General features: G+C 60.1%; 412 protein-coding genes, 5 tRNA genes, 2 other RNA genes, 31 pseudogenes and 2 riboswitches (2 of these 452 running past the window's edge). Of the genes and pseudogenes, 189 read left to right on the forward strand and 261 right to left on the reverse strand.

Annotated elements, in window-relative coordinates; genetic code table 11:
• The 10 genes and pseudogenes from cobC to AYR47_RS29155 form a co-directional block, all read right to left on the reverse strand.
• Positions 1–344 carry the 5' portion of an alpha-ribazole phosphatase family protein gene (cobC, locus tag AYR47_RS29110; protein WP_061449200.1) on the reverse strand. It extends 232 nt beyond the left edge of the window, so 344 of the gene's 576 nt are visible here — the first part of the coding sequence; it begins with the start codon at positions 342–344; the stop codon falls past the left edge of the window.
• A pseudogene (gene cobT / locus AYR47_RS29115) lies at positions 341–1,397 on the reverse strand (nicotinate-nucleotide--dimethylbenzimidazole phosphoribosyltransferase). Before cobT ends, cobC begins: the two are co-directional and overlap by 4 nt.
• Complete coding sequence (gene cobU / locus AYR47_RS29120) at positions 1,394–1,915, reverse strand: bifunctional adenosylcobinamide kinase/adenosylcobinamide-phosphate guanylyltransferase (protein ID WP_061449201.1); 522 nt, start codon at positions 1,913–1,915, stop codon at positions 1,394–1,396. The pseudogene cobT and the gene cobU overlap by 4 nt, the downstream one beginning before the upstream one ends.
• A gap of 433 nt (positions 1,916–2,348) precedes the next feature.
• Complete coding sequence (locus AYR47_RS29125) at positions 2,349–3,800, reverse strand: cobyric acid synthase (protein ID WP_061449202.1); 1,452 nt, start codon at positions 3,798–3,800, stop codon at positions 2,349–2,351.
• Entirely contained in the window at positions 3,797–4,786 is a 990-nt protein-coding gene (cobD, locus tag AYR47_RS29130; protein ID WP_033900698.1) for a threonine-phosphate decarboxylase CobD, read from the reverse strand. Before cobD ends, AYR47_RS29125 begins: the two co-directional genes overlap by 4 nt.
• Entirely contained in the window at positions 4,779–5,687 is a 909-nt protein-coding gene (cbiB, locus tag AYR47_RS29135; protein WP_061449203.1) for an adenosylcobinamide-phosphate synthase CbiB, read from the reverse strand. The genes cobD and cbiB overlap by 8 nt, the downstream gene beginning before the upstream one ends.
• The gene (gene bluB / locus AYR47_RS29140) at positions 5,684–6,334 is read right to left on the reverse strand and encodes a 5,6-dimethylbenzimidazole synthase (RefSeq protein ID WP_033900696.1); all 651 of its coding nucleotides are present in this window, start codon (positions 6,332–6,334) and stop codon (positions 5,684–5,686) included. Before bluB ends, cbiB begins: the two co-directional genes overlap by 4 nt.
• Positions 6,331–7,638, reverse strand: coding sequence for a cobyrinate a,c-diamide synthase (locus tag AYR47_RS29145; RefSeq protein WP_061449204.1), 1,308 nt, complete (start codon positions 7,636–7,638; stop codon positions 6,331–6,333). Before AYR47_RS29145 ends, bluB begins: the two co-directional genes overlap by 4 nt.
• The gene (cobO, locus tag AYR47_RS29150) at positions 7,635–8,246 is read right to left on the reverse strand and encodes a cob(I)yrinic acid a,c-diamide adenosyltransferase (protein WP_010208674.1); all 612 of its coding nucleotides are present in this window, start codon (positions 8,244–8,246) and stop codon (positions 7,635–7,637) included. Before cobO ends, AYR47_RS29145 begins: the two co-directional genes overlap by 4 nt.
• Before the next feature lie 79 nt (positions 8,247–8,325).
• Positions 8,326–8,576: riboswitch (cobalamin riboswitch) on the reverse strand.
• A gap of 96 nt (positions 8,577–8,672) precedes the next feature.
• Positions 8,673–9,129 (reverse strand): annotated as a pseudogene (locus AYR47_RS29155) (C40 family peptidase).
• Between AYR47_RS29155 and AYR47_RS33085 the strand changes: the two are divergent.
• The gene (locus tag AYR47_RS33085) at positions 9,101–9,319 is read left to right on the forward strand and encodes a hypothetical protein (RefSeq protein ID WP_237142579.1); all 219 of its coding nucleotides are present in this window, start codon (positions 9,101–9,103) and stop codon (positions 9,317–9,319) included. The pseudogene AYR47_RS29155 and the gene AYR47_RS33085 overlap by 29 nt on opposite strands.
• Before the next feature lie 35 nt (positions 9,320–9,354).
• On the opposite strand, the gene AYR47_RS29160 is transcribed toward AYR47_RS33085, so the two are convergent.
• The 4 genes from AYR47_RS29160 to AYR47_RS29175 form a co-directional block, all read right to left on the reverse strand.
• Positions 9,355–9,984 carry a C40 family peptidase gene (locus AYR47_RS29160; protein ID WP_033900694.1) on the reverse strand — a complete coding sequence of 210 codons (630 nt, stop codon included), beginning with the start codon at positions 9,982–9,984 and terminating at the stop codon, positions 9,355–9,357.
• Positions 9,985–10,197: 213 nt separating this feature from the next.
• Positions 10,198–10,902 carry a DnaA regulatory inactivator Hda gene (gene hda / locus AYR47_RS29165; protein ID WP_010208669.1) on the reverse strand — a complete coding sequence of 235 codons (705 nt, stop codon included), beginning with the start codon at positions 10,900–10,902 and terminating at the stop codon, positions 10,198–10,200.
• A gap of 203 nt (positions 10,903–11,105) precedes the next feature.
• On the reverse strand, positions 11,106–12,179 hold the full coding sequence (locus tag AYR47_RS29170) for an AI-2E family transporter (protein WP_033900692.1): 1,074 nt from the start codon (positions 12,177–12,179) through the stop codon (positions 11,106–11,108).
• 32 nt (positions 12,180–12,211) lie between these two features.
• Positions 12,212–13,252 carry a DUF2066 domain-containing protein gene (locus AYR47_RS29175; protein ID WP_061449205.1) on the reverse strand — a complete coding sequence of 347 codons (1,041 nt, stop codon included), beginning with the start codon at positions 13,250–13,252 and terminating at the stop codon, positions 12,212–12,214.
• 342 nt (positions 13,253–13,594) lie between these two features.
• Here AYR47_RS29175 and purM point away from each other — a divergent pair, with 342 nt between their 5' ends.
• From purM to AYR47_RS29195, 4 genes are all read left to right on the forward strand, one after another.
• Positions 13,595–14,653 (forward strand): phosphoribosylformylglycinamidine cyclo-ligase, encoded by a 1,059-nt coding sequence (purM, locus tag AYR47_RS29180; RefSeq protein ID WP_016976515.1) that lies wholly within the window; start codon positions 13,595–13,597, stop codon positions 14,651–14,653.
• A complete protein-coding gene (gene purN / locus AYR47_RS29185; RefSeq protein ID WP_061449206.1) occupies positions 14,653–15,303 on the forward strand; it encodes a phosphoribosylglycinamide formyltransferase in 651 nt (216 codons plus the stop codon). Before purM ends, purN begins: the two co-directional genes overlap by 1 nt.
• An 8-nt stretch (positions 15,304–15,311) precedes the next feature.
• Complete coding sequence (locus tag AYR47_RS29190; RefSeq protein WP_033900686.1) at positions 15,312–16,025, forward strand: DUF3108 domain-containing protein; 714 nt, start codon at positions 15,312–15,314, stop codon at positions 16,023–16,025.
• A gap of 265 nt (positions 16,026–16,290) precedes the next feature.
• Positions 16,291–16,479: a hypothetical protein gene (locus AYR47_RS29195; RefSeq protein ID WP_033900685.1), complete on the forward strand. Its 189-nt coding sequence runs from the start codon at positions 16,291–16,293 to the stop codon at positions 16,477–16,479.
• Positions 16,480–16,625: 146 nt separating this feature from the next.
• Here AYR47_RS29195 and AYR47_RS29200 read toward each other — a convergent pair whose 3' ends face one another.
• The 7 genes from AYR47_RS29200 to AYR47_RS29230 form a co-directional block, all read right to left on the reverse strand.
• On the reverse strand, positions 16,626–17,171 hold the full coding sequence (locus AYR47_RS29200; RefSeq protein ID WP_033900683.1) for a DUF2058 domain-containing protein: 546 nt from the start codon (positions 17,169–17,171) through the stop codon (positions 16,626–16,628).
• 25 nt (positions 17,172–17,196) lie between these two features.
• Positions 17,197–18,030, reverse strand: coding sequence for a nucleoside triphosphate pyrophosphohydrolase (gene mazG, locus AYR47_RS29205; RefSeq protein ID WP_061449207.1), 834 nt, complete (start codon positions 18,028–18,030; stop codon positions 17,197–17,199).
• Entirely contained in the window at positions 18,030–20,273 is a 2,244-nt protein-coding gene (gene relA / locus AYR47_RS29210) for a GTP diphosphokinase (RefSeq protein WP_033900680.1), read from the reverse strand. Before relA ends, mazG begins: the two co-directional genes overlap by 1 nt.
• Before the next feature lie 119 nt (positions 20,274–20,392).
• On the reverse strand, positions 20,393–21,745 hold the full coding sequence (rlmD, locus tag AYR47_RS29215) for a 23S rRNA (uracil(1939)-C(5))-methyltransferase RlmD (protein ID WP_061449208.1): 1,353 nt from the start codon (positions 21,743–21,745) through the stop codon (positions 20,393–20,395).
• Positions 21,745–22,647, reverse strand: coding sequence for a cysteine synthase CysM (gene cysM / locus AYR47_RS29220; protein WP_033900675.1), 903 nt, complete (start codon positions 22,645–22,647; stop codon positions 21,745–21,747). Before cysM ends, rlmD begins: the two co-directional genes overlap by 1 nt.
• Positions 22,648–22,758: 111 nt before the next feature.
• The gene (locus AYR47_RS29225) at positions 22,759–23,355 is read right to left on the reverse strand and encodes a tRNA-uridine aminocarboxypropyltransferase (RefSeq protein WP_033900674.1); all 597 of its coding nucleotides are present in this window, start codon (positions 23,353–23,355) and stop codon (positions 22,759–22,761) included.
• A gap of 6 nt (positions 23,356–23,361) precedes the next feature.
• On the reverse strand, positions 23,362–24,255 hold the full coding sequence (locus AYR47_RS29230; RefSeq protein ID WP_028617381.1) for a LysR family transcriptional regulator: 894 nt from the start codon (positions 24,253–24,255) through the stop codon (positions 23,362–23,364).
• 149 nt (positions 24,256–24,404) lie between these two features.
• Here AYR47_RS29230 and speB point away from each other — a divergent pair, with 149 nt between their 5' ends.
• From speB to AYR47_RS29250, 4 genes are read left to right on the forward strand one after another with little or no spacing between them, the layout of a single operon-like run.
• On the forward strand, positions 24,405–25,355 hold the full coding sequence (speB, locus tag AYR47_RS29235) for an agmatinase (RefSeq protein ID WP_033900672.1): 951 nt from the start codon (positions 24,405–24,407) through the stop codon (positions 25,353–25,355).
• The gene (locus AYR47_RS29240) at positions 25,355–25,777 is read left to right on the forward strand and encodes a YybH family protein (RefSeq protein WP_033900670.1); all 423 of its coding nucleotides are present in this window, start codon (positions 25,355–25,357) and stop codon (positions 25,775–25,777) included. Before speB ends, AYR47_RS29240 begins: the two co-directional genes overlap by 1 nt.
• Positions 25,778–25,798: 21 nt before the next feature.
• Positions 25,799–27,313 carry a purine-cytosine permease family protein gene (locus tag AYR47_RS29245; RefSeq protein ID WP_016976503.1) on the forward strand — a complete coding sequence of 505 codons (1,515 nt, stop codon included), beginning with the start codon at positions 25,799–25,801 and terminating at the stop codon, positions 27,311–27,313.
• A gap of 24 nt (positions 27,314–27,337) precedes the next feature.
• The gene (locus AYR47_RS29250) at positions 27,338–28,720 is read left to right on the forward strand and encodes a sodium:solute symporter (RefSeq protein ID WP_028617385.1); all 1,383 of its coding nucleotides are present in this window, start codon (positions 27,338–27,340) and stop codon (positions 28,718–28,720) included.
• Between the two features lie 64 nt (positions 28,721–28,784).
• Here the strand turns inward: AYR47_RS29250 and AYR47_RS29255 are convergent, their stop codons facing one another.
• The 3 genes from AYR47_RS29255 to ptrR form a co-directional block, all read right to left on the reverse strand.
• Positions 28,785–30,875: an FAD-dependent oxidoreductase gene (locus tag AYR47_RS29255; RefSeq protein ID WP_061449209.1), complete on the reverse strand. Its 2,091-nt coding sequence runs from the start codon at positions 30,873–30,875 to the stop codon at positions 28,785–28,787.
• A gap of 404 nt (positions 30,876–31,279) precedes the next feature.
• Positions 31,280–31,402 carry a PA1414 family protein gene (locus AYR47_RS33170; RefSeq protein WP_003193089.1) on the reverse strand — a complete coding sequence of 41 codons (123 nt, stop codon included), beginning with the start codon at positions 31,400–31,402 and terminating at the stop codon, positions 31,280–31,282.
• A gap of 142 nt (positions 31,403–31,544) precedes the next feature.
• A complete protein-coding gene (ptrR, locus tag AYR47_RS29260) occupies positions 31,545–32,438 on the reverse strand; it encodes a putrescine utilization regulator PtrR (RefSeq protein ID WP_033900662.1) in 894 nt (297 codons plus the stop codon).
• A gap of 103 nt (positions 32,439–32,541) precedes the next feature.
• Between ptrR and AYR47_RS29265 the strand changes: the two genes are divergently transcribed.
• Positions 32,542–33,750 (forward strand): MFS transporter, encoded by a 1,209-nt coding sequence (locus tag AYR47_RS29265; RefSeq protein ID WP_033900661.1) that lies wholly within the window; start codon positions 32,542–32,544, stop codon positions 33,748–33,750.
• Here the strand turns inward: AYR47_RS29265 and AYR47_RS29270 are convergent.
• The 3 genes from AYR47_RS29270 to AYR47_RS29280 form a co-directional block, all read right to left on the reverse strand.
• Positions 33,662–35,104: an NCS1 family nucleobase:cation symporter-1 gene (locus AYR47_RS29270; RefSeq protein WP_038847294.1), complete on the reverse strand. Its 1,443-nt coding sequence runs from the start codon at positions 35,102–35,104 to the stop codon at positions 33,662–33,664. The genes AYR47_RS29265 and AYR47_RS29270 overlap by 89 nt on opposite strands.
• 199 nt (positions 35,105–35,303) lie before the next feature.
• The gene (locus AYR47_RS29275; RefSeq protein ID WP_033900655.1) at positions 35,304–35,702 is read right to left on the reverse strand and encodes a DUF2177 family protein; all 399 of its coding nucleotides are present in this window, start codon (positions 35,700–35,702) and stop codon (positions 35,304–35,306) included.
• Positions 35,703–35,754: 52 nt separating this feature from the next.
• Positions 35,755–36,591 carry a CvfB family protein gene (locus AYR47_RS29280; RefSeq protein WP_017845295.1) on the reverse strand — a complete coding sequence of 279 codons (837 nt, stop codon included), beginning with the start codon at positions 36,589–36,591 and terminating at the stop codon, positions 35,755–35,757.
• Positions 36,592–36,902: 311 nt separating this feature from the next.
• Between AYR47_RS29280 and AYR47_RS29285 the strand changes: the two genes are divergently transcribed.
• The 3 genes from AYR47_RS29285 (at position 36,903) to AYR47_RS29295 (ending at position 38,944) form a co-directional block, all read left to right on the forward strand.
• A complete protein-coding gene (locus AYR47_RS29285; protein WP_003193095.1) occupies positions 36,903–37,082 on the forward strand; it encodes a hypothetical protein in 180 nt (59 codons plus the stop codon).
• A gap of 207 nt (positions 37,083–37,289) precedes the next feature.
• Positions 37,290–38,012 (forward strand): TorF family putative porin, encoded by a 723-nt coding sequence (locus AYR47_RS29290; protein ID WP_033900652.1) that lies wholly within the window; start codon positions 37,290–37,292, stop codon positions 38,010–38,012.
• 65 nt (positions 38,013–38,077) lie between these two features.
• A complete protein-coding gene (locus AYR47_RS29295) occupies positions 38,078–38,944 on the forward strand; it encodes a DUF6279 family lipoprotein (protein ID WP_061449210.1) in 867 nt (288 codons plus the stop codon).
• On the opposite strand, the gene copD is transcribed toward AYR47_RS29295, so the two are convergent.
• The 5 genes from copD to AYR47_RS29320 all read right to left on the reverse strand — a co-directional run bounded on the left by copD (position 38,941) and on the right by AYR47_RS29320 (position 43,266).
• On the reverse strand, positions 38,941–39,795 hold the full coding sequence (copD, locus tag AYR47_RS29300) for a copper homeostasis membrane protein CopD (protein WP_033900648.1): 855 nt from the start codon (positions 39,793–39,795) through the stop codon (positions 38,941–38,943). The genes AYR47_RS29295 and copD overlap by 4 nt on opposite strands.
• Positions 39,792–40,166 carry a copper homeostasis periplasmic binding protein CopC gene (gene copC / locus AYR47_RS29305; protein WP_061449211.1) on the reverse strand — a complete coding sequence of 125 codons (375 nt, stop codon included), beginning with the start codon at positions 40,164–40,166 and terminating at the stop codon, positions 39,792–39,794. Before copC ends, copD begins: the two co-directional genes overlap by 4 nt.
• A gap of 50 nt (positions 40,167–40,216) precedes the next feature.
• Positions 40,217–41,032, reverse strand: coding sequence for a copper resistance protein B (locus AYR47_RS29310; RefSeq protein WP_061449212.1), 816 nt, complete (start codon positions 41,030–41,032; stop codon positions 40,217–40,219).
• A gap of 10 nt (positions 41,033–41,042) precedes the next feature.
• On the reverse strand, positions 41,043–42,749 hold the full coding sequence (locus AYR47_RS29315; RefSeq protein ID WP_061449213.1) for a copper resistance system multicopper oxidase: 1,707 nt from the start codon (positions 42,747–42,749) through the stop codon (positions 41,043–41,045).
• A 127-nt stretch (positions 42,750–42,876) separates the two neighbouring features.
• Positions 42,877–43,266, reverse strand: a complete 390-nt coding sequence (locus AYR47_RS29320) for a hypothetical protein (protein ID WP_010208626.1) — start codon at positions 43,264–43,266, stop codon at positions 42,877–42,879.
• A 154-nt stretch (positions 43,267–43,420) separates the two neighbouring features.
• Here AYR47_RS29320 and AYR47_RS29325 point away from each other — a divergent pair, with 154 nt between their 5' ends.
• Positions 43,421–43,696 carry a hypothetical protein gene (locus AYR47_RS29325; protein WP_033900637.1) on the forward strand — a complete coding sequence of 92 codons (276 nt, stop codon included), beginning with the start codon at positions 43,421–43,423 and terminating at the stop codon, positions 43,694–43,696.
• Between the two features lie 50 nt (positions 43,697–43,746).
• Here the strand turns inward: AYR47_RS29325 and AYR47_RS29330 are convergent, their stop codons facing one another.
• A complete protein-coding gene (locus AYR47_RS29330) occupies positions 43,747–45,093 on the reverse strand; it encodes a DEAD/DEAH box helicase (protein WP_033900634.1) in 1,347 nt (448 codons plus the stop codon).
• Between the two features lie 193 nt (positions 45,094–45,286).
• Here AYR47_RS29330 and AYR47_RS29335 point away from each other — a divergent pair.
• Positions 45,287–46,586, forward strand: a pseudogene (locus AYR47_RS29335) (mechanosensitive ion channel family protein).
• 2 nt (positions 46,587–46,588) lie between these two features.
• On the opposite strand, the gene AYR47_RS29340 reads toward AYR47_RS29335, so the two are convergent.
• The 4 genes from AYR47_RS29340 to AYR47_RS29355 all read right to left on the reverse strand — a co-directional run bounded on the left by AYR47_RS29340 (position 46,589) and on the right by AYR47_RS29355 (position 49,688).
• Complete coding sequence (locus AYR47_RS29340; protein ID WP_061449214.1) at positions 46,589–47,281, reverse strand: Abi family protein; 693 nt, start codon at positions 47,279–47,281, stop codon at positions 46,589–46,591.
• A gap of 272 nt (positions 47,282–47,553) precedes the next feature.
• On the reverse strand, positions 47,554–48,432 hold the full coding sequence (locus tag AYR47_RS29345) for a carboxylate/amino acid/amine transporter (RefSeq protein ID WP_061449215.1): 879 nt from the start codon (positions 48,430–48,432) through the stop codon (positions 47,554–47,556).
• Positions 48,433–48,634: 202 nt separating this feature from the next.
• Positions 48,635–49,234: an FMN-dependent NADH-azoreductase gene (locus AYR47_RS29350; protein WP_061449216.1), complete on the reverse strand. Its 600-nt coding sequence runs from the start codon at positions 49,232–49,234 to the stop codon at positions 48,635–48,637.
• A gap of 139 nt (positions 49,235–49,373) precedes the next feature.
• A complete protein-coding gene (locus AYR47_RS29355; protein ID WP_033900621.1) occupies positions 49,374–49,688 on the reverse strand; it encodes a hypothetical protein in 315 nt (104 codons plus the stop codon).
• Between the two features lie 49 nt (positions 49,689–49,737).
• On the opposite strand from AYR47_RS29355, the gene AYR47_RS29360 reads away from it, so the two are divergent.
• The 5 genes from AYR47_RS29360 (at position 49,738) to aqpZ (ending at position 54,793) form a co-directional block, all read left to right on the forward strand.
• Complete coding sequence (locus AYR47_RS29360) at positions 49,738–50,661, forward strand: LysR family transcriptional regulator (RefSeq protein WP_016979354.1); 924 nt, start codon at positions 49,738–49,740, stop codon at positions 50,659–50,661.
• 14 nt (positions 50,662–50,675) lie between these two features.
• Complete coding sequence (locus AYR47_RS29365; protein WP_033900614.1) at positions 50,676–51,479, forward strand: alpha/beta fold hydrolase; 804 nt, start codon at positions 50,676–50,678, stop codon at positions 51,477–51,479.
• Between the two features lie 3 nt (positions 51,480–51,482).
• Positions 51,483–52,046: a peptidylprolyl isomerase gene (locus tag AYR47_RS29370; RefSeq protein ID WP_033900612.1), complete on the forward strand. Its 564-nt coding sequence runs from the start codon at positions 51,483–51,485 to the stop codon at positions 52,044–52,046.
• Between the two features lie 81 nt (positions 52,047–52,127).
• The gene (locus AYR47_RS29375) at positions 52,128–53,960 is read left to right on the forward strand and encodes an ABC transporter ATP-binding protein (RefSeq protein ID WP_061449217.1); all 1,833 of its coding nucleotides are present in this window, start codon (positions 52,128–52,130) and stop codon (positions 53,958–53,960) included.
• Between the two features lie 131 nt (positions 53,961–54,091).
• The gene (gene aqpZ, locus AYR47_RS29380) at positions 54,092–54,793 is read left to right on the forward strand and encodes an aquaporin Z (protein ID WP_033900610.1); all 702 of its coding nucleotides are present in this window, start codon (positions 54,092–54,094) and stop codon (positions 54,791–54,793) included.
• 56 nt (positions 54,794–54,849) lie between these two features.
• On the opposite strand, the gene AYR47_RS29385 is transcribed toward aqpZ, so the two are convergent.
• From AYR47_RS29385 to AYR47_RS29395, 3 genes are all read right to left on the reverse strand, one after another.
• The gene (locus tag AYR47_RS29385; RefSeq protein ID WP_016979349.1) at positions 54,850–55,098 is read right to left on the reverse strand and encodes a BrnA antitoxin family protein; all 249 of its coding nucleotides are present in this window, start codon (positions 55,096–55,098) and stop codon (positions 54,850–54,852) included.
• Positions 55,076–55,354: a BrnT family toxin gene (locus AYR47_RS29390; protein WP_061449218.1), complete on the reverse strand. Its 279-nt coding sequence runs from the start codon at positions 55,352–55,354 to the stop codon at positions 55,076–55,078. Before AYR47_RS29390 ends, AYR47_RS29385 begins: the two co-directional genes overlap by 23 nt.
• A 77-nt stretch (positions 55,355–55,431) precedes the next feature.
• Positions 55,432–56,556, reverse strand: coding sequence for a GNAT family N-acetyltransferase (locus AYR47_RS29395; protein ID WP_061449499.1), 1,125 nt, complete (start codon positions 56,554–56,556; stop codon positions 55,432–55,434).
• A 283-nt stretch (positions 56,557–56,839) separates the two neighbouring features.
• On the opposite strand from AYR47_RS29395, the gene AYR47_RS29400 reads away from it, so the two are divergent.
• Positions 56,840–58,186 (forward strand): putative porin, encoded by a 1,347-nt coding sequence (locus AYR47_RS29400; RefSeq protein ID WP_033900606.1) that lies wholly within the window; start codon positions 56,840–56,842, stop codon positions 58,184–58,186.
• Between the two features lie 106 nt (positions 58,187–58,292).
• On the opposite strand, the gene AYR47_RS29405 is transcribed toward AYR47_RS29400, so the two are convergent.
• The 4 genes from AYR47_RS29405 to hrpA all read right to left on the reverse strand — a co-directional run bounded on the left by AYR47_RS29405 (position 58,293) and on the right by hrpA (position 64,443).
• On the reverse strand, positions 58,293–58,538 hold the full coding sequence (locus tag AYR47_RS29405) for an anti-sigma factor family protein (RefSeq protein WP_016979345.1): 246 nt from the start codon (positions 58,536–58,538) through the stop codon (positions 58,293–58,295).
• Positions 58,532–59,146: an RNA polymerase sigma factor gene (locus AYR47_RS29410; protein WP_016979344.1), complete on the reverse strand. Its 615-nt coding sequence runs from the start codon at positions 59,144–59,146 to the stop codon at positions 58,532–58,534. Before AYR47_RS29410 ends, AYR47_RS29405 begins: the two co-directional genes overlap by 7 nt.
• A 17-nt stretch (positions 59,147–59,163) precedes the next feature.
• Positions 59,164–60,285 carry a beta-ketoacyl-ACP synthase III gene (locus AYR47_RS29415; RefSeq protein WP_061449219.1) on the reverse strand — a complete coding sequence of 374 codons (1,122 nt, stop codon included), beginning with the start codon at positions 60,283–60,285 and terminating at the stop codon, positions 59,164–59,166.
• A 246-nt stretch (positions 60,286–60,531) separates the two neighbouring features.
• A complete protein-coding gene (gene hrpA, locus AYR47_RS29420; protein ID WP_061449220.1) occupies positions 60,532–64,443 on the reverse strand; it encodes an ATP-dependent RNA helicase HrpA in 3,912 nt (1,303 codons plus the stop codon).
• A gap of 280 nt (positions 64,444–64,723) precedes the next feature.
• On the opposite strand from hrpA, the gene AYR47_RS32640 reads away from it, so the two are divergent.
• Both AYR47_RS32640 and AYR47_RS29425 read left to right on the forward strand, forming a co-directional pair.
• Positions 64,724–64,978, forward strand: coding sequence for a hypothetical protein (locus AYR47_RS32640; RefSeq protein WP_156487839.1), 255 nt, complete (start codon positions 64,724–64,726; stop codon positions 64,976–64,978).
• A 51-nt stretch (positions 64,979–65,029) separates the two neighbouring features.
• Positions 65,030–65,617 carry a hypothetical protein gene (locus AYR47_RS29425; protein WP_061449221.1) on the forward strand — a complete coding sequence of 196 codons (588 nt, stop codon included), beginning with the start codon at positions 65,030–65,032 and terminating at the stop codon, positions 65,615–65,617.
• A 25-nt stretch (positions 65,618–65,642) separates the two neighbouring features.
• Here the strand turns inward: AYR47_RS29425 and aceK are convergent, their stop codons facing one another.
• Positions 65,643–67,361 carry a bifunctional isocitrate dehydrogenase kinase/phosphatase gene (aceK, locus tag AYR47_RS29430; protein WP_033900599.1) on the reverse strand — a complete coding sequence of 573 codons (1,719 nt, stop codon included), beginning with the start codon at positions 67,359–67,361 and terminating at the stop codon, positions 65,643–65,645.
• Between the two features lie 404 nt (positions 67,362–67,765).
• On the opposite strand from aceK, the gene AYR47_RS29435 reads away from it, so the two are divergent.
• Both AYR47_RS29435 and AYR47_RS29440 read left to right on the forward strand, forming a co-directional pair.
• Positions 67,766–69,376: a methyl-accepting chemotaxis protein gene (locus tag AYR47_RS29435; RefSeq protein ID WP_420492081.1), complete on the forward strand. Its 1,611-nt coding sequence runs from the start codon at positions 67,766–67,768 to the stop codon at positions 69,374–69,376.
• Between the two features lie 52 nt (positions 69,377–69,428).
• Positions 69,429–70,316, forward strand: a complete 888-nt coding sequence (locus AYR47_RS29440; RefSeq protein ID WP_033900597.1) for a DMT family transporter — start codon at positions 69,429–69,431, stop codon at positions 70,314–70,316.
• A 34-nt stretch (positions 70,317–70,350) separates the two neighbouring features.
• Here the strand turns inward: AYR47_RS29440 and AYR47_RS29445 are convergent, their stop codons facing one another.
• The gene (locus AYR47_RS29445) at positions 70,351–71,211 is read right to left on the reverse strand and encodes a DMT family transporter (protein ID WP_061449222.1); all 861 of its coding nucleotides are present in this window, start codon (positions 71,209–71,211) and stop codon (positions 70,351–70,353) included.
• Between the two features lie 408 nt (positions 71,212–71,619).
• Here AYR47_RS29445 and AYR47_RS29450 point away from each other — a divergent pair, with 408 nt between their 5' ends.
• A complete protein-coding gene (locus tag AYR47_RS29450; protein WP_061449223.1) occupies positions 71,620–72,411 on the forward strand; it encodes a CPBP family intramembrane glutamic endopeptidase in 792 nt (263 codons plus the stop codon).
• A gap of 73 nt (positions 72,412–72,484) precedes the next feature.
• A complete protein-coding gene (locus tag AYR47_RS29455) occupies positions 72,485–74,050 on the forward strand; it encodes a methyl-accepting chemotaxis protein (RefSeq protein ID WP_033900592.1) in 1,566 nt (521 codons plus the stop codon).
• 94 nt (positions 74,051–74,144) lie between these two features.
• On the opposite strand, the gene AYR47_RS29460 is transcribed toward AYR47_RS29455, so the two are convergent.
• Positions 74,145–74,837, reverse strand: a complete 693-nt coding sequence (locus AYR47_RS29460; protein WP_061449224.1) for an alpha/beta family hydrolase — start codon at positions 74,835–74,837, stop codon at positions 74,145–74,147.
• A 79-nt stretch (positions 74,838–74,916) separates the two neighbouring features.
• Between AYR47_RS29460 and ccoN (AYR47_RS29465) the strand changes: the two genes are divergently transcribed.
• Genes ccoN (AYR47_RS29465) through ccoP (AYR47_RS29480) form a run of 4 tightly spaced genes read left to right on the forward strand, consistent with a single transcriptional unit; the run spans position 74,917 to position 78,108 of the window.
• A complete protein-coding gene (ccoN, locus tag AYR47_RS29465; RefSeq protein WP_033900587.1) occupies positions 74,917–76,341 on the forward strand; it encodes a cytochrome-c oxidase, cbb3-type subunit I in 1,425 nt (474 codons plus the stop codon).
• Between the two features lie 10 nt (positions 76,342–76,351).
• On the forward strand, positions 76,352–76,960 hold the full coding sequence (gene ccoO / locus AYR47_RS29470) for a cytochrome-c oxidase, cbb3-type subunit II (protein WP_017735321.1): 609 nt from the start codon (positions 76,352–76,354) through the stop codon (positions 76,958–76,960).
• A gap of 3 nt (positions 76,961–76,963) precedes the next feature.
• Positions 76,964–77,164 carry a cbb3-type cytochrome oxidase subunit 3 gene (locus AYR47_RS29475; protein ID WP_010208563.1) on the forward strand — a complete coding sequence of 67 codons (201 nt, stop codon included), beginning with the start codon at positions 76,964–76,966 and terminating at the stop codon, positions 77,162–77,164.
• Positions 77,161–78,108 (forward strand): cytochrome-c oxidase, cbb3-type subunit III, encoded by a 948-nt coding sequence (gene ccoP / locus AYR47_RS29480; protein ID WP_061449225.1) that lies wholly within the window; start codon positions 77,161–77,163, stop codon positions 78,106–78,108. Before AYR47_RS29475 ends, ccoP (AYR47_RS29480) begins: the two co-directional genes overlap by 4 nt.
• A gap of 161 nt (positions 78,109–78,269) precedes the next feature.
• On the opposite strand, the gene AYR47_RS29485 is transcribed toward ccoP (AYR47_RS29480), so the two are convergent.
• The 3 genes from AYR47_RS29485 to AYR47_RS32400 all read right to left on the reverse strand — a co-directional run bounded on the left by AYR47_RS29485 (position 78,270) and on the right by AYR47_RS32400 (position 80,569).
• On the reverse strand, positions 78,270–78,656 hold the full coding sequence (locus AYR47_RS29485) for a hypothetical protein (protein WP_033900582.1): 387 nt from the start codon (positions 78,654–78,656) through the stop codon (positions 78,270–78,272).
• Entirely contained in the window at positions 78,653–80,005 is a 1,353-nt protein-coding gene (locus AYR47_RS29490) for a hypothetical protein (protein ID WP_061449226.1), read from the reverse strand. The genes AYR47_RS29485 and AYR47_RS29490 overlap by 4 nt, the downstream gene beginning before the upstream one ends.
• A 273-nt stretch (positions 80,006–80,278) precedes the next feature.
• Positions 80,279–80,569 (reverse strand): DUF3077 domain-containing protein, encoded by a 291-nt coding sequence (locus AYR47_RS32400; RefSeq protein WP_082461647.1) that lies wholly within the window; start codon positions 80,567–80,569, stop codon positions 80,279–80,281.
• Between the two features lie 145 nt (positions 80,570–80,714).
• On the opposite strand from AYR47_RS32400, the gene AYR47_RS29505 reads away from it, so the two are divergent.
• From AYR47_RS29505 to hemN, 12 genes are all read left to right on the forward strand, one after another.
• Positions 80,715–81,877 (forward strand): IS3 family transposase gene (locus AYR47_RS29505; RefSeq protein WP_156487775.1). Its coding sequence is split into 2 segments (ribosomal slippage): positions 80,715–80,970 and positions 80,970–81,877, totalling 1,164 coding nucleotides; the frame shifts between segments, so codons are not numbered across the junction.
• Between the two features lie 822 nt (positions 81,878–82,699).
• Positions 82,700–84,142, forward strand: a complete 1,443-nt coding sequence (gene ccoN / locus AYR47_RS29510; RefSeq protein ID WP_016979311.1) for a cytochrome-c oxidase, cbb3-type subunit I — start codon at positions 82,700–82,702, stop codon at positions 84,140–84,142.
• Positions 84,142–84,750: a cytochrome-c oxidase, cbb3-type subunit II gene (ccoO, locus tag AYR47_RS29515; RefSeq protein ID WP_003193167.1), complete on the forward strand. Its 609-nt coding sequence runs from the start codon at positions 84,142–84,144 to the stop codon at positions 84,748–84,750. Before ccoN (AYR47_RS29510) ends, ccoO (AYR47_RS29515) begins: the two co-directional genes overlap by 1 nt.
• 6 nt (positions 84,751–84,756) lie before the next feature.
• Positions 84,757–84,942 (forward strand): CcoQ/FixQ family Cbb3-type cytochrome c oxidase assembly chaperone, encoded by a 186-nt coding sequence (locus tag AYR47_RS29520; RefSeq protein ID WP_003175465.1) that lies wholly within the window; start codon positions 84,757–84,759, stop codon positions 84,940–84,942.
• A complete protein-coding gene (ccoP, locus tag AYR47_RS29525; RefSeq protein ID WP_061449227.1) occupies positions 84,939–85,916 on the forward strand; it encodes a cytochrome-c oxidase, cbb3-type subunit III in 978 nt (325 codons plus the stop codon). The genes AYR47_RS29520 and ccoP (AYR47_RS29525) overlap by 4 nt, the downstream gene beginning before the upstream one ends.
• Before the next feature lie 112 nt (positions 85,917–86,028).
• A complete protein-coding gene (locus AYR47_RS32645) occupies positions 86,029–86,199 on the forward strand; it encodes a hypothetical protein (protein WP_156487840.1) in 171 nt (56 codons plus the stop codon).
• A 290-nt stretch (positions 86,200–86,489) separates the two neighbouring features.
• Positions 86,490–87,893, forward strand: coding sequence for a cytochrome c oxidase accessory protein CcoG (ccoG, locus tag AYR47_RS29530; RefSeq protein WP_061449228.1), 1,404 nt, complete (start codon positions 86,490–86,492; stop codon positions 87,891–87,893).
• 14 nt (positions 87,894–87,907) lie between these two features.
• The gene (locus tag AYR47_RS29535) at positions 87,908–88,447 is read left to right on the forward strand and encodes a FixH family protein (RefSeq protein WP_015885303.1); all 540 of its coding nucleotides are present in this window, start codon (positions 87,908–87,910) and stop codon (positions 88,445–88,447) included.
• A 7-nt stretch (positions 88,448–88,454) separates the two neighbouring features.
• Entirely contained in the window at positions 88,455–90,905 is a 2,451-nt protein-coding gene (locus AYR47_RS29540; protein WP_061449229.1) for a heavy metal translocating P-type ATPase, read from the forward strand.
• Positions 90,906–90,927: 22 nt separating this feature from the next.
• Complete coding sequence (gene ccoS / locus AYR47_RS29545) at positions 90,928–91,140, forward strand: cbb3-type cytochrome oxidase assembly protein CcoS (RefSeq protein WP_033900568.1); 213 nt, start codon at positions 90,928–90,930, stop codon at positions 91,138–91,140.
• A complete protein-coding gene (locus AYR47_RS29550) occupies positions 91,133–91,816 on the forward strand; it encodes a sulfite exporter TauE/SafE family protein (protein WP_033900566.1) in 684 nt (227 codons plus the stop codon). Before ccoS ends, AYR47_RS29550 begins: the two co-directional genes overlap by 8 nt.
• A 103-nt stretch (positions 91,817–91,919) precedes the next feature.
• Entirely contained in the window at positions 91,920–93,302 is a 1,383-nt protein-coding gene (gene hemN, locus AYR47_RS29555) for an oxygen-independent coproporphyrinogen III oxidase (RefSeq protein ID WP_033900564.1), read from the forward strand.
• On the opposite strand, the gene AYR47_RS29560 is transcribed toward hemN, so the two are convergent.
• Positions 93,303–93,770 carry a FlxA-like family protein gene (locus AYR47_RS29560; RefSeq protein WP_082461644.1) on the reverse strand — a complete coding sequence of 156 codons (468 nt, stop codon included), beginning with the start codon at positions 93,768–93,770 and terminating at the stop codon, positions 93,303–93,305.
• A 153-nt stretch (positions 93,771–93,923) separates the two neighbouring features.
• Here AYR47_RS29560 and fnr point away from each other — a divergent pair, with 153 nt between their 5' ends.
• Together fnr and AYR47_RS29570 are read left to right on the forward strand one after the other, a co-directional pair.
• Entirely contained in the window at positions 93,924–94,658 is a 735-nt protein-coding gene (gene fnr, locus AYR47_RS29565; protein WP_033900561.1) for a fumarate/nitrate reduction transcriptional regulator Fnr, read from the forward strand.
• 80 nt (positions 94,659–94,738) lie between these two features.
• Complete coding sequence (locus AYR47_RS29570) at positions 94,739–95,287, forward strand: adenine phosphoribosyltransferase (RefSeq protein ID WP_016979301.1); 549 nt, start codon at positions 94,739–94,741, stop codon at positions 95,285–95,287.
• Here AYR47_RS29570 and AYR47_RS33490 read toward each other — a convergent pair whose 3' ends face one another.
• The 7 genes and pseudogenes from AYR47_RS33490 to dnaX form a co-directional block, all read right to left on the reverse strand.
• Positions 95,288–95,824: an acyl-CoA dehydrogenase family protein gene (locus tag AYR47_RS33490; protein WP_420492082.1), complete on the reverse strand. Its 537-nt coding sequence runs from the start codon at positions 95,822–95,824 to the stop codon at positions 95,288–95,290.
• A 12-nt stretch (positions 95,825–95,836) separates the two neighbouring features.
• A pseudogene (locus tag AYR47_RS33495) lies at positions 95,837–96,435 on the reverse strand (acyl-CoA dehydrogenase family protein); the annotation flags it as partial.
• A 64-nt stretch (positions 96,436–96,499) separates the two neighbouring features.
• Positions 96,500–97,102, reverse strand: a complete 603-nt coding sequence (recR, locus tag AYR47_RS29580; RefSeq protein ID WP_061449230.1) for a recombination mediator RecR — start codon at positions 97,100–97,102, stop codon at positions 96,500–96,502.
• 58 nt (positions 97,103–97,160) lie between these two features.
• A complete protein-coding gene (locus tag AYR47_RS29585; RefSeq protein WP_033900558.1) occupies positions 97,161–98,186 on the reverse strand; it encodes an NADP-dependent oxidoreductase in 1,026 nt (341 codons plus the stop codon).
• A gap of 134 nt (positions 98,187–98,320) precedes the next feature.
• Positions 98,321–98,659 (reverse strand): YbaB/EbfC family nucleoid-associated protein, encoded by a 339-nt coding sequence (locus AYR47_RS29590; RefSeq protein ID WP_003175481.1) that lies wholly within the window; start codon positions 98,657–98,659, stop codon positions 98,321–98,323.
• A gap of 42 nt (positions 98,660–98,701) precedes the next feature.
• Positions 98,702–99,055 carry a DNA polymerase III subunit gamma/tau C-terminal domain-containing protein gene (locus AYR47_RS33500; protein WP_420492050.1) on the reverse strand — a complete coding sequence of 118 codons (354 nt, stop codon included), beginning with the start codon at positions 99,053–99,055 and terminating at the stop codon, positions 98,702–98,704.
• A gap of 390 nt (positions 99,056–99,445) precedes the next feature.
• Positions 99,446–100,757, reverse strand: a pseudogene (gene dnaX, locus AYR47_RS33505) (DNA polymerase III subunit gamma/tau); the annotation flags it as partial.
• A 133-nt stretch (positions 100,758–100,890) separates the two neighbouring features.
• Between dnaX and AYR47_RS29600 the strand changes: the two are divergent.
• Both AYR47_RS29600 and AYR47_RS29605 read left to right on the forward strand, forming a co-directional pair.
• Positions 100,891–101,640, forward strand: a complete 750-nt coding sequence (locus tag AYR47_RS29600; RefSeq protein ID WP_061449231.1) for a substrate-binding periplasmic protein — start codon at positions 100,891–100,893, stop codon at positions 101,638–101,640.
• Positions 101,641–101,695: 55 nt separating this feature from the next.
• Positions 101,696–102,067, forward strand: a complete 372-nt coding sequence (locus AYR47_RS29605; protein ID WP_061449232.1) for a VOC family protein — start codon at positions 101,696–101,698, stop codon at positions 102,065–102,067.
• Here the strand turns inward: AYR47_RS29605 and AYR47_RS29610 are convergent.
• Positions 101,981–102,941: pseudogene (locus AYR47_RS29610) on the reverse strand (DMT family transporter). The gene AYR47_RS29605 and the pseudogene AYR47_RS29610 sit on opposite strands and share 87 nt — an antisense overlap.
• Positions 102,942–103,043: 102 nt before the next feature.
• Between AYR47_RS29610 and AYR47_RS29615 the strand changes: the two are divergent.
• Complete coding sequence (locus tag AYR47_RS29615) at positions 103,044–103,907, forward strand: LysR family transcriptional regulator (RefSeq protein WP_033900552.1); 864 nt, start codon at positions 103,044–103,046, stop codon at positions 103,905–103,907.
• On the opposite strand, the gene AYR47_RS29620 is transcribed toward AYR47_RS29615, so the two are convergent.
• Positions 103,908–104,498, reverse strand: a complete 591-nt coding sequence (locus tag AYR47_RS29620; RefSeq protein ID WP_033900551.1) for a hypothetical protein — start codon at positions 104,496–104,498, stop codon at positions 103,908–103,910.
• Between the two features lies 1 nt (position 104,499).
• Positions 104,500–105,547 (reverse strand): annotated as a pseudogene (locus tag AYR47_RS29625) (N-acetylmuramidase family protein).
• Between the two features lie 335 nt (positions 105,548–105,882).
• On the opposite strand from AYR47_RS29625, the gene AYR47_RS29630 reads away from it, so the two are divergent.
• Positions 105,883–107,259, forward strand: a complete 1,377-nt coding sequence (locus AYR47_RS29630) for an AAA family ATPase (RefSeq protein ID WP_335340605.1) — start codon at positions 105,883–105,885, stop codon at positions 107,257–107,259.
• A gap of 35 nt (positions 107,260–107,294) precedes the next feature.
• Entirely contained in the window at positions 107,295–107,981 is a 687-nt protein-coding gene (locus AYR47_RS29635) for a retron system putative HNH endonuclease (protein WP_237142515.1), read from the forward strand.
• A gap of 18 nt (positions 107,982–107,999) precedes the next feature.
• Here AYR47_RS29635 and AYR47_RS29640 read toward each other — a convergent pair whose 3' ends face one another.
• The 3 genes from AYR47_RS29640 to ffs (AYR47_RS29650) form a co-directional block, all read right to left on the reverse strand.
• The gene (locus tag AYR47_RS29640; RefSeq protein ID WP_061449233.1) at positions 108,000–109,961 is read right to left on the reverse strand and encodes an AAA family ATPase; all 1,962 of its coding nucleotides are present in this window, start codon (positions 109,959–109,961) and stop codon (positions 108,000–108,002) included.
• A gap of 20 nt (positions 109,962–109,981) precedes the next feature.
• Entirely contained in the window at positions 109,982–110,413 is a 432-nt protein-coding gene (locus AYR47_RS29645; protein WP_061449502.1) for a hypothetical protein, read from the reverse strand.
• A gap of 126 nt (positions 110,414–110,539) precedes the next feature.
• Positions 110,540–110,632: signal recognition particle sRNA small type (gene ffs / locus AYR47_RS29650), an RNA gene on the reverse strand.
• Positions 110,633–110,758: 126 nt separating this feature from the next.
• Between ffs (AYR47_RS29650) and AYR47_RS29655 the strand changes: the two genes are divergently transcribed.
• Positions 110,759–112,051 (forward strand): site-specific integrase, encoded by a 1,293-nt coding sequence (locus tag AYR47_RS29655; protein ID WP_061449234.1) that lies wholly within the window; start codon positions 110,759–110,761, stop codon positions 112,049–112,051.
• A gap of 404 nt (positions 112,052–112,455) precedes the next feature.
• The gene (locus AYR47_RS29660; RefSeq protein ID WP_082781557.1) at positions 112,456–113,976 is read left to right on the forward strand and encodes a DEAD/DEAH box helicase; all 1,521 of its coding nucleotides are present in this window, start codon (positions 112,456–112,458) and stop codon (positions 113,974–113,976) included.
• Positions 113,977–114,640: 664 nt separating this feature from the next.
• On the opposite strand, the pseudogene AYR47_RS33090 reads toward AYR47_RS29660, so the two are convergent.
• Positions 114,641–114,937 (reverse strand): annotated as a pseudogene (locus tag AYR47_RS33090) (energy transducer TonB family protein); the annotation flags it as partial.
• 922 nt (positions 114,938–115,859) lie between these two features.
• The gene (locus AYR47_RS29675) at positions 115,860–116,150 is read right to left on the reverse strand and encodes a hypothetical protein (protein ID WP_061449238.1); all 291 of its coding nucleotides are present in this window, start codon (positions 116,148–116,150) and stop codon (positions 115,860–115,862) included.
• Positions 116,151–116,188: 38 nt separating this feature from the next.
• Between AYR47_RS29675 and AYR47_RS32405 the strand changes: the two genes are divergently transcribed.
• Positions 116,189–116,431, forward strand: a complete 243-nt coding sequence (locus tag AYR47_RS32405) for a helix-turn-helix domain-containing protein (protein WP_082781558.1) — start codon at positions 116,189–116,191, stop codon at positions 116,429–116,431.
• Positions 116,432–116,525: 94 nt separating this feature from the next.
• On the opposite strand, the gene AYR47_RS29685 is transcribed toward AYR47_RS32405, so the two are convergent.
• Together AYR47_RS29685 and AYR47_RS29690 are read right to left on the reverse strand one after the other, a co-directional pair.
• Positions 116,526–117,494, reverse strand: a complete 969-nt coding sequence (locus AYR47_RS29685) for an HNH endonuclease (RefSeq protein WP_167351272.1) — start codon at positions 117,492–117,494, stop codon at positions 116,526–116,528.
• Between the two features lie 1,093 nt (positions 117,495–118,587).
• Complete coding sequence (locus AYR47_RS29690; protein WP_061449241.1) at positions 118,588–119,034, reverse strand: hypothetical protein; 447 nt, start codon at positions 119,032–119,034, stop codon at positions 118,588–118,590.
• A gap of 119 nt (positions 119,035–119,153) precedes the next feature.
• Here AYR47_RS29690 and AYR47_RS29695 point away from each other — a divergent pair, with 119 nt between their 5' ends.
• The 4 genes from AYR47_RS29695 to AYR47_RS29710 all read left to right on the forward strand — a co-directional run bounded on the left by AYR47_RS29695 (position 119,154) and on the right by AYR47_RS29710 (position 123,213).
• Positions 119,154–119,489 (forward strand): hypothetical protein, encoded by a 336-nt coding sequence (locus tag AYR47_RS29695; protein WP_061449242.1) that lies wholly within the window; start codon positions 119,154–119,156, stop codon positions 119,487–119,489.
• Positions 119,490–119,809: 320 nt separating this feature from the next.
• Positions 119,810–120,016 (forward strand): hypothetical protein, encoded by a 207-nt coding sequence (locus AYR47_RS29700; protein WP_061449243.1) that lies wholly within the window; start codon positions 119,810–119,812, stop codon positions 120,014–120,016.
• Positions 120,017–120,143: 127 nt separating this feature from the next.
• On the forward strand, positions 120,144–120,713 hold the full coding sequence (locus AYR47_RS29705; protein ID WP_061449244.1) for a recombinase family protein: 570 nt from the start codon (positions 120,144–120,146) through the stop codon (positions 120,711–120,713).
• Positions 120,714–120,837: 124 nt separating this feature from the next.
• A complete protein-coding gene (locus AYR47_RS29710) occupies positions 120,838–123,213 on the forward strand; it encodes a hypothetical protein (protein ID WP_061449245.1) in 2,376 nt (791 codons plus the stop codon).
• 206 nt (positions 123,214–123,419) lie between these two features.
• On the opposite strand, the pseudogene AYR47_RS33095 reads toward AYR47_RS29710, so the two are convergent.
• From AYR47_RS33095 to AYR47_RS29745, 8 genes and pseudogenes are all read right to left on the reverse strand, one after another.
• Positions 123,420–123,943 (reverse strand): annotated as a pseudogene (locus AYR47_RS33095) (Eco29kI family restriction endonuclease).
• A gap of 182 nt (positions 123,944–124,125) precedes the next feature.
• Positions 124,126–124,794, reverse strand: a complete 669-nt coding sequence (locus AYR47_RS29715) for a restriction endonuclease (RefSeq protein WP_061449246.1) — start codon at positions 124,792–124,794, stop codon at positions 124,126–124,128.
• 351 nt (positions 124,795–125,145) lie between these two features.
• An RNA gene (ffs, locus tag AYR47_RS29720) (signal recognition particle sRNA small type) lies at positions 125,146–125,242 on the reverse strand.
• Between the two features lie 116 nt (positions 125,243–125,358).
• On the reverse strand, positions 125,359–126,522 hold the full coding sequence (locus AYR47_RS29725; RefSeq protein ID WP_033900548.1) for a zinc-binding metallopeptidase family protein: 1,164 nt from the start codon (positions 126,520–126,522) through the stop codon (positions 125,359–125,361).
• A gap of 92 nt (positions 126,523–126,614) precedes the next feature.
• A complete protein-coding gene (ligA, locus tag AYR47_RS29730) occupies positions 126,615–128,972 on the reverse strand; it encodes an NAD-dependent DNA ligase LigA (RefSeq protein ID WP_033900547.1) in 2,358 nt (785 codons plus the stop codon).
• A gap of 88 nt (positions 128,973–129,060) precedes the next feature.
• Positions 129,061–129,924: a cell division protein ZipA gene (gene zipA, locus AYR47_RS29735; RefSeq protein ID WP_016979286.1), complete on the reverse strand. Its 864-nt coding sequence runs from the start codon at positions 129,922–129,924 to the stop codon at positions 129,061–129,063.
• A 259-nt stretch (positions 129,925–130,183) separates the two neighbouring features.
• Complete coding sequence (smc, locus tag AYR47_RS29740; protein WP_061449247.1) at positions 130,184–133,672, reverse strand: chromosome segregation protein SMC; 3,489 nt, start codon at positions 133,670–133,672, stop codon at positions 130,184–130,186.
• A 2-nt stretch (positions 133,673–133,674) separates the two neighbouring features.
• A complete protein-coding gene (locus tag AYR47_RS29745; protein ID WP_028617494.1) occupies positions 133,675–134,334 on the reverse strand; it encodes a GntR family transcriptional regulator in 660 nt (219 codons plus the stop codon).
• A 280-nt stretch (positions 134,335–134,614) separates the two neighbouring features.
• Here AYR47_RS29745 and xdhA point away from each other — a divergent pair, with 280 nt between their 5' ends.
• From xdhA to guaD, 4 genes are read left to right on the forward strand one after another with little or no spacing between them, the layout of a single operon-like run.
• Entirely contained in the window at positions 134,615–136,063 is a 1,449-nt protein-coding gene (xdhA, locus tag AYR47_RS29750; RefSeq protein WP_061449248.1) for a xanthine dehydrogenase small subunit, read from the forward strand.
• Positions 136,056–138,455 carry a xanthine dehydrogenase molybdopterin binding subunit gene (xdhB, locus tag AYR47_RS29755; protein WP_061449249.1) on the forward strand — a complete coding sequence of 800 codons (2,400 nt, stop codon included), beginning with the start codon at positions 136,056–136,058 and terminating at the stop codon, positions 138,453–138,455. The genes xdhA and xdhB overlap by 8 nt, the downstream gene beginning before the upstream one ends.
• 12 nt (positions 138,456–138,467) lie before the next feature.
• Complete coding sequence (gene xdhC / locus AYR47_RS29760; RefSeq protein WP_061449250.1) at positions 138,468–139,307, forward strand: xanthine dehydrogenase accessory protein XdhC; 840 nt, start codon at positions 138,468–138,470, stop codon at positions 139,305–139,307.
• A 12-nt stretch (positions 139,308–139,319) separates the two neighbouring features.
• On the forward strand, positions 139,320–140,624 hold the full coding sequence (gene guaD / locus AYR47_RS29765; RefSeq protein ID WP_061449251.1) for a guanine deaminase: 1,305 nt from the start codon (positions 139,320–139,322) through the stop codon (positions 140,622–140,624).
• Positions 140,625–140,681: 57 nt separating this feature from the next.
• Here guaD and AYR47_RS29770 read toward each other — a convergent pair whose 3' ends face one another.
• Positions 140,682–141,446 carry a GntR family transcriptional regulator gene (locus AYR47_RS29770; protein ID WP_015885332.1) on the reverse strand — a complete coding sequence of 255 codons (765 nt, stop codon included), beginning with the start codon at positions 141,444–141,446 and terminating at the stop codon, positions 140,682–140,684.
• Positions 141,447–141,672: 226 nt separating this feature from the next.
• On the opposite strand from AYR47_RS29770, the gene AYR47_RS29775 reads away from it, so the two are divergent.
• Complete coding sequence (locus tag AYR47_RS29775; protein WP_061449252.1) at positions 141,673–142,863, forward strand: benzoate/H(+) symporter BenE family transporter; 1,191 nt, start codon at positions 141,673–141,675, stop codon at positions 142,861–142,863.
• A 37-nt stretch (positions 142,864–142,900) separates the two neighbouring features.
• Here the strand turns inward: AYR47_RS29775 and AYR47_RS29780 are convergent, their stop codons facing one another.
• Positions 142,901–143,245: a YggL family protein gene (locus AYR47_RS29780; protein WP_033900540.1), complete on the reverse strand. Its 345-nt coding sequence runs from the start codon at positions 143,243–143,245 to the stop codon at positions 142,901–142,903.
• A 238-nt stretch (positions 143,246–143,483) separates the two neighbouring features.
• On the opposite strand from AYR47_RS29780, the gene dacB reads away from it, so the two are divergent.
• Positions 143,484–144,944, forward strand: coding sequence for a D-alanyl-D-alanine carboxypeptidase/D-alanyl-D-alanine endopeptidase (gene dacB / locus AYR47_RS29785; protein WP_016979276.1), 1,461 nt, complete (start codon positions 143,484–143,486; stop codon positions 144,942–144,944).
• A gap of 124 nt (positions 144,945–145,068) precedes the next feature.
• Here dacB and AYR47_RS29790 read toward each other — a convergent pair whose 3' ends face one another.
• Positions 145,069–147,468: a sensor domain-containing diguanylate cyclase gene (locus AYR47_RS29790; RefSeq protein ID WP_033900536.1), complete on the reverse strand. Its 2,400-nt coding sequence runs from the start codon at positions 147,466–147,468 to the stop codon at positions 145,069–145,071.
• Positions 147,469–147,608: 140 nt separating this feature from the next.
• Positions 147,609–149,874, reverse strand: a pseudogene (rlmKL, locus tag AYR47_RS29795) (bifunctional 23S rRNA (guanine(2069)-N(7))-methyltransferase RlmK/23S rRNA (guanine(2445)-N(2))-methyltransferase RlmL).
• Between the two features lie 532 nt (positions 149,875–150,406).
• On the opposite strand from rlmKL, the gene rmf reads away from it, so the two are divergent.
• Positions 150,407–150,622: a ribosome modulation factor gene (gene rmf, locus AYR47_RS32415; RefSeq protein WP_002553055.1), complete on the forward strand. Its 216-nt coding sequence runs from the start codon at positions 150,407–150,409 to the stop codon at positions 150,620–150,622.
• Positions 150,623–150,748: 126 nt separating this feature from the next.
• Here rmf and AYR47_RS29800 read toward each other — a convergent pair whose 3' ends face one another.
• The 5 genes from AYR47_RS29800 to sctC form a co-directional block, all read right to left on the reverse strand.
• Positions 150,749–151,774 carry a quinone-dependent dihydroorotate dehydrogenase gene (locus AYR47_RS29800; protein WP_033900535.1) on the reverse strand — a complete coding sequence of 342 codons (1,026 nt, stop codon included), beginning with the start codon at positions 151,772–151,774 and terminating at the stop codon, positions 150,749–150,751.
• A gap of 85 nt (positions 151,775–151,859) precedes the next feature.
• Entirely contained in the window at positions 151,860–152,321 is a 462-nt protein-coding gene (locus AYR47_RS29805) for a transglycosylase SLT domain-containing protein (protein WP_061449253.1), read from the reverse strand.
• Entirely contained in the window at positions 152,314–152,709 is a 396-nt protein-coding gene (locus AYR47_RS29810) for a winged helix-turn-helix domain-containing protein (RefSeq protein WP_033900533.1), read from the reverse strand. The genes AYR47_RS29805 and AYR47_RS29810 overlap by 8 nt, the downstream gene beginning before the upstream one ends.
• Positions 152,710–152,864: 155 nt before the next feature.
• Positions 152,865–153,089, reverse strand: coding sequence for a FliM/FliN family flagellar motor switch protein (locus AYR47_RS29815; protein ID WP_033900531.1), 225 nt, complete (start codon positions 153,087–153,089; stop codon positions 152,865–152,867).
• 15 nt (positions 153,090–153,104) lie between these two features.
• The gene (sctC, locus tag AYR47_RS29820) at positions 153,105–154,532 is read right to left on the reverse strand and encodes a type III secretion system outer membrane ring subunit SctC (RefSeq protein WP_061449254.1); all 1,428 of its coding nucleotides are present in this window, start codon (positions 154,530–154,532) and stop codon (positions 153,105–153,107) included.
• A 273-nt stretch (positions 154,533–154,805) separates the two neighbouring features.
• Here sctC and AYR47_RS29825 point away from each other — a divergent pair, with 273 nt between their 5' ends.
• The 5 genes from AYR47_RS29825 (at position 154,806) to cobA (ending at position 160,430) form a co-directional block, all read left to right on the forward strand.
• Entirely contained in the window at positions 154,806–156,032 is a 1,227-nt protein-coding gene (locus AYR47_RS29825; protein WP_061449255.1) for a CmpA/NrtA family ABC transporter substrate-binding protein, read from the forward strand.
• 13 nt (positions 156,033–156,045) lie between these two features.
• Positions 156,046–156,621, forward strand: a complete 576-nt coding sequence (locus AYR47_RS29830) for an ANTAR domain-containing response regulator (RefSeq protein ID WP_010208501.1) — start codon at positions 156,046–156,048, stop codon at positions 156,619–156,621.
• Between the two features lie 157 nt (positions 156,622–156,778).
• A complete protein-coding gene (locus AYR47_RS29835) occupies positions 156,779–157,990 on the forward strand; it encodes a nitrate/nitrite transporter (RefSeq protein WP_016979267.1) in 1,212 nt (403 codons plus the stop codon).
• Positions 157,990–159,660 (forward strand): bifunctional protein-serine/threonine kinase/phosphatase, encoded by a 1,671-nt coding sequence (locus AYR47_RS29840; RefSeq protein WP_061449256.1) that lies wholly within the window; start codon positions 157,990–157,992, stop codon positions 159,658–159,660. Before AYR47_RS29835 ends, AYR47_RS29840 begins: the two co-directional genes overlap by 1 nt.
• A 26-nt stretch (positions 159,661–159,686) precedes the next feature.
• Positions 159,687–160,430, forward strand: a complete 744-nt coding sequence (gene cobA / locus AYR47_RS29845) for a uroporphyrinogen-III C-methyltransferase (RefSeq protein ID WP_061449257.1) — start codon at positions 159,687–159,689, stop codon at positions 160,428–160,430.
• Positions 160,431–160,490: 60 nt separating this feature from the next.
• Here cobA and AYR47_RS29850 read toward each other — a convergent pair whose 3' ends face one another.
• The 8 genes from AYR47_RS29850 to ppsA all read right to left on the reverse strand — a co-directional run bounded on the left by AYR47_RS29850 (position 160,491) and on the right by ppsA (position 168,576).
• Positions 160,491–161,471 (reverse strand): OmpA family protein, encoded by a 981-nt coding sequence (locus tag AYR47_RS29850; RefSeq protein WP_015885346.1) that lies wholly within the window; start codon positions 161,469–161,471, stop codon positions 160,491–160,493.
• A gap of 107 nt (positions 161,472–161,578) precedes the next feature.
• Complete coding sequence (sigX, locus tag AYR47_RS29855; protein WP_010208495.1) at positions 161,579–162,169, reverse strand: RNA polymerase sigma factor SigX; 591 nt, start codon at positions 162,167–162,169, stop codon at positions 161,579–161,581.
• Positions 162,170–162,256: 87 nt separating this feature from the next.
• Positions 162,257–163,081, reverse strand: coding sequence for a mechanosensitive ion channel family protein (locus tag AYR47_RS29860; protein ID WP_061449258.1), 825 nt, complete (start codon positions 163,079–163,081; stop codon positions 162,257–162,259).
• A gap of 2 nt (positions 163,082–163,083) precedes the next feature.
• Positions 163,084–163,329: a hypothetical protein gene (locus AYR47_RS29865; RefSeq protein WP_005790375.1), complete on the reverse strand. Its 246-nt coding sequence runs from the start codon at positions 163,327–163,329 to the stop codon at positions 163,084–163,086.
• Positions 163,330–163,415: 86 nt separating this feature from the next.
• On the reverse strand, positions 163,416–164,411 hold the full coding sequence (locus AYR47_RS29870; protein ID WP_033901206.1) for a zinc transporter ZntB: 996 nt from the start codon (positions 164,409–164,411) through the stop codon (positions 163,416–163,418).
• Between the two features lie 13 nt (positions 164,412–164,424).
• The gene (gene rraA, locus AYR47_RS29875) at positions 164,425–164,916 is read right to left on the reverse strand and encodes a ribonuclease E activity regulator RraA (protein WP_016979262.1); all 492 of its coding nucleotides are present in this window, start codon (positions 164,914–164,916) and stop codon (positions 164,425–164,427) included.
• Positions 164,917–165,104: 188 nt separating this feature from the next.
• On the reverse strand, positions 165,105–166,094 hold the full coding sequence (locus AYR47_RS29880) for an alpha/beta fold hydrolase (RefSeq protein WP_061449259.1): 990 nt from the start codon (positions 166,092–166,094) through the stop codon (positions 165,105–165,107).
• 106 nt (positions 166,095–166,200) lie between these two features.
• The gene (gene ppsA, locus AYR47_RS29885) at positions 166,201–168,576 is read right to left on the reverse strand and encodes a phosphoenolpyruvate synthase (protein ID WP_028617515.1); all 2,376 of its coding nucleotides are present in this window, start codon (positions 168,574–168,576) and stop codon (positions 166,201–166,203) included.
• 178 nt (positions 168,577–168,754) lie between these two features.
• On the opposite strand from ppsA, the gene ppsR reads away from it, so the two are divergent.
• Entirely contained in the window at positions 168,755–169,573 is an 819-nt protein-coding gene (gene ppsR / locus AYR47_RS29890) for a posphoenolpyruvate synthetase regulatory kinase/phosphorylase PpsR (RefSeq protein WP_003193298.1), read from the forward strand.
• A 76-nt stretch (positions 169,574–169,649) separates the two neighbouring features.
• Here ppsR and AYR47_RS29895 read toward each other — a convergent pair whose 3' ends face one another.
• Positions 169,650–171,074 carry an aminotransferase-like domain-containing protein gene (locus AYR47_RS29895; RefSeq protein ID WP_033901208.1) on the reverse strand — a complete coding sequence of 475 codons (1,425 nt, stop codon included), beginning with the start codon at positions 171,072–171,074 and terminating at the stop codon, positions 169,650–169,652.
• 160 nt (positions 171,075–171,234) lie between these two features.
• Here AYR47_RS29895 and AYR47_RS29900 point away from each other — a divergent pair, with 160 nt between their 5' ends.
• The 5 genes from AYR47_RS29900 to AYR47_RS29920 are packed head-to-tail and all read left to right on the forward strand — an operon-like array spanning position 171,235 to position 176,723.
• A complete protein-coding gene (locus tag AYR47_RS29900) occupies positions 171,235–172,128 on the forward strand; it encodes a DMT family transporter (RefSeq protein WP_162240124.1) in 894 nt (297 codons plus the stop codon).
• 41 nt (positions 172,129–172,169) lie between these two features.
• The gene (gene moeB / locus AYR47_RS29905) at positions 172,170–174,032 is read left to right on the forward strand and encodes a molybdopterin-synthase adenylyltransferase MoeB (RefSeq protein WP_061449260.1); all 1,863 of its coding nucleotides are present in this window, start codon (positions 172,170–172,172) and stop codon (positions 174,030–174,032) included.
• Positions 174,033–174,047: 15 nt separating this feature from the next.
• The gene (locus AYR47_RS29910; RefSeq protein ID WP_025999978.1) at positions 174,048–174,962 is read left to right on the forward strand and encodes a PLP-dependent cysteine synthase family protein; all 915 of its coding nucleotides are present in this window, start codon (positions 174,048–174,050) and stop codon (positions 174,960–174,962) included.
• Positions 174,963–174,999: 37 nt separating this feature from the next.
• On the forward strand, positions 175,000–175,992 hold the full coding sequence (locus AYR47_RS29915; protein ID WP_033901211.1) for a serine O-acetyltransferase: 993 nt from the start codon (positions 175,000–175,002) through the stop codon (positions 175,990–175,992).
• A 2-nt stretch (positions 175,993–175,994) separates the two neighbouring features.
• Complete coding sequence (locus AYR47_RS29920; RefSeq protein WP_038851169.1) at positions 175,995–176,723, forward strand: alanyl-tRNA editing protein; 729 nt, start codon at positions 175,995–175,997, stop codon at positions 176,721–176,723.
• 47 nt (positions 176,724–176,770) lie between these two features.
• Here AYR47_RS29920 and prpD read toward each other — a convergent pair whose 3' ends face one another.
• The 6 genes from prpD to AYR47_RS29950 form a co-directional block, all read right to left on the reverse strand.
• Complete coding sequence (gene prpD / locus AYR47_RS29925) at positions 176,771–178,255, reverse strand: 2-methylcitrate dehydratase (RefSeq protein WP_061449261.1); 1,485 nt, start codon at positions 178,253–178,255, stop codon at positions 176,771–176,773.
• 75 nt (positions 178,256–178,330) lie between these two features.
• Positions 178,331–179,521 carry a 2-methylaconitate cis-trans isomerase PrpF gene (gene prpF / locus AYR47_RS29930; protein WP_061449262.1) on the reverse strand — a complete coding sequence of 397 codons (1,191 nt, stop codon included), beginning with the start codon at positions 179,519–179,521 and terminating at the stop codon, positions 178,331–178,333.
• Between the two features lie 9 nt (positions 179,522–179,530).
• On the reverse strand, positions 179,531–182,125 hold the full coding sequence (acnD, locus tag AYR47_RS29935; protein WP_061449263.1) for a Fe/S-dependent 2-methylisocitrate dehydratase AcnD: 2,595 nt from the start codon (positions 182,123–182,125) through the stop codon (positions 179,531–179,533).
• Positions 182,126–182,322: 197 nt separating this feature from the next.
• The gene (gene prpC, locus AYR47_RS29940) at positions 182,323–183,450 is read right to left on the reverse strand and encodes a bifunctional 2-methylcitrate synthase/citrate synthase (RefSeq protein ID WP_061449264.1); all 1,128 of its coding nucleotides are present in this window, start codon (positions 183,448–183,450) and stop codon (positions 182,323–182,325) included.
• A gap of 40 nt (positions 183,451–183,490) precedes the next feature.
• Positions 183,491–184,384, reverse strand: coding sequence for a methylisocitrate lyase (prpB, locus tag AYR47_RS29945; protein WP_016979248.1), 894 nt, complete (start codon positions 184,382–184,384; stop codon positions 183,491–183,493).
• Complete coding sequence (locus AYR47_RS29950; protein WP_016979247.1) at positions 184,384–185,094, reverse strand: GntR family transcriptional regulator; 711 nt, start codon at positions 185,092–185,094, stop codon at positions 184,384–184,386. The genes prpB and AYR47_RS29950 overlap by 1 nt, the downstream gene beginning before the upstream one ends.
• 272 nt (positions 185,095–185,366) lie before the next feature.
• Here AYR47_RS29950 and rloA point away from each other — a divergent pair, with 272 nt between their 5' ends.
• The 4 genes from rloA (at position 185,367) to pabB (ending at position 189,876) form a co-directional block, all read left to right on the forward strand.
• On the forward strand, positions 185,367–185,903 hold the full coding sequence (rloA, locus tag AYR47_RS29955) for a retropepsin-like aspartic peptidase RloA (RefSeq protein WP_016979246.1): 537 nt from the start codon (positions 185,367–185,369) through the stop codon (positions 185,901–185,903).
• A gap of 5 nt (positions 185,904–185,908) precedes the next feature.
• On the forward strand, positions 185,909–187,444 hold the full coding sequence (gene rloB, locus AYR47_RS29960) for an osmotic stress tolerance membrane protein RloB (RefSeq protein WP_033901219.1): 1,536 nt from the start codon (positions 185,909–185,911) through the stop codon (positions 187,442–187,444).
• A complete protein-coding gene (locus AYR47_RS29965; protein ID WP_033901220.1) occupies positions 187,444–188,430 on the forward strand; it encodes an alpha-L-glutamate ligase-like protein in 987 nt (328 codons plus the stop codon). The genes rloB and AYR47_RS29965 overlap by 1 nt, the downstream gene beginning before the upstream one ends.
• Positions 188,431–188,532: 102 nt before the next feature.
• A complete protein-coding gene (pabB, locus tag AYR47_RS29970; RefSeq protein ID WP_061449265.1) occupies positions 188,533–189,876 on the forward strand; it encodes an aminodeoxychorismate synthase component I in 1,344 nt (447 codons plus the stop codon).
• 62 nt (positions 189,877–189,938) lie between these two features.
• Here pabB and thrH read toward each other — a convergent pair whose 3' ends face one another.
• Positions 189,939–190,556, reverse strand: coding sequence for a bifunctional phosphoserine phosphatase/homoserine phosphotransferase ThrH (gene thrH / locus AYR47_RS29975; RefSeq protein ID WP_061449266.1), 618 nt, complete (start codon positions 190,554–190,556; stop codon positions 189,939–189,941).
• Positions 190,557–190,707: 151 nt separating this feature from the next.
• Here thrH and AYR47_RS29980 point away from each other — a divergent pair, with 151 nt between their 5' ends.
• From AYR47_RS29980 to AYR47_RS29990, 3 genes are all read left to right on the forward strand, one after another.
• Positions 190,708–191,442, forward strand: a complete 735-nt coding sequence (locus AYR47_RS29980) for a phosphoadenylyl-sulfate reductase (RefSeq protein WP_003214958.1) — start codon at positions 190,708–190,710, stop codon at positions 191,440–191,442.
• A 344-nt stretch (positions 191,443–191,786) separates the two neighbouring features.
• A complete protein-coding gene (locus tag AYR47_RS29985; RefSeq protein ID WP_038847340.1) occupies positions 191,787–193,313 on the forward strand; it encodes an NCS1 family nucleobase:cation symporter-1 in 1,527 nt (508 codons plus the stop codon).
• Between the two features lie 13 nt (positions 193,314–193,326).
• Entirely contained in the window at positions 193,327–194,043 is a 717-nt protein-coding gene (locus tag AYR47_RS29990) for an aspartate/glutamate racemase family protein (protein WP_061449267.1), read from the forward strand.
• Here the strand turns inward: AYR47_RS29990 and AYR47_RS29995 are convergent.
• Positions 194,024–194,953 (reverse strand): LysR family transcriptional regulator, encoded by a 930-nt coding sequence (locus tag AYR47_RS29995; RefSeq protein ID WP_061449268.1) that lies wholly within the window; start codon positions 194,951–194,953, stop codon positions 194,024–194,026. The genes AYR47_RS29990 and AYR47_RS29995 overlap by 20 nt on opposite strands.
• Positions 194,954–195,079: 126 nt before the next feature.
• Between AYR47_RS29995 and AYR47_RS30000 the strand changes: the two genes are divergently transcribed.
• On the forward strand, positions 195,080–195,826 hold the full coding sequence (locus tag AYR47_RS30000) for a 3-oxoacyl-ACP reductase family protein (RefSeq protein ID WP_033901224.1): 747 nt from the start codon (positions 195,080–195,082) through the stop codon (positions 195,824–195,826).
• An 89-nt stretch (positions 195,827–195,915) separates the two neighbouring features.
• Here the strand turns inward: AYR47_RS30000 and AYR47_RS30005 are convergent, their stop codons facing one another.
• Complete coding sequence (locus AYR47_RS30005) at positions 195,916–196,602, reverse strand: HAD-IA family hydrolase (RefSeq protein WP_016979237.1); 687 nt, start codon at positions 196,600–196,602, stop codon at positions 195,916–195,918.
• 154 nt (positions 196,603–196,756) lie between these two features.
• Between AYR47_RS30005 and AYR47_RS30010 the strand changes: the two genes are divergently transcribed.
• From AYR47_RS30010 to AYR47_RS32650, 5 genes and pseudogenes are all read left to right on the forward strand, one after another.
• On the forward strand, positions 196,757–197,284 hold the full coding sequence (locus AYR47_RS30010) for a sigma-70 family RNA polymerase sigma factor (RefSeq protein ID WP_033901225.1): 528 nt from the start codon (positions 196,757–196,759) through the stop codon (positions 197,282–197,284).
• Positions 197,277–198,218 (forward strand): FecR family protein, encoded by a 942-nt coding sequence (locus AYR47_RS30015; RefSeq protein ID WP_061449269.1) that lies wholly within the window; start codon positions 197,277–197,279, stop codon positions 198,216–198,218. Before AYR47_RS30010 ends, AYR47_RS30015 begins: the two co-directional genes overlap by 8 nt.
• 94 nt (positions 198,219–198,312) lie before the next feature.
• Positions 198,313–201,051: a TonB-dependent receptor gene (locus tag AYR47_RS30020; protein ID WP_061449270.1), complete on the forward strand. Its 2,739-nt coding sequence runs from the start codon at positions 198,313–198,315 to the stop codon at positions 201,049–201,051.
• Positions 201,052–201,120: 69 nt separating this feature from the next.
• Positions 201,121–201,915: an energy transducer TonB gene (locus tag AYR47_RS30025; protein WP_061449271.1), complete on the forward strand. Its 795-nt coding sequence runs from the start codon at positions 201,121–201,123 to the stop codon at positions 201,913–201,915.
• A 16-nt stretch (positions 201,916–201,931) separates the two neighbouring features.
• Positions 201,932–202,024 (forward strand): annotated as a pseudogene (locus AYR47_RS32650) (helix-turn-helix domain-containing protein); the annotation flags it as partial.
• Between the two features lie 25 nt (positions 202,025–202,049).
• On the opposite strand, the gene AYR47_RS30030 reads toward AYR47_RS32650, so the two are convergent.
• A complete protein-coding gene (locus AYR47_RS30030; protein WP_033901228.1) occupies positions 202,050–202,898 on the reverse strand; it encodes an oxidoreductase in 849 nt (282 codons plus the stop codon).
• 184 nt (positions 202,899–203,082) lie between these two features.
• Between AYR47_RS30030 and AYR47_RS30035 the strand changes: the two are divergent.
• Positions 203,083–203,662 (forward strand): annotated as a pseudogene (locus AYR47_RS30035) (DUF4337 domain-containing protein).
• A gap of 63 nt (positions 203,663–203,725) precedes the next feature.
• Here the strand turns inward: AYR47_RS30035 and AYR47_RS30040 are convergent.
• Entirely contained in the window at positions 203,726–204,094 is a 369-nt protein-coding gene (locus AYR47_RS30040) for a hypothetical protein (RefSeq protein ID WP_033901230.1), read from the reverse strand.
• Between the two features lie 149 nt (positions 204,095–204,243).
• Between AYR47_RS30040 and AYR47_RS30045 the strand changes: the two genes are divergently transcribed.
• From AYR47_RS30045 to AYR47_RS30060, 3 genes and pseudogenes are all read left to right on the forward strand, one after another.
• On the forward strand, positions 204,244–204,903 hold the full coding sequence (locus AYR47_RS30045; RefSeq protein WP_061449273.1) for a M24 family metallopeptidase: 660 nt from the start codon (positions 204,244–204,246) through the stop codon (positions 204,901–204,903).
• A gap of 9 nt (positions 204,904–204,912) precedes the next feature.
• Positions 204,913–205,248: pseudogene (locus AYR47_RS30050) on the forward strand (gamma-glutamylcyclotransferase family protein); the annotation flags it as partial.
• A gap of 64 nt (positions 205,249–205,312) precedes the next feature.
• A protein-coding gene (locus AYR47_RS30060; protein ID WP_156487775.1) for an IS3 family transposase occupies positions 205,313–206,475 on the forward strand; the annotation gives its coding sequence in 2 pieces (ribosomal slippage) (positions 205,313–205,568 and positions 205,568–206,475; 1,164 coding nt in all).
• Positions 206,476–206,625: 150 nt separating this feature from the next.
• On the opposite strand, the gene AYR47_RS30065 is transcribed toward AYR47_RS30060, so the two are convergent.
• Together AYR47_RS30065 and AYR47_RS30070 are read right to left on the reverse strand one after the other, a co-directional pair.
• Complete coding sequence (locus tag AYR47_RS30065) at positions 206,626–207,099, reverse strand: hypothetical protein (protein WP_061449274.1); 474 nt, start codon at positions 207,097–207,099, stop codon at positions 206,626–206,628.
• 102 nt (positions 207,100–207,201) lie between these two features.
• A complete protein-coding gene (locus AYR47_RS30070; RefSeq protein ID WP_061449275.1) occupies positions 207,202–207,525 on the reverse strand; it encodes a DUF2442 domain-containing protein in 324 nt (107 codons plus the stop codon).
• A gap of 208 nt (positions 207,526–207,733) precedes the next feature.
• Here AYR47_RS30070 and AYR47_RS30075 point away from each other — a divergent pair, with 208 nt between their 5' ends.
• Complete coding sequence (locus tag AYR47_RS30075) at positions 207,734–208,003, forward strand: hypothetical protein (RefSeq protein ID WP_061449276.1); 270 nt, start codon at positions 207,734–207,736, stop codon at positions 208,001–208,003.
• Positions 208,004–208,088: 85 nt separating this feature from the next.
• Here the strand turns inward: AYR47_RS30075 and AYR47_RS30080 are convergent.
• Positions 208,089–208,178: transfer RNA gene (locus tag AYR47_RS30080), tRNA-Ser, on the reverse strand.
• Between the two features lie 336 nt (positions 208,179–208,514).
• Here AYR47_RS30080 and AYR47_RS30085 point away from each other — a divergent pair.
• The 3 genes and pseudogenes from AYR47_RS30085 (at position 208,515) to AYR47_RS30095 (ending at position 211,181) form a co-directional block, all read left to right on the forward strand.
• A pseudogene (locus tag AYR47_RS30085) lies at positions 208,515–209,208 on the forward strand (crotonase/enoyl-CoA hydratase family protein).
• A 212-nt stretch (positions 209,209–209,420) separates the two neighbouring features.
• On the forward strand, positions 209,421–210,167 hold the full coding sequence (locus AYR47_RS30090; RefSeq protein WP_033901234.1) for a 1-acylglycerol-3-phosphate O-acyltransferase: 747 nt from the start codon (positions 209,421–209,423) through the stop codon (positions 210,165–210,167).
• Between the two features lie 42 nt (positions 210,168–210,209).
• On the forward strand, positions 210,210–211,181 hold the full coding sequence (locus AYR47_RS30095; protein ID WP_016979227.1) for a magnesium and cobalt transport protein CorA: 972 nt from the start codon (positions 210,210–210,212) through the stop codon (positions 211,179–211,181).
• On the opposite strand, the gene AYR47_RS30100 is transcribed toward AYR47_RS30095, so the two are convergent.
• The 3 genes from AYR47_RS30100 to AYR47_RS30110 form a co-directional block, all read right to left on the reverse strand.
• A complete protein-coding gene (locus AYR47_RS30100) occupies positions 211,178–211,903 on the reverse strand; it encodes an amidotransferase (protein ID WP_033901235.1) in 726 nt (241 codons plus the stop codon). The two genes, AYR47_RS30095 and AYR47_RS30100, sit on opposite strands and share 4 nt — an antisense overlap.
• 83 nt (positions 211,904–211,986) lie before the next feature.
• On the reverse strand, positions 211,987–214,134 hold the full coding sequence (locus AYR47_RS30105; RefSeq protein ID WP_061449277.1) for a 3-hydroxyacyl-CoA dehydrogenase NAD-binding domain-containing protein: 2,148 nt from the start codon (positions 214,132–214,134) through the stop codon (positions 211,987–211,989).
• A gap of 16 nt (positions 214,135–214,150) precedes the next feature.
• Entirely contained in the window at positions 214,151–215,356 is a 1,206-nt protein-coding gene (locus AYR47_RS30110) for an acetyl-CoA C-acetyltransferase (protein WP_061449278.1), read from the reverse strand.
• Between the two features lie 647 nt (positions 215,357–216,003).
• On the opposite strand from AYR47_RS30110, the gene AYR47_RS30115 reads away from it, so the two are divergent.
• Complete coding sequence (locus tag AYR47_RS30115) at positions 216,004–216,810, forward strand: c-type cytochrome (RefSeq protein ID WP_061449503.1); 807 nt, start codon at positions 216,004–216,006, stop codon at positions 216,808–216,810.
• A gap of 44 nt (positions 216,811–216,854) precedes the next feature.
• Here AYR47_RS30115 and AYR47_RS30120 read toward each other — a convergent pair whose 3' ends face one another.
• The 14 genes from AYR47_RS30120 to AYR47_RS30185 all read right to left on the reverse strand — a co-directional run bounded on the left by AYR47_RS30120 (position 216,855) and on the right by AYR47_RS30185 (position 228,378).
• Positions 216,855–217,658 carry a transglutaminase family protein gene (locus tag AYR47_RS30120; protein WP_033901238.1) on the reverse strand — a complete coding sequence of 268 codons (804 nt, stop codon included), beginning with the start codon at positions 217,656–217,658 and terminating at the stop codon, positions 216,855–216,857.
• Positions 217,655–218,605: an alpha-E domain-containing protein gene (locus AYR47_RS30125; protein ID WP_033901239.1), complete on the reverse strand. Its 951-nt coding sequence runs from the start codon at positions 218,603–218,605 to the stop codon at positions 217,655–217,657. The genes AYR47_RS30120 and AYR47_RS30125 overlap by 4 nt, the downstream gene beginning before the upstream one ends.
• Positions 218,606–218,609: 4 nt before the next feature.
• Positions 218,610–220,019, reverse strand: a complete 1,410-nt coding sequence (locus tag AYR47_RS30130) for a circularly permuted type 2 ATP-grasp protein (protein ID WP_061449279.1) — start codon at positions 220,017–220,019, stop codon at positions 218,610–218,612.
• A gap of 414 nt (positions 220,020–220,433) precedes the next feature.
• Complete coding sequence (locus AYR47_RS30135) at positions 220,434–220,775, reverse strand: ribonuclease E inhibitor RraB (RefSeq protein WP_010208429.1); 342 nt, start codon at positions 220,773–220,775, stop codon at positions 220,434–220,436.
• 212 nt (positions 220,776–220,987) lie between these two features.
• Positions 220,988–221,224, reverse strand: coding sequence for a hypothetical protein (locus tag AYR47_RS30140; RefSeq protein WP_061449280.1), 237 nt, complete (start codon positions 221,222–221,224; stop codon positions 220,988–220,990).
• A 103-nt stretch (positions 221,225–221,327) separates the two neighbouring features.
• Positions 221,328–221,933: an START domain-containing protein gene (locus tag AYR47_RS30145; protein ID WP_033901241.1), complete on the reverse strand. Its 606-nt coding sequence runs from the start codon at positions 221,931–221,933 to the stop codon at positions 221,328–221,330.
• Positions 221,934–221,987: 54 nt separating this feature from the next.
• The gene (locus tag AYR47_RS30150; protein ID WP_016979374.1) at positions 221,988–222,242 is read right to left on the reverse strand and encodes a YkgJ family cysteine cluster protein; all 255 of its coding nucleotides are present in this window, start codon (positions 222,240–222,242) and stop codon (positions 221,988–221,990) included.
• 162 nt (positions 222,243–222,404) lie between these two features.
• Entirely contained in the window at positions 222,405–222,890 is a 486-nt protein-coding gene (locus tag AYR47_RS30155) for a hypothetical protein (protein ID WP_033901242.1), read from the reverse strand.
• Positions 222,891–222,994: 104 nt separating this feature from the next.
• Complete coding sequence (locus tag AYR47_RS30160) at positions 222,995–224,434, reverse strand: aminotransferase-like domain-containing protein (protein ID WP_015885400.1); 1,440 nt, start codon at positions 224,432–224,434, stop codon at positions 222,995–222,997.
• Positions 224,435–224,626: 192 nt separating this feature from the next.
• Positions 224,627–225,442: an OmpA family protein gene (locus AYR47_RS30165; RefSeq protein WP_061449281.1), complete on the reverse strand. Its 816-nt coding sequence runs from the start codon at positions 225,440–225,442 to the stop codon at positions 224,627–224,629.
• Entirely contained in the window at positions 225,439–225,801 is a 363-nt protein-coding gene (locus tag AYR47_RS30170) for a DUF4398 domain-containing protein (protein ID WP_033901244.1), read from the reverse strand. Before AYR47_RS30170 ends, AYR47_RS30165 begins: the two co-directional genes overlap by 4 nt.
• A gap of 9 nt (positions 225,802–225,810) precedes the next feature.
• On the reverse strand, positions 225,811–226,626 hold the full coding sequence (locus AYR47_RS30175; RefSeq protein ID WP_033901245.1) for a substrate-binding periplasmic protein: 816 nt from the start codon (positions 226,624–226,626) through the stop codon (positions 225,811–225,813).
• Positions 226,627–226,696: 70 nt separating this feature from the next.
• The gene (locus AYR47_RS30180; RefSeq protein WP_061449282.1) at positions 226,697–227,626 is read right to left on the reverse strand and encodes an electron transfer flavoprotein subunit alpha/FixB family protein; all 930 of its coding nucleotides are present in this window, start codon (positions 227,624–227,626) and stop codon (positions 226,697–226,699) included.
• Positions 227,627–227,628: 2 nt separating this feature from the next.
• A complete protein-coding gene (locus AYR47_RS30185) occupies positions 227,629–228,378 on the reverse strand; it encodes an electron transfer flavoprotein subunit beta/FixA family protein (RefSeq protein WP_017138339.1) in 750 nt (249 codons plus the stop codon).
• Positions 228,379–228,884: 506 nt separating this feature from the next.
• Between AYR47_RS30185 and AYR47_RS30190 the strand changes: the two genes are divergently transcribed.
• Positions 228,885–230,549 carry an electron transfer flavoprotein-ubiquinone oxidoreductase gene (locus AYR47_RS30190; protein ID WP_016980002.1) on the forward strand — a complete coding sequence of 555 codons (1,665 nt, stop codon included), beginning with the start codon at positions 228,885–228,887 and terminating at the stop codon, positions 230,547–230,549.
• Positions 230,550–230,591: 42 nt separating this feature from the next.
• Here the strand turns inward: AYR47_RS30190 and AYR47_RS30195 are convergent, their stop codons facing one another.
• The gene (locus tag AYR47_RS30195; protein ID WP_033901247.1) at positions 230,592–231,485 is read right to left on the reverse strand and encodes an AraC family transcriptional regulator; all 894 of its coding nucleotides are present in this window, start codon (positions 231,483–231,485) and stop codon (positions 230,592–230,594) included.
• A 181-nt stretch (positions 231,486–231,666) separates the two neighbouring features.
• Here AYR47_RS30195 and AYR47_RS30200 point away from each other — a divergent pair, with 181 nt between their 5' ends.
• The gene (locus AYR47_RS30200) at positions 231,667–232,719 is read left to right on the forward strand and encodes an NAD(P)-dependent alcohol dehydrogenase (protein WP_061449283.1); all 1,053 of its coding nucleotides are present in this window, start codon (positions 231,667–231,669) and stop codon (positions 232,717–232,719) included.
• Here the strand turns inward: AYR47_RS30200 and AYR47_RS30205 are convergent, their stop codons facing one another.
• The 6 genes from AYR47_RS30205 to AYR47_RS30230 form a co-directional block, all read right to left on the reverse strand.
• Positions 232,720–233,523 (reverse strand): IclR family transcriptional regulator, encoded by an 804-nt coding sequence (locus AYR47_RS30205; protein ID WP_016979999.1) that lies wholly within the window; start codon positions 233,521–233,523, stop codon positions 232,720–232,722.
• 46 nt (positions 233,524–233,569) lie between these two features.
• Positions 233,570–234,535: an L-arabinose ABC transporter permease AraH gene (araH, locus tag AYR47_RS30210; RefSeq protein ID WP_028617559.1), complete on the reverse strand. Its 966-nt coding sequence runs from the start codon at positions 234,533–234,535 to the stop codon at positions 233,570–233,572.
• 17 nt (positions 234,536–234,552) lie between these two features.
• Entirely contained in the window at positions 234,553–236,052 is a 1,500-nt protein-coding gene (gene araG, locus AYR47_RS30215) for an L-arabinose ABC transporter ATP-binding protein AraG (RefSeq protein ID WP_061449504.1), read from the reverse strand.
• Positions 236,049–237,029, reverse strand: a complete 981-nt coding sequence (locus AYR47_RS30220) for a substrate-binding domain-containing protein (RefSeq protein ID WP_033901250.1) — start codon at positions 237,027–237,029, stop codon at positions 236,049–236,051. The genes araG and AYR47_RS30220 overlap by 4 nt, the downstream gene beginning before the upstream one ends.
• A gap of 32 nt (positions 237,030–237,061) precedes the next feature.
• Complete coding sequence (locus AYR47_RS30225; RefSeq protein ID WP_061449284.1) at positions 237,062–237,883, reverse strand: SDR family oxidoreductase; 822 nt, start codon at positions 237,881–237,883, stop codon at positions 237,062–237,064.
• Positions 237,884–238,040: 157 nt separating this feature from the next.
• Positions 238,041–238,520: a GNAT family N-acetyltransferase gene (locus AYR47_RS30230; protein ID WP_010208407.1), complete on the reverse strand. Its 480-nt coding sequence runs from the start codon at positions 238,518–238,520 to the stop codon at positions 238,041–238,043.
• 184 nt (positions 238,521–238,704) lie between these two features.
• On the opposite strand from AYR47_RS30230, the pseudogene AYR47_RS30235 reads away from it, so the two are divergent.
• From AYR47_RS30235 to AYR47_RS30245, 3 genes and pseudogenes are all read left to right on the forward strand, one after another.
• Positions 238,705–239,896, forward strand: a pseudogene (locus AYR47_RS30235) (MFS transporter).
• Positions 239,897–239,981: 85 nt separating this feature from the next.
• Positions 239,982–240,314: a hypothetical protein gene (locus AYR47_RS30240; protein ID WP_061449285.1), complete on the forward strand. Its 333-nt coding sequence runs from the start codon at positions 239,982–239,984 to the stop codon at positions 240,312–240,314.
• Between the two features lie 51 nt (positions 240,315–240,365).
• The gene (locus AYR47_RS30245) at positions 240,366–240,629 is read left to right on the forward strand and encodes a hypothetical protein (RefSeq protein WP_033901254.1); all 264 of its coding nucleotides are present in this window, start codon (positions 240,366–240,368) and stop codon (positions 240,627–240,629) included.
• Between the two features lie 122 nt (positions 240,630–240,751).
• Here the strand turns inward: AYR47_RS30245 and AYR47_RS30250 are convergent, their stop codons facing one another.
• From AYR47_RS30250 to AYR47_RS30345, 20 genes and pseudogenes are all read right to left on the reverse strand, one after another.
• Positions 240,752–241,669: a PfkB family carbohydrate kinase gene (locus AYR47_RS30250; protein WP_061449286.1), complete on the reverse strand. Its 918-nt coding sequence runs from the start codon at positions 241,667–241,669 to the stop codon at positions 240,752–240,754.
• Positions 241,662–243,128 (reverse strand): purine-cytosine permease family protein, encoded by a 1,467-nt coding sequence (locus AYR47_RS30255; protein WP_033901256.1) that lies wholly within the window; start codon positions 243,126–243,128, stop codon positions 241,662–241,664. Before AYR47_RS30255 ends, AYR47_RS30250 begins: the two co-directional genes overlap by 8 nt.
• A gap of 78 nt (positions 243,129–243,206) precedes the next feature.
• Positions 243,207–244,209, reverse strand: a pseudogene (locus AYR47_RS30260) (ADP-ribosylglycohydrolase family protein).
• Positions 244,206–244,919, reverse strand: coding sequence for a GntR family transcriptional regulator (locus tag AYR47_RS30265; protein ID WP_061449287.1), 714 nt, complete (start codon positions 244,917–244,919; stop codon positions 244,206–244,208). The pseudogene AYR47_RS30260 and the gene AYR47_RS30265 overlap by 4 nt, the downstream one beginning before the upstream one ends.
• Positions 244,920–244,989: 70 nt before the next feature.
• Entirely contained in the window at positions 244,990–245,550 is a 561-nt protein-coding gene (locus AYR47_RS30270; RefSeq protein ID WP_033901259.1) for a DUF1285 domain-containing protein, read from the reverse strand.
• Between the two features lie 16 nt (positions 245,551–245,566).
• Positions 245,567–246,172: a DUF4823 domain-containing protein gene (locus AYR47_RS30275; protein WP_033901260.1), complete on the reverse strand. Its 606-nt coding sequence runs from the start codon at positions 246,170–246,172 to the stop codon at positions 245,567–245,569.
• Positions 246,173–246,330: 158 nt separating this feature from the next.
• The gene (locus AYR47_RS30280) at positions 246,331–247,299 is read right to left on the reverse strand and encodes a GTP 3',8-cyclase MoaA (protein WP_033901261.1); all 969 of its coding nucleotides are present in this window, start codon (positions 247,297–247,299) and stop codon (positions 246,331–246,333) included.
• 115 nt (positions 247,300–247,414) lie between these two features.
• Positions 247,415–248,068, reverse strand: a complete 654-nt coding sequence (locus AYR47_RS30285) for a TetR/AcrR family transcriptional regulator (protein WP_016979740.1) — start codon at positions 248,066–248,068, stop codon at positions 247,415–247,417.
• A gap of 445 nt (positions 248,069–248,513) precedes the next feature.
• A complete protein-coding gene (locus AYR47_RS30290) occupies positions 248,514–249,299 on the reverse strand; it encodes a TatD family hydrolase (protein WP_033901262.1) in 786 nt (261 codons plus the stop codon).
• A 63-nt stretch (positions 249,300–249,362) separates the two neighbouring features.
• Complete coding sequence (locus tag AYR47_RS30295) at positions 249,363–250,352, reverse strand: DNA polymerase III subunit delta' (RefSeq protein ID WP_038847785.1); 990 nt, start codon at positions 250,350–250,352, stop codon at positions 249,363–249,365.
• Positions 250,345–250,977 (reverse strand): dTMP kinase, encoded by a 633-nt coding sequence (gene tmk, locus AYR47_RS30300; protein ID WP_061449288.1) that lies wholly within the window; start codon positions 250,975–250,977, stop codon positions 250,345–250,347. The genes AYR47_RS30295 and tmk overlap by 8 nt, the downstream gene beginning before the upstream one ends.
• A gap of 19 nt (positions 250,978–250,996) precedes the next feature.
• On the reverse strand, positions 250,997–252,130 hold the full coding sequence (gene mltG / locus AYR47_RS30305; protein ID WP_061449289.1) for an endolytic transglycosylase MltG: 1,134 nt from the start codon (positions 252,128–252,130) through the stop codon (positions 250,997–250,999).
• Position 252,131: 1 nt separating this feature from the next.
• On the reverse strand, positions 252,132–252,947 hold the full coding sequence (pabC, locus tag AYR47_RS30310) for an aminodeoxychorismate lyase (RefSeq protein ID WP_033901267.1): 816 nt from the start codon (positions 252,945–252,947) through the stop codon (positions 252,132–252,134).
• Complete coding sequence (fabF, locus tag AYR47_RS30315) at positions 252,947–254,191, reverse strand: beta-ketoacyl-ACP synthase II (protein ID WP_016979749.1); 1,245 nt, start codon at positions 254,189–254,191, stop codon at positions 252,947–252,949. Before fabF ends, pabC begins: the two co-directional genes overlap by 1 nt.
• 128 nt (positions 254,192–254,319) lie before the next feature.
• Complete coding sequence (gene acpP / locus AYR47_RS30320; RefSeq protein ID WP_003175607.1) at positions 254,320–254,556, reverse strand: acyl carrier protein; 237 nt, start codon at positions 254,554–254,556, stop codon at positions 254,320–254,322.
• 191 nt (positions 254,557–254,747) lie between these two features.
• Positions 254,748–255,491: a 3-oxoacyl-ACP reductase FabG gene (gene fabG, locus AYR47_RS30325; protein WP_005790544.1), complete on the reverse strand. Its 744-nt coding sequence runs from the start codon at positions 255,489–255,491 to the stop codon at positions 254,748–254,750.
• A gap of 24 nt (positions 255,492–255,515) precedes the next feature.
• On the reverse strand, positions 255,516–256,454 hold the full coding sequence (gene fabD, locus AYR47_RS30330; RefSeq protein WP_061449290.1) for an ACP S-malonyltransferase: 939 nt from the start codon (positions 256,452–256,454) through the stop codon (positions 255,516–255,518).
• Between the two features lie 126 nt (positions 256,455–256,580).
• On the reverse strand, positions 256,581–257,591 hold the full coding sequence (plsX, locus tag AYR47_RS30335) for a phosphate acyltransferase PlsX (protein WP_082781559.1): 1,011 nt from the start codon (positions 257,589–257,591) through the stop codon (positions 256,581–256,583).
• A gap of 4 nt (positions 257,592–257,595) precedes the next feature.
• Positions 257,596–257,778 carry a 50S ribosomal protein L32 gene (rpmF, locus tag AYR47_RS30340; RefSeq protein WP_008152339.1) on the reverse strand — a complete coding sequence of 61 codons (183 nt, stop codon included), beginning with the start codon at positions 257,776–257,778 and terminating at the stop codon, positions 257,596–257,598.
• 13 nt (positions 257,779–257,791) lie between these two features.
• Positions 257,792–258,322 carry a YceD family protein gene (locus AYR47_RS30345; RefSeq protein WP_017737760.1) on the reverse strand — a complete coding sequence of 177 codons (531 nt, stop codon included), beginning with the start codon at positions 258,320–258,322 and terminating at the stop codon, positions 257,792–257,794.
• A 105-nt stretch (positions 258,323–258,427) separates the two neighbouring features.
• Between AYR47_RS30345 and AYR47_RS30350 the strand changes: the two genes are divergently transcribed.
• Positions 258,428–259,006 carry a Maf family protein gene (locus AYR47_RS30350; protein WP_033901270.1) on the forward strand — a complete coding sequence of 193 codons (579 nt, stop codon included), beginning with the start codon at positions 258,428–258,430 and terminating at the stop codon, positions 259,004–259,006.
• Positions 259,007–259,054: 48 nt separating this feature from the next.
• Here the strand turns inward: AYR47_RS30350 and AYR47_RS30355 are convergent, their stop codons facing one another.
• From AYR47_RS30355 to rluC, 3 genes are read right to left on the reverse strand one after another with little or no spacing between them, the layout of a single operon-like run.
• Positions 259,055–260,038 carry a S49 family peptidase gene (locus AYR47_RS30355; protein WP_061449292.1) on the reverse strand — a complete coding sequence of 328 codons (984 nt, stop codon included), beginning with the start codon at positions 260,036–260,038 and terminating at the stop codon, positions 259,055–259,057.
• Positions 260,039–260,059: 21 nt separating this feature from the next.
• Positions 260,060–260,722: an HAD-IA family hydrolase gene (locus AYR47_RS30360; RefSeq protein ID WP_033901272.1), complete on the reverse strand. Its 663-nt coding sequence runs from the start codon at positions 260,720–260,722 to the stop codon at positions 260,060–260,062.
• On the reverse strand, positions 260,709–261,668 hold the full coding sequence (gene rluC / locus AYR47_RS30365; RefSeq protein ID WP_033901273.1) for a 23S rRNA pseudouridine(955/2504/2580) synthase RluC: 960 nt from the start codon (positions 261,666–261,668) through the stop codon (positions 260,709–260,711). The genes AYR47_RS30360 and rluC overlap by 14 nt, the downstream gene beginning before the upstream one ends.
• 759 nt (positions 261,669–262,427) lie before the next feature.
• Here rluC and rne point away from each other — a divergent pair.
• Positions 262,428–265,568, forward strand: coding sequence for a ribonuclease E (gene rne / locus AYR47_RS30370; protein WP_420492051.1), 3,141 nt, complete (start codon positions 262,428–262,430; stop codon positions 265,566–265,568).
• 63 nt (positions 265,569–265,631) lie between these two features.
• Here rne and AYR47_RS30375 read toward each other — a convergent pair whose 3' ends face one another.
• The 3 genes from AYR47_RS30375 to AYR47_RS30385 all read right to left on the reverse strand — a co-directional run bounded on the left by AYR47_RS30375 (position 265,632) and on the right by AYR47_RS30385 (position 268,670).
• Positions 265,632–266,216, reverse strand: coding sequence for a nucleotidyltransferase family protein (locus AYR47_RS30375; RefSeq protein ID WP_061449294.1), 585 nt, complete (start codon positions 266,214–266,216; stop codon positions 265,632–265,634).
• A complete protein-coding gene (locus AYR47_RS30380) occupies positions 266,213–267,199 on the reverse strand; it encodes an XdhC family protein (protein ID WP_061449295.1) in 987 nt (328 codons plus the stop codon). The genes AYR47_RS30375 and AYR47_RS30380 overlap by 4 nt, the downstream gene beginning before the upstream one ends.
• Before the next feature lie 139 nt (positions 267,200–267,338).
• Positions 267,339–268,670 carry a dicarboxylate/amino acid:cation symporter gene (locus AYR47_RS30385; RefSeq protein WP_061449296.1) on the reverse strand — a complete coding sequence of 444 codons (1,332 nt, stop codon included), beginning with the start codon at positions 268,668–268,670 and terminating at the stop codon, positions 267,339–267,341.
• A gap of 338 nt (positions 268,671–269,008) precedes the next feature.
• Between AYR47_RS30385 and AYR47_RS30390 the strand changes: the two genes are divergently transcribed.
• Positions 269,009–270,007 carry an AraC family transcriptional regulator gene (locus AYR47_RS30390; RefSeq protein WP_033901278.1) on the forward strand — a complete coding sequence of 333 codons (999 nt, stop codon included), beginning with the start codon at positions 269,009–269,011 and terminating at the stop codon, positions 270,005–270,007.
• 46 nt (positions 270,008–270,053) lie between these two features.
• Here the strand turns inward: AYR47_RS30390 and AYR47_RS30395 are convergent, their stop codons facing one another.
• Genes AYR47_RS30395 through AYR47_RS30405 form a run of 3 tightly spaced genes read right to left on the reverse strand, consistent with a single transcriptional unit; the run spans position 270,054 to position 272,401 of the window.
• Entirely contained in the window at positions 270,054–271,400 is a 1,347-nt protein-coding gene (locus tag AYR47_RS30395) for an ATP-binding protein (protein WP_061449297.1), read from the reverse strand.
• Positions 271,397–272,074 carry a response regulator transcription factor gene (locus AYR47_RS30400; protein ID WP_016973689.1) on the reverse strand — a complete coding sequence of 226 codons (678 nt, stop codon included), beginning with the start codon at positions 272,072–272,074 and terminating at the stop codon, positions 271,397–271,399. Before AYR47_RS30400 ends, AYR47_RS30395 begins: the two co-directional genes overlap by 4 nt.
• 18 nt (positions 272,075–272,092) lie before the next feature.
• Complete coding sequence (locus tag AYR47_RS30405) at positions 272,093–272,401, reverse strand: hypothetical protein (RefSeq protein ID WP_016979766.1); 309 nt, start codon at positions 272,399–272,401, stop codon at positions 272,093–272,095.
• Positions 272,402–272,547: 146 nt separating this feature from the next.
• Here AYR47_RS30405 and AYR47_RS30410 point away from each other — a divergent pair, with 146 nt between their 5' ends.
• A complete protein-coding gene (locus AYR47_RS30410) occupies positions 272,548–273,264 on the forward strand; it encodes a 4'-phosphopantetheinyl transferase family protein (RefSeq protein ID WP_033901280.1) in 717 nt (238 codons plus the stop codon).
• Here the strand turns inward: AYR47_RS30410 and AYR47_RS30415 are convergent.
• Positions 273,261–274,871 (reverse strand): ATP-binding protein, encoded by a 1,611-nt coding sequence (locus AYR47_RS30415; protein WP_033901281.1) that lies wholly within the window; start codon positions 274,869–274,871, stop codon positions 273,261–273,263. The two genes, AYR47_RS30410 and AYR47_RS30415, sit on opposite strands and share 4 nt — an antisense overlap.
• Positions 274,868–275,593 (reverse strand): response regulator, encoded by a 726-nt coding sequence (locus AYR47_RS30420; RefSeq protein WP_033901282.1) that lies wholly within the window; start codon positions 275,591–275,593, stop codon positions 274,868–274,870. Before AYR47_RS30420 ends, AYR47_RS30415 begins: the two co-directional genes overlap by 4 nt.
• A gap of 553 nt (positions 275,594–276,146) precedes the next feature.
• On the opposite strand from AYR47_RS30420, the pseudogene AYR47_RS30425 reads away from it, so the two are divergent.
• Positions 276,147–279,045 (forward strand): annotated as a pseudogene (locus tag AYR47_RS30425) (ribonucleoside-diphosphate reductase subunit alpha).
• A gap of 90 nt (positions 279,046–279,135) precedes the next feature.
• On the opposite strand, the gene AYR47_RS30430 reads toward AYR47_RS30425, so the two are convergent.
• The 7 genes from AYR47_RS30430 to AYR47_RS30460 all read right to left on the reverse strand — a co-directional run bounded on the left by AYR47_RS30430 (position 279,136) and on the right by AYR47_RS30460 (position 285,393).
• Positions 279,136–280,221, reverse strand: coding sequence for a hypothetical protein (locus AYR47_RS30430; RefSeq protein ID WP_061449298.1), 1,086 nt, complete (start codon positions 280,219–280,221; stop codon positions 279,136–279,138).
• A gap of 184 nt (positions 280,222–280,405) precedes the next feature.
• Complete coding sequence (gene flgE, locus AYR47_RS30435; RefSeq protein WP_061449299.1) at positions 280,406–281,722, reverse strand: flagellar hook protein FlgE; 1,317 nt, start codon at positions 281,720–281,722, stop codon at positions 280,406–280,408.
• A gap of 31 nt (positions 281,723–281,753) precedes the next feature.
• Entirely contained in the window at positions 281,754–282,482 is a 729-nt protein-coding gene (gene flgD, locus AYR47_RS30440) for a flagellar hook assembly protein FlgD (RefSeq protein ID WP_033901285.1), read from the reverse strand.
• Between the two features lie 16 nt (positions 282,483–282,498).
• The gene (gene flgC, locus AYR47_RS30445) at positions 282,499–282,942 is read right to left on the reverse strand and encodes a flagellar basal body rod protein FlgC (RefSeq protein ID WP_010208347.1); all 444 of its coding nucleotides are present in this window, start codon (positions 282,940–282,942) and stop codon (positions 282,499–282,501) included.
• 3 nt (positions 282,943–282,945) lie between these two features.
• Positions 282,946–283,353 carry a flagellar basal body rod protein FlgB gene (flgB, locus tag AYR47_RS30450; RefSeq protein ID WP_010208346.1) on the reverse strand — a complete coding sequence of 136 codons (408 nt, stop codon included), beginning with the start codon at positions 283,351–283,353 and terminating at the stop codon, positions 282,946–282,948.
• A gap of 236 nt (positions 283,354–283,589) precedes the next feature.
• Entirely contained in the window at positions 283,590–284,417 is an 828-nt protein-coding gene (gene cheR, locus AYR47_RS30455; protein WP_016979774.1) for a protein-glutamate O-methyltransferase CheR, read from the reverse strand.
• Between the two features lie 43 nt (positions 284,418–284,460).
• On the reverse strand, positions 284,461–285,393 hold the full coding sequence (locus AYR47_RS30460; RefSeq protein ID WP_033901287.1) for a chemotaxis protein CheV: 933 nt from the start codon (positions 285,391–285,393) through the stop codon (positions 284,461–284,463).
• Positions 285,394–285,487: 94 nt separating this feature from the next.
• Here AYR47_RS30460 and flgA point away from each other — a divergent pair, with 94 nt between their 5' ends.
• From flgA to AYR47_RS30480, 4 genes are all read left to right on the forward strand, one after another.
• A complete protein-coding gene (flgA, locus tag AYR47_RS30465) occupies positions 285,488–286,252 on the forward strand; it encodes a flagellar basal body P-ring formation chaperone FlgA (RefSeq protein WP_033901288.1) in 765 nt (254 codons plus the stop codon).
• A 141-nt stretch (positions 286,253–286,393) separates the two neighbouring features.
• On the forward strand, positions 286,394–286,717 hold the full coding sequence (gene flgM / locus AYR47_RS30470; RefSeq protein WP_033901289.1) for a flagellar biosynthesis anti-sigma factor FlgM: 324 nt from the start codon (positions 286,394–286,396) through the stop codon (positions 286,715–286,717).
• 48 nt (positions 286,718–286,765) lie between these two features.
• Positions 286,766–287,236: a flagella synthesis protein FlgN gene (locus AYR47_RS30475; protein ID WP_033901290.1), complete on the forward strand. Its 471-nt coding sequence runs from the start codon at positions 286,766–286,768 to the stop codon at positions 287,234–287,236.
• 96 nt (positions 287,237–287,332) lie between these two features.
• Positions 287,333–288,082: a flagellar brake protein gene (locus AYR47_RS30480; protein ID WP_033901291.1), complete on the forward strand. Its 750-nt coding sequence runs from the start codon at positions 287,333–287,335 to the stop codon at positions 288,080–288,082.
• A gap of 61 nt (positions 288,083–288,143) precedes the next feature.
• Here AYR47_RS30480 and AYR47_RS30485 read toward each other — a convergent pair.
• Positions 288,144–289,530: pseudogene (locus tag AYR47_RS30485) on the reverse strand (MFS transporter).
• A gap of 269 nt (positions 289,531–289,799) precedes the next feature.
• Positions 289,800–289,876: transfer RNA gene (locus AYR47_RS30490), tRNA-Arg, on the reverse strand.
• Positions 289,877–290,201: 325 nt separating this feature from the next.
• On the opposite strand from AYR47_RS30490, the gene AYR47_RS30495 reads away from it, so the two are divergent.
• The 3 genes from AYR47_RS30495 (at position 290,202) to AYR47_RS30505 (ending at position 291,325) form a co-directional block, all read left to right on the forward strand.
• Positions 290,202–290,429, forward strand: a complete 228-nt coding sequence (locus AYR47_RS30495) for a hypothetical protein (protein ID WP_061449300.1) — start codon at positions 290,202–290,204, stop codon at positions 290,427–290,429.
• 10 nt (positions 290,430–290,439) lie between these two features.
• Positions 290,440–290,619, forward strand: coding sequence for a PA3371 family protein (locus AYR47_RS30500; protein ID WP_033901294.1), 180 nt, complete (start codon positions 290,440–290,442; stop codon positions 290,617–290,619).
• Positions 290,620–290,998: 379 nt separating this feature from the next.
• Entirely contained in the window at positions 290,999–291,325 is a 327-nt protein-coding gene (locus AYR47_RS30505) for an Arc family DNA-binding protein (protein WP_003193592.1), read from the forward strand.
• A gap of 102 nt (positions 291,326–291,427) precedes the next feature.
• Here AYR47_RS30505 and mgtE read toward each other — a convergent pair whose 3' ends face one another.
• The 8 genes from mgtE to ltaE all read right to left on the reverse strand — a co-directional run bounded on the left by mgtE (position 291,428) and on the right by ltaE (position 299,168).
• Complete coding sequence (mgtE, locus tag AYR47_RS30510; protein ID WP_033901295.1) at positions 291,428–292,870, reverse strand: magnesium transporter; 1,443 nt, start codon at positions 292,868–292,870, stop codon at positions 291,428–291,430.
• A 340-nt stretch (positions 292,871–293,210) separates the two neighbouring features.
• Positions 293,211–293,287: transfer RNA gene (locus tag AYR47_RS30515), tRNA-Arg, on the reverse strand.
• Positions 293,288–293,359: 72 nt separating this feature from the next.
• Positions 293,360–293,436 (reverse strand) — tRNA-Arg (locus tag AYR47_RS30520).
• Between the two features lie 108 nt (positions 293,437–293,544).
• Positions 293,545–293,635, reverse strand: a tRNA-Ser gene (locus tag AYR47_RS30525).
• Positions 293,636–293,697: 62 nt separating this feature from the next.
• Positions 293,698–293,886 (reverse strand): carbon storage regulator CsrA, encoded by a 189-nt coding sequence (gene csrA, locus AYR47_RS30530; protein ID WP_003175645.1) that lies wholly within the window; start codon positions 293,884–293,886, stop codon positions 293,698–293,700.
• 175 nt (positions 293,887–294,061) lie between these two features.
• The gene (locus tag AYR47_RS30535; RefSeq protein ID WP_010208327.1) at positions 294,062–295,303 is read right to left on the reverse strand and encodes an aspartate kinase; all 1,242 of its coding nucleotides are present in this window, start codon (positions 295,301–295,303) and stop codon (positions 294,062–294,064) included.
• A 95-nt stretch (positions 295,304–295,398) separates the two neighbouring features.
• On the reverse strand, positions 295,399–298,017 hold the full coding sequence (gene alaS, locus AYR47_RS30540) for an alanine--tRNA ligase (protein WP_033901296.1): 2,619 nt from the start codon (positions 298,015–298,017) through the stop codon (positions 295,399–295,401).
• Between the two features lie 146 nt (positions 298,018–298,163).
• Positions 298,164–299,168, reverse strand: a complete 1,005-nt coding sequence (gene ltaE / locus AYR47_RS30545; RefSeq protein WP_061449301.1) for a low-specificity L-threonine aldolase — start codon at positions 299,166–299,168, stop codon at positions 298,164–298,166.
• Between the two features lie 191 nt (positions 299,169–299,359).
• Positions 299,360–299,529: riboswitch (FMN riboswitch) on the forward strand.
• Positions 299,530–299,617: 88 nt separating this feature from the next.
• On the opposite strand from ltaE, the gene AYR47_RS30550 reads away from it, so the two are divergent.
• Positions 299,618–300,127, forward strand: a complete 510-nt coding sequence (locus AYR47_RS30550; protein ID WP_016979790.1) for a 6,7-dimethyl-8-ribityllumazine synthase — start codon at positions 299,618–299,620, stop codon at positions 300,125–300,127.
• 42 nt (positions 300,128–300,169) lie between these two features.
• Here AYR47_RS30550 and astE read toward each other — a convergent pair whose 3' ends face one another.
• The 7 genes and pseudogenes from astE to AYR47_RS30585 all read right to left on the reverse strand — a co-directional run bounded on the left by astE (position 300,170) and on the right by AYR47_RS30585 (position 307,802).
• On the reverse strand, positions 300,170–301,174 hold the full coding sequence (astE, locus tag AYR47_RS30555) for a succinylglutamate desuccinylase (protein WP_033901298.1): 1,005 nt from the start codon (positions 301,172–301,174) through the stop codon (positions 300,170–300,172).
• Between the two features lie 11 nt (positions 301,175–301,185).
• Positions 301,186–301,476, reverse strand: a complete 291-nt coding sequence (locus tag AYR47_RS30560) for a hypothetical protein (RefSeq protein WP_003214319.1) — start codon at positions 301,474–301,476, stop codon at positions 301,186–301,188.
• Between the two features lie 24 nt (positions 301,477–301,500).
• On the reverse strand, positions 301,501–302,847 hold the full coding sequence (astB, locus tag AYR47_RS30565; protein WP_061449302.1) for an N-succinylarginine dihydrolase: 1,347 nt from the start codon (positions 302,845–302,847) through the stop codon (positions 301,501–301,503).
• A 47-nt stretch (positions 302,848–302,894) separates the two neighbouring features.
• On the reverse strand, positions 302,895–304,364 hold the full coding sequence (gene astD, locus AYR47_RS30570) for a succinylglutamate-semialdehyde dehydrogenase (protein WP_167351287.1): 1,470 nt from the start codon (positions 304,362–304,364) through the stop codon (positions 302,895–302,897).
• Positions 304,361–305,387, reverse strand: a pseudogene (gene astA, locus AYR47_RS30575) (arginine N-succinyltransferase). Before astA ends, astD begins: the two are co-directional and overlap by 4 nt.
• Positions 305,388–305,438: 51 nt before the next feature.
• Positions 305,439–306,458 (reverse strand): arginine/ornithine succinyltransferase subunit alpha, encoded by a 1,020-nt coding sequence (gene aruF, locus AYR47_RS30580; RefSeq protein ID WP_003175655.1) that lies wholly within the window; start codon positions 306,456–306,458, stop codon positions 305,439–305,441.
• A 123-nt stretch (positions 306,459–306,581) separates the two neighbouring features.
• Positions 306,582–307,802 carry an aspartate aminotransferase family protein gene (locus AYR47_RS30585; protein ID WP_061449304.1) on the reverse strand — a complete coding sequence of 407 codons (1,221 nt, stop codon included), beginning with the start codon at positions 307,800–307,802 and terminating at the stop codon, positions 306,582–306,584.
• 245 nt (positions 307,803–308,047) lie between these two features.
• On the opposite strand from AYR47_RS30585, the gene AYR47_RS30590 reads away from it, so the two are divergent.
• Positions 308,048–313,942, forward strand: coding sequence for a dermonecrotic toxin domain-containing protein (locus AYR47_RS30590; RefSeq protein WP_061449305.1), 5,895 nt, complete (start codon positions 308,048–308,050; stop codon positions 313,940–313,942).
• 3 nt (positions 313,943–313,945) lie between these two features.
• On the opposite strand, the gene argR is transcribed toward AYR47_RS30590, so the two are convergent.
• The 7 genes from argR to acs all read right to left on the reverse strand — a co-directional run bounded on the left by argR (position 313,946) and on the right by acs (position 321,727).
• Entirely contained in the window at positions 313,946–314,926 is a 981-nt protein-coding gene (argR, locus tag AYR47_RS30595; RefSeq protein ID WP_033901304.1) for a transcriptional regulator ArgR, read from the reverse strand.
• A 116-nt stretch (positions 314,927–315,042) separates the two neighbouring features.
• Positions 315,043–315,807, reverse strand: a complete 765-nt coding sequence (locus tag AYR47_RS30600; protein ID WP_005790637.1) for an ABC transporter ATP-binding protein — start codon at positions 315,805–315,807, stop codon at positions 315,043–315,045.
• A 27-nt stretch (positions 315,808–315,834) separates the two neighbouring features.
• Positions 315,835–316,947, reverse strand: a complete 1,113-nt coding sequence (locus AYR47_RS30605) for a succinylglutamate desuccinylase/aspartoacylase family protein (protein WP_033901305.1) — start codon at positions 316,945–316,947, stop codon at positions 315,835–315,837.
• A gap of 1 nt (position 316,948) precedes the next feature.
• Positions 316,949–317,647: an ABC transporter permease gene (locus AYR47_RS30610; RefSeq protein ID WP_061449306.1), complete on the reverse strand. Its 699-nt coding sequence runs from the start codon at positions 317,645–317,647 to the stop codon at positions 316,949–316,951.
• Positions 317,644–318,333: an ABC transporter permease gene (locus AYR47_RS30615; protein WP_010208305.1), complete on the reverse strand. Its 690-nt coding sequence runs from the start codon at positions 318,331–318,333 to the stop codon at positions 317,644–317,646. Before AYR47_RS30615 ends, AYR47_RS30610 begins: the two co-directional genes overlap by 4 nt.
• Before the next feature lie 91 nt (positions 318,334–318,424).
• Complete coding sequence (locus AYR47_RS30620; RefSeq protein ID WP_033901307.1) at positions 318,425–319,210, reverse strand: ABC transporter substrate-binding protein; 786 nt, start codon at positions 319,208–319,210, stop codon at positions 318,425–318,427.
• Between the two features lie 561 nt (positions 319,211–319,771).
• Complete coding sequence (gene acs / locus AYR47_RS30625) at positions 319,772–321,727, reverse strand: acetate--CoA ligase (RefSeq protein WP_033902234.1); 1,956 nt, start codon at positions 321,725–321,727, stop codon at positions 319,772–319,774.
• 397 nt (positions 321,728–322,124) lie between these two features.
• Here acs and AYR47_RS30630 point away from each other — a divergent pair, with 397 nt between their 5' ends.
• The 3 genes and pseudogenes from AYR47_RS30630 to AYR47_RS30640 all read left to right on the forward strand — a co-directional run bounded on the left by AYR47_RS30630 (position 322,125) and on the right by AYR47_RS30640 (position 325,071).
• Complete coding sequence (locus AYR47_RS30630; RefSeq protein WP_033902233.1) at positions 322,125–322,394, forward strand: DUF2790 domain-containing protein; 270 nt, start codon at positions 322,125–322,127, stop codon at positions 322,392–322,394.
• 484 nt (positions 322,395–322,878) lie between these two features.
• Positions 322,879–324,130: pseudogene (locus AYR47_RS30635) on the forward strand (ribonucleotide-diphosphate reductase subunit beta).
• Positions 324,131–324,426: 296 nt separating this feature from the next.
• Positions 324,427–325,071, forward strand: a complete 645-nt coding sequence (locus AYR47_RS30640; protein ID WP_033901931.1) for an HAD-IB family hydrolase — start codon at positions 324,427–324,429, stop codon at positions 325,069–325,071.
• Positions 325,072–325,213: 142 nt separating this feature from the next.
• Here the strand turns inward: AYR47_RS30640 and AYR47_RS30645 are convergent, their stop codons facing one another.
• Together AYR47_RS30645 and AYR47_RS30650 are read right to left on the reverse strand one after the other, a co-directional pair.
• Complete coding sequence (locus AYR47_RS30645; protein ID WP_061449307.1) at positions 325,214–326,758, reverse strand: Fic family protein; 1,545 nt, start codon at positions 326,756–326,758, stop codon at positions 325,214–325,216.
• 270 nt (positions 326,759–327,028) lie between these two features.
• Positions 327,029–327,988 carry a LysR family transcriptional regulator gene (locus AYR47_RS30650; protein WP_033901933.1) on the reverse strand — a complete coding sequence of 320 codons (960 nt, stop codon included), beginning with the start codon at positions 327,986–327,988 and terminating at the stop codon, positions 327,029–327,031.
• A gap of 193 nt (positions 327,989–328,181) precedes the next feature.
• Between AYR47_RS30650 and argH the strand changes: the two genes are divergently transcribed.
• The 9 genes from argH (at position 328,182) to AYR47_RS30695 (ending at position 335,639) form a co-directional block, all read left to right on the forward strand.
• Positions 328,182–329,609 carry an argininosuccinate lyase gene (argH, locus tag AYR47_RS30655; RefSeq protein WP_033901934.1) on the forward strand — a complete coding sequence of 476 codons (1,428 nt, stop codon included), beginning with the start codon at positions 328,182–328,184 and terminating at the stop codon, positions 329,607–329,609.
• Between the two features lie 119 nt (positions 329,610–329,728).
• The gene (locus tag AYR47_RS30660; RefSeq protein WP_016979819.1) at positions 329,729–330,607 is read left to right on the forward strand and encodes an amino acid ABC transporter permease; all 879 of its coding nucleotides are present in this window, start codon (positions 329,729–329,731) and stop codon (positions 330,605–330,607) included.
• Positions 330,608–330,631: 24 nt separating this feature from the next.
• A complete protein-coding gene (locus tag AYR47_RS30665; RefSeq protein ID WP_010208290.1) occupies positions 330,632–331,396 on the forward strand; it encodes an amino acid ABC transporter ATP-binding protein in 765 nt (254 codons plus the stop codon).
• Between the two features lie 26 nt (positions 331,397–331,422).
• The gene (locus AYR47_RS30670; RefSeq protein WP_061449308.1) at positions 331,423–332,244 is read left to right on the forward strand and encodes an ABC transporter substrate-binding protein; all 822 of its coding nucleotides are present in this window, start codon (positions 331,423–331,425) and stop codon (positions 332,242–332,244) included.
• A gap of 86 nt (positions 332,245–332,330) precedes the next feature.
• Positions 332,331–333,500 (forward strand): MFS transporter, encoded by a 1,170-nt coding sequence (locus AYR47_RS30675; RefSeq protein WP_033901936.1) that lies wholly within the window; start codon positions 332,331–332,333, stop codon positions 333,498–333,500.
• Between the two features lie 54 nt (positions 333,501–333,554).
• Positions 333,555–334,502: a hypothetical protein gene (locus tag AYR47_RS30680; RefSeq protein WP_033901937.1), complete on the forward strand. Its 948-nt coding sequence runs from the start codon at positions 333,555–333,557 to the stop codon at positions 334,500–334,502.
• A gap of 93 nt (positions 334,503–334,595) precedes the next feature.
• Positions 334,596–334,916 (forward strand): helix-turn-helix transcriptional regulator, encoded by a 321-nt coding sequence (locus tag AYR47_RS30685; protein WP_033901945.1) that lies wholly within the window; start codon positions 334,596–334,598, stop codon positions 334,914–334,916.
• A gap of 104 nt (positions 334,917–335,020) precedes the next feature.
• Positions 335,021–335,326: a type II toxin-antitoxin system RelE/ParE family toxin gene (locus AYR47_RS30690; RefSeq protein ID WP_206542900.1), complete on the forward strand. Its 306-nt coding sequence runs from the start codon at positions 335,021–335,023 to the stop codon at positions 335,324–335,326.
• The gene (locus AYR47_RS30695) at positions 335,301–335,639 is read left to right on the forward strand and encodes a helix-turn-helix domain-containing protein (protein WP_033901939.1); all 339 of its coding nucleotides are present in this window, start codon (positions 335,301–335,303) and stop codon (positions 335,637–335,639) included. The genes AYR47_RS30690 and AYR47_RS30695 overlap by 26 nt, the downstream gene beginning before the upstream one ends.
• 55 nt (positions 335,640–335,694) lie before the next feature.
• Here the strand turns inward: AYR47_RS30695 and AYR47_RS30700 are convergent.
• Positions 335,695–336,634, reverse strand: a pseudogene (locus AYR47_RS30700) (GlxA family transcriptional regulator).
• 114 nt (positions 336,635–336,748) lie between these two features.
• On the opposite strand from AYR47_RS30700, the gene AYR47_RS30705 reads away from it, so the two are divergent.
• A complete protein-coding gene (locus AYR47_RS30705; RefSeq protein WP_061449309.1) occupies positions 336,749–337,552 on the forward strand; it encodes an SDR family NAD(P)-dependent oxidoreductase in 804 nt (267 codons plus the stop codon).
• On the opposite strand, the pseudogene AYR47_RS30710 reads toward AYR47_RS30705, so the two are convergent.
• The 3 genes and pseudogenes from AYR47_RS30710 to AYR47_RS30720 all read right to left on the reverse strand — a co-directional run bounded on the left by AYR47_RS30710 (position 337,536) and on the right by AYR47_RS30720 (position 341,055).
• Positions 337,536–339,039, reverse strand: a pseudogene (locus AYR47_RS30710) (amidase family protein). The gene AYR47_RS30705 and the pseudogene AYR47_RS30710 overlap by 17 nt on opposite strands.
• A gap of 97 nt (positions 339,040–339,136) precedes the next feature.
• The gene (locus AYR47_RS33110) at positions 339,137–339,898 is read right to left on the reverse strand and encodes a hypothetical protein (protein WP_237142518.1); all 762 of its coding nucleotides are present in this window, start codon (positions 339,896–339,898) and stop codon (positions 339,137–339,139) included.
• A 107-nt stretch (positions 339,899–340,005) separates the two neighbouring features.
• Positions 340,006–341,055 carry an MBL fold metallo-hydrolase gene (locus tag AYR47_RS30720; RefSeq protein WP_033896258.1) on the reverse strand — a complete coding sequence of 350 codons (1,050 nt, stop codon included), beginning with the start codon at positions 341,053–341,055 and terminating at the stop codon, positions 340,006–340,008.
• 123 nt (positions 341,056–341,178) lie between these two features.
• Between AYR47_RS30720 and AYR47_RS30725 the strand changes: the two genes are divergently transcribed.
• The 5 genes and pseudogenes from AYR47_RS30725 to AYR47_RS30740 all read left to right on the forward strand — a co-directional run bounded on the left by AYR47_RS30725 (position 341,179) and on the right by AYR47_RS30740 (position 345,233).
• The gene (locus AYR47_RS30725; RefSeq protein ID WP_033896259.1) at positions 341,179–341,805 is read left to right on the forward strand and encodes a TetR/AcrR family transcriptional regulator; all 627 of its coding nucleotides are present in this window, start codon (positions 341,179–341,181) and stop codon (positions 341,803–341,805) included.
• Positions 341,806–341,997: 192 nt separating this feature from the next.
• Positions 341,998–343,056 (forward strand): diguanylate cyclase, encoded by a 1,059-nt coding sequence (locus tag AYR47_RS30730; RefSeq protein WP_033896260.1) that lies wholly within the window; start codon positions 341,998–342,000, stop codon positions 343,054–343,056.
• A gap of 352 nt (positions 343,057–343,408) precedes the next feature.
• Positions 343,409–344,038, forward strand: a pseudogene (locus AYR47_RS33510) (PAS domain-containing protein); the annotation flags it as partial.
• Positions 344,039–344,203: 165 nt separating this feature from the next.
• Positions 344,204–344,638, forward strand: a pseudogene (locus tag AYR47_RS33515) (methyl-accepting chemotaxis protein); the annotation flags it as partial.
• A gap of 76 nt (positions 344,639–344,714) precedes the next feature.
• Positions 344,715–345,233 (forward strand): DUF1003 domain-containing protein, encoded by a 519-nt coding sequence (locus AYR47_RS30740; RefSeq protein ID WP_033896262.1) that lies wholly within the window; start codon positions 344,715–344,717, stop codon positions 345,231–345,233.
• Here the strand turns inward: AYR47_RS30740 and AYR47_RS30745 are convergent.
• Positions 345,230–346,108 carry a LysR family transcriptional regulator gene (locus AYR47_RS30745; RefSeq protein WP_033896263.1) on the reverse strand — a complete coding sequence of 293 codons (879 nt, stop codon included), beginning with the start codon at positions 346,106–346,108 and terminating at the stop codon, positions 345,230–345,232. The two genes, AYR47_RS30740 and AYR47_RS30745, sit on opposite strands and share 4 nt — an antisense overlap.
• An 80-nt stretch (positions 346,109–346,188) precedes the next feature.
• On the opposite strand from AYR47_RS30745, the gene AYR47_RS30750 reads away from it, so the two are divergent.
• Positions 346,189–346,890 (forward strand): CTP synthase C-terminal region-related (seleno)protein, encoded by a 702-nt coding sequence (locus AYR47_RS30750; protein ID WP_208603922.1) that lies wholly within the window; start codon positions 346,189–346,191, stop codon positions 346,888–346,890.
• A complete protein-coding gene (locus AYR47_RS30755) occupies positions 346,887–347,210 on the forward strand; it encodes an antibiotic biosynthesis monooxygenase family protein (RefSeq protein WP_061449312.1) in 324 nt (107 codons plus the stop codon). Before AYR47_RS30750 ends, AYR47_RS30755 begins: the two co-directional genes overlap by 4 nt.
• 57 nt (positions 347,211–347,267) lie before the next feature.
• Here the strand turns inward: AYR47_RS30755 and AYR47_RS30760 are convergent, their stop codons facing one another.
• On the reverse strand, positions 347,268–347,591 hold the full coding sequence (locus AYR47_RS30760) for a DUF2025 family protein (protein ID WP_033896266.1): 324 nt from the start codon (positions 347,589–347,591) through the stop codon (positions 347,268–347,270).
• Positions 347,592–347,823: 232 nt separating this feature from the next.
• Here AYR47_RS30760 and AYR47_RS30765 point away from each other — a divergent pair, with 232 nt between their 5' ends.
• Together AYR47_RS30765 and AYR47_RS30770 are read left to right on the forward strand one after the other, a co-directional pair.
• Positions 347,824–348,951, forward strand: coding sequence for a glycerophosphodiester phosphodiesterase family protein (locus AYR47_RS30765; protein ID WP_033896267.1), 1,128 nt, complete (start codon positions 347,824–347,826; stop codon positions 348,949–348,951).
• Positions 348,952–349,605, forward strand: coding sequence for a helix-turn-helix domain-containing protein (locus tag AYR47_RS30770; protein ID WP_033896268.1), 654 nt, complete (start codon positions 348,952–348,954; stop codon positions 349,603–349,605).
• Here the strand turns inward: AYR47_RS30770 and AYR47_RS30775 are convergent.
• The gene (locus AYR47_RS30775; protein WP_033896269.1) at positions 349,597–350,460 is read right to left on the reverse strand and encodes a sterol desaturase family protein; all 864 of its coding nucleotides are present in this window, start codon (positions 350,458–350,460) and stop codon (positions 349,597–349,599) included. The two genes, AYR47_RS30770 and AYR47_RS30775, sit on opposite strands and share 9 nt — an antisense overlap.
• Before the next feature lie 152 nt (positions 350,461–350,612).
• Here AYR47_RS30775 and AYR47_RS30780 point away from each other — a divergent pair, with 152 nt between their 5' ends.
• Together AYR47_RS30780 and AYR47_RS30785 are read left to right on the forward strand one after the other, a co-directional pair.
• On the forward strand, positions 350,613–350,918 hold the full coding sequence (locus AYR47_RS30780) for a PepSY domain-containing protein (protein ID WP_033896270.1): 306 nt from the start codon (positions 350,613–350,615) through the stop codon (positions 350,916–350,918).
• Between the two features lie 182 nt (positions 350,919–351,100).
• Positions 351,101–352,273, forward strand: coding sequence for a GAF domain-containing sensor histidine kinase (locus AYR47_RS30785; RefSeq protein ID WP_033896271.1), 1,173 nt, complete (start codon positions 351,101–351,103; stop codon positions 352,271–352,273).
• Here the strand turns inward: AYR47_RS30785 and AYR47_RS30790 are convergent, their stop codons facing one another.
• The gene (locus AYR47_RS30790) at positions 352,274–353,902 is read right to left on the reverse strand and encodes a methyl-accepting chemotaxis protein (RefSeq protein ID WP_061449313.1); all 1,629 of its coding nucleotides are present in this window, start codon (positions 353,900–353,902) and stop codon (positions 352,274–352,276) included. It lies immediately after the preceding gene.
• A 263-nt stretch (positions 353,903–354,165) separates the two neighbouring features.
• On the opposite strand from AYR47_RS30790, the gene AYR47_RS30795 reads away from it, so the two are divergent.
• Both AYR47_RS30795 and AYR47_RS30800 read left to right on the forward strand, forming a co-directional pair.
• Complete coding sequence (locus AYR47_RS30795) at positions 354,166–355,188, forward strand: transporter (protein WP_016978332.1); 1,023 nt, start codon at positions 354,166–354,168, stop codon at positions 355,186–355,188.
• Positions 355,189–355,289: 101 nt separating this feature from the next.
• Positions 355,290–356,906 carry an inorganic phosphate transporter gene (locus tag AYR47_RS30800; protein ID WP_061449314.1) on the forward strand — a complete coding sequence of 539 codons (1,617 nt, stop codon included), beginning with the start codon at positions 355,290–355,292 and terminating at the stop codon, positions 356,904–356,906.
• A gap of 49 nt (positions 356,907–356,955) precedes the next feature.
• Here the strand turns inward: AYR47_RS30800 and AYR47_RS30805 are convergent, their stop codons facing one another.
• From AYR47_RS30805 to AYR47_RS30815, 3 genes are read right to left on the reverse strand one after another with little or no spacing between them, the layout of a single operon-like run.
• Complete coding sequence (locus AYR47_RS30805) at positions 356,956–357,930, reverse strand: biotin-dependent carboxyltransferase family protein (RefSeq protein ID WP_033896274.1); 975 nt, start codon at positions 357,928–357,930, stop codon at positions 356,956–356,958.
• The gene (locus tag AYR47_RS30810; RefSeq protein WP_061449315.1) at positions 357,927–358,805 is read right to left on the reverse strand and encodes a 5-oxoprolinase subunit B family protein; all 879 of its coding nucleotides are present in this window, start codon (positions 358,803–358,805) and stop codon (positions 357,927–357,929) included. Before AYR47_RS30810 ends, AYR47_RS30805 begins: the two co-directional genes overlap by 4 nt.
• 57 nt (positions 358,806–358,862) lie before the next feature.
• Positions 358,863–359,621 carry a 5-oxoprolinase subunit PxpA gene (locus AYR47_RS30815; RefSeq protein WP_033896276.1) on the reverse strand — a complete coding sequence of 253 codons (759 nt, stop codon included), beginning with the start codon at positions 359,619–359,621 and terminating at the stop codon, positions 358,863–358,865.
• A gap of 120 nt (positions 359,622–359,741) precedes the next feature.
• On the opposite strand from AYR47_RS30815, the gene AYR47_RS30820 reads away from it, so the two are divergent.
• On the forward strand, positions 359,742–360,659 hold the full coding sequence (locus AYR47_RS30820) for a LysR family transcriptional regulator (protein ID WP_016978327.1): 918 nt from the start codon (positions 359,742–359,744) through the stop codon (positions 360,657–360,659).
• Here the strand turns inward: AYR47_RS30820 and AYR47_RS30825 are convergent.
• A complete protein-coding gene (locus AYR47_RS30825) occupies positions 360,656–361,552 on the reverse strand; it encodes a LysR family transcriptional regulator (protein WP_061449316.1) in 897 nt (298 codons plus the stop codon). The two genes, AYR47_RS30820 and AYR47_RS30825, sit on opposite strands and share 4 nt — an antisense overlap.
• A 106-nt stretch (positions 361,553–361,658) precedes the next feature.
• On the opposite strand from AYR47_RS30825, the gene AYR47_RS30830 reads away from it, so the two are divergent.
• Together AYR47_RS30830 and AYR47_RS30835 are read left to right on the forward strand one after the other, a co-directional pair.
• A complete protein-coding gene (locus AYR47_RS30830) occupies positions 361,659–362,417 on the forward strand; it encodes an SDR family NAD(P)-dependent oxidoreductase (RefSeq protein ID WP_033896278.1) in 759 nt (252 codons plus the stop codon).
• Between the two features lie 50 nt (positions 362,418–362,467).
• Positions 362,468–363,373, forward strand: a complete 906-nt coding sequence (locus AYR47_RS30835; protein ID WP_033896279.1) for a LysR family transcriptional regulator — start codon at positions 362,468–362,470, stop codon at positions 363,371–363,373.
• Here AYR47_RS30835 and AYR47_RS30840 read toward each other — a convergent pair.
• The gene (locus AYR47_RS30840) at positions 363,360–363,800 is read right to left on the reverse strand and encodes a multidrug/biocide efflux PACE transporter (protein WP_033896280.1); all 441 of its coding nucleotides are present in this window, start codon (positions 363,798–363,800) and stop codon (positions 363,360–363,362) included. The two genes, AYR47_RS30835 and AYR47_RS30840, sit on opposite strands and share 14 nt — an antisense overlap.
• Before the next feature lie 88 nt (positions 363,801–363,888).
• On the opposite strand from AYR47_RS30840, the gene AYR47_RS30845 reads away from it, so the two are divergent.
• Complete coding sequence (locus tag AYR47_RS30845) at positions 363,889–364,743, forward strand: LysR family transcriptional regulator (RefSeq protein WP_061449317.1); 855 nt, start codon at positions 363,889–363,891, stop codon at positions 364,741–364,743.
• A 10-nt stretch (positions 364,744–364,753) separates the two neighbouring features.
• Here AYR47_RS30845 and AYR47_RS30850 read toward each other — a convergent pair whose 3' ends face one another.
• A complete protein-coding gene (locus tag AYR47_RS30850; protein WP_061449318.1) occupies positions 364,754–365,596 on the reverse strand; it encodes a LysR family transcriptional regulator in 843 nt (280 codons plus the stop codon).
• Positions 365,597–365,707: 111 nt separating this feature from the next.
• Between AYR47_RS30850 and AYR47_RS30855 the strand changes: the two genes are divergently transcribed.
• Positions 365,708–366,433 carry an SDR family oxidoreductase gene (locus tag AYR47_RS30855; RefSeq protein WP_061449319.1) on the forward strand — a complete coding sequence of 242 codons (726 nt, stop codon included), beginning with the start codon at positions 365,708–365,710 and terminating at the stop codon, positions 366,431–366,433.
• 1 nt (position 366,434) lies between these two features.
• Here the strand turns inward: AYR47_RS30855 and AYR47_RS30860 are convergent, their stop codons facing one another.
• From AYR47_RS30860 to AYR47_RS30875, 4 genes are read right to left on the reverse strand one after another with little or no spacing between them, the layout of a single operon-like run.
• Positions 366,435–367,643, reverse strand: coding sequence for an RNA polymerase sigma factor (locus tag AYR47_RS30860; RefSeq protein ID WP_033896284.1), 1,209 nt, complete (start codon positions 367,641–367,643; stop codon positions 366,435–366,437).
• A complete protein-coding gene (locus AYR47_RS30865) occupies positions 367,640–368,119 on the reverse strand; it encodes an SRPBCC family protein (protein WP_033896285.1) in 480 nt (159 codons plus the stop codon). The genes AYR47_RS30860 and AYR47_RS30865 overlap by 4 nt, the downstream gene beginning before the upstream one ends.
• Before the next feature lie 34 nt (positions 368,120–368,153).
• Positions 368,154–368,498, reverse strand: a complete 345-nt coding sequence (locus tag AYR47_RS30870) for a YciI family protein (protein ID WP_061449320.1) — start codon at positions 368,496–368,498, stop codon at positions 368,154–368,156.
• 42 nt (positions 368,499–368,540) lie between these two features.
• Positions 368,541–368,960 carry a YybH family protein gene (locus AYR47_RS30875; RefSeq protein ID WP_033896287.1) on the reverse strand — a complete coding sequence of 140 codons (420 nt, stop codon included), beginning with the start codon at positions 368,958–368,960 and terminating at the stop codon, positions 368,541–368,543.
• 149 nt (positions 368,961–369,109) lie between these two features.
• On the opposite strand from AYR47_RS30875, the gene AYR47_RS30880 reads away from it, so the two are divergent.
• Positions 369,110–369,610: a GNAT family N-acetyltransferase gene (locus AYR47_RS30880; protein WP_061449321.1), complete on the forward strand. Its 501-nt coding sequence runs from the start codon at positions 369,110–369,112 to the stop codon at positions 369,608–369,610.
• A gap of 60 nt (positions 369,611–369,670) precedes the next feature.
• Here AYR47_RS30880 and AYR47_RS30885 read toward each other — a convergent pair whose 3' ends face one another.
• Positions 369,671–370,153: a GyrI-like domain-containing protein gene (locus tag AYR47_RS30885; protein WP_033896289.1), complete on the reverse strand. Its 483-nt coding sequence runs from the start codon at positions 370,151–370,153 to the stop codon at positions 369,671–369,673.
• A gap of 196 nt (positions 370,154–370,349) precedes the next feature.
• On the opposite strand from AYR47_RS30885, the gene alaC reads away from it, so the two are divergent.
• On the forward strand, positions 370,350–371,567 hold the full coding sequence (gene alaC / locus AYR47_RS30890; RefSeq protein WP_033896290.1) for an alanine transaminase: 1,218 nt from the start codon (positions 370,350–370,352) through the stop codon (positions 371,565–371,567).
• 45 nt (positions 371,568–371,612) lie between these two features.
• Here the strand turns inward: alaC and AYR47_RS30895 are convergent, their stop codons facing one another.
• On the reverse strand, positions 371,613–372,965 hold the full coding sequence (locus AYR47_RS30895; RefSeq protein WP_017738791.1) for a GntP family permease: 1,353 nt from the start codon (positions 372,963–372,965) through the stop codon (positions 371,613–371,615).
• Positions 372,966–373,049: 84 nt separating this feature from the next.
• Positions 373,050–373,583, reverse strand: coding sequence for a gluconokinase (locus AYR47_RS30900; protein ID WP_033896292.1), 534 nt, complete (start codon positions 373,581–373,583; stop codon positions 373,050–373,052).
• Positions 373,584–373,795: 212 nt separating this feature from the next.
• On the opposite strand from AYR47_RS30900, the gene AYR47_RS30905 reads away from it, so the two are divergent.
• The 6 genes from AYR47_RS30905 to AYR47_RS30930 all read left to right on the forward strand — a co-directional run bounded on the left by AYR47_RS30905 (position 373,796) and on the right by AYR47_RS30930 (position 379,015).
• Entirely contained in the window at positions 373,796–374,827 is a 1,032-nt protein-coding gene (locus AYR47_RS30905; protein WP_167351288.1) for a LacI family DNA-binding transcriptional regulator, read from the forward strand.
• Positions 374,828–374,980: 153 nt separating this feature from the next.
• Entirely contained in the window at positions 374,981–375,406 is a 426-nt protein-coding gene (locus AYR47_RS30910; RefSeq protein ID WP_061449323.1) for a DUF6252 family protein, read from the forward strand.
• 141 nt (positions 375,407–375,547) lie between these two features.
• The gene (locus AYR47_RS30915; protein WP_061449324.1) at positions 375,548–376,180 is read left to right on the forward strand and encodes a glutathione S-transferase family protein; all 633 of its coding nucleotides are present in this window, start codon (positions 375,548–375,550) and stop codon (positions 376,178–376,180) included.
• 15 nt (positions 376,181–376,195) lie between these two features.
• Positions 376,196–376,942, forward strand: coding sequence for an NAD-dependent epimerase/dehydratase family protein (locus tag AYR47_RS30920; protein WP_061449325.1), 747 nt, complete (start codon positions 376,196–376,198; stop codon positions 376,940–376,942).
• 8 nt (positions 376,943–376,950) lie between these two features.
• The gene (locus AYR47_RS30925; protein ID WP_033896297.1) at positions 376,951–378,360 is read left to right on the forward strand and encodes an MFS transporter; all 1,410 of its coding nucleotides are present in this window, start codon (positions 376,951–376,953) and stop codon (positions 378,358–378,360) included.
• Positions 378,361–378,493: 133 nt separating this feature from the next.
• On the forward strand, positions 378,494–379,015 hold the full coding sequence (locus tag AYR47_RS30930) for a hypothetical protein (protein ID WP_061449326.1): 522 nt from the start codon (positions 378,494–378,496) through the stop codon (positions 379,013–379,015).
• 126 nt (positions 379,016–379,141) lie between these two features.
• On the opposite strand, the gene AYR47_RS33520 is transcribed toward AYR47_RS30930, so the two are convergent.
• From AYR47_RS33520 to AYR47_RS30940, 4 genes and pseudogenes are all read right to left on the reverse strand, one after another.
• Positions 379,142–379,714 (reverse strand): methyl-accepting chemotaxis protein, encoded by a 573-nt coding sequence (locus tag AYR47_RS33520; protein WP_420492083.1) that lies wholly within the window; start codon positions 379,712–379,714, stop codon positions 379,142–379,144.
• Positions 379,715–379,732: 18 nt separating this feature from the next.
• Positions 379,733–379,915 (reverse strand): annotated as a pseudogene (locus tag AYR47_RS33525) (hypothetical protein); the annotation flags it as partial.
• A 10-nt stretch (positions 379,916–379,925) separates the two neighbouring features.
• Positions 379,926–380,462 (reverse strand): annotated as a pseudogene (locus tag AYR47_RS33530) (PAS domain-containing protein); the annotation flags it as partial.
• Between the two features lie 167 nt (positions 380,463–380,629).
• Positions 380,630–381,499 carry a LysR family transcriptional regulator gene (locus AYR47_RS30940; protein WP_033896300.1) on the reverse strand — a complete coding sequence of 290 codons (870 nt, stop codon included), beginning with the start codon at positions 381,497–381,499 and terminating at the stop codon, positions 380,630–380,632.
• 96 nt (positions 381,500–381,595) lie between these two features.
• Here AYR47_RS30940 and gstA point away from each other — a divergent pair, with 96 nt between their 5' ends.
• Positions 381,596–382,198 carry a glutathione transferase GstA gene (gstA, locus tag AYR47_RS30945; RefSeq protein ID WP_061449327.1) on the forward strand — a complete coding sequence of 201 codons (603 nt, stop codon included), beginning with the start codon at positions 381,596–381,598 and terminating at the stop codon, positions 382,196–382,198.
• Here the strand turns inward: gstA and AYR47_RS30950 are convergent.
• The 9 genes from AYR47_RS30950 to AYR47_RS30990 all read right to left on the reverse strand — a co-directional run bounded on the left by AYR47_RS30950 (position 382,138) and on the right by AYR47_RS30990 (position 392,584).
• Positions 382,138–383,568: an aromatic amino acid lyase gene (locus AYR47_RS30950; RefSeq protein ID WP_033896302.1), complete on the reverse strand. Its 1,431-nt coding sequence runs from the start codon at positions 383,566–383,568 to the stop codon at positions 382,138–382,140. The genes gstA and AYR47_RS30950 overlap by 61 nt on opposite strands.
• Positions 383,565–384,569 carry an ornithine cyclodeaminase family protein gene (locus AYR47_RS30955; RefSeq protein WP_033896303.1) on the reverse strand — a complete coding sequence of 335 codons (1,005 nt, stop codon included), beginning with the start codon at positions 384,567–384,569 and terminating at the stop codon, positions 383,565–383,567. Before AYR47_RS30955 ends, AYR47_RS30950 begins: the two co-directional genes overlap by 4 nt.
• 2 nt (positions 384,570–384,571) lie before the next feature.
• On the reverse strand, positions 384,572–385,498 hold the full coding sequence (locus AYR47_RS30960; protein ID WP_061449328.1) for an aliphatic sulfonate ABC transporter substrate-binding protein: 927 nt from the start codon (positions 385,496–385,498) through the stop codon (positions 384,572–384,574).
• Positions 385,498–386,511, reverse strand: a complete 1,014-nt coding sequence (locus AYR47_RS30965) for an ABC transporter substrate-binding protein (RefSeq protein WP_061449329.1) — start codon at positions 386,509–386,511, stop codon at positions 385,498–385,500. Before AYR47_RS30965 ends, AYR47_RS30960 begins: the two co-directional genes overlap by 1 nt.
• A gap of 31 nt (positions 386,512–386,542) precedes the next feature.
• Positions 386,543–389,179 carry a TonB-dependent receptor gene (locus tag AYR47_RS30970; protein ID WP_033896306.1) on the reverse strand — a complete coding sequence of 879 codons (2,637 nt, stop codon included), beginning with the start codon at positions 389,177–389,179 and terminating at the stop codon, positions 386,543–386,545.
• A 115-nt stretch (positions 389,180–389,294) separates the two neighbouring features.
• Positions 389,295–390,239: a FecR domain-containing protein gene (locus tag AYR47_RS30975; RefSeq protein WP_061449330.1), complete on the reverse strand. Its 945-nt coding sequence runs from the start codon at positions 390,237–390,239 to the stop codon at positions 389,295–389,297.
• Positions 390,236–390,745, reverse strand: a complete 510-nt coding sequence (locus tag AYR47_RS30980; RefSeq protein ID WP_033896308.1) for a sigma-70 family RNA polymerase sigma factor — start codon at positions 390,743–390,745, stop codon at positions 390,236–390,238. The genes AYR47_RS30975 and AYR47_RS30980 overlap by 4 nt, the downstream gene beginning before the upstream one ends.
• Positions 390,746–390,853: 108 nt before the next feature.
• On the reverse strand, positions 390,854–391,645 hold the full coding sequence (locus AYR47_RS30985; RefSeq protein ID WP_061449331.1) for a phosphate/phosphite/phosphonate ABC transporter substrate-binding protein: 792 nt from the start codon (positions 391,643–391,645) through the stop codon (positions 390,854–390,856).
• A 9-nt stretch (positions 391,646–391,654) separates the two neighbouring features.
• Entirely contained in the window at positions 391,655–392,584 is a 930-nt protein-coding gene (locus AYR47_RS30990) for a fatty acid desaturase (RefSeq protein WP_061449332.1), read from the reverse strand.
• Between the two features lie 301 nt (positions 392,585–392,885).
• Here AYR47_RS30990 and AYR47_RS30995 point away from each other — a divergent pair, with 301 nt between their 5' ends.
• Both AYR47_RS30995 and AYR47_RS31000 read left to right on the forward strand, forming a co-directional pair.
• A complete protein-coding gene (locus tag AYR47_RS30995; protein WP_061449333.1) occupies positions 392,886–393,323 on the forward strand; it encodes a GNAT family N-acetyltransferase in 438 nt (145 codons plus the stop codon).
• Positions 393,324–393,382: 59 nt separating this feature from the next.
• Positions 393,383–394,201, forward strand: coding sequence for a class I SAM-dependent methyltransferase (locus tag AYR47_RS31000; protein WP_061449334.1), 819 nt, complete (start codon positions 393,383–393,385; stop codon positions 394,199–394,201).
• Between the two features lie 66 nt (positions 394,202–394,267).
• Here AYR47_RS31000 and def read toward each other — a convergent pair whose 3' ends face one another.
• The 3 genes from def to AYR47_RS31015 all read right to left on the reverse strand — a co-directional run bounded on the left by def (position 394,268) and on the right by AYR47_RS31015 (position 396,117).
• Complete coding sequence (gene def, locus AYR47_RS31005; protein ID WP_016975972.1) at positions 394,268–394,807, reverse strand: peptide deformylase; 540 nt, start codon at positions 394,805–394,807, stop codon at positions 394,268–394,270.
• A gap of 3 nt (positions 394,808–394,810) precedes the next feature.
• A complete protein-coding gene (locus AYR47_RS31010) occupies positions 394,811–395,761 on the reverse strand; it encodes a YihY/virulence factor BrkB family protein (protein WP_016975971.1) in 951 nt (316 codons plus the stop codon).
• Positions 395,762–395,931: 170 nt separating this feature from the next.
• Positions 395,932–396,117, reverse strand: a complete 186-nt coding sequence (locus tag AYR47_RS31015) for a CsbD family protein (RefSeq protein WP_016973106.1) — start codon at positions 396,115–396,117, stop codon at positions 395,932–395,934.
• 200 nt (positions 396,118–396,317) lie between these two features.
• Between AYR47_RS31015 and AYR47_RS31020 the strand changes: the two genes are divergently transcribed.
• Entirely contained in the window at positions 396,318–396,695 is a 378-nt protein-coding gene (locus tag AYR47_RS31020; protein WP_033896314.1) for a hypothetical protein, read from the forward strand.
• 45 nt (positions 396,696–396,740) lie between these two features.
• Here the strand turns inward: AYR47_RS31020 and fadD1 are convergent, their stop codons facing one another.
• A complete protein-coding gene (gene fadD1, locus AYR47_RS31025) occupies positions 396,741–398,432 on the reverse strand; it encodes a long-chain-fatty-acid--CoA ligase FadD1 (protein ID WP_033896315.1) in 1,692 nt (563 codons plus the stop codon).
• A 431-nt stretch (positions 398,433–398,863) separates the two neighbouring features.
• Positions 398,864–400,552 (reverse strand): long-chain-fatty-acid--CoA ligase FadD2, encoded by a 1,689-nt coding sequence (fadD2, locus tag AYR47_RS31030; protein ID WP_061449335.1) that lies wholly within the window; start codon positions 400,550–400,552, stop codon positions 398,864–398,866.
• Positions 400,553–400,762: 210 nt separating this feature from the next.
• Between fadD2 and AYR47_RS31035 the strand changes: the two genes are divergently transcribed.
• A complete protein-coding gene (locus AYR47_RS31035) occupies positions 400,763–401,707 on the forward strand; it encodes an alpha/beta hydrolase (protein WP_061449336.1) in 945 nt (314 codons plus the stop codon).
• A gap of 57 nt (positions 401,708–401,764) precedes the next feature.
• On the forward strand, positions 401,765–402,235 hold the full coding sequence (locus AYR47_RS31040) for a MaoC family dehydratase (protein WP_010208208.1): 471 nt from the start codon (positions 401,765–401,767) through the stop codon (positions 402,233–402,235).
• A gap of 55 nt (positions 402,236–402,290) precedes the next feature.
• Here AYR47_RS31040 and AYR47_RS31045 read toward each other — a convergent pair whose 3' ends face one another.
• On the reverse strand, positions 402,291–402,758 hold the full coding sequence (locus tag AYR47_RS31045) for a ferritin-like domain-containing protein (protein ID WP_033896318.1): 468 nt from the start codon (positions 402,756–402,758) through the stop codon (positions 402,291–402,293).
• A gap of 205 nt (positions 402,759–402,963) precedes the next feature.
• Between AYR47_RS31045 and AYR47_RS31050 the strand changes: the two are divergent.
• Together AYR47_RS31050 and AYR47_RS31055 are read left to right on the forward strand one after the other, a co-directional pair.
• Positions 402,964–403,199: pseudogene (locus AYR47_RS31050) on the forward strand (DUF3820 family protein).
• 11 nt (positions 403,200–403,210) lie between these two features.
• On the forward strand, positions 403,211–404,386 hold the full coding sequence (locus tag AYR47_RS31055; protein WP_033896319.1) for an aminotransferase class V-fold PLP-dependent enzyme: 1,176 nt from the start codon (positions 403,211–403,213) through the stop codon (positions 404,384–404,386).
• Between the two features lie 93 nt (positions 404,387–404,479).
• Here the strand turns inward: AYR47_RS31055 and AYR47_RS31060 are convergent.
• From AYR47_RS31060 to zwf, 3 genes and pseudogenes are all read right to left on the reverse strand, one after another.
• Positions 404,480–405,146 (reverse strand): annotated as a pseudogene (locus tag AYR47_RS31060) (bifunctional 4-hydroxy-2-oxoglutarate aldolase/2-dehydro-3-deoxy-phosphogluconate aldolase).
• Between the two features lie 17 nt (positions 405,147–405,163).
• Complete coding sequence (gene pgl, locus AYR47_RS31065) at positions 405,164–405,877, reverse strand: 6-phosphogluconolactonase (RefSeq protein WP_033896320.1); 714 nt, start codon at positions 405,875–405,877, stop codon at positions 405,164–405,166.
• The gene (gene zwf / locus AYR47_RS31070) at positions 405,864–407,330 is read right to left on the reverse strand and encodes a glucose-6-phosphate dehydrogenase (protein WP_033896321.1); all 1,467 of its coding nucleotides are present in this window, start codon (positions 407,328–407,330) and stop codon (positions 405,864–405,866) included. The genes pgl and zwf overlap by 14 nt, the downstream gene beginning before the upstream one ends.
• A gap of 220 nt (positions 407,331–407,550) precedes the next feature.
• Between zwf and AYR47_RS31075 the strand changes: the two genes are divergently transcribed.
• Entirely contained in the window at positions 407,551–408,411 is an 861-nt protein-coding gene (locus tag AYR47_RS31075; protein ID WP_174555598.1) for a MurR/RpiR family transcriptional regulator, read from the forward strand.
• Positions 408,412–408,568: 157 nt separating this feature from the next.
• On the opposite strand, the gene AYR47_RS31080 is transcribed toward AYR47_RS31075, so the two are convergent.
• The 10 genes from AYR47_RS31080 to AYR47_RS31125 form a co-directional block, all read right to left on the reverse strand.
• Positions 408,569–409,414: a D-hexose-6-phosphate mutarotase gene (locus AYR47_RS31080; RefSeq protein ID WP_061449337.1), complete on the reverse strand. Its 846-nt coding sequence runs from the start codon at positions 409,412–409,414 to the stop codon at positions 408,569–408,571.
• A gap of 102 nt (positions 409,415–409,516) precedes the next feature.
• A complete protein-coding gene (locus tag AYR47_RS31085; RefSeq protein WP_016975394.1) occupies positions 409,517–410,863 on the reverse strand; it encodes a carbohydrate porin in 1,347 nt (448 codons plus the stop codon).
• Between the two features lie 85 nt (positions 410,864–410,948).
• Positions 410,949–412,109, reverse strand: coding sequence for an ABC transporter ATP-binding protein (locus tag AYR47_RS31090; protein ID WP_016975396.1), 1,161 nt, complete (start codon positions 412,107–412,109; stop codon positions 410,949–410,951).
• A 2-nt stretch (positions 412,110–412,111) separates the two neighbouring features.
• A complete protein-coding gene (locus AYR47_RS31095) occupies positions 412,112–412,957 on the reverse strand; it encodes a carbohydrate ABC transporter permease (protein ID WP_016975397.1) in 846 nt (281 codons plus the stop codon).
• Entirely contained in the window at positions 412,950–413,858 is a 909-nt protein-coding gene (locus tag AYR47_RS31100) for a carbohydrate ABC transporter permease (RefSeq protein WP_033896325.1), read from the reverse strand. The genes AYR47_RS31095 and AYR47_RS31100 overlap by 8 nt, the downstream gene beginning before the upstream one ends.
• 79 nt (positions 413,859–413,937) lie before the next feature.
• Positions 413,938–415,224 (reverse strand): ABC transporter substrate-binding protein, encoded by a 1,287-nt coding sequence (locus AYR47_RS31105; RefSeq protein WP_061449338.1) that lies wholly within the window; start codon positions 415,222–415,224, stop codon positions 413,938–413,940.
• A 104-nt stretch (positions 415,225–415,328) separates the two neighbouring features.
• Positions 415,329–416,588 (reverse strand): D-mannose isomerase, encoded by a 1,260-nt coding sequence (locus tag AYR47_RS31110; protein WP_061449339.1) that lies wholly within the window; start codon positions 416,586–416,588, stop codon positions 415,329–415,331.
• Between the two features lie 115 nt (positions 416,589–416,703).
• Entirely contained in the window at positions 416,704–417,549 is an 846-nt protein-coding gene (locus tag AYR47_RS31115) for a hypothetical protein (RefSeq protein WP_033896328.1), read from the reverse strand.
• Between the two features lie 114 nt (positions 417,550–417,663).
• Positions 417,664–418,662 carry an NAD-dependent epimerase/dehydratase family protein gene (locus AYR47_RS31120; RefSeq protein WP_033896329.1) on the reverse strand — a complete coding sequence of 333 codons (999 nt, stop codon included), beginning with the start codon at positions 418,660–418,662 and terminating at the stop codon, positions 417,664–417,666.
• Between the two features lie 52 nt (positions 418,663–418,714).
• Positions 418,715–419,608 (reverse strand): LysR family transcriptional regulator ArgP, encoded by an 894-nt coding sequence (locus AYR47_RS31125; protein WP_016975403.1) that lies wholly within the window; start codon positions 419,606–419,608, stop codon positions 418,715–418,717.
• Between the two features lie 99 nt (positions 419,609–419,707).
• Here AYR47_RS31125 and AYR47_RS31130 point away from each other — a divergent pair, with 99 nt between their 5' ends.
• From AYR47_RS31130 to AYR47_RS31160, 7 genes and pseudogenes are all read left to right on the forward strand, one after another.
• Positions 419,708–420,109: an ACT domain-containing protein gene (locus AYR47_RS31130; RefSeq protein ID WP_061449340.1), complete on the forward strand. Its 402-nt coding sequence runs from the start codon at positions 419,708–419,710 to the stop codon at positions 420,107–420,109.
• Positions 420,110–420,114: 5 nt separating this feature from the next.
• Positions 420,115–420,714: a LysE/ArgO family amino acid transporter gene (locus AYR47_RS31135; RefSeq protein WP_061449341.1), complete on the forward strand. Its 600-nt coding sequence runs from the start codon at positions 420,115–420,117 to the stop codon at positions 420,712–420,714.
• Positions 420,715–420,892: 178 nt separating this feature from the next.
• Positions 420,893–421,489 carry a superoxide dismutase gene (locus AYR47_RS31140; protein ID WP_033896332.1) on the forward strand — a complete coding sequence of 199 codons (597 nt, stop codon included), beginning with the start codon at positions 420,893–420,895 and terminating at the stop codon, positions 421,487–421,489.
• Positions 421,490–421,641: 152 nt separating this feature from the next.
• A complete protein-coding gene (locus AYR47_RS31145) occupies positions 421,642–421,827 on the forward strand; it encodes a hypothetical protein (protein ID WP_055725970.1) in 186 nt (61 codons plus the stop codon).
• Between the two features lie 193 nt (positions 421,828–422,020).
• Positions 422,021–424,072 carry a putative bifunctional diguanylate cyclase/phosphodiesterase gene (locus AYR47_RS31150; protein ID WP_028617709.1) on the forward strand — a complete coding sequence of 684 codons (2,052 nt, stop codon included), beginning with the start codon at positions 422,021–422,023 and terminating at the stop codon, positions 424,070–424,072.
• 127 nt (positions 424,073–424,199) lie between these two features.
• On the forward strand, positions 424,200–425,543 hold the full coding sequence (locus tag AYR47_RS31155) for an imelysin family protein (protein ID WP_038851605.1): 1,344 nt from the start codon (positions 424,200–424,202) through the stop codon (positions 425,541–425,543).
• A 109-nt stretch (positions 425,544–425,652) separates the two neighbouring features.
• Positions 425,653–427,108: pseudogene (locus tag AYR47_RS31160) on the forward strand (TrkH family potassium uptake protein).
• Here the strand turns inward: AYR47_RS31160 and AYR47_RS31165 are convergent.
• Complete coding sequence (locus AYR47_RS31165; protein ID WP_033896336.1) at positions 427,065–428,123, reverse strand: AraC family transcriptional regulator; 1,059 nt, start codon at positions 428,121–428,123, stop codon at positions 427,065–427,067. The pseudogene AYR47_RS31160 and the gene AYR47_RS31165 overlap by 44 nt on opposite strands.
• Before the next feature lie 160 nt (positions 428,124–428,283).
• On the opposite strand from AYR47_RS31165, the gene AYR47_RS31170 reads away from it, so the two are divergent.
• The 3 genes and pseudogenes from AYR47_RS31170 to AYR47_RS31180 all read left to right on the forward strand — a co-directional run bounded on the left by AYR47_RS31170 (position 428,284) and on the right by AYR47_RS31180 (position 430,430).
• The gene (locus AYR47_RS31170; RefSeq protein WP_015885568.1) at positions 428,284–428,595 is read left to right on the forward strand and encodes a DUF962 domain-containing protein; all 312 of its coding nucleotides are present in this window, start codon (positions 428,284–428,286) and stop codon (positions 428,593–428,595) included.
• A 350-nt stretch (positions 428,596–428,945) separates the two neighbouring features.
• Positions 428,946–429,129: pseudogene (locus AYR47_RS31175) on the forward strand (hypothetical protein).
• A gap of 104 nt (positions 429,130–429,233) precedes the next feature.
• Positions 429,234–430,430: an MFS transporter gene (locus tag AYR47_RS31180; protein ID WP_061449343.1), complete on the forward strand. Its 1,197-nt coding sequence runs from the start codon at positions 429,234–429,236 to the stop codon at positions 430,428–430,430.
• Here the strand turns inward: AYR47_RS31180 and arfB are convergent.
• The 3 genes from arfB to AYR47_RS31195 form a co-directional block, all read right to left on the reverse strand.
• Positions 430,427–430,840: an alternative ribosome rescue aminoacyl-tRNA hydrolase ArfB gene (gene arfB / locus AYR47_RS31185; RefSeq protein ID WP_017737978.1), complete on the reverse strand. Its 414-nt coding sequence runs from the start codon at positions 430,838–430,840 to the stop codon at positions 430,427–430,429. The two genes, AYR47_RS31180 and arfB, sit on opposite strands and share 4 nt — an antisense overlap.
• A gap of 12 nt (positions 430,841–430,852) precedes the next feature.
• A complete protein-coding gene (locus tag AYR47_RS31190) occupies positions 430,853–431,536 on the reverse strand; it encodes a pentapeptide repeat-containing protein (protein ID WP_033896339.1) in 684 nt (227 codons plus the stop codon).
• Between the two features lie 100 nt (positions 431,537–431,636).
• Entirely contained in the window at positions 431,637–433,058 is a 1,422-nt protein-coding gene (locus AYR47_RS31195) for an amino acid permease (protein ID WP_033896340.1), read from the reverse strand.
• Positions 433,059–433,696: 638 nt separating this feature from the next.
• Here AYR47_RS31195 and AYR47_RS32775 point away from each other — a divergent pair.
• The gene (locus AYR47_RS32775; protein WP_003175756.1) at positions 433,697–433,834 is read left to right on the forward strand and encodes a hypothetical protein; all 138 of its coding nucleotides are present in this window, start codon (positions 433,697–433,699) and stop codon (positions 433,832–433,834) included.
• A gap of 73 nt (positions 433,835–433,907) precedes the next feature.
• On the forward strand, positions 433,908–434,867 hold the full coding sequence (locus AYR47_RS31205) for a hypothetical protein (protein ID WP_061449345.1): 960 nt from the start codon (positions 433,908–433,910) through the stop codon (positions 434,865–434,867).
• A 60-nt stretch (positions 434,868–434,927) separates the two neighbouring features.
• Here AYR47_RS31205 and rluB read toward each other — a convergent pair whose 3' ends face one another.
• The 6 genes and pseudogenes from rluB to AYR47_RS31235 all read right to left on the reverse strand — a co-directional run bounded on the left by rluB (position 434,928) and on the right by AYR47_RS31235 (position 439,797).
• Positions 434,928–436,139: a 23S rRNA pseudouridine(2605) synthase RluB gene (rluB, locus tag AYR47_RS31210; RefSeq protein WP_010208149.1), complete on the reverse strand. Its 1,212-nt coding sequence runs from the start codon at positions 436,137–436,139 to the stop codon at positions 434,928–434,930.
• Positions 436,140–436,283: 144 nt separating this feature from the next.
• A complete protein-coding gene (locus tag AYR47_RS31215; RefSeq protein WP_033896343.1) occupies positions 436,284–436,475 on the reverse strand; it encodes a DUF1289 domain-containing protein in 192 nt (63 codons plus the stop codon).
• A 32-nt stretch (positions 436,476–436,507) separates the two neighbouring features.
• Entirely contained in the window at positions 436,508–437,458 is a 951-nt protein-coding gene (gene scpB, locus AYR47_RS31220) for an SMC-Scp complex subunit ScpB (RefSeq protein WP_061449346.1), read from the reverse strand.
• A gap of 12 nt (positions 437,459–437,470) precedes the next feature.
• Positions 437,471–438,169 (reverse strand): segregation and condensation protein A, encoded by a 699-nt coding sequence (locus tag AYR47_RS31225; protein WP_177053511.1) that lies wholly within the window; start codon positions 438,167–438,169, stop codon positions 437,471–437,473.
• Between the two features lie 120 nt (positions 438,170–438,289).
• A pseudogene (locus tag AYR47_RS31230) lies at positions 438,290–438,920 on the reverse strand (L-threonylcarbamoyladenylate synthase).
• 13 nt (positions 438,921–438,933) lie between these two features.
• Positions 438,934–439,797: a PHP domain-containing protein gene (locus AYR47_RS31235; RefSeq protein WP_061449347.1), complete on the reverse strand. Its 864-nt coding sequence runs from the start codon at positions 439,795–439,797 to the stop codon at positions 438,934–438,936.
• A gap of 87 nt (positions 439,798–439,884) precedes the next feature.
• Between AYR47_RS31235 and AYR47_RS31240 the strand changes: the two genes are divergently transcribed.
• The 7 genes from AYR47_RS31240 to AYR47_RS31270 all read left to right on the forward strand — a co-directional run bounded on the left by AYR47_RS31240 (position 439,885) and on the right by AYR47_RS31270 (position 445,393).
• On the forward strand, positions 439,885–440,481 hold the full coding sequence (locus tag AYR47_RS31240; protein WP_033896348.1) for a septation protein A: 597 nt from the start codon (positions 439,885–439,887) through the stop codon (positions 440,479–440,481).
• A 1-nt stretch (position 440,482) separates the two neighbouring features.
• Positions 440,483–440,782, forward strand: a complete 300-nt coding sequence (locus AYR47_RS31245) for a YciI family protein (protein WP_015885584.1) — start codon at positions 440,483–440,485, stop codon at positions 440,780–440,782.
• 106 nt (positions 440,783–440,888) lie between these two features.
• On the forward strand, positions 440,889–441,296 hold the full coding sequence (locus tag AYR47_RS31250) for a hypothetical protein (RefSeq protein ID WP_061449348.1): 408 nt from the start codon (positions 440,889–440,891) through the stop codon (positions 441,294–441,296).
• 7 nt (positions 441,297–441,303) lie between these two features.
• Positions 441,304–441,981: a response regulator transcription factor gene (locus tag AYR47_RS31255; RefSeq protein WP_003193803.1), complete on the forward strand. Its 678-nt coding sequence runs from the start codon at positions 441,304–441,306 to the stop codon at positions 441,979–441,981.
• A gap of 145 nt (positions 441,982–442,126) precedes the next feature.
• Positions 442,127–442,591 carry an LTXXQ domain-containing protein gene (locus tag AYR47_RS31260; protein ID WP_016975427.1) on the forward strand — a complete coding sequence of 155 codons (465 nt, stop codon included), beginning with the start codon at positions 442,127–442,129 and terminating at the stop codon, positions 442,589–442,591.
• A gap of 68 nt (positions 442,592–442,659) precedes the next feature.
• Positions 442,660–444,003 (forward strand): sensor histidine kinase, encoded by a 1,344-nt coding sequence (locus AYR47_RS31265; protein WP_061449349.1) that lies wholly within the window; start codon positions 442,660–442,662, stop codon positions 444,001–444,003.
• A gap of 40 nt (positions 444,004–444,043) precedes the next feature.
• Positions 444,044–445,393, forward strand: a complete 1,350-nt coding sequence (locus AYR47_RS31270) for a CoA transferase (protein WP_061449350.1) — start codon at positions 444,044–444,046, stop codon at positions 445,391–445,393.
• On the opposite strand, the gene AYR47_RS31275 is transcribed toward AYR47_RS31270, so the two are convergent.
• The gene (locus AYR47_RS31275; RefSeq protein ID WP_033896352.1) at positions 445,394–446,257 is read right to left on the reverse strand and encodes a DNA-3-methyladenine glycosylase family protein; all 864 of its coding nucleotides are present in this window, start codon (positions 446,255–446,257) and stop codon (positions 445,394–445,396) included.
• Entirely contained in the window at positions 446,254–447,681 is a 1,428-nt protein-coding gene (arcD, locus tag AYR47_RS31280; RefSeq protein ID WP_061449351.1) for an arginine-ornithine antiporter, read from the reverse strand. Before arcD (AYR47_RS31280) ends, AYR47_RS31275 begins: the two co-directional genes overlap by 4 nt.
• A gap of 447 nt (positions 447,682–448,128) precedes the next feature.
• Between arcD (AYR47_RS31280) and arcD (AYR47_RS31285) the strand changes: the two genes are divergently transcribed.
• From arcD (AYR47_RS31285) to AYR47_RS31310, 6 genes are all read left to right on the forward strand, one after another.
• On the forward strand, positions 448,129–449,556 hold the full coding sequence (gene arcD / locus AYR47_RS31285) for an arginine-ornithine antiporter (protein ID WP_038851585.1): 1,428 nt from the start codon (positions 448,129–448,131) through the stop codon (positions 449,554–449,556).
• Between the two features lie 33 nt (positions 449,557–449,589).
• Positions 449,590–450,846, forward strand: a complete 1,257-nt coding sequence (gene arcA, locus AYR47_RS31290) for an arginine deiminase (protein WP_016975433.1) — start codon at positions 449,590–449,592, stop codon at positions 450,844–450,846.
• A gap of 69 nt (positions 450,847–450,915) precedes the next feature.
• Positions 450,916–451,926 carry an ornithine carbamoyltransferase gene (locus AYR47_RS31295; RefSeq protein ID WP_033896356.1) on the forward strand — a complete coding sequence of 337 codons (1,011 nt, stop codon included), beginning with the start codon at positions 450,916–450,918 and terminating at the stop codon, positions 451,924–451,926.
• A gap of 53 nt (positions 451,927–451,979) precedes the next feature.
• Positions 451,980–452,909, forward strand: coding sequence for a carbamate kinase (arcC, locus tag AYR47_RS31300; RefSeq protein WP_033896357.1), 930 nt, complete (start codon positions 451,980–451,982; stop codon positions 452,907–452,909).
• 18 nt (positions 452,910–452,927) lie between these two features.
• The gene (locus AYR47_RS31305; protein WP_033896358.1) at positions 452,928–453,290 is read left to right on the forward strand and encodes a DUF5064 family protein; all 363 of its coding nucleotides are present in this window, start codon (positions 452,928–452,930) and stop codon (positions 453,288–453,290) included.
• A gap of 106 nt (positions 453,291–453,396) precedes the next feature.
• Positions 453,397–453,851 carry the 5' portion of a sigma-54-dependent transcriptional regulator gene (locus AYR47_RS31310; RefSeq protein ID WP_016975437.1) on the forward strand. Its footprint extends 1,054 nt past the window's final position, so 455 of the gene's 1,509 nt are visible here — the first part of the coding sequence; it begins with the start codon at positions 453,397–453,399; the stop codon falls past the right edge of the window.

Genomic DNA, 453,851 nt, shown 5'->3' on the forward strand with positions numbered 1-453,851 from the left:
TCCGGCGGTGTAAAACTGTAAGGGTCAGCCCAGAACAACCCCAGCCCTTCCGCGTCGGTCTCCATCAAGGCTGCTGCACTGTGCCCTTCCCAGGCACCGAAGTGCAGCTCTTGCAGATCTTTTTCCAGGCTCACCGGCAGCTTGAGTTGAGCCCCCAATTCCTCGGCAAACCGCGCGCAGCGTTGCAGCGGCGAGCTGACCAGACGGTCCCACGGTCCCTGCGCCACCACGGCCGCGCGCATCTGCGCCCAGCCATTGGCGGTGAGCGCATCGTCCAGGCTGCCGCGCAATCCGCCGCCCAGCTCGGTTTCACCGTGGCGCAGCAAGTCCAGGCGCAAGGTCATGCCGGGCGATCTGCCACAGCCGCTTCGGCGAAGGTCGCCATCTGCCCGTGCAACGCACAAGCCAGGCGCAACAACGGAACTGCCAACGCCGCGCCGCTGCCTTCGCCCAGGCGCAGGCCCAGTTCCAGCAGCGGCTGCGCGTCGAGGCTTTGCAGCACATGGCGATGGCCCGGTTCGGCGCCGCGATGGCCGAACACCAGCCAGTCACGGCAGGCCGGATTCAAACGTGTCGCGACCAGCGCCGCGACGCTGCAGATAAAGCCATCCACCAATACCACGATGCCTTCCTGCGCGCAGGCCAGGTACGCGCCCACCAGCGCGGCAATTTCAAAGCCGCCCAGATTGAACAGCGTCTGCAACGCATCACCACGCTGGCCGGCGTGCAGCGCCAGGGCGCGCTCGATCACGGCCACTTTGTGGCTGACGCCTTGGGCATTCAACCCCGTCCCCGGCCCCAGTGAGGTCACTGACCGGGCAATCGAGCAAGGCACACGCCAACGCACTGGCGGCGGTGGTGTTGCCGATGCCCATCTCGCCGCCGATAAACAGCTGCGCCCCACCTGCCAACGCACGCCGCGCGCTGTCGCGACCGGCTTGCAGGGCGAGTTGCCCTTGGGCCTCAGTCATCGCCGGGCCGTTGACGAAATTGGCGGTGCCCGCGCCGATATTCAGGTGACGCACACCGGGCAGGTCCAGGGACGGCGTGACCGTGCCGAGGTCGACCACTTCCAACTGCGCGTCCAACTGCCGCGCCAACACACTGATGGCGGCGCCACCGCTGACAAAGTTGTGCAGCATCTGCCCGGTCACTGCCTGGGGAAACGCCGACACACCTTCCGCGACCACGCCATGGTCACCGGCAAAGATGGCGATCCACACGTGATCCACCAACGGTTTGACCTGGCCCTGCAAGCCCGCCAATTGCACCGCCAGCGCCTCCAACTGCCCGAGGGAGCCGGCCGGCTTAGTCAATTGCTGCTGGCGAGCCAGGGCGTGTTCGTACGATTGAGCGTCAATCGCCTTACAAGGGTTGAGCCACCAGGTGTCAGTCATAACGCAGTACCTTTCAAAGTCAGGGGCAGGCCGGCAACCGTCAGGACAACACGCTGGCAGCGCTCGGCCAAGGCTTGATGCAGCCAACCGGCTTCATCCACATAGCGGCGAGTCAATTCGCCCAGCGGCACGACACCCAGACCGGTCTCGTTGCTGACAAAAATGATTTCACCCGGCAGCGTGGCCAGGGTTTCCAGCAGTTGATCGCGTTCGGACGCCAGGCGATCCGGGTCCTCCAGCATCAGCAGATTGGTCAGCCAAAGGGTCAGGCAATCCACTAGCAGGCATTGCCCGACAGCCGCGTTTTCGCGTAGTACATGAGCCAGTTCGACGGGTTCTTCGATGAGGCCCCAATGGTCAGGGCGACGCTGGCGATGCAGCGCGACGCGCTCATTCATCTCACCATCCAACGGCTGGCTGGTGGCGATATAAGTGACGGGCAAACCACTGTCGCTGGCGAGCTTTTCGGCGAGACGACTTTTGCCGGAACGGGCTCCGCCGAGTATTAGTTGGAGCATGGGATCGCACCTTGGGCTGGTGGGATTTGGTTGGCAGTCAGGCCGCCATCGCGGGCAAGCCCGCTCCTACAGAAAAGCTGATCAGCGTTTGATCTGGCTGTTGATGTTGATCTCAAGCGCCCCGTAAAACCACGCTGGCCGAGCGCAGGCTTGAATCCGTGGGTAACCCGGCAGGACGCCGGGTTAGCCGTCCTGGGCCAAGGATGGCCCATGACGGCGGCCCACGGATTCAAGCCGGAGCGAGGGCACACCGAGCCTAGGCGAGGTGCCGAGTGGTGGGGCGAGAGCCTTTTGGTTACTTTTGGGCTCTTCCAAAAGTGACCCGCTGTAAGAGCGGAACCATATTCAGCCGTTACCGCAGCAACGGATATGCACACCGAAACACCGCCTTCGCGAGCAAGCCCGCTCCCACATTGGGACCGCGTACTCACCGTCAAACCCCACACAGCTTGCGTAACAAATCGGTATCCAAGTGGTTCTCCACCAAATCCGCCAGACGCTCGATATCACGCTCACGCAACCCGTGATAATCCACTGCCTGCACGTCCTGCAATCCAGCCCAGCGCAGCAAGGCACTACACGCCGCCGGGTTTTCGAACAACCCGTGCAGGTAAGTACCAAGGATCTGTCCATCAGCGCTTTGAGCACCGTCCGTGCGACCGTCATCCAACAACACAGCAGCGTTAAGCAATGCTTCGCCGGACGTCACGCCCGCATGAATCTCATAGCCGCTGACTTCAGCATCCTCCAGCAACAGACGCCCACGTACATTGCGCAACTGCTTCTCTTCTTCCAGCGTAGTGCTGAACGCCAGCAGCCCAAGGCCATCGCTGGAACCGGCAGCCCCTTCCAGGCCCAACGGGTCATGCACCTGCTCGCCAAGCATCTGCAGGCCACCGCAAATACCCAGCACCTTGCCGCCATAGCGCAAGTGCCGCGCCACGGCCGTGTCCCAGCCGTTGGCGCGCAAGTACGCCAAGTCGCTGCGCACGCTTTTCGAGCCGGGGAGGATGATCAGGTCGGCAGCCGGGATCGGCTGGCCTGGCCCGATAAATTGCAGATCCACTTGGGGATGCAGGCGCAGTGGGTCGAAATCCGTGTGGTTGCTGATGCGCGGCAACACCGGCACCACCACCTTGAGTACCTGGGCCGCCTTGTCGATCTGGCGCCTGTCGATGCCGTCTTCAGCTTCCAGATGCAGGTCCATCACATAGGGCAACACGCCGACCACCGGTTTGCCGGTGCGCGCTTCCAGCCAGTCCAGGCCGGGTTGCAACAGCGCGATGTCACCGCGAAAACGATTGATGATAAAGCCTTTGACCCGCGCCTGTTCCGTGGGCGACAGCAGTTCCAGGGTGCCGACCAGATGGGCAAACACGCCGCCACGATTGATATCGGCGATCAGCAACACCGGGCAATCCACCGCCTCGGCGAAGCCCATGTTGGCGATGTCATTGGCGCGCAGGTTGATCTCCGCCGGAGAGCCCGCGCCTTCCACCATCACCACCGGGTAGGCCTGGCTCAACCGGGCGTGGGAGGCCAGCACCGCCTGCATCGCGATGGCTTTGTAGTCGTGATAGGCCACCGCGTTCATGCTGGTGACGGCGCGACCGTGGATGATGACTTGGGAGCCGGTGTCGCTGTTGGGCTTGAGCAACACCGGGTTCATGTCGGTGTGCGGCGCCAGGTGGGCGGCCTGGGCCTGCACGGCCTGGGCGCGGCCGATTTCGCCGCCTTCGGCGGTCACGGCGCTGTTGAGCGCCATGTTCTGCGGCTTGAACGGCGCCACCGCCACGCCCTGGCGGACCAACCAGCGGCACAGCGCGGTCACCAAGGTACTTTTGCCGGCGTCGGAGGTGGTGCCTTGCACCATCAGCGTACTCATGTGGCGTCCTTATAGGCGAGCAGGGCTTGATCCAGACGCAGCCAGTCAGCCTCGGTATCGGGCAGGCCAAGGCGCAGGCTGCTGTCATGGACAAACAGCCGCAGCAAAATGCCGCGCTGGGCCATGAATTCGTGCATGCGTTCGGCGTGGGGCGTGATCAGCCATTGAAACAACGCGCAGCCGCCCTGGGGCTGGAAGCCGTGGCGCTCTAGCAGGGCGAACAACCGCTCGCCCGCCTCGATGCAACGCGTGCGTTGCCGCGCATGCCCGGCCGTGTCGCGCAGGCATACCTGGCCCAACACCCGCGTCGGCCCGCTGACCGCCCAAGGGCCGACCTGTTCGGCCAGCAACTTGAGCAGCTTGCGCTCGGCCAACACAAAACCCAGCCGCACCCCGGCCAGGCCGAAGAATTTGCCGAACGAGCGCAACACGATCAGGCCAACCTGATGGGCCTGGCCCGCCAGGCTCAGTTGAGGGGTGACATCCATGAAGGCTTCGTCTACCACCAGCCAGCCGCCGCGCTGGGCCAGCCGCGAGTGCCAGTCCAGCAAACGTTGCGGGGTCAGGCTCAGGCCGGTGGGATTGTTGGGGTTGACCACCACCAGCACGTCGAGACCATCGAGAAAGAAGTCGACTTCCTGCTCCTGCACTTCGCGCACCACGTAGCCGGCGCGACGCCAGGCTTCGGCGTGTTCGGCATAACACGGCGACAGCACGCCGACTTTGCCCGCTCGGCGCAGGCGTGGCAGCAACTGGATGGCCGCCTGGGAACCGGGCACCGGCAACACGTGCGCAGCGCCGTAGTATTCGCTGGCGGCCTGCTCCAGGCCATCGTCGGTTTCTGGCAGGCGTGCCCAGGCCCGCAGCGGGATCTCGGGGATCGGCCAGGGCCAGGGCGCGAGGCCGCTGGACAAGTCGAGCCAATCGGCCTCGGCAATCCCGTACTGAATCGCCGCCTTACGCAGCCGGCCACCGTGCTCAAGCATAGAATTGCGCCCCCGCGCATAGGATCAGCAGCCACAACCATACGCCGCGCTGCACCAGTTGCCAGCCTCGGTCGATGGAATCGGCATCCGCCGGAGGGCCTTCGCCCAGTTGCGGACGCTGGTGCACTTCGCCGTGATAGATCGCGGCGCCGCCCAACTCCACGCCAAGCGCACCGGCACCGGCCGCCATGACCGGGCCCGCGTTGGGGCTGTCCCAGGTCGGGCCCTGGGTGCGCCAGCATTTGAGCGCCAGGCGCGTCCTGCCCAGTACGGCGTAGGTCAACGCCACCAGGCGCGCAGGAATGTAGTTCAGCACATCGTCGATCTTTGCCGCCGCCCAGCCGAAACGCTCGAAACGTTCGTTGCGATAGCCCCACATGGCGTCGAGGGTGTTGCTCAGGCGGTAAAGCACCACGCCCGGCACACCCGCGACGACAAACCAGAAAATCGCAGCAAACACCGCATCGCTGCCGTTTTCCAGCACCGACTCGGTGGCGGCGCGGGCGACTTCGGTGCGGTCCAGCTCACTGGTCTGACGGCTCACCAGGTAGCTCACGCGCTTGCGTGCTTCCTCGAGGTCATCACTGCGCAAGGCCTGGGCCACCGGGATCACATGTTCACCGAGACTGCGCATGCCAAGGGCGCAGTACAACGCCAGGATCTCCAATACCCAGCCGATATACGGCGCCCAGGACAACGCCGTGGCCAGCAGGGTCAGCGGCACCACAGCGATAAACCACGCGGTCACGCCATGGCTGCGCCAGCCGCGACCACCGGTATTGAAACGTTGCTCGATGCGCCCGGCGAAATTGCCGAACGCCACCAGCGGATGCCAGCGCCTGGGTTCGCCCAGCAGCGCATCCAGCGCGACTGCAGCGACACACAGCAAGGCCACACTCATTGACTCACTCCCCACCCATTCTCATACAACATGTCACTCAGCGGCCGGGGCTCGGTCCAGCCCTCGAGTTGCAACATCGGTGCCGGGTAGAACTCGGCCACCGGCCCCAGGCACAGCACGGCCAACGGTTTCGCGCCGGGCGGCAAGCCCAGCAGATCGGCCAGGGCCTGGGGCTCGAACAGCGAGACCCAGCCCATGCCCAGCCCTTCGACACGGGCCGCCAGCCACAGATTCTGGATAGCACAGGACAATGACGCCATGTCCATTTCCGGCAAGGTGCGCCGCCCAAAGATGTGCCGCTCACGATCATCCATCAACGCCGCTACCAGCACTTCGGCGCAGTCGTGAATGCCTTCGACCTTGAGCTTCATGAACTCGTCGGAACGCTCGCCCAGGGCTTCGGCGGTGCGTACGCGTTCTTCTTCCACCAACTGTTGAATCTGACTACGCAGTTGGCGGTCGCTGATGCGGATAAAACGCCAGGGCTGCATCAGGCCGACACTGGGTGCCTGGTGCGCGGCCTGGAGCAGGCGGTGCAGCAATTCGGGGGCGACAGTGCCGCCGCTGAAGTGGCGCATGTCGCGGCGTTCGGCGATGGCGCGGTAGACGGCGTCGCGGTCGGCCTGGGGGAAGGCGTTGTCGCTCATAGTGCTGGATCGGGCGCGAACAATGCGGCCACCGCCTGGGGATTCGAGGGGAAATAGAAGTGTACGTAGGACGCCGTCATCCGCCCCTGCCGATAAACCGCCTCGGCACCGCGCCCGCCATTGGGGCTCAGGCCACGGGCAATCGGCTGCCATTCGGTGGTGGTCAGCGAGTGGTGATAGGTATGGCCGCGCAGTGTGCCTTCGGGCAATTCGACATTTTGCAGCGCCAAGGCCGCGAGCTTCTTCTGCATCACCGCATCGCCTTGCAGCAGGCCGACCAGTTCGGCGCGAGTGCCGTCGACATCGGTCAGCGAGTCCAGCAGGTAGAGCATGCCGCCGCATTCGGCGAGCAGCGGTTTGCCGGCGGCATGATGAGCGCGGATGGCGTCGAGCATCGGGGTATTTTGCGACAGTGCCTGGTGGTGCAGTTCCGGGTAACCACCGGGCAGGTAGAGGCTATCGGCGTCCGGCAATTGGAGATCGTGGATCGGCGAGAAGAACTTCAGCTCAGCGCCCATTGCCCGCAACAGGTCAAGGCTGGCGCCGTAGGTGAACGCGAAGGCTTCGTCGCGGGCCACGGCGATGCGCACGCCGTTAAGCAGTGGCTCGGCGTCGATCACTTCAGGCGCGGCAAAGGTGACCGGCGGCGGCAAGGCGACTTCGCAACTGCTGCCCAGCGCTTGAGCGGCGGCATCCAGGCGTACATCAAGGTCATTCAGTTCGCTTGCCTGCACCAAACCCAGGTGACGGCTAGGCAGCTCGATACTGGTCTCGCGAGACAACGCGCCGTACCAACGCAGGCCTTCGGTAAGGCTGCCTTCAAGCAATTGTGCATGGCGCAGGGTGCCGACGCGGTTGGCCAGCACGCCGGCGAACGGCAAGTCCGGCTGATAAAGCGCCAGACCCAGGGCTAACGCGCCAAAGGTCTGGGCCATGGCGGTGCCGTCGATCACACCAAGCACCGGCACACCAAAGTGTCGCGCCAGGTCGGCGCTGGACGGCGTGCCGTCGAACAGACCCATCACGCCTTCGATCAGGATCAGGTCCGCCTCCCCCGCCGCTTCCCACAGCAAGCGGCGACTTTCCTGCTCGCCCACCATCCACATATCCAATTGATACACCGGTGCACCGCTGGCGCGTTCGTGGATCATCGGGTCGAGGAAGTCCGGGCCGCATTTGAACACGCGCACCTTGCGCCCCAGGTTGCGGTGCAAGCGGGCCAATGCGGCGGTGACGGTGGTTTTGCCCTGGCCGGACGCCGGTGCGGCGATCAGGACGGCCGGGCAATGACGGGGCTGATTCAAAGTTCGACGCCCTTCTGTGCCTTGATACCGGCCTGGAACGCGTGCTTGAGCATGCCCATTTCGGTGACGGTGTCGCCCATTTCGATCAGTTCAGGCTTGGCGCCACGGCCGGTGACCACCACGTGTTGCATCGGCGGGCGGGCTTGCAGGTCGCTGAGTACCTGGTCCAGGTCGAGGTAGCCATGCTTGAGGGCGATGTTCAGCTCATCCAGTACGACCAGGCCGATGGAAGGGTCCTGCAGCAACTCGCGGGAAACCGCCCAGGCGGCTTCGGCGGCGGCGATGTCGCGCTGGCGATCCTGGGTTTCCCAGGTGAAGCCTTCGCCCATGACGTGGAAACGTACTTGCTCGGGGAAACGGCGGAAGAACAACTCTTCACCCGTACTGTTGCGCCCCTTGATGAACTGCACCACACCGCACTGCATGCCGTGGCCCATGGCACGGGCCAGCATGCCGAACGCGGAGCTGCTCTTGCCTTTGCCGTTGCCGGTCAACACCAGCAGCAGGCCGCACTCGTTGGGGGAATTGGCGATGCGTTCATCGATCACGGCTTTTTTGCGCAGCATGCGCGCCAGGTGGCGTTCGTCGCGGTCGGGGGAATCGGTCATGGCAGCTCTCCGTTGGGGCTGAACAAAAACGGCGGGCAGGAAAAAGAAAAAACAGACAGCCAAGCATCGCCCACCGTGATGCTGTTGGATGTTGCAGGCCGGTCTCCGGGCTCATGAGTGGCGCGCGCCTTATAGAGGCGCAGACCGACGCTGCGCCTTCCCATATCGCGAGCGATACAGTGGCAAAAGGCAGCGTCTTGACTCATTTACCGTTGCGGGGGCAGCGCCGGAATCGCGGCGACACTGTGTACAAGTGCGCTCACTCACCGGCTTCCCTGTTTCACTCCGTCGACCCATGGGTCACAGAGCACCTGGAACAAGCGGCGAAGGGTAGTAGGTTGAGGGGCGAGCTGCAAGCTTCAAGCAGATAGCTGCAAGCAGGTATCCCCTCCTTGCAGCTTGAAGCTTGAAACTTGCCGCTGCTTCTTACGGATTACGCGCCAGGTTGCCCGGCAACACGCGCTTGGCACTCAGGTAGGCATTCTGCCAATACGCCTTGGACAAGGTGTCCAGCTTCACCGTACCGCCGGTTTGCGGTGCATGCACAAAGCGGCCTTCGCCGACGTAGATCCCGGCGTGGCTGACCTGTGAACCGCCGCCTGTAGCGAAGAACAACAAGTCGCCGGTCTGCAGATTCTGCTCGCTGACATCCTGGGCGCGCATCACGATCAGTTCGCGGGTGGTACGCGGCAGGGAGATGCCGGCAGCATCGCGGAAGACAAACCCGATCAGGCCGCTGCAATCAAACCCGGAGTCCGGTGTGTTGCCACCCCAACGATAAGGCGTGCCGACCAGGCCCCAGCGCGCGGAAGAGCACATCTTCGGCCGCAGGCGAGAAATTCTGGGTGGAGTAGTTGAACACCGGCTTGGGCTTGACGGCCACAGGCGCGGGCGGCGGGCGGCTTGCGCAGGCGCTGAGCAGCGCGGCGCAAAGAATAAGGATCAGGCGGGCCGAGGTCGACATGGGCAGAACAATCCTGGTCTGGATGCGGCTTTCGCTGCCGAACGCTGAAAACCAGAACGCGCAAGCAAAGCTCGCGCGAACAGATTACAACAATGTCCAGGGATTCTAGCGCTTACACGTCAAACTTCAAGTATCACTTTAAGTTTACTTGCTAGCGGTTACCGTCGTCGGGGCCATGGCGAGTGCGCGCTTGGCTTCGATGAAGGTTTTGCTCCAGTAGCTGTCACCCAGGTTATCGACCCGGACACCGCCACTGCGACGGCTGCTGGAGTGGATAAACTGGTTATCGCCCAGGTAGATACCGGCATGGCTTACACGACCACGACCCGCTGTACTGAAGAAAAGCAGATCACCGGGCTTGAGGTTGTTGCGTGCGACCAACGGTGCATCCACGTTGATCATTTCGCGGGTGGAGCGTGGCAGGTTCATGCCAGCTTCTTCGCGGAACAGGTAGCCGATGAAACCGCTGCAGTCGAAACCGGCTTCAGAGGTGCCGCCGAAACGGTAACGGGTACCGATCAGGGACATGCCGCGTTCGAGGATGCTGTCGGCCAGAACGGGCAGCTGGTAAGGCTTGCTGCCATTGAAATTGGCCAGTTCTTTTTCCGTTGCCAGCTCTTCTTCATAAACAGAAGCAGACTGTGCAGCAACGAATTTTGCCTGATTTTGAACCTGTGGTTTTTGCTGTTCTGCCACCTGTTGAGGGTGGGAGGCGCAACCAAACAACAGGGTAACGAGTGCGAGGGGCACGAGGGGTGCGAAGCGATTTAGCATGGGCACGACCGTGGCTGATATGTAAAGAAGACGAGACTATGCCCTCTATCACATCGATTTGCAAATTCAATCGTGATCTATGTGACTTCTTGTTTGGACTATGACATCTAAGCCCTTAACACCCTATATCTGCCTTTTGCGTAGCTAAACCGGCTCAAACGCAGGTTTTCTGGCGCCTGGAATTTGCCGAAAGCCGCGAAAACAGCAGGCCGGCTACCAGCCGAGGGTTTCTTTCAGGAAGGGAATGGTCAGCTTGCGCTGGGCCTGCAACGAGGCTTGGTCGAGCTGTTCAAGCAGGTCGAACAACGCGCTCATGCTGCGCGTGCCGCGGGTGAGGATGAAATGCCCCACCTCGTCGGTGAGGTGCAGGCCGCGACGGGAGGCACGCAATTGCAAGGCACGCAATTTGTCTTCGTCGGACAGCGGGCGCATCTGGAAGATCAGTGCCAGGGTCATGCGCGACTTGAGGTCGGCCAGCTTGATCGGTAACTCGCGTGGCGAGGTGGACGCAGCAATCAGCAGGCGCCGACCGCTGTCACGCAAGCGGTTGAACAGGTGGAACAGCGCCTCTTCCCACTCCGCCTTGCCGGCGATGGCTTGCAGATCGTCCAGGCACACCAGCTCGTACTGCTCAAGATGGTCGAAGATGCCGATACCGCGGTCCATCAACTCCGCCAGGGGCAGGTAAACCGCTGGCTCGCCCATCTGCTCGAACCGCAGGCACGCGGCCTGCAACAGGTGGGTACGCCCTACGCCGTGCTTGCCCCACAGATAGATCAGGCTTTCGGTCCACCCGGCGTCGGCTTCGCAGAGCCGCTCGACATAGCCGAGTGCAGCGGCATTGGCGCCTGGGTAATAGTTGATAAAGGTGGCGTCGTCACGCAGACGCACACCCAAGGGCAGCTGAATCGGTTTCATGCTGACTGAACGGCTCCAAACGAACCGTTAGTGGCCTCTGTGTAAAGTTTGCAAAGTTTATACCCGTGACGCCGGGCGCACAATGCAACAGACCCCAAGCAAAATCAAAGGTTTGCGTTAACTTGTTGGATTTACGCAGATTGTTTGACGCACCGGCTCCAGAAACAACAAACCCGGCCTGGGCCGGGTTTGTTACAGAGGGATTACAGATCGGGGTCTTCAACCCCCGTGTACACCTCCGAATCCTTATACAAATCGTGTACATGGCGCACCAGCACCATGATCACCGCCGCCACCGGCAGCGCGAGCAGAATGCCAGTGAAGCCGAACAACTCACCGCCCGCCAGGATCGCAAAGATCACCGCCACCGGATGCAGGCCGATCCGATCACCCACCAGCAACGGCGTTAGCACCATGCCTTCCAAGGCCTGGCCGACCATAAACACCGCCACGATCCCCAGCATCGGGTACAGGTCACCGCCAAACTGGAACAACCCCGCCACCAACGCCGCACCGATACCAATCACAAAGCCCATATAAGGCACGATGGCGGCGAGACCGGCGATCAGGCCGATCAACAGGCCCAGCTCCAGGCCGATGGCCATCAAGCCAGCGGCGTAGATAATCCCCAGTGCCAACATCACCAGCAACTGCCCCCGCACGAATGCGCCGAGCACTTCATGACACTCCTCGGCCAGAGACACGATGCGCTCCTCACGATTGCGCGGCAGCAGGCTGCGAATCTTGGCCATCATGATGTCCCAGTCGCGCAGCAGGTAGAACGCCACCACCGGGATCAGCACCAGGTTGGTCAACCAGCCGATCAACGCCAGGCTGGAGGCCGTCGCCTGGCTGAGGACCACACCGACGATATCGGTGGTCTGGCCCATATGCTCGCTGATAGCCGCCTTGACCTTGTCGAACTTCCAGAAACCATCCGCCAACCCCAACTTGGCCTGAGCCCACGGCATCGCCGTGTGTTGCAGCCAGTCGAGCATCTGCGGCGCCAGCTCATACAGGCGGAACAGTTGCTTGGCGAGCATCGGCACCAGCACCAGCACCAACGCCGTGATGATCAGGGTAAACAGGGCGAATACCGCCACCACGCCCCAAGTCCGCGACAACCCGGCCTTCTCCAGGCGATCCACCACCGGATCGAACAGATAGGCCAGCAGCAACGCGACCAGGAACGGCGTCAGGATCGAATGCAGCAGGAACACAAAAACGCACAGCAGGACAATCCCGCCAAGCCACACCCAACGACGCGTATCCGCCATAAACCACTCCATCTATATAAAGAAGAAAACTGCTACCAACGAAAACGCAGTTGCGCCTGAGGTTCGGGCGCAATCGCAGGCTGAGTGCCATCCACTACGGGTTGCTGGACCGGCACTTCACCTGCTGGAATTTCCTGCAACTTGGCCAGGCTCAACTGGGTACGTAATTGATCGGCACTGCCATTGACGCGGTACACGATGCGATTGCCGTCCACGAGCTGTGGCTGACCGCCAAAAGGCTCAAGCAGATGACCCAGCGCGGCATAACGCTCCAGGGTCATGCCCTGCACTTCCAGTAATTGTTCGGTGCTCACGCCAGGCTTGACCGCAAAGCGCGGCGCCAATTTCTGGCTGACCGCCAGCATCACCGCGTCGGCCACAGCGCCGGTGTCGGCCCCTTGCGCGGTGCCCTGCTCGCTCTTGTCACCCAGCCACAGACGCCATTTGGCTTGCCATTGGCTGCCTTCCTGGCGAGCATGCACGGCCAGCAAGGCGTCGGCGCCATAACGCTCAGAAGCGTCGCGCAGCGGTGTGGCGTCAGCACTTTCCAGGTTCGGTGCGGTGGCGACCACTTGCTCATCCAGGTCGCCCAGGGGCAAGCGCAACGGCAAGCCCCGGTGCTGCGCGGCACGGCGCAGCGCTTGGGCGACAGTCTGACCATCACCCACCAGGCTGCTGCCTTCGGTGGAGTCGTTCAGCCACCAGCCGAGGATCGACGGCCGATTGCTGCCCCAGATCGACAAGCCAGCTTCACGCAAGACGCGATCAGTGCTCACCGGGTCGAAATCCACTTGCAGGCTTTCCGGCGGGCCGGCGTCGTAGCCATATTGACTGATGATTTGTTGCGGATCTTTACGAACGGCCGCCAGGCCTGGGCCGTCGGCGGCCTTGGCGTCGCCGGTCAGGCGGATCACCAGGGTCTGCACGGCGCGCTGGGTCGCCTGGTCACGCTCTTGGGGCGACTGGCTGCTGACGGGTTCGAGTACTTGATAGAGGCCATTGAGGGTTTCGGCATGACTCGCCAGGCTGACCAACGACAAACAGCCTACAAAGAAGAATTTACACAGACGCATGGAAGATTCCCGAACGACAAATTTAGCGGCTGGAACAGACCGCGTGAACTCGGTTTGCCAAGGCTGTGACCACGGCGACCGGTAAAACATTCACAGGGTCTTGGTAAGTTTTCGTACTGTCACAACGCTAGCGCCGTAAAGGCTATACCTTAATACGCGCCAAAGCAGACCCGATTAGCATTTTTTTAACACCATATGCCCCTGCCCGTCGGCCCGAGGATGGCCGCTGCCCCTCAAGCCTGATAAAATCGCGCGCCTTCGCAGACCGTCAACGGCGTGGCCTTTATAAAAGCCCCCGCCCGCTCGGTCGTTACCCCTGAATCCCCCCTAAAGGCCTGGATCATGAGCAAGCAACCCTCCCTGAGCTACAAGGACGCCGGTGTAGACATCGACGCCGGTGAAGCATTGGTCGAACGCATCAAGAGCGTCGCCAAGCGCACTGCGCGCCCCGAAGTCATGGGTGGCCTGGGCGGTTTTGGCGCCCTCTGCGAAATCCCGGCCGGCTACAAGCAGCCTGTACTGGTTTCCGGCACCGACGGTGTGGGCACCAAGCTGCGCCTGGCACTGAACCTGAACAAGCACGACACCATCGGTATCGACCTGGTTGCCATGTGCGTCAACGACCTGGTGGTGTGCGGCGCCGAGCCGTTGTTCTTCCTGGACTATTACGCTACCGGCAAGCTGAACGTCGACACCGCTGCACAAGTGGTGACCGGTATCGGCGCTGGCTGCGAACTGTCGGGTTGCTCCCTGGTCGGCGGCGAAACCGCTGAAATGCCAGGCATGTACGAAGGTGAAGACTACGACCTGGCCGGCTTCTGCGTCGGCGTCGTGGAAAAAGCCGAGATCATCGACGGCTCCAAGGTTGCTGCCGGTGACGCCCTGCTGGCCCTGCCTTCTTCCGGCCCGCACTCCAACGGTTACTCGCTGATCCGCAAGATCATCGAAGTATCCGGCGCCGAGATCGAGAACACCCAACTCGATGGCAAGCCGCTGACCGACCTGCTGATGGCCCCGACCCGCATCTACGTCAAGCCTCTGCTCAAGCTGATCAAGGACACTGGCGCCGTCAAGGCCATGGCCCACATCACCGGTGGCGGCCTGCTGGACAACATCCCGCGCGTCCTGCCGAAAGGCGCCCAGGCGATCGTCGACGTGGCCAGCTGGCAGCGCCCTGCGGTATTCGACTGGCTGCAAGAGAAAGGCAACGTCGATGAAACCGAGATGCACCGCGTGCTGAACTGCGGCGTGGGCATGGTCATCTGCGTGGCGCAAGAGCACGTTGAAACCGCGCTGAACGTACTGCGTGAAGCCGGCGAGCAGCCTTGGGTCATCGGTCAGATCGCCACTGCCGCCGAAGGCGCGGCCCAGGTTGAACTGAAGAACCTCAAGGCTCACTGATGCCTGAGACCTGTGATGTCGTGGTGCTGCTTTCCGGCACCGGCAGTAACTTGCAGGCCCTGATCGACAGCATGCGCACCGGCGAAAGCCCGGTGCGCATTGCTGCGGTGATCTCCAACCGCAGCGACGCCTACGGCCTGCAACGCGCCAGGGACGCGGGTATCGATACCCGCTCACTGGATCACAAGGCTTTCGAAGGTCGCGAGGCCTTCGACAGCGCCTTGATCGAACTGATCGACGCCTTCAACCCCAAACTCGTGGTACTCGCCGGCTTCATGCGCATCCTCAGCGCTGATTTCGTACGACATTACGAAGGGCGCCTGCTCAATATCCACCCTTCCCTGCTGCCCAAATACAAAGGCATGCACACGCACCAGCGCGCGCTCGATGCCGGCGACAGCGAACACGGCTGCAGCGTGCACTTTGTCACCGAGGAACTCGATGGCGGGCCTCTGGTCGTACAAGCAGTGGTTCCGGTAGAGTCTGACGACTCGGCGCAGACGCTTGCGCAACGGGTTCACACCCAGGAACACAGGATTTACCCGCTGGCAGTTCGCTGGTTTGCCGAGGGGCGGTTGATTCTTGGTGACCAGGGTGCATTATTGGACGGTCAGTTACTTGCGGCCAGCGGCCACTTGATTCGAACCTAGGAGATTTTATGCGTCGCGCCTTGCTCTTCGCTTTTGCGCTGTTCGCCTTGCCAGCCGTGCAAGCAGCAGACCTTCACCCTTTCTCCGTAAGCTACACCGCCGACTGGAAACAGTTGCCCATGAGTGGTTCGGCTGAACGCAGCCTGGCCAAGAATGGCGACGGCACCTGGACCTTGAATTTCAAGGCCTCCATGATGATCGCCAGCCTCACCGAAACCAGCGTGATCCAATTCGACAAGGACACCCTGCAACCGAAGAGCTACACCTTCGAACGCGGTGGCCTGGGCAAGGCGAAGAAGATCAACCTGGACTTCGACCAGACCGCCAAGAAAGTCACCGGCTTTGAAAACAAGGACGCGGTCAACGTGCCCCTGCAAAGCGGCATGCTCGACAAGTCGACCTATCAGTTGGCCCTGCAGCGCGATGTGGCGGCCGGCAAGAAGAGCATGAGCTACAACGTGGTGGAAGGAACTGACGTCGACACCTACGACTTCCGCGTGATCGGCCCGGAAAAGGTCCAGACCAAGGTCGGCTCCATCGACGCGATCAAGGTCGAGCGCGTGCGTGATCCGACTCAGAGCAAGCGCATCACCCAGATGTGGTTTGCCAAGGACCAGGGCGGCATCCTGGTTGCACTGCGTCAGGTAGAAACTGACGGCAAGGAATACAACATCATGTTGCAGGACGGTACTGTTGACGGTAAGGCTGTCAAAGGTAGCTGATCGGTAGCTGGAACAAAGAGCCTCGCGAATGCGGGGCTTTTTTTTCGTCTGTCGATTGGGTTCCACCCTGACGCGAACATGAAACTTTTGTCATAAAACTCAGCACCCTGCGGCGCAATGTCGCGGTTTACGCGGCCTGCAGGACTGTTGCATCGGCTGCAATGAATTGTTGCGCGAAAAGTCGGTTTACTTAGCAAGCTAACAAATCATATAACAAAGGCCTGCGACGACTTGCCGCAGATCCACCAGAGATTGGAGCAAGCAGATGACTGTAAAAGTAACTGAACGCGACGACGAACATATGTCCCACGAAGCACTGGGCCATGGGATTCACATCTGGGATGTACACCAACAAGACCTGTTGGTCGGCATGTTTCACAACGAGAGCGACGCTCATAATTATAAAAACGAGCTTGAGTCGCTTGAGATGAAACGTCAGGCAGAAAGCTCCTGAGTATTCGCAAGGCTCAGGTACAAGGCCCACGCAGCCTGGATACCTGAAAACACAAAACCCGCCTCTTGAGCGGGTTTTGCATTTATGGGGCCGCTTCGCAGCCCAACGCGAGCAAGCTCGCTCGCCACAATGTTGTTTCTACAGCCTTACCACATCAGATCATCCGGGATCTGGTACGCCGCGTACGGGTCATCCTCGTCCGGCACCTGGCTTTCCGTCAGGATATTGAGCTGCACGATACGCTCCGGTGCGCGCTCCTGGATCTTCAGCGCGGCTTCGCGCGGGATTACCTCGTAGCTGCCGCCGTGATGCACGATAGCCAGGGAGCCGTTGCTCAGCTTGTTGCGCATCAGCGTGTTGACCGACAGGCGCTTGACCTTCTTGTCATCCACGAAGTTGTAGTAGTCCTCGGTGGTCAGCTTGGGCAGGCGCGAGGTTTCGATCAGCTGCTTGACCTGGGCGGTGCGCGCCTTGGCCTCGGCTTTTTCCTGCTGCTGACGGTTCAGCTCCTGGTCGCGCTTGACCTTCTCGGCGTGTGCTTCGGCCGCCAGGCGGGCCTGGGTGTCATCCGCCTCGATCTGGCCTTTGTGGACCAGGCGCTGCTGCTTCTGCTTGTCTTTGCCGACCTGCTTGGCCTGCTTTTGGTTGACCAGACCTGCTTTGAGCAACTGGTCGCGAAGGGAAAGGCTCATGGTGCTTACTCACTTAGGCAACTGCTCAACCGCAGCTGGACACATTCTTTTCCTGACGTTTGGCTTCGCCCCACAGGGCGTCCATCGTTTCGAGGGTGCAATCTTCTATGGATTGGTGCGTATCGCGCAATGCCTGTTCGATAAATCGGAAGCGTCGTTCGAACTTGGCATTGGCGCCACGCAGCGCGGTTTCCGGGTCGACCTTGAGGTGACGGGCCAGGTTGACCGCCGCGAACAGCAGGTCACCAACCTCATCGGCAATGGCCACCGAATCGTTGTCGGCCATGGCCTCGAGCACTTCATCCAGCTCTTCGCGCACGTTATCCACCACCGGCAGGGCCGACGGCCAGTCGAAGCCGACCTGGCTGGCGCGCTTCTGCAATTTGGCGGCGCGGGACAGGGACGGCAGCGCCGTGGGCACATCGTCCAGCAGGGAAAGTTGCTCCGGCGCGTCGGACTTTTCCGCACGTTCCTCGGCCTTGATCTGCTCCCAGCGTTCCTTGACCTGTTCTTCACTCAGCTGCGGGATATCCAGCGGTGCATACAGATCGCCCGTGGGAAACACGTGGGGATGACGACGGATCAGCTTGCGCGTGATGCTGTCGATCACCCCGGCAAACTCGAAGCGTCCTTCTTCCCGCGCCAACTGGCTGTAATACACCACTTGAAACAGCAGGTCGCCCAGCTCGCCTTGCAGGTGCTCGAAGTCGCCGCGCTCGATGGCGTCGGCCACTTCATAGGCTTCTTCCAGGGTGTGCGGGACGATGGTCGCGTAGGTTTGCTTGATGTCCCACGGGCAACCGTATTGCGGGTCCCGCAGGCGGTTCATCAAGTGCAGCAGGTCTTCAAGCGAATACATCATGGGGTTCGGTTACGCCGCGTCTCGATGATATTCGGCAACTGGGAAATCCGCCCCAGCAACCGCCCCAGTGCGTCCAGCCCCGGAATCTCGATGGTCAGGGACATCAATGCAGTGTTGTCCTCTTTGTTCGAGCGGGTGTTGACCGCCAGCACGTTGATCCGCTCGTTGAGCAACACTTGCGACACATCCCGCAGCAAGCCGGAACGGTCGTAAGCACGAATAATGATGTCCACCGGGTAGGTGAGCACCGGCACCGGGCCCCAGCTGACCTGGATGATCCGCTCCGGCTCACGCCCGCCCAGTTGCAGCACCGAGGCGCAGTCCTGGCGGTGAATGCTCACACCACGGCCCTGGGTGATGTAGCCGACGATGGCGTCACCCGGCAACGGCTGGCAGCAGCCGGCGATTTGGGTCATCAGGTTGCCCACGCCCTGGATCTGGATATCGCCGCGTTTGCCGGGCTTGTAGCCGGTGGCCTTGCGTGGGATCAGCTCCAGCTGTTCGCTGCCGCGTTCCGGCTCGACCAGTTGTTGCGCCAGGTTGACCAGTTGGGCCAGGCGCAAATCGCCAGCACCGAGGGCAGCGAACATGTCTTCGGCGATCTTCATGTTGGCTTTTTCGGCCAACTTGTCGAAGTCCACCTGAGGCAGACCGAGGCGCCCCAGTTCGCGCTCAAGCAAGGTTTTACCGGCGGCGACGTTCTGGTCGCGCGCCTGCAATTTGAACCAGTGGACGATCTTCGCCCGTGCCCGCGACGTGGTGATGTAGCCCAGGTTCGGGTTCAGCCAGTCGCGGCTCGGCGTGCCGTGCTTGCTGGTGATGATCTCGACCTGTTCACCGGTCTGCAGGCTGTAGTTGAGCGGCACGATGCGCCCATTGATCTTGGCACCCCGGCAGTTGTGGCCGATCTCGGTGTGCACGCGGTAGGCAAAGTCCAACGGCGTGGCGCCCTTGGGCAAGTCGATGGCGTGGCCGTCCGGGGTGAAGATGTAGACCCGGTCCGGCTCGATATCCACGCGCAGCTGTTCAGCCAGGCCGCCGATGTCGCCGAGTTCTTCGTGCCATTCCAGCACTTGGCGCAGCCAGGAGATTTTCTCTTCGTACTGGTTGGAACCGGCCTTGACGTCAGTACCCTTGTAGCGCCAGTGCGCACACACGCCCAGCTCGGCCTCTTCGTGCATGGCGTGGGTGCGGATCTGCACTTCAAGCACCTTGCCCTCGGGGCCGATCACCGCAGTATGCAGCGAGCGGTAGCCGTTCTCCTTGGGGTTGGCGATGTAGTCGTCAAACTCCTTGGGAATGTGCCGCCACAGCGTGTGAACGATGCCGAGCGCGGTGTAGCAGTCGCGCATTTCCGGCACCAGCACGCGCACCGCACGCACGTCATAGATCTGGCTGAACGCCAGGCCCTTACGCTGCATTTTGCGCCAGATGGAATAGATGTGCTTGGCGCGGCCGCTGATGTCGGCTTCGACACCGGTGGCCTGCAACTCGGAACGCAACTGGTTCATCACGTCGGCGATGAAGCGCTCACGGTCCAGCCGCCGCTCATGCAGCAGCGTAGCGATCTGTTTGTATTGATCGGGTTCGAGGTAGCGGAAGGACAAGTCCTCCAGCTCCCACTTGATATGGCCTATACCCAGGCGGTGGGCCAGCGGCGCATAGATATCGAAGACTTCGCGGGCGACGCGGTTACGTTTCTCGTCGTCGGCGGTCTTCACCGCACGGATCGCGCAGGTGCGCTCAGCCAGCTTGATCAGGGCGACACGCACGTCGTCGACCATCGCCACCAGCATCTTGCGCAGGTTCTCGACCTGCCCCTGGGTGCCCAGCACCATGGACTGACGTGGGCTGAGGCTGGCGCTGATCGCGGCCATACGCAGCACGCCGTCGATCAACTTGGCCACCACGGCGCCGAAACGCTGGCTGACGGTGGGCAACTGAATATGCCCTTCACGCACGCCGCGATACAGCACGGCGGCAATCAGTGAATCTTGGTCCAGCTTGAGATCGGCGAGGATCTCGGCGATTTCCAACCCGGTGCGAAAGCTCGAAGTGCCTTCGGCCCACAGGTTCTTGGCCGCATTGTCTTGCTGCTCAGACTCGCGAGCGAACTCGCAGGCTGCTTTCAAGGCTTCACGGTCCAGTGCCGGGTCGACACTGATGGCATGATCCAGCCATGCCTCGAGATTGATACTGCCGTCGGTATTGATCGGCTGGTGTGCTCTCACCTGTACCATCTTGCTTACCTTCCCTACGACGCACCTTCGATGCGCCAGAATTCATCGCCGACCTTCTACTGCTCCCTGGCAGATCACAGGCCCTGGAGACGACAGGCCGGTCGGATTAAACGGGCATCCTAGCCCGCTTCAAATAACGCCATGGCCTCGACATGCGCGGTTTGCGGAAACATGTCGAGGATCCCGGCACGTTTTAGCCGGTAGCCCTGCTTGACCAACTCAACCGTGTCCCGCGCCAGCGTGGCCGGGTTGCAGGACACATACACCAGACGCTTGGCTCCCAGGGTCGCGAGCTTGCGCACAACCTCCAGGGCACCATCACGGGGTGGGTCCAAGAGTACCGCAGAAAAGCCCTGTTTGGCCCATTCCGCGTCAGTCAAAGGCTGGGACAAATCGGCCTGAAAAAACTGTGCATTATGCAAATCGTTGCTGTCGGCGTTGACGGCCGCGCGGTCCACCATGGTCTGCACGCCTTCCACCGCCACCACTTCACGCACCTGGCGCGCCAGTGGCAGGGCGAAGTTGCCCAGGCCGCAAAACAGGTCCAGCACCCGTTCGTCGGGTTGTGGCGCCAGCCATTCCAGGGCCTGCGCGACCATCGCTTCGTTGACCCCGGCGTTGACCTGCACGAAGTCGCCAGGTCGGTAGGCCAACTCCAGATCCCATTGTTCCAATCGAAAACCCAAGACCGAATCGACGTCGACCGGCTCAGGTTGACCCTCGCCATGCAGCCACAATTGAGCTTCATGGAAGGCGCAAAACTCTTTCAATACCTGCAAGTCCGCTTCCGACAGCGGCGCCATGTGCCGCAGCAACACGGCGATGGAGGTGCCGCTGAACAATTCAACATGCCCCAACGCCTGCGGCTTGCTCAGGCGACGCAGCATGTTCGGCAGGCGCTGCATGATCGGTTGCAAGGCCTGTACCAGCACCGGGCAATCGTCGATGGCAACAATGTCTTGGCTGGCCACGGCGCGAAAACCCACTTCCAGCTGTTTGGCCTTGGCATCCCAGCGCACGGCCACGCGGGCGCGGCGACGGTATCCGAATTCCGGACCGCTCAAAGGCGCAGCCCACTCTTGCGGTTCGACACCGGCCACACGGGACAGTTGCTCGGCGAGCATGCGCTGTTTCAGGGCAAGCTGTTCGGTATGGGGCAAGTGCTGCACGCTGCAACCGCCGCAGCGGCCGACATGGGCGCACGGCGCCGGGCGGCGCAATTCGCTGGCCTTGAACACGCGCTCGGTGCGCGCCTCGACAATCTTGCCGTGGGCGCCTAACACCCGCGCTTCAACTTCTTCGCCGGCCAGCGCGCCGTTCACAAACCAGGTGCGGCCTTCAAAGAACACAATGCCACGGCCGTCGTTGGCCAGGCGCTCAATGGTCAGGCGCTGTTTCTTGCCTACAGGAATCTGCGGGGCCCGGCTGCCGCCCGTCGGTTGGAAGCGCAGGCCTCTCTCGTGCTTGGCCATCAGTTGGGTTCGTCGAAGATGCCGGTCGACAGGTAGCGGTCGCCTCGGTCACAGATGATCGCGACGATCACCGCGTTTTCCACTTCTTTAGACAAACGCAACATGCCGGCCACCGCGCCACCGGACGACACGCCGCAGAAGATGCCTTCTTCACGGGCCAGGCGGCGGGTGGTGTCTTCGGCTTCGCGCTGGGCCATGTCGATGATGCGGTCTACGCGGGTCGCGTTGTAGATCTTCGGCAGATACTCTTCGGGCCAGCGGCGGATACCGGGAATGGCCGAGCCTTCCATCGGTTGCAGGCCGACGATCTGGATTGCCGGGTTCTGCTCCTTCAGGTAGCGCGAGTTGCCCATGATGGTGCCGGTGGTGCCCATGGAGCTGACGAAATGGGTGATGGTGCCCCCCGTCTGGCGCCAGATTTCCGGGCCGGTGGTGGTGTAGTGCGCCTCGGGGTTGTCGCCGTTGGCGAACTGGTCCAGCACCAGGCCACGGCCTTCGGCGGCCAAGCGCTCGGCCAAGTCCCGTGCGCCTTCCATGCCTTCTTCCTGGGTGACCAGGATCAGCTGGGCGCCGTAGGCGGTCATTGCCGCCTTGCGTTCGGCGCTGCCGTTGTCGGGCATGATCAGGATCATCTTGTAACCCTTGATCGCGGCGGCCATGGCCAGGGCGATCCCGGTGTTACCCGAGGTGGCTTCGATCAGGGTGTCGCCGGGCTTGATCTGCCCGCGCAGCTCGGCGCGGGTGATCATCGACAACGCCGGGCGGTCCTTCACGGAGCCGGCCGGGTTGTTCCCTTCGAGCTTGAGCAACAGGGTATTGCTGGTTTCACCCGCCATGCGTTGCAAGCGGACCAGGGGCGTGTTGCCGACGCAATCGGCGATTGTAGGGTACTGCAAGGTCATGGCGTATTCGCAATCCAGACTGCGGGGGCGAACATCATACCGGGAAAGGCCGGCGGGCCATATCACGCAAAGTGTGGTGCTTATGGCTTAAAGGAATAAGGCACCGAATGTTCACCGCTCGCCATGGTTGCGGTTGAACACGTCAGGCCCCATCGCCGCAATCTGGCCGTCGATCAACGCATCGAAGGGTTTGAGCAAGGCTTCGAACGAAGCGGGCGACTCCAAGACCTCCAGCGCCTGCACAATCGCTTCCACTGTCGACAGCGCGCCGGGGCCAGGCGCCTTGCGCAGCCGATAGCGGGACACTGCGCCTTCGGCCAACGCCACCCTGGGTAGCGCAGCCAACAACGGATTGAGGTGCAAGAGCTTGCGCGCCTTGCGCCAAGTGCCGTCGGGGACCACCAGCAGCAGCGGCTGATCTACTGGCGCATAGACTTTAAGTGGCTGGGCGTCGTCAGCCGGAAACAGCAGCCGTGCCTGGTAGCCGGGCACGTTCAACAACGCAGGCAGGTCCTCAAAGACCTCTCCCACCACCAACTGCGCATTGTTCAACCCCAACGCCGCCAACCGCGCGGTGTTCAGCGCATGGTTGACCTCGCTCGGGTGCTGCAACAGCAACACCCGCGTGCGACTGTAGAGATTGGGGATTAACGCGCACAGGCAGTGGGCGACAGGCCTGAGGCAACGGGAACATTGGGGTCTGGACATGGGTTTTCAGGCCTGGTTGAGCTGGGCTTTGAGCAAGTCGCGGAAAGTCTGGATCAGCGGTTCTCGGCTGCGCCCCCGGCGCATGATCATCGAAAACGGCGCCTGGTAGCCGAAGGTCGCCGGCAGCAAGACGCGCAAATCGCCCTTGTCGGCCCAGGCCTGGGCGTAGTGTTCGGGCAAATAACCGATGTAGGCGCCGGACAGCACCAGGATCAACTGCGCCTCCATACTTTCCACGGTGGCTGCACTGTGTTTGAAGCCGTGCCTTGCCAATTCGGCCTGGCTCCAGTAGCCGCGACCGACCATGCGTTGCTGCGTGATCACCTGCTCGGGAATGCGCCGTTCATTGAACAAAGGATGCCGCGTGCTGCAATACAACCAGTGCTGCTCCCGGTACAGCGGCATGTAGATCAGCCCGCTCATGCGGTTGGAAAACGCGCCGATGGCCAGGTCGAGACGGTTGTCCTGCACGCCCAGTTGCAGTTCGTAAGGGCTCATCACCGACAGATGCAAGTGCACCGCCGGGTGTTCCAGGCTGTAGGCGCCGATCACTTCGGCGAAGGGTAACGCTTTGTCGCTGACCGTGGAGTCCAGTACACCCAGCTTCAGCGTGCCGCGCAACTCGCCCTTCAACGCGGCGGCGTACTGCTCGAAACCTTCCAGCTCGCCCAGCAGGCGCAAGGTCTCTTGATGAAACAATTCGCCTTTGCTGGTCAGGCTGAAACCGCCACGCCCGCGATGACACAGCACCAGGCCCAGCGCCGCTTCCAGCTGACTCATGTAGGTGCTGATGGCGGAGGTGGACAGGTTGAGTTCGTGCTGGGCATTGGCGAACCCCTGGTGCCGCACGACGCTGACGAAGATGCGCAGGAGTTTCAGGTCGGGCAAGGCGTTGGCCATGGTCGGCTCCGGGTGTAGGTCGTTGCAGTCTACCTGTGCGCATTAGTTTAGAAAAATCTGAACTAAGTATTTGCCCCTGCCGATTCTTTCGTTTCCACGTATTTCGCAGAATCGGCCCCTAACGAACAAAACAACGATGAGGCACTCCCGTGGACAAGATTTTCCACCAACCACTGGGCGGCAACGAAATGCCGCGCTTTGCCGGCATCGCCACCATGATGCGTCTTCCCCACCTGCAAACCGCCAAGGGCCTGGATGCCGCCTTTATCGGTGTGCCGCTGGACATCGGTACCTCGCTGCGCGCCGGTACTCGCTTCGGGCCGCGTGAAATCCGCGCCGAATCCGTGATGATCCGCCCGTACAACATGGCCACCGGTGCCGCACCGTTCGACTCGCTGTCGGTGGCCGACATCGGCGACGTGGCGATCAACACCTTCAACCTGCTCGACGCCGTGCGCATCATCGAAGAAGCCTACGACGAGATCCTCGAACACGACGTGATCCCGATGACCCTGGGCGGCGACCACACCATCACCCTGCCGATCCTGCGGGCGATCCACAAGAAACACGGCAAGGTCGGGCTGGTGCACATCGATGCCCACGCTGACGTCAACGACCATATGTTCGGCGAGAAAATCGCCCACGGCACCACCTTCCGCCGCGCGGTAGAAGAAGGTTTGCTCGATTGCGACCGTGTGGTGCAGATCGGCCTGCGCGCCCAGGGCTACACCGCCGAAGACTTCAACTGGAGCCGCAAACAAGGCTTTCGCGTGGTCCAGGCCGAAGAATGCTGGCACCACTCCCTCGCGCCCTTGATGGCCGAAGTGCGTGAAAAAGTCGGCGGTGGCCCGGTGTACCTGAGCTTTGACATTGATGGCATCGACCCGGCCTGGGCACCGGGCACCGGCACCCCGGAAATCGGCGGGCTGACCACCATCCAGGCCATCGAGATCATCCGTGGCTGCCAGGGTCTCGACCTGATTGGTTGCGACCTGGTAGAAGTTTCGCCGCCCTACGACACCACCGGCAACACTTCGCTGCTGGGCGCCAACCTGCTGTACGAGATGCTCTGCGTACTGCCTGGCGTGGCACATCGCTGATGAGCGCCCAAGAAGTACTGCAAGCCGCCGCCGACCTGGTGGCGGCCTTCGCCCGCAATGACCGCGCCGCCTACTTCGGCGCGTTCACGGCGGACGCCAGCTTCGTGTTCTACACCCTGCCCCAGCCACTGCTCAGTCGCGACGCCTACCAGGCGTTGTGGGACAGCTGGCGCCGGGACGAGGGGTTCGAGGTGCTGTCCTGCACCTCGAGCAACGCCTTTGTCAGCCTGCAAGGTGACGTGGCGATTTTCATGCATGACGTGGCCACCGAGCTGCGCATGAACGGGGAGCAATTTTTTAGCCAGGAACGCGAGACCATTGTCTTCAAACGGCAAGAGTCTCGCACAGAACAAAAACAAGGCCTGTGGCTGGCCTGTCACGAACATTTGTCCGCTATGCCGGAAGGGCTGCCGCCCCCTTAGCCAATGTGATCGGAGCAGATCATGAATAATAAAAACAACGATAAAAGTATTCGCAAGATAGAAACCAACGGGGTCGAGCAGATCCCGGACCACGAACGTACCGCCGGCCCCAAGGATCTGTTCCGACTGATCTTCGGCGGCGCCAATACCTTTGCCACCGCCGTGCTGGGTTCTTTTCCCGTGCTGTTCGGCCTGTCGTTCCAGGCCGGTGTCTGGGCGATTGTGCTGGGCGTGCTGGTGGGTGCGCTGATCCTCGCGCCAATGGGCCTGTTCGGGCCGATCAATGGCACCAACAACGCCGTGTCTTCCGGTGCGCACTTTGGCGTGCACGGGCGGATTGTCGGCTCGTTTCTCTCGCTGCTGACGGCGATTGCCTTCTTCTCACTATCGGTGTGGAGTTCAGGTGATGCGCTGGTGGGCGGTGCGAAACGTCTGATTGGCTTGCCGGAAACCGACCTGAGCCTGGGCCTGGCCTACGGCGTGTTCGCGATTCTGGTGCTGACCGTGTGCATCTATGGCTTTCGCTTCATGCTGTGGGTCAATCGCATTGCCGTGTGGGCGGCGAGCCTGCTGTTCCTGCTGGGGATCTTCGCGTTTGCGCCGGCCTTCGACAGCCACTTCGCCGGCACCGTAGCGCTGGGCCAGACCGGCTTCTGGGCGGCCTTTATCGGCGCCGCGCTGGTGGCCATGAGCAATCCGATTTCGTTCGGCGCGTTCCTGGGTGACTGGTCACGCTATATCCCGCGTGAGACGCCGAAAATACGCATCATGCTGGCAGTGGTCCTGGCGCAAATCGCCACCTTGATCCCCTTCCTGTTCGGCCTGGCCACCGCGACCATCGTGGCGATCAAGGCACCGGACTATATTGCGGCCAACAACTATGTCGGCGGTTTGCTGGCCGTGGCGCCGAGCTGGTTCTTCCTGCCGGTGTGCCTTATCGCAGTGATCGGTGGCATGTCCACCGGCACGACGTCGCTGTATGGCACCGGGTTGGACATGTCCAGCGTATTCCCGCGCCTGCTGTCGCGGGTCAAGGCCACGTTGCTGATCGGGGTGATGTCGATTGCCTTCATCTTTATCGGACGTTTCGCCGCCAACCTGGTGCAGAGCGTGTCGACCTTCGCCGTGCTGATCATCACCTGCACCACGCCGTGGATGGTGATGATGATCATCGGCCTGATCGTGCGTCGCGGTTTCTATTGCCCGGATGACCTGCAGGTGTTCACGCGTGGTGAAACCGGCGGCCGCTACTGGTTCAGCCACGGCTGGAACTGGCGCGGGCTGGGAGCGTGGATCCCGAGTGCGCTGGTGGGCCTGTGCTTCGTCAACCTGCCGGGGCAGTTTGTCGGGCCGCTGGGCAATCTGGCGGATGGCATTGATATCAGCCTGCCGGTGACGCTGGGGCTGGCCTCGGTGGTGTACCTGACCTTGCTTCGTGTGTTCCCGGAACCGGCGGCTGTTTATGGCCCCCAGGGGCCGCTTCGCAGCCCAACGGGAGCAAGCTCCCTCGCCACAAAAAGCGCCTCAATAGCCTAAAAAAACAATCGGAGAACCGCCGTCATGGCTTTGGATTTATTCGTCGTACTCATCTACGCCGCCGGCATGCTCGTGCTCGGCTACTACGGCATGCGCCGCGCCAAGACCCACGAAGACTACCTGGTGGCCGGTCGCAACCTGGGCCCATCGCTGTACATGGGCACCATGGCCGCCACGGTATTGGGCGGGGCGTCCACCGTCGGCACCGTGCGCCTGGGCTACGTGCATGGCATCTCCGGCTTCTGGCTGTGTGCTGCGCTGGGCATGGGCATCATTGCGCTGAACCTGTTCCTGGCCAAGCCGCTGTTGAAGCTGAAGATCTTCACCGTGACCCAGGTGCTGGAAAAACGCTACAACCCCATGGCCCGCCAGGCCAGCGCGGTGATCATGCTGGCCTACGCACTGATGATCGGCGTGACCTCGATCCTGGCCATCGGCACCGTGCTGCAAGTGCTGTTCGGCCTGCCGTTCTGGATCTCGGTGCTGCTTGGCGGTGGCGTGGTGGTGGTGTACTCGACCATCGGCGGCATGTGGTCGCTGACCCTCACCGACATCGTGCAATTCGTGATCAAGACCGTCGGCCTGATGTTCATCCTCTTGCCGATCTGCCTGTACCGCGTCGGCGGCTGGGACGAACTGGTGGCCAAGCTGCCCGCGTCGAGTTTCAGCTTCACCGCGATCGGTTGGGACACCATCATCACCTACTTCATGATCTACTTCTTCGGCATCCTGATCGGCCAGGACATCTGGCAGCGGGTGTTCACTGCCCGCGACGAAAAGGTCGCCAAGTACGCAGGCACGTTCGCCGGGTTCTACTGCATCCTCTATGGCCTGGCCTGTGCATTGATCGGCATGGCCGCGCATGTGCTGATCCCGGACCTGGATAACGTCAACAACGCCTTTGCCGCCATCGTCAAAGTCTCGCTGCCGGACGGCATCCGTGGCCTGGTGATTGCCGCAGCACTGGCGGCAATGATGTCCACCGCCAGCGCCGGCCTGCTCGCCGCCTCCACCGTCCTGACCGAAGACCTGCTGCCGCGTCTGCGTGGCGGCAAACAGTCGAGCCTGGCCATCAACCGCCTGTTCACGATGCTGACCGGCATTGCCGTGCTGGGTATCGCACTGGTGGTGAGCGATGTGATCAGCGCCTTGACCCTGGCCTACAACCTGTTGGTGGGCGGCATGTTGATCCCGCTGATCGGCGCGATCTTCTGGAAGCGCGCCACCACATCAGGCGCCATCACCTCCATGACCCTGGGCTTCGTGACGGCGCTGGTATTCATGATCAAGGACGGGTTGGATGCAAACACGCCGATCTACTACAGCCTGGCGATTGGGCTGGTGAGTTTTGTAGTGGTGAGTTTGCTGTCGCGCCGGCCAGAGGGTGTGGCGGCCAACGCGGTTTGAGATACAACTGGATTTAGAGCGGTTTCTTCAGCGGGCGCGACGTCGGATGTCGTGCCCGTTTTTTTCATTCAACAGCAAGATCTTGATTTGCCTGGATGATTTCCTGGACCAGGGAGGCCCATAGCAATCCCTGTGTTGTGCCGCCGGCGTAGGTTCCTCCTGCTGCAATTCGGTGGTAGGCGGACCAATGCACTATCGACAGCCCATCCGAGGTGCCGGGTCTGGCGCATTCGATAACTTGCAAGTCACCACTTTCGATTGCCCTGCGATAGGACCTCGGAAAGTGCCGAGAGACAGCAGCCAGACATGCCGCCAATATCTGCTCCTTGCGCTCTGCTGTCGAATCGGGCGGAACCTGTCCACCTGAAATGAGAATCCAGTCCCCATCCAAACGGCAATTCATGACACCGATTGGCAAATCGTACTGCAGCTTGAGTCCGCGCATTCCGGCACCTTCGTGATCAGCAGCGCGCAGCTTGAAAAACCAACCAATAATCGAAACGACTTCAAACTCCTCTACTCCCATGGCAGTCACAACGAAGTGTTGCCTGCTTAGCTCAGAAATTTGGGCCGGATTCAGATGCCCAGGCATGAACTGAACCCCGGCGCTCAGTAAAAGCGCCTCTATCTCATCCTTCAAATGGACAAACTCCAAATCGTAGCCCGACACTTCAATAGCCCCACCAATGCCTGGAACGCCATACCGCTCAAAAAACTGTCGTTGACTGATCTCTGTGAGTTCGCATCCCAGTTTGCCACTCGGCCAAGGCCTGTTTTCGATATCGGACTGCTCCTTTATCGCTGCCTCTATTCCAAGGGCGTCGTCCCTGTAAGCACGTACAATTTGAGCCCGAGCGAATCGCGCCAACGCTGGATTATCAGCCAGCAGTTTTTCAAACAACTCAATGCCCGCGCGATTGCACTCAACGGCCAAATGCTGATTGGCGGGAAGTAGATAATCGCTATGCAGTGGCTTTGCGCTCGTCTCCGTGGCCGACAGGTGGCGCATGTTCACAGGCTTGTGACTGGCACCATCGCTCCTCTGATTGCCTCCATATATCGTCACTTGATAATTCGCCAGGCGGAGCATCACCGCCTGGAGCAGGCCATTGATCCCTCTGCCAATGATCGACACACGCGGTGCACCAGCGCCTGCGGTCCGAAGAGGAATCGCCAATGACTGTGTAAGTTTGCGCCTGACCAGGCCGCGCACAGCCATCAGGCTCAACTGAACTGAAACAGCGTAGTCAAGGTCGCAGTGGCAGGCCTCGCTGGTTGATGCCTGCGTAGTCAGCGTCGCAGGTCTGTACCAAATGGAGACCTCACAGCCGAGCGCTTGCGTACGTAGGCGGAACGCCTCCAATGTCGCAGGCCCATAGTCCACGACAAGCTGGATATCTTCAGCCGCTGCCAGGGCATGCAAAGCATCGTCACTCAACACATCCGGCTTGGCGACACAGACCAGCCGAGCGTGTGTGTGCAGGGATTGGATGAGGGATGAATCAATGCGATGAGTGGACTCATCGTTCAGGGATAAGCACAGGGCGACAGCAGAAGCGCCGTCCAATACCTCGGACCAGTCCACGACAAATGACACTCGACTATCGGGAGATGCATGCCCGAAAGTGTCCAGTGCTCGATCCTGGCGGACTAGTACCTTGATCCGAACATCGGGATCTCGATCAAGTAACAAATTGACCAGTTCCTTTCCCACATTGCCGTATCCCAGTACACGCACATCATGAGGGATGGAGCCATCCGCCAGTGTCAGCCAACGTAGGAGATAGGCAGCCACATGCGGCGCGTTCACCCCCGGCGTGTTGAATACTTGAATACCATTAGATTCACATAGGTCCAGTCGTATCTTATCCAGACTCGTACCTCTGCGGATCAAACAGAGTTCTCCAAAGGGGTGAGAGGCACGCCATTGATGAATGAGGTCCGCATCGATGGCTTGGTCGCCGACGATGATCGTAGTTGGCCGTAAGAGCCCGAGCTGTATGAGCAGAGCCTGCTTGGTCAATGCAGGGGGAAGAAACACGACGTTTCTGGGGGCGTCGGCCTTCCAGCCTTTCGACACCGGTGCAATATGTAGAACACTGTCGATTGTGGTGATGAGTGACGCGGCGACCGGCGGAACTGAAGAGAGCAACATAGCTTTGTCTCCAACAATTCTGGTTTATTGACCCCTTGAGAAGAGGAGTTCAATAACGTTGGGGCGCCACGAATGGGCGCTTGGGTTTCAACCTATGCGCCTCTTAAGAATTAAGTAAGCCGGCCGTTTCTGACTGACTAGTAATCCAATTCTGACAATTGAACGCAAAAGCCTGACTGACAAGCTCCCAGCGTTTGTTTACTCAGAAAGGACGAACAGGGAAAAGGTTACGGATGACGGAATAAGAAGAAGGCTCTGACAATGAGGCATGCCTCGTCAGACAGTTGCGGACACTACGAAATGTACAGCGAATACAGCCTGATTACAGGGAACCGAACACGCCCTGAAGAACGACCCGAGGTGTCAGCGCCCGCGCGATTGAATCGCGTGAGCGCTTCCAGGACTTACCTGCGACGTGGGCGACGCTGCTCGTCATCGGTGCGAATCGGCACGGGTTGCAGCGGAGGCTCGATCAAGCCCAGTGCAACACCCAGATCATGGAGCCAGTTTTGAATTTTCTCTTTCATGGTTGCCCCCTTTGAGGGTAATGCTGGTAGGCGCAAGTTCTGTCGCCTTTTCCTACAGTGATAGTAGCCCTAAGTCCTACGTAATGCTTGAACGAAACCACAACGAACTATTACTGAATTCATCAAAATCCTGACGGATCGCTCAAGCAATGGCGCGCGTGTCGTGCAGGACCGCAGTCTTGCTGGCTTGCTGCAGGTCGATCCATGCGTTGAGGTTAGCGCCGAGCATACCCTTTCGCCACATCAGCCAGGTGGTGGCAGTGGCAAAAGGCCCTTTCAACGGATGAACGGACACGCTGTCCTTGCCTGGCAGGCTCTCCAGCATGGATTCGGACATCAACGCCACTCCGGACCCGGCGATCACGCACGCCAGCATGCCCTGATAAGACTCGATCTCAATCGCCCGGCCCATGGCCACGCGCTCATGGGAAAACCAGGTTTCCAGGCGGGTGCGATAGGCGCAGCTGCGACGGAAGGTGAACACCGAACGCCCCGCCACATCCTGCGGACCCAGTACCGGCGGATGGTCGGCCTCGCAGATCAGCACCAGGCGTTCTTCGCACAGAGGCACACCGTCCAGGGAAGCGATGGTGATGGGGCCGTCCACAAATGCCGCATCCAGCCGGCCGGTGATCAACCCTTCGAGCAGCTCTCCGCTGGGTGCCGATTGCACCTGAAGGTTCACCATCGGGTAGGCCTTGTGATAGCCCGCCAGCAGTTTCGGCAGATGCACCGCCGCTGTGCTGTACATGCTGCCCACCACAAAATCGCCGGCCGGTTGCCCGCCTTGCACCGCGCCGTGGGCTTCGTCGTGTAGGGCCAGCAGTCGAGTGCTGTAGTCCAGCAGCACCTTGCCGGCCGGTGACAGCTGCAAGCGCTGGCGCTCACGCACGAACAGCTCTACGCCGAGCTGCTCCTCCATTTGCTTGAGGCGCGTCGACAGGTTCGACGGCACCCGATGCAAGCGCTCAGCCGCGCGCGTGATGGAGCCCTCTTCCGCCACCGCCTGGAAAATGCGCAATTGACTGAACTCCATACCTTTCTCCAAAACTGAACAAGTTACTCACTATTATTCATTTTTGCAGAAAGTCAATCCACTTTAGCCTGAGGGTATTCGTTTACTCGCAGGAATACTGATCATGTCTCCTTTAGTTCGCTTACTCGCCAGCTTTGTCGCCCTGATGATGGCGATGGGGATTGGCCGCTTCGCCCTCACCCCACAAATGCCCCATCTGCTCAGTGAAGGGCAGATCGACCTGACCGGCGCCGGCCTGATTGCCGCCGCCAACTACCTGGGCTACTTCGTCGGCGCGGTAGATTCGATCTTCGCGCGCAGCCACCATCATGTCCGCGGGCGTCTATATGGCGGGTTGTGGCTGTGCGTGCTGCTGACCCTGGCGTCGTACTGGGCCCACGGGTTCTGGCCGCACCTGTTGTTGCGCTTTGGCACCGGTGTCGCGAGTGCCTGGGCCCTGGTAATGATCACCAGCCTGAGCCAGCCGCTGGCGATTGCCGCCGGGCGGCCGCGCCTGGGTGCCTTGGTTTTTGCCGGGCCGGGGCTGGGGATTTTGTTGACCGGTTTGCTGGCGCTGGGCTCCAACCTGATGGGGCAAAACTCGGGCACGTTGTGGCTGGTATATGGCGCGGTGGCGCTGGTGATGTTGCTGTCCATCTTGCCTTTCCTGCCCAAACCCTCCCCCACCGGTACGCCCGTTGCCGGGCACGTCGACGCTGGCAGCAACGGCAGCATCGCGCATTTGTGCTGGATTTATGTGTTGTATGGTCTTGGCTACATCATCCCGGCGACGTTCCTGTCGCAGATGGCCAGCGCGCAATTCAAAGGTGCCTGGCAAGCCGACCTGTTCTGGCCATGCTTCGGCCTGGCCGCCGCGATTGGCGTAGTGGTGGCAACCCTGCGCCGCAAGGACCCAGACACCACTCGCCGCTGGCTGATGACCACATTGTGGCTGCAAGCGGCCGGGGTGTTTGCCTGCTTGCTGGGCAATGGCTGGGGCCTGGCACTGGGGGTGTTGCTGTGCGGCGGACCGTTCCTGGCCTGCATGCAGTTGGTGATGGCCCGCCTGCGCGAGGTCGCTCCCCACGGCTACCAGCGCAGCACCGGACTGCTCACCGCCAGCTTCGCCATCGGCCAATTGAGCGGGCCGTTACTGGCCTCGGTCAGCAGCCACCTGAGTGGTGGGCTGCAACCGGCATTGGTGGTGGCCGGCGCTGGCTTGCTGTTGGCGGGCTCGATCCTGGTCAGCCGGCAACCAGCGGTGCAGGCACACGCCCCTGTTCACGCCGCGCCAACACCAGGAAAAACAGCCCACCCAGGAAGCAGCCGGTAAACCAGGCAAAGTTGGCCATGCCCTGCAACGCCGGGGTAAAGGTGATCGCGACGCCCACCAGCGTCGCGGGCACCAGCGCTTTGACTGCCGTCCAGTTCACACCGCCGTCGAAGTAATAGCGCCCGCTCGGGCTGTCATCGAACAACGCGTCCACGTCGATCTGCTGTTTTTTGATCAGGTAGAAATCCACCAACAGGATGCCGAACAGTGGCCCGATAAAAGCCGCGAGAATGTCCAGTGTGTAATGGATCATCAGCGGGTTATTGAACAGGTTCCACGGTGTGATGAAGATCGACGCCACCGCAGCGATCATCCCACCCGCGCGCCAGCTGATCTTGCTCGGTGCGACGTTGGCGAAGTCAAAGGCTGGGGAAACGAAGTTGGCGACGATATTGATGCCGATGGTCGCGGTGACAAAAGCAAACGCCCCCAGCAACACCGCCATGCTGTTATCGATGCGCGACACCGTGGCGATCGGGTCATGCAACATTTCGCCAAACACCGGCAAGGTGCCCGAGACGATCACCACGGTGACCAGGGAAAACGCCAGGAAATTCACCGGCAGCCCCCAGAAGTTGCCGCGCCGTACGTCCTGCATGCTGCGGCAGTAGCGGCTGAAGTCACCGAAGTTCAGGGTCGGCCCGGAAAAGTACGACACCACCAACGCCGTCGCCACGATCACCTGGCCGAAGGCCTGCCAGCCCGACAGGGATTTTTCCGCCAGGGTGAAGCTGATGTTCGACCAGCCCGCCTTCCACACGATCCAACCCGCCAGGGCGAACATCACCGCGTAGACCACCGGTCCGGCCCAATCGATAAAACGCCGGATGGATTCCATGCCGGCCCAGAACACCGCCGCTTGCAACAGCCACAGACTGAGGAAACCAAACCAACCAAGGTAGGACAAGCCCGCAAAATGCGGCTCCGCGTACACCGCCATCTGTGGGAAGAAGCGCAGCACCACGATGATCAAGGCGCTCGACGCCAGGTATGTCTGAATCCCATACCAGGCCACCGCGATCAAGCCGCGAATCACCGCAGGAATGTTCGCGCCAAACACACCAAATGCCAGGCGACAGATCACGGGGTAAGGCACCGCAGCCTGCTGGCTCGGTTTGGCTACCAGATTGGCGATCACTTGCACGATGCAGATCCCGGCGAGCAAGGCGATCAGCACCTGCCAACTGGCGAGGCCCAGGGCGAAGAGGCTGGCAGCGAACACATAACCGCCGACGCTGTGCACGTCGCTCATCCAGAAGGCGAAAATGTTGTACCAGTTCCACTTTTGGGGCAGCGGGCCTAGGTCTTGGTTATACAGGCGTGGGCTGTAGCCTTTGGGCAATTGTTCGGTCATCGCGGGGCTCCTCGAAATACCGGCCTGCGCTTCCGTCACGGGTGTGCATACGGGAGGCGGCATGGTTTGTATACGAGGTATTCAGCAGAATGCGTGCCAATTGAGCCCAATTCCTCTGGAACGGCGTTCCAAAGGGAGGGGAACAGGCTTGGACACAGGGCCTGCGCTCAGCAACGGTGCACAAAAATCCTGTACACAATCAGCGCTGCACTCGATGTGCACACAGATAACCTGCCGTGCAACAGGCCGCAGTCAGGAAGGTGCCCCACGCCATGTCCATGACTGCCAACTGCGCAGACCAACCTTGCAGCGTGGCCCAGTTGCTCAGGTCGTAGGTGCCGTAGGCGACCAGGCCCAGCAAGGCACCCAGCCGTGCAGCGCGCTGCCAGCTTGCGCTGGGCAAGACTACGAATACCACGCAACCGAGCACATAAAGGAGATAGAAGAGTGTGGCGGGCAACAGGCGGGGTTGGTCCAGCATCAGTGGACCCAGCAGGGATTTGTAGGTGGGGCCCATGAGGACACCGAGCCAGAGGCCGTCCAGGATCAGGAAGGCGAGCAACGTGCCGAAGTAGGCGAACAGCGATTTCTTGCTCATTGATGCAACCTCTGTAGACGCCGACGGGCGTCTACAGAAGAGCAAATCGGGGTCAGCTTAGTTCAATGCGATCCGCGTGGATCACGATCTGGCCCTGCTTGTACAACGCACCAATGGCCTTCTTGAAGTTGCCCTTGCTCACACCGAACAAGTTGCTGATCACGGCCGGATCGCTCTTGTCGCTGACCGGCAAGCTGCCGTTGTTTTCACGCAACTTGGCGAGGATCTTCGAATTGAGGCTGGAGGCCGCTTCCTGGCCAACCGGCTGCAGGCTCAGGCTGATGTTGCCATCGGCGCGGATCTCTTTGATAAAGCCTTTTTCTTCTTTACCTGGGCGCAGGAACTTGAACACTTCGTTCTTGTGGATCAGGCCCCAGTGTTTGTTGTTGATGATCGCCTTGAAGCCCATGTCAGTGGCTTCGGCCACCAGCAGGTCGACTTCCTGGCCCACCTGGTAGTTGGCCGGCGTCTTGTCCAGGTAGCGATCCAGGCGCGCAGTGGCGGTGATGCGCTTGGTGTGCTTGTCGAGGTAGACGTGCACCACGCAATATTCGCCTGCGGTCATCTGGCGTTTTTCTTCCGAGTACGGCAGCAACAGGTCCTTGGGCAGGCCCCAGTCGAGGAACACGCCAATGCTGTTGACTTCTACCACTTTCAAACTGGCGAACTCACCCACTTGAACTTTGGGCTTTTCAGTGGTGGCGATAAGTTTGTCATCGCTGTCCAGGTAAATGAAAACGTTAAGCCAGTCTTCATCTTCACTGGGAATATCTTTGGGGATATACCGATTAGGCAAGAGGATTTCGCCATCTTGCGCACCGTCCAGGTACAAACCAAAGTTAGTGTGTTTAACCACTTGCAAGCTGTTGTAGCGCCCGACCAAAGCCATTTTCAATACCCTCATTACGTGGGCGGCATTCTACCCGAGTTGCGCTCGCCACGCGCGCGTGCCTGAAAAATCGCGGGTTGCCATGGCGCTGCCCCGCTCGTCTGATCAATCGGCCCATTTTTTCCAGGCAGTCGGTCGCGGACAGCTGCATGGTTTCGAGTTAAAACAGTAAGTTAGGGGATTATTTCAGCGATCAACTTCGGCTATTTCCCACCGCCCCACTTATTCCCGGGGGATATTTGCCAAGCAATTGTCAAGTATTTCCTGTACGATGCCTGGCCAAGTTAATTTTCTACAGGTTAGTGGCCGCCATGCGCGTAAAAGCATCCAACAGCAAAGCAAAGCCAGCTCCCGCCGTTGAAACCAGCGAATCGATCAACAGCCAGATTGCTGCCTTCCTCAAGTCCGGCGGTGAAATCCAGCAGATTGCCAAGGGCGTGAGCGGCCAGACTTTCGGCCCATCCAAGCAGATCAGCCTGGGTAAGAAGTAATACCGCGCAACACACCTGGTCCCTAAGCGTCTTGCCATCAAGGCGCTAGGACTAGAGCCCGAAAGACCCTCTGCAATACCTTCAATAACACGCTAATCGACGAACGGGCCTCACCGCCTGGCATTCGCCGGTATGCTTGCACACGTCTAGCACGGGCATCTGCCCGACTTTCTCCGTCACTGCTCCTCGCTTTTCATGGAGTGAAGCATGTTCAAACCCTGCATGTTCCTGGTCGGCGCCCTGATTGCCAGCCCTCTCGCCGAAGCCCAGATCTTCCAGCGTGAACTGGGTGACTTCGACTTGAAATTGGGCACGACGCCCAGTCGCAGCATGGCCCAGGGCCTGGTCAAGCCGACGTCTCCCGGCAGCGATTCGTTCCATGGCGGGCTGGACCTGAGCCACGACAGCGGCCTGTACTTCGGCCAGTTTTCACCGAACATGGGCCTGTCCTCGTCCAGCACCCTCGAAGTCGATTCCTACATGGGCTTCAAGCATCCCTTCGACCAGACCCTGGGCTACGAAGTGGGCCTGATCCACTACAGCTACCCCAAGCTCAGCCCCCTCGACAGCCAGGAGTTCTACGGTGGCCTGAACCTATTGGGCAATCGCTTCGGCGCCTCTTTCAGCAACGACCCGGATCGCCAGGACAGCACCCTGTTTGCTGACCTCGGCGGCACCCAGCCGTTCGGCATTGGCGTCAGCATGAAGTACACCACTCATCAGTTGGGCACGCCGGTTTCAGTGGAGGGCGGCTCCATCCGCACCTTCAGCGACTGGTCGGTGCAATTCTCCCGGCAGTGGATGGGCGTGGACTTGAACCTGATCTACAGCGACTCCAGCCTCAGCGGCGGGGATTGCTCGGCCTATTCCGGACACAACTCGCAATGCGATGGCCTGTTGACGTTGAAGGCCGCCCGGTCGTTTTATTGAGGGGCTGAACTGTCGCACCCGGCGCGGGTTCACATGTGATAACCCACTCTGCGAAGGACCCGCCCATGCTGCGTCGGCTCAAACTACTGGTGGTACTGCTGACCCTGAGCCTGGTGCTCGCCGGTTGCAATCGCGTGGGCCTGGCCTATCGCAACCTCGACGTGATCATCCCCTGGACCCTCAACGACTACCTGGACATGAACGCCGGGCAGAAGAGCTGGTTCAACGACAAGCTCAAGGAACACCTGGCCTGGCACTGCACCACGCAATTGCCAGGTTACCTGGATTGGCTGGACCGCCTGCAACGGATGGCCGACGACAACCAGGTCACCGACGCCGCGCTCCAGGCCCGCACCACCGAGGCCAAACAGGCCATCGACGACGTCGCCCGTGAGATCACGCCCTCCGCCATCGAACTGCTCCAAGGCCTGGACGACCAGCAGGTCAAGGAAATGAGCGACGCCCTGGCCAAGGACCTGCGCAAACGCCAGGACGAGTACCTCAAACCGCCCCTGGCCCAGCAGATCAAGGAGCGCGCCGAGCGCATGAACAAGCGCCTGGACGCCTGGATCGGCCCGCTCAGTGCCAGCCAGCAGAACCGCGTGACCGCCTGGTCCATTGCACTGGGCGAGCAGAACCAGGAATGGATCGGCAACCGCGCCCGCTGGCAGGCGCAGTTTATCGACGCCGTGCAACAGCGCAAAAACGCCGACTTCCCACAAAAAATGCAGCAGTTGCTGGTGGACCGCGAAAGCCTGTGGACCCCGCAATACCGCAGCGCCTACGCACAGACGGAAGCCGCGGCCCGCGGCCTGATTGTCGACGTGATGGCCGAAAGCACCGTGCAGCAACGGCAGAAGCTCACCCAGAAGATCGACAAGGTGCGTAGCGATTTCCAGGCGCTCAAATGCTTGAAAAGTGCGCAGTCCTAGCGGGGGGCCAAGGTTCCCAACCAGGCCACCAGCGCCAGGATCAGCACCACCGCCCCAAACTCCAGGGTGATGCTGCGACGCAAGGCTTCACGCGCTGCTCGGTGGTCACCCGCCGCCAGGGAGCGCTGCAACAACGGCGTCAGGTGTGAGCGATTAAGCGCCGCCAGCCCCAACATCAATCCAAACAAGCCCAACTTCAAGCACAACAGGATCGCGTAGACGCCGCCCGTAATGCCATCCAGGTTCGGCCCGACCACAAACAGATAATTCGCCACGCCCGTGCCAATCAGCACCGCAACGAAGACCGCGCCGACACGCTCGAAGCCTGCCAAGGCATGTGCCAACACTGGCACCGCCTGCTCAGATGTACTCCTCAACATCAGCCCGAACGCCACCAATGCCCCGACCCAACCCGCCGCCGCCAGCAGATGCGCACTGTCGCTGAGAAGATGCCACAGCCCCAACGAGCCTTCATGCATCACCCCATGCCCGGTCCAGGCCAGCGTCACCAACGCGACACCGCCGAACCCGGTGGCCAACCGGGTATTGAGTGCAACCAGAACCAGCGCCGCAATCCGCAGCCACCACGTCCAGCCCAATTCGGTGTGCCAGAGCATCATCTGCAGGTGCGTCCACAGCGTTGGCCAATCCTCGGCACCGCTCATGGACTGGGTCATGGACAGCAACGACGCCACCGACAGCAGCAAACCCAGTATCGCCAATGCCCGTAGCTGAGGCTTCAGATTCAGCAACCGGTTATCTGCATAAAGGCCGAACAGCCCCAGTCCAAACAACAGCATCAAGTCCAGATACAGGGCGAAGCGCAGTAACACCGGGATCAGTTCACTCATGGCTGGACGCTGAACACCACATTGCCAAGGATCGGGTGGGTATCGGACGACACCGCGCGCCAATCCACCCGATAGGTGCCCACCGTCAGCGTGGAGGCCGGCTTGATCAGCATCACTTGGGGATCAGCACTGGCGGCGACACTGGCCTTTACCGGCATTGACGAATTGGGCATGCCGGGCATATCGGTCATGGTCAGCTTGGCGCCGGAAAACTGCGTCAGCAGATTTTCCGAGAAGCGCAGTTCAATCACTGCGGGGGCAACACCTTGGGCACCGGATGCCGGGCTGGAAGACAGCAGCGTGGGATGGGCTGAAGCCGCCACGCTGGTGCATAACACAACGCCCGCCAGGGCAGTTTTCAACATCGACATGCAAGGCTCCAGGCCGCTCATGGCGGCGAGTTATAGGAAGAGTAAAAACGTCAGAACCACAAGCGCACACCCACGACCCAGCGCAGTTGCCGCGTGTCTTCGCCTTCATCCCTGGCGTATTGCGCGGTCTGGCCGTAGCTGCGATTCCAGGTCACGCCCACATAGGGCGCAAATTCGCGGCGCACTTCGTAACGCAGCCTCAGGCCCAACTCACTGTCCGAAAGGCCCGAACCGACGCCGCGCTGCGGATCGTTGCGCCCATAAAAGTTGAGTTCGGCGGTGGGCTGCAGGATCAGTCGATTGGTCAGGAGGATGTCGTAGTCGCCCTCCAACCGTGCAGCAGTGCGCCCGGCTTCACCGACAAACACCGTGGCTTCGGCTTCAAAGTTGTACAGCGCCATACCCTGCGCGCCGAAGGCCGCCCAGGTCTGGCCGTCACCGGGTATGAAGTCCTGGCGCACACCGCCAACCAGGTCCCACCAAGGACTGATGGCATGGCCCCACAACGCCTGGACTTCAGCGCTTTCGGTGCGACCGGCGCTGCGCTCGCCTTCGCTGCGCAACCACAGGCGATCGATATCACCACCGACCCAGCCCTTGATATCCCAGTTCAACGCGCCGTCGCCCTCGCCGCCTTGCCATTCCAACTGGTTGATCAGCAGCAGGGAATGGATGCCACTGTCGTGAACCACGTGCCCACCGGGCGCGTTGTAGACCGCAGCGCGATCGGCGTCCGTCAATACGGGGATCGGTGTGCGGCTCTCAGTGAGCGCCGGTGTCACCGGGCTCATGCCCTGGAATTCATCGGCCTGTGTCAACGGAACAAACGCCAACGCGATTAAGCCGGATAAGACACGACGGCTCATGCTCGTTTCCTTATTCATGCACGCGTACCTCACGGAACATGCCCATTTCCATGTGGTACAGCAGGTGGCAGTGATAGGCCCAACGCCCCAGCGCGTCGGCGGTCACCCGGTAGCTGCGCCGTGAGCCCGGCGGCATGTCGATGGTGTGCTTGCGCACCTGGAACTGGCCGTTTTCGTCCTCCAGATCACTCCACAGACCGTGCAAATGAATGGGGTGACTCATCATCGTGTCGTTGACCAGCACCAGCCGGACGCGCTCGCCGTAGGTCAGTTGCAAGGGTTCGGCATCGGAGAACTTCACGCCATTGAATGACCAGGCGAATTTCTCCATATGCCCAGTGAGGTGCAGTTCGATGGTGCGACTGGGATCGCGTCCGTCAGGGTCTTCGAAGGCGCTGCGCAGGTCGGCGTAAGTCAGGACACGCCGGCCGTTGTTGCGCAGGCCGATGCCGGGATCGTCGAGCTTGGGCACCGGGCTCATGGCTTGCATATCCACCAGCGGGTTGTCTTGCTCGCTCGCAGGATGGGCCTGCATCGACATGGCACTGTGATCCATGCCCGCCATCTCCGGCATGTCCGCCATGGCGCCGTGGTCCATCCCACCCATGCCCATATCCTCCATGGTGATCCAGGGGCGCGGGTCCAGTGCCGGTACGGTGGCCATCGCCCCGGTTTGTCGGGCAAGCGTGCCGCGGACATAACCACTGCGGTCCATCGACTGGGCAAACAGTGTGTAAGCCTCGGCCGTCGGCTCGACCAGCACATCGAAGGTCTCTGCCACGGCGATACGGAACTCGTCGACGCTCACCGGCTGCACTGGCTGGCCATCGGCGGCAATCACGGTCATCTTCAGCCCCGGAATGCGCACATCGAAGTAGCTCATTGCCGAACCGTTGATAAAGCGCAACCGGATCATCTCGCCCGCCTTGAATACGCCGGTCCAGTTGCGCTCCGGCGGTTGGCCGTTGAGCAGGTAGGTGTAGGTTTCGCCGCTGACGTCGGCCAAGTCCGTGGGGTTCATCTTCATTTGCGCCCACATCAGGCGGTCAGCCACCGTGGCCGACCCGCCTTGCTTGCCCAGATCCCGCACGAAGTCGCCCACGGTCGGCTTGTGCAGGTTGTAGTAGTCGGACTGTTTCTTGAGGGTTTTCATCAAGGCGACCGGGTCTTCGTCGGTCCAGTCCGACAGCATCACCACGTAGTCGCGCTGATAGGTATACGGTTCGGGCTCCCTCGGGTCGATCACCAGCGGGCCATACACACCCTGCTGCTCCTGGAACCCGGAATGGCTGTGGTACCAGTACGTGCCGTGCTGTTTGACCGTGAATTGGTAGACAAACACGCCACCCGGCTCGATGCCCTTGAAGCTCAAGCCCGGAACGCCGTCCATGTTCGACGGCAGGAGAATGCCGTGCCAATGGATCGACGTCGGTTCGGCCAGGCGGTTGTTCACGCGCAAGGTCACGGTGTCGCCTTCACGCCAGCGCAGCAGCGGGCCGGGCAGGCTGCCATTGATGGTCAGTGCCGTGCGTTTACGGCCAGTGAGGTTGACCGGGCTTTGGTCAATGAACAGATCAAATTCGGTCCCGGCCAGCACCGTGGGCTGGCCGGGACTGGTCAAGGCCCAGACCGGGCTGCGCCAGAGGCCGAGCCCGCCCAGCAAGCCGCCGGCAGCCAGGCCTTTAACGAAGGTACGTCGGGTAGTGTTGGAGTGCATGCCGATTCAAATCCATGAGTTGAATGGCAGCAGAGTAGGCAGGGCCGGCTGTCAGCCAGCTTAGCGGCAGATTACCGATCTGACAGTTTCGCCCCGGCGTTGCGACAGCGCCGGGGCGTGAGAGGGATCAGGCGATCTGGGCCTTGGAGGCCACCTCGGCGAAGGTCGCCGGGTCCAGAGCGTCGGGCTGTTCATCCAGCACCTGACGCGGGTGATCATTGCCAGGGATCGAACTGTCGATCAGCGCCAGCAATTGCGCACCCAGCGGAGTCAGGATGAAATTCTCGCCATTGCCGCCCTCGTCTTCGGGGCGCGACTCGATAAAACCGCGCTTGAACAGCAGCGCTTCGTAGTCCGCAGCGGTCTTTTTGAGCGCGTCCAGGTTGCCGGTGGACTCGCCCGCCGTGGCCTTCTCGGCCGCTTCCTGCTCAGCGTATTTGCGCGGGGCGAAGCTGCCCTCGCCGTTCTGCACTTCATGCAGCAGACGTTCGATCAGATCCCAGTTGTAAGTCGTCATCCTGATTCCTCCTGCGGGCGGGTGGAAAGTAGCCCGTTAAAAGGTGTGACCGGCCACGTCACTGGCCGTTCAGCCCAGCAGACGAGCGTCATTGGCGTGAACTTTCCAGGTGCCCACGACCTCAACTGAATATCCCTGCCAAGGAGGTCCACCCATGAAAACCCTGATGAACCTGGCCATCGCCGCCACCTTGTTGACCGCCCTGCCCGCCTGGGCCTGTACGCCCGACGAGGCCACGGCCAAGCGCGAGCAACTGGCCCAGGAAGTGGCCAAGCTGACCGAGCAGAACCCGACCAAGGCCAAGGAGATGAACGACGAGCTGCAGAAGATGGACCTGGACACCGAAAGCGCGGAGTTCCCTGACAAGTGCCAACTGATCGATGCTCGCCTGAAGGAACTCAAGGAAGCGGCCGCCAAGGCTAAAAATTGATGGCATAAAAAAACCGGACAATCGTCCGGTTTTTTCACATCACCTGCGCCTTATTCGGCAGCCGGGGCTTCCGGCTTGCGGCGCTTGAGTGGCGCCATGCCGTCCTTGCTGACGAGCGACAGGTTGTCGGTCTTCGGCCGATTGGCGATCTTGCGCTTGGTCGGCGACTTGGCACCGGTTTTCTTCTTGTCGCCCTTGGCGTCGGTCTTTTTCTTCTTCACGCCAACGGCCTTGCCCGACGCCTTGACCTTCTTCGGCCCGGTGTAGGTGCCTTTGACTTCCTTGATAGTGCGGCGCTCGAACGACTGCTTGAGGTAGCGCTCGATGCTCGACATCAGGTTCCAGTCGCCGTGGCAGATCAGCGAGATCGCCAGGCCATCGTTACCGGCACGCCCGGTACGCCCGATACGGTGTACATATTCGTCGCCACTGCGTGGCATGTCGAAGTTGATCACCAGGTCCAGGCCGTCCACGTCCAGGCCACGGGCGGCGACGTCGGTGGCGACCAGGATCTTCACGCCACCGGCCTTGAGGCGATCGATCGCCAGCTTACGGTCCTTCTGGTCTTTCTCGCCGTGCAGCACGAACGCCTTGTATTCCTGGGCTACCAGGCGGCCGTAGATGCGGTCGGCGGCGGCGCGGGTGTTGGTGAACACGATGGCTTTCTGATAGGTCTCGTTGGCCAACAGCCAGTTGAGGATCTGCTCTTTATGCACGTTGTGGTCGGCGGTGACGATCTGCTGGCGCGTGGTCGCGTTCAGGTCGCTGACGTTGTTGACCTGCAGGTGCTCTGGGTTGTTCAGCACCTTGGCGACCATGTCGCGCAGGGTCGAGCCGCCAGTGGTGGCGGAGAACAGCATGGTCTGCTGGCGGTTGACGCACTCGGCTACCAGACGCTGCACGTCGTCGGCAAAGCCCATGTCGAGCATGCGGTCGGCTTCGTCCAATACCAGCACTTCGACTTCCTTGAGGTCGAGGTTGCCGGCATTGAGCTGCTCGATCATGCGGCCTGGGGTGCCGATCAAGATGTCCGGCACCTTGCGCAGCATGGCGGCCTGGACCTTGAAGTCTTCACCGCCGGTGATGATGCCGGACTTGATGAAGGTGAACTGCGAGAAGCGCTCAACCTCCTTCAGGGTCTGCTGGGCCAGCTCGCGGGTTGGCAGCAGGATCAGGGTCTTGATGCTGACGCGAACCTTGGCCGGCCCGATCAGGCGGTTCAGCACAGGCAGGACGAAAGCAGCGGTCTTGCCGCTACCGGTTTGAGCTGTCACCCGCAGGTCACGCCCTTCGAGCGCGAGCGGGATGGCCGCTGCTTGCACAGGCGTAGGCTCGACAAATTTAAGCTCGGCCACGGCTTTGAGCAGGCGTTCGTGCAGGGCGAATTGGGAAAACACGGGTGCTACCTCGAAGAAATACAAAAAATCAGCTGCATAGGTTACCGGTTTCGGGCGTCCAAACCGAGTTTCTTTACGCGAACGGTGCTAATCGGCTGCTTTTTTGTCAGTGCATTTGTCCATGACATCAACTTTGTTGCACTTAAATGCTCTAATCGCCCCGTGTTGTCTTATAGAAGAATCGGTTTCACCCATGGATATCAAACAGCTCTGGCTCAACGTCCAAGACCTCTGGGGCGCCCTCGACGAACACCCGCTGCTGCATGCCAGCCTCGGCTTGCTGGTGTTGCTGGTGGTGGCGCTGTTGCTCGGACGAGTGGCACGTTACCTCATCCTCCACGCCGTCAAGCTGCTCGGGCCGGCAACCGGCCCTGCACTGGCTCAACGACCTGCGGCACAACAAGGTCTTCCATCGCCTGGCACAGATGACGCCGTCTTTGGTGATCCAATTCGGCCTGTACCTGGTGCCGGACCTGAGCAAGACCGCCATCCTGTTCATCGGCAATGTGGCCCTGGCACTGACCATTCTGTTCCTGGTGCTGGCCATGAGCGCCCTGCTCAGCGCTCTGCTGGACATCTACGCCCGCACCGAACACGCGCGCACCCGCTCGATCAAGGGTTACGTGCAGTTGGCGAAGATGGTGCTGTTCGTGTTTGGCGCGATCATCATCGTCGCCACCCTGATCGATCGCTCGCCACTGTTGCTGCTGTCAGGGCTTGGCGCCATGTCGGCGGTGATCCTGTTGGTGTACAAGGACACGCTGTTGTCGTTCGTCGCCAGCGTGCAACTGACCAGCAACGACATGCTGCGGGTCGGTGACTGGATCGAGATGCCCCAGGTCGGCGCCGATGGCGACGTGGTGGACATCACTCTGCACACGGTCAAGGTGCAAAATTTCGACAAGACCATCGTCTCCATCCCCACCTGGCGCCTGATGTCCGAATCGTTCAAGAACTGGCGCGGCATGCAGGCCTCCGGCGGGCGCCGTATCAAGCGTAGCCTGTTCATCGACGCCAGCGGCGTGCGCTTCCTGCGTGACGATGAAGAACTGCGCATGACCCAGGTACACCTGCTCACCGACTACATCGGACGCAAACAGGCCGAACTCAAGGCCTGGAACGAAGCCCAGGGCCACAGCGCGCAACTCTCGGCCAACCGCCGTCGCATGACCAACCTCGGCACCTTCCGCGCTTATGCCCTTGCCTACCTGAAAAGCCACCCGGACATCCAGCCGAACATGACCTGCATGGTGCGCCAGATGCAAACCACCGCCCAGGGCGTGCCGCTGGAGATCTACTGCTTTACCCGCACCACGGCGTGGGCGGACTACGAGCGGATCCAGGGGGATATTTTTGATTACCTGCTGGCGGTGCTGCCGGAGTTTGGCTTGAGCCTGTATCAGCAGCCGAGTGGGAATGATTTGCGTGCGGGGGTTTTGCCTGCGGTGTTGGGGGCCAGTCATTTGCCTGCACCGGAAAAAACCGTGATATAGCGCTATTGAGTGTTTGAGGCCGGTTGGGTGGCCGGACGCTTCGCCGCCTCCCGCCAGTGACTCCAATCGACTAATGCTGTAGGGAGTCGATCGTGGCTTTTTAACCAGGCGCACAAATCAGGATCAATCCACTGCACTACTTCTGTGATATCCCGATGCAAGGCAAATAGCGGTTGCCATAGGAGTGGCTCGTGGTGGAAACAGCGATTTCGCAGGTCCCTCGCATTGTTCAGGCGGCTACGAATAACGTCAGCTTTCTTGGCGTTTCTTGGGCAGTAGAAAAATACCTTCATCAAAGGCTTGGAAACATCCGGAAAGGCCTTTCGATTGAACAGTGAAGTCCAGAAGCCAAAGCTCAACTCAGCCGTGATGTCGTCCGGACCTGGGTCGACACCTCTTTTCATGAGTGCCGTACGCGCGTCGTCTACTTTTTGATAGCTGGAGCGAAGCTCTGGATTGGTGCTTGCCTTGAAGGCCTCGTACCAGTCGTCACGTCGGTACTCGCGCACCATCTCGCGCTGAATACTGTTGCGCAGCCCAACTTCAAGCACGTGAAAAATCGAGACCAGGGACTCTGCGATCCTCATATTGTGCACATAGGCAGCAGCGGCATGCTCTTTATTGCCCTGATGCCCCATGAGGTAGCGGTTCATTCGTGGTGTGGAGAGCTTCGCCTCCAACGTTTGCCAGACCATCTACCCGCAAGCTCCCTTTAGCGCAAAGAAATGTACAAGCGCGAGCGATAGTGCAGACAGGTTCTTTTGCTTGAAATAAACATACTGTTGCCGAATGGTGCAGTTGACCTAAACCGGCGCCATAGGGGGTTGACGTAAAAATCGCGGCTGGTAATCTCACCCCGCAGCCCTAGGAACCTCCACTCCCGTGCGACACGAAACGGTGACGAGACTAGGTTATGTGACGGCCCCGCTTTGCGGGGCCTCCGCATTTCTGGCGATCCAACTTTTTGCTAAGACGCTTTTTTCACTGCACCACTGCCCGGTTGATTGCCCAGCCGACTGATCCACACCGCCCCCAGAATCACCAACCCACCCAACGCCAACCGCCCAAGCGGCTCATGCTGGTTCCAGATCAGCAAGTTCAACAGCAACCCCACCGGCACATGCAGGTTGTTCATCACCGCCAACGTGCCGCCCTGCACCAGGCAGGCGCCCTTGTTCCACCAGTACATGCCCAGCGCCGTACTGACCAACCCGAGGAACACCAGCACACCCCATTGCAGCGGTGCATCGGGCAGGTAGTTGGCCTTGCCAAACATCAGGAACGCCGGTAACACCACCAGCAATGCGCCCAAGTAGAAGAAACCAAAGCGGCGGTAATGCGGCTGGTCGCTTGGGTAGCGTTTGACCAGGTGCTTGTACATCACCTGCCCGGCGGCGTAGGTGAAGTTGGCCAGTTGCAGCAGCAGGAAGCCTCCCAGGAAGTGCGCAGTGATCTGGTCGAAACGGATCACCGCCGCGCCCGCCACCGCCACCAGCGCGGCGATCAACGCCCAGGGGTTGAAGCGCCGGTTGAGCGCATCCTCGATGAGCGTCACGTGCAACGGCGTGAGGATGGTGAACAACAGCACTTCCGGCACCGTGAGCACGCGAAAGCTCAGGTACAGGCACACGTACGTCACACCGAACTGTAGCGCGCCGATCACCAGCAGGCCGCGCATGAAACCCGGTTCCACCGAGCGCCAGCGCGTCAGCGGGATGAATACCAAGCCGGCCAGCAGCACGCGCACCAAAACGGCGAAGTAGCTGTCGACATGTCCGGCGAGGTATTCGCCGATCAAGCTGAAGGAAAATGCCTGAATCAGGGTGACAACCAGTAAGTAGCCCATGCGCGCCTCGTTTCGAATGGGTGGGACATTAAAGGTTTTCGGCGGTTGAAGAAACTCGGGGCAAAAAAAACCCGACCTCGCTAAAGCGGCAGTCGGGCAGGAGCACTCAGGAGCAAAAGTGCAAAGGGAGGTCTGTTACGCGTACTTGAAGGGCTTGCGTGGAGCTAGATAACCATCGCGGGATTATCTGGCGATTAACGGATCAGGCGACCTGGGCCAACAGCGCCTTGGCGTGGTTGATGCCCTTCTCTTGGAAGTCACCGCTCAAGTTCACTCCTTCGGCGTGAATGAAGGTGACGTCATGAATCCCGATAAAGGCCATGACCTGGCGCAGGTAGGGTTCCTGGTGATCGGAGCTGGCACCCGTATGGATGCCGCCGCGCGCAGTGAGCACGATGGCGCGTTTGCCGGTCAGCAGCCCCTGTGGCCCGGTGGCGGTGTACTTGAAGGTCACACCGGCGCGCAACACGTGGTCCAGCCAGGCTTTGAGGGTGCTGGGAATGGCGAAGTTGTACATCGGCGCGGCCATCACCAGCACGTCTGCCGCAAGCAATTCGTTGGTCAATTCGTCGGAGCGATCCAGGGACGCCTGCTCGCTGTCGTTGCGTTGATCCGCTGGCTTCATCCAGCCGCCGAGCAGGTTGGCGTCCAGATGCGGAACCGGGTTGAGGGCCACGTCACGCACGCTGATCTGGTCCGCCGGGTGGGCGACCTGCCATTGGCTGATGAATTGCTGAGTCAGTTGGCGGGAGATCGAATCCTGCTGGCGGGCGCTGCTTTCGATGATCAGAACGTTGGACATGGCTGGGTAGGCTCCATCGGAAATTGCTGTAAGGCGATGGAGTGGAGATTAAACAGAGCCAATTCGATAAAAAAGCGCAAAAAACTGCTATAACCCATCTATAAATTTGTTTATAAGCGGAGCATGCTCCGCTGCTGGGCTACTTTGGTGCGCAAGCCAGGGCAATACGCATCTTGATAATGGCGCGATTGAACTTGACCGTGGTGTTGGTGCTTTTGCCCGCCGGCACCGTGACCGTTCTGCGGCGCGGCGATTCCGGGCCGTTGGTGAAGGTTACCGAGCAGACCGCGTCTTGAGTGCCGTAGTTATTGAGTTGAATCGAACTGATATCACCGTCCACATCGGAGGCGGTGTAGTCGATGCTGACGCCGTCGATCTTTTTCGTCACGTCGATAGGGTAGGCAAATGCACTCAACGGCAGCAGCGCCAGCAACACACAACAGAATTTTCTCATTCGGCAGTCTCCAATAAGGACTGTCAGCTTAGGACAAGAGGAACCCATCTTGAAAGCGCCCCGCGTTACCCTCGATCAATGGCGCACGCTGCAAGCCGTGGTCGACCATGGCGGCTTCGCCCAGGCGGCCGAAGCGCTGCACCGTTCGCAGTCCTCGGTGAGCTACACCGTGGCCAGGATGCAAGACCAGCTTGGCGTTCCGCTGCTGCGCATCGACGGGCGCAAAGCCGTGCTCACTGACGCGGGTGAAGTGCTGTTGCGCCGCTCCCGACAGTTGGTGAAAAACGCCAGCCAGTTGGAAGACCTCGCCCACCACATGGAACAAGGCTGGGAAGCGGAGGTGCGCCTGGTAGTGGACGCGGCCTATCCGAACGCACGCCTGGTACGCGCGCTCACCGCATTTATGCCGCAAAGCCGGGGTTGCCGTGTGCGCCTGCGTGAGGAGGTGCTGTCTGGCGTCGAGGAGCTGTTGCTCGATGGCATGGCCGACCTGGCCATCAGCGGCTTCATCATCCCCGGCTACCTGGGCACGGAAATGAGCGATGTGGAATTCATTGCCGTGGCCCATCCGGACCACTCATTGCACCGCCTGAACCGCGAGCTGAGCTTTCAGGACCTGGAAAGCCAGATGCAGGTGGTGATTCGCGATTCCGGCCGCCAGCAACCACGGGATGTGGGTTGGCTTGGCGCCGAACAGCGCTGGACCGTCGGCAGCCTGGCCACCGCCGCCACCTTCGTCAGCAGCGGCCTGGGCTTTGCCTGGTTGCCGCGCCACCTGATCGAACGCGAAATGAAGGAAGGCCTGCTCAAGCAGCTACCCTTGGAAAAGGGTGGAAGCCGCAACCCGACGTTCTACCTGTATTCGAACAAGGACAAACCCTTGGGGCCGGCGACGCAGATCCTCGTGGAACTGCTGCGCACCTTTGACACCGCCCCCTTGGACGCGCCTTTCGCCGCCCCGCAGCAAGCCTGAAACGGAGTTCATGCATGGCCTGGTTCGACCACGAAGGATGCAGCCTGCACTACGAGGAATACGGCCACGGCACGCCGCTGATCCTGATCCACGGCCTGGGCTCCAGCAGCCAGGATTGGGAACTGCAGATTCCGGTGCTGGCCAGGCATTACCGTCTGATCGTGGTCGATGTGCGCGGCCACGGCCGCTCGGACAAACCGCGCGAGCGCTACAGCATCCAGGGCTTCACCTTTGATTTGCTGGCATTGATCGAACACTTGGATTTGCCACCCGCCCATGTGGTGGGCTTGTCCATGGGTGGCATGATTGCCTTCCAGTTGGCGGTGGACGAACCCGCGCAGGTCAAGAGCCTGTGCATCGTCAACAGCGCGCCAGAGGTGAAGGTGCGCAGTGCCGATGATTACTGGCAATGGGCCAAACGCTGGAGCCTGGCGCGTGTGCTCAGCCTGGCCACTATCGGCAAGGCATTGGGCGACCGTCTGTTCCCAAAACCGCATCAGGCCGAGCTGCGCCGCAAGATGGCCGAACGCTGGGCAAAAAACGACAAACGTGCTTATCTCGCCAGCTTCGATGCCATTGTGGGCTGGGGCGTGCAGGAACGACTTTCCAGAATCACCTGTCCAACCCTGGTCATCAGCGCCGACCACGACTACACCCCCGTGGCGCAAAAAGAAAACTATGTAAAACTGCTGCCCGATGCGCGACTGGTGGTGATCGAGGATTCCCGCCATGCCACGCCCTTGGACCAACCCGAAGTCTTTAACGCAACCTTGCTCGATTTTCTAAAGACAGTCGAAACCACTACCCAGGATCACTGACCCATGTTGAAAAAAATCGCCTTCTTCGCCGGTTCTGTTCTGTTTGCCGCCAACCTGATGGCCGCCGAGCCCGTCAAGGCGCCCCACGTATTGATCACCACCACCAATGGCGACATCGAGATCGAACTGGACCCGGTCAAGGCGCCAATCAGCACCAAGAACTTCCTGGCCTATGTCGACAAGGGCTTCTACACCAACACGATTTTCCACCGCGTGATCCCAGGCTTCATGGTCCAGGGCGGCGGGTTTACTCAGTCGATGTCGCAAAAGCCAACTGAAGCGCCGATCAAGAACGAAGCCAGCAATGGCCTGCATAACGTACGTGGCACCCTGTCCATGGCGCGCACCAGTGACCCGGATTCGGCCACCAGCCAGTTCTTCATCAACGTGGCCGACAATGCCTTCCTCGACCCAGGCCGTGATCGCGGTTATGCCGTATTCGCCAAAGTGGTCAAGGGCATGGACGTGGTTGATGTGATCGTCAACTCGCAGACCACCACCAAGCAGGGCATGCAGAACGTGCCAATCGATCCTGTGTACATCAAGTCGGCCAAGCGCATCGACTGAGGTAGCAGGTAGCTCCGCGCGCCGCCCACGAGGCCGCGCGCGCATTTGAAAGGAGAGCCCGCCCTGCGGGCGTCAACCCTAATGCTCTATCGTCGTTTTGAACAACTGATCGATATTTTCCGCGACGCCCCCAGCGAAGCCCCGCCCGACAAAGTCTTGCCCTTCTACCTCTACTACCTGCGCCAGGTGTGGCCGCATTTCGCCGCCTTGCTGGTGGTGGGCCTGATCGGTGCGTTGATCGAAGTCGCACTGTTCAGCTACCTGAGCCGCATCATCGACCTGGCCCAGGGCACGCCGCCGGCCAACTTCTTCCAGGTGCACAGCACCGAGCTGATCTGGATGGCCGTGGTCGCCCTGCTGTTGCGCCCGATCTTCGGCGCCCTGCATGACCTGCTGGTGCACCAGACCATCAGCCCCGGCATGACCAGCCTGATCCGCTGGCAGAACCACAGTTACGTGCTCAAGCAGAGCCTGAATTTCTTCCAGAACGACTTCGCCGGGCGTATTGCCCAGCGCATCATGCAGACTGGCAACTCACTGCGCGACTCTGCGGTGGCGGCAGTGGATGCGATCTGGCACGTGGCGATCTACGCCATCAGCTCCCTGGTGCTGTTTGCCGAAGCTGATTGGCGCCTGATGATCCCGCTGGTGAGCTGGATTCTTTGCTACAGCCTAGCGCTGCGCTACTTCGTGCCACGGGTGAAGGAGCGCTCGGTGATTTCCTCCGAAGCGCGTTCCAAATTGATGGGCCGCATCGTCGACGGCTACACCAACATCACCACCTTGAAGCTGTTCGCCCATACCCGCTATGAGCAGGAATACGCCAAGGAAGCGATCATCGAGCAAACCGAAAAAACCCAGCTGGCCAGCCGCGTGGTGACCAGCATGGACATCGTGATCACCACCATGAACGGCCTGCTGATCGTCACCACCACCGGCCTGGCCCTGTGGTTGTGGACGCAGTCGCTGATCTCGGTGGGCGCGATTGCCCTGGCCACCGGCTTGGTGATCCGTATCGTCAACATGTCCGGCTGGATCATGTGGGTGGTCAACGGCATTTTCGAGAACATCGGCCAAGTCCAGGACGGCCTGAAAACCATCGCCCAGCCACTCGCCGTGATCGACCGCGAGCATGCCCCACGCTTGAGCGTGCCACGGGGCGAAGTGCGCTTCGAACAGGTGGATTTCCACTACGGCAAGAAGAGCGGGATCATTGGCGGCCTGAACCTTGAGATCAAGGCTGGCGAAAAGATCGGGTTGATCGGCCCATCGGGTGCCGGCAAGTCGACCTTGGTCAACCTGCTGCTGCGCCTGTACGACCTGCAAGGCGGACGCATCCTGATCGATGGCCAGAACATTGCCGAGGTCGCCCAGGAATCCCTGCGCGAACAGATCGGCATGATCACCCAGGACACGTCGCTGCTGCACCGTTCGATCCGCGACAACCTGCTGTACGGCAAGCCCGACGCCACCGACGAAGAACTCTGGGCCGCCGTACACAAGGCGCGCGCCGATGAGTTCATCCCATTGCTGTCGGACTCCGAAGGCCGCACCGGGCTGGATGCGCATGTCGGTGAGCGCGGAGTGAAGCTTTCCGGTGGGCAGCGTCAGCGTATTGCCATTGCCCGCGTGCTGCTCAAGGACGCGCCGATCCTGATCATGGACGAAGCCACCTCCGCGCTGGATTCGGAAGTGGAAGCGGCGATCCAGGAGAGCCTGGAAACCCTGATGCAGGGCAAGACGGTGATTGCGATCGCGCACCGGTTGTCGACCATTGCTCGGATGGACCGCCTGGTGGTGCTGGAGAAAGGCCAGATTGCCGAGAGCGGCAGTCACGCCGAGCTGCTTGCCCATGGCGGGCTGTATGCGCGGTTGTGGCAGCACCAGACGGGTGGGTTCGTCGGTATCGATTGAACCCTCGCGCCTACACTTTTGCCGCGATCCTGCTGTAATCAGTGCAGTGCCCAGAAGGGCGCTGAAGTAAATCTGCAGGGAGCATCACTGATTTACGGATCCGGTAGAGCGATCTATCAAGGACGGGCTGCATGTCTTTGTTCAAGCGTTCAATCACAGAGGGGCTAGGTACATTTTGGTTGGTGTTGGGCGGTTGCGGGAGTGCGGTGCTGGCCGCAGCGTTCCCCGCAGTCGGGATCGGATTGTTGGGCGTGTCCCTGGCATTCGGGCTCACGGTGCTGACCATGGCGTTCGCCATCGGGCATATCAGCGGTTGTCACCTCAACCCGGCCGTGTCGGTGGGACTGGTGGTAGGCGGACGGTTCCCGGCCAGGGAACTGCCGGCGTACATCGTGGCGCAGGTGGTCGGCGGTACGATCGCCGCTGCGCTGCTGTATTTCATTGCCAGCGGCAAACCGGGGTTCGAACTGGCGTCGGGGCTAGCGGCCAACGGCTATGGCGAGCATTCGCCCGGCGGTTATTCGATGGCGGCAGGGTTTGTCAGTGAGCTGGTGATGACCGCCATGTTCGTGGTGATCATCCTCGGCGCCACCGACCGCCGCGCCCCGCCGGGCCTTGCGCCCATCGCCATCGGCCTGGCGCTGACACTCATCCATCTGATCTCCATTCCCGTCACCAACACCTCGGTCAACCCGGCCCGCAGTACCGGCCCGGCCCTGATCGTCGGCGGGTGGGCGATCCAGCAGTTGTGGATGTTCTGGCTCGCGCCGATCCTGGGTGCGGTGATGGGTGGAGTTACCTATCGATGGCTTGGCAAGGAGGCGCCGGGCTGAGGCAAGCTGGGTTCAGCCCTATCGATAAGGCAGGGCTGAACCTTTCTAAACGCCAATCACCCTTGATGGGCCTGCATGTACTGGCGCAATAGCTGATTAATGCGCGTCTGGTAACCAGATCCTTGACCTTTGAACCACTCCAATACGTCAGCGTCTAGCCTGATAGTGACCGCCTGCTTCACGGGGACACGTAACTCAGCACGCCGGAAAAAATCGGCATCCAGCTCAGGGATATCGCTGGTATCGATCTCTTTATCATTCATTTTGGCCAAGCGCTCCCAATCAGTTTTCGATGTTTGCGTCATAATATTTGGCCTCCTTCTTGGTTGCTTTTCGGGCGGAGATGATACTGATCACATCACCACGTCGTTCGGTGTATACGACCACACCTATTAACAATTTGATCCAGCCAATACTAATCCAACGCTCCTCGCCATAATCCGCTCGATCATCGCGTAAGGCCAGCATTGGGTGCCTAAAGATATCCGGGACGTCATTGAAATCGATGCCGTGCTTAACAATATTGGCGTTATTTTTGGATTCATCCCACTCAAATAACATGGCACATCCTGTATGTACTTTTGTACATACAGGATAACGATTTCAGTCTTGGTTTGAAGCGCCGCCAGACCAGTGGTTCAGCCCTGCCGATAAGGCAGGGCTGCCCTCGCCTCCTGCGCATACGCCACAATCCCCACGCGCTCGCGCTCCAGAAAATCCTCAACCGCATTCTTCAAGCCCGGATGGCGCAGGTAGTGCCATGACCGTGTAATCACCGGCTCAAACCCACGGATCAACTTGTGCTCGCCCTGTGCCCCCGCATCGAAACGTTGCAGGCCATGAGCGATGGCGTAGTCCATGCCCTGGTAGAAACAGGTTTCGAAATGCAGGCGGTCGAACTCTGCCAGGCAACCCCAGTAGCGGCCGTAGAAGCTGTCGCCGCCGATCAGGCTGAAGGCCATGGCCACCGGGCGTGTGCCTTGTTTGGCCAGGACCACGCGGATCGCTTCGGGCATGCGCTCGGCCAGCAGGCTGAAGAACGCGCGGGTCAGGTAAGGTGATTGGCGGCGGATCGCGTAGGTGTTGGCGTAGCAGGCGTAGACAAAATCCCACTGGGCTTCGCTCAGCTCATGGCCTTGCAGCCACTCGAAGTCGATGCCCTGCCCTGCCACTTGTTCGCGTTCTTTGCGCATCTGTTTGCGCTTGCGTGAACTCAGCGCATCGAGAAAATCCTGGAAGTCGCGGTAACCCCGGTTCTGCCAGTGAAACTGGCAGCCCAGGCGCTGCAGCCAGCCCGATTGTTGGGCCAGTGCCGTATCGGCCAGTTCGTCGGTGAAGTTGATGTGGGCGCTGCAAAGCCCTTCGATTTCCAGGTAACCCGGCAGGCTCTTTAGCAGCTCTAGACCATCGTCTGCACTCGCCGCCAGCAGGCGTGGCCCACTGACCGGGCTGAACGGCACGGCGGTCAGCAACTTAGGGTAATACTCAATGCCTGCCCGCACGCAGGCATCCGCCCAGCCGTGATCAAACACGTACTCGCCGTAGGAATGCCACTTGCGGTAACTGGGCAGTGCCGCCACCAGCCGATCACCTTCCCAATGCAGCAAATGCTCCGGTTGCCAGCCCGATTGCGGGCCCAGGCTCGCGCTGTCTTCCAATGCGCTCAGGAAGGCGTGCCGCACGAACGGCTGGGCCTGTGGCACCAGCGCATCCCAGGCTTGCGGGGCGATCTCGGACAGGCTGTCCAGGCGTTGCAACGGCATCGGCATCCTCACTACTTCAGGGCGTGAAAGCCTGGCGAGTATCGCTGATTGCCGGCCTCGGCACACCCCCGTTTCGCGCGACAAGGCTCTAAACCAATAGTTCCGAACATGAAAAATTTGTCATCTAGATGACATCACTTCGCCACTGCTCCGTCATAAACGATCGTGATACTGACGCCTGTTTTTAGAGCGCCTGGTTCTAGCAGGTGGTTATTTTTCCGTCCGTCATCGGTCGGTTGTGTCCTGGATGGTTTGCCATCCCTCCTCACTTTCGGAGATTGATATGCGTCTTGCTTCCACTAAAACTGCGGCGGTCCTGTGCGGCGGCCTGTTACTGGCCCTGAGCGTTCCGGCCAGCGCTGCAGTCGACGCTAAATTGCTCGACATGCTCAAGGCCAACGGCCAGATCACCAATGCTCAGTACAGCGAACTGCAAGCTGAACTGGCACGGGACCAGAAAGAGCAGCAGATCGCACGGCAAGCTCAACAAGAGACCAACGAACAGATCGCGGCCACCGCGAAGAAAACCAATGAGCTGAGCAGCTTCGACCAGAAGCTGGCCTGGGCGGCCAAGACTCAACTCAAGGGTGACGTGCGCTTCCGCCACGAAACCATCAAGATCGACGGCACCCCGAACAACGGCGGCAAAGACAAGGATCGTGAACGCATCCGTGCTCGTCTGGGCGCCTACACCGAGATCAACTCACAGGTCGACACTGGCATCCGTATCGCCACCGGCAGCAGCGACGACGCCCGCTCCACCAACCAGGACCTGGACGGCTACTTCAACAAGAAGTCGATCTGGCTGGACCTTGGCTACATCGACTACCACCCGACTCAAATCAAGAACCTGCACGTGATCGGCGGCAAAATGCTGCAACCGTGGGTCAGCATGGGCGACGTGATCTGGGATAGCGATATCAACCCGGAAGGCCTGGCCGTCACCTACAAATACCCACTGGGCAGCAGCGCCGAGCTGTTCGGCAGCCTGGGTAACTACAACCTCAAGGACAACGTCAACGGCGACGGCGTGCAATTTCGCAACGACCTGCGCATGACGGCAGGCCAGTTGGGTTCGCGCTTCTCGCTGACCGACAACCTGAAACTGACCGTGGGCGGCAGCGTCTACGCGTTCCAGAACGATGAAGACAGCCGTTGCCCAACCGCTGGCTCCTTCCAATGCCTGACCCCGGCCGAAACCATCGCGAACACCACCGCCGGCAATGCCAGCGAGTACCGTTTGTATGAAGGCTTCAGCCAAATCGACATCGGTGGCCTGGCTGTTCCGCTGTCGTTCTATGGCCAGTACGTGCAAAACACCAAAGCCACAGACAAAGATCAGGACACTGCCTGGTTGCTCGGTGCCAAGTCCAAGGTCTTTGGCTTCAACCTGGACTACAACTACCGCGACGTACAACGTTACGCAGTGGTCGGCGCGCTCACCGACTCGGACTTCGCCGGCGGCTTCACCGGTGCACGCGGCCACAAGTTCAAAGTCGGTTACGACATCGACAAGAACTTCGCGGTCGGCGCCACTTACTTCCTGACCAAAGCGGACTACGCCAGCGCCCCTGGCTATCGCGATGCGAACGCCAATACCCTGCAGCTGGACGCAGAAGCCAAGTTCTAAATCTAAGTGTTAAAAGCCTTGGGCCAGGACGGCCCGAGGTCGCTGCAACAGTCTTGCGTGGGTGGATCGGTCCCCATCATCCGTCCGACCATCCACGCGAGCCTGCTTATTCCCCGCCTTTGTGATCCTTGAGTCGCTCTTGCGCCAACCGCTGCGCCAAGGCCTCCACACCCTCTACCGGTTCATCCGGCATTATCTTCAGCGTCGCCTGCATCAGGCGCATCTGGCGGATAAACCGACGGCAGTTCGGGCAGAACATCAAGTGATGACGCACCAGCAGACGCTCGCGAAAGGTCAATTGCCCATCGAGATAGTCACTGGAACGTGCCACTTGTTCTTTACAGGTCAACATTCGCCCGTTTCCTCAAAATGCTCCACCGTGGCGAAGACTTTAAGCCGTGCTCGATGCAACAGCACACGGACATTGGAGAGCGACAGCGTCAGAAGATTACAGATCTCTTCCAACTCCAAGCCCTGGCGCTCACGCAGCACCAGCACGCTGCTCTGCAACTCAGACAGACTCAGCAATGTATGCTCCAGGCATTTACGCAGCTCATCCTCGGTCAGCAGGGCTTCCGGGGTGTCCTGGTGCCAGGCGTAGGGGGCGACGGCCCAGTGGCCATCGTCGGGGGAAAAGCGATCATCACCAATCGTGCCATGGGGCGAAGGCAGGTCGTCGAGCAACACTTCGCGACGATTCTGCTTATAGCGCCCCTTGGCGGCGTTGGCGGTGATGGTCAGCAGCCAGGTCTTGAGGCTGGAACGCCCTTCGAACTTGGCCAGGTTGCGCACCACCGACAGCCAGGCATCTTGCACGACTTCGTCGGCGTGACGCTGGCCGACAATGGCATAAGCCACCGCCCGCATGGCGCTCTGGTAGGTGGTGACCAATTCCTTGTAGGCCCGCTGCTCACCCTTGAGCAGGCGTTCAAGCAGGTGCGCGTCGTCCGCTGCTGCCATTCAAGACCTCGATTGTCTTAGCGTTTGCGCAGGATCACGCTGCCGATCGAATAGCCCGCGCCAAACGAGCTGAGTACCGCCACGGAGCCCTTGGTCAAATCATCCTGGTATTTGTGGAATGCAATGACAGAGCCCGCCGAGCTGGTATTGGCGTAAGTATCGAGGATCACCGGCGCTTCTTCCACCGAGGCTTCGCGGCCCAGCAGTTTCTTCACGATCAGGTGGTTCATGCTCAGGTTGGCCTGATGCAGCCAGAAGCGCTTCACATCAGCTACGTTCAGCTGGTTTTCTTGCAAATGCACGCCGATCAGCTCGGCCACCATCGGGCACACATCGCGGAATACCTTGCGGCCTTCCTGCACGAACAGCTTGTCGGGCGCGCCGATGCCTTCTTCCGCCGTGCGGTTGAGGAAACCGAAGTTGTTGCGGATGTTATTCGAGAACTTGGTCAGCAGCTTGGTGCTCACCACATCGAACTGATGCTCGGAAGTCGCCAGGTCGGCGCGCTCCAGGACCACGGCAGTGGCCGCGTCGCCAAAGATGAAGTGGCTGTCACGGTCGCGGAAATTCAGGTGGCCGGTGCAGACTTCCGGGTTGACCATCAGAATCGCCCGCGCCTGGCCCAGTTGGATGCTGTTGGCGGCGTTCTGGATGCCGAAGGTGGCCGAGGAACACGCCACGTTCATGTCAAAACCAAAACCTTGGATACCCAGGGCTTCCTGGACTTCAATGGCGATAGCCGGGTAGGCGCGTTGCAGGTTGGAGCACGCGACAATCACACCGTCGATGTCGGCGGCGGTCTTGCCGGCGCGTTGCAGGGCCTGTTCGGCAGCACCGACGGCCATCTGGCAGAGCACCGACCATTCATCGTTGCTGCGCTCGGGCAGGCGTGGAGCCATGCGCTGCGGGTCGAGAATGCCGTCCTTGTCCATCACGAAACGGCTCTTGATACCCGAGGCTTTTTCGATAAAGGCTGCACTGGATTCGGTCAGCGGCTGCACGTCACCGCGCTCGATGTCGGCGGCGTTGTCGCTGTTGAACTGATGCACGTAGGCATTGAAAGACTGCACCAGCTCTTCGTTGGAGATGCTGTTGGCCGGGGTGTACAGGCCAGTGCCGCTGATGACGACGTTATGCACGGTCGTTCCTCTAAATCTGTCAGGCAGAAGATATTGGTACCGTCGTACCAAACTATAAGTAGTTCGATCCCGCCCAGCGGACATCAAACTGGCATCGCTTTATTCCATCGCGTCGCAGCCCTTCACGACGATCCCGGCATTTATAACCGCGAAGTTTGCCACAAACCCTGGGATTTGGCGCCATATGCCAGATAAACGCCCTTGTCAGAGGCTTACACATAACCCTGTGGTGAACGACGGTGTGGGTCAAGCTTCGACCAGGCTCCATTGCTTGCTCAAACGCTTGTCGGAAATCGGTACTTTGGTGCCCAGTTGCTGGCCAAACAACGACACGCGATATTCCTCCAGCCACCAGCGATAGAGCTCCAGCTGAGGGTCGCGCTTGCCTTCCTGGGCATGCTTTTTCAGGCGATTTTCGTACTGCGTCCACAAACCGGCCAGTTCGCCGCTCCACACCCGATCCTTTTGCACCTGGCTTGGCAGTTTCTCCAGGCGCAACTCGATGGCCTTGAGGTAACGCGGCAATTCCTTGAACCACTGCGCCGGGGTTTCCCGCACGAAACCGGGGTACACCAGGTAGCTCAGTTGCTGCTTGATGTCGTTCAGGGCCACGGCCTGGGCGAGGTCAATCTTGCCTTTGAAGCGCTTTTGCAGGCCGTGCCACAGTTTCAGCACATCGAGGGTCAAGCGCGCCAGGCGCTCGGCGTGTTCGGTCCAACTGCCGCGCTTACGCTCGGCCAAGGCGGCCAGGCCCGCGCCATCACGCGGCAGGTTGGCTTCGCCTTCGAGTACACAGGTGTCGAGGCTGGCCAGCAGGATGTCTTCCACCAGCGCATCGATGCGGCCCAATTCGCGATACATCAGACCCAGTTCGGTCAGGCCCGGCAATTTGCCACGCAGGAATTTCGCCGGTTCCGCCAGTTGTTGCATCAGCAAACGCTGCAACGCGCGGCGATGCTGGAACTCCGCCTCGGCAGCCGTGGAGAAACGCCCTTCCTTGACCGTGCCGTTTTCTTCCACCAACGCCGGATACACCGTCATCGACAGCCCGGCGATCTTCTGTTGAGTCTTTTCCGCCACCGCGGCAAACACCTTGGCTTCCACCGGCTGTTGGCTTTTCGCGGTTTGTGGCACGGCCAGCGCGGCCTGGCTGGCCTCGGCAAAACGTGCCGTCAGTTCGGCCAGGTCGCGACCTTCGCCGAGGAACTTGCCTTGGCCATCGACCACCTCCAGGTTCATCTTCAGGTGGCTTTCGACCTGCTGCGCGGCTTCGGCCCAGGCTTCATCGCTGACCCGCGCCCCGGTCATGCGCAGCAATTCGCGGCCCAGCGCCTGAGGCAACGAGCCCTGGCCAAACTCGATGCGTTGCAGCGCAGCCTTTACGAAGTCCGGCACCGGCACGAAGTTCTTGCGCAGCGCTTTGGGCAGGTTACGCACCAAGGCAATGCACTTGGCTTCGATCACCCCCGGCACCAGCCATTCCAGGCGCTCTGGCGGCAACGCTGGCAAAAGCGGCGCCGGCACGCGCAGGGTCACACCGTCACGCGGGTGGTTGGGTTCGAAGTGGTAACTTAGTGCCAGTTCCAGGTCGCCCAGGTGCAGGGTATCCGGATAATGCGCGGCGGTGACTTCACTGGCCTCACGGGCCAGTACGTCCTCTTCGCGCATGATCAGCAGTTGCGGGTCTTTCTGGCTGTTGACCTTGTACCAGCTGTCGAAGGTCGCGGTCTGGTGGATCTCCGCCGGCAACCGCGCGTCGTAGAAGGCGAACAGGGTTTCTTCGTCCGCCAGGATGTCGCGACGGCGCGCCTTGGCTTCCAGTTCGTCGAGTTGCTCCAGCAGTTGCTGGTTGGCCGTGAGGCACTTGGCTCGCGACTGGATCTCGCCACGCACCAGGCCTTCGCGGATAAACAACTCGCGAGACACCACCGGGTCAATCGGCCCGTAATGCACCGGGCGACGCCCGACCACAATCAGCCCGAACAGGGTGATCTGCTCAAAAGCTACCACCTGGCCACGCTTCTTCTCCCAATGGGGTTCGAAGTGGTTTTTCTTGATCAAATGCCCGGCCAGCGGCTCGATCCAGTCGGCGTCGATCTTGGCGACCATGCGCGCATACAGCTTGGTGGTTTCCACCAGCTCGGCGGTCATCAGCCATTGCGGACGCTTCTTGCCGATGCCCGAGGACGGGTGAATCCAGAAACGGCGCTGGCGTGCGCCGAGGTAATCGCCGTCTTCGGTTTTCTGGCCGATCTGGCTGAGCAGGCCGGACAGCACCGCCTTGTGCAGTTTCGGGAAATCCGCCGGCTCTTTATTGACGGTCAGCTGCATGTCGCGGCAGATCAGGCTCAACTGGCGATGGGAGTCGCGCCACTCGCGCAAACGCAGGTAGTTGAGGAAGTTCTTGCGGCACCAGTTGCGCAACGGGCTCGCTGTCAGCTCCTGGCGCTGCTCTTCAAAACCGCGCCACAGATTGACCAACCCGGCGAAGTCCGAATCCGGATCTTTCCACTGTGCGTGCGCCTGGTCAGCCGCCTGTTGGCGCTCCGGCGGACGCTCGCGCGGGTCCTGGATCGACATGGCGCTGGCGACGATCAGTACTTCCTGCAAGCTGCCGAGCTTGGCGGCTTCCAGCAGCATGCGGCCCATGCGCGGGTCCACCGGCAGGCGCGCCAACTGACGGCCCAATGGCGTGAGCTGGCTGTTGCGGTCCACCGCCGACAGCTCTTGCAGCAAGTTGAAACCGTCGCTGATGGCCTTGCCGTCCGGCGGCTCGATAAACGGGAAATCGGTGATCTCGCCGAGACGCAGGTGCAGCATCTGCAAGATCACGGCCGCGAGGTTGGTGCGCAGGATCTCGGGGTCGGTAAATTCCGGACGCCCGATAAAATCCTCTTCACTGTACAAGCGGATGCAGATGCCCGGTTCAACACGGCCGCAACGGCCTTTACGCTGGTTGGCACTGGCCTGGGAGATCGCCTCGATCGGCAGGCGCTGCACCTTGGCGCGGTAGCTGTAGCGGCTGATGCGCGCGGTGCCGCTGTCGATCACATAACGAATGCCCGGCACCGTCAGCGAGGTTTCCGCGACGTTGGTCGCCAGCACCACGCGCCGGCCCGGATGCGACTGGAAAATGCGCTGCTGTTCAGCCGGCGATAGCCGCGCATACAGCGGCAGGATTTCGGTGTGCTTGAGCTGGGCCTTGCGCAGCATGTCGGCGGCGTCGCGAATCTCGCGCTCGCCGGGCAGGAACACCAGCACATCGCCAGGGCTGCGCCGCTCGCTGCGCTCATAGGCGGCGATTTCATCGAGTGTGGCGAGGATCGCCTGGTCAACGGTCAAGTCATCCTCGACGCGGTTGCCCTCCTCGTCCTGTTCCAGGGTCAGCGGGCGATACCAGATGTCCACCGGAAAGGTGCGGCCCGACACTTCGACAATCGGCGCGTCGTCGAAATGCTTGGAAAACCGCTCCAGGTCGATGGTTGCCGAGGTGATGATGACTTTGAGGTCCGGACGACGCGGCAGCAGGGTCTTCAGGTAGCCCAGCAGGAAGTCGATGTTCAGGCTGCGTTCGTGCGCTTCATCGACGATGATCGTGTCGTAGCGTTCCAGGTAGCGATCGTTCTGGGTTTCCGCCAGCAGGATGCCGTCGGTCATCAGCTTGATCAGGGTATTGGAATCGCTCTGGTCTTCAAAACGTACCTGATAGCCGACCAACGCGCCCAACGGCGTGGCCAACTCCTCGGCCACCCGACTGGCAACGCTGCGTGCCGCAATTCGCCGTGGCTGGGTGTGACCGATCAGGCCGAATTGGCCACGACCGATTTCCAGGCAGATCTTCGGCAACTGGGTGGTCTTACCCGAGCCGGTCTCACCGGCAATGATCAGCACCTGGTGCTTGTTCAGCGCCTCTTTGATCTCATCACGCTTGGCCGCAATCGGCAGGCTGTCGTCATAACGGATCACCGGCACGCTGGCACGACGCGCCGTGACCTGGGCGCAAGACGCCTGCATGCGCGCAACCCACTGCGCCAGCTTTTCCTCGTCGGGCTTCTTGCGCAGCTCAAGCAACTGCCGCCGCAAGCGGTGGCGGTCGGCGAGCATAGCGTGATCGAGGGTCTTGAGCAGTTGGTCGATAGTGGGCGCTTGGTCGGTCATCAGGGTGGCAAAGGTCTTCTGGGTGAGGCAGGGCGCGCCTGCATAACGGTGGACGGAAAAAACGAGGGGCGATTGTCGCAGATTTCTACATTTCTGGAGATGTTCAGTCAGTGACTGGCCTCGTCGCGCCTGTGAATGAACATATTTCTTACGAGAGAAAGTCGCTCATCCGACCATCTCACCATGCAAATCCGATGGTTTGAGTGACGTACGCAGGGCCAAATCAACCTGCCAGAAGCCATTGGCAGATCGCTGTATCGTTCATGAAACCGGAGCTTTTATGCCTATCGATTCGACAAACAGCCAACCTTATCTACCCAGCTACTCTGTATCCATGCAGGCCCAACCGCGCTCGGCAGCGTCGCAACCACCGCCCAAATATGAGTTCCCGCCCGCCTACACAGAAAAGCCGTCGTCCAACGCAGCCCCGCAGAGCGCGTCGACACCGCCCACCAATTTGACGGCCAATCGAATCTCGAATTTCCACACGACCAGTCAGGCAGTACGCGGCATGAATTTCATGAGCAGCCTGTAACTCAACGGCAAAAACCTGATTGATATCGCCTTTGACGCCCGAGGAATTCTTATGCCCATTGACTCCAGCCGCTACCTCAACGCATCCACCCAAAACTTTCATAGTTACGCCAACAAATACCAGGACATTGCACCTACATCCCAATCGACAACCGGGTCCTGGACCTCACACCCCTCTGGGTCGTCCTACGCCGCCAAGGACTATCCGAAGCTACCCAATACCAAGGAGAGAGATCTGGACGCTGAGCTGCATTTGGCGGGATGGGCTACAACCCCCCGAACCCGCACGGCAACGGTGACAAACGTAAAAAAGCCAGAGGATCTGAACATCGCTAAGACACCGAATACGATTACCAAGTTTGTCGTGACGAGAGACGGACAGATGGCGATCGCCAACATCAGTAAAGACGTAGCGCCAAAAATGATATCCCACCCCGCCACCGCCGAACTAGGCGTCGGTGCCGGACAGTCGAATAACATCGTCAGTGCCGGCTATTTAAAGCAAACCATGACAGGGAGAACTCACCTATCCAATACCTCGGGCCATTACCTTCCCACAAAGGAGAACATGAGGCCCGCACAGGATTACTTGGAAAAAATCGGCGTGAAGTCGACCAAAAGCCAATTGGGTGTTTTCTGAAGACAGATCGGTCCGTAAATCAAGTTCAAGAACAGTGATCGCGCTCCTTGCGCCGGTAAGGAAACACATCAATCACCTTGCCGGCGCGAATCGCCTCCTGCAGCCCTTTCCAGTAATCGGCGTTGTACAACTCGCCATGCAGCTCGTCGAACAACTTGCGCTGGCCAGCATCGGCAAACAGGAACGGCGGGAACTCCTCGGGAAATACATCCAGCGGTCCAATGGAGTACCAGGGCTCGGAAGCCATTTCATCTTCGGGGGTACGCGGCGCGGGGATGTGGCGAAAGTTGGCCTCGGTGAGAAAGCAGATCTCATCGTAGTCGTAGAACACCACGCGGCCGTGACGGGTGACGCCGAAGTTCTTCAGCAGCATGTCGCCGGGGAAGATATTCGCGGCCGCCAGTTGCTTGATCGCCAGGCCGTAGTCTTCCAGGGCTTCGCGCACTTGGGCGGGGTTGGCGTTGTCGAGGTAGAGGTTGAGCGGGGTCATGCGTCGTTCGGTCCAGCAGTGGCGGATCAGCACGCTGTCGCCTTCGACTTCGACGGTGCCGGCGGCGACTTCCAGCAATTCGGCCAGGCATTCGGGCTCGAATTTGCTCAGGGGAAAACGGAAGTCGGCGAACTCCTGGGTATCAGCCATGCGCCCGACCCGGTCGACGCTTTTGACCAGCCGGTACTTCTCGATCACGGTGGCGCGGTTGACGTTTTTCGACGGTGAAAAGCGGTCCTTGATGATCTTGAACACCGTGTTGAAACCCGGCAGCGTGAACACGCTCATGACCATGCCACGCACGCCGGGGGCCATGATGAATTGATCGTCGGTGGTCGCCAGGTGGTTGATCAAGGCGCGGTAGAACTCTGACTTGCCGTGCTTGTAGAAACCGATGGAGGTGTACAGCTCAGCGATGTGCTTGCCCGGCAGGATGCGCTTGAGAAAACCGATGAATTCCGCCGGCACCGGCACATCCACCATGAAGTAGGAACGGGTAAACGAGAAGATGATCGACACGTCGGCTTCGTCGGTGATCAGTGCGTCGATCTGGATGCCCTGCCCTTCACGGTGCAGCAGTGGGATCACCAGTGGCCATTGTTCGTCGCGGGTGTAGATACGTCCTACAAGGTAGGCGCCTTTATTGCGGTAGAGCACCGAGGAAAACAGCTCGACCTTGAGGTCCGGGTCCTTGCACACCCAGTCCGGCAGGTTTTCCCGCAGTTGGGTCTCGAGGCGGCGCAGGTCGCCGGCCAGGTCGGCGTAAGGCTCGCTGAAACGGTAGTCGGCAAAGATCTGCGCGAGCATTTCCGGGATTTTCCCGGCAGGCGTGTAGGTACGCGTCTGCGCGGCCCGTGCCCGGCGCAGGCTGGGCCGGGTGGTGTGGATGAACATGCAGCCGTCGCTGATCAGGTCGTGGCTGAACAGACCGCAGAAGATCGAGTTGTACCAGGTCTCGGACAGCTCATCGTCGAAACGCAGGTCGATCAGGCCGATGTAGGCGCTTTTCACCACGGGCCACTGGTCAACATCGAGTAATGCGCCGTCATCAAAGCTGCTGCGCAAACGCGCAATCACTTCGCTGACCTTTTCTTCATAGAGGTTGATGCGCGCCGCCGACGCCGCCTGCCCCTGCTGCCACTGGGCCTTTTCAAAACGCTCGCGGGCGCCATCGGTGATTTGGCGGAAGTGCTCACGGTAATCGTCGAAGCCATCGAGGATCATCCGGGCGACAGCGAGGGCGGATTGCGACATGCGGGAAACCTCTACGGGCATCTGGAAGCCCTGAGCTTAGCCAGTGTACGAGAACAGGAGAAGGGTCATTTCTTGCACTGCCTTGTACAACTTCGTTCATTTCGTACATTTATTTTCAATTTTTTTAATTCGACCATCCGGTCAATAAACGTACCCAAAAGTCGCACTGCGCTTTTCCCGCACGCCTGCAACGGCGGGGCTTGCCAGGTCGATGCCGAAAAACCTCGCACAACGCCGGGCCCGATCTCCGCTCAGCGCTTTGGATCCAACTAAGGGAAACCCTGATTACCACGCTGATGGCACTTTGATATATAGCGCGCCCTCTCCCACCCTAACAAGGTCCAAAGACCGATCCGGGAACAGGTTCTAATCGCCCAAGGAGCATTGAGATGTCATTGAGGAACATGAGGATCGGTCTGCGTGCCAGTCTGAGTTTTGGGGTTTTGGCCAGCTTGCTGGTGATCGTCGGGATGTTTGGGCTGGGCCAGATGGCCAAGTTGCGGCAGAGCGCACTGGTCATCGAAGAATCGTGGATGCCGAGCATCGAGAACATCCACGACAGCGCGGCCTTCGTGGCCAGTATCCGCCTGGAGGCGTTGCGCCTGGCAACCACCGACGAATCGCGGATCCGCGACAACAGCAAAGCCCTGATCACCCGCCAGCGCACCGAGCTGCAAACCTTGCTTGACCATCACAAAACCCTGCTCAGCGGCGATGAAGAGCGCGAAATGCTCAAGCAGCTCGAAGGTAACGTGAATGCCTACCTGACCCTCGTCGCACAGATCGTTGCCCTGGTGGACAAAGATCAGCAACAGGACGCCATCGACCTGCTCAACAGCCGCCTGGCGCCACAGGGCGTGATCCTCAACAAAAGCCTGGAGGACATGATCACCTTCAACCAGAGCGGTGTGGAGACCGCCGTGGACTCCGCCGCGCAAACCTATTCCAGCGCGCAGTGGATCGTCGGTTCGATCATCGTGTTCGCGCTGATCGCCACCTTGCTGCTGGCCTGGCTGCTGACCCGCAGCATCACCGCCCCGCTCGGCCAGGCCCTGAACGTGGCACGCACCATTGCCGGCGGCGACTTGAGCCAGCCGATCGCCGTCAGCGGCAAGGACGAACCCGCGCAATTGCTCACGGCGTTGGCCACCATGCAAGCGCAGTTGCAAGGCACCATCCGTGGCATCAGCGAGTCGGCGCAGCAGCTGGCTTCTGCGGCCGAAGAGATGAGTTCGGTGATGGAACAAAGCACCCGAGGGCTGCAAGCGCAGAACGACGAGATCGAGCAGGCCGCCACCGCCGTGACCGAAATGAGCGCGGCCGTGGACGAAGTGGCGGGCAATGCGGTGTCCAGCGCCGAGGCGTCCCAGGCCTCCGACGAGGACAGCAAGCACGGCCACTACCAGATCAGCGAAACCATCAGCTCGATCCAGAACCTGGTAGACGAAGTACTCGGTGCTTCAAACAAAGCCGAAGGCCTGGCAGTACAGGCCCAGGACATCAGCAAGGTGCTGGAAGTGATCCGTGGCATCGCCGGGCAGACCAACCTGCTGGCGCTCAACGCCGCCATTGAAGCCGCCCGCGCGGGCGAAGCCGGCCGTGGTTTTGCCGTTGTCGCCGATGAAGTGCGCTCCCTGGCGCAGCGCACCCAGGATTCCACTGAAGAAATCGAGCAGATGATCACCGGTATCCAGCAGGGCACCCAAGATACCGTCGAAGCCTTGAACAGCAGCGCCGAGCATGCCGGCCAGACCCTGCAACGGGCCAATAGCGCCGGCACTGCCCTAGAGAAAATCACCGCAGCCATCTCACAAATCAGCCAGCGCAACCTGGTGATCGCCAGCGCCGCCGAACAGCAGGCGCTGGTAGCGCGAGATGTAGACCGCAGCCTGGTGAACATCCGCGACCTGTCGACCCAGACAGCCGCCGGCGCCACCCAGACGTCGGCGGCCAGCCAGGAACTGTCGCGCCTGGCGGTGGACCTGAATGGGCTGGTGACGCGGTTTGTCCTGTAATCATTGGAAATGTCATGCAACACTCGCGGGCTTATTGAGGTAGGAGTGTTGCGTGAGACCTGTCGATAGCCTGTATTTGCTGGGGCTTGCTGCCATTTGGGGGGCGAGCTTCCTGTTCATGCGCATCATTGCGCCGGAGATCGGCACGGTGCCGACGGCGTTTTTCCGCGTGTCGATTGCCGCCGCCGGGTTGCTGGTGATTTTGGCGATGATGCGCGTGAGCTGGGATTTCCAGGGCAAGTTCAAGACGGTGTTGCTATTGGGCGTGATCAACTCCGGGATCCCGGCGACCATGTACTCGGTGGCGGCCCAGGTGTTGCCGGCGGGTTACTCGGCGATCTTCAACGCCACCACGCCACTGATGGGCGTGTTGATCGGCGGGCTGTTTTTCAGCGAACGCCTGACGCCGTCAAAAATTGCCGGCGTGTGCCTGGGCTTGTTCGGTGTGGGTGTACTGACCCGCGCCGGGCCGGTGGCGTTTGACCTGGAATTGTTGATGGGCGCGCTGGCCTGCTTGCTAGCGACCACCTGTTATGGCTTTGCCGGGTTCCTCGCGCGACGCTGGCTGGATCAGCGCGGCGGCTTGGACAGTCGCCTGTCGGCCCTGGGCAGCATGCTCGGTGCAACGCTGTTCCTGTTGCCGTTCTTCGCCTACAGCGCGATCAGCCAGCCGCCCGCGAGTTGGGGTGGGTGGCAGGTATGGTTGTCGTTGCTGGGCTTGGGGCTGGTGTGTACGGCGTTTGCCTACATTCTTTACTTCCGCCTGCTGACGTCCATCGGGCCAGTGAAGTCGATGACCGTGACCTTCATGATCCCGCCGTTCGGCGTACTGTGGGGCGCACTGTTGCTGGATGAGCCGTTGTCGATGGCGCATCTGTATGGCGGGGTGTTGATTGCCGGGGCGTTGTGGCTGGTGTTGCGGCCGAAAAAAACCCTGTAGGCGCCCGCTAGTGGACGCCTACAGGGGAGTTGTATCAGGCTTTACGGAAAACGAAGGCCAAGCCGATGATGATCAACCCCATCCCCAGCAGGCTCAACATCGCGAGCCGGTTACCGAAGATCAGGTAATCCATCACCGCCGTCACCGCTGGCACCAGGTAAAACAGGCTGGTGACATTCACCAGGTTACCCCGGGCGATCAGGCGGTACAGCAACAAGGTGGCCAGCAACGACACCACCACCCCCATCCACAGCACCGGCAGGTAGAAACCGCTGGCGTGCTCGAAGTGGAACGGTTGGAACGGTACGAACACCGAACACAGCAGCAACCCTGCCAGGTACTGCACCGGCAACGTGCCCAGGGGGTTGTCGGTGATGCGCTTCTGCATGATCGAGCCGAAGGTCATGCTGGCCAGCGCCAATAACCCGAACAGCATCCCCGCCAACGACATGCCGGACAAACCGATACCCTGGTAGACCACCATGATCAGCCCCGCCAACCCCAGCGCCAGGCCAAACAGCCGGCTCAGCGAACGCTGGCGCTCCATCAACACTACGGTGAGGATCGGCTGCACACCCATGAGGGTCGCCATCACGCCGGGGGTGACGTTGAGGTCCAGGGCCAGCAGATAGAAAATCTGATAAGCCCCCAGCAGCACCCACCCGGTTGCCGCCGCGTACCGCATGGGCTTGCCGGGACGCGGCAGTTTCAACTTGAGGATCGGTATCAGGATCACCAAGCCCACAAGGGCGATGGCAAAGCGGATCAACAGAAACGCAAAGGGTGACGCGTGGGCCAGGCCCCATTTGGAGAAGATCGCCCCGCTGCTCCACAGCAGGACAAACAGGCTCGTCGAGGCCGCCGCGGCCACGGATTGTTTCGAAAGAACAGACATGGATACCACCTGTCATCAGGCAAAAAAGCCAATTCAGCAGACGCTGAAACTCAGTAGGTTTTTTCAGGCGGGCAGACGGGAACAGCCATCAGCTGGTCAGCCCGAAATGCCAACACCCGGCGGTGATACGACTGCGTACACCGGCGTGCTACGGACAGGTGGGGGGTAGTGACTGATCTGCGCAGGCTGCTTGTCCCCGCACGGCACGACCGCAGCGTTGACCGCTGAATCGACTACCGCTGTGCGCTGGCGAGCTGGCATGGGCTGATCTTGTGTGAAGGGATAAAGAGGCTCGGACTATAACCAGCCGGTGACAGGTTTTGCAATCACCCTGAATGGAGGAGTTTTCATGTGGGCCCTATAGGACGGGTCGCTATAATGCTGCCCAGGTTTTTCCAAGGATTCCCCATGATCGCATTGCCCTGGCTGTACCTGGCGCTTCTTTCCATCGGCTATCTGCTGGCCTTGATCTACGGACAACTGGGGGTGCTGGCGGGGGTGTCCGTCGCCCTGTTGCTGATCGCCGGTTACGCCGTACGCCAGCAACGCACGCCCTGGGCGCGCTACCTGGGTCACGGGTTGTTTATCGTCTTGGCCCTGAGCCTGGCGATGCATTGGTTGCCGGGTTTCTACAACGGGCGCGGTATTGCCCCGCAACGGCTCACCGACGATGCTGTGCCCTTCTCGATGTACCTGAACCAGGACAAACCGCTGATCGGCTTCTGGCTGTTGCTGGCCTGCCCGTGGATCGTGGCGCGGCGTTCGCTGCGCCTGTCGATCTGCGTGACCGCCCTGGCCTTGACGCTCACCGCCATCGCGGCCTTGGGCGGTGCCGCCTTGCTGGGCATGATCACCTGGGCGCCGAAATGGCCGGAACAGGCCTGGCTGTGGGTGCTGAATAACCTGCTGCTGGTGACCCTGGTGGAAGAAGCGCTGTTCCGGGGTTATGTCCAGGGCGGCTTGAGCCGGCGCTTCAAACACCTGCCCTATGGCGAAAACCTCGCACTGCTGCTGGCCTCGCTATTGTTCGGCCTGGTGCACCTCGGCGCGGGCTGGCACTGGGTGTTGCTGGCGAGCATCGCCGGGGTGGGGTATGGCCTGGCGTATCGCTTTGGTGGCCTGGGTGCGGCAGTGGCCACGCACTTTGGTTTGAATCTGCTTCACTTCGGCTTGTTTACCTACCCGATGCTCGCCGGTTGATTGTTGCAAAAATAAGTTAAATAAACCGCCGTTCTTGCCGATACCCCCTGAAAGCCTTGCGGATTGAACAATCATGCGTAATAACCAACCCGTTACCCAGCGCGAACGTACCTTCCCCGCTCAGCAACGGTTGATCTCCACCACAGATGCCAAAGGCGTGATCACCTACTGCAACGACGCCTTCGTCGAAATCAGTGGGTTCTCCCGTGACGAACTGGTGCGTGCCCCGCACAATCTGGTCCGTCACCCGGACGTTCCGGCGGCGGTGTTCGCGCACATGTGGTCCACGCTCAAACAAGGCTTGCCATGGATGGGCATCGTCAAGAACCGCTGCAAGACTGGCGATCATTACTGGGTCAACGCCTATGTAACGCCGGTTTTCGAAGGCAACCAGGTGGTCGGCTACGAATCGGTGCGCATCAAGCCCACCGCCGAGCAGATCCGTCGGGCCGAAGCGCTCTACCACCGCATCAACCAAGGCAAGTCAGCGATCCCTCAGCGGGACAAGTGGCTGCCGGTGCTGCAGGACTGGCTGCCGTTTATCCTGGTGAGCCAGTTGAGCTTCATGATCGGCGCGTCCCTCAACTCCCACTGGGGCTTTGCCCTGGCGGCGGGGCTGTCGGTGCCGCTGGGCCTGCTGGGCCTGAGCTGGCAACAACGCGGCCTCAAGCGCTTGCTGCGCCTGGCCGAACAGACCACCTCCGACCCGCTGATCGCGCAGATGTACACCGACAGCCGTGGCGCCCAGGCGCGGCTGGAGATGTCGATCCTCAGCCAGGAGGCACGTCTGAAGACCTGTCTGACGCGCTTGCAGGACACCGCCGAACACCTCAACGACCAGGCGGCGCAGTCCAACACCCTGGCGCATAACAGCTCCAGCGGTTTGGAGCGCCAGCGCGTCGAGACTGAGCAGGTGGCGACCGCCGTCAACCAGATGGCAGCCACCACCCAGGAAGTCGCCAGCCACGTGCAACGTACCGCCGATGCGACCCAGGAGGCCAACCGCCTGACCGGTCGCGGCCGCGATATCGCCGGGGAAACCCGCGAGGCGATTCAGCGCTTGTCCGTAGCAGTGGGCGAGACCGGCGTGACCGTGACCCAACTGGCCAAGGACAGTGACGAAATCGGTGGCGTGGTCGACGTGATCAAAGGCATTGCCGACCAAACCAACCTGCTGGCACTGAACGCGGCCATTGAAGCGGCACGCGCCGGTGAAATGGGCCGGGGTTTTGCGGTGGTCGCGGACGAAGTCCGTCAACTGGCACAACGCACGGCTGAATCGACCGGGCAGATCCACGCCCTGATCGCCAAGCTGCAACAGACTGCCGCCGCCGCCGTGCAAACCATGGACGCCGGGCACCGCCAGGCTGAAGAAGGTGTGGCGCGGGTGATGGAAGCGGATCAGGCGCTGGTGGGCATCAGTGAGGCGGTGGCGCATATCACCGACATGACCACGCAGATCGCGGCGGCAACTGAAGAGCAAAGCTCGGTGGCCGAAGAGATCAGCCGTAACATCAGCACCATTGCATTGCTGGCGGATCAGACGTCGGAGCAGGCGTTGAATTCGGCGCAGTTGAGTGAAGAATTGACTCACACAGCCAATACCCAGTACTCCCTGGTCGAGCGTTTTAACCGGTAGACCGCTTTCGCGAGCAAGCCCGCTCCCACATTTAACCGTGCACGTCCCTTGGAATGCGGTCGAATGTGGGAGCGGGCTTGCTCGCGAAGAGGCCCTAACAGCCGCCGAGAAAATCACCCACCTTCACCGCCGCAGCCTCCAGATGTTGCTCATGGCTGAACCCCGACGCCTTCAACGGCTTCAAGTCATGATCCCCCGCCACCAGCCACATCACCTCGATGCTCGGCGACAACGCATACCCCTCAACCGCAGCTCGATTCCCTAATGCATCCCGTTCGCCCTGCACAATCAAAGTCGGCGTCTTCAACCCAGCCAGATGCTCAGTCCTCGGCTTCTCCGGTTTACCCACCGCATAAAACGGATACCCCAGGCACACCAACCCGTCCGCGCCCAATTCATCCGCCAGCAAACTGGCCATGCGCCCGCCCATGGACTTGCCGCCAATCGCCAGCTTCCCAGCGACATGACGTCGCACCTCGGCCACCACCTCGCGCCAGGTTTCCAGCAGTTTCGGCGCCGGGTTGGGTGGGCGTTTGCCGCCGTCGACACGGCGCTGGGCCATGTAGGGAAACTCGAAGCGCAACACGTTGACGCCATGCCCGGCAAGGCGTGCAGCCATGTCGTTCATGAAGGATGAGTCCATCGGTGCTCCGGCGCCGTGGGCCAGGATCAGCGTCACAGGTGTACCTCCTGCAACGTCCGCCGCGACATCCCACAACCAGCCGCGTTCCCGCACACACTGCGCCCATTGATCCCCGTCAATACTGGCCTTGTGCTCTTTGCCCATGCTTGCCTCGCTTTTTAGTCTGCCTATAACTCCAGCCCAAGTGCCGCATTGGCTTGGGTTGAACCGTGGATGGGGAACCATGAACACTACATTAAGTACCGCCTATAACTACAAGGTGGTCCGCCAATTCGCCATTATGACGGTGGTGTGGGGCATCGTCGGCATGGGGCTCGGGGTTTTTCTCGCCGCCCAATTGGTCTGGCCTGCACTCAACTTCGACTTGCCGTGGACCAGCTTCGGCCGCCTGCGCCCGTTGCACACCAACGCGGTAATCTTCGCCTTCGGCGGCTGCGCGCTGTTCGCCAGCTCCTTCTATTCGGTGCAACGCACCTGCCAGACCCAGCTGTTCGCGCCGAAGATCGCCGCGTTCTGCTTCTGGGGCTGGCAGTTGGTCATCCTGTTGGCCGCGATCTCCTTGCCGCTGGGCTACACCAGCTCCAAGGAATACGCCGAGCTGGAATGGCCGATCGACATCCTCATCACCATTGTCTGGGTGGCCTACGCCATCGTGTTCTTCGGCACGGTGATGAAGCGCAACACCAAGCACATCTACGTCGGTAACTGGTTCTTCGGTGCGTTCATCATCACCGTGGCCATCCTGCATATCGTCAACAACCTGGAAATCCCGGTCAGCCTGACCAAGTCCTACTCCCTCTACGGCGGTGCGACGGATGCCATGGTGCAGTGGTGGTATGGGCATAACGCCGTGGGCTTTTTCCTCACCGCCGGCTTCCTGGGGATGATGTACTACTTCGTGCCCAAGCAAGCCGAACGTCCGGTGTATTCCTATCGCTTGTCCATCGTGCACTTCTGGGCGCTGATCACCCTGTACATCTGGGCAGGTCCCCACCACTTGCACTACACCGCGCTGCCGGACTGGGCACAATCCCTGGGCATGGTGATGTCGCTGGTACTGCTGGCACCGAGCTGGGGCGGCATGATCAACGGCATGATGACCTTGTCGGGCGCCTGGCATAAGTTGCGCAGCGACCCGATCCTGCGCTTCCTCGTGGTGTCCCTGGCCTTCTACGGCATGTCGACGTTCGAAGGCCCGATGATGGCGATCAAGACCGTCAACGCCCTCTCCCACTACACCGACTGGACCATCGGCCACGTACACGCCGGGGCGCTGGGTTGGGTGGCGATGATCTCCATCGGCGCGCTGTACCACATGATCCCGAAAGTCTTCGGTCGTGAGCAGATGTACAGCCTCGGCCTGATCAACGCGCACTTCTGGCTGGCCACCATCGGCACCGTGCTCTACATCGCCTCGATGTGGGTCAACGGCATCGCCCAGGGCCTGATGTGGCGTGCGGTCAACGAAGACGGCACCTTGACCTACTCCTTCGTCGAAACCCTGGTGGCCAGCCACCCTGGCTTCATCGTGCGGCTGGTGGGCGGTGCGGTGTTCCTCTGCGGCATGTTCCTGATGGCTTACAACACCTGGCGCACCGTGCGTTCGGCGCAGCCCGTCGAAGCCGCCACCACTGCGCAGCTGGCCTGAGGAGTCTGTGATGAAACACGAAACGATTGAAAAGAACGTCGGCCTGCTGATGCTGCTCATGGTACTGGCCGTGAGCATCGGTGGCCTGACCCAGATCGTCCCGCTGTTCTTCCAGGACGTCACCAACAAGCCGGTGGAGGGCATGAAGCCCTACACCGCGCTGCAACTGGAAGGCCGTGACATCTACATCCGCGAAGGCTGTGTGCAGTGCCACTCGCAGATGATCCGCCCTTTCCGCGCCGAGACCGAACGATACGGCCACTACTCGGTCGCCGGTGAAAGCGTGTGGGACCACCCGTTCCTGTGGGGCTCCAAGCGCACCGGGCCGGACCTGGCACGCGTCGGCGCACGCTACTCGGACGACTGGCACCGCGCGCACTTGTACAACCCGCGCAACGTGGTGCCCGAGTCGAAAATGCCGGCCTACCCGTGGCTGGTCACCGCCGCGGTCGACAGCAGCCACACCGAGACCAAGTTGAAAGTGATGCGCACCCTCGGCGTGCCATACACCGACGACGACATCAGTGGCGCCGTCGCCAGCCTCAAGGGCAAGACCGAGATGGACGCGCTGGTGTCGTACCTGCAAGTACTCGGCACTGCCATCAAGAGCAAGAGGTGAGCCATGGGATTTGAATTCGATGCGGGCACCATCCGCGGCCTTGGCACGCTGGTCGTCGCCATCGCCTTTATCGGCCTGTCGCTGTGGGTGTTCAACAACCGGCGCAATGCGGAATTCGAGCAGGCGCGCCTGCTGCCGTTCGCCGATGAACCTTCTCCATCTGACGCTCAAGAAGAGCCTGCAATAAGGAGCACTCGGCCATGACCCTATTCTGGAGTACATGGATCTGCGTACTGACCCTGGGCAGCCTGATCGGCCTGACCTGGCTCTTGGTCGGCACCCGCAAGGGCGAGACCAAGGGCAGCGTCGACCAGACCATGGGCCACGCCTTCGACGGTATCGAGGAATACGACAACCCGCTGCCCCAGTGGTGGTTCATGCTGTTCGCCGGCACCCTGGTGTTTGCGGTCGGCTACCTGATCCTCTACCCGGGCCTGGGCAACTGGAAAGGCGTGTTGCCGGGCTATGAAGACGGCTGGACCCAGACCAAGGAATGGGACAAGGAAATGGCCAAGGCCGACGCCAAGTTCGGGCCGATCTTCGCCAAATTCTCGGCCATGCCCGTGGAAGAAGTGGCCAAGGACCCGCAAGCGCTGAAAATGGGCGGCCGCCTGTTTGCCTCCAACTGCGCGGTGTGCCACGGCTCGGATGCCAAGGGCGCGTTTGGTTTCCCGAACCTGGCGGACAATATCTGGCGTTGGGGCGGTTCGGCCGAAGCGATCAAGACCACCATCCTGAATGGCCGCCACGCGGCGATGCCGGCCTGGGGTGACATGCTTGGCGATGAAGGGGTGAAAAACGTCGCGGCCTATGTTCGTCACGACGTGGCCAAGCTGCCTCTGCCGGCCGACAACAGCGCCGACCTGGCCGCCGGCAAAGCGGCGTTCAACACCACTTGTGTCGCCTGCCACGGTCCGGAAGGCCACGGCATGGAAGCCATGGGTGCGCCTGACCTGACCAAGCCGGCCGGCTACATCTATGGCACCAGCCTCGCGCAGTTGCAGCAGACCATCCGTCACGGCCGCCAAGGCCAGATGCCGGCGCAGGAAGTGCTGCAAGGCAATGACAAGGTGCACCTGTTGGCCGCCTATGTTTACAGCCTGTCCCACAACGCTGATGGCGCAACGCCAGAAAGCCCCGCGCGATAACCTTTAACTGCCGCCCCTCATCCGGGGCGGCAACCGTTTTTCCAAGGAGCTTGCTCCTTCAGGAAAATGGGGGGAATGGGGACCGGACTCTATTCTTCCGGGGTACTCGCGTTTTTGAAACCTCGCCCGGCCCGGGGGGGAGGCGCTTGAGGGTTGCAGATTTAAATCACGCCGAGCTTAACGGCGATGCCGAAGCTCACCATCACCACCAAAAGCCCAATCATGCACCACTGCAAAAAAACCAACTTGCGTTTGAGATCTGCAGGAAACCCTGCAAAGTCTTTGGCGCTTAAATTCCCTTTTCTGAGCTGGTAGCCCGGAAACGTGATCAGCCCGGAAATGCCACCTATCAAGAGCAGTTTGCCCCAGGGGCCGCCGTGTCGCATGGGAGCCCAAAATGTAATTGCAGGACTATTTTTGAGGTGTTCCAGCATCACTTCCGCTTTGGTGTATGCCAAGTGCAGGCAGACGCCAATCCAAAGGAAAATCCCAGCGAAGTCGGCTAGCGCTATAGTCAAAAGAACTGTGTCGCCGGTGCTTAGTGTCATTTCACAGCCTCGTAGATCTTCTCGCCGACCCACTCGCCAAATGCGCCGCCAAGGGCGCCTCCCGCGACAGAGCCTGCGCCCACCACAATCAGGCCGCACGCCAGAGTAGCAGCGCCCATCGTAGGCACGCCCAGCCCAACACACAAACCGCCAACGACAGCCGTTGATAGCGCCGCCCCCGCAACGGCGCCGCCCCCGATCGTACCGGTAAAACTACCGGTTTCCGTAAATTTGACCTTCTGGCAGGCCTCGTCGTCGCCTGCCGAACACACGTTTTGGACCTTCATGTAAGACGCGCCCCCACCAATAGACGTCCCGACCCAGCCGCCGTACTTGATCACCGTCGCTGCCTTGGCCAGCTTTTGAATGTGGGTGGCGTATCCAGGTATCTGCCCAGGTGCGCCGGCCTGTGTCCATCGATGAACAAGGCTTCGACTTGAGATGCCTAAAGCGGACTTCAGGTTTGGATGATCGGGCAAGCCGATGCCTTTGCGTACAAGGGACGTCAGTTGGGTATCGAGCTGGGCGAGCAGGCGTTTGCGTTCACTGAAAAACTCAGGCGATCGAAGGTGCCCATCCTTGAGGAATGTTGTTTGATGCAATGTTTCGATTTCCTGAAGGACACTTTTGAGGCTGCCCATATTTCTGGCGAACATGGCTTCGCCTGCCCCAATTGAAGTGGAACCTAGGGCGAGGAAGCCTTGGATTTCTTCGCGATGGCGCTGCATGAAGTCAGCCTCATCCGTGCTAAGGGGCTCAAGGGCGTCATTGGTCTGTGCAGCGGCTTCCATCAAGATGGAGTCTTCTCGGGTGCATCGAGGACTGTTTGGGTCGGCCAATACGATCATTGAGCCCGCTTTCACTTCGCCGAGATTGGGGTTCAGCGATTGAAACTTCTCAAGCACCTCGGCACTTGGGGCGGGAAATAACGTGGTTTTCAATTCATCGACGGTCGTGCTTTTTGGCACGATGTAGAAGCCGGGCTCTTGCGGGCGGGGTCTAACTTTTGGCCGGCGTGTTGGAACGGGGGACGGTTCGCTTGCTTGGGGCCTTTGAATACTGCCGGTCCTGCCTTTGCCGGTGAAGAATGAATACCTTCCTAAGGTGTCATTGCTCAATGGGCTGAACGGGTCGTTGGTCACCAAAAAAAGATCGCAGTTTTCGAGCGCGCTTAGAATTTCTTTTTGGCTCCAGACTTTCCCGTTGGAGTGGAACTGTAGTCCATACATCAGTGAAGATGCAGAATTCTGAAAGGCATTTCTTACAGTAGAAACAGCAAAAAATGGGGATTCTATTTGGCTTAAACTTATCCCTTCGCGTTCACGTTCATTCCAGTGAATTAGGCGCATTGATTATCTTCCTGATTGGGTTCAGCCGAGATATTTATTTCCCTCGTGAAAGGGATACGGAAGAGTAATCGTCGTTAGCCATGGCTAAAATGCGGGGTTATTACTTTTTATGTCGGAGGCTCTAGTGCGAGGTGATTAGCGGGTAGTTACCATTAAATTCGTTAGATTAGAAACGATTTGAAATAGAGTGGCTTTGATAGTGGAAGACGCAAAGACGGGAATTGAGTTTTGGCCTTTGCCTGATAGTTCGTATCAGGCGCCGGTCAACTTCAGTTACTGCGGGTGAGGGACGCCCGGCTGGATAGCCAGATGCAGGTCATCCAGAACTGCTTTGCCCATTTCACACAGATAGTGCGCGGCAAATGCGAGCCTCGCGTTTCTGGGGTCCATGGCAACTTCAAGCGAGAGGGTGGTGGCGCAGTCGAGGACGTGCGCTGCGTGTTCAAGCGCTTCACGCAGTGGGACCCCGGCGTTTACACGGAACAGTTTCAGATGACTTTTGTTTTCTCCGCAGTCTGCGAAGGTTTGAACGCCAATGGTTTTTGCTGAGGGTGGGATGCTCATTGCTCACCTCCCGATTTCTGAGGTGGGCAATCGTTACGAACAATTGTGAAAGCAATTACGGATATTTCGTACGGCATAGCTTGTAGTGGTCTAATGAAACCGGACACCCATTTAGGCGAGAATGCTCGCCAGATCGAGGTGTCAAATGACCAAACAACGCCGTTCCTTTTCTGCTGAATTCAAACGCGAGGCTGCCGACCTCGTGCTCAAGCAAAACTACAGCTACATCGAAGCCAGCCGTTCACTCGGCGTCGGCGAGTCGGCACTACGCCGTTGGGTCGACCAGGTTCAACAAGAGAGCAAAGGCGTTACCCCGCAGAGCAAAGCGCTGACCCCGGAACAGCAGAAAATCCAGGAGTTAGAAGCCCGGATCGCCCGCCTGGAACGGGAAAAATCGATATTAAAAAAGGCTACCGCGCTCTTGATGTCGGAAGATCACGAGCGTACGCGCTGATCAATCAGTTGAGCGTCCATGAGCCGGTTGACTGGCTGTGCAAGGTGTTTGAAGTCACCCGTTCGTGCTACTACGCCCAGCGCCTTAGGCGCCGCACGCCTGATGTCGAACGGCTTCGGTTGCGCAGTCGGGTGAGCGAGTTATTCACGCAAAGTCGTAGTGCTGCGGGCAGCCGCAGCATCCTGTCGCTGATGCGTGACGACGGTGAGCAGCTCGGTCGATTCAAAGTGCGCAGCTTGATGCGCGAGCTTGATCTAGTCAGCAAACAACCCGGATCACATGCCTACAAAAGAGCGACGGTAGAACGACTCGATATCCCGAATACCTTGAACCGCGAGTTCAATGTTCCGGCACCCAACCAGGTGTGGTGCGGCGACATCACCTACATTTGGGCCCAGGGGAAATGGCACTATCTGGCGGTCGTGCTGGATCTTTGCGCGCGCCGGGTAGTGGGCTGGGCGTTGTCGGAAAAGCCGGACGCCGATCTGGTTATCAAGGCGCTGGATATGGCTTACGAACAACGAGGAAGGCCTCAGGGCCTGCTGTTTCACTCGGATCAAGGGTCGCAATATGCGAGTCGTTTATTTCGCCAGCGGCTGTGGCGCTATCGAATGCGCCAGAGCATGAGTCGCCGGGGAAATTGCTGGGACAATGCGCCAATGGAGCGCGTGTTCCGCAGTTTGAAAACGGAATGGGTACCGACCACGGGTTACAGAACGGCTCAAGAAGCCCAGCGCGATATCAGCCAATTCTTGATGGATCGGTACAACTGGATTCGACCCCATCAATTCAACGGTGGGCTGGCGCCAGCTCGGGCCGAAGAAAAACTTAACGTCGTGTCCGGGATTAGTTGACCACTACAGCTTAATTCCCTTTGTATGAACAAAAAGAACTGCCATTTACGATTCCACGCGTAAAGGTGGCAGCTGTACGCAGGTTGGAATCCGAGGGGAATTTACTCGGCAGACACGAATGTCTCCCACGTACAGCCGCCAAAACGCACAAAAAACAGATCTGAAATAGCATCTGTTTATTGTTTGGCGACGCTGTAACGTCTTTCCCCACGGGATTCCACGCCCGTTCGCTGATGAGCAGCGACGGAGGGAAGATAACGCTATGTATCTAACGCCGCAACCCACGAACGAATAAGACATGTGGGAGTGATGAAATTCCGTTCAGTCAGGGCTTATGGGGTGGGGCTATGAGAGTTTATTGCAAAGTATGTGGAGAGAAAAAACGAATCGTGTCCCGCGATGAGCTGTCGGTGGAGCTTGCTCGCGAAAAACCTGAGGACACCCCGTTTACCCAGAATGAACGTAGCGTTCTTGAATTCTTCGCGAGCAAGCTCGTTCCGACAGTAGGTTGATACTGAGCGACCAAGTGTCGCACCCTTCCAAAGCACAACTTTCCCCTCCTCACTTTCGGGTCTACGCTTGTTCCCACAGCGGACCAATCCTGGCGTACGCGACGGCATTCGTTGCGACCCCAAAATTTTCCTGTCCACTCGATCAGCTTTCGATTTCGGATTTTGTCCTTACGCTAAACATGGAAAGGGCGCAGAATCTGGCGTGGAACGCATTGATACAGGTCAGCCATTGCGTTGCAATGGCCCCTCGCTTTCTACATACTTGCGGCCGATTTTACCTATAAAAAAACCTAAACCGTGGAACCTTAGAATGAGCACAGCAATCAGTCCGACTGCTTATAACTATAAGGTAGTCCGCCAGTTCGCCATCATGACGGTGGTCTGGGGGATCCTTGGCATGGGGCTCGGGGTGTTCATCGCCTCGCAACTGGTTTGGCCGGAATTGAATTTCGGTTTGCCATGGACGACCTTTGGCCGCCTGCGCCCGCTGCACACCAACCTGGTGATCTTCGCCTTCGGTGGCTGTGCATTGTTTGCCACCTCTTACTATGTCGTGCAGCGAACCTGCCAGACGCGACTGATCTCCGACAGCCTCGCGGCCTTCACCTTCTGGGGTTGGCAAGCCGTCATCGTGAGCGCCATCGTCACCCTGCCGCTGGGGTACACCACCACCAAGGAATACGCCGAGCTGGAATGGCCGATCGCCATTTTGCTCGCCATCGTGTGGGTGACCTACGCCGTGGTGTTCTTCGGCACCATCGTCAAGCGCAAGACCAAGCACATCTACGTGGGCAATTGGTTCTACGGCGCCTTTATCCTGGTGACGGCGATGCTGCACATCGTCAACCACGCGTCGTTGCCGGTGAGCCTGTTCAAGTCCTACTCGGCCTACGCCGGGGCCACGGATGCGATGATCCAGTGGTGGTACGGCCACAACGCGGTGGGTTTCTTCCTGACCACCGGTTTCCTGGGGATGATGTACTACTTCGTGCCCAAACAGGCCGAACGTCCTATTTACTCGTATCGTTTGTCCATCGTGCACTTCTGGGCGCTGATCACCCTGTACATCTGGGCAGGTCCGCACCACTTGCACTACACCGCGCTGCCGGATTGGGCGCAGTCGCTGGGCATGGCGATGTCGATCATCCTGCTCGCCCCGAGCTGGGGCGGCATGATCAACGGCATGATGACCCTGTCGGGCGCCTGGCATAAATTGCGCACCGATCCGATCCTGCGTTTCCTCGTGGTGTCGCTGGCGTTCTACGGCATGTCGACCTTCGAAGGGCCGATGATGGCGATCAAGACCGTCAACTCGCTGTCCCACTACACCGACTGGACCATCGGCCACGTACACGCTGGCGCCCTCGGTTGGGTGGCGATGATTTCCATCGGCGCGCTGTACCACATGATCCCCAAACTGTTCGGCCGTGCGCAGATGCACAGCGTCGCGCTGATCAACACGCACTTCTGGCTGGCCACCATCGGCACCGTGCTCTACATCGCCTCGATGTGGGTCAACGGCATCACCCAGGGTCTGATGTGGCGTGCGATCAACGATGACGGCACCCTCACCTACTCCTTCGTCGAAGCGCTGCAAGCCAGCCACCCGGGCTACATCGTCCGCGCCCTGGGCGGTGCGTTCTTTGCCGCCGGCATGTTGTTCATGGCCTACAACGTCTGGCGCACCGTGCGTGCCTCCGACCCTGCAGAAGCCGAAGCCGCCGCCAAGATCGCCGTTGTGGGAGCCCACTGATGAAGCATGAAGTAGTCGAGAAGAATATCGGCCTGCTGGCCTTCTTCATGGTCATCGCCGTGAGTATCGGCGGCCTGACCCAGATCGTTCCGCTGTTTTTCCAGGACGTGACCAACAAGCCGGTCGAAGGCATGAAGCCGCGCACCGCCCTTGAACTGGAAGGCCGCGACGTCTACATCGCCAACGGCTGTGTCGGCTGCCACTCGCAGATGATCCGCCCGTTCCGCGCCGAAACCGAACGCTACGGCCACTACTCGGTCGCTGGCGAAAGCGTGTGGGACCACCCGTTCCTGTGGGGTTCCAAGCGCACCGGCCCGGACCTGGCCCGTGTCGGCGGTCGTTACTCCGATGACTGGCAACGTGCGCACTTGTACAACCCGCGCAACGTGGTGCCTGAGTCGAAAATGCCGGCGTACCCGTTCCTCGTGGAAAACAAGCTCGACGGCAAGGACACCGCGAAGAAGATGGAAGTCTTGCGCACCCTGGGCGTGCCCTACACCGACGAAGACATCGCCGGTGCAGCCGCAGCCGTGAAGGGCAAGACCGAAATGGACGCATTGGTGGCCTACCTGCAAGGCCTGGGCACCATCATCAAAAGCAAACGGTGATTCTTCATGGATATCGGGATGATTCGTGGCCTGGGCACCGTTGTGGTGATGGTGGCCTTTATCGGCCTGGCGTTGTGGGTGTTCAGCCCCAAGCGCAAGTCGGAGTTTGAAGACGCGACCTTGCTGCCCTTTGCGGATGATCCCGAAGCCATCAAGCACGTCGAGCAAGCTTCTAGGAGTAACAAAGAATGACTACGTTCTGGAGTCTGTACGTCACAGTCCTCAGTCTGGGTACCATCTTCGCCCTGACCTGGCTGCTGCTGTCGACCCGCAAGGGCCAGCGCGCCGAGCAAACCGACGAGACCGTCGGCCACTCGTTCGACGGCATCGAGGAGTACGACAACCCACTGCCGAAATGGTGGTTCATGCTGTTCGTCGGCACCATCATCTTCGCCCTCGGCTACCTGGCGCTGTACCCCGGCCTGGGCAACTGGAAAGGCCTGCTGCCGGGCTACAACTACCTCGATACCGAAAAGCAAACCCCGTTCGCCAACGGCCAGACCGGCTGGACCGGCGTACACGAATGGGAAAAGGAAATGGCCAAGTCGGACGCCAAGTTCGGCCCGATCTTCGCCAAATTCGCGTCGATGCCGATTGAAGAAGTGGCCAAGGACCCGCAAGCCTTGAAAATGGGCGGCCGCCTGTTCGCCTCCAACTGCTCGGTGTGCCACGGTTCCGACGCCAAAGGCGCCTATGGCTTCCCCAACCTGACCGACGCCGACTGGCGCTGGGGTGGCGAGCCCGCCACCATCAAGGAAACCATCATGAAAGGCCGCCATGCCGTGATGCCGGCCTGGCTGGATATCCTCAAGGAACAAGGTGTCAGCGACGTCGCCGCATTCGTGGTGACCAACCTCGACGGCCGCAAGCTGCCCGAAGGCGTGAAAGCCGATGTGGCCAACGGTGAAAAACTCTTTGCTGCCAACTGCGTGGCCTGCCACGGCCCGGCCGGTAAAGGCACCCCAGCCATGGGTGCGCCTGACCTGACCCACCCCGGTGCGTTTATCTACGGTTCCAGCTTCGCCCAACTGCAACAGACCATCCGTTGGGGTCGCCAGGGCCAGATGCCAGCGCAGGAACAACTGCAAGGCAATGACAAGGTGCACTTGCTGGCGGCGTATGTGTACAGCTTGTCCCATGGGGATAAGAAGGCTGAAGAGCAGTAAAAAATAGCAATTAAAACGGCTCCCTCAGCAAACACTGACGGGGCCGTTTTAATTGCTCTGCATGGCGGTAGGCGATAAGTTTTAAGCCCTACCGATTCAAAGGGGGTCGTTCATGAGTGACAGTGACAGGATACTTCAGCAAAACGATCAGGAAGATATAGTCGACATGTTGCGCATGCTCGAAGACAGCATCGACTTCGATCCTGAGCGCGTAACCATCGTCAATCGGCCGGCTCACAATGAGTTCTGCAATGATGAGGGAACGTTTGCAGCTTCTAAATGAAGCAACGATTTTGTGGCAAGCCCTAGTGCCAGTTAATGAAAAGAAAGACGAGCACATTCTTGTGGTGAGCGGGCTTGCCCCGCTCACCACAACTGCCAAAACCGTCCATACTTCCCAAGTCAATTGATCCAGATCACGTACACCATCAATTGATTTCCCCCAACGCGACCAAAGGTCGCACCCTTTGCGCAGCATCGGGGGCGTATCATTAGGCCACTGCAACACCCCTAATTTGACCCCGGTTGGCACGTACTGGCCGAGGCAAATCTCCACCGCCGTGGGATGCAATGATGAGCGACCAAATACCGGTACATGACGTTACCCCGCCTGCCAAAACTGTCGACCTCTACGCCTCGCGAGAGAAGATCTACACCCGCGCCTTCACTGGCCTGTTCCGCAATCTGCGCATGCTCGGCGGTGCCGGTCTGTTCCTGCTTTACTTCGGCACCGTGTGGCTGAATTGGGGCGGCCACCAAGCGGTTTGGTGGAACCTGCCGGAGCGTAAGTTCTTTATTTTCGGTGCGACTTTCTGGCCCCAGGATTTCATCCTGCTGTCGGGCATTCTTATCGTCGCGGCATTTGGCCTGTTCTTTATCACCGTGTACGCCGGTCGTGTGTGGTGCGGTTATACCTGCCCGCAAAGCGTGTGGACGTGGATCTTCATGTGGTGCGAAAAGGTCACCGAAGGCGACCGCAACCAGCGCATCAAGCTCGACAAAGCGCCGATGGGCGTCAACAAGTTCCTGCGCAAATTCAGCAAGCACACCCTGTGGCTGCTGATCGGTTTTGTCACCGGCATGACCTTTGTCGGATACTTCTCGCCGATCCGCGAACTGGTGTTTGACTTCTTCACCGGCCAGGCCGATGGCTGGTCATATTTCTGGGTGGGTTTCTTCACCCTCGCCACCTACGGCAACGCCGGCTGGCTGCGCGAACAGGTGTGCATCTACATGTGCCCCTATGCACGCTTCCAGAGCGTAATGTTCGACAAGGACACCCTGATCGTTTCCTACGATCCGCGCCGTGGTGAACTGCGTGGCCCGCGCAAAAAAGGTGTCGACTACAAGGCCCAAGGCCTCGGCGATTGCATCGACTGCACGATGTGCGTGCAGGTGTGCCCGACCGGTATCGACATCCGCGACGGCCTGCAGATCGAGTGCATCGGCTGCGCCGCGTGCATCGACGCCTGCGACAACATCATGGACAAGATGGAGTACCCACGCGGCCTGATCAGCTACACCACCGAGCACAACCTGTCGGGGCAGAAAACCCACAAGCTGCGCCCGCGCCTGATTGGTTATGCATTGGTGTTGCTGGCGATGATCAGCCTGTTGGTGGCCGCGTTCTTCATGCGCTCGCTGGTGGGTTTCGACGTGAGCAAGGACCGCGTGCTGTACCGCGAAAACGCCGAAGGCCGCATCGAAAACGTCTACAGCCTGAAGATCATGAACAAGGACCAGCGCGACCACACCTACGTGCTCGACGCCGCAGGCTTGCCCGACCTCAAGCTGCAAGGCCGCCGCGAAATCAGGGTGGCCGCCGGCGATATCGTCAGCATGCCGGTGGAGCTGTCGAGTGCGCCGGAACAGTTGCCGTCGAGCACCAACGAGGTGAAATTCATCCTCACCGATGCCGATGATGCCAGCGTCCATATTGAAGCCAAGAGCCGATTTATCGGCCCACAAGTTCGTTAGAAGAGAGCAGAACCATGTCCGTAGCCACTGCCGCAAGCCCCTGGTACAAGCACCTCTGGCCCTGGATCATCATTGGGATCCTCGCCTGTTCGGTGACCTTGACCCTGTCCATGGTGACCATCGCGGTGAACAACCCGGACAACCTGGTCAACGACAACTACTACGAGGCCGGCAAAGGCATCAACCGCTCCCTGGACCGCGAACTGCTGGCCCAGACCCTGCAACTGCGCGCCAAGGTGCACCTGGATGAGCTGACCGGTGAAGTCGAAGTGAACCTCACCGGCAACAGCAACCCGACCACCCTGGAATTGAACCTGATTTCCCCGACGCAGCCGGAGAAAGATCGCAAGATCAACCTGGCCCGCAGCGACAGCGAACCCGGTCGCTACATCGGCCAAGTCACCGACAAGGTCGAAGGCCGTCGCTTCGTCGAGTTGCTGGGTGTGGAAGGCGACCGCACCTGGCGCATGTTCGAAGAAGAACAGGTCAGCCACGACAAGGACTTGCTGCTGGGCGATGAACCGTTGCAGGGTGCTGAAGACCTGAAAAAATAGCAGCGCGATGACCAGCCCAATCCCCTGCTACCACTGCGCCCTGCCCGTTCCGCCGGGCAGCCGCTTCACCGCAGTGATCCTCGGCGAACGCCGCGAGCTCTGTTGCCCAGGCTGCCAGGCGGTGGCCGAAGCCATTGTGGCCGTCGGCCTGGAAAGCTATTACCAACACCGTAGCGAAGCCTCGGCCAACCCCGAGGCATTGCCGGTGCAACTGGTGGACGAGTTGGCGCTGTACGACCGCGCCGACGTGCAAAAACCTTTTGTGCGCCACGAAGGCGAACTGGCCGAAGCCACCCTGTTGATGGAAGGCATCAGCTGCGCTGCGTGCGGCTGGTTGATCGAAAAACACCTGCGCAGCCTGCCCGCCGTGGCGGAGGCGCGGTTGAACCTGTCCAACCATCGCCTGCAAGTGCGTTGGGCCGACGGACAACTGCCGCTGAGCCAACTGCTCAGCGAATTGCGCCATATCGGTTACGCCGCCCACCCCTATCAGCCCGACCGCGCCGCCGAGCAACTGGCCAGCGAAAACCGCCTGGCCCTGCGCCAACTGGGGGTCGCCGGGCTGCTGTGGTTCCAGGCAATGATGGCAACCATGGCCACCTGGCCGGAATTCAATATCGACCTGAGCCCGGAGCTGCACGTGATCCTGCGCTGGGTCGCAATGTTTCTGACAACACCCATCGTGTTCTACAGCTGCGCACCGTTTTTCAAAGGTGCCATGCGCGACTTGCGCACGCGTCACCTAACCATGGATGTTTCAGTGTCGTTGGCCATCGGCGGCGCGTATCTGGCGGGGATCTGGACCGCGATCACCGGCGTGGGCGAGTTGTACTTCGATGCGGTGGGCATGTTTGCGCTGTTCCTGCTGGCCGGTCGCTACCTGGAGCGCCGCGCCCGCGAACGCACGGCGGCCGCCACTGCGCAATTGGTCAATTTACTGCCCGCCTCATGCCTGCGCCTGAAAGCCGATGGCCAAAGTGAACGCATCCTGCTCCCTGAACTGGCACTGGGCGACCGCGTATTGGTCCACCCTGGCGCCGTGCTGCCAGCAGATGGCGTGATCCTCGATGGGCAATCGAGCATCGATGAGTCCCTGCTGACTGGCGAATACCTGCCGCAACCGCGCCAGAGCGGCGACGCGGTCACCGCAGGCACCCTCAACGTCGAGGGCGCGCTGACCGTCGAAGTACGCGCCTTGGGCCACGACACGCGCTTGTCTGCCATCGTGCGCCTGCTGGAGCGGGCCCAGGCCGAGAAACCGCGCTTGGCGCAGATCGCCGACCGTGCCGCGCAGTGGTTCCTGTTGTGCTCGCTGATCGCCGCTGCGTTGATCGGCCTGTTGTGGTGGGAGCTGGATGCGTCGCGGGCGTTCTGGATTGTGCTGGCGATGCTGGTGGCGACCTGCCCCTGCGCGCTGTCCCTCGCCACCCCCACCGCCCTCACCGCTGCCACCGGCACCCTGCACAAACTCGGCTTGCTGCTGACGCGCGGCCATGTGCTGGAAGGCTTGAACCAGATCGACACGGTGATTTTCGACAAGACCGGCACCCTCACCGAAGGGCGCCTGGCGTTGCGGGCCATCCGCCCCCTGGGCAGCTTGAGCACCGACCTGTGCCTTAGCCTCGCCGCCGCCCTGGAAAACCGCTCCGAACACCCGATTGCCCGCGCTTTTGGCCGCGCGCCACTGGCCGCCGATGAAGTCATCAGTTCGCCTGGGCTGGGCCTTGAAGGCCGTGTCGGCAAGCGCGTATTGCGCATTGGCCAACCGGGTTTCGTCTGCGAACTCAGTGGTTGCCCAATCCCAGCTGCGCCTGAGCTTTCTGGCCAATGGCTGCTCCTGGGCGACCGCGAAGGCGCCCTGGCCTGGTTCGTCCTCGACGACCGCCTGCGCAGCGACGCACCGGCCTTGCTCGCCGCGTGCAAGGCACGTGGCTGGCGCACGCTGTTGCTGTCCGGCGACAGTTCGCCGATGGTCGCCAGCGTCGCCGCCGAACTGGGAATCGACGAAGCCCACGGCGGCTTGCGCCCCGATGACAAGCTGCACGTGCTGCAACAACTGCACAAGGAAGGCCGCAAGGTGCTGATGCTCGGCGACGGGGTCAACGATGTGCCGGTCCTCGCCGCCGCGGATATCAGCGTGGCCATGGGCACCGCTACCGACCTGGCCAAGACCAGCGCCGACGCGGTGCTGCTGTCCAACCGCCTGGACGCCCTGGTACAAGCCTTTACCCTGGCACGGCGCACCCGTCGGGTGATCATTGAAAACCTGCTGTGGGCCGGGCTGTACAATGGCCTTATGCTGCCGTTTGCCGCCCTGGGTTGGATCACCCCGATCTGGGCCGCAGTGGGCATGTCCCTCAGTTCGTTGACCGTGGTGCTCAATGCCCTGCGCCTGACTCGCCTGCCGAGCGCGCCAACGGCCCGAGCACCCTCAGTAACCCGCCCGCTGCCGGTGTGAGCCGCACGGCCATGGAGTGCAGATGCCAGCTTTATACGTGATGATTCCGGCGGCGCTGCTGTTAGTGGGCGTGGCCATCTACATCTTCTTCTGGGCGGTGGACAGCGGCCAGTACGACGACCTCGACGGCCCGGCTCATAGTGTGCTGTTCGACGACCAGGACCCCAACCACCTGGCCGGCATCGAAGAGGCCAACCACCCAGAACAACCGCCGAAAGACCCGCCCCATGCTTGAACTGGCGCCACTGCTGGTCTCCGCGCTGATCCTCGGCCTGCTCGGCGGCGGCCATTGCCTGGGCATGTGCGGCGGGCTGATGGGCGCGCTGACTCTGGCGATCCCCAAGGAACAGCGCGGCCGCAGGTTTCAACTGCTGCTGGCGTACAACCTGGGGCGCATCTTCAGCTATGCCGCTGCGGGCGTGTTGATCGGCCTGGCCGGTTGGGCAGTCGCCAACAGCCCGGCGGCGATGTTCATGCGCGTACTGGCCGGGTTGCTGTTGATCAGCATGGGCCTGTACCTGGCTGGCTGGTGGAGCGGCCTGACCCGTATCGAAAGCCTCGGGCGCGGCCTGTGGCGCTATATACAGCCAGTCGCCAACCGTTTGCTGCCGGTGTCCAGCGTGCCGCGCGCCTTGCTGCTGGGCGCGCTGTGGGGCTGGTTGCCGTGCGGATTGGTCTACAGCACCCTGCTATGGGCGGCGAGCCAGGGCAATGCGCTGGACAGCGGGTTGCTGATGCTGGCGTTCGGGCTGGGGACCTGGCCGGTGTTGCTGGCGACGGGGTTGGCCGCTGAACGAGTGACGGCGCTTTTACGTAAACGCAGTATTCGGATGGCCGGAGGTTTGCTGGTGATTCTGTTCGGTATCTGGACGTTGCCCGGTCCGCACCAGCACTGGCTAATGGGCCATTAAAGCGCCATGTGGCATAGCGCCGCTCCCCGTTGATGCAAATCAAGATGGCACCTGCGCCACGCCCCTAGACTCGGCCCACTAGCCTATCCGGGGGAACGCCCGCATGCTCGACGCCATTCGTTGGGACACCGATCTGATTCACCGCTACGACCTGGCGGGACCGCGCTACACGTCCTACCCCACCGCCGTACAATTCGACAGCCAGGTCGGCACCTTCGACCTGCTCCACGCCCTGCGCGACAGCCGCAAAGCCGTGCGACCGTTGTCGCTGTATGTGCATGTGCCGTTCTGCGCGAACATCTGCTACTACTGCGCCTGCAACAAGGTCATTACCAAGGACCGTGGCCGCGCCCAGGCCTACCTGCAACGCCTGGAGCAAGAGATCCAACTGGTGGCCTGCCATCTCGACCCGAAACAGCGGGTTGAGCAACTGCATTTTGGCGGCGGCACCCCGACCTTTCTCAGCCACGATGAACTGCGCCAGGTAATGGGCTGCCTGCGCCAGCACTTCAATCTGCTGGATGACGACTCCGGCGACTACGGCATCGAGATCGACCCCCGCGAAGCGGACTGGGCGACCATGGGCCTGCTGCGTGAGCTCGGCTTCAACCGCGTGAGCATCGGCCTGCAAGACCTCGACCCCGAAGTGCAACGGGCGGTGAATCGCCTGCAGAGCCTGGAGGAAACCCGCGCGGTGATCGATGCAGCGCGCACCCTGCAATTTCGCTCGATCAATATCGACCTGATCTACGGTCTGCCCAAGCAAACGCCGATCAACTTCGCGCGCACCGTAGAAGAGGTGATCAGGCTGCAACCGGACCGTCTGTCGGTGTTCAATTACGCGCATCTGCCGGAGCGTTTCATGCCCCAGCGGCGCATCAACACGGATGAACTCCCCTCCCCCGCGTCAAAGCTCTTGATGCTGCAAACCACCATCGAGCAACTGACCCAGGCCGGTTACCGCTACATCGGCATGGACCACTTCGCCCTGCCCGACGACGAACTGGCCATCGCCCAGGAAGAAGGCACCCTGCAACGCAACTTCCAGGGCTACACCACCCACGGCCATTGCGACTTGATCGGGCTAGGCGTGTCGGCGATCAGCCAGATCGGTGACCTGTACTGCCAGAACAGCAGCGACCTCAACGGCTACCAGAACACCCTGGCCGGCGCGCAACTGGCCACCAGTCGCGGCCTGGTTTGCACCACGGACGATCGGCTGCGGCGGGAAGTGATTCAGCAGTTGATCTGCAATTTCAGCCTGGCATTCGAGACGATCGAGCAGGCCTTCAACATGGATTTTCGCGGGTATTTCGACGACATCTGGCCGCAACTGACGGCGATGGCCGAGGATGGCCTGATCGAACTCGACGCCCAGGGCATTCGTGTATTGCCGGCCGGGCGATTGCTGGTGCGTTCGGTGTGCATGGTGTTCGATGCCTACCTGGAGCACCAGAACAGGCAACGGTTTTCACGGGTGATCTGATTACATCGCCAGTGAGGCGGTCTTCATCGAATCCTCGGCACTCATACCTTTCATCGACTTAGCCAGTGAGGTCTGGGCCGACATCAGGCCCGCCTGCAATGAACTGATCTCGCTCTGCAAAGCGCTGGCCTTTGCGCGAGCCTCTTCGGGGGAGAGGTTAGTGGCTGCAGCAACAGCCGCCAGCTCCGCCTGTTTTTCGGCGATCTGTTGTTTCAACTGACGGATCATTTTCAGCACCTGCTTGACGTTGTCGTCCAGGCCGCTGTCATCGATATCCGCATTGGAGCTTTTGGCCGCACCTGCCGCCTTGAACGCATCGGCAGAAATAGTCACCGTCACACCCTCCACCACTTTGGGTGCATGGGTGGTTTCAACCTCCGGCGCTGCTTCCTTGGCCTCAGCCGCAGGCTTTGCATCCGGGACGGTCGGAATGCGGATGGCAGGGTTGTAGGCAGCTATAACAGACATGATCCAAGCTCCGACTCAATAGGTATGCCTTCTGTATCGACCCCGACACAAAAACCTTTATACCGCTGCCGGTTTTTTGTACAGGCTGGCCTCACGGCCCCCCAGTGCGTTACCCTTACGTCTTATGTGTGTTTTCCCACAAGGATTTAAGAAATGTCCGAGCCAGTTAAACTGCGCGCTCACAGCCAGGCTCATTGCAAGGATTGCAGCCTGGCCCCCCTCTGCTTGCCACTTTCGTTGAATTTGGAAGACATGGATGCGCTGGACGACATCGTTAAACGTGGCCGCCCGCTGAAAAAAGGCGAGTTTCTGTTCCGCCAGGGCGACAAGTTCGATTCCGTTTATGCAGTACGTTCGGGTGCGTTGAAGACATTCAGCCTGAGCGACAGCGGCGAAGAGCAGATCACCGGTTTCCACCTACCCAGCGAACTGGTGGGTTTGTCGGGCATGGACACCGAGATTCACCCGGTGTCGGCGCAGGCGCTGGAAACGACATCCGTTTGCGAAATCCCCTTCGAACGCCTGGACGAACTGGCCATCCAACTGCCGCAACTGCGCCGCCAGTTGATGCGCGTGATGAGCCGCGAGATCCGTGACGACCAGCAAATGATGCTGCTGTTGTCGAAGAAAACCGCCGACGAGCGCATTGCGACCTTCCTGGTCAACCTGTCGGCGCGGTTCCGGGCCCGTGGTTTCTCGGCCAACCAGTTCCGCCTGAGCATGTCGCGCAATGAAATCGGCAACTACCTGGGCCTTGCGGTGGAAACCGTGTCCCGCGTGTTTACCCGCTTCCAGCAGAACGAGCTGATCGCCGCCGAAGGTAAAGAAGTGCATATCCTCGACCCGATCCAGCTGTGCGCGCTGGCGGGTGGCTCGCTGGAAGGTTGATGCAGACACTTGCGGCCGCGCCAACCGGCGAGGCCGCAGGTATACTTCGAGTCCGTTTCCAGCCCCAGGACTCTTCGACGATGACCTTTGATTCGTTCGACATCAAATCCCTGATCCGCCCCGTCATCGACTTCCCCAAGCCTGGGGTGATCTTCCGTGACATCACGCCGTTGTTCCAATCGCCCCGCGCCCTGCGCCTAGTGGCAGACAGCTTTGCCCATCGGTATGTCGAGGCCGAATTCACCCATATCGGCGCGATGGATGCGCGGGGTTTCCTGATCGGTTCGATCATCGCCTACCAACTGAACAAGCCGCTGATCCTGTTCCGCAAGCAAGGCAAGCTGCCGGCTGACGTGCTGGCCGAGGGTTACCAGACCGAGTACGGCGAGGCGTTCCTGGAAGTGCATGCCGACAGCCTGTGCGAAGGCGATTCGGTGCTGATGTTCGATGATTTGATCGCCACCGGCGGCACCCTGATCGCAGCGGCGAACCTGGTGCGGCGCATGGGGGCGACGATCTTCGAAGCGGCGGCGATTATTGATCTGCCGGAGCTGGGCGGTTCGCAGCGCCTGGAAGACATGGGCATCCCGACTTTTTGCCTGACGCAGTTTGCACTGACCGAACAGTGATCAAAGCCCCATCTGCTTGCTGATGATTTCATTCATCACTTCACGGGTGCCACCACCGATGGACAGGATGCGGTTGTCGCGATACAGCCGCTCCACCAGGCTGCCGCGCATGTAACCCTGGCCCCCGAGTATCTGCACGGCGTCATAGGTGACGCGGTCGGCGGTGTCGGTGGCGAGGTTCTTGGCCATGGAAATCTCTTTGATCACGCTGATGCCCGCGGCCATCTTGGCCGCCTGGCGGTAAGTGAATTCCCGTGAAACCTCCACGGCGGTGGCCATCTCCGACAGGCGATGCTTGATCACCTGGAATTTGCCGATGGGTTTGCCGAAGGCTTCGCGCTGCGCAGCCCATTCGAGGCTTTCCTCCAGCGCCATCTGCGCCGTCATGTTGGCCATCAATGCCAGGGCCAGGCGCTCGCTTTGGAAGTTGCCCATGATGCAGGCAAAGCCCATGTTTTCAGCGCCGATCAGGTGGCCGACAGGCACGCGGCAATCGTCGAAGAACAATTCAGCGGTGTCCGACGCCCACCAGCCCATTTTCTTCAGGGGTTGGCCGACAGTAAAACCGGGGGTGTCTTTTTCGATCAACAGCAGGCTGATGCCGGCAAAGCCCGGCCCGCCAGTGCGCACGGCCACGGTGTAGAAGTCGGCGCGGCTGCCGCTGGTGATGAACGTCTTGCTGCCGCTGACGCGGTAATGCTCGCCGTCACGAATGGCGCGGGTTTGCAGGCTGGCCACATCCGAACCGCCACCTGGCTCGGTGACCGCCAGGGCGATGATCTTCTCGCCCGACAGTACTTGCGGGGCGACACGCTCGCGAATCTCTGGACGCGCCCATTTGACGATAGGCGGCAGGCCGATATCCAACGATCCCAACCCCGCCACGACGCCACCGGAGCCGCAACGCATCAGCTCTTCGCTGGCCGCCACCTTGGCGAACAGATCGCCTTCATGGCTGCCGCCCAACGTTTCCGGGTAGCCGATGCCAAGAATCCCCGCCGCGCCCGCCTTGAGGTACAGCTCTCGGGGAAGCTCTCTGCCTCCTCCCACTGTTCGATGCCCGGCAGCATCTCGCGCTCGACGAAGCGACGCACGCTGTCGCGGACCAATTGGTGGCTGGGGTCGAAGTAGTCCTGATAGGCAGACATCGGCAAGCTCCACGGTGAGGTGGAGGGAACTTACCAAGCGCTTGCTTGGTTATCAAGCCATCCGTTAGAGGGCGATGGGTTTGCGGCCTGCGAAGGAATGCGCCAGCGTGCCGCCATCCACCAACTCCAACTCGCCGCCCAACGGCACGCCGTGGGCGATACGCGAGGTGATCAGGCCTTTGTTGGTCAGCAATTGCGCGATGTAGTGCGCGGTCGCCTCACCTTCCACCGTCGGGTTGGTGGCCAGGATCACTTCGGTAAAAGTGCCCTGCTCTTCGATGCGCGACACCAACTGCGGAATGCCGATGGCTTCCGGGCCCAGGCCGTCCAGCGGCGACAGGTGGCCCTTGAGCACGAAGTAGCGACCTCGATAGCCGGTCTGCTCCACCGCGTACACATCCATCGGCCCTTCGACAACACACAGCAGCGTATCGTCGCGGCGCGGGTCGGCGCACTGCGGGCAGAGTTCTTCTTCAGTGAGGGTGCGGCACTGGCGGCAGTGGCCGACACCGGTCATGGCCTGGCTCAAGGCCTGGGCCAACCGGGCGCCGCCGCTGCGATCACGCTCCAGCAGTTGCAGCGCCATACGCTGGGCGGTTTTCTGGCCGACACCCGGCAAAATGCGCAGGGCGTCGATCAGTTGGCGAATCAGGGGGCTGAAGCTCATGGGCGAAGGGTCCGACAAAACAACGAGACGCGGTTTATACCCGCGCCCCGGATAAGCGTCAAATGCGCACGACCAACTTACCGAAGTTGCGCCCTTCCAACAGACCGATAAAGGCTTCGGGCGCCTGCTCCAGGCCCTCGACCACGTCCTCACGGAACTTGATCTTGCCGTCACGCACCCACGGCGCCATCGCGCTGAGGAATTCGGGCTGGCGATCACCGTAGTCATCGAACACGATAAAGCCCTGGATACGCACGCGCTTGGTCAGCAAGGTCCGTTGCAGCGCCGGCAGCCGGTCCGGGCCGCTGGGGGGTTGGTGGGCGTTGTAGCCAGCGATGAGCCCACACAGTGGAATCCGGGCCTTGGGATTGAGCAAGGGCACCACGGCGTCGAACACCTTGCCGCCGACGTTCTCGAAATAGATGTCCACACCCTTGAAGCAGGCCTGGGCCAATTCATCGGCGAAGTGTTCACTTTTGTGGTCGATGCAGGCATCGAAGCCCAACTCATCCACCACGTAGCGGCACTTGTCTGCGCCTCCGGCGATGCCGACCACGCGCAAGCCCTTGAGCTTGGCCACCTGCCCCACCACTGAGCCCACCGCGCCAGACGCCGCGGCGACGACCAGGGTTTCCCCGGTTTTGGGCTGGCCGATGTCCATCAGGCCCATGTAGGCGGTCATGCCCGGCATGCCCAGCACTCCGAGGGCCATGGACGGACTGGCCAGGCCCTTGGGCACCGGCATCAGGTTACGGCCATCGGAAATGCTGTGGCTCTGCCAACCGGTCGAGCCGACCACCAGGTCGCCCACTTCAAATTTCGGATTACGCGATTGCTCGATACGGCTGACAGCCCCGCCGGTCATCACTTCATCGATTTCTACCGGCGCGGCGTAGGACGGTGCGTCGCTCATGCGCCCGCGCATGTAAGGGTCCAAGGACAGGTACAACGTCTTCAGCAGGACCTGGCCGTCGGCCAACTCCGGCAGATTCACGCGTTCCAGGCGGAAGTTTTCCGGGGTCGGTGCGCCCTGGGGGCGTGAGACCAGGACAATGCGCTGGTTCAGGGTCGGTTCTTGAGGCATGAAGGGGCTCCTTTATCGAATCCATCGGTATAGGGTGCAGACCATGCGTGCCGTGCCAGGGTTCGATCAGATTTGGCACAAACAAAAATGCCAGGCACGAGGCCTGGCATTGGAGTCTAGCTAACGCTACCGGATCAGAACGGCAGCTTCATGCCCGGTGGCAATTGCATGCCAGCGGTGACGCCGCCCATTTTTTCCTGGCTGTTGGCTTCGATCTTGCGCACGGCGTCGTTGACGGCCGCAGCGAACAAGGCTTCGAGCATTTCCAAGTCATCTTCACCGACGCCAGGCAATACGCTTGGGTCGATGCTCACGCGCTTGATGTCGTGACGACCGGTCATCACCACGCTGACCATATCGCCACCGGCTTTACCGGTGACTTCGGCGTTGGCCAGTTCTTCCTGCATCTTGGCCATCTTTTCCTGCATCTGCTGCGCCTGCTTCATCAGGCCGGCCATGCCACCTTTCATCATGGGAATCACCTCAAAGTACGTGGATCAAGTTAGTAGCCCGGTTTATGACGCCTGGGGCACCGGGGCTTCGACAGGTTCAATAGTATCGTGACGGACGACCGCACCGAACTGTTGCATCATTTGCTGGATGAGCGGATCACCATGGATCGAGTCCTCGGCCTCACGCTGGCGGTTGATACGCCGGCGCGTCGCGGCCTGGGCCGGGGTTTCCTGCTCCGGCTTGATCAGCTCGATGGCAATGGTCAGCGTGCGCTCATGGTACTGGTTCAGTGCGTCATTCAGGCGACGTTGCTGGGTCGCGTTGAACAGGGCGCTGTGGGCCGGGTCCAGGTGCAACAGCCAGTGATCGCCGTCGATGGAAATCAGCGTGCAGTTGGCGGCGATGCTACCGGTCATGCCGGAAATCGGCAGCTTCGGAAATAATTCCAGCCATTGCAGGGCCAGGCCGGTGGCCGGCGCGGCAGCGGGTTCCGCCTCGGGCTCGGGGGCCGGTTCGGCGGTGTGTTCGCTGGCCAGGTCGTCCAGGTAGCTGTAGGGCCGAATCCATGTCCGGCTCGATGTAGTCTTCGTCCAGCGGCGGTTCGTCGTCGAGGTCGATGCCCGGCGTGGCGGCTTCCACCTGGGCCACGGTCGGCTCGGGGACCGGCGCGGACACCCATTCCGGGGCGTCCGGCACCACACTGTCCGGGGTCGGCGTAGGCATCGGCGTCAGCTCGGGCTGCTCGCCGGTGGTTTCCAGCACAGGCTCCACGGCGGGCGCTTGCTCGGCTTCGACTTCAGCTTCAACCGGATCATTCCAGGGCAGGTCGACGACCGGCTCAGGCTCGACAACCGGTTCCGGCTCGACCACCGGCGCAGCGACCACAGGCTCCGGCTCGGGCACCGGAGCGACCGGCGCAGGCGCAGCCACCACTGGCGCGACCACCGCCGCGCCAGCCACTGGTTTGGCGGAATCAACTGTGGCCTGGCTGATCCCCACTGGCTTTAGCGGCTGTCTCGGCGCATCGGCCGAATCGGCGGGCCGGAACGCCAGCATCCGCAGCAGCACCATTTCAAAGCCACCACGCGGGTCGGGCGCCAGGGGCAGGTCACGGCGGCCGATCAGGCCCATCTGGTAATAGAACTGCACATCTTCGGCCGGCAATGCCTGGGCCAGGGCCAACACGCGGTCGCGGTCGCCATGGCCGTTGTCGACACCCTCAGGCAGGGCCTGGGCGATGGCGACGCGGTGCAGCACATTGAGGATCTCCGAGAGCACGCCATTCCAGTCCGGGCCTTGCTCCGACAGGTGACGCACGGCTTCGAGCAACGCCTTGGCGTCGCCTTCGATCAACGCGTGCAGCACATCGAAAACCTGACCGTGGTCGAGGGTGCCAAGCATGGCGCGCACGTCGGCAGCCATGACCTTGCCTTCACCAAAGGCAATGGCCTGGTCGGTGAGGCTCATGGCGTCACGCATCGAGCCATCGGCGGCGCGGCCAAGCAGCCACAGCGCATCGTCTTCGAACGGTACGTTCTCGACGCCCAGCACATGGGTCAAATGCTCGACCACCCGCTCTGGGGTCATGTTTTTCAGGGAGAACTGCAGGCACCGCGACAGAATCGTTGCAGGAAGTTTCTGCGGGTCGGTCGTGGCCAGGATGAATTTGACGTACGGTGGCGGCTCTTCCAGGGTTTTCAACAGGGCGTTGAAGGAATGGCTGGAGAGCATGTGCACTTCGTCGATCAGGTAGACCTTGAAGCGGCCGCGACTCGGCGCGTACTGCACGTTGTCGAGCAGCTCGCGGGTGTCTTCGACCTTGGTGCGGCTCGCGGCGTCGATCTCGATCAGGTCGACAAAGCGCCCTTCGTCGATTTCCTTGCACACCGAGCAGGTGCCGCATGGCGTGGAAGTGATACCGGTTTCACAGTTCAGGCATTTGGCGATGATGCGCGCAATGGTGGTCTTGCCCACCCCTCGCGTACCGGTGAACAGGTACGCGTGGTGCAGCCGCTGGCTGTCCAAGGCATTGATCAGAGCCTTGAGCACATGGGTCTGGCCGACCATTTCGCGGAACGAGCGCGGACGCCATTTACGTGCAAGAACCTGATAACTCATGGAAAACCGTCGCAACTGGGAAACAGAAGCCGGTAATGCTAGCGGAGCAAGGGGGAAATTGCATCCGGCACGCTTGCCTAATCTGACTAAGCTCTTGTGACTGGCCCCAAAAAGGCCTGAACCCGGAGAGCTTATGCGCGCAGTCCTGGGCGTTTTATGGATGATTGCCACGGCCAGCCTTGCAGCGCCCGCACCGCTGCGCTTCTCGGTTTCCGACAGTTGGGCGATGCCCATGGTGCAGCTGGAGGACGGCCGGCCCACTCAGGGCATTTTGTATGACGTGATGTTAAGCCTGGCCACCCAGGTCGGCCGCCCGGCGCAATTTCACGTATTGGCACGGGCGCGCATCTCCAGCGCCATGGAACACGGTGATATCGATGTGCGCTGCTATGTCACCCAGGCCTGGGTCGACGACCAGTCCGGTGACTACACCTGGAGCATTCCGCTGATGGTGCAGCGCAACCTGTTGGTCAGCACGCACATTCCTGCGCAGCCGGTACAGGTCGACAAACTCGCGCCGCAAGCCATCGGCACCGTGCTCAATTACCGCTACGCCACCCTCGACCCGCTGTTTGCCAGCGGCCAGCTCAGCCGCGACGATGCGCGCAGCGAAGAGCAGGTGCTGCACAAACTGGTGGCCGGGCGTTTCAAGTTCGCGGTGATCAATGAATGGATACTCGACCGCTTCAACCAGCGGATGCCGGTGGGCAAACGCCTGCACAAGGTGGCGGTGATCGATGAGCAGAACCTGGGCTGCACCGTGCGCAATGACCCGAACGTGCCGGTGCAGTTGATCCTGCGCACCTTGTTACGGATGAAGATGTCGGGCGAGATCGACCAGATCATCCAGCTCTACACCGGTGAGACTCCTGACAGGAACTGACAGCACCGCCTTATAGACTCGGCTCCCTCACAACACGCCCTTCCAAGGAGCCCGCATGCACACCGTCGCCCATTACTTTTTGCTCTACGTCGACAGCCCGGCCACCAGCGCCAACTTCTATAGCCGCCTGCTGGACAAGCCGCCGGTGGAGCTCAACCCGACCTTCGCCCTGTTCATTCTCGACAGTGGCGTGAAGCTGGGCCTGTGGTCGCGCCATACCGTGGAACCCGCCGCGCAGCTCACGGGCGGTGGCGGTGAAGTGGGGATGTCCCTGGCCGACAAGGCCGCCGTGGATGCCCTGCACGACCAGTGGGTAGCACGCGGCGCGACGATCATCCAGTCACCGACCACCCTGGATTTCGGCTACACCTTCGTCGCCCAGGACCTCGACGGCCACCGGCTGCGCGCGTTTTGCCTGAGCGAGTGACCGCCAGCGTCCTTCCAGGCTGATGGCGGCCACGCTGGCCAACACGAGCACACCGCCCAGCACCACTTGCAGGGGGATGTGCTCGCCCAGCAGTGTCGCCGCCATCGTCATGGCCACGGGCGGGATCAGGTACATCGCCACCGAGGCGCGGCTGACCTCGACATGTTTCAACACATAACCCCAGGCCAGGTACGCCAGGGCACTGGGAAATATCCCGAGCACCAGCACCGCGAGGTTTTCCGGTAACGGCGCCTGCACCACCGCAGCGGGCAGGCCCGGTAGATTCACGCAGAGCATCAAGGTGCCCGCCCACACCATGTAGCACGCCATGGTCAGCGGGCTATAGCGATGGGCGTAGTGTTTCTGGATGGCGAAGTACAGGCTCCACGACACCGCCGCCAGCAGGATCAACAGGCCCCGCGGGTCGATATCGCCCAGGCCGTGATCGCCCCAGATCACCACCAGCACACCCAGCAGGCCCGAGCAACACACAGCTCCAGCGCCAGAGGCTGACCCGTTCCTTCAAGCAGAAAAATGCGATCAGCACGCTGAACAGCGGCGCCGATTGCGCCAACACGCTGGACGCCGCCGCCGTGACGAATTGCTGTCCGTAATTCAGGCTGGTGTGATGCAGGAACACCCCGAAAAAACTCAACACCAGCAGCCACGGCAGATCCCGCAGACGTGGCCGACCAATGCCCATCACCAGCGCCACACCGGCCATGAACACCGAGGCGATCAAGAACCGCAGCAGCGCCAGCTGGCCAGGGCTGTAGCTGTGCAGCCCCATGTGCACACCAATCGGCGAATAGGCCCAACAGAGGATGACGCTGGCGATGACTAGCGTAAGCTTCAGGGGTGACGGGGTGTTCATCGACGGCATCCGAAAACTGAGAAGGAATGCCGTCAGTCTTGGCCCGCACAAGTCGTAGGACAATTAAGCGTTTCTGACTTCTGAAATCACTGGAACTGAGCAATGGAACTGGCCCAACTGAAAATGGTGCGAGCCGTGGCGCAAACCGGCAGCGTGGCCCAGGCCGCCGTGCAACTGCATTGCGTGCCGTCCAACATCACCACGCGGATCAAGCAACTGGAAAGCGAGTTGGGCACGCCGCTGTTCATCCGCGCGGGGCGTGGGTTGGCGATCAGTGCGGCGGGGGAGATTTTCCTCGATTACTGCGAACGCATCCTCGCCCTGGTGGACGAATCCAAACGCGCCGTGGACGCCACCGCCATTCCCCGCGGCACTTTGCGCATCGGCGCGGTGGAGTCCAGCGCCAGTGGCCGCCTGCCGCCGCTGTTGGCGGAGTATCACCGGCGCTACCCGGATGTCAGCCTGGAATTAGTAACCGGCGCCTGGGGCGAGCTGCTCGATGACCTGCAACACCATCGCCTGGATGTGGCGCTGGTGGCCGCCGGCAACAAACGCGCAAAGCTCGACCACAGCGTGGTCTACAGCGAGCGCCTGGTGCTGATCGCCAGCGCCTCCAGCGAACCGATTCGCAGCGCCGAAGACCTGGCTGGCCGCACCTTGTTGGTGTGGCCACCGGGCTGCCCCTATCGGGCGGCGCTGGAGAACTGGGTCAAGCCCCACGCCTTCAAGCCGACCATTGCCAGCTATGCCAGTTGGGGCACGATCATTGGTTGCGTGAGTGCCGGGATCGGCGTGGCGCTGGCGCCGGAAGGCATCCTGGCCCGCTATGAGCAGGCCAATCAGCTGGCATCGTACCGGTTCGAAGAACTACAGGCGGTGGACAACCTGCTGTTCTGGCACAAGGACACCCAGCGGCATCTGGCGCGGGATGCGTTTGCTGGGTTGTTGCGTGAAACCTTCGGCTGATCAGCTTTTAGGGGCCGCCAAACGCGCGTACTGGTCCTGGCTGATCCAGCCAGTAAACGAGCGGTCATCGGCATTGATGAACTCGACCTGGGCCCAGCCATCCTTGAAGGCCAGCACACCGACCACGTCATTCTTGACAATGTAGGGGCGCTTGGCGGCCTTGGCACTCGGGCTCTTCAACAGGTAGGCCTTGTCGGCGGACACCTTCACCAAGCCGATCCATTTCGTGCTGGCAGTCTGGGTCAAGTCCAAACCGGTAGCAATCTCCGGCATCAGCACATTAAGGCAGCCGGGGTGCTGACGGCCTTCCGCCACGGTCAGGGTCACTCCGTCGGATGAAGGCGCCACGCTGCCGGGATAAGCCTCATCGAGCCAGGTGGTCAGCGCGGCGGGCTTGCCTTGCAGGTAGAACGCGCAGCTGCGGGTCACGCCCTCGCCCATCGCTTCCGAGTAATAACCTTCCACCTGGTGCTCAGGCGTCACCGCCAGCATCAGCCCTTCGTACTTGCCAGAATGCAACGCAGGCGAACCAGCAAATGCGGGGACAACGGCGCACAACGACAACACACCTACTGCTAGAAAACGCATCATCTTATTTTTTCCCTTCAAGTTTCTCGTAGGCTTTTTGCATAAGGACGTCATAGTTGCCGTAGTCCTCGCCGTTATAGTTACGCGCCATGCCGGTGAAATCTTTGCTTTTCATGGCTTTCATCAATGCCGGGCTCTTGCTGCAAAAACCGAGGAACGCCTTTAGTTGGTTGCCGGCATTCACTTTTAATGCCGCCGAGAATTCAAACACCGTCTTGTAACCGCAGGACGCGTAGTTGAAGCCCATGATCTGAAACATGCCCCAGGACGCCGACATCAACGCGGCTTCCTGATCCAGCGCAAAGGCGGTGGCCATGGTTTCCCAGGCCTTGGCCTGGTCCTTGTTATTGGCCTGCCACTGCGGCCCGGCCTTTTTCTTGTAGGGGTAGGACAGCAGCGGATGCGCCTGGTCGTAGATGTGCTTGGTGTACTTGCGAAACAGGTGCCCTTCAAACGCGATCACCGGCAGCTTGGGCCGGCCCGAACCCCGAACGCCCGCCGGACTCCACGGTGGCGAACGCCTTGATGATATTCACCGAAATACCGCCGCCCAACTGCGTGGCGGCATTCTGGAAATCGCTCTCGCTGAGGGTCATGCCCCCGTCGCACGTGGCCTGGAGCATCAACTGGCGGTTGCGCTTCTCGGCCTCGATCATCGCGCGCATGCGGTCCAGGTACACATTGACCGTGGCCTGTACCGCATCGCCCTGGTTGTTGCCGAACACATTCAGGAAAGTCGGGATGCGCATGCTCGGAAACGCCTTCACCGGCACCTTCACCGCCTCTTCGATCAGACTGTTGAAGGTTTTACCGGTCGGGTCGATCACCCCATCGGGGTGCGCATATTTGAGATGACGGAACTGGTACTGGCTGATGCACTGCACCAACTGGCCGTCGCACTTGCCGTTTTCGGTCAGCGGAAATCCCAGTTTTGGAATGATCAGATTGAATAAATATTGGATGCACTGCACATCGGCGGGCAAGTTGCGGGCTTTACCGGGCGCACCTACCGAAGCACTGATAAGACGGGGCAACCCTTGCAGGCTTTTCATCAAAGACATCCTTGTTAGTTAAAGAAGTGATGGCACTTCAATATCAACTCCACACCTTGTCATACTCTGAAACAAGTGGCTGGCGGAAACTAACAAGGTGGTTTTAGGTTGTAAAGCCACGAGTTTCAAAGTTGTGAAATAGCTATCGAACACCGATTGGCCGCTAGCATTGGCTTACCAGTCTCATGAGATCTTCTTGGAGAGCCACGGGAGAGGCATGCCCGTACCGCCAGGTTTGCTTAGCGTTTTCATCTTTTCCATTTAATATGCAATACCCCGCCGAGCAAAGCGATGTGCCCTACGCTTGGCCAGATGATCGAATCGGAGAAACGACTGTGAGACTCGACAAACTGCGCGTGCAGAATTACCGCTGCTTTGGAGAGTTCGAAATTGACTTCGACCCTCATCTAACCGTCTTGATCGCATCCAACGGGGGCGGCAAAACCACTATTCTGGATGCCGCGCGCGTTGCTTTATGGCCTTTTGTCAAAGGTTTCGATCTCGGCAGCCAAACCGGAAAATCCGCGACAATTCAAATCGACGACGTGCGTCTAGCCCATCTCGCCAGTGGCAACATGGAGCCCCAAATCGCCAGCGTTATTGAAGCCAAGGGGGTTTGGGAGCCAAACGAGGCTGAAAACATCTGGTTACAGCAGCGTACGAGCTTGAAAAAATCGACCAACACCCTTGGTGACTTAGGTTCGAAAGCACTGACGGGATACAGCAAGTCTCTTCAGGAAAAAGTACGCCGTGATGAGTCTATCGTCTTGCCATTGGTGAGCTACCTCGGCACATCACGTCTTTGGTACGAAGGCCGTTTTACTTCTGCAGCGGCTCAAACCACTCTCGACAGATCTGAATATTCCAGAACATCTGGCTATCTGAACTGCCTCTCCTACTCGTCAAGCTTCAAAACGTTTACGGCATGGTATGGCTGGGTCTACCGCAGCTATCGGGAAGCACAGGTGATTTCTCTTGAGCGTAGTACTGAGCTGTCCGATCTTGGTGTTCGCTTCGCGCAGATAATCAAGGCTGTCAAAGAGGCAATTGATCGACTGATACAAGCCCCGACCGGCTGGCACAGCCTGGAATACAGTGAGAGCCATCAGCAGCAGTTGATCATGCATCATCCTGAGCAAGGCATATTACCTGTAGAGATGCTCAGTGACGGACTGCGGAATGCCATTGCCATGGTTGCCGATTTAGCTTTTCGAGCCTGCAAGCTCAATCCACATTTAGGTGATCAGGCCCCTTTACAAACTCCCGGTATCGCATTGATTGACGAGGTGGATATGTTTCTACACCCGCACTGGCAACAAAAAATCCTGGGGTCCTTGCGATCGGCTTTTCCGGCCATGCAATTCATTGTCACCACCCACAGCCCACAAGTTTTAAGTACAGTGCGGCGCGAAAATATTCGAGTCATTGGCAAAGATGTTCAGGGCAAGCTGATTGCCTCACCTCCCCTGGCAATGACCTATGGCGAGCCGAGCAATAACGTTTTACACAGTGTAATGCAGGTAGATCCGCAACCTCCGGTAATTGAAAAAGCGGACTTGTTGTTACTCACCGAATGGGTAGACAAGGGGCGATACGATGAACAGCCTGCTATTGAATTGATGAAGGCGCTCACAACGGCATTGAGTGAGCAGCACCCTCAACTTCAGCGCCTGCAGCGCAGCATCAAACGGCAGAGAGCACTTAACAAATGAGGCCTATTCATAAGCGCGGACATGGCCCCTATCACTTGAATAACTCACATGCAAATCCACCCAGCACTGCCAAGGCGGCTACCAGTCGGTGGTCGGGGTTTGGCCATAAGCAGCAAGTTTTAGACTGCCTACTCGAAGAGCAATATGGTCTGTGTTGCTATAGCGAGGTACGACCCGACCAAGCCGGTCTAGGCCTGCACATAGAACACGTAGAAAATAAAAGCCAGAACCCGCACCGTACATTCGACTACAACAATCTCGCTGCTTGCGCATTGGATAGCAAAACAGATCTGCGCGCATTCAGAGGGCTCGCTTCAGAAGTGTTCGGTGGCCACGCCCCTGGTAAGTCAGAAGCGGTAGATATCCATCGCTTTGTATCCTGCCACCAACCCGATTGCAGTCGTTTTTTTGCATACCTTTCCGATGGTCGCATTGTATCTGCCGATGGATTATCCGTAGAAGATCAAGAGCGAGCGTCCTACACCATCGCCCTACTCAATCTGAATAGCCCATTTCTTCGGGATTTACGCCAACGATGGTGGGATGAACTGGAAACGCTTTTCGATGAGCACATTGAGCAGGATATGAGCCTTCACTGCCTCGCAGGTATTGACCTCGTACCTCGAGAAAACCAACTGAGTCCATTCTTCAGTATTACCCGAAACTTTTTCGGCCAAATTGCCGAAGAGGTTATAGAGCAGGACGCGCCCTATCTGGCGTAATCACACACAATCGCTCAATCAATAGCCGTGGAGTTCACGGGTTTTCTGATAGGTGTGGAAATCAATCCACTCCACCACGTCGTAAGGCAGGTACAGCTGCACCCGAGCCCGTGAAATGGCGATGTACACCGCACACAGTCGCTGGTCGAACGCATAGGCGTCCTTGAACTTCACGTTGGTCAACAACTCTGGCGTGAGCAACACCCGGTCGAACTCCATGCCACCCGCCTCCTCCGCCAACATCAGCAGGCAGCGTTTGCCGGGGATGCCGCTGAGGCGGTTCAAACGCGTGATATCAGCGACGTTGAAGCCTTTTTCCAGCTCGCTCTCGACCCACAGGAACGACTCGTCGTACTGGCTGGCATCGCGCACCTGTTGCCAGTCATCCATGTCACTGAAGTACGCATGGGGACCATTGTCGTTGTGCTCGTTGCTGTAGAACTCCGGCTTGAACAGCGCGATGACGCTGATCATGAAGCGCTGCAGATCCTGTTGCGCGGCACTGTCGAAGAAGCCAAACGGGCAGTTGGCCTGTTGCAACTGGATGGCCCATTTCATGGTGTCCCAAGGGGACGCGGTCAACACCACGCAGCCTTCGGGCGGCACGAAACCCTGGGGGTAATGCTCAATGCCGACGTCGGCATCCCGCGCGCCTTCGAAGGGTGTCTTGCCCTTCTGCGAGTGCACGCTGATCAGCGGGTTGACCAGGCGCTCGACGTTGCGGCCCGAACGCACGGAGTAATTGATATCGGTGTGCCGGACTTCGCGCTTGCGCCTGACCATTACACCGCTGGCCAATTGATACTCATCGCCAAGGGTGATCAACACCTGGCGGCCGCGTTCGATAATCTGCAACAACGAAGGCGGAATGTCTTGGCTTTCATCGATCAGCACATGGGTGTAGCGAGGCGGCACCACGCATCCATCGAGGCTTGCACGCTTGATCAGTAACAGCGCGGCAAAGGCCGTCTGACCGGCCCATTGCGGGTTGGCTTGAACGTACGTCCACAACCGGCTGGAGTACTCCAGCAACGCCTGGGCATCCACGCTGGACAGAGGCTGTTTGAAATGCGGCAAATGCCGGGCCGACAGACTGTGATGGTTGGAGTGGCAATAGCTGTCGAGCACCTTCAGGCAGATATCGAGCGTGGCCGCGCCATCGTGTCCGCGCCAGCCATGTATATTCAGGGTCTGCGACACTTCGTGTTTGCCGGGCAACCGGGCCGGCGTGGCCTGCGCGGCGGGGCGCTGCCCTTGCAAGAGTGCCTTGGCGAAGGCGGCAAAGGTCGAACCGGTCTTACTGTCCTTGGCCAGCCCCATGCGTTCACGCAAAGTCGCGAGTTTTGCCCCCGTGCGGGCCAATATCAGGGTCTGGGCCGGCCGCAGGCACTCCATCAACGCGCCGAGCAGGTGGCTCTTGCCGATGCCCGCGTAGCCTTGGACATGCAGGTCTTCGTTCAGGTTGGCGCGAAAGGTCCGCACCAGCTTGTCCTGGGCCGGGCTGAGCCAGCGCTCGCGGTGCCGGGGCGTGACCATCTGCTGGCTGAAGGGATCGTTGCTGCGCAAATGGCGGACCTTGTAGCCGATATCCCATTTACCCGTAGGCAGCAGGTAATCCCGCGCCGCGACTTCTTCAGCCGAGAGCAGGCGCAGATTGACGGTTTTAAGGGCATTGAAGCCGAAGTACAGCTTGCGCGGATCGAACAGCCGCTGGGCTTCGGACAACAACGTGGCGGCGCCCTCTGCCTGGGTATCCACCGACCAATCGAGCAACTTGGCCAGGATGCGCTCGGCACCCGCGCACGTCAGGTCCTTTTGCGCCGCCTGGGCCAGGTTCTGGATCACCAGCACGGCGGCCAACTCCGGGTCCGTCAGGCCGACCAGGGCCTTGGCAGCGTCCGCGCCGAGCAGGGCCGTGCAGGTTTCCTCCGTGACAGGCAGGAAGACCGGGCTGGCTAAATCAAAGTGTTCCGGTTGCATAACGCCTCGCCGCCAGGGAATCAGGCATTGCCCTGACCGCCCAGTTCAAACCGATACTCCCCGAGGGAGCCTGACATACCGCCCCAATGAGGACCCGCGTCAGCCGTAGTAACCATCGCAGTGACCTGCTGCTGAAGTTCGAAGACCGCCATATCCAGTAGCCGGCGCAGGTCTTCGGCACTCTGTGCGGCCACATTCAATTGCAGCGTGTAGGCACCTGTGAGGGGCGGCGCTGCTGGATCGGCAGGCGGTGCGGGCTCGTTGGCCACCTCCCCCGTCCGGATCATTTCCGCCTGGCTGAGGATTTCCGCGTGTTCGTCGTCCATAAGGTCCAGCACCCGTGACAATTCCAGGGTCTGTTCAGGATGGGATTGAATGCGGTCCTTGATCTCCAGGCGCCGCATCTGCCACTCCCGCAGCTTCTCGCGCGTGAGGTCGTCGACTTTTTCCACGTGTGTTGTCTCCGGATGCCAGGCACTGGAGTATGCCGCCATGGACTGCTCGATGGCAGATGGCTTGAATGCATTTTTTGAATTGAATTTAAGGAGGTGTTGCAAGGAAGAGCGTTATGGAGGCAACCCCACCAGCCACACCCCGGCACACAATGTTCCCGCTGTGGCTGCTGCCTTCCGGCTCTGACCAGGTTCACGGGTAATCGTTGAAAGCCATATGGGGCAAGGGTAACAGGCTTTTGAGGTTGTCTCTATTCTTCCGTGCCAACACCCGGTGCGGACAGTCAGAAATCGGGGTGTAGCCAGCACTGTCACACACAGCTGCCACACATCGGTGTCACACATATGGCCTACATAATCCGTCGCGGGGCTTTCTACTATTTGAATCTGCGACTACCTAAGCACCTCTTCCTAAGGTGTCACACCTTACGTTTGAGCCTGAACATCCGGGACCGGCAAAGCGCGTTGCTTCTTGCTGCATTTCTGGCCCAGCGGGTGCATAAGCACTTATCAGAACACCCCCTGGATGGCTTTCAGACGCTGCGTAGGCTGTGTTCGGAGTGGCGTGATTCAGCACCCATGCCGACCATCCAAAACGCATCACGGAAGGTTCCAGCCATCAGCGTGAAGTGCAATGTGGACGGACCTACACTGACCACCCTGTCCAAGCTGTATATCGAGGAAGGAAAACGTGGTGGCACGTGGCGTGAGGTCAGCACACACGAAGTTGAACGTGCATTACGAGATTTGTTCGAACTGATGGGCGATATGCCTGTATTTGAGTTCGATGTGCATCAGGCCCGACTGTTGAAGGATCGTCTGAGCCGTTGCCCCCAATACTTCGCTCTGCTACCCCAGTTTAAGGGCAAGACGTTAACTCAAGTGATTGACTCTGGTGGCAAGTACAAAAGCATCACCGCCGTGACCGTGAACAACCGTCTACGTAAACTCTCGGCATTCATGAATTGGTGCAAATCCAATGGTTACATTACCGACAACCCCTTGTTGGGACTCAAGATGATGACGGGGTCGGCGAAAGATGCACGACTGTCGTTTGATCAACGCGACCTGAGCATCCTTCTCGACTTAAATGCACTCAAGGAAGAATCACGTAAGCATCCATGGAGGTTTTGGCTCCCATTGCTTGGTAGGTTCACCGGCGCCCGACTGGAAGAACTTTGCCAGTTGCACGTTACCGACTTCGTCACGCTGCAAGGATTCGAGTGCATCCGGATTGACGATGGTCACCACGCCCAAAACCTGAAGAACAGTAGCAGTCGCCGAACTCTCCCAATCCATCCAACGTTGATTCAGCTTGGACTGCTTGATCACCTGAATAATCAGCGTATTCAGGGCTCTGATCGTTTATTCCCAGAACTGGAGCCTGTTCGCGGAAAGCTAGGCCACGCGCCGTCGAAGTGGTTTAGTCGATATAGGATTAAAATGGGCGTCACCGACCCAAAGAAAACCTTTCACAGCTTCCGCCACACAATGATCGATGATCTTAGGGATGCCGGAGTACAAGACTCCTTGATCAAGCGCATTGCTGGGCATGAAGACAGCAGTATTACCTTTCGCGTTTATGGAAGCAGGATACCGATAAAAGCAATGCTAAAAGCCCTGACCTACATACGGTGATGAACGCCGCGTGAAAACCACGGTAATCTGACTGAATATCGTCCTAGGACTCTTACCACGCTTCACCCAATGCACTTCGCTAGGGGTGAAGCAACTCCACAGATTAATTTCATAAAATCATCAAAAGCAACCAATTAACCAAACTAGCACACCACCTGGCCGTTTACATCATTTACCAGATCATTTACATCAAACAAAAACAATACAACCAGTACCAGTCCACGATTAAGTTAGAAATCTACAACCATAAAGATCGATCCAACTTTATTCAGACTGAATGTTTAGAATGGCACCCCCCGCATTGTATAGTTGCCCCATCGAATGAGTAACAAGCACACCAGACATTCGAACGCACATCCGGCAATCAACGCCATCCTACAACTGAAAAAACCACTGGAAAACCAATGAACAGCAAAATCATTCACGTATCTATTGCAGCACCTGGCACAGGTAAAACCATGGCGGCAATTTCTGCTATTCCTGGAATGCTTGCTCATGGAAAAAAAATTCTCTACGTAGCACCAACACTTGCACTGGCAGACCAAGTTCTTAAAGACATCCGTAGAATTTGTAGTTTTCTTGAACCTATTATTATTGATTCACGCTGTGAAGGATCAGCAGAGGCAAACCTGAACAAAATGCTGAACCCAAAAGAAATTTCGCATTTAATTATCTGCCAGCATATCACTTTCCAAAAGTGTTCAACAAAACACTTGCGCGACTGGACGATCATCATTGATGAGCTGCCTATGCCCATCAGTCTTCGTCATATGACCTTCGACCAAATACAACTCAAGCGCTTGGACCTCATTGAGATCATTGACAACCAAATCAAAATCAAACAAAACAAATACGAAGCCATCAAAAATGAAGTAGCCACGTTCAAAAAATCTAACAACCAGGGATACAATCAAATTGACACCACATTATCCCCTGCCGCGCAAGATATTTACAGCGCGATTTTGAACAAGCTTCCCGTATTCGCTGATACATATTATTCAGGCCGTGAAAAAACCGTGATTCGAATCATTGAAGAATATGGATTTTTCGAACGATTCCACATGGCACAAGAAGTACATCTTTTGTCAGCCACGCTCAAGGGCTCACTGTTCGATTGGTTCGCGAGAGCCAATGGGTTTACGTATGCACACTCACACTTCGCTCAAAGCACCGTCGACAACGGAAAAGATGTAACTATTTTTCCAATGCTGTCCGACAAGAACCACTGCTCACGAGGAGTATTGGATTCAGTGGACAGTGCTTCCAATGACGGATGCACAGTCCTGCAATCGATGGCAAATTTTATTAGCCAACAATTGACTAACCGGGAATCCTGCCTGATGTTTGCGTACAAATGGGGCAAAAATGTCCGTAGTGGTAAATTCATTCAGTGCAAAATTGATAGCCGTGGACTCAATAATTTTACAGATACACATTGCGCATTCACAGCATTCCATGGAAACCCTAATCCATTGGCATACAAATCGCTTGAATACATTGCAAAAAAATACAACAGACCAACAGATGCACTGCAAAAAGCATGGAAATTCACATACAAGTTGGAAATGACTTTGCAGAATGTCTTTCGGACGTCGCTGCGAAGCAAAACAATCGACAAGCCGGTCAAACTGTACGTCCAAGATAATGAAGCCGCCGAATTTTTGAAAAACACGTACCTTCCAAATGCAAAAATTGAAAACAGTATGGCTAGAACCTACAAGGAGAAGAAAAAGCCTGGGCCAGCACCACACCCGGAACGCGAACGGGCGATTATTTTGCTCAAAAACGGTATGAAGCAGGCAGATGTTGCACGGGAAACCATGCTTGATAAGATGACCATCTGCAAATACGCAAAACTCATTCATCGGATCAAAGCAGAAGAAAACAGGGCAAACTCCACCCATACCCTTGAACAGTGGTTGTAAGTCCGAAACTCAAATCATGTGAGCGTAAACAGTTCCCTAGAACACTATAAGGTATCTATTTACAAAAAGTACCAGCACCGTAGGTGCTTCCGAAGCAAAGCGAGGAAGGTGAACAGAAAATAATATCTACTTAATTTGATGCTCGCCTACCGGCTTCGCATGAACTGCGTTCCAGTGATACCTTCCAGCTACAGGCTTTACCTCCAATCTACAATCGTGCATGCCTGTGGAGAAAACACAATCACCTAAAACAGTTCTCATTCAAATTGTAACCATAACAGTTACTCACTCTGACTGTAATGCTTTGTATCGTTCAAGCATTACAGCCAAGTTTTTCCTGTGCAATTCAAATGATTCGTTAACACTAACGCCAGTAACCAAATCACACATACAGTATAGTATTCAGCAGACTTCCGAGCCAGCACTACATGTAATGTCACACCACCACATTAATTGATTCGCCATTCCTCGACTGCAAACCGCCTTACAGCCAACTACATTAGCCACAAAGTATGGTTACAGTATCGAAAGCACGTATGCTGCATTTGAAAAACCGGCTAACCACACTACAACCTCGACTACCGCAAACCAGTTTCGCGCTGCATTCTATAACCAAAATCAGTACACACTAATACACAAGTTCATGTACGACCTAAAACACCCGTTAAAAAGTTAAGTCACCGGGGGTGAACGACATTTCAAATAGTCGATATTTGACTTTATCAGCAAGCTTCATTTCCTGCATTTCAGTGAGAATACCAATGTTCTTGACTGCGGCTACTGCTGATTTATCAAATGCCAAGTCACCACTGGTTTTGGCTACGTCAACCGAGGTCACAGTTCCATCTGGATTGATGCTGATTTCCAATTCAACGACCATTCCCTGCCTTGCCGATGGCGGCCGTGTCCAGCCTTCGGAAGCCCTGGCCCTAATAAGTTCGTCAAAGTGAGCAGCCAGATCAGGATATTCCTGTTTGATGTATACAGGTGGGGGGGCAGGAACAGGAGCGGTAGTCAGCAGTTTTGCTGACTGCTTTACGATTTTTTTCTTATCAGTAGTTAGCCGCTCAATAACTAGGGTTCCGTACACATCTGTGCCTACCACGCGAACAAACTGCCCTTGGAGTTTTCGCCCATTGAAATCACCTTGTTCTTGTTTGACTGCAACCCTCAACCGGCCACTGCTTTCCCATATGTAACAAAGCCCATCACCGCACGCAGTGATTGCGAACTCTTTATCCAGTTCAAATGCTTTGTTTTTGAACCAACTCAAGTCTTGGTTTTGGTTGCTTGCAAAAGCCCTTGAGAGCCCACCCCAATAGCTCACGTTATTGGCGTCTTCAAGTGCTTTCAAATTAGTTTCACTATCATTCTGCCCAAGTGCAATCGCGGGCAAAAGCATCAAAGCCGATATAAACTTTCGCATAATACTTCCCTTGTTCTAATCATTAGCGAGCCAGATAACGTTATTAGCAGGAAGCCTCCCATGTGAAGTCCCTGCTGACGGGCATAAATATTTAGCGATATGTGTTACCGAACAGGCGTTTTGTTATGGTTACTAATCTGGATCACAAGTATCAGTTCCTGTACGTCAACCATACTAACCCCATCACAATTGCTACCCAGATGGTTGCTATCAATGACCACTTCAGTGCGGACAGAAAACCCGTACCGTTTGCAGCACCGAACCTGAAGCCAATGCCCCAGCGCCACCACTTGTTTAGTGCATAAGCCACTGGTGGAGCGGCTAGAAGGAATGCCCATAGCAGATCATCAGATGTGCCCTTACCAGTTTGGGCGGCTGATACAGCGCTTGATGCGGTTGCTAATGTCATCAACAGCCAGGCCCGTCGAAAAAGGGTCATGCGATTCGTCCTTGAAAATCAGTTGGTATTGATCGGTGAGCGCAAACGCCGCAATGTCGAGGGGACCCCTGCCAGGAACAAGGTCAAGGCCACCAGCAGCATCACAGAGCCCACCAGGACGCCAACGCCTAGTGCTTGCCGGAAACTGGAAACGTATCCGAACTCCAAAGAACAGATACCGCCAATGCTGGCTAGCGGCATGCTGATTGCGGCGATAAATATGGATGTGTAGAGCTTCATACTGACCTCGGTTTCAGTGAATTTGATTTCAATATTCACAGTATACTGTGAGGACGTATCCACAGCCATCACCGACAGTGATCCGTCTTTGAGACCGGACTGTAAAAGTGGATATTGGCGTAGCTTTCGGAAAAGTCCTTCGCCAGAAGCGTAAGGACGCCGGACTGACCCAGGAACAGCTTGCCCATGAGGCTGACGTGCAGCGCAATTATGTCAGCTTGATCGAACGAGGAATTCACCATCCCACAATTGCAGTTGTGTTCAAGCTTGCACATGCATTGCGGTGCCCTCCATCCGTTCTCATATCGGATTTAGAGAAAGCAGTTAGCGACACCCCTGAGTCAAATTGATTGCTGCTTTGCCCCTACAATGGGGACTAGCCAGCATTCGGGTCGTTAACTCATCGAGTTATGATTCATTGAAACCCTAACGTAGCCTTCTTGATCAGACGTTCACCGCAGATTCGTACGATCTGACAATCTCAAGGCATCGCTGCCTAAGCTCGTCACGGTTCAAGGCATAGTGAGCCTGGCGGTGTGCATCAGCAGACAACGCAATGACATTTTCAACGGTGTCAGGACCACCCTCACAGAGTGGGATTATGTGATGCGTTTCTAGATACGTGCCGCCGTTTGCCATCCGAAACCCCGGCGCCATTGTCAATTCGCAAATACCTTTCGACCTCGCTAACACGATTGCTCGGACATTCGGATCACGATATCGCTGGACGCCTTGGTAGGTGTAAGCAGAAGGTCGCGCTTCGGCGTGAAACTGGTCCACAATTTTCCCAGCATCAACAGATTCGTATTTTTCGGGTATGTGCGGCATCCCATCGATAGGGTCCATTACAGGCGCTAAAGTCTGGCGACTGTTATCCCCTCGCACGAGGCTGAAAGCCCCTGTATCGCCGTTAAAACCTTCCACGTGCCAGAATTCATCATCTAAATAACGGCCGATGGCACGATCAGTTCCAGGGTCGATTTCATCCGACTCACCTACGGGGCCAGACACGATTACCACTCGGACAGGAATTGCATTTAGATGTGCAAGCTGAACAGTCGAGTGAAAATGCCCTGCACGACTAATGCTCGGGTCCTTGATTGTTCGATTCCTGTTTTTGGGCGCTTTCTCAAGTTGCCGAATCAAATCTTCCGCATATACCTTCAGATTTCTTGAGAAGAAAATTCTCCCATGATCATCAACTTGCAGCTCTTCAAACCAAACGCACAATAGCAGTATGCTTCCGTTGCTGCTCCGGAATGACCATTCGTAACAATACCCTCCATTAGATTGTGGCAAGGCTACAGGGCGACCATCACTCCTGAAGCTCCAAGCAGTGACGTCGATGCCCGCTTGTTGCACACAATCGATAATCAACAATTTTCTCGTCGGTCTTAGGGCTTCCAATTTCATGTCCATACGCCCTATATCCAATTCAACAAATTCAACGGCTCATTAGGTTCCGGGGCGGCTTAGCATGGTGAATTTTCAAGAAGCTGGCGTACCAAATTCATAACAATGGGAATTTGGCAGCACCACTACCTACAGCAGGTATTAATTCACTACTTGGAAGGTTTGTGTACTGGAAGCGTTGGGTGCTTAGGCTTGGTTTCGGGGTTTACGTGACGCCTTCGGTCGTCCTTGCCGTCTTCTCGCGCTGGTTTGGGGCCGGGCTTGATAACAGTAAACATGTGCTGTCCTTTTCGTTTGTGGTACTGGTTTTTCAATCGTGGCTGTTAACCATCGCATTGAGCATTCGGATGAAAACTCCCGCCACACCTGACATAAATAGCGGCAATCTGCCATAAGTCAAGGGCGTGATGGCGTGAGGCAAACCTGTTCGGAATTTTTGCCGAACAGCTAACCCGCTCCGCTGCAATCCTTCCAGACCTGGCCGCGTTCACTACTGAGTGCAGTGTGAGAATCAACCCCTGGGAGAAGATATTCTCGATTCTAAGACACCGCCTTTGCTGTTTGCCCAACTGCATGGCAAGGAGTTGGTAGATGTAGCCGGAGACCTAATGTCTGAACGTGGCCCACGTGAAAACGTTGGGCAAGATCACATTGTCGATGCCATTGCTTACGAAGTGGCACCACTAAGCTACGGTCATTCCCGCCGTATAGGCTCCCGTAACGGTGTTGGCGAAGCTGAAGGGCTTTGCTGACTCTCTTGATGATCCAATGCTAGACGTGGCTCCTGTGACGCCTGGCGTACACCCAGCGGTGATAGTTGATCCACTTCTGCGGGAGCGATAGGCAGAGGGCGAAAGCCCCGGTAGACCCATTCCAAGGACTGCAAAATTCCATAGGCCGCTAGCCCCCCAATCGCACCACCAAGAAAGATACCAATGCCCACCTGATTATTTCCGGCAAGCGGTACTTGCGGCGCTGTTTGAATCAGCTTGAAGGACACAAACAGTCCAGTGGCAATGGCTGCCATCCACTTCAGCAACTCCCACAGCCTTCGCCATCCCTCTCCATGCATACGAATCTCTCCCGTGATGGGCTATACAGCGTTGGGTCGGAAGCCACGGATCACCCACCCAATGAGCCATCCCATTACGTAGAGGCTGACGCATATGCCCAGCCAGATCCCAACCCCAGTAGCGACATGCTTGAACTGTTTACCCGGCAAACCCAATAAGTCACGTTGGTAGCGCTGGTCTGTCTCTTTGCTGCGCTCATCCATCTGTGCCACGGTTCTGTCGGATGTATCGTAAATACTCCGAGGCTCGATACCAGCCTCCCTTTTCTGAATGTGCTCGATTTCCATACTCTGCATAACCTTGTCGGCCTTATACCAAGTCGTTATCTGGCTCTCGGTTTCCATGGTGTCAACGATAAGAACAACAGCTACCGCTCCAAGAAGACAGCTCACCAGTACCCACAACCTTTGCCACCCGTTCAGTCGTCCCATTCGCAAGCTCTCCTTGATCGTGAGGGAATTATCCATGCCTGACACGTTCATTCGTCATCACGGCATTGCCCTCAGCCTAACCTCCCTGCCATGCTGGTGGCGAACTGATTCCACAGTCCGTGGCTCAGTCGCTAACCCTTGAAAGGATGCTGGGAATGATTCATGTCATGTTGTCGCTGGACCTCAAGAACGCAACAAAGCAGCAGCGCGATGCTTTTGATGGTGCTTTGAAAGACGAAGCATTTGTTAAGTTGACTGGAGTAGACACAGTATGGGTATTCGCTTTTCCAAACGAGCCTACTGAGAGTGCAATTGTGGAGGCATCTGGTGTGATTCAGCGCTTCCTAAAGGAGGTTGTAGAAGAACTTAAAATAGAGAAGATTACATATGTTCTTCAGATAGGTAACAGTGCCCCAGTTGGTGCAGAAATCGAAGATATTTATGGCACGCACAAGGTTAGAGACTTCGACCCAACTGTAATCGCTGACTGATTCAGTGCATCCATGGCCGAGACTCAAAACCCCGGCCATATCTCAAAATATCCTGGGCTAAACCCACCCGATACCCTTGCCCGGTGAGGCTATCCCTTCCAGGCATAAGTCTTGTGGCACGTCTGTACCCCAGTGTTTCCGTGGGGCATGTCGAAAACGGACAAGCTCGCCTCTGTGAGAACTCAGCGTCAAACTAGTTTCCAGCTTTCAGAACGCACGAAGCGCGTCGAAATGGCAAAAATCAGCAAGATGGCAACACCCAACCCCATCCAATCCTTAGCTGGTCTACGATCCTTGCACCACAACCGAGGATGCCTCTCATGGATGACCTGAACGAAGTGACCGCCGATGCCTTGGAGTTGCTTATGTTGAACCAGAACGCTCTGGGCGCTGCCATCGAAGAGTTGAGCAACTGGGTACGGGATCAGGGCGGGATAAAGACTCACGCCAACATCGTCGGCGCCCTGGAGACGCTAGACACGAGCAATGAAGGCATCGCCAGCATGATCAGGGTGCTACGTAGATAGCATCATCAAACGACCGTTTGGTGATGCTAGAAATTGATGGTCGTAAACGTATCAACAAAATAGCCTTGCACATATAACGACACCAACATACAGTGATACTACGTTTAATGATGCTTGAGCACACCCCATGTCCCGCACATTTCTATACTGCCGTGTTTCAACGTCCACTCAGTTCAATGCAAACCAAGTGCAAGAAGTGAAAGCAGCTGGATTCGACGTACAGGCAAGCCGGGTAATAGAAGAAGTCATATCGGGTAGCATTGCTGCCAGTGAACGCCAAGGGTTTCAAAAGCTATTGGATCGGATGGAAACAGGTGACGTACTGATCGTGACCAAACTGGACCGTTTGGGCCGCAACGCAATGGATGTGCGTCAGACCGTTGAATATCTAGCTGGAATTGGAATTCGCGTACATTGCCTAGCATTAGGCGGCGTAGACCTGACCAGCCCGGCTGGCAAGATGACAATGCAGGTTTTGAGCGCCGTAGCTGAGTTTGAACGTGACCTGCTGATAGAACGTACGCAGCAAGGGTTGAAGCGGGCCAAGGCTGAAGGCAAGAAGCTGGGCAGACCCGAGGCAAAAGGCACGACAGCATCAGTGCAACACCTCAAGACAAAAAATATGACTCAGGCACAGGCAGCAGCTGAACTTGGTATTGGCATTGCAACGGTAAAGCGTCACTGGAACAAAAGCTGATCAAAAGAGAATCACCAACAGTTCGCGAGACGCTTCGCCCTTAAGCCTCAATTTTGCTTGAGAATCTTACCGAAATGCAGTTTTATTCTCCAATGAGAAAATCATCAATACTAAGGGATAGCATATGGCAAACATTGACTTGATCGAACTTGCACTGGCTGCCCCCATCGACTGGGAAAAGTTCGAAACAATTATATGCGACATTCTCGGTGATGACGACCTTCCAAAGATAAGAAAACTTGGAGGTCGCGGCGATCATGGAATGGATGCGACAGAAGAATCATATTACTCTTTAACGGGATCGATCGATACTGCAATACAAATCACATCGCAAAAAGCTCAAAAGATCAAGGTTAGCGATACATTAAAAAAACTTGCATTTTACAACATCAAAGCCAAGCAACTTATAATGGTATTCAGAGACACGTGCGCTGCAAGTACGTTAAGAGACATACGAGATCAAGGCATAGCAGCAGGCATTCACATCGATGTACGGGATCGCAGCTACATAGTTCGAAGACTAGGCTCAAAAGACTCCAAGGTTTTCGCCAGACACTTCAGTGGCGATATACAAAAACAAGTAAAATTATTACTAGAAAAACCAGATCCTTTAAACCAAGCTTCGGATGAACTGAAACGCTCGGTATTCGCATCGATGGCAACATACTCACTTACGCCTCACTCCCGACTCGTACACGGGAAACTCTTTGAGCGGACTGTGCTAGCAATAATTGCGGCTACAGATAAGCCGATTACAAAGAATGAAATTCTCGAAAAAGCAGCTCTATTACTTCCTGAAAACAATATCATCCAAGACACCCAAATCACATCGGCTATAAACAACCTTAAGACATCAAACGACATTGTGGGGTCAGACTCAGGATACAGCGCATCAAAGGAAGCACTGATTAGAGTAGGCACTTCAATACTTTCTGTACAGTCTGCTCATGAAGATATCCAACAATGGGTTCGATCATCAGTTGAAACTCTTAGGAAGCTCAACGATGCAGAAATAGGTTACATCGAAAGAAATGTACGCGAAGCAATAGCTCTGATTATAAGGCTGATAGCACCCAGGGCTATTGATGCAACTATCCCATTAGATAAAAACACCGAAAAAGATTTGCACCGCATTCTGTCAAAGAATATCTCACCTGATCTAGGAAAGAAAGCCCTAGCAGCCATTGCTGGATACGTCTCAGATGAAGATAGACGAACAAAATTAGCACCGTTCGTACGCGCGTACACCACGCTCGCGATAAGAAATCTTGATCCAATCGGAAAGCAATGGCAAGCATCCATTTTAAGCAGATCCATAATAGCTTTAGACACAGACGCCGTTCTCAAATTAATTGTCACCGACCTGCCAGAGCATAACGCAATCAAAGCCGCCTTAGAATCTTTAGCCAAGGAAGGCGTACAAATAATAATCCCTGATAACGTTTTAAAAGAGGCTCACGGCCATATAGAAAGAGCGCAAACGACATTCAATAAGTTTCGAGAAAACCTACTACAACTACCTCTGTCGATTGTCGACTCCAAGGTATGGCATGCTGTTGTTCGTGGTTATGCTTATGCTCAAACAGAAACCGAGAAACCATCTTGGAGCGAATATTACAATAGGTACTACGACCAAGATGACTCCTTAAATTATCTAATTCGAATTCTGAAAAAACGCGTTCCAGCAAAGATTGAAGACCTACATGAACTTCCTGATTCTGACTTAGAACCTTTAAGGGAACTTACCGATATAATCCTTACGAAAAAAGAACAAAGTCGATTGAAGGCTGACTTTCGTGGAAATGAACTAATGCATGAGCGAGTAGAACGAGACCTACGCATGCTATTTTCGATGGCGCACAAACAATCGTCCTCTTTCTATACGGCAAAGGGTTATCTAGTGACTGAGGATCGCGCCTTATTTTACGCCGAAGATTCAGCTCCTTGGAGTGGTCGTCCGCATGTGGCTATGATGACGAGATCCCTTCCAGTCCTAACAGACTTTGTATGTGACGCCCGTTTAGATGACACAGATATTGTAAGGCTCGTGTTTGAACCTCTAGTGGCAGCGACAGCAGAACTGTTAGGTGACGAAATTGAGACGCTAACCAAAGCCGGAGCAGACCTCCATAAGGAAACGTTGGATCAGATTGAATGGAAGCTAGAGAAAGGCCTGAGAAAAAAGATACATGAATTCAATTGCGCTGACGAGTTAGCTGACCAGACTATCAGTGGCGAGCTTAGTTTAGAACTTATAGAGGCAGTTAGCAGAGCTGATATACAACTGATTCCCTCTATTGCAGAAGTCGCAGAAAATTACAGGGCTCTAGTTCAAACCTCCGCCGAAGAAAAAGCTGAACTAGACCGCATCAAGAAATCGATTGAAGCGGCACTATTTGAGGTGGCAGGACAAAGTTCGAAAGGAAGAGCGCGGGCTAACAAAATGCTCGCTTCGCTGGGGTTATCTACCCTACCAGACCCTGAAGAACAAAAACCCTAGGTTTAACCGTCCGCCTGTTTGCCTCTAAGTCATGACCAATGCGGCAGAGCAGGATCAATAATAATATCGGTTAGGAGTTCTAGCCGATATTGCTAGGTAAACGTGCAAGGCCACCAGCGCACACCTGTCAAGGGGCATGACAGGTTATGCATCGCATCAGAGACCGACGCTTTAGCGTCGGCAGTGTATTCGGCTGTATCTGGCAGTTACTCGCCTTCCGCCCTGTTAAACTGTGTTGAAAGGCTTGGGGTTCGCTCACGAAGGTAGGTCGCAGCGTCCTCTGCGATATCCTTCGCTTTCTTGGGCCGTTCAGCAAGACTCATTGCCCATGAACGCCCTGGATGCAAAACATCCCAGCGTGGACGCATCCCAGCATGGCGGCCCTTCCCAGGGTTATGGTTGTCAAAGCCATCAATTAGCGAATTCCATACTGGAGTAAATCTCGCGATAAATAGCGATTCACCCAACGAAATCCAAGTGTCATCCACGACAAAAAAGCGGCAATGAAAATCGTCGATATTTAAGTTATCGGCAGCTCGAATGCTGTCAGCATGTTCCTTCACCGTTTGTGAAGAACTTTCCCCGGAGAAGAACCAAGATCACCGCCCATCCTGGCTACAGCGGGAACAGCCTTACCGACATAAATCGGCAGCATGAATTGCCCATTTTGATTTAATGAGGCTAAACGCGCACAAGCTGGAAAGTCACCAGTGTAGTTAATCGCATACACCCCTGCCCATCAAACGCAAGCAACGCACTGAGTGGGTGAACCTCCTTCGACAGCAACGCTTCGGCAACGCTGACACCTATCAGTTGGCGAAAGGTAATACTGTAGACCGACGGAGCGATTCGACTCCTACAATGTGAGCACCGCAATTTCCGGTGGCTGGACAGATGTGGTGACGCGGGAAGTTAATTTTCGAGGTCTGGAGCGATGCAGACACCGTTTCCGAAATTGAATCCTTCTCTTTGCAGCCCTTCCTGCACGTTGGTGTAGCAAGACCCGCAAGCCTTCTCATGCTTGACCACACCCACCTGATGGTCAAAATATGGGATGAGATACATGCCACCTACCTCGTAGGTGCAAGCGCACGACCCCCCATGAACATGCTGGATGAGTCGCGAATAAGACTGTGGGAAGCATTGGCTGATCAAGTTATAGAACTTGGGATCGCTTACAAGATCACTTTGAATCTCGAAGTTTGTCAGGACCCAATAACGGTAACGGTAACGTCCCGCTACTGCCTCAATGTGTCTAAGCAGGCCCTCGGTTATAGGTCTTGAATAGACAAACAGAGCCCCCTGACAATGGTTCTCCATCATCTTTGTCGCATCGAGACCATCATCGTTAGACCCTATGCTGGCGTGACTTGAAATACGATGTTTGCAGCTTACCATCCATCTGGTAGTACTCCCGAACATCCCGCCCTCTAAAACGATCATGTCCTTACCGCCATCGGCCCCGACAGCGGGTCGCCGCTCGATCTGAAAGCCCTTCAGCTCAAGATAAGCCATAGTGAACAACTCAAAAATGTGAGGGTCTTGAATTTCAAAGAAATCAATCAGGGCAGCTTCGATCATTCAAATCTCCGGTGTCTTGTCGATTCAATCGCCTTCTCTGTACCACTCATGAGTGCAGCGAATATAAATGCCTTCATGGTCAACGTCTCTCTGTGATGTAAGCAGGGTATCCCCCGCAGCAAGAGGTGGATACTCACCCAAAAATCGACCACCACAGTAGCAAAACCTTCCACCTATTGCCGATGTTGAACAACGTAGGAAGACTGCGTGATTACACGAGAGCTTTTTTTTAAACGACAAGGTAGGATCGACAGTACAGTGCACCACTTAGGTGTACCAAAACGCTGTCACACTTCGAATTTTCTGACTGAGAAATCCTTGAGATTTCAAGGACTTGCGTTATGGAGGCAACCCCACCAGCCACACCCCGGCACACAATGTTCCCGCTGTGGCTGCTGCCTTCCGGCTCTGACCAGGTTCACGGGTAATCGTTGCGGGGGGACCGATGGGGTCACCATAACGACGCCTGCCTCTCGGCAAGCGGGGCCATTGTACCGATCTCATCGGAAGTTACAACCGTTGGGCGCGGATTAAAAATATGAAGGGGCTCAAGCACTTGTACCCCTACAGAATCACCGCCTCATCGGCCCTGCCGCCCTCCTCCTGAATCACCAGATGAATGAAGTGCAATTTGGCAATCACCGCCGGTGGCAGCACGAAGGGATAGAAATCCGGCTGGCCCATGCTGCGCGACAGTTCATTGAGCATGCCGGCCAGCTCGATCCAGGCATTGACGAACGACAGGAACGCCACGCCGCCGGGGTGTTCGGGGTCGTAGAGGGTGGTGAGTGGGAATGGCTGGTAATCCAGGTCCATCTCGCGGGCGCTCATGCCAAAGCCGAGGGCGGTGTCGACGGCGTCCATCATGTGCAGGTAATGCGCCCAGGTTTCGGCCCAGTCTTCCCAGGGATGCATAGTGGCGTAGGCGCTGACGCAGGTTTGCTGCCAGTCCGGGCGTGGGCCGTTCTGGTAGTGCTGGTCGAGGGCCTCGGCGTAACTGGCGCGTTCGTCGCCGAACAGCTGGCGAAACGGTTCAAGCCAATGGGTATTGGCGATCAGCCGGTCCCAGTAGTAATGGCCGACTTCATGGCGAAAGTGTCCAAGCAGGGTGCGATAGGGTTCGCGCATTTGTACGCGGACTTTTTCGCGGTGGGCGTCGTCGGCTTCCTTGATGTCCAGGGTGATCAGGCCGTTGGCATGGCCGGTCATTGGCGCGTTGCCTTCCAGATCGATGCCGACAAAGTCGAAGGCCAGGCCGGTGTCTTCGTCGACGCTTTTGGGCACCACTTGCAGACCCAGGCTGATCAGTTGCGCCACCAGACGGCGCTTGGCGGTTTCGACTTTGCGCCAGCGCTCGTGGTTTTCCGGGATCGATAAGTCAGGAATGGTGCGGTTCAGGCTGCACGCCACGCACAGCGACGCGGTGCTGTGGGCCGGGATCAGCCAGTTGCAGGCGGCCGGCGTGTCGAGATTGGCGCAGCGGCGGAAGGTGCCGGCGTCGAGGTTGCCGTCCTGTAGCCATGTGCCTTCGACCGGGCCGGGTTGCAGGGAGGCGAGTCGACTTCGTTGGGGTTGATAGCCCAGCAGCGCTTGGCAGGCCAGGCACTGGCTGTTGCGAAAGAACAACGATTGGCCGCAGCGGCACTGCCACACCTTGCTATCGCGGGAGGTGCCAGCTACGAAGGGTGCTGCAATGCGCGAACTGAGTTGCTCGAAGTAGCGGAACATGGCGATCTCTCCCTGGGTGACTGAGACTAGATCATTTGTTCTTCTGGATCGTTCCACATTGTTGTATGAGCCCGCTCGCCACAGCGTCCACATCAGACCGTGATGTTGTGCTTGGCGAGGAAGGCGACGAAAGCCTCTTCGTCCAATACCTTCAGGCCCAGCTCGCTGGCCTTGGCCAGTTTGGAACCGGCCCCCGGCCCCGCCACCACGCAATGAGTCTTCGCCGACACGGAACCCGCCACCTTGGCGCCGAGGCTTTCGAGCTTTTCCTTGGCCACGTCGCGGCTCATCAGCTCCAGGGAGCCAGTGAGTACCCAGGTGTGGCCCGCTTCGGGCAAGCCTTCGACGACTTTCTTCTCGCTGTCCCAATGCATGCCGAAGTCCTTGAGCTGTTGCTCGATGGCCAGGGCGCGGCGGGCATTCTCGGCGTTGTCGAAGAACTCGCGCACGGCCTTGGCCTGCTTCTCGGGCAGGGCCTGGCGCATGTCGAGCCAGTCGGCCTTGATCACGCCTTCGAGGGTGACGAACTTGTCCGCCAGCTTCTGCGCAGCACCGGGGCCGACGCTCGGTACGTGCAGTTTGTCGAGCAACCCGCCCAGGGTGGTGCTGGCGGCGAATTCGGCACTCAGGTCGCCCTGATCCTGCAATTGCAGGCCGCATTCTTGCGGCGACAGCAGCGCGCCGATCACGTCCTGGTTATGGCTGTCTTCAAAGAAACTATGAATCTCATGCGCCACTTCCAGGCCCACGTCCGGCAAGTACGTGAGCACTTCGGGCAAGGCCTTCTGCACGCGCTCCAGGGAGGCCAGGGAGCGCGCCAGAACCTTGGCGGTCTCCTCGCCTACATCGGGAATGCCGAGGGCGTAGATAAAACGCGCCAGGGTCGGAGACTTGCTGTTTTCGATGGCGGTGATCAGCTTCTTGCTGGAAATGTCGGCAAAGCCTTCCAGGTCGATGATCTGCTCGTACTTGAGTTTGTAGAGGTCGGCCGGCGAGCCAATGAGTTTTTCATCCACCAATTGCTCGATGGTCTTGTCGCCCAGGCCGTCGATGTCCATGGCGCGGCGCGAAACGAAGTGGATGATCGCCTGCTTGAGCTGCGCGCCACAGGCCAGACGCCCAACGCACCGGTACACTGCGCCTTCGCTGACGGTTTCCTTGCCCTTGCTGCGCTTGACCAGTTGCGTGCGCTCCACGTGGGAACCACACACCGGGCAGCTCTCGGGGATCGGCACCGCACGGGCGTTTTCCGGCCGGCGCTCAAGCACCACCGAGACCACCTGCGGGATCACATCCCCCGCGCGGCGGATGATCACGGTATCGCCGATCATCACGCCCAGGCGCGCCACTTCATCCATGTTGTGCAAGGTGGCATTGGACACGGTGACACCCGCGACCTTGACCGGTTTCAGGCGGGCGACCGGCGTGACGGCGCCGGTGCGGCCGACCTGGAATTCCACGTCGAGCAATTCGGTCAGCTCTTCCAGGGCCGGGAATTTATGCGCGATGGCCCAGCGCGGTTCGCGGGCACGGAAGCCAAGCTCACGTTGGGAGGCGATGCTGTTGACCTTGAACACCACGCCGTCGATCTCATACGGCAGGCTGTTACGGCGCTCGCCGATATCGCGGTAGTAATCCAGGCAATCCTGGATGCCTTTGGCCAGCTTCAGCTCATGGCTGATGGGCATGCCCCATTTCTGCAACTGTTGCAGGTTGCCGATGTGGGTGTCGCTGATATCAGTGGTCACACCGTAGCAGCAGAATTCCAGGGGTCGACTGGCAGTAATCTTCGAATCCAACTGACGCAAGCTGCCGGCCGCGGCGTTGCGCGGGTTGGCGAAAGTCTTGCCGCCGACTTCCAGTTGCGAGGCATTGAGCCGCTCGAAACCGGCCTTGGACATGAACACTTCACCCCGCACTTCCAGGGTCGCCGGCCAGCCGCTGCCGTGCAGTTTCAACGGGATATTGCGCACGGTGCGCACGTTGACGCTGATGTCTTCGCCGGTGGTACCGTCGCCACGGGTGGCGCCGCGCACCAGCTCACCGTCCTGATACAGCAGGCTGACCGCCAGGCCATCCAGCTTAGGTTCGCAGCTGTATTCCACCACCGCGCCACCGCCAAACAGATCGCCGGCCGGCAGGTCGAGGCCTTCGGTGACCCGACGATCAAACTCGAGCATGGTGGTTTCATCAAACGCGTTGCCGAGGCTGAGCATGGGAATCTCATGCTTGACCTGGGTGAACGCCGACAACGCTGCACTGCCGACCCGCTGCGTCGGGGAGTCGCGCGTAACCAGGTCCGGGTGCTCGGCTTCCAGGGCCTTGAGCTCATGGAACAGCCGGTCGTATTCGGCATCCGGAATGCTCGGCTCGTCGAGGACGTGGTAGCGGTAGTTGTGCTGATCCAGTTCAGCGCGCAGTTCGAGGATGCGGGTGTGGGCGGCGGTCATGGGTGTTCTCTCAGAAAGCAAAAGAGCAGCCGAAGCTGCTCAATATGTTAGTGCGCTTATTCTATCCGACAACGCCGAGGAGCAATCCTCAGCGTTTTTGTGTCAGGGCGCGACGCTCGAACTCGACGATGCGCTGACGGTAATGCTCGATGGTCTGGGCGGTCAGGACGCTGCGCTGGTCGTCCTTGAGTTCGCCGTTCAGTTCCTGGGACAGCTTGCGGGCTGCGGCGACCATCACGTCGAACGCCTGTTTCGGGTGACGCGGGCCTGGCAGGCCAAGGAAGAAGCTCACCGCTGGAGTGCTGAACAGGTCGATATCGTCCAGGTCGAAGGTGCCCGGCTTGACCGCGTTGGCCATGGAGAACAGCACTTCGCCGTTACCGGCCATGCTTTCGTGGCGGTGGAAGATATCCATCTCGCCGAAACGCAGGCCGCTTTCCAGAATATTTTGCAACAAAGCCGGGCCCTTGAAGCCGGCGGCATCGCGGCAGATCACGCTGATCACCAGCACTTCTTCGGCGGCAGGCTGGTCGTTCACGGATTGGCGCGGCGCGTTCTTGCCAGCGTTTTCATCCGGGAAATCATCGTCGCGGCTGCTGAAGCTCGGGCCGTCATCGACGTCCAGGTCCAGGTCGGCCTGGCGCGGTTCGGCCACCACCGGCGCGGCGCGCTTGCCACGCTTGGAAGACGGCTCGCGGGCTTCACGCACCGGCGCGCTCATCGACGGCAAGTCGTGCTCGTCCAGTTGCGGTTCTTTATGGGTATCCAGCACACGGGGCGGCCCCAGCAGCTCGGCGCTGCCGTCGTCGTCAGGCAAGTTGGACAGGTTGCGGTCCAGACGGAATTTGAGCTTGCCCTTGCCACCACGCATGCGGCGCCAGCCATCAAAAAGAATACCGGCAATGACAATTATGCCGATGACGATCAGCCACTCGCGCAGACCGATTTCCATGTAATCCCGTGCCTCTAATAAAAAATGCTGAAAAATAAGGGGTTTAGCAACGTGCAAACCGCTTTAAAACGTGGCGCCAACTCTATGTTCTGACTGACGTTTTGCCCACGCATACGAAAATTTGACATTAAACTAGCACGACCAAAGATAACTTTACACCGTCTGTCAAAATGCCTTGAACAAATATGTCCATTTGCCACTTTCGCCAGACCGGTAAAGCGTCTTACCGCGTGCTATAAAAATTCTGCCCCGGCATGGATCAAGACTCCACCATCGCCATCGCTTCTTCCACATCCACCGCAACCAAACGCGAACAGCCCGGTTCATGCATTGTCACCCCCATCAGTTGATCCGCCATCTCCATGGCGATCTTGTTGTGGGTGATATAGATGAACTGCACGGTCTGGGACATCTCTTTAACCAACCGTGCGTACCGTCCAACGTTAGCGTCATCCAGCGGGGCGTCAACTTCGTCGAGCATGCAGAACGGCGCCGGGTTCAACTTGAAGATGGCAAATACCAGGGCCAATGCGGTCAGGGCTTTCTCGCCGCCGGACAACAAATGGATGGTGCTGTTCTTCTTGCCCGGAGGCCGCGCCATGATCGTTACCCCTGTATCGAGTAGATCTTCGCCCGTCAGTTCCAAGTAAGCGCTGCCACCGCCGAAAACTTTTGGGAATAAGGCCTGTAAACCGCCATTAATCTGATCAAAGGTATCTTTGAAGCGGTTGCGGGTTTCCTTGTCGATCTTGCGGATCACGTTTTCCAGGGTGTCCAGGGCTTCGACCAGGTCAGCGTCCTGGGCATCCAGATAACGTTTACGCTCGGATTGTTGCTGGTACTCGTCGATGGCCGCCAAGTTGATCGCGCCCAGGCGTTGAATACGCGCAGCAATCCGCTCAAGTTCTTCTTCGGCGTCTTTCTCATTGGCCTGGGCGGTCAGGGTATTGAGCACGCCGTGCAGGTCGTAGCCGTCTTCCAGCAACTGGTCTTGCAGGGTCTTGCGGCGCACGGTCAGGGCTTGCCATTCCATGCGCTGCTGTTCGAGTTGGCCGCGGATCAGCTGGGATTGCTGCTCGGCCTGGGTCCGGCGCTTTTCGGCGTCGCGCAGTTCGCGGTCGGCGTCTTCCAGGGCGATCTGCGCAGTCTTGAGTTCTTCGTCGACGGTCATGCGTTTGTCGAGCAATTCTTCAAGCTTGAGGCGCAGCTCTTCCAGCGGCGCTTCGCCCTCTTCCAGGTTGAGGCTCAGTTGTTCGCGCTTTTCGGTGAGGCGTTCGGACTGCATCTCCAGGCGTTCAAGGGCCTGGGCGGTGGACGCGTGCTGGGCCTTGAGCGAGCCCAGGCGCACCGCCAGCTGGTGCGCGTGATCCTTGTGCTGGCGGGCTTCCTGGCGCACGCGGTCGAGGCGTTCGCGCAGGCTGTCACGCTGGGCCAGCAGCAGTTCGCGCTGCTCGGTGTCCAGCGCCATGCTGTCGAGGGCCTCCTGCAATTGCAGGCGCGCTTCGCCAATCTGCTCGTGTTCCAGGGCGCGTTGCTCGCCCATCTCCGCCACTTCCTCATCAAGACGGGTGCGACGCAGAGTGAGTTGTTCGACCTTGGCTTTGCTCGCGGAAAGCTGGGCTTTCAGTTCGCCTTGCTGGCGCGCTTCGTCCTGCAACAAGCGGCGCAGGTGTTCGCGACCGGTCTCTTGCTGGCGCTGGGTGGCGCGCAGGGTTTGCAGTTCGGTTTCCAGGCTTTCAAGGGTGGCTTCGCGTTCTTCGCGTTCGGCGATCAGGTTGACGATTTCCTGGCCACGGGCCAATACGCCGCTTTCGGCTTCACTGGCGCGACGTACACGCAGGAAATGGCGGCCGACCCAGTAGCCGTCGCGGCTGATCAGGCTTTCACCGGCGCCGAGTTGGCCGCGTTGCGCCAAGGCCTGCTCCAGTGATTCGACCGGTTTGACCAGGCCCAGCCAAGGCGACAGATCAATCGCAGCCTCTACCTTATCCAACAGACTGCCCGGCACCCGCGTGCCGTCGGCGGCCGGGCTGAGCAAACGCAAATCGCCCTGGGCAAAACCGGCCAGGTCGAAACCGCCAAAATCATCCACCAGCACGGCTTGCAGGTCGGCGCCGAGCACGGTCTCCACCGCCAGTTCCCAGCCCGCTTCCACTTTCAAGCCTTCAGCCAATCGTGGGCGCTCGGCCAGATGCTGATCGCGCAGCCATTCGGCTGTGCCGGTGCCCGGATCCAACGCGGCTTGCTGCAAAGCTTCCAAAGATGCCAGGCGACCATTGAGCCGCTGCAAATCACCCTGGGCCTGTTGCTGTGCCTGGGTCGCCTGTTGCAGTTGCTGACGCAATTGCTCCAGGCGCTCCACTTGTTGTTCTTCGCTGGCTTCCAGCTCTTCCAGCGTCATTTCGCTTTCGGCAAGCTGTTCGCTCAGCTCCATGATCGCCGCGTCTTCCGGGTCGGCGGACAGCAATGCGCGTTCTTCCTGCATCCGGCGCTGACGCTCGGCCAGACGCTCCATGCTGGTTTCCAGTTGCTGGATGCGCGACTGCTGCACCTCGGCCTGGCGGCGTGGCTCGGCGGATTGCAGGTTGAAAGTATCCCACTGCTCCTGCCAGCCATGCATGGTGGTTTCGGATTCTTCCAGGGCGGCGGCGGCTTCTTCCGCGGCGGCGCTGGTGATTTCCTGCTCGGGGGTGAGCATGTCCAGCTCTTCGCCAAGGGTCAGCAGCAAGGTGCGGTCGTGGCCCAGGTGCGATTCGGTTTCCAGGCGTGCGCGTTCGGCTTCCTTCAAGTCATCCTGCAATTGGCGCAGGCGTTGCTGGCCGTGCTGGATGCTCTGCTCGACACGGGCAATGTCGCCGCCCACCGAATAGAAGCGGCCCTGCACCAGATTGAAGCGCTCGGACAGGTCATGGTGACCGTCACGCAGGCGTTCGATGCTGGCGTCGGCGTTGCGCTGCTCGGCCACCAGGGCCTCAAAGCTGATTTCCTGGGTGCCGATGATTGCTTCGCGCTGGCCGACCTGATCATTCAGCGCCTGCCAGCGCAGGGCCGAGAGTTGCGCCTTGAGCTGGCGCTCTTCGCCCTTGTATTCCTGATATTTCTCGGCGGCCTGGGCCTGGCGGTGCAGGCGTTCAAGTTGACGCTCCAGCTCTTCGCGCAGGTCAGTCAGGCGGGCGAGGTTTTCATGGGTGCGGCGGATACGGTTTTCGGTCTCGCGGCGGCGCTCCTTGTACTTGGAGATGCCGGCCGCTTCCTCGATGAAGTTACGCAGGTCTTCGGGCTTGGCTTCGATCAGCTTGGAGATCATGCCCTGCTCGATGATCGAGTAGCTGCGCGGGCCCAGGCCAGTGCCAAGGAAGATATCGGTGATGTCGCGGCGCCGGCACTTGGTGCCATTGAGGAAGTAGCTGTTCTGGCTGTCGCGGGTCACTTTGCGGCGAATGGAAATTTCCGCATAGGCCGCGTACTCACCAATCAAGGTGCCGTCAGAGTTATCGAACACCAGTTCGATGCTGGCCTGGCTCACCGGCTTGCGGCTGGTGGAGCCGTTGAAGATGACGTCGGTCATCGACTCGCCACGCAGGTTCTTGGCCGAGCTCTCGCCCATCACCCAACGGACGGCGTCGATGATGTTCGACTTGCCGCAACCGTTGGGCCCGACCACCGCCGCCATATTACTGGGGAAGTTCACCGTGGTCGGGTCGACGAAGGATTTGAACCCCGCCAGTTTGATGCACTTGAGCCGCACGCTTAGGCGTCCGCCAACGCGGCGATAACCAGCGAGCAACTGCGCTCGCCGTAGGCCGACAGCACTTGGCGGATCTGCGGCAGGTCACGGGCCAGCACGGCGGCGAGCAGTTGCTCGAACAGCGCCAGGTACTCGCTCATGGACGCCTTGCGTTGATCCAGCGCCAGGTAATAGGCGCGGTTCATCGCCGGTTGCAGGTTCTCGACGGTTTCCTGCAAGTACGGGTTGTTGGCGAAGGGGTACGCGGCGCGCATCACATTGAAGCTTTCTTCGACGAAGGCGCGGATGTCCTGGCGCTCGAAGCTGGCGATCAGGCGCTGCTGGATCTGCATGAACGGCGCCATGTCGGCCTGGGTCTGCCAGCCCTGGGCAACCGCGTTGCCGAGCAGGATGTACAGCTCGCCCATCAAGGTGCACAGGCTCTGCACCTTGTGCGCCGTGAGTTCGGTGACGTGGGCGCCACGACGCGGCAGGATCGCGATCAGGTGGCGGCGTTCGAGGATCAGCAAGGCTTCGCGCACGGAACCACGGCTGACATTGAGTGCCAGCGTGACCTTTTGCTCCTGGATCCGCTCCCCAGGCTTGAGATCGCCGCGAATGATGCGTTCGGCGAGGTGGTGAGCAATTTGCTCGGCGAGACTGTCCGGCGCCTTGAACGTCATGTTTTCCCTTCAAAATCTTCTATCGGTACAAGCGCGGCAGTGTAGCGCATTGGCTGGCTGATGGCGCTACGCCCACCCTGCAGAATTTGGCACGGAATAAGCAGCGATGAACACCCACAAGCCCCCAAAAACACCGGTTCCAGAAGACTGGACCATAATTGAAAGTGTTGCGACTGCACTTTCTTGACCTTCTGGTCAGAAAATCGTTGACCGAAAAGTCAGACATGACTAGATTCGGCGCAAAGCGGTTAACAACAATAATGAGTCTGCGAGGCCTTCCGTGATCCAGTTTTTACTTAACCAGGAACTCCGTAGCGAGCACGCCCTGGACCCCAACCTGACGGTGCTCAACTATCTGCGTGAGCATTTGGGCAAATCCGGCACCAAGGAAGGCTGCGCCAGCGGCGATTGCGGTGCCTGCACCGTGGTGGTCGGTGAGTTGCATACGGATGCTCAAGGCGCCGAGCAGATCCGTTATCGCAGCCTCAATTCGTGCCTGACCTTTGTGTCGTCGTTGCACGGCAAGCAACTGATCAGCGTTGAAGACCTCAAGCACCAGGGCCAACTGCACAGCGTCCAGCAAGCCATGGTCGAGTGCCACGGCTCGCAATGCGGCTTTTGCACTCCCGGTTTCGTGATGTCGTTGTTCGCCCTGCAAAAGAACAGTGACGCGCCCGACAGCCAAAAAGCCCACGAAGCCCTGGCCGGCAACCTGTGCCGCTGCACCGGTTATCGCCCGATCCTTGCCGCCGCCGAGCAGGCTTGCTGCAACAAACCCCAGGATCAGTTCGACAGCCGCCAGGCCGAGACCATTGCCCGCCTCAAAGCCATCGCACCCACGCAAACCGGTGAACTCAACAGCGGCGACAAGCGCTGCCTGGTGCCGCTGACCGTTGCCGACCTGGCCGACCTCTATGACGCCTACCCACAAGCCCGCCTGTTGGCGGGCGGCACCGACCTGGCGTTGGAAGTCACCCAGTTCCACCGCACGCTGCCGGTGATGATCTACGTCGGCAACATTGAAGAAATGAAGCGCATCGACGACTTCGATGACCGCCTGGAAATCGGCGCCGCCACCGCCCTCTCCGACTGCTACACCGCGCTGCACCACGAATACCCGGACTTCGGCGAACTGCTGCACCGCTTCGCTTCCCTGCAGATACGCAACCAGGGCACCCTGGGCGGCAACATCGGCAACGCCTCGCCGATCGGTGATTCGCCGCCACTGCTGATCGCCTTGGGCGCGCAGATCGTCTTGTGCAAAGGCGAAACCCGCCGCACCTTGGCGCTGGAAGATTACTTCATCGACTACCGCGTCACCGCGCGCCAGGACAGCGAGTTCATCGAGAAAATCATCGTGCCGAAGGGCCACGCATTGTTCCGTGCCTACAAGGTCTCCAAGCGCCTGGACGATGATATTTCCGCCGTGTGTGCCGCGTTCAACCTGAAGATCGAAAACGGTGTGATCAACGAAGCCCGCGTCGCGTTCGGCGGCATGGCCGCCACGCCAAAACGCGCGAAAAGCTGCGAGGCTGCGTTGGTGGGTGCCACCTGGAATTCCGCCACCGTGGAAAAAGCCTGCGCCGCCCTGGCCGAAGATTTCACCCCGCTGTCGGACTTCCGCGCCAGCAAGGAATACCGCCTGCTCAGCGCGCAGAACCTGCTGCGCAAATACTTCATCGAACTGCAAACGCCGCACATCGAGACTCGGGTGACCGCTTATGTCTAACCATCACGCCGTCGTTAAAACCCAGGCTGAATTGGCCGAGCTGTTCGCCCAGGACCTGACCTCCGGGGTCGGTCGCAGCGTCAAACATGACAGCGCCGCCAAGCACGTGTCCGGTGAAGCGCAGTACATTGATGACCGCCTGGAATTCCCCAACCAATTGCACCTGTATGCGCGCATGTCGGACCGCGCCCACGCCCGCATCCTCAGCATCGACACCGCGCCCTGCTATGCCTTTGAAGGCGTGCGCATTGTCATCACCCATGAAGACGTGCCGGGGCTGAAAGACATCGGCCCGTTGATGCCAGGTGATCCATTGCTGGCCATCGACACCGTGCAGTTCGTCGGCCAGGTCGTGCTGGCGGTTGCCGCTCGCGACCTGGAAACCGCACGCAAAGCCGCGATGGCCGCGGTGATCGAATACGAAGACCTGGAGCCGGTGCTGGACGTGGTCGAGGCCTTCCGCAAGAAGCATTTCGTGCTCGACAGCCACACTCACCAACGCGGCGATTCGGCCGGCGCCTTGGCCACGGCGAAAAACCGTATCCAGGGCACCCTGCATATCGGCGGCCAGGAACACTTCTACCTGGAAACCCAGATCTCTTCGGTGATGCCCACCGAAGACGGCGGCATGATCGTCTACTGCTCCACGCAGAACCCCACCGAAGTGCAGAAACTGGTGGCCGAAGTGCTGGACGTGTCGATGAATAAAATCGTCGTCGACATGCGCCGCATGGGCGGTGGTTTCGGCGGCAAGGAAACCCAGGCGGCCAGCCCCGCGTGCCTGTGCGCGGTGGTTGCACGTCTCACCGGCCAGCCGACCAAGATGCGCCTGCCGCGCGTCGAAGACATGCTGATGACCGGCAAGCGCCACCCCTTCTATATCGAATACGACGTGGGCTTTGACGACAGCGGCCGCCTGCACGGGATCAACCTGGAACTGGCCGGCAACTGCGGTTGCTCGCCGGACCTGTCGAACTCGATTGTCGACCGCGCGATGTTCCACTCCGACAACTCGTACTACCTGGGCGACGCCACGGTCAACGGCCATCGCTGCAAGACCAACACCGCGTCCAATACCGCCTATCGCGGCTTCGGCGGCCCACAAGGCATGGTTGCCATCGAAGAAGTGATGGACGCCATCGCCCGCCATCTGGCGCTCGACCCGCTGGCGGTTCGCAAGGTCAATTACTACGGCAAGACCGAGCGCAACGTCACCCACTACTACCAGACCGTCGAGCACAACATGCTCGAAGAGATGACTGCCGAACTGGAAGCCAGCAGCCAATACGCCGAACGCCGCGAAGCGATCCGCCTGTACAACGCCCACAGCCCGATCCTGAAAAAAGGCCTGGCATTGACCCCGGTGAAGTTCGGCATTTCGTTTACCGCCAGCTTCCTCAACCAGGCCGGTGCGCTGATCCATATCTACACCGATGGCAGCATCCACCTGAACCATGGCGGCACCGAGATGGGACAAGGCTTGAACACCAAGGTCGCGCAGGTGGTGGCCGAAGTGTTCCAGGTCGAAATCGACCGCGTGCAGATCACCGCCACCAACACCGACAAGGTGCCCAACACCTCACCGACCGCTGCCTCCAGCGGCGCTGACTTAAACGGGAAAGCCGCGCAGAACGCCGCCGAAACCATCAAGCAACGCCTGGTGGAATTCGCCGCACGCAAATACGACGTGAGCGAAGCGGACGTGGAATTCCACAACGGCCACGTGCGCGTGCGGGATCAGATCCTCACCTTCGAGGCGCTGATCCAGCAGGCGTATTTCGCCCAGGTTTCGCTCTCCAGTACCGGCTTCTACAAGACCCCGAAAATCTTCTATGACCGTAGCCAGTCGCGCGGTCGGCCGTTCTACTACTTCGCCTTCGGCGCGGCCTGCTGCGAAGTGATCGTCGACACCCTGACCGGCGAATACAAGATGTTGCGCACCGACATCCTCCACGACGTCGGCGCCTCGCTGAACCCGGCCATCGACATTGGCCAGGTCGAAGGCGGCTTTATCCAAGGCATGGGCTGGCTGACCATGGAAGAGCTGGTGTGGAACAACAAGGGCAAGCTGATGACCAACGGCCCGGCCAGCTACAAGATCCCGGCCGTGGCGGACATGCCGTTGGACCTGCGGGTGAAGCTGGTGGAAAACCGCAAGAACCCCGAAGACACGGTGTTCCATTCCAAAGCCGTGGGCGAACCGCCGTTCATGCTCGGCATTGCGTCGTGGTGCGCGATCAAGGATGCGGTGGCGAGTCTGGGTGACTATCGCCATCAGCCCAAGATTGATGCGCCGGCGACACCGGAGCGGGTGTTGTGGGGGTGTGAGCAGATGCGCAAGTTGACGGCGGCGAAGGCTGTCGAAACCGAAAACGAGTTGGCCTCACTCTGAGCCGAGGTGACTATGAACAACTGGATCAGCGCCCTCGCCGACCTGCAGAACCGAGGTGAACCCTGCGTCCTGGTGACCATCATCGAAGAGCTCGGCTCCACGCCGCGCAATGCCGGTTCGAAGATGGTGATCAGCGCCGCGCAGACCTTCGACACCATCGGCGGCGGGCACCTGGAATACAAGGCGATGCAGATTGCCCGCGACATGCTCGTACGCGGTCAGCAGAACACTCACCTGGAGCGCTTCAGCCTGGGCGCCAGCCTGGGCCAGTGCTGCGGTGGCGTGACTGTATTGCTGTTTGAACCCATGGGCCAGGTGCAGGCGCAGATCGCGGTGTTTGGCGCCGGCCACGTCGGCCGTGCGCTGGTGCCGTTGCTGGCCAGCCTGCCGTGCCGGGTGCGCTGGATCGATTCGCGGGATCAGGAGTTTCCGGAACATATCCCACAGGGAGTGCGTAAAATCGTCAGCGAAGAGCCGGTCGACGAAATCGCCGACCTGCCAGTGGGCAGTTACTGCATCGTCATGACCCATAATCACGCGCTGGACCTGGAACTCACCGCTGCCCTGCTCAAGCGCAATGACTTTGCCTACTTCGGCCTGATCGGCTCGAAGACCAAACGGGTCAAGTTCGAACACCGCCTGCGTGATCGCGGTTTCGATGCCGCGCAGTTGCAACGCATGCGCTGCCCCATGGGCCTCACCGAGGTGAAGGGCAAGTTGCCGGTGGAAATCGCCATTTCCATCGCCGGCGAAATCATCGCCACCTATAACGCCAATTTCGGCCAGCACACCGCCAGCGCCGAACCTATTGCCAAACTGCTGCCGGCTTCACGTCGCAGCCAAGCCCTTTGAATTGAGATCACCATGCCTTTGACTCGCAAAGCCTACCGTGCCGCCCTTTTGCACAGCATCGCCGACCCTGCTGAAGTGGGGATCGAAGCCTCCTACGAATATTTCGAAGACGGCCTGCTGGTGATCGAAAACGGTCAGATCAGTGCCCTTGGTCATGCCAGCGATTTGCTGCCAACCCTGCCTGCCGACATCGAAATCACCCATTACCAGGACGCGCTGATCACGCCCGGCCTGATCGACACCCACATCCACCTGCCGCAAACCGGCATGGTCGGCGCCTATGGCGAACAGTTGCTGGACTGGCTCAACACCTACACCTTCCCGTGCGAAAGCCAGTTCGCCGACAAGGCCCACGCCGAAGAAGTCGCGGATATTTTCATCAAGGAACTGCTGCGCAACGGCACCACCACCGCGCTGGTGTTTGGCAGTGTGCATCCGCAGTCGGTGAATGCGTTCTTCGAGGCTGCCGAGAAGCTCGACCTGCGCATGATCGCCGGCAAGGTGATGATGGACCGCAATGCGCCGGACTACCTGACCGACACCGCTGAATCCGGCTACCAGGAAAGCAAGGCGCTGATCGAACGCTGGCACGGCAAGGGCCGCCTGCACTACGCGGTCACCCCACGTTTTGCGCCGACCAGCACGCCCGAGCAACTGGCGCTGGCGGGGCAACTGTTGGGGGAATACCCGGACCTGTACATGCAGACTCACATCAGTGAGAACAAGCAGGAAGTCGAGTGGGTGAAGGAACTGTTCCCAGAGCGCAACGGCTATCTGGATGTGTACGACCACTACAAACTACTGGGCGAGCGCTCGGTGTTTGCCCATGGCGTGCACCTGTGTGATGACGAGTGTGCACGTTTGGCGCAGACCGGTTCGGCGGTCGCGTTTTGCCCGACCTCGAACCTCTTCCTCGGCAGCGGTTTGTTCAACCTGCCGATGGCTGAGAAGCACAAACTGAATGTGGGCTTGGGCACGGACGTGGGCGGCGGCACCAGCTTCTCGCTGCTGCAAACCTTGAACGAAGCCTACAAGGTCATGCAATTGCAGGGTGCGCGGTTGAGCCCGTTCAAATCGCTGTACCTGGCAACGCTGGGCGGTGCGCGTGCATTGCGCTTGGAAGACAAGATCGGCACGTTGCAACCGGGCACCGATGCGGACTTTTTGGTGTTGGATTACAACGCCACGCCGCTGCTGAGCTACCGCTTGAAGCAGGCGAAGAACATTGCCGAGACGTTATTTGTGCTGATGACGCTGGGGGATGACCGGACGGTGTTGCAGACGTATGCAGCCGGGCAGCTGGTGCACCAGCGCTAATCCCGGAAACAAAAAATCCCCGGTTCATTACACATGAACCGGGGATTTTTTTGACTGTTACAACTTGATCGAAGAACGACCCGGCTTCTTGGTCTGCAACAAATGCGAGAACACCGCATGCAGATCATCCGATGCGCTCTCTTCATCGAGGTTGAGCTTGCTGTCGATGTGATCCATGTGATGCATCATCAGGTTCACCGCCAACGCCGCGTCCCGCGCTTCGATCGCATCGATCAATTGGGTGTGCTCGTCGTAGGAACAGTGCGAGCGGTTGCCGCTTTCGTACTGGGCGATGATCAATGAGGTCTGGGACACCAGGCTGCGCTGGAAGCTGATCAGCGGCGCGTTCTTCGCCGCTTCGGCCAGCTTGAGGTGGAATTCGCCGGAGAGGCGGATACCGGCGCCACGATCGCCACGGGAAAAGCTGTCGCGCTCGTCGTTGACCATCTGGCGCAGCTCAGCCAGTTGTTCGGCCGTGGCGTGCTGGACGGCCAGTTCAGTGATCGCCCGCTCCACCAGACGCCGCGCAAGGAACACCTGGCGGGCTTCCTCGACGCTCGGGCTGGCCACCACCGCACCGCGATTGGGCCGCAGCAGGACCACGCCTTCATGGGCCAGGCGCGACAGGGCGCGGCGAATGATGGTGCGGCTCACGCCAAAGATTTCGCCCAGTGCCTCTTCACTCAATTTGGTGCCGGGTGCCAGGCGTTGTTCGAGGATCGCCTCGAAGATATGCGCGTAGACGATATCGTCCTGGGTTCCGCTGCGACCGGCCTTGCCGGCTCGCGGTTGTTTCTTGAGAGGTTGCAACTGTTCGTTCATGGGCACTCGGGTTTGGAGAACGGCGGCGAATTAACGGTAATACGGCAACAGCGGGTCGCTGGCAAGTATCACCTAAAAACAGGGCACATTGTACACAACCGGATGCGCCAACACACTGTACGGCTGTTTGCGCCGTCGGCTGTATTGCAATGAGTCGTTACGTTTGAGTTTAGGCTTGAATCCGTGCCGACAACGGCAAAAATCCAGGTAAAAGGAACACCTCTCCATGAACGACGCCACCCAAGCGCCTTTGCGCCCGCTGGCCGACACTTCTCCCTCGGCCATTGTAGCCGGCTTCATCGCCATGATGACCGGCTACACCAGCTCCCTGGTCCTGATGTTTCAGGCCGGGCAAGCCGCCGGTTTGACCACGGCGCAGATTTCTTCATGGATCTGGGCGATTTCCATCGGCATGGCGGTGTGCAGCATCGGCTTGTCCCTGCGCTATCGCACGCCGATCACCATTGCCTGGTCGACGCCGGGCGCGGCGCTGCTGATCACCAGCCTGGGCGGTGTGAGTTATGGCGAGGCCATCGGTGCCTACATCACCTGTGCGGTGCTGGTGACGATCTGCGGGCTGACCGGCAGCTTTGAAAAACTGGTCAAGCGCATCCCGGCGTCACTGGCGGCGGCCTTGCTGGCGGGGATTCTGTTCAAGATCGGCAGCGAGATCTTCGTCGCCGCGCAGCATCGCACCGGGCTGGTACTGGGAATGTTCTTCACTTACCTGGTGATCAAGCGCCTGTCGCCACGCTATGCGGTGCTGGCTGCGCTGGTAATCGGCACCGTATTGTCGGGGTTGATGGGGCTGCTGGACTTCAGTGGTTTTAACCTGGAAGTGGCGACGCCGGTGTGGACCACGCCGCACTTCTCGCTGGCCGCAACCATCAGCATCGGCATCCCGCTGTTCGTGGTGGCGATGACGTCGCAGAACATGCCCGGCGTCGCGGTGCTTCGGGCCGACGGTTACAACGTGCCCGCCTCGCCCCTGATCACCGCGACCGGCCTGGCCTCCCTGGTGTTGTCGCCGTTCGGCTCCCACGGTATCAACCTGGCGGCGATCAGCGCGGCCATCTGCACCGGTCCCCATGCTCATGAAGACCGTAACAAACGCTACACCGCTGCCGTGTGGTGCGGAGTGTTCTACGGGATTGCCGGGGTGTTTGGCGCGACCTTGGCGGCGTTGTTCGCAGCCTTGCCCAAGGAGCTGGTGCTGTCGATTGCGGCGTTGGCGCTGTTTGGCTCGATCATCAATGGCTTGAGCATCGCCATGAATGAGCCGAAGGAACGGGAAGCGGCGCTGATCACCTTTATGGTCACGGCGTCCGGCTTGACGCTGTTTTCCATCGGGTCGGCGTTCTGGGGGATTGTGGCGGGGGTATTGACGTTGCTGATTCTGAACTGGCGCAAGGCATAAAAAAACGGCGACCCTGAGGTCGCCGTTTTTTTTAGTATCACTTAGCCGCGTTGATCGGCTTTTCCGGATACCACACGTCCAGCAGTGGGCTGACTTCAGCGCTTTTCAGTTCGCTGCGGCCTTTGAGCCAGCTTTCAACAGCTACGCGCTGTTCTTCGTTGACCGAGCCACGCTTCTGCAGGCAAACCAGACCGAAGTCATCGCCGCCAACATAGCCCAGACCATTGGCTTCCATGGCTTCTTTGATGAATGCTTCGAGGAAAGCGTCGGTAGCTTCTTCACTCAGGTCTTCTTTGAAGTCCAGGTTCAGTTCGAAACCCAGCTCTTGAAATTCATCAACGCACAGTTTTTTGCGCAGACGCTGGGAACGGTTAGTCGCCATTGGAACAATCCTCATAAGTAATAACGGGCGGCACTTTAGCAGTTTAAGGCGGCGATTGCCCGACTCTCTATGACAGGCGGCAATTTGCCTGCAAAAAAAACGCAGAATACCAGCTATGGTTCAGCTACAAGTGGCTCCACCTTGGGGCATAATGTCGACACTTTCATGACCATTGAGGGATTTTTCTTATTTACCCCTCGCCTTTTTCACCCTCCTCAGCAGTAGGGTTTTACTTCTTATGATCAAATCTTTGCGTTCTGTGTTTTTTGCCGGTCTTATTCTGCCACTGGCCTTTTCCGTCTCCGCTGCCCCCGTCAACAACACCCTGCCGCCGAATGTTCAACAGGCGCTGGCCAAAGCCAAGCTGCAAAACACTGCGTTGTCCTTGGTAATGATCCCCCTGAACGGTCCCGGCACGCCGACCGTGTTCAACGCTGACGTCTCCGTGAACCCGGCGTCGACCATGAAGCTGGTCACCACCTACGCGGCCCTGGAGATGCTCGGCCCGAACCACCAGTGGAAAACCGAGTTCTACACCGACGGCACCCTCAGCGGTGGCGTGTTGCACGGCAACCTCTACCTCAAGGGCGGCGGCGACCCCAAGCTGAACATGGAAAAACTCTGGCTGCTGATGCGCGACCTGCGTGCCAACGGCGTACAGCAAGTCACCGGCGACCTGGTGCTGGACCGTGGCTTCTTCAACCAGCCGCTGTTGCCGGAGTTCAATGACGATGGCAATGACGAGAACAAACCGTTCCTGGTCAAGCCGGACGCGCTGCTGGTCAACCTCAAGGCCCTGCGTTTTGTAACGCGCAATGACTCCGGCCGCGTACTGGTGTCGGTCGAACCGCCGATTGCCAGCATTCGCATCGACAACCAGGTCAAGGTCTCCAACGCCAAGCAGTGCACCGGTGATGTGCGCTACAACCCGGTCACCGCCGCCGATGGCAGTGTGACGGTCACCGTCAGCGGCCAATTGGCCGATGGCTGCAGCTCGCAGACTTATCTGTCATTGCTCGACCACGCCACCTACACCGCCGGCGCCGTGCGCGCGATCTGGCAGGAACTGGGTGGCACCATCCAGGGCCGTGATATCCAGGCGCCAGTGCCCAAGGATGCCAAGGTACTGGCCCGGGCCTTCTCGCCGGACCTGGCGGAAATCATTCGCGACATCAACAAATACAGTAACAACACCATGGCCCAGCAGCTGTTCCTGAGCCTGGGCGCGCAGTTCCGCAACGACGCGGACGGCGACGATGCCAAGGCAGCCCAACGTGTGGTGCGCCAGTGGCTGGCGAAGAAAGGCATCACCGCGCCGCACCTGGTGATGGAAAACGGTTCCGGCCTGTCCCGCGCCGAACGCGTCAGCGCCCGCGAAATGGCGGCCATGCTGCAAGCCGCGTGGAAGAGCCCTTACGCTGCCGAATACATCAGCTCGATGCCGATCGCCGGCACCGACGGCACCATGCGCAAGCGCCTGAAGACTACTGCCATGCGCGGCGAAGCCCACGTCAAGACCGGTACTTTGAACACCGTGCGTGCCATCGCCGGGTTCAGCCGCGACAATAACGGCAATACCTGGGCCGTGGTGGCGATCCTCAACGATCCAAAACCATGGGGTGCTTCGTCGGTGCTGGATCAGGTGTTGCTCGACCTGTACCGCCAGCCGAAGGCAGTGGCGGCCGCTCCCGTCCTTTAAAAGGTAACGCAGTCCCCATGTGGGAGCGGGCTTGCTCGCGAATGCGGAGTATCAGTCGCCAAATGGAGTGGCTGGTCTACCGCATTCGCGAGCAAGCCCGCTCCCACATTGGCCTGCGGCGGTCTCAGGCGCGCAGTCTTTCAGCCTCCACCCGGTCCCTGCCCGCCTGCTTGGCCACATACACGGCCGAGTCGGCGCGTAGCAGCAACCCGTCAATGCCCTCATCCACCCGCCAGCTGGCCACGCCAAAGCTGGCGGTGACGATGCCCACCGGTTCCATCGGCGCACTGCGCAGCGACGTCCACAATTCCATCGCCAAGCTGTAGGCCTGTTCGCCATCGGTGTGCGGGCACAGCACCATGAACTCCTCGCCACCCAGGCGACAGAACACATCGGTACGCCGCAGGCGCTGGCTGATGCGTTTGCACAACTCCTGCAACACCCCATCGCCGACGGCGTGTCCGTGCTGGTCGTTGATGCGTTTGAAGTGATCGATATCCAGCATGATCACCGACAAGTTGCCCGAAGTCCGGTTGAGCCTCACCATCTCGGCCTTGAGGCGATCCTGGAAATAGCGACGGTTATGGATGCCGGTCAAAGAGTCGGTGATGGACAGCGCACGCAGCTCTTCTTCCACCCGCTTCAGATCGGAAATATCCGACACGTAGCCATGCCACAACGTACCGCCTGCGGGTAACTCTTCCGGGGTCGCCTCGCCCCGAATCCAACGCAGGCCGCGTTGCGGCAACAGCACGCGGTATTCCTCGCGCCAATGGCTCAACTGCAATGCTGACAAGCGGATCGAAGCACGCACGCGTTCCGCATCCAGCGGGTGGATGCGCTCGAAGACCTGCTTCGCATCCTGCTGCAACACATTCGGTTCGATTTCATAGATGTCGCGCATGCCGTCGCTGGCGTAGATGAATTTCCAGTTGTCCTGGGGTTCCAGGGTGAACTGGAAGATCCCGCCGGGCACATGGGCGCTGAGTTTCTTGAGCAGGCGGTCGCGGGCCGCCAAGGCCTCGTAGGCACGTTTCTGTTCGGTAATGTCCAGGTAGATCGCCAGGTGGCCGATCCACAAACCATGGTCGTCCAGCAACACCGTGGCCAGCATGTTCACAGTCAACTGGGTGCCGTTTTCGCGGATCAAGGTCCATTCGCGGGCTTCGTGCAGCGTGTCCGGGCTCTCTACCAGCATCGCCTGGCTGGCGGGAATACGCTTGCCCAACGCCACACTCAGGCTGGCCGCGCGCGCCTCCAGCTCAGGCGCCAGGTGCAGGCTTTCCAGTGTGTGCGTGCCCACCACGTGATCGGCCTTGAAACCCAGCATCTGCTCGGCACCGGCGTTGAAGGTATTGATGACGCCGCGCAGGTCGGTGGCAATGATCGCCACCTGGGTCGCGGCATTCAGCACACTGCGCAATTGGCCATGGGCGCCACGCAATTCCTGTTCACGCAGGCGCAACTGGGCAGTGCGTTGTTCCACCAGCTTCACGGCGCGCTGGCGTTGGCTGACCAGCACATAAAGCAAGGCACTGAGCAGCAGGCTGAGCAGGCCGCCCATGGTCAGGATGGTGTTCAGCGAGGAATGGTTGGCCTGGTCGAACACCTGGCTGGGGCGCAGTTTCAGGGCGTACACATGGTCACCCAACGTGAGGCGGCGCGCGCCGACCAAGTCGCTGCTGCCTACCTCATTGCTGGACTCGAAGAGCACGCGTTTCTGCAGATCGGACGTGTCGATGATCTGCATCACCAGGTTGTCCCGGTCCGGCTTGGGCAAGCCGTCGGCTACCAACTGGCGCATGCTGATTACGGCCATTACATAGCCGTAGGGCTCGTTCTGGGATTGATCAGAGGTGGGCAAATGGCTGACCGGCGCGACCAGTAAAACCCCGGTGGCATAGGCCGGCTCCACCCCCACCAATTGCATGGGCTGGGACACCGCCAGCTTGCCGGTCTTCTGCGCACGTTCAAGGGTTGAACGGCGCAGGGGCTGGGCCAGAAGGTCAAAACCGAGGGGGGCGCCCAGCAAGCTTTGGGTCTGGCTGTACAGCACCGGCACGTATTCGTCGCGCTCGAGCGCCGGGGCCAGTTCGCCAGCCGAATTCAATTCGCGGATGAAAAAGGGGGCACCGCGTTGGCTGGATACCTCTTGCTCGAACTGGCTGCGCTGTTCGCGATACACCCGTGGCGCCCAGGAGTAAGCACGGGCGCGCAACAACAAGGGCTGGGCAAAACCGTCGAATTCTTCGCGGGACACATCATCGGAGTTGACGAAGAAGCGCCGCAGGCTGTTCAGCCGTTGCTCCTGGTCTTCGAAACGCTCCTGCAGGCGGGTGTAGCGCTCATTGACCAGCAATTGAAAGCGCTGGCGCACCTGTTGCTGATAGAGGTCGGCGGCCGCCCAGGCGACAATCGCGGTCAAGGCAAACCCTGCCAGTAACACCACCAATGCCACCAGCCAAGCCGACGCCTGCTCACTGATAAAGCCTAGGATTTTCGGGCGAACGGCTTGCAACGGCATAGGCAACACTCACAACGCCAGCGTGCGGGGGGTGTCACTTTGGCTAGGCCTTAAGTTATAGCCATCGGCCCTGGGTTTGACCAGCGTAAAAAAGCCGCAAGCCCGGAATAATCCAGGCTTGCGGCTTTTTGGTGCAGCAATCAGCGTGCGGTGATTTTCCACGCCCGGTGGATCTTGGCATTGCGCGCAAAATCCGGGTCGATGGTCTTGTCGCTGATCTCCTCGACCGCATAGCGTTCGCTGAGGTTGTCCTCCAGCGCGAACTTGCGGAAGTTGTTCGAGAAATACAGCACGCCGCCCGGTGCCAGGCGCGCCATGGCCAGGTCGAGCAACTGCACGTGGTCGCGCTGTACGTCGAAGATGCCTTCCATGCGCTTGGAGTTGGAGAAGGTCGGCGGGTCGATGAAGATCAGGTCGAACTCATCGCGGCTGGCCTCCAGCCACGCCATCACGTCACCCTGCTCCAGACGGTTCTTGTCGGAGAAACCGTTGAGGGAGAAGTTGCGACGCGCCCAGTCCAGGTAGGTCTTGGACAGGTCGACACTGGTGGTGCTGCGCGCGCCGCCCTTGGCCCGCGTGCACACTGGCGGTGGCGGTGTAGCAGTACAGGTTGAGGAAGCGCTTGCCGGCCGCTTCTTTCTGGATGCGCATGCGCATCGGGCGGTGGTCGAGGAACAGGCCGGTGTCCAGGTAGTCGGTGAGGTTGACCAGCAACTTCACGCCGCCTTCGCTGACTTCGGTGAACTTGCCCTGGGCGCTCTGGCGCTCGTACTGCTTGGTGCCGCTCTGACGCTCACGACGCTTGACCACCACGCGGCTCTTGTCGATGTTCAGCGCCTGGGGAATCGCCGCCAAGGCATCGAACATGCGTGCGGAGGCTTTTTCCGGGTCGATGGATTTCGGTGCGGCGTATTCCTGCACGTGGACCCAATCGTGGTACAGGTCGATGGCCATGGAGTATTCCGGCATGTCGGCGTCATACACACGGTAGCAATCCACGCCTTCACGCTTGGCCCACTTGCCCAGCAGCTTGAGGTTTTTCTGCAGGCGGTTGGCGAACATCTGCCCGCCTTCGCTCAGGCGCGCCTGCTCGACCACAGGTGCCGGAGCAGGTTTGATCGGGTTGCCGTTCTTGTTGTACTGGCGCTCTTGCGGCTCAGCCGGAGCTTGATCGTAAGCGGCTTGCTCACGCTCAGCCTGGCGCTGTTCCGGGGTGCGACGCTCACCGGTGACGAACTGGTCTGGATTGACCTTGATCAGCAGCAGCTTGCACGGCAACGCGCCGTTCCAGAACGAATACTGTTTGTGGCTGCGGATGCCCATGCGCTTGCCCAGGTCCGGCGCGCCGGTGAACACCGCCGCTTCCCAGCCCATGCACGCCTGGCGCAGGCGCTCGCCGAGGTTCTGGTAGAGGTACAACAGGCTGGCTTCGTCACCCAGACGCTCGCCGTACGGCGGGTTGCAGATGACCAGGCCTTTCTGGTTCTGGTCCGGACGCGGTTCGAAGGTGCCGACTTCGCCTTGGTACACCTTGATCCAATGGCTCAGGCCTGCGCGTTCGATGTTGTTGCGCGCGGGTTGGATCAAGCGGGGGTCGGCTTCGTAGCCTCGGATCCACAGGGGCGGCTTGTTCATGCCGATGGCGGCGCGTTCGGCAGCCTCTGCGTGCAGCTTCTTCCACAGCGCCGGGACGTGGCCCAGCCAAGTGGTGAATCCCCACAGTTCACGATTCAGGTTGGGCGCCATGTCGGCGGCGATCATCGCGCCTTCCACCAGGAAGGTGCCCACGCCGCACATCGGGTCGCTCAGCGCGCCGCCTTCAGCGGCAATACGTGGCCAGCCTGCACGGATCAGGATCGCGGCGGCCAGGTTTTCCTTCAACGGTGCCGCGCCTTGCTGCAGGCGGTAACCGCGCTGGTGCAAGCTGTGGCCGGACAAGTCGAGGGACAGGATGGCTTCGCCACGGTCCAGACGCAGGTGGATGCGCAGGTCCGGGTTGATCTTGTCGATGGACGGGCGTTCGCCGGTCGGCGTGCGCAGCTTGTCGACGATCGCATCCTTGACCTTCAGCGCGCCGAAGTGAGTGTTGTCGATACCCGAGCCGTGACCGCTGAATTCAACAGCCAAGGTACCGTCCGGCACCATGTGGTCGGCCCACTCGATATCCAGCACGCCGTGGTAGAGGTCTTCGGCGTCCTTCATCGGGAAGCGCTTGAGCACCAACAATACGCGGTTTGCCAGGCGCGACCAGAGGCACAGGCGGTAGGCGGTTTCCATGTCGGCCATGCCGCGCACGGCCGAGGTGTGCTCGCGGGCTTCCTCAAGGCCAAGCCCGACGGCTTCCTCGATCAGCAGGCCTTCGAGGCCCTTGGGGCAGGTGAGGAAGAGTTCAAAACGGTCCGACATGGGGCATTCCAGGCTTTTCAGCAATAAATGAACGGGCGACGCATCGCCGGCTCGGTTTTCAATCAAGCACTTTTCTTGAAGAGTGCTCGCGTGGCACGAATGTGCCGTCCCACCCCGTCCGACAGGCCCTTGGGCCTTTATTGACGGGGCAGATAAACAATTAGCTGTAACAAAAAGAAATATTCCGACCCTTCGTCGAATAATAACCGACTGCAACGGGCGGACATTCTCACTAAAGGATTAAACCCATCCTCTATGCAGGGTGCATCATAGCTGGCTTTGCCCCACAAATGGGGCGAAAAGCCATCCCAGCTTATGGCTATAGCATCGTTATCGTTACGTGCTTATGACAAAACGATCATTGAATCCATGTGACCTATTGGTTAGAACTCAACACAGGTTGGCGCCGTAACGACGCCGACACATAGGCTCGCCACGCCGGCAGCGAGCCCACCAACGGCAGAAAAACTCTGCCCGGCCCCAAGCGGGGCCGAAGGATATCAAGACAGTCAACAAGTGAGGGAAACACCCTATGAGAAGACTTAAGCGTGATCCGTTGGAAAGAGCATTTTTACGCGGATATCAATATGGCGTTCATGGCAAATCCCGTGAGCTTTGCCCATTTACTCTACCGTCGGTACGCCAAGCCTGGATCAACGGCTGGCGAGAAGGACGCGGCGACAACTGGGACGGTATGACTGGCACTGCGGGAATCCACAGACTCAACGAACTTCACGCCGTCGGCTAATCAAGGGCAACTAATTCCGACATCACCACCGATGAAGATTTAACGACTTAACCACGCACGCCCCATCCGGGCGGCGGGCTTCGGCCCAGGGGGCTCCTTGATGGAGCCCTTTTTAATGGGCGCAGTTCAGGCTTTTGGTAGTGCTGCGATAGCGTCCACCGACTGGCGGATCAGCGCCGGGCCCTTGTAGATAAAGCCGGAGTACAACTGCACCAGGCTGGCACCTGCGGCGATCTTCTCCGCTGCGTGCTTGCCTTCGGTGATACCTCCTGCGGCGATGATCGGCAAACGCCCAGCCAGTTCGGCGGCCAGCACCTTGACGATATGAGTGCTCTGCTCACGTACTGGAGCACCGGACAGACCGCCCGCCTCATCACCATGGGCCAGGCCTTCGACACCGACGCGGCTGAGAGTGGTGTTGGTCGCGATCACCGCGTCCATGCCGGCGTCCACCAGGGCCTGGGCAACCAGTACGGTTTCTTCGTCACTCATGTCCGGGGCAATCTTGATCGCCAGCGGCACGCGCTTGCCATGGCGCACGGCCAGGTCTTCCTGGCGCTGGCGCAGGGCTTCCAGCAATTGCTTGAGGGAGTCACCGAACTGCAGGCTGCGCAGGCCCGGCGTGTTAGGTGAACTGACGTTGACCGTGACATAGCTGGCGTGGGCGTAGACCTTGTCCAGGCAGATCAGGTAATCGTCAACGGCACGCTCGACCGGCGTATCGAAGTTCTTGCCGATATTGATACCGAGAATGCCCTTGTACTTCGCCGCCTGAACCCGCGACAGCAGATGATCAACGCCCAGATTGTTGAAGCCCATGCGGTTGATGATCGCCTCGGCTTCCGGCAGGCGGAAGATCCGCGGCTTGGGGTTGCCCGGCTGTGGACGTGGGGTGACGGTGCCGATTTCGACAAAACCGAAACCCAACTGCGCAAAGCCATCGATGGCCGCACCGTTTTTATCCAGGCCAGCCGCCAGGCCGACCGGGTTGGGGAAATCGAGCCCCATCACCGAGACCGGCATTTTTGCCGGAGCCTTGCATACCAGGCCATTGAGCCCCAGGCGGCCACCGGCACCGATCAGGTCCAGGGACAGATCGTGGGAAGTTTCCGGGGAAAGTTTGAACAACAGCTGGCGGGCCAGGGTATACATGGGCGGGCTAGACTCGGAGGCGGCGAAAGGTGACGGCGATTATAGCCGGGGTGACAGGTAAGGCGCGAGGCGTGAACCCCAATCGTCAGTAACGATGCGCGACCAACTGCTCGTAATACGCCCAGATTTTCTGCGCATACTGCAGGCGCAATGCCTCACGCTCGGGCCCGGCGCCTGCCCCCACATTGTACGAACCCACTGCCGTCCAGTTGTACCCAAAGCGCTGGATGAACTCGGCCAGGATCGAAGCCCCCACCTCAACCGACAAACACGGCTCGTTGAGCAACCGATCCTCAGTGATGCCCTGCTTGAGCAAGCGTGGCAGATGAATGCTGTTGATCTGCATCAGGCCGATGTCCCGGGTGCCATTACGGTTGGCATGATTCATCGCTTGGGCGCGGTTACCCGACTCTACGACGGCGATCGCCTGCAACAACTCCGGCTCGATATTGTAGTGACTGGCGGCCTCCTCCCAGCAGTAGGCCAACGCTTGATGACTGACCATCAGCGCACCCAGCACCCAGCCCTTGCTCCAGAACCTAGCCACGCTTCAACAAACCCTGGCTGACGTGCCCGCAGGCGGCACACACCTGTTGCGCACGCTCCGACACGGCGCGCACTGGACAGGTAAAGCGATACCCCCGGCCGTAGATCGTCTTGATAAACCCCTTGTCGGCACCGAGGTACTTGCGCAGCGAGTAGATGCAGCGTGTCAACGACTCCTCGGCAACCTCTCCCTGCGGCCAGCCCAGTTCCAGCAAGCGATCCTTGGTCATCAAGGCACCGTCAGACACCAACAACAGCCGCAACACCTGGCACTCCTTGGGCGGTAATTGGACATCCGAACCCTCACCGGTCAGGCGGCCGTGGTGATGCAGGGTCCAACGTGCGAACACCAGGGAAGTCGCCGTCTCTCCATCATCCATGACGGCCATGCTTACCTCGGCATCCGACTGCTGACATTGAAGCCCTCATTTCAATCACTGACCCATGCACCCATGTCACGACTATAAAAACCTGGCTCACGACTCACACTAGGAAAAAACCCATACATCCAGCGGCTTTTGAAAACGTGCTGTAAGACGTTTCGCTACCCCTCTTCCACAGGCAGCCACGCTTGATACACCTCATGCAACTCAACCCCCAGTCGGTCCTCCAACTGCACCAGCTCGCCCAAGGCCAGCAGTTGCCCGTTCACCCGGACTTCCACGCTGTGGATGATCTCCGGGGCCAACGGCAGCACCTTTCCGGGTGCAAAGGCCGCCAGCCGCCTGCGGCTGATCAGTTGTTCCTGCAGAAGAATTTCCAGATGCATGGGTTAACACCTTGTTTACGGTGAGACATCGCGCTGCGGTCGCACAAACGCACGCTGGACACGCTCGTATTGCGCCGCAGTCAGGGGCGGTGGCCCTCCCGCCTCTTCCTGCCCCTTCAATTCACTACCCACCGCCCTGGCCTGGATCACAAACAGGCGCACTTGGGCTGCACGACCTGCCGCGCGCCCTTCTGATTCCCGTTGAAACGCCCCCAGCCACAGGCGTCTGCCCTGAGGCACTCGGACCACGCTGTTGATGCCGATCCGCCCCACCGCCGCATTTTTTTCGCGCTGCCCCGACTCACTCACCTGGCGCCCTTCGTCCACCTCCAGGCGCATCTCAATCTGGTTGCCCTCGCCAAAACGCGGCAGCACGCTGACCTGGGTGCCATAACGCATCGGTTTCCAGTCAGCGCGATCATCTCCGCGGGGCGGCAGATAAAACGTGTGATTGTCCTGAAACACCGCCGGCACATTCTCCTGGGTGAGGATCACCGGCAACGTCACCACCTTCGCCCGTCGACGGCGCTCCAATGCACCTACCTTCGCCATAAGCTGGCTATCGTCCAGGGGAGCCAAGACGCGCGTGGTCGACGCCTTCGGTTGTTCGTCCGAATCCAGGCCCAACTTCTTCAATTCATCGCGCTCAACATCCACCAGCCACAGCGAAACCTCGATCGCTCGCTTGGGCATGTCGAGTTCCGCCACCAGTTTCTGGATGAAACTCACCTGGGCCGGCTTGCCCTTGATCAACAGGCTGTTGCTGTCCGGGTAAGCGATCACGCCCAGGCTCTTGTCCGAGAGCAAGCCCTTTTGCTCGCTGGCCAACAAGGTCTCGATCATCGACGCCATCCCCGGCACGGTGACCGGGTTGTCGCGCGTGCCGTACTGTCGATCCACTACATCAGTGTTGAGCACCTGGACGACGGCAAAAGACTGAGCGCCCACCCGCAATTCCGCCCGTTGCCGGTCCATCAGCTGAGCCAGACGCAGCACCTGGTCGATGTAATTCGGCGGGCCGGAGACAGAAAACGTGCGTGCTCCGCTTTCACGCAACGGATAGCGCGACGCATCGAGGCCGGAGCGCCGCATGAGGTTACGCAGCCTGTCGACGGAGATATGCCGCAAGGTCACCGCAGAGCTCTTAGCTTCACCCGCGTCATAGACATACAACGCTTGCCCGTCGCTGTACCAGATCAACCCTTGCTCAAGTGCAACCGCCTCCAGGGCCTGTTGAGGCGCATCAAAATCCAGTGCTGCGCTGAGGCGTTTGCGTGCAACTTCGCGACTGACAACGATGGGCAACCCAAGTGGCACCGACAGCGCAGTGAACACGGTATGCAGGCTCTCGTCCTGCGCTTGGTAAAGCTCGCCCCAGGCCAGCGCACTAATCAGTAGCAGCACGACAAACAACAGTCGGCGGTACAGCCAGAGGCGAGGCATCGTTGCTGGGACTTCGGCGTACACCGTGGGCTTTCCTGGGGGGCTGGCAGTGGGAGAGTCGCCATACTGAGAGCCCGCCCGCTTTCAATCTTGATGGAAAGTTGATGACGCTCCAGGCCCAGCCTGCCGTGGCATGTGCCTTGCTATGAACTCTGTATCAGAGCACGCGCCAACGGCGGAGCGAGCTTACGGACAAAGGCGTCGTTACCCGCGTTGGCTTACATCGCCATCTAAGGGAACGACGCTTTTTTTTGAAAGAAAAGGTAGGTGTTGATGAACGATTCGGTTGGCAACAGCCCGATGAACGACCCGCTGGCCTGGGTCAACGGCAGTGATGCCCCGGAAAAGAGCAGCCTCGACCTGGGCTTCATGGCCTTGAGCGACTGCGCCTCGATGGTGGTGGCGGCGACCCAGGGCTTCGCGCAACCCTATGGCCTGACCTTGAACCTCAAGCGCCAATCGTCCTGGGCCAACCTGCGCGACAAACTGGTCAGCGGCGAACTCGACGCCGCCCACAGCCTGTACGGGCTAATCTACGCCGTGCACCTGGGTATCGGCGGCGTCGCACCCACTGACATGGCCGTGCTGATGGGGCTCAACCAGAACGGCCAGAGCATCAACCTGTCCCACGGCTTGCAACAACAGGGGGTGATCACTCCTGAGGCACTGGACCGCCACGTGCACCAAAGCCGAACAAAACTGACCTTCGCTCAGACGTTTCCCACAGGCACCCATGCCATGTGGCTGTATTACTGGCTGGCGAGCCAGGGCATTCACCCCTTGCAGGATGTGGACAGCGTGGTGGTCCCGCCGCCGCAAATGGTGGCGCACCTGCAAGCCGGGCGCATCGACGGGTTTTGCGTGGGTGAGCCCTGGTGCGCCAGTGCGGTCAAGCAAAACCAAGGATTTACCCTGGCAACCACCCAGGCGATCTGGCCGGATCATCCGGAAAAGGTACTTGGCTGCACCCAGGCGTTCGTCGACCAGTATCCAAACACAGCACGCGTGCTGGTGAGGGCGATCCTGGAGGCCAGCCGGTTTATCGAAGAAAGCACTGAAAACCGCCGCTCCACCGCGCAACTGCTCAGTGGCCGCGAATACCTTGACGCTCCGCTGGATTGCATCGAACCGCGCCTGTTGGGCGCCTATGACGACGGCCTGGGCAATCAGTGGCAGGATCCCCACGCGCTGCGCTTTTTTGCCGACGGTGAAGTGAACCTGCCCTACCTCTCTGACGGCATGTGGTTCATGACCCAGTTCCGGCGCTGGGGCCTGTTGCGCGAAGACCCCGACTACCTCGGCGTCGCGCGCCAGGTGCAACAACTGGCGCTGTATCGCCAGGCCGCCGATGGACTGGGTATCGCCACGAACGACCAGGACATGCGCAGCAGCCAGCTGATCGACGGCAAAGTCTGGGACGGTTCCGACCCCGCCGGCTATGCCCGCAGCTTCCGGTTGCATGCGCTGGCCGATCCGACCCACCGCCAAGCCTTGCGCTGACAGGAGGACCTCCATGCTGCGAATCCTGCTGATCAACGACACGCCGCGTAAAGTCGGCCGACTGAGAACGGCTCTGATCGAAGCCGGCTTTGACGTCATCGATGAGTCCGGCCTGACCATTGACCTGCCCGCACGCGTCGAAACGGTGCGCCCGGACGTCATCCTGATCGATACCGAGTCACCGGGCCGCGATGTGATGGAGCAAGTGGTGCTGGTCAGTCGCGACCAACCCCGGCCCATTGTGATGTTCACCGACGAACACGACCCGAACGTGATGCGCCAGGCGATCAAGTCCGGCGTCAGCGCCTACATCGTCGAAGGTATCCAGGCCCAACGCCTGCAGCCGATCCTTGATGTGGCCATGGCCCGTTTCGAAAGCGACCAGGCCTTGCGCGCGCAGCTTCAAGCCCGCGACCAGCAGTTGGCCGAGCGCAAGCGCATCGAGCTGGCCAAGGGCATGCTGATGAAAATGAAGGACTGCAACGAGGAAGAGGCCTACACACTGATGCGCCGCCAGGCCATGAGCCGCCAGCAGAAGCTGATCCAGGTGGCGGAGCAGATTATCGCCATGAGTGAGCTGCTTGGATGATTTGGCGCAGCTCTTGCTAAGCATTCATCACAGGTAGCCAACGGCGGTTGCCCCTCCCCGACAAAGACGTCGCACACCCGGTTTGCCATCGCGAACCAGGTGGCGGCGTTTTTTCGTTTTGGCCTTCTTGCAAGACTCCCAACCGTTGAGGTGCGTGATGAAATCAAGCTTCTGGAAATCCGGGCACACCCCGACCCTGTTTGCCGCGTTCCTGTATTTCGACCTGAGCTTCATGGTCTGGTACCTGCTCGGCCCCTTGGCGATACAGATTGCCGCCGACCTGCACCTGACCACTCAGCAGCGTGGCCTGATGGTCGCGACGCCGATCCTCGCCGGTGCGATTCTGCGCTTTTTGATGGGCATGCTGGCAGACAAGCTGTCGCCCAAGACGGCCGGGCTGATTGGTCAGGTGATCGTGATCTGCGCCCTGTTCGGCGCCTGGAAACTCGGAATCCATAGCTACGAACAAGCGCTGTTGCTGGGCGTGTTCCTCGGCATGGCCGGTGCCTCGTTTGCCGTTGCGCTGCCCCTGGCCTCCCAATGGTATCCGGCGGAACACCAGGGCAAAGCCATGGGCATCGCAGGTGCAGGCAACTCCGGCACGGTGTTCGCCGCGTTGCTGGCACCGGTTTTGGCGGCCGCGTTTGGCTGGAGCAACGTGTTCGGTTTCGCGCTGATCCCTCTGGTGCTGACCCTGATTGTCTTTGCCTGGCTGGCGCGCAACGCCCCGGAACGCCCGAAGGCCAAGTCCATGGCCGACTACTTCAAGGCGCTGGGTGACCGGGACAGCTGGTGGTTCATGTTTTTCTACAGCGTGACCTTTGGCGGCTTTATCGGCCTGGCGAGCGCCCTGCCCGGCTATTTCAATGACCAATACGGCCTGAGCCCGGTAACCGCTGGCTACTACACCGCCGCCTGCGTGTTCGGCGGCAGCCTGATGCGCCCACTGGGCGGCGCATTGGCGGACCGTTTCGGCGGGATTCGTACCCTGCTGGGCATGTACAGCGTGGCGGCGATCTGCATCGCGGCGGTGGGATTCAATCTGCCGAGTTCCTACGCAGCGCTGGCGCTTTTCGTCTGCACCATGCTGGGCCTTGGCGCAGGCAATGGCGCGGTGTTCCAACTGGTGCCGCAGCGTTTCCGCCGTGAAATCGGCGTGATGACCGGCCTGATCGGCATGGCCGGCGGTATCGGCGGCTTCGCCCTGGCAGCCGGCATGGGTGCGATCAAGCAAAGCACCGGCAGCTATCAGATGGCGCTGTGGTTGTTCGCCAGCCTGGGCGTGCTGGCCTGGTTCGGCCTGCACGGCGTGAAGCGTCGCTGGAGAACCACCTGGGGCTCGGCGGCCGTGACGGCTGCGCGGGTCTGATGAGCCTGCAACTGAGCGTCGCCCAGGCCAGTGCCATTGGCCCACGGGCGGAAAACCAGGACGCGCTGCGGGTGGTCACGCCCGTGGCCGAACTGGCGGCGAGCAAGGGCTACCTGTGCGCCATCGCCGACGGCGTGAGCCAATGCGCCGACGGCGGCCTGGCCGCGCGCTCGACCTTGCAGGCACTGGCCTTGGATTACTACGCCACACCGCAAACCTGGGGCGTGGCCCAGGCCCTGGAGCGTTTGCTGCTGGCACAGAATCGCTGGCTGCAAGCCAATGGCGGTGGTCAGCCGCTGCTGACCACCCTGAGCGCGCTGGTGTTTCGCGGCCAGCGTTTTACCCTGGCGCATGTCGGCGATTGCCGGGCGTATCGTTGGCTCGCCGGCCAATTGCAGCGCATTACCGAGGATCACGTGTGGGAGCAACCGGGCATGCAGCATGTGCTCAAGCGCGCCCTTGGCCTGGATCAACACCTGGTGGTGGATTTTCTCGACGGTCAGTTGCGTGAAGGCGAATGTTTCCTGCTGCTCAGTGATGGTGTGTGGGCCACCCTGGGCGATCAGAGTATCCAGGCAATTCTGCGCGAACAGACGGACATGCAATTGGCCGTCAACACCCTGGTGACTGCCGCGCACCTGGCCGGCAGCCAGGACAATGCCAGCGCGTTGCTCATCCGGATCGACACCCTCGGCGCCGCCACCCTCGGCGACGCGCTGGTGCAGTTGCGGCAATGGCCACTGCCACCGCCGTTGAAAGCCGGGCAGCATTTTGAAGGCTGGCAGGTGGAAAGCGTGTTGGCGCAAAGCCGGCAGTCACTGCTTTACCGGGTGCGCGATGCCCAGCAGCAACCCTGGCTGCTGAAAACCCTGCCGCTGAGCCGCGACGATGATCATGATGCCGGCCAGGCCTTGCTGTCGGAGGAATGGTTCCTGCGGCGGGTTGCGGGACGGGCGTTTCCTGAAGTGCATGCCGGCAACGGGCGCCAGCATTTGTACTACGTGATGCGTGAGTATTCCGGCCAAACCTTGGCCGAACTGTTCCAGCAGCAAGGCCCCTTGCCCTTGGCGCAATGGCAGTCGATTGCCGAGCGTTTGCTGCGCGCTGTGGGCATGCTGCATCGACGGCAGATCCTGCATCGCGATATCAAGCCAGAAAACCTGCTGCTCGGGGACGACGGCGAATTGCGGGTGCTGGATTTCGGCCTGGCGTATTGCCCAGGCCTGTCGGAAGACAGCGACCATGCGTTGCCGGGCACACCCAGCTTTATTGCACCTGAAGCCTTCAACGGCGAGCGTCCTACCACCCAACAGGATTTATACAGCGTTGGCGTAACCTTGTATTACCTGCTGACCGGACATTACCCCTACGGCGAAATCGAGGCTTTCCAACGGCCACGGTTCACTCAACCTGTCAGCGCCAGCCGCTACCGCCCGGACGTGCCGGATTGGCTGCCCCTCAGCCTGGAGCGGGCCGTGGCGGCCCAACCCGCCCATCGCTATGAGACCGCCGAAGAGTGGTTGCGCGTGCTGGAACAGGCTGACCGCCGGGAACTTAGCATCCGCCCCAAGCCATTACTGGAGCGTGAACCCTTGAAGGTCTGGCGCACCCTGGCGCTGCTCTCGCTGCTGATCAATCTGGTGCTGCTGTACTCACTCTTTCACCGCTGACGTCATCCCTGGACGAGGAACATCTTATGAATGCAAAAGTCTGGCTGGTAGGCGCGGGTCCGGGTGACCCGGAGCTGTTGACCCTCAAGGCGGTACGCGCCCTGCGTGAGGCCGATGTGGTGCTGATCGATGACTTGGTCAACCCGGCAGTGCTGGAACATTGCGTTGAAGCGCGGGTGATTACCGTGGGTAAACGCGGTGGCTGCCGGTCGACCCCGCAGGATTTCATCCACCGCCTGATGCTGCGTTATGCGCGCCAAGGCAAGTGTGTGGTGCGCCTCAAAGGCGGAGACCCGTGCATTTTCGGGCGCGGTGGTGAGGAGGCGATGTGGCTGCGTGAACGGGGTGTCGAGGTGGAGTTGGTCAACGGCATTACCGCAGGCCTGGCGGGCGCAACGAATTGCGCAGTGCCACTGACCTTGCGCGGGGTGAGTCGCGGCGTGACGCTGGTCACGGCGCATACCCAGGACGACAGCAGCCTGAATTGGCGTGCGCTGGCAGAAGGCGGGACCACCCTGGTGGTGTACATGGGCGTAGCGAAGCTGGAGGAAATCCGCCAGCAACTGCTCGACGGAGGAATGGCGGCGGATATGCCGGTGGCGATGATCGAGAATGCATCGCTGCCCCTGCAAAGGGAATGTCGCAGCGAGCTGTGGCGTCTGTACGAAGATGCGCAGGCATTTGCCTTGAAGAGCCCGGCTATCCTGGTAATCGGCCGTGTTGCAGCCCCAGGCCAGGTCGCTAGACTCGCCCAAGCCGCCAGCGCCTGAGGCAAATTGCAGGCGAAAAAAAGCCCGGCCTAAGCCGGGCTTTTTTCTACCACTCAGTAATTACTGAGCTTGAGCTTCAACCGACGCTTCTACGCGACGGTTAACAGCACGACCAGCTTCAGTTGCGTTGTCAGCAACTGGGCGGGATTCGCCGTAACCTACTGCGGTGATACGGCTAGGAGCAACGCCGTCTTTAACCAGGACTTGCTTAACAGCGTCAGCACGACGCTGGGACAGCTTCTGGTTGTAAGCGTCTGGACCTACGGAGTCAGTGTGACCAGCAACTTCTACGTTGGTAGCTGGGTACTGAGCCATGAAGTCGGCCAGGTTTTTCACGTCGCCGTAGCTGTTAGGCTTAACAACCGACTTGTCGAAGTCGAACTTAACGTCCAGCTCAACACGTACAACCTGAGCAACTGGAGCTTCTGGCTCTGGAGTTGGCTCTGGAGCTGGTGCTGGGGTAGGAGCTGGGGCAGCTGCGCCAGCGTTACCGCCGAAGTTCACGCCCAGGCCGACCAGTGCGGAGTAGTCCCACTTGCCGTTGTCCAGACCGTAGTCAGCTTCAACACCGGCACGAGCGTACAGGTTGTTGGTGAAGTAGTACTTCACGCCAGTACCAACGGTAGCGAAGGTAGTCTGGTCGCGACCGCTGTGGCCGTCAGCTTGAACGTTGGTACGGCTCTGGTGGCCGAAACCGCCTTCTACGTACGGACGCAGGCTGTCTACGCCAGCTTGACCGAAGTGATACTGGGCAACCAGGCTGCCGGTATCGCCTTTGATCTTCTGGTTACCAGTACCGTCGTTCGAACGGGTGTGGTTGGTTTTGTCGTAGGACAGGTTCAAGGACAGGTCGTCGGTCAGGAAGTAACCGATGCGAGCGCCAGGATTGAAGCCGTCTTCGATGTGCTTGACGCTATCGTTGTACTGCTTCTTGTAGAACAGCTCGCCTTCAACTGCGCCTTGGCCTTGTGCCAGAACGCCGAAAGAAGTAGCGGCAATAAGAGAACCAATGGCCAAGCCCAAGGTGTTTTTCAGTTTCATCCGTTAAATCCCCATCTGGTGATTGTAAAGCAGTCCCACAAACCGGGGGACAACTCGGCGACAAGTCTAACAGAACTTGCCTACACGTAAGAGATATTTGCCACGCACTAAGTTTCAGTCTCGCCCGCAAATTTCTCACGTAATTTATCAAGAGCACGTTTGTAACGCATTTTTGTAGCACTCAAACCCATGTGCATGATGTCAGCGATTTCCTGAAATTCCAGCTCTGCGACAAATCGTAGCACCAGAATTTCCCGGTCAATCGGGTTCACATACACCAACCAGCGATCAAGTCCGCCCTTCTCCTCGGGTGCCGGCGCCTTCTCTTCAGACGCCTCCTCGAGGGGGTCCAGACTCAACGCGTCCATCAAGCGACGCTTTCGCCGTTCCTTACGATACTGCGTGATGCACTCGTTGTACGTGATGCTGTATAGCCATGTCTTGAACTTCGATTTGCCCTCGAAGTTCTTCAGGCCGTACAGCACCTTGAGCATCACTTCCTGACAGACATCATCCGCATCTCTATCGTTCCCTAAATACCTTGAACAAACGTTGAACAGAGTGCGTTGATATCTGCGCATCAATTCTTCATACGCGCGAGTTACGTGAAACAGCTCCGTGTGCGAGCGCGCGACCAACTCCTCATCAGAGAGCTCACGGGGGTCATAGCGCGTGGACAGCGTTTGGGCTTTATTCAAAACAAGTCGTGCCGACAGTCAGGTCAATGTCCGCTACAGCCCGGTCAGCCGGGTTTGCGGCGGCGTACATTAGCAGGGTTTGCCGGATTAGCGGCTACTGACCTGCTGCTCAAGAAGAATCCGATTGGACAACGACACCAGGTCGCCGTCATCGGTCAGCACCGTCGTCTTGACTGTGCCGATCTCCTCGATTTGCCCTTCGACCTCGCCCACACGCACCTGTTGCCCAACCTGATACAACTCACGCACATAGACTCCCGCAAGAATCTGACCGGCAATTTCCCGGCTTCCCAAGCCCATGGCCAGCGCAACGGCCAGACCAACGGTAATCAAAACGATCACAATCACATGGTTGAGCAGGTCAGTCTTGACCTCCAACTGGCTGATCGCGACCGAAATACTGATGATAATGACCAAGCCCTGGGCGATCCGCCCCAGGCCCGCCGCATAGTCAAGCCCCACGCCTTCGGCGGCGCCGCGCACCAGCCCATTGGCCAGTTGCGCCAGCAAAACGCCTACCAGCAGCACCAGCGCGCCGCCGAAAACCTTCGGCAAATACAGCGCCAGCATGTCGAGCGTAGCTGAAACTCGCTCAAGTCCAAGGGATTGAGCCGCAGAAACCAGAAAAATCAGCAAAACGAACCAATAGACGATCTTGCCGATCAAGGTGGAGATCGGCACTTGCAGCCCGGCGCGACCCAGCAGCTTGGTCAGGCCAGTGCCGGCCATCAGACGATCAAGGCCCAGTTTTGCGAGCAATTTGGACAGCAGGGTGTCGAGCAGCTTGGCCACGACAAAGCCCAACAGTACCAGTACCAAGGCACCAAACAGGTTGGGAATGAAATTCGCCACCTTGGTCCACAATGCGGTCATCGCGGTGACCAGGCTCTGGGTCCAGAGATCAAGTTCCATATTCAATCAGCCTTATCAGCAGTGCGAGCAAGAGGTTTACGACGGGAAACCGGCGATACGTGGGCCGAACCGTTGTTCAGGGCCATCATCAACGCCGGCAGCCAGCGGCCGAGCAGACCGAACAGGTCACCCGCACCCACCTGGCGGTTGGCAGTTTTCAACACGCGGCCCAGGCAGGCATCGTCGTCGCGGTTGGACGGCGAGGCATTGAGCATGTCACGCAAAGACTGTTCGAACGGATCGTGCATAAAGACCTCTCGCAAGTGATTTAAAAGACGAGGGTAAAATTCTTGGGGTCACATAGGACCCTTCCTACGTTCAGGTCATATTCAGCTCAAACCCAGCGCAATCGTCGAAAAAGCCACCATTGTCCGAGTGCCACCGAGACCATCAACAGGCATGCCACCATGAATCCATAGGGGCTGGCGGAGAACGGAATACCGCCCACATTGATGCCCAGCAGACCGGTGAGAAAACTCATCGGCAGGAAGATTCCGGTGATGATCCCGAAGCGGTACATGGTGCGGTTCATGCGCACGCTCAAACGCCGGTCTTCGGCCTCCAGCACAAGCCCCACGCGCTCCCGGGTCAATTCGAGTTCTTCCAGGTAGCGGGTCAGGCTGTTGTTCAATTCGTTCCAGTAGTCGGCATCGTCATCACAGAACCACGGCAATTTGATCCGCGTGAGCTGGGCAAAAATATCCCGTTGCGGAGCGAGGAATCGCTTCAGCCCGGCCGCTCGTCGGCGGATCTGCAAAATGCTTCCGTGTTCCGGGGTATACCGTTCGTCGGTATCGAGTTTTTCTTCCTCGGCATCAACGATTTCAGACAGGTCGGAGACCAGATCCTGCACCTTATTGGTCAGGTACTGCGCCATATAAAGGATGAGTTCCGACGCGGTTTTCGGCCCTTTGCCGTCCGCCAACTGCACCAACAGCTCGTCAGTGGCGCGCAAGGGGCGCAGGCGCAGGGAAATCACACGGCTGGCAGCCGCAAAGATGCGCACCGAGACCATGTCTTCCGGCTCCGCACCGGGGTTTAGGTTGACCCCGCGCAGGAACAGCAGCAATTCCGAGTCCGGCAGCGGCAACAGGCGCGGACGGGTGTTTTCTTCCAACAACAGGTCACAGGCAAACTCGCTCAAGCCGCTGGATTTGCGCAGCCAGGTCTGGGTTTGCGGGTGGCTGCGATCCCAATGCAGCCACAGGCTCTCCTGGGGCTGCAGTTGCAAGTCGTCGAGTTCAGTCCGGGCAATCGAACGCGCACCGCCTTTACCGTCCAGCACCAGGGCATGCACCAGGCCCCATTGCGCGTTTTCTTCCTCGAACATCCTTGCTCCTGTCTTATTCGGGCATTTTCAGCGGGCTGGGGGAAACGATCACGCCATTGTTATCGGCATAGATGTATTCACCCGGACGAAAGGTCACACCCGCAAAAGTAACGACCACGTTCAGGTCGCCAATACCGCGTTTATCAGTCTTCATCGGATGGCTGGCCAAGGCCTGTACACCCAGATCGGTCTGGGCAATGACGTCGACATCACGGATGCAACCGTAGATCACCAGCCCTTCCCAGCCGTTTTTCGCCGCTTTCTCGGCGATCATGTCGCCCAGCAGCGCGCGACGCAGGGAGCCGCCACCGTCGACCACCAGCACCTTGCCGGCACCCGGCTGATCGGCTTGATCCTTGACCAGGGAGTTATCTTCGAAGCATTTGACGGTGACGATCTCGCCGCCGAAGGAATCCCGGCCGCCGAAGTTGCTGAACATCGGTTCGAGCACCTGCACCAGGTCCGGGTAGGCGTCGCACAGATCGGGGGTCACGTAATGGTTCATTGAAAAATTCCTTTCCGTCAAAGAGGTGTCTTTCGAAAGAAGCGCCAGCCAGGGCAGGTGCGAAACATCCCATCCGTCTCGCCGCAACGCAATAGCCACTGCGCGACTGAATATGACCAGAAGCGTTTAACGCGTCATATCTTAGCCGCAACCACACATGAGCGAAACGCCCTTGGCAGAGCGTTGCCTCAAACCGTAGCCAACACCTCGGCCTGCGCGCCTGGCAAGGGTGTGAGCGGATCTTTCAGCCACTGCACCACCAACGGCCACACTTCGGCCTGGGCGGCTTTGCTCACCAGCATCTCCACATGCCCGAAATCCCCGGTAAAGCCTTGCTGACGGCCCAGGCACAGGTACTGACGGTGCTCCGAGCCGATTTGCTCGAACAGCTTGCGGCAGGCCCAGTCGGGGTCTTGATGATCCCCGGCCGCACTGACGGCCAACAGCGGCACATCGACTTCAGCCAGGCCTTTCCACCAATCGTTCTTGCCCTCGCCGAAGCGGCCAAACAGGCCATTCCAGCGCATGGCTTCGATCATCACGCCCGCCGGTTCGTCCTCGGGGCCACGCTTCAGGCGCGAGCCGGACACTTCGCCAAAACGCTTCAACAGCAGGCGCCCGGTCCATTCCACGGGTGGCAGTTTCAACGGCCAGTGGGTGCGACTGACCTGGCAGCCAAACAGCGCCACCGACGCCACGGCCGGCGCACCCAGGTGCTGCCCACCCAGGGCCGCCGCCAAGCTGGTGCCGCCGAGAGAATGGCCGATCCAGTGGGGAATCTGTCCGCTTTGCTCACGCACGAACGCGCCGATGGCCGGCAAATCATAACGCGCATAGTCCGCGACGCGGTTGCGGGCGTAGTCATGATTGCGCTTGGACAGGCCATGGCCGCGCATTTCCGGGATCCAGACATCAAACCCCTCTCGCGCCAGATAAGCACCCAACCCGATGCCTTTTGGCGAATACCAGAAGCGTCGGTTGGAAAAACTGCCATGCAACAAAATAACCGGGATGCCCCGGTTTTCCGGGACATCGGCCAGGCCCAAACGGGTAACCGCCAGCTCGACAGTGCCGTCGAGGCTGTTACCGGGTTTTAGGCGATACACGTCTTCACTCAGGTCGCCACGACGTTCAGCGCTGATCAGGGCGACGGGAAACAAGTTGCTGCTGCTTTGCATAATGCTCTTGCACAAAAAAGGGCGGCGTCCGCGAGGATTCCCGCCCTGTACAGATAAGAATGCCGGTCACCCACCACGGGTGACCGGCACTTTTGACGTGACGATCTTAGGCGGACGCTTGGCCTTCCGCCAGGAAGAACCAGGTTTCCAGCACGGAATCGGGGTTCAGCGAGACGCTTTCGATGCCCTGTTCCATCAGCCACTTGGCAAGATCTGGGTGGTCGGAAGGGCCTTGGCCGCAGATACCGATGTACTTGCCGGCCTTGTTACAGGCCTGGATGGCGTTGGCCAGCAGCTTCTTGACCGCAGGATTCCGCTCGTCGAACAAGTGCGCGATGATCCCGGAGTCACGGTCCAGGCCCAGGGTCAGCTGGGTCAGGTCGTTGGAGCCGATGGAGAAACCGTCGAAGAACTCCAGGAATTCTTCGGCCAGGATGGCGTTGGACGGCAGTTCGCACATCATGATCACGCGCAGGCCGTTTTCACCACGGGACAGGCCGTTCTCAGCCAGCAAGTCCACCACCTGGCTCGCTTCGCCCAGGGTGCGCACGAACGGCACCATGATCTCGACGTTGGTCAGGCCCATCTCGTTACGCACGCGCTTGAGGGCGCGGCATTCGAGTTCGAAGCAGTCACGGAACGCTTCACTGATGTAGCGCGAGGCGCCACGGAAGCCCAGCATCGGGTTTTCTTCTTCCGGCTCGTAGAGCTTGCCGCCGATCAGGTTGGCGTATTCGTTGGACTTGAAGTCCGACAGGCGCACGATGACCTTTTTCGGGTAGAACGCCGCCGCCAGGGTACTGATGCCTTCCACCAGCTTCTCGACGTAGAAGCCCACGGGGTCGTTGTAGCCGGCGATGCGCTTGTCGACGCTTTCCTTGATGTCCAGCGGCAGGCCGTCGTAGTTCAGCAGGGCCTTGGGGTGCACGCCGATCATGCGATTGATTATGAACTCCAGGCGGGCCAGGCCGACACCGGCGTTCGGCAATTGCGCGAAGTCAAAAGCGCGGTCCGGGTTACCGACGTTCATCATGATCTTGAACGGCAGGTCTGGCATGGCGTCGATGGAGTTCTGCTTGATATCGAAGCCCAGCTCGCCTTCAAAGATGAAACCGGTGTCGCCTTCGGCGCAGGAAACAGTCACGCCTTGGCCGTCTTTCAACAGCTGGGTCGCGTTGCCGCAACCCACGACCGCAGGAATCCCCAGTTCACGGGCGATGATCGCCGCGTGGCAGGTACGCCCGCCACGGTTGGTGACGATGGCGCTGGCGCGCTTCATCACCGGTTCCCAGTCCGGGTCGGTCATGTCGGAGACCAGTACATCGCCTGGCTGGACTTTGTCCATCTCGGACACGTCCTTGATGATCCGCACCTTGCCGGCGCCGATGCGCTGACCGATGGCACGGCCTTCCACCAGCACGGTGCCGGTCTCTTTGAGCAGGTAGCGCTCCATGACATTGGCCGACGTGCGGCTTTTCACGGTTTCCGGACGGGCCTGCACGATGTAGAGCTTGCCGTCGTCACCGTCCTTGGCCCACTCGATGTCCATCGGGCACTTGTAGTGCTTTTCGATGATCATCGCTTGCTTGGCCAGTTCGCTGACTTCAGCGTCGGTCAGGCAGAAACGCGCGCGTTCGGCCTTGTCGACTTCAACGGTTTTCACCGAGCGACCGGCCTTGGCCTCGTCGCCATAGATCATTTTGATAGCCTTGCTGCCCAGGTTGCGGCGCAGAATGGCCGGGCGGCCGGCTTCAAGAGTGTGCTTGTGTACGTAGAATTCGTCAGGGTTGACCGCGCCTTGTACGACGGTTTCGCCCAGGCCGTAGGCGCCGGTGATAAACACCACGTCACGGAAGCCCGATTCGGTATCGAGGGTGAACATCACGCCGGCGGTGCCGGTTTCCGAACGCACCATGCGCTGCACACCGGCAGACAGGGCCACCAGCTTGTGGTCGAAACCTTGGTGCACGCGGTAGGAAATGGCGCGGTCGTTGAACAGCGAGGCGAACACTTCCTTGGCCGCGCGGATCACGTTTTCCACGCCGCGGATGTTCAGGAAGGTTTCTTGCTGGCCGGCGAAAGAGGCGTCCGGCAAGTCTTCGGCGGTGGCTGAAGAGCGCACGGCAACGGCGACGTCCGGGTTACCGGCCGACAGCGCGGCAAAGGCGGTGCGGATTTCTTCGTTGAGCTTCTCGGGGAACTCGGCTTCCATGATCCATTGGCGGATCTGGGCACCGGTCTTGGCCAGGGCATTGACGTCGTCGACGTCCAGGGCGTCCAGCGCGGCGTGGATCTGAGCGTTGAGGCCGCTCAGTTCGAGGAAATCGCGGTAAGCCTGGGCCGTGGTGGCGAAACCACCGGGCACCGAGACACCAGCGCCTGCAAGATTACTGATCATCTCGCCGAGGGATGCGTTCTTGCCCCCCACGTGCTCTACATCATGGACGCCGAGCTTATCGAGGGAAACTACGTACTCTACCAAGGTGATCTCTCCACTAACTGTGTTGGAAAAGCTCAGGACGCCGGCTGCTCAGTAGGAGCAATCGCCAGCGCTTGTGGCCTGGACCTGGAAAATAAGTGAGAATGCGGCCCACTGCGGGACGGCAAAATCGCGCCTATCATATCCAAGATTCGCCATCAGCTTAAGGCCCAGGGCTCAAATGAAACGATCTGCTTTCTTTATCTCCGACGGCACCGGCATCACAGCCGAAACATTGGGTCAAAGCCTGCTCGCGCAGTTCGAAAACATTACCTTCGCCAAATTCACGCGGCCATACATCGACAGCGTGGATAAAGCGCGGGCCATGGTACAACAAATCAATCTGGCGGCCGAAAAAGACGGTTTTCGTCCGATCATTTTCGACACCATCGTCAATCAAGACATTCGTGAGATTCTCGCAACGTCGAATGGTTTCATGATCGACATTTTCTCGACGTTCCTGGCGCCGCTGGAACAAGAGCTGAGTGAACATTCGTCGTACTCGGTAGGAAAGTCCCATTCCATTGGGCACAACTCCAACTATATGGAGCGTATCGAGGCGGTGAACTTCGCCCTCGACAACGATGACGGCGCCCGCACCCACTACTACGACAAAGCCGACCTGATCCTGGTGGGCGTATCCCGCTGCGGCAAAACGCCCACCTGTCTGTACATGGCCATGCAATTCGGCATCCGCGCGGCCAACTACCCGCTGACCGAGGACGACATGGAGCACCTGACGCTGCCAGCCGCCCTGCGCGCGCATTCGCACAAGCTGTTCGGGCTGACCATCGATCCGGACCGGCTGACGGCGATCCGTAATGAACGCAAGCCCAACAGCCGGTATTCCAGCTATGCGCAGTGCGAGTTCGAAGTGCGCGAAGTAGAAAATCTGTTCCGTCGCGAGAATATTGCGCACATCAATTCCACGCATTTTTCGGTGGAAGAGATTTCGGCGAAGATTCTGGTGGAGAAAGGCGTGGAGCGGCGCTTCAAGTAATATTTTCTGCCTGGCACTTTTGTGGTGAGCGAGCTTGCCTCGCGCGGGCAAGCCCGCTCACCACAAAGATCAAGGCCTACAGCTGGAAGCGCCCTCCCCCCTGCCCCAGCGCCGTCGCCAACGCATCAAACCCCGCCCGCAACAACTGATCATCCCCCGACGTATTGCAGATACTCGCCCGAATAAACTGTGGCACCGCCGTTTGCCCAACGGCGAATGCCTCGGCGGTGGCGATCAGGTAATTATTCTGCTTGAGCTCCGCCTCGATTTCCGACGCCCGCCAGGGCTCCGGCACTTCGATCCAGAAATGCGGGCTATTGAGATGGGTGCGATATTCCAGACCGGCCAGCAGGTCGCGGACCAAGGCCTTACGCCGGCTGATCTCGTTGATCTGTTGGCGCAACAGGTACTCCGCCGTGCCGTTTTCGATCCATTGGGTAGCCAGTTCCAGGGTGACGGGCGTGGCCATCCAACACGTTGAACGCAGGGCGGCCGAAATCCGGCTGACCAACGCCGGTGGCGCGTGCACATAGCCCACACGCAGCCCGGCCGACACGGCTTTGCTCAGGCTGCTGATCAAAATCGTACGCTCGGGGGCGAAATGGCTGAGCGGCGGCGGCCGATCTTCAACCAGTACGCCGTGGGCTTCGTCCTCAAGAATCAGCAGGTTGTGCTCACGGCAGACTTTGACCAAGGCTTCGCGGCGCGCCACCGAAAGCACCGCCGTGGTCGGGTTCTGGATTGTCGGCGTGCAGTACAGCGCTGAAACCCGGTGATTTCGACAGACTTCGTCCAGCGCGCTCGGCAGCACACCTTCTTCGTCCATCTCCAGGCCGATCAACCGGATACCCAGCATCCGCGCAGCGGTAATCAGGCCCGGATACGTCAGTTGCTCGGTGACCACCGTATCGCCGGCCCGTAACAGCGCCATCATCGAACACAGCAGGCCGTGCTGGCCGCCATTGACGCAGATGACCTGCTCGGGAATCGGGTGAAAGTCACGCTGCACCAGCCATTGCGCGCCCGCTTCACGGTAGCGCGGCAGGCCGGCGTCGGGGGTGTAGGCGCTGATGTCCTGGAGGAATTTGGCGTTGGTCGACAGGGTCTGGAAGCTCTGGGCCAGGAACACGGTTTCCTGACCGGGGATGTGCATATTGCGGCTCATGTCGAAGTACTGGCGCGGCTCTTCGCTGAAGTTGCGAAAGCCTTCATCACGCTGGCGCTCCATCCCACGCTTGCGCACGAACGTGCCGTCACCAACCCGCGCCACTACCAACCCCAGGCGTTCCAGCTCACCGTAGGCCCGGCTGATGGTACCGATGGTCACGCCCAGATTGTCGGAAAGCACCCGATGGGGCGGCAGTTTTCGTCCTGGTTCAATCAAGCCTTCGAGGATGCCCCGCTCCATGACATCGGACAGGCGCTTGTACTTCACGCCCTGACCGTTGGACAACCCCTCACGCATAATTGACACCATGTCAATATTTGTTTTGACAGCCATCTTTCGCCCTAATAGTGTGCTTTTACGGGTTCAATCGCCGAATTTTACAACTCATTACAAGCTCAATATAGAGTTCAATTCCGGCTCAGGGAAGCAATAAACGATGCCAATGTCCGCCGTTCTCGAAAACACCGCCAAAACCAAAACCCAAAAACAGTGGTTGGCCGGGCTGATCACCAGCGTGATGTTCCTGATCGTGTGCCTGAGTTGGGGCACCACGTGGCTGGGGATCAAGATTGCCGTGGAGAGCGTGCCGCCACTGACGTCCGCGGGCCTGCGTTTCCTGATCGCCTTCCCGCTGTTCCTGTGTTTTGCCATGGTGCGCCGCGAGCCGATCCTGTTTCCCCGTGAGAGCCGCTGGTTCTTCGTGTTCGTGACCCTGTCCTACTTCAGCGTGCCCTACTACCTGCTCAACTACGGCGAGATGCATGTCTCGTCCGGCCTGACCGCATTGCTGTTCAGCTGCATGCCGGTGTTCATCCTGATTTTCTCCGCGCTGTTCCTGCGTGAGCGCATCTACTTTTCCCAGGTGGTTGGCATCGGCATCGGTTTCGGCAGCCTCTACATGATCATCAAGAGCCAGGGCCTGCACCTGGACCACGCTGAGTTCTTCGGCGTGCTGGCGATCCTCACCGCCGCGGTCATGCATGCCTTGTGCTATGTCATCACCAAGCAGAAAGGCAGCGCCATCAGCGTGATCACCTACAACACGCTGCCCATCGGGATTGCCGGGCTGATGTTGTTCGTCGCCGGGCTGTGGTTTGAAACGCCGACTTTCGAGGCCATCACCCTGCGCTCCTGGGGCGCGCTGTTCTACCTGGGCCTGGTGGCTTCGGTGGGCGGATTCATCGTGTACTTCATGCTGCTCAAGCGCTTGAGCCCGATCATCCTGTCGTTCGTGTTCATCATCTTCCCGGTGTTCGCGGTGATCATCGGCGCCTGGTACGAAGGCGTGTCGATTTCCCGCGACCTGATGCTGTACTCGGCCATCCTGCTGGCCGGCTTTGCGATCACCAAACTGCCCGTTGAAAAACTCCTGGCCAAGAAAAATTGACCCTTGCCCTGCCCCATCAACTTCAGCCACGCGAGAGAAACATGGACGTCCTCCGCCCCAAGGCCCTGGAACAGATCTACGCCCACGCCAGCCGCAGCTACCCAGAGGAATGTTGTGGTTTTGTCTTCGCCGACGGCAGCGTGTACCTGGGCAGCAATATCCAGAATGAACTGCACCACAAGAACCCCGAGATGTACCCGCGCAGCGCGGCCAACGGCTACACGTTCTCGGTGCCCGACACCCTGCTGCTGAACAAGGCGTTTCGCAGCGACAACCCGGTGGTGGTGATCTACCACTCTCACCCCGACGTGGGTGCCTATTTCAGCGATGAAGACCAGGACAAGGCGCTGTTCATGGGCGAGCCGATCTACCCCGTCAGCTACCTGGTGGTCGACGTTCGCCAGGGCCAGGCCCTGGGCTCCAAGCTGTTTGCCTGGGATGGCAAGCATTTCGCCCTTCAACCCTTCAACGACCTGCACACGGAGTTGTCCATGAACGCTGTCTCTTTCCCCGACATTCTGGTTCGCGTGGCCAAGCTGCCGGAATCGACCCTCGAGGGCACCGGATCGACATTGCGCGAAGTCATTGAAAACCTCTGCAGCAGCCACCCACAGTTGCGTCCGCATCTGTTTCACGAGAAGAACAACCAGCTCAAGGAACACTTCCTGTTTACCGCCGAGGAAGAGCTGGTTGGCGCGGATGACCCACTGCCCGAGAAAGCCAGAATCGAGGTGCTGCTGGCCACGTCCGGTGGCATGGACGTCGACGCGCTGAGCAACGAAGAAGTACAACGCTACGTGCGCCACATCACCCTGCCGGGCGTAGGTCGCGAAGGTCAGTTGAACCTCAAGAAAGCCAAGGTGCTGATCATCGGCACGGGTGGCCTGGGCTCGCCGATCAGCCTGTATCTGGCGGCTGCCGGGGTCGGCACCCTGGGGCTGGTGGACTTCGATGTGGTCGAAAGCAGCAACCTGCAACGCCAGATCGTCCACGGCAACAGTACGTTGGGCATGCCCAAAGTCGAATCTGCCAAGCAGCGCCTGCAAGACCTCAACCGCCATATCCAGATCAACGCCCACGACACAGCGCTGAATGCCGACAACGCCCTGGAACTGGTGGGCGCCTACGACTTGGTGATCGACGGCACCGACAATTTCGACACTCGCTACCGAGTCAACGACGCTTGCGTGCAACTGGGCAAGCCGTTGGTGTACGGCGCGATCTACCGCTTCGACGGGCAGATCAGCGTGCTCAACTACAAAGGCGGGCCGTGCTACCGCTGCCTGTTCCCCAGCGCGCCGCCCGCAGAACTGGCGCCCAATTGCAGCGCCGGTGGCGTGATCGGCGTGCTGCCCGGTGTGGTCGGGATGATCCAGGCCACCGAGGCGATCAAACTATTGATCGGCATTGGTGAACCGTTATCCGGCCGTCTGATGCGCTTCGACGCGTTGGCGATGAAGTTCAGCGAAATCCGCTTCAAGCGCCGCGCCGACTGCCCGTGCTGCTCCGAAGCGCGGCACAGTGAAACCCTGGCCCCCGCAGTTTGCGCGGATGCCGTGCCCAACCAGCCCTCGCTGGCCGAAGAGCGCTACATCAAGCCGCAAGTACTCAAGCAAGTACTCGAACACCCCAGCAGCGCAGACGTGTTGCTGGATGTGCGCGACGCCAGCGAACTGGAAGTGTGCAAATTGCCGGGGGTGGTGCATATCCCCCTGGCTGAACTGGACGGCCACCTCGACCGCCTCAGCCGGGACAACACCCACTACCTGATCTGCTACGCCGGCACCCGCGCGGAGCAAGCAGCCAGTACCTTGCTGGCCGCCGGTTTCGCCAACACCAAAGTCCTGCAGGGTGGCATGAAGCATTGGGTTCGCGACGTCGAACCCGACATGCCGTTGTATTGAGCGGGGGGCTGAATGATGTTGCATAACTCCATCCTCGACGTGATCGGCCAAACGCCGATCGTGCGCCTGGCGCAGTTTTCCGAAGACCTCGGTATCGAGGTCTACGCCAAGCTCGAATCCCTCAACCCCGGCGGCAGCCACAAGGCGCGTATCGCCCTGGGCATGATCCTCGACGCCGAGCGCCGGGGCGTGCTGATCCGTGATTCCGGACAAACCATCATCGAACCCAGCGGCGGCAACACCGGCATCGGCCTGGTGATGGCCGGCAATGTGCTGGGCTACAAAGTGGTGCTGGTGATCCCCGACAACTACAGCCCCGAAAAACAGAAGCTGCTGCGTTTATATGGGGCCAAGGTGGTGCTGTCGGACAGCCGCCTGGGCAACAATTCCCACGGCGAAAAGTGCATGGAACTGCAGTTGGAAAACCCCAGCTACGTGATGCTCAACCAGCAGCGCAACGGCGCCAACCCGCAGACTCATCGCGACACCACCGCACCAGAAATCCTGCGAGCCTTCGGTGAGCTGCGCGCCGACTACTTTGTCAGCGGCATCGGCACCGGAGGGCATATCACCGGCATCGGTGAAACCCTCAAAGCCGCTTGGCCGCAGCTGCGCGTCATGGGCGTGGAACCGGAAGAATGCGACCTGCTGAAAAACCAGCACGCACCGCATCACATCCAGGGCCTGTCGATCGGCCTGATCCCGAGCATTCTCAACCTGGACGTGATCGACGGCATGCTCAAGGTCTCGCGCCAGGACTGCATCGACATGATGAAACGCATCATGCGCACCGACGCTATCAGCCTGGGCCTGTCGTCCGCCGCCAACATGGTGGCCATCGCCAAGCTCGCCCCCGAACTACCGCCCGAAACGGTGGTGCTGACCATGGTCTACGACAATGCCGACAGCTACCTGCCCAGTTTCGAATAAACGGGTTTCCAGCCAACCAGAATACGGGGGTGCCTCCATGGGCGGTTTTATCGACATGCAACAGTTGCACGATGAGTTGCTCACCCACCTCATCAAGACCCTCACGCCCGCCCAGCTGAAACAGCTGGAACCGCACCTGGCCACGCTGATCCAGAATGCGGCGCAGGCGGTGGCCGAGGACCTGATCGCCTACGCTTACCGTGATCCGGCCTCACGTGGGCGCGGCGAGTTGATCCTGGAATCCTACGCTTCGTTCAAGGCGGTGCTGTATTACCGCCTGGCGCACCTTGTATGGCATTTCCCGGACCAGACCAACGGCGTGTTCTCGCGCATTGCCCTCAAGCTGAGCAACCAGGGCAAGGTGCTTTCCGGTGCAGAGATTCACCCCGCCGCACGCATCGGCCGACGCTTCGTGCTGGACCACGGCTACGGCACGGTGATCGGCGAAACCTGCGAAATCGGCAACGACTGCTACATCCTCTGCGGCGTGACCTTGGGCGCCCGTGGCATCGCCAACAACCCCGATGGCAAGCGCCATCCACGCCTGGGCAATAACGTCGAGGTCGGGTCCGGGGCCCGCGTGCTGGGCTATGTGCTGATTGGCGATAACGTGTTTATCAGCCCGTCCTGCGTCATCACCCAGGACGTTCCCGCCGGCACCAAGGTCAAGGTGGTGAACCAGATCCAGCTGCAAAAAAACGATGAATCGGACCACAGCAACTACCTCGGCGCCTTTGCCCTGGATGAGCGATTGCACGTGGTGGGCGAGATCAACGCCAGCCATAAAGTGACCGTGCTGGACGCCGATTTCCATCCCTTGCCAGGGCTGATGCTGGAGCCCACGGTCAAGGAGCGCCACCACCTGCAATTTCGCTTGCATCGCGTCGAGTCGGGCAGCCATTTGCCACGCTTGCCGCTTAACCTGAAAGTCTGCGGCCCGGAATTTGAAATCACCCTGCTCTCGCCCCCTGGCTTGAGTGCAATGGTGCGTTCCCTGCTGCAAGCCAGCCCACTGATCGTCGGAGGTTGAACATGTCCGTGCACACCATGGAAACCCTGGCGCTGTTCGACAGCGCGCCCTACCAGAACGCCTTCAGCGCCCGGGTGATTGCCGTCAGCGAACACGGCATCGCCCTGGAGCACACCTTGTTCTACCCCACGGGCGGCGGACAGCCCGGCGACACGGGGCACCTCACACTCGCGGACGGTACGCGGGTCGACGTGACCGGCACGGTGCGCGACCCGGTGCTGCGCTCGATCATCTGGCATCAGGTGGAACACTGCCCCGCGCAGCTGACGGCTGGGGTACAGGTGGATGCAGGCCTCGACTGGGAGCGGCGCTACCAGCACATGAAAATGCACACCTGCCTGCACCTGCTGTGTTCGATCATCGATGCGCCGGTCACCGGATGCAGCATCAGTGCGGACAAGGGCCGGCTGGATTTCGACCTGCCCGAAATGACCCTCGACAAAGACAGCATCACCCGCGACCTCAATGCGCTGATCGAACAGGCTCACCCGGTGAAAACCCTGTCGATGCCGGCTACGGAGTATGCAACGTTGTTGCAGATCACCCGCACACAGGCCGTGGCGCCACCCGTGATTCAAGGCTCGGTCAGGGTGATTGAAATCGCCGGGATCGATATCCAGCCGTGTGGGGGCACCCATGTGATCAACACCGAAGAAATCGGCCGGGTGTTTTGCGAGAAGATCGAGAAGAAGAGCAAGCATAACCGCAGGGTGATCCTGCGATTTGAGTGAAGGCGATCCAATGTGGGAGCCAGCTCCCACATTGACCGCGTCGTCTGCTAGATCACGAACAGGTCCACAAACCGGTTGACCGGTATTGCCTCAAGCCGTGCCTGATCCTTGCACAGCGCAAAAATCTCAGCACTGCGCTGCCCGGTAAACCGTGTGGCCAGGTTGGCCTTGAACTTGTCTTCCAGCAACGGAATGCCCTCCACACGGCGCCGGCGATGGCCAATCGGGTACTCCACCGCCACCTGCTCGGTGCTGCTGCCATCCTTGAAGAACACCTGCACCGCATTGGCGATGGAGCGTTTGTCGGCCTCCAGGTATTCGCGGCTGTAGCGTGGGTCTTCGACGATGACCATTTTGTCGCGCAACTGATCGATGATCGGGTGGGCGGCGTGGAATTCATCTTCGTACTGCTCGGCCACCAGATTGCCGAATGCCAACGGCACGGCGGTCATGTATTGCAGGCAATGGTCGCGATCGGCAGCGTTGGCCAATTGGCCGACTTTGGAAATGATGCGGATCGCGGATTCATGGGTAGTGATCACGATGCGCTCGATTTCCTGCAGGCGATCTTTCACCCAGGGGTGCAAGGTCACCGCTGCTTCACAGGCCGTTTGCGCATGGAACTCGGCCGGGAAGCTGATCTTGAACAGCACGTTTTCCATCACATAGGTGCCGTAGGGCTGGGACAGGCTGAACGCGCGCTTGTCCTCCGGCTTGAGCGCCAGGTCCTTGTTGGTGTGGCTGAACAGCACATCGTAGAAACCCCACTGCGGCGCACTCAAGACACCCGGAATGCCCATCTCGCCACGCAAGGCGATGTCCGCCAGGCGCACGCCCCGACTCGATGCATCCCCCGCCGCCCAGGATTTGCGCGAACCGGCATTCGGTGCATGCCGGTAAGTGCGCAACGCCTGCCCATCGACAAACGCATGGGACAGCGCCGCCAGCAACTGCTCACGGTTGGCACCCATTAGCTTGGCGGTGACCGCCGTGGAGGCGACTTTGACCAGCAGCACATGGTCGAGCCCTACCCGATTGAAGGAGTTTTCCAGGGCAATCACGCCCTGGATTTCGTGGGCCATGATCATCGCTTCCAACACCGCGCGCACGGTCAACGGCGCATCGCCATTGGCCACGCGTTTCTGCGACAGGTGATCGGCCACGGCGAGGATGCCGCCGAGATTGTCCGAAGGGTGGCCCCATTCGGCGGCGAGCCAGGTGTCGTTGTAGTCCAGCCAACGCACGATGCAACCGATGTCCCACGCGGCCTTGACCGGATCCAAACGAAACGACGTGCCCGGCACCCGCGCGCCAAACGGCACCACCGTGCCCTCGACAATCGGCCCCAGGTGCTTGGTGCACTCCGGAAAGCGCAGGGCCAGCAGGCCACAGCCCAAGGTGTCCATCAGGCAGTTGCGGGCGGTGTCCAACGCATCCCGGGAGTCGATCCGGTAGTTGAGGACATAATCAGCAATGTCCTGCAGGACCTGATCGTAGTCCGGGCGGTTGTTCTGGTCGACGTTGGCGCTCATGGCAGTACTCCAAAAAGGGGTTGGGGTCAGTCCTCGGGCTCACGGTTGTCGGGGGCAGATCTTGACTGTCTGCCTTTAAAAGGAATCACCTGGCACGCGCACGAAACCCTCCATCAGCACCCGTGCACTGCGGCTCATGATGGCTTTTTTCACCACCCATTCGCCGTCGACCTGGCTGGCTTCAGCGCCGACGCGCAAGGTGCCGGACGGATGACCGAACCGCACCGCATTGCGCTCCACGCCACCCGCCGCCAGGTTGACCAAGGTCCCGGAAATCGCCGCCGCCGTGCCAATCGCCACCGCGGCGGTGCCCATCATCGCGTGGTGCAACTTGCCCATGGACAGTGCGCGCACCAGCAGGTCCACATCACCGGCCTTGATCGCCTTGCCACTCGACGCTACGTAGTCCGCAGGTTTGGCCACGAACGCCACCTTCGGCGTGTGCTGGCGCTGGGCGGCTTCGTCCAGGTGCTTGATCAGGCCCATGCGCAACGCGCCATAGGCCCGTACGGTTTCAAACATGGCCAGGGCTTTCGGATCGCTGTTGATCGCGCCTTGCAGCTCGGTGCCGGTGTAGCCGAGGTCTTCGGCGTTGATGAAGATCGTCGGGATGCCGGCGTTGATCAGTGTGGCCTTGAAGGTGCCAACGCCGGGCACTTCCAGGTCGTCGACCAGATTGCCGGTGGGGAACATCGATCCACCGCCGCCCTCTTCTTCCGCCGCCGGGTCCATGAACTCCAACTGCACTTCGGCGGCCGGGAAGGTCACGCCGTCCAGTTCAAAATCACCGGTTTCCTGCACCGCACCGTCGGTGATGGGCACGTGGGCGATGATGGTCTTGCCGATATTGGCCTGCCACACGCGCACCACGGCCACGCCGTTGTGCGGGACGCGGGCCGGGTCGATCAGGCCGGCGCTGATGGCAAAGGAACCGACCGCCGCCGACAGGTTGCCGCAGTTGCCACTCCAATCCACGAACGGCTTGTCGATGGAAACCTGGCCAAACAGGTAGTCCACGTCATGCTCGGCGCGGGTACTTTTGGCCAGGATCACCGTCTTGCTCGTGCTGGAGGTGGCGCCACCCATGCCATCGATTTGTTTGTCGTAGGGATCGGGACTGCCGATCACCCGCAACAGCAAGGCATCGCGTGCGGCGCCCGGCACCTGCGCCGACTGGGGCAGGTCCTTGAGGCTGAAAAAAACGCCCTTGCTGGTGCCGCCACGCATGTAGGTGGCGGGGATCTTGATTTGCGCTACGTGTGCCATGGTGTCCTCTCAGGCCGTCGCCGCCGATTCCAGGAAGTCCTGGGCGAAACGTTGCAACACGCCGCCCGCCTCGTAGATCGACACTTCTTCGGCGGTGTCCAGGCGGCAGGTCACCGGCACTTCGACACGTTCGCCATTCTTGCGGTTGATCACCAGCGTCAATTGCGCACGCGGGGTGCGTGCACCGACCACGTCATAGGTTTCGCTGCCGTCGATCTTCAGGGTGTTGCGGTCGGTGCCCGGCAGGAACTCCAGGGGCAACACGCCCATGCCCACCAGGTTGGTGCGGTGGATGCGCTCGAACCCTTCGGCGGCAATCGCCTCCACCCCGGCCAGGCGCACGCCCTTGGCGGCCCAGTCGCGGGACGAGCCCTGGCCGTAGTCGGCGCCAGCAATAATGATCAGCGGCTGCTTGCGTTCCATGTAGGTCTCGATGGCTTCCCACATCCGGGTGACCTGGCCTTCCGGCTCGATGCGCGCCAGGGAACCCTGCTTGACCTTGCCGTTTTCAACCACCATTTCGTTGAACAGTTTCGGGTTGGCAAAGGTCGCGCGCTGCGCCGTCAAGTGGTCGCCACGGTGAGTCGCGTAGGAGTTGAAGTCCACCTCCGGCAGACCCATTTTCGCCAGGTATTCGCCAGCGGCGCTGTCGAGCATGATCGCGTTGGACGGTGACAGATGGTCGGTGGTGATGTTGTCCGGCAGCACCGCCAGCGGGCGCATGCCCTTGAGCGGCCGCGCCCCGGCCAGCGCGCCTTCCCAGTACGGCGGACGGCGGATATAGGTGCTTTGGGGGCGCCAGTCATACAGCGGTGCGACTTTCGGGCCGGTGTCTTCGTGGATGGCGAACATCGGGATATACACCGCGCGGAACTGCTCCGGCTTGACCGAGGCCTTGACCACCGCGTCGATCTCTTCGTCGCTCGGCCAGATGTCCTGCAGGCGGATTTCCTTGCCGTTGGCGTCCAGGCCGAGCACGTCTTTTTCGATGTCGAAACGGATGGTGCCGGCAATCGCGTAGGCCACTACCAGCGGCGGCGACGCCAGAAACGCTTGCTTGGCGTACGGGTGGATACGCCCGTCGAAGTTGCGGTTGCCCGACAGCACGGCGGTGGCGTACAGGTCGCGGTCGATGATTTCCTGCTGGATCACCGGGTCGAGCGCCCCGGACATGCCGTTGCAAGTGGTGCAGGCAAATGCCACCACGCCAAAGCCGAGTTTTTCCAACTCATGGCCCAGGCCCGCTTCCTCCAGGTACATGGCCACGGTTTTCGAGCCGGGCGCCAGGGAGGATTTGACCCAAGGTTTACGCGTCAGCCCCAGTTGGTTGGCATTGCGTGCGAGCAGGCCTGCGGCAATCACGTTGCGTGGGTTACTGGTGTTGGTGCAACTGGTGATGGCCGCGATGATCACCGCGCCGTCGGGCATTTGCCCCGGCACTTCGTCCCACTGGCCGGAGATGCCCTTGGACGCCAGGTCGCTGGTGGCAACGCGGGCATGCGGGTTGCTCGGCCCGGCCATGTTGCGCACGACGCTGGACAGGTCGAAGGTGAGGCCGCGCTCGTATCGCGCGCCTTTGAGGTCATCTGCCCACAGGCCGGTGTGGCGGGCATATTGCTCAACCAGGGTGACTTGTTCGTCTTCACGGCCAGTGAGTTTCAGGTAAGCGATAGTTTGCTGGTCGATATAGAACATCGCCGCGGTGGCGCCGTATTCCGGGGCCATGTTGGAGATGGTCGCGCGGTCGCCGAGGGTCAGTGCCGAAGCGCCTTCGCCGAAGAACTCCAGCCAGGCGCCGACCACTTTCTGTTTACGCAGGAACTCAGTCAGCGCCAGCACCATGTCGGTGGCAGTAATACCTGGCAGCAGCTTGCCGGTGAGTTCCACGCCGACGCTTTCCGGCAGGCGCATCCAGGAGGCGCGGCCGAGCATTACGCTCTCGGCTTCCAGGCCGCCGACGCCAATGGCGATCACGCCCAGGGCGTCCACGTGCGGCGTGTGGCTGTCGGTGCCGACACAGGTGTCCGGGAACGCCACGCCGTCGCGCACCTGGATCACCGGGGACATTTTCTCCAGGTTGATCTGGTGCATGATGCCGTTGCCCGGCGGGATCACATCGACGTTCTTGAAAGCCTTTTTGGTCCACTCGATAAAGTGGAAACGGTCTTCATTGCGACGGTCTTCGATGGCGCGATTTTTCTCGAACGCGTCCGGGTCGAAACCGCCGGCTTCGACGGCCAGGGAGTGGTCGACGATCAGTTGGGTCGGCACCACCGGGTTCACCTGGGCCGGGTCGCCGCCTTGCTGGGCGATGGCATCACGCAGGCCGGCGAGGTCGACCAGGGCGGTCTGGCCGAGAATGTCATGGCACACCACACGCGCCGGGAACCACGGGAAATCGAGGTCGCGCTTGCGTTCGATCAGTTGGCTCAGGGACGCGTTGAGGGTGGCCGGGTCGCAGCGACGCACCAGGTTTTCCGCGAGCACGCGGGAGGTGTAAGGCAAGGTGGCGTAGGCGCCGGGGGTGATTGCTTCAACTGCCGCGCGGGCGTCGAAGTAATCCAGGCGGCTGCCGGGGAGCGGTTTGCGAAATTCAGTGTTCATCGTCAGGACTCGGTCACGGTGGTTGCAAAAGGAGCCCACGGATCCTGGGAGAGAATGCGATCAAAAGGTGGGAGCGGGCTTGCTCGCGAAGGCGGTTTAACCGTCGTCAGGTGTGTTGAATGACACACCGCTTTCGCGAGCAAGCCCGCTCCCACATTTCTGATCCGGTTTCACCCCGGGATCAGCGGTTTCTCCATTCAGCGACGTTCGATTGGCACGAACTTGCGCTGTTCTACGCCGGTGTATTCGGCGCTTGGACGGATGATGCGGTTGTTGGCGCGCTGCTCAAATACATGCGCGGCCCAGCCAGTCAGGCGCGAGCACACGAAGATCGGCGTGAACAGCTTGGTCGGGATGCCCATGAAGTGGTACGCCGAGGCATGGTAGAAGTCGGCGTTGGGGAACAGTTTCTTCTGCTCCCACATGGTCTTGTCGATGGCTTCGGAGACCGGGAACAGCACCGTGTCGCCTACTTCGTCAGCGAGTTTTTTCGACCAGCCCTTGATCACTTCATTACGCGGGTCGCTGTCTTTGTAGATCGCGTGGCCGAAGCCCATGATCTTGTCTTTGCGCGCCAGCATGCCGAGGGTGCCTTCGACCGCTTCTTCAGCGGACGAGAAGCGCTCGATCATCTCCATCGCTGCTTCGTTGGCACCGCCATGCAACGGGCCGCGCAGCGAACCGATGGCGGCGGTGACGCAGGAATACAGGTCGGACAGGGTCGAAGCACACACCCGCGCCGTGAAGGTCGAGGCGTTGAATTCGTGTTCCGCGTAGAGGATCAACGAAACGTTCATGACCTTGACGTGCAACTCGCTCGGCTTCTTGCCATGCAGCAAATGCAGGAAGTGGCCGCCAATGGAGGGTTCATCGGTCACGCAATCAATGCGCTTGCCGTCGTGGCTGAAGCGATACCAGTAGCACATGATCGCCGGGAAGGCGGCCAGCAGGCGGTCGGTGACGTCGCGCTGCACGCTGAAGTCTTGCTCGGGCTCGATATTGCCCAGGAACGAGCAACCGGTGCGCATTACGTCCATCGGGTGGGCGTCGGCGGGGATGCGTTCCAGCACTTCCTTCAGCGCTTGGGGCAGGTCGCGCAGCTTGCTCAGCTTGGCGCTGTAGGCGACCAGTTCGGCCTTGGTCGGCAATTCGCCGTACAGCAGCAGGTAGGCGACTTCTTCAAACTGCGCATCGGCGGCCAGTTCGCGCACGTCATAGCCGCGATAGGTCAGGCCGGCGCCTGCTTGGCCCACGGTGGACAATGCGGTCTGCCCGGCCACCTGGCCACGCAGGCCGGCACCACTCAGTACTTTTGCTTCAGCCATGTCGGTTCTCCAATCTTGAATTTATTAGGGAGGCTGTTCTTTACTTCTTGGCTGCGAACAGCGCGTCGAGCTTCTGCTCGAAGGTGTGGTAGTCGATGCGATCGTAGAGCTCCATGCGGGTTTGCATGGTGTCGATCACGTTCTGTTGGGTCCCGTCGCGACGGATCGCGGTGTAGACGTTTTCGGCGGCCTTGTTCATGGCGCGGAAGGCCGAGAGCGGGTACAGCACGATGGAAACATCGGCCGATTTCAATTGTTCGGTGGTGTACAGCGGCGTAGCGCCGAACTCGGTGATGTTGGCCAGGATCGGGGCCTTCACACGGGAGGCGAACAGCTTGTACATCTCAAGTTCGGTGATGGCTTCCGGGAACACCATGTCGGCGCCGGCTTCGATGCAGGCGGCGGCGCGTTCCAGGGCGGACTCCAGACCTTCCACCGCCAGGGCATCGGTGCGCGCCATGATCACGAAGCTGTCATCGGTGCGCGCATCCACGGCGGCCTTGATGCGGTCGACCATTTCCTGCTGGGACACGATTTCCTTGTTCGGACGGTGACCGCAGCGCTTGGCGCCGACCTGGTCTTCGATATGGATCGCCGCCGCGCCGAACTTGATCATCGACTTGACGGTACGTGCCACGTTGAACGCCGAGGAGCCGAAACCGGTGTCCACGTCTACGAGAAGCGGCAGGTCGCAGACGTCGGTGATGCGGCGCACGTCAGTCAGCACGTCATCCAGGCCAGTAATCCCCAGGTCCGGCACGCCGAGGGAACCGGCAGCCACACCGCCGCCCGACAGGTAGATCGCCTTGAAACCGGCGCGCTTGGCCAGCAGCGCATGGTTGGCATTGATCGCACCGACCACCTGCAAAGGCTGCTCGCTGGCGACCGCGTCACGGAAACGCTGGCCGGGAGTCGTCTTATTATTGGAACTCATCATTCACCTCGTGATTGGGCAGTGCCGTCGGGGAAGTGACGGGCAATGTTGCGTTTGGATGCGCCGATATGCCGGCGCATCAACAGTTCGGCCAGTTCACCGTCGCGATCGGCAATCGCGTCAAGGATGCGGTGGTGCTCGGCAAAGGCCTGGCGTGGACGATTGGGGGTGGCGGAGAACTGGATGCGGTACATGCGCACCAATTGGTACAACTCGCCGCAGAGCATTTGGGTCAGGGTGCGGTTGCCGGCGCCTTGAATGATCCGGTAATGAAAATCGAAGTCGCCCTCCTGCTGGTAATAACCGAGGCCAGCCTGGAAGGCTTCGTCGCGTTCATGGGTGTGCAGCACCTGGCGCAGCTCTTCGATTTCCGCGTCGGTCATGCGCTCGGCGGCCAGGCGACAGGCCATGCCTTCGAGGGATTCGCGAATTTCATAAAGTTCGATCAGCTCGGCATGGCTCAACGAAACCACGCGCGCGCCGACATGCGGCACGCGCACCAGCAGGCGCTGGCCTTCCAGGCGGTGGATCGCCTCGCGCAGCGGGCCACGGCTGATGCCATAGGTGCGCGCCAGTTCCGGCTCGGAGATCTTGCTGCCGGGGGCGATCTCGCCCTTGACGATGGCGGCCTGGATACGCCGGAAGACGTTCTCGGACATGGTCTGGGAATCGTCTTGCGCCACCACTGGGGATTCCAGCTGATCCAGCATATTGTCGACACCTTTAAAAGCAATGCCGCAAAAACTAGCCAATCAGCCCTGGATAGTCAAAGAATAAATACACATTGTCGACAATCGTCTAATAACCAGGGTTGCACCCTATCAGGGCATGGCCGCCTGCCAGCGCTGGCGCCAAAAAAGCATCATGTTAGAATGCCCGGCACTTTTGCCTGACATCGCGAGATGAAACGGCGCACGAGGGAGCTTGCGCAGTAATGCCAGTCGCCTTGAATTGAACATCGCACTGCACCGCCTCGGGATTTATGAGACTCAAGCCCTTCCTTCTATTGATTTGCCTGTTATCCGCACCGGGCCTTGGCGTCGCCGCCGAGAAGACCGTGTACGGCCTCAACGAATACGCCCAATTGGCCGGGATCGACCTGGAAGTCGCCGCCAAACTGGACACCGGTGCCAAGACCGCCTCCCTCAGTGCCCGTGATATCAAGCGCTTCAAGCGCAACGGCGAATCCTGGGTGCGCTTCTACCTGGCCATCGACACCGCCCATTCCCATCCCATCGAGCGCCCCCTGGCCCGCGTCAGCAAGATCAAGCGCCGTGCCGGTGACTACGACCCCGATGAGGACAAGAACTACACCGCCCGTCCGGTGATTGCCCTGGATATCTGCATGGGCACCGCTTTACGCAGCATCGAAGTGAACTTGACTGACCGTAGCGCATTCCAATACCCGCTGCTGATCGGCTCCGAGGCGCTGAAACGCTTTGATGCGCTGGTCGACCCCAGTCTTAAATACGCAGCAGGCAAACCCGCCTGCGCCGCCGACGCTCATACCGCCGAGTAAACCGAATGCGCTCTCTGACCCTGCACCTGAAAATCCTGATCGCCATCCTGGTGGTGCTGGGTATTTCGGTCACCGCCTACCAGATCTTCGTGCTGGGGATCCCCGTCACCGAGGACGCCACCGACGACTTGTGGAACATCGACGCCAAGGTCGAGTTCGTCGCCAACCCGAAAGACCCGGTGAAGATCCAGATGTTCGTGCCGCCCTTGAGCCGCGACTTCGTCAGCCTTAACGAGAGCTTTATTTCTAACAACTACGGCGTGAGCGTCAACCGCACCGATGGCAACCGCAAGGTGACCTGGTCGGCACGCCGTGCCAAGGGTAACCAGACCCTGTATTACCGCCTGGTCCTCACCAAGCGTTACAGCGGGGAAAAGGTCAAGGTCAAGGGCCCGACCTTCCGCGACAGCATTGCCGTGGAAGGCCCGGAGAAAATCGCCGCCGAAGCGCTGTTAGCGCCGATCCGCCAGCACTCGGCCGACGTCGAGACCTTTATCAGCGAAGCCATCAAGCGCACTAACAACCTCAATGACGACAATGTGAAGCTGCTGCTGGCGGGCGATCCGTCCACGCCGCACAAGGCCAAGATCGTCGAATTGCTGCTGTCCATCGCCCATGTGCCGGTGGAGAAGGTCCACACCATCCGCCTGGTGGCCGACCAGCCGCAAACCCCGGAACTGTGGCTGCGCAGTTTCAACGGCAATGATTGGTTGTACTTCAACCCTGAAACCGGCGAACAAGGTTTGCCCACCGACCGCCTGCTGTGGTGGACCGGTGATGAAAACCTGATCACCGTCGATGGCGGCAAGAAGGCCATGGTGACCTTCAGCCTGAACAACAGCGAAATGAACGCGATTCGCCTGGCCAAGCTGACGGACGAGAACACCGACGCCAACTTCCTCGAATACTCGCTGTACGGCCTGCCGCTGCAAACCCAGCAGACGTTCATGATCATGGTGATGATCCCGATTGGCGTACTGGTGATCCTGATCCTGCGCAACCTGATCGGCCTGCAGACCCTGGGCACGTTCACGCCGGTGCTGATCGCCCTGGCATTCCGCGAGACGCAACTGGGCTTCGGGATTGTGCTGTTCACGATCATCACGGCGCTGGGGCTGTCCCTCAGGTCGTACCTGGAACACTTGAAATTGCAGATGCTGCCGAGGCTGTCGGTGGTGCTGACCTTCGTGGTGGTGCTGATCGCGGCGATCAGCCTGTTCAGCCATAAGCTGGGGCTGGAGCGTGGGTTGTCGGTGGCGCTGTTCCCGATGGTGATCTTGACCATGACCATCGAACGCCTGTCGATCACTTGGGAAGAGCGCGGCGCCAACCATGCGCTGAAAGTGGCGATTGGTACGCTGTTCGCCGCATCGCTGGCCCACATCATCATGAGCGTGCCGGAGCTGATCTACTTCGTGTTCACCTTCCCGGCGATCCTGCTGATCCTGGTGGGCTTCATGCTGGCCATGGGTCGTTATCGCGGCTACCGCCTGACCGAGCTGGTGCGTTTCAAGGCTTTCCTCAAGAAGGCTGACCAGTAATGTTCGGCTTCTGGAAGACCTGGAAAGCCCTGGAAGCGCGGGGGATCATGGGCATCAACCGGCGTAATGCCGACTACGTGCTCAAGTACAACAAGCGCAGCCTGTACCCGATCGTGGATGACAAGATCATCACCAAAGAGCGCGCCCTGGCCGCCGGTATTCATGTGCCGGAGATGTACGGGGTGATTTCCACCGAGAAGGAAATCGACAAGCTCGACGACATCATCGGCGGGCGCAGCGACTTCGTGATCAAACCGGCCCAGGGCGCCGGCGGCGACGGCATCCTGGTGGTGGCGGACCGCTTTGAAGGGCGCTATCGCACGGTGTCCGGCAAGATCATCAGCCATGAAGAGATCGAGCATCAGATTTCCAGCATCCTCACCGGCCTGTATTCCCTGGGCGGCCACCGCGACCGTGCGTTGATCGAATACCGCGTGGTGCCTGACCAGATCTTCAAGAGCATCAGCTATGAAGGCGTGCCGGACATTCGCATCATCGTGTTGATGGGCTATCCGGTCATGGCCATGCTGCGCTTGCCGACGCGCCAATCGGGCGGCAAGGCCAACCTGCACCAGGGCGCCATCGGCGTGGGCGTGGACCTGGCGACCGGCCTGACCCTGCGTGGCACCTGGCTGAACAACATCATCACCAAGCACCCTGACACCACCAACGCGGTGGACGGCGTGCAACTGCCCAACTGGGATGGCTTCATGAAGCTAGCGGCCGGTTGCTATGAGCTGTGCGGACTGGGTTACATCGGCGTGGACATGGTGCTGGACCAGGAGAAAGGCCCGCTGATTCTTGAGTTGAATGCGCGGCCGGGGCTGAATATCCAGATTGCCAACGACTGCGGCCTGACCCTGCGTACGCATGCGGTGGAAGCGCGACTGGAAGCACTGAAAGCCGCTGGCGTGACGGAAACGCCGGAGGAGCGGGTGAAGTTTGTGCAGGAAATGTTTGGGCATATTCCGCCGGTCGAAGGTTAGAAAACAGCTTCAAGTTGCAAGCTTAAAGCTGCAAGAATGCGCACCTGTGTTTTTAACTTGCAGCTAAAAGCTTGAAGCTCGCCGCTGCCGTCAAGGCCCCTCATGTCGACCTGCTCTGTATACCCACTGCCTTACCAGGCCAACCCCGCTGCGTATTTTGCGGCGATCCGCCATGCGCCTGGCGCGGTGCTGCTGGACAGCGGACGACCGGCAGCCGAGCGCGGGCGTTATGACCTGTTAAGCGCCTGGCCACAAGCGACATTGACGGTATCGCCCGACGAAAGCGGTGTTGATTTCCTGCAACGCTTGCGGGCAAATCTTACGCAGTTGGGCAAGGCGGATCTGCCTGCTGGCTATAAGCTGCCGTTTGCGGGTGGACTGATTGGTTACCTGAGCTATGACTTTGGTCGCCATCTTGAGCACATGCCGCACCTTGCCGCAGACGATTTGCACCTGCCAGACGCGCGGTTCGGGTTATATGCCTGGGCATTGATCAGTGACCATCAGGCGCAGACCAGCCAACTTGTATTTCATCCGGCCCTGGCCGAGAGCGAACAGCGGCGCTTGATCACTCTGTTCGGCCAGCCAGTCGCCCACCACGCGGCGACCTTCAAGCTTGACGGCCCCATGGCTGCGGACCTCACCGCCGAGGCCTATCGCCAGGCCATCGTGCGCATCCAGGACTACATCCAGGCCGGCGACTGCTACCAGGTCAACTTTGCCCAGCGCTTCCGCGCGTCGTGTGCGGGCGATCCCTGGGTTGCCTACTGCGCCCTGCGCGAAGCCTGCCCGACGCCATTCTCCGGGTTCCAGAGCCTGCCGGACGACGGCGCGGTGCTGAGCCTGTCGCCCGAGCGCTTCGTGCATATCAGCGAGCGCCGCGTCGAAACCCGGCCGATCAAAGGCACCCGCCCCCGCGGCCTGACACCCGAAGAAGACGCCGCCAACGCCGCCGAACTGCTGGCCAGTCCCAAGGACCGCGCCGAGAACCTGATGATCGTCGACCTGCTGCGCAACGACCTTGGCCGCACTTGCCGCACCGGCTCGGTGAGCGTGCCGGAGCTGTTCAGCCTGGAAAGCTACCCCAACGTGCACCACCTGGTGAGCAGCGTCATCGGCGAACTGGCCGATGGCAAAGACGCCCTCGACCTGATCGCCGGCAGCTTCCCAGGTGGTTCCATCACTGGCGCACCGAAGATCCGCGCGATGCAGATCATCGACGAACTGGAGCCGACGCGACGCGGGTTGTACTGCGGGTCGCTGGTGTATTTGGACGTGCGGGGCGAGATGGACAGCTCCATCGCCATTCGCAGTTTGCTGGTCAAGGATGGGCAGGTGTGCTGCTGGGGCGGCGGCGGAATTGTGGCGGATTCGCAGTGGGAGGCGGAGTATCAGGAGTCGCTGACCAAGGTGCGGGTGTTGTTGGAGACACTCGAAGGACTGTAATTGAGAGATCTACTGTGGCGAGCGGGCTCGCCACAGAAGGCATGGCCCCACACCAGTGTAATTTAGAGGCTCAACGCCCGATTCGACGCCTTGATGAACTCTTTCTTCAAGTCCTCAAAGGTATGCACCGCCGGGAACTGCGGGAACTCGCGGATCACGTTCTCCGGCGCATGGAACAGAATCCCACGGTCGGCTTCACCCAACATGGTGGTGTCGTTGTAGGAATCGCCGGCGGCGATCACCCGGTAGTAAAGGGTCTTGAAGGCCAATACCGACTGGCGCTTCGGGTCTTTCTGGCGCAGTTGGTAACTGACCACGCGATCGGTTTCGTCGGTGATCAGGCGGTGGCACAGCAAGGTCGGGAAACCCAGTTGGCGCATCAGCGGCTGGGAGAATTCATAGAAGGTGTCGGACAGGATCATCACCTGGAAGCGCTCGCGCAGCCAGTTGACGAATTCGACGGCGCCGTCCAGCGGCTTGAGGGTCGCGATGACTGCCTGGATGTCAGCGAGCTTGAGCCCGTGTTCGTCGAGGATACGTAGGCGCTGCTTCATCAGCACGTCGTAGTCGGGAATGTCCCGGGTGGTGGCCCGCAGGGATTCAATACCGGTTTTTTCGGCGAAGGCGATCCAGATTTCCGGAACCAGCACCCCTTCCAGGTCGAGACAGGCAATTTCCACAAGACACTCCCATTTGATGTTGTTAGTTGAGCGAGCAAAAGGACTGCCGAACTCTAGCGATTCAAGCTCGCCGCCGCAACGCAGAGCGGATTTTGATACCATCGCTCCCCTATAGAGCGCTCAGCGCCACTGACCTGTAGGAACCGTCCTGATGAACCAAGCCTTCGACGTCGCTGAACTCGCCGCGACTTACGCCAACAAATCTGCCCAGGATATTCTCAAACTGGCGTTCAGCCAGTTCGGTGATGACCTGTGGATTTCCTTCAGCGGCGCCGAGGACGTGGTGCTGGTGGACATGGCCTGGAAGCTGAACAAGAACGTCAAGGTGTTCAGCCTCGACACCGGCCGCCTGCACCCGGAGACCTACCGGTTCATCGAGCAGGTGCGCGAGTTCTACAAGATCGACATCGAGCTGATCTCGCCAGACCAGAGCAAGCTGGAACCCTTCGTCAAAGAAAAAGGCCTGTTCAGCTTCTACAAGGACGGCCATGGCGAATGCTGTGGTGTACGCAAGATCGAGCCGCTGCGCCGCAAGCTCTCCGGCGTCAGCGCCTGGGCCACCGGCCAGCGCCGTGACCAGAGCCCCGGCACCCGCAGCCAGGTGGCGGCGCTGGAAATCGACACAGCCTTTTCCACCCCGGAACGCACCCTGTACAAGTTCAACCCGCTGGCGCAGATGACCAGTGAGGAAGTCTGGGGTTACATCCGTATGCTGGAGTTGCCGTACAACAGCCTGCATGAGCGCGGCTTTATCAGCATCGGCTGCGAGCCCTGCACCCGCCCGGTGCTGCCGAACCAGCACGAACGCGAAGGCCGCTGGTGGTGGGAAGAAGCCACGCAGAAGGAATGCGGGCTGCATGCGGGGAATATCATCAGCAAGGCGTGACCCTCGACCTGTACACAAGAATGTCACCATTAGTGCCATTCTTGTGTGCACTTATAAAATTACGCACCGAAAAGTTACATTCTTCCCCGCCTCACTCCCCTCGTTGTTTTGCACACTCTTCACCCAACAAAATATATAGCTGTTCAAACGGTCAATTTATATCGCTTTGAATTCAGCCAGTTATTTCCTACACCTATAAAAACGGAATTACCTACAGCTTTCATAGATCAAAAACTGGCACGCAAGTGGCTTAAGGTGAAATGCGCTTTGTATACAATAAATACAAAACCTACATACACTTTGCCATCTGCGGCTTGGCTGCCGATGCGCTGGAGCCTGCCGGAATGCGTACAAGCCTCTCGAATAACATCGCACTGGATCTGCCCTCCTCCCTGAAGCCCGAAGCCATCGAGCCCGGTCCGCTGGTGCTCAGCCCACGGCTGCACAACAAGGACCTGGCGCCCACCAAGGTCGAAGGCCGTCGCTGGGGGCGCTACAGCATCTTTGCGCTGTGGACCAATGACGTGCACAACATCGCCAACTACTCCTTCGCCATTGGCTTGTATGCCTTGGGCCTGGGCGGCTGGCAGATTCTGCTGTCCTTAGGGATTGGCGCGGCGCTGGTGTACTTCTTCATGAACCTGTCGGGCTACATGGGCCAGAAGACCGGTGTGCCTTTCCCGGTGATCAGCCGTATTAGCTTCGGCATTCATGGCGCGCAGATTCCGGCGCTGATCCGAGCGGTGATTGCGATTGCCTGGTTCGGTATCCAGACCTACCTGGCCTCGGTAGTTTTCCGCGTGCTTTTGACGGCCATTCATCCGGGGTTTGCCGACTACGACCACAACTCGATCCTCGGCCTGTCGTCGCTTGGCTGGGCCTGTTTTGTGGCGATCTGGCTAGTGCAATTGGTGATCCTGGCCTACGGCATGGAGATGGTGCGCCGCTACGAGGGATTCGCCGGGCCGGTGATTCTGCTGACAGTGGCGTCGTTGGCCGGATGGATGTATTTCCAGACCGGCGGCAACATCGCCTGGTCGATCCGCGAGCCGCTCAGCGGCGGCGAGATGTGGCGCAATATCTTTGCCGGTGGCGCGCTGTGGCTGGCGATCTACGGCACGCTGATCCTCAACTTCTGCGACTTCGCCCGCTCCTCGCCGTGCCGCAAGACCATCCAGGTCGGCAACTTCTGGGGCTTGCCGGTGAATATCCTGGTGTTTGCCGCGATCACCGTGCTGCTGTGCGGCGGGCAATTCCAGCTCAATGGCCGGGTGATCGAAAGCCCCACTGAAATCATCGCGGCTATTCCGAATACCTTCTTCCTGGTGCTCGGTTGCCTGGCGTTCCTGATCGTCACCGTGGCCGTGAACATCATGGCCAACTTCGTCGCACCGGCCTTTGTGCTGAGCAACCTGGCGCCCAAGTACCTGAACTTCCGTCGCGCCGGGTTGATCAGCGCCACCGTGGCGGTGTTGATCCTGCCGTGGAACCTCTACAACAGCCCGTTGGTGATCGTGTATTTCCTTTCCGGCCTGGGCGCCCTGCTGGGGCCGTTGTATGGCGTGATCATGGTCGATTATTGGCTGATCCGTAAAAGCCGGGTGGACGTGTTGCAGCTGTATAGCGAAGACCCGAATGGCGTTTATTACTACAGCCGTGGGGTCAATTTACGCGCAGTGGCGGCGTTTATTCCCGCAGCGGTGATTGCCATTCTCTTGGCGCTGCTGCCCGGTTTCGCCAGCGTGTCACCGTTTTCCTGGATGTTTGGCGCCGGTATTGCAGGGGTGCTGTACCTGCTGATCGCCAAGCGCCAGCCGTTCTACGCCGATGTCAGCGGCGAAAGCATTGCAGTCGATAACGTCAGTCATTAATCAAGGACTTTCCATGCGTATCCTCGTGGTCAACGTCAACACTACCGAATCCATCACTGAAACCATCGCCCAGCAGGCACGCGCCGTGGCTGCGCCCGGCACTGAGATTGTCGGGCTCACGCCCTACTTCGGCGCGGAGTCGGTGGAGGGCAACTTTGAAAGCTACCTGGCGGCCATCGCGGTGATGGACCGGGTGATGGCTTACGACCAGCCGTTCGACGCGGTGATCCAGGCCGGCTACGGCGAGCATGGCCGTGAAGGCTTGCAGGAATTGCTCAACGTACCGGTGGTGGATATCACCGAAGCCGCCGCCAGCACCGCAATGTTCCTGGGCCACGCTTACTCGGTGGTGACCACCCTGGACCGCACCGTGCCGTTGATCGAAGACCGCCTGAAACTGGCCGGCCTGTACCAGCGTTGCGCCTCGGTACGGGCCAGTGGCATGGCGGTGCTGGAGTTGGAAGAAAATCCGTTGGCGGCCATGGAAGCCATCGTGCGCCAGGCCGAACTGGCCATCAGCGAAGACAAGGCCGAGGTAATCTGCCTGGGCTGTGGTGGCATGGCGGGGCTGGATGAGCAGATTCGCCAGCGCACCGGTGTGCCGGTGGTGGACGGTGTGACCGCCGCCGTGACCATCGCCGAATCGCTGGTGCGGTTGGGGTTGTCGACGTCGAAGATCAGGACCTATGCGACGCCGAGGCCGAAAAAAGTCATCGGTTGGCCGCGCTGAAACGCTGGTTCAACTGCTGCTCGGCAAACTGCTCGATGATGAACTCCACAAACGCACGGGTCTTGCCGGGCAACAGTTTGTGTTCGGCGTAGTAAATGGAGATGTTGCCGTCGTCGACGTACCAGTCGGGCAGCACCCGCACCACCGCGCCGCTGTCCAGGAACGGCACGGCCATGGGCATGCTTACCAACGCGATGCCCAGGCCCTGGGCGCTGGCGCAGCAGGCGGCTTCGGAGTCGCTCATGGTCATGCCCGCCTTGAGCACCAATGGGCTATGTTCACGCTCGGTGCTGGTCAATTGCCAGGAGCGGACGCGGCCGGTTTGCGGTGAGCGGATAAGGATGCCCGTGCAGCGCGCCAGGTCCTCCGGGGTTGATACCGCTGCACGTTGTGCCAAGTAATCCGGCGAAGCCACCAGTACCCGATGCGCCGGTGCGAGCTTGCGCGCCACGACCCCTTGGGGCAGCTCAAAACCACCGCCGATGGCGGCATCGAAACCTTGGCCGATCAGGTCCACCTGGCGGTTATCGAAATGCCAATCCGGGCTGATGTCAGGAAAGCGCTGCATGAACGCCCCCAGCAGCGGCACCACATAGCGATTACCAAACACAGTGCCCATGCTGACCTTCAGCGTTCCTACCGGCCGCCCTTCGGCGCTGGCCAGGTTGGCCACCGCATTCTGGATGGTGGTGAGACTGCCGCTGACCTCTTCCAGAAACAGTTTTCCGGCTTCGGTCAGGGTGAGACGCCGAGTGCTACGCTGGAACAACCTGACCCCCAGGCGCGCCTCCAGCTTGGCGACACTTTTGCCGACGGCTGCCGGGGTCAGGCTCAGGTGCCGCGCAGCCTCCGCAAAGCTGCCACCTTCGGCGCTGCGTACAAAGCATTCGATACTGCCAAAGCTTTCCATATCGACCCATCCTAAACTTTTGGTTTACACAGACTATAGCAATCACGGTCTACCGGGAGGGGCTGGCGAGGTCGATACTCGGTTCCAACAACAAGGCATCCCGCCTTGAACAGCTAGGAGATCGACATGACCACACAGAACCTCAGCGGCAAAGTCGCCTTGATTCAAGGCGGTTCTCGCGGCATCGGCGCCGCCATCGTCAAGCGCCTCGCGGCGCAGGGCGCAGCGGTTGCCTTCACCTACGTCAGCTCGGCCGCCAAGGCTGAAGAATTGCAGAACAGCGTGATCAGCGAAGGCGGCAAAGCCCTGGCGATCCACGCAGACAGCGCCGATGCCGGTGCGATCCGCAACGCGGTCAACGCCACGGTCGAAGCCTTTGGCCGCCTGGACATCCTGGTGAACAACGCCGGGGTGCTGGCCATCGCGCCGCTGGAAGACTTCAAGCTGGAAGATTTTGACCAGACCCTGGCGATCAACGTACGCAGCGTGTTTATCGCCACCCAGGAAGCGGCCAAGCATATGGGTGAAGGGGGTCGGGTGATCAACATCGGCAGCACCAATGCCGAGCGCATGCCGTTTGGCGGTGGTGGCCCGTATGCCATGAGCAAGGCGGCGCTGGTGGGGCTGACCAAGGGCCTGGCGCGGGACCTGGGGCCTCGAGGTATTACGATCAACAACGTGCAGCCTGGGCCGGTGGATACCGACATGAACCCGGCGAACAGCGATTTCGCCGAGAGTTTGATTGGCTTGATGGCGGTGGGTCGGTATGGGCATGTCGAGGAAATTGCCAGTTTTGTGGCTTACCTCGCAGGGCCGGAAGCGGGCTACATCACCGGTGCAAGCTTGACCATTGATGGTGGCTTCAGCGCATAACGAATGTGGGAGCTGACTTGCCTGCGATAGCGATCTTGAGATCACCATCGCAGGCAAGCCAGCTCCCACATTTTTTTGACCGCGTTTGTTCAGCGCAGGGGCGGCAGGCCATAGGCCGCCAAATCGAAGTCCGCGAGCTTGCGGATGATCTGGTCGGCATGGTGGTACTTGCTGTCGGCCATGGCTTCGTCCGGCACGGCGATGGCGGTCATGTGTGCAGCCTTGGCCGCGGTGACGCCAAACGGTGAGTCTTCGAACACCAGGCAATCCTCGGGCGCAACGCCCAGGCGGCGGGCGGCGGTGAGGAAGATGTCCGGCGCGGGTTTGGCGGCGCCGACTTCCGGGTCGTCAGCGGTGACGATGGTGTCGAACAGGCCAAACCATTCGCGGTGCAAGGTGGTCTTGTGACCAAACGAATTGCGCGACGAACTGGTGCCCACGGCAATCGGGATGTTGTGCGCCTTCAAGTGCCGCACCAAGGCTTCAGCGCCGGGCATGCCCAGGGCCTTTGGGAAGCGCTCGCTCATCAGCGGCTCACGGATTGTCAGGAATTCGGCGGGCGTGATCGGCAGGTCCAACGCCTTCACCACGTAGTCAGCCAGATCCTGGGCACCGCGCCCGATGATGTGCTGCTTGATACTCCAATCGTAGGTGCGGCCATAGCGTTCGGCGATGATCTGCGTGACTTCGGTGTAGATACCTTCAGTGTCCAGCAACAACCCGTCCATATCGAAAATCACAGCCTTGATCGGGACAGCAGTACGTGGTGCATTCATCACAACATATCCTTGGGGGGAAGGACTAAAAGGATTCAGCACAATAGCGGTCCACCTTGCCTGCAAGCAACCGTCGCGACTCGCTATTGATAATTACTCTCAATTAAATTAACGTCGCGGCGCTCCAGGCTCTGATCTCTTTTCGAGTTTCGCTGTGACCGACAACGCCGCCAGGCTGCAACTCTACCTCGACCATCGCCCCGCCCTGATCAACTACGCCAAGGTTGTGGTGGGCGACCACGCACGCGCCGAAGACGTGGTGCAAGATGCATTCCTGCGCTTTTGCGGCAGCACGGATGACCCGGTCGAACAGCCGCTGGCCTACCTCTACCGGGTCGTGCGCAACCTGGCGCTGGACGCCGTACGCCGCCAGGCCACCGAGAAACGCCAGCAGAAAACGCCTGCACAATGGATGCGTCCTGGCCAGGAGTTGTCGCCGGAACAACGGGTGGTGCACAGTGACGATGCCAGCCGTATCGCCGCGACCCTGGCCAGCCTGCCGGAACAAATGCGCATCGCCGTAGAGATGCATCGCCTCGGCGGCTTCACGTTGCAGCAAACCGCCGATCATCTCAATATTTCGCTTTCCACCGCCCATCGCCTGGTCAAGGACGCCATCGTTCACCTGGCTTCGAGCGTCGCCATCCAGGGCGCGCACAGTAAGGAACGCCCCTATGCATGATGCCCACCCGCCCAGGAATGTCTCGGCACGCAGCCTCGAAGACGCCGGCCAGTGGTTGCTGGACCTGCAAGCCCACCCCGAACGTTTCGAGGAATTCGACCGTTGGCTGCACAGTGACGAGGCGCATTTCGAGGCCTGGGCCCAGGTCAATCGCGCCATGAATGCGCTCGATCAGCAGGCGCCCACCACCCATGAACACTGGCCGCGCCCAACGCGCGCTCGCCTGCCGTGGTTGGCCGCTGCGTGTATCAGCGTATTGGCAGTCGGCGCGGCGCTGGTCTTCAACCCCGCTTGGCGCGCGGACTACAGCACCGCCACCGCCGAAACCCGAGAGGTCGTCCTGAGCGACGGCAGCCGCCTGACGCTGGCACCGCAAAGCTCGGTGAACGTGACCGTTGACGGTGCGCAGCGCCAGGTCACGTTGATTCAAGGAGAGGTGTTTTTTGATGTCGTCCATGACGCGCAAAAACCCTTCGAAGTGCGCAGCGACGATGACGTGGTGCGTGTATTGGGCACCGCTTTCGACGTAGCCCGCAGCCACAACGGCCTGGCCGTGGAAGTGCGCGACGGCAGCGTGGGCGTGAACAAGCAGTATCGACTCAGCGCCGGACAACGGCTGTGGATCGACCGACAACAAGGCACGGCAACGCAGTCGTCGGTGGCGCCCACAGAAGTGGCGGGCTGGATCAATGGCACGCAATTCTTCGAGAACGTCAGCGTCGCCCAAGTCGTCGAGCAACTGGAGCGCTACCAGCGGGGCTGGATTGTGATCAACGACCCGGCCCTGGCCAGCAAGCGCGTCACCGGCCTCTACGACCTACGCGATACCCGGCGTGCGCTACAGGCGTTGGTCGCGCCGATTGGCGGCGAGGTTCGCGAGTACTCGCCGCTGCTCATGGTCATCAGCCACAAAAAATCGAATGTAGAAAAATAAATACATTGCCCTGAAAAAAACCGCGCAGGTGTTCGTCTTTGTAGCTCCCAGTATTGCGAATGAATCGTAATACCAAACACGAAGGCGACGAAACATGGGTCACCGATCACCTGCACCGTTGGCACTGGCCATCCTCTGTGCTGCTATCCACAGCACGATTTTCCAGCCGTCCCAGGCATTGGCCGCAGAGGCTACTGGCACGCCGAGTGATCAGGCGACACGGTTCTTCGACATTCCTGCCCAACCGCTCACCACCGCATTGAGCGCCTTCGCTCGACAGGCCAACCTGCAACTGGGCCTGGAAGCCGGGCTGGTGGATGGTATGCAAGCCCCGGCCTTGCGCGGCAACTTCACACAAGAGCAAGCCCTGCAACGCTTACTCGGCAACGCACCGGTAAACTGGAAAATCGACGGCCAACGCAGCCTCATTCTCAGCCGTCGTGATGCCGCCAACGCAGGCGTCAATGACTTTGACGATGCGGAACTGCTTGGCCCCGTGACGATCAAGGGCGGCGAGACCAGCCGCCTGACCGGTGCTGCCGCGCAGGTCTACACCAAAGCCGGTTCCAGCGTGTTTATCTCCGGCGAGACCATCAACCGCTTCCGTGGCTCCTCCCCCGCCGACATCCTCAAGGGCGTGCCCGGCGTACAGACCGGCGATGCGCGCAATGGCGGCGCGTTGGACGTGAACATCCGCGGTATCCAAGGCCAGAGCCGGGTGCCGGTGACCATCGACGGCAGCCAACAAGCCATCGATGCCTACCGTGGCTACAGCGGCATGCAACAGCGCAGCTATATCGACCCTGACCTGATCAGTGAAATCAGCGTAGACAAGGGCCCCAGCCTTGGCGCCGACGCGGCGGGCGCCATTGGCGGCATGGTCAAAATGAAAACCCTGCAACCCAAGGACATCCTCAAGGACGGCGAAACCTACGGCGTGCGCCTCAAGGGTGACCTGTCGAGCAACAGCGTAAATGCGCCCGGCACCTACAAGGCCACGCCGCACCATGGCAGCAACGGCCTGGACGGTTCCCCGGCCCACTCCGGCAGCGTGGCATTCGCCAGCAGCAGCGAGACGGTGGATTTCGTCGCGGCCTATTCCCAGCGCCAGAGCGGCAACTACTACGCTGGTAAAAAGGGCTTCAAGAAGTACCAAGTGTTTCAGCAGGTGCGCAAATACGACCCCAAGACCCGGAAGTACATCTACGTCACCCAGGAGGCCAACAGCGCGGCCAAGTTCTTCAAGCCTGACAGCGAAGTCTTCAACACCTCGACCGACACCGAGTCGGTGCTGCTCAAAGCCATTATCAAACCAGCGACGGACCAGAAACTGGAGCTGACCTACCGCTACACCGATGGTCATTACGGCGAAGTGATGCCGTCGCAGGTCATCCGCAATACCAGCGGCAGCGTGCCGCAATGGGACCCGGGCAGCATGCGCATCAACGCCTACACCGCGCGCTACACCTACAAGCCCGAAGACAATCCGTTGGTGGATTTGAGTGCAAACGTCTGGGCCACCAAAGCCCAGAGCGAAGCCTTCAATGGCCTGGTCACGGTGACGCCGCTCTACGGCCATGAAGACGATGCCGACCCGCTCGGCGATACCTACAAGGACGCCCTGCGCAACCGCACCAAGGACAAGCGCTGGGGCGTGGACCTGAGCAACACCTCGCGTTTCGACACCCGTGCAGGCAAGTTCGCCTGGACCTACGGCGGTTCCTACCAGACCGAAGACCTGGGCCCCGATGACAACTCGCCGGTGCTGCTGTCGGACCTGCAAAAGAACCGCTTCATCCGCAGCGGCGAACGTGAAGAAAGCAGCCTGGTGACGTCGCTTGAATGGTCACCGATCAAGCGACTGACCTTGACCGCAGGCGTTCGTTACAGCGAGTTCAGCAGCAAGGACCACAACCGCAAGGCCAGCCCGGCCACGTTCGGCCCGGACCGCAAACCGACCAGCTACACCTTCGCGCCGCCCATTGAACGGCAGGACCAGGCGTTCGCACCGTCCTTCGGCGCAAAGCTGAACCTGACCGACAACAGCTTCGTCTACCTCAACTACAACGAAGGCGTGCGCATGCCGAGCCTGTTCGAGTCGACCCTGGGCCTGTTCACGGCCGCCGTGCCGACCGATGGCATCAAGCCCGAGCGCAGCAAGAATTGGGAATTCGGCGCCAGTACGTTGCAAAACAGCGTACTGATTGACGGCGATACCGCCGCGGCCAAACTCGCGTACTTCAACAACGAGATCGAAAACTACATCACCCGAGACTACACCGACATCTTTGCCGGCAACCTGCAGAACGTCGACAGTTTCACGGTCAAGGGCATCGAGTTGCAAACCAGCTACGACATGGGCCGGGTGTTCACTGACATCTCAGCCACCTACTACCTGAATGCCAAGACCTGCGCGCCGGACATCGCGAAGAAACTACGCGAAGAAGACAACCCCTCCACCCCCAATTGCGTGGACGGCGGCTTCCCCGGTTCCTATACCAACACCCAGAACCCGCCCAAGTATTCAGTGAACACCACGTTGGGCAGCCGCTGGTTCGACAACCGCCTCGTCCTCGGCGGACGCATGGTCTACAACAGCGCGCCCACCGCCAAACTGGACAAGTCCTGGAACAACGGCATCACCACGAACCAGATGTACTACCGCAAGTCAGCGATCTACGACCTGTTCGCCAGTTTCGAAATCGTCAAAGGCACCCAGCTGGATTTCTCGGTACAGAACCTCACCAACGTCTATTACCTGGACCCGCTGGCCCAAAGCTTCATGCCCGCGCCGGGGCGAACGTTGCGTACGGGGCTGACCGTCAAGTTCTGACCGTTGTATTGAATTGCGGGATGCCCTTGTTCGGCATCCCGTTTTACGTTGATCCCTATTGATGCCCCCATGATTGCCAAGACTGCTCCCGACTACCTCAACCCGCCACGCAAAGCCTTGTGGAGCGTTGCCACGCTGATCACCCTGAGCGTCTACGCCGGCCTTATCGCCTGGTGGTTGCATACGCCCAGCGTAACGGTGGCCGAAGCTGCTCCAGCGGCGATGATGATCGAATTGGCGGCCGCCCCAGTCGCCCAGGCGGTGGAAGAAGATCTGCAAGTGGCACCGGACAAAGTGGTACAGAAACAGCTGAATACGCCGTCGGAAAAACCGCCAAGGGAAGTACCCAGGAAGGTGGTGGCGGCAACCCGGCCGAGTTTCGCAAAAACCGCAACATCGCCGCTCAAGGACACCGCCCAGGGCACCTATTCGTCCGCGCCGGAACACGCCGCCGAGTTCGAGACGGCACCGAAAAAGCAGGATGAACAACCGGCACCTTCAGCCACCACGGCACCGCCCAAGCTGGATACACACCCGGCCGACACCACCGCCGCAAATCAATCCTCAAGAGGCTCCGCCGACCCCGCACAAAAGGTGCAATGGGAAGCCGAGCTGCTGGCCCACCTGGAACGCTACAAACGCTACCCGCAAAACGCCCGCGATCGAGGCGACCGGGGCGTGGTGTATCTGCGCTTTGAAATCGACAGCAACGGCAAGGTACTCAGCGCCAGCATCGTACGCTCCGCCGGTTTTACCGAACTGGACACAGCAACGCTGGACATGATCAACCGCGCCTCCCCGGTGCCACGCCCGCCGGAGGGTAGCAAGACGCGGTTTACCGTGCCGGTGGTGTTTGCGAAGTGAGGGGTTCATAACACGCAACCGCCTGGTAGATGGCGCGACGCCTATCCGCGCCTGGCACGAACACCTGAACCTGACACAGGAAGAAGTTGCCAGGGCGTTTGGCATCAACGCCAGTCAATTGGAGCTATAGAGCGCTACTCTGGAAAATCCGCCCCTTCAGTCACTGAAGCCCACGCATTAAAGTCCTTGCTCAAGGCTTCCACCTTGGTCCGCGCATTGGCCAGCGCTGCCTTGCCCAGCAGCAAACGCAGTGGCGGTTGGTCGGCCTCCACGGCATTGACGATGGCAATCGCCGCACGCATCGGGTCACCCGCTTGTTTGCCGTCGATGCTGCGCAACAACGCCGTGCGGGCCCCGGCGGTGGCGTGGTAATCGGCAATCGCGTGAGGCGCTTCGTTGGCGGAACGCCCAGCCCAGTCGGTGCGGAAACCGCTCGGTTCCACCAACAGCACCTTGATGCCCAGCGGCGCGACCTCCTGGGACAACGACTCGGAAATCGCCTCCACCGCAAACTTGCTGGCGTTGTAGAAGCTCAGTGTCGGGTAGGCCATGATCCCGCCCACAGACGACACATTCACCACGGTGCCGGAACGCCGCGCACGCATGCCCGGCAACGCGGCGCGGGTGACATCGCTGAGGCCCCAGACGTTGATCTCGAACATGCGGCGCACTTCGTCCAACTCGCTCTCTTCGAACGAACCGAAGTAACCGATGCCTGCATTGTTGACCAGCACATCGATATGCCCGAAGTGATCTTCGGCGGCTTTCACCGCCTCACGGACCTGGGCCGGGTCGGTCACGTCCAACGCCAGCACCAGGGCGTGGTCGGCGTAGTCGGCAACGATGTCCTGCACCTGTTGCGGGTCGCGGGCGGTGACGACGGTGGGGTAGCCGAGGCTGAGGGTGTGCAACGCCAGGTAGCGACCGAAACCGGTGGAGCAGCCGGTGATAAACCAGACAGGTTTTGCATTGGATGAAGTCATGAAAGCCAATCCTCTGAATGAACGAACCACCCCAGTATCAGCGCCGCCTCATTCTCCCAGTAGAGGCCGAATCTGCATGCCCCTTCGAGCCAAACTTCACAATGCCCGCAAGCGTTACGTACAGGCTTGAGACAGCTTCACTGGTGAAGAATCAGACTCCCTCATTCCCTTCACAGACGCCCCCATGTCCGAAGCCTTCGAAGTCCCCAGCCCCCACGAAAAACACATCGAACACACCACCGAACACGCCCACGGCCGTGGCGACAATTTCGCCAGCCGCATTGCCGTGATGACCGCCCTCATGGCCACCCTCGGCGCCATGCTCAGCTACCAGGCCGGCTCCACCGAAAGCGAAGCGGCGATGGACAAGAACAACGCCGCCATCTTCAAGACCGAAGCCGCCAACCAGTGGAATTACTACCAGGCCAAATCCAGCCGGCAAAACCTCGCGGAACTGGCCACCCACATTCCCGGTGTGGACGCGGTGCATTACAAGGAAGAAATCGAGCGCTACAAGAGCCAGAAGGAGGACGTGCGCAAACAGGCCGAGAAGCTTGAAGCCACGTCAAAGCAATGGGATGAAAAATCAGAGCAGGCGCTGCATCAACATCATCGCTGGGGCCCAGGCGATGACCGCGATCCAGATCGCGATTTCGTTGGCGGCGATTACCTTGCTGACGCGGCGGGAGTGGTTGAAGCGGATGTCGTACACCGCAGGTGGCGCCGCAGTCTTACTGGGGAGCCTTGCCTGGCTACATATCTGACCACGTACCTGTGGCGAGGGAGCTTGCTCCCTCGCCACAGTCTATGCACTACGCAACATCGAATCAGGCTCGATTCGCCGCACGGCTATGATGGAAGTACAGATACGCCAGCCCAATAGGCGCAATGAAAACCGCCATGGTCCAGCAGATCGCCATGGTGAACACCTTGACGGTCAGCATCAAAATGGCATTCACAAAGAACACGTTGTTGCCAAAAATGTAATCCATGATGCTTTCGTAAACGAAGCGCGCGTAGGGATAAAGCAGGCTGTTGACCACGCAATAGAACAGCGCGCCCAGTGTGAACACACCGGTTTTCGAATGGGTCAGCGCGGTATAGATCAGCACGGGAAAAATCAGCCCGAACAGGAAGTTGCGGATGTAGTACTGGGCAGAAAGCCCGCCGAATGTCTTGCGAAGTACCGGGTGCATTTAGATCCCTCTGAATGGCTGTATTGGAAAGGCGGCGACCTTAACAAAGCTTGGAAAGCTTCTCCAGCGTTTCCATAAGCCCTTTGCCATTACACCGCTGTATAGTAAAAGGAATAGCGATAAACCCACTTCAAGCCGAGGAAAAGCCGGTGTCCGCACAACCCAAAGAAGCCGTGGGCGCCGCCTACAGCATCGACTCCATGCGCTACGCCCAGGCCATGACCTGGCAAGCCATCGAACAACTCGCCCAACGTATCCGCCCCGGCATGCGCGAATCCGAAGCCCGCGACCTGGGCAAGCAAGTCCTTACCGACCTAGACATGCAGCGCATCTGGCACCCACTGCTGGTGCGCTTTGGCGCCAACACCCTCAAGACCTTCAAGCAACGCTCCGACGGCGACCCGGTGCTGGGCGACAACGACATCTTCTTCATCGACATGGGCGCCGTCTGGCAAGGCCACGAAGGCGATGCCGGCGCCACCTTCGCCACCGGCAACGACCCAGACATGCTCGCCTGCGCCAGCGCCGCCAAAGCGCTGTTCGACCGCGTGCAAGCCCGCTGGAAAAACGACCAGGTCGTGGGCCTCGAGCTTTACCGCTACGCCGAAGCACAAGCCCAGGCCATGGGCTGGCGCCTCAACCTCGACATCAAGGGCCACCGCGTCAGCGACTTCCCCCACGCCATCCACCGCGGCGGCGACCTGGGGGATTTCGAGCACTACCCGAATGCCGGGCTGTGGATCCTCGAAATCCAGATCGCCCATCCGAGCAAACCCTACGGCGCTTTCTACGAAGACCTCCTCGCTTAAGGAACTGCAATGAACCGCTCCACCGAACACCCCGTGCTGTTGTTTTCCTACGGCACGCTGCAAGACAAATCCGTACAACTGGCCAACTTCGGCCGCGAACTGACCGGCCAGCAGGATGCGATGCTGGGTTACGCGCAGAGCTGGGTAGAGATCACTGACCCGGACGTGCTGGCGAGCAGTGGCAAGACGCATCATCCGATTGTGGCGCCGAGTACGCAGGCAGACGCCAGGGTTGAGGGGATGGTGTTTCAGATTACGGAGCAGGAATTAGTGGCGGCGGATGCGTATGAAGTGGCGGATTACAAGCGGGTGGAGGTGGGGTTGGCTTCGGGGTTGAGGGCTTGGTGTAGTGGTCTAATGAAACCGGACACCCATTTAGGCGAGAATGCTCGCCAGATCGAGGTGTCAAATGACCAAACAACGCCGTTCCTTTTCTGCTGAATTCAAACGCGAGGCTGCCGACCTCGTGCTCAAGCAAAACTACAGCTACATCGAAGCCAGCCGTTCACTCGGCGTCGGCGAGTCGGCACTACGCCGTTGGGTCGACCAGGTTCAACAAGAGAGCAAAGGCGTTACCCCGCAGAGCAAAGCGCTGACCCCGGAACAGCAGAAAATCCAGGAGTTAGAAGCCCGGATCGCCCGCCTGGAACGGGAAAAATCGATATTAAAAAAGGCTACCGCGCTCTTGATGTCGGAAGATCACGAGCGTACGCGCTGATCAATCAGTTGAGCGTCCATGAGCCGGTTGACTGGCTGTGCAAGGTGTTTGAAGTCACCCGTTCGTGCTACTACGCCCAGCGCCTTAGGCGCCGCACGCCTGATGTCGAACGGCTTCGGTTGCGCAGTCGGGTGAGCGAGTTATTCACGCAAAGTCGTAGTGCTGCGGGCAGCCGCAGCATCCTGTCGCTGATGCGTGACGACGGTGAGCAGCTCGGTCGATTCAAAGTGCGCAGCTTGATGCGCGAGCTTGATCTAGTCAGCAAACAACCCGGATCACATGCCTACAAAAGAGCGACGGTAGAACGACTCGATATCCCGAATACCTTGAACCGCGAGTTCAATGTTCCGGCACCCAACCAGGTGTGGTGCGGCGACATCACCTACATTTGGGCCCAGGGGAAATGGCACTATCTGGCGGTCGTGCTGGATCTTTGCGCGCGCCGGGTAGTGGGCTGGGCGTTGTCGGAAAAGCCGGACGCCGATCTGGTTATCAAGGCGCTGGATATGGCTTACGAACAACGAGGAAGGCCTCAGGGCCTGCTGTTTCACTCGGATCAAGGGTCGCAATATGCGAGTCGTTTATTTCGCCAGCGGCTGTGGCGCTATCGAATGCGCCAGAGCATGAGTCGCCGGGGAAATTGCTGGGACAATGCGCCAATGGAGCGCGTGTTCCGCAGTTTGAAAACGGAATGGGTACCGACCACGGGTTACAGAACGGCTCAAGAAGCCCAGCGCGATATCAGCCAATTCTTGATGGATCGGTACAACTGGATTCGACCCCATCAATTCAACGGTGGGCTGGCGCCAGCTCGGGCCGAAGAAAAACTTAACGTCGTGTCCGGGATTAGTTGACCACTACAAGGTGCACGACTATAGGAAGGCGTTACAGGTGAGGTAAGACGCGTACTGGGGTGTTTTTAGCGTTTGGGAAATGGACTACTTTAATCAGAGGGCATGCCTACATTTACAAGCTCCATTCAACCAACATTCCCGCCACCCGATTTATGTTGCCTGCCAGATGCGTGCATCAGTTGCACACAGTGCTAGCTTTGGCAGTCGAGGTACTTTCACTTCGCCAAACACTGCCTGATTGAGCTTGATTTTCTCCGTTGCCGTAGGGCTCCACCCACGACCCCGAGTCGCAAATATACCTCTCGCATCAATTACCCCAGCGACCATCTTGTCGCCGAACAGAGAGTCCCTCATTTCTAACGTTTCTCGAAGATAACGCTCCGAATCGGCCACACCATTGCTGTCAAAGCGAAGTACGTAGTAGTTTTCCATGGAGATACTAACGGGCTTGCGGTCCTGCAACTCAACGATAAATTGCGCAAACCTGACCGTGCATCTTGCGAAACGAGGAACGGCAACACCCTTACCCACTGCAACTCCTATCATCGCCGATGCCACCGTTTCTGGCACCGAGTACAGCTGTCCTGAAGGGTCGTAGCAGTAAACACGCAGCGAAAGCCCCATCAACTTTTCCTCCTGCAATAAAGTGAAGATGTCTTAAAGTTGGCTCCTACGAGCGATCACACTTGAATTTCCTGCAACGTGAAATGACATATCGATTGATTGCTAGTCAGCCTGTTTCATCGCTAGGCGATGCAGCGTGGCAGCAGGAAGCTCTAGCTCCCGCGTCCAGTTCACATCTACCCCCCACTTCCCGACCTTAACTCGACCGAACAGCACCAAATCCCGTAGTGGTTCAAGAGCCAGAAAAGTATTTATATGATCGATAAGATCAACAGTAAACCGCTTACCGTCATCCCACTCGATCTCAAGAGCATGCTTGCCAGGAATGGGCTTCACCTTTGAGATGCGATGCTTGCTAGTAATGGAACAGCACCTTTTGTCGGAACTCGCGCCAGCCACAATCGCATTTTCAGCAACTAAAATCATGGGCACGAAGATCGAGGGAATGATTTAGGGCAACGTCCTACAAGCAATCCGGAATGAGCGCCCTCCCATTTCAAAATGCCCGAGACTACAGTCGCCCCGTTGCCCACATGGCGACCGGGTTTGGCGACTCGATGACAGTCAAGACGGAACGCGAACGACGTAATTTTCAAACGTCGTTGTTTCCTACAATTGTCCAATGGAGTCACACATGAACCAATTCATGGCCCTCACCAGCAACGACAGCGCGACCCCTGCTCTTTTTGTCGACACAACCGTCCCACTGGAAATCCTCCTCGACGCCGCGAACTATCGACTCCGTGCCGTGACGCAGGTGCTTGAGAACCTTGCGCTTCGCAGTGAAATCAGTAGTGATGCGGTTGTACTCAGCGACTTTGCCTTGCTGTGCTCGATCCCGTTGCGCGATGGGTGTGATTTGCTGGATGTCATAGGGCGACGCATGGATATGCCAAGCGCGTGATTCGATAAAGGTGAGATTTTCAAACCCCAGAAACTACAAAACCCCTGGTTTCTCTCGAAACCAGGGGTTTTGTTTACATCGAATTTGGCGGTGAAGGAGAGATTCGAACTCTCGATACAATTTCTTGTATACACACTTTCCAGGCGTGCTCCTTAAGCCACTCGGACACTTCACCGTATCTCGTCAAACCAGTTCAGTCTGTCGAGGCGCGCTAATGTAGTCGAAAGCCTTTCTGATGGCAAAGGTTTTTTTCAGAATTTTCATGCGGTTAGCCGGTTATGCCGATCCGCGCCCGGCAAGGGGCGGTGATTGTGCCATTCTCAGGCATCGGCGGGATGGGTCTGAGGCGGCGATTGCGCCCTGCCCCAGGCTTTCCCAACGCCTGTCTGCGGGAAAAGTCTGACTGGACAGTCAGTCACGGCGCTTTACCGGGGCGGGCGTGGTGGGTAACGTCTGCGCATGCACTGCTATTAACAAGCCTTCTATAACAAATCCTACAAGGAACCGCGTCATGAGTGAGTTGATTGCCTACCACCTCGAAGACGGTATCGCGACCCTGACCTTGAGCAACGGCAAGGTGAATGCCATTTCTCCGGCGGTGGTCAGTGCCTTTAATGAAGCGTTGGATCAGGCCCGAGAAGGACCGGGCGGTGGTGGTGATCACCGGCACGCCGGGGATTTTGTCGGGGGGTTATGATTTGAAGGTGATGACCGCCGGCCCTAAAGAGGCGATCGGTCTGGTGACGTCCGGTTCGACCTTGGCGCGTCGTCTGTTGTCGCACCCGTTCCCGGTGATTGTGGCGTGCCCTGGGCATGCGGTGGCCAAGGGTGCGTTCCTGCTGTTGTCGGCAGACTACCGGATTGGTGTGGAAGGCCCGTTCAGCATTGGCCTGAACGAGGTGGCGATTGGCATGACCATGCACCACGCTGGGATCGAGCTGGCGCGGGATCGTCTGCGTAAGTCGGCGTTCCATCGTTCGGTGATCAATGCCGAGATGTTTGACCCGCAAGGCGCATTGCAAGCCGGCTTCCTCGACAAGGTGGTAGCGCCGGAGGAATTGCATGCGGCGGCGCTGGAGGCGGCGCGTCAGTTGAAGAAGCTGAACATGAATGCCCATAAGCACACCAAGTTGAAGGTGCGTAAAGAGCTGCTGGAAGCCCTGGACGATGCAATCATCCAGGACCAGGGACATATCCTGAGCTAAGCCCTACGCCTGATACACCAGAGCCCGACCTTGAGTCGGGCTTTTTCTTACAAATAAATCCGAATCCTCTTTAGCCGCTCTAGCCTGCCCGTGCCGGTAGATATCGAAACATGCGCTTAAACATCGGCTATCTCCTACCTCTACAGGGGTAATTGCCGAATACAGTGCACATCCGTACACTGCGCCACCTTTTGTCCGGATAGGCCGTGTCGATGCTTTTTTTGCTGCGTATGTTGTTGATGGGCCTGCACTTTATGCTCGCCGGTGTGCTGGGCGTGCTGGTCGGTCTGTGTCGGCCGTTCAATCCGGACAACAGTCGCCTGTGTGCTCGCCTTTACGCGCTCCCAGCCATGTGGATTCTGCGGCTGAACGTGAAGGCGGATGTGGACTCGCTGCGCAACAAGCCTGGCACCTGCGTGATCATCGCCAACCACCAGTCCAACTATGACCTGTTTGTGTTCGGCAACGTGGTGCCCTACCGCACGGTGTGCATCGCCAAGAAAAGCCTGAAATGGGTGCCGCTGTTCGGCCAGTTGTTCTGGCTGGCGGGCAACGTGCTGATCGACCGAGGCAATGCGCACAAGGCACGCCGCGCGATGCTCACCACGACTCACACGTTGCAGCATGAAGACACGTCGATCTGGGTGTTCCCGGAAGGCACGCGCAATCTGGGCAAGGGTTTGCTGCCGTTCAAGAAAGGCGCGTTCCATATGGCGATTGCGGCCGGTGTACCGATTGTGCAGGTGTGTGTCAGCAATTACGTCACTCGCATGCAGCTCAATCGCTGGAACAGCGGGGATGTGCTCATACGGTCGTTGCCGCCGATTCCTACCACTGGGATGACTGCGGATGACATCCCGGCATTGATGCAGGCGTGTCATGCGCAGATGGGAGCCTGCATTGCCGAGATGGACCGCGAGTTGCAAAGTCGCGCAACAATAGAACTCCCTTCCAGCTAAGCTGCCCAACACCTGTCCTCCCAATAAGAAGCGATCAGCACCATGGGTAGAGTTGTTGCGGCCGCCGTTTATAGCGCCGGTAAAAAAGTCACGGATATCACCCTCGATGAAGGCGCGGCCTGGGCCGCCAAACCCGACCACTTTGTGTGGATCGGCCTGGAAGAGCCCGACGCCCAGGAACTGGCCAACTTGCAACGCCAGTTCAACCTGCATGAATTGGCCATCGAAGACGCCCTGGAAAAACACAGCCGCCCCAAGCTGGAAACCTTCGGCGATGCGCTGTTTATCGTCACCTACTCACCGGTGCGCGAGAACGGCAAGCTGGAGTTTATCGAGACGCATATCTTCGCCGGCAATGGCTACATCATCACTGCACGCAACGGTCACTCAGCGTCCTACGGCTTTGTGCGCCAGCGCTGTGAGGCGCGGCCACTGTTGCTGGAGCATGGGGAAGATTTCGTACTCTATGCGCTGCTGGATTTCGTCACCGAGAACTACCAGCCGGTGAGCGAAGCGATCCATGCCGAGATCGATGAGCTGGAGCGTAATGTGCTGTGCAGTTCGTTGAGCGAGCGGGATATCCAGAAGATTCACGGCCTGCGTCGCGACGTGTTGCGGCTCAAGCGTTATGTGGCGCCGATGGTGGAGATCAGCCAGGAGCTGCAGAAGCTCAGCTTTCCGTTTATCGACAAGAACATGCGCCCGTATTTCCGTGATGTGCAGATCCACGTGACGCGGCAGATGGAAGACCTGACCACCCTGCGCGATATCGCCAGCCAGACCATAGAGATCGGTGTGCTGCTGGAGGCGTCGCGCCAGAGCGTGGTGCAGCGCAAGTTCGCCGCATGGGCGGCAATCCTCGCGTTCCCCACCGCAGTGGCGGGGATTTACGGGATGAACTTCCAGAACATGCCCGAGCTGCAATGGCACTACGGCTATTTTGCGGTGCTCGGGTTTATCGCGGTGGGTTGCACCAGCCTGTGGGCCAGTTTCAAGCGTTCGGGCTGGCTTTAAACCTGGGCCTCGGGCTTGTGCGCGACGAAACGCATCATCCATTCCGCCACGGTTGCGCCGTGGTGGTCGCGCTCAAGGCTGGCCACGCCGTTTGTGTAGACCTTTTCGCCCAACGTCGTCTGAAGAATTTCCAGCAACTCGCGGGAATAGTCGTGGATAAATTCCGGGTGGCCCTGGAAGCACAGGACTTGGTCGCCGATGTGGTAAGCGGCGAACGGGCAAAAGGCGCTGGAGGCGATGACCGTGGCATTGTCCGGCAGCGTGGTCACCTGGTCCTGGTGGCTGATCAGTAGCGTCAGTTCTTCCACTTCCGGGCTCATCCACGGCGTCTTGGCATCGAGCTTGTAGTCGTGGATGCCCATGCCCCAGCCCTGGCCGGCGCGTTCGGTCTTGCCGCCGAGCAACAGCGCCAGCAGTTGATGACCGAAGCAGATGCCGAGCAGCTTGTCGCCGCGCTCGTAACGTTCGAGCAGGTAGGTCTTGAGGGTCTGGATCCACGGGTCGGTGCCAAAGGAGTCGGCCTTGCTGCCGGTCACCAGGTAGGCGTCGAATACTTCATCGTCCGGCGGGTATTCGCCGTTCACCACGTTGTACACGACAAACTCGGCGGGAATCGGCTGCTTGGCGAACAGGCGCTTGAACATCTGCCCGTACCCTTGGTATTGATCGATCAAGCCTGGACGCAGGATATCGGTTTCCAGGATACAGACGCGTAGCGACATAAAAAATACCTGACACGGTGATGGGAATATTGCACACCCCAGAGCCTGCCTTGAAATACCCCTTCAAGGCAAGCCCCCTTTAATCACCTGAACGTGTCACCTTGCGCCGCTTTTTCGAGCAGTAACGCCGGTGGCGTGAAGCGTTCGCCATATTGCTCGGCCAAGTAGCGAGCGCGGGCAATGAAGTCGTTCAGCCCATATTGGTTGATGAACTGCAACGCGCCGCCGCTCCAGGCCGCAAAACCAATGCCGAAGATCGACCCCACGTTCGCGTCCGCCGTGGACATCAACACGCCCTCCTCCACACAACGCACGGTCTCGATGGCCTGGATAAACAGCAGGCGGTCGCGCACATCTTGGGGAGAGATACGTTGGTCGGGCCGTTCAAAGCGGCTTTTCAGCTCTGGCCACAGGTATTTCTGCCCGCCATTGGGATATTCATAGAAACCGCCTCCCGCCGCCTTGCCCACGCGTTTGTATTCGTTGACCAACAGATCGATAACCGCTGTCGCCGGATGTGTCGGCACAGCCTTGCCTTCCGCCTGCAGATCCTTGGCCGTCTGCTGCCTGATATGGCTCATCAGGCTGAGTGACACTTCATCCGACACCGCCAACGGCCCCACCGGCATGCCGGCTTTGCGCGCCTCGGTCTCGATCATCGGCGCGGCCACGCCCTCACCCAGCATGGCGATGCCTTCGTTGGTGAAGGTGCCAAACACCCGCGAAGTGAAGAAGCCACGGCTGTCGTTGACCACAATCGGGGTTTTCTTGATTTGCAGGACGAAATCGAAACCACGGGCCAGGGTTTCGTCGCTGGTACGCGCGCCCTTGATGATTTCCACCAGGGGCATCTTGTCCACCGGGCTGAAGAAGTGCAGGCCGATGAACTTGGCTTGATCCGGCACCGCCGTGGCCAGGCCGCTGATGGGCAAGGTGGAAGTGTTGGAGGCAATCACAGCGTCGGCGCCGACCACGTTTTGCGCGGCGGCGGAGACGTTGGCCTTGAGCGCGCGGTCTTCGAACACCGCTTCGATGATCAGGTCGCAACCGGCCAGGTCATCATCGCTGGCCGTAGGAAGAATTCGCGCCAAGGTGGTTTCCCGCTGTTCGGCGGTCAATTGCCCACGGCTGACTTTCTTGTCCAGCAACGCCGCCGAATGCGCCTTGCCCTTCTCGGCGGCCGCCAGGTTGATGTCCTTGAGTACCACGTCGATACCGGCGCTGGCGCTGACGTAAGCGATGCCTGCGCCCATCATGCCTGCACCGAGCACGCCGACCTTGCGCGTGACATAGGGTGCGAAACCTTGCGGCCGCGAACGGCCTGCATTGATCTCATTGAGCTGGAACCAGAAGGTACCGATCATGTTCTTCGCCACCTGCCCCGTCACCAGCTCGGTGAAGTAGCGAGTTTCGATCAGGTGCGCGGTGTCAAAATCCACTTGGGCGCCTTCGACGGCGGCGCAGAGGATTTTCTCCGGCGCGGGGAAACAGCCCTGGGTCTTACTGCGCAAAATCGACGGTGCAATCGCCAACATCTGCGCAACTTTTGGACTCGACGGTGTACCGCCGGGGATCTGGTAGCCCTTGTTATCCCACGGTTGCTTGGCGTCCGGATTGGCCAGGATCCAGGCGCGGGACTTGACGAGCAGCTCATCGCGATCCGCCGCCAGCTCATTCACCAGCCCGGCTTGCAACGCCTGTTGCGGCCGTACTTTCTTGCCTTCCAGCAGATACGGCAAAGCCTTTTCCAGCCCGAGCATGCGCACCATACGCACCACCCCGCCACCGCCCGGCAGCAGGCCCAAGGTGACTTCCGGCAGGCCCAGCTGCACCGATTTCTCGTCCAGCGCCACGCGATAATGGCATGCCAGACAAATCTCCCAGCCGCCCCCCAGCGCCGCACCATTGATCGCGGCGACCACGGGTTTGCCGAGGGTTTCCAGGCGACGCAGTTGCGCTTTCAGCACCAGCACGCCGTCATAGAAATCCTTGGCGTGGGCCTTGTCGACCTGGATCAATTCATTGAGGTCGCCGCCGGCAAAAAATGTCTTCTTGGCCGAGGTGATCACCACGCCCGCAAGGTCATCCTTTTCCGCTTCCAGACGCTGCACCGTGGCCGCCATGGCCTCGCGGTACGCGCCGTTCATGGTGTTGGCGCTCTGGCCGGGCATGTCGAGGGTCAGCACCACGATGCCGTCCTGGCCTTTTTCGTAACGAATGGCTTGGGTCATGACTGATTCCTTGGGCTCAGAGGCGTTCGATAATGGTGGCGATGCCCATGCCACCGCCGACACACAGGGTGGCCAGGCCGTAGCGCTGCTGGCGCACTTCCAGTTCGTCGAGCAAGGTGCCGAGGATGGCGCAACCGGTGGCGCCCAGCGGATGGCCCATGGCGATGGAGCCGCCATTCACGTTGACTCGCGCCGCGTCGATGCCCATGTCCTTGATGAACTTGAGCACCACGGAGGCGAAGGCTTCGTTGACTTCGAACAGGTCGATGTCTTCAACGCGCAACCCGGCCTTGGCCAGGGCCTTGCGCGTCGCGGGCGCGGGGCCGGTGAGCATGATGGTCGGGTCAGTACTGGTGACCGCCGTGGCGACGATACGCGCACGGGGTTGCAGGCCCAGCTCGCGGCCCTTGGCCTCAGAGCCGATCAACATCAACGCGGCACCATCGACGATGCCGGAGCTGTTGCCCGGTGTGTGCACATGGTGAATGCGCTCCACATGGCTGTAGACCCGCAGCGCGGTGGCGTCGAAACCCATCTGCCCCATCATTTCGAAGCTGGGCTTGAGCTTGCCCAAGCCTTCCAGGGTCGAGTCGCCACGGATGAACTCGTCATGGTCCAGCAGCACAATGCCGTTCTGGTCCTGCACCGCGATCAGCGATTTATTGAAGGACCCGTCCGCCCGCGCCCTCGCCGCTTTCTGTTGGGAATGTAGGGCGAAAGTGTCGACGTCTTCACGGGTGAACCCTTCCAGGGTGGCAATCAGGTCCGCGCCGATACCCTGTGGGGTGAAGTGGCTGTGCATATTGGTCTGCGGATCGAGTACCCAGGCGCCACCGTCACTGCCCATGGGCACACGGGACATGGACTCAACGCCACCGACCACCACCAGGTCTTCGAAGCCGGAACGCACTTTCATCGCACCCAAATTGACGGCTTCCAGGCCCGACGCGCAGAAACGGTTGATCTGCACACCGGCGACGCTGATGTCCCAGTCCGCCACCAAAGCAGCGGTCTTGGCGATGTCGGTGCCCTGGTCGCCTATCGGGGTTACGCAGCCGAGCACGATGTCGTCTACGTGGTGGGTGTCGAGGTCGCTGCGCCGGGTCAGCGCCGTGAGCAGGCCGGCCACCAGGTTCACCGGCTTGACGCTGTGCAGGGCACCATCCGCCTTGCCTTTGCCACGGGGCGTGCGTATCGCATCAAAGATCAAAGCTTGGGTCATGACGTCCTCGAACCGCTGTGCATGTGTGCCTCTACCTTAGGCCCGATTGACACGGTTTCAATGACGGATGCGCTCATTGCTTTTGACCCCCTCGCTCGGACGAACGGTAGTCTCCTAAGCTAATAGCCGGGTTAATCGTTTTAGCTGTCTAGCCAAGGCATTGGCGCCAAGATGGCGATATGCCTCATGCCTTTTTAAGCTGAAATATTCATGAGCTGATATGAAATGAGTCTAAGCCACGAAGAACGAGGGCTCTAAGGTTGAATCAGTAGGAAGCCACTGCCGGGTTTTGCTGGAGCGGCTGTAAGAAAAGCGACACGTCATCTCGCCATACTGAAATAAAACCGGCACGCATTTGACGCTCAGGAATAACAACAAAAGGCAGTCAGCCATGTTCAAACATTCGAAAGTACGTCAGGCGGGACTCATTCTGTTCGCCACCACACTGATTCTGATCTTGCCCAACTTGACCAAGGTCATTGGGTGACCCCTCAACGCCCACATTCCGTGCCTTCACAGCACCGGGTTTGCAGCTTTTGGCAGCACCTGCCGGGACATTGCGCATAGCGGTCCTGCAGGGGCTGTCTTTTTGCGCGCCGATTTCCGGTATCGTGAGCGCCATCGCCACCTTACACCGGGCCTGCCTCTTGAAATCGATCTTCGCCCTCCTCGCCTTGCTGATCGCGCTTCCCGCTTCGGCAGCACAATTGACCATCGAACTCGACCACACCCACAAGACGTGGCAGACCGCTGACCTGCTCAAGCATCCGCAGGCGCAAACGGTGCAGATCGTCGATGACGTTTCCTACAAGCGCACCATGAGTTATCGCGCTGTGCCCTTGGCCGCGCTCCTACCGGGGCTGAAAGCTGAAAGCCACTTGCAGGCCGTTGCCCTGGATGGTTTCGCTGCCGAACTCACCGCTGCGCCGTTGCTGGAAACCCACGGATCACGCGCCTGGCTGGCGGTGGAAGATCCTGCCCAGCCATGGCCCGCATTGGCGGACGGCAAACCGAGTGCGGGGCCGTTCTACCTGGTGTGGACCGACCCGCAAGCCGGGCACATCAGCCCTGAGCAGTGGCCATTCCAGATCTCCGGGATCAAACAGTTGAAGACGGTTGCCGAGCGCTTTCCCGCACTGTTGCCGGACCCAAAGCTGGCAGCCAATGACCCGATCAACCAAGGCTTTGCGCTGTTCCAGAAAAATTGCCTGGCTTGCCATCGGCTGAACGGGGCCGGCGATGCGCAGGTAGGGCCGGACTTGAACATTCCGTATAACCCCACCGAGTATTTCGGTGGTGATTTCCTCAAGCGCTATATCCGTGACCCGCAGAGCTTGCGGCATTGGCCGCAGGCGAAGATGCCGGCGTTTGCTGCCAGTGTATTGCCGGACGGCGAGCTGGATTTGTTGGTGGGGTATTTGAAGCATATGGCCGGGCGTAAACAGCAACCTTAAACATCGGATGAGGAACCCTTGTGGCGAGCGGGCTCGCCACAAGGTCATTGCTGCTGGACGGAGATCACCGGCGTCGGCGCCACGAACACCTTGGCATGCATCTGCTCATGTCCACCGCCCCGCCGCATCCCACGCACCGGGCAGGCATCCAGGTAATCCAACCCCACCGCCAGCTTCAAATGCCGTTCCGGCCGTGCAAGCTGGTTGGTCACGTCAAAGCTGTACCATGCGTCATCCAGCCAGGCTTCAGCCCAAGCATGGCTGGCCAGGTGCGTGCTGTCCTCCGAGTACAAATACCCCGACACATACCGCGCTGGAATCCCCAGGCTGCGCGCGCATGCCAGGAACGCGTGGGTGTGGTCCTGGCACACGCCCGCACGGCCGGCGAAAGCCTGGGCGGCGCAGGTGTCGACTTCGGTGGCGCCGGGCGTGTAGACCATCGCCTGGTTGAGCGCGTGCATCAGGTCGATCAACGCGGTGCGGTCACGACGGTGATGGCATTGCTGGTCGGCAAAGCCGCGCAAGGCTTCGTCAGGTTCGGTCAGGCGGGTGCACCGCAGGAACGGGAACGCCGATTGGTGCTCATGTTCGGCCTCGCGCAACTCGTCGATGTCCACCTGGCCACGGGCGCCGATGATGATGGCGTCGTGGGGTTCATCCAGGGTCAGCACATGCAGGATGTTGCCGAACGGGTCCACTTGGGCGCGAACCGGACGCGGCAGGTCGAGTTGCCAACTGAGTACGTGCTGGCGTTCGCTGTCGTGGGGCGTCAGGCGCAGGTACTGGATGCTGGCACGGACCTGGTCTTCGTAGTGGTAGGTGGTTTCGTGGCTGATGGAGAGTCTCATGCCGCCTCCAGGTAGGAACTGTAGATGGCGTCGCCCAACTGGCGGACCAAGGGGATAAAGTCGGTCAGCCAGGCGTGCAGGCCTTCCTCGAGGATTTCATCGATGGCGGTGAAACGCAGGCGCGCGTCCATCTCGGCGGCCAGGCGCTGGGCCGGTCGACCGTTGAGGCCCGGCAGGCTGGCGAGGATCTGGTCGATCTCTTCGCTGCAGGCACGCAATGAGCGCGGCACATCGGCGCGCAACAGCAGCAACTCCGCCACTTGCCGCGCGCCGGGGGCATCGCGGTAAATCTCGGTGTAGGCCTCAAACGACGACAACGCACGCAACAAGGCGCTCCACTGATAGTAGGCGTGGGCGGTGCCATCGGTGACCGCTTCGGCGCGATCGCCGGCCATCTCATAGCGGGCGTCCAGCAAGCGCAGTGTGTTGTCGGCACGCTCGATAAAAGTGCCCAGGCGAATGAAGCGAAATGCATCGTTACGCATGATGGTGCCGTAGGTGGCGCCGCGAAACAGATGGGAACGCTCTTTGACCCACTCACAGAACCGGCTCATGCCATAACGGCTCAAGCCCTGCTGGGCAATGTCGCGAATATCCAGCCAGGTGGCGTTGATGTTTTCCCACATGTCGGCGGTAATTCGCCCACGCACCGCATGAGCGCTGGCCCGCGCAGCGCCGAGACAACTGTAGATGCTGGCCGGGTTGGCGGCATCCAGTGCAAAGAAGTGCAACAGACGTTCTGCGTGCAGTTCGCCGTGGCGTTCGAGGTAATCCTCCAGGGTGCCGGTGATCAACAGCGGCATGGCCAGTTCGTGCAGGCCATCGCCGCGCCCGTCCTGGGGCATCAGCGACAGCGAATAACTGACATCGAGCATGCGTGCGAGGTTTTCCGCACGTTCCAGGTAGCGCGACATCCAGTACAGATCTGAAGCAGTTCGACTCAACATGGCATCAGTCCTCCACCACCCAGGTGTCTTTGGTGCCGCCACCCTGGGACGAATTGACCACCAGCGAGCCCTCACGCAACGCCACGCGGGTCAAGCCGCCGGGGACCACACGGGTTTCCTTGCCGGATAACACGAACGGACGCAGATCGATATGACGCGGCGCAATGCCGTTTTCGACAAAGGTCGGGCAGGTGGATAAACACAGGGTCGGTTGGGCGATATAGGCGTGGGGCTTGGCCTTGATCCGGGCGCGGAAGGCTTCGATTTCCGCCGCAGTGGACGCTGGGCCCACCAGCATGCCGTAGCCGCCGGAGCCTTGGGTTTCCTTCACCACCAGGTCCGGCAGGTTGGCCAGCACGTGGGACAATTCGTCGGGCTTACGGCACTGGAAGGTAGGAACATTCTTCAGGATCGGCTCTTCGTCCAGGTAAAAACGGATCATCTCGGTGACGAAGGGGTACACCGACTTGTCATCCGCCACGCCGGTGCCGATGGCATTGGCCAATACCACATTGCCAGAGCGATAAGCCGCGAGCAGTCCCGGCACGCCGAGCATGGATTCGGGGTTGAAGGCCAACGGGTCGAGGAACGCGTCATCCAGACGACGGTAGATCACATCCACGGCCTTGGGCCCGTCAGTGGTGCGCATGAAGACGCGGTCATCACGCACGAACAGGTCGGCGCCCTCCACCAGTTCCACGCCCATTTCACGGGCCAGGAACGCATGCTCGAAGAACGCACTGTTGAAGCGACCTGGCGTCAATACAACCACGCTGGGGTTATCCAGGGGGCTGGAGCTTTTCAAGGTGTCGAGCAGCAAGTTGGGATAGTGATCGATCGGCGCGATTCGCTGGGCGGCGAACAGCTCGGGGAACAGGCGCATCATCATCTTGCGGTCTTCGAGCATGTAGCTGACGCCGCTCGGCGTACGCAGGTTGTCTTCCAGCACGTAGTACGTGCCGTCACCGTCGCGTACGAGGTCGACGCCGGAGATGTGGGAATAGAGGTCGCGGTGCAGGTCCAGCCCCTGCATCGCCAACTGGTATTGCTCGTTGGCCAGCACCTGTTCAGCGGGGATGATTCCGGCCTTGATGATGCGTTGTTCGTGGTACAGGTCGGCGAGAAACATGTTCAGCGCCTTGACCCGCTGGATACAGCCGCGCTCGACAATCCGCCATTCGCTGGCAGGGATACTGCGCGGGATGGTATCGAAGGGAATCAACCGCTCCGTACCCTGCTCGTCCCCGTAAAGCGTGAAGGTGATCCCGGCACGGTGAAACAGCAAATCGGCTTCCCGCCGGCGCTGAGCCAGCAATTCAGCAGGGGTTTCGGCCAACCAACGGGCGAACTCGCGGTAATGAGGCCGGACATGGCCTGCCCCATCGTACATTTCATCGTAATAAGTGCGGATCATGCCGAACTCCTTGTCACCCGGGCGCTAGAACCATCGCAAGGCCCGTGCCAGCGGCATAAACACTTAAAAATCAGTGAGTTGAATTAAAACCAGAATCCAGTCGCACCGTCCTGGTGCGCAGAATGCCCGGTGCATCGCCCGACGCTTCATCGCAATGCGGGCTTTGACTATCAACAGCATAGTCAGAGTTGATTTCACTGCCCGGCCAAGCCTGCGGATAATCGGCCCCATCTGCTGAACAGGACTCGTCCTACAGTTTCAGCGAACCGCTCTTCCCTTTAAGCCACCCTCTTGGGTGGCCTTTTTTTGGTGCGCAAAAATCGCGCGCAAGTTCCGAATATTTTCCCACGGCACAAACAAAATCGGCCGACCCAAAGGTCAGCCGATACGCTGTGTTTCTCATACTTCAAGCTGCTACATGGGTAACCCACGCACCTCCTGCTTCACGCCCCATCCCTCGATGATCCCGCCCAGCGGCTCGACCACCGCCCCAAAGTCTTGCTCGAAGTCGCCAATGCCGTCGTAGGTAGCGGACATGATCTTGCTCAGCTCCAGGTACCAGGCGCCATCGTCGCGCGCACTGACCTGGGCATTCAGGGATTCCCCACGAAACTCACCCGCAGCCCGGCGCGCACGTTCCTCATCCGGGAAAATGGCGTAGAACTCGATGGGGTGGAAACGCGAGAAGTCGAAACCGCCTTCTTTCATGCGGCGCAGAACGTTGGTGCTGATGTCTTCTTGATAGGCTGTGCTCATGAAAAGTGCTCCTCGAATTGATGGATAGACTTTCCGTGCTTCCCGAAGCCCACGCCTTACTGGCGTGGGAACTACGGCAACAACATCACCGCTGGAAAACAAGCATGTAGCTGACAAGACCAGAACTAGCGATTCATTCGCTGATCTCACTTGCAGAGTAGCGCGAAGCTATCACCTCCACCAGAGGTGCTTGAAGGGTGGACAGGGAATGTTCAGGCGGCGGGAGAGATGTCGAGGATCTGGATACTGTTCTGGTCTTTGAGGATCTTGACCGTAGGCTCGGGCTTGCGGCCCTCAAGGTCATTGAGGTCCAGCTCGGCGGCAACGGGCACCAGCTTGTTGCGAATCATGTATGCCGCATCTTCGAGGCTGGGCTTCTGCTCGCAGGTGAACTGCTCGACGGACTTCACGCCGTGATCATCAACGAAGGTAATCTGCCACTTTTGCATCGGTGCCTCCTCGATAAAACCCGTGTGTGGGCTTACCTTTATCTGGACCTTGGGGGCTCGGCAAACGTTCCACCCAAGGTTGGAGACACCTGATCAGCTGCGCTTACTTCTCAGCGTGTTCTTTCAAGGCTTTCAAGGTGTTGAACGGCGCGTCCACCACGAACTTGTTGGCCAGCCACGAGGGCACGCTGCCGCCTGGCTCGGTGTGAACCTGGTAGGTGACTTCGGTCTGGTTGTCGCCCTTAGGCACCAGTTTCCAGAAGCCGTCGACCTGGGCGACACGTACGTAGCCTTTTTCTTCCGGCTTGTAGGTCGGCACGCCTTCCAGCTTACGGGTCAACGTGCCGTCGGCCGCCTTGGTGGTGGTGATGTGCAGGTAGGAATCACGATCCGTCACAGGGAACGGGGCTTTGAATTGGGTGTAGGTCCAGCTCTCGTCGCCTTTTTTGTCGACAAGCTTCTGGGACTTGCACTCGTGGATCCAGGCACAGGCACCGGCGACGTCTTCCTGGAGTGCGACGATTTTGGCTACTGGCGCCTTGATCACGGTCACACCGCGATACGCCTTGTATTTGGAGCCGGCAATTTCGCTCAGGGACACCTTGATACCGTCTTCGTCCTTGGCGACTTGCCAATCCTCAGCCTGGGCAGTGGCAGCAAACAACACCGTAAACCCGCACACCACAGCCATTCGTTTCAGCGAACCCATTGTTGTATTCCTTATTGTCGAAGTTCCGAAAAAAAGTTCCGATAGTAAAGCCCATCAAGCCGCCGTCATCTGCTCCCACCAGCCGATCAAGCGGATCGCATCGGCCTGGTCGGTGCCGCAGACCTCGAGATCCGCCTTGAAATCACTGCACACTGCCGGTCGCTCCGGTTGGCCGAAAATCTGGCATAGCAGTTCGACCGACAGGTGCACACAGCGAACGCCCGCCGGTTTGCCCTGTGGCATTCCGGGTAATGGCGAACTGATGGAGGGGGCGATGCAGCATGCGCCACAGCCTTCACGGCAATTCATGACCAGCAGGTCCTCGACGACTCAATGTGGATGGCCGGGCTAGAGTACGCCCTAAAACAGCCGTTTTAAAATGGTCTAACAGGGGTTTTTCGCAGAAAACAAAAGTGACTGACCAGTCTCCGACACATGGTCGGCGGTCGACGTCACCTTTGTGGGAAAAGTTTACTGCTTGAATTCGAATTCCAACGCTGCACCTTCCACTTCGCGCCGTTCTTCGTTGCGCAATTGCAGCTTCATTTCATTGCTGAGCAAGCGGCCATTGATCTGGAAGGCGCTGTTGTCGGTGGGCTTCTCGCCGAACATCGGCGGCAACAGGGGCACGCTTTTGGGTTTGGGCATGGTGCCGATAGGCTGCAAGTGCCTGACCATGTCCGACGGCAGCGACAGGTCTAACTGTGCCGGTGGCAATTGCGTCTGCGTCACTTCGCGGGACGCCTTGGACTTACTGGCCGCACGTTTCTTGGCGGCGGCGGTGGTTTTTTTCACCGTTGGCGCTTGTTTTACGGGGGCTGGCTTTTTCGCGGGGGTCTTCTGCTCGGTACTGGCGGCGGGCTTCGTTTCGCTCACAGGGGCTGCCGCCAGCGCTGTGCCGACGTTGCACAGGCTTAACAAGCCAATCACCAAAACCGCGCGAACAATCGAAGTCATATTGCCTACAGCATTAACGGCAGAGGGCCATATGCTCGCTTGTTGTGCGCGGCATGACAAGCGCGGTGATTAGCGTGCTATAGGATTTGTCCCCGTTCTGAGCGTCACAGTCCGGCTGCCGTCTCCTGGCACAACTGACTCGCCAGCATCCCCAAAGTCATGAGCGCACGCTCTGCCTCGCGGTTCCACGGCGTACCGCAGTTGAGGCGAATACAGTGGTTGAACTGTTCGGTATTACTGAAAATCAGCCCCGGCGCGATGCTGATGCCCTGTTGCAGTGCGCGCACGTGCAGTTCCTGAGTATTGACCCGTCCGGGCAAACTGACCCACAGGATGAAACCGCCGGTCGGACGCGTCATCTGTGTGCCTTCCGGGAAATATTGCTGCACGGCCAGTTGGAAGGCGCTGAGGTTCTTGCGGTACTCCTGACGGATGTAACGCAGGTGGCGATCGTAGCCGCCGTTCTCCAGGTACGCGGCGACGCCCATCTGCGTGACGCTGCACGCGGAGTGGGTGCTGAACATCTGCAAGCGCTGGATTTCCTGCTGGTACTTGCCGGCGATCATCCAGCCGATGCGCACGCCGGGGGACAGCGTCTTGGAAAAACTGGAGCAATAGATCACCCGATCCAGGCGGTCATAGGCCTTCAGGGCCTTGGTGCGGCCCAGTTCGAACATCAGCTCGCCGTAGATATCGTCCTCGACAATCTGGATATCGAAGTCCGACGCCAGGCGCAGCAACTGTTTCTGCCGTTCTTCAGGCATGGTGCCGCCCAGCGGGTTACTCAGGCGCGTGGTTAACACCAACGCCTTGATCGACCATTGGTTGGCCGCCAGTTGCAGGGCTTCCAGGCTCATGCCGGTGGACGGATCGCTGGGGATCTCGATGACTTTAAGGCCCAACAGGTCGGCCAGTTGCAGCAAGCCGTAATAGGTCGGTGACTCTGCGGCAATCAGGTCGCCCGGCCGCGTCAGCACGCGCAGCGACATCTGCAACGCATCGACGCAACCGTGGGTGATCACCACTTCGGAAGGGTCCACCACCACGCCCGCATCGCGCATGCGGATCGCCACCTGACGGCGCAGCGGTTCGAAACCGGGGCTGAACATGTAACTGAATGCCCGTGGGCTCTGGAAGCGCGTGACCTTGGCCAGTTGCTGATGTAGCGCACGTACTGGCAAGTAGTCCACGCTCGGCACGGCGGCGCCCAGTGGGAACACGCCTTCACGGCGCGACTCGCCCAATACCTGCTGGATGATGCTGCTGCGGGTGACCAAGCCCGGGCGTTCGACCCGGGCGATGTCCGGCGTCGGCGCGGTGAGTGCTGGCGTCTGGTGCACGTAATAGCCGGACTGCGGCCGCGCCCGGATCAGCCCCTGGTCTTCCAGGTTGGCGTAGGCCTGCAACACCGTGGCGTGGCTCACGTTCAACTGCGAGCTCATCTTGCGCACCGAAGGCACGCGTTCGCCCGGTTGATAGACACCGCGCCGGATATCCTCAGCCAGTTGCTGGGCGATACGTTGGTAAAGCAACAGATTGGTCATGACGCAGCACTCGATTTCACGGGTATTTTATTTTTGTGTGAAACATACCGGCACAGTTTAGAAGTGTACGGGGACAGTTGCCACAATAGTCGAGCGCGCGTTGGAGTGACAGCAAAAACTGTAAGGGTTGGGTCATGGAGTTACAGGCAACAAAAACCCGGGATAAACCCGGGCTGATGGGAGAAGGCAGGTTTATCGAGCGGCGCCCAATTGACCTTTCTCATCCGAGAACACAATTTCCACCCGACGGTTCTGCGCCCGGCCCCGCTCGGAGGCGTTGGCTTCGACAGGATACTGGTCGCCGTAGCCTTCGACCTGGATGCGTTTTTCGTCGATCCCCAGGTCGACCAGCACATCCGCCACCGACTGCGCGCGGTCACGCGACAGTTTGAGGTTTTCGCGTTCGCCACCGGTGTTGTCGGCATAACCCTCGATGCGCACCACGCGCTTAGGGTTGAGTTGCAGGAACTGTACGATTTTCAGCACCGTGCGGTTGGCCGAGTTTTTCAGCTCTGCTTCACCGGTATCGAACAGCACATCGCCCAGGGTCATCACCAGGCCGCGATCGGTCTGGGTAGTGGCCAGGCTGGCGATCTGCTCTTCAAGCCACTTGCCCTGCTGCTGCACGCTGATCAGCTTGTTTTCACGCAGGGCCAATTGCAGGCGCTGGCGCTCCAGTTCGAGCTTGACGCGGCGTTCTTCATTGAGCCCCTGCTCGCTGTGTTCGCGAGCAATCGCACTGTAGCGCTGGCTCAGGTAGGCGTAATGCACCACGTCGGCGCCGCTGCCCCAGTAGCTGGACAAACGGTCGGCACGGGCCAGGGATTCACCGGCGCGGATCACGTCCTTGGGCGCAAAGCGCAGCACGTTGGCGTCTTCCTTGACTTGCTGGAAGTCGTTACCTGCCTGCTGCAAGGCCTGCTCGCTGTCGGGATGGCTGGAGCAACCGCCCAACACGGCGGTGCCCAACAGCACCGCACAGCTCAAACTACGGATCATCGGGCTCATTGGGCTTCCCCCAACTGCAATTGCTTGCGCAGGCGGGTAATACGGCTGTTGAGCACGTTCAGTTGTTCCTGGCTCTTGCGCGTCAGCACCTTGGCTTCGGCCAGGCGTGCGTCCAGCTCGGATTGCTCGAAACGCATACGGGCATTTTTGTAGGATTGGTCGGCCATGCTCGACTTGGCCCGGGCGAACTTGGCTTCGGCCAGTTTCAATTCGGGCGATTCATCCGCGTTGGCCCCCACGGCACTGGCTTGCTCCAGGGCTTGCTGGGTGAGGCGCATTTGTTCATTCGGCGCAGGATCGGCTGCACATCCCGCCAGAGCGACAACGGCGAGGGCCGCGAAAAGAGGTCGAAGAGTCACTGAAAATCCCTACTTTGTTGGGGTGCCGACGGGTTGCTGCAATTGCGCTTTCCAGCGCTCCAGATTGCTCTGCAACGCAGCTTGCGCCACACCGGACGCGGGCAATTCTGTCATCTTTTTGGCCAGCTGTCCGCGTAGCCACGGATCATTGCAGGCCGAGTTGTGGGAAATCGCCAGGTACAGGCCCGGCTGGTCGATGGGGATATCGCGGGCCATCAGGTCGTTGCTCATGCCCAGGGTCTGCGCCATGGCCATGCCGGAATAACGCCCGGCCAGCACGTAGTCGACTTCACCCAGCAGCAGCTTCTGGAACGCCGGCGTCAGCGACGGCAGGCGTTGCAGGCTCAGTTGCTCACCGGCGAAGGTTTCGAAGGCCGCGCTCAAACGCGCACGTTCCGACACCGCGCCTTTGTGCCCGTGCAGGTCGGCGGCTGTGGCATAGGCCAGCGCCGAGTCCTTGCGCGTCCACACCAGGTAGTCGAGTTGCACCAAAGCTGGGTGGATGTAATCGAGGGTTTCCAGCTCACCCAGGTTCAGCGGTGCGTCGGCGAGGATGTCCATGCGCCCGCTGCGCACTTCCTCCAGGGCCAGGGAGCGCTTGCCACCGTAGAGCAGGTCGATTTTCAAGCCGAGGTCCTTGCCCACTTGTTGCAACACATCGGCGGTGGCGCCGATCAGGTGCGTGGGGTCTTGCGGGTCGCGCCAGAGCAACGGCGGCGCATCCGGGCTGCCGGTGATCACCAGGCGATCGCATTTGCCGGCGGCCAGCGACAGCGTCGGCAGCAATGTGAGGCCCAGCAGTACCGCCCAAGGGCGCAATTCCATGGCGTGTGTCTCCAAGTCAAAAAAAAGCCCGGTCACAAGGACCGGGCTCTTTATAAGTGAAGCCGCTGGTTTAGACCAGCTTCTCCAGCTCAGGTACAGCTTCGAACAAGTCCGCCACTAGGCCGTAATCAGCCACCTGGAAGATTGGTGCTTCTTCGTCCTTGTTGATCGCAACGATCACTTTGGAGTCTTTCATACCGGCCAAGTGCTGGATCGCGCCGGAGATACCGACGGCGATGTACAGCTGTGGCGCAACGATCTTGCCGGTCTGGCCGACCTGCATATCGTTGGGTACGAAACCTGCGTCGACGGCCGCGCGGGAAGCGCCGACCGCAGCGCCCAGCTTGTCGGCCAGGGCGTACAGGTGCTTGAAGTTGTCACCGTTCTGCATGCCACGCCCGCCGGACACGACGATCTTGGCAGCGGTCAGCTCAGGACGATCCGACTTGGCCAGCTCTTCGCCAACAAAGCTGGAAGTGCCAGCGTCGTGGGCAGCCGCGACGGCTTCAACGGCAGCCGAACCACCTTCGGCGGCAACCGGGTCGAAACCGGTGGCACGCACGGTGATGACTTTGACCGAAGCGTTGGACTGTACGGTAGCGATGGCGTTACCGGCGTAGATCGGGCGCTTGAAGGTGTCGGCGCTTTCAACCGAGATGATCTCGGAGATCTGGTCAACGTCCAGCTGCGCGGCAACGCGTGGCAGGATGTTTTTGCCGTTGGAGGTAGCGGCAGCCAGGATGTGGCTGTAGCCAGCGCCCAGCTCTGCAACCAGAGGGGCAACGTTTTCCGGCAGTTGGTGAGCGTACGCGGCGTTGTCGGCCAGCAGCACCTTGCTCACACCAGCGATTTTCGCAGCGGCCTCAGCCACGGCGCCAGCGCCCTGACCTGCAACCAGCACGTGGATATCACCACCGATTTTCGCAGCGGCAGCCACGGTGTTCAGGGTGGCCGGGGCCACTACCTCGTTGTCGTGTTCAGCGATTACCAAGATAGTCATGATCAGATTACCTTCGCTTCGTTTTTCAGTTTCTCGACCAGTTCGGCCACCGACTTGACCTTGATGCCCGCGCTGCGTGCAGCCGGTGCTTCAACCTTGACGGTCTTGTTGGTGGAGGCGGTGGAAACGCCCAAAGCTTCAGGAGTGACCGACTCAAGCGGCTTCTTCTTGGCTTTCATGATGTTTGGCAGGGACGCGTAGCGCGGCTCGTTCAAACGCAGGTCGGTGGTGACGATGGCCGGCAGTTTCAGGGAAACGGTCTGCGCGCCGCCGTCGATTTCACGGGTCACAGCCACGCTGTCGCCGCTCACTTCGACTTTGGAGGCGAAGGTGCCCTGGCCGTAACCGGTCAGCGCAGCCAGCATCTGGCCAGTCTGGTTGTTGTCGCTGTCGATGGCCTGTTTGCCGAGGATCACCAGCTGAGGCTGTTCCTTGTCGACAACGGCTTTGAGCAGCTTGGCCACGGCCAGGGAGGTCAGGTCTTCAGCGGACTCGACCAGGATGGCGCGGTCGGCACCCAGTGCCAGGGCGGTACGCAGCTGCTCTTGAGCAGTGGTAGGGCCGATGGAAACCACGACGATTTCAGTCGCCACGCCTTTCTCTTTCAGGCGGACGGCTTCTTCCACAGCGATTTCGCAGAAAGGGTTCATCGACATCTTGACGTTAGCAAGGTCGACGCCGGAATTGTCCGCCTTGACGCGAACTTTCACGTTGTAATCGACAACGCGTTTGACAGCTACAAGAACCTTCATGGATTCCTCGTTACTCTCCGGTGAAAAGAAAGTCGCCTAGGCGAACCTGGCGGTTGATGCTCATCGGCACACAAGGGCACCTCCAAAAACGCAGGCGGTGACCTTGCTCACGGGAAATGATGACCGTTCGTCAGTGGTGACTGAGAGGTCATTCTTTATCGCAGCGTGTAAACTGCGCGCCAGTGTCTGGACGCGCGCCACCTGTCTTGCTTTTGGACGTGCTCTTGAAACCTGCAGTCTGCCTACGGTTAGCGCAAAACCGACCGTATATTGACCGGAACACCTATTCTGGTCAATACGGCAAAATAGCCAGTCATAAGCCGCACCACTTTGATTTACCTAGCCTGCGGGCAATTCAAACAAACGTTTGTATTGGACGCTAGCAGTGGTGTAGATATAATGCGCCACCTAGAGAGAAAGGTGGGTCTTGCCGTTGCCGCAAGACGACACCGAACCTCCACCCATTAGAAAAAAAAGCCTGTTGAGCCTTGAGTAGGAGATAGCCTGTGGAACGCGAATACATGGAATTCGACGTGGTCATCGTCGGCGCTGGCCCGGCGGGACTGTCTGCCGCCTGCCGACTAAAGCAGAAGGCCGCCGAAGCCGGTAAGGAAATCAGCGTCTGCGTGGTCGAGAAAGGCTCCGAAGTCGGCGCGCATATCCTCTCCGGTGCCGTGTTCGAACCCCGCGCCCTGAACGAACTGTTCCCGGACTGGAAAGAACTCGGCGCCCCGCTCAACACCCCGGTGGTGCGCGACGACATCTATGTACTGCGCAGCCCCGAAGCCTCCACCAAGGTACCTGACTTCTTTGTGCCCAAGACCATGCACAACGAAGGCAACTACATCATCTCCCTGGGCAACCTGTGCCGCTGGCTGGCCCAGCAGGCCGAGAACCTGGGCGTGGAAGTCTACCCAGGCTTCGCTGCCCAGGAAGCGCTGTTCGACGAAAACGGCGTAGTGCGCGGGATCATCACCGGCGACCTCGGCGTCGACCGTGAAGGCAACCCGAAAGAAGGCGTCTACACCCCAGGCATGGAACTGCGCGGCAAGTACACACTGTTCGCCGAGGGTTGCCGTGGCCACATCGGCAAGCAACTGATCCAGCGCTTCAACCTGGACAGCGACGCCGACGCCCAGCACTACGGCATCGGCCTGAAGGAAATCTGGGAAATCGACCCGGCCAAGCATCAGCCAGGCCTGGTGGTGCACACCGCCGGTTGGCCGCTCGACATCATGAGCGCCGAAAACACCGGCGGCTCGTTCCTTTATCACCTGGAAAACAACCAGGTAGTCGTTGGCCTGATCGTCGACCTGTCCTACAGCAACACGTTTTTGTCGCCGTTCGATGAGTTCCAGCGCCTCAAGCACCACCCGGTGCTGGCCCAGTACCTGGAAGGCGGCAAGCGCATCAGCTATGGCGCCCGCGCCATCTGCAAAGGCGGCCTGAACTCGCTGCCGAAGATGGTCTTCAAAGGTGGCGCATTGATCGGTTGCGACCTCGGCACCCTGAACTTCGCCAAGATCAAGGGCAGCCACACCGCGATGAAGTCTGGCATGCTCGCCGCCGACGCCGTGGCCGACCGCCTGTTCGCCGAATCCGAAGGCGGTGATGAACTGACCGCTTACGTCGACAGCTTCAAATCCAGCTGGCTATACGAAGAACTGTTCGCCAGCCGCAACTTCGGCCCGGCAATGCACAAGTTCGGCCCGATCATCGGCGCCGGCTTCAACTGGTTCGACCAGAACATCCTGGGCGGCAAGATGCCGTTCACCCTGCACGACACCAAGCCGGACTACGCCTGCCTCAAGCTGGCCAAGGACAGCAAGAAGATCGACTACCCGAAACCCGACGGCAAGCTGAGCTTCGACAAGCTGAGTTCGGTGTTCCTCTCCAGCACCAACCATGAAGAAGAGCAACCGTGCCACCTGAAGCTGAAAGACCCGAGCATCCCGATCGGCACCAACCTGCCGCTCTACGATGAACCGGCGCAGCGCTACTGCCCCGCTGGCGTGTATGAAGTGATCACCAAGGAAGACGGCGAGAAACGCTTCCAGATCAACGCCCAGAACTGCGTGCACTGCAAGACCTGTGACATCAAGGACCCTTCGCAGAACATCACCTGGGTCACGCCGGAAGGCGCGGGTGGGCCGACTTACCCGAACATGTAAGCCCGCTGCTTGAACAAAAAGGCTCCCGAATGGGGGCCTTTTTTATGCGGCGCGCTCTTCGCCGGGATTGCGCAGGAAGTAGCGTTTATATTCCCGGCTGAACTGCGACGTACTCTGATACCCCACGCTATGCGCCGCCTGCGCCACACCCATGCCGTCCACCAGCAACAATTGCTGGGCCTTGAGCAACCGCAAACGCTTCAGGTACTGCACCGGCGACAACAACGTACAGCGCTTGAAATGCTCATGAAACGTCGACGCACTCATGTGCGCGTACCCCGCCAGTGTCTCGATATTCAGCGGCTCGGCGTAATGGGCATGCAAGTGATTCAACGACGTGGCGATCCGCGAAAACTGCCCCTGCTGTTCCACCAACGCCCGCAACACATCCGCCTGCGGCCCGCGCAATGCGGTGAACAACACTTCCCTGACCCTCGCCGGGCCCATGATCCGACTTTCCAGTGGATCGTGCAGGCATTGCAGTAACCGTTCGACGGCGCCGCGCATCGCGTCATCGAGCATTACCGAACTCATCGACTCCAGCGTCTGCGCCGTCGGTGGCGGCCCGGCCTGAATGCCCATGGCCATGACCAGTTCCCCCAGCACCACGCGGTCAATGCCCACCGTGACGCCGTACAACGGCGCATAGGACGCCATGGCAAACGTCTCGCATTCGAACGGCACCGGCATCGCCTGGATCAGGTAATGCCCGGCGCCATACTCCAGCGTACGCGGGCCCAGGTAGGCGACTTTGCTGCCCTGGGCCACGAACATCAGGCTGGGTTCATAGATCTGCGGCCCACGCGCCACGTCGCAACTGGCGCGCAGCACTTGCACGCCAGGCAGGTTCGTCGGGGAAAAACCGTCGCAGGGCGTAAGCCCCTCAATCAAGGCCACCAGTGTGGCGTTGGCGTCGAGATGGCGGGTGAGCAGCATGGCAAAAAACTTCGCGAAAAGGGGATGAGAACATCATCGCAGGTCTGGCGTCACAAGGATCCAAACACGGGGCACTCCCGGACGAATAGGCATGAGACTCGGAGCAATCGCCATGGCCGCATCAGGACCCGGCGCGGAGAATGCGCCACCTCACCTGTCATTGCTTTTGCGAGGTTTCCCCATGTACACCGCCATCGGTTACGCCGCCCAGTCGGCCACCACTCCCCTCGCCCCCATGTCGTTCCAGCGCCGCAGCCCGCGCGTCGATGACGTGGCGATCGAGATCCTGTACTGCGGCGTCTGCCACTCCGACATCCACCAGGCGCGCAACGAATGGGGCATCGCCGTGTACCCACTGATGCCCGGCCACGAGATCGTCGGCAAGGTCACCGCCATTGGCGCCAACGTCACCGCGCACAAAGTCGGTGACCTGGTGGGCGTGGGCTGCATGGTCGATTCGTGCCGTCACTGCGACGCGTGCCAAGCGGACCTGGAGCAATACTGCCTCGAAGGCCCGACCATGACCTACGCCACCCCGGACCGCGTCGATGGCAGCAACACCATGGGCGGTTACTCCGACAGCATCGTGGTCAGCGAACATTTCGTGGTGAAGATCCCGGCCAAGCTTGACCTGGCCAGCGCCGCGCCGATCCTGTGTGCTGGCATCACCACCTACTCGCCGCTCAAGCACTACGGCGTGAAGGCCGGCGATAAAGTCGGCGTGCTGGGCATGGGCGGCCTCGGCCATATGGGCATCAAGTTTGCCAAGGCCATGGGCGCGGAAGTGACCTTGTTCACCCGCTCGGCAAGCAAGGCCGAAGAAGGCCGCCGCCAGGGCGCCGATCACGTGATCGTGTCCACCGACGAAGCCCAGATGAAAGCCGCCGCCGGCAGCTTCGACTTCCTGCTGGACACCATCCCTGTGCAGCACGACCTGAACCCCTACCTCGACGTGCTGCGCTTTGACGGCGTGCACATCCTGGTCGGCCTGATCGAGCCGGTGGACCCGCCCGTCAACGCCGCCAAGCTGGTGCTGGGCCGCAAGGTGCTGGCCGGTTCGTTGATCGGTGGTATTGCAGAAACCCAGGAAGTCCTGGATTTCTGCGCCGAGCACGGCATCACCTGCGACATCGAAATGCTCGACATCCGCCACATCAACGAAGCCTACAGCCGCATGATCGCCGGCGACGTGAAGTACCGCTTTGTCATCGACATGGCGACGTTGAAGGCCTGATCAGGCCTTCGCGCCCAACTCCGCTGACAGCCGGGCTGCGACCTGTTTGACCACAGGAATCAGCTCGGCCATTTTCTCCAGCGGCATGTAGGGCACGGTACTGGCGATGCTGATGCCGGCGACGATGCGCCGGCTGGCATCGCGCACCGGAGCGGCCACGCAACGGATCGACGGTTCGTTGTCTTCCAGGTCGAACGCATAACCGCCCACCACGTATTCATGCATGCGCTGCTCGAACTGTGCCCAGGACTGCTCCGGGTGCTGCGGCCATTGCAGGCTTTTCCCACCCGCCGGCAGGCTGACTTCGTACAGGCGCTGCCACTCTGCGACCGTGTCATCCAGCAGCAATGCCTTGCCGATCCCGGTGCGTGCCAGCGGCATGCGATGGCCGACCCGTGAGCGCATTTCCGGACCGTTGCGGCCGGGGTTCTTGTGCAGGTACAACACGTCGTCGTATTCGCGGATGGCCAAGTGGATGGTGTCGCCGGTCAGCGCCGACAATTCATCCAGATAGGGTATCGCCAGAGTCACCAGCGGCAGCTCTTCCCGCGCCTGGAAACCCAGCTCGATCAACTTCGGCCCCAGCAGGTAACCGACCTGCGGCACCACCCGCAGGTAACGCTCTTCCACCAGGCAACTGGCCAGGCGGTGGGTGGTGCTGCGGGTGGTGCCGATGCGCTTGGCGATCTCTTTCAGATCCCGCGCACCGGCCGCCACCGCTTGCACCACGCCCAGGCCACGCAGCAGGGTCTGGGTGCCGGTGGGGGCGGCGTCTTTGACGGGGGTGTGGGCGTTTTCCTGCATATCGGGCCTATGTGGTGGTACGAAAACGGCGAGCATTATGACCCAATCAGCGCTGCTTCATGCGGTCGATGATGACGGCCAATAGCAGGATCGAACCGCGGATCACATACTGGTAAAAGGTGTCGATGTTCTTCAGGTTCATCGCATTCTCGATGATCGCCAAAATCAGCACCCCGGCAATCACATGACGGATCATGCCGATGCCGCCGCTCAGCGACACGCCGCCCAAGACGCACGCCGAGATCACGGTCAGCTCAAAGCCCTGGCCAATCATCGGCTGGCCTGAGGTCATGCGCGAGGCGAGGATCACCCCGGCCAGGGCGCCGATCAAGCCGTGCACGGCAAAGATGATGATCTTGGTGCGATCAACATTTACGCCAGCCAGCAACGCCGCTTCCTGGTTACCGCCGATGGCCATGGTGTTGCGCCCGTAGGTGGTGTAGTTGAGCAGCCAGCCAAAGAACACAAAGCACAGCACAGTGATGATGATCGGCACCGGCACGCCCATCAGTTGGCCGTTGCCGAACACGAAGAAGCCTTCGTCCATCACGCCGACGGCCTTGCCGTTGGAGAAGATGTACGCCAGTCCACGCACGATCTGCATGGTCGCCAAGGTCGCGATCAATGCGTTGATACGCAGCTTGGCGATGACGATGCCGTTGATCAGCCCCACCACCAGGCCCATGGCCAACGCAGCGGACACGCCGAGCACCACACTGTCGGTGTCGCGGATCACAATGCCCGCGACCACACCGGCACAGGCAATCACCGAGCCCACCGACAAGTCGAAGTGCCCCGACGCCAGGCAGAACAGCATGGTGCACGCCGCAATGCCCACGGTGGAAATCGCCAGGCCGAGCCCGCGCATATTCAACGGTGAAAGGAAGTTATCGATAAACAACGCACTGAGCACAAAAATGCTCAACGCGGCGAGCAACATCACCCAGTCATCGAGGAACTTTCGCTGGTTGAAACCCGGCCAGAAGCCCTTTGCAGTTTTTACCTCAGACATCATTCACCTCGAATTCTTCAAGCCCGCGAACGCGGGAGAGCCAGTTGCAGCAGCCGAGCCTCGTCCGCTTGGTCTCGGGTCAGTTCGCCGGTCAGGGCGCCTTCGCTCATCACCAGAATGCGGTCGCTGATGCCCATCACTTCCATCAGGTCGCTGGACACCACGATCACCGCAATACCGCTGGCGGCCAGGTTGTGGATGATCTGGTAGATCTCCGACTTGGCGCCGATGTCGATGCCACGGGTCGGTTCGTCCAACAGCAGCACCTTCATCGGCATCGACAGCCAGCGACCGAGAATGGCCTTTTGCTGGTTGCCGCCGGAGAGGTACATGATTTTCTGTTCGGCGTTGGGCGTCTTGACCTTCATCGCCTTGATCTGCCGATCGGCGTTGGCCGTTTCCCAGCCGTCGCGCAGCAGCCAACCGAAGGTGGAATGGGCACCGCGCGCGCTGATATTGATGTTCTCGGCCACGCTGGACAGCGGAATGATGCCCTCCTTCTTGCGGTCTTCCGGGCACAGCAGCACGCCCGCGGCGATGGCGTCACGGGGTGACTGCAAGCGCAGCGTTTGCCCGCAGAGTGCCAGACTGCCAGCGGTGCTGCGGGTCAACCCGCTGAGCAGCCGAAACAGCTCCGTGCGCCCTGCCCCGACCAGTCCGAACAGGCCGAGAATCTCGCCCTTGTGCACCTGCAGATTGACCGGCTCACGCAGGCCTGGGCCAAGCAAGCCGTCGACCTTCAGCGCGACATTGCCCTGTTCCCGTGGCCGGTAATCGTAGATGTCCTGGATATCGCGACCGACCATGCAGGTCACCAGTTGGTCATGAGTCAGCGCGTTCATGTCGTCAAAGGTGCGCACATAGCGGCCGTCCTTGAACACCGTCACCGCGTTGCAGATGCGGAACACCTCTTCCATACGGTGCGACACATAGAGCACGACTTTGCCCTCATCGCGCAGGCGCGTGATGATCGCCATCAAGCGGTCGATCTCCCGCGCCGACAAGCTGCTGGTGGGTTCGTCGAAGGCAATCACATGGGCGCCACGGGACAACGCCTTGGCGATTTCCACCAGCTGGCGCTGACCGAGGGACAGTCGACCGAGCTTTTCGTCCGGGTCGATTTCATCGGCCAGGCCCTTGAGACATGCCAGGGCCTGCTTGCGTAACTGGCTGCGGTTGACCACCCCGAAGCGCGTCGGCAAATGCCCAAGGAACAGGTTCTCGGCCACGGTCATTTCCGGCACCAGGTGCAGCTCCTGGTGGATCACCGCCACGCCGCTGGCAATGCTGTCGGCGGCGGACTTGAAGTCCATGGTCTGCTCGCCGATCTGCAGTGTTCCGCTGCTCGGCAGGTAGGCGCCGCCGAGGATCTTCAGCAGCGTTGACTTGCCCGCGCCGTTCTCGCCCATCAGCGCATGCACCTCGCGCGGCCGCGCTTCAAAGCTGATCTGCGCCAGGGCTTTCACACCGGGAAATTCCTTGCCGATGCCGTTGAAACGCAGGGCCGCGCCGGTCACTTCCACAGCCCGATTTTGCTCAACTCTTCCTTGAAGTTGGCGCGGGTGATCAGGGTCACGTTGTCCAACGCGGTGAACTTGGCAGGCTCGGTGCCCTTGGTGACCCACTCGAACATGGCGCTGGCGGTTTTGTAGCCGGAGGCGTCAGGGCTCAGCAGCATTGAGCCGTAGAAGCCGGTGTCGGTTTTCTTCAGCTCTTCAATCGCATCGGTGCCGTTGATGCCGACGCCGATCACGTTCGCCGCCTTGAAACCGGCGCTTTCGGTGGCGCGCACACCGCCCAGTACGGTGCTGTCGTTCATGCCACCAATGATCAGGTTTTTCGCGCCGCTGGGCAGTTTCACCAGGGCCGAGTTGGTGGCGTCCATGCTGCCAGGCACGTCGAGGGTTTTCTGCGCGCTGAACAGGATGTGATCGGCGGGCAAGCCGGCAGCCTTGAGGCCTTCGACCGAACCGTCGGTGCGTTTCTTGCCGGTCTCCAGCTCATCGAAGGTGTTGATGACGGCGTAGGTTTCCTTCCAATCCCAGTTGCGATGCTTGGCTTCGGCAGCCATGGCTTCGCCTTGTTTCTGGCCGATTTTGTAGGCATCCAGGCCGACGTAAGGCACGTCTTCCATGGGCTTGCCCTTGGCGTCGACGAAACGATCGTCCACCGCCAGCACCTTGAGGTTATTGAGCTTGGCCTTGGCCATGATCGCCGGGCCGAGGGACACATCCGGCGGGCAGATCACGAAGCCCTTGGCGCCGTTGGCGGCGAGGGTGTCGATGGCCGACAAGGTTTTTTCACCGTCCGGCACGGCAATCTTGATCACGGTGAAACCTTGGTCCTTGCCGGCTTTTTCGGCGAAGGCCCATTCGGTCTGGAACCAGGGTTCCTCCGCTTGCTTGACCAGGAAGCCGATCTTCACTTCCTCGGCGAGCGCCACGCTGCTGAACGCCATTGCCAGCGCCAGGGTGCCTAGAGTCTTCTTGAACATGGACCACCTCCTTCTTGTTATTGGAAAACGCTTTAGTCGTGGTACATCACAGAACGCCCGCCATCGATCATCAGGCAGGTTGCATTGATAAAAGGGGCCTCGTCAGTCGCCAGGAACAGTGCCGACATCGCCACCTCCACCGGCTGGCCGATGCGCTTGGGCGGGTGCAGGTCGAACGCGCGCTGACGCTCGGCGTGGGGGTCGGGGAACCCATTCCAGTAGTCGACGTTGAGCTGGGTTTCGATGTAGCCCGGCGCGATGGCGTTCACGCGGATGCCTTTGGGCGCGTATTCGATGCCGAGGGCGCGGGTCAGGCCAAGCAGGCCGTGCTTGGCCACGGGATAGGGAAAGCAGCCGGGGATGATGTGGCTGGAATGGGTGGACGCAATGTTGATGATGTTGCCGATGCCCTGCTCGATCATGTGCGGCAACACCGCGCGGCAGCCGAACCAGGCACCGTCGAGGTCGATGGCGAAGCAGCGGCGCCAGTCTTCGTCGGTCATTTCCAGCGGGTCGCGGAACACATTGACCCCGGCGCAGTTGACCAGCACATCCACCCGGCCGAAGCGCTCGATGGCCAGGTTGACCAGCGCCTGCCATTGATCTTTCGAGGTGATGTCGACGGCCTGCGCGTAGACGTCGGCGCAGCGTTCACGCCAGTGGGCGGCGACCTTTTCGACTTTTTCGCCCTGGATATCCGCAATGATCAACCGCGCCTGCTGCGCCTGGAAACACGCGACGATCGCCTCGCCAATGCCTTGGGCGGCGCCGGTGATGATCACCACTTTGCCTTTGAGCCGGTCGCCGTAGGTGGGCTCGGGCACGGCGGGGAGTGACAAGGGTTGTGCCTGCATCGCTTCACCTGTTTTATTTTTGGTAGTGAGTGCTGATGCAGCCGACTATAAACCCATCATTTGAAATATCTCAATATATAAATTTGCGTCCCATATAGTGAGCATAAAAACAAAAAAACCGGCGAATCGTCGCCGGTTATTTGTAGGGCCTTCTCCATCAGCCGAGGGCGAAGTCGCGCAGTGCGTCGCCTTCCATGCGATAGCGCACCCACTCTTCCTGGGGCTGGGCGCCGATGGATTTGTAGAAGGCAATCGCCGGTTCGTTCCAGTCCAGCACACTCCACTCGAAGCGCCCGCAACCGTTATCAAAGGCGATCTTCGCCAAGTGGCGCAGCAGCTTCTTGCCCGCCCCGCCACCGCGCTGTTCCGGGTTGATGTAAAGGTCTTCCAGATACAGGCAGTTGCTGCCCAACCAGGTGGAATAGCTGAAGAAGAACACTGCAAAACCAATCGGCAAGCCGTCGCGCAAGCAGATCAGGCCATGGGCGGTGGCGCCCTCGCTGAACAGGCTGCGCTCGATGTCCACCACGCTGGCGATCACTTCGTGCCGGGCCTTCTCGTACTCGGCAAGCTCGGTGATAAACGTCAGGATCTGCGCAGCATCGCTGGGCACGGCGGGGCGAATCTCGATGGTCATGGGCGAGCCTTGGCAATTTCAAAGCACACATACTAAGGCGCTTTCGTGACGGATTGCAGTGCAATTTCACCACGTGCCCTTACTCCGCCCACAGGTAACGCTGGCACCAGCAACCCCACAACAATCGGCCAAGCGGTGCATGGTAAAACGTCCGGCATAACGCCAATGACTTCCAGGCCATCCCATGCATTCCAAATCTGCAGTGAGCACGCCGTTGTTCGCCCTGTTTTGCCTTGCCAGTTTTCTATTGTCGCTGTCTTACGGCTCGACCTTTCTGTTGTCGTTGCTGATTCATACGCGCGGCGGCAACGAGCACGATGCAGGCAGTGTGATCTCCATGGCAATGCTCAGCACCTTTGTGGCGGTGGTGGTCTCCGGGCATCTGGCTGATGCGCTGGGCGCGGCGCGGGCGATTGCGGGAATGGGCCTGCTGTTGGTGGTGGCGTGCCTGGGTTTTGCACTGATGCCTGGGTTCGGCCAGGGCTTGATGGGGTTTGGCCTGGCTCTGGGCCTCGGTTGGGGGGTGTTCTATACCTTGGGGCCGATCATCGTGGCCCTGCTGGTAGAACCGCAACAGCGGGCGAAGTACTTTGCGTTGTTGTCCGGCAGCATGATGAGCGGGATCGGTGCCGGCCCCTTGCTCGGCCGCGCGGCGAGCGCGTTGGGGCTGCCGCTGACCAGCGCGTTCTACATCGCGGCCTGCGCCAGCCTTGTCGGTGTGGTGATGTTCTGGCGACTGGGTGCTCATCTCAAGCAAGACGCAGCAGTGGCAAAAATCTCCTGGCGTGCCACCCGCCAGGTGCTGTCATCGAAGGCTGTGTTCGCGATCATCATGGTCGGGCCTGGGCGGTTGTGTGTTCGGCGGGTTGTCCTCGTTCCAGACCAGCTATGCAGCGGCGCATTCCCTGGACTATTCGCTATTTTTCGTGGGTTTCCTGAGCGCAGCGATCACCAGCCGTTTGTTGATTGCCGGGCTTGTCGTCAAGCGGGATGCCTATCGCTCAGCGTGCGTACTGTCGGGGCTGATGCTGGTGTCGGTGTTGATGTTCGGCTTCACGGTGTCGGGGACCTTCAGCTACCTGCTCGCGGCCATCACCCTGGGTGTGGGTTATGGGCTGACGTACTCGGTGATCAACGGGCTCGTGGCCAATGAAGCGCCCGTCGGCACCACGTCCCAGGCGTTGCTGCTGTTCAGCCTTGGGTACTTCGTCGGGGTATTCGGTTTCCCGCTGCTGGCCGGGCGGATCATCGTCGAATATGGCCTGCAATCGCTGCTGCTGAGTGTGACGGCAGTGGCGTTGATCAATTGGTTGATCAGCGTCGCCAGGCTGGTCTGGCGGCGGGCCTCGTCACACAAAATCTTACAGGTGAGCTAAGACCGTTCGTCGCCACCCAGGCACGAACACCAAGGTCGGGCTGACCAATAGAGGGTAAGGACATTAATCATATGGAGACACCCTCATGAAAAATTCCAAGTTTGCTGCCCTCGCCCTCACGGGCCTGTTGTCTGCTGCGTCGCTGAGCGCCTTTGCTGCCAGCTCGACCACCGGGCCAACCGATCCAACGCCGAATGCCACCACTGAGTCGCAGAAATCCATGGGTACCGGCATGGACACCAACGGTGGCGCGGTCATCCAGCCCGGCGCCGACCCGCGCACCCAGGGCAATGACACCCAGCGCCAAGCGCCGGCTGCCGTCGGTAACGGTAAAATGGGGCCGGCCATCAACCAGCCCAACATCAACAAGGGCGATGACTCCAACGTCCCAGGTGCGCCGAAACAACCTGCGCCTTGATCCATCGAACGCTAGACGAACACCCGATCATTTCCCAGTGAAGAGGTACGCATGAACGTCGATAGAAACCTTGAGAAAGAAGTCCTTACCCGCCTGCTGCACGCCCATCCGCAAGGACTGGGCAAGGAGGTGCTGGATAACTACCGCGGCGAAAAAGAGGTGGCCAGTGTCTTGGCGTTCCTGCAGGACCGTGGGTTGATCAAGGATGGGCATGTGACCACTGACGCGGCGGGTGAGTACGCGTTGAATCTGCCGATCAAGCTGACGGCGTCGGGGGTGGATGAGGCGCGTAAGTTGGAATCTGAAACGCTCTAGCAGCCCTCATACAAAACTAAATGTGGGAGCGGGCTTGCTCGCGAATGCGGTGGATCAGTGGCAAATCTTTGCCTGACACTCCGCCTTCGCGAGCAAGCCCGCTCCCACAGTTTTGTCCGCATTCAGCCAGCGAGTAGAGCATCTACCTCGGCAGTGCCGGGTGAGGTTGCTGGCCCCCAGCGTGTCACCGCCAACGCCGCTGCCGCATTGGCACGACGTGCCGCTTGAGCCGGTGTCAGGCCATCAGCCAACCCCGCAATAAACACCCCCGCATGCGCATCCCCCGCGCCATTGCTGTCCACCGCCTTTACCTTGAACCCCGGCACATGCTGCGCCTGGCCATTGCGGCTGACCCAGCAACCATTCGGTCCATCCCGCACCACCAGCAAGGCATCCACGGGCAGGTGACGATTGAGATCGACCAGCGCATCCGCCACCGCACCCGCTCCGGTGAATGCCAGGGCTTCGGGCCCATTACTGGTCCAGATATCGATACGCGGTAGCAACGCCACCATCAGCGCGGAATCCGGCGCCTTGACCAACGGGCCCGGATCGAACACCACGGTGATCGCTCGCGGCAGCGCCAGCAGCCAGTCGAGCAATGCCTGCGCCTTGCCGTCCAGCAACAGGCTATAGCCGCTGACATACACGTAATCGTCCGGTTGCGGGACCACGCGCGCCAGGTCCTCGGCACTCAAGTCACCTTCAGCGCCGAGATGGGAAATGAACGTGCGCTCGGTGGTGGCCTCGGTCAGCGATACACACAAACCCGTGTCTTTATCGGTGCTGGGCGCCTGGGCCATTTCGACCCCTTCGGCCTGCATTGCCGCACGGGCCAGGTCACCAAAGCGCCCATTGCCATGACGGCCGAGGTAAACCACCGGCAACCCATTGCGCCGCGCGGCCGCCATCACATTAAAGCCCCCTCCGGCCTCAAAGCTGGCCGATTGCGCCAGCACATCGCCGCCGGTGGCAGGCAAGGTATCGAGGGCCATGACCAGATCGACGATGACTTGGCCTGTGTGCAGCAATCTAGACATTAGGACGCTCTACCAAAGCCGGGCGACGGTCAGCTGCGCCACCCAGTACTGCATAAATCCCGCCGGCCACCACGAAGGTGACAATCCAGCCCAGACCATTGTGGCCCAGCCAGGAGTCGGACAAAGGCCCGGCGAACCAGATATTTTCGGCGGTGGTGCCGATGGTGGTGAAGCTGAAGCCCAGCACGATCGCCACCGCCCAGGCGCCGAACGCACGCCATTCCACACCGCCGCGATACCAGTAGGCGCTGCTTGGGCTCACGTCCAGCAGGTCCTTGGGGCTGTAGTAGTGACGGTGGATCAGGTCAACCACGAAGATGCCGACCCACGCCGTAATCGGCACGGCCAGCAACGAGATGAAGGTGATGAACGGGCCGTAGAAGCTGTCGGCGATCAACATGAAGTAGATCGAGCCGGCGAAGATCGCCACGATGTCGACGATTACCGCATGCACGCGCTTGACCTTCAGCCCCAGCGTCAGCGTGGTCAGGCCCGCCGAGTACACCGACAGGTTGTTGGACAACAGCAGGCCACCAAACGCGGTGATCAGGTACGGCACCGCCATCCAGGTCGGCAGCATGTCGCGGATCGCGACGATCGGGTCGGTGGCCGAGGCCAGGTCGTTATTGCCCACCGACAGCAGGCCGCCAAGGGTGATCAGCAACACCAGCGGAATGCCCGCGCCAAACGCGGCTGAGGCCACCAGGCGCACAGCCGTGACGCTGCGGTGCTGGTAGCGCGACATGTCGGCACCGGCATTCGCCCAACCGATACCCGTACCGGCAGCCATGGTACCGACACCGATGATCATCGCGCTCAACGGCGCCGGGGTCGCGTTGAACACCGCGCTCCAATCGATGGTGGCGCAGAGGAAGCCGCCGACCAGAATGTTCAGGGCGCCAAACACATACGTGGCCCACTTCTGAATCACCAGCAACGTGGCGTGGCCCAGGCCGGAAACCGACAGGGTCAGCAACACGAAGATCGCGATAAAGATCAGGGTCAGCACCGGGGCGCTTTTCGCCTCGACCGGCGAACCGAACAGGATCGAGCACAACGACAGCAGCACAAAGGCAGCGGTGGTGGTGTTGACCGTTTCCCAGCCCAGGCGCGACATCAGCGACACCAGCGTCGGCCCGATATTGCCACGCACGCCGAAGATGGCGCGGGACAGCGTCAGGCTCGGCGCACGACCACGACGACCGGCGATGGAGATGATGCCCACCACCGCGAACGAACCGGCAGCGCCGAGGATCGCGACGATAATCGCCTGCCAGATCGCCAGGCCGCGAAACGCCACCAACGTGGCGCCGAGCGGCAAGCCGAGGATGCTGATGTTGGCGGCGAACCACACCCAGAACAGTTGCAGCGGGTGCCCGTTGCACTCGCCTTCAGGGACCGGTTCGATGCCGCGTGTTTCCAATTGCCCGGCACTTTGGCCGGAAGAGGTGCTGCTCATGAGGGGGTGCTCCTGGTGCCTGTATTGTTGTGGTTGTGGCAGGGGTAGAAAGCGAATCGTGTTTCCGGTCGTCCTGACTCAGCGCATTTTCAACAGCTCTTGAACCAGCGGCTGCAACTCCAGGCCATTGACCTGCTTGACCTGTTCGATCATCGCCTCAGGCCAGCACTGCAGGCCCAGGCACGCGCCCAGCATGGCGCCGAGAATGGCGGCAATGGTGTCAGTGTCGCCGCCAAGGCTGGCGGCCAGACACAGTGCTTCGAAGGCGTTCAACTCGCCCACCGCCACTTGCTGGGCCAGGGCGAACGAGACCACCACCGACTCCTGGGACGCGACGGAAGTGCCGATCAATTCGTACAGCAGGTCGGCGAACAGGGCTTTGTCGCCGCTGCCGACGCTCAAGGTGCGCGCCCAGCTGATGCGCGTGGAAATACGCCCGCCGGCAATCCAGTGACCGTGCCCTTCCGCTTGCTGGGCAATCTGGGTGCCGATGTTCAGTGCTTCGCCCAGGTCCACGCCGTTGATGCCGGCCGAGACCACCGCCGCCACCGCCGCCGCGCTGGAAATCCCCAGGGTGGTGTTATGGGTGACCTGACAGGCCTGGATCACCGCCTGGATAAACCGCGCCGGGTCGCTGACATCGGCGGCGATCCCCACCGGAGTGATGCGCATCGCAGCGCCGTTGGTGGTGCCATAACGACCGGACTCTTCAGGAGTGTGACCGGCGAGAATCATGTCGATCGCACGCTTGGTGGACGGGCCGAGCAAATCCTGCGAGCCCTTGGCGCGCATCACCGCTTCCCAGTCAATCAAACGCTGGGCGAGCACCGTCGGCTCGATCACGCCCTGCCCTTCCACCAGCAACTCGCCCACCAGAATCGCCTGCTCGGTGTCATCGGTGATGGACCCGGCGGGCATGTTCGGCGCAATCGGCTGATCGGCGTCGGCGTCTTCCAGGGCCAGTGATGGCACCGAAACGCGCGCGGACCTGCTCGCGGCTCAAGGACTGGGTCGGCATGCCCAGGGCATCGCCCAACGCCAAGCCGTAGAAAGCGCCGAGGGCGCGAGTGTGCGGGGTCATTTCGGGTTTCCAAACTGGAGGTGCAAGCGAAAGTGCAGCGGGTCGAGCAAGCTTTCGACATGCTCCATGAAACGCTCACGGCGGTCGTAGGTGGTCCGTGAGGCCTTGAGAAACACCGTGCCCGCAGGGCGGCCGAGCAGTTCGGCGTCTTCGTCACTGAGGGGTTCGGCGCCGATCCATTGGTCACCTTCGGCGCCGACGTAACCGTAGGCGGCCAGGGTGATGGTCAGGGAATTATCGATCAGGCCGACTTTAGGCAGGCTTTCCAGGCCTCCAGATGCGGGCATAAACGAGCGTTCCAGCGAGACCGCCGTGCCGTCGGTGGTGCGGCGACGGCGATCAAGGGCAATGAATTGGTCGCTGCCGAAACGGCTGAACAGGTCGGGACGGGTCACCGCTTCCAGGCGCAGGATGTCGGTGTTCACTCGCGCGCCTGTGTCAGCCAGGGCCTGGGCCCAACCGCTGCGTTGGTCGAGCACCATGCCGTCAAAGGTGACGATGGAGCCGACGCCGCTCTGGGTCGCGATGTAGTTACGTCGCTTGAGCTCGGCGAGGGCTTCGCGCAGGGTGCCACGGCTGACCGCAAACTCTTCGGCCAGTTGGTGCTCGCCCGGCAGCAGGAAACCGTCGGCCATCACCCCACCCTCGATACGGCGGATGAGCTCGTCGACGACGCGTTTTTTCTTATCAAATCGAACATGTCTAATCATGTACAAATTGATAACCGAAAGCGGCCGTTTGCAGCAAGCGAATTATTTCAGGGAGATGAAAAAATCGGCCTCAGGGTTCCAGGCCGATTCGGAAAAACTCGCCGCCGCTCCAGACGCCCAGCCAGTTCTGACCGTTGATCGGACGGCTCACCGCCAGCTCCACCAATTGGTAGAACGCGTTGCGGTGCACCAGGGCTTCGAGGTTGGTGCGCACCCGCAGATAGGGCGCAGGTTCCTGGGTGATTGGGTCGATCACCACCCGCAAGGGGTGTTCAAGGCCCGCTTCGATCTGATCGTCCACGTTGGTGGTAAAGCGCAGCAACTGGCCTTCGCCCTGCCCTTCGACCTCCAGCGTTACCGCCACGAACGGCGCATCATCGACGCTGATGCCGACCTTTTCCACGGGAGTGACCAGGAAGTAATCATCGCCATCGCGGCGGATGATGTTGGAGAACAGCTTGACCATCGGCTTACGTCCGATCGGTGTGCCCTGGTAGAACCAGGTACCGTCGCGGGCGATGCGCATGTCGATGTTGCCGCAGAAGTCCGGGTTCCACAGATGTACCGGCGCCGGTCCCTTGCCTTTGGGCAGTTGGGCCAACAGATCGTTGGCCTTGGCGGAATCGGTCATGGGGTTCTCCTGGTGCTTATTGATCACTCATGCCCAGCAGACTGCGAGCGTACTGGCGCAGCGGGCGGGCAATCAGATCTTCTGGCTTGTTGTCGTGGAACGTCAGTAAACCGCCACGACTGCGAATACGTGCAGTATCAATCAAATACTGGGTGCTGGTCTCGATCAACATGATCTGGATGACGCCGCTGTCCAACCCGACACGGTCGAGGGCTTCCTGATCCGCCCATTCATCGGCATTGCCGATACGGTCATCAGCCTTGGCGAAACGGCAGTACAGCAGGTAGTGAGCGCCGGCCGCACGGGCTTCGGACATTGCCTGCTCCAGACCTTCCGGCTGACGGGCGCGACGCACCATGGGGAAATACTCGATGAAACCATTGAAGGCTTCCTCGGCCACCACGTTTGGACGCGGATAAGCGCTGCCCGGCGGCACAAAGGCGCCTTGGGCGATAAACACGAATGAGTCCGGTTGTATGCGAACCGAGGCGGTGCGACGGGTATCGCTGTGATCCAGCAAACCGGCATCGCTCATCTGATAGCGGGTGCCTTCGGCCATATCGCTGACGGTCATGCAACCACTCAGCGTCAACGACGCCAGCAACAAAACCAGACTACGCATCCTAATCCTCCAGAAGCCGGTGACGGAAAACCGGCGAATGGGCGTGAGATGCAGGTTCTGGGCCAGGGGAGCAGCTGCAAGCCTCAAGCCTCAAGCTTGTAGCTTGTAGCTTGTAGCTTGTAGCTTGTAGCTTGTAGCTTGCAGCTTGCAGCTCGGCCTCAGCCGCCAATAATCTTCATGATGGTCGCGCCACCGGAGAAGGCGACTTCCTGTTTGTCGCCCAACGCCTTCATCAACAGGCCCTGCAGCGCCGGCAACGCTTGATGGCGGGGTTTGTCCAACAGGTCGCCGACATAGTGGCGGTTACTCGACGACAGGCAACCATGTAACCAACCCGTGGACGACAACCGCAACCGCGAGCAGGTCCGGCAGAACGGCACGCTTTCGTTGGCAATGACTCCGAAATAGCCCTTGCCGGGTATTTCATAACGCACCGCCGTCGCGTCAATGGGCGCACTGGCTTGCAGGTACTCATGCTGTTCGCCGATCAGGCCGAGCAGTTGTTGCAGGCTGACAAACTGCTGCAGAAACGCGTTGGAGTCCTTGGCCAGGTGGCCCATGCGCATCAACTCGATAAAGCGCAGTTCATAACCCCGCTCCAGGCAGTACTCAAGCAGCGGCATCACCTGGTCGAGGTTCTGGCCGCGCAATGGCACCATGTTGACCTTGATCTTGATTCCGGCGGCGCGGGCCTGGTCCATGCCGTCGAGCACGGTGGCCAGGTCGCCGCCACGGGCGATGCTGCGGAAGGCGTCCGCATCCAGGGTATCGAGGGAGACGTTGATGCGCTTGATCCCGGCGTCCACCAGCAGCGGCAGTTTGCGCGCCAGCAGTTGGCCATTGGTGGTCAGGCTGATGTCACTGAGGCCCATCTGCCCGACGGCGCCCATGAAGGCTTCCAGCTTGGGGCTGACCAGCGGTTCGCCGCCGGTGATGCGCAGGCGGTCGATGCCGGCGGCCTCGATCAGATAAGCCACGCCACGGGCCATGGCCTCGGCGGAGAGTTCGTCCTGGGCAGCCACCAGCCGCTTGCCGTTGGGCACGCAGTAGGTACACGCGTAATTGCAGGCTGAGGTCAGGCTGATCCGCAAATTGCGAAAACGCCTGCCTTGACGATCAACGATCATGGATCACTCCGGCAGAGGATGATTCGGGCGCGCTAAAAGCTGACTGATAAATCAGCTTTTAGCAAGAGTCCTTGCCTGAGTATATTCCTGGGGTACTACGCGTGGCAGCAAATCATTACGTGGAAGGCGATTCCAGCGGCGGCTGCTCGGTACTGTGCTTGCGCTTGTTGCCCATGCGCACGCCGATGTCCATCAGGAACTGGAAGAACCCTTCCTGATCTTCCAGCACATTGCTCCAGAACGGTGAGTGATACAGCGCCACGGCGCCGTGCACCAACGCCCAGGCCGCGCAATAGTGGAAATACGGCGGCACGTCTTCCAGCTTGCCTTCGCTGATGCGGCCCTTGATCAACAGGGTCAGGCGTTCGAAGTTCGACGCACGGATCTTGTGCAGTTCCTCGACCATCTCCGGCACCTGATGGCCCTTGACCACCTTCTCTTCCAGGCGGTCGAACAGGCGATAGCGCTGCGGGTCGCGCATGCGGAACTCGAAGTAGGCGCGGGACAGCGCTTCCTTGTCCTTGTCCACATCGGCCGAATGCAGCAGCTCGTTCAAGTCACGCTCGTAGTCGAGCATCAGGCGCAGATAGATCTCGGCCTTGGACTTGAAGTGCTTGTAGATCGTGCCTTTGCCGATACCCACGGCATCCGCGATCATCTCGACGGTGACGCTGTCTTCACCCTGTTCGAGGAACAGTTTGAGTGCGGTGTCGAGAATTTCCTGCTCACGGCGGCGAAACTCACGGACCTTACGGGGTTCTTTGTGCATGAGGAAGAAGTCTGCAAAGGTCAAAATAGGGAGGGTTACGCAGGGCCACGGATACGCGGCGATACGATTTACCCGGTGCGAGGGATTATCCCGACTGAACGGTCGCTGGGCAATGCCTATGTGAACCCGAAACGCACTTTACTTTCAGTGCGCCAACGTTTTCATGGATCTCAGTCAGAAATAATACGCAACAACTGCCGTCGTGCGCCCGCCCAATGAGAACTCAAGGGAAGCGCGCGTATTCCAAATCTGTTTAAAAAACGACCAGTCGCGACTGGACTGAATCGGATACTGATCAATACTTGAACTGTCGGCGTGACATCTCCCCCAAGTGACGCGCCGACCTGGGTACCAACGGACCGCGTACCCTTGTTTTACTCCTAATGGTCTTAGCCCGGATTCACCCCCCAGAACCCGGGTTTTTTTTGCCTGGGATTTGGCCGCGTCAGCCAGCGACGTGAGCCAACGGAAACAGGCGCTTGAAGTTCTCGGTGGTCTGCTCGGCAAACCGCTCGTAGGACTCGCCGCGCAGCATCGCCAGGTAATCCGCCACATCGCGCACATATTCGGGCAGGTTCGGCTTGCCGCGATGGGGGATGGGCGCCAGGTACGGCGAGTCGGTTTCCACCAGCAGGCGGTCGGCTGGCACCTGGCGTGCGACGTCACGCAGGGCGTCGGCGTTGCGGAAGGTGACGATGCCCGACAGGGAGATGTAGAACCCCAGGTCCAGGGCCGCCTTGGCCATATCCCAATCTTCAGTGAAGCAATGCAACACGCCGGCCTGGGGCAGCGCGGCTTCGCGCAGCAGGGTCAGGGTGTCGGCGCGAGCGCCACGGGTATGGACGATCACTGGTTTGCCGGTCTGCTGGGCGGCTTGCAGGTGCAGGCGGAACGAAGCCTGCTGCACCTGCGCCGCTTCGGGCTCGTAGTGGTAATCCAGGCCGGTTTCGCCGATAGCCACCACGCGTGGGTGATTGAGTTCAGTCAGCAGCCAATCAAGCGCTGGGGCTTCACCGGGCTTGAGGTCCAGCGGATGAATGCCCACCGAGCAATCCACATCGGCGTAGCGATCAGCCAGGGCTTTGACATCGGCTGCGTTTTCGGCGCTGACGCCGATGCACAGGAAGTGCCCTACCCCGCGCTGGCGTGCAGCTTCGAGGGCAGCATCCAGGGAACCGCCGTGCTGCGCCAGGTCGAGGCGGTCGAGGTGGCAATGGGAATCTACGAGCATAGGGATCTACAACTTAAATCACGAAAAGTGTCTGGCCGACGATACACCTGTCGGCCACGGAAATTAACGGCGGCCAAGCAAGCCGACCCATTGCACCAGCAGCGCCTCAAGCAACAGCACGCGGTTAAGGTTGGCCTTGCCGAGCACCTTCTGGCGCTGGGCGAGGATCCAGTCCTGGATCGTCAGCACTTTGTCCTGGGCACTTTTCTGCGCCAGGTACTGCACCACTTTGCGCATGTCCGGCAGGCCCAGGCCATTTTCATCCTGGGTCAGCTGGTAGCGCAGGATCAGGCTTGACCAGTCGCAGAACCAATCGAACAGCAACAACAGAGGAATGTCCTTCCAGGCAGTTTCGGCCAGCTGGGTGGCGGAGACTTCCTGCTTGATGAGTTTCTTCACGCCCTCCACCACCAGCGCGCGTTGCTCACGCACGCCCTGGGCGTGCAGCTTCACCGCCGCCAAGGGGGAGCCGGCCGCCAGGGTCAGCAGTTCGACCCGTTCATCCGCGCTGCACTCCGGCAACGCCTGCGCGAGCCATTCCAGGCTCATGGCCTCGCTCGGCAGTGGGCACGCCTGCTGCACGCAACGGCTGCGGATGGTCGGCAACAAACGGCTGGACTGGTGACTGACCAGCAACAACACGGTATCGCCGGACGGCTCTTCCAGGCTCTTGAGCAAGGCGTTGGCGGCGTTGATGTTCATCGCCTCCACCGGCTCGATCAACACAACCTTGCGCCCGCCCATCTGCGCGGTCTGCACCACGAAGCTGACGAGGTCGCGCACCTGGTCGACCTTGATCGCCTTGTCGGCTTCCTCGGGCTCCAGCACGTAGTTGTCCGGGTGGCTGCCAGCCTTGAGCAACAGGCAGGACTTGCACTCGCCGCAGGCTTCCAGGTTGACCGGGCGCTGGCACAGCAGGCTGGCCATGAGGCGCTCGGCCAGGTCACGCTTGCCGATCCCAACCGGCCCATGCAACAGGTAGGCGTGGGCGTGCTGGGCTCGGCCAGCCAGTTGTTGCCACAGACTGTCCTGCCACGGGTAGGCTTCAGCCACGGGCGCGCTCCAGCAGTGTCGGCAACAGCGCGTCGATGGCGTGTTGCACCTGGGCCAGCGGTTGGGCGGCGTCCAGCAAATAGTAGCGCGCAGGCTCGACCGCAGCGCGCTTGAGGAACGCGGTGCGTACGGCGTCAAAGAAGGCCTGGCCTTCCAGCTCGAAACGATCCAGGCGACCACGGGCGCTGGCGCGGGCCAGGCCCACTTCCACCGGCAGGTCAAAGACCAGGGTCAGGTCAGGACGCAGGTCGCCTTGAACGAAGGTTTCGAGCGTGGCGATGCGCTCCAGGGACAGGCCCCGACCACCGCCCTGGTAGGCATAGGTGGAATCGGTGAACCGGTCGCAGATCACCACGGCACCGCGCGCGAGGGCTGGGCGAATCACCTCGGCCAGGTGCTGGGCACGGGCGGCGAACACCAGCAGCAGCTCGGTGTCCGGGTTCATCTGCTCTTCACCCGGCGCCAGCAACACCTCGCGGATACGCTCGGCCAGCGGCGTGCCGCCGGGCTCGCGGGTCAGCACCACTTCGATCCCTTCGCTGCGCAAGCGCTCAGCCAGGTAATCGCGGTTGGTGCTTTTGCCGGCGCCTTCAGGGCCTTCCAGGGTAATAAACAAGCCAGTCACAGGCAGTCCTTAGTCAGAATTATTGCGGGTTTTGCGGCGCTTCAACATCTGGCGCAGACTCGGCCGGCTTTTCAACGGGCACATCGGCCGGCGGCGTTGCATCTTCCGCAGGTTTCACCACTGGCGCCGGGCTGGAGCGATAATCGGCGCGGCGCTTGAGCTGGAACTCGCGCACGGCGGCATTATGCGCATCCAGGTCATCAGAGAAAATATGGCTGCCATCACCCCGTGCGACGAAATACAGGCTACTGCCCGGCACCGGGTTCAGCGCGGCATGGATCGCCTCGCGACCGACCATGGCGATGGGCGTCGGCGGCAGGCCGGCGACCATATAGGTGTTGTAAGGGTTGGCTTCCTTGAGGTGGGCGCGGGTCAACTTGCCGTTGTAGCGCTCGCCCAGGCCGTAGATCACCGTCGGGTCGGTCTGCAACAGCATGCCGATCTTCAGGCGACGCACAAAGACGCCGGCGATCTGCCCACGCTCTTCAGGCACGCCCGTCTCTTTCTCCACCAGGGAGGCCATGATCAACGCTTGATAAGGGTCGGTGTACGGCGCATCGGCCGCACGCTTGCTCCACTCCTGGGCGAGTACATCATCCAGACGGTTGTAGGCTTTTTTCAGGAATTCGACGTCGGTCATCCCACGTACGAAGCGGTAGGTATCCGGGAAGAACCGCCCTTCGGGAAACACGCCGGGGTGACCGAGCTTGTCCATCACCTCCGTGTCGCTCAGGCCTGCGAGGGTCTGCACGATCTTTTCATGCTTGGCCAGCGCCGAACGCACCTGGCGGAAGTTCCAGCCTTCCACCAGCGTCAGGCTGTATTGCACCACTTCGCCACGCTGCCACAGGCCGATCAGGCCTTGCGCCGTCATGCCAGGGGTCATGCGGTATTCGCCGCTGTGCAGCGGCTGGCCGTCGAGGTTGAAACGCCAGTACAGGCGCAACCAGAAGGCGCCATCCAGCACGCCGTCCGCTTCCAGGCGATTGAACGTGCCGGTCGGGGTCGCCCCAGCCGGTACGTCGAGCAATTGCTCCTGGGTCAGGTTCAAGGGCTGCTTCAGGGCCGCGTCGTATTTCCACGCGCCATAGCCCAACAGCAACGCCGCCGAGAACAGACCGATCAGCAGCAGTACAACCAGTTTTCGTATCAACTCAAATTTCCAATAGCGCGCGAACAATGCCCTGCAGTTTACGGGTGAGCGGCCCAACCGGCCAGCTCATCCCAGCGCAACCGCGCACCGGCCAAATGCCATAAACGCTGTTGCACACGAAGACTTCGTCGGCCTGCTGCAACTGCTCAAGATCGATGTCGGCCACGGCCACCGGGAGGCCTAGGCCATCTGCCTGGGCCAGAATCTCGGCGCGCATCACGCCGGCAACGCCGCATCGGGTCAGATCAGCGGTTAGTAACAAGCCGTTGCGCACCAGGAACAGGTTGCTGAATACACCCTCAATGACACGCCCGGACACATCCAGCATCAAGCCTTCAGCGTGCTCGGCGTCTTGCCATTCGGCGCGGGCGATCACCTGCTCCAGGCGATTGAGGTGCTTGAGACCGGCCAGCAACGGCTGCTCGGCCAAGCGCGTCGCACACGCAAACAGACGGATACCGTCGACTGCATGGGCGTGGGGATAGGTAGCGGGCGGGTTGCCCTGCAAGATACGGCGCGCCGGCGCGCCAGGGTTGATGCCATAACCGCGCAGGCTGTCGCCACGGGTGAGGATCAACTTGAGGACACCGTCGCCGAGGGCGGCGGCATAGGCCAGCACTTCGCTGCGGATCACCACGGGGTCCGCAACCAAGGCGAGACGCCTGCAACCCTCAGCGAGGCGTTGCAGGTGACGGTCGAGCAGCACCGGCTGCCCGGCCCTGACGGCGATGGTCTCGAACAGCCCATCACCGTACGCCAGGCCGCGATCTTTCAGGGGCACGCTGTCCGCTGGCTGACCGTCGACCCAGCTGTGCATCACTCGGCGAACCGGCGGAACACCAGGGAACCGTTGGTGCCACCAAAACCGAACGAGTTGGAGATCACCACGTCGATCGGCATCGGTTGCGCTTCGTGAGGCACGAAGTTCAGGTCGCAGCCTTCGTCCGGCTCATCCAGGTTGATGGTCGGCGGAGCGACCTGGTCCTTAATGGCCATGACGCTGAAGATCGCTTCGACCGCGCCCGCCGCACCCAACAAGTGGCCGGTCATGGACTTGGTGGAGCTGACCGCCAGGTTGTAGGCGTGTGCGCCGAACACTGACTTGATGGCTTCGGCTTCCGCCAAATCGCCAGTCGGGGTCGACGTGCCGTGGGCGTTGATGTACTGCACCTGGTCCGCATTGACCTTCGCATCGCGCAGGGCATTGGTGATGCAACGCGCAGCACCGGCACCGTCGGACGGTGGCGACGTCATGTGGTACGCATCGCCGCTCATGCCAAAGCCGATCAGCTCGGCGTAGATGGTGGCGCCACGCGCCTTGGCGTGTTCCAACTCTTCCAGCACCAGGGCACCGGCACCGTCGGACAGTACGAAACCGTCACGGCCTTTGTCCCATGGACGGCTGGCGCGGGTGGGTTCGTCGTTACGGGTCGACAGCGCACGGGACGCACCGAAGCCGCCCATGCCGAGGCCGCAGGCCGCCATTTCGGCGCCGCCGGCGATCATCACGTCGGCTTCGTCATAGGCGATGTTGCGCGCCGCCATGCCAATGCAGTGCGTACCGGTGGTGCACGCCGTGGCGATGGCGTAGTTAGGCCCCTGTGCGCCCAAGTGGATCGACAGGAAACCGGAAATCATGTTGATGATCGAACCCGGAACGAAGAACGGTGAAATTCGACGGGGGCCGGAATCGTGCAACGTGCGGCTGGTTTCTTCGATATTGGTCAAACCGCCAATACCCGAACCCATGGCCACGCCGATGCGGTCACGGTTGGCGTCGGTGACTTCCAGGCCGGCGTTACGCACTGCCTGAAAACCGGCTGCCAGGCCGTATTGAATGAACAGGTCGAGTTTGCGGGATTCTTTGACCGAGAGGTATTCCTCGACATTGAAACCCTTTACCGAGCCGCCAAAACGGGTGGAATAGGCAGAAAGGTCCGTGTGTTCGATCAGACCAATACCACTGTGGCCAGCCAGAATGCCCTGCCAACTGCTCGGCACATCCGTGCCCAGTGGCGACAACATACCCATACCGGTGACTACGACGCGTCTACGCGACACAGCACTCTCCTTTTTCTAATGACGACACTTTTGCTTCAGCGCTTGTTTTTCATCAGGGCTAAAGAAAAAACCGCACGCCGTTACAGCAGTGCGGTTTTTCCCTGACAGCAAGCGACGACTACAAACTATTACGCCTGGTGGCTAGTAACGTAGTCGATAGCAGCTTGAACAGTAGTGATTTTTTCAGCTTCTTCGTCCGGGATTTCGGTCTCGAATTCCTCTTCCAGAGCCATCACCAGCTCAACGGTGTCAAGGGAATCGGCACCCAGGTCTTCTACGAAGGAAGCAGTGTTGACCACTTCTTCTTCTTTAACGCCCAGTTGCTCGGCGACGATTTTCTTGACGCGCTCTTCGATGGTGCTCATACCTTGTTTAACTCCTAATGGACAAATTCAGGCAGCTGGCCAGTGGGTAAGTGTATAGAAAGCCTTTTCAGCTTTTCAACTGAAAGCTTCACCCTGTACCCGGTCGGCCACCTGCCTATAAATTAAGTTGCAGCTTTATAACGGATTTTAGACAGCTCGTATGACATTTTTTTGAAGCGATCCGTCACAATTTAACTCATGTACATCCCGCCGTTCACCGGGATTGTAGCCCCAGTCACGTATGCCGCACCGTCGGATGCCAGGAAAGTGACCACATTCGCGATCTCTTGGGCCTGGCCCAGACGGCCCAGCGGAATCTGCGTCAGCAAGGCTTCACGCTGTGCTTCCGGCAGCTCACGGGTCATATCGGTGTCGATGAACCCTGGGGCCACCGAGTTGACCGTAATCGACCGCGAGCCGACTTCACGTGCCAATGCACGGCTGAAACCTTCCAGACCGGCTTTGGCGGAGGCGTAGTTTACTTGGCCTGCGTTGCCCATGGCACCCACTACGGAGCCAATATTGATAATTCGGCCCCAACGCGCCTTGGTCATGCCGCGCAAAACGCCCTTGGACAGGCGAAACAGACTGTTCAAGTTGGTGTCGACCACGTCGTACCACTCGTCGTCTTTCATGCGCATCATCAGGTTGTCGCGGGTGATACCGGCGTTGTTCACCAGAATCGCCGGCGCACCGAACTGTGCGGTGATCTCGGCCAGTACAGCAGCCACGGACTCATCACTGGTCACGTTCAGCTCAAGGCCAGTACCTTGCACGCCGTTTTCCTTCAGGGTCGCGGCGATACGCTCGGCGCCCGAAGCGGAAGTGGCGGTACCGATCACAACGGCGCCCTGACGGCCCAGTTCCAGGGCGATCGCCTGGCCAATGCCACGGCTTGCGCCGGTAACCAGTGCAACTTTACCTTGCAGACTCATGCAGGCTTCTCCTTAGTTCGGGGATTAGGCCAGTGCCGCGCGAGCGGCAGCGAAGGCATCCGGGGTATTGAGGTTGGCAGTCGACACGCCGTCGGCGCAGCGCTTGTTCAGGCCGGCCAGGACTTTGCCCGGACCGCACTCGACCAGCTCGGTGGCGCCGTTGGCCGCCAGGGTCTGGACCGATTCAACCCATCGTACGGGCTTGTAGAGTTGTTCCAGCAGGTCGCGCTTGAGGGTGTCGAGGTCGGCAGCCACGGCGGCGCTGACGTTCTGTACCAGCGGAATCTGCGGCGCCTGCCAGTTGATGGCAGCGATGGACTCGGCAAACCGCTCGGCCGCCGGACGCATAAGCTCGCAGTGCGACGGCACGCTCACCGGCAATGGCAGCGCACGCTTGGCGCCACGGGCTTTGCAGCCTTCGATAGCACGCTCGACCGCAGCCTTGGCACCGGCGATTACCACCTGGCCAGGCGAGTTGAAGTTCACGGCGCTGACCACTTCGCCCTGGGCCGCTTCGGCGCAGGCTTCGATCACCACGGCGTCATCCAGGCCCAGGATAGCGGCCATGCCGCCCTGCCCGGCCGGAACGGCTTCTTGCATCAGTTGGCCACGGCGCTCGACCAGCTTGACCGCCTCACCGAGGGTCAGGCTGCCCGCGGCAACCAGGGCGCTGTATTCGCCCAGGCTGTGACCGGCGACGAATGCCGGACGCGTGCCGCCTTCCGCCAGCCACAAGCGCCACAGGGCGATCGAAGCGGTCAGGATGGCCGGCTGGGTCTTATCGGTTTGATTGAGCTGCTCTTCCGGCCCTTGCTGGGTCAGTGCCCACAGGTCGTAACCGAGGGCGTCGGAAGCCTCTTTAAAGGTGTCCAGGACCAGCGGGTATTGCGCGCCCAGCTCGGCCAACATGCCGAGGGACTGCGAACCCTGCCCTGGAAAGACGAATGCGAGGGATGTAGACATGTAACAAGCCCCTAATGATCTGGTCGTCAAAAATGCGCACTCCTACGGTGGGAGCACACGAAACTGACAGATTGGATGGTCAATTGAACTGGCCGGTCACATTTAAGCACTCTCGGGCCGATTCGCCTAAGGCAACAGGTCCTCAAGACGGCCGTGCAAGCGTTGCGGCAGGTTTTCATGGATCTCGATCAGGGCCCGCGCAATCGCACTTTGAAAGCCTTCCACACCGGCCGAGCCATGGCTTTTCACCACGATACCCTGCAACCCCAGGAAACTCGCACCGTTATGCCGCGCCGGGGCAAGGTCGGCCTGCAGTCGACGCATCAACGGCAACGCCAGGGCGCCAACCAGACGCGACGCCAGGTTCTGCTTGAACAACGCCTCGATACGCGTGGCGATCATGGTCGCCAAGCCTTCGCTGGATTTAAGCAGGATATTTCCGACAAACCCATCGCACACCACTACATCGGCTTCGCCACGGTACAAACCGTCACCCTCGACAAAACCGATGTAGTTCAAGCCACGCGCGCCTTGCAGCAAAGTGGCGGCCAGCTTGACCTGCTGGTTACCCTTGATGTCTTCGGTACCGATATTCAGCAAGGCCACCCGTGGCCGGGCAACACCCAGCGCTTCGGCGGCCACCGAGCCCATCACGGCAAACTGGAACAGGTGCTCGGCACTGCAATCGACGTTCGCGCCCAGGTCCAGCAGTTGGCAGTAGCCTTTCTGCGTCGGAATCGCCGCGACCATCGCCGGCCGATCAATACCGGGCAAGGTCTTGAGCACAAACCGCGACAACGCCATAAGGGCCCCGGTATTGCCGGCGCTGACACAGGCTTGCACCTTGCCATCACGCAGCAGCTCCAGCGCCACCCGCATCGAAGAGTCGGGCTTGCCACGCAAAGCCGCCGCTGGCTTTTCATCCATGGTGATGGTTTCGCTCGCTGGCGTAATCGTCAGGCGCGCGCGATCCACCGCCGGATGGCTGGCAATCAGTTCTTCAAGTAGGGAGGGTTGACCGACAAGGGTCAGGTGCAGCGAGGGTGTAGCAGACAGGCTGGCAATGCAGGCCTGAACAATGCTGCGGGGACCGAAGTCCCCGCCCATTGCGTCTATCGCGATGACTAGAGCAGACAAGTGATTACTCGTCAGCGCCCTTGTCGATCACTTTACGACCACGGTATACGCCTTCTGGCGATACGTGGTGACGCAGGTGAATTTCACCGGTGGTTTTTTCTACAGACAGAGTGCTCGCCGTCAGGGCATCGTGCGAACGACGCATGTCACGGGCAGAGCGGGATTTTTTGTTCTGCTGAACAGCCATAATTGATTAACTCCTAAACGTTTGGGTCACGCTTTAACTGCGCCAATACACTGAACGGGTTGGACCGCGTTACCTCGTCCTCGCTCGGTTCGGGCTCGTCATCGAGCCCCTCCGGCTGCTGGCATTCTTCCGGATGATGAGCAGGCACAATGGGCAAGGCGAGCAGAAGCTCCTCCTCGATCAGTGCATGCAGATCCAATGGATCTTCGCCCAGTTCCAGCACGTCATAACCTTTCGGCAACGACTGGGTATTCGCACCCTCCTTCACCACAGCATAACTGCACTCGCTGTGAATCGGCAGGGTGACCAGCTCAAGACAACGCTGGCAAACCATTTTGACTTCGGTGTCGATAAAGCTGTGGATTACCACAGACTTACGTTCATCTCGTTCAAAAACGAATTTGGCCTGCACCGTACCGACAGTGTCGGAAAGCGGGTCGCAGAGTCTCTCCAAATCGGCCAGCAGCAATTCACCTTGAAGGGAAGTGCCACGATCAGCCAATTTGCGCGGGTCAACGTGAGGTGGAATCGGGTCATTCAACATAGGCGCAGCATTATAGGGATGCACCCAGCCATGTCAAAGGAAATTCAGCCCTGTGCGTCAGCCGGTCGCCCCGCTAGAATCCCCGGCTGCCCTGAGGAGACGCCCATGCTGCCTTTATTACTCGCATCCAGCTCGGTTTATCGCCGGGAATTGCTGAGCCGCCTGCACCTGCCGTTCATCTGCAGCTCACCCGATATCGACGAAAGCCACCGTGAAAATGAGTCCGCCGTGGAACTGGTCAAGCGCCTGGCCGAACAGAAAGCCCGCGCCCTCGCCGCCAGCCATCCAGGGCACCTGATTATAGGCTCCGACCAGGTCGCGGCGCTCGATGGCCGGATCATCGGCAAACCCCACACCTTCGAAAACGCTCGCGAACAACTGCTGGCGGCCAGTGGCAAGCGTGTGAGCTTCCTGACTGGCCTTGCGCTGCTCAACAGCAAAACCGGTCAGTGTCAGGTCGACTGCGTATCTTTTACCGTGCACATGCGGGAACTGGACGCGGAACGCATCGAGCGTTACCTGCGGATTGAGCAGCCGTATGACTGTGCGGGCAGTTTCAAGGCCGAAGGGTTGGGCGTGAGCCTGTTCCAGAGCACAGACGGGCCGGATGCGACGAGCCTGGTAGGCCTGCCACTGATCCGACTGGTGGATATGCTGCTGGCCGAAGGCGTACAGATCCCCTGACCTACAAAAAACCGGCCGCAAGGGCCGGTTCTTTTTGACCTTGGACTGTCAGCGCAGCGTCGGGCCCTGGAAGCCCATATACAACGCCAGCTTCTCTGCCACGCTGGCACCCAGCCGCTTGGAGAACCGGTCAAATGGCGACTCTTCGACGGTGAAGTCCACCAACTCTTTCTCGCCAATCACATCCCGCGCCACCGAACTGGCACTGCCCAGGCCATCGATCAGACCCAGCGGCAACGCTTGTTCGCCCGACCACACCAGGCCGGAGAACAACTCCGGATGGTCTTTATCCTTCAGACGATCGCCGCGCCCCTGCTTCACGCTGGCGATGAACTGACGATGCGTGGTGTCGAGCACGCCCTGCCAGAACTGGGTTTCGTCAGCCTTCTGCGGCTGGAACGGATCCAGGAACGACTTGTGCTCGCCCGACGTGTAGGTGCGACGCTCTACACCGAGCTTCTCCATGGTGCCGACAAAGCCGTAGCCGGCTGCCGTCACACCGATGGAACCCACCAGACTGGCCTTGTCGGCGTAGATCTGGTCGGCAGCACTGGCAATGTAATAGGCACCCGAAGCCCCCAGGTCAGAAATCACCGCATACAGCTTGGTATCCGGATGCAGGCCACGCAGGCGGCGAATCTCGTCATACACGTAACCGGACTGCACCGGGCTGCCGCCTGGGCTGTTGATGCGCAGGATCACGCCCTTGACCTTGGGGTCTTCAAACGCGGCACGCAGGCTGCTGACGATGTTGTCGGCGCTGGCGGACTCCTTGTCGGCAATCACCCCGCGCACTTCGATCAGGGCGGTGTAGTTGGCACCACGGGTTGCGCTTTTTTCCATGTCCATCAGCGGGCTGAACAATGCGAGCATGGCGATAAGCCAGACGAACGTCAGCAGCTTGAAGAAAATCCCCCAGCGCCGTGCACGGCGTTGTTCCTGGACGCTGGCCAGGAGGGTTTTCTCCAGCAGCTTCCAGCTTTTGTCGTCGCTGTTTTCAACCTTTTCGGGCGCTTTCCACTCGTCACTCATGCCATCAACCCCAGCAAAGACTTATTGGGCCCGGCTGAGCCAGGCCTGCAATTCGGAAAAATGATCGATCGTCAGACGCGGCTCGTATTGCTGCAAGGCCTCGGCAGCCTGGGCGCCATAGCTGACTGCCACACTGTCCATGCCCGCATTGCGCGCCATCATCAGATCGAAGGAAGCATCACCCACCATCAAGGCCTGGCGTGGCGACACGCCGCAATGGGCCAGGATCTGCTCCAGCATCAGAGGGTGAGGCTTACTGGCAGTTTCATCGGCGGCGCGGGTGATATCGAAATAATCTTCCCAACCGTGAGCCTTGAGCACCCGATCCAGCCCGCGACGCGCCTTGCCGGTGGCGACCGCCAGGTGATAACCCTCGGCGCGAAACGCATCCAGTGACTGCACCACACCGTCGAACAACGGCGAAGGCGTGGCCTCCAGGGCGATGTAGTGGTCCGCATAGTGATCACGAAAGGTGACCAGTTCGGCGTCACTGATCTCGGGGTATAGGGTACGAATCGCCTCAGGCAGGCCCAGGCCGATGATGCCTTTGACCGCGTGATCAGTGCACAGCGCATAGCCCGAGCGGGTCGACGCCGCGTGCATCGACTCGACAATCCGGCCAATGGAGTTGGCCAGGGTGCCGTCCCAATCGAAAATCAGCAGTTTGTAATCAAGGTGCGACACTCAAACGCTCCACGGTCTTGGCCCACATCTCATCGACCGGCGCCTGCAGCTTCAACTCGCCACCATCAGGCAGTGGCACCGTGAGCATGTAGGCGTGCAGGAACAGGCGCTTGCCGCCCAGGTCGCGGATTTCCTTGGAGAAATCCTCGTCGCCGTACTTGGTATCACCAGCAATGCAATGGCCGGCGTGCAAGGTGTGCACGCGAATCTGATGGGTACGCCCGGTCACAGGCTTGGCCTCGACCATGGTGGCGAAGTCACCGAAGCGACGCAGCACCTTGAACAGGGTCAGGGCTTCTTTGCCCTCCTCGTCCACTTCCACCATGCGCTCGCCGGAGCGCAAGTTGCTCTTCTGCAACGGCGCGCGGACGCTTTTGATGGAACTGGCCCAGTTGCCGCGCACCAGCGCCATGTAGCGCTTGTCCACGCCATCGCCACGCAGGGCGGTGTGCAGGTGGCGCAACATGCTGCGTTTCTTGGCGATCATCAGCAGGCCGGAGGTGTCGCGGTCCAGGCGATGGACCAATTCCAGCTCCTTGGCGTCCGGACGCAACTGACGAAAGGCTTCGATCACGCCGAAATTCAGGCCACTGCCGCCGTGAACCGCAATGCCGCAAGGCTTGTTGATCACGATCAGCTTGTTGTCTTCGAAGACAATCGAGGCTTCCAGGCGTTGCAACAAACCCTGGGCCAAGGGCACAGGCTCGTCACGCTCGGGCACGCGAACCGGCGGCACACGGACGATATCGCCCGCCTGCAACTTGTACTCGGGCTTGATCCGACCCTTGTTCACCCGCACTTCACCTTTACGCAAGATGCGGTAAATCAAGGTCTTGGGCACGCCTTTGAGCCTGGCCAGGAGAAAATTGTCGATGCGTTGGCCGGCATATTCCGGCGAGACCTCGAGCAGCTGGACGCTGGGGGTCTGGGGGGCGGTAGTCGTCATGGCGGCGATGATAACAATTTTTTATGGAATTGAAGCACTTAATCATTGCTGCTATAGTCGCGAACGCCGCCAAAAGCGGCCTGGACAGAGGACTTGCGGCAAACTGCCGGCCCTGACCATCGCAATTCATCAGGACGCGAGGCCGTCCTACGGGGCTTTCGCCACCCTGGAAGGCTCAAGATTGTAACAAGCGCAGGTGACATGAGGCCTGAAGCGAGTGCAGAAAGCAGAGTGAATACTCGCGTTCTGCGCCGATATTTACGGCCAGTTCACAAAGTGCAGTCAGTCTTGGACCAGACCACGGCGAATGCTTCGGAAACAACGCCTGTTAAGAGCTGAGTGAGAGCGCAACCGCCCACACCTAGTCTTGTTTAGCCATGAGCGTGGACTCCCCATTGGAGAACACGGTAAATGCCAACCCGCTGCGGATTCTGCGCGCGGCAGCACCCGAATTATCAGGGATACGTGTAGGGTGGAGATGCACAACCGTCGGACCGTGTAGCACTAGGCTTATATTTAGACGCTTCATCTCGTCCACAGTCGCCGGTTGATTCCTCCTCCTGACCTTAGCTTTTGTTGAAGTGGTGCCTTTGTCACCACCGCTAACAAGCAGGACGCGTCCGTCGCGATACCGGCCCAATTGGCTGGTTTTTGCTGGACACTGGAGTGGCCAACCACTCTTGACGCACCTGACACCGACCGTGAGAAGTCGTGTGTGCCGAACGCCGTTTCCGGCAGCCCGGAAACCGACGGTACAACATGAAAAGAATGCTGATTAACGCAACTCAACCCGAAGAGTTGCGTGTTGCACTGGTAGATGGCCAACGCCTCTACGACCTGGACATCGAATCCGGTGCACGCGAGCAAAAGAAGGCCAACATCTATAAAGGCCGTATTACTCGCATCGAACCAAGCCTTGAGGCTGCCTTTGTCGATTTCGGCTCCGAGCGCCACGGCTTCCTGCCCCTCAAGGAAATCTCCCGCGAATACTTCAAGAAAGCCCCTGAAGGCCGCGTGAACATCAAGGACGTCCTGAGCGAAGGCCAGGAAGTCATCGTCCAGGTCGAAAAAGAAGAACGTGGCAACAAGGGCGCAGCCCTGACCACGTTCATCAGCCTGGCTGGCCGTTACCTGGTCCTGATGCCGAACAACCCACGTGCCGGCGGCATTTCCCGTCGCATCGAAGGCGAAGAGCGCAACGAACTGCGCGAAGCGCTGAACGGCCTGATCGCACCGGCCGACATGGGCCTGATCGTTCGCACTGCAGGCCTGGGCCGCAGCAGCGAAGAAATGCAGTGGGACCTCGACTACCTGCTGCAGCTGTGGACCGCTATCAAAGAAGCGTCCCTGGATCGTTCCGCGCCGTTCCTGATCTACCAGGAAAGCAACGTGATCATCCGCGCCATCCGCGATTACCTGCGCCAGGACATCGGCGAAGTGCTGATCGACAGCGTTGAAGCCCAGGACGAAGCCCTGACCTTCATTCGCCAGGTGATGCCGCAGTACGCCAGCAAGATCAAGCTGTACGAAGACAGCGTTCCGCTGTTCAACCGTTTCCAGATCGAAAGCCAGATCGAGACCGCCTTCCAGCGCGTCGTCGAACTGCCTTCCGGTGGCTCCATCGTGATCGACCCGACCGAAGCCCTGGTGTCCATCGACATCAACTCGGCACGTGCGACCAAAGGCAGCGACATCGAAGAAACCGCCCTGCAGACCAACCTGGAAGCGGCTGAAGAAATCGCCCGCCAGCTGCGCCTGCGTGATATCGGCGGCCTGATCGTGATCGACTTCATCGACATGACCCCTGCCAAGAACCAGCGCGCCGTGGAAGAAAAAGTCCGCGAATGCCTGGAAGCTGACCGTGCCCGCGTACAGGTCGGTCGCATCTCGCGCTTCGGCCTGCTGGAAATGTCCCGTCAGCGCCTGCGTCCATCCCTGGGCGAGAGCAGCGGCATCGTCTGCCCGCGTTGCAACGGCACCGGCATCATCCGTGACGTTGAATCGCTGTCCCTGGCGATCCTGCGCCTGATCGAAGAAGAAGCCCTGAAAGACCGCACCGCCGAAGTCCGCGCGCAAGTGCCGATCCCGGTTGCAGCCTTCCTGCTCAACGAAAAACGCAACTCGATCACCAAGATCGAACTGCGCACCCGTGCCCGTATCGTCATCCTGCCGAACGATCACCTCGAAACCCCGCACTTCGAAGTGCAACGCCTGCGTGACGACAGCCCGGAAGCCCACAGCGGCCAGTCCAGCTACGAAATCGCCGCTGCCGCTGCCGAAGTGGAAGAAGTCCAGCCAGCCGCCGCGACCCGCACCCTGGTTCGCCAGGAAGCTGCAGTCAAGACCGCTCCAGCTCGCGCCAATGCACCGGTTCCAGCTGAAGTTGCAGCACCAGTTGCCGCGCAGGCCGCCCTGCCTGAGCCAAGCCTGTTCAAAGGCCTGGTGAAGTCGCTGGTCAGCCTGTTCGCCACCAAGGAAGAGCCAGTGGCTCCGGTCGTGGTTGAGAAACCGGCCTCCGAGCGCCCTGCGCGCAACGAAGAGCGTCGCAACGGTCGCCAACAGAGCCGTAACCGCAACGGTCGCCGTGACGAAGAGCGCAAGCCGCGCGAAGAACGTGCACCGCGTGAAGAACGCGCTCCACGTGAAGAGCGTGCCCCTCGCGAAGCCCGTGAAGAAACCCCGACCGTAGAACGTGCACCACGCGAAGAGCGCGCACCACGTACTCCGCGTGCCCCACGTGAAGACCGCAAGCCACGTGGCGAGCGTGAAGAACGTGTGCGTGAACTGCGTGAGCCGCTGGACGCAGCCCCTGCTGCCGTAGCCGGTGCCGCCGCTGCTACCGAAGAGCGCCCAGCTCGCCAGCCGCGTGAAGAGCGTGCGCCACGTGAAGAGCGCCAACCTCGCGCCCCGCGTGAAGAGCGTCAACCGCGTGCCGAACAAGCCGCTGCCGCCAGCGAAGAAGAAGTGCTGACCGGTGAAGAGCAACTGCAGGAAGACGGTCAGGAAGGCGCCGAAGGCGATCGTCCACGCCGCCGCTCCCGTGGCCAGCGTCGTCGCAGCAACCGTCGTGAGCGTCAACGTGATGCCAACGGCAACGTGATCGAAGGCTCGGAAGAGACCGGCGAAAACGCAGAAGCCGCGACCGGCGAACCGACTGGCGCCGAACTGGCTGCCGGCCTGGCCGTTACCGCGGCTGTTGCCAGCTCGGTCATCAGCGCTCCTGCTGAAGCCCAGGCTCACGAGCAGGCTGAACGCGCTACTGCTGCTGTCGAAGAAACCGTAGTGGTTGAAGCACCTGCTGCCGAGGCCCCAGTGGTTGAAGCGCCGGTTGTTGAAGCACCAGCAGTTGAAGCGCCAGTTGTAGAGACACCGGTTGTCGAAGCCACTACCCCAATCGAAGCACCGGCTGTTCCGGAAGTGGAAGTTGCCCAGGCACCTGAAGCCCAACCAGAAGTTGAAGTGGCGGTCGTTGAGCCTGAGCCAGTGGTTGAAGCGATTGTCGAAGCACCGGTTGTCGAAGCCGCTCCAGAAGTTCGTGAAGTTCGTGAAGAACAGACCGCCTTCCAATGGACTGCCGAGCCAGCCGCTCCGGTTGAAGCGCCAGAACCTGCCCCAGTGGTAGAAGAAGCGCCGGCACCGGTTGCCGAAGTCGTGGTTACCGAGCCAGCCCCAGTGGTTGAGCCTGCTCCGGTCGTTGAACCTGCGCCCGTGGTTGAAGCACCGGTCGTTGCCGAAGTGGCAGCGCCAGTGGTTGAAGCCGCACCGGTCAGCGCCCTGACTGAAAACGGCCGTGCACCGAACGACCCACGTGAAGTGCGTCGTCGTCGCAAGGAAGCTGAAGCCGCAGCAGCTGCTGCCGCGGCACGGGAAGCAGAACACGAGAGCAAACCTCTCGCCTGATTCGAGCAGCCACTAAAAAGCCCCGCCTGAGTGATCAGGCGGGGCTTTTTTATGTGTGCTCGGTCAGGAGTAGCGCAACAACGCTGGCACATCCACATCCCATAACACGCCGGGGTCATCTACTGGCACCTCCCACACCGTCGCCTGAGCAAACAACGGCTTGGCGCCACGACCCCCCGTCAAGGCCATCAGCCCAGGCCCCAATGCCTGGCCAAACGCCACGGGATGCCCGTAGCGCCCATCCTGCACCGGCACGCTGATACCGCCCGCCTCCAGCCCCTCGATCACCCGTTCAATACTCGACGACCGGATAAACGGCATATCCCCCAGCACCACCAACCAGCCGTCTGCCGCACCACTGGCCGCAACCGCCGCTGCAATACTGTCGCCCATACCAGCCGAACGCAGCAGCAGGACGTCACAACCATAGGCTTCGGCCAACCGAATGACATCCGCACGATCAGGTGACGTCACCACCCAACGCCTCACGACGCGCTCAGGCAAGTTCACCAGCACCTGCTCGATCACCGGCCGCACCACGCCGTCCAGGCCAACGCAATCCGCCAACAACTTATCCTGGTCCGCCCCGGCTTCAGCGCGGAAACGACTGCCCTGCCCTGCCGCCAGCACAATCGCCGTGACGGTCACTCTGCGACCGCCGGCAACGGCTTCTTCTGCATCGGCGCTACACCGTTCTTGATCGCGACAATTTCCGCCATCAACGACAACGCGATTTCGGCCGGCGTGTGGCTGCCGATATGCAAGCCAATCGGCCCGTGCAGGCGCGCAATCGCCTCGACGGATAAGCCAAGCGCTGCCAGGTTTTCCCGGCGTTTCTGGGTGTTGACCCGCGAACCCAGGGCGCCAATGTAGAACGCCGAGGAATTCAGTGCCGTGAGCAACGCCATATCATCCAGACGCGGGTCATGGGTGAGGCAGACGATGGCCGTACGCTCATCGGTCTGGATGTTCAGCACCGCCTCATCGGGCATGCCCGGCACAAAGCGACCGTGCTGTTCTTCCCAGCCGTAGACGAACTCGTCGCGGGGGTCGCAGATCAACACTTCGAAATCCAGCAAACGCGCCATTTCCGCCACATAACGTGACAGTTGGCCGGCGCCGATCAGCAGCAGGCGCCAGCGCGGGCCGTAGATGGCGCGCAAGCGTTCGCCGTCGAAGGTCACGACATCAGTCTTGCTCGCGTCGCTCAGGGTGACTTTGCCACTGGTCAGTTCCAGCTCACGTGCGACGATCTGATGATCTTCACATCGCGCCAGCAAGTCGGCTACCCACGCCCACTCGTCCACGCGCTCCTCGGTCAGGCGCAGGGTGCCACCACATGGCAGGCCAAAACGCGCGGCTTCATCGCGGGTAACGCCATAGGTGACCAACTGCACCGGTGGCCCGTCTTCGGGCAAGCGACCATCCTGCAGGCGTGCAATCAAGTCATCCTCGATGCAACCGCCCGACACCGAACCGATCACCACACCGTCGCCACGCAACGCCAGCATGGCTCCCGGCGGCCGTGGTGCGCTGCCCCAGGTCTGGACCACGCTGTACAACACCACTCGCTGCCCGGCGCGGCGCCATTCGAGCACGCTGCGCAGGACATTCAAATCAACACTGTCCACATAACCTCCTGCAAGCGTCACAACCGATTCACTTACTGTAAAACAAAAGCCGCCAAAGTAATGCGCCAGAAACGCAAACGCCCCGAACCAGTCGGGGCGTTTGTGGGTTGCTGTGGCGTCTGGTTACGCCAGCAGCGGCTTACTTGACGACAGGTGCAGGGCCTTCGGCCACGCCCAGGTCGTCCAGCTCGCGGGTTTCCGAGATACCGGTACCGCCGGACGCCAGCTCGCTTTGCAGCTTGTCGGTGTCCAGTTCCTTGACCCACTTGGCCACAACGATGGTAGCAACGGCATTACCCACCAGGTTGGTCAGCGCGCGGGCTTCGGACATGAAGCGGTCGATACCCAAGATCAGCGCCAGGCCAGCAACCGGCAGGTGGCCTACGGCCGACAAGGTCGCAGCCAGTACGATGAAGCCCGAACCGGTCACGCCAGCAGCGCCTTTGGAGGACAGCAGCAGCACCAGCAGCAGGGTGATCTGGTGGGTGATGTCCATGTGGGTGTCAGTCGCCTGGGCGATGAACACGGCAGCCATGGTCAGGTAGATCGAAGTACCGTCGAGGTTGAACGAGTAGCCAGTTGGAATCACCAGGCCTACTACGGATTTCTTCGCGCCCAGACGCTCCATCTTGATCAGCATGCGTGGCAGTGCGGATTCCGAGGAGGAAGTACCCAGTACGATCAGCAGCTCTTCACGGATGTAGCGGATCAGTTTGATCACACTGAAACCGTGAGCGCGGCAGATACCGCCCAGCACTATCAGTACGAACAGGATGCACGTGATGTAGAAGCAGATCATCAGCTGGCCCAACTGCACCAGCGAACCTACGCCGTAGGCACCGATGGTGAACGCCATGGCGCCCAGGGCACCGATTGGCGCGAGCTTCATGATCATGTTGATGATGTTGAACATCACGTGGGCGAAGCGATCGATGAAGTCCAAGACCGGCTTGCCGTAGGCACCCAGGCGATGCAGGGCGAAACCGAAGATCACCGAGAACATCAGCACTTGCAGGATGTCGCCGTTGGCGAAGGCGCCGACGATGGTGTTAGGGATCACGTTGAGGATAAAGCCGACGATGCTCTGGTCTTTACCGGCAGTGACGTAGGCCGCCACTTTGGAGGCATCCAGGGTCGCTACGTCGATGTGCATGCCGGCGCCCGGCTGCACAACGTTGACCACGATCAGGCCGATCAGCAGTGCGATAGTCGAAACGATTTCGAAGTACAGCAGCGCGTAGCCGCCGGTTTTGCCGACCGATTTCATGCTTTGCATGCCAGCGATGCCGCTGACAACGGTGCAGAAGATGATCGGGGCGATGACCATTTTGATCAGTTTGATGAACCCGTCACCCAGCGGCTTGAGGGCCACACCGGTCTGCGGGTAGAAGTGACCGAGCAAAATACCGATTACGATTGCAACGATCACCTGGAAGTACAGGGATTTGTAGATTGGCTGACGAGTCGTCATTGCAAAGTTCCTCAATCGTCCCGTGTGGCAAATATCCGCCGTTGCCCACGACACTTGAATTGCGAACCCTCCTGCACTGGAGGGATTTGTTGTTTGCGAGATCTGTAAGACCAGGCCTGCGCTGTAATCCTTATCGCAAACGCCGTGCCACTTTGCTGAAAAACCTTAGAGGCCTTTAGACATCAGGGCTGGAGGTTTTCAGGCACCCTCCCAAGCGCCAAAGCAGGTGGCGGATTTCCGCCCACTCAACCAATCCCGTCCTACAATTTGGCGGATATCCGCCTTGTGACCCCCTCCGGGGATGGCTACCATCGCCACTCCAAGGACGAGGCCTTCGCATGCGTGAACGTACCATCGCCAGTCATTACGCCAGGGCCGCCCTGGGCGGGGCGCGTCGGGCCGGCTATGACTGCTCGGGCCTGCTGCAACAGGTAGCCATCACCCCGGAGTTGCTGACCGAACCCCGCGCCCGCATCGCCCCGGAGCAGTTCACCCGCCTGCTGCAAATGCTCTGGCTGGCACTGGACGACGAATACCTGGGATTCGCCGACGGCCCGAGTAAACGCGGCACCTTTGCCATGATGTGCCACGCGCTGATCCACTGCCGCACCTTGGAGAAGGCTCTGGAACGCGGCTTATTATTTTATAGCCTATTCCCGCAAGGCCCGCGCTGGCAGCTGACACGCGAAGGCGAAATGGCCCGCTTGAGCCTGGACGACTCGCAGTTGTGGGACCCGGATCATTTCTTGAGTGAGTGCCTGCTAGTGATCTGGCATCGCTTGGGCAGTTGGCTGATCGGCCAACGTATCCGGCTGCATCAAGCCACTTTCAGTTACCCCATGCCTGCACACGCCAGCGAATATGACCTGCTGTTTCCCTGCGCCCAGGTGTTCGGTGCACCGAACAGCAGCCTGGTGTTTCCCGCGCGCTACCTGAGCCTGCCGTTGTTGCAGGACGAACGCACACTCAAGCACTTCCTGGAACGCTCCCCCGCCGACTTGCTCTCTCGGCCGGACGAAGGCGACAGCTTGAGCAGCCAACTTCGCCGCCTGCTCAGCCGCGACCGCACGCCCTGGCCGGACCTGGAAGCCGTGGCCCAACACCTGCACATCAGCCCGCAGACCCTGCGCAGGCATTTGCGCGAAGAAGGCACCAGCTTTCAGGCACTCAAGGATGAGCTGCGGCGGGACATCGCCATCTATCATCTGGGCCGGGCGGATTTGTCATTGCAGGAGATTGCCGAGCAGCTCGGGTTTTCCGAACCGTCGGCGTTTCATCGGGCGTTCAAGAAGTGGACGGGGCTGACGCCGGGGGCTTATCGGGCCCAAGAGAGCTAGAGGAAAAAGTTATCTCTGTGGTGAGCGGGCTCACCACAAAAACCGATCAAACGGCGGGGAAGTGAATCTTGAACGCAGCGCCGCCCAACGGCGAATCACCCAAGGTCAGCCGCGCGCCATAGCTTTCAATGATGTCCTTGACCACCGCCAACCCAATACCTTGCCCCGGATGCTGGCGATCAAGCCGCTCGCCCCGCTGCAGAATCCTTGCCCGCTGATCCGGCGGCACACCGGGGCCATCATCTTCAATACACAGCTCACTGCCTTCGAGGTTTTCCACGAAGCTGATGCGCACTTCGCCCAAACACAGGCGGTAGGCGTTTTCCAGCAGGTTGCCGAGCAACTCCAGCAAGGCGCCCTTCTCGATCGGCACGTCGCACTCTTCCGGCAGTTCAAAGGACACGGTGACACGCTTGTCGCGGTAAACCTTGTCCAGCGTATCGCACAAGCTTTGCAGCACCGGCTCCAAGCGCACCTGGTGCCGCACCAAGCCACTTTTACGCAGGCTGGCACGTTGCAACTGGTAGCTGATCTGCTGGCTCATGCGCTCGATCTGCGATTGCAGCACCCAGGCCTGGTCGCGGTCTTCCGGGCGCTGGGCCATGTCTTCGCTCACACCTTGCAGTACGGCGAGCGGGGTTTTCAGGCTGTGGGCCAGGTCGTCGAGGGAATCGCGGTAACGCGCCCGTTGCTCACGCTCGCTGTGCAGCAAGCGGTTGAGGGAGCCGGTAAGGCGCAGCAGTTCGCGAGGGTGTTGTTCGGACAGGCTCTCGCGGGTGCCGCCTTCGATCTGGTCGAGTTCCTGGCTCAGCCGTCGCAGCGCCTGCAACCCCCAGGTCAGGCCCAGCCACAGCAACGTCAGCAGCACCAGCAAGGCCGCACCGAAGCCCAGGTAGAGGTTTTCGCGCAGGCCTTCGAGGGTCAGTTGGTATTCGCGCACCGGTTGCAGGGCGACAATACTGAAGGCCGCGCTCTTGCCGCCGAGCAGCCTGACCTCCACGTCATAAACAAAGAACTCCTGACCGTTGGCCTCGCGAATCCGCGCAAATTCATTGCCGCGCCCGTCGTAGCGCGGTTTGTAGTTGATATTTTCTTCCTTGGTCGCCCGCGAACGCCACACCAAGTGGCCTTCACGGTCGTAGATATAGCCGAGCAGGCGGCTGTCAGTGAGATTGAAGCGTTCGTCCGGCAACTGCGCTGGCATCAGCAGGCGGTTGTTTTCGACCCGCGCGGCAGAGATCAGCGTGGTGACGTCCGAGGCCAGGCGCTGCTCGATGGAATCCTGCAACGCCAGGCTGAACGCCCCTTGCATGGCCGGCAACAAGCCCAGCATGAACAGCACGGCCAGGGTCGCGGCCGCCAGCATCAAGCGCACGCGTAGCGAGCGAATCAACGGCAGCGCTCATTGAACAGGTAGCCCAGGCCACGCACCGTGTCGATTGGCTTGAACCCGGCCGGGCCTTCCAGCTTACGACGCAGGCGGCCGACCAGCACTTCGATGACATTCGGATCGCGCTCGTCGTCATCGGGATAGAGCTGTTCCATCAAGCGGTCCTTGGCCACCACTTGCTGGTGGTGACGCATCAGGTACTCAAGGATTCGGTATTCGTAGGCCGTCAGCGCCAGGGGCTGTTCGTCGAGGGACGCCTGCTTGCGGTTGAGGTCCAGCAGCAGCGGGCCTGCGACAATCGTCGACTGGGTAAAGCCACTGGAGCGGCGCAACAACGCGTTCATCCGCGCCTCCAGCTCTTCGAACTGGAACGGCTTGACCACGTAGTCGTCGGCACCGGCCGCCAGGCCTTCGACCTTGTCCTGCCAGTTGCCACGGGCGGTGAGGATCAGGATCGGGAAGGTCTTGGCCTGGGTGCGCAGTTGGCGGATCAGGTCCAGGCCGCCCATGCCGGGCAGGCCCAGGTCGATGATCGCCAGGTCATGGTTGAACTGGCCGGTCTGGTACAGGGCCTCTTCGGCATTGGCCACGGCCTCGACCACATGCCCGCTGTCGGTCAGGCGGGTCAACAGGTGATGACGCAGCAGCGCCTCATCTTCCACCACCAGCAATTTCATAAGGCTCTCCAAAGCAAATCAACTGTCCGACAGAGGGATATCATAGCGGCCCTGCAAGTCTTGCGGGCGCAGTTTAATGCCATTGAACTGGCCGGTCAGGTGTTCATAGCCGGCGCGATAGGCCGGCTGCGGGGTTGCCAGGCCCAGGGATTGGCCCCAGGGCGTGGGTTGGCTGGCAGACTCTTCGAAACTGACACGCTGGATCAAAGTGCTGGATTTCTTGGTTTTCTCACCGCCGAACGCAGCAAAGGCACGATCGCCTGCCTGGGCTCCGGCAGTGGCACTGAGCATGGTTAACGCCAACATCAGCTGTTTGATCACGGTCATGGTGTTACCTCTACGCGTTTGGCTGCTGCCCTTGTGTGAGTTCCAGACTACGCAGGCGCCCCTGAACTCCCCCTGAACAGCCTCTGAACCTCAGCTGAACCGCAGCGGGCTATCCTGTTGCCCATCAACTCGGCAAAATACCGCCCATGAATTCCCTACCCGCTTGCTGCACCCCACTCGACGCCCATTGGCCGCTGCCCGAACCCTTGCCAGGCACGGTGTTTCTCAGCACGCGCTTTGACCCTGCCTTATTAACGGCCGGCGATTTCCAACGTAGCGCCGTACCGCCACCGGCCAGCATCCAGCGCTCGGTGGCCAAGCGCCAGGCCGAATTCCTGGCCGGTCGAGTGTGTGCCCGCGCGGCCCTGCAACAACTCGATCACCTCAACTATATCCCGGCGATCGGTGAAGACCGCGCGCCGGTGTGGCCTGCGCATATCTGTGGCTCCATCACCCACAGCACCGGGCATGCGGCGGCGATTGTCGCGCACAAGGCGCAATGGCATGGGCTGGGGATGGACTTGGAGAACGTGCTGAGCCTGGAACGGGCGGAGCGGCTGGCTGGGGAAATCCTCACGCCCGATGAACTGCAACGTATGGCAACGCTACCGCGAGAGCAGATCGCACAATTGGTGACATTGACATTTTCGGTCAAGGAGAGCCTGTTCAAGGCGCTCTACCCGATTGTGCAGAAGCGCTTCTATTTTGAGCATGCCGAAATGCTGGAGTGGTCGGATTCGGGCCAATTGCGACTGCGGTTGCTGACGGATCTGTCCAGCGAGTGGTGCCATGGCAAAGAGCTGACAGCGCAGTTTTCGGTGAACGATGGGCAACTGTTGAGCCTGGTGGCCATCAAGGCTTAGGTTTTCTCCTGATCCCTCGGCCAACTCAGGCTGAAACACGCCCCACCCAGGTTATTGCTCTTGCCAATCAGCGCCCGTCCGCCGTGCCAATAGATGATCCGCCGCACGATCGACAGCCCCAGCCCATGCCCGCCGGAGGCACGGGTGCGGCTGTCGTCCAGGCGCAAGAATGGCGTGAAGATGCGCTCCCAGGCACTCTCAGGTACACCGGGGCCGTCATCCTCCACGTCGATGCGGCAACGCACCTGACCCACCTGATAACTGATCAACACCTGGCCCTGGGCATGGCGCATGGCATTGCTCACCAGATTCTGCAGCGCACGGTGCAGGTAACGTGGCTCGGCATCCACCCACGCATCATCCCAATGCGCCGAAGACAGGCAAATGCCCCTGCTCACCCTAACCTGCGGACGCAGTGGCGATAATTCGCCTATCACCTGATCGAGCAGCGCATCGAGGTCGACCCGCTGGAAATTCAGCTCCGGCGAGCCTTGCTCCAACCGCGCATACGTGAGCATTTCATCGACCAGGCCATCGAGGTCCTGGATATCGCTGTCCATGCCTTCCAAGTATTTACGCCGCGCCTCGGCCGTAGTGGCATCACCGACCATCTCCAGGCCGAACCGCAAGCGTGCCACCGGTGTGCGCAGTTCGTGGGACACCGCGCGTACCAGCTCACGCTGGATCGCCAGCAACTGCTGCAAGTGCTCGGCCATGCCATTGAATGCCGCGGCCAGACGCCCCACCGAGTCAGCGCCACGGGCCGGCACACGCACTTCCAGGTTGCCCTTGGCGATGCGGGTGGCGGCGGCTTCCAGGCCGCGCAGCCGACGCTCAAGCTGACGCACCAATAGATAGACGATCAAACCGATCAGGGTCAGGCCGATCAACGCGATCAAGATCAGCCATTGCGGCGGGTAAGGGTTCATCTGATACAAAGGCCCCAGTTCCAGCACCCATGGCGTGCCGACCATGCCAGCGAACACGCGGATCGAATCGCCGCCCTTGCCCAAGGCCATCACTGTGTCGCCTTCCGAGACGCGGCGGCGCTGGTCTTCGTCCATGTCGGCCTGGTCGAGGGTCATCAGGTGCATGTCGAAGCCAAATCCCTTGGCGTCTTTTATATCCGCCAGGCGTTGCGGCTGTTCAGCCACCGGGAAGCGCACCAGTTCGTCGGCGAGCAGGTAGATAGTCGCGCGCGCCAGCTGTTCGCTGATCTGCTGCACTTCGCCCGTAAGCACCAGTTGCGACTGATCACTGACCAAGCGCAGCACCCGCGCGGCATGAGGCCCGGTCTGCTCCACCAGCACCTGGCCGCGTTGCAGGCGATTGCGCTGGCTCAAGTCCAGCTGCGCATCGGCCAGGGGGCGCAGCTCCAAGGGAATGCCGAGCAAGCGCTCCCACACGGCCAAGGCGCGCTGGCGTTCGATGGGGCTCATGGGTTGCAGGTTGTCGCCCATCAAGGCGAAGGTGCCGTGGGCCAGGCGCTCGCGGTATTGGCCGCTGCGCACTTCATTGAGCAGGTGCAGGGCCAGCACGCCGAGCAGTGCGACCAGGATCAGCGCCGCGCACATGCCGCCGTAGATGCGCAGGAAGATCGAGTTCACAGCGGCATGTCGGCAGCAGCTTCAGGGACGAACAGGTAGCCCTTGCTGCGAATGGTCTTGATCAGGCGCGGATGGATCGGGTCGTCACCTATCTTGGGGCGAATGCGTGAGATACGCACGTCGATGGAGCGGTCCTGGCCGTCGTAACCGATACCGCGCAGGGCGATGAAGATTTCTTCGCGGGACAAAATGCGCCCGGCATTGGCCACCAGCAGCCACAGCAGGTCGAATTCGGCACTGGTCAGCTCGATACCCTCATTATGCAGCCAGGCTTCGCGCAATGCGTTGTCCACCACCAAGGGGCCGAATTGCAGGCGACGCTGGTTCTCCACTGCCGCCGGTTCCGCCGGTTCGCTGCGCCGCAGCAAGGCCTGGATACGAGCCAGCAACAGGCGCGGGCGCACGGGCTTGCACACGTAGTCGTCGGCGCCCATGTCCAGGCCTAGCACCTGGTCCATGTCATCGGTGCGTGCGGTGAGCATCAGGATCACGCCGTCATAGCGCTCGCGCACCTTGCGGCAGATGCTCAAGCCGTCTTCACCGGGCAGCATCAGGTCGAGGATCACCAGGTCAGGCTGTTCGTCGATGATGCGCGCCGCGGCCAGGGCGCCATCGCCTTCCACGGACACCCGCAGGCCGTTGCTCTCCAGATACTCACGGGTCAATTCGGCCAATCGCTGGTCGTCTTCGACTATCAATACCTGCCAGGCTTCTTGCTCCACGGGTGACCTCAATGTCTGTCATAAAAGGCGGGCATGATCTGGGTAACTGCACAGCCCGATACGGCCGATTGTAGCCATGGGCCAGCCCTCAAACACAAGCCGGGAAATCCATTCGGTGATCGCGTTTTTTTGTGATAGGGTTCGCGCCCTTCGAAAATGGGCAGGTTGTTTTAAGCCCGAAACATTTAATGACAAACGGCGTAATCCAGCAGCAGTGCGGCCTACACACCCATTCAACCTTTCTTACACATTTTACCCACAGCGTTATCCACAGGTTACTGCGTTGCTAACCCCTCGAAAACGCATTATCTTGTACCTCGGCACTGGAGAAGACCCTACATGTGGGGTTTTCGAAGAAAGCGCCCAACCACACAAGTGGCAAGAAATTCAAGCGTTTTATTGCTAGCGCAGCATGGAACCAACCGATTTTCAGTAGACCAAACCGCTCACGCGGATGGCAGCTGTTTCCCATCCCCGATATGGAAAACGGTACGGGTGTTGCAGGAAGAGCCTGGCACTCGCAATCAAATATAGAACGTGGAGACAACCCCCCATGCAAACCGACACAACTCGCGAGAACCCGCAAGGCTCCGTGCCGCAGGCCGCCGATTCGAACCTGGATCTGTCCGCCACTGCACCCGGCCAATTGCGTGTGATCAAGCGTAACGGCACTGTCGTTCCTTACACCGATGACAAAATCACCGTCGCCATCACCAAAGCGTTTCTTGCAGTTGAAGGCGGCACCGCTGCCGCCTCGTCGCGCATCCACGACACCGTTGCCCGCCTGACCGAACAAGTCACCGCGACCTTCAAGCGTCGCATGCCTTCGGGCGGCACCATCCACATCGAAGAAATCCAGGACCAGGTCGAACTGGCCCTGATGCGTGCCGGCGAACAGAAAGTCGCCCGCGACTACGTGATCTACCGTGACGCCCGTTCCAAGGAACGCGCTGTACGCACCCCAGCTGAAGAAGCTGCGGTACAAGCTCACCCATCGATCCGCATCACCCTGGCCGACGGCACGTTTGCACCGCTGGACCTGGGTCGCCTGAACACCATCGTCACCGAGGCCTGCGAAGGCCTGGAAGAAGTCGACGGTGACCTAATCCAGCGCGAAACCCTGAAGAACCTGTACGACGGAGTGGCCCTGACCGACGTCAACACCGCCCTGGTGATGACCGCCCGTACCCTGGTTGAACGCGAGCCGAACTACTCGTTCGTGACCGCGCGCCTGCTGATGGACACCCTGCGCGCCGAAGGCCTGGGCTTCCTGAAAGTCGCCGACAGCGCCACCCACCACGAAATGGCCGATTTGTACGCCAAGGCCCTGCCTGCCTACATCGCCAAGGGTATCGAATTCGAATTGCTGAACCCGATCCTGGCCACCTTCGACCTGGAAAAACTCGGCAAGGCGATCAACCACGAGCGTGACCAGCAGTTCACCTACCTGGGCCTGCAAACCCTGTACGACCGTTACTTCATCCACAAGGACGGTATCCGCTTCGAACTGCCGCAAGTGTTCTTCATGCGCGTGGCCATGGGCCTGGCAATCGAAGAGAAGCAGAAAGAAGACCGTGCCATCGAGTTCTACAACCTGTTGTCGTCCTTCGACTACATGTCGTCGACCCCGACCCTGTTCAACGCCGGTACCCTGCGTCCACAGCTGTCCAGCTGCTACCTGACCACCGTGCCGGATGACCTGTCGGGCATCTACCACGCGATCCACGACAACGCCATGTTGTCCAAATTCGCCGGCGGCCTGGGCAACGACTGGACCCCGGTGCGTGCACTGGGTTCGTACATCAAGGGCACCAACGGCAAGTCCCAGGGCGTTGTACCGTTCCTGAAAGTGGTGAACGACACCGCCGTCGCCGTGAACCAGGGTGGCAAGCGCAAAGGCGCTGTCTGTGCCTACCTGGAAACCTGGCACATGGACATTGAAGAGTTCATCGAGCTGCGCAAGAACACCGGTGATGACCGTCGTCGTACCCACGACATGAACACCGCCAACTGGATCCCTGACCTGTTCATGAAGCGTGTCTTCGACGACGGCCAGTGGACCCTGTTCTCGCCTTCCGAAGTGCCGGACCTGCACGACCTGACCGGCAAGGCTTTCGAAGAGCGCTACGAGTACTACGAAGCCCTGGCTCAGTACCCTGGCAAGATCAAGCTGTTCAAGACCATCCAGGCCAAAGACCTGTGGCGCAAAATGCTGTCCATGCTGTTTGAAACCGGCCACCCATGGCTGACCTTCAAAGACCCGTGCAACCTGCGCAGCCCGCAGCAGCACGTGGGCGTGGTCCACAGCTCGAACCTGTGCACCGAGATCACCTTGAACACCAACAAGGACGAGATCGCGGTTTGCAACCTGGGCTCGATCAACCTGCCGAACCACATCGTCAACGGCAAGCTGGACACCGCCAAGCTGGAACGTACCGTCAACACCGCCGTGCGCATGCTCGATAACGTGATCGACATCAACTACTACTCGGTGCCACAGGCGCAGAACTCCAACTTCAAGCACCGTCCGGTCGGCTTGGGCATCATGGGCTTCCAGGACGCGCTGTACCTGCAGCACATTCCTTACGGTTCGGATGCTGCAGTCGAGTTCGCCGACAAGTCCATGGAAGCGGTCAGCTACTACGCGATCCAGGCTTCCTGCGACCTGGCCGACGAGCGCGGCGCCTACGAGACGTTCCAGGGTTCGCTGTGGTCCAAAGGCATCCTGCCGCTGGATTCGCAACAGATCCTGATCGAGCAACGTGGCCAGAAGTACATCGACGTTGACCTGGAAGAATCCCTGGACTGGGCGCCAGTACGTGCCCGTGTGCAGAAAGGTATTCGTAACTCCAACATCATGGCCATCGCGCCGACCGCGACCATCGCCAACATCACTGGCGTATCGCAGTCGATCGAACCGACTTACCAGAACCTGTATGTGAAATCGAACCTGTCGGGCGAATTCACCGTGATCAACCCGTACCTGGTTCGCGACCTGAAAGCCCGCGGCCTGTGGGACTCGGTCATGATCAACGACCTGAAGTACTACGACGGTTCCGTGCAGCAGATCGAGCGCATCCCGCAAGAACTCAAAGAGCTCTACGCGACGGCGTTCGAAGTGGACACCAAGTGGATCGTTGACGCCGCCAGCCGTCGTCAGAAGTGGATCGACCAGGCCCCAGTCGCTGAACCTGTACATCGCTGGCGCTTCGGGCAAGAAGCTTGACGTGACCTACCGCATGGCGTGGTACCGTGGCCTGAAAACCACTTACTACCTCCGTGCCCTGGCCGCGACCAGCACCGAGAAGTCGACCATCAACACCGGTAAGCTGAACGCGGTTTCCAGCGGCGGCAACCACGGTGATGATTCGGTGCTTGCAGCGCCAGCCGGCCCGGCCCCCGTGCCAAAGGCCTGCGCGATTGACGAGCCGGATTGCGAAGCTTGCCAATAAGCTGAGGCGGTTGCGGATCGCAATGATCCGGAACTGAAAAAAGCCGACAAACCTGAGCATGATTGGGTTTGTCGGCTTTTTTATGGCCGCTTAGAAAAGCACCGTGTAAATACCTGGGCCTGGCGCACCACCTCGCCCTCCCCAGAGTTCCTTACGATTGCCAATCACCGCCATGGAATGCGCATTCGTTTCATAAGTCCCCACCATCCCCCGCGCAAAATCACTTTGAAAGCCTGGCCTGTAGTGATCTTTCAGCCCAAGCCTGTGCAAGCCTTCACGGGAATGTTCACCATCATTCAAGCTGATCAGCGCATCCTTGAAGCTTCTGGTGGCATTTCTGTCGTTTTCGCCAGGAGAGCCACTATTCCCTTCCATCTGCGCTCGCTTGGCACTCGCCGCATACATAAAGTTGGCGTTGGTCATTAAGGTAGGGTCATCGCCCTTGAAGCGCGCCTCTCGTGCAGCCATGCGCAGCTCATCCTTGGTCAGCTTGAGTTTGAATCCATCATGCATCTCCACCTCATAGGTATTGCCCTTCAACTCGACATTCTTGAAAACATCTTTGGGGTCCTGGCCGAAATGCTGCATGGCAGCCTTGATAGAAGACACCGTCGTGCAATTACCTTCGTAGCCTTGAGAGAAACCACTCCAAATGTTATCCGGCTTTTTCCCACGCACACTTTTATCAGGCTGGTAATCATGGTACTTCGCCCCCTCAGTGATGGGCTTGTTGCTCATGGATTCGGAAGGGCCAAAATTCTCCGGGTTCACACGGCCGCCACCGCCACCTCCTCCACCGCCACCAATGTCTGGGGGGGCCGGTGGAGAGGGCGATTCATCATCTGCAAACAGCTCTGGAAAAAGCGCCTTCAAAAATGCGAGCCAACTGTCAGATGCGTCTTTTTTTAACGCCTCGATAATCGCCTTGAACTTCTCCTCTCCGAGTTTCTTGCGCACCTCATTGAGCTTGTCACGCAAGTCCTGGACGGTTTGGCTCTTGGAGGTTTTCTGCGCCTCCTCCAACGCCTTCAGAAGCTTGGATACCACCGCCTTATCGGCATCCAGGCTCTGAACACCATCGGTTTTGTCCTGGGTGTTTTCAGCACCAAAAGCAGCGGTTCTGTCGCTAAAATAAACCCGAGCCGTTTGGCCTGATATCTGTTGAGCCCATTGCATAAATTTCCCCCGCCCGTAAGCCACCGTTGGTGTACTTGGTAGGGAAAAGTGCGTCGGCCGTTCCAGTAAAAACGAGTGGTCTCGTAGGGACGCAGGCAGTACGAAAAGTCGCGCCTACAAAATGAACGCGCAAAAAAAACCCCTCGTTGAGGGGTTTTCTTTCGCCAGCGTCAGACCAATGACATTACGTCATCTGAATGATGGTCTGCATGATGGTGCTCTGGGTGGAGATGGTCTTGGCGTTCGCCTGGTAGTTGCTCTGGGCCTTGATCAGGTCCACCAACTCGTTGGTCAGGTTGACGTTGGAGTTCTCCAGGGAGTTGGCCACGATAGACCCCAGGGTGCCGGCTTGCGGGGTGTCATAACCTGGCTGGCCCGAAGCGAAGGTCTCTTTCCAGGTAGTACCGCCGTTGGGCTGCAGGCCTTGTTCGTTGTTGAAGCTGGCCAGAGAGATCTGGCCAATGGCCTTGCTCTGCTGGTTGCTGAACGTTGCGAACAGTACACCGCTGCCGTCGATTTTCAGGCCGGTGATCTGGCCGGTGGCGTAGCCATCGGTGACCGGTGGGTTGCGGTACGTGGCCGAGTTGTATTGGGTGATGTTGGCCATGTTGACCGCGATCCCGGTTGGGTTCGCCGTCGCACCGTTTGCCTTCCACACGCCATTGGTCACGGTGCCAGGGACCCAACCGGTGATGGTCAAGGTCTTGTTGGACACGGCGCCCGTCACAACACTGGTGAGTTTGCCGGCACCGTCAAAGGTCAGGGTGGATGGCACAGGCGCCTTCACATCCGCACCGGTACCGAAAGGTGGCGAACCGTCAGGGTTGCGACCGTCAATCAGGGTATAGGCATTCCACTTGTTGCCGTCGGTTTTCACCAGGTACTGCACCATCGGGTGCGCATTGCCCTGGGAGTCGTACAAAGTGGTGCTGTACTGGGTGGTAAAGGTGCTGGTGTCGTTCGGGTTGAACGGCTTGGCCACCTGGTCGATCACCGGCTCCGAGGAGTTCAGGTTACTGGTGGAATCCACTTTGGTGGATGCCTTGGGCGGCAGATTCGCCAAGTTCAGTTGCAGGTCGGTCAGGCCGCCCTTGATGATCTTGCCGTTCTCGTCCGCGGCATAACCTTGCAGGCGCGAAGTGCCGGTGTTGTTGGTGATGTAGCCATCTTTGTCGGCACGGAAGGCACCACTACGGGTGTACTCCAGCGAACCGTCGCTGCCCTTCTGCACGAAGAAGCCGCCGCCCTGGATCGCCATGTCCAGGATGCCACCACTGCCGTTCACGTCACCTTGGGTGAACTGCTGGGACACCGCCGCCAGGTTCACACCGTTGCCGATACTGTTCTGGCCGGTGCCCAGTTTGGAGGCGGCGTAGATGTCCGCGAATTCCGCACGGGACGACTTGAAGCCAGTGGTCGCGACGTTGGCGATGTTGTTGCCGGTCACGTCCAGTTGTTTGTTGGCCGCATAGAGGCCGCTAAGGCCGATGTTAAAAGACATGTTTCTCTCCCTCTGCCGTATTTAGCCGGCTCTATGTACCGATAGTCTGAATTTGCGACAGCTTGACGCTGCCCATGCCGCCAGCCAGGTTCAGCAGCATTTCGCCGCCGGTCTTGCTCAGGGTCACGCTCGTTACCGTTGCTGGCAGCGAAGTGGTCAGGGCAACGGCGTCGCCCTTGTCATTCTTGGTGGTGGCATTGAAGGTGTAGGTGCCCGCCGGGGCGACCTCGCCCTTGTCGTTCTTGCCATCCCAGATGAAGCTCTGGCTGCCGACAGCCTGGGCGCCCATTTCGATGGTGCGCACCAGGTTGCCGTCTTTGTCGGTGACCTTGACGGTGACGTTGCCCGTCGCCGTTTTCACATCCACCGAACCGGTCATGCTCTTGCTGGTATCCACCATGGCCTTGTCGGTCTGGATGATGATCGAGCGCCCTACCAGCGACGACGCCTGCAGCGCTTGCGACGAGCTGAAGTTGCTGGAGATCGCATTCACCGAGTCATTCAGGGTGTTGATGCCTTCCAGGCTGCTGAACTGCGCCAGCTGGGCCACGAACGCGCCGTTGTCTTGCGGCGACAGCGGGTTCTGGTTTTTCAACTGGGTAACCAGCAGTTGCAGGAACGCATCCTTGCCCAGCGACTGTTTGCCGGTCGCGGCCTTGGAAGCGTCACCCAGGCTGCTGGCGTTGTCTGTCGCGGTCTTGACCTTGGAGTTGAAAAGGTCCTGGACTGGCGTGTTGTTACTCGTATCAACAATGGCCATTATTTGGCGCCCCTTATCACTGACCCAGGGTCAGGACCTTCTGCATCATGGTTTTGGCGGTGTTCATCATTTCCGCGTTGGTCTGAAACGAACGGCTGGCGGAAATCATGTCGGCCATTTCCTCGACCACGTTGACGTTCGGGTAGTAGACATAACCCTTTTCGTTCGCGGCGGGATGGTTGGGTTCGTAGCGGGCTTCAAGGTTGCTTTGGTCTTCGACCACGCCGAGCACTTGCACGCCGGAGCCTGCTGCACCTTGGTCCTGGAACAACGAATCGCTGCCGCCCGCCTGGCCGCCCTGGAACATGGTGGCGAACACCGGGTGACGGGCGCGGTAGGTCTGGTCAATGCTCGAAGACACGGTCTCGGCGTTGGCGATGTTACTGGCGACGGTGTTCAAACGCGTGGTCTGCGCGCTCATGCCACTGCCGGCAATATTGAAAACACTGGACAGGGACATGGCTTACTCTCCACGCAGGGCTGACATCAGCCCTTTGAATTTGCTGTTAAGCAGGGTGAAGCTGGCTTGAAAGTTCACCGAGTTCTCGGCGTAGGCCGATTGCTCCAGCTGCGCGTCGACGGTGTTCTGGTCGATCGACGGCTGCATCGGCGTGCGATACAGCAACGACTCGTCACCATTGCTCAGGCCTTGCGCTTCGATATGACGGCTGTTGGTCATGTTCAAGGCGAAGGTGCCGTTCTTGGTCTTGTCCTGCTGCGCGGCGAGCACGGCGGAGAAGTCCAGGTCCCGAGCCTTGTAGTTCGGGGTATCGGCGTTGGCAATGTTGTTGGCCAGGACTTCGGCACGCTGGGCGCGGAAGCCCAGGGCTTGTTCGTGGATACCGAGCGCTTTATCGAAGCTGATGCTCATGGCGGAAACCTTTAAGGGCTGACCTGCTTTTCGTTAACTGGGTTATAGCAAGGTGCATGCCAATCTTACGAAGGCCCGTATATCAAGGGTTGGGGGGGCGGTTGCCGGCGGCAATGCCAGAAAAGCGGCAAGCGGTTTCCGCGTGGCGCCAGTAAAGCGGCAATGGCGTTTGCCGCTTTGCGGCCAAAAAAATGGGAGGCCTTTGTGGGGCCTCCCATTGTTTGTTCAAGCGTGCATCACTTGGCCTGGTAGATGATCCCCGGACTGCACTGCACCATCTGGTAATGATCCGGCAAACCGTTCAGCGCTTCGGAAGCACCGAGGAACAGATAACCACCACGCTTGAGCGTGCCGTGAATGCGCAACAGGATGTCTTTCTTCACTTCGGCCGAGAAGTAGATCAGCACGTTGCGGCAGAACACCATGTCGAACTTGCCCAGGCTGGCGTAGCTGTCGAGCAGGTTGAACGAGCGGAATTCCACGCGGCTCTTGATCGGCGCCTTGACCGCCCAACGCCCTGCCCCTTTCGGGTCGAAGTAACGTTGCAAGCGCTCCTGGGACAAACCACGGCCCAGGGCCAGGCTGTCGTACTCGCCGGTCTTGCAGTTGGTGAGCATGGTGCCGGACAGGTCGGTGGCGACGATTTGCGCCCCCGCCTTCAACTGGCCCATATTGGTCCGTTCGAACTCATCGATGGACATCGAAATCGAGTACGGTTCCTGCCCCGAAGAGCAGGCAGCCGACCAGATGCGCAGGCGCTGGCCGGGGCTGGCCTTGATGGCCTCCGGCAGCACTTTGCTCTTGAGCACTTCAAACGGGTAGGTGTCGCGAAACCACAGGGTTTCGTTGGTGGTCATGGCATCGACCACCATCTCCTTGAGCCCGCTGCGCGGCTGCCCCTGGATGCGCTGGACCAGCTCACCCAACGACTTGATGCCCTGCTGCTCCATCAGTTTGTTGAGACGGCTGGATACCAGGTACTGCTTGTTTTCACCGAGCAATATGCCACAGGCTTTTTCCAGGAAGACCCGGAATTGTTCGAAATCCAAATTACCCGTAGACAATGATACCGCCTCTTAAATCGTGTGACCGCCAGGGGAAATCCCCCTAGCCGTGATCTGCTGCCTTGATCCGGTCGACTACCCGGGATGCCAGGTCATCAGGACGAAATTTGGCCAAAAAGTCATCCGCACCGACCTTCTTGACCATCGCCTGGTTGAAGACACCCGACAACGAAGTATGCAGGATGATATGCAATTTTTGCATGCGTGGATCGTTGCGTATCTCGGCCGTGAGGGTGTAGCCGTCCATTTCCGGCATCTCGATGTCGGAGATCATCATCAAGAATTCTTCTTCCGGCTTCTTGCCGTCGTCCACCAGCTTGCGCAGGTAATCCAGCGCCTGGCGACCATCATTGAGGGCCACCACTTCCACACCGACGGTTTGCAGGCAACGGGTCACCTGTTTACGCGCCACCGAGGAATCGTCCACCGTCAACACACGCAGGGAGATTGCCTTGTGCGCGGTTTCAGCGTCCACCACCCCCACGGAAATTGACTCCGATGTGGGCGCCACTTCAGCAAGGATCTTCTCCACGTCGATGATTTCCACCAACTGGTTATCGACCCGCGTCACCGCCGTGAGGTAGTGATCGCGACCGGTGCCCTTGGGCGGCGGATGAATCTCTTCCCAGTTCATGTTGACGATGCGTTCCACCGAGCGCACCAGGAAACCCTGGGTCTTGGTGTTGTACTCGGTAATGATGACGAACGGGTTCTCGCGGTCCTGCAAACCCGCCGAACCGGTGGCCAGGGCCAAGTCAAGAATCGGGATCGTCGCGCCACGGATGTTGGCGACGCCACACACCACCGGGCTCGATTTGGGCATGATCGTCAGCTTGGGACATTGCAGCACTTCCCGCACCTTGAACACGTTGATGCCATACAACTGCTTGCCATCCAGGCGAAAAAGCAACAACTCCAGGCGATTCTGCCCTACCAGCTGTGTGCGCTGGTTTACTGAATCCATTACTCCTGCCATGCCTTGACTCCCACGCTAAAACCTTTGGCCATACCTATAAGGGCAGTGACGCGCACCCAACTCTAAACGGCACGGCCTTTGCTATTTATTGGTCATGGATATTAAAACGACAGTTTCCCGACGCCCCATCCTGACACGGTACCGCAGCTTGCTCTGCGTACCGCTGGCGTTGCTCGCCTTGGGCCTGGGCGCCACGGCCCGCGCAGACAACGTCACCTTGCCTGATCTACTTATCGGCGTCACTCAAGGCTTTCTTGAGTTCACTGTAGAAGATTATCTGGCGACTACCCAGACGCCAGGGCGATATGAAATCCAGGTCAACCAGCTGGACCCACGTTTGCGCATGCCCATGTGCGACAAGGAATTGACAGCCACCCTGGAAAGCCCCGCCCAGCCCATCGGCCGCGTGACGGTCAAAGTGCGCTGCGACGGCGCCTCGCCCTGGACCGTGTTCGTGCCGGCGCAGGTCAAGCTGTTCCGCGATGTGGTAGTGGTTGCTCGGCCATTGAAACGCACCGGCATCATCGGTTTCGAAGACGTTGTGCTGCGCGAACGCGACATCAGCATGATCAGCCAGGGCTACCTGACCTCCCTCGACCAGGCGGTCGGGCAGAAATTGACCCGACCAGTGGTCACCGACCAGGTCATTACTTTGGTGCATCTTGAGCAGGCAGAGGTGATTCGCAAAGGCGACCAGGTGGTGATTTCCGCCAGCAGCGGTGCGTTGCAGGTCAAAATGCCGGGGGAAGCGTTGTCCAACGGCGGCATGAGCGAACAGATTCGCGTCAAGAACCTCAACTCCAACCGGGTGATCAAGGCGCGGGTCACCGCACCGGGTCAGGTGGAGGTGGCTTTATAGATTGCTGGTATCGGGCGCGCGCTTTTCCTACACTGTCGGTTGGATGCCGGCCTGTAGGTTTTATTGTCAATCGAGCCTAAAGTTTGTCCGGGTATGGCCGAAAACATGGCAAGCGTCCAAATACCCAGAGGTTTTTTGATCATGGTCATCGATTTCAGTCGTTTAAATAACACCCCGACCACGTCGGCCCCTACGCGAGCCACTGTCACCAAGGACAGCGTAGAAGCCAAGGCCCAGCCACTGCCCGCCAAGGCAGAACAGGCCAGCGCCAGCCAGAGCGGGGAATCCGTACACCTGAGCAATGAGGCTCAACAGTTGCAGAAGGTCACTGACTCGCTGCGCGATCAACCGGTGGTCAATAAAGCCCGTGTGGCCGAATTGAAACAGGCAATCGCCGATGGCAGCTATAAAGTCGACAGCAACCGTGTAGCCAGCAAGCTGCTTAATTTCGAAGCCGAGCGCTAGGCTAAGGCCTGCGCCGGGCTTTTGGACGCTTAAACCCCAAGGCCAGCCATGCATCACGACGAAAATCTGCTTCAACTGATCATTGATGATCTTGCGCCGACGCAACAGCTGCTCGAGCTGCTCAGGGAAGAATCCCTGGCCCTCTACGGCCGGGACATGCCGCTGCTGGAAGAAATCCTGGCGCGCAAGCAGTCGCTGATTGTCCTGCTGGAACAGCACGGCAAGAAACGCAGCCAGATCCTCGCCAGCCTGGGCCTGCCGGCAGACCATGACGGCCTGGCGCAACTGGCCAGCCACTCTTCGGTTGGCGATCAATTACTGGCCCAGAGCAACGAACTCAATCAATTGCTCAGCCAGTGCCAGGAAGCCAACCTGCTCAACGGTCAGTCGATCCAGCTTCAGCAAGCCACGACCGCCAACCAGTTGCGTATACTTCACGGCGGAGAGCCTCCGGCGCTTTACAACGCCCAAGGTTCCACCTCGCGCCTGGTCAAGCCAAGCACCCGCAGCCAAGCCTGACGCCGGTTTACAGCGCGACCTATCCAAGGCGCGCCACATACTGGCAGAATGCCTGCTCTTGCGTGTAGTCGTATTTTGTCTGGAGATGGAAGAACCGTGTTCAACGCCCTTAATGCGGAAGATGCCCCGCAGCCACCCAAGGTCCTCACCACGCCTCTGGAAATCGCCAGCACCTTGCGGATGCTGCAAGACAGCCATGACCCGCTGATCATCACCTTCCACGAACGCAGCCAGCGCTTCCAGAGCTACCTGGTGGACGTTGATCGGGACAGCAAGACCCTGGCGCTGGACGAAATGATCCCGCGCGACGGTGAGCGCTTCCTCGAAGGCGGCGAACCGTTTCGTATCGAAGGTTTTCATGAAGGCGTGCGCGTCGCATGGGAAAGCAACGGCACTTACACCATCAGCGAAAAAGACGGTCACCGCATCTACACCGGCGGCATGCCTGACGAAGTGGTCTACCACCAGCGCCGCAATGCGTTCCGCGCCGCCTTGAAGCTGGCCCAACTGGTCAATATTGAATTGGGTGGCGAGAAGCTCAAAGCCCCCGTCAGCGGCAAACTGCTGGATATTTCCGCCACCGGCTGCAAACTGCGCTTTGAAGGGGATATCTCCGAGCGCCTGCAACTGGGCCAGGTCTACGACCGTTTTATCGCCGCCCTGCCCTTTGGCAGCATGACCACCTCGGTCGAACTGCGTTACCTGCACTTCGAAGAGAAGATCAACACCACGTTCGCCGGCGTACGCTTCCACAACATGAGTGGCTTGGTGCAGCGCCAGGTCGAGCGTTTTGTGTACCAGTTGCAACGCGAAGCACGACGCTTTGACAAAGACGACGATTTTTAAAGCTTAAAGATCGCGGCAAAAAAACGGGCAGATCCTGATGGGATCTGCCCGTTTTTTGCTTTCAGGGACGTGCCCTGCTCAAGTCGTGAGGGTGCTCGTCTGGCCCCACAGGTTCAGGAGGCCCCACGAAGGGCGGTTCTTCTGCCTCCGGACTTGGCTCCGCTTGCGGTTCAGGCTCCGGGGCCGTGGTTTGCATTTGTTCCTGCACCACCGCCTCGTCCACCCGCGGATCAAGTGCGGCGACCAACGGCGAACTGGACATGCTGTCGGGCATCGCCACATGGTGCAGTGGTGCGTCGTCCACTTGATGCAGGTTGGTCACCGCTTTCGGCCGGATGCGCCACACCAGGATCAACGCGCACAAGCTGAAAAACGCATACAACATGTGGCTGCCGAACAACTTCATCACCACACCCGCCAGCAACGGCCCGACACTGGCGCCGACGCCGTAGGTCACCAACAGCATGGCCGTCAGCGACACACGGCGATCACCTTCCACATGGTCGTTGGAGAACGCCACTGCCAGCGGATACAGACAGAACTGCACCAGGGAGCAGACAAAACCTGCCACGAACAACACTTCCAGCGGCACCTGGGTCAGTATCGCCAACGGCAACGCCGCCACGGCCAGGCACAGCGCGAAGCAGCGGATCAGCAGCGCGCGATCATAGCGGTCAGACAGCCAGCCCAATGGCCACTGCACCACCAGCCCGGCAAAAATACAGCTGCCCATGAACAGACCCACCTGCTCGGTGGTCAGGCCCTGCTGAGAGGCATACAGCGGCGCCAAACCGTAGAATGAACCAACGATCAACCCCGCCCCAAGCACCGTACTCAAGGACTGCGGCACGCGCTTGATAAAGAAGCGCGGCTCCATCGGCGCAGGATGCAGAGGCGCCGGGTGAATCCGTCGCGTCATGGCCACCGGCACCAGGCACAGCGCAAAGCACAGCGCGACCAGCATCAGCAATTCAAGCCCCAACTGAGGGTGCATGACCAGGATCAACTGACCGAGCACCAGGCCCAGGTAGGACGCGATCATATAGCCGCTGAACACCACGCCGCGCTGCTTGGCGTCGGCCCTGCTCATTGAGCCAGCTTTCGATGACCATGTACTGGCACATCATGCCAAGGCCCACGATCATCCGCAGCACGATCCAGGCCGGCAACCAGTCGATCAGACCGTGCCCCAACACCGCCGCACCGACGATCCCGGCGCAGGTGGCGTAGGCGCGGATATGCCCGACCCGGGCAATCAGGCGATGCCCGATCTTGCCACCCAGCACCAGGCCAAAATAGTTGGCCGCCATCAACGCACCGACCCACAGGCTGTCGACATGATCGGCCGCCAGGCGCAGGGCCAGGTAAGTACTGAGCAGGCCGGAGCCGATCAGCATCATCAAGGAGGCGAAATAAAGGGCTCGAAAAGATTTCCAGATCTGGCGCATCGGCGTTCCGAGCGGCTCCTTGCGGTGAGAGACAGGGCTATCGGCATGATAGTCCGGGGTGGCCGGGTCCGGACAGGCGGTATGCGCTGTTTCCGGGGATTATTTTGCTTCAAGGCTCTGACGCTGCCTGGCTGCTCGCGGGATACACGGATTGCTATAAATACACGATGCCAGGGCTGTGAACCCATAACCCCGGCAAGGTTCGACCCATCTTCGGAAAACGCCCACAAAAAAGCCCCGCCAGACGGAACTGTGCGGGGCTTTGAATGTGGTGTCCCAGGGCCGGTTCGAACGGCCAACCTTCCCCTTAGGAGGGGGATGCTCTATCCAATTGAGCTACTGGGACAAATGACAGCTGCAGCGCTAAAGGCGCGGCGACGGACGGCGTGCATGTTAACGGCCGAGGTGGGTTTTGTCATGTCGTCCGTGGGCTTTTTGAGTGTAGGTCGATGCCAGCCTTATTTATCCTGCCTTGACCCCGCAAACACGGGCCTGTGAGGCCATCGTGCAAAATGCACTCCCCCAAAACGCCATCATTGCAAATTGCAACCTTCCAGTCGCTTAAAGTAGACTCAAGCGATTGATTTTATTGAATTAATAGATTGGCACGACACCTGCACTACTTCTCCTACAAACCCAACAAGCCACGGCGTTAAGCGGAGAACATGACCATGAACAGTGCCTTTCTGTTAGCCCTCAACACCGTAGCCTTGGCTGCATTACTGATGTTTCACTTTCAATCGACCGGCAGCAATGACCCTGCGCAGATCAGCCAGGCTGTGCCACATCACCTGCAACAACGCCCGCAGCTGGCGGTGATGACACCTAATGCACAATCCCCCGTGCGCCTGACCCAAGACACTCAGTCCGCACCCGCCTCTGAACACTGGGTTTTCTGAGGAAGCTTTGATGAACAAATTTGCCTGGCTGTTTTTGTGCCTGACCGCAATAACAGGGATTCTGGGCCTGAATGCCGAATCCCACGACAGCCAAACCACTGCATTTATCGCCAGCGGCGTGTTCGCCAGCCTATTGCTACTCACCCTGATCCTGGGTCGACGCATCAAATTCGACCCAGTCCTGCGCTAACTCCCCTCCTACCTTATGTCGCCTCCCTCTCGCTAATCGGCAAATTGCCACTAGTCTTAAACTTAAGGGCAAAAGGCCACTTTGCTATAGGATGTGCGGCCTCAAACCCTGTGGTGGCCTGGACTTACGGGAAGTTCCTTCGCAGATTCACGCGTTGAAAAGTTTTCCAACCAGTCCGCAAAAATGCAAATGAGTGCTGGCATAAAGCCTTTAGGCAGTTCAATATTTGTCACAGAATTGACGCCAAGGAACTGGCAAATCTGAGGCATGATGCGGCCTCTTTGCAATTCAGGTTGAACATTTGGCTGCAAGCCTTGTCCTAACACACATCTTGCGGCCAATTCCAAAAACCGCTCCCCTGAACTAACCGGTTAAATATATGCGCCCATTGAAACAGGCAATTTATTCCAGCCGTACGGCTGACAAGTTCGTCGTACGTCTGCCAGACGGAATGCGGGAACGCATTGCCGAGGTGGCTCGCAATCATCACCGCAGCATGAACTCCGAAATCATCGCGCGCCTGGAACAAAGCCTCATTCAGGAAGGTGCGTTGGGAGAAGAGTTGAGCATGCGCCTGGACAGCCCCGAGCTGTCGCTGCACGAACGCGAACTGCTGCAGCGTTTTCGTCAGCTCTCCCACCGCCAGCAAAATGCTCTCGTCTCGCTTATCGCGCACGACGTTGAGGCGGCCGCAGAAGCCAATTGATCTGCAACTGAAAGCCGAAGCCAGCCATGTGCTGGCTTTTTTTTGCGTGGGATTCGGGAAGAAGATTTGAGGCGGGGGCAGATTTGCCCCCGCAGAATGGAATCAGAGCAGGAAGATTGTTGCCAGGCCCAGGAAGATGAAGAAGCCACCACTGTCGGTCATGGCCGTGATCATCACGCTGGCACCCATCGCCGGGTCACGCCCGAGGCGGGCAAGGGTCATCGGGATCAATACCCCCATCAACGCCGCCAGCAGCAGGTTAAGGGTCATGGCGGCGGTCATCACCACACCGAGCGACCAACTGCCATACAGCAAGTAGGCCACCACACCGATCACCCCACCCCACACCAGGCCGTTGATAAGACCTACCGCCAACTCTTTGCGCAGCAGGCGCGACGAGTTCGCCGTACTCACTTGGTCCAGCGCCATGGCGCGCACGATCATGGTAATCGTCTGGTTACCCGAGTTGCCGCCGATCCCGGCCACAATCGGCATCAGCGCAGCGAGCGCCACCAGCTTCTCGATCGAACCTTCGAACAAGCCAATAACCCGCGACGCGATAAAAGCGGTGATCAGGTTAACGGCCAGCCACGCCCAACGGTTATGCAGCGAGCGCCAGACCGAGGCAAAGATGTCTTCCTCTTCACGCAGACCCGCCATGTTGAGGACTTCGGTCTCACTCTCTTCACGAATCAGGTCGACCATTTCATCGATGGTCAAACGGCCGATCAGCTTGCCGTTCTTGTCGACCACCGGCGCCGAGATCAAGTCATAACGCTCAAACGCCTGGGCAGCCTCGTAGGCGTCTTCATCCGGGTGAAAACTCACCGGATCACTGGCCATGACGTCGGCCACTTTTTTCTCAGGGTCGTTGACCAGCAGGCGCTTGATCGGCAGCACGCCCTTGAGAATGCCCTCATAGTCGACCACAAACAGTTTGTCGGTATGGCCTGGCAACTCCTTGAGACGACGCAGGTAACGCAAGACCACTTCCAAACTGACGTCTTCGCGGATGGTGACCATCTCGAAGTCCATCAGTGCGCCAACCTGATCCTCGTCGTAGGACAGCGCGGAGCGCACACGCTCACGCTGCTGGCCGTCGAGGGCCTCCATCAGCTCATGGACAACATCACGGGGCAGTTCGGGAGCCAGGTCAGCCAGTTCGTCGGCGTCCATCTCCTTGGCAGCAGCCAGGAGCTCGTGATCGTCCATGTCGGCGATCAGGGTTTCACGGACCGAGTCGGATACTTCGAGCAGGATGTCACCGTCGCGATCAGCCTTGACCAACTGCCAGAGGGTCAGTCGATCATCCAGTGGCAAGGCTTCGAGAATGTAGGCGACGTCGGCGGAGTGCAGGTCGTCGAGCTTGCGTTGCAGCTCGACGAGGTTTTGCCGGTGAACCAGGTTTTCGACCAGGTTGTTGTTCGGGCCGTCCTGGCGATGCGTAAGGTCTTCGACCACACGCTGGCGCTGCAGCAGCTCGATGACTTGAGCCAGGCGATCCTGCAGGCTTTCTTGTGTTTTCTTTACTTCTACTTCGGTCATAGGCGAACTCCACTCCCAGCAGCGGGGCACGCCGGAAGGATCAATCAGTCAATTCATGATTGGTAAAGCGGGGTACTGAGCAACTACTGGGTAAGTCCATGGAGGTATTCCACAAGCCCCGGCGGGGCTGACGGGCGCAATGATACACCGCCCGGCCACTTTAAACGTCAAAAAACTGGAAAGAACAAGCGCTTGCGAGCCAAAGCTAAGCATTGGCTACATCTATGAACTGCGACGACGCAGTGGAGAAGGAGAACACATGAAGGCGAGAGAAAAAGAAAAAATCCTACACAAACCCCAGACGGCAAAAAGCCCGCACTAGGCGGGCTTTTTGTTTGTATGGTGCACTCGACAGGATTCGAACCTGTGACCGCTCGGTTCGTAGCCGAGTACTCTATCCAGCTGAGCTACGAGTGCAGATTGTGTTTTTAGACCAGATCACAACTGGTTGTAACCGAATCACCTGCATTACTGCAACTGACTCTTAAATGGTGCACTCGACAGGATTCGAACCTGTGACCGCTCGGTTCGTAGCCGAGTACTCTATCCAGCTGAGCTACGAGTGCATTTGTTGCCGCGCATTATAGGCCGTTCAATCTCTATGTAAAGCTATTTTTTCGTTAATTTTCAACAACTTAGCGAAAAAACCAGATTGCAACGTACTAAGCAAATAATGGCGGAGAACGGGGGATTCGAACCCCCGACACCCTTTTGAGGTGTACTCCCTTAGCAGGGGAGCGCCTTCGGCCACTCGGCCAGCTCTCCGCAACACGGGGCGTATATTAACCACGTTCATCCCCGTTTGCAAACATAAAAAACGATAAAAATTAAAGGCTTGGTTCTTCGTCCTTCTCTTTCTTGATCCGCAGGTAGATTTCCTCGCGGTGTACCGCTACCTCTTTCGGAGCGTTAACCCCGATACGCACTTGATTGCCTTTGACGCCGAGCACGGTCACGGTGATTTCGCCATCACCGATAATCAGGCTTTCTGCGCAACGACGAGTCAGAATCAGCATACCTTTCTCCTCACGCATTTCAGTTCAGGAACAACAGTCTGCAAAAAAAAGGCCTTCGACCTACAACCCAAAGGCCATAGCCCTACCCGCCTAAGTATTGTCGAGCGCACGCAAAAGAACATGCGTCCTACAAAAAAAGGAAAGGCGCGGTAAACCGCGCCTTCCTGGCACTGCATCACTCGCCCTGTCGGGCCGGAGCGTCCAACTCAAAAGCGGTATGCAAAGCGCGTACAGCCAGTTCCAGGTATTTCTCTTCAATCACCACCGAGACCTTGATTTCCGACGTGGAGATCATCTGGATGTTGATGCTTTCCTTGGCCAGGGCCTCGAACATGCGGCTGGCAACGCCCGCGTGAGAGCGCATGCCCACACCCACGATCGACACCTTGGCGATCTTGGTATCGCCGACCACTTCACGAGCGCCGATCTCCTTCGCAGTGTTCTGCAGGATCCGCTCCGCCGCATCGTACTCGTTGCGGTGCACGGTGAAGGTGAAATCGGTGGTGTTATCGTGCGAAACGTTCTGCACGATCATGTCGACTTCAATGTTCGCGCCGCTGATCGGGCCCAGAATCTTGAAGGCCACGCCCGGGGTGTCTGGCACGCCACGGATAGTCAGCTTGGCTTCATCACGGTTGAAAGCGATACCGGAAATGATCGGCTGTTCCATGGATTCCTCTTCATCAATAGTAATGAGGGTGCCCGGACCCTCTTTGAAGCTGTGCAATACGCGCAGCGGAACGTTGTACTTGCCGGCGAATTCCACCGCACGGATCTGCAACACCTTGGAACCGAGGCTGGCCATTTCCAGCATCTCTTCAAAGGTGATCTTGTCCAGGCGCTGGGCCACGGACACCACACGCGGGTCAGTGGTGTAGACGCCGTCCACATCGGTGTAGATCTGGCATTCATCGGCCTTCAGCGCCGCTGCCAGCGCCACGCCGGTGGTGTCCGAACCGCCACGTCCAAGGGTGGTGATGTTGCCCTGCTCGTCCACACCCTGGAAGCCCGCTACAACTACCACGCGACCGGCTTTCAGATCCGTACGGATTTTCTGATCGTCGATCTGCAGGATGCGCGCCTTGGTGTGCGCGCTGTCGGTCAGGATGCGCACCTGGCTGCCAGTGTAGGACACCGCCGGCACACCGCGCTTGTTCAGCGCCATGGCCAGCAAGGCGATGGTCACCTGCTCGCCGGTGGACACGATCACATCCAGCTCACGCGGGAGCGGCTGTTGATCACCACTGATTGCCTTGGCCAGATCGATCAGGCGATTGGTCTCGCCGCTCATGGCCGACAGCACCACCACCAGGTCGTCGCCGGCATCGCGGAATTTCTTAACCTTGTCGGCCACCTGCTCGATTCTTTCGACAGAACCGACCGAGGTGCCTCCAAATTTCTGTACGATCAAAGCCATTTCTAAGCCGCCTCAGCCCGTAAAGGGGCGCCTAATATCCAATCAACCAGCACCGAACAGGCCCGTGACTAGACCACGGGCCGGTTAACAGCGCCTTAAATACCTGCCTCGACAAACGGCACGGTCAGGGCCAGGGCTGCGTCCAGGCTGCCGGCGTCTACACCACCGCCTTGCGCCATGTCCGGACGACCACCGCCCTTCCCGCCCACTGCCGCGGCGGCTTGCTTCATCAAATCACCGGCCTTGAGTTGGCCAGTCAGGTCCTTGGTTACACCGGCAACCAGAACGACCTTATCCTCATGGACACCGCCGAGCAGGATCACTGCGCGGCCGAGCTTGTTCTTCAACTGATCGACCAAGGCCAACAGCGCCTTGCCGTCCTGACCGTCCAGGCGTGCAGCCAAAACCTTCACATCCTTGACGTCCACCGCCGAAGCCGACAGATCGTCGCCCGCCGCACTGGCTGCCTTGGCTTGCAACTGCTCCAGCTGTTTCTCCAGGGCGCGGTTACGCTCCAGCACAGCGGACAGTTTGTCGATCAGGTTGTCGCGGCTGCCCTTGACCAGGCTGGCCGCTTCCTTGAGTTGTTCTTCTGCCGCATTCAGGTAGGCCAGGGCCGCAGCGCCGGTGACCGCCTCGATACGACGCACACCGGACGCCACGCCACCTTCGCTGATGATCTTCAGCAGGGCGATGTCGCCGGTACGGTTGGCGTGGATACCGCCGCACAGTTCTACCGAGAAGTCGCCGCCCATGCTCAGTACGCGCACGCTGTCGCCGTACTTCTCGCCGAACAGCGCCATGGCGCCCTTGGCTTTTGCAGTCTCGATATCGGTTTCTTCGGTTTCTACTGCTGTGTTCTTGCGAATCTCGGCGTTGACGATGTCTTCCAGGGCCTTGATCTGCTCCGGCTTGATCGCTTCAAAGTGGCTGAAGTCGAAGCGCAGGCGCTGGCTGTCGACCAACGAACCCTTTTGTTGCACGTGATCGCCCAGTACCTGACGCAGCGCAGCGTGCAGCAAGTGCGTGGCCGAGTGGTTCAGCGAGGTGGCGTGACGCACATCGGCGTCCACCTGTGCATCCACCGGCGAACCGACGGTGAGGCTGCCCGAAGCCAGCACACCGTGGTGCAGGAATGCGCCGCCGGTCTTGGTGGTGTCGCGCACGTCAAAACGACCGGACGCGGCTTTCAGGAAACCACAGTCGCCAATCTGGCCACCGGATTCGGCGTAGAACGGCGTCTGGTCCAGGACCACCACACCGTCGTCACCTTCATTCAATACGTCAACCGACTGGCCTTCTTTATAGAGGGCAACCACTTTGGCCGAACCGCTGGTGGCCTTGTAGCCGGTGAACTCGGTGGCCACGTCAACCTTGACCAGGCTGTTGTAGTCCATGCCGAACGAGCTGGCCGAACGAGCACGCACACGCTGGGCTTCCATCTCACGCTCGAAACCTGCCTCGTCGAGGGTCAGGTTGCGCTCACGGGCGATGTCGCCGGTCAGGTCCATCGGGAAACCGTAGGTGTCGTAGAGCTTGAACACCACATCGCCCGGCACCACGGTGCCTTGCAGGTTGGCAAGGTCCTGCTCGAGGATCTTCAGGCCCTGTTCCAGGGTCTTGGCGAACTGCTCTTCTTCGGCCTTCAGTACGCGCTCGATGTGCGCCTGGTTCTGCTTGAGCTCCGGGAAGGCTTCGCCCATCTCGGCCACCAGGGCCGCGACGATCTGGTAGAAGAAGCTGCCATTGGCGCCCAGCTTGTTACCGTGGCGGCAAGCACGACGGATGATGCGACGCAGCACATAGCCACGGCCTTCATTGGACGGCAACACGCCGTCGGCAATCAGGAAGCCGCAGGAACGGATGTGGTCAGCGACGACTTTCAGCGAAGCCTGGTCTTCATTGGCGCAACCAATGGCCTTGGCTGCCGCGGCCAGCAGGCTTTGGAACAGGTCGATCTCGTAGTTGGAATGCACATGCTGCATCACCGCACTGATCCGCTCCAAGCCCATGCCGGTGTCTACCGACGGCGCTGGCAACGGATGCAACACACCATCGGCGGTGCGGTTGAACTGCATGAACACGTTGTTCCAGATCTCGATGTAACGGTCGCCGTCTTCCTCTGGCGAGCCCGGTGGGCCACCCCAGATGTCAGCGCCGTGGTCGTAGAAGATCTCGGTGCACGGGCCACACGGGCCGGTATCGCCCATGGTCCAGAAGTTGTCGGAGGCGTACGGGGCGCCTTTGTTGTCGCCGATGCGCACCATGCGCTCGGCCGGCACGCCGACTTCCTTGGTCCAGATGTCGTAGGCCTCGTCATCGCTGGCGTAGACGGTGACCCAGAGTTTTTCCTTCGGCAGCTTCAGCACGCCGGTGAGGAAGGTCCAGGCGAAGTTGATCGCGTCTTGCTTGAAATAATCGCCAAAGCTGAAGTTGCCGAGCATTTCGAAAAAGGTGTGGTGACGGGCGGTGTAGCCGACGTTTTCCAGGTCGTTGTGCTTGCCACCGGCGCGGACGCATTTCTGGCTGCTGACGGCGCGGGTGTACGCGCGCTTTTCCTGGCCCAGGAAGCAGTCCTTGAACTGGTTCATCCCCGCGTTGGTGAACAGCAGGGTTGGGTCATTGCCTGGGATCAAGGAGCTGGAGGAGACACGGGTGTGACCTTGCTCTTCGAAGAAGCGAAGGAAGGCTTCACGGATTTCTGCGCTTTTCATTAGGTTCTTCCACGGAGGCTGCGGCCAAAGGCCAGTGCGCAACATCATCAGACGGAGCGACGGCAAAGGGCCGCATTATATCGGCCCTTTGCCGGTGGTACAGCGTGTTTATACGATTGAAACGTTCAATTAGACGGTCTGCACTGTCATTTCCGCGAAAATTCGACGAATGTCTGCGCGACCTGCTCGATCTGCGCCCGGCTGACATCCAAATGCGTGACCATGCGCAGGCGCGGGGCGGCGCTCAAGGTGATCCCGCGTTCGGCGGCAAACGCCTTCAAGGCCTGGACCTGGTCACCGATCTGCACGTAGACCATGTTGGTCTGCACCGGCTCCACCTCATAACCGGCCTGGCGCAACGCATCGCCCAGCCATTGGGCGTTGGCGTGGTCGTCGGCCAGGCGCTGAACCTGGTGATCCAGGGCATACAACCCTGCTGCCGCCAACGAGCCGGCCTGGCGCATGCCGCCGCCGACCATCTTGCGCAGACGCCGGGCCTTGGCGATCAACGCCGTGGAGCCGCACAACACCGAGCCAATCGGCGCGCCAAGGCCTTTGGACAGGCACACCGACACCGAATCGAAATACTGGGCAATCTCGCGCGCATCCACGCCGAGCTTGACCGCTGCGTTGTAGAGCCGCGCGCCATCCAGATGCAGGGCCAGGTCATGCTCACGGGTGAACGCCCGTGCCTTTGCCAGGTAATCCAGCGGCAATACCTTGCCTTGCATGGTGTTTTCCAGCGCCAGCAAGCGGGTGCGGGCGAAGTGGAAGTCGTCGGGCTTGATCGCCGCCAGTACCTGGTCCAGGTCCAGTGAGCCATCGGCCTGCACGTCCAGGGGTTGCGGCTGGATCGAACCGAGCACCGCCGCGCCACCGCCTTCGTATTTGTAGGTATGGGCCTGCTGGCCGACGATGTATTCCTCGCCGCGCTCACAGTGGGCCATCAACGCCAGCAAGTTGCTCATGGTGCCGGTCGGGACGAACAGCGCAGCGGCAAAGCCCAGGCGCTTGGCCAGCTCGGCTTCGAGGTGATTGACGCTGGGGTCTTCGCCATACACGTCATCGCCGCTGACGGCAGCAGCCATCGCGTCCCGCATGCCGGGGGTGGGTTGGGTCACGGTGTCGCTGCGCAGGTCGATCACAGACATGAAACAAGCCTCTGAAGGGTTGAGTAAGTTCCTTTTGAGTGTGATTACTGCGGGCAATGCCACGGAATATCAAGCCCCCATTGCATTCAATCGAATACCAACCAAACAAACCGATATAGGATATCGATACGGCAATCGTGCAGTTTTCGAAAAAGCGTGTTAAAAACTCTCCGCCGCCAGGGTTCTGGCGGCAACGTTCTCAGGGCGGGGTGCAATTCCCCACCGGCGGTAATTACACGCAATGTGTATAGCCCGCGAGCGCTTGGCGCCTCGAACTGCTCCGGCAGGACGGCGACAAGGTCAGCAGACCCGGTGTGATCCCGGGGCCGACGGTCATAGTCCGGATGAAGAGAGAACGGGATTGGCACCTAAGGGCCGCTCGTCTTGCGTACCCTTAAATCCCATTCGATTCATAACGCCCTGTTTTTTTCTTAAACAGGAGTCAGAACATGCAACCCACCGCAATCGACAGCAAAAGCAAAAACCACCACGGCGAGCGCGTCGCATTTATCCAGGCCTGCTGGCACAAGGATATTGTCGACCAATCGCGCAAAGGCTTCCTCGCCGAAATGATCGCCCAGGGCTACCAGGAATCGGACATCGATTTCTTCGAAGTCGGCGGCGCCTTTGAAATGCCCCTGCACGCCAAGCTGCTGGCCAAGACCGGCCGTTACGCCGGCATCGTTGCCGCCGCGCTGGTGGTGGACGGTGGCATCTACCGCCACGAGTTCGTGGCCCAATCGGTGGTCAGCGGCCTGATGCAGGTTCAGCTGGAAACCGAAGTGCCGGTGTTCTCGGTGTCGCTGACACCGCATCACTTCCATGCGGGCAGCGAGCACCACGCGTTCTTCCACGATCACTTTGTGCACAAGGGCCAGGAAGCCGCGCGCACCTGCGCCGACACCCTGCACAAGGTGCGTGCGATCCGTCGCAGCGAGCCACGGGCTGTAGCCGTCTAAGAGACACAAAAAACCCGGTGTAAAAACCGGGTTTTTTCTTTTTCAGGCCAGGCCAGCGTCCGTGGTCGGCACAATCAGTATCCCCGCTCGCAAACCATTCTTCACCTTCGGGTTCGGGAAGATGATGCGCGCACCCTCCTCCTCAATCACCCAACGGGTCTTGGCCACGTCCTCAGCCAGCAAATAGCCCTGCGCCAACGGCGAGAAGTTCTCCACATCCGCCGGCAGGTGCATCAGGAACGAATCGCTGTGCTTGATGACTTCACGGGACACGGCAAACAGTTGCAAGCCATCCAGGCTTTCGGTTTGCGGCTCGGTGCCTTCGATGATCTGCTTCAGGCGGGTTTCCAGGCGGGACACGTCCACGCCCTGGTTCTGCCCGAACGGCCTTGCCTTACCCAGTTCGAGGGTGAAGGCTTCGGCCTCTAGCTGCTCGTAGGTAAACGCGGTGAAGGTGATCGAGGTCTTGTTCTGCAACAGCACCGCTTCCATGCCGGCAGCGCGCAGGCGGGCCAGTTCATGGCGCGAATGCTGACGGCCTTCCTTCCACGGATACAACGCGAACTGCTCGATCTTCGAACCACGAATGGCCGTGTGCAGGTCGTAATGCAGGCGTGAACGACCAGGCTGGCTGAAGAAGCTGCGAGCCAGTTGCTCAAGCTCAGCGGCACGCATCGCTTCGGGGCCGATGTTTTTTTCGTGGCGCCCGTTGAACAGCCGGTTGACGTCCAGTTCGAGGTAGCGCTCGCCGCGACGCATGGCCTCGGGGTTGCCGAACAGGAACAGAATACGGGTACGGGGCTTGATCTCCCCGCGGGCAATACCATGCAACAGGCGGTCGAGCAGTTCGATCGGCGCGGTTTCGTTGCCATGGATGCCGGACGACAGCAACAGGTCGCCGCCATTGTCCTTCGCTTCAGGTGGGCGCACTTCAAGCGCGCCCTCGCTGAGCCAGCGCATCTGCACGCCGTCGACAGTCAGTTGAATTTTTTGCGCCGGTTCGCGACCGGCGAGGGTCAGTTCAAGCAGTTTGCCGAGGGCGAGCATACGCAGCTTCCTTAGTGGTTGCAGCCTGGGCCGTGGACGTGATCGTCGTCATCACCTTCAACGTCGGCCGGTTCCATTTCCAGTTGCAGGCTCATCAGGTTGGTGGCCAGTGGGCGCATCAGCAGGTTGGCGTACTCGGCGTCACCTTCTTCCACGTCCACACCGATCAGCAGTTGGCCACGGCCGTCGTGCTGGATCCAGATCTCCTTGCCCTGCCAGACCACGGCGACGCGGGTGCAGGAAGTTTCCAGCTGGGTGCCGTCGGTGTCTTCAAGAATCAGTTTCAGGGTGTCGGTGGTCATAAATAGCTCTCAGCCATGCGGCGTTTAATTGATCTGGAAAGGATAAACAGCGCCCAGTTTAAGGATTTGCGTCAGTTCATCCAGTGCCGTCCGGCATTCAAGCAACAACTGCGGGTCAGCCAGGTCGGTTTCGCGCAGGCTGTCGCGGTAGTGCTTGCCTACCCACTGGGTCAGTGTTTCGTACAACGGCGCGGTCATGATAACGCCTGGATTCACCGCCGCCAGTTCCGTTTCGTTCAATGCCACACGTAAACGCAGGCACGCCGGGCCGCCGCCGTTCTGCATGCTTTGCTTGAGGTCGAACACCTTCACTTCGCGGATCAGGCCACCGGCAGCGGTCAGTCCTTGCAGGTACTGCCAGACGCGCTCATTAGCACGGCACTCTTCCGGCACGATCAGCAGCATCGAGCCGTCAGCGCGACTCAACAATTGGCTGTTGAACAGGTAGGAACGTACCGCGTCTTCGACACTGACCTGGGCGCGGGGCACGCAGACGGACTGGAAGTTGCCGCCCAACTTGCCCAATTTGCCTTGCAGTTCGGCGAGCATCTGCTCGGTATTGAGAAATGCGTCCTCGTGATAGAACAGTACTTCGCCGTTGCCGACCGCGATCACGTCGTTGTGGAACACGCCGGCATCGATTACCGCTGGGTTCTGCTGGGCGTAGACCACGCCATCATCCTTCAAGCCGTGCAGGCGTGCGACCGCCTGAGAGGCTTCAAGGGTCTGGCGCGCCGGATATTTCTGCGGCGCCGGGTAACGGGGGTCGAACGCGCTGCGACCAAACACAAAAAATTCGACACCCGCTTCGCCATAGTCACGGCAGAAGCGCGTGTGGTTGGCCGCGCCTTCATCACCGAACTGCGCCACCGCCGGCAACGCGGCGTGGTGGGCGAAGTGCTTCTGATCGGCAAACATCGCGCCCAGCACGCGGCTGGTGGTCGGGTGCTCGATGCTGCGGTGGTATTTGCAGTTGAGGTTGGCGGCGGTGAAATGCACGCGGCCGTCAAAGGTGTCGGCGCTTGGGCTGACGGTGGCGGCGTTGGCCACCCACATGCTCGACGCCGAGCAACTCGCGACCAGCAACGGCATCGCATCCTTGGCCGCTTGCTGGATCACTTGGGCGTCGGTGCCGCTGAAACCCAGCCTGCGCAAGGCGGCCACATCAGGACGTTCCTGAGGTGCCAACACACCTTGCACAAAACCCATGTCCATCAGGGCTTTCATCTTCTGCAGGCCCTGCAACGCCGCTTCCTTGGGGTTGGAATGCTGCTGGCTGTTGCTTTGGGACGCGACGTTGCCGAAGGACAAACCGCCGTAGTTATGGGTCGGCCCCACTAGACCGTCAAAATTGACTTCATAGGATTTCATCGGCGAGGCTCCACGAACATCTGTATTTTTATAGGCATCAATAGCAATCAGGGCAATCGCACGCCGGGTGTCAGCGCGGCTGGCAACACCAGGCTCGGGGTCTCAAGCGAGGCCACCGGGTACGCGCAATAATCCGCTGCGTAATAGGCACTGGCGCGATGGTTGCCCGACGCCCCTACTCCACCAAACGGCGCGGTACTGGCGGCGCCGGTCAGTTGTTTGTTCCAGTTGACGATGCCCGCGCGGCTTTCCAGCCAGAACTGCTGGTAGCGTGCCTCGGAGTCCGACAACAAACCGGCGGCCAAGCCGTACTGGGTGTTGTTGGCCTCGGCAATCGCCGCTTCGAAATCAGCGTAGCGGATCACCTGCAACAGCGGGCCGAACAGTTCTTCGTCTTCGCGCTCGCTCACGCCAGTCACGTCGATGATGCCGGGGGTCAGCAAGGCGGCCTGGTCCTGGGGCTGAGTCATTTCCAGCAGCGCCACGGCGCCATTGGCGAGCATCAGTTCCTGGGCGTCCATCAAGGCTTTGGCCGCCGCGAGGGAGATCACCGAGCCCATGAACGGCGCGGGTTGCTGGTCGAACGCACCCACTTCAATCGTCGAGCTGACCGCCGCCAGGCGCGCCAGCAACGCATCACCCCACGCGCCTTCCGGCACCAACAGGCGACGCGCACAGGTGCAACGCTGGCCGGCCGAGATAAACGCCGACTGAATAATGGTGTACACCGCCGCATCCACGTCGGCCACTTCATCCACCACCAGCGGGTTATTGCCGCCCATTTCCAGGGCGAGGATCTTGTCCGGGCGCCCAGAGAATTGCTGATGCAGGTGATTGCCGGTGCGGCTGGAGCCAGTGAAGAACAACCCGTCGATACCGGGGTTGGCCGCCAGCGCGATACCGGTTTCCCGCGCGCCTTGCAGCAGGTTCAACACACCCGCCGGCAACCCGGCTTCGATCCAGCATTGCACGGTCAACTCGGCAACCTTGGGGGTCAGCTCGCTCGGCTTGAACAGCACGGTGTTACCCGCCAGCAACGCTGGGACGATATGCCCGTTCGGCAAGTGACCAGGAAAGTTGTACGGGCCAAACACCGCCACCACGCCGTGCGGCTTGTGGCGCAGCACGGCGGTGGCGTCGCCCAGGGGGCCGCTCTTCTCGCCGGTACGCTCGCGGTAGCTTTGCACCGAGATCGCGATCTTGTTGGCCATGCTGGTGACTTCGGTGGCCGATTCCCACAGCGGCTTGCCGGTTTCCTCACCGATGCAACGGGCGATTTCGTCGGCGCGGCTTTTCAGGGTGGCGGCGAAGGTTTCCAGAATAGCGATGCGTTCTTCCAGCGGGCGCTTGGCCCAGGCCGGAAACGCCTGGCGTGCAGCCTGCACGGCCGACTCAACCTGCTCGGCGGTGGCGCCATTGCCGGCCCACAGCACCTGCTGAGTCACCGGGTTGCGCGATTCAAACAGTTCACCCTGGCCAGCCAGCCAGCTACCTGCGATATACAGCGAATTCATTATTTCGACTCCCGAGCAGCGGACAACGGAACGGCACGCACTTGATCACCCACCACCAGTTGCAGGCGCTTGGCGGTCTGTGGATCGACTACCAGCGTGCCTGCCGCCAGACGAGCCGGGGCGGCGGTGATGCGGCATTCTTCGCGCTTGCGGTTATGGATCAGGAACGGCGTAGCATCGTCCCCCGGCGTGCCGATCGCCAACACCAGCGACTGGCTATCGCGTACGGCACGGATCTTGGTGGTTTCACATTCCACCGCAGGTCCCGCGTCGAAGATGTCGACATAGCCCTGGTAGCTGAAGCCTTCGCTCTTGAGCATGCTCAGCGCCGGCTCGGTGTCCGGATGGACCTTGCCGATCACATTGCGCGCATCCTCGGACAGGAAGCAGCTGTACAGCGGAAACTTCGGCATCAGTTCGGCGATAAACGCCTTGTTGCCCACGCCCGTGAGGTAGTCGGCCCTGGCTGAATTCCATCTTGAAGAAGTGCCGGCCCAGGCTTTCCCAGAACGGCGAACGCCCCGCTTCGTTGGATACACCGCGCATCTCGGCAATGATCTTGTTGCCAAACAGTTGCGGGAACTCCGCGATAAACAACATGCGCGCCTTGGCCAGCATGCGACCGTTGAGGCCGGTGCGGTAATCGGCGTGCAGGAACAACGAGCACAGCTCGGAGTTGCCGGTGAGGTCGTTGGCCAGGAACAGCGTCGGGATCTCGCGGTAGATATTCAGTTCCTGGGAGGCGCTGACCGTCAGGCCGACCCGGAAGTTGTACCAGGGCTCACGCAGGCCAACGGCGCCAGCAATGGCGGAAATCCCCACCACGCGGCCTTCGTCGTTTTCCAGCACGAACAGGTAGTCGGCATCGCCGCGCCCGGCGTCGCCACGAAAGGTTTTCTCGGCCCAGCCCACACGGTGGGTCAGGCGCTCTTCGTTGGCCGGCAAGGTGGTGAGGCCGGTGCCGGTGCTGCGCGCCAGATCAATCAGGGCCGGTAAATCGCTGCTGCGTACGGGACGAACGATCATGCTATCTCCTCGAACGGGCCGCTGTTGTCAGCCACCCGCGAAACTCTCTTTTTAAACCGCTACCAGGCGCACACTCGCGCCTTCGCCAACACCCAGGGCTTCGGCCGCTGCGAGGTCCAACGTCACCGGTTTACCCGGCGCGTAGTCCAGTTCCAGCATCACCGCGCGGTAATCCTGCAACTGCGCGTTGCTCACCAGGTACTGGCGACCGACACCCTTGACCATCTCACCGATCTTCACCGGTACCACGCGGCTCTGGGCAATCGAACGAATGCCCGACACCCGTGCATGCAGCGTCGGGCCACCGTCGAAGATGTCGATGTAATGGTCAGTCTCGAAGCCTTCGCGCATGAGGATGTCGAAGGTGATCTGCGCACGCGGGTGCACCTGGCCCATGGCTTCCTGGGCTTCGTCCGGCAGCAGCGGTACGTAGATCGGGTAGTGCGGCATCAGCTCGGCGAGGAAGGTACGGCTTTTCAGCCCGCACAGGCGCTCGGCGGCGGCATAGTTGAGGTCGAAGAAGTTGCGACCGATGGCGTCCCAGAACGGTGAGTCACCGTTCTCATCGCTGTAGCCGACGATCTCGGTCACCACCGAGTCGGCAAAGCGCTCGGGGTGGCTGGCCACGAACAGCAGGCGGCCACGGGAATTGAGTTCCGACCACGGCGAACCGACCAGCTCAGGCACCACGTAAAAGCTGGTGAGCAGGCTGTTGCCGGTGAGGTCGTGGCACTGGGAGAGCACGTGGATCTTGTTGTGGATCTTCAGCTCGCGAGAGGCGTGCACGAAGGTCTCGTTACGGAAGCTGTAGAAGGGTTCCGAGTAGCCGGCGGAGGCGACGATGGCCGAGCAACCGGCGAGCTTGCCGGTCTCGGTGTCTTCGAGCACGAAGAAATAACTCTCTTCGCCGTTGAAACTGACCTCGGCCGCGAAGGACGCTTCGCTGGCGGCGATCTTGTCGCTGAGGCGTTCCACATCGTCCGGCAAGGAGGTGACACCAATCGGGCTGTCCGCAGCCAGACGCTGTACCTCGCCCAGATCAGCCATTTGCGCGGGGCGCATCACCAGCATGGTGTCACTCCTTAACTCGAAAAACAGGCAGGCCTGGAGCCTGCACAGAGGAAAAAATGCCGGGCGGGCCCGGCACACACACAATTCGGTTCACCACCCGGCGTGCCAGGTGGTGAAGGGTCATCAGCCTTGCGTCAGCACTTTCACAGCACGCTCAAAACGGTCCAGGCCTTCCTTGATATCCGCCTCTTCCACCACCAAACTCGGCGCGAAACGCACCACATCCGGGCCGGCTTGCAGGATCATCAGGTTTTCTTTCTCGGCGGCATTGAACACGTCCTTGGCCTTGCCCTTGAACGCATCGCTCAGCACGCAACCAATCAGCAGGCCCATGCCGCGCACTTCGGTGAAGATGCCGTATTGCTTGCCGATCTGTTCCAGGCGCGCCTTGAATTGATCGTGCTTGGCGTTCACGCCGGCCAGCACTTCAGGGGTGTTGATCACGTCGATCACCGCCTCGGCCACCGCACACGCCAGCGGGTTGCCGCCGTAGGTGGTGCCGTGGGTGCCGACCACCAAGTGCTTGGCCAGCGCCTCGGTGGTGAGCATCGCTGCGATCGGGAAACCGCCGCCCAGGCTCTTGGCGCTGGTGAGGATGTCCGGGGTCACGCCGTAATGCTGGTAAGCGAACAGGTGGCCGCTGCGGCCCATGCCGGTCTGCACTTCGTCGAACACCAGCAGCGCGTTGTTCGCGTCGCACAGCTCGCGGGCGCCTTGCAGGTAAGCCAGCTCGGCCGGCAGTACGCCGCCTTCGCCTTGGATCGGCTCCAGTACAACGGCGCAGGTCTTGTCCGACACGGCGGCTTTCAGCGCGGCCAGGTCGTTATAAGGAACGTGGGTGATGCCGGTGATTTTAGGACCGAAACCATCGGAGTACTTGGACTGGCCACCGACGTTGACGGTGAACAGGGTACGGCCATGGAAGCTGTTCAGCGCGGCGATGATCTCGTATTTCTCGGTACCGAAACGGTCGAATGCAACGCGACGAGCCAGCTTGAACGCGGCCTCGTTGGCCTCGGCGCCGGAGTTGCAGAAGAACACGCGCTCGGCAAAGGTGGCGTCGATCAGCTTGTGGGCCAGGCGCAGGGCCGGCTCATTGGTGAAGACGTTGGAGACGTGCCACAGCTTGTTGGCCTGTTCGGTCAGTGCACCGACCAGCGCCGGGTGGGCATGGCCCAGTACGTTGACCGCGATGCCGCCGGCAAAGTCGATCAGCTCGCGACCCGCCTGGTCCCAAACGCGCGAACCTTCGCCACGCACAGGAATGAATGCGGCCGGTGCGTAGTTAGGCACCATGACCTGGTCGAAATCGGCACGTTGCACCGGGGCTTGCTCAACGGACATCGGAGTCTCCTGAAGAGGAACGCCTGCCTGGAACTGGCGGGCGATGCAGGGATTGTAAGGACAGTTTTCAGCGCGGCCTTGCCGCCAAGCGACAACTTCTTATAGCGCCAAACCGCGATTTTGGCGGGTTTACGCCAATGCGACAAATAGCGTCGCAATGGCGCAGTTTAAACTAACTATCTAGAGCCAGCCGGGTGAAACACGCTGATCTACTGACGGGCTTTACCGACGATCAGAGATCCAGCATGAGTAAGCCCCCGGCAAAACACGCCACCCAACACCCCGACAGCCATTATCAGCTACTCAAGGATGCCTTCCCCACCTGGTTGGGCGCCGCACCGCGCGCCAGGCAACAGGCCTTGTCCCGGGCCAAACCGCAGCCGCACGCAACGAGCCCGGAGTTAAAGCGCCTGAATGGCGCCCACTGGAATGCGCAAAATGCCGTGGATGACGCGCTCAAAAACCTACAAGGCCCACGTGCGTATGCCCGCGCAGTACTTGAAGAGGCGCTGCAGGCCCGCTATGGCTTGGGCCTCAACAGCGAAACGGTTTACCTGCGCCTCTATATTCCCCAACACGTACCGTGGTTTTCGATCCCCACCGGCGCCGCGCGTACCTGGACCGTGTCACTGCTGGACGCGGCCTTGCACAACTTCGAACACAGCGAAACCGTCGAGGGCGCCTTCGAGGCCGACTCGACCTACATCACTGCGCCCAACGCCAGCGGCCAATTCGACACATTACCCGCGATCCGGCAAACAATCAGCGTGATAGCCTTCACGGGCCTGTGCCGCGAACTGGATATCGGCGCACGCTACCAAGCCTACCTGCGCACGCAACTGGGCCTCGACGAACCGGTCAGCGCCGCCGTGATACGCAGCAAGGTGGACACCAGCCAGAAAGCCGCCCTGCGCGCCGCCCTGCAACTGGCGCGTCTGCGCGGTGACATCCAGGACGATTACGCACGACAAGTCGAAAGCCTGCTGCAAGGCCGCAGCGACCTGATGCTCGACAACCAGGCCCTGCGCTGCCACGACCTGCAGATGATGGGCGCGCCATTGACCGGCCTCCTGCTGCTGGCTCCCGACCTGGAAACCACGCCCACGGTGCCACGCCTGGTCGCGTACATACCGGACGACCCACAGCATCCACTCAAGGAATACCCCTCGTCGCGGGCGTTCAAGCAGGAACTCACCCGCCAACTGCGCGACCCCGACTACCAGACGTTTTTCAGCCGCTTCGTCAGCCATGAATACCGTGGGGCCTTTTTTGCCAACCTGAGCCAGCGCCTGGCACGGATCAAATGGCATCCCGCCGAGCCCGGCAGCAGCTTGGCACCCTGGCGCATAGAGCCCACCGACGACCCCAAGCTGCAATTTGTCGCCAAGCCGATCCAGGGCGATGTGTGGCTGCACCTGTATCAACAAAAACTCAACCAGATCCTCAACGATGCGCGCACCCAGGCAGTCTCCACGGCCACGGTCGACCGTAACGCGCGCTGGGCGTTGTGGGATTCAATTGTAAATGTGGCTTCGACGATCCTTAACGCCGCACTCCTGATCGTCGCGCCATTTGTTCCAGGGCTGGGGGAGTTGATGCTGGGCTATATGGCCTGGCAAATACTCGACGATGAATTCGAAGGCATTATTGACTGGGCTGAAGGCTTGCCCCAAGAAGCGTTCGGCCACCTGATGAGCGTGCTGCAAACGTGGGTGCAAGTGGGGACGTTCGCGGCCGGCAGTGTTATTGGCATCGCTGAGTTACGCAAAGTGTTGCCTACGCCAGTCGTGGAATTCTTCGACCGCTTCAAACCAGTCACCCTTGCCAATGGCGCCCAGCGCTACTGGAAACCCGACCTCACGCCTTATCAACAGCACCTCACGCTGCCGCCGCGCCTGGGCGTCAACTCCGTGGGCCTGCACAGCGTGCGCGGCGAATCGCTACTGCCATTGGAAGGCAAGCTATACGCCGTACAACAACTGGCGGATGGCGAAAGCTATGGGATCAAGCACCCGACGCGTCCCGACGCCTATACCCCGCGCCTGCAACATAACGGCGCCGGCGCGTGGCACAGTGAGCTGGACACACCGCTGCATTGGGACCGCCCGACCTTGCTCCGTCGCCTGGGCCACGGCGTCAGCGAGTTGAGCGAAGCCGACCGACACCTGGCGCTGGACATCAGCGGCATCCACGAAAACAACCTGCGCAAGATGCACGTACGCGGCGCCCCCGTGCCACCGCTATTGGACGATACGCTCGAGAGATTGCGCATCGACCGCAGCCTGCAAACCTTGATCGACCGGCTCGACAGCGACGACCCGGCACAGCACGCACAGGTCGACCCGCAAGACATGCTCCAGTTACTCACCACCTACGGCGATTGGCCCAAGACCCGCGCCCTGCGCATTCTGGACGCCGAAAGCAACACGGCCTGGGAATTTGGTGACAGTCACCTGCCGGTGGTGCAGATTCCCGAAACGCAACTGGCCAATGGCGAACTGCTCAAGACCGTCCTGCAAGCCCTGAGCCCGGAGGAAATCCGTGCGCAGTTCGGCGAACGTGCCGCCGACCCGCAATTGAGCCTGGACAACCGCGTCAAGCAGTTGCGTAAAAAACTCGCGCGCCAGGCAGAGGCCCATCGCACCGAACTGTTCGATTCGCGCTACGCCCAACTGCAAGCGACGGCGGACGCACCGGTGCAACAAATCCAACAGAACGCCCCGCAACTGCCGCCCCGCGTCGCCACCTACTTACTGGACCAAGCCAGCGCACAAGAGCTGACAGAACTGACCGCCCAACGCACGCCGCCGCGCCTGGCAGACCTGGCTCGTAGCGTCGTGAACGAGTTGCGTATCAACCGAGCCTACGAGGGCCAATACCTGACGGCGATGCCGAATCTCGACAGCGAACGGCTGGCGCTGAATGCCTTGCGAATCCAACCGGGTTGGTCGGCCAACCTGCGTATTGAAGCCAGGCACCTGAGCGCCCATGGGGCGGTATGGTTGACCATCGGCGCCGAGGATGCCCCACTGCTACGCACCCTGGTACGCACCGCCGAGGGTCGTTATATACCCCTCGACGAAAAAGGGCCGTTGTCAGGTGAAACAGACCTGTACACCGCGATTCTGAACGCCATTCCCGACGCCCAACGAGACGCGCTGGGCTTTGGCGTCAACCAGGGCTCTGCCCTGCAAGAACGCCTGCGACAACGCACGCTGCCACGTGAGGAACTGCGCCAAGTGCTGGACGACACCGCGATAGCGCCACCCACCCGACAGACTCTGACGGCGCTGGGAAGCGACGTTGGCTACCCAGCCCAACCGGCACAGGCTGCCCCGTCGTTGACGCTGGAGGCACGGGCGAGGGCCATGTATCCGGGGCTCAACCGCCTGCAAATCCAGGACTTGCTCAACCACCTGAACGCCCAACCCGATGGCGCCGCCAATGGCATCGCGGCACTGGCCGAAGAATACCGGCAGCTGGAGAGTGACTTGCGAACCTGGAGGCGACAACTACCCACCCACCACCCCGAAACCCATGCAGAGTTATCCGAACACGAGCTGCGCAGCGAGCGCCAGAACCGACGCATGATTGCCAGACAACTGCGACGCTGTTGGCGCCATGAACTGGAAATCGACGATTACTTCGAAGACCCGGCCACAGATGGCTACAGCCTGCACCTGAATTACCCCATCCTCGGAGCCTTGCCGGACCTGACGGCAAATTTTGACCACGTGTCGCTGTTGACACTGAGCGGGAATGCTCGAACGCCCGGAGCGCTTGCGTTCCTGCAACGCTTCAGGCAACTGCGCCACCTGAACGTCAACGGCATCCATCTCGACACTGCGCCGGATTTCATTTTCAACCTGCCGCGCTTGAACGCCCTGAGCCTGAGTGGATGCAATATCAGACTGACGCCCGACAGCCAGGCACGAATCGCCTCGCTGCATCGCCTGCAGTCCCTGGTGCTGCACAACAACCCCTTGGGGCTGGCGCCCAGCGTAGAAGCCATGCGAGGCCTTATTCACCTCGACTTATCGCACACCGGGATCGAGCAGTTGCCGGCCGGCGTTCTCACTCGGCCCGAACTACAGGGAGCACTGCTAAACGACAACCGAATCCACGAACTGCCGCTCGAGTTTTTTGCGCTGCCGCCGAGCAAAGGCGACGGCCTCTACCTCAGCAACAACCCGCTGTCGCGGGCGACGGTTGAACACGTCAAGGCCTACTACCAACGCCACGGCATCACGTTCGGTGCCGACGCATTCCACACTGATCTGCGCGATGCACACCTACTGTACCCAAGCCTGGGCAAGATCGAACTGAACCGACTGCTCTACAAGTTGCCGGGCACACTTGAAGCCGGCCAGACCGAATTGGCGCGCAGGGCTGCGGAGCTGCAAACATTGCGGGCAGAGCTCACCCGTTGGGAACAGGCGCCCGACCTCAGCCCGTCAGAATTCGAAAGACGAGGCAAACTGCGCCAACTACTGGAGAGCAGTTGGCGCCAAGAAGTAACCCCTGGGAGCACAGATCGATTTTCACTGAGCATCAACCGTGAGCTGGCCGGCGAGCTGCCCACCCTGCAGGCTTCATTTGCGCACCTTAACGGGCTGATAATTCGGGGCCAGAACGTGGCAATCACTGTCGATGACTTCCTTGGCAGCTTCCCCAACCTGCAAGCCATCAGCCTGTATCAAACGAGGCTGGGGGACGTCCCGCCAAGGATCTTCTCGCTACCCAGACTTGAACTGCTGGACCTGGAACACTGTGGCATCCGCTTGTCACCCAGCAGCCGCACGGGCCTGGAGCGTCTGTCGTCCCTCAGGCACTTGAACCTGAGCAACAACGCTCTGGGCGAGCCACTGGACGTCAGCCTACTGGCAAACCTGACCACCTTGAACCTGCGCAACACAGGGCTGAACGCGGTGCCCGCCAGCCTGCTGGTGGAGAAAACGCGCCTGCACATCAACCTCAGCGCAAACGCCATCGAACAACTGCCCCCCGAACTGTTCACGCTGCCAAACCATGTCGCCCAAACGTTTGACCTGTCTGCCAACCCACTGTCGCGACAGACCCTTGAAGCGGTCAAACGCCACTGCCAGCGCACGGATGTGTTTTTCAACATCCAGACGCCCACCGCACAACGCGAAAGAGCGCGACGGCTGTACCCGAGAATCAGGGCAAAAGAAGAGGAGCAGGTGGAAGAGTTGAACCGCCTGATTTTCGGACTGCCCGGCAACCTTGATGAGATAGACACCAGGCTGGAGACACTTGAAGCCGATTATCAGCAACTGGTCGCCGACCTGCAGCGCTGGGTGGACGATATCCCAGCGCAACATCCCTTGGTGGGCGGCCCCCTGGAGGACTTCCTGCGCGTCGACGAAGAACTCAACCGTCGCCGCGTCAAGCGCCGGCTCGAAGCCGCCTGGCGCCGCGAAAGCCCGACGGACGAAGACAACCTGGATGAGCGCACCACCTACGCCGTCAGACTTAACGCCCCGATCATCGGCACGCTGCCGGAACTGAGACCACGCTTCGATCACGTGACATCTTTTGACCTCAATGGCGCACTCACCCTCACCGAACTGGATGGCACCCTCAACGCCTTCCCTGCCCTGCAAACCCTGATCGTGAGCAATTGCACCCTCGGCAAATTGCCATCCGCGATCTTTAACATGCCCAACCTGTCGAGCCTGGATATTTCTGATTGTGAAATAGCCCTGACCCCCGCCGCCGCACGCTCCATCAGTGACCTGCACACCCTCGATTACTTGAACTTGCGCAACAACCCCCTGGGCCATGCACCAGACGTCAGCAACCTGCAACAGTTGAGCTCACTGCATTTGCCCAACACCCAGATCCGCGAACTACCTGCCGGGGTATTCCTGTTGGACGAATTGCGTACCCTGGACCTGAGCGACAACCGTATAACCGAGATATCCACAGACCTCCAGGACATGCATCAGACACTCGACGACGACTGCGACTTCACAGGCAACCCCTGGTCGCAGGAGAGCCTCAGGCGGCTGCGCGAGTATTACCTGCAGACCGGAAACAATTTCCAGATCCCGGAAGTCAGGCTCAACGGCGCCGGCACACCACTGGATCCGCTGCCGGATGAACCTATGGAGGAGTAACGGTCAACCCCGTTCGGACGGCACCGACGACAATTCGAACGGGCTGCTGCTGCGGCGCTGGTTGCGGTCTTCACGAGGGGTGGCGCCAAAGAAATTGCGGTAGGCGCTGGAGAAGTGCGGCCCCGAGGAGAAGCCGCACGACAGGCCGATCTGGATGATCGACTTGCTGGTTTGCATGAGCATCTGGCGGGCCTTGTTCAGGCGCAATTCCAGGTAGTACTGGCTGGGGACGCGGTTGAGGTATTGCTTGAAGATCCGTTCCAGTTGTCGTCGCGACACACAGACGTGCTGGGCGATTTCGTCGGTGGTCAGTGGCTCTTCGATATTCGCTTCCATCAGCAACACAGCCTGGGTCAGCTTGGGGTGGCTGGAGCCCAGGCGGTTTTGCAACGGAATGCGCTGGCGCTCGCCGCCTTCACGGATGCGCTCCACCACCAGTTCTTCGGACACCGCACCGGCCAGTTCGGCGCCATGATCACGGGCCAGTACTGCCAGCAGCAGGTCGAGTACCGACATGCCACCACAAGCGGTGAGGCGATCGCGGTCCCAGTCGAACAGATGGCTGGTGGCGATCACCTTGGGGAAACGCTCGGCGAAATCGTCCTGCCAGCGCCAGTGCACGGCGGCGCGGTAGCCGTCCAGCAGGCCGAGTTGGGCCAGTGGGTAGACGCCGGCCGACAAACCGCCGATCACGCAACCGGCGCGAACCAGTTGTTTAAGGGCAGTGCTGAGTTGGGAGGCGATAACGGTCGGCGGCTCGTCCGCCAACAGGAAGAGTTTCTGGAAGCCTTCCAGCTTGCCGGCCCACGGCTCGCCCGGCAGTTGCCAGGCGCCTTCGGTCGCAGGTTCGGCCTGCAGGAACGACAGCTCGTAGACCACGTCCGGATGCACCCGCTGGGCAACGCGCAAGGCCTCCTCAGCCAGCGCAAGCGTGAGTGCTTTTGTGCTGGGCCAAATCAGGAAACCAATACGATGGGCGGTCATGGAGGGCTATCCGAAGCGAGTAACAGTGTTAAGGCCAAAAGTGGCAACCACCAACATAGTGCATGTTGCGCAAAGCGCGAAGCATGCCCTATATCAGTGCACAACGGCAGTCTTGATTATTTCAAGCTACCGGAAAGAAACTGCTGCAAACGCTCGGACTGCGGGTTCACCAGCACTTCACGCGGGTTGCCGCGCTCTTCGACGATGCCTTTGTGCAGGAACACCAGCTGGTTCGACACTTCACGGGCAAAGCCCATTTCGTGGGTCACTACCACCATGGTACGGCCTTCCTGGGCCAGGTCCTGCATCACCTTGAGCACTTCGCCAACCAATTCCGGGTCGAGGGCCGAGGTGGGTTCGTCGAACAGCATCACCTCAGGCTCCATCGCCAGGGCGCGAGCGATGGCTACGCGCTGCTGCTCGCCGCCGGACATATGACCGGGGAACGCATCTTTGCGATGACCCACGCCGACTTTGGCCAAGTAATGCTCGGCCTTTTCACGGGCTTCTTTCTTCGACATGCCCAGCACGTGCACCGGGGCTTCCATCACGTTTTCAAGCGCGGTCATGTGCGACCACAGGTTGAAGTGCTGGAACACCATGGACAGGCGCGAACGCATGCGTTGCAGTTGTTTAGGGTCGGCGGCCTTCATGGCGCCGTCCTTGTTGGCGACCAGCTTCAGCTCTTCGTTGTTAAGCAGGATCTTGCCGGCGTGGGGCTGCTCCAGCAGGTTGATGCAGCGCAAAAAGGTACTTTTGCCCGAACCGCTGGAACCGATGATGCTGATCACATCACCGGCTGCGGCGGCCAGGGACACGCCTTTGAGCACTTCATGACTGCCATAGCGTTTATGCAGGTCTTGGACTTCAAGTTTGTACATGCGGTCGGTTCTCACAAAAACAGGTGGTCAGTCGTTGAGCAAGCGCCCGTGACGCAGCGCTTCGCGCCCCGCCACCTTGGCCAGCCAGAAACCCGCTTGGGCATAACGTAGCCGTTCAACGGCAAACAACACCCCCGAAGTACCTGCGCAAATAGTACTCACGCGGTCTTCCAGGGGGTCAATCACTTCAAAAATCGGCTCGCCTTTTTCGATCCATTCACCAGCTTTACGCAGGTAGCTGATCACCCCGGCGTGGGGCGCGAACAACAATTCGGTGCCCTCGAATGGCACGCCTTCGCAAGGTTCGAATTGCGGAGCAGGCCATTCGCCCTTGATCAGGCCCTGCTCAGCAAGGAACGCGAGAATACCTTCGGCGTGGAAAATCGCCTCGTCACGCCCGGTATCGGCCTGGCCGCCCAGCTCAAGCGTAGTCGCCAGGCAGGCCAACGGGATTTGCGCCTCAGGAAACATCTGGGACAGACGCAGCCATGGCAGCGAACAGGCCTCATCGAACGAACTGCCACCGGAGTCTTCCGCCAGCAGGCCGACCTTCACATTCAAATGCGCCGACAACGAACGCCACTGCGGCCAATGCTGAGGCAGTGCGTACATGTGCAGCGCGGCTTCGGCGTCGCAGTGCAGGTCGAGCACCACATCGGCGGTGCAGGCATGGCTCAGCAATAGGCGCTGCATGCCTTGCAGCTGGCTGCTTGGCTCGGGCAACGCATTGAGCGCGTCAGACATTGCTTGACGGATCATGCGCACATTGGCGTGAGGATCATCGCCCAGCTTGCCGTTGAGCAACTCGGCAACCGGCTCGCTCAACTCCACGAAGTCGCGATTGAAATTCTTGCCGCTGCCCACCTCGAAACGTCCCTGGTGACTGCCTTGCAGCAGTTGGCCCAAGCCCATCGGGTTGGCCACCGGCACCAACTCGATCACGCCGTTGAGCGCGCCTTGTTGTTCCAGTTCGGTGAGGCGCTTTTTCAGCTCCCACGCGGCGCGCATGCCGGGCAATTCATCAGCGTGCAGGCTGGCTTGGATATAGGCCTTGCGCTCGCCCTGGCCGAAGCGGAATACGCTCAGTTGGCGCGCGCAGCCCAGGTGCCCCCAAGGCAACCGATGATCGATACGTTCCATATCAGTGCTTCCGTGGAGCCAGGTAGCTCAGCCAGCGGCGCTCGGCCAACTTGAACAGGCGCACCAGGATGAAGGTCAGGCACAGGTAGAACACGCCAGCGGTGATGTAGGCTTCGAACGGCAGGTAGAACTGGGCGTTCACCGTGCGCGCGGCACCGGTGATGTCGATCAGGGTGACGATGGAGGCCAGGCTGGTGGTCTGCAGCATCATGATCACTTCGTTGCTGTACTGCGGCAGTGCGCGGCGCAGGGCCGAGGGCAGCAGGATGCGGCGGTACAGCTTGTAGCGCGACATGCCCATGGCCTTGGCCGCTTCGATCTCGCCATTGGGCGTGGCCTTGAGGCTACCGGCAATGATTTCGGCGGTGTAGGCGCTGGTGTTGATCGCAAACGCCAGGCACGCACAGAACGTGGCGCTGGACAGCAGCGGCCACAGAAAGCTTTCGCGCACCACTTCAAATTGGGCCAGGCCGTAGTAGATCAGGAACAGCTGCACCAACATCGGCGTGCCACGGATCACGTAGGTGTAAAGCCACGCCGCGCCATTGACGACCGGCTGCTTGGACACGCGCATCAAGCCCAAAGGCAAGGCGGCAAGCAGGCCGAAGAACAGCGAGATGGCGAGCAGTTTCAGGGTGGTCAGCAGGCCGCCAAGGTACAGCGGCATGGCCTCCCAAATGACGTTGTAGTCGAAGATCATAGATCAGCCGCCCTTACGCCTACCGAGTAGCGCTTCTCAAGATGACGCAAGGCCAGCAACGACACGCTGGTGATCACCAGGTACATCGCCGCCACCGCGAGGAAGAAGGTAAAAGGTTCGCGGGTGGCATCTGCCGCCTGCTTGGCCTTGAACATCATGTCTTGCAGGCCCACCACCGAAATCAGCGCAGTGGCCTTGGTGAGGACCAGCCAGTTGTTGGTGAAACCGGGGATCGCCAGACGGATCATCTGCGGCACCATCACCCGGAAAAACACCTGAAAACTGCTCATGCCATACGCAAGGCCGGCTTCGGCCTGGCCCTTGGGAATGGCCATGAAGGCGCCGCGGAAGGTTTCCGACAGGTAGGCGCCAAAGATGAAACCCAGGGTGCCGATACCGGCGGCCAAGGGGTTCAAGTCGATATAGTCGTCGTAGCCCAACATCGGCGCGACACGGTTGAGCAGGTCCTGACCGCCGTAGAAAATCAGCAAGATCAGCACCAGGTCGGGGATCCCGCGGATCACCGTGGAGTACAAGTCACCCAGCCAGGCCAACCAGCGCACCGGCGACAGGCGCAACGCGACCCCGATCAGACCCAGAACAATGGCCAAGGCCATGGACGACAAGGCGAGCTGAAGCGTCAACCATGCGCCATCGAGGATGACGGCCCCGTAGCCTTTCAACATGATTCAGGTCCTCGAAAAGGGGGATGAAAAAATGGCGCAAACCTCAGGAATTCTGTTGCTTGCGCCATTTCGGACAGACCGCTGCGACGATTTACTTGGCGTCAGCGCCGTAGATATCGAAGTCGAAGTACTTGTCCTGGATTTTCTTGTACTCACCGTTGGCACGGATCGCGGCAATGGCTGCGTTGATGCGGTCGAGGTTTTCCTTGTCGCCTTTGCGTACGGCGATGCCGATGCCGTCACCGAAGTACTTGGCGTCGGTGAACTGTGGGCCCACGAACGCGTAGCCTTTACCGGCTGGGGTCTTCAGGAAGCCGTCTTGCAGCAGGGTGGCGTCGGCTACGGTGCCGTCCAGGCGACCGGCTTCCACGTCCAGATAGATTTCGTTCTGCGAGCTGTAAGGCACAACCGTGGCGCCTTTAGGGGCCAGGACTTCCTTGGCGAAACGATCGTGGATGGAACCGCGTTGCACACCGATCTTCTTGCCCTTCAATTCATCCAGGCTGTCGCTGACGGTGGTGCCTTCCTTCATCACCAGTTGCGCTGGGCTCAGGTAGTAGCGGTTGGTGAAGTCCACGGACTTCTTGCGGTCTTCCGTGATGGACATGGACGACAGGATCGCGTCGATCTTGCGCACTTTCAGCGCAGGGATCAGACCGTCGAACTCTTGCTCGACCCAAGTGCACTTCACGTCCATCTGCTTGCACAGGGCGTTGCCGATGTCGTAGTCAAAACCGACGATGCTGCCATCGGGGGCTTTGGAGGCAAACGGAGGGTAAGCCGCTTCGATACCAATTTTCAGGGGCTTGCCTTCAGCGAAAGCCTGCATGGACAGCACGGACAGCGCCAGGGCGCCCAACAGCACGAGTTTCTTCATCTTGGGACTCCATCGGTATAGGGCAAAACAGCAGTATGAGCCATGGCCCACGATGCGACTTAAGGGAAACCGAATTGCGGTGCTGCGTCCTACACCAGCTACACACTGGAGACGACGAGCGAGTGATCGGCATTCTAACGACAGGCCGGAAGCCGATATTTCCTCAATGCGACAACAATTTACAGAAGCACCGAGAAAGCAGTTCCAGCTCATTGACAGCCTCTGTTTTTTATGCAGAGACAAAAGACATTAAACCTGTAGACGCTGCAAATTGCGGGCCTATTATTCGCAAACCCTTCTAGCACGGCAAGTCTGGCGTTTAATCTTATTTACCAGGGCGTCTAAAACGCGGTTTTTCGGGGCATGGGCGTAGCACTTTGCCTCATGTTTGGGCGGCGGGTTACACATTTGCGTTCGACGGTAACATTCAGAAATCTCCTACGAGAGAAACCGATATTTATTGACCTCCGATCAGATGTCGCTCGCCACAACAGCCTGCCCTGAACACAAAAAAGCCCCACCCGGCCTACGCCAAATGGGGCTTTTACTGACTATCGCGCCTTACGCGACGTTCATAGTCTTGTGCGTCTCAATCAAATGCGCGACCACACCTGGGTCCGCCAGAGTGGAGATATCGCCCAACCCGTCATACTCGGCCGTGGCAATCTTGCGCAGGATACGGCGCATGATTTTCCCCGACCGCGTCTTCGGCAAGCCCGGTGCCCACTGGATCACGTCCGGCGAAGCAATCGGCCCGATCTCCTTGCGCACCCAGTTTTTCAGCTCCAGGCGCAGGGCTTCGTTGGGTTCTTCGCCGTTCTTGAGGGTGACATACACATAGATGCCCTGGCCCTTGATGTCGTGGGGTACACCGACAACGGCAGCCTCGGCGACTTTCGGGTGGGCAACCATGGCGCTTTCGATTTCGGCGGTGCCCATGCGGTGGCCAGACACGTTCAACACGTCGTCCACGCGACCGGTGATCCAGTAGTAACCGTCTTCGTCACGACGCGCACCGTCACCGGTGAAGTACATGCCACGGAAGGTCTTGAAGTAGGTGTCAACGAAGCGGTCATGGTCGCCGTACAACGTACGTGCCTGGCCTGGCCACGAATCGAGGATTACCAAGTTGCCTTCGGCAGCGCCTTCGATCAGGTTGCCCAGGTTATCCACCAGCGCCGGCACCACGCCGAAGAACGGCCGTGCCGCCGAACCCGGCTTGAGCGCATGGGCGCCCGGCAGCGGGCTCATCATGTTGCCGCCAGTTTCGGTCTGCCACCAGGTGTCGACAATCGGGCAACGGGATTGGCCGACGTTCTTGTAGTACCAGTCCCACGCTTCCGGGTTGATCGGCTCACCCACCGAACCGAGCAGACGCAGGCTGCTGCCGTCTGCGCCTTCGCACGCAGCAGTGCCGGATGCCATCATGGCGCGGATTGCAGTCGGTGCGGTGTAGAGGATATTGACCTTGTGCTTGTCGACGATCTTCGCCACCCGCGTGATATCCGGGTAGTTCGGCACGCCTTCGAACAGCAGCGTGGTCGCGCCATTGGCCAGCGGGCCGTAGACAATATACGTGTGGCCGGTGACCCAGCCGACGTCGGCGGTGCACCAGTAGATTTCGCCTGGGCGGTAGTCGAACACGCGCTCATGGGTCAGGGACGCATACAGCAGGTAGCCGCCGGTGGTGTGCTGCACGCCCTTGGGCTTGCCGGTGGAACCCGAGGTGTAGAGGATGAACAGCGCTTCTTCGGCGCCCATCTCTTTTGGCGCACACACAGTGCCCGCCACTTTCATCAGGTCTTCGTACCAGATGTCGCGATGCTGGTTCCACTTGATGTTGCCATTGGTGCGCTTGCAGACGATGACCTTCTGGATGCTGCTGGTTTCCGGGTTGGTCAGGGCGTCGTCGACGTTGGCCTTCAGCGGAATCTTCTTACCGGCGCGGATGCCTTCGTCGGCGGTGATCACGACCTTCGACTTACAGTCGATGATGCGACCGGCCAGGGCCTCCGGCGAGAAACCGCCAAACACCACGGAGTGAATCGCGCCGATGCGGGTACACGCCAGCATGGCGACCACGGCTTCGGGGATCATCGGCATATAGATAGTCACCACGTCGCCGCGGTGCACATCCTGGCCGCGCAGGGCGTTGGCGAACTTGCAGACTTCCTCATGCAGCTCACGGTAGGTGATGGTGCGGCTCTCGGCAGGGTCATCGCCCTCCCAGATGATGGCGGCCTGGTCACCGCGCTCGGCGAGGTGACGGTCCAGGCAGTTGTAGGAAACGTTCAGGGTGCCATCGGCGAACCACTTGATGTCGACATGGTGATCGTCGAACGAGGTCTGCTTCACCGTGGTGAAAGGCTTGATCCAGTCAAGGCGCTTGGCTTGCTCGCGCCAGAAGCCATCGGGGTTGACCACCGACTGCTGGTACATGGCCTTGTAGGTCGCCTCGTCGGTCAGCGTGTTGGCTGCTACTTCGGGGCGAACGGGGTACAGGGAAGCCGCACTCATCTTTCTTACCTCGGTGACATAGTTGTTGTTGTATGGCCCTGTTGTAGCCGGGGCCGACCTATAGAACCATTCGACGATGGTAGTAACAAGCCCCTACAAATTGCCCTGATATCCCCTTGTGCACGTCTAGCCCGCGGGCTGCGGCGCTTCGCGGCTTTGTGAAAAAAGCTTTACCACGGGATTGTTACAAAAACCGCCAATAGTGTTTATCAAAAGTACGGGTATATGAATATAACCCGGGGGCCTAAAATCAACTCCGCCAACAAGGCACTGTGATTAACAACGCAACAGCCCCCACGAAGGCAACGTTAATCCGAACTTCCCAACTTTTAAGTTACACACGCGGCCTCACAAGGGCCCCGTGACCCCACTCGCCCTGAATAAGGTAAATAGAGAAATGAAAGCTTTAGTAGTTATGGCCCTCAGCAGCTTGTGCGCCACCGCCGCCCTGGCCGACGAAGCCCCGACTGACGTAGCTAGCCGCAACACCCCGATCGTCGAGGACTACACTTACAGCACCCACTTGGATGTTGCCAAAGTATTGTCCATGAGCACTATCCCGGAAGTCTGCGAAGTTGTACCGGTGAAGATGGAATATGAAGACTCACAAGGTCAGCGTCATATTCTTAATTACCACGTGATGGGTAATGGTTGCTCTAACGGGTAATAACCTGATGCGTTCGATCTGAACCTGATCTTATTCGCCGCAAGAAATCGTTCTTGCGGCAAAGAACCCGCCCCCTCCTCACCTCGTTGTGCCCCCTCGAAAAAAATCCCGCCGCTCGTCCCTCCGGCCAACCCCAGCAAACCCGCGTCTTGGCTTGAAAAGCAGGCTTTTTGTCTGCGTTCCGTGACCATCCGCCACAACACAAAGTCGATTTTTTCCCTATAATGCGCGGGTAAATCGGGCCTGCAATATCCCCTTACACTGGGATGAAGAGCCAGACCTGAGGCCTCCCGCGGGAGCAAGCACCTACCGCTCCGCACCTCAAGCCTCACGCAGACCACCCGTAACCCTATTCCGTTTAATGCGTGCGCTAGCTGCAACAAACGATTCCTTAAGATCCACCGCGGCCTCAGGGCCGTGTGAACACCCAACCATCCGGTTTCACACGGGCACCTTTGAGCCCTCACGCAGGAGACGACACGTCATGCTGAGCTGGGACGAATTCGACAAAGAAGAAGAAGGCGAAGTAGCCACCAAAGGCGCCAACGCTGGCCATGCCACCGAAGCCAACATGGACCGCCTCGATGGTGCCGGCGCCGCCGCCGCCATCGAAGCCCGCGCCGTCACCGCCAGTGACTCCGCCGCCATCGTGCGCGCCAAAGCCGCCCTCGACAAACTCGACGTCGCCGAAGGCCTCGCCGAGCTGGAAGGCTCCGCCGCCCGCGTCGCCGTTGACGAAAAACGCATGATCAACTGCCGTGCCGACCTCAACCAACTCGTACCCTTCAAGTACGACTGGGGCCTGGCAGAAGTACCTCGACGGCTGCGCCAACCACTGGATGCCGCAAGAGGTCAACATGACCGCCGACATCGCCCTGTGGAAAAACCCCGAAGGCCTGACCGACGACGAGCGTCGTATCGTCATGCGCAACCTGGGCTTTTTCTCCACCGCCGACTCCCTGGTGGCCAACAACCTGGTGCTGGCCGTGTACCGCCTGATCACCAACCCGGAGTGCCGCCAGTACATCCTGCGCCAGGCCTTCGAAGAAGCGATCCACACCCACGCCTACCAATACTGCATCGAATCGTTGGCCATGGATGAAGGCGAGATCTTCAACATGTACCACGAGATCCCATCGGTCGCGAAAAAAGCCGCCTGGGGCCTGAAATACACCCGCTCGATCTCCGATCCGAAGTTCGAAACCGGCACCGTCGAGACCGACAAAGAGCTGCTGCGCAACCTGGTCGCCTACTACTGCGTACTGGAAGGCATCTTCTTCTACTGCGGCTTCACCCAGATCCTGTCCATGGGCCGTCGCAACAAAATGACCGGCGTCGCCGAGCAGTTCCAGTACATCCTGCGTGACGAGTCGATGCACCTGAACTTCGGTATCGACGTGATCAACCAGATCAAAATCGAAAACCCACACCTGTGGGATGCCGAGATGAAGGAAGAAGCGACCCAGATGATCCTGCAAGGGACTCAGCTGGAGATCGAATATGCGCGCGATACCATGCCGCGTGGCGTGCTGGGGATGAACGCGGCGATGATGGAGGACTACCTCAAGTTCATCGCTAACCGTCGCCTGTCGCAGATTGGCTTGAAGGAAGAGTATCCAGGCACCACCAACCCGTTCCCGTGGATGAGCGAGATCATGGACTTGAAGAAAGAGAAAAACTTCTTCGAAACCCGTGTGATCGAGTACCAGACTGGCGGCGCGCTGAGCTGGGATTGATTCCTCAGCTCATCCCCCCATTAAGCCCTGACACGTTCAGGGCTTTTTTATGTCCGATGAATGGCCACTTCTTGAAGCACATCAAGCTGACCACCTCGCCCCAAAGGGTTCGGATCGCATCACCAATGCTGTAGCCTTGTGCCCCAATTGACATCAGCGTAGTGATCGGGATGCCTTCACCGAGGTGGCTTTACGCCAAAGTCGGAAGATTGGCACGGGAGTAAACTCCCGCTGTCACACCTGATGCACACTCAAAAAATACCAGATAGGACCGAGGCCAACCCGTGAACCCAGACATGCTCGAAGCCGGCCCCGCTGATGCCAAAGTACTTTCCGTCTTTGACTTCGACGGCACCCTGACCCACCACGACAGTTTCGTGCCCTTCCTCAAGTTTGCCTTTGGCCCTGGCGAGTTCTATGGCCGGATGGTCAAGCTGGCGGTGCCGGGGCTGCGCTTTTTGGTGCGGCAGATCAGCCGGGATGAGTTGAAGGCGCAGTTGATCCGCACCTTTATGACCGGGGTGGAGAAGGCGTGGGTGCAGCAGAAGGCCGAGGAGTATTGCCAGAAGACCTGGGCGCGGCTGATGCGGCCGACGGGGGTGTTGTCGGTTGAGCAGGAGTTGGGCTCCGGGGCGGAGGTCACGCTGTGTTCGGCGTCGCCGGCGTTGGTGTTGCAGCCGTTTGCGAATCGGCTCGGGATCAAGTTGATCGGGACTGAGCTTGAGGTGGTGGATGGAGTGTTGACCGGCAAGCTCACCGGGAACAACTGCCGCTGTGAGAACAAGGTGCTGCGGCTTGAGGCGGTGTATGGGGATTTGGGCGAGTATCGGCTGCGGGCCTGGGGCGATACGCGTGGGGATAGGGAGTTGCTGGCGGCGGCGCAGGATGCGCACTTTCGGCATTTTCATGCGAAGAAGAAGCGGGCTCGGTTGCAGCGGTGATGCGGGTGGGTGGGGGTGGCGGGTAGACCGAGGCGATTCCTTCGCTGCCTCGCTGAAGCTCGACAGCTCCCATATTTGAGCCGATGAGCACCGAGGGCCGCGCACTAGCATGGGGTGCTAGTGCGCGGATGGCCCATTCCGATCAATGGTCACCGCTTCCCAATTCTTGATCTTCAAATGCGGATCGCACCGCTTCCACAACCCGTTCGGCTAGGTGAATCACTTCCAGCTGCGGATAAGCTTTCTTTAATTTCCCCGATACCTGCCAGCTATTTTCCTTTAACGAGCGAATGACTCGGTTTGCGTCCTGATCAGGCATTTCCAGCACTTCTTTTAGCCGTTCCTGGGCGCGCTGAAAGATGACCAACACACGCGCTTCATCAGCCATCTCTATACGAACCGTGTGCGCCACTACCTGTGCCGTATACAAGACTTGTTCGGTCAAGTCGGGGTAGCGCCACGCGAATTGCGCATCGTCGTAGTCATCGAAGACCAGATTGCTGCGGGTTCCGTCGTCGTAGACTACAAGTTCTCCAAATCGATAGGAGCCAGCGTAGCGTTGCATGAATGGTCGCGAAAATGCCTCCAGCGTACGATCGTAACGCGCCCGGAAATCAATCGAGCTTGTGATTGTGGCCGACACTGGCAGGATTACGCCATCAGGCACCGCCTTATCACGGATCAAGGTATCGTTGATCAGAAAGCGATGGATCCGACCATTGCCGTCTCGCATGGGGTGGATATAGACAAAAGCGAAAGCGATTACAGCGGCCCGGGCCAGCGGCTCAGCGCCCCGTGTTGCCAACTCGAATGCTTTCAAGCCATCAAGCAGTTGCGTCAGCACCTCAAATTGCGGCGCAATGTAGTGCACGATGTCCTCGCGCATGGTGGCCTGCCCCACGAAGACCGGTGAGTGCCGTAGACCCAGCCCGAGCGCCTCTTCCCCTAAGATACCGGCTTGCAAGGTGTGCAGGCTTTCATTACTCAACGGATTGTCGATGTGCCCACAGTACTTGGCGATCACGTGGGCAAACCGCTGGATCCTGTCGGCTTTGTCTGCCTCTCTCTCGATCAAAAAGCTGGCACGCGACTCCTTGAACGTCAGCCAACTTGCCGTGCGCATCAGGATATCAGCGCCAAAGGCCTGGTTCAGCTGCAGCAGTGACGCCCCCAGATCAAATTGCAGCGCTTCCTGCACGGCTTCGGTACGACGAATCAAGGGACAGAGCGCAGGCACTCCGGGCAGATTATCGTTGATGCGCCAGCGTCGTACCCGCAGAGACTCAACGCGGGTCAGGTAATGCTGTGATGAAACGGCATCGACGTAGCCGCCGTTGGTGACATCTGGCACATCAAGATGCAGTCCCGTTAACCACTCGTACAGGAATCCGGTCCGGCGGGCATATTGACCAAAGGGCGTTTGCCGGCACCAGGCTTCGACGGGGTCAGGGCCGGCCACAGCGAATAGGCGAGCGAAGAATTCGAGGTGAATTTCTTCGTACTTGAGCCCGAACTCGAAATGCCCTGCAAAGTCGTCCGAGGGTTGGTAGCTGAGGGGGTACTTACGCTCGATATGTCCATTGCTCTCGTGGCTCATACGGGTCGTACCGATTACCGATTCGACGCGTAGTGGCTGTGCTAGCGCGATATGGTAGCGGTCAGCGAGTGCCTTGAAGCCTACCTGCATGGTCAAATCCCCTAACGAACGCTTAAAAACGATAACTATTAGGGAATGGTAGGCGAAAACGATAATTTTGTGAGTACGAAAATGCTAATGCGCTATTAAATTTGCTAACAAATCAGCTATTTCATTTGAAAACGATAACGACCTGAAAGAAGGCGATCCGAGTTGAGGGGCCGTCCGGAAACCGAGGCGATCCCTTTGCAGCCTCGCTGGGGCTCGACAGCTCCCACAGTTGATCTCTGTCGCTCGGAGGGACGGTGTTTGGCTTGAGTGTTATGTCGTGGCTTTGAGGTCCACGCCCAGCGCTGTGGCGAAGGCTTTTACCATCGGGCTTCTGGGGGCGTTGTGGCGCAGGATGAGGTTGAAGGCGGTGCTGAGGTGAACCTGCTCCGGGCACAGTGCGAGCAGGCGCCCTTCTCTCACCAAGGGCATGGCGTAGTGTTCGGGCAAGAAGCCGAGGAAACGGCCAGTAAGGATCAGGATCGCGACGGCTTCGACTTGTGAGGCCGAGGCGGACTGGCTGTCGTAGTTGACGAAGTTGACCTTGTCGCGGTGGATCGCATAGCGATGATTCACTACTTCGTATTGGCGTAGCACGTCGGGCGTGATATCGCTCGCGTTGAACAGTGGATGTCCTACAGCACAGTAGGCGTGAGCCTTTTCTTCGTACAGCGGGAAATAGTCGAATTCTTCGCGGCGTTGGTACACCGGCACGATGCCGACAATCAGCCGTCCTTCCACCACGCCGCGTTCAACTTCATCCAATTGCGAGGCATGTAAGCGCAATCTAATCTTGGGTGATTCGCTATGTAATTTCCCCAGTGCGGTAATGAGCGGGGAATTAACGTCGGAAACAGTGTTATCAATAACCCCCACACTAAGGTCACCAATAAGCTCGTTTTGCGCCGAACTAAGCTTGTCGCGAAAACTGTCCACCGAGGTAAATAATTCGATGGAGGCTTGATACACCAACTTGCCTTCTTCGGTCAGCCCGAACCCTTCCCGCCCCCGTGTACACAGGCGCATGCCGATGCGGATTTCCAGGTCGGAGATCTGTTTGCTGATCGCCGCCAAGCCCACGTTCAGCTCGTTTTGCGCGGCGCTGAAGCCGCCCGCTTCGACCACGGCCATGAATACGCGCAGCAATTTGAAGTCCAGCCCGCTCAACTGCAGGGGCGGTCTTGAGCCGGGTTTTGGCGGTAGGTTTCCAGAAGTGGAAAGTGGGGTTTCCATAATACGCGTTGACCTCAAGTGCCATATTCAACAGGCTTCAACCCAGTCCTTGAACATAGCCAGGCGGCGATAATGAACATAAACATCCGCCCTTGGCAACCTTGAATACGGCGCGTCAGACGCTGGTTCAGTCTAGTTGAAAACTTATTTTTACTGCCTCCGACTCTTCTAAAAACAAGCGTGAGGAATACCCATGTCCCAGCCCACCGACCGCCTTTGGGGCGCTCGTTTCAAGACCGGTCCGTCTGCTGCATTGGCCGCATTGTCCCGTTGCCCTCAGCGCTACTTCCGCCTGACGCCCTACGACCTGGCCGGCTCCCGTGCCCATGCCCGTGAGTTGCAGCGCGCCGGTTTACTTGACGAGTCGGAAACCCTGCGCACCCTGGAGGCCCTGGACGGTATTGGCGCAGATTTCGCCGCCGGCAATCTGCATCCGACCCTGGATGATGAGGACGTACACACCTTCATCGAGCGCGTATTGACCGAGCGCCTCGGCGCCCTGGGTGGCAAGCTGCGTGCAGGGCGTTCGCGTAACGACCAGACCGCCAATGACCTGCGACTTTTCCTACGGGACCATGCGCGCACCATCACCACTGAAGTGCTGGGTTTGCAGCAGGCGCTGGTGGATCAGGCCGAGCAGCATATCGAGAGCATTTGCCCCGGCTTCACCCACTTGCAGCAGGCGCAGCCGATTGTGTTCGCCCATCATCTGCTGGCTCACGCTCAGTCCATGCTGCGCGATGTGCAACGTCTGGTGGATTGGGATGCGCGCACGGCGTTGTCGCCGTTGGGTGCGGCCGCCATGGCAGGTTCTGCGATTGCCCGTCAGCCAGAGCATTCCGCCAAGGAAATGGGCTACACCGGGCCGTGCGAAAACTCCATTGACGCGGTCGCCAGCCGTGACCACGTGGCGGAATTCCTGTTTGTGGCGGGCATGCTCGGGGTGAATATTTCGCGCTTGTCCGAAGAGTTTTGCCTGTGGTCTTCGCGGCAATTTCGCTGGGTAGTGCTGGACGATGCCTACGCTACTGGCAGCTCGATCATGCCGCAGAAAAAGAACCCGGATATCGCTGAACTGGCGCGAGGCAAGGCGGGGCGGTTGATTGGCAACCTGACGGGATTGATGTCGACGCTCAAGTCGCTGCCACTGTCGTACAACCGCGATTTGAGTGAAGACAAGCACAGCGTGTTGGACAGTGTGGATACCTTGCTGCTGGTGTTGCCGGCGATGGCTGGAATGGTCGCGACCATGAAGGTGCAGGTGGAAGAACTGCGGCGTCAGGCGCCGATGGGCTTTACCTTGGCGACGGAAGTGGCCGATTGGTTGGCCACCCGTGGTGTGCCGTTCAAAGAGGCGCATGAGATTACCGGCGCATTGGTGCAGGCCTGTGAGAAGCATGAGATTGAGTTGTGGGAAGCCTCGCCGGCGATGTTGGCGGAGGTGGATGCTCGGTTGACGCCTGAGGTGCGCGACTGCCTGACATTGGAAGCGGCGATTGCAGCCCGCAGTGGTTGGGGTGGGACGGCGCCGGAGCGGGTTCGGGAGCAGATTGGGCGGTTGAAAGTGGCATTGGCCGAACAGCAGACGTGGGCCGAGAGTTACCAGGGATTTCGCATTTAAGCCTGTGGGTGATGAGGTGTCTGGCCGGGCGCTTTCGCAGGCAAGCCAGCTCCCACATTGGATCGGGTTTTAACAGTTGGACCGAGTACAGCGGTAGTCGCTTTTTTTGGAGATTCACCATGAACCAAACCCCGGCCGAGCGCTTGGAAGCCGAGCGCAAGTTGTCCGAGAACCAGTTCGATATCACGCAGTACGAGCATGTGCCGCGTCGCTATTACGGGCGGATGTTTTTTGCCACCTTGATCGTGATCGTGCTGGCCGCGCTGTTGCGTGCATTCGCCAACGGCCAGATCGAATGGTCCTACATCGGGCAGTTCCTCACGTCTGAGGCCATTCTGTGGGGCCTGGTGAACACCATCGTCATGTCGATCCTGGCGATGGCGCTGGGCGTGGTGATCGGCGTGATCACGGCGATCATGCGCATGTCAGCCAACCCGATCCTGCGCTATGTGGCCATCACCTACACCTGGCTGTTCCGCGGCACGCCGCTGATCCTGCAACTGCTGCTGTGGTTCAACCTGGCGTTGATTTTCCCGGTGATCGCGATTCCTGGCCTGTTCAGCATCGACACCGTCGACCTGATGACGCCGTTCGTGGCCGCCCTGCTCGGCCTCAGCATCAACCAGGGCGCCTACACCGCCGAGGTGGTGCGCGCAGGTCTACTCTCGGTCGACACGGGCCAATACGAAGCTGCCAAGTCCATCGGTATGCCGAGCCTGCAGGCGCTGCGTAGGATCATTCTTCCGCAGGCGATGCGCGTGATCATTCCGCCTGTAGGCAACGAGTTCATCAGCATGGTGAAAATGACCAGCCTGGCCAGCGTGATCCAGTACTCGGAGCTGCTGCACAACGCGCAAAACATCTACTACGCCAACGCGCGGGTCATGGAGCTGCTGATTGTGGCCGGCATCTGGTACCTCGCGGTGGTGACTGTTCTTTCATTTGGTCAAAGCCGCCTCGAGCGTCGTTTTGCCCGCGGCGCCGGCAAGCGTTCGTAAGCCTGGGTTGAGGAGATTTGCCCCATGAGAAGCATCGTCAAGGCCGTCAACCTGAACAAGTATTACGACCAGTATCACGCGCTGCGCGACATCAATATCGAGGTCGAGCAAGGCGAAGTGATGTGCATCATCGGCCCGTCGGGTTCCGGTAAAAGCACCCTGCTACGTTGCGTCAACCAACTGGAAAAAATCGACAAGGGCGGCCTGTGGGTCGACGGCGAACTGGTGGGTTACCGCGTCGTCGGCAACAAACTGCATGAGATGAATGAATCGCAGATCGCCCGCCAGCGCCTGGCGACCGGCATGGTGTTCCAGCGCTTTAACTTGTTCCCGCACATGACCGTGTTGCAGAACATCATCGAAGGCCCGTGCCAGGTGCTCAAGCGCTCGCCCAAGGAAGCCATCGAAGATGCGCTGGAACTGCTGGCCCGCGTCGGCCTGGCGGACAAGCGCAATGCTTACCCGGTGGAGTTGTCCGGCGGCCAGCAACAACGTGTGGCGATTGCCCGCGCGTTGGCCATGCGTCCCAAGTTGATGTTATTCGACGAACCCACGTCAGCTCTCGACCCGGAGCTGGTAGGCGAAGTGCTGTCGGTGATGCGCGATTTGGCCACCACCGGCATGACCATGATCGTGGTCACCCATGAACTGGGCTTCGCCCGTGAAGTGTCCAACCGCATGGTGTTCATGGATGCCGGCCAGATTGTGGAAGCCGGCAGCCCCGAAGAAATTCTAATAAGCCCACAAAACCCACGTACCCAAAGCTTTATTTCTGCCGTTCGCACTTAACTAAAAAACAAACGAGAACGCCCCCAATGAAAAAATTGTTCATCCCAACCGTGCTTGCAGGCCTCATGGCCTCCACCTGTGTATTCGCGGCATTGCCGGCGGCCATCAAGGACAAGGGTGAGATCAGCGCGGCCATCGTGCCGAACTATCCGCCGATGGATTTCAAGGACCCGGCCACCAACAAGATCACCGGCCTGGACTTCGACCTCGGCAACGCCCTGGCCGAGCGTCTGGGCGTGAAGATCAAGTGGCAGGAAACCGGCTTCGAGCAGATGCTCAGCGGCCTGACCACCAAGCGCGTGGACATCGTGCTGTCCGGCATGACCGACACCGCCGAACGCCAGAAGTCCGTGACCTTCATCGACTACTTCACCAGCGGCCCGCAGCTGTACACCCTGGCCAAGCGTGAAGACCTCAAGGCATTGACTGACCTGTGCGGTAAAAAAGTCGGCACCAGCCGCCGTACCACCTGGCCGTCGGAAATCGCCGCGTGGAGCAAGGAAAACTGCGAAGCGGCAGGTAAGCCGGCGATCGTGGTGATCGGCACTGAAGGTTCGGCGGACGCGCGGGCGCAGTTGCAGCAGAACCGGTTGGATGCGGCGATGCAGGGCAGCGAGACCATTCCTTATTTGATGTCATTGGACAAGGGCAAGTACAAGCCGGTGGGCCTGGCGATTTCCAAGCAATTCACCGGGCTTGGGATCGAGAAGAGCAACACTGAACTGGTCACCGCGATCAGTGAAGCGTTGCAGGGCATGATCGATGACGGCACGTACGGCAAGATCCTGAAGAAGTGGGATCTGGAGCAAGGTGCTGTAGAGAAGATCACCATCAACTCTGGCCAGTAACCCAATCTAAATGTGGGAGTTGGCTTGCCTGCTCCCCCATTTGATGTGTGTTACGTTGGAAAAACAATAAGGACACTCGCCCCGCCGTGGCCACCTACTCCCTGGTAATCCGCCGCCTGATGATTTGCTCGCTGACCATCGTCATCAGCCGGGCCATGACCAGTCCCTTGATGACCTTGCTGCTGAGCCGACGCCTGGGCCTCGACCAGCAGGACATCGGCTTGCTGATGGGCATCGCGGTGTTTACCGCCACCTTGATGGGCCTGTACGGCGGCTACGTCATCGACCGCATGGAGAAGCGCAAATTGCTGATCCTGGCGATGCTCTCCAGCTCCATCGGTTTTCTGTTACTGACCTTTGCCACCAACCTCTACCTCACCACTTTGACGCTGGTGATTACCGAGTCGGCATCGGCGCTGTTCCTGATCGGCTCCAAGGCGATCATCAGCGAGAACCTGCCGGTTGAGCAGCGCGCCAAAGTGTTTTCCCTGCGCTACACCCTCACCAATATCGGCTATGCCACGGGCCCTATGGTCGGCGTGGTGATTGCCGGGCAAATGCCGCTGCTGCCATTCATGCTGTCCAGCGCCATCGCGTTTATCAGCGTGTTCCTGATGATCGGCATCCCGCCCACCCAACGTGATGAAAGCAGCAAACCCTTGAGTTTTCTCAGCACCCTCAAGACCCTGCGCAACGACCGCAGCCTGGTGCTGTTCACCGGCGGCAGCCTGTTGAGCACCATCGTGCATGGCCGCTATACCTTGTACCTGTCGCAATTTCTGTTGGTGATCCACAACCCGGATGATGCGCTGAAGATTCTTTCCGCGGTCCTAGCCTGTAACGCCATTACCGTGATGTTGCTGCAATACCAGATCGGCCGCTTCCTCAAGCGCGAGCAATTGCGCTACTGGATCCTGCTGGGCACTGCGCTGTTCATCGGTGGCCTGATCGGCTTCAGCCAGGCTGACAGCCTGCTGTCGTGGTGTGTGGCGATGTTCGTGTTTACGTTGGGCGAGATGATTATCTACCCATCCGAGTTCCTGTTTATCGACACCCTCGCCCCCGAGTCGCTGCGGGGCAGTTACTACGGCGCACAGAACCTGGCGGCCTTTGGCGGCGCGCTGAGCCCGGTGATTTGTGGCTATCTATTGATCAACTCACCGCCAACCACGATGTTTTATGCGCTGGCCGGGTTGACGGCGGTGGGCGGAACGCTGTGCTTCCTGAGCGGGCGAAGGGTTGCAGGTTCTTGCTGATATTTACGCAAGATCCCGCTATTAATAGCGAAACCTCTCACGGACCCGAGCCCCATGAAATTCGACACGGCCTACAGCCTGAGTCTCGATGACAAGCTGTCGATCTACGACGTACGAGACCTGAATTTCGACGAAACAACCGACTTCGATTCAGACAAGGACAGCTTCCTCTGCCCCAATGATGAGTGTCGCGCGGCGTTTGATACCGGCAACGCGCTGAGCACCTTCAACGCCAAAAACGTCAATTACCTGCGCACGCCGCATTTCAAGAACAAGACCAGCACCCGGCATATCGACGGTTGCCGTTACGCCAGCACGCACAAGACTGCGACAGGTGAAAATGACGACGAGCGTGAGGACAATTTCCCATCGGAGTTTGTACTCACCCGTCGTCAGTACGAACGCAAAACGCCGCCTGCCGGGGCAGAGGGAAACATCTCACACGATCCCGTGAAGGCGCCTTCAAATCGAAGCTATGCCTCCCACAGCACCAGTGACAGCACTCCAGACAAAACCAGCGTGTTCGCCCACCCCGTGGAATGTTTCGTGTCTAACATCGACGACAAGGACAAGCTCAAGTCCATGCCGTTGAAGATCGGTGAGCACGCCGCAACCTACTGGACGTTTTTCAAGAAGATCGAATACCTGCAGGACAACAAGGGCCTGATCTACTGGGGCAAGATCAAGGCGATCAAGGACTACACCAGCAGCTTTCGCATCGACTTCGAAAAGAAGGTGTGGCTCGACAAGAAGCCATACTCGGTCAACGTTTACTTGAGCAAAAAGCTCATCGAGAACTACCGCAAGCGCAAAGCATTTTTAGAGCAGATCAAGGCAGCGGTGGACAGTGAGCGCGCGTTGTACTGCTTCTTCTATGGGGTGACGCCGGAACTGAAACAGGTGCCGAGCAAGAAGAACCCAGAGCAAACGTTCGGGGTCTTCAGCGCGAACATCGAAAATCTGGACCACCTGATCATTCGGGAGGCGCCAGGGGTGGAATAGCGGGTCCGCGAGAATCCAGTTGATGAGCGGTCAAAACAACTGTACAAAAACACAGTATAGTTTGTCCTCCCCCGTCGAACCTGGAGAAAACCCATGTCCTCTCTGGCAATGAGCTCTTTCGTAGAACAGCAGATCGTCCTGCATCAATTCACCGCCAAGCACAGCGTTCAGGCCCGCGCGATGCTGGGCTGGAGCCGGGAAGACCTGGCTTGCCAGGCCGGTGTGGCGGTTGAAGCGGTTCAACAGTTTGAACACCATCATGACGTAGGTGATGAAACCCGCCTGGCCTTGGCGTTTCGGTTGGAGGCTGAAGGGCTGGTGTTCTTCCCAGGGTTTGCGCCGGGGTGGGGGATGAGTGTGAGGGGATCGTTGCTCACACCCCCCACTGAAGTTGCATTTGAGACGGCAGAGTAAATTTTCAGCCTGCACTCACGCTTATCCCTATTTAGGTATATTCTCTCATGAGTTCATGGAAGCCACTCTTGTGGGTGGGCGCTAGCAAAAAAGATCTCCAATTGATGCCCTGTGCTGTGCAAGACGTATTTGGCTTTGCGCTGCACCTTGCTCAGGAGGGTGGTAGGCATTCACAGGCAAAGGCGTTGAAAGGGTTTGCCAGTAATGCTGTGTTGGAGATCGTCGAGGATTTCGACGGCAATACTTATCGAGGGGTTTACACCGTTCGGTTTGGCTCTGCTGTCTATGTGCTTCATTGCTTCCAGAAAAAGTCGACTAAAGGCATTGCAACCCCGCAACACGATATACAACTGATCAAACAGCGACTCAAGGCGGCGCAGGATCATGCACAAGCATCACAAGGCGATTGAGATCGAAGCAAGCAGTGGCAATGTCTATGAGGATATTGGCCAACCTGATGCCAGTGAAATGCAGGTCAAGGCGCAGCTCGCGGCAAAGATCGGCGAGATCCTCAAAGCCCGTAATCTCACCCAGTCTCAGGCTTCGGTCATCCTTGGTTTGTCACAACCGAAGGTTTCCGAGATGCTTCGCGGAAAGTTCAGAGGCATCAGTGAGGCAAAAATGCTCGAGTGCTTATCACTGTTAGGACGTGATGTGCAGATCGTTATCAGTGCAGCGCCTGCATCTCGTGCTCAGGGGCGTATCGAAGTGCTGTTTGCCTGATTGCCACCCGAGCAGAGCACTCCTATCCAAGGGCTTTAGCGTAATGCGGGAAGCCTCAAGCCTGCAGTTGCAGCGCCCGACGCATCATCTGCGGCGGTTGGCCAAAGGCCCTCAGGAAGGCGCGGCGCATGCGCTCCGGGTCGCCGAAGCCCGTTTCGCGGGCGATGATGTCGATGGAGTGATCGCCAGATTCAAGCAGCAGGCGGGCTGCCTCGATGCGCAACCGCTCGATAGCCTTGGCGGGAGACTGGCCGGTTTCGGCACGGAACAATCGGCTGAATTGGCGCGGGCTCAAGTGCGCAACTTCAGCCAACTGCTCTACTGAGAGATCGTCCTGCAAGTGCTGCCGAGCGTAGACCAGGGCGGTTTGCACGCGGTCGGATTTGGGATCGATCTCCAACAGTGCGGAAAACTGTGACTGGCCACCTGCGCGTCGATGGTAAACCACCAATTTACGCGCTACTGCACGTGCAACCTCGACACCCAGGTCATGCTCGACCAAGGCCAGAGCCAGGTCGAGGGCGGCAGTCAGGCCGGCGGAGGTCCAGAGCGGGCCATCGACGGTGAAGATCCGGTCTTCCTCCAGCCGTACATTCGGGTAGGCCCTGACGAAAGGTGTGGGCGTGGTACCAATGGGTCGTCGCTTTGCGGCCCTCCAGCAACCCGGCAGCGGCCAGATAAAAGGAGCCGGTGCAGGCCGATGTCACGCGACGCGAAGTGAGCATGGCTTGCTGCAGGTAAGTGAGCATGCCGGGCGTTGCTTGCAGCAGTTCGTTGTCTCCCACTACCAACAGTGTGTCGTAGTGCTGTTGGCCGAAGGGCATGGTAGCGATGGCGAAGCCCATGGAGCTTTTGATCGGCCCACCATGTTCCGACAACAGGTCCACGCGATAGAACGGCTGGTCCAACTCGAAGTTGGCGAATTCGAACACGGTACTGGTGCCCAGGCTGAGCATCTGGAACCCGGGAAACAGCAGAATACCGATGGATACCATGGCGAAACCTCATGTCCCGAAAGGAGGGATATATGACGTTGCAGCCAATACATTACACCCATAATCTTGGCTCCAACAAGGCCGCCCTTCCCCGGCCCTTCTGGAGCAACTGCAATGACTCAATCCAAAGGTTATGCCCTGATCACTGGCGCTTCGTCCGGGATCGGTGCCGTGTATGCCGACCGCCTGGCTCGCCAGGGTTACGACTTGATTCTGGTGGCACGCAATCAGCAACGACTCGACCAACTGGCGGCCCGACTGAAAGTCGAGACCCAACGGGACATCCAGGTAGTGGCCGCCGATCTCAACTTGCCTGCCGACCTGGCGCGCATTGAACAGATTCTGCTTGAAGACAGCCGCATCAGCCTGCTGGTGAACAACGCCGGCGTTGGTGCGACGGCGTCATTGCTGGCCTCTGACCCGGACAAGATGGACGCCATGATCCTGCTCAATGTCCTCGCGCTCACTCGCCTGGCAAAAGCCGCCGCGACAAACTTTGTCGCCCAGGGCCGTGGCACCCTGATCAACATCGGGTCGATCGTCGCGGTCGCGCCTAAGTTGTTGAATGGTGTGTACGCCGGCACCAAGGCTTTTGTGCAGGCGTTCAGCGAATCCCTCGACCATGAGCTGAGTGACAAGGGGGTCAGCGTTCAAGTAGTGCTGCCAGGCGCCACCGCCACCGAGTTCTGGGATGTTGCGGGGCTGCCCGTGAACAACCTTCCCGATACCATCGTCATGAGCACGGAAAATCTGGTGGATGCGGCACTGGCAGGCCTTGCCCAGGGCGAAAAGGTGACCATCCCGTCATTGCCCGACAGCCTCGACTGGGACGCTTACGAAACAGCACGCCTGGCCCTGGGGCCCAACCTGTCGCATCGCTCCCCCGCAGCACGCTATGGCATCAAAGCGCCGGTTTAACCGCTACTTGAGCGGCCTGCTCATACCCATGGGCCACTGCCAGCAAGGTGGGTTCGGTCCATTGGGTACCAAAAAAGTAGGCACTGGTGGGTAGGCCATCCTCATCTACACCAGACCGTACGGCGATTCCAGGATAGCCAGCCGCCGCGACACCGAAGTAACTATTGGTGTCGAAATCCGACACCATCGCGTCCAGGTTTTCTGCCTTGATCGGGTCATCGATCGTGTTTCTGAAATCCTGAATGAGCGCATCCCAAAGTGGCTTGCGTTCCTCTGGCGTCAGGGTTGAGGCGCTGATTTCCTTGAGCACTGGCTGATGATCCGTCTCACTGCCGTCACGTAGATCATTGAACCGGATCAACTCGGTCAACGATTTGACCGGCAACCCAGAACGTTTGCCCAGGTAGGTGTTCAGCTCCTCTTTCACATCCGAGAGCAGCAACTCATCGTAGCGCGAGGCATCAGCCAGCCGCAGGTTGACCGGCACCAACACCGCGCCTTGCTCGCGAAGCACTTCCAGTGTCCGATTGAACTGCGCGCTGTTCTCCACAGGCAAGGTTTCACCCTCTTTGGAGAACGTGGCGGGATAGCCGATACGCTTGCCTTTCAAAGCGCTTGGAACCAGCAACTGCGTGTAATCGATACCTTGAGGCGCTCCTACACTTGCCGGGTCCTTAGGATCACTGCCAGACATGGCATTGAGCATCAGGGCAGCATCGTACACCGAACGCGTCATCGGGCCGGGTGTGTCCTGGTGATGGCTCGCGGGAATAATCCCGTTGCGGTCCAACAGGCCCGACAGTGGGCTTGAGCCCGACAATACCGTTGCGTGCTGCCGGCACAATGATCGAACCGTTGGTTTCCGCCCCCACCGCCAAGGGCGCCAACCCGGCTGCAACAGCAGCGGCAGAACCGGAACTGGACCCCCCAACATCGGCATCTGATTGATGAGGATTTCGGGTCTGCCCGCCCCGACTGCTCCAGCCATCCGGACCTCCACGGAACCCCGCCATTTCAGTCATATTGGTTTTACCGAGGATCACCGCGCCCTGCTTGATCAGGTAATCCACCAACGGGGCATTCTTGCCGGCCGCAGCACCGACCAACCCAAACGCACCGGCACTGGTTTGCATACTTTCGGTTTCGATTGTGTCCTTGAGCAAGACAGGGATGCCATGCAGGGGCCCGCGCACCTTGCCGCTGGCTCGCTCACGGTCCAACTCGAGCGCGGTCTCAAGTGCCTTGGGGTTGAGCTCTATGACGGAGCTGAGTTGCGGATCCAACCTGCCGATCCGCTCCTGCAGGTAAGCGACCAGACTGGCCGAGGTGAGTCCGCCCGGCTGGGCCATTTGCGTGCCAAGCTCTTTGACACTCAGGTACTCAGTTCCAGCGGGCACGGGTGTTGAAACAGCGGGTGAGTAGTCTCCGGCAAACGACTGTACGACTTGCCGGACCATGGAGCCCATCCCATACGCGATACCTAACATACGACCTCCTGAAGAGTAAGAAATGAAGAAGGACCAACGTTGATCCGTGGCCCAGTCTAAAAACTCCACTCCTCCCAAGCAGCGCGACGCAGGCGATTCAGCGTGTGGGATAGTTCAACGCAGCGGGTGGTTCAGCCTGCAGATCCGCCGCGCGACGAGCGCTTCGATACCCCTGCACCAAGGCCGGCAGCCAATCCTTGGCCCATCGTGCACCGTAGAACCACAGCGTCGCCCCATCCCCAAGGGGCTCACCAAACCCTGGGTAACCACTCCAGCACGCCCCGTGGAATGCGCTGCTGCGGCTGTCGGAAACCAGCGCGTCCAGGCGGAATGCGCGCACCAGTTCATCGATTTCGTTGCGCGAAAGCAGGGTGTGGTTGGCCCGGTGCGCAGGCACCGGTACCAGCTCGGTTCCAGACCGGCGCAAGACATCCAAGGCTCTAAGGAAAGAGGGGTGGTGCTCGATCTGCTCATGTTGGCTACCCTCCACAAGCCGCTCGGCAAACCCCACGCGTCTGCCGCCAAGCGCGTGATCCGCCGTGAAGGTCGTGTTGTTTTCCACCAGGGGGACTTCCACCATCACCGGCCCAGAAGGATCAACTCCACTCAAGGCAATCAGTGACAGCGACGGGTCCCGCGAGGGTTTCAGGGGAAGACTTGGCGCGTCATATCCAGGAATCGGGACGCTTCGCCCAGGGTTGTCACGAGCCAGCGGCTCGACACCAAAAGCGATACCTCGCGGATTCACTTGCTCGTTGAGCGTAGTCGCCAGGCCAGACGCTTCAGCGAGCACTGAAGCAGGTTGGCCCGTCGGGCAAGCCAGACCCGCCTGCCAATATTTCTGACACTTACTCTCCATAAAAACCGTCCCCGAAAAATGACTTTCCGGGGATCATCGCACCGTTGACTGGCGTCTGTCGCAGCTCTGAAACAGCTTGAAAACTCCTTTTTCCGACGCCTCTTCCTTCAGCTGACGAGGCGTTCCTCTACACCTTGATTTTCCACCTCCAGCCACCACGCATACCCGCGCTCAGGCTGGTTCAAACTGAACGCCTGGCCCATCTGCGGTGTGGTGATAAACACGTTGCGCTCCCAGGCCAGGGCCATGATGCGATCGAACGGTTCGTGCCAGGCATGGAACGCCAGGTCGAAGGTGCCGTTGTGAATCGGCAGCAACCAGCGGCCTTTGAGATCGATATGCGCTTGCAGGGTTTGCTCAGGTTGCATGTGCACGTGCGGCCAATCGACGTTGTAAGCACCTGTTTCCATGAGCGTCAGGTCAAACGGACCATACTGTTCGCCGATGCGTTTGAAACCGTCGAAGTAACCGGTATCACCGCTGAAAAAAATCCGCCGCGCCCCATCGATCATCACCCAGGAACACCACAAGGTCTGGTTGGCATCAAACAGGCCGCGCCCGGAAAAATGCTGCGCTGGCGTGGCAACAAACCGAATGCCATCCACCTCAGTGCCCTGCCACCAATCCAGCTGGCGCACTTTGCTGGCGTCCACGCCCCATTTCACCAGAATGTCCCCGACGCCCAGCGGCGCGAGAAAATAGCGGGTCTTGTCGGCCAATTGGACGACAGCCTTGCGGTCAAGATGGTCGTAGTGGTTGTGGGAAAGAATCACTGCCTCTAGCGGCGGCAGCTCTTCAAGGCTGATCGGCGGCTGGTGGAAACGCTTGGGGCCGGCCCAACTGAACGGCGACGCACGCTCGGCGAACACCGGATCGGTCACCCAGAATTTGCCGCGCATTTTCAGTAAGACGGTGGAATGCCCAAGGCGGAACACGCTGTGATCAGGCGCCGCCAGCAACTGCTCGCGGGTCAGCGGCTGCACCGGAATCTGCCCCACCGGCCGCGTGCTGCGCGGCTTGTTGAACAGCATGTTCCAGAAAATACGCAAGGTTTTGCCGAAGCCGCCCTGCTGTACGGGCGCCTCGTTGCTGAAGTGCCCCAGGTCTTGCTTGGGCGCTGCCGGCGAAGAATCGACACGGGACGAAATCGTGGCCATTTACAGGTGACTCCTACAGACCGCTCTTGAATTACACTGCACAGTGTAGTTTCAAGATTGCAACAAAATACACAGCAAGTAAACTACCGAGTGTAACTTTCCTTGACGAACCGAGCGCCCTCCATGACTGCCCCTCAACGCCTCACCGACCGTAAACGCGAAGCCATCGTGGCCGCGGCCATCGCTGAATTTCGCGAGAACGGTTTCGAGGTCACCAGCATGGACAAAATCGCCGCCACCGCCGGCGTTTCCAAGCGCACGGTGTACAACCACTTCCCTAGCAAGGAAGAGTTGTTCGCTGAAATTCTTCATCAACTCTGGGCCAGCAGCGTTGCCCAACTCGACGTCAGCTACGCCAGCGACCGCCCGCTGCGCGAGCAATTGCGCGGCTTGTTGGAAGCCAAGATGAAGATGATGGCGGATGCCAATTTCCTCGACCTGGCCCGCGTCGCCATCGCCGCCACCATCCATTCGCCGGAGCGCGCGCAAGACATGGTCACCCGCCTGAGCAAGCGCGAAGAAGGTTTTACTCAATGGGTACGCGCTGCCCAGGAAGATGGCCGGCTCAACTGCAGCGACCCGGCCTTTGCCGCCCACCAGATTCAGAGCCTACTCAAGGCGTTTGCCTTCTGGCCGCAGATTACCCTGGGGCAGCCGGTCCTGGACGCCGCCAGTCAGGCCAGTGTTATCGAGTCGGCCATCGACCTGTTCCTGGCCGGCTACGAAGTCAGCCAATCCCGCCAACCGTAAAAACCTGTTGTGTGAACGACATTCCTGGTCGTTTTTGACATATTCGCACGCCGTCCTACACAAATGGCTTGGAAGGACACTGATTATTCCCACGCGAATAACTGACAATATTCACAACTATTATCCGATCAACGGTTCGACCCGCTGACGCACCTTGCCGCACCTGCAGAAAAAGAACGGCTCCAGGAAATTATGGAAAACAGACGAGGCAAAGGGCTTTCATTTGCCAGACGTATCTACAAGCCAAGGATTATCGGCTTGGGCATCGGCTGCATCAGTGTCACAGGCGCACTTTATCCGCTCGCAATGCCGGGCTGGGTCTGGGTATTCCTGCTGTTCAACGGTTTCGCCTGGGCGCATGTGGCCTACCAACTCTCGGTGCGCTCGCAATTCCCCTATCAGACCGAGCAACGCAACCTGTTGTACGACTCATTGTTCGGCGGGTTCTGGGCCGCCGCCACGCAGTTCACTCCACTGACAACCGTTACCATCCTTTCCATGATGACCATGAACAACGTGGCAGCGGGTGGCAAGCGGCTGTTCCTGCGCGGGCTGCTGGCGCAAGTGGCCGGTATCGGGGTGGCGTGCGCGCTTTTCGGCATCCGGTTCAACCCCAACGTCAGCCTCACCCAGGTCTACACCTGCCTGCCGATGCTGACGCTCTACCCCATGGCCATCGGCACGGTCTGCTACCAGTTGGCGATTAAGTTGTCGGAACACAAACGCGCACTCAGTGCCCTCAGCCGAACCGACAGCCTCACCGGCCTGCTAAACCACGGCTCATGGAAAGACTTGCTGCACCTTAAATTTCATAAGTGCCAACAGCAGCAAAGCCATGCCACCATCGCGTTGATCGATATCGATCACTTCAAGCAGATCAACGACACCCACGGCCACATCGTCGGCGACGCCGTTCTGCGTCAACTGAGCCTGGAACTGCGACGCAACCTGCGTGAAAACGACCTGGCCGGGCGTTACGGGGGCGATGAGTTCTGCGTGATTCTTCCGCAAGTTCCGCTGGAAGAGGCGGCACAGGTGATGGAACGCATGCGCGAGACCTTCAGCAATTACCGCAACCCGCAGATCCCTGAGTTGCGCGTGAGCCTGAGCATCGGCCTGGCTGATTTCCAACCCTTCTTTACCGACGCCGCCATGTGGCTGAATGCGGCGGACCGGGCGCTGTATGCCGCCAAGGACACCGGACGCAACCGGGTCAACATCAGCGAAGCAGTGATCGCTCATTCCGCCTGAGGTTGTCCTACGACTCCTCGTCTGAATCTTCCTGCCTGTACGCAAGGAGAAAGCATAATGCCACCACTTGTCGGCTACCCAAAAAAGGTCCTGCCCCTGAGGCGAACTTCTTGCCAGGCTGATCACTCTGAACCCGTTGTTCCACCCCCGCTGTCGGCAAAAGGAAGCTGACAATGAGCAAGTCAACCGTATAGCGAATGCCTTACGGGGGCAGGCGCCTATCCAAGGAAATCCAGAAGCTTGCTTGCCCGAGCACCCGAACATGCTATTCAACGCCCATAAAAAAACCATCAATGCCCTGCAACACACCGTCGCCCAACAGGCCAGCCTGCTGGATGCCATCGAGCGGTCCATGGCGGTGATCGAATTCGACCTGTCCGGCACTGTGCTGCGGGCCAATGACAACTTCCTCCAGACCATGGGCTATCGCGCCGAGCAGATCGAGGGCCAGCCCCATCGTATGTTCTGCACCCCCGCATTCGCCCGCAGCGCCGAGTACAACCAGTTGTGGTCGAACCTGCGTAATGGCCAGTTCCAGTCCGGCACCTTTGAACGGGTGGCGGGCGATGGCCAGTCGGTTTGGCTGGAGGCCAGCTACAACCCGGTACGTGACGAAGCAGGTCAAGTCACCAAAGTGGTGAAGTACGCCATGGACGTCACGCCGCGCCTGCAGGCTGAAAGCGAAGCTAATGCCAAACTGGCCGCTATCGGCCGCGCCATGGCGGTGATCGAGTTCAACCTCGACGGCACCATCATCACGGCCAACACCAATTTCCTGCAGCGCATGGGTTACACCCTGGCGCAGATCCAGGGCCAGCATCACCGCATGTTCTGCAGCGCGGCCGTGGCCAGCAGCTCGACCTACAGCGACTTCTGGAAGCGCCTGAATCAAGGCGAAATGTTCAGCGGCCAGTTCGAACGGGTGGATAAGAACGGCCAGGCCGTGTGGCTCGAAGCCAACTACAACCCGGTGTACGACGCCGGCGGGCGCCTGTGCAAAGTGGTCAAGTTCGCCTCCGACGTGACTGCCATGGTGCAGCAACATACCGCCGACGCCGCCAGCGCGGCCCAGGCGTACCACATCTCCCTGAGCACTCGGGACATCGCCGAAAAAGGCGCCGAAGTGATCCAACAAACCGCCAGCGGCATGCGCGACATTGCGGCGGACATCGACGGTTCCTCACAGCTGATCGCCAAGCTGGGCGAGCGCTCGCAGCAGATCACCGCCATCGTCAACACCATTCGCGGCATCGCCGACCAGACCAACCTGCTGGCGCTCAACGCCGCCATCGAGGCGGCGCGGGCCGGCGAGCAAGGTCGCGGGTTTGCCGTGGTAGCCGATGAAGTGCGGCAACTGGCAGCGCGCACCAGCGGCTCCACGGCGGAAATCTCCAGCATGATCGCGATGATCCAGGACGAAACCCGCCAGGCCATCCACAGCATGGACGGCACTCGCGACCGCGCCGCCCTGGGTGTGGAGCTGGCTAACCAAGCCGGTACCGTCATCGTGCAGATCCGCGAAGGCACCAGCGAGGCCGTGCAAGCGGTGAGTGCATTCGCCAATGAGCGCGGTGGCAACTGACCCGATCTTCATACGGAGCGCTGGGGGCTCGGTCTATAGTGCTTGCTTGTCTTCAAGCAAATGATCCGAGCCCGCCATGACCCCAGAAAAGACCGAAACCGCTCCCGTCGACCACCTGCGTTTCCACCGCCCTCATGCCCACCTGGCGCCGACCTTCGGCAACGACACCTTTGCGCTCAAGGCCGAAGCGTTCGCCCGTTTCTTCGGCACGCCCACCTTCCTCGGCGCGCAAACCGCCATCGTGGTGTTGTGGGTGGTGCTGAACATGACCGGCGTCACGCACTTCGACGTGTACCCGTTTATCCTGCTCAACCTGGCGTTCAGCCTGCAATCGGCCTATGCCGCGCCGCTGATCCTGCTGGCCCAGACCCGCCAGGCGGCTCGCGACAAAGCGCAGTCAGATGCCGACGCGCAACACCGTGAAGCCCTGGCCATAGCCAACACCGAGCGTCAGGCCCAGGCCGCGCAAACCACCAAACAGTTGCTGGAACTGCTCGAACAAAACACCCGGCTGACGGAAATGACCAAGCAGCTGACAGAACACATCGAAAGCCTGACTAGCGAAATGCACGAGCACTTTGTGCGAAAAACCTAAGGTAACCGCAGGTGTCGCCCCAGCTCGTCAAACAGCGTCACCACCGAGCGCAGCGCTCGACAATCGGGGCGTGTGAGCAACCATAACGCCGTGTCGTGCCCCGCCAATGCGGGGCCCAGCGGTTGCAGGCCGTTGCCCAATAGAAAGTCCGGCAACGCCGCCACTCCCAACCCCGCGCGTACCAGTTCGGTGACCGACAACATGCTGTTGCAGCGATAGCTGGGGCGCACGCCCGGCAGTTGCTCGCGGCGCCAGACGACGGTGGGGTGATCGGGCAGGAAGTCATCCGGGGCAATCCAGGGCAGGTCTGCCAGCTCGCGGCCTTCGTGCAGTTGGGCGAAACCCGGACTGGCGCACACCTGATACGCCACATTGCCCAGGCGCCGGCCCACCAGATGCTCCGGCGGCGTGCGGGTCAGGCGCAGCGCGATATCCGCGTCGCGGCGGCTGAGGTTGGCGAAATCATTCGACGTACTCAGTTCCAGGGTCAACGCTGGGTACTGCGGCATGAACTGCGCCAGGGCCGGTAACAGCAAGCCTTGCAGCACCGAGTCAGTACAGGTCAGGCGCACCGTGCCGCTGATCACTTCACCGCCCTGCTCCACACCAATGCGCGCGGCCTCCAGCGCCTGCTCGGCGCGTTCCGCCTGCTGCGCCAGATGGCTTGCCAGGCTGGTGGGCAGGTAGCCGGCGCGGCTTTTTTCGAACAACGTCTGACCCAGCGCCGCCTCCAGGCGCCGCACCGCACGGAACACCGTGGACACGTCCACCCGCAACAACGCGGCCGCCCGTGCGAGTGTGCCGCCGCGTACCAGGGCGAGGATCAGCGAGAGGTCCGGGTAGTCGATTGAATAGTGCGTGACTGCATTGAGCATGTGCTAAAACGCCAATATTGATTGCGTGAACGCCAATCTATAGTGCGCCCCAGGACACCACAAGCCATGGGATGTACACGATGAAAACCACGCCTCTGCACCTCGCTCTGATCGGCGATTACAACCCCGATGTCATCGCCCACCAGGCCATCCCTGTGGCGCTGCAACAGGCGGCCGAGACCCTCGACCTGAACGTTCATGTGCAGTGGCTCGATACCGATAACCTGCCCCAATCACTGCATGACTTCGACGGTTTCTGGTGCGTCCCCGCCAGCCCTTACCGCGACACTGAAGGCGCAATGCGGGCGATCCGGTTTGCCCGCGAGCAACGCCGACCTTTCCTCGGCACCTGCGGCGGTTTTCAGCATGCCGTGCTGGAATACGCACGCAATGTCCTGGGCTGGAAGGATGCCGAACATGGCGAACTCGCGCCACACGCCAAGCGCGCCGTGATCGCACCGCTGAGCTGCGCCCTGGTGGAAGCCACCGACACCGTGCGCCTGGCGCCCTACACCCGGATCGCCGAAGCCTATGGCACCCTGGATGTGCAAGAAGGCTATCGCTGCCGTTATGGCGTGAACCCCGAGTTCCTCGGTGCCTTGCTCGAAGGCGACCTGATCCCCAGCGGCCACGATTGCGCAGGTGACCTGCGCGCGGTGGAGCTGCTCGATCACCCGTTCTTCGTCGCCACCCTGTTCCAGCCCGAACGTACCGCCCTGGCAGGCATTACCCCGCCCTTGGCGATGGCCCTGCTCAAGGCTTGCCAGGCGGTGTCTGCATGATCGCCCGCACACCTTCGCCGCCCTACTATGCGGTGATCTTCAGCTCACTGCGCACCGAAGGCGATCAAGGCTACGGCCAGGCGGCCAGCCGCATGCTGGAACTGGCGCGTGAACAACCGGGGTTTCTCGGCGTGGAGTCCGCGCGGGAAGACGGCCTGGGCATTACTGTGTCGTACTGGGAGAGTGAGGCGGCCATCCTGGCCTGGAAGCAGCAGGCCGAACACCGCGCGGTGCGCGAGCAGGGGCGCGCCAGCTGGTACTCGGCCTTCCAGACCCGGGTGTGTAAAGTCGAACGAGCCTACGCCTTCGAAAGCAAATAAACCCAGTGGTGATCGGACTTGTTGTCGCGTCCTGTGGCGAGCGGGCTTGCCACAGGGTTAGCTCACCAGACTGCGCAACGCACTGATCTGCGGTATCTCCACCCGGCGCATATACACCCGCAACGGCTCGGTGATGTTGATGCGGTCGTCGATGTTCTGGTCCAGCAGCAATTGGATGCGCTCGCGGGACAGGGTCATGGTCTGCTCCGGGGCCGGCAGCCAGACGAATTCGGCGGTGGGGATGATGCCGTCATCGGCCACGTCCATGCCGAAGGCGTCTTCGCTGAAACGCACGATGTACTGGCCGGTCTTGCGGTTGAGGCCAACAAACCCGTGGAGTTGGTCGGCAGCCTGGCAGATAAGTTCGGAAGTGATGCGCATGGTAAACCTCACTGAAAAGTCCAACAGGGACTGGAAAGATGGTTTACACGCGTGGCGGAAAGTACCGCCCTCTAACGGGGCAGCTTCGGGCAAGAATACTGCAATGCCTGGCAAAAAATCCGAGAAAATTGAAGCCTGCGCACGTTAATGTCGGTTTGGTGATAGCGCCTTTCGCAATCAATTGTTAAAAAGGAGGCCTTCTCAAAGCTACCTCCACGAAAGGACTTCGCATATGCCTGTCACGTTTACCAAGAGCGCCCTGCTGCTCGCCCTGATGCTCGGCCTTGGCCAGGCACATGCGCAAGACCCGATCAGCCCGGCTGAATTGGCAACCAATGAAGGCATTCCGTACCCGGCCGTGATCGCCCACCGTGGCGCCTCCTTTGATGCTCCGGAATCCACCGCCGCCGCCTACAAGATCGCCCGCGACCTGGGTGCCGACTACCTGGAAATGGACCTGCAGCGCAGCAAGGACGGCGTGCTGTTCGCCCTGCACGACAACAACCTGCAGCGCACCACCGACGTGGCCACCAAGTTCCCGGATCGCAAGGACGCTCCGGCCAACGAGTTCACCTGGAAAGAGCTGCAAACCCTCGACGCCGGCAGCTGGTTCAACGCCGCCTACCCGGACCGTGCGCGCCCAGGTTTCGTCGGCCTGAAAATCCAGAGCCTGGACGACATCATCAAGATCGCCGAAGGCAACCCGCAGCACAAACCCGGCCTGTACATCGAAACCAAGGAGCCCAAGCAATTCCCAGGCATCGAAGCCGACCTGAAGAACAAGCTGCTCGACAAAGGCTGGCTGAGCTCCGCCGGTTCCAAGCTGGGCAAGAGCAACACTGGCGTCGGCCAGGGTAAGGGTCGCGTGGTGCTGCAAACCTTCGAAGTGGCCAGCCTGAAAGAGCTGCAGAAAGAAATGCCGAACACCCCGAAAATCCTGCTGCTGTGGGTGGGTGAAGGCAGCATCGAGCCGAAGAACAAGCAGACGTTCGCGGAGTCCGGCGAAACCACCAAGGCCGCCTACTACGCCAAGCAAGAGCCGAAAGACGCGGCCGAGTTCGAAAAGTGGGTCGACGAAGCCAAGAGCCTCGGCGCCATCGGCACCGGTCCCTCGGCTGAGCTGACCCACCACGGCGACCAGAGCTATTCGGACCTGGTTAAACCGGAGATGAACAAGCTGACCCACGACAAGGGCCTGCTGGTGCACGTCTACACCGTCGACGAGCCGGTGGACTTCGACAAAGTGATGAAGGCCGGCGTCGATGGCATCTTCACCAACCGCGCCGCCGAACTGCTGAAGTTCTACAAGCGCTGGCCGTCGTCCAGCGTGCAAGACCTGCTGAACGACTATAAGTACTGAGTGAAGGCCGAATGGTCAGGCCGCCTGTGGTTGGGTCGTGACTACGGCCTGATCCTAGGCGAGCTGGGGCGCACCGCGCCCCATGCGCACTACGCCGACCAACTGATGTGCTCCAAAGGCGCACCGATCACGGTCAGCCTCGATGGCCAGGTCACCACGGCCCATCGCCTGTTCATCCCGTCGCGACAGACCCACGCCATTCTTGAAACTCAAGGTGAGGTCTCGGTGCTGTACGCCGAACCGGCCGTGTTTGATATCGCCCCTTTGCTGCACCAGGACCTATCCCTGGAGGCATTGCGCCAACTCCCCCGACGCAGCCTGGATGATCCGCGCCTGGAGCGCGCCCTCGCCGCACTGGATCAACAGCTCAACGGCAAAGTGTCAGCCCAGGCCCTGGCCCAGGCCGCACACCTGTCATTGAGCCAACTGGAGCGACTGTTCGCCCACCAACTCGGTTTACCCGTGCGTCGTCTGGTGCTGTGGCGACGATTGCGCATCGCCCTGCAGTTGGCGCTTGCCGGAGGCACTCTGACCGAAGCGGCTCACGGTGCGGGTTTTGCCGATTCGGCGCATTTCTCGCGGACCATGAAGCAGCTGTTTGGCGTCACGGCGGCAGCCTCATTGCGCCAGCTGGATGTTCAACTGTTAACGTAAATCGTCCGGCAGTGACGGTTCCTTGCTCAAGCGAACCGGCCTGAAGGGATCACGCAACTGTGCCCCATAGCCCACCGGGAAATCCGGTCGCCTGCCAATCCCCAGATCCCCCGGCCCCATGCGATAGCGTTCGCGGTAATACGCCGTGCCCAGCAGCCAATCCCACAGGTTGAAGAACAGACCGAAATTCACATCCCCGGCGCGGCCATATTTCATGTGGTGAAACCGATGCACCGGCGCCCAGGCGAACACCCAGCGCAACGGCCCCAGGCGCATGTCCACATTGGAATGCTGCAACAGCAGTTGCAGGGCAATGGCCAACGCCAGCAACTGCGCCACGTCCAGGGGAATCCCCAGCAGGATCAACGGCAGCAACCCGGCCGTGGCTTCCAGCATCTGGTGCAGCGGATGCTTCATCAGCCCGTTGAAACCATACAACCGCTGCACGCTGTGATGCACCGCATGCAGTCGCCACAGCGGCCGGATGCGATGGCTGGCATAATGCATCAAGGTGATACCGGCATCGGCCAGCACGATGGCCATCAGCAGTTGTTCCCACAACGGCCAGCCACGCGGCCAAATGCCTTCGAACGCAAACAGCGCCGTGAGCCCCGGCAGGATCAACAAACCCAGCGCGTTCAGGCTTTCGTTGACCAGGGCGTGCAACGTATCGCGCCGACGATCGCCCAGGCTGCGATTCCAACGCGGTTCATAGGGCAACCAGTGTTCTGTCAGGAATGACACCGCGACCGCAATCACGAACAACACAATCAAGCTATCCGGCCGCCAAAGCGCGTAACCGAGAAACCCTAGCAGGAATGCAGGGGCGTAGAGCCAACTCACGAATCGTTTCATGCCGAGTCTCCTTTAAGTGAGTCTCCAGCATGAAATTCCGTGCGCGTGGCGGATTGAACAAACTGCGCAACCGCTTGAAATAATTAAGGGTGAATTAAGTTGCGCTGGATAACCTGATCCCACTTAAACAGCTCACCAGAAGGACACACACCATGAAAACCCTGACCGCTTTGTTCGCCGCTACTGCTCTGACCCTGACCGCTGGCCTGGCCCAGGCCGATGTTCGCCCCGACCAGATTCCAAGCCTGTTGCAGTCCGGTGCGGTGAAGCCTTTCGAGCAGCTCAACAAAGACGCCCTGGCCAAACATCCCGGCGCCGTGATCAACGACACCGAGCTGGATAACGAAGCCGGCCGCCTGGTCTACGAAGTCGACCTGACCGACACCACCGGCAAAAAGTGGGACGTGAAGCTCGACGCCAAAACCAGCGAAGTGCTGGAAAACAAACTCGACACTTGAGTTCGCCTACTCAAAAAACCGCGCCACCTCAGGGTGGCGCGGTTTTTTGTGCGCGCTCGTCGGCAAGCTGTAGGAAATGCACCTTGGAGACGAATGAAATTACCCCCACACAGTACAAGGCCGTTAGACTCTTAAATTACAGCCAAGGCATAACGCCATTGCACCCGAACAGGGACCGTTACATGGGGCTAAAAGCCGCCGACATCGCCACTATCGGGCGTATCAGCGCCGTACCGGCCATGCTCAAGGTGATCAGTGACATGACCGGCCTGCGGTTTGCCGCTGTTGCTCGCGTGACGGAAGACACCTGGACGGCCTGCGCGGTGCTCGACAGCCTGGGTTTCGGCCTGGGTGTGGGAGGCGAGCTGGACCTGACCACCACGATCTGCCACGAAATCCGCGGTTCACACGTGTCCGTGGTAATCGACAAAGCCAGCGAAGACCCGCTTTACCACGACCACCACACGCCACGTATCTATCAGTTTGAAAGCTACATTTCCGTGCCGGTGTTCCGCACCGATGGGCGCTTCTTCGGCACCATCTGCGCGCTGGACCCCAACCCCGCGTCACTGCGCAGCAGCACCATCCAATCGACTATGGAGTCGTTTGCACGCGTGCTGTCGCTGCAGATCGAAGCTGAAGAAAGCCAGCAACAAACCGAAGCCGATTTGCAGGAAGAACGTGGCACCGCCGAATTGCGTGAACAATTCATCGCGGTGCTCGGGCACGACTTGCGTAACCCGTTGTTCGCCATAAACTTTGGCGCTGAGCGACTGCTGCGCAAACACCCCGACCCCGCCTCGGACAAGATCGTGCGGCATATCCTCACCAGCGGTCGGCGAGCGGCGCAACTGGTGGAAGACGTGCTGGATTTCGCACGCGGGCGCATGGGCAGTGGCATTCCCTTGAGCATGGGTGATTGCCAGGGCTTGCAGGCTGCGTTGCAACATGTGGTGTCGGAGGTGCAGAGCGTTCATCCACAACGCGAAATTGTTGCGCATATCGGCGAACTTCAAGGGCTCAAAGGTGACCGGGAGCGACTGGCGCAACTGCTCTCCAACCTGGTCGCCAACGCCATTCACCACGGCAGTCACGATGGCCCGGTTGAAGTCACGGCAAGGGTCGAGCAGTCGCAGTTCACGCTGACGGTGAAAAACCCGGGGCAGATCAGCGCACAAGCCCTGCCGCGATTATTCCAGCCCTACGCGCGGCCGGTTACCGATGCGCCCCAAGCCGGGCTCGGCCTGGGGTTGTACATCGTCAAGCAGATTGCCGATGCCCACGGTGGTGAGCTAAGCGTGTCCACCACCGAGCAGCACGGCACCGTGTTCACGTTCAGCTTGCCGACCGCTTGATCAGGCGCCAAGGCGCGCCGTCACCTCATTCAACTCACCTGACAGCCCGCGTAGGTTGTGACTTGCCGCTTCGGTACGCTTGACGTTATCGAGATTGGCCGTGGCCACGGTGGTGATCTGCGTGATGTTGCGCGAGATGTCCTCAGCCACCGAGGTCTGCTCTTCGGCCGCCGTGGCGATCTGACGATTCATGTCGCGGATCGCCTCCACTGCCTGGGTGATGTGCGCGAGCATGGCGCCGGCCAGTGTGACCTTCTCCACGCTCTCATCACTGCACGACTGGCCACTCACGATGGCTTCAGCCGCATCCACCGCGCCGGTCTGCACCGCTTCGATAATCCCATTGATCTCGATGATCGACGCCGCCGTGCGTTGCGCCAGGCTGCGCACTTCATCGGCCACCACCGCAAAACCCCGGCCGGCTTCACCCGCGCGTGCGGCTTCAATCGCAGCGTTGAGCGCCAGCAGGTTGGTCTGTTCGGCAATGCCGCGAATCACTTCCAGCACCTTGCCGATGCGCACGCTGTCGGTTTCGAGACGGCGGATGATGGTGCCGGTGTTAAGGATCTCGTTGCGCATCTGGCCGATGGTGGCAATGGTGACTTTCATCACTTCACCGCCTTCGCGGGCTGAGTGATCGGCCTCGTCCGCCGCGCGTGACGCACTGGCGGCGTGGCGCGCGACTTCCTGGGCGGTGGCCGACATTTCCGTCATGGCCGTGGCCACTTGGTCGGTACGGTTGAATTGATCGTTGGTGCCCGTCGCCATCTGCCCGGCGATGGCATTCAACTCGCCGCTGGCGCTGACCAGGTCGGTAGCACTGCGCTGCAAACGGCTGAAGGTTTCGGCCAGGAAGTCACGCAAGGTATTCGCGGCAGCGGCCAGGTGGCCCAGCTCATCCTGACGACGGCTGGCAACACGCTCGGCAAAGCGACCATGACTCAGTTGCGTCACGTAGTCGATCAAACCACGGATCGGCAGGATCAGGTTGCGGTTGATCAGCCACAGGCTGAACAGTCCGATCAACACACCGGACAACAACATGATCGCCAGCCCCACCAGCACGGTGCGTTCGGCATAGGCGCTGATGGCCTTGGATTGCTGGCTGCCTTGTTCGCGCAGGTCGCCGACCAATGCACTCATCTGCTCACTGGCGGCGCGATCCACACCTTTTACCGCGGTGTCGCCGGCCGTTGCATCGCCACCTGCGGCCACATAGGCATCGCGGCCCTTCTGGTAAGCCACGCCGAGTTGCTGGTGTTCCTGACGCAGGGTTTCAATGCGTCGGCTCAGGCTCGGGTCGCTGCTGGTCTGGGCGACCAACCGGGTGAGGATGCCTTGAACATCGCGCTGGCGGTCCTGGAACTGGCCCCAGTATTTCTCCATGTCCTGGGGCTGTTTGCCGCGCAGCAGGACGTTTTTCCATTCTTGCACCTGCACCTTGAATTGCAGGTTGGCCTCGTCAATCAGCTGTGAAGTCAGCAGCGGCCCATCGATCAAGCTGCGATAGCTCTGCACCCCGTTGGACAAAAAGTTGAAACAGGCCAGGGCGATCAACAGCATCGCCAACAGGCTGCCACCGAGCAGCGACAGGATTTGTGCTCTCAAGGAGGTTCGCAAAACATTCATCGGGGAAAAGCCTCGATACAAGGAATTGGTGCATGCACGCCTAACGTCCTTGTCATCAAAAGGCACCGCCCATCCACAGCGGTTCTTGATGCCCTGAATCGGCCGAATTAGAGCCTTCTTGAACAGTTCCTGACAGACGGTCAAATAAATGTCATCGCAACGAAATAAATTCAAAACCGTCACAAAACTGTCAATTCCCCTTGCAATGATTCGCGCATGCGAACCTGTGAAACCTCCTACAGGCGCTTTTTCTGCGAGCCCTCATGAACCACAGCATCGATCACAGCCACCAGGACTCCGACCTGTTTGGCTTGCTCTACGGTTTTCGTTTTCGCCCAGGGGAAAAGGGTGAGCAGATAGATTCGGCGGCGGCGCTCCAGGCGTTGCGCCAACCGGGCGACCCGGAGGAGTTTTTGTGGCTGCACCTGAACCTCGCCCACGCCGCGTGCGAGCGTTGGATGCAGGCCCACCTGGACCTGCCGGAAGAATTCTTCGAAGCCCTGCATGAAGGCTCGCGCTCCACGCGCATCGAACACGTCGACTCGGCCTTGCTGGCGGTGGTCAACGACGTGGTGTTCAACTTCAGCAGCATGGTCTCGTCGGACATTTCCACGCTGTGGGTCTGCGCCCGCAGCCGCCTGTTGATCAGCGCACGCCTGCAACCCTTGCACTCGGTGGACAAGTTGCGCTCATCGGTGAAGGCTGGCGAAAGCTTTCGTTCGCCGCTGGCCTTGCTCGTGCATTTGCTGCGCGACCAGGGTGAAGTACTGACCCAGATCGTGCGCAAGACCAGCATCAGCGTCGACCATATCGAAGACCAGTTGCTGTCCTCACGCCTGTCCACCAACCGTGCCGAACTGGGCGCCGCACGCCGGGTGCTGGTGCGCCTGCAACGCCTGCTGGCGTTGGAGCCGGGCTCGCTGTTGCGCCTGCTCAACCGCCCGCCGCAATGGCTGCAAAAGGAAGACGTGAAGGAGTTGCGCAAATCCACCGAGGAGTTTGCGTTGATCATCAACGACCTGATGGCCCTAGGTGAACGCATCAAGCTGTTGCAGGAAGAAATCGCCGCCAACCTCAACGAGCAAAGCAACCGCACGCTGTTCACCCTCACGGTGGTGACGGTGCTGGCGCTGCCGATCAACATCATCGCCGGTTTTTTCGGCATGAACGTGGGCGGCGTGCCGCTTTCCCAGGACCCGGAAGGCTTCTGGATATTGGTGGCATTGGTCGCAACCTTTACCCTGATCGCCGGGCGCTGGGCGTTCAGGAAGCGCAAGGATTACTGACCAGCGGCCGGTTCAATCACCTAAACACTGATATATGGCAGCATCTCTGTAACATCTTGCAATGATCATGAACGACATCCTCCCAACATGGATGCTCCGGCATGGCCACCCCTTCCCTGACTGCCTCCACCCACGCCTCACCTGCAGACCCCAAACCCAGGCTGGACAAGAAACCCGGCCTGGTGACGGTGATCATCTTCTTCGCCGTGCTCGCCATGGGCCTATTGTTCACCGCCTACAGCCTGATGCATGACATGCACGAAATGGGCGCCCAACTCACCACCTGGACGCCCTTTTTGCTGCTCGGCGTGGCGCTGTTGATCGCCCTGGGCTTCGAGTTCGTCAACGGTTTCCACGACACCGCCAACGCCGTGGCGACAGTGATCTACACCAATTCGCTGCCGCCGCATTTTGCGGTGGTGTGGTCGGGCTTTTTCAACTTCCTTGGCGTGCTGCTTTCCAGCGGTGCGGTGGCGTTCGGCATCATTGCGTTGCTGCCGGTGGAGTTGATTCTGCAGGTGGGTTCTTCCGCCGGTTTCGCGATGATCTTTGCCCTGTTGATCGCCGCGATCCTGTGGAACCTCGGCACCTGGTGGCTGGGTTTGCCGGCGTCGTCGTCCCACACGTTGATCGGCTCGATCATCGGCGTCGGCGTGGCGAATGCCTTGATGCACGGGCGTGACGGCACCAGCGGCGTGGACTGGAGCCAGGCGATCAAGATCGGTTACGCCTTGCTGCTGTCGCCGCTGATCGGCTTTGCCTTTGCGGCGATGCTGTTGCTGGCCCTGCGCGCGTTCGTCAAGAATCGCGCGCTGTACAAGGCACCCAAAGGCGACACCCCGCCACCGTGGTGGATTCGCGGCCTGCTGATCGCCACGTGCACCGGCGTGTCTTTCGCTCACGGTTCCAACGACGGGCAGAAAGGCATGGGCCTGATCATGCTGATCCTGGTGGGCACCTTGCCGATGGCCTACGCGCTGAACCGCACCATGCCCGCCGAGCAGTCGTTGCAGTTTGCGGCGGTGGCCGAAGTGACCCAGGTCGCCCTGGTGAAAAGTGCGCCGCAAGCACTGGCCGGCGACCCGCGCCCGATCCTCTCGACCTACGTGCGCACCAAGGAAGCCACGCCGGAACTGGTCCCCGCCCTCGCCGCCCTCGCCGGGCAAATCGGTGATGAAGTCAAAGGCTACGGCTCCCTGGCCAAAGTGCCCGCCGAAGCCGTAGGCAACGTGCGCAACGACATGTACCTGACCAGCGAAACCATCCGCCTGATGGACAAGGGCAAGGTCGGCAATTTCGACGCGGATACCCAGGGCAAGCTGCAACTGTTCAAGCAACAGATCGACAGCTCCACACGCTTCATTCCACTGTGGGTGAAGATCGCCGTGGCCATCGCCCTCGGCCTGGGCACTATGGTGGGCTGGAAGCGCATCGTGGTCACCGTCGGCGAGAAGATCGGCAAGACGCACCTGACCTACGCCCAGGGCGCTTCGGCGGAAATGGTGGCGATGCTGACCATCGGCGCGGCGGACATGTATGGGTTGCCGGTGTCGACCACCCATGTGTTGTCGTCCGGTGTCGCGGGGACGATGGTGGCGAATGGCGGTGGGTTGCAGATGCGCACGATTCGCAACCTGGCGATGGCGTGGGTGCTCACATTACCGGCTGCGATTCTGCTGTCAGGCAGCCTCTACTGGCTGTTCACCAAACTGTTCTGACACAACACCGAGCAAAATGTGGGAGCTGGATTGCCAGCTCCCACACTTTTTAGCCGGCGAACAACCCCGACATCATCTTCAACCGCTTCTTGTACACCCGCCGCGCCTCCAACGCCTCTTCCAGCGTCACCGCCACAAACCCCGCCCGCTGGTTCGGCTGCATCTGCCCGATCAGGTCCAGGTCGGCGCTGATCACCGTGCCTATCATCGCGTAGCCTCCGCCCGACACTGCATCCCGGTGCAACACTATAGGTTCCAATCCTGCCGGCACCTGGATCGAACCAATCGGGTAGCAACTGTCGACGATATTCGACGGATCAGACCCCGCGCCAAACGGCTGCTCCCGTGGCTGGAAGCTCAACGCACTGCCGCCCTTGAAGCGATAACCGATGCGGTCGGCTTCGGAACCCACGGTCCAGGGTTCGGCAAAGAAGCTGCTCTTGGCGGCATCAGTGAGGCGCTCGTAATACAGCCCCGGCACCACACGCAGGGTCACGTCGCCGCCCACTGATCGGCGCAGTGCCATCGGCAGACTGTTGCCCGCCCGGCCCGTGCCACTGGCTGTACCGATGGGCAATTCATCGCCTTCCTGCAAGCGCCGCCCGCTAAATCCGCCAAGCGCGCCGAGGGTATAAGTCGAGCGGCTGCCGAGCACCAACGGCACGTCAATGCCACCGGCCACCGCAAGATAAGTCCTCGCGCCCGCCTTGGGAAATTCAAAGCGCAACACCTGCCCGGCGCGCACCTGGAACGCGGTGTCCTGGTGCACCACTTCACCGTCCAGGCGCGGCGACATCAAGGCGCCGCTGAGGGCTACCAGCGCGTCTTGCTGGAACTCCAGATCGGGGCCGATCAATGTGCATTCCAGGCCCGCCGCGCCGACTGGATTGCCGACCAGGTGGTTGGCCGCACTCAACGCGTATTGATCCAATGCACCCGACGGCGGGATGCCCAGGTGGTAATAGCCTTCGCGGCCAAGGTCCTGCACAGAGGTGGCGAGGCCGGGTTTGAGGACCTTGATCATGCCAGCGCCTCCTGCAGGGATTTCGGATAACCGATGGGGTCGGCGAGAAAAGCATCGAGGGAAAATTCCACAGGGCGGATGCGCAGGTCGAAACGTCCTGCGTCGACTTCGGCAACGGCCAGGTCATAGGCGTCCCGATCAATGGGCTTGAACTGCACAATATCGCCAGGACGGAAGAACACCATGTGTTCCTTGAGGTAGGCCAGTTGCTGCGCCGGGTCGTAGATCGGCGCCGGGGTCACGCCGAACATCTGGTAACCGCCGGCACCGCGTACCGAGTAGATGCAACCAAAACAGCCGCCATGGCCAAGAGTCAGTTTGGGCGTGTCGGTGCGTGGCCGCAGGTACTTGGGCACCTGCAACTGCCGTTCGCGCTCGACCATCTGGAACATGAACGGCAGGCCCGCCACGAACCCGACCATCGACACAAACCACGGCGCCCCACTGTGAGCGGCAATGAACGCCTCCACATCGGCCAGCCCGTTGATGCGCGCAGCGTACTCCAGGTCCGTACCGCTGGGGTCTTGATGGCGGTCGCGAAAACGCATCAGGGTCTCAAAGGTCCACGGGTCGTTGTACAGCACCGGGATTTCGATGATGCGTGTGTGCAAGGTGCGCTCAGCCACGGCCTGGGCTTCGGCGGTCTGCACCGCATCAAGCAGAACGTGGGGTGCGATGCGGTCGGGGTCGAAGCGGATCTGGAACGACGCATTGGCCAGGCACACATCCAGCACGCCTTCCAACGCCAGGCGCTCCACGGCACGGGTCACCGCCATGCCTTTGAAAAAGGCCTCCAGGGACATGCTGTCGCTGACCTCGGCAAACAGGTGTTCATCGCCGCCGAAGCTGTAGCGGATGGGGGATGTTTCAGCCATGTCTGTTCCTCTTGGAATCATTGTAGAAAGGCAGGCGAAAAAATTGAGGGATCGTTTTTATTGGGGTGTTTTGACGGTGATGCCCGCTCGGTCCAGCGCTTCGCGGGTCGCCTCTACCAGCTCAAGGGCACCGGGGGTGTCGCTGTGCAGGCAGATGGAATCAAATTCTATAAACAGGTCTTCGCCTTCCACGGTTCGCACCAGCCCGGTCTGACAAGCCCGCAGGACACGCGCTGCCACCGTCGCAGGATCCAGCGCTCGCACAGTGCGGGTAAACACGATGGAGCCGGTCAGATCGTACTCACGGTCGGCATAAAACTCCCGCACCACCGGCTGCCCCAACTCCTTGGCCACGCGCCAGATCACCGAGTTGGGCATGCAGTACAACAACAGCGTCGGTTCGATGATTTGCAGGTTCTGCACCAGCAGCCGCGCCGCTTCTTCATCACGGGCCAGGTGCATGTACAGCGCGCCATGGGGCTTGATGTGTTGCAGGGTCACGCCTTGGGCGCGGGCGATTTCCCGCAGGGCGCCGAGCTGATAGAGCATATCGTCCACCAGTTCCTGGGCCGGTGCGTTGATGTGGCGACGGCCAAAACCGACCAGGTCCCGAAAGCCCGGATGCGCGCCGATGGCCACGCCCAGTTGCTTGGCGCGCTCGACAGTGCGGCGCATGGTGCCGGGGTCGCCGGCATGGAAGCCGGTGGCGATATTGGCCGAGCTGATGTAGGCCATCAGCTCCGCGTCGACGCCATCGCCGATGGTCCAGGGGCCAAAGCCTTCACCCATGTCCGAGTTGAAATCCACTGCCTGCATCAAAGTCGCTCCGCCTAAGTGATGGACGAAAAGTAGGCTGCGGCTTGACCCCTTGGGAAGATCTATTATCAGATGGCCCATCTTCTGAAAATCAGATAGCCCTATGTTTTGGAGAGGCCGATGTCCCTCACCTTGCGCCAAATTCGTTATTTCGTCGCCACCGCCGAAATCGGCCAGATTTCCCAGGCGGCCATCCACCTGAACATCTCGCAATCGGCGGTAACCACGGCGATCAAGGAGCTGGAGGCGATGCTCGGCGTGCAGCTGTTCGTGCGTTCGGCCCAGGGCATGAACCTGACCGACGCGGGCCGGCATTTTCTCAACCGTGCCTACGTGATCCTGCGCAGTGTCGATGACGCGCTGAACAGCCCGCTGCCCGACTACCGCGCCCGTGGCGTGCTGCGCTTGGCGGCCAGTTACACGGTGCTCGGTTACTTCCTGCCGCACCACTTGCAACGCCTGGAACACTGGCACCCGGACGTGACCATCGAAGTCTTCGAACAGGAACGCCAGGCCATCGAACAGGGTCTGCTCGACGGCCAGTTCGACATGGCGGTGGTACTCACTGCCAACCTGACCCACCCGGATATCGTCTCGGAAATCCTGTTCAATTCAGAGCGCCGCCTGTGGCTGCCCAGCCATCATCCCTTGTGCGAACGTGGCGCCGTGAGCCTGGCGGATGTGGCCCAGGAGCCGTATATCCTGCTCACGGTTGACGAGGCTGAACACAGCGCCATGCGCTATTGGGAACAGGCCGGGCAGACGCCCAAGGTGCGCCTGCGCACCAGTTCGGTGGAGGCGGTGCGCAGCATGGTCGCCAATGGCAGCGGCGTGGCGATCCTGTCGGACCTGGTGCACCGGCCCTGGTCCCTGGAAGGCAAACGCATCGAAACGCTCACGGTCACCGATCCAGTGACGCCGATGAGCGTGGGTCTGGCCTGGCACCGCGAGCGCGCGTTTACCCCGGCAATGCAGGCGGTGCGCGATTATTTCCACGACGCGTTCCTGGCGCCGCAGCAGTTGTCGGCACGGCGCTAGAGGTGGGCTTGCAAGGTCGCCGCTAACCAGTCCATGAACACTCGCACCCGCAACGGCAAATGCCGCTGGCCGGCGTAGAGCAATGACACGTCCAGCGGCGGCGCCGGGTAATCCGGCAGCACCGCCACCAGTTCGCCATTGGCCAACAAGGTGCGAATCCCCAGCAGCGGCACCTGGGTAATGCCGAAGCCACCCAGGCACGCCGCCTGGTAGGCATCCGTGCTGTTGACGGTGACACGCCCTGCCATCGGCACCCGCAGTACCTTGCCGCCCGCCTGATATTCAAAGCCGGACGAACGCGCGCCCAACGGCCGGACGTAATGCACCAATTGATGATCCGCCAAGTCCGCCAGGGTCTGCGGCACGCCATAGCGTTGCAGGTAGGCCGGGCTCGCGCAGTTGACCATCGGCATGCTGCACACCCGGCGTGCCACCACGGTTTGATCGGGCTGGGCGCCCACCCGCAACACGCAGTCGAAGCCTTCGGCGATCAGGTCCACCTGGCGGTCCGAGCTGCTGATTTCCATCTGGATCAGCGGATGGCGCTCCATGAACAGCGGCAAGTGCGGCAGGATCATGCCGCGCGCCATCACGTTGGGCATGTCCACGCGAATCCTGCCGGTCAGCTGCGCCTCATCCTGGCGAAACAACCCCTCCAACTCTTCCATGTGCGCCAGCAAATCCTTGCTGCGCTCATACAGCACACGGCCATCCTGGGTCGCCTGCACCTTGCGCGTGGTGCGTTGCAGCAAACGCGCGCCGAGCAATTCCTCCAGCGCCTGCACGTGCTCCGACACGGTAGAACGCGGCAGGCCCAGGCTCTCGCCGGCCTGGGTGAAACTCGACAGTTCGGTGACGCGCACAAAGGTGCGCAGCAGCTCAAGCTTGTTCATGGGATTGTTCGCCTTATCCGGCCAGTGATTCCGGTATAGCGCTGTTTATCACGTTATGGGCGAATAAATACACTCGCTGCCACTGATCACCTGAGAGGACCGCACCATGACCCGTAAAATCGCACTCATCACCGGCGCCAGCCGTGGCCTGGGCAAAAGCGCCGCGTTGCACCTGGCGGCACAGGGCGTTGACATCATCGGCACCTACCACAGTGCGGCAGCTGAAGCCCAAGCGGTGGTCGAGCAGGTTCAGGCCCTGGGTGGCCGCGCCGCCATGCTGCAACTGGATGTGAGCCAGAGTGGCAGCTTCGATGGTTTTGTCGGTGAAGTCGGCCGCTTGCTCAAGAATGTATTCGCACAGGATCACTTCAACTTTCTGATCAACAACGCCGGCATCGGCGCCCACGCCAGTTTTGCCGAGACCACCGAAGCCCAGTTCGACCAACTGGTGGCGATCCACTTCAAGGCACCGTTTTTCCTCACGCAAAAACTGCTGCCGCTGATCCGCGATGGCGGGCGCATCATCAATATCTCCAGCGGCCTGGCACGGTTCAGTCTGCCGGGGTATGCGGCCTATGCCTCGATGAAAGGCGCCGTGGAAGTGCTGTCGCGCTACCAAGCCAAGGAACTGGGCCCGCGCGGGATCACCGTGAACACCCTGGCTCCCGGCGCGATTGCCACCGATTTCAGCGGCGGCGCGGTGCGCGACAACCCGGATGTGAATGCAATGGTGGCCAACAACACGGCCCTGGGGCGCGCCGGTTTGCCGGACGACATCGGCGGGGCGATTTCCACGCTGCTGGCCGATGGCAGCAACTGGATCACCGGCCAGCGCATCGAGGCCTCGGGCGGCATGTTTCTCTGAACATTCTGCGCTAGCATCCATGCCTTCAGATCACTGACAGGCAATCACCGATGAGTTTTGATCCAGGTTTGGCCGGCGGCATGGGCGTATTGGCCGCCGTGGTCGACAGCGGCAGTTTCGCCCGCGCCGCCGACAGCCTGGACATGACCCCGTCGGGGGTCAGCCGGGCGATTTCCCGTCTGGAAAAACGCCTGGGCATCCGCCTGTTCGATCGCACCACCCGTTCAGTGCAATTGACCGACGAGGGGCGACGTTTCTACCAGGAAATCGCCCCACTGCTGGCCGGCCTCGAAGACGCCGCCAACGCCGCTGCCGACAGTGCATTGACCGTGCGCGGGCGCCTGCGGGTGAACATCGACCCGTACTTCTCGCGGCTGGTGTTGGGCCCGGTACTCGGCGACTTCATGCGCCTTTATCCGCACCTGCAACTGGACCTGCACACCCGCGACCAACTCGGTGACCTGGTGGCCGACGGGTTCGACCTGGCGATTCGCTTCGGCATCCCGCAATCCTCCTCGTTGATCGCCCGCAAGCTCATGGAAGTGCGCGTGCTGACCCTGGCCTCCCCGGCCTACCTTGAGCAGTACGGTCGCCCCACTGTCCCGCAAGACTTGGAAACCGGGCACATGTGCCTGGACTTTCGCGACTCGCAAACCGGTCGTCCGTTTGCCTGGGAATTCCACCGTCCCGGCGAAAAACTGATCGTGCGCACCAATGGTCGCCTGGTGGTCAACGATGCCAGCACCTTGTACAGCGTGTGCGAACACGGGCACGCGGTGGCGCAGATGCTCGACCTCGGGCTGGCGCCGGCGCTGAAGGCCGGCGAGTTGGTGGAGTTGTTTGCGGATTGGCCGGACGAGCGTTTTCCGTTGTACGCGTACTACCCGTCGCGGCATTTGCCCGCCGCCAAGGTGCGGGCGTTCCTGGATTTTGTCGCCGGGCTCAAGCTTGGCTAGGCAGGCGCTGCTGTACGATTTTTTCCCGGATCACGTCATACCCCCAGTGATACACGTAGGTGTACGGCAGGAAGAACAGCAGCACGCCGATATCGAGCATAAACGCCTGCATCAGGCTGATGTTGAGCCACGCCGCAATCAACGGCACCGCGACGATGATCAGTCCGCCTTCGAACATCAGCGCATGCAACACCCGCGTCCAACCGCCACCCGAGAGTTGCAGGCGCACCTTGAGGCGGTCGAACAGGCTGTTGAAAATGATATTCCAGGTCAGCGCCAACAGGCTCAAGCCCAGGGTCACCGCGCCCATTTCCAGGGCCGGCCGCCCGGTGATCCAGACCAGCAGCGGTGTACAGATCAACAACGCCAGGCCTTCAAACCCCAGGGCTTGGCAAACACGTTCAGTAATCGACTTGGTGGGGTGCATGACCCTTCTCCGTGAGTGACGATGGTTGCCATGATTACCCTTTGAATCGATACTTCATAACTAATAACCATCGATCAAGGCGATAGTCATGGCCTCCCACGAAGTGCTGCAAGCGTTTGTCCAGGCCGCGACCCAAGGCTCCTTTTCTGCCGCAGCGCGCAAGCTGGGCAAGAGCCAGTCCACTGTCAGTGCGGCAGTGGCGAGCCTGGAGATTGACCTGGATGTGGTGCTGTTCGACCGCAGCAGCCGCAAGCCGACACTGACCCCCGCCGGGCATGTGCTGCTGCAACGCGCCGAGCAGGTGCTGGAGGCGAGCAGTCGTCTGGAGTTGGCCGCGAGCCAGTTGGCCCAGGGGTTGGAGCCGAAGGTGACGATCGCCATGTCAGACACCTACCAGTCGGAACGTTTTGAGCTTGCGCTCAAGGCGTTCGAACAACGCTACCCGGACCTTGAACTGGAATGGCTGATCGCCGAGTGCGAAGACTTGATCGCCCTGGTGCAGAGCGGCCGCGCACAGATTGCCTTGATCGAAGCCCAGGCGGTTTACCCGCCCGACCTGACTCGCTCGCCCGTTGCCGAACGCACGGAGATCGCGCTGTTCGTCGCACCCGGCCACGCCTTGACCCGCATAGAGAACATCGACCCGCAAGCCTTGCAGCAACACCGTGAACTGCGCCTGGCCAGCATCATCAGCCCCAACGAAACGCGCCCCTCGGGCCGTGTGTGGTCGGCACCGAGTTTTCTGATGTTGATGGAGATGGCGCAACTCGGCTTTGGCTGGGCAGAGCTACCGCGTTGGTTGGTGGAGCGTTTTGGCAACGCCGGACTGGTTGAACTCAACGTCCGGGGTTGGCCCCGCTCGGTGGCGGTGGATGCGCTGTGGTCGCGGCAGCACCCACCGGGGCCGGCTGGCAGCTGGATGATGAGCCAGATGCTCGAATAATCCGCAAGGGTTATGCGGCCGACAATTGCGGCGGGCGGTTGTTCTGGAAGTATTCGTGCAAGGCACGCAACGCAGGCAGCTCCAGGGCTTGCGCGGCGAAACACAGTCCGACCCGACGCGTGGGTGCCGGCAAATGCCATTCACGAATCACCACACCGGCCCGCTCAACCGCCAGCGACAGCGGCAACATCGCCACGCCCACACCAGCCGCCACCATATGCAACGCCTGGGTCAGCGAACCGGCGTGCCCGGCCACCGCTTGTGGCGAGCGACCGTACAAGGCCATCAAGCGTTGGTGTGAATCGTGTTGTGGGCAGGTGATCCAGTCTTCAATCGGTGCCCAGGCCTGCTCCTTTCCCGATTGCGCCATGGGGTGCGCGGCAGGCAACACCATCACGTAGGACTCTTCCCAAAGTGGCAGGAACAGTTCGTCCTCACAGCACATTTCCTCCACGGCCAGGCGTCCTTCGCCTTCGCAGCCTTCCTGCAAAGTCAGCAACAAGCCCGGCAGGCCTTGGTGCGCCATGCGCAAGAAGGTTTCGATCTGGCTGTCGGCAATATCGCCTTCCACACCCAGTTCCAGGGCGATGCGATTTTCGCGTCCGCGAAACAAGCGGCTCAACGCCTCGGCTTCGGCCACCATGCGTCGCGCCTGAGGGTACAGCACACGCGCCTCGGCACTCACTTCCACACCCCGTGGCTGACGCACGAACAACGCCACGCCCAGCTCGTCTTCCAACTGCTTGATCGTCACCGACAACGTCGGCTGGCTGATAAATAACCGCTGGGCTCCCGCAGTGATATTGCGCTCTTCAAAGACTGCAAGAAATGCCTTGAGGTGACGAACATCCATAGCTTAATCCGATGACTGACAGAGAAATAAGGCATTTTTCAGCCTTGGCGACGGTAAATATACTGCGCCCACGATCCAGTTATCGATTTTTCTTATCTCAGGAGTTCATGCATGAGCAAGCCATTGATCATCATTACCGGCGCCAGCTCCGGTATCGGCGAAGCCACCGCCCGCCTGTTGTCGGCCGCCGGCCATCCGTTGTTGCTGCTGGCGCGTCGCATTGATCGCCTTAACGATCTGGGCCTGCCGAATTCCTTGAACCGTGGTGTCGACATCACCGACCGCGCGGCCCTGGTCGCCGCCGTGCAAGAAGCCGAAGCCCAGTTCGGCCCGGCCGATGCGCTGATCAACAATGCCGGCGTCATGCTGCTGGGCGCGGTCAGCGAGCAAGACCCGGCGCAGTGGGAACAGATGCTGGATGTGAACGTAAAAGGCCTGCTCAACGGCATCCACGCCGTGGCCGGCAGCATGGTTGCGCGCCAAAGCGGCACTATCATCAACGTCAGCTCGGTGGCGGGTCGCAAGACCTTCCCGAATCACGTGGCATACGTCGGCACCAAGTTTGCCGTGCATGGGATTTCGGAAAACCTGCGCGAAGAATTGTCGCCCAGCAACGTACGCGTCATCACCATTGCCCCAGGTGCGGTGGAAACCGAATTGCTCAGCCATACCACCGATGAAGCGATCAAGACCGGCTATCAGGCGTGGAAACAGGACATGGGCGGCACCGTGCTCAGCGCCGATGACGTGGCCTCGGCGATCGCCTATGCCTACCAGCAGCCGCAGCATGTGTGCATTCGCGAAATCGTATTGGCCGCCACCCGCCAGCAGCCTTGATTCAGAGTTCGGCCAAACGCTTGTCGATAAACCTGCGTTCGGGTGCTTGCTGGGTCAAGGCCAGCGCCCGTTCGTAGGCGACTCGTGCCTCTTCGACACGGCCCAATTGCCGGTAAAACTCCCCGCACGCCGAGTGCGCCAGGTGGTAATCCAGCAACTCGCCACGCGCCAGAATCCCTTCTATCTGCTGCAATCCCGCCAAGGGCCCATCGCGCATGGCGAGTGCCACGGCGCGGTTCAGTTCGATCACGGCTGACGGCATCATCCTGAGTAACACATCATAGAGCCCGACGATCTGCGGCCAGTCGGTTTCACCCGCACTGGGCGCTTCGGCGTGCACCGCCGCAATTGCGGCTTGCAGGCAATACGGACCAAAGCGCCGTGCGCTCAATGCGTGCTCCACCAGTGCACAGCCTTCACCGATCATGGACATATCCCACAGCGAGCGGTCCTGTTCATCCAGCAGCACCAACTCTCCACTGGCCGAGGTGCGTGCCGGGCGACGGGATTCGTGCAGCAGCATCAACGCCAGCAGGCCCATGACTTCCGGTTCGGGCAGCAATTCCATCAACAATCGGCCTAGCCGAATGGCCTCACGGGTCAGATCTTCGCGGGTCAGGTCCGCCCCCATGGACGCCGAATAGCCCTCGTTGAACACCAGGTAAATCACCCGCAACACGCTCTCGAGGCGCTCGGGCAATTCGTCGCGGGATGGCACCTGGTAAGGGATCTTCGCCTCGCGGATCTTGCCCTTGGCCCGCACGATGCGCTGGGCAATGGTGGCCGGCGTGGCCAGGTACGCCCGGGCAATTTCTTCGGTGGTAAGGTCGCAGATCTCGCGCAAGGTCAACGCCGCCTGGGCATCGGCCGCCAACGCGGGATGGCAGCAGGTGAAGATCAGGCGCAGGCGGTCATCTTCCACGTCTTCATCGCTCCAGTCAGCGGCTTCCAGTGTATCGGCCTGCGCCTGCAACAACGGGGTGAAACGCGCCTGGCGGCGCAGACGGTCGATGGCCTTGAAGCGCCCGGTCGACACCAGCCAGGCGCGGGGATTGTCCGGCACTCCGTCTAGCGGCCAACGCTGCACCGCCACGAAAAACGCTTCGTGCAGGGCTTCTTCGGCCAGGTCGAAATCGCCCAGCAAGCGAATAAGCGTCGCGAGGACCCGGCGTGATTCGCCGCGGTAAATGGCCTCGACCGACAGGGTCAATCGCGCATGCCCTCGGTCACCAGGGTGACCAGTCGATCCAGGCTCTGGCCCCAGCCGTCATGAAAGCCCATGGCTTCGTGGGCCTGCTTGTCTTCGGCACTCCAGTGCATGGCGCGGGCGGTGTAAAGCGTCTTGTTGCCCTCGATTTCCTGCAACGTCACTTCGGCGGTCATGAACGGCTTGCCAGACGGAATCCAGCCCGGCGTGAAGGCATCGGTAAACACCAACCGCCGTGGCGCGACGATTTCCAGAAACACACCCTGGGTCGGGTATTCGGCGCCGTCCGGTGCGCGCATCAAGGTGCGAAACAGGCCACCAACCCACAGGTTCATTTCGCACTCGGGGGTGGTCATGCCATGGGGCCCCCACCATTGCTGGAGCAAGGCGGGTTCGGTCCAGGCACGGAACACACGGCTGCGCGGTGCATCGATCACGCGGCTGATGGACAATTCAAACTCGGCAGGTTGCGTAGACATGAGGTAAACCTCTTGAGTCTTAGGGTTGTTGTATTCAGAGATTCAATTCACGCACAGGGCGCACTTCCACACTGCCGACCCGGGCGGCCGGAATGCCACCGGCCACCTGGATCGCCTCATTCAAATCACGGGCCTCGATCAGGTAGAACCCAGCGAGCTGCTCCTTGGTTTCGGCGAACGGCCCGTCAGTGATCGACAGCTTGCCATTGCGCATGCGCACAGTGGTGGCGGTGGTCACCGACTCCAGCGGCTCGGCGGCCAGCATGCGGCCGCTGGCCTGAACCGACTGTGCGTAGGCGAAGCACTCCGGGTCTGCCGGGCTGTCCGGCGAGGTGTGCAGCACCTGTTCGTTGCTGTAGATCAGGCAGAGGTATTTCATGGGTTTCTCCGTTTTCGGACGACTGACTATAGATCGCGCGGGTCAAGGTTTCAGGTCGAACAGACCAGCGCCGGTTTCCATGTCGAACGGCGCGGACCAGTGTTCATGCACCACTTTCCATTGACCATCGATGCGCTGGTAGCCGGCGCTGACCCGCATCCAGCAGGTCTTGAGCACGCCGTCCGGGCCGGTGCCGCCGCAGTGGGCCAACCAGTGGGCGAAAGCGCTGTCTGCTCCGGCAACGATATGCAGCTCATGAAAGTCGAAAACGCCGGGGCCAGGGCAGAATTCCATGCAGGCCTGCCAATGCGCCTGGTACGCCGCCTTGCCTTTGAATTGCAGGGCGCCAACGGCGTCGAACGCGACGATATTGTCGGCGTAAAAGCTGACAATCTTCTCGACATCCTTGGCGGTGACGGCTTGTTTCCATTGGTCGATCAGGGTGTTGATGGCCGTGCTCATGGCGATACTCCTTGGGGTAGAAAACATCACGGAAGACACCCTTAGTCGAATGGCCCACCGGCCAATCGACAAGCCGCTTAAAAATAATTTCGCCCCCGGCAAACCCGCTAGAATCCACGCCTCTTTGTAGGATTTCGGATACGCCCCCGATGGAAACCCGCCTCGCCCTGTATGAGACGCTGAGCCTTGCGCAGAAACAGCAGCTCGACACCCTGCAAGTGCACCCCGAGCAACTAGCGTATTCCGGCGATATCTACTGTGCGCTGAACAGCCTGCTGGTCAATCCCCATCCTGACGCCATCAAAGGCTTCGCCCTGCTCGCCGACGAAACGCCCGTGGCCTTCCTGCTGCTCAAACGCCCGCCTTGCCTGCCTCACTGGGCGGATGAGCACAGCGCGACCTTGCATGCGTTGCAGGTGGATCGGCATCAGCAAGGGCGTGGCTTCGGCAAAGCCTGCCTGCAGGCGCTGCCCGCAGCGGCGTTGCAGGCGTGGCCGCAGATTCAGGGGCTGGAGTTGTCGGTGGACGCGGATAATGTGGCAGCGATGGGGCTGTATCTGAGGGCTGGGTGGGTGGATGGCGGAGAGGCGTATAAGGGGCGGATTGGGTATGAGCGCAGGTTGAGGTGGGTGTTTAACCCGGCCCCTTGATGTCACGTAAACATGACCTTCAGACGTCAATGTCCTGTTTACGTGACATCGCCTACGGCTTCAGCCTCTTTCGCCCACCGGCAACCAGATCTCCACCGTCCCGGTGCCCTTGCGCGCATCAAAATCCGCGCTGTAGCGCTCGAAATCCGCGCCCATCACCTTGTAGCCCGAGTGCGGCAGCCATTCGAACATGATCCGCTCATAGGTTTGCTCAAGCGCCTGCACCGGCCCGTAATGGGGGAACACGGCGTAGTTGAGCGGGGGGATTTCGATGACTTCGAAGTTGCCTGGCACATCGGCTTTGGTCGGGACTTCGACACCGGCCATGTAGTCGAACTCGCCGTGCTTGGGGTTGTGGCAAACGCCATAGGTCACACCGCCCACACGCTTCTTGATGTCCTTGATGCAGGTGTCGAACAACTCCCACAGTTTGGGGATATCCCCCACGGTGGCCTTCGAATAACGCCCTTGCACCCCGGCGATCACCAGGGCTTTACCCGCTTCCATGCGTGGCTCTAACGGTTGTTTTGTCTGCTGATCCATACGAACAGTCTCCTTCTTATGAGGGAACAAACCCGCATCGAGTATAGGGGCATATCCGCATTGGGCTCCATGCAGAAAATTTTCCTGCGCATCTGGACAACCGGCCATCATCGACCGTATTGTCTGCCCCGCAGGCCACCGCAGTGGCCGACGTCGCTCGGACGGTTCCGGGCGCTTACGTACTCTCGAGGCAACAATGGCAGACCAAGGTTCGCCGCGCCGCTTTGCGCGCATAGATCGACTCCCCCCTTACGTTTTCAATATCACGGCCGAGCTGAAGATGGCTGCGCGTCGGCGCGGCGAAGACATCATCGACCTGAGCATGGGCAACCCTGACGGCGCCACGCCGCCGCACATTGTCGAAAAACTCGTGCAAGTGGCCCAGCGTGAAGACACCCACGGTTATTCGACGTCCAAAGGCATTCCGCGCCTGCGCCGGGCGATTTCGCGCTGGTACAAGGATCGCTATGCAGTGGACATCGACCCCGAGTCGGAAGCCATCGTGACCATCGGTTCCAAGGAAGGCCTGGCGCACTTGATGCTGGCTACCCTTGACCAGGGCGATACCGTACTGGTGCCCAACCCGAGCTACCCGATCCACATCTACGGTGCGGTGATCGCCGGCGCCCAGGTGCGTTCGGTGCCGCTGGTGCCGGGCGTGGACTTCTTCGCGGAGCTGGAACGGGCGATTCGCGGCTCGATTCCCAAGCCGAAGATGATGATCCTCGGCTTTCCGTCCAACCCCACCGCGCAGTGCGTGGAACTGGACTTCTTCGAACGTGTGATCGCCCTGGCCAAGCAGTACGACGTGCTGGTGATCCACGACCTGGCCTACGCCGACATCGTCTACGACGGCTGGAAAGCCCCGTCGATCATGCAAGTGCCCGGTGCCAAGGACATTGCGGTGGAGTTTTTCACCCTGTCCAAGAGCTACAACATGGCGGGCTGGCGCATCGGTTTCATGGTGGGCAACCCGGAACTGGTCAACGCCCTGGCGCGCATCAAGAGTTACCACGACTACGGCACCTTCACCCCGCTGCAAGTCGCCGCCATTGCGGCACTGGAAGGCGATCAGCAGTGCGTGAAGGACATCGCCGAGCAGTACCGCCAACGCCGCAATGTGCTGGTCAAGGGCCTGCATGAGCTGGGCTGGATGGTGGAAAATCCGAAGGCGTCGATGTACGTGTGGGCGAAGATTCCCGAGCAATATGCCGCCATGGGTTCGCTGGAATTTGCCAAGAAGCTGCTGCTGGAGGCCAAGGTGTGTGTGTCGCCGGGGATTGGCTTTGGCGAGTATGGCGATGATCACGTGCGCTTTGCGCTGATTGAGAACCAGGACCGGATCCGCCAGGCGGTGCGGGGGATTCGCGGGATGTTCAGGGCGGATGGGCTGGTGAAGAAGACCAGCGAATAACGAAAAAAGGGAGCCCAGCGGCTCCCTTTTTTGTTTGCGCGGCGGTCAGACCACCAGCGACAACAGCATGATGAAGATCAACGCCACGACGGACAGAATCGTCTCCATTGCCGTCCACGTCTTGAACGTCTCGGCTACCGTCATATTGAAGTACTGCTTCACCAGCCAGAACCCCGCATCGTTGACGTGAGACAGGATCAACGAACCCGCGCCCGTCGCCAACACCAGCAGCTCACGGTTAACCCCCGGAATCATCCCCACCACCGGCACCACAATGCCTGCGCCGGTAATGGTCGCCACCGTGGCCGAACCGGTTGCCACGCGAATCACCGCCGCCACCAGCCACGCCAGCAGGATCGGGTTGATCTGCGCGTTCACCGCCATATGGCCGATCACGTCGCCCACACCACTGGTCACCAGCATCTGCTTGAAGCCACCGCCGGCACCGATGATCAGGATGATCGCAGCGGTCGGCGCCAGGCTGGCGTCGAGCAGTTTGAGGATCTGTTTGGAGTGAATGCCCTGGCGATGGCCAAAGGTGTACAGCGACAGCAGCAACGCCAGCAACAGGGCGGAGATCGGGTGACCGATCATGTCCATCCAGTTGCGCACGATATGGCCGTCCGGCAAACCGATGTCAGCGAAGGTTTTGAGCAGCATCAGGAACACCGGCAGCAGCACAGTAATCAGGGTGATGCTGAAGCTCGGCAGGTTTTTGTGTTCCGACTCGCGGGCCAGTTGATCGACCAGTTCCTGGGACGGGTTGCCCGGAATGTACTTGGCGATAAACGTACCGAAGATCGGACCGGCGATGATGGCAGTCGGCAGCGCGACGATCAGGCCGTAGAGGATAGTCTTGCCGATGTCCGCGCCAAACACGCCAATCGCCAGCAACGGGCCCGGGTGCGGTGGCACCAGACCGTGTACCGCCGAGAGGCCGGCCAGCAGCGGGATGCCAATCTTGATCAGCGACACGCCGGTACGCCGCGCGACGATAAACACCAGCGGGATCAGCAGCACAAAGCCGATCTCGAAGAACAGCGGGATGCCCACCAGGAACGCGGCGAACATCATGGCCCACTGGACCTTCTCTTTGCCGAAGGCGCGGATCAGGGTCTGGGCGATCTGATCGGCACCGCCGGATTCGGCCATCATCTTGCCGAGCATCGTGCCCAGCGCGAGGATGATGCCGACAAAGCCGAGCACACCGCCAAAACCGTCCTGGAACGCCTTGATGATCTTGTCCACGGGCATGCCCGAGGTCAGCCCGAGGAAGCCGGCCGCGATGATCAGCGCAATGAACGGGTGCACCTTGAATTTGGTGATCAGAACGATCAACCCAATGATTGTGACCACTGCATCAAGCAGCAGGTAGGACTCGTGGGACATGCCAAACATGGGGGGTCTCTCCTGTTTGTTGTTGTTATTAAAGCGGGTGTTGAATTTCCTGCCGGGGATAGCGCTATCTTTTCCGGCAAAAAATTAATGAGTAGGTTCAAAGCCGTGTTGCAGCCACCAGGCGTTGGTCTGCTCGGCCAGTTCCTCGACGCTGTCTTCACTGGCGTTGAGGGCCAGGGTCAGCGGTTCGCCTTTGGGTGATTCAAGGGTGGCGAACTGGCTGTCGATAAGGCTGGCCGGCATGAAATGCCCAGGGCGATGGGACACGCGGTCGGCGGCCACGGCGCGGGTCAGCTCCAAAAAGACAAACCCCAGGCCCGGCGCGGCTTCGCGCAGGTGGTCGCGGTATTTCTTTTTCAGGGCGGAACAGGTGAGCACGGGATGCTCGCCTGCCTTGAGCGAACGGCGCAGTTCATCGCAGAGGATGTCGAGCCAGCCGGCGCGGTCGTCGTCGTTGAGGGGGTGGCCGGCGCTCATCTTTTCGATGTTGGCGGCGGGGTGAAAGCTGTCGCCTTCAATGGCGGTGGCACCGTTCAGGCGGCACAGGGCCTCGCTGACGCTGGACTTGCCACAGCCGGAAACACCCATGATGACCAGGGCGGTAACAGGTTGACTCATGAAACACCTCAGGACGCAGATAGCGCTACCTTTGCACGCTGTAAGGCTAGTGCAAAAACAGGCTTTTCCCGCGCCGTCTTGTCATTTTTATGGAGTGACGCGTGCATCCGCTCCAATCATTTGAACCGGATCAGGCAACCCAAAGTTCAAGAATTTGCAGCCTTTTGGAGACAGCGCTACCTTAGTGCCTCGATTTTTGTTTGGCAAGCCGCCTGATGACCTCCAAGAACGATAAAAAATTGCGCACCACGGGTCGCCCGACCCTTAACGAAGTCGCCCGCCTGGCCGGCGTCAGCCCGATTACCGCCTCCCGCGCCCTGCGCGGTATCAGCACCGTGGCCACCGAACTGGTGGAAAAAGTGCAGCAGGCCGCCGCCGAACTCAATTATGTGGTCAACCCCGCCGCCCGCGCCCTGGCCTCGGCCCAGAGCCATTCGGTGGTGGTGTTGGTGCCATCGTTGTCCAACCTGCTGTTTATCGAAACCCTCGAAGCCATCCACCAGGTGCTGCGGCCCAAGGGCTTTGAAGTGCTGATCGGCAACTCCCACTATTCCCGCGATGAAGAAGAAAACCTGCTGCGCAACTACATGGCCTACCAGCCACGGGGTTTGCTGCTGACCGGGTTTGATCGCACCGAAAGCGCCCGACGGATGGTTGAGGCCAGCAATGTGCCCTGCGTCTATATGATGGATTTGGACCCGAACGCCGGGGTGAACTGCGTAGGGTTCTCGCAATTGAGCGCGGGCGAAACGGCGGCGGCGCATCTGTTGTCCCGTGGTTACAAACGCTTGGCTTACATCGGCGCGCAGTTGGACCAACGCACGTTGCTGCGCGGCGAAGGGTTCCGCCGAGCGCTGCAACAAGCCGGCTTGTACGACCCGGCGCTGGAATTGCTGACGCCGCGCCCCTCCTCCGTGGGCCTGGGCGGCGAACTCTTCCTGCAACTGCTCGCCGCCCATCCCGACGTGGACGCCATCTTCTTCGGCAACGACGACCTGGCCCAGGGCGCCTTGCTGGAAGCCCTGCGCCATGGCATCAAGGTGCCGGAACGTCTGGCCGTGCTGGGTTTCAACGACCTGCCCGCCTCGTCCTTCATGGTGCCGCGCCTGAGCAGCATCAGCACCCCGCGTGAAGCGATTGGGCGGCGTGCGGCGGAGCACCTGTTGACGATCATGGCAGGTAACAAGATCGCCAAGCCGGTGGTGGACATGGGGTTTGAGTTGCAGGTGCGGGAGAGTACGTAAGAGGGTTGCTGCCTGCGTTATGAGCCAAGACAGGGCAGATTATCCTCTCCACACCTGTCAACTTTGACAGTAGGCACCCGCGCATGAGCGCCTTATAAGTGAAGCGTCGACGATGACGTCTGACGCTTGAATCTCACCGAAAAGGACCTTGCCATGCCCTCTAAAACATCCACTCCATCGCTACTCGCCAAAGGGGTTGTCGGCTGTACTGTATCCATCACCCCCTTGCCATTTACTTCTCATAATGTGAATTTTCTAGATACGGGCAACCAGTACCTGATTCTCGCAACCAGCGAATCAAGTGACCGCGCAGTATTGATTTACTTAGATAAAGATATCGTCCCTGGCACTTACTCCATAGGTGCCCCAGGTGGCGACGAAGATGTGGGAGCCTACATTTTCCACACTTACCCAGATGGTCAATATAACCACTATGCCGAAACCGGAACCTTCAACTTGAATAGTGTTGATTTCGCCAAGACACAAATTGACGGGACATTTGAGTTCGAGGCAACTGGCAGGCCAGGTGGGCCGACAGTAAACGTTACGAATGGGATCGTTACGCTCACCAGCCTTTGAAATTAATAAAGTGCATGTTCTTAAAGTGGCAAGAGCACTGTGTCCTCTAAAAGCGCTCTTGCCACCTATGCCTGACAACGGTCTCGCACCGCCCCCATGTCCCTGCTAAATTGAGTCCCTTGTGACCGCCAGGGAAGCACCATGGGACACTCACTGAAAATCTTGGGTCGCACGTCCTCCATCAATGTGCGCAAAGTGCTCTGGACCTGCCAGGAACTGGGCATCGATTACCAGCGCGAAGACTGGGGCATCGGCTACACCCCCACCCAATCCCCGGAATTCCTCGCCCTGAACCCCAACGCCCAGGTCCCGGTGCTGATCGATGACCACGGCGTGCTGTGGGAATCCAATACCATCTGCCGTTACCTGGTCAGCCTCTACCAACGCCACGACCTGCTCCCCGCCGAGCCCGCGCCACGGGCCCGGGTCGAGCAATGGATGGACTGGCAAGCCACCGAACTCAACCCGTCCTGGGGCTACGCGTTCCATGCGTTGGTGCGCCAGAACCCGGACTACCAGGACCCGCAGCGCATCCAGGCCGGCGTGCAGGCCTGGAACGACAAGATGGGCTTGCTGGAACAACAGTTGCTCAAGACCGGCGCCTACGTGACCGGCGATGAATTCACCCTGGCCGACATCCTCGTCGGCCTCTCGGTACACCGCTGGCGCAACGCGCCGCTGGAGCATCCGCCCTACCCCGCGGTGGAAGCGTATTACCAGCGCCTCAGCCAGCGCCCCGGCTTCAAAACCTTTGCCCTCGACGGCCATAACTAAAACAAGGACTGCACCGTGAAAGGACTCAACGTACTGCTCACCGGCGCCTGCGGCAGAATCGGCAAGACGTTTTTCGACGCATCCAAAGACCGTTACCGCTTTACCCTCACCGACCGCATCGCGCCGGATTTCGACTTGGGCGAGCACCGCTTCGTGCACGCCGATCTCAGCGACAAATCCAGCCTGGCGGCCTTGCTCGACGGCATCGACGGCATCGACGTGATCATGCACCTGTCGGGCATCCCCCACGCCAGCGCGTCGTTCGATGAATTGCTGCCCAATAACATCCTCGCCACCACCTACCTGTTCGAAGCCGCCGTGGCCGCCGGAGTCAAGCGCCTGGTGTTAGCCAGCAGCGCGCAAACCATCGAAGGCTATCCGGTGGACCGCCAGATCACGCCCGGCATGCCGGTGATGCCCGCCAACCTGTACGGCGTGAGTAAATGCTACGGCGAGGCGCTGTGTGGCTACTACGCCGCGAAAACCCCGCTGTCGACCATTGCCCTGCGCATCGGCGCCTTCGAATTCCCCGAAACCCACGACCTCAACAACGCCCGCGACCTCAGCGCCTGGCTCAGCCCGCGTGACGCGGTGCAGTTGCTGCAACGCTCGGTGGAAGCCGAGGGCGTGAAGCACCTGATCGCCCATGGCATTTCCAATAACCGCTTCAAGCGCCTGGACCTGAGCGAAACCACGCGGGTGCTGGGTTACCATCCCCAGGATGATGCGTTTCAGACATTCGAGATTCCGATCACTTATTGAGTTTCCCCATGCCCGCACTCTCTAGCACCGACGGCATCGATCCGATCCGCGCCGCCCATATCAGCGCACGCATCGACCGCCTGCCTGCCGTCGCCACGGTCTGGCGCCTGGTGGCGTTGCTGTCCATCGGCGGCTTTTTCGAGCTGTACGACCTGTTCCAGACCGCCTACATCAGCCCCGGCCTGATCAGTGACGGAATCTTCCACACCGGCAGCGAAGGCGTATTCGGTTTCTCGGACCAGGCCGCCTTTGCCTCGGCAACCTTCCTCGGCCTGTTCCTCGGCGCCAGCCTGCTCAGCCCCATCGCCGACCGTTTCGGACGGCGGGCGATCTTCACCTTTGCGTTGATCTGGTACACCGTCGCCACGGTATTGATGGGCATCCAGACCTCCGCCGTGGGCATCATCTGCATGCGCTTCCTGGTCGGCATTGGCCTGGGCATTGAGCTGGTGACCATCGACGCCTACCTCTCGGAACTGGTGCCCAAGCGCATGCGCAGCTCGGCGTTTGCCTTTGCGTTTTTTATCCAGTTCCTGTCCGTGCCGGCGGTGGCGTTGATGTCGTGGTGGCTGGTGCCACAGGCGCCGTTCGGCGTATCCGGCTGGCGTTGGGTGGTGTTGTCGAGCGCCGTGTTTGCGCTGTTTATCTGGCAACTGCGCAAGCGCTTACCAGAGTCGCCGCGTTGGCTTGCACAAAAAGGACGTTTCGAAGAAGCCGGTGTGATCATGGACAACCTTGAAGCGCGCTGTCAGAAAGATCACGGCAAACCACTGGATGAGCCCGAGCCCGAAGCCGTCAGCGTGCAGGGTGATGGCCGCTTTGCCGATATCTGGCAACCACCATACCGCCGTCGCGCCTTGATGCTGATCGTGTTCCATGTGTTCCAGGCCATCGGCTTCTTCGGTTTTGGTAACTGGCTGCCTGCGTTGCTGTCGGGCCAGGGCGTCAGCGTGACCCACAGCCTGCTCTACGCCTTCATCATCACCCTCGCCTACCCGCTGGGGCCGTTGCTGTTCGTGAAGGTGGCCAACCGCTTTGAAAACAAATGGCAGATCGTCGGCTCGGCGTTGGGCGCGATGGTCTTCGGCAGCCTGTTCGCCCTGCAAACCACGGCGGTGGGGCTGGTGATCTGTGGGGTGATGATCACCTTCTGCAACGCTTGGCTGAGCTTCAGTTATCACTCGTACCAAAGTGAATTGTTCCCCACCAACATCCGCGCACGGGCGGTAGGCTTCTGTTACTCGTTCAGCCGTTTGTCCACAGTGTTCAGCAGCTTGTTGATCGGTTTTATCCTCGAACACCTGGGCACACCGGGGGTGTTGGCATTCATTGCCAGCAGCATGTTGATCGTGATGATCACCATCAGTTGGTTCGGGCCGCGTACGCGGAACCTGGCGTTGGAAAATATCGCCCACTGACGGCAACGGTTGGCCGCCTGCGGGACAACTTTTGCCGCAGCGGCCAAGCGATCCCCAATAGAATCGGGCACTTCACACCCGGCACGCTATTTGCTCCACCTGTGGCACCGAACATTTCCCCAGGTGACCGATCATGCTGGTTAACAACAACACCTTAGCCGTGTCGACCGTTCAACAACTCAAACGGCCCGACATGGACCCCGCCAACGCCGCTGCCAGCGCGCTGTACAGCGGTGCCCTGCAAGCCGCGCAACAAAGCGTGACCGTGCCGGCCGCGCAGAAGGAACTGGACAAGGCCAACGACCGCATTGACGAGGCCTTTGCCAAGACCCGCGTGCAGTTGCAGACTTCCACAGAGGCCGTCACTGCCTCTACGGCGACACCGGACGTACCGAAAACCGGCGCCACCGCCAGCACCGCGCGCTCTGAGTTCACTGACTACATGAGCAAATCCCCGGCCGAGCGCATCCGTGAGCAATTGCTCAAGGAACAGGGTTTGACTGAGGCGGACGTGCAGAACATGTCCCAGGAAAAGCAGGATGCGATTTCCAAGCAAGTGGCCGAACGCCTGAAGCAACAGCAAGAGCAGCAGGTAGCGGCAAAGACCGTTGACCCGCAAGCGCAGGCAGTGAAAGAGACCCTGGCGGCGATCTAAGCCGCACTTGTGTGGGAGCTGGCTTGCCTGCGATACGGATCACTCGGTGTTTCTGATGTACCGAGGTGATGCTTCCGCAGACAAGCCAGCTCCCACAGTGATCGGGTTATCAAGCTGACAATGCGTTTATTGCAGCTGCAACGTCGAATTGAACTGCCCGATCGCATCCACCACATGCCGTGACCCTTCCTGAATCTCCAGGATCACCTGCCCCGCTTCATTCGCCAATTCCACCCCCAAGCCCGTGCGGCTCAAGCTCGATTGCATGCTCGATACCGCGCTCAGAGACAAGTCGTGGTTCTTGCGCACCACATCGACGATTTCCACCGTCGCCTGGCTGGTTCGCGCCGCCAAGCTGCGCACCTCGTCCGCCACCACCGCAAAGCCGCGCCCATGCTCACCGGCCCGTGCCGCTTCGATCGCGGCGTTGAGCGCGAGCATATTGGTCTGCTCGGCAATGCTGCGGATGGTCTGCACGATGGCGCCGATGATGTCCGATTGTTTGCTGACCGCATCGATGCTCTGCGCCGCCTGGTTCAGGTCGTGGGAAATTTCCTCGATGATCTGCACGGTTTGCTGCACCACTTCCGAGCCCTTGCGGGCGCAGGCGTCATTTTGCACCGAGGTGGCGTGGGCCGAGTCGGCGGCGGTGCGCAGGGTGGTGACCTGGTCAGTGATGTCGCTGGCGAACTTCACCACTTTGTACAGGCGCCCATTGGTGTCGAAGATCGGGTTGTAGGACGCCTCCAGGAACAGGGTCTTGCCGTACTTGTTTTTGCGCTCGAAGCGGTGCGAGTGGTATTCGCCACGATTGAGCGATGCCCAGAACGCCTTGTAGGGCCGGCGACTCCACTTCGTTGCGGTGGCAGAACAGGCTGTGGTGCTGGCCGACGATTTCATCCAGGGAGTACTGCACGGTCTTCAGGAAGTTTTCGTTGGCGTTGATGATCTGGCCCTGCGGGGTGAACTCGATCACCGCCATGGAACGGCCAATAGCATCGATCAGGCTCTGGTTTTCATGTTCGTGATGGACCCGCGCCGTGATATCCGACGCGACTTTGATCACGCTTTGAACGTGATTGTCCTTGTCCAGCACCGGCATGTAGCTGGCTTCCAGCCAGACTTCCTGGCCATGCTTGTTCAGGCGCATGAAGGTGCCACTAAGGGCCTCGCCCCGCGCCAGGTCGCGCCATAGCTTGGCGTAGGCGTCGGTATGGGTGTAGGGCTCGTCGCAAAAGAGCCGGTGATGTTTACCGCGTATTTCCTCGGCGCTGTAGCCCATGGTTTTGCAGAAGTTGTCGTTGGCGTCGAGGATCACGCCACTGGGGTCGAACTCGATCATGGCCATGGAACGGCTGATGGCGGCCAGTTTGGCGTTGGATTCGGTGAGGGCGCAGGAGAAACGTTCGATTTGTTGCAGGTCGGATTTGTGATGGCGGTTGAACATGGTCAGATCACCCTAGATTCCCGGCGCCCGGAAGGCGCATTCCATTCATTTGTTGGATATTGCTGGCACACCTTCATGGGGAAATAACCATCCAAATCGCTTTATATGCCAAGCGTCATCAACGGTTCTGGGTGAGCATAGACAGGGCTTGGCGCTATGCAAGGCCACTAGTCAGCCAGCATTTTTAACAATGCGAGGGCGGCGGCTGACGGTGGGCGGTCCGGCGAGCCGACCAAGGCAAATTCGCGGTGCAGCGGCACATCCAACGCCATCACGCGCAGCCCCTTGCGCTGGGACGGCAAGGCCATTTCCGGCACCAGTGTGACGCCGACGCCCTCACGCACCAGGCTGAAGGCACTGTTCCATTCACGCACCTCAACGCGGATATCGCGCAGGGTCAGGCCTGCCGCGGCGCCCAGGCTGCGGGCATTGGCGGTGCAGCCACCGGTAGCCAGCACGAAAGGCTCCTCAAGCAATTCCTCAAGCGACACCGTGGCATCCGCCGGGCGTTGCGCCAGCGCATGCGCCACTGGCAGCACGGCCATCCATAAGTCACGGCCCAGCACCGTCGCGTTGCGCTCGGGCGTGGGGTTGAGCACCACGCCTAAATCGATAAGGCCAGTGTCGAGCAGGGTGAGCACTTCGTTGTCAGTGACATCCAGGGTGGTGACCTCGATACCGGGATAGAGCTGCGCAAAACGCTGCAATGCGGGTGTCAGAAACGTCGCCAGCACCATGGGGAAACTGGCGATGCGAATCGTCCCACGCAGCATCGGCCTGGCTTCGTCCACAGTGCTACGAATCGCCTGCAAGGCCCCAAGCATCACCCGTGCCTGCTCGATCACACTCAAGCCCAGGGCGGTGGGCAGGGTTTTGCGCGGTTCACGGGTAAACAACTGCGCACCCAGCGTCGCCTCCATACCGGCCATGGCCTGGCTGGCGGCGGATTGGGTCATGCCCACGCGCTCGGCGGCGGCGGTGATGCTGCCGTGATCGGCCACGGCCACCAGCAAGCGCCAGTGCATCAGGTTCATCATGGCAGTAGCTGTCCTTATGGCGGGGGTCTGAACGTTTAATTTTACGCACGGTGCCACGCCCGCGAGACTGGCGCAAATTCAACGGAGCTGCCCCAGATGAAACTGTATTTCTTCCCCCACGCCTGTTCCCTCGCCCCGCATATCGTGCTGCGCGAATTGGCGCTGCCGTTCGACCTGGTCCTGGTGGATAACCAAGCCAAGACCACCGCCGACGGCGACGACTTCCTGCAGATCAACCCCAAGGGCTACGTTGCTGCGCTGAAACTGGACAACGGCCAGGTGCTGACCGAAGCCAGCGCGATCCTGCAATACCTGGCCGACCTGAAACCCACCGCAGACCTGGCGCCGGCCACTGGCAGCTGGGAACGCGTGCGTCTGCAGGAATGGCTGAACTTCATCGCCACCGAGATTCATGGCGGCTTGGCGGTGTTCTTCAACGGCGCGATCCAGGGCGAGGTGAAGGCCTCATTCCAGGCCACCCTGTTCAAGCGCTTCGCGGTGCTGGTGCAGACGCTGGAGCGCCAGGATTACCTGTTGGGTGCGCGATACTCGGTGGCGGATGCCTACCTGTTCGTGGTGCTGCGTTGGGCGGCGTTTCATGCGATTGATTTGGGTGAGTGGCCGGCGCTGGCGGCGTTTCAGCAGCGGGTGGGTGAGCGACCGGCGGTGATTGCGGCGTTGGCCGCCGAAAACCCATGAGTCGAGATGAAGGCACTCAACGCCAGCACATCCACCGAACCCGAGCGATCCTGGTCCAGGTGGACCACCTGGCTACGCACGGTTTCATAGATCTGCCGAGCGCCTTCACCTAAACGTAGCTCGCCGCGCAAGTCCACCGCCTGCGCGGCAACGATCAGTTCAATACTGGCCAGCCACAACACCCGCTCGGTCAAGCGACGGGTCTTGTCGACCACGGCCAAAGCCTGGCCCGCATAGTCTTCAACACGGTCCGCCACCGGCACGCTCACCGCCGGCAGCGGATTGGCCAGGTGCCCGATTTCCGCGACCAACGCCGAACTGGTGCGCTGCAAGGCGGCCATACCGACATGACCGGGTTGAGTGATGAGGAAGCGCGGCAGATCACTCGAAGCCGGCGATAGCAATTTGGCAATCCGCTCGGCGCTGCATGCGGCTACTCGATTGAGCGCCAGGCCCAACCCTTCAGCGGCCAGCGCCAAGTGGGTGCTGTCGAAATTCGCCGTGGCTAACACAAGCGCCTCTTCGCTGATCAACGCCGGGTTATCCGCACCGCTGCGCAATTCCAGTTCTACCAGCTCATGCAGCTGTTGCAACGCCTGTTGCGCCGCACCCTGGACCACCGTGGCACAGCGGAAGCTCAAGGGGTCCTGCAGACGACGCGGGCTGTCCGCCAGCTCACCGCCCGCCAGCAACTGCAATAACGCCGCCGACTGCTCGGTTTGCCCCGGTGCCGGCCGCAGGCGCGAAGCCCATGGCTGGAACGGACTCAGGTTGGCCCGATAGCCCTCGCACGATAACGCCAGCGCCGCCAGCACCGCTGCCAACACTTGCTGTGCCTCGGCGACCAGCAATGCGCCGAGCCCGACACTGGCGGCATTCGCCGAGACCAGCGCTAATCCATCCTTGCCGGTCAAAGGCACCGAGAGCGCCAGGCTCAAGTGGGCCAATGGCGCCAGGTCGCTCTCGCCCAACGAGCCGAGCAACGGCACCTCCGGTTCGGCACCCGAGTTAAGTAAATCCAGCAACGCCTGCGCTGCTTGCGCTGAAATACCCGAACGTCCCTGGGCCAATCCGGCCAGGCGCGCGGCGGTGATGGCGCGCAGCTCCTGACGATTGGCCAAGCGTCCGACACCCACCGCGCGCCCCAACGGAATACTCGCCTGCACGGGGGCTACGGGCGTGTCCACCGCAGCACCGAGGCCGGTGTTTACGCCATAAATTGGCGTGCCTTCAGCCGCCAGTTTCACCAACAACTGGTGGCCTTCATCGATGCGCTGACGGGCCTTCACAGAGAAATCCGCCGGCACATCCTGCCGGGCAATCGCCAGCAAATCTGCCAGGGCTAAACCTTGGGGATCGAAGTGAATCATGCCCAGCGCAGCCGCTGGCCAATCCCCAGACGCTTGGCTTTTTCCAACAGTGCATGGCCCAGCGCGATGTCACTGAGGCTGAGGCCACGGTGCCAGAACAGGATGGTTTCCTCAGCGGTTTCCCGGCCGGTTTTCAAGCCGGCCACGATCTGGCCCAGTTCGGCATGCAGGGTTTCGGCACTGAGTTTGCCAGCGTCGACATGCGCGCGTAGCGCGCCAAAAAGCCCGCCTTTGCACTGGCCCCAATCATCCACGACCAACTTGCTCATGATGTCGGTCAGCGACAATTCCACCGCGCTCATGGTGCCGTAGGGCACCACAAAGGCGCCGGGTTTGATCCACTCGGTGCGCAACAAGGGCTCGGGCTGATCCAGGCGCGACGCCTCGACCACGATGTCGGCGCCACGCACGGTGGACTCCCAATCGTCGGTGACGATCACGGGTTTTCCCAGGTCCTTGCGCAGGCGCTCAGCGAAGGCTTCGCGGCTTTCGCTGCGGCGTGAGTGCACGCGGATTTCGTCGAAGTCGAACAGGTGATCCAGCAAGCGCACGTTCCAATACGCCGTGCCACGCGCGCCAATGTGCGCCAGCACTTTGCTGTCGGGCCGGGCCAAGTATCTGGCGCCGATGGCCGTGATAGCACCGGTGCGCATATCGGTGATCGCCGAGGCATCCAGGATCGCCTTGGGAATCCCGGTGGCCGGGTCCAGCAGGTTGAGGATGGCCAATTCCGAGGGCAAACCCTTGCGGTAGTTGTCGACAAAATCCCCCACCACTTTGACGCCCGCATAGCCAATATCGCCGCCGAGTACACCGCGCAATACGTTGAAGTGGCCGTTGATCTCACCGCCGGGAATCAGGTGGGTACGCGGCTCGATCACCGCCTCGCCACGGCCCTGGATCGCCAGGCTGGCTTCGATGGCGGTGAGGATCTCGTCGTTGGTAAGGCCCAGTTCGTCGATGTCCAGGCCGTTGAGAAAGTCGATGTAGATCGGTTGCATGGTCATGGCGCCTTGAATACCGCTTGCTGCACATCGACCTTTTTCGGGATCAGGCCGTTGGTAAAAAACAGGTCGGCGGTGCGTTGTTGGTTGCCGACGTCAACCGCTTCCAACGGGCGAATCGGCGCGGGCGAGCGGTGTTCGAAGTAGCTTTTGACCACCGCCGGTTGCAGGCCCAGGGTCTTGGCCATCAGTGCGATGCTGTCTTCGGGCTGGTCGAGGGACAGGCGCTGCGCCTTGGCCAGGGTCTGGATGATCGCGCCAATGGATTGCGGATATTGCTTGGCAAATGGGCTGCTCACCACGAAGAAACTGCCCGCTGGATTGAGGCCCTGGCCGTCGCCCAACACGCGGGCGGAACCGTCGACCACGGCCGCGGAGTAGTACGGGTCCCACACCACCCACGCGTCGACTTTGCCTTGCTCGAACGCAGCGCGGCCATCGGACGGCGACAGGTACACCACGTTCACGTCCTTCCATTGCAAACCGGCGCGCAGCAGGCTTTTCAGGAACAGGTTGTGGGCGCTGGAGCCCTTGAGCAGCGCCACGCGCTTACCCTTGAGTTCGGCCACGCTCTGCACGCTGCTGGCTTTGGGCACCAACACTGCTTCGGTCTTGCCCTCGTTGGGTTCGACGGCGAAATACTGCAAATCGATGCCTGCGGCCTGGGCGAAGATCGGTGGGATGTCACCGATATTGCCGATGTCCAGGCTGCCGCCGTTCAGCGCCTCGATCAGCGGCGGGCCGCCGAGGAACTCGATCCACTGCACCTGGGTACCGGGCAACGCGTCCTCGAAGAGTTTGTGCTCACGGGCCAGCACCATGCTCACAGAGCTTTTCTGGTAGCCGATGCGCAACGTGGCCGGTTCGGCCGCCAGCACCTGAGCGGCAACCAGTGAAAGTACCGCAGCAGCGAATATTTTAAGCATCAGAGCGCCCCCTTCAGCTTGGCCGCCACATCGGCTGGCACCCATTGTTGCCAGACGTCTGGATGGTCTTTGAGGAAGGCTTCAGCCACTTGGTGGGGCGGCGTGCGTTTCTCGCTCATTTCCCCGAGGATGCCGTTAAGCAGGTCAATCGGCAGGTCGACCTTTTCAAACACGCTCACCAGTTGCGGGTACTGCGCCTTGAACGGTGCCGACACACCAATCGCCAGGCGCGCCGGCATCGAGCGGGTGCCAATGGGGTTGGGGTTTTTCGCGTCGGACAGGGTCTTCCAGGCTTCGGCGTTGAACGGCGGCTCTTCCAGCTTGACCAGCTTGAACCGCCCCAACAGCGGCGTCGGCGACCAGTAGTAGAACAACACGGGTTTACCACGACGGATCGACGACGCCACTTCGGCATCCAGCGCCGCGCCAGAGCCGGTGCGGAAGTTGACGAAGCTGTCGGTGAGTTTGTAGGCCTTGAGTTTCTGGCTGTTGACGATCTCCGAGGTCCAGCCGGTTGGGCTGTTGAGGAAGCGCCCACGGCTCGGGTCTTCGGGGTCGCGGAACACGTCCTTGTAGCGCGGCAGGTCGGCCACCGACTTCAAGTCCGGCGCCAGGGGCTTGATACCGCGCGCGGCATCGCCCTTGATCACGAACTCCGGCACCCACCAGCCTTCGGTGGCGCCTTTGACCGTGTCACCGAGGCCGAACACCTTGCCTTCGTTTTCCGCCTTGACCCACGCCGGACTGCGCCCGGCCCACTCTTCACCGATCACCTGGATATCGTCCTTGGCCAGGGCGGCTTCCAGGCTCACGGTGCTGCCGGGCAAGGTGTCGGTCGGCAGGCCGTAGCCTTTCTCGACGATCAGGCGCAGCACTTCGGTGATCAGGCTGCCGCTTTCCCAGGTGATATCACCGAAGTGAATGGGTTTGACGGCTTCGGCGGCGTGGGCGGCTGGGGTCAGCAGGCTCAGGGCCAGCAGACCACCGCCCAGGAGTTTTTTCAGATGCTTCATCGGCAACCTCATAGTTGTGCGGTGATGTTCGTTAAAAGTCATAACTGAGCCGCGTGTAGTAAAACGCCCCTTCCGGCGCCGACGGCGACAAGTAGCTGTACTGCTGGCCCGGGGTCTGGCGCAGGCGGGTGTTGAAGTCGTCGGGCTTGCTGTCGAACAGGTTGTTGGCGCCGACTGACAAGCGCAGTTGTTTAGTGAAGGCGTAGTTCACGTCCAGGTCGGTGTTCCACTGTGCGCCGAAGGTCTGGTCGTACTGGGCGTTGGCTTCGCTGGCGGCGTATTTGCGGTATTCGCCGTAGCGGGTTTCGCTGAGGGCGATGGTCCATGCGCCGATGCGGTGGGTCGCACCGAGTACCAGCTTGTCTTCGGGGTAGCCGTGTTCCAGGAAGCCACGGGCTTCGCGGGTGAGGATGTCGAAGCCGTTGGGGTTTTCGTGGACCTTCTCAATCGTGGTGCGCGCCTTGGTGTAGCCGGCCGACAGGCTCAACGCGCCGTACTGCGCCAGGTCCAGGTTGTACTTGCCGACGATGTCGACGCCACGGGTGCGGGTATTGGCCGCGTTGGTCATGAACTGCGCCCAGGTGTACTGGCCAAACCCGGCTTGCTGCAGGATCTGTTCGGCACGTGGCCCGGAAATACCGCCGCTGTAGAGCAGGCGATCACGAATCGAGATCTGGTAGGCGTCGATGGTCAACGAAGCGTTTTCAATCGGGCGCAACACCAAGCCCAGGGAATAGTTGGTGGACTTCTCGGGCTTGAGCGGCTCGGCACCCAAGGCACGGGCGGCCGGGTTGTCGGCGGGCAACATGCGCGTCAGCACCGGGTTGCCGTTGATGTCGACGTTGGTGGTGGTGGTCCACGACGTGCCGATCTGGCCCAGGGTCGGCGCACGGAAGGAGTTGTTCACCGTGGCGCGCAAGCCCACCTGCGGCGTGAAGTCATACCGCGCCGAGAGCTTGCCGGTGGTGGCCGAACCGAAGTCCGAGTAGTGCTCGGTACGTCCGGCCAGGCCGACCTGGAATTTGTCGGTGAGCTGGTGCTCAAGGCCAAAGTAAACGCCGCCGACATCCCGCTTGTAGGTGCCGGCGTCGTCTGGTGTGAGACCGGAGGCTTGCACCGCGCCGACCTGCACACCGTTGATGCCGCCAAAGGAGTAGGACTCGTAGTCGCCCTCCTCCAGACGATACTGCTCATGGCGGTAGGCAATGCCTGCCGAGACGGTCAGCGGATGGCTCGACCAGTTGACGTCCAGGTCCTTGGCGTAATCCAGGCCAAGGTTGGTCTGCTCGTTGACCAGTGTCGCCACGTCAAACTTGGTCGGGCTGTTCAGGCCGTAGCTCGGGTTGACGGTGTTGAAGGCCAGTTCATCGTGCTTGTCGCGACCGTAGGTGGCGCTGAGGTCAAAGCGGCCAAGCGTGTCGTCTTCATAGCGGGTGCCGACGGTGAGTGCGCCGTCTTCATAGCGGTAGCGGTATTTGGGAATGGTGCCGTTGGGGTAAATGCCCGGCACGTTATTCGGATTATTCGCCAGCAACGGCGGCGTGTTGTTTACCGATTTGTCCTGGCCAAAGGTGGCGAAACTGTAGAGGCGCCATTGGTCGCTCAGGCCGACTTCGGCGTTGGCCGCCAGGTTGAATTTATCGCGCCCGGCACCGCCCCAGCGCGGGTCTTGCAACTGGCCGTCGGCGACGTATTGGTCGCCAATGTCGGTGGGTTTGTTGTTGAGGGTGTTGAAGCTCAGGGTGAGAAAGCCATCCCCCGGCAACCCCAGGCCGTACCAACCGTCAGTGGTTTTGCTGAAGCCGTCGCCCTGGGCGTACTTGCCCAGTTGGGTGTTGACCTGGCCACCGCTGTCACGCTCCTTGAGCACGATGTTGACCACGCCCGCCACCGCATCCGAGCCGTATTGCGCCGAGGCGCCATCGCGCAGCACTTCGACGTGGTCGATGCTGCTGATGGGGATCATGTCCAGGTCCACCGGCTGCGCGCCAATGAACGGCACGCCACCGGAGATGTTCACCACCGCCGAGGCATGACGGCGCTTGCCGTTGATCAGCACCAGCGTCTGGTCCGGCGCCAGGCCACGCAGGGACGCGCCCTTGGGGTTCTGGCCACGGGTGGCGCTCTGGTTTTGCGGAAAATTGAACGACGGCAGCAGTTGGAACAGCGCCTGGTTGAGGCTGGTGGCGCCGGTCTGCTTGAGTTCTTCGGCGTTGATCACATCCACCGGCGCGGCGCTGGTCAGGGCAGTGGCGTCGCTGCGCCGGGTGCCGATGGCGACCACGCGGTCCAGGGTCGGCGCTTGCGCTGCACGGGTTTGCGCGTTGACGTTGCTGGTCGCGTTTTTGCTCGCGCCTTCCTTGATGATGAACGCGCCGTCCGGGCTCACCTGGACTTGCAGGCCGGTGCCCTTGAGCGCAGCGTCTACGGCCTGTTGCGCCGACAGAGAACCGTCCACGCTGGCCGAGGAATAGTTACCCAACTGCGGCGTAAACGAGATCACCTGGCCGCTTTGGCGGCTGATGTTCAGCAGCACTTCATCCAGCGGGCCTGGTGCGATGTGATAGACCTGGCGCACCTCTTCGGCACTCGCGGCAAACGACAACAACAGGCTGGCCAACGGCACCAGGGCAAAGGTTCGAAGCGGCACACGGTTGAACTGATTCACTTTGGCTCCCCCCAAGGAAACTCGACGGCGCTGCTCCCCGCAGCGCTTACGGGAGTGATGTGGGACGGCGGGGGCAAAACTTGCAGATCGTTTGGTTATGTCGATAGAACCGAGGTCACGCAGCATTGACGGTCACCCAAAAACCGCTGCGGCGGGTGATGTGGATCGGCAAGGTGCGCGCCAGGGTGTCGAGGATTTGCTGGGGGTTGTCCAACCGGTACAAGCCGCTGACGCGCAGGCCCGCCACAGCGGGGTCCAGGCGCAGCACGCCATTGTGATAGGGCCGCAGTGCGTCAATGACTTCGGCCAGTGGCCGGTCGCGCACTTGCAGGAAGCCATCGACCCAGGCCGTGGCCCCGGAGGAACTGGCCTGCACCGGGCCGAATCCGGCGCGGTCGTAATGCACTTCATGGCCGGCGGCGAGTTGCAGGCGTTCGCCGTGCTGGCCGTCAATTTCCAGTGCGCCGTTGAGGGCAACCACCTGGCCCTGCCCTTGCCGTTCACGCACCAGGAAACGATTGCCGTAGGCGCGCAGACGCGCCTGGTCGGTCTGGATCAAAAACGGTCGGATGCGGTCGCTGGCGACCTTGGCCAGCAACTCGCCCTCGCGCAGGCGTATCAGCCGGCGTTGCGGATCAAACTGGATATCAGCCGCGCTCTGCGCGTTGAGCAGCAATTCGCTGCCATCGTCCAACGCGACGGTGCGGCGCTCGCCGGTACCGGTGCGGATATCCGCCGTGAGTTCAGTCAATGGCAAGCCCAGCGGCTTGGCCAGCAAGGCCGCGCCAACTGCCACACCAGCACCGGCCAGCGCGACCTGCAACACATGCCGTCGACTGGACGGTGCCTCCAGCGCCTGCTGCAACACCTTGCCACTCACCCCTTGCGCCTGAGGAACCTGGAACACGCCCAAGCGGGTTTCCAACTGTCGGCACAGGGCGTCATGACGCGGGTCGGCGGCGCGCCATTGTTCATAGCGCTGCCAGTCGCCCGTCGAAGCTTGGCCGGAGCGCAACAGCACGTACCAGCGCGTGGCGCTGTCGATCAGTTCGTCGCTCATTCCAGGCACAGCCGCAGGCAGCGGTTGAAGGCGCGGGTCATGTAGTCACTGACCGAGCGCTGGGAAATCCCCAGTTCGCTGGCGATTTCCGGGTAGGTCAGGCCATTGAGTTGCGAGAGCAAAAAGGTCGCCTTGACCTTGGCCGGCAAGCCGTCGAGTAACTGGTCGATGGCTTGCAGGGCTTCGAGCATTTGCGCCAGCTCTTCGGGAGAGGGCGCGGTGGAGGTTTCGTCGTTATCGAGTGCGTCGAGGTAGGCCCGTTCCAGATCACGCCGGCGCCACAGTTGATACATCAGCCGCTGGGCGATGGTGGTGAGCAGCGCACGTGGCTGGCGAATGGGCATCACCCCCGGCGCACTCAGCAGCTGGACGAAGGTGTCGGCGGCGATGTCTTCGGCGTGGGCGCGGGAATCGAGGTGGCGGTGCAAACGGCTGCACAGCCAGTCGTAATGACTGCGGAACAATCCGCCCACGTAATCGCTGTGAGAAGTGTCGGCGCCGGACATAGTGGCTCCATCTGAGTAGGTTGCGCGTTATGTCCGGTGTTCCGGTGGAGCGATCCTAGCAAGGCTGCTTATTCTTTAATAATATTTAAAAGGTATTTTTATATAACCTTATTGAAGCACTGGGTAGCCCGCGCTGGCGGCTTGTTGCTCGTAGCCCAACAGCACTTGGTAGTCGTCTTCACTGGCGGGCAGTACGGCCTGCAGGCCCAGCGTCTCGGCCATCTGCGGTAAATCCTGCAGTGCCTGGTTCATGGCCTGACGGATCTGAATCACCTGCTCATCGCTCAAGCCCACTGGACCGATATAGGGCAAGGTCGGGCTCGGTGCGCTGCGCGTGACGATGCGCAGTCCCGCCACGTCCTGCGGCGCAAAACGGGCGAGGTAGTCGTAGGTGACACTGTCGATGGCCGCCAGGTCGGCGCGGTCTTCGCGCAGCCAACGCAGGCTCTCGCGGTGGGCGCCGCTGATGGCGACGCTGGCGAAGAAGCGCCCGTCGCGTTGCAAGGGGGCCAGGCGTTCGCGCAGCAGGTTCATGCCGCTGTTGGAATCGTGGCCGTTGATCACGCCACGGCTGTTGTAGAAGTCCGCCAGGGTGTGGCGTGGGTTGTCATCGCGGGTCAGCAACAGGCTGCAATGCTCGCCCTGGCTGCTATGGGGCAACTCGTAGCATGGGCGGCCGATGACGCGGACCTGGCCGCGCAGCTGGGTCATCAGCGGATAACCGCAGGTCTGGGTCAGGAGCAATTCAGGCGCAAGCCACAGACTGTGCAGGTCAAGGTGATCGGCATTGCGCCGCCCCAGGTTCAGGTGGTCGAGGATGCGCGCAAGCCACTGCTGGTTGGCCTGCTCGATCGGCTCGGGCGCGACGTACATCAGCAGCTCGGCATAGTGGTCACTCATGGTCATCTCTCACGCAAAAGGGTGCCGGGGGCTGTCGATGGCCTTGAGGCCGTGGCGGCTGATCAACTGGCCGTAGCCTTGCACCAGGAAACCGCCGCTGCGCGCCACCCATTGCTCACGTCGGGCACGGTAGACCGTGGGCAGCAAGTACCAGGGCAGTTTCGGCAGGTCGTGGTGCACCAGGTGCAGGTTGTTGTTGAGGAACAGCCAGGTCCACGGCCAGGACGCTTCGTTGAGCACGGTGCGTTGCTCCGGCTGCGGGTGCGGGCGGTGTTCATAGTAGGAACGGATCGACGCCAGGGACAAGGCCGGCACGCTGACCAGCAGCAGGTAATGCCACACCGAGAGCGCGCTGTAATGGGCGATGAAACTCAGCATCAACACGGTGACGACGCCATGGGCAAGCCACATCGGCCACACTTGGGGCAGGCGCCGATATTCGTGACGGGCCAAACGGGCGATTGCCAAGGGGGCGGCCAACACAAAGCGGCCCAGTACCGTCTTGGTCAGCCAATGCACGCCACGCTCGAACAGCGAACTGTTATCCCATTGCTGCTGGTTGAGGTACCGGCTTTCCGGGTCGATGCCCGGCAAGGTCAAGTCTTCGTCGTTGTGGTGCAGCAAGTGACTGTCGCGGTACAGCGTGTACGGGTACCACACCGCAAAGGGCGCGTAGCCGAGCAGTTTATTGAGTCGCAACGAACGGGTGGGATGGCCGTGGAGCAATTCGTGTTGCACCGACAGCCACAGCGTCACGATTGGAATCAGCAGCAAGAGGCTCAACCCCAGGCCCAGCCAATGGCTGCCCAGGATCACGGCAAACCAACCGGCGTACACGCCGATCAGCAGCAGCCAGGTCGGCCATTCGGTTCTTGCGATAAAGGTGCTGGCCAGGGCTTCGATTTCCCGGCGTTGGGTCAGATCAAGGTAGTTTGCCATCAGCCGCTCAGAGCAGGTGTTTCCTGCTCTGTGCAATGGCGCGGGAAAATCTTGCAGATCGTTTGGTTCTAAGCTTGTAACTCAGTGACCGAAAAGGCCGGTTTCAGACTTCTTGGCCTTTTTGTCTGCGCGTTTTTCATCGGCGGTCTTTGCCGGTTTTTTCTTCGCGGCTTTCTTTGAATCCATACCTTTGGCCATGATGCATGCTCCACTGACAGGGGATGTAGCACTGGGTATACCACCTATTGCCCGGCAGAAGGCGCTTATAATCCAAGGCCCTGGATAACGCTGCCTGAACACCATGCCCGAATTGAACATCGAACCGCTGGCAGAGCCGCTGTGGCCGCTGCTGAACAAGTTTTACCGCAACCACAACTCGTCAATGAAGGCCCTCAAGGGTGGGCGTTTGTGGGTGGCGCGCGACGCAGAGATCGTCGCCGGGTTGTGCCTGACGCCGGTGGTGGGAGGGCAATGGTTGACCGGGGTGTTCGTTGACCCGGCCTATCGCGGCCAAGGGCTGGCGGCGCGGGTGATCGAGGCCGCGGTTGCCGATGTCGACGGCACCCTGTGGTTGCTGTGTCATCCGGACCTGGAAGGGTTGTATCAACGGATGGGCTTCACCCAGGACACCGTGCTGCCGCAATCCCTCAGCGAACGCTGGGTACGCTACAAGCGCAACAAACCCATGATCGCGATGGGCTTAGATCGTTTGGTGAGGTCGACCGCAGATAATGTGTGATCGGCGCCTGCAGGCCCCATGCTAGCCTCGTCGGCACAGTGGCCCTTTACAGGATGATCATGAAAACGACGCTTGCAGCTCTCTCCTTCACCGCCCTGCTCGTTCCAGTCTTGGGCCAGGCAGCCGACGCGCCCATTACCGCCAAGCAGTACCAGAGCGTGCTTGGCGGCAGTTGGCGCGACCCGGCCAACAGCGCCCGCGACGGCTATCGCCATCCGCAACAGACGCTGGAATTCTTTAGCCTGGGCGCCAAGCAGACGGTGATCGAAATTACCCCCGGTGGCGGTTGGTACAGCGAACTGCTGGCGCCGTTGCTCAATGAGCATGGGCATTACATCGCCGCCGTGCAGGCGGCGAGCAGCAGCGCCTACGCGCGTACGTCCGAAGAGAACCTGAAAAAGAAATTCGCGGCTGATCCAGCTCGCTACGCCAAGGCCGAGGTGGTCGAGTTCGACCCCAAGGCGCCGGTGTTCGGCAAGCCGGCGTCGGCGGATGCCGTACTGACCTTCCGCAATGTGCATAACTGGGTCGAGGCAGGCACTGCGCCGGCCACGTTCAGTGCGTTCTACAAGGTACTGAAACCGGGCGGCGTGCTGGGCGTGGAAGATCACCGGGCCAAGGACGGCGCAGATCTGGAAGCGATCAAGGACAGCGGCTACCTGACCACCGCACAGGTGGTGAAACTGGCGACCGATGCCGGGTTCAAGCTGGCGGGACAGAGCGAGGTGAATGCCAATCCGAAGGACACCAAGGATTACCCGGCAGGCGTGTGGACGTTACCGCCGACGCTGAGATTGGGCGAACAGGATAAGGCGAAGTATGTGGCGATCGGGGAGTCGGATCGGATGACGTTGCGGTTCATCAAGCCCACCCAGTAATCCGTTTGTAATGTATTCCAACTGTGGGAGCTGGCTCCCACCGTTGGAATACACTGGGCTTGAAAGCTAGTCGTCAGCCGTGGGATCCATGTCCGGGAACATCACTTCGATAAAGCCGAACTTGGTGAAGTCGGTAATCCGCGACGGATACAACCGGCCGATCAGGTGATCGCATTCATGCTGCACCACCCGCGCATGAAAGCCCTCGGCGATGCGCACAATCGGCTCGCCCTTTGGGTCAAAACCCTCATAACGAATCTGTTGGTAACGGTCCACCGCCCCCCGCAAACCCGGCACGGACAGGCAGCCTTCATAGCCCTCTTCCAGCACCGGGCTCAGTGGTGTGATCAGTGGGTTGATCAAAATCGTCTGCGGCACCGGCGGCGCGTCCGGGTAGCGTTCGCTGGCTTCGAAGCCGAAGATCACCAATTGCAGGTCGACACCGATCTGCGGCGCTGCCAGGCCGACGCCGCCCACGTGTTCCATGGTCTGGAACATGTCGTCGATCAATTGCCACAGCTCGGGGCTGTCGAACATTTCCGGCGGGACCGGAGGCGCGATGCGCAGCAGGCGCTCGTCGCCCATTTTCAGTATTTCACGGATCATCGCTCAGACTTCATCGGCAGTGGGCTTGGAGTGGTCCCGGCCGAGGCCTGAGACGTGCTGTTTTTCATCGGTGTGGCCGGGTTCATCGAATTCTTTTTCGCCCGGATCCTTGCCCTCGGCGGACATGTGCTCGATCACCGCGTTCATCTCCGCGCCCAGCAGCAACACAGCGGCCGAAATGTAGAAGTACAGGAGCAACACGATGATCGCGCCGATACTGCCATACATGGCGTTGTAGTCGGCAAAGGTTTTGACGTAGTAGCCAAAACCCAGCGACGCGACGATCCATACCACCACCGCCAGCACTGAGCCTGGGGTGATGAAGCGGAATTTCTGCTCGACGTCGGGCATCACGTAGTACATGAGGGCCACGGCGAACATCAGCAGAATCACGATCAACGGCCAGCGCAGGATGGTCCACAAAGTCACCACGAATTCCTGCATGCCGATCTGCCCGGCCAGCCATTCCATTACCTGCGGGCCCAGCACCATCAGTGCAGCGGCGGCCAGCAACATGCCGGCGATGCCAACGGTGTAGAAAATCGACAGCGGGAAGCGCTTCCAGATCGGCCGGCCTTCAACCACATCGTAGGCGGCGTTCATCGCGCTCATCATCAGGCGCACGCCGGCCGAGGCCGTCCACAGCGCGATCACGATACCCACCGACAGCAGGCCACCCTTGGATTGCTGCAACTGGTCGATCACCGGGTTGACCTGCTCCAGGGCCTGGGGCGGCAACACCAGTTCCGACTGCAGGCGCAGCCACGTGAAAAAGTCCGGCAGGTGCAGGAAACCGATCAGGGCAATCAGGAACAGCAGGAAGGGAAACAGCGAGAACAGCATCTGGTAGGCCAGTGCCGAGGCGTAGGTGGGCATTTCGTCATCGACGAATTCCTTGACGGTGCGCAGCAGCACTTTGTGCAGCTTGAGACCATCGAGAACCGGAAAAATCATAGCGTCTCCTTTCGCCGCAAAAAGGTTGAGTTCGTGGGCGACTCAGGGGCCGTTTTCTACATCAAGGTAGCCTATTTGGCGACCTTGAAACAATTTCGAAACTTTAATCACAGCATGTGACATAAAAACGGCCATCCGTAGATGGCCGTTTGGACTGCTTGAAAGCGCGCTTACTTGGTCGCTTTTTTCACAGCGTCCTTGGTGTCGCCAACTGCTTTTTCGACTTGGCCTTTCTTTTCCTGCACCACGCCTTCAGCGCGCAGTTTGTCGTTACCGGTGACTTTGCCGACGCCTTGCTTGATGTTGCCGACGGCTTCGTCTTTCAAACCTTTTGCCTTATCCGCTGTGCTGCCCATGGTATTTCTCCGTAAGAACAATCAAGGGTTTTGGTCATTACCTAAAGATTGACCCGAGGCCGTTCGGCAGAGTTTCAATTATTTTTGCCCACGCATTTCATCGCCAGCCGCAGGTTTGGCTTTATGTTTTGCCGCCAACCCCTGAGAATGCCCGGCACATTCAGGCTCAAACGCTGAATAACAGATCCCGTAGGAAGGTTATGAAACTCAATAAAGCACAGGCCATCGCCCGCCGAAACACCGAACTGGGCGGTGCCGTACTCGGCGTCAACAACTGCCACTTCACCGACCTGGACCGCAAACGCAACATCTGGTGGTTCGACCTGCCGGTGGGCCGTATTGCCGTGGGCCAGTACGAGTGGATCCATCTGTTGATGCACAACGCCGAGACTGACCAGTTGCTGCACCTGAAGGTGCCGACCGCGTTTTTGCGTGAGCACATCGAAGGGTTGGTGGTGCGCAATGCGAACAAGCGCAAGCCGGAGATCACGCTGGAGCTGAGTGCCGACAAGGACTCGTTCTTGAAGGATGTGCGGCCAACAGGTGCTAACGTGAGCTTCGCGCATTTCGCCCTGTAACCCCCCTTCAATAAAAAACCCCGCTTCGGCGGGGTTTTTTATGGGTTACTTTTTAAGACCGAGCTTCTTCAGCTCTTCATCACGCAACTCACGCCGCAGGATCTTGCCCACGTTGGTGGTCGGCAACGCATCGCGGAATTCCACGGCCTTGGGCACCTTGTAGGCGGTGACGTTGGCGCGCATGTGCTCCATCACCTGGTCCTTGGTCAGGGTCGCGCCCGGCTTGACCACAATGAACAGCTTGATGTGTTCCCCGGACTTCTCGTCCGGCACACCGATGGCCGCACACTGCAACACGCCCGGCAGGCCTGCCAGTACATCTTCCAGCTCGTTGGGGTACACGTTGAAGCCCGACACCAGGATCATGTCCTTCTTGCGGTCGACAATGCGCATATAGCCGTCGGGCTGGATGATCGCGATGTCACCGGTCTTGAGCCAGCCTTCGCTGTCGAGCATTTCGTCGGTGGCGTCCTGGCGCTGCCAGTAGCCCTTCATCACTTGCGGGCCCTTCACGCACAGCTCGCCGGTTTCACCCAGGGCGAGTTCAGTGCCGTCGTCAGCGATGACTTTGCACACGGTGGACGGCACCGGAATGCCGATGGTGCCGATCTGGATGTGCTGGATCGGGTTCACGGTGGCCACCGGGCTGGTTTCGGTCATGCCGTAGCCTTCGCAGATGCCACAGCCGGTCACGGCCTTCCAGCGCTCGGCGGCGGCCAATTGCAGGGCCATGCCGCCGGACAGGGTGACTTTCAGCGCGGAGAAGTCCAGCTTGCGGAACGCCTCGTTGTTGCACAGCGCCACGAACAGGGTGTTCAGGCCGACAAAGCCGCTGAACTTCCACTTCGATAGTTCCTTGACCATCGCCGGCAGGTCGCGCGGGTTGCTGATCAGGATGTTGTGGTTGCCAATCAGCATCATCGCCATGCAATGAAAGGTGAACGCATAGATGTGATAAAGCGGCAGCGGCGTGATCAGGATCTCGCAACCTTCGTTGAGGTTGGAACCCATCAGCGCCTTGCACTGCAACATGTTGGCGACCAGGTTGCGGTGGGTGAGCATCGCGCCCTTGGCCACACCGGTGGTGCCGCCGGTGTATTGCAGCACGGCCACGTCGCCACTGGCCGGGCTGACGTCGTTGACCGGTTGGCCGTGCCCCTTGGCCAGCACGTCGTTGAATTTGATCGCCTGGGGCAAGTGATACGCCGGGACCATCTTCTTCACGTACTTGATGACGCTGTTGATCAGCAGGCGCTTGAGCGGCGGCAACAGGTCGGCGACTTCGGTGACGATCACGTGCTTGACGGCGGTCTTGGGCACGACCTTTTCCGCCAGGTGCGCCATGTTGGCCAGGCAGACGAGGGCCTTGGCACCGGAGTCGTTGAATTGGTGTTCCATTTCCCGCGCGGTGTACAGCGGGTTGGTGTTGACCACGATCAGGCCGGCACGGATGGCGCCGAACACGGCAACCGGGTACTGGAGGACGTTGGGCAGTTGCACGGCGATGCGATCGCCGGGCTTCAAGTCGGTGTGCTGTTGCAGGTACGCGGCGAAGGCGCCGGACAATTCGTACAATTCACCGTAGGTGATGGTCTTGCCCAGGTTGCTGAAAGCCGGTTTGTTGGCGAAGCGCTGGCAGGACTGCTTCAGTACCGCCTGAATATTCGGATACTCGTCTGGATTGATTTGTGCAGCAATCCCGGCGGGGTACTTATCCTTCCAAAAGTCTTCGTTCATGGAAGCCCACTCCTCAGCGACGTCAGCGACGCGAATTCATCATCGCATTTGATGCGATTATTATTGGTGTATGTTTTTTTAGGTGAATCTGGCGCTTTCAAGCAGGCCGAGACGTCACAAAGCGCGCCGAGAGTAGCAGCTTTGCCAAAGGTCGCCTAGAGCCAAAGGTGGGCCCTGTGGTCATAAACGCGACTGTCCTACAATATTCGGTCACACTTTAAACAACACCTAATTGCCTGCGAAAAACGCTCTGGAATAGGGTTTTCATGGCAACACAAGACGAATGTGGGAGCGGGCTTGCTGTGGTGAGGGGGCTTGTCCCCCGACAGGTTCACCGCAAATCAATGAGGACCGCTGCGCAGTCCGGCGCGGGGCAAGCCCGCTCACCACAGCAAGCCCGCTCCCACACTTTATTGCATTTCAATTCAAGGTCAGGCGATGTCGCGCAACTCACGTCGCAGGATTTTCCCCACCGGCGTCATCGGCAAAGAGTCTCGCAGCACAATATGCTTGGGCACCTTGTACCCGGTGAAGTTGGTCTTGCAGTAGGCCTTCAACTCCTCAAGGCTCACCCCCTCGGCCCGAGCCACCACAAACAGCTTCACCGCCTCCCCCGTGCGCTCGTCCGGCACGCCGATCACCGCGCAGTTGGCCACCGCTGGGTGAGCCATCACCACGTCTTCGATCTCGTTGGGGTAGACGTTGAAGCCCGACACAATGATCAGGTCTTTCTTGCGGTCGACGATGCGCACAAAGCCATCCTCGTCGATCACTGCAATGTCACCGGTCTTGAGCCAACCTTCGGCGTCCAGCGCCTCGGCGGTCGCGGCCGGTTGCTGCCAGTAGCCCTTCATCACCTGCGGGCCCTTGATGCACAACTCGCCGCGCTCGCCCAGTGGCAACTCGACGCCCTGGTCATCGATCACTTTCATCGCCGTGGCCGGCACCGGGATGCCCACGGTGCCCAGGCGGGATTTGTTGCCGTAGGGGTTGGTACTGGCCACCGGAGAGGTTTCCGTCAGACCGTAGCCCTCGCCGATGGCGCAACCGGTGATCTGCTCCCAGCGCTCGGCGGTGGCCTTGATCAATGCGGTGCCGCCGGAGTTGGTGAGCTTGAGGTGGGAGAAATCCAGGGACTTGAAGTCAGGATGGTCCATCAACGCCACGAACAGCGTGTTGAGCCCCAGAAGCCCGGTGAAACGCCACTTTTTCAGCTCCTTGATAAAGCCGCCGATGTCCCGTGGGTTGGTGATCAGCACGTTGTGATTGCCCGAGACCATCATGCACATGCAGTTCGCCGTAAACGCATAGATGTGGTACAGCGGCAGCGGCGCGATCATCACCTCCTGCCCTTCCTTGATCAGCGGGTGGCCGTCCTCACCGGTCTGGGACATGCAGGCGCGTACCTGTTGCATGTTTGCCACCAGGTTGCCGTGGGTCAGCATCGCACCCTTGGCCAGGCCGGTGGTGCCGCCGGTGTATTGCAGCACGGCGATATCGTCCAGGGTCACCGGGTGGCGCGTCACGCCCAGGCCCGCGCCCAGGTGCAAGGCGCGCTTGAACGACACCGCGCGCGGCAGGCTGTAGGCCGGGACCATCTTTTTGACCTTGTCGACCAGGGTGTTGACCAGCCAGCCTTTGGCGGCGGGCATGAAGTCGCCCATCTTGGCTTCGATCAGGTAGTCGATCTCGGTGTCGCTGCACACCTCCTGCACGCGCGAGCCGAACAGGTTGAGGTAGACCAGCGCACGCACGCCGGCGTCCTTGAACTGGTGGCGCATCTCGCGCGGGGTGTACAGCGGGTTGGTGTTGACCACGATCAGCCCGGCGCGCAAGGCGCCGAACACGGCAATCGGGTAATGCAGCACGTTGGGCATCTGCACCGCAATGCGGTCCCCCGGCTTGAGGTCGGTGTGCTGTTGCAGGTAACCGGCGAACGCCGCACTCTGGCGCTCAAGCTCGGCGTAAGTCAGGGTGATGCCCATGTTGCTGAATGCCGGACGGTCGGCAAAAGCCTTGCAGGAACGCTCGAAGACCTCGATCACCGACTTGTAGGCCGACAGGTCGATGTCATTGGGAACGCCCGCCGCGCGTTTGTCATTCCAGAAATCAGGTTGCATTATTCTTGTCCTCTTACCTGAGTGTGTCCGGCCGCTTTCCTAACGCTATAAAAAGCGGAGCTTTGGGGACGTTAGCAGCTATGGCCAAACAGGCAAATACGCTAAATCGTGTCATTGATTGTATGAATCTTGCCGCTGATGCGTAGGCAGATACCCAGTCCCTCAACAGATGAGCTATACACTGCAACGACCCTGAGCAAAGGAAGCGCCATGAACCACAGCACCTTCTGGCTGACCGCGAATGACCGCAGCCGCCTGTACGTCAATCTATGGATGCCCGAGGGCCCCGCCAAGGCCGTGGTGATGCTGTCCCACGGCATGGCTGAACACAGTGGGCGTTATGCACGCCTGGCCGAGGCCCTGTGCGGTGCCGGCTACGGCCTGTATGCGCTGGACCAGCGTGGCCATGGCCGTACCGCCGATGAAGGCACCTTGGGCCTGTACGCCGAGACGGATGGCTGGAACAAAGTGGTGGGCGACCTGGCCAGTCTCAACCAGCATATCGGCCAGCAGCAGCCGGGATTGCCGATCATTCTGCTCGGCCATAGCATGGGCAGCTATATCGCCCAGGCCTACCTGCTGCACCACAGCGCCAGCCTGCATGGGGCGATTCTCAGCGGCTCGAACTTCCAACCCGTGGCGCTCTATCGCGCCGCTCGGGTGATTGCACGCATAGAGCGCCTGCGCCAGGGCTTGCGCGGGCGCAGTGCGCTGATCGAATTCCTGTCGTTTGGCTCGTTCAACAAAGCCTTCAGGCCCAATCGCACCGCGTTCGACTGGCTCAGCCGCGACCCGGATGAGGTGGACAAGTACATCAACGACCCCCTCTGCGGGTTCCGCTGCACCAATCAGCTCTGGATCGACCTGCTCGGCGGCTTGCAGCAGATCAGCAAAGCGTCCAATCTCGCGCAGATCGATCCGGGCCTGCCGATTCTGGTGATGGGCGGCGAATGTGATCCGGTGAGTGAGGGCAAGCGTCTCAACAGTCTGGCCGACGCCTTGCGCGACGCCGGCTGCCAGCACCTGCAGCTGACTGTCTACCCGCAGGCGCGCCATGAAGTGTTCAACGAAACCAACCGCGACGCTGTCACAGCGGATGTGCTGGCGTGGCTCGACCAGGCGCTGACACTGCGCAGGCCGGCCCGCTGCGAATAATTTATCGTTTAAAATCAGTCAATTAAATTACCGATTAGCCACAGGATGCACCTTTAGATGACCCAGGTAACCAACACCCCGTACGAAGCCCTCGAAGTCGGCCAGACCGCCAGCTACAGCAAGTTGGTGGAAGAGCGCGATATCCAGCTGTTCGCCGCAATGTCCGGTGACCACAACCCGGTGCACCTGGACGCCGAGTACGCCAAGGCGACCATGTTCAAGGAGCGTATCGCCCATGGCATGTTCAGCGGCGCCCTGATCAGCGCGGCCGTGGCCTGCGAATTGCCTGGGCCGGGCACCATCTACATCGGCCAGCAGATGAGCTTCCAGAAGCCGGTGAAGATTGGCGACACCCTGACCGTGCGCCTGGAAATCCTCGAGAAGCTACCGAAATTCCGCGTTCGCATCGCCACTCGTGTGTTCAACCAGCGTGATGAGCTGGTGGTGGACGGCGAGGCGGAGATCCTGGCGCCGCGTAAGCAGCAAGTCGTGACCTTGACCGAGTTGCCGCCGATCAGCATTGGCTGATCCTGACGCATAAAAAAGCCCCGCATCGGCGGGGCTTTTTCTATTCAGCTACGCCTCAAGACTGAGCGCGAGCCTGGTTACGCAGGGCTTTCACCTGATCGTGGTTGCGTTGTACGCCGTGGTACTGACGCTCAACCAGGTCACGAATACCCAGCAGGTTGTGCTTGTTGATCTTCTCGATCGCATCTTTATAAGCCTTCAGGGCGTGGTCTTCACCGCGCTCGGCTTCGTTCAGCACCGCTTCTTCATCCTTGCCGGTGAGCATCGACTTGACGTCGACCCAGCCGCGATGCAGTGCACCGGCCACGCTGCCGGAATCTTCCGGATCACCGCCCAAGGCACGTACGGCGGTTTTCAGTTCAGCGGCGGCGGTGGCGCAGTCGGCAGAACGCTTGGCAAACAGGGCTTTGAGTTCTGGGTGCTTGATGTCTTCAGCGCACTCCTTGAAACCCTTTTGGCCGTCGATGCTGGTCTCGATCAGGTCGTTCAGTACGGAGATCGATTCTTTATTGATGTCAGTCATTTTTCAATTCCTTGTACGGGTTAGAAGGTTGTCTTAATGGTTGCAGCGCCCGTGCCAGGTTTTAACAAAACAACTTATCCTTTAATTTCAATTAGTTACGATAAATTGAACCATCTGTATGTACGTTATTTGCATGATCTGTCATTTGGCCTTCATGCAGAATGCCTGTATTTTCCAAAGTCTCGATACACACACCTGAGCCTTCATGAATCCCGAAAAACTCGAACTGCTGATCACCCGCGAAATGCCCTTCGGCAAATACAAGGGACGGATCATCGCTGACCTGCCCGGCCCGTACCTGAACTGGTTTGCCCGCGAAGGTTTCCCCCACGGCGAGCTGGGGGGCTGCTGGCCCTGATGCAGGAAATCGACAGCAACGGCTTGTCTGAATTGCTCGAACCGCTGCGCGCCAAACACGGCAAACCCGCCCCCCGCCATTAAAGAGTCATGCCATGCCAAGGAATGCAGACAACGAAAACCACTGGCACGCCATCGCCCAGCGGTATGCGCTGGAGCCCGGCCCGATCAACCTGGAAAACGGTTACTTCGGCCGTATGAGCCAAGCGGTACAGGCGCAGTACCTAGAACACGTGGCGTTTATCAACCGCAGCAACTCGCTGCATGTACGCCAGCACTTCGAGCGCGGTGAGAACGAGGCGATCCGCCGCCAACTGGCCGGACTGATCGATGTCGACCCCGCCGCCGTCGCCTTCACCCGCAATGCCACCGAAGCCCTGCAATCGCTGATCCGCAACTACAACCGCCTGCAACCGGGCGATCAGGTGCTGATCAGCGACCTCGAATACGACACCGTGAAAGGCGCCATGCGTTGGCTGGCGGGTTATCGCGGCGTGGAAGTCATCGAACTGTCCCACACGCACCCGGCGAGTTTCGACAGCCTTGTGCAGACGTATCGCGATGCATTCGTGCAATACCCGCGCTTGAAGCTGATGGCACTGACCCACGTGACCCACCGCACCGGGCTGGTCATGCCCGTGGCCGCGATTGCCCAGGCGGCGCGCGAGCAGGGTATCGATGTGATCCTCGACGGCGCCCATGCCCTGGGCCAGATCGAATTCAACCTGGCCGAACTGGGTATCCAATTTGCCGGCTTCAACCTGCACAAGTGGATTGGCGCCCCGCTGACCTTGGGCTTCCTGTACATCGCTCCCGAGCGCCTGGCCGACATCGACCCGGACATGGGCGAATTCCACTACCCCGCCACCGACGTTCGCGCACGTACGCCCTACAGCACGCCGAATTTCCCGGCGCTGATGACCTTGCCGCTGGTGCTTGAAGAACATCGGCAACTGGGCGGCGCGGCAGCCAAGGGCGCGCGAGTGAATTACTTGCGGAACTTGTGGGTCAGCCAGGTACGGGAATTGCCGGGGATCGAGGTGCTGACGCCGGACGATCCACGCTTGTATTGCGGGATAACGGCGTTCAAGTTCATTGGGAAGGATCAGCAGGTGATGACGGAGCGTTTGCTCAAGGACTACAACCTGTTCACCACGACGCGTGTGGGTGCGTCGTTTGGCACCTGTATCCGGGTGACGCCAGGGTTGGTGACGCAGGCAGCGGAGATAGCCGTGCTGGTCAAAGCCATCACCGAATTGAGCGTCGGCTAGGCGCGTTTTCAACAGGCAAAAAAAAGCGGTACACCGACCAAGTGCACCGCAAAAATGCCGTTAAGCACAGCAACAACGATTCGGTAAATCAGATCAATCCAGCAGCGCCAGCGCCTCGGCGGTGACTTCCTGGATGCGGGCCCCAGTCGCCGTTCTTGACCCACTCAGGGTCGAGCATCCAGCTACCGCCCACACACATCACGTTTTTCAACGCCATGTAGTTTTTGATGTTGGCCGGGCCGACGCCGCCGGTCGGGCAGAATTTCACTTCGCCGAACGGGCCACCCAGGGCCTTGATCGCAGCCACGCCGCCGCTGACTTCCGCCGGGAACAGTTTGAAGCGGCGATAGCCCAGGCCATAACCCTCCATGATGCCCGAGGCATTGCTGATGCCCGGCAGCAGCGGGATCGGGCTGTGTACCGAGGCTTCCAGCAGGTCGCGGGTGATGCCTGGGGTGACGATGAACTGCGAGCCAGCCACTTCGGCGGCTTCAAGCATGTGACGGTCGAGCACGGTGCCGGCACCGGTGCACAGTTCAGGGCGTTGCTCGCGCAGGACCTGAATGGCCTTGAGGCCGAACTCGGAACGCAGGGTCACTTCCAATGCGGTCAAACCACCGGCTGCCAGGGCATCGGCCAGCGGCAGGATGTCCTGTTCGCGGGCGATGGTGATCACCGGCAGGATCCGCGCCTTGGCGCAGAGGCTGTCGATCAAGGCAACTTTATCCGCCATGGACACGGTCGGTTGAGGGCTTTTCATAGCGGCTGATCCTTGGCTCATGGGCACCAGTAAATCTCTAATGTAGGTTGCAGAAACGCGCGAATCGGCATGGCAGCAACGTCGTCACTGGCCAGCGCGGCGCTCAAGGTGGTCAATTTCGAACTGCCGGAGATCGACAGCACGGTGTAGTTCGCCGTGGCCAGCAATGCGCGACTCATGGTCAGGCGTTGGTGCGGCACGGTCGGCGCCAGCATCGGCCAGCAACGGCGGATACCGTCGGCCTTCAGTGCTTCGGCGAGGTTCGGGCTGTTGGGGAACAGCGACGCGGTGTGGCCGTCATCGCCCATGCCCAGCACCAACACATCAATGGCTGGCAATTCGCCCAGCAGGCGATCGGCCTGCTCGGCAGCTTCTTCAAGGTTGGCCGCAGCGCTGTACAGGCTCAAGAACTTGGCCTTGGCCGCCGGACCTTGCAGCAGATGCTGCTTGAGCAAACCGGCATTGCTGTCGGCATGCTCCACCGGCACCCAGCGCTCGTCGGCCAGGGTGATGGTGACCTTGGACCAATCCAGGCCCTGCTTGGCCAGGTGCTGGAAAAACGCCACCGGGCTGCGGCCACCGGAGACCACCAGGGTCGCTTCGCCACGGGCGCTGATGGCCGTGCGCAGTTGCTCGGCCACGTCAGTCGCCAGGCCTTCCGCCAACAGCACCGGCGTGCGGTACTCGTGGGGGGTTACGCCCTGGGGCAGTTTCAAATCAGATATCGCCATACCACGACCTCCCATCCCGCGTGATCAGTGCAATGGAGCTCATCGGCCCCCAGGACCCCGCCGCGTACGGCTTGGGCGCATCACCGGATTTTTTCCACCCGGCGATCAACTGGTCACACCACTTCCACGCGGCTTCGATTTCATCTTTGCGAACAAACAGGTTCTGGTTGCCGCGCATCACTTCCAGCAACAACCGCTCGTAGGCATCCGGGATACGGGCGCTGCGGTAGGTGTCGGAAAAATTCAGTTGCAGCGGGCCGCTGCGCAGTTGCATGCCCTTGTCCAGGCCCTGCTCCTTGGTCATCACGCGCAAGGAAATACCTTCGTCCGGTTGCAGGCGGATGATCAGTTTGTTGCTGATCTGCAGGCGCTGCTCCGGGGCGAAGATATAGTGGGACGGTTCCTTGAAGTGGATAACAATCTGCGACAGCTTTTGCGGCATGCGCTTGCCGGTACGCAGGTAGAACGGCACCCCGGCCCAACGCCAGTTGCGGATATCGGCACGCAGGGCGACGAAGGTCTCGGTGTCGCTCTGGGTGTTGGAGTTCTCTTCTTCCAGGTAACCCGGCACCGGTTTGCCGGCGCTGTAGCCAGCGATGTACTGGCCGCGCACCACCTGGGTGGTCAGGCCGTCCGGGCTGATCGGCGCCAGGGCCTTGAGCACCTTGACCTTCTCGTCGCGGATGCTGTCGGCGGACAAGTCGGCCGGCGGGTCCATGGCGATCAGGCACAGCAGCTGCAGCAGGTGGTTCTGGATCATGTCGCGCAGCTGGCCGGCCTTGTCGAAGTAGCCCCAACGGCCTTCGATACCGACCTGCTCAGCCACAGTGATTTCCACGTGGGAGATGTAGTTCTGGTTCCACTGGGTTTCGAACAGGCTGTTGGCGAAACGCAGGGCGATCAGGTTCTGGACCGTCTCTTTGCCCAGGTAGTGGTCGATGCGGTAGGTGCGGTTTTCCGGGAAAAACTGCGCCACGGCGTCGTTGACCTTGCGCGAGGACTCCAGGTCCGAACCGATGGGTTTTTCCAGCACCACGCGGGTGTTTTCCGCCAGGCCGACCTTGGACAGGTTCTCGCAGATCGCGCCATACACCGCCGCCGGGGTGGCGAAGTAGGCAATCAGGCGTTGCTCGGTGCCGGCGATGTCCGCCAGGGCCACGTAGTCATCGGCCTTCAGGAAATCGACGTGCACATAAGTGAGGCGTGCCAGGAAACGCTGGGCAATGGCTTCGTCCAGCTCCTTGCCGACGAATTCGCGCAGGGCGTGTTCGATATGGGCCAGGTGCTGTTGCTCGGAACCGGCTTCACGGGCCAGGGCCAGGATGCGCGTATCGTCGTGCAGCAGTCCGGCGCCATCGAGTTGATAGAGGGCAGGAAATAACTTGCGCAGCGCCAGATCACCCAAGGCGCCAAACAGGGCAAAGGTGCAGGGTTCTACGGTTATCGAAGGCATGATGTTTGTTCTTTTATCAAGTTAAGCTACAAATACCTTTTTTCAAGGCATCACTCAAGGAAAAATGTAGTAATAACCACAACATTTTCCCGAAATACGCATTCCGAGTGGTGGTGTTCAGCTACCCTCAGTAGGATAGGCCACCGCAAAAGGCCACTCGTCGATTGGCTGCCACCTTTTTATTTGCATCGTCGCCCGAAGGAAAGACTGAATGGACCGCGTGCGAAATCTTCTGGAACAGATCCGGAACCGCCTCGAAGAATTGAACAAGGCTGAGAAAAAAGTCGCCGAGGTCATCCTGCTCAACCCGCAGCAGGCGACCCGCTTCTCTATCGCCGCCCTCGCCCAGGCTGCCTCGGTCAGTGAACCGACGGTCAACCGTTTCTGCCGTTCGTTCGGCGTGAGCGGTTACCCTGAGCTGAAATTGCAGTTGGCGCAAAGCCTGGCCAGTGGTGCCGCGTATGTCAGCCGTGCAGTGGAGGCCGATGATAACCCGGAGGCTTACACGCAGAAGATCTTTGGCAGTGCCATTGCATCCCTGGACAGTGCCTGCCAGGCGCTGGACCCGAACTTGATCAGCAAAGCCGTGGACCTGTTGATCCAGGCGCGGCAGATCCACTTCTTCGGCCTGGGCGCCTCGGCCCCAGTGGCGATGGATGCGCTGCACAAGTTCTTCCGCTTCAACCTGGCAGTGACGGCGCATGCCGATGTACTGATGCAGCGCATGATCGCCTCGGTGGCCCACACGGGCGAGTTGTTCGTGATCATTTCCTACACCGGCCGCACCCGTGAGCTGGTGGAAGTGGCGCGCATCGCGCGCGAAAACGGCGCATCCGTGCTGGGCGTGACCGCCGAGAACTCACCGCTGGCCAAGGCCAGTACGGTGAGCCTGAACATTCCGTTGCCGGAAGACACTGACATCTACATGCCGATGACCTCGCGGATCATCCAACTGACGGTGCTGGATGTGTTGGCGACCGGCATGACCTTGCGCCGTGGCGTGGATTTCCAGCCGCATTTGCGCAAGATCAAAGAGAGTTTGAATGACAGCCGGTATCCGGTGGGGGATGAGTTCAACTAATAACGCTCCCCCTGTGGCGAGGGAGCTTGCTCCCGCTGGGGCGCGAAGCGGCCCTAAATCAGGCAACCGAGTCCTTACTGAAAGAATGCGGTGACCTTATTGGGGCTGCTTCGCAGCCCAGCGGGAGCAAGCTCCCTCGCCACAGAGACCAGCACCGCTAAACCCCAGCCCGCGCCTGCAGGCTAAGATGCGCCCGCTCTCCCGGCGCCAGGCTGGCCCCGGCCATCGCCGACTCCACGCACACAAACCCCGACGCCTCGTTGAAGCTCACGCCCAACAGCGGCCGGCTGCCCGGATGCCACACCACGGTGTCGGCGCTGTCGCCCGTATCGATACACAGCTCACGCTGCCAGGCATGGTCCTTGAGCTGCAATTCGCCGTCATGCTGGAACACCCGCTGGCAACCACCCTCCACGCGTAGCTCGCCTTCCTGCTGGCAAACCTGGCGATTGAGTTGGTCATAACCTTGCGCGCCTTCGAGTCCAGACAGCGCTACCTCGTCAACGTGACCAATACGCCAGTAAGCATGCAAAGCATGGCTCAATTGGCACGGCAGTTCGTCCTGATGCTCGGTGCTCAAGCGCAATTCCAGGGTTTCGCCCAGGTGCGCATGCAGGTCCACTTGCCAGTCACACAGCTGCAATTGCCAGTGCAGGCGTACGCCGTCGTCGCTGGTGCTGCTGTCGAGCAGTTTCCAGTCGATCAGCCGCGCCCAGCCATGGGAGGGCCAGGCATTTTCGCTCGGGTGACGGCCATACCACGGCCAGCACACCGGTATGCCACCCCGGATGGCGCCCACTTGCGGCCACTTGGCTGCACACCACAGCCAAGGCTTTTGACCGGTAGGCTGAAAGTGCAGCAATTGCGCGCCCTGGCGGCTGAACACCGCCTGGCACAGCGGATGGTCGATCACCAACACGTCACGCATCTGGAAGCGTTCCCAGGCGAACACCGGACGCTCGCGCAGGGATTTGAAAAAGCGTTGCAGCGGTTGCTCATGCATGTGCCACAGTCCTGAATGTCTTCACAGTGCTGCCCAAAAAAAGCGGGTAGCCATGGCTACCCGCAAAATGCGCACAGAGAGAAGGAGCTTATCGCAACAGCGTTAGAACGTAGACTGAATTTTCAGGCCGGCTACCAACGCGTTGTCGACTTTATCCACGCCGCCAGGTTGCACGACGTATTGCAGGTTTGGACGCACGGTCAGCCAGTTGGTGACGTGGAAACCGTAGTTGAGTTCAACGTTGTATTCAGTCTCACGGATCGGCGTGTACAGCGGGTTATCGTAGTCGCTTACACCATTGGCGGCGTTGAGCAGCTCAGAGTTCTTCTTCACGTCATCGTTGACGTGCAGGCGAGCGACGCCGATACCGACGTCATCTTTTGGACGCGCGTCGAATGGCCCTTTGTACACCAGCATGATCGACTGATAGTTATCGACCAGGTTGGTTTCTTTGTCGTGGAAGGTAGCGTTGGCGGCGATGTTCAGGCCGCGGGAAGCATCGCCGTTATGCGTGGTGAGTTGCTGTTGGGCAACGAACCAGTAGCCTTTCTTGCTGCTGCGGGTACGGTAAGCCGCGCCAGTGGTTGCTGCATCGTTGCCGTTGATATCTTCACGAACGTCCGAAGCATCGGCGGCACTTTTGTAGTAACCCACACGGTATTCGCCCGGCAGGTTGTTGACCTTCGGCGACCAGACCAATTCCACCGGAATTACGGTGCCTTTGGTGCCGCTGCCGCTGAGTTTGAAGCCGTTGCCGTGCTCCAACTGCGACGGGTTCTGGTTGTACGCACCGATTTGCGCATACAGCTCAGGCGTGATGTTGTACTTCACGCGGATCGCCGCCTGGCTAACCGGCCAGTTGTACCAGGTGTTTACGTAGTTACCCACTTGCGAGCCGCAGAACGACAGGTTCTGGAAGTCGCACGGGAAGGTGTTGAAGTCTTCGCCTTCACCGAAGTAACCGAGTTTCACGTCCAGCTTGTTGTCGAACATCTGGTGCTGGATCCAGAACTGGGTCAGACGCACCATGTGGCCACGCCCGTAGACTTCTTGAGACGAACTCAAGGTGCCGGCACGCGGGTCGCCAATACGGTCATTGGAGATATTCTGGCCATTACGGTTGGTCAACTGGATCTTGGCTTGGGTGTTATCCCAACCCCACAACTTTTGCAGGTCCAGTGCTACGCCCAGACCGAATTGATCGGAGTAACGACCGGTCTTGTCGTTGTTGTAACCACCTTTGGCGTTGTAGCCCATCTCCCCAACGTAGTCAGCCTTGATGTCGATACCTTGCTCGATCAGCTTGGTACGCTCACCACCCCAGTCGCCGGTCATCCATTTCGAATCAGCACTGAATGCATCGGCCGCCATCGCATTGGCGGACAGAACCAGGGCTGCTGCAGCTGACATTTGGCAGATCAGCCGAGTGTTGTTGTGTTGCTTTTTCATCCCTACATCCTCGTCTTTATTGTTATTAAACTGTTTTTATCTAACGCGGTTTACTTTTTTTATCTAAAACAACAACTTATCTGCTTCAACGGCCTTTGAATTGGGCCACATTGTCGGCATGCCCCTGTGCGGGCAATGAAGAAGCAGTGCCCAGTCGCTCGCCGGTGTTGGCGTCGAACAGCAATACCTTGGAAGGATCGAATTGCAGGGTCAGGGTCTCGCCCACCTGCGGTGCCACGTCGGGTGCCAGGCGGCAGCAGACCTTGGTGTCATTGAGTTGCACAAATACCAGGGTGTCCGGGCCGGTCGGCTCGGTGACCTGGACTTCTGCACGGATGCTCGACGCACTGTCGCCCTCGCCCGAGGCCAACATGATTTGCTCCGGACGCAAGCCCAGGATCACGTCGCGGTCTTCAAGGCCGGCATCGGTGGTGTTCAGCGCCAGTTCGCAACGGGCCTGGCCGCTGTCGAGCAGGGCCACCAGGCGACCGTCCTTGCGTTGCAGGCGCAGGGGCACGAAGTTCATCGGCGGCGAACCGATAAAGCTCGCCACGAACTGGTTGGCCGGGTTGTTATAGATTTCTTTCGGCGTACCGAATTGCTGGATGATGCCGTCCTTCATCACCGCAACCTTGTCGCCCAGGGTCATTGCTTCGATCTGGTCGTGGGTCACGTAGACCGTGGTGGTCTTGAGGCGCTGGTGCATCAGTTTCATTTCGGTGCGCATCTCGACGCGCAGCTTGGCGTCGAGGTTGGACAGCGGTTCGTCGAACAGGTAGATCTTCGGCCGACGCGCCAGGGCACGGCCCATGGCCACGCGCTGTTGCTGGCCGCCGGAGAGTTGGCCAGGCTTGCGGTTGAGCAGGTGTTCGATCTGCAGCAGCTTGGCCACACGCGCCACTTCGGCGTCGATATCGGCCTGGGGCATCTTGCGGATCTTGAGGCCGAACTCGATGTTCTCGCGCACGCTCATGGTCGGGTACAGCGCGTAGGACTGGAACACCATGGCGATGTCACGGTCCTTGGGGCTCATGCCGCTGACGTCCTGGTCGCCAATCATGATGGCGCCACCGGTGATGGTCTCAAGCCCGGCGATGCAGTTCATCAGCGTGGATTTGCCGCACCCCGAAGGGCCGACCAGGATCAGGAATTCGCCTTCCTTGATCGACAGTTCGATGTTCTTCAAGGTGTCGGGCAGGCCGGCGCCATAGGTCTTGTTTACATTGCGAAGTTCAAGCGTAGCCATGATTACCCCTTGACCGCGCCGGCCGTGAGGCCGCGCACGAAATACTTGCCTGCGATCACATAGACCAGCAGGGTCGGCAGCCCGGCGATCATCGCCGCCGCCATATCCACGTTATATTCCTTGGCCCCGGTGCTGGTGTTGACCAGGTTGTTCAGCGCCACAGTGATGGGCTGGGAGTCACCACTGGAGAACACCACGCCGAACAGGAAGTCGTTCCAGATCTGGGTGAACTGCCAGATCAGGCAGACCATGATGATCGGGGTCGACATCGGCAGAATGATCTGACGGAAGATGGTGAAGAAACCTGCACCGTCCAAACGCGCGGCCTTGATCAGCGCATCCGGTATGCTCACGTAGTAGTTACGGAAGAACAGCGTGGTGAACGCCAGGCCGTAGACCACGTGCACGAACACCAGGCCGGTGGTGGTGCTGGCCAGGCCCATCTTGCCCAGGGTGAACGACGCCGGCAGCAGCACGGTCTGGAACGGCAGGAAGCAGCCGAACAACAGCAGGCCGAAGAACAGCTGCGAGCCTTTGAAGCGCCAGAACGACAGCACATAACCGTTCAACGCACCGATGGCGGTGGAGATCAGTACGGCCGGAACGGTGATCTTGATCGAGTTCCAGAAGTAACCGTCTACCGTGGCCCAGGCCTTGACCCAGCCGATGCCGGTGACCACGGTCGGCCAGCTCAGCAGGTTGCCGGAGCTGATGTCTTCCGGGGTCTTGAAGCTGGTGAGCAGCATCACCACCAGCGGCACCAGGTACAGCAGCACGGCGAGGATCAGCACCGCGTAGATCGCGATACGACTCAGGCTGATGGGTGATTTGGAGGCGAGACTAGTCATTACGTTTGGTCCTCAGCTCGGAGTAGAGGTAAGGCACGATGATCGCGAGGATCGCACCGAGCATCAGGATGGCACTGGCCGAACCCATGCCCATCTGGCCACGGCTGAAGGTGAACGAGTACATGAACATCGCAGGCAGGTCGGACGAGTAGCCCGGGCCGCCGGCGGTCATCGCCGCTACCAGGTCGAAGCTCTTGATCGCAATGTGCGCCAGGATCATCACCGCACTGAAGAACACCGGACGCAGGCTTGGCAGCACCACGCTCCAGTAGATGCGTGGCAGGCTCGCGCCATCGATCTGTGCAGCGCGCACGATCGATTGATCGACACCGCGCAGGCCAGCGAGGAACATCGCCATGATGAAACCCGAGGCTTGCCAGACGGCGGCGATCACCAGGCAGTAGACGACGCGGTCCGGGTCGATCAGCCAGTCGAGACGGAAGCCTTCCCAGCCCCAGTCACGCAGGAGTTTGTCCAGGCCCATGCCTGGGTTGAGCAGCCACTTCCAGGCGGTACCGGTGACGATCATCGAGAGCGCCATCGGGTACAGGTAAATGGTGCGAATGAAGCCTTCACGACGGATTTTCTGGTCGAGGAAGATCGCCAGGGTCACGCCGATGACCAGGGTGATACCGATGAACATCCCGCCAAACACCGCCAGGTTCTTGCTCGCTACCCACCAGCGGTCGTTGTCGAACAACCGCGCGTATTGCGCAAGGCCCGCCCATTTGTAGGTCGGCAGGAACGTGGAATTGGTGAACGACAGCACAAACGTCCACAGGATGTAGCCGTAGAAGCCCACCAGCACGATGAACATGCTGGGCGCCAGCACCAGTTTGGGTAGCCAGCGCTGCAGTGCATCGAACGGCGAGGCTTTGCTGAACACAGCAACAGAACTCATGGGGAAATCCAGTACAGGGAAAAAGGACTACAGGAACAAGCCGTGTGGGGGGCTAGGGAGCCCCCCACAAGGTCAACCGTTACTTGGCAGACTTGATCGCAGCGCCCAATTTCTTGGCGGTGTCGGCTGGGTCGGCTTTCGGGTCGTTGATGTAGTTGGTCACGACATCAAAGAACGCACCTTGCACCGCCAGGGTAGTGGCCATGTTGTGCGCCATGCTTGGCTGCAGGCCGCCGGTCTTGGCGTCTGCGAGGAAGTCCTTGGCAGCGGTCTGGGCGCAGGAGTCGAAGCCGTAGGAATCCATTTTGTTCAGCATGTCGTTGCGAACAGGGATCGAACCCTTGTTGATGCTGAACACTTTCTGGAAGTTCTCACCCAGCACGACTTTGGCAATGTCCTGCTGGCCAGCAGCGGTACCTTTGTCTTTTTGCTTGAACACCGCCAGGGAGTCGATGTTGTAGGTGAAGGCTTTGTCGGTGCCTGGGAAGGCTACGCACTCGTAGTCCTTGCCAGCGACTTTCTTGGCCGCGGTCCATTCGGACTTGGCCCAGTCACCCATGATCTGCATGCCGGCCTTGCCGTTGATGACTTTGCCCGCTTCGAGGTTCCAGTCCTGACCTTTGCCGTCGACGTCCATGTAGGTCGCGACTTTCTTCAGTTCGGTCAGGGCCTTGACCATTTCCGGACCGGTCAGCGCGCCGTTATCCAGGTCAACCAGGGCTTTCTTGTAGCCATCGGCACCCATCACCGACAGAACGACCGCTTCGAACACGGTGCTGTCCTGCCAAGGCTGGCCACCGTGGGCGAGCGGAATGAAGCCCGCGGCTTTCAGCTTGTCGCCGGCTGCGTAGAATTCTTCGAGGGTGGTCGGGTTCTTGGTGATACCGGCTTTCTTGAAGACTTCCGGGTTGATCCACAGCCAGTTCACGCGGTGGATGTTGACCGGTACGGCGACGTAGTCACCTTCGTACTTCACGGTGTCGGAGACTTTCTTGTCGAGCAGGGAGTCCCACTTCTCTTCTTTGGCGACGTCTTTGAGCACGTCGGTGTCGAGCAAGCCGGTGGACGCCCATTCCTGGATGTCGGGGCCTTTGATCTGGGCAACGCCTGGCGGGTTGCCAGCAACCGCGCGGCTTTTCAGCACGGTCATGGCGGTGGCGCCACCGCCACCTGCTACGGCGCCGTCTTTCCAGACGAAACCATCTTTCTCAACTTGGGCCTTCAGGACATCTACGGCCGCCTTTTCACCGCCCGAGGTCCACCAATGCACAACTTCAACCGTCCCTTTCGAGTCGGCGGCAAATGCAGAGAGGGGAAACAACGAGGCAATGGAAATAGCAACGGCGAGGCGATTAATCGCGTTCATCTGAGTACCTTTTCTTGTTGTTATGCATGCAAGTCTTAGGCTTGCGCTGCACGGAGTTTAAACATGGATTTTTCAGGCGCAGGTAACAAAGGGATGGACAAATGTCACCAACCGGTGACATAGCGCCCAGCCCCGATGGCACTGGCCATGCTTGGCGCCAGCGGCAGCGCAGGCAGCAATACCGCTTGCCAGGCATGGTACAGGTCGGGCTTGCCACCCCAGATGACGCTGCTGGGTTGGTTGTGGGGGCTGAGTTCGTGGTGCCAGCTGCCGCGAATACGGTCGATGAAGTGGGTCTCGCAAAACTCCCAGAAACGCCGGTACCAGGTTTCGTAGTGCAACTCGCCGGTGCGTTTGAGCAAGGCCTGGGCTGCGGCGCTGGCTTCGGCGTGGGTCCAGTGCAGGCGTTCGCGCACCACCGGGCGCTGGTTCCAGTCGAGGGTGTAGACGATGCCGGGGGCACCATCCACGGACCAGGCGTATTCGCAGGCGCTGGCGAACAAGCCCTTGGCATCGGTCACCAGCCATTCGGGCGTGGCAAGCCCGGCATGCAGGCGCGCGGCTTCCAGGTGCAGCACCAGCCGCGCCCATTCAAAACCGTGGCCGGGAGTGATGCCGTAGGGGCGGAAGCCGTCGGCTGGGTTGTCTTCGTTGTAACCGAGCAAAGGTTGCCAGTGTGTGTCGAAATGTTCGATCACCATGAACTGGTTGCCGGCCGCGTGGGTGTGGATAACCCGCTCGACAATGCGCAAGGCGCGGTCCAGCCAGCGCGTATCGCCGGTGACATCGGCCAGCGCGAGGAAGGCTTCGGTGGCGTGCATGTTGCTGTTGGCGCCGCGATAGGCTTCGACACCGCTCCAGTCCTGGGCAAAGGATTCAAGCATCACGCCCTCCTCCTCGCTCCAGAAAAACTGGTCGATGATATGGACAGCGTCGGTCAGAAGGTTTTGTGCACCGGGCGCACCCGCCACCACTGCCGAGCTGGCGGCCAGGGCAACAAACGCGTGCAGGTAAGCCGCCTTGCCCCGGTTGCCATTGAGGGCGTGGGGCGTGGCAAACCAGCCACCGTGCTCACTGTCACGCAGCGGGCCACTGAGGGCTGCAACGCCATGCGCAACCAGCTCGGCATACCCCGGCAAGCCCAAGGCGTGGGCCATGGCGAAGCTGTGAGTCATGCGGGCGGTGTTCATGGTTTCGGCGTGGGCATCGGCCGGCAATTGGCCTTTGTCGTCCAGGTTGCCAAAGCCGTCGGGCAGTCGGGACGCCTTGGCGAAGGCCAGCAGGCGCTGTCCCTCGGCCGCGAGCCAGGCGTGGTGGGCAGGCGCGTTCAGCCAACTGCTGGCAGGCAGTGGTTGCGTGGTCATGGGTGGCCCTTATTGTTTTTTGTGGGATGACCGGAGTCTAAACAAGGGCGCGGTGGGGGCAAGTAACGAAGGGGATGGGAAATGTCACCAAGTGGTGACATTCCCAACAGCAGCCTCATTGCCCGAGCGGGGTGACCCTTGCCGGCGCATTCAACTGCTGGTTCAGGTTCTGCACCTGGCTCTGCAACGTGGTGATATTGCGCGTGGTCTGGATACGGAACACGTCGAACTCTTTATTGGTCGGTGCATCGCTGTTGGCCGGCTGGTTGTCCTGGGCGCTCTTGAGCACCACAAGGTCCTGCTCGATACGGGCGATGGCAGCGCTTGGATTGCCTTGTTTCTTCAAGGCCGCCACGTCCGCAGTGAGCTCCTTGATTTCGTTATCGCGCTTGCTGGCGTCAACTTGCGCCGCCTTGAGCGTCGCCACGGCGTCGGTCAACGCCTGCACTTGGCCCTGCAATTTGCTGTTGGCATTGGACAGGTCAGTGGTGCTGGCGGTCATCTGCGCCAGGCGCTTATCCAACTCGGTGGCTTGCCCAGCCACGCCGACCTGCTGCTTGCCCTGCTCCAGCAACTGGCTTTCAAGCTGCTTGATCTGCAGTTTCAGCGCTTCGCTGCCGTTATTGACGCTGGCCTCGCTGGCCACCACCTTGCCGGAAATGTCCTGCAGGCGCCCCGCCGCTTCTTCGCTGATGCGCGCGAAGCTTTCCTGGGTGGCCACCAACTGCTGGCCCATCAGGGAGATCTGCTGGAAGCTCCACCAGGCCAGGCCCGCAAAGGCGATCAGCAGCGCACCGATCAAGGCCCATAATGGCCCGGTGCTGGCGCTCTTGACCTTGACCACTTTGGTGTTGCGCGAGCGCACCGAGGTGGCCGGGGTCGGTTCGAAATCATCGTCATCCCCGACATCGGCCCGCAGGCTGGGAACGTTGTCGAAGTCGTCTTTAGCATCGTTGCGCATGTATCAACCCTGAATCGGTGAAGTGGCGTGCGACGGGAGTATAAACCGCGCTCCCGGCGCACTGATCGACCCGGAACGCCAGATTCGGTTCCCTAAGTGTTGCCGCTTGTGTGCTTACTTGAACCCCGGATCCTGGGCTTTCCACCAACTGCAGAACTCGTCGAGGGCGGTCCACAGGCTGACTTTGGGCTCGTAGTCCAGATAATGCCTGGCGCGGCTGATGTCGAGGGTGAAATCTTTGTTCATCACTTGCATGCCCAGGCGCGACAGCGACGGCTCCGGTCGCCCGGGCCACATCGCACAAAACGCTTCGTTGAGCGCCGCCACGCTGTAGGACAAACCGTAGGAACGGTAACGCGTCACCTGGGGCAATTGCATTTGACGCATCACGTAGTTCACCACATCCCACACCGGCACCGGCGTGCCGTTGCTGATGTTGTAGGCCCGGCCCAGCGCAGAGCCTGGCGCGAGCAAACTGCTGAGCAGCGCTTCGTTGAGGTTGTGCACGCTGGTGAAGTCGACCTTGTTCAGGCCGTCGCCGACGATGGCCAGGCGGTTCTTGCGCTGCATGTTCAATAGGCGCGGGAAGATGCTCATGTCACCGGCACCCGTGACGAATCGCGGACGCAAGGCAATCACTTCAAGGCCGAACTCCTGGGCTCCGAACACCTTCTGCTCGGCCAGGTATTTGGTGGCCGCATAAGGGTGCTTGAAGCGCTTGGGCACTTGCTCTTCGGTCAGGCCCAGGTGATCGCGGCCGTCAAAGTAGATGGAGGGCGATGACAGGTGCACCAAACGCCCGACGTGCTGCTTGAGGCAGGCTTCGACGACGTTTTCGGTGACCAGCACGTTGCCTTGGTGAAAGTCCTGATACTTGCCCCACAAGCCGACGGCGCCGGCGCAATGCACCACGGCTTCGACATCGCGGCACAGGTGTCGCACCAGGTCGGCGTCATTCAGATCACCCTGGATAAACTCGGCGCCACGCCTGACCAGGTGCTCCACACCTTCGGCACGTCGCCCGTTGACCCGCACGTCCAGGCCCTGCTCCAGGGCGAAACGTGCAAAGCGCCCGCCAATGAAGCCGCTTGCGCCGGTGACCAGAATCTTCATGTATTACCCCATGTTCTTACGTTTTTCATCGCTGTTGCCTTGACGCACGCCATCACTCCAACGGCACCAACCATTGACCACAGGCCTGGGCCAGATGGTCGGTCAGCAAGCCCAACAGTTGCCCGCCACTGCGCCAATGATGCCAGTACAACGGCACATCGATGGGCTTATCTGGCAATAACTCGACCAATATGCCCTTTTCCAGCTGGTCGCGAACCTGCAATTCCGGCACCAGCCCCCAGCCCAGGCCCGCCTCGGTGAGGCGGATAAAGCCTTCAGACGATGGGCACAAATGATGCTCAAAACCACCGTCCACGCCGAGAGAAGCCAGGTAGCGGTGCTGCAGGAAATCATCCGGCCCGAACACCAGTGCTGGGGTGCGCGCCAGTTGATCGGCGCGTACGCCCTGGGGAAAATGCCGGGCAATGAACGCCGGGCTGGCCAACGCCCGATAACGCATGGCGCCCAGCAACAGGCTGCGCGCGCCCGCCACCGGACGCTCGCTGGCGCAGATACAGGCCGCCACTTCGCCAGCGCGCATGCGTTTGAGGCCGACGGTCTGGTCTTCCACCACCAGATCCAGCAGCAGATGCTGCTCGGCGCAAAACCCGCTGACAGCCTCGGCCCACCACGTGGCAAGGCTGTCGGCGTTCAACGCGATGCGCAAGCGTTCGGGCATGCCCTCTTCATCCAGCGCCGGCACCTGGCTTTGCAGGTCACGCTCCAGCAAGCGCACCTGTTGCACATGGTTGAGCAGGCGACGGCCGATATCGGTGGGCGTCGGCGGCGTGGCCCGCACCAGTACCGGCTGGCCAATGCGCGCCTCCAGCAACTTGATGCGCTGGGAGATTGCCGATTGCGACAGTCCCAGCACTTGAGCGGCACGCTCGAAGCCCGCTTGTTCCACCACGGCTGCCAGGGCAGAGAGTAATTTATAGTCGAACATCAGTTTCTCTAATGAGCGATCAGGAATATTTGTTTTTCTTATACATCCTAGACAATGAGAATAGCCAGCATCGCTTCTCTCTTTAATAAGGAACCTCCCATGGCTGGCGAAACCGCCCTGGCAACCCTGCTGCGCAGCATGAGCCCTCAACTCAATGACGGCGACTATGTGTTCTGCACCGTGCCCGACAACCGCATCCCTGGTGGCTGCGAGGTGATCGGCAGCTTTCGCGAGCAGGAAGGCCTGACCCTGATCGTCGAACGCCAACAAGCGGAACAGGCTGGCCTGGCTTTTGATTACGTCGCCGCGTGGATCACCTTGAATGTGCATTCGGCCCTGGAAGCCGTGGGCCTCACCGCCGCCTTCGCCAGTGCGCTGGGCAAGGCCGGCATCAGTTGCAACGTGATTGCCGGTTATTACCACGACCACCTGTTCGTCGGGCGTGCCGATGCCGAGCGCGCCCTGCAGGTGTTGCGGCAACTGGCTGCAGACGCGGAGTAAATCCTATGTGGCAAAGCTATTTGAATGGTCTGCTGGTGGCGCTGGGCCTGATCATGGCCATCGGCACCCAGAACGCCTTTGTACTGGCGCAGAGCCTGCGTCGTGAACATCACTTGCCCGTGGCGGCATTGTGTGTGGTGTGTGATGCCCTGCTGGTGGCCGCCGGGGTGTTCGGCCTGGCGACGGTGCTGGCGCAAAGCCCGGTGCTGTTGGCGGTGGCACGCTGGGGCGGCGCGGCGTTCCTGATCTGGTACGGCGCGTGCGCACTGCGCCGGGCCTGTTCGAAACAGAGCCTGGACCAAGGCGACACTCTCAAGGTGCGCTCGCTGCGCGCGGTGATGCTGAGCGCGCTGGCCGTGACCCTGCTCAACCCGCACGTGTACCTGGACACCGTACTGCTGATCGGCTCACTCGGCGCACAGCAAACCGAACCCGGCGCCTACGTGGCCGGGGCGGCCAGTGCGTCGTTCCTGTGGTTCGCCACTCTGGCACTCGGCGCGGCGTGGCTGGCACCCTGGCTGGCGCGCCCCGCAACCTGGCGCCTGCTGGACCTGTTGGTGGCGGTGATGATGTTCAGCGTGGCCTATCAATTGATCGCGGCTTAGGGAATATTCCAAAACGCTCTGGAACCTCTATCCCACACAGTTGTTGCGTGGTTTTGCCGCACCCCCGGTGCTATGATCCGGACCCTGCGCCGCAAAGAGTACAAACTCCCCGGCGCTTGTTTGGCCGCCCGTGATCGGCCTTGCGCTCACCGCAACTGACCTGATTAGGAGAATCATCATGGCTTTCGAATTGCCGCCGCTGCCCTACGCACACGATGCCCTGCAGCCGCACATCTCCAAGGAAACCTTGGAATTCCACCACGACAAGCACCACAACACCTACGTCGTGAACCTGAACAACCTGGTGCCAGGCACCGAGTTCGAAGGCAAGACCCTGGAAGAGATCGTCAAATCCTCTTCGGGCGGCATCTTCAACAACGCCGCTCAGGTCTGGAACCACACCTTCTACTGGAACTGCCTGGCGCCAAACGCCGGTGGCCAACCGACCGGCGCACTGGCTGATGCCATCAACGCTGCGTTCGGTTCGTTCGACAAGTTCAAGGAAGAGTTCACCAAGACCTCCGTCGGCACCTTCGGTTCCGGTTGGGGCTGGCTGGTGAAAAAGGCTGACGGTTCCCTGGCCCTGGCCAGCACCATCGGCGCCGGCAACCCGCTGACCAACGGCGACACCCCGCTGCTGACCTGCGACGTGTGGGAACACGCCTACTACATCGACTACCGCAACGTGCGTCCAAAGTATGTGGAAGCGTTCTGGAACCTGGTCAACTGGAAGTTCGTGGCTGAGCAGTTCGAAGGCAAGACCTTCACTGCCTAAGCAACGCTTGCAGTAGAAAAAGCCCGGCATTGCCGGGCTTTTTTGTGGGCGTTCCACAACGCTGGCCAGACCGGAATCGTGGAACCCGCAGAAGGGAATCTGCCACCCACGCAGTGAGAGGAATAACCCTTTCACACTCTGCTGGAGAATCAATGATGGAAGAAATCGGAAAAGCAGGCGGGCAGATGGCGATGCAACTCATCAGCGGCCTTATGAAAGGCCTCGCCGGTGGCGCAGGTGGCGGTAGCGAAGGCGGCGGTGCCAGTGCACCCAGCAAGCCCGGTGAGGACATGATGCCGCCGGCGCCGTCGAAGATCGAGGTTTCCGCCTATCAGTGATGCAAAGGCTTAGCCTGACCACAGGCCAGTCGAGTACCCAGACGGCGGAGCAAATCCGCCGTTTTTTTCTGTTTTTTTCTGTGCATCCAGCCTCAAGACGCCTGCGGCCCTAATGTTCCTTTGACTGCCCTCACGGGATTGCCAATACTCATGGCATATTGAAGGCCACCCGCATGAGACAAGGAATGCCCCTTTGAAGCTGGAACTCAAGAACAGCTTGTCGGTGAAGTTGCTACGGGTTGTGCTGCTGTCGGCATTGATCGTGGGCGTAGCGCTGAGCGTGGCGCAGATCGTTTTCGATGCCTACAAGACGCGCCAGGCCGTGGCCGGCGATGCCCAGCGCATCCTCGACATGTTCCGCGACCCCTCGACCCAGGCCGTCTACAGCCTGGACCGCGAGATGGGCATGCAAGTGATTGAGGGCCTGTTCCAGGATGACGCGGTGCGCATGGCGTCCATCGGGCATCCCAACGAAACCATGCTCGCCGAGAAAAGTCGCGCATTGCAGCAATCATCCAGCCGCTGGTTGACCGACTTGATACTCGGCCAGGAACGCACGTTCACCACTGCATTGGTCGGCAAAGGCCCCTACAGCGAGTATTACGGTGATCTGAGCATCACCCTCGACACGGCCACCTACGGCAAGGGGTTTATTGTCAGTTCAGTGATCATCTTTATTTCCGGGGTCTTGCGCGCCCTGGCGATGGGCCTGGTGCTGTACCTGGTCTACCACTGGCTGTTGACCAAGCCGCTGTCGCGGATCATCGAGCACCTGACCTCAATCAACCCGGACCGACCCAGCGAACACAAGATCCCGCAACTCAAGGGCCACGAGCGCAACGAATTGGGGCTGTGGATCAACACCGCCAACCAGTTGCTCGAATCCATCGAACGCAACACCCACCTGCGCCATGAGGCGGAAAGCAGCCTACTGCGCATGGCCCAATACGACTTCCTGACGGGCCTGCCGAACCGCCAGAAACTGCAGGAGCAACTGGACAAGATCCTCATCGACGCCGGTCGCCGCCAACGCCGCGTGGCCGTGTTGTGCGTGGGGCTGGATGACTTCAAGAGCGTCAACGAACAGTTCACCTACCAGGCCGGCGACAAACTGCTGCTGGCCCTGGCCGACCGTTTGCGTGCCCACAGCGGCCGCCTCGGTGCCCTGGCCCGGCTGGGCGGTGATCAGTTCGCCCTGGTACAAGCCGATATCGACCAGCCCTACGAGGCCGCCGAACTGGCGCAAAGCATCCTCGATGACCTTGAAGCGGAATTTGCTCTCGACCACGAAGGCATCCGCCTACGCGCCACCATCGGCATCACCCTGTTCCCGGAAGACGGCGACAGCACCGAGAAGCTGCTGCAAAAAGCCGAGCAAACCATGACCCTGGCCAAGACCCGGTCGCGCAACCGTTACCAGTTCTATATCGCCAGCGTCGACAGCGAAATGCGCCGTCGCCGCGAGCTGGAAAAAGACCTGCGCGATGCCCTGAGCCGCGACCAATTCCACTTGGTGTACCAGCCGCAGATCAGCTACCGCGATCACCATGTGGTCGGCGTGGAAGCGCTGATCCGCTGGCAGCACCCGGAACATGGCCTGGTGCCGCCGGACCTGTTTATCCCGCTGGCCGAGCAGAACGGCACCATCATCCCGATTGGCGAATGGGTGCTCGACCAAGCCTGCCGGCAATTGCGCGAATGGCACGACCTGGGCTTCACCGAGTTGCGCATGGCGGTCAACCTGTCCACCGTGCAATTGCACCACACCGAGTTGCCGCGGGTGGTCAACAACCTGATGCAGATCTACCGCCTGCCGCCGCGCAGCCTGGAACTGGAAGTCACCGAGACCGGCCTGATGGAAGACATCAGCACCGCCGCCCAGCACCTGCTGAGCCTGCGCCGTTCCGGGGCATTGATTGCGATTGATGACTTCGGCACCGGCTACTCATCCCTCAGCTACTTGAAAAGCCTGCCGCTGGACAAGATCAAGATCGATAAGAGCTTCGTGCAGGACCTGCTGGACGATGACGACGACGCCACCATCGTGCGGGCGATCATCCAACTGGGCAAAAGCCTCGGTATGCAGGTGATCGCCGAAGGCGTGGAAACCGCCGAGCAGGAGGCCTACATCATCTCCGAAGGCTGCCATGAAGGTCAGGGTTATCACTACAGCAAACCCTTGCCGGCGCGGGAGTTGGCGGCTTTTTTAAAGCAGTCGGAGCGCAATAACGCCGCGATTCTCTGATGCAGCAAAACGATACTGAATATTTCCCGCGTATAACCCTTTACACAAAATGCAAATCTTTCGCATTATGTCGCAGTTTTTGCGCTCCCCCGCGCGCCCCATCAACAACCGAAGCAGGATGTTCGCCATGATTCGTATGCCCCTGGCCACCGCCAGTCTGCTGGCCATTGCCATTTCTCTCGCCGGTTGCGGCGAAGGTAAAGACAAGGCCGCCGCGCCTCAGGCGCCGACCCCGGCTGCCAGCACTACCGCTCCAGCGGCTGCCACCCCTGCCGGCCAGGTCGACGAAGCCGCTGCCAAGGCCGTGGTCGCGCATTACGCAGACATGGTGTTCGCGGTCTACAGCGATGCCGAGTCCACCGCGAAAACCCTGCAAACCGCTATCGACGCGTTCCTCGCCAAGCCGAACGACGAAACCCTGAAAGCCGCGCGCACCGCCTGGATCGCCGCCCGCGTTCCTTACCTGCAAAGTGAAGTGTTCCGCTTCGGCAACACCATCATCGACGACTGGGAAGGCCAGGTGAACGCATGGCCGCTGGACGAAGGCCTGATCGACTATGTCGACAAGTCCTACGAACACGCCCTGGGTAACCCAGGCGCCACTGCCAACATCATCGCCAACAACGAAATCCAGGTCGGCGAAGACAAGGTCGACGTGAAGGACATCACCCCGGAAAAACTCGCCAGCCTCAACGAGCTGGGCGGTTCCGAGGCCAACGTCGCCACCGGCTACCACGCCATCGAATTCCTGCTCTGGGGCCAAGACCTGAACGGCACCGGCCCAGGCGCCGGCAACCGTCCTGCGTCGGACTACCTGACCGGCGACGGCGCCACTGGCGGCCACAACGAGCGTCGCCGCGCCTACCTGAGCGCTGTGACCCAACTGCTGGTCAGCGACCTGGAAGAAATGGTCGGCAACTGGAAACCCAACGTCGAAGACAACTACCGCGCCACCTTGGAAGCAGAACCTGCCACCGACGGCCTGCGCAAAATGCTGTTCGGCATGGGCAGCCTGTCCCTGGGCGAACTGGCCGGTGAGCGCATGAAGGTTTCCCTGGAAGCCAACTCGCCGGAAGACGAGCAGGACTGCTTCAGCGACAACACTCACAACTCGCACTTCTACGACGCCAAGGGCATCCGCAACGTCTACCTGGGCGAGTACACCCGCGTGGACGGCACCAAAATGACCGGCGCCAGCTTGTCGTCCCTGGTGGCCAAGGCCGACCCGGCAGCCGACACCGCACTGAAAGCGGACCTGGCGGCTACCGAAGCGAAGATCCAGGTCATGGTTGACCACGCCAACAAGGGTGAGCACTACGACCAACTGATCGCGGCCGGTAACGATGCGGGCAACCAGATCGTCCGTGACGCCATCGCCGCCCTGGTCAAGCAGACCGGTTCGATCGAAGCGGCGGCGGGCAAGCTGGGTATCAGCGACCTGAACCCGGATAACGCTGATCACGAGTTCTGATCAATGCGCAGTTGAATGAGGCGACCTTCGGGTCGCCTTTTTCATGGGCGGTTTACATGCCCTGCACCCCAGGTAGAATGGCGCCTCTGCCCTATCTCGAGCGAAATTCATGGCGTTGCCGACCCTGCGCATCATCGGTTTCATCATCGGCATCTTCCTGATCACCCTCGCGATCGCGATGGTCGTGCCCATGGCCACCCTGGTGATCTTCGAACGCACCAGCGACCTGCCCTCCTTCCTGTGGGCCAGCATGATCACCTTTATCGCCGGCCTGGCGCTGGTGATTCCCGGTCGCCCCGAGCATGTGCACCTGCGCCCGCGGGACATGTACCTGCTGACCGTCAGCAGTTGGGTGGTGGTGTGTATCTTTGCCGCGCTGCCATTCCTGCTGACCCAGCACATCAGCTACACCGACTCGTTTTTTGAAAGCATGTCCGGCATTACCGCCACCGGCTCCACGGTGTTGAGCGGCCTGGACGCGATGTCGCCGGGTATCTTGATGTGGCGTTCGCTGCTGCACTGGCTCGGCGGTATCGGCTTTATCGGCATGGCGGTAGCGATCCTGCCGCTGCTGCGCATTGGTGGCATGCGCCTGTTCCAGACCGAATCCTCGGACCGTTCGGAAAAGGTCATGCCCCGCTCGCACATGGTGGCGCGACTGATCGTGGCGGCCTACGTGGGCATCACCATCCTCGGCAGCCTGGCGTTCTGGTGGGCCGGCATGGGCTTGTTCGATGCGATCAACCATGCGATGTCAGCGATTTCCACCGGCGGGTTCTCCACCTCCGATGAATCCCTGGCGCACTGGAAACAACCGGCGGTGCACTGGGTAGCCGTGGTGGTGATGATCCTCGGCAGCTTGCCGTTTACCCTGTATGTGGCCACCTTACGCGGTAACCGCCGGGCGTTGATCAAGGACCAGCAGGTCCAGGGCCTGCTCGGTTTGTTGCTGGTGACCTGGCTGGTATTGGGCACCTGGTACTGGTGGACCACCAACCTGCACTGGCTGGACGCGCTGCGTCATGTGGCGCTGAACGTCACGTCGGTGGTGACGACCACAGGGTTTGCACTCGGGGACTACAGCCTGTGGGGCAATTTCTCACTGATGCTGTTCTTCTACCTCGGTTTTATCGGCGGCTGTTCGGGCTCCACGGCCGGCGGGATCAAGATCTTCCGCTTCCAGGTTGCGTATATCCTGCTCAAGGCCAACTTGAACCAGCTGATTCACCCGCGCGCGGTGATCAAGCAGAAGTACAACGGCCACCGTCTCGACGAAGAGATCGTGCGGTCGATCCTGACCTTTTCGTTCTTCTTCGCCATCACCATCTGTGCCATCGCCCTGGCCTTGTCGCTGCTTGGCCTGGACTGGATGACCGCCTTGACCGGCGCCGCGAGTACCGTTTCGGGCGTGGGCCCGGGCCTGGGCGAAACCATTGGCCCGGCGGGCAATTTCGCCAGCCTGCCGGATGCGGCCAAGTGGATCCTGTCGCTGGGCATGCTGCTCGGGCCGGCTGGAGATCATTACGGTCTTTGTTCTGTGTATTCCGGCGTTTTGGCGCCACTGACGCTCGACGCGTCCAACAACCGCGCCCGGTATTCGCCGGGCGTGACATCGAACCAGCGACGAAACGCGCGGAAGAAGTTGCTCGGGTCGGCAAAGCCCAACAGGTAGGCAATTTCCAGCAGGGTCATGCTGGGTTGCGCCAGGTATTGCTCGGCCAGTTCACGGCGGGTGTCATCGAGCAGGGTCTGAAAGCTGGTGCCCTCCTCCTGCAAGCGCCGCTGCAAGGTGCGCTGGGACAAGTGCAACGTCTGGGCCACCACTTCACGCTTGGGCTCGCCCTGGGGCAACAGGCGGCACAACACCTGCCGCGCCTTGTGGGTCACGCGGCTTTCCGAGAAGCGCGCCAGGTATTCACCGGCAAAGCGGTCATGCAGCAAGGCCATGGCCTCGTTGGCCGTGGGCAGCGGCGCGTCCATGTCGGCCCGCTCGAAAATCAGCGCGTCGTAGGGTGCATTGAACTCCAGCGGCGCATGGAAGGCTTGTTTGTACGGGGCCAGGTCCGCCGGTTGCTCACCTTGCAGCACCACCTTGCGCGGCTGCAGCGTGCGGCCGGTCAGCCAGCCGCACAGGGCCAAGGCACTGGCCAGCGAGGCTTCGGCGCTTTGCCGGGTAGGCGGCAGGTGGTCACCGTGTACCGTCAGAATCAGCGCATAACCTTCGGGGATCAGTCGGAAACTCAGGTCGGCACTTTCAGCGATGATCCGCTGGTAGCGCACCAGCCGCATAAAACCTTCGGCCAGGGTGTTACTGGACATCAATGCATAACCGGCCACATGAAATGACGCCGGGCGCACCACTTTGCCCATGTTCAGGCCGATCGCCGGGTTACCCGACAGCTCCACCGCGCGCTGCCACAGGCGGGTCATGGAGTCCTGCGGAAACCGCGCATCGGGATCGCTCAGCGCGGCGTAGTCGAGGCCGAGCTGCTTGAACAAGGCGCGGCAATCCAGGCCGTCCATTTCCAATGCCTTGACTATCCCCATCGCCCAGCTTGCAGAAGTTGTTCGTTCGCTCATGGCGTCTTCTTAATAAAGCAGGCTCAAACGGCAGCCAGGAAGCCAAGGATACTAAAGTGGCATCTATTGTCACTGGCTGTTACCACTGATCACTCTAGACTCAAATAAGCTCCCCGCCGAACATCTGTTGGGCGGCATAACAATCAAAGGGCCGGTCACCGTGGAAAACGTCAAGCGATTCAATAGCTTTGCTGAGTTTTATCCGTATTACCTGAGCGAACACGCCAACAGCACCTGCCGGCGCCTGCACTTTATCGGCACCACGCTGGTCATCGGCATTTTGGCGTATGCCATCGGCAGAGGGTCGCTGGGCTTGCTGATCGCTTTGCCCATTGCCGGTTACAGCTTTGCCTGGATCGGCCATTTCTTCTTCGAAAAGAACCGTCCGGCGACGTTTCAGCACCCGTTCTACAGCCTCTTGGGGGATTTTGTGATGTACCGCGACATGATCCTCGGCAAGGTGCCGTTCTAACCGAACGACCGTTTAAACGATGAAAGTTCATCCATCTGCCGACATTAAAATCTTTTTGTCATTTGCAGTGCTGTATCCTGCCAAGGCTTTTTGAGAGCGCGGAATCACCTGCGATTGAAAAAACAGACCTTGCGAGGAGCGACGACGATGCACGAGATACCTAATCTCCCCTTCCCAAGCCTGCACCCTACAGAGCAGCCAACACCGCAGCAGGCCAGTGACAAACAGCCTGAGGCCAAAGAAGCAAAACCAGTCGACAGCGAAAGCCAGGACTGACGCCGTACCAGACCGTGTGGAAAGCGCAGCTTTGAGCGCTTTCCACACTGCCTGAACCCATCGAGACGCCCGCCATGACCGATACCCTCCTCGACAACCCGGATACCGCTGTACTCGACGCGGGCCTTGCAGATGGTCGAGATCTGGAACCGCCTCAGCGCCGACAAACAAGCGCTGCTGCTCAAGCGTTTCGGCACCCAGGAAAACGCCCTGGCCGCCCTGGTCACCACCCAATTGCTGGCCCCTGCCCAAGCCTGACGTCTTTCTGAGCGGAGGTTTTTGCGTTTTACCGCCCTGCGCAAGCCAAACCACCGGTATCATTAGCAGCCTATCTTTACCTGCCGCGACAGTGGACCTTTCCCATGCCCGATACCCAGCGCCCCATGGCGGTCACGCTGCAAGTTGTTTCCATCGTGTTGTTCACCTTCATTGGCTACCTGAATATCGGCATTCCCTTGGCCGTGTTGCCGGGCTATGTCCACAGTGAGCTGGGTTACGGCGCGGTGGTTGCCGGCCTGGTGATCAGCGTGCAATACCTGGCTACCCTGCTCAGCCGCCCGTATGCGGGCAAAATCATCGACAACCTGGGCAGCAAGCGCGCCGTGCTGATCGGCCTGGCTGGCTGCGGCCTGAGCGGTGTGTTCATGCTGCTTGCGGCGTGGTTTTCCAGCCTGCCGGCCTTGAGCCTGGGCAGCCTGTTGATTGGCCGCCTGGTCCTTGGCAGCGCGGAAAGCCTGGTAGGTTCGGGCGCGATCGGCTGGGGCATCGGACGGGTCGGTGCGCAGAACACCGCCAAGGTGATTTCCTGGAACGGCATCGCCAGCTACGGCGCGCTGGCCGTCGGCGCGCCACTGGGCGTGTTGCTGGTAAGAAATTTCGGGCTGTGGAGCATGGGCGTCAGCATTATCTTGCTGGCCATCGTCGGCCTGCTGCTGGCCTGGAACAAAGTCGCTGCACCAATCGTTGCCGGCGTGCGCCTGCCCTTCATGAATGTGCTGGGCCGCGTATTGCCCCATGGCTGTGCCTTGGCGCTGGGTTCCATCGGCTTTGGCACCATCGCCACCTTCATCACCTTGTATTACACCACCCAGCACTGGGATAACGCGGTGTGGGCCCTGAGCCTGTTCGGCGCCAGCTTTATCGGCGCACGGTTGTTGTTCGGCAACCTGATCAACCGGATCGGCGGCTTTCGCGTGGCAATTGCCTGCTTGTCGGTGGAGATCCTCGGTTTGCTGTTGCTGTGGCTGGCGCCGGACGCCAACCTGGCCCTGGCTGGCGCGGCGTTGAGCGGCTTTGGCTTTTCCCTGGTGTTCCCGGCGCTCGGGGTGGAGGCCGTCAACCTGGTGCCAGCATCCAGCCGCGGCTCGGCGGTGGGCGCCTACTCACTGTTTATCGACCTGTCGCTGGGCATCACCGGACCGCTCGCCGGGGCCGTGGCAGCCGGCTTCGGCTTTGCGTCGATCTTCCTCTTCGCCGCCCTTGCAGCCCTGGGTGGTTTGCTGCTGAGCCTGTACCTGTACCGTCAGGCACCCAAGGCCCGCGAGGCGCGTGACGACTAAAAGTCGACCTTGCCGCGCCCGGCCTTGATGCTGCCGCGCTTGGTCTTGGATTCGAGACGGCGCTTTTTCGAGCCCAGGGTCGGCTTGGTCGGGCGGCGTTTCTTCTCCACCTTGGTAGCGCTGAGAATCAACTCCACCAGACGCTCCAACGCATCCGCGCGGTTCTGCTCCTGGGTCCGGTATTGCTGGGCCTTGAGCACCAGCACGCCTTCACTGGTGATGCGGCTGTCGCGCAGCGCCAGCAAGCGCTCCTTGTAGAACTCCGGCAGCGACGACGCGGGGATGTCAAATCGCAGGTGCACGGCACTCGACACCTTGTTGACGTTCTGTCCACCAGCGCCCTGGGCACGAATGGCGGTCAGCTCGATCTCGGCGTCGGGCAGCTGCACATTGTTGGAAATCACCAGCATCAATCAAAAACCTTAAGCAACGGACAAGCCCAACTCGGACAACAACATCGACGCCTGGGCTTTGGAAATCACGGCGCCTTTGAACAGTTTGGCATCATTCAGGCGAAACCCGCTTAAATCCGCCCCCCGCAAGTCGGCGCCAGCAAAATTGGCGCCGTTGATACGAGCGTGGGCCAGGCTGCAATCGATCAGTTCGGCCTTGCGAAAGTCGGCATCCGACAAATCGCTGTCGGAGAAATCCAGGTTATTCAGCACGGTGCGGGCAAACGACAGCCCGGACAAGAAGGCGCTGTTCAACCGCGTTTCGCTGAAGCTCAAGCCCAGCGAGGCGCAATGGGTGAAATTGGCGCCGGTCAACTTACAGTGCTCAAAGCTCGCCTGGGACAGCTTGCTGCGCTGCCAGCGGGTGTTGTTCAGATCGCAGCTATGGAAGTGCGCTTCCAACAGGTTCGCCGCTTCGAAAATGGCGAGACTGGCGCGGCAGCTTTTCCACTGGGTGCCTTCCAGGCGCGAACCGAGAAAGGAGGTCTGGACCAGGATGCAGCGTTCGAACACCCAGTGATCCAAGGCCATGCGCGACAGATCAGCGCCGCTCAAATCCACTCCGATCAGGCGCAAGGGGCCACCATGCTGGTCGACCAGGTCTTCCAGTTCATCGCGCTGCAAGGCGCCGCCGTCGATGTCGGTGTGTTGCATGGGGCCTCCAGGCACGCTGAAAAAACGAGGGGCGATTCTAACCTGCCCCTGCACACAAAAAACCCGGCATGGCGCCGGGTTTTCTGTTGGAGAAAAGGTCCTACTCCAGAACCGTCCCCGTTGTGCCCATGGCTGCGCGGGCACTGCGCTTGTTCTTGACCCAGTAACACACCGCCATAAACGCCACCCACACCGGGATCGCGTACACCGACACCTGGATCCCCGGAATCATCAGCATGATCACCAGGATAAACACCACGAACGCCAGGCACACATAGTTGCCGTACGGGTACCACAACGCCTTGAACAGCGGCACCTGGCCGGTGCGGTTCATGTGTTGGCGGAACTTGAAGTGGGAGAAGCTGATCATCGCCCAGTTGATCACCAGCGTGGCCACTACCAGCGACATCAGCAGTTCCAGCGCGTGTTGCGGGATCAGGTAGTTCATCAGCACCGCCACCAGGGTGATCGCCGCCGACGCGAGGATGGAGCGTACCGGTACGCCGCGCTTGTCGATCTTCGCCAAGGCCTTGGGCGCATCGCCCTGCTCGGCCATGCCCAACAGCATGCGGCTATTGCAGTAAGTGCCGCTGTTGTACACCGACAGCGCGGCGGTCAGGACCACGAAGTTGAGGATATGCGCAGCGGTGTTGCTGCCCAGCATCGAGAACACCTGCACGAACGGGCTGCCGCTGTAGGCGTCGCCGGAGGCGTTGAGGGTGGTGAGCAGGCTGTCCCATGGCGTCAGCGACAGCAGTACGACCAGCGCACCGATGTAGAAGATCAGGATTCGATAGATCACCTGGTTGATCGCTTTCGGGATCACGGTGCGTGGCTGGTCCGCTTCAGCGGCGGTGAAGCCGAGCATTTCCAGGCCGCCGAAGGAGAACATGATGATTGCCATGGCCATCACCAACCCGCCGACGCCATGGGGGAAGAAACCGCCGTGCTCCCACAGGTTGGTCACCGAGGCCTGTGGCCCGCCGCTGCCGCTGACCAGCAAATAGCTGCCCAGGGCGATCATGCCGACGATGGCCACCACCTTGATAATGGCAAACCAGAACTCGGCTTCACCGAAGACTTTGACGTTGGCCAGGTTGATCAGGTTGATCAGCACAAAGAAGGCGGCGGCCGAGACCCAGGTCGGGATCTCCGGCCACCAGTAGTGCACATATTTGCCGACCGCCGTCAGCTCCGACATGCCCACGAGGATGTACAGGATCCAGCAGTTCCAGCCCGACAGGAACCCGGCGAAACCGCCCCAGTACTTGTGGGCAAAGTGGCTGAAGGAACCGGCGACCGGCTCTTCGACGATCATTTCACCGAGTTGGCGCATGATCATGAAGGCAATGAAGCCGCAGATGGCATAGCCCAGGATCATCGACGGGCCGGCGGATTTGAGCACCCCGGCCGAGCCGAGGAACAGGCCGGTGCCGATGGCGCCACCCAGGGCGATCAACTGGATATGCCGGTTTTTCAGGCCGCGTTTCAGCTCGCCTGAAGAGGAAGGGGGAACACTCATGAAAAGGCTCTCACGCAAGGTTTGATGATGTTGAATGCAGGTTGCTGCCTTGAATTACCGACTCAAGCAGCGCCGCTCAAACCCCAGCGCAAGCACCAGGAGTACAGCGTCTTTCTAACGGTCATGCGTCACCTGTTTGTTTTTATCTGTGACGAAATCGAACCCGTCCGGCTCGTGGCCAGGCGGAGTGATCAGGGTGGGTAAACCCTGGGGTCTTGGCCTTTTGCGTGGTTACGCAAGGGGGTCACAGTAAAACGCGGCGGATTGTACACCGCTCGCCAGCTTGGGGGCGCCCTCGAGAGACGAGTGCGACGATCTGTCAGGTAATCCTTACAGGGCCGGGTCAGCCAATAATGTCGCCATTTACTCGTAAATTAATCGTTACAGCACGGAAAATTAACGTTACAGCCGTAATTTTGAGGAAAATTGTCGCTCGGAAATTTCCTACAATTTAGCCTGCGTAGTTCCCTGAATTTGCTAAAGAAAAATTCAAACACAAAAAACAGAACAAAAAATCCAAATGAAACCGTGTCAATAAAAATTTTGCATTTTGAAACACTCTCTCCTAGGTTCTTCCCACTTGCCAGCGAAGCCCGTTGGCAAGCCGTTCTCAAACAACGTCCTCTAGGAGATACACCATGCAAGCACTGGAAAACGACCTGGAAACCGAACTGCAACTCGACGATTGGTTTGAAGCGCCGACCCATGAGGCCGCCGTTGAAATGATGCAAGCCGACGCCGTTGTGCCGTTCGGCACCGCGATGTGGCCATTCTAAATATCGGCAGGCATCCGGCAGGTGCTGTGCACGGCATCTGCCTCCTTACCCAAGGCACAGAAGGAAACACGTCATGGACAAGGCCCGCGCCGTCGAACACTTTCTCTACTACCTCGCGCACCACCCGGCCCTCAATGGCCTGAGTCGCCCCACCGTGCTGCTGGGCCATACCGAGCGCTACGACGCCATCGCCCAGGCGATCACCCACAGCAGCGCCGCACGCTTCAACTTCCAGGTGCAGCGCCTGGACCTCGCCGCCAGCGACACCCTGGCCGAGGCCATCGAAGCTTGCGACCTGTACCTGTTTCTCTACGACTCTTCCACCCTGCCCAACCCTCGCGCCGAAGGCCCGAACTTTATCCGCGCCCTGCAGGGTGTGATGGCCGAACACTGGAAAAAATCCCTGCTGTTCAAGGACTACGGCGACTACTTCTACGACACCTTCAGTGTAGAGCCCCAGCGTATTGCCGACCTCAACGCCACGCTGATCCGGCGCATGTCGCAAGCCACGGTGCTGAGCTTTACCGACAAGCACGGCTCACGCCTGGAAGCGCCGATGAGCAGCATCAAGAAGTGGACCAATATCAACGGCATCGGCAACCACGACCTGGCCCCCGGCGAGATCGCCACTCACAGTGAAGCCATCAATGGCCAAGTGAGGTTTGTCGGCACCTTTCTCAGCACCATCCCGTTTGCGCGTAAATATGGCGTGCTGGCGTCACCACTGGAGCTGTGGATCGAGAACTCGACCATCTGCAGCGTGGCCAGTGAGGTGCCGGGGCTGGCAGATGATTTCAACAAGTACCTGAATGCCAACCCGTCGAACCGTCGCGTTGAGGAATTGGGGATTGGCACCAATGAAGGCGTGAAGGATCTGTATGCGCGCAATGCCGGGTTTGAGGAGCGCCACTGTGGGCTGCACCTGGGTTTGGGGGGCGGGCAGAAAGGCAGCCATCACTTGGATCTGATCTTTGCCAGTGGGGTGTTGGCGTTGGATGACAAGCCAGTATTCGATGGGACTTTTGCGTTCTGACAAATGCTGTGCATAAAAAAACGCCAACCCGAGGGTTGGCGTTTTTGTGCAGCACTTACATCACTGCGGCTTCTTGCGACCAAAACCAGGACGCTGACCCGAACCGGCCGGGGCGCCACGGCGCTTGCCCGACGGCTCGTCCGCGACCAGTTTCGGGCCAGGGCGCTTGTTCGCCGCCGGCTTGGCTGGACGCTTGGTGCTGGCGTTATCGGCCGGGCGATCCGCTTCACCCCGGTTGCTGCGACCACCGGCCGGGGCCGGGCGCGGTGCACGTGGCGCACGTTCACCTTCCTGGCGCGATGGCGCGGTTGGGCGACGCTCACCTTCGATCTGCGGCTCACGGGAGATACGACCGCCGGTTGCCGGTGCATTCAGCGCCGGGCGCAGGGTGCGGGCCACACGCTCGGTACGTGCCACAGGACGCGACGATTTGCGCTGCATACGCTCAAGCTTGTCTTTGCTCTTGGCGTTCATCTGCGGCATCGCGACCGGTGTCAGGCCGACTTCGGCACTGAGGATGTCGACTTCGTACTGGCTCATTTCGCGCCAGCGGCCCATCGGCAGGTCGGAGTTGAGGAACACCGGACCGAAACGCACGCGCTTCAGGCGGCTGACCACCAGGCCCTGGGATTCCCACAGGCGACGCACTTCACGGTTACGCCCTTCCATCACCACGCAGTGGTACCAGTGGTTGAAACCTTCGCCACCTGGCGCCTGCTTGATGTCGGTGAACTTGGCCGGGCCGTCTTCCAGCACCACGCCCGCCTTGAGGCGCTCGATCATCTCGTCATCGACTTCGCCACGTACACGCACGGCGTATTCGCGGTCCATCTCGTAGGACGGGTGCATCAGGCGGTTGGCCAGTTCACCGTCAGTGGTGAACATCAGCAAGCCGGTGGTGTTGATGTCCAGACGTCCGATGTTGATCCAACGACCTTCTTTGGGCTTGGGCATCTTGTCGAACACGGTCGGACGGCCTTCCGGGTCGTCACGGGTGCAGATCTCGCCGTCCGGCTTGTTGTACATGATCACGCGACGCACCGATTCGGCGGCCTCTTCACGCTTGATGACCTTGCCATCAATGGTGATTGCATCGTGCAGGTCGACGCGCTGGCCGAGGGTGGCCTCGACGCCGTTGACCTTGATGCGCTTCTGGGTGATCCAGGCTTCGACGTCGCGGCGCGAGCCCACGCCGATACGCGCCAGCACCTTTTGCAGTTTTTCGCCTGCTGGGCCGATTTCCTGGCTGTCGTTCTGGTCTTTGTCGTTCATCTTAAGCACCTCCCGGTGGGTCGATTCAGGCGTGGCCTGAAGAGTGTTGAAAGCGGGGCTTTGGCCGAATAGCTCGGCAAAGGGTCGCGAATCATACGCGCATGGTGCGCGTTGCGCATCAGAGACTAGTCGATAACACCCTAATCATTTGCTTTTCCGCCGACCGGTGGCGCCCAGGGCCAGCAATCGGAGTTCGGCTTCGGCCAGGACCGTGCGTTTGTCGGCCTTGTCGAGTTTCTTCCAGGCGCGGATCTCGCGCTTGCTGCGGCCACAGCCGACGCAGATGTCGGCGTTGAATTTGCAGAGGCTGATGCAGGGGTCTTTGGTGGAACTCATGGGCAATCCTTTTTAAGAACAGTCAGATTGCGTCAGTCTTCGAACTGGCGACGCTCGGCTTCGATGGCTTCTGCCAGGGCGCGGGCTTCGTCCTCCTCGTCGCTCAGGGGCGGTTGTTCGAGAGCGGCGACGGCGGCGAGGAGTTTTTCGCGCGCTTCAGCCACGCCAAGGATGTCTTCCTCCGGCTCTGGCTCTGGCTCTGGCTCTGGCTCTGCTTCGACTTCAGGCTCACCCTCAACGTTCGGTTGAGTTTCAGGTTCGGCGGCACCGTCACGCAGCAGGTCATCAAAGTCAGTCTTGATGCCCTGCTCCATGTCGTCCAATTCCAGCAGCAACGTATGGAAACTGGTCTCGTCCTTCGGCTCTTCCGGCTCGGCGCTGGCATCGGCCAATTCCTGCAGGCTTGCGGGGACGGGCGCGTCGTCAAAATCGAGCACCGGCTCGGCTTCCATCTCGCGCAGTTCGGCCAGCGGCGGCAAATCGTCGAGGTTTTTCAGGTTGAAATGGTCGAGAAACACCTTGGTGGTGGCGAACATCGCCGGTTTGCCGGGCACGTCGCGGTAGCCGACGATGCGGATCCACTCGCGTTCCAGCAAGGTCTTGACGATATGACTGTTGACCGCCACGCCCCGCACATCTTCGATCTCGCCACGCGTAATCGGCTGGCGATAGGCGATCAGCGCCATGGTCTCCAGCATCGCCCGCGAATAACGTTGCGGACGCTCTTCCCACAAACGGCCGACCCACGGGGAAAACTTCTCACGGATCTGCAGGCGGTAACCCGACGCCACTTCGCGCAATTCAAAGGCGCGGCCATCGCAGGATTTGCGCAGGATTTCCAGCGCCTTCTTAAACACCGACGGCTCAGGGCGCTCGGCTTCTTCAAAGAGTTCGAACAGGCGTTCCAGGGATTGCGGCTTACCTGAGGCCAGTAGGAAGGCTTCCAGCAGCGGCGCCAGTTCGCGGGGTTCAGTCAGATTCATCGATTCAGCTCTTTATTCGGCTCGCGCCCGCACGTGGATAGCCGCAAAAGGCTCATTCTGGACCAGCTCGACCAAGGACTCCTTGACCAATTCAAGGATCGCCATAAAGGTCACCACCACCCCCAGGCGCCCTTCTTCTTTAGTAAACAGTTCTACAAAAGGCACAAAACCACCGCCCTTCAGGCGCTCCAGCACATCGCTCATGCGCTCGCGAGTCGACAACGCCTCGCGACTGACCTGGTGGCTTTCAAACATATCGCCCCGGCGCAGCACCTCGGCCATGGACATCAGCAACTCTTCCAGGCTCACGTCCGGCAGCAGTTTGCGTGCGCGGGCTTCGGGGGCGTCGAGCTTGGGCACTACTACGTCGCGGCCCACCCGGCTCAAGCCGTCGATGCCTTCGGCGGCGGCCTTGAAGCGTTCGTACTCTTGCAGGCGGCGGATCAGCTCGGCGCGCGGGTCGTCTTCTTCGGCTTCCACCGTTTCCGAACGCGGCAGCAGCATGCGCGACTTGATCTCGGCGAGCATGGCGGCCATCACCAGGTATTCGGCGGCCAATTCCAGACGTACCGATTGCATCAACTCGACATAGCCCATGTACTGGCGGGTGATTTCCGCCACCGGAATGTCGAGGATGTTGATGTTCTGTTTACGGATCAGGTACAGCAGCAAGTCCAGCGGACCCTCGAACGCTTCAAGGAAGACTTCCAGGGCGTCCGGGGGAATGTACAGATCCAACGGCATTTCCATGACCGCCTGGCCATACACCATGGCAAACGGCAGTTCCTGCTGGGCGCCCGCCTGGGGATCAACGGTTTCCACGGCTGACATTCAGGCCTCGACCATGAACGGGGCCGGGTCGCCGCAACCCACGCGAATCACCTCGGGCTCACCGTCGGCCCAGGTTGATCACGGTGGAGGCCTTGTTGCCGCCGTAGCCGCCGTCGATGATCAGGTCGACCTGTTTTTCCAGCAATTGACGCATTTCGTAGGGGTCGTACAGCGGCTCATCTTCACCCGGCATGATCAGCGACACACTCATCAAAGGCTCACCCAGCTCTTCGAGCAGCGCCAGGGCGATGGGATGTTCCGGCACCCGCAGGCCGATGGTGCGCTTCTTGGGGTGCAACAGCAGTCGCGGCACTTCGCGGGTGGCGTTGAGAATAAAGGTGTAGGGCCCCGGCGTGTGCGCCTTGAGCAGGCGGAAAGTACCGGTGTCGACCTTGGCGAACAGGCCGAGCTGGGACAGGTCGCTGCAGATCAGCGCGAAGTTGTGCTTGTCGTCCAGCTGGCGCAGGCGTCTTACACGCTCCACCGCGCCCTTGTCGCCGATCTGGCAACCAATGGCGTAGGACGAATCAGTCGGGTAGATCACCACGCCGCCGGCGCGAATGATCTCGACGGCCTGCTTGATCAGGCGCGCCTGGGGGTTTTCCGGATGAATCTGGAAGAATTGACTCACGTGTTCTACCTGTTCAGACGGTGGCAATAATGGGGTCATGCTTGAATCGCCCCGACAAGAGCGGCAGGTCTTCGGGTACCTGGCGATACTCGCCGATTTCGGACCACCCACCTGGGCCATGAAAATCACTGCCGGCGCTGACCAGCAGACCAAATTCGCGGGCAAGGATCGCCAGGCTGCCGACCTGTTCGGCGGGTTGATGCCCATTGACCACTTCGATCGCGTGGCCGCCCGCTCCAATATAGTCGCTGATCAGCTTGCGGCGCTTGCTGCGGGTGAAATCGTAATGCCAGGGATGCGCCAGGCTCACCCAGGCGCCGGAGGCACGCAGGGTCCCGACCGTGTCTTCCAGGGTCGGCCAGTGTTGCTTCACATCCCCCAACTTGCCAGCACCCAGCCATTTGCGGAAGGCTTCGGCGCGATCCTTGACGAACCCTTCACGCACCATCCAGTCGGCAAAGTGCGGCCGGGCCGGTGCATTGCCGCTGTCGCCCAGCTCCTGCTGGATGGCGCGGGCGCCGTCGAGGGCGTTCGGCATGCCTTTAAGGCTGAGCTTGCGGCTTATTTCTTCGGACCGCAGCCAGCGGCCATCGTGCAAATCGGCGATGGCCTGCACCAACGGCGGGGCTTGCTGATCGAAGCCGTAGCCGAGCACATGAATGGTGGCGCCGCCCCAGGTGCAGGACAATTCCACGCCGTTGACCAGTTGCATGCCCAATGAATGCGCGGTTTCGCGGGCTTCGTCGAGGCCTTCGAGGGTGTCGTGGTCGGTCAACGCCAGGACTCGCACGCCTTTTTCAAACGCACGCGCAACCAGTACCGCGGGCGCCAGGGCGCCGTCGGAGGCCGTGCTGTGGCAGTGCAAATCAACATTCACGGGGATGTGTAACCTCAAGTCAGCTGGCGCTTTCGCTACCAAGGATGTTTGTTATTATGCCGCCACATCCAGCTTCTGGCTCTTACTGTGAAACAATTCATCGACTTCATCCCGCTGTTGCTGTTTTTCATCGTTACCAAACTCGACCCCAGGGTCATCGATATCGCCGGTCACCCGGTGTCGTTCGGGGGCATCTACAGCGCCACCGCCGTCCTGATCATCAGCTCTATCGTCGTCTACGGCGCTATCTTCATCTCCCAGCGCAAGCTGGAAAAAAGCCAATGGCTGACCCTCATTGCCTGCCTGGTATTCGGCGGCCTGACCCTGGCCTTCCACAGCGAAACCTTCCTCAAATGGAAAGCGCCGGTGGTGAACTGGCTGTTCGCGCTGGTGTTTACCGGCAGTCACTTCATCGGTGACCGCCTGCTGATCAAGCGGATCATGGGCCATGCGTTGACACTGCCGGAGCCGGTTTGGACACGCTTGAACGTGGCCTGGATCGTGTTCTTCCTGTTCTGCGGCGCCGCCAACCTGTTCGTGGCCTTTACCTTCCAGGATTACTGGGTCGACTTCAAAGTGTTCGGCAGCCTGGCCATGACCGTGTTGTTCCTGGTGGGCCAGGGCATCTACCTGTCGCGACACATGCATGACGTTGCCCCTACCACGCCTAAAACCGAGGACTGACATGCTCTACGCCATCATTGCCACCGACGTGGCCAATTCGCTGGAAAAACGCCTGAGCGTACGCCCGGCCCATGTCGAGCGCCTCAAGCAGCTGCAGGCCGAAGGCCGTATCGTGCTGGCCGGCCCGCACCCGGCGGTAGACAGCAACGACCCAGGCGATGCCGGTTTCACCGGTAGCCTGATCGTCGCCGAGTTCGCCTCCCTGGCCGATGCCCAGGCCTGGGCGAAGGCTGATCCTTACGTGGCGGCCGGCGTTTACGCTGACGTCGTGATCAAGCCGTTCAAGCAAGTCTTGCCTTGATAACGGCCGCGCCGAACCTAATCGGTTCGGCGCATGCCTAATTGCTCATTATTCTCGGTACCCTGCCGACAACGTTCTGAATATTCGTGTGGAATCAGGAGTTCCGATGCGCTTACGTCAGTTGTGTCTGTTGGCAGTGGTAATGATCGGGGCTACGGCCCACGCTGAAGAAACCTCGAACACCGGCAGTTCCACGCCCCTGTCCTTGAGTGCCGGCGCCCAGATCACCGAGTTGCAGCAACGTTTGAAAGAAAGCGAACGCCAGCGTGAAGAACTGAGCAAGCAACTGCAAAACGCAGATGCTACCCGCGAAAGCGCCCAATTGAGTCGCCTTCGCCAAGAGAACCAACGCCTGGCCCAGCAACTCAAAGATACACAGGGCGGCGCCTTGACCCGCTGGCTGACCGAGCAACAACAGTGGTTCGTCACCGGTGGGGCCGTCGCACTGATCGCCCTGCTGTGCGGGATCTTCGCCAGCGGGGGGCACCGTCGCCGTCGACAATGGCTAAATTGAGTGAGTCATGAGCGAGCTGTTACTGATAGATGATGACCAGGAGCTCTGTGAGCTGCTGACCAGTTGGTTGAGCCAGGAAGGCTTTCAGGTGCGCGCCTGCCATGACGGCTTGAGTGCGCGCAAAGCCTTGGCCGACAGCGCGCCGGCTGCGGTGGTGCTCGACGTGATGCTGCCCGACGGCAGCGGCCTTGAATTGCTCAAGCAATTGCGCAACGACCACCCGGAACTGCCGGTGCTGATGCTCTCGGCCCGCGGCGAGCCGCTGGACCGCATCCTCGGCCTCGAACTGGGCGCCGACGATTACCTGGCCAAGCCCTGCGACCCACGCGAGCTGACCGCCCGCCTGCGCGCCGTATTGCGCCGCAGCCATCCGGCCGCCGTGTCGACCCAGCTGGAATTGGGCGACCTGTGCTTCAGCCCGGTGCGCGGCGTGGTCAGCATCGACGAGCAGGAGTTCGCCCTCACCGTTTCCGAAAGCCGCCTGCTGGAAGCGCTGCTGCGTCAGCCCGGCGAACCGCTGGACAAACAGGAACTGGCGCAGATCGCCCTGGGCCGCAAGCTGACCCTTTACGATCGCAGCCTGGATATGCACGTCAGCAACCTACGCAAAAAAATCGGCCCACACCCGGATGGCCGTCCACGGATCGTGGCGTTGCGTAGCCGGGGCTACTACTACAGCCTCTGAAATCAGGAGCCCTGGGCTCCTGGTTTTGTCAGCGCCCATCCAAATCGTCTTTACCCAAGCTTTACCCACACCTGACCGCCGCTGACCTTGATCTCCGTAATCTACTCACATCCGGACTCACCGGAATAGAGACAGGAGAATCACCATGCGCAAGACCCTTATCGCTTTGATGTTCGCCGCTGCCCTGCCCACCGTTGCCATGGCGGCAATGCCTGAAGGCCCAGGCCCGATGGGCGGCCCGGAAGGCCACATGATGGGTGGCCCGGGCCACGGCGGTGAACACGGTCCGCGTGGCAAAGGCGGCCCTTTCAGCCAACTGGACCTGAGCAAGGAACAGCGCCAGCAGATCGGCAAGTTGATGGGCGACCAATGGCACGCTCGCAAAGACCTGACCAAGAAGTACTTGGACAAATTGCCAGCCGCTGACCAGAAAGCCATGCAGGACGAAATCGCCGCCGGCAAGCAGAAAACCCAGGCGGACATTCGTGCGGTGCTCAAGCCTGACCAGCAGAAGAAGTTCGACGAGATCGTCAAGCAGCAGGAACAGCGTCGCGCCGAATGGAAGGAATTCCAGGCCTGGAAAGCGCAACAGCCGCAAAAAGCGCAATAATGCACCCGCGTTAACGCTCCCAGCCCAGTGGCTACCGCCACTGGGCTTTTCCTGTTTGAGGGTTTCCTGTGCGTTCATTGTTCTGGCGCATCCTGGCCAGTTTCTGGCTGGCCATCGCCTTGGTTGCCGGGCTGTCGATCCTGCTTGGGCACATGCTCAATCAAGATGCCTGGATTCTCAGCCGTCACCCCGGCCTCAATAACCTGGCCGAAGAGTGGACCCAGCTCTACGAAGCCCAGGGCGAGGACGCGGCGCAGGATTTGCTGCAACAACGCAAGCGCCAGTATCACATCGACGTACAAGTGCTGAATGAAAGCGGCGAGCCGGTGGTGCGCGGCACCTTCCCGCGCCGCGCCGCCGCTTTCGAAGCCCGTCAGAATGACAGCCAGGACGGCCACCTGCCCTGGCGCCGCCTGACCGCCGAGTACACCAGCGAAAAGACCGGCGACACCTACCTGCTGATCTACCGCATCCCCCACCCGGAACTCGACGCCTGGCACCGCAGCAGCCTTCTGTGGCCGTTGAGTGCACTGGCGATTGCGCTGGTCGTGCTGACCCTGTTCAGCCTGCTGGTGACGCTGTCCATCACCCGTCCCCTCAGCCGTTTACGCGGCGCGGTGCACGACCTTGGCCAAGCCACCTATCAGCAAAACAGCCTGGCGCGCCTGGCCAACCGTCGCGATGAATTCGGCGTGCTGGCCACCGATTTCAACCGCATGGGCGCCCGCCTGCAAAGCCTGATCGGCAGCCAGCGCCAGTTGCTGCGCGACGTGTCCCACGAACTGCGTTCGCCCTTGGCGCGTTTGCGTATCGCCCTGGCGTTGGCCGAACGCGCCAGCCCCGAAGAGCGGGAAAAGCTCTGGCCGCGCCTGACCCGCGAATGCGACCGTCTGGAAGCCTTGATCAGTGAAATTCTGGTACTGGCCCGCGTTGATGCCGACAACGCCAGCGCCGAAGAAGTCGACCTCACCGTCTTGCTCAAAACCTTGCAAAAAGACGCCCAGCTCGGCGCGCCGGACCAGGTGGTGCAACTGAACGCCGACACCGACCTGCACCTGAAGGGCTGGCCGACCATGATCGAACGCGCGGTGGATAACCTGCTGCGTAATGCCCAGCGCTTCAATCCACAGGGCCAGCCGATTGAACTGCACGCCCAGCGTCAGGGTGACCGGATCCTGATCAGCGTGCGCGACCACGGTCCCGGAGTTGACGCCGAACACTTGAGCCAGCTGGGTGAACCCTTCTACCGCGCCCCCGGCCAGACCGCACAAGGCCATGGCCTGGGCCTGGCGATTGCGCGTCGCGCCGCCGAACGCCATGGCGGCAGCCTGATCCTGGCCAATCATCCCGACGGCGGTTTTGTTGCCAGCATCGACCTGCCGTTGGAACCAGGGGTTGTCACACCGGCCTGATGATCTTCTATAGTGGCCCTTCTCTTACGGAGGGCCTTTGATGACTGACCTGCTGACTCCCATCCAAGCCGCACTCGCTCTACCACAAACGCCACTGACCTTTACCGAAGCCGGCGCCCTGCCCTCGACCTTCGCCGTGACTGAGCTGGCCAGCGCCAGCATCGGTGCCGCGGGCCAGGCGGTGGCGCAGTTGATCCAACAACAGACCGGACGCCTGCCCAGCGTCACAGTGGACCGGCGCCTCGCGTCCTTTTGGTTTTCTTCTTCGATCCGCCCGGTGGGCTGGCAAGTACCGCCGCTGTGGGACGCGGTGGCCGGCGACTACGCCAGCGCCGATGGCTGGATTCGCCTGCACACCAATGCGCCCCATCACCGCGCGGCGGCCGAGCGTGTGCTGGGCAAGGTGACCGACCGGGCCGAAATGGCCGCCAAGGTTGCCAAATGGAATGCCGCCGAACTGGAACAGGCGATTGTCGATGAGGGCGGTTGCGCCGCGCAGATGCGTGACTGGCAAGCCTGGCAGGCCCACCCCCAAGGGTTGGCGGTGAATGCCGAGGAACTGGTGCAGCGCCAGACCTTTGCAACCACCACCGACAAGCCCTGGCTCGGCTCGGTTGCACGGCCACTGGCGGGCCTCAAGGTATTGGACCTGACCCGCGTGCTCGCCGGCCCCGTCGCCAGCCGCTTTCTCGCAGGCCTGGGCGCTGATGTGCTGCGCATCGATTCGCCCACCTGGAACGAACCCGGCGTAGTACCGGAAATGACCCTGGGCAAACGCTGCGCCCGCCTGGATCTGAAAAGCCCGGAAGGCCGACAGGTTTTCGAAGGCCTGCTCAAGGAAGCCGACATCCTGTTCCATGGTTACCGCGCCGATGCCCTGGAACAGTTGGGTTACACCGCCGATGGACTGCAAACCCTCGCCCCCGGCCTGATTGACGTCAGCCTCAACGCCTACGGCTGGAGCGGCCCGTGGCGCAACCGTCGGGGTTTCGACAGCCTGGTGCAGATGAGCAGCGGAATCGCCGCCGCCGGCATGGCCTGGAAACAGTCGAACAAACCAGTGCCGCTGCCGTTGCAGGCGTTGGATCACGCCACCGGGTATTTGATGGCGGCCAGTGCGATTCAAGCATTGAGCGAACGGTTGAAGTCCGGGCGTGGTGGCGCGGCGCGGTTGTCATTGGCGCGAACGGCGAGCTTGTTGGTGGAGGCTGGACAAGTGCCGGAGCAACCAGCGTTACGCGCCGAAGCGCCAACGGATCAAGGCGTATTGGTGGAGCAGACAGCCTGGGGTCAGGCACATCGATTATTGCCACCGGTGACCATCAGCGGCACGCCGTTGCAGTGGGATTTGCCGGCTGGGGAATTGGGATCACACCGACCCCAGTGGTGATCAATCCACCCGTTGCAACGACGTCCACAAATGCTGCGCCGCATACGCCCTGAGCGGTCGCCAAGCCTCAGCCCGCGCCAGCAACTGGCGTGGGCTCACCGGCCCACCTTCCAACGCCGTCAGCGCATTGATCAACCCGATATCCCCCGAGGCAAACGCATCCGCCTCGCGCATCTGACGCATGGCGATGTACTGCGCGGTCCAGTCGCCAATGCCCGGCAACGCCACCAACCGCGCCACACCGGCCTTGAGGCTGGCCTGGGGTTCGAACAAGCGGGGATCATCCAGCAACGCCTGGGCCACACCCGACAAGGTCCGCCCACGCGCCTTGGGCATGCCCAGCGTCGCCAGGTCCGCCGCTGCCAACACCTCGGCGGAGGGGAACACATGGGTGATAGCGGCATGTGGGGTTGCCAGTGGCTGACCGTATTGCGTCACCAACTTGCCCGCCAGACGAATCGCAGCCACCACAGTAATTTGCTGGCCCAGCACCGCGCGAATCGCCAGTTCCAGGCCATCCCAGGTGCCCGGCACACGCAGGCCCGGACGCGCCGCAACCAGTTGCGCCATCAATGGGTCCGTCGCCAGTTGCGGGTTGATCAACTGGGGTTGGGCGTCCAGATCAAACATCGCGCGCAGGCGCCGTTCGATCTCAGGCAAAGCCGCCGCTTCTGGAAAATCCACCTCCACGTCGAGCCAATCGCCATCCCCCCTTGACACGCTGATCCAGCCCTGCTGCCCGCCGAGGCGGATACTGCGCCGGTACACGCTCGCTTCGACCGTCTCCATCCCGCCGATCGCCCGCGCCGACAGAAACCCCACCATTGCCGCCCAATCGTAGGGCGGCTGATACGCCAGTCTCACAACGACAACACCCCGCTGTACAAGCCATACGCCGCCAACCCTGCGCCGGCGATCACGCAGCTGAAAATGCCTTTTTCCATGTGGGTAAACAAGGGCTGGCCCTGCTCACGCTTGGCGAGGGCAAACAGGATCACGCCCGGCGCATACAACAGCGCCGACAGCAGCAGGTATTTCAAGCCCCCGGCGTAGAGCAGCCACACCGCGTAGCCGAGGGCAATCAGGCCGACCAGCAGGTCCTTCATACGCTGGCCGTGGGCACCTTCGTAGGTCTCGCCGCGCCCGCTCAGCAGCACCGCATAGGCGGCCGACCACAGGTAGGGCACCAGGATCATCGACGAGGCCAGATAAATCAGGGTGGTGTAGGTGCTATGGGAAAACAGCGTGATCACCAGGAACAGCTGGATCATCACATTGGTCAGCCACAGCGCATTGACCGGCACCTGATTGACGTTTTCCTTTTTCAGGAAGGCCGGCATGGTCTTGTCATGGGCGGTGGCGTAGAGGATTTCCGCGCAGAGCAGCGCCCACGACAATAAGGCGCCGAGCAGAGACACTGCCAAACCGATGCTGATCGCCATCGCGCCCCACGGGCCGACGATATGTTCCAGCACACCCGCCAGGGACGGGTTTTGTAATTGCGCCAGTTCCGGCTGGCTCATGATCCCCAAAGACAGCACGTTCACCAGCACCAGCAACGCCAGCACACCCAGGAAGCCGATCACCGTGGCGCGGCCCACATCCGAGCGTTTCTCAGCCCGCGCCGAATAGACACTGGCACCTTCGATGCCAATAAACACAAACACGGTGACCAGCATCATGTTGCGCACCTGGTCCACCACGCTGCCGATCTTCGGGTTGCCCAGGCCCCAGATATCGCGGGTGAAGATATCCACCTTGAACGCCACGGCGGCAATCACGATGAACATCAGCAACGGCACGATCTTGGCCACGGTGGTGATCTGGTTGATGAACGCCGCCTCCTTGATCCCACGCATCACCAGGAAATGCACGGCCCACAGCAACAAGGACGCACAGCCGATGGCCACCGGTGTGTTGCCCTGGCCGAACACCGGAAAAAAGTAGCCGAGGGTACTAAATAGCAACACGAAGTAACCCACGTTGCCCATCCAGGCGCTGATCCAGTAGCCCCAAGCCGATGAAAAACCCATGTAGTCGCCGAAACCCGCCTTGGCGTAGGCGTACACCCCCGAATCCAGCTCGGGCTTGCGGTTGGCCAAGGTCTGGAACACGAATGCCAGGGTCAACATGCCGACGGCGGTGATTGCCCAACCGATCAGCACGGCCCCCACCTCGGCGCGGGCAGCCATGTTCTGCGGCAAGGAAAAAATCCCGCCGCCGATCATCGAGCCCACCACCAGGGCGATCAAGGCGCTGAGTCGAAGTTTCCGGGCCGGTTGGGACATACACACTCCTGGTCAATAACTGTTTGAGCCGACAACCGTGCACTCAACTAATTAACTCAGCGAGTGTAGCGTTTATTAGAGAAGGCGATAAAACTGACACGTTCATAACGTAATGGCATGTCAGTTACACACAATTAGGCTTATTTAGAATTTAAATACTGCACACGCACTACGCTTATAGCGCTTTGGTGAAACTTCGTTCGAAAAGTTTGCACATCTGGAAATACGGTCTAGCTTCAAACGTCCACGGACCTGACTAATAGATTAACCATAAAGCGAGAGAAGCGCTCTGCAAAGCACCTCTCCGAGGATTTATATCGCCCACGAGTTTCCAGCCTAAGTCATTAATTCACAATGGAATGTGCCAATGAAGTGATCTGAGTCAGCTGTTTGAATAGCGCACGGAATTATTCTGTGGTCTCTCTTCTCCTGCATTGGAGTTATGCAATGTCTGAATCTCCCGGAAAACTTCGACTCGGCGCACTGGTTGCACTTGTCGTGGGCTCGATGATTGGCGGCGGGATCTTCTCACTGCCGCAGAACATGGCCGCCAGCGCCGACGTCGGCGCGGTGTTGATTGGTTGGGTGATTACCGCCATCGGCATGTTGACCCTCGCGTTTGTGTTCCAGACCCTCGCCAACCGCAAGCCTGACCTCGACGGCGGGGTCTACGCCTACGCCAAGGCCGGGTTCGGCGACTACATGGGTTTCTCGTCTGCCTGGGGCTACTGGATCAGTGCCTGGCTGGGCAACGTGGGGTACTTCGTACTTTTGTTCAGCACCCTCGGTTACTTCTTCCCGCTATTTGGAGAGGGAAATACCCCTGCTGCTGTGATCGGTGCCTCGGCGCTGCTGTGGGCCGTGCATTTCCTGGTCCTGCGCGGCATCAAGGAAGCGGCGTTCATCAACCTGGTGACCACCGTCGCCAAGGTCGTACCGCTGGTGCTGTTCGTGTTGATCGCGCTGTTTGCGTTCAAGCTGGAGATCTTCACCGCTGACATCTGGGGCGTGAAAAACCCGGACCTGGGCAGTGTGATGAACCAGGTGCGCAACATGATGCTCGTCACCGTCTGGGTGTTCATCGGCATCGAAGGCGCGAGCATCTTCTCGTCCCGTGCGGAAAAACGCTCCGACGTGGGCAAGGCCACCGTGATCGGTTTTATCACCGTGCTGCTGTTCCTGATGCTGGTGAACGTGCTGTCCCTGGGCATCATGACCCAACCGGAACTGGCCAAGCTGCAAAACCCATCGATGGCCGCCGTGCTGGAGCATGTGGTGGGCCACTGGGGCGCGGTGCTGATCAGCGTCGGCCTGATCATCTCGCTGCTCGGGGCGCTGCTGTCGTGGGTGCTGCTGTGTGCGGAGATCATGTTCGCCGCCGCCAAGGACCACACCATGCCGGAGTTCCTGCGCAAGGAGAACGCCAACCACGTACCGGTCAACGCCCTGTGGCTGACCAACGCCATGGTGCAACTGTTCCTGGTGATCACGCTGTTTTCCGCCAGCACTTACCTGTCGCTGATCTACCTCGCCACCTCGATGATCCTGGTGCCTTACCTGTGGTCGGCGGCCTACGCGCTGCTGCTGGCGGTGCGCGGCGAGACCTACGAGAACGCCCTGAAAGAGCGCAAGAAAGACCTGTTCATCGGCGCCATCGCCCTGATCTACGCGATCTGGCTGCTCTACGCCGGCGGCACCAAATACCTGCTGCTCTCCGCCCTGCTGTACGCCCCCGGCGCGATCCTGTTCGCCAAGGCCAAGCGTGAACTGGGCAAACCGATTTTCACCAACGTCGAGAAGCTGATTTTCGCCGCAGTGGTCATTGGCGCCCTGGTGGCGGCCTATGGGCTCTACGACGGCTTCCTGACCCTGTAACACCTGAATCTTTTGTTCACTGGAGGATCTGTAATGACCACGGAAAAAGTGAAGTACGGCGTACATTCCGAAGCCGGCAAACTGCGCAAAGTCATGGTGTGCTCCCCAGGCTTGGCCCACCAGCGGCTGACCCCCAACAACTGCGATGAACTGCTGTTCGATGACGTGCTATGGGTGGCCCAGGCCAAGCGCGACCATTTCGACTTTGTGACCAAGATGCGCGAGCGGGATATTGATGTGCTGGAAATGCACAACCTGCTCACCGACATCGTCGCCATCCCCGACGCGCTGGACTGGATCCTGGAACGCAAGATCACCGCCAACACTGTCGGCCTGGGCCTGGTGGATGAAGTCAGCTCCTGGCTGCGCAGCCTGGAGCCGCGCAAAATCAGTGAGTTCCTGATTGGTGGCGTGTCCGCCGATGACCTGCCGAGCAGCTTCGGTGGCAAGACCATCGAGATGTTCCGCGATTTCCTCGGGCATTCCAGCTTCATCCTGCCGCCGCTGCCCAACACCCAGTTCACCCGTGACACCACCTGCTGGATCTACGGCGGCGTGACGCTGAACCCGATGTACTGGCCGGCGCGACGCCAGGAGACCCTGCTGACCACCGCCATCTACAAGTTCCACCCGGAATTCACCAACGCGGACTTTCAGATCTGGTACGGCGACCCGGATCAAGAACACGGCGCGTCCACCCTGGAAGGCGGCGACGTGATGCCCATCGGCAACGGCGTGGTCCTGATCGGCATGGGCGAGCGTTCGTCGCACCAGGCCATTGGCCAACTGGCGCGCAACCTGTTCAAGAACAAGGCGGTGGAAAAAGTCATCGTGGCCGGCCTGCCCAAATCCCGCGCCGCGATGCACCTGGACACCGTGTTCAGCTTCTGCGACCGCGACCTGGTCACCATCTTCCCCGAAGTGGTCAACCAGATCGTCGCCTTCACCCTGCGCCCTGACGAGAGCAAGCCTCACGGCATCGATATCCAACGCGAGAAAACCAACTTCCTCGACACCGTCGCCGCGGCCCTCGGCCTCAAGGCACTGCGCGTGGTGGAAACCGGCGGCAACAGCTTCGCCGCTGAACGCGAGCAGTGGGACGACGGCAACAACGTGGTGGCCGTGGAGCCGGGCGTGGTGATCGGTTACGACCGCAACACCTACACCAACACCCTGCTGCGCAAGGCCGGTGTGGAAGTCATCACCATCAGTGCCGGTGAACTGGGCCGTGGCCGTGGCGGCGGCCACTGCATGACCTGCCCGATCATCCGCGACCCTATCGACTACTAAGCGACCATCCCCTGGCCGGCGTCCATCAGACGCTGGCCAGGCAGATCACCGAATCCAAGGAGAATCATCATGGCGTTCAACATTCACAACCGCAGCCTGCTCAGCCTGGAACACCACACCCCGCGCGAGCTGCGCTACCTGCTGGACCTGTCCCGCGACCTCAAGCGCGCCAAGTACACCGGCACCGAACAGCAACACCTCAAAGGCAACAACATCGCGCTGATCTTCGAAAAAACCTCCACCCGCACCCGCTGCGCCTTCGAAGTGGCCGCCTATGACCAAGGCGCCAACGTCACCTACATCGACCCGGGCTCCTCGCAGATCGGCCATAAGGAAAGCATGAAGGACACCGCCCGCGTACTCGGGCGCATGTATGACGCCATCGAATACCGTGGCTTCAAGCAGGAGATCGTCGAAGAGCTGGCCAAGTTTGCCGGCGTGCCGGTGTTCAACGGCCTGACCGATGAATATCACCCGACCCAGATGATCGCCGACGTGCTGACCATGCGCGAACACGCCGACAAGCCGATTCACGAGATCAGCTACGCCTACCTGGGCGATGCCCGCAACAACATGGGCAACTCGCTGCTGCTGGTGGGCGCCAAGCTCGGCATGGACGTGCGTATCTGCGCGCCTAAAGCCCTGTGGCCCCACGATGACCTGGTCGGCCGCTGCAAGAAATACGCAGAAGAAAGCGGCGCGCGCATCACCCTCACCGAAGACCCGAAAGCCGCGGTCAAAGGCGTGGACTTCATCCACACCGACGTGTGGGTATCCATGGGTGAGCCCGTGGAAGCCTGGGCCGAGCGCATCGAACAACTACTGCCATACCAAGTGAACGCCGAGCTGATGAAAGCCACCGGCAACCCACGCACCAAGTTCATGCACTGCCTGCCGGCGTTTCACAACAGCGATACCAAGGTCGGCAAGCAGATTGCCGAGCAGTATCCGCACCTGGCCAATGGCATTGAAGTGACAGACGACGTGTTCGAGTCGCCGGCCTGCATCGCCTTCGAGCAGGCGGAAAACCGCATGCACACCATCAAGGCGATCCTGGTGTCGACCTTGGCCGACCTGTAACCCTTTCTTCGGGGGAGCCCGCTCCCCCGCTGCTTTGAAAAAGGACAGACGCTATGCGTATCGTCGTAGCACTGGGCGGTAACGCCCTGCTCCGCCGTGGTGAACCCATGACTGCGGACAACCAACGCGCCAATATCCGGATCGCCACCGAACAGATCGCCAAGATCCACCCCGGCAACGAGCTGGTGATCGCTCACGGCAATGGCCCGCAAGTCGGCCTGCTGTCGTTGCAGGCGGCGGCCTACACCCAGGTCTCGCCGTACCCGCTGGACGTGCTCGGCGCCGAGACCGAAGGCATGATCGGCTACATCATCGAACAGGAACTGGGCAACCTGCTGGACTTCGAAGTGCCCTTCGCCACCCTGCTCACCCAAGTCGAAGTGGACGCCAAGGACCCGGCTTTCAAGAACCCGACCAAGCCCATCGGCCCAGTGTATTCCAAGGCCGAAGCGGAGAAACTCGCCGCCGAAAAAGGCTGGGCCATTGCGCCGGACGGCGACAAGTACCGTCGTGTGGTCGCCAGCCCGCGCCCTAAACGTATCTTTGAAATCCGCCCGATCAAGTGGCTGCTGGAAAAAAGCAGCATCGTGATCTGCGCGGGGGGCGGCGGCATCCCGACCATGTATGGCGAGGACGGCAAGCTCAAAGGCATCGAAGCGGTGATCGACAAGGACCTGTGTTCGTCTCTGCTGGCCTGGCAGTTGGAAGCCGATTTGCTGGTGATCGCCACCGACGTCAACGCCGCGTTTATCGATTTCGGCAAACCCACCCAGAAGGCCATCAGCCAGGCCCACCCCGACGAAATGGAAAAACTCGGCTTCGCCGCCGGTTCCATGGGCCCCAAGGTACAAGCTGCCTGCGAGTTCGCCCGCCAGACTGGCAAAACCGCCGTCATCGGTTCACTCTCGGACATCGAAGCCATCGTCCAGGGCAGCGCCGGTACGCGCATCAGCACGGCAAAACCTGGCATCACCTATCTGTGAAGTAGAGGAGAGACGCCTATGGCCACCTTTGAACCGGGTCACTTGCACGTTGAACGCCACGCGCTGAATGCGCAGGACTACAGCTACAACCTGTGTATCGACTACGAAGTCAGCCAGGATCCAAAGGAAGGCAAGGGCATGCTGTTCAAGCTGCATGGCTCGGTGCAGGGCAAGGACCTCAAGGAAGAGTTCTTCCTGCCCAAGGACCAGGCGTTCGACTTTGCGCGGCATGCGATGAACATTGCGCAGAAGTACGGCATGCCGAAGATCGCCGTGTTGAACGGCGCGATGCACAAGCAGTACGACTTGATGTTCGAGGATGTGCGGCATCAGTTGGATGTGAAGGCAGGTGATCCGGTCAAGCCCGAACACCTGGAATAAGAACGCCGCAGATCCACTGTGGGAGCAAGCCCGCTCCCACATTTTGATCTCCACTCGCTCCAAGGCATACTTGCCGCCTCTCGCTCCCCAGAATTGTTAGCGCCCCATGCGTATCCACGTCAGCTTCATCGACCGCGTCGGCATTACCCAGGAAGTCCTGGCCCTGCTCGGTGGGCGCAATCTCAACCTGGATGCGGTGGAGATGGTGCCGCCCAACGTCTACATCGACGCGCCGACCCTGAGCGCCGAAGTACTCGAAGAACTGCGCGACGCCCTCTTCAGCGTGCAGGGCGTGCAAGCGGTGACCGTGGTGGACATCCTCCCCGGCCAACGTCGCCACCTGCAACTCGATGCCCTGTTGGCCGCCATGACCGACCCGGTGCTGGCGCTGGACAGCGCGGGCAAGATCCTGCTGGCCAACCCGGCGCTGATCGCCCTGTATGGTCGCGAGCCGGCGGGCGAAAGCATCAGCGAACTGTTCAATGACCCGAAGCTGCTCGACACCCTGCTGGAGCAAGGCTTCCGCTTGCCGCTGCGCGAGATCAGCGTCAACGGCCAGAC

Origin of the sequence: Pseudomonas azotoformans, from assembly GCF_001579805.1 — a bacterium.
GTDB classification, from domain to species: Bacteria; Pseudomonadota; Gammaproteobacteria; order Pseudomonadales; family Pseudomonadaceae; genus Aquipseudomonas; species Aquipseudomonas azotoformans_A.

What these genes read in the sequence shown, in the direction of transcription:
- cobU (WP_061449201.1), bottom strand. Translation starts at nt 1,915, where the DNA reads ATGCTCCAACTAATACTCGGCGGAGCCCGTTCCGGCAAAAGTCGTCTC.
- AYR47_RS29125 (WP_061449202.1), bottom strand. Translation starts at nt 3,800, where the DNA reads ATGAGTACGCTGATGGTGCAAGGCACCACCTCCGACGCCGGCAAAAGT.
- cobD (WP_033900698.1), bottom strand. Translation starts at nt 4,786, where the DNA reads ATGCTTGAGCACGGTGGCCGGCTGCGTAAGGCGGCGATTCAGTACGGG.
- cbiB (WP_061449203.1), bottom strand. Translation starts at nt 5,687, where the DNA reads ATGAGTGTGGCCTTGCTGTGTGTCGCTGCAGTCGCGCTGGATGCGCTG.
- bluB (WP_033900696.1), bottom strand. Translation starts at nt 6,334, where the DNA reads ATGAGCGACAACGCCTTCCCCCAGGCCGACCGCGACGCCGTCTACCGC.
- cobO (WP_010208674.1), bottom strand. Translation starts at nt 8,246, where the DNA reads ATGACCGATTCCCCCGACCGCGACGAACGCCACCTGGCGCGCATGCTG.
- AYR47_RS29160 (WP_033900694.1), bottom strand. Translation starts at nt 9,984, where the DNA reads ATGCTAAATCGCTTCGCACCCCTCGTGCCCCTCGCACTCGTTACCCTG.
- hda (WP_010208669.1), bottom strand. Translation starts at nt 10,902, where the DNA reads ATGAAACCGATTCAGCTGCCCTTGGGTGTGCGTCTGCGTGACGACGCC.
- AYR47_RS29170 (WP_033900692.1), bottom strand. Translation starts at nt 12,179, where the DNA reads ATGGCGGATACGCGTCGTTGGGTGTGGCTTGGCGGGATTGTCCTGCTG.
- AYR47_RS29175 (WP_061449205.1), bottom strand. Translation starts at nt 13,252, where the DNA reads ATGCGTCTGTGTAAATTCTTCTTTGTAGGCTGTTTGTCGTTGGTCAGC.
- purM (WP_016976515.1), top strand. Translation starts at nt 13,595, where the DNA reads ATGAGCAAGCAACCCTCCCTGAGCTACAAGGACGCCGGTGTAGACATC.
- purN (WP_061449206.1), top strand. Translation starts at nt 14,653, where the DNA reads ATGCCTGAGACCTGTGATGTCGTGGTGCTGCTTTCCGGCACCGGCAGT.
- AYR47_RS29190 (WP_033900686.1), top strand. Translation starts at nt 15,312, where the DNA reads ATGCGTCGCGCCTTGCTCTTCGCTTTTGCGCTGTTCGCCTTGCCAGCC.
- AYR47_RS29195 (WP_033900685.1), top strand. Translation starts at nt 16,291, where the DNA reads ATGACTGTAAAAGTAACTGAACGCGACGACGAACATATGTCCCACGAA.
- AYR47_RS29200 (WP_033900683.1), bottom strand. Translation starts at nt 17,171, where the DNA reads ATGAGCCTTTCCCTTCGCGACCAGTTGCTCAAAGCAGGTCTGGTCAAC.
- mazG (WP_061449207.1), bottom strand. Translation starts at nt 18,030, where the DNA reads ATGTATTCGCTTGAAGACCTGCTGCACTTGATGAACCGCCTGCGGGAC.
- relA (WP_033900680.1), bottom strand. Translation starts at nt 20,273, where the DNA reads ATGGTACAGGTGAGAGCACACCAGCCGATCAATACCGACGGCAGTATC.
- rlmD (WP_061449208.1), bottom strand. Translation starts at nt 21,745, where the DNA reads ATGGCCAAGCACGAGAGAGGCCTGCGCTTCCAACCGACGGGCGGCAGC.
- cysM (WP_033900675.1), bottom strand. Translation starts at nt 22,647, where the DNA reads ATGACCTTGCAGTACCCTACAATCGCCGATTGCGTCGGCAACACGCCC.
- AYR47_RS29225 (WP_033900674.1), bottom strand. Translation starts at nt 23,355, where the DNA reads ATGTCCAGACCCCAATGTTCCCGTTGCCTCAGGCCTGTCGCCCACTGC.
- AYR47_RS29230 (WP_028617381.1), bottom strand. Translation starts at nt 24,255, where the DNA reads ATGGCCAACGCCTTGCCCGACCTGAAACTCCTGCGCATCTTCGTCAGC.
- AYR47_RS29240 (WP_033900670.1), top strand. Translation starts at nt 25,355, where the DNA reads ATGAGCGCCCAAGAAGTACTGCAAGCCGCCGCCGACCTGGTGGCGGCC.
- AYR47_RS29245 (WP_016976503.1), top strand. Translation starts at nt 25,799, where the DNA reads ATGAATAATAAAAACAACGATAAAAGTATTCGCAAGATAGAAACCAAC.
- AYR47_RS29250 (WP_028617385.1), top strand. Translation starts at nt 27,338, where the DNA reads ATGGCTTTGGATTTATTCGTCGTACTCATCTACGCCGCCGGCATGCTC.
- AYR47_RS29255 (WP_061449209.1), bottom strand. Translation starts at nt 30,875, where the DNA reads ATGTTGCTCTCTTCAGTTCCGCCGGTCGCCGCGTCACTCATCACCACA.
- AYR47_RS33170 (WP_003193089.1), bottom strand. Translation starts at nt 31,402, where the DNA reads ATGAAAGAGAAAATTCAAAACTGGCTCCATGATCTGGGTGTTGCACTG.
- ptrR (WP_033900662.1), bottom strand. Translation starts at nt 32,438, where the DNA reads ATGGAGTTCAGTCAATTGCGCATTTTCCAGGCGGTGGCGGAAGAGGGC.
- AYR47_RS29265 (WP_033900661.1), top strand. Translation starts at nt 32,542, where the DNA reads ATGTCTCCTTTAGTTCGCTTACTCGCCAGCTTTGTCGCCCTGATGATG.
- AYR47_RS29270 (WP_038847294.1), bottom strand. Translation starts at nt 35,104, where the DNA reads ATGACCGAACAATTGCCCAAAGGCTACAGCCCACGCCTGTATAACCAA.
- AYR47_RS29275 (WP_033900655.1), bottom strand. Translation starts at nt 35,702, where the DNA reads ATGAGCAAGAAATCGCTGTTCGCCTACTTCGGCACGTTGCTCGCCTTC.
- AYR47_RS29280 (WP_017845295.1), bottom strand. Translation starts at nt 36,591, where the DNA reads ATGGCTTTGGTCGGGCGCTACAACAGCTTGCAAGTGGTTAAACACACT.
- AYR47_RS29285 (WP_003193095.1), top strand. Translation starts at nt 36,903, where the DNA reads ATGCGCGTAAAAGCATCCAACAGCAAAGCAAAGCCAGCTCCCGCCGTT.
- AYR47_RS29290 (WP_033900652.1), top strand. Translation starts at nt 37,290, where the DNA reads ATGTTCAAACCCTGCATGTTCCTGGTCGGCGCCCTGATTGCCAGCCCT.
- AYR47_RS29295 (WP_061449210.1), top strand. Translation starts at nt 38,078, where the DNA reads ATGCTGCGTCGGCTCAAACTACTGGTGGTACTGCTGACCCTGAGCCTG.
- copD (WP_033900648.1), bottom strand. Translation starts at nt 39,795, where the DNA reads ATGAGTGAACTGATCCCGGTGTTACTGCGCTTCGCCCTGTATCTGGAC.
- copC (WP_061449211.1), bottom strand. Translation starts at nt 40,166, where the DNA reads ATGTCGATGTTGAAAACTGCCCTGGCGGGCGTTGTGTTATGCACCAGC.
- AYR47_RS29310 (WP_061449212.1), bottom strand. Translation starts at nt 41,032, where the DNA reads ATGAGCCGTCGTGTCTTATCCGGCTTAATCGCGTTGGCGTTTGTTCCG.
- AYR47_RS29315 (WP_061449213.1), bottom strand. Translation starts at nt 42,749, where the DNA reads ATGCACTCCAACACTACCCGACGTACCTTCGTTAAAGGCCTGGCTGCC.
- AYR47_RS29320 (WP_010208626.1), bottom strand. Translation starts at nt 43,266, where the DNA reads ATGACGACTTACAACTGGGATCTGATCGAACGTCTGCTGCATGAAGTG.
- AYR47_RS29325 (WP_033900637.1), top strand. Translation starts at nt 43,421, where the DNA reads ATGAAAACCCTGATGAACCTGGCCATCGCCGCCACCTTGTTGACCGCC.
- AYR47_RS29340 (WP_061449214.1), bottom strand. Translation starts at nt 47,281, where the DNA reads ATGGTCTGGCAAACGTTGGAGGCGAAGCTCTCCACACCACGAATGAAC.
- AYR47_RS29345 (WP_061449215.1), bottom strand. Translation starts at nt 48,432, where the DNA reads ATGGGCTACTTACTGGTTGTCACCCTGATTCAGGCATTTTCCTTCAGC.
- AYR47_RS29350 (WP_061449216.1), bottom strand. Translation starts at nt 49,234, where the DNA reads ATGTCCAACGTTCTGATCATCGAAAGCAGCGCCCGCCAGCAGGATTCG.
- AYR47_RS29355 (WP_033900621.1), bottom strand. Translation starts at nt 49,688, where the DNA reads ATGAGAAAATTCTGTTGTGTGTTGCTGGCGCTGCTGCCGTTGAGTGCA.
- AYR47_RS29365 (WP_033900614.1), top strand. Translation starts at nt 50,676, where the DNA reads ATGGCCTGGTTCGACCACGAAGGATGCAGCCTGCACTACGAGGAATAC.
- AYR47_RS29370 (WP_033900612.1), top strand. Translation starts at nt 51,483, where the DNA reads ATGTTGAAAAAAATCGCCTTCTTCGCCGGTTCTGTTCTGTTTGCCGCC.
- AYR47_RS29375 (WP_061449217.1), top strand. Translation starts at nt 52,128, where the DNA reads ATGCTCTATCGTCGTTTTGAACAACTGATCGATATTTTCCGCGACGCC.
- aqpZ (WP_033900610.1), top strand. Translation starts at nt 54,092, where the DNA reads ATGTCTTTGTTCAAGCGTTCAATCACAGAGGGGCTAGGTACATTTTGG.
- AYR47_RS29385 (WP_016979349.1), bottom strand. Translation starts at nt 55,098, where the DNA reads ATGACGCAAACATCGAAAACTGATTGGGAGCGCTTGGCCAAAATGAAT.
- AYR47_RS29390 (WP_061449218.1), bottom strand. Translation starts at nt 55,354, where the DNA reads ATGTTATTTGAGTGGGATGAATCCAAAAATAACGCCAATATTGTTAAG.
- AYR47_RS29395 (WP_061449499.1), bottom strand. Translation starts at nt 56,556, where the DNA reads ATGCCGTTGCAACGCCTGGACAGCCTGTCCGAGATCGCCCCGCAAGCC.
- AYR47_RS29400 (WP_033900606.1), top strand. Translation starts at nt 56,840, where the DNA reads ATGCGTCTTGCTTCCACTAAAACTGCGGCGGTCCTGTGCGGCGGCCTG.
- AYR47_RS29405 (WP_016979345.1), bottom strand. Translation starts at nt 58,538, where the DNA reads ATGTTGACCTGTAAAGAACAAGTGGCACGTTCCAGTGACTATCTCGAT.
- AYR47_RS29410 (WP_016979344.1), bottom strand. Translation starts at nt 59,146, where the DNA reads ATGGCAGCAGCGGACGACGCGCACCTGCTTGAACGCCTGCTCAAGGGT.
- hrpA (WP_061449220.1), bottom strand. Translation starts at nt 64,443, where the DNA reads ATGACCGACCAAGCGCCCACTATCGACCAACTGCTCAAGACCCTCGAT.
- AYR47_RS32640 (WP_156487839.1), top strand. Translation starts at nt 64,724, where the DNA reads ATGCCTATCGATTCGACAAACAGCCAACCTTATCTACCCAGCTACTCT.
- AYR47_RS29425 (WP_061449221.1), top strand. Translation starts at nt 65,030, where the DNA reads ATGCCCATTGACTCCAGCCGCTACCTCAACGCATCCACCCAAAACTTT.
- aceK (WP_033900599.1), bottom strand. Translation starts at nt 67,361, where the DNA reads ATGTCGCAATCCGCCCTCGCTGTCGCCCGGATGATCCTCGATGGCTTC.
- AYR47_RS29435 (WP_420492081.1), top strand. Translation starts at nt 67,766, where the DNA reads ATGAGGATCGGTCTGCGTGCCAGTCTGAGTTTTGGGGTTTTGGCCAGC.
- AYR47_RS29445 (WP_061449222.1), bottom strand. Translation starts at nt 71,211, where the DNA reads ATGTCTGTTCTTTCGAAACAATCCGTGGCCGCGGCGGCCTCGACGAGC.
- AYR47_RS29450 (WP_061449223.1), top strand. Translation starts at nt 71,620, where the DNA reads ATGATCGCATTGCCCTGGCTGTACCTGGCGCTTCTTTCCATCGGCTAT.
- AYR47_RS29455 (WP_033900592.1), top strand. Translation starts at nt 72,485, where the DNA reads ATGCGTAATAACCAACCCGTTACCCAGCGCGAACGTACCTTCCCCGCT.
- AYR47_RS29460 (WP_061449224.1), bottom strand. Translation starts at nt 74,837, where the DNA reads ATGGGCAAAGAGCACAAGGCCAGTATTGACGGGGATCAATGGGCGCAG.
- ccoN (WP_033900587.1), top strand. Translation starts at nt 74,917, where the DNA reads ATGAACACTACATTAAGTACCGCCTATAACTACAAGGTGGTCCGCCAA.
- ccoO (WP_017735321.1), top strand. Translation starts at nt 76,352, where the DNA reads ATGAAACACGAAACGATTGAAAAGAACGTCGGCCTGCTGATGCTGCTC.
- AYR47_RS29475 (WP_010208563.1), top strand. Translation starts at nt 76,964, where the DNA reads ATGGGATTTGAATTCGATGCGGGCACCATCCGCGGCCTTGGCACGCTG.
- ccoP (WP_061449225.1), top strand. Translation starts at nt 77,161, where the DNA reads ATGACCCTATTCTGGAGTACATGGATCTGCGTACTGACCCTGGGCAGC.
- AYR47_RS29485 (WP_033900582.1), bottom strand. Translation starts at nt 78,656, where the DNA reads ATGACACTAAGCACCGGCGACACAGTTCTTTTGACTATAGCGCTAGCC.
- AYR47_RS29490 (WP_061449226.1), bottom strand. Translation starts at nt 80,005, where the DNA reads ATGCGCCTAATTCACTGGAATGAACGTGAACGCGAAGGGATAAGTTTA.
- AYR47_RS32400 (WP_082461647.1), bottom strand. Translation starts at nt 80,569, where the DNA reads ATGAGCATCCCACCCTCAGCAAAAACCATTGGCGTTCAAACCTTCGCA.
- ccoN (WP_016979311.1), top strand. Translation starts at nt 82,700, where the DNA reads ATGAGCACAGCAATCAGTCCGACTGCTTATAACTATAAGGTAGTCCGC.
- ccoO (WP_003193167.1), top strand. Translation starts at nt 84,142, where the DNA reads ATGAAGCATGAAGTAGTCGAGAAGAATATCGGCCTGCTGGCCTTCTTC.
- AYR47_RS29520 (WP_003175465.1), top strand. Translation starts at nt 84,757, where the DNA reads ATGGATATCGGGATGATTCGTGGCCTGGGCACCGTTGTGGTGATGGTG.
- ccoP (WP_061449227.1), top strand. Translation starts at nt 84,939, where the DNA reads ATGACTACGTTCTGGAGTCTGTACGTCACAGTCCTCAGTCTGGGTACC.
- AYR47_RS32645 (WP_156487840.1), top strand. Translation starts at nt 86,029, where the DNA reads ATGAGTGACAGTGACAGGATACTTCAGCAAAACGATCAGGAAGATATA.
- ccoG (WP_061449228.1), top strand. Translation starts at nt 86,490, where the DNA reads ATGAGCGACCAAATACCGGTACATGACGTTACCCCGCCTGCCAAAACT.
- AYR47_RS29535 (WP_015885303.1), top strand. Translation starts at nt 87,908, where the DNA reads ATGTCCGTAGCCACTGCCGCAAGCCCCTGGTACAAGCACCTCTGGCCC.
- AYR47_RS29540 (WP_061449229.1), top strand. Translation starts at nt 88,455, where the DNA reads ATGACCAGCCCAATCCCCTGCTACCACTGCGCCCTGCCCGTTCCGCCG.
- ccoS (WP_033900568.1), top strand. Translation starts at nt 90,928, where the DNA reads ATGCCAGCTTTATACGTGATGATTCCGGCGGCGCTGCTGTTAGTGGGC.
- AYR47_RS29550 (WP_033900566.1), top strand. Translation starts at nt 91,133, where the DNA reads ATGCTTGAACTGGCGCCACTGCTGGTCTCCGCGCTGATCCTCGGCCTG.
- hemN (WP_033900564.1), top strand. Translation starts at nt 91,920, where the DNA reads ATGCTCGACGCCATTCGTTGGGACACCGATCTGATTCACCGCTACGAC.
- AYR47_RS29560 (WP_082461644.1), bottom strand. Translation starts at nt 93,770, where the DNA reads ATGTCTGTTATAGCTGCCTACAACCCTGCCATCCGCATTCCGACCGTC.
- fnr (WP_033900561.1), top strand. Translation starts at nt 93,924, where the DNA reads ATGTCCGAGCCAGTTAAACTGCGCGCTCACAGCCAGGCTCATTGCAAG.
- AYR47_RS29570 (WP_016979301.1), top strand. Translation starts at nt 94,739, where the DNA reads ATGACCTTTGATTCGTTCGACATCAAATCCCTGATCCGCCCCGTCATC.
- AYR47_RS33490 (WP_420492082.1), bottom strand. Translation starts at nt 95,824, where the DNA reads ATGGGCTGGTGGGCGTCGGACACCGCTGAATTGTTCTTCGACGATTGC.
- recR (WP_061449230.1), bottom strand. Translation starts at nt 97,102, where the DNA reads ATGAGCTTCAGCCCCCTGATTCGCCAACTGATCGACGCCCTGCGCATT.
- AYR47_RS29585 (WP_033900558.1), bottom strand. Translation starts at nt 98,186, where the DNA reads ATGCCTCAAGAACCGACCCTGAACCAGCGCATTGTCCTGGTCTCACGC.
- AYR47_RS29590 (WP_003175481.1), bottom strand. Translation starts at nt 98,659, where the DNA reads ATGATGAAAGGTGGCATGGCCGGCCTGATGAAGCAGGCGCAGCAGATG.
- AYR47_RS33500 (WP_420492050.1), bottom strand. Translation starts at nt 99,055, where the DNA reads ATGACCGGTAGCATCGCCGCCAACTGCACGCTGATTTCCATCGACGGC.
- AYR47_RS29600 (WP_061449231.1), top strand. Translation starts at nt 100,891, where the DNA reads ATGCGCGCAGTCCTGGGCGTTTTATGGATGATTGCCACGGCCAGCCTT.
- AYR47_RS29605 (WP_061449232.1), top strand. Translation starts at nt 101,696, where the DNA reads ATGCACACCGTCGCCCATTACTTTTTGCTCTACGTCGACAGCCCGGCC.
- AYR47_RS29615 (WP_033900552.1), top strand. Translation starts at nt 103,044, where the DNA reads ATGGAACTGGCCCAACTGAAAATGGTGCGAGCCGTGGCGCAAACCGGC.
- AYR47_RS29620 (WP_033900551.1), bottom strand. Translation starts at nt 104,498, where the DNA reads ATGATGCGTTTTCTAGCAGTAGGTGTGTTGTCGTTGTGCGCCGTTGTC.
- AYR47_RS29640 (WP_061449233.1), bottom strand. Translation starts at nt 109,961, where the DNA reads ATGCAACCGGAACACTTTGATTTAGCCAGCCCGGTCTTCCTGCCTGTC.
- AYR47_RS29655 (WP_061449234.1), top strand. Translation starts at nt 110,759, where the DNA reads ATGGCCTACATAATCCGTCGCGGGGCTTTCTACTATTTGAATCTGCGA.
- AYR47_RS29660 (WP_082781557.1), top strand. Translation starts at nt 112,456, where the DNA reads ATGAACAGCAAAATCATTCACGTATCTATTGCAGCACCTGGCACAGGT.
- AYR47_RS29675 (WP_061449238.1), bottom strand. Translation starts at nt 116,150, where the DNA reads ATGGCTGTGGATACGTCCTCACAGTATACTGTGAATATTGAAATCAAA.
- AYR47_RS29685 (WP_167351272.1), bottom strand. Translation starts at nt 117,494, where the DNA reads ATGAAATTGGAAGCCCTAAGACCGACGAGAAAATTGTTGATTATCGAT.
- AYR47_RS29690 (WP_061449241.1), bottom strand. Translation starts at nt 119,034, where the DNA reads ATGGATAATTCCCTCACGATCAAGGAGAGCTTGCGAATGGGACGACTG.
- AYR47_RS29695 (WP_061449242.1), top strand. Translation starts at nt 119,154, where the DNA reads ATGATTCATGTCATGTTGTCGCTGGACCTCAAGAACGCAACAAAGCAG.
- AYR47_RS29700 (WP_061449243.1), top strand. Translation starts at nt 119,810, where the DNA reads ATGGATGACCTGAACGAAGTGACCGCCGATGCCTTGGAGTTGCTTATG.
- AYR47_RS29705 (WP_061449244.1), top strand. Translation starts at nt 120,144, where the DNA reads ATGTCCCGCACATTTCTATACTGCCGTGTTTCAACGTCCACTCAGTTC.
- AYR47_RS29710 (WP_061449245.1), top strand. Translation starts at nt 120,838, where the DNA reads ATGGCAAACATTGACTTGATCGAACTTGCACTGGCTGCCCCCATCGAC.
- AYR47_RS29715 (WP_061449246.1), bottom strand. Translation starts at nt 124,794, where the DNA reads ATGATCGAAGCTGCCCTGATTGATTTCTTTGAAATTCAAGACCCTCAC.
- AYR47_RS29725 (WP_033900548.1), bottom strand. Translation starts at nt 126,522, where the DNA reads ATGTTCCGCTACTTCGAGCAACTCAGTTCGCGCATTGCAGCACCCTTC.
- ligA (WP_033900547.1), bottom strand. Translation starts at nt 128,972, where the DNA reads ATGACCGCCGCCCACACCCGCATCCTCGAACTGCGCGCTGAACTGGAT.
- zipA (WP_016979286.1), bottom strand. Translation starts at nt 129,924, where the DNA reads ATGGAAATCGGTCTGCGCGAGTGGCTGATCGTCATCGGCATAATTGTC.
- AYR47_RS29745 (WP_028617494.1), bottom strand. Translation starts at nt 134,334, where the DNA reads ATGACGTTCAAGGCGCCGGACAGTCTCGCCGAGCAAATTGCTCACCAC.
- xdhB (WP_061449249.1), top strand. Translation starts at nt 136,056, where the DNA reads ATGTCTAACCATCACGCCGTCGTTAAAACCCAGGCTGAATTGGCCGAG.
- xdhC (WP_061449250.1), top strand. Translation starts at nt 138,468, where the DNA reads ATGAACAACTGGATCAGCGCCCTCGCCGACCTGCAGAACCGAGGTGAA.
- guaD (WP_061449251.1), top strand. Translation starts at nt 139,320, where the DNA reads ATGCCTTTGACTCGCAAAGCCTACCGTGCCGCCCTTTTGCACAGCATC.
- AYR47_RS29770 (WP_015885332.1), bottom strand. Translation starts at nt 141,446, where the DNA reads ATGAACGAACAGTTGCAACCTCTCAAGAAACAACCGCGAGCCGGCAAG.
- AYR47_RS29775 (WP_061449252.1), top strand. Translation starts at nt 141,673, where the DNA reads ATGAACGACGCCACCCAAGCGCCTTTGCGCCCGCTGGCCGACACTTCT.
- AYR47_RS29780 (WP_033900540.1), bottom strand. Translation starts at nt 143,245, where the DNA reads ATGGCGACTAACCGTTCCCAGCGTCTGCGCAAAAAACTGTGCGTTGAT.
- dacB (WP_016979276.1), top strand. Translation starts at nt 143,484, where the DNA reads ATGATCAAATCTTTGCGTTCTGTGTTTTTTGCCGGTCTTATTCTGCCA.
- AYR47_RS29790 (WP_033900536.1), bottom strand. Translation starts at nt 147,468, where the DNA reads ATGCCGTTGCAAGCCGTTCGCCCGAAAATCCTAGGCTTTATCAGTGAG.
- rmf (WP_002553055.1), top strand. Translation starts at nt 150,407, where the DNA reads ATGAGAAGACTTAAGCGTGATCCGTTGGAAAGAGCATTTTTACGCGGA.
- AYR47_RS29800 (WP_033900535.1), bottom strand. Translation starts at nt 151,774, where the DNA reads ATGTATACCCTGGCCCGCCAGCTGTTGTTCAAACTTTCCCCGGAAACT.
- AYR47_RS29810 (WP_033900533.1), bottom strand. Translation starts at nt 152,709, where the DNA reads ATGGCCGTCATGGATGATGGAGAGACGGCGACTTCCCTGGTGTTCGCA.
- AYR47_RS29815 (WP_033900531.1), bottom strand. Translation starts at nt 153,089, where the DNA reads ATGCATCTGGAAATTCTTCTGCAGGAACAACTGATCAGCCGCAGGCGG.
- sctC (WP_061449254.1), bottom strand. Translation starts at nt 154,532, where the DNA reads ATGCCTCGCCTCTGGCTGTACCGCCGACTGTTGTTTGTCGTGCTGCTA.
- AYR47_RS29825 (WP_061449255.1), top strand. Translation starts at nt 154,806, where the DNA reads ATGAACGATTCGGTTGGCAACAGCCCGATGAACGACCCGCTGGCCTGG.
- AYR47_RS29830 (WP_010208501.1), top strand. Translation starts at nt 156,046, where the DNA reads ATGCTGCGAATCCTGCTGATCAACGACACGCCGCGTAAAGTCGGCCGA.
- AYR47_RS29835 (WP_016979267.1), top strand. Translation starts at nt 156,779, where the DNA reads ATGAAATCAAGCTTCTGGAAATCCGGGCACACCCCGACCCTGTTTGCC.
- AYR47_RS29840 (WP_061449256.1), top strand. Translation starts at nt 157,990, where the DNA reads ATGAGCCTGCAACTGAGCGTCGCCCAGGCCAGTGCCATTGGCCCACGG.
- cobA (WP_061449257.1), top strand. Translation starts at nt 159,687, where the DNA reads ATGAATGCAAAAGTCTGGCTGGTAGGCGCGGGTCCGGGTGACCCGGAG.
- AYR47_RS29850 (WP_015885346.1), bottom strand. Translation starts at nt 161,471, where the DNA reads ATGAAACTGAAAAACACCTTGGGCTTGGCCATTGGTTCTCTTATTGCC.
- AYR47_RS29860 (WP_061449258.1), bottom strand. Translation starts at nt 163,081, where the DNA reads ATGGAACTTGATCTCTGGACCCAGAGCCTGGTCACCGCGATGACCGCA.
- AYR47_RS29865 (WP_005790375.1), bottom strand. Translation starts at nt 163,329, where the DNA reads ATGCACGATCCGTTCGAACAGTCTTTGCGTGACATGCTCAATGCCTCG.
- AYR47_RS29870 (WP_033901206.1), bottom strand. Translation starts at nt 164,411, where the DNA reads ATGTTCGAGGAAGAAAACGCGCAATGGGGCCTGGTGCATGCCCTGGTG.
- rraA (WP_016979262.1), bottom strand. Translation starts at nt 164,916, where the DNA reads ATGAACCATTACGTGACCCCCGATCTGTGCGACGCCTACCCGGACCTG.
- AYR47_RS29880 (WP_061449259.1), bottom strand. Translation starts at nt 166,094, where the DNA reads ATGCAAAGCAGCAGCAACTTGTTTCCCGTCGCCCTGATCAGCGCTGAA.
- ppsR (WP_003193298.1), top strand. Translation starts at nt 168,755, where the DNA reads ATGAAACGATCTGCTTTCTTTATCTCCGACGGCACCGGCATCACAGCC.
- AYR47_RS29895 (WP_033901208.1), bottom strand. Translation starts at nt 171,074, where the DNA reads ATGGCTGTCAAAACAAATATTGACATGGTGTCAATTATGCGTGAGGGG.
- moeB (WP_061449260.1), top strand. Translation starts at nt 172,170, where the DNA reads ATGGACGTCCTCCGCCCCAAGGCCCTGGAACAGATCTACGCCCACGCC.
- AYR47_RS29910 (WP_025999978.1), top strand. Translation starts at nt 174,048, where the DNA reads ATGTTGCATAACTCCATCCTCGACGTGATCGGCCAAACGCCGATCGTG.
- AYR47_RS29915 (WP_033901211.1), top strand. Translation starts at nt 175,000, where the DNA reads ATGGGCGGTTTTATCGACATGCAACAGTTGCACGATGAGTTGCTCACC.
- AYR47_RS29920 (WP_038851169.1), top strand. Translation starts at nt 175,995, where the DNA reads ATGTCCGTGCACACCATGGAAACCCTGGCGCTGTTCGACAGCGCGCCC.
- prpD (WP_061449261.1), bottom strand. Translation starts at nt 178,255, where the DNA reads ATGAGCGCCAACGTCGACCAGAACAACCGCCCGGACTACGATCAGGTC.
- prpF (WP_061449262.1), bottom strand. Translation starts at nt 179,521, where the DNA reads ATGGCACACGTAGCGCAAATCAAGATCCCCGCCACCTACATGCGTGGC.
- acnD (WP_061449263.1), bottom strand. Translation starts at nt 182,125, where the DNA reads ATGAACACTGAATTTCGCAAACCGCTCCCCGGCAGCCGCCTGGATTAC.
- prpC (WP_061449264.1), bottom strand. Translation starts at nt 183,450, where the DNA reads ATGGCTGAAGCAAAAGTACTGAGTGGTGCCGGCCTGCGTGGCCAGGTG.
- prpB (WP_016979248.1), bottom strand. Translation starts at nt 184,384, where the DNA reads ATGAGTTCCAATAATAAGACGACTCCCGGCCAGCGTTTCCGTGACGCG.
- AYR47_RS29950 (WP_016979247.1), bottom strand. Translation starts at nt 185,094, where the DNA reads ATGCTGGATCAGCTGGAATCCCCAGTGGTGGCGCAAGACGATTCCCAG.
- rloA (WP_016979246.1), top strand. Translation starts at nt 185,367, where the DNA reads ATGAGACTCAAGCCCTTCCTTCTATTGATTTGCCTGTTATCCGCACCG.
- rloB (WP_033901219.1), top strand. Translation starts at nt 185,909, where the DNA reads ATGCGCTCTCTGACCCTGCACCTGAAAATCCTGATCGCCATCCTGGTG.
- AYR47_RS29965 (WP_033901220.1), top strand. Translation starts at nt 187,444, where the DNA reads ATGTTCGGCTTCTGGAAGACCTGGAAAGCCCTGGAAGCGCGGGGGATC.
- pabB (WP_061449265.1), top strand. Translation starts at nt 188,533, where the DNA reads ATGTCGACCTGCTCTGTATACCCACTGCCTTACCAGGCCAACCCCGCT.
- AYR47_RS29980 (WP_003214958.1), top strand. Translation starts at nt 190,708, where the DNA reads ATGAACCAAGCCTTCGACGTCGCTGAACTCGCCGCGACTTACGCCAAC.
- AYR47_RS29985 (WP_038847340.1), top strand. Translation starts at nt 191,787, where the DNA reads ATGCGTACAAGCCTCTCGAATAACATCGCACTGGATCTGCCCTCCTCC.
- AYR47_RS29990 (WP_061449267.1), top strand. Translation starts at nt 193,327, where the DNA reads ATGCGTATCCTCGTGGTCAACGTCAACACTACCGAATCCATCACTGAA.
- AYR47_RS29995 (WP_061449268.1), bottom strand. Translation starts at nt 194,953, where the DNA reads ATGGAAAGCTTTGGCAGTATCGAATGCTTTGTACGCAGCGCCGAAGGT.
- AYR47_RS30000 (WP_033901224.1), top strand. Translation starts at nt 195,080, where the DNA reads ATGACCACACAGAACCTCAGCGGCAAAGTCGCCTTGATTCAAGGCGGT.
- AYR47_RS30005 (WP_016979237.1), bottom strand. Translation starts at nt 196,602, where the DNA reads ATGAATGCACCACGTACTGCTGTCCCGATCAAGGCTGTGATTTTCGAT.
- AYR47_RS30015 (WP_061449269.1), top strand. Translation starts at nt 197,277, where the DNA reads ATGCATGATGCCCACCCGCCCAGGAATGTCTCGGCACGCAGCCTCGAA.
- AYR47_RS30020 (WP_061449270.1), top strand. Translation starts at nt 198,313, where the DNA reads ATGGGTCACCGATCACCTGCACCGTTGGCACTGGCCATCCTCTGTGCT.
- AYR47_RS30025 (WP_061449271.1), top strand. Translation starts at nt 201,121, where the DNA reads ATGATTGCCAAGACTGCTCCCGACTACCTCAACCCGCCACGCAAAGCC.
- AYR47_RS30030 (WP_033901228.1), bottom strand. Translation starts at nt 202,898, where the DNA reads ATGACTTCATCCAATGCAAAACCTGTCTGGTTTATCACCGGCTGCTCC.
- AYR47_RS30040 (WP_033901230.1), bottom strand. Translation starts at nt 204,094, where the DNA reads ATGCACCCGGTACTTCGCAAGACATTCGGCGGGCTTTCTGCCCAGTAC.
- AYR47_RS30065 (WP_061449274.1), bottom strand. Translation starts at nt 207,099, where the DNA reads ATGGGGCTTTCGCTGCGTGTTTACTGCTACGACCCTTCAGGACAGCTG.
- AYR47_RS30070 (WP_061449275.1), bottom strand. Translation starts at nt 207,525, where the DNA reads ATGATTTTAGTTGCTGAAAATGCGATTGTGGCTGGCGCGAGTTCCGAC.
- AYR47_RS30075 (WP_061449276.1), top strand. Translation starts at nt 207,734, where the DNA reads ATGAACCAATTCATGGCCCTCACCAGCAACGACAGCGCGACCCCTGCT.
- AYR47_RS30090 (WP_033901234.1), top strand. Translation starts at nt 209,421, where the DNA reads ATGCTTTTTTTGCTGCGTATGTTGTTGATGGGCCTGCACTTTATGCTC.
- AYR47_RS30095 (WP_016979227.1), top strand. Translation starts at nt 210,210, where the DNA reads ATGGGTAGAGTTGTTGCGGCCGCCGTTTATAGCGCCGGTAAAAAAGTC.
- AYR47_RS30100 (WP_033901235.1), bottom strand. Translation starts at nt 211,903, where the DNA reads ATGTCGCTACGCGTCTGTATCCTGGAAACCGATATCCTGCGTCCAGGC.
- AYR47_RS30105 (WP_061449277.1), bottom strand. Translation starts at nt 214,134, where the DNA reads ATGACCCAAGCCATTCGTTACGAAAAAGGCCAGGACGGCATCGTGGTG.
- AYR47_RS30110 (WP_061449278.1), bottom strand. Translation starts at nt 215,356, where the DNA reads ATGACCCAAGCTTTGATCTTTGATGCGATACGCACGCCCCGTGGCAAA.
- AYR47_RS30120 (WP_033901238.1), bottom strand. Translation starts at nt 217,658, where the DNA reads ATGAGACTCTCCATCAGCCACGAAACCACCTACCACTACGAAGACCAG.
- AYR47_RS30125 (WP_033901239.1), bottom strand. Translation starts at nt 218,605, where the DNA reads ATGTTGAGTCGAACTGCTTCAGATCTGTACTGGATGTCGCGCTACCTG.
- AYR47_RS30130 (WP_061449279.1), bottom strand. Translation starts at nt 220,019, where the DNA reads ATGATCCGCACTTATTACGATGAAATGTACGATGGGGCAGGCCATGTC.
- AYR47_RS30135 (WP_010208429.1), bottom strand. Translation starts at nt 220,775, where the DNA reads ATGAGCACAGCCTATCAAGAAGACATCAGCACCAACGTTCTGCGCCGC.
- AYR47_RS30140 (WP_061449280.1), bottom strand. Translation starts at nt 221,224, where the DNA reads ATGCAAAAGTGGCAGATTACCTTCGTTGATGATCACGGCGTGAAGTCC.
- AYR47_RS30145 (WP_033901241.1), bottom strand. Translation starts at nt 221,933, where the DNA reads ATGGGTTCGCTGAAACGAATGGCTGTGGTGTGCGGGTTTACGGTGTTG.
- AYR47_RS30150 (WP_016979374.1), bottom strand. Translation starts at nt 222,242, where the DNA reads ATGAATTGCCGTGAAGGCTGTGGCGCATGCTGCATCGCCCCCTCCATC.
- AYR47_RS30155 (WP_033901242.1), bottom strand. Translation starts at nt 222,890, where the DNA reads ATGACTTCGATTGTTCGCGCGGTTTTGGTGATTGGCTTGTTAAGCCTG.
- AYR47_RS30160 (WP_015885400.1), bottom strand. Translation starts at nt 224,434, where the DNA reads ATGACCAATCTGTTGCTTTACCAACGTATCGCCCAGCAACTGGCTGAG.
- AYR47_RS30165 (WP_061449281.1), bottom strand. Translation starts at nt 225,442, where the DNA reads ATGAGCCCGATGATCCGTAGTTTGAGCTGTGCGGTGCTGTTGGGCACC.
- AYR47_RS30175 (WP_033901245.1), bottom strand. Translation starts at nt 226,626, where the DNA reads ATGGAATTGCGCCCTTGGGCGGTACTGCTGGGCCTCACATTGCTGCCG.
- AYR47_RS30180 (WP_061449282.1), bottom strand. Translation starts at nt 227,626, where the DNA reads ATGACTATCTTGGTAATCGCTGAACACGACAACGAGGTAGTGGCCCCG.
- AYR47_RS30185 (WP_017138339.1), bottom strand. Translation starts at nt 228,378, where the DNA reads ATGAAGGTTCTTGTAGCTGTCAAACGCGTTGTCGATTACAACGTGAAA.
- AYR47_RS30195 (WP_033901247.1), bottom strand. Translation starts at nt 231,485, where the DNA reads ATGCTGCTCACCCGCCATCTCGACGCCAACGCCACACTGGTGGCCTTG.
- AYR47_RS30200 (WP_061449283.1), top strand. Translation starts at nt 231,667, where the DNA reads ATGTACACCGCCATCGGTTACGCCGCCCAGTCGGCCACCACTCCCCTC.
- AYR47_RS30205 (WP_016979999.1), bottom strand. Translation starts at nt 233,523, where the DNA reads ATGCAGGAAAACGCCCACACCCCCGTCAAAGACGCCGCCCCCACCGGC.
- araH (WP_028617559.1), bottom strand. Translation starts at nt 234,535, where the DNA reads ATGTCTGAGGTAAAAACTGCAAAGGGCTTCTGGCCGGGTTTCAACCAG.
- AYR47_RS30220 (WP_033901250.1), bottom strand. Translation starts at nt 237,029, where the DNA reads ATGTTCAAGAAGACTCTAGGCACCCTGGCGCTGGCAATGGCGTTCAGC.
- AYR47_RS30225 (WP_061449284.1), bottom strand. Translation starts at nt 237,883, where the DNA reads ATGCAGGCACAACCCTTGTCACTCCCCGCCGTGCCCGAGCCCACCTAC.
- AYR47_RS30230 (WP_010208407.1), bottom strand. Translation starts at nt 238,520, where the DNA reads ATGACCATCGAGATTCGCCCCGCCGTGCCCAGCGATGCTGCGCAGATC.
- AYR47_RS30240 (WP_061449285.1), top strand. Translation starts at nt 239,982, where the DNA reads ATGAAAAATTCCAAGTTTGCTGCCCTCGCCCTCACGGGCCTGTTGTCT.
- AYR47_RS30245 (WP_033901254.1), top strand. Translation starts at nt 240,366, where the DNA reads ATGAACGTCGATAGAAACCTTGAGAAAGAAGTCCTTACCCGCCTGCTG.
- AYR47_RS30250 (WP_061449286.1), bottom strand. Translation starts at nt 241,669, where the DNA reads ATGTCTAGATTGCTGCACACAGGCCAAGTCATCGTCGATCTGGTCATG.
- AYR47_RS30255 (WP_033901256.1), bottom strand. Translation starts at nt 243,128, where the DNA reads ATGAGCAGCACCTCTTCCGGCCAAAGTGCCGGGCAATTGGAAACACGC.
- AYR47_RS30265 (WP_061449287.1), bottom strand. Translation starts at nt 244,919, where the DNA reads ATGATTAGACATGTTCGATTTGATAAGAAAAAACGCGTCGTCGACGAG.
- AYR47_RS30270 (WP_033901259.1), bottom strand. Translation starts at nt 245,550, where the DNA reads ATGACCGATTCCGCCAAGGCCAACGATCTGTTGGCCCAACTGCCCAAA.
- AYR47_RS30275 (WP_033901260.1), bottom strand. Translation starts at nt 246,172, where the DNA reads ATGCGTAGTCTGGTTTTGTTGCTGGCGTCGTTGACGCTGAGTGGTTGC.
- AYR47_RS30280 (WP_033901261.1), bottom strand. Translation starts at nt 247,299, where the DNA reads ATGATCGTTGATCGTCAAGGCAGGCGTTTTCGCAATTTGCGGATCAGC.
- AYR47_RS30285 (WP_016979740.1), bottom strand. Translation starts at nt 248,068, where the DNA reads ATGCACAAAGAACCCCGTAAGGTCCGTGAGTTTCGCCGCCGTGAGCAG.
- AYR47_RS30290 (WP_033901262.1), bottom strand. Translation starts at nt 249,299, where the DNA reads ATGCTCGTAGATTCCCATTGCCACCTCGACCGCCTCGACCTGGCGCAG.
- pabC (WP_033901267.1), bottom strand. Translation starts at nt 252,947, where the DNA reads ATGCACAGCTGGGTCGACGGTCAGCCAGCGGACAGCGTGCCCCTGAAA.
- acpP (WP_003175607.1), bottom strand. Translation starts at nt 254,556, where the DNA reads ATGAGCACCATCGAAGAGCGCGTCAAGAAAATCGTCGCCGAGCAACTG.
- fabG (WP_005790544.1), bottom strand. Translation starts at nt 255,491, where the DNA reads ATGAGTCTGCAAGGTAAAGTTGCACTGGTTACCGGCGCAAGCCGTGGC.
- fabD (WP_061449290.1), bottom strand. Translation starts at nt 256,454, where the DNA reads ATGTCTACATCCCTCGCATTCGTCTTTCCAGGGCAGGGTTCGCAGTCC.
- rpmF (WP_008152339.1), bottom strand. Translation starts at nt 257,778, where the DNA reads ATGGCTGTTCAGCAGAACAAAAAATCCCGCTCTGCCCGTGACATGCGT.
- AYR47_RS30345 (WP_017737760.1), bottom strand. Translation starts at nt 258,322, where the DNA reads ATGTTGAATGACCCGATTCCACCTCACGTTGACCCGCGCAAATTGGCT.
- AYR47_RS30350 (WP_033901270.1), top strand. Translation starts at nt 258,428, where the DNA reads ATGCTGCCTTTATTACTCGCATCCAGCTCGGTTTATCGCCGGGAATTG.
- AYR47_RS30355 (WP_061449292.1), bottom strand. Translation starts at nt 260,038, where the DNA reads ATGAGTGACGAGTGGAAAGCGCCCGAAAAGGTTGAAAACAGCGACGAC.
- rluC (WP_033901273.1), bottom strand. Translation starts at nt 261,668, where the DNA reads ATGACGACTACCGCCCCCCAGACCCCCAGCGTCCAGCTGCTCGAGGTC.
- rne (WP_420492051.1), top strand. Translation starts at nt 262,428, where the DNA reads ATGAAAAGAATGCTGATTAACGCAACTCAACCCGAAGAGTTGCGTGTT.
- AYR47_RS30385 (WP_061449296.1), bottom strand. Translation starts at nt 268,670, where the DNA reads ATGACGACTCGTCAGCCAATCTACAAATCCCTGTACTTCCAGGTGATC.
- AYR47_RS30390 (WP_033901278.1), top strand. Translation starts at nt 269,009, where the DNA reads ATGCGTGAACGTACCATCGCCAGTCATTACGCCAGGGCCGCCCTGGGC.
- AYR47_RS30400 (WP_016973689.1), bottom strand. Translation starts at nt 272,074, where the DNA reads ATGAAATTGCTGGTGGTGGAAGATGAGGCGCTGCTGCGTCATCACCTG.
- AYR47_RS30405 (WP_016979766.1), bottom strand. Translation starts at nt 272,401, where the DNA reads ATGACCGTGATCAAACAGCTGATGTTGGCGTTAACCATGCTCAGTGCC.
- AYR47_RS30410 (WP_033901280.1), top strand. Translation starts at nt 272,548, where the DNA reads ATGAATTCCCTACCCGCTTGCTGCACCCCACTCGACGCCCATTGGCCG.
- AYR47_RS30430 (WP_061449298.1), bottom strand. Translation starts at nt 280,221, where the DNA reads ATGCAATGGGCTCAACAGATATCAGGCCAAACGGCTCGGGTTTATTTT.
- flgE (WP_061449299.1), bottom strand. Translation starts at nt 281,722, where the DNA reads ATGTCTTTTAACATCGGCCTTAGCGGCCTCTATGCGGCCAACAAACAA.
- flgD (WP_033901285.1), bottom strand. Translation starts at nt 282,482, where the DNA reads ATGGCCATTGTTGATACGAGTAACAACACGCCAGTCCAGGACCTTTTC.
- flgC (WP_010208347.1), bottom strand. Translation starts at nt 282,942, where the DNA reads ATGTCCCTGTCCAGTGTTTTCAATATTGCCGGCAGTGGCATGAGCGCG.
- flgB (WP_010208346.1), bottom strand. Translation starts at nt 283,353, where the DNA reads ATGAGCATCAGCTTCGATAAAGCGCTCGGTATCCACGAACAAGCCCTG.
- AYR47_RS30460 (WP_033901287.1), bottom strand. Translation starts at nt 285,393, where the DNA reads ATGGCAGGAGTAATGGATTCAGTAAACCAGCGCACACAGCTGGTAGGG.
- flgA (WP_033901288.1), top strand. Translation starts at nt 285,488, where the DNA reads ATGGATATTAAAACGACAGTTTCCCGACGCCCCATCCTGACACGGTAC.
- flgM (WP_033901289.1), top strand. Translation starts at nt 286,394, where the DNA reads ATGGTCATCGATTTCAGTCGTTTAAATAACACCCCGACCACGTCGGCC.
- AYR47_RS30475 (WP_033901290.1), top strand. Translation starts at nt 286,766, where the DNA reads ATGCATCACGACGAAAATCTGCTTCAACTGATCATTGATGATCTTGCG.
- AYR47_RS30495 (WP_061449300.1), top strand. Translation starts at nt 290,202, where the DNA reads ATGAACAGTGCCTTTCTGTTAGCCCTCAACACCGTAGCCTTGGCTGCA.
- AYR47_RS30500 (WP_033901294.1), top strand. Translation starts at nt 290,440, where the DNA reads ATGAACAAATTTGCCTGGCTGTTTTTGTGCCTGACCGCAATAACAGGG.
- AYR47_RS30505 (WP_003193592.1), top strand. Translation starts at nt 290,999, where the DNA reads ATGCGCCCATTGAAACAGGCAATTTATTCCAGCCGTACGGCTGACAAG.
- mgtE (WP_033901295.1), bottom strand. Translation starts at nt 292,870, where the DNA reads ATGACCGAAGTAGAAGTAAAGAAAACACAAGAAAGCCTGCAGGATCGC.
- csrA (WP_003175645.1), bottom strand. Translation starts at nt 293,886, where the DNA reads ATGCTGATTCTGACTCGTCGTTGCGCAGAAAGCCTGATTATCGGTGAT.
- AYR47_RS30535 (WP_010208327.1), bottom strand. Translation starts at nt 295,303, where the DNA reads ATGGCTTTGATCGTACAGAAATTTGGAGGCACCTCGGTCGGTTCTGTC.
- alaS (WP_033901296.1), bottom strand. Translation starts at nt 298,017, where the DNA reads ATGAAAAGCGCAGAAATCCGTGAAGCCTTCCTTCGCTTCTTCGAAGAG.
- ltaE (WP_061449301.1), bottom strand. Translation starts at nt 299,168, where the DNA reads ATGTCTGTGATCGACCTGCGCAGCGACACCGTGACCCAACCCACCCCC.
- AYR47_RS30550 (WP_016979790.1), top strand. Translation starts at nt 299,618, where the DNA reads ATGCAACCCACCGCAATCGACAGCAAAAGCAAAAACCACCACGGCGAG.
- astE (WP_033901298.1), bottom strand. Translation starts at nt 301,174, where the DNA reads ATGCTCGCCCTCGGCAAACTGCTTGAACTGACCCTCGCCGGTCGCGAA.
- AYR47_RS30560 (WP_003214319.1), bottom strand. Translation starts at nt 301,476, where the DNA reads ATGACCACCGACACCCTGAAACTGATTCTTGAAGACACCGACGGCACC.
- astB (WP_061449302.1), bottom strand. Translation starts at nt 302,847, where the DNA reads ATGAAATCCTATGAAGTCAATTTTGACGGTCTAGTGGGGCCGACCCAT.
- aruF (WP_003175655.1), bottom strand. Translation starts at nt 306,458, where the DNA reads ATGCTGGTGATGCGCCCCGCGCAAATGGCTGATCTGGGCGAGGTACAG.
- AYR47_RS30585 (WP_061449304.1), bottom strand. Translation starts at nt 307,802, where the DNA reads ATGTCCGTTGAGCAAGCCCCGGTGCAACGTGCCGATTTCGACCAGGTC.
- AYR47_RS30590 (WP_061449305.1), top strand. Translation starts at nt 308,048, where the DNA reads ATGAGTAAGCCCCCGGCAAAACACGCCACCCAACACCCCGACAGCCAT.
- argR (WP_033901304.1), bottom strand. Translation starts at nt 314,926, where the DNA reads ATGACCGCCCATCGTATTGGTTTCCTGATTTGGCCCAGCACAAAAGCA.
- AYR47_RS30600 (WP_005790637.1), bottom strand. Translation starts at nt 315,807, where the DNA reads ATGTACAAACTTGAAGTCCAAGACCTGCATAAACGCTATGGCAGTCAT.
- AYR47_RS30605 (WP_033901305.1), bottom strand. Translation starts at nt 316,947, where the DNA reads ATGGAACGTATCGATCATCGGTTGCCTTGGGGGCACCTGGGCTGCGCG.
- AYR47_RS30610 (WP_061449306.1), bottom strand. Translation starts at nt 317,647, where the DNA reads ATGATCTTCGACTACAACGTCATTTGGGAGGCCATGCCGCTGTACCTT.
- AYR47_RS30615 (WP_010208305.1), bottom strand. Translation starts at nt 318,333, where the DNA reads ATGTTGAAAGGCTACGGGGCCGTCATCCTCGATGGCGCATGGTTGACG.
- AYR47_RS30620 (WP_033901307.1), bottom strand. Translation starts at nt 319,210, where the DNA reads ATGAAGAAACTCGTGCTGTTGGGCGCCCTGGCGCTGTCCGTGCTGTCC.
- acs (WP_033902234.1), bottom strand. Translation starts at nt 321,727, where the DNA reads ATGAGTGCGGCTTCCCTGTACCCCGTTCGCCCCGAAGTAGCAGCCAAC.
- AYR47_RS30630 (WP_033902233.1), top strand. Translation starts at nt 322,125, where the DNA reads ATGAAAGCTTTAGTAGTTATGGCCCTCAGCAGCTTGTGCGCCACCGCC.
- AYR47_RS30640 (WP_033901931.1), top strand. Translation starts at nt 324,427, where the DNA reads ATGCTCGAAGCCGGCCCCGCTGATGCCAAAGTACTTTCCGTCTTTGAC.
- AYR47_RS30645 (WP_061449307.1), bottom strand. Translation starts at nt 326,758, where the DNA reads ATGCAGGTAGGCTTCAAGGCACTCGCTGACCGCTACCATATCGCGCTA.
- AYR47_RS30650 (WP_033901933.1), bottom strand. Translation starts at nt 327,988, where the DNA reads ATGGAAACCCCACTTTCCACTTCTGGAAACCTACCGCCAAAACCCGGC.
- argH (WP_033901934.1), top strand. Translation starts at nt 328,182, where the DNA reads ATGTCCCAGCCCACCGACCGCCTTTGGGGCGCTCGTTTCAAGACCGGT.
- AYR47_RS30660 (WP_016979819.1), top strand. Translation starts at nt 329,729, where the DNA reads ATGAACCAAACCCCGGCCGAGCGCTTGGAAGCCGAGCGCAAGTTGTCC.
- AYR47_RS30665 (WP_010208290.1), top strand. Translation starts at nt 330,632, where the DNA reads ATGAGAAGCATCGTCAAGGCCGTCAACCTGAACAAGTATTACGACCAG.
- AYR47_RS30670 (WP_061449308.1), top strand. Translation starts at nt 331,423, where the DNA reads ATGAAAAAATTGTTCATCCCAACCGTGCTTGCAGGCCTCATGGCCTCC.
- AYR47_RS30680 (WP_033901937.1), top strand. Translation starts at nt 333,555, where the DNA reads ATGAAATTCGACACGGCCTACAGCCTGAGTCTCGATGACAAGCTGTCG.
- AYR47_RS30685 (WP_033901945.1), top strand. Translation starts at nt 334,596, where the DNA reads ATGTCCTCTCTGGCAATGAGCTCTTTCGTAGAACAGCAGATCGTCCTG.
- AYR47_RS30690 (WP_206542900.1), top strand. Translation starts at nt 335,021, where the DNA reads ATGCCCTGTGCTGTGCAAGACGTATTTGGCTTTGCGCTGCACCTTGCT.
- AYR47_RS30695 (WP_033901939.1), top strand. Translation starts at nt 335,301, where the DNA reads ATGCACAAGCATCACAAGGCGATTGAGATCGAAGCAAGCAGTGGCAAT.
- AYR47_RS30705 (WP_061449309.1), top strand. Translation starts at nt 336,749, where the DNA reads ATGACTCAATCCAAAGGTTATGCCCTGATCACTGGCGCTTCGTCCGGG.
- AYR47_RS33110 (WP_237142518.1), bottom strand. Translation starts at nt 339,898, where the DNA reads ATGGAGAGTAAGTGTCAGAAATATTGGCAGGCGGGTCTGGCTTGCCCG.
- AYR47_RS30720 (WP_033896258.1), bottom strand. Translation starts at nt 341,055, where the DNA reads ATGGCCACGATTTCGTCCCGTGTCGATTCTTCGCCGGCAGCGCCCAAG.
- AYR47_RS30725 (WP_033896259.1), top strand. Translation starts at nt 341,179, where the DNA reads ATGACTGCCCCTCAACGCCTCACCGACCGTAAACGCGAAGCCATCGTG.
- AYR47_RS30730 (WP_033896260.1), top strand. Translation starts at nt 341,998, where the DNA reads ATGGAAAACAGACGAGGCAAAGGGCTTTCATTTGCCAGACGTATCTAC.
- AYR47_RS30740 (WP_033896262.1), top strand. Translation starts at nt 344,715, where the DNA reads ATGACCCCAGAAAAGACCGAAACCGCTCCCGTCGACCACCTGCGTTTC.
- AYR47_RS30745 (WP_033896263.1), bottom strand. Translation starts at nt 346,108, where the DNA reads ATGCTCAATGCAGTCACGCACTATTCAATCGACTACCCGGACCTCTCG.
- AYR47_RS30750 (WP_208603922.1), top strand. Translation starts at nt 346,189, where the DNA reads ATGAAAACCACGCCTCTGCACCTCGCTCTGATCGGCGATTACAACCCC.
- AYR47_RS30755 (WP_061449312.1), top strand. Translation starts at nt 346,887, where the DNA reads ATGATCGCCCGCACACCTTCGCCGCCCTACTATGCGGTGATCTTCAGC.
- AYR47_RS30760 (WP_033896266.1), bottom strand. Translation starts at nt 347,591, where the DNA reads ATGCGCATCACTTCCGAACTTATCTGCCAGGCTGCCGACCAACTCCAC.
- AYR47_RS30765 (WP_033896267.1), top strand. Translation starts at nt 347,824, where the DNA reads ATGCCTGTCACGTTTACCAAGAGCGCCCTGCTGCTCGCCCTGATGCTC.
- AYR47_RS30775 (WP_033896269.1), bottom strand. Translation starts at nt 350,460, where the DNA reads ATGAAACGATTCGTGAGTTGGCTCTACGCCCCTGCATTCCTGCTAGGG.
- AYR47_RS30780 (WP_033896270.1), top strand. Translation starts at nt 350,613, where the DNA reads ATGAAAACCCTGACCGCTTTGTTCGCCGCTACTGCTCTGACCCTGACC.
- AYR47_RS30785 (WP_033896271.1), top strand. Translation starts at nt 351,101, where the DNA reads ATGGGGCTAAAAGCCGCCGACATCGCCACTATCGGGCGTATCAGCGCC.
- AYR47_RS30790 (WP_061449313.1), bottom strand. Translation starts at nt 353,902, where the DNA reads ATGAATGTTTTGCGAACCTCCTTGAGAGCACAAATCCTGTCGCTGCTC.
- AYR47_RS30795 (WP_016978332.1), top strand. Translation starts at nt 354,166, where the DNA reads ATGAACCACAGCATCGATCACAGCCACCAGGACTCCGACCTGTTTGGC.
- AYR47_RS30800 (WP_061449314.1), top strand. Translation starts at nt 355,290, where the DNA reads ATGGCCACCCCTTCCCTGACTGCCTCCACCCACGCCTCACCTGCAGAC.
- AYR47_RS30805 (WP_033896274.1), bottom strand. Translation starts at nt 357,930, where the DNA reads ATGATCAAGGTCCTCAAACCCGGCCTCGCCACCTCTGTGCAGGACCTT.
- AYR47_RS30810 (WP_061449315.1), bottom strand. Translation starts at nt 358,805, where the DNA reads ATGGCTGAAACATCCCCCATCCGCTACAGCTTCGGCGGCGATGAACAC.
- AYR47_RS30815 (WP_033896276.1), bottom strand. Translation starts at nt 359,621, where the DNA reads ATGCAGGCAGTGGATTTCAACTCGGACATGGGTGAAGGCTTTGGCCCC.
- AYR47_RS30820 (WP_016978327.1), top strand. Translation starts at nt 359,742, where the DNA reads ATGTCCCTCACCTTGCGCCAAATTCGTTATTTCGTCGCCACCGCCGAA.
- AYR47_RS30825 (WP_061449316.1), bottom strand. Translation starts at nt 361,552, where the DNA reads ATGAACAAGCTTGAGCTGCTGCGCACCTTTGTGCGCGTCACCGAACTG.
- AYR47_RS30830 (WP_033896278.1), top strand. Translation starts at nt 361,659, where the DNA reads ATGACCCGTAAAATCGCACTCATCACCGGCGCCAGCCGTGGCCTGGGC.
- AYR47_RS30835 (WP_033896279.1), top strand. Translation starts at nt 362,468, where the DNA reads ATGAGTTTTGATCCAGGTTTGGCCGGCGGCATGGGCGTATTGGCCGCC.
- AYR47_RS30840 (WP_033896280.1), bottom strand. Translation starts at nt 363,800, where the DNA reads ATGCACCCCACCAAGTCGATTACTGAACGTGTTTGCCAAGCCCTGGGG.
- AYR47_RS30845 (WP_061449317.1), top strand. Translation starts at nt 363,889, where the DNA reads ATGGCCTCCCACGAAGTGCTGCAAGCGTTTGTCCAGGCCGCGACCCAA.
- AYR47_RS30850 (WP_061449318.1), bottom strand. Translation starts at nt 365,596, where the DNA reads ATGGATGTTCGTCACCTCAAGGCATTTCTTGCAGTCTTTGAAGAGCGC.
- AYR47_RS30855 (WP_061449319.1), top strand. Translation starts at nt 365,708, where the DNA reads ATGAGCAAGCCATTGATCATCATTACCGGCGCCAGCTCCGGTATCGGC.
- AYR47_RS30865 (WP_033896285.1), bottom strand. Translation starts at nt 368,119, where the DNA reads ATGTCTACGCAACCTGCCGAGTTTGAATTGTCCATCAGCCGCGTGATC.
- AYR47_RS30870 (WP_061449320.1), bottom strand. Translation starts at nt 368,498, where the DNA reads ATGAAATACCTCTGCCTGATCTACAGCAACGAACAGGTGCTGCACACC.
- AYR47_RS30875 (WP_033896287.1), bottom strand. Translation starts at nt 368,960, where the DNA reads ATGAGCACGGCCATCAACACCCTGATCGACCAATGGAAACAAGCCGTC.
- AYR47_RS30880 (WP_061449321.1), top strand. Translation starts at nt 369,110, where the DNA reads ATGGAAACCCGCCTCGCCCTGTATGAGACGCTGAGCCTTGCGCAGAAA.
- AYR47_RS30885 (WP_033896289.1), bottom strand. Translation starts at nt 370,153, where the DNA reads ATGGATCAGCAGACAAAACAACCGTTAGAGCCACGCATGGAAGCGGGT.
- alaC (WP_033896290.1), top strand. Translation starts at nt 370,350, where the DNA reads ATGGCAGACCAAGGTTCGCCGCGCCGCTTTGCGCGCATAGATCGACTC.
- AYR47_RS30895 (WP_017738791.1), bottom strand. Translation starts at nt 372,965, where the DNA reads ATGTTTGGCATGTCCCACGAGTCCTACCTGCTGCTTGATGCAGTGGTC.
- AYR47_RS30900 (WP_033896292.1), bottom strand. Translation starts at nt 373,583, where the DNA reads ATGAGTCAACCTGTTACCGCCCTGGTCATCATGGGTGTTTCCGGCTGT.
- AYR47_RS30910 (WP_061449323.1), top strand. Translation starts at nt 374,981, where the DNA reads ATGCCCTCTAAAACATCCACTCCATCGCTACTCGCCAAAGGGGTTGTC.
- AYR47_RS30915 (WP_061449324.1), top strand. Translation starts at nt 375,548, where the DNA reads ATGGGACACTCACTGAAAATCTTGGGTCGCACGTCCTCCATCAATGTG.
- AYR47_RS30925 (WP_033896297.1), top strand. Translation starts at nt 376,951, where the DNA reads ATGCCCGCACTCTCTAGCACCGACGGCATCGATCCGATCCGCGCCGCC.
- AYR47_RS30930 (WP_061449326.1), top strand. Translation starts at nt 378,494, where the DNA reads ATGCTGGTTAACAACAACACCTTAGCCGTGTCGACCGTTCAACAACTC.
- AYR47_RS30940 (WP_033896300.1), bottom strand. Translation starts at nt 381,499, where the DNA reads ATGATGAACCTGATGCACTGGCGCTTGCTGGTGGCCGTGGCCGATCAC.
- gstA (WP_061449327.1), top strand. Translation starts at nt 381,596, where the DNA reads ATGAAACTGTATTTCTTCCCCCACGCCTGTTCCCTCGCCCCGCATATC.
- AYR47_RS30950 (WP_033896302.1), bottom strand. Translation starts at nt 383,568, where the DNA reads ATGATTCACTTCGATCCCCAAGGTTTAGCCCTGGCAGATTTGCTGGCG.
- AYR47_RS30955 (WP_033896303.1), bottom strand. Translation starts at nt 384,569, where the DNA reads ATGCAACCGATCTACATCGACTTTCTCAACGGCCTGGACATCGACGAA.
- AYR47_RS30960 (WP_061449328.1), bottom strand. Translation starts at nt 385,498, where the DNA reads ATGCTTAAAATATTCGCTGCTGCGGTACTTTCACTGGTTGCCGCTCAG.
- AYR47_RS30965 (WP_061449329.1), bottom strand. Translation starts at nt 386,511, where the DNA reads ATGAAGCATCTGAAAAAACTCCTGGGCGGTGGTCTGCTGGCCCTGAGC.
- AYR47_RS30975 (WP_061449330.1), bottom strand. Translation starts at nt 390,239, where the DNA reads ATGAGCGACGAACTGATCGACAGCGCCACGCGCTGGTACGTGCTGTTG.
- AYR47_RS30980 (WP_033896308.1), bottom strand. Translation starts at nt 390,745, where the DNA reads ATGTCCGGCGCCGACACTTCTCACAGCGATTACGTGGGCGGATTGTTC.
- AYR47_RS30985 (WP_061449331.1), bottom strand. Translation starts at nt 391,645, where the DNA reads ATGAGTGACCACTATGCCGAGCTGCTGATGTACGTCGCGCCCGAGCCG.
- AYR47_RS30990 (WP_061449332.1), bottom strand. Translation starts at nt 392,584, where the DNA reads ATGGCAAACTACCTTGATCTGACCCAACGCCGGGAAATCGAAGCCCTG.
- AYR47_RS30995 (WP_061449333.1), top strand. Translation starts at nt 392,886, where the DNA reads ATGCCCGAATTGAACATCGAACCGCTGGCAGAGCCGCTGTGGCCGCTG.
- AYR47_RS31000 (WP_061449334.1), top strand. Translation starts at nt 393,383, where the DNA reads ATGAAAACGACGCTTGCAGCTCTCTCCTTCACCGCCCTGCTCGTTCCA.
- def (WP_016975972.1), bottom strand. Translation starts at nt 394,807, where the DNA reads ATGATCCGTGAAATACTGAAAATGGGCGACGAGCGCCTGCTGCGCATC.
- AYR47_RS31010 (WP_016975971.1), bottom strand. Translation starts at nt 395,761, where the DNA reads ATGATTTTTCCGGTTCTCGATGGTCTCAAGCTGCACAAAGTGCTGCTG.
- AYR47_RS31015 (WP_016973106.1), bottom strand. Translation starts at nt 396,117, where the DNA reads ATGGGCAGCACAGCGGATAAGGCAAAAGGTTTGAAAGACGAAGCCGTC.
- AYR47_RS31020 (WP_033896314.1), top strand. Translation starts at nt 396,318, where the DNA reads ATGAAACTCAATAAAGCACAGGCCATCGCCCGCCGAAACACCGAACTG.
- fadD1 (WP_033896315.1), bottom strand. Translation starts at nt 398,432, where the DNA reads ATGAACGAAGACTTTTGGAAGGATAAGTACCCCGCCGGGATTGCTGCA.
- fadD2 (WP_061449335.1), bottom strand. Translation starts at nt 400,552, where the DNA reads ATGCAACCTGATTTCTGGAATGACAAACGCGCGGCGGGCGTTCCCAAT.
- AYR47_RS31035 (WP_061449336.1), top strand. Translation starts at nt 400,763, where the DNA reads ATGAACCACAGCACCTTCTGGCTGACCGCGAATGACCGCAGCCGCCTG.
- AYR47_RS31040 (WP_010208208.1), top strand. Translation starts at nt 401,765, where the DNA reads ATGACCCAGGTAACCAACACCCCGTACGAAGCCCTCGAAGTCGGCCAG.
- AYR47_RS31045 (WP_033896318.1), bottom strand. Translation starts at nt 402,758, where the DNA reads ATGACTGACATCAATAAAGAATCGATCTCCGTACTGAACGACCTGATC.
- AYR47_RS31055 (WP_033896319.1), top strand. Translation starts at nt 403,211, where the DNA reads ATGCCAAGGAATGCAGACAACGAAAACCACTGGCACGCCATCGCCCAG.
- pgl (WP_033896320.1), bottom strand. Translation starts at nt 405,877, where the DNA reads ATGGCGATATCTGATTTGAAACTGCCCCAGGGCGTAACCCCCCACGAG.
- zwf (WP_033896321.1), bottom strand. Translation starts at nt 407,330, where the DNA reads ATGCCTTCGATAACCGTAGAACCCTGCACCTTTGCCCTGTTTGGCGCC.
- AYR47_RS31080 (WP_061449337.1), bottom strand. Translation starts at nt 409,414, where the DNA reads ATGCATGAGCAACCGCTGCAACGCTTTTTCAAATCCCTGCGCGAGCGT.
- AYR47_RS31085 (WP_016975394.1), bottom strand. Translation starts at nt 410,863, where the DNA reads ATGAAAAAGCAACACAACAACACTCGGCTGATCTGCCAAATGTCAGCT.
- AYR47_RS31090 (WP_016975396.1), bottom strand. Translation starts at nt 412,109, where the DNA reads ATGGCTACGCTTGAACTTCGCAATGTAAACAAGACCTATGGCGCCGGC.
- AYR47_RS31095 (WP_016975397.1), bottom strand. Translation starts at nt 412,957, where the DNA reads ATGACTAGTCTCGCCTCCAAATCACCCATCAGCCTGAGTCGTATCGCG.
- AYR47_RS31100 (WP_033896325.1), bottom strand. Translation starts at nt 413,858, where the DNA reads ATGAGTTCTGTTGCTGTGTTCAGCAAAGCCTCGCCGTTCGATGCACTG.
- AYR47_RS31105 (WP_061449338.1), bottom strand. Translation starts at nt 415,224, where the DNA reads ATGAACGCGATTAATCGCCTCGCCGTTGCTATTTCCATTGCCTCGTTG.
- AYR47_RS31110 (WP_061449339.1), bottom strand. Translation starts at nt 416,588, where the DNA reads ATGACCACGCAACCACTGCCTGCCAGCAGTTGGCTGAACGCGCCTGCC.
- AYR47_RS31115 (WP_033896328.1), bottom strand. Translation starts at nt 417,549, where the DNA reads ATGCGCAACGATGCTAAAGACGACTTCGACAACGTTCCCAGCCTGCGG.
- AYR47_RS31120 (WP_033896329.1), bottom strand. Translation starts at nt 418,662, where the DNA reads ATGAAGATTCTGGTCACCGGCGCAAGCGGCTTCATTGGCGGGCGCTTT.
- AYR47_RS31125 (WP_016975403.1), bottom strand. Translation starts at nt 419,608, where the DNA reads ATGTTCGACTATAAATTACTCTCTGCCCTGGCAGCCGTGGTGGAACAA.
- AYR47_RS31130 (WP_061449340.1), top strand. Translation starts at nt 419,708, where the DNA reads ATGGCTGGCGAAACCGCCCTGGCAACCCTGCTGCGCAGCATGAGCCCT.
- AYR47_RS31135 (WP_061449341.1), top strand. Translation starts at nt 420,115, where the DNA reads ATGTGGCAAAGCTATTTGAATGGTCTGCTGGTGGCGCTGGGCCTGATC.
- AYR47_RS31140 (WP_033896332.1), top strand. Translation starts at nt 420,893, where the DNA reads ATGGCTTTCGAATTGCCGCCGCTGCCCTACGCACACGATGCCCTGCAG.
- AYR47_RS31145 (WP_055725970.1), top strand. Translation starts at nt 421,642, where the DNA reads ATGATGGAAGAAATCGGAAAAGCAGGCGGGCAGATGGCGATGCAACTC.
- AYR47_RS31155 (WP_038851605.1), top strand. Translation starts at nt 424,200, where the DNA reads ATGATTCGTATGCCCCTGGCCACCGCCAGTCTGCTGGCCATTGCCATT.
- AYR47_RS31165 (WP_033896336.1), bottom strand. Translation starts at nt 428,123, where the DNA reads ATGAGCGAACGAACAACTTCTGCAAGCTGGGCGATGGGGATAGTCAAG.
- AYR47_RS31180 (WP_061449343.1), top strand. Translation starts at nt 429,234, where the DNA reads ATGCCCGATACCCAGCGCCCCATGGCGGTCACGCTGCAAGTTGTTTCC.
- arfB (WP_017737978.1), bottom strand. Translation starts at nt 430,840, where the DNA reads ATGCTGGTGATTTCCAACAATGTGCAGCTGCCCGACGCCGAGATCGAG.
- AYR47_RS31190 (WP_033896339.1), bottom strand. Translation starts at nt 431,536, where the DNA reads ATGCAACACACCGACATCGACGGCGGCGCCTTGCAGCGCGATGAACTG.
- AYR47_RS31195 (WP_033896340.1), bottom strand. Translation starts at nt 433,058, where the DNA reads ATGAGTGTTCCCCCTTCCTCTTCAGGCGAGCTGAAACGCGGCCTGAAA.
- AYR47_RS32775 (WP_003175756.1), top strand. Translation starts at nt 433,697, where the DNA reads ATGCAAGCACTGGAAAACGACCTGGAAACCGAACTGCAACTCGACGAT.
- AYR47_RS31205 (WP_061449345.1), top strand. Translation starts at nt 433,908, where the DNA reads ATGGACAAGGCCCGCGCCGTCGAACACTTTCTCTACTACCTCGCGCAC.
- rluB (WP_010208149.1), bottom strand. Translation starts at nt 436,139, where the DNA reads ATGAACGACAAAGACCAGAACGACAGCCAGGAAATCGGCCCAGCAGGC.
- AYR47_RS31215 (WP_033896343.1), bottom strand. Translation starts at nt 436,475, where the DNA reads ATGAGTTCCACCAAAGACCCCTGCATCAGCCTCTGCAAATTCAACGCC.
- scpB (WP_061449346.1), bottom strand. Translation starts at nt 437,458, where the DNA reads ATGAATCTGACTGAACCCCGCGAACTGGCGCCGCTGCTGGAAGCCTTC.
- AYR47_RS31245 (WP_015885584.1), top strand. Translation starts at nt 440,483, where the DNA reads ATGCTCTACGCCATCATTGCCACCGACGTGGCCAATTCGCTGGAAAAA.
- AYR47_RS31250 (WP_061449348.1), top strand. Translation starts at nt 440,889, where the DNA reads ATGCGCTTACGTCAGTTGTGTCTGTTGGCAGTGGTAATGATCGGGGCT.
- AYR47_RS31255 (WP_003193803.1), top strand. Translation starts at nt 441,304, where the DNA reads ATGAGCGAGCTGTTACTGATAGATGATGACCAGGAGCTCTGTGAGCTG.
- AYR47_RS31260 (WP_016975427.1), top strand. Translation starts at nt 442,127, where the DNA reads ATGCGCAAGACCCTTATCGCTTTGATGTTCGCCGCTGCCCTGCCCACC.
- AYR47_RS31270 (WP_061449350.1), top strand. Translation starts at nt 444,044, where the DNA reads ATGACTGACCTGCTGACTCCCATCCAAGCCGCACTCGCTCTACCACAA.
- arcD (WP_061449351.1), bottom strand. Translation starts at nt 447,681, where the DNA reads ATGTCCCAACCGGCCCGGAAACTTCGACTCAGCGCCTTGATCGCCCTG.
- arcD (WP_038851585.1), top strand. Translation starts at nt 448,129, where the DNA reads ATGTCTGAATCTCCCGGAAAACTTCGACTCGGCGCACTGGTTGCACTT.
- arcA (WP_016975433.1), top strand. Translation starts at nt 449,590, where the DNA reads ATGACCACGGAAAAAGTGAAGTACGGCGTACATTCCGAAGCCGGCAAA.
- AYR47_RS31295 (WP_033896356.1), top strand. Translation starts at nt 450,916, where the DNA reads ATGGCGTTCAACATTCACAACCGCAGCCTGCTCAGCCTGGAACACCAC.
- arcC (WP_033896357.1), top strand. Translation starts at nt 451,980, where the DNA reads ATGCGTATCGTCGTAGCACTGGGCGGTAACGCCCTGCTCCGCCGTGGT.
- AYR47_RS31305 (WP_033896358.1), top strand. Translation starts at nt 452,928, where the DNA reads ATGGCCACCTTTGAACCGGGTCACTTGCACGTTGAACGCCACGCGCTG.